The sequence below is a fragment of the Kribbella sp. NBC_01505 genome (assembly GCF_045040285.1).
In the GTDB taxonomy this organism is placed as follows: domain Bacteria; phylum Actinomycetota; class Actinomycetes; order Propionibacteriales; family Kribbellaceae; genus Kribbella.
This window is the reverse complement of sequence record NZ_CP109425.1, coordinates 3,402,895-3,853,825: the sequence shown is the minus strand read 5'-3', so window position 1 is coordinate 3,853,825 and position 450,931 is coordinate 3,402,895. Positions and strand designations below refer to the sequence as shown.

The window sequence follows — 450,931 nt, the reverse complement described above, 5'->3', positions numbered from 1 at the left end:
GCCGGGACACACTCTCCGACACTGAGCCGTGACCAGTACCCCGATCCTCAGCGACGGCCCCGACCTGCGGCTCCGCAGGCACGAACCGGCCGACATCGACGACTTCACGGCCATGTGCTCCGATCCCGGCTACCAGCAGTGGACCGACAAACCGGTCCCCTACCCGCGGATCCACGCCGAACACTTCGTCACCGAACTCATCCCGAACGGCTGGCGGACCGGCGAGATCCACGGCTGGGCGATCGAGTACGACGGCCGCTTCGCCGGCAACATCGACCTCGGCGGCATCCGGGCCGGCGGCGGCGATCTCGGCTTCGGCCTCGCTCCCTGGGCCCGCGGCCGCGGCCTGATGACCCGCGCCGCCCGCCTGGTCGTCGGCTACGCCTTCGACGAGCTCGGCTGGGAAGCCGTGATCTGGCGGGCGGTCGCCGGCAACGACGCCTCTCGCCGCGTCGCGGAGAAGACCGGGTTCCGCCGCTTCACCACGGTCCCCGACACGGCCTGCCTGCGCGGGCACCGCCGGGACGAATGGATCGCGTCGATCCGTCCGGGTGAGTTAGTGGTCTAGTGGACTTGCTTGCTGGATCGCGGGGGTGCGCCGGACGCTGAGCCCTACCACCTCCGGCCGCCCAGAGGACAGATGATGCGACTTTTCCGTTGTTTTGCAGCCCTGCTCGCCCTTCCCGCTCTCACTCCACTCGCGCCCGCGAACGCCGCCGCGGCGGTCCCCGCTTCCTGGGCCTGGACCGAATCGGCCTATACCAGTGTGTTCGAGGACTCGAGACCGTCCGCCGACGCGAGTCCGGCGCTGCGGCTCGACACCGCCCGCAACGAGTACGAGGGCGGGCAGATCGTCGTACGGCGACCGGACGCGTTCCGGATCAACCAGGTCGCGTTCACCGAGCTGGCCAGCGGCGCGAACCGGATCGCCGCCACGAATCTCGAGTACAAGTTCGTCGAATCGACGTACCTGAACCACAACTCGAACTCCGGCGGGGTCTACCCGGTCACCCGCCAAGGCGCCGGTGACTTCCCCGACGGCCTGTCGAACGACCCGACCCGCGACGTACCGGCCCGAACCACACAGCCGATCTGGATCCGGGTCTTCGTTCCCGCGAGCACTCCCGGCGGCCTCTACACCGGTACGGCGACCGTCCGGACGAGCGCCGGCGACCAGGCAGTGCCGGTGCAGGTCGACATCCGGGCCGTAACGTTGCCTGAGGCAAGTAATAGCGCCTTCACGAACACCCTGTGGTCGTTGATGTTCGGCACTCTGGACACCGATGATCCGGAGGTCGGCGTCGGCGTCGAGCCGGTCCAGCAGGTGTTCGGTCAGGTGAAGTACAGCGACGGCTGGTGGGCCCTGATGGGCAACCTGGCCAAGGAGTGGAAGGCGCACCGGACCAACAACCTGACCATCCCGATGATGCGGGTGCTCACCGACAGCCATAGCTACTTCGACGAGACGACCGGGAAGTACGTCTTCAACTGGGAGCGCTTCGACCAGATCGCCGAGTTCTTCCTGGCCCGCGGCGGAGTCAAGGCCATCGAGGGTTTCCTGATGACTTACGACCGGGAGAAGCCCACCTGGACGGTCGAGATGCTCGACCCGGCCACCGATCGACCGGTGAAGCGGCCGCGGACCGACGCCGCGGCGACCCGGTGGCTCGACCAGTACACGTCGGCCCTGCGGTCGCACATCGAGGCGAAGGGGTGGACGTCGAAGTTCTGGACCCATGTCGGCGACGAAACGACCGGTGACAGCGGCGTGCGGAACTGGAACGCGGTCGCGAGCCGGATGCGCGCCGTCTGGCCGGGGATCAAGCTCGTCGACACCATCTACGAGGAGCCCACCGGCAGCAACCTGGCCCCGCAGCTGGACGTCATGATCCCCAACCTCCTCAACTACACGTCCAACCCGGAGGAGTACGACCGGCTGCACCGGGAGGAGGGCAAAGAGTTGTGGTTCTACAACTGCACCATCCCGGTCGGCAACTTCCTCAACCGCTTCGTCGACCAGCCGGAATGGCACCAGCGGCAGACGATGTGGTTCACCTACGCCCGCGGTGGCACCGGCTACCTGCACTGGGCGATGGACAAGTGGTGGTTCACGATCGACAACCAGACCGAGAAGGGCGACGGCTACATCGTCCTGCCGGATCGCGAGCACCAGACGATCAAGTCGACGGTCCGGTACGAATCACTCCGCGACGGCATCGAGGACTGGGAGGTGCTGAACCTCCTCGGCAAGACTGATCCGGTCGCCGCTCACGACCTGGCCGCGGGTCTCGTCCCGGACGCGGAAACCTACACCCCGGACACGTCCTACATGATCCGTATCCGCCGGACCATGCTCGACCTCGCCGCGGGTCGCTCGGTGCCGACCCTGCCGGCCACCACGACGACGGGTGCCGGCTGGCGTCAGCTCGACTTCGGCAAGCAGGTGCAGCTCGACACCGTGCGGCTGCGCTGGACCGGCGCCGTACCGGCTTCGGTGAAGCTGAGCGTGTCGTACGACGGCAGTCGTTGGACGCCGATCGACGCGAGCACCGGTGTCAGCACCCCCAATGCGAAGGCGCGCTATCTCCGGATCGAGACGCCGGCGGCGCTTGCGGCGGTCGAGACGACCGGCGCCGCGCTCGAGACGCCGAATCTGGCGGGAGGGCGCGCCTACAGCTGGTCGGAGACGCCGCGGAGCGATCGCCCGGACAGCGGGCGGGAGGCGACGGACGGCGTGCCGGCCAACTCCCAGGACGACGATCGCTCGGTCGGCTTCACTTTTGCTCCGGGCACCAAGCGGACTGTCTCACTGACCCTGGACCTCGGCGCTGCGCAGCGGATCAACCGGGCCAAGACGCACGCATACGAGGAGTACCCGGACTATCGACCGGACGAGGTGCGGGTGCTGACCAGTGTCGACGGGCAGCGCTTCACGTCCCGCGCCGCTCAGCCGGCACCGCGGGGAACGGCGGGCATCTGGTACGACCTGAGCTTCGCGAGCACACCGGCGCGGTACGTGCGGTTCGAGTTCACCAAGACCGGGTCCGACACCGGCGACAAGATGTTCCTCGACGACGTCGAGCTGTACGGCGGCTCGGAGCCGGCCAACCTGGCGTGGGGGCGGCCGGTCTACCGGAACGCGGAGCCGGCCGGCGCCTACCCGGATTCCGACCAGGAGTCGACCGACGGCATCGGTGGTGGCGCGTACGGCGACGGCCTGAGTTACGGCTACCCGCTGGCCGAGGGCGAGACGAAGACGGTCGACGTCGAGGTGGACCTCGGCACGCCCAAGGTCGTGAATCACGTCCGGGTTCAGGCGTACGACGACGGTGTCCACGAGTACGCACCGGACAAGGTTCAGGTCGTGGTCGCCGGTGCTGTGGTCGCCGAAACCACCCTGCCGACGCGGGGCTGGTACGACCTGTCGTTCCCCGCCGTCACTCACGACGGGGTGATCGTTCGGATGACGAAGACCGAGGGGTACTTCGCCGACTACCTGTTCGTCGGCGAGATCTCCGTCCGCGGCAGCATCGGGCCTGATCTGGTCCGGTCGTACACCGCGCCACCTGCCCAGTACGCCGATAGTGGGTCGGAGTCGGCGGACGGCGTACTGGCTGGGGACTACCGTGACGGCCTGTCGTACGGCTACCCGGTCGGCGCTTCCCGCACAGTGGACGTCGTGCTGGACCTGGGCGCGGTCACGCCGGTCTCTCTGGTGAAGGTCCGCGAGTACGCCGATGACGAGCACGCGTACGCGCCGTCGGAGGTGATCGTCGCGACCAGCACGGACGGTACGACGTACTCCGAACGCGCTCGGACGTCGGCGGCGGCCGTGCGCTGGTTCGAACTGCCCTTCACCGCGGTGAATGCGCGCTACGTCCGGGTCACGCTGCGCAAGTCCGGCGCGGAGAACGCCGACTGGCTCTTCGTGGACGAGATCACCGCTCATCGTTGACCTCGTCCGATCGCGGGTCTACGGTGGCGAGAAATCGATTTCTCCCTCCTGTCAGATCCAGCCGCCTGAGGAGATTCGGATGCGGAACCGATGGTTGTTGATCCTTCCGGTGCTGATCGGAGCGGCCCTCGTGCCCGCCGCGCGCACCGGGCCCGCTGCTCAGGCGGCTCCGGTGCCGTCGCCGGCCGAGCGGGTCGCCAAGTTGACCGGTCCGCAGTCGATCAACGACACCGAGGCCCGGTTCGGATTGAAGGCGACGGACCTCGGAATCCTGTGGGACAACGGATCCGGCGAGATCCTGACCGCGTTCGGTGACAGTTACGGCAGTGGCTGGACCGGTCCCGGTGGTGGTGCGGGCGATCCGGCCACCATCGACTGGCGGTGCAACCTGTTGCTCCGCAGCAAGGACCGGAATCTGGCCGACGGGATGACGCTGGATTCGGCCGCCGAGGATCGGCCCGGGCACGCCAAGGAGTTCCTGGGCTGCAAGAAGATCGATCGCGACGAGCACACCGTGATCCCGACCGGCGGGATCTCGGTCGGGAAGCGCCAGTACGTGCAGTACATGTCGGTCAACTACTGGGGCCCGGCCGGATCGTGGTTCACGAACTACTCCGGTTTCGCCTACTCCGACGACAACGGCGCGAACTGGACGAAGTCGCCGACCGCGCGCTGGCAGAACACGTCCTCATGGGACAACAACTTCCAGATGGTCGCCCTGGTGCGGTCCGCTGGGTACGTGTACATGATCGGTACGCCGAACGGGCGGTTCGGGAACGCGTACCTGGCCCGGGTTCCCGAGAAGCAGGTACTGGACAAGCGGGCCTGGCGGTACTGGGACGGACGGACCTGGTCGGGGGCGGAGCGTTCCGCCGTACCGATCGCGGCCGGGCCGATCTCCGAGGTGTCGGTGCAATGGAACGCCCACCTGGGCAAGTGGTTGATGATGTACCTCGACGAGCAGCGGGCATCCGTCGTACTGCGGTCCGCCTCGTCGTTGACCGGACCTTGGAGCGGTGAGCAGGTAGTTGTCCGAGGCACCGACTTCCCTGGTCTCTACGGGACCTACATGCATCCTTGGTCGTCCGGGTCGGACTTGTATTTCACGATGTCGCAGTGGGATCCGTACAACGTGTTCCTGATGCACACCAAGCTCACCAATGACGGCCAGGTCACCAACCTGGTCACGGATCCCGGCTTCGAGGCGCAGACCAGCGGTACGCCGTCCGCGCCGTGGCAACTGAACGGTCGTGGAGGGATCGATCGCTCAGGGCTGGGCCACTCGGGGGCCAACAACGCCTACCTCCGGGACTCGATCGGAGCGCACGCCGTTCAGCAGAACGTTGCCGTGCGCCCCTATCACCGGTATCGCCTGACCGCGTGGATCCGGACCGCGGAGAACAACTCCGAGACGGTGCTCGGTGTGCGGAGCCTGCGGGGCCGGACCATCGCGCAACAGGTCGGCGGCGCGCATCCGGCGTACACGAAGGTCAGTGTCGACTTCGACTCCGGGCGCGAGTCGCTGATCCAGCTGTACGCCGGGTTCTTCGGGCACGGTCAGGATGTGTGGCTGCAGGTGGATGACGTCGTACTGGAGGAGCGTTAGGGCAGGCGCATACCGCGCATCTGCGGTGAGGCGTAGACGTTGGTGATGCGGACACCGTCGAGCCACTCGGTGAGCAGGTCCGCCTCGGCGTCGAGGGCTTGGCGTGCTGCCTTGCCAACGTCTTCGTGGATCACGAGGCGGACCGGCGCGGCCGGGTCTTTGTCATCCTGCAGCCAGCACCCGACGATCCGCCCGTCCCACCAGGCGGTGTTGCCGGCATTGCCGTTGGTGTCGAACAGGAACGGCTTGTCGGCCGGATCGAGGTAGAAGTCGCGCTCCTTCCAGCCCATCACGGTCGGATCGAGGGACGGGAGGAGCGCCGCCCAGGGCTCGACCTCTGCTGGAGAGTGGGTGTCGTCCGGCAGCACCCAGCCGGTGCCTTGGTCCAGCTTGACCTCAACCGCCTCGAGGTCCGCGAGCGCCCGGCGTACTGCGGACTTGGTCGCGCCCAGCCACCAGACGATGTCGGCCTCGGTCCCGGGGCCGAAGGTCCCGAGCCAGCGGCGGACGAGCTCGGCATACCCCTCGGCCTCCTCCAGCGGTTCTGGCGTGCTGCCGAGCCAGTGCTCGGCGGACGTCCAGGCGGGTTTGTTGAGTCGCCAGTGCCCGGCGTTGATGCCGCGCAGCACGCGTCCTTCGGCACTCAGCAGCGCCATCACGACCGGCCCGACCGGCAGCTCGCCGGGCCCGGACGGACGCATCCGGCCGAGCGCCGGGACGTGGTCGCGGATCTCGCTCGTGGTCCGCGACTTTCCGTCCGCGAGCAACTCCAGCACGTTGGCCGCGGTCTCGGCGATCCAGCCTTCGGGCTCGCTGAGCCCGCTGGCGATCAGGTCCTTGGTCAACGCCCCGCGCTGCTGTTTCGCGACCCGCTGCGACGCACTGCCCAGCGCGGCCGGCAGGAGGTCGCGCGGGAACACGAACAGCGTGCGCCGCATCGCCAACTGCTTCACCACGCTGCGCTCGTCGTACAGGAGCCGCTCGATGTCGCTGACGGTCACGCCCGCCACGCGCGCCCACAACGACAGGTGGACCGTCGCCGCCTCGGTCGCGTGCAGCACGGTCATCCCCCGCACCGCCTCCTCGATCGTCGCGAACCGCCGTACTAGCCCATGTCTCATCGCCAGCCGGCGGCGACGCTCAGCGTCGGTGATATGCAGCATGCTCGCCATCCTTTCAGGGGCTACCGACAGGACATATCCGTCTGCGTATACCCCTCCGCACGCGTGAGCCGAGCGGGCGCGGCACCCGATCCGGCGACACCACCTGTCTTTAGTGCACCTGGCGACGGCTGCGGCGGGAGGGGCGGTCGCGGCGGCGGACCGGGCGGCGGGGGCCGATCAGGCGCGGGCCGGCCAGGCGGTCCTCGAGTCGGCGGGCCTCGCGGCGGATCGGCTGGGCGACGTACTCACCGAGGATCACGCCGGACGCGATGGCGATCGAGATCGCGACCGCCGTGGCCAGGCTGACGATCCCGATCAGGTTGCCGAGCGCGGTCAGCTCGTACAGGCCCTTGTAGATGGTCAGTCCGGGCAGCAACGGAACCGTGCCGGACACCACCACGACCAGCGGCGGTACGCCGGATCTGCGGCCGAGCGAGTAGCTGCCGAGACCGACCGCGAACGCCGCGGTCGCCGTCGCCCACGCCGACCCGAACTCGGCCCGCGTCATCAACGTGAACACCAGCGACCCCGCGGCGCCGATCACCGCGACCGGTAGCAACGCCCGCAGCGGCGCGTACGACGCGTAGGCGAACGCGACCGCCATCAGCGCGCCGGCGCCGGTCATGATCGGCAGGTTGGAGAGCTGGATCGTCTGCGCCTCGATGCCGACATGGAAGCCCATCTTGATCCCGATCGCGAGCCCGAGACTCACGCCCGCGATGATGCCGCCGGTCAGCAGCATCGCCTCCAGACTGCGCGCGGCCGCGGTCACGTAGTACCCGGTGATCGCGTCCTGAACCGCACCGGTCAAGGCGATCCCGGCCAGCAACATGATGATGCCTGCGGCAACTACTAGCGACGGTTCCACCGGTGCGTGGACGGCGTACAACACCAGCGCGACCGCCATTGCCACGAACGCCCCAGCCACCTGCTGATAGAACGCGGGCAACCGCTGCCGGTTGAACCACCGGTTGCTCAGATCGATCACGATCGCCGTGACGACCGCCACCAGCGTGATCAGCCAGCCACCACCGAGCAGCAGCGTCGCGCCACCCGCCATCACGCCCCACGCAACAACCGCGGTCCACCGCGGGTACGGCGGCCCCGCGGACGTCAAGCGGGCCAGCTCGCGGCTCGCCTCATCACGGGTAACCTCGCCGCGCGAGTACCGGCGTACCAGGCGATCGACCTCGGTCAGCCGGGAGAAGTCCTGCGAGCGATACCGGACGACGCGCATATGCGTCTCGGGCGCGGTATCCGGCGACGCCTGGTACGAGATCGCGATCGACGTGAAGGTGATGTCGACCTCACACCCCCGCAAACTCCCGGCCGCCGTCACCCCCAGAATCGTCGCCGTCGCATCCGCCGTACCGGCCCCACTCGACAACAACACCTCACCAATCCGCAACGCCAGATCCAGCGTCCGGTAGACCTCCCGCTGCTCGTCCAAATCCGTCACCCCACCAGCACATCACACCCGCACCCCCAGCCGGCCGAGCGCATCCCGCAGAAACCCATCGCGCCGCTCCGTAGCCTCCGCCGCCCACAACACCGTCGGCGTGTTGAGCGCAGCCACCACATCCCAGTACGCACTCCCACCAGCCGGTTTCAGGCCATACGTGATCGCCATCTGTTTGCGCAGCTCGCCGAAGTCGACGCCGGGGTCGCCGACGCCGGCCGTCTTCCAGTCGATCAGCACACACTCGTTGCCGACCCACGCCACGTTGCCCGGCCAGACGTCGCCATGCAGAAACACGGTCGGTCCGGGCGGCGGCTCCATCCCTTGTACGACGTCATCCGCCAGCCGCAGGAGTGGCGTCGTACTCATCGTGCCTACTCGCCGATCCCGCGCGAAGTCGTCCACCGCGATGGGCCTGGTCCGCAGCGGCAACCCAGGCCGAGGCTCCAACGGCACGTGCACCCGCTCCAACGCTCGGTGGACCCTTTCAGGCTCAGGCGGTGCGGGCCACGTCGTACTCCCCACCACCGTCTCCACCGACGCCGGCAGGTCAAGGTCCACCCCCAGCAACCGCGGCGCGGCCACGCCGTACTCCTCAGCAACCTGCAACGCCGCAACCCCAGTCGCGATCATCGCGGCATCAACCCGCGGAGTCACCGCCCGCAAAACCACCTCAACCCGAGAGCCACGCACCGCGACCGTCACCCACCACGGCCCCTGCTCCCCATGCAACGGCCGCACCGCAACAACCGTCGCCCCGCCGCCAAAACACCCAGGAGCAAACTCCACCACCCGCTCGGTCAGCCCAAGGCCGCCTGCTCTACCCTTCCCGCACTCGCCGAGAGTGCCACACGCACGGGTAGCCGACAAGCCTTGTGGGTAAGCGATCTAGCGCGGCAGCACCAGGGGAGGAAGACCTGGTCGAGGATTTCTTCGGCACCGCGGTCCTGGCCACCCTCCTGCCCCCCCCCCGCCCGGTACGACGGCACGCGGCGACCCCATTTGATGGGCGGGCCAGGCAAATAGCGGGTCGGCCACAACCCGGGGGTGCGCACACCCGGCGGAGGCCGTAAACAGGTAACACCTTGTCCACGCCCACCAGTTCCTGTTCACACCCCCGGTATCCGCACCGCAACCAGAGCCCGGCAACCGTAGGCAACGGAAACGCGGGAACCTGCATCGCCATCCGGCTCAGCCACCGCGGCGCCCAGCCATGCTGTCTTTCAGATCGCCCGGTCGCGGCGAGCAACCGCAACGCACGTCCCCGGCCGAGCCCTTGTCGGCGGCCAGCCCACCTCGACCGCCGAAGGCGGCCGACAAGAAGCGCACGGCGAGCCAAGCGGATGGTTGGGGGGATGACGAGGTAGGTGGTTGCTGTTGAGAGTTGCCGGGTGTGTACCGGCGACTTGGGGATATCGCTTTCCGGTTTCGGGTTGACTCGTCGTTTCAGCTCTCCTATGGTTGCGGAACACGCCTTGGAAAGCCCTTTCCAAGGGTTGGTGAGGGAGGCACGGGGAACTGTGAGCGAGCGACGTATCGGGATCGTGATGAACGGCGTCACCGGCCGGATGGGGCTGCGGCAGCACCTGGAGCGCTCGATCGTGGCGATCCGGGAGCAGGGCGGGATTCCGGCCGCGGACGGGACGATGATCATTCCGGATCCGATCCTGGTCGGGCGGAACGAGTTGAAGCTGCGGCGGATCGCGGAGACCTACGGGCTGACCCGCTGGACGACCGATGTCGCCGAGGCGCTGGCGCAGCCGGATGTCGAGATCTACTTCGACTCCCAGCTCACGCAGTTGCGGGAGAAGGGCGTGCGCGCGGCGGTCGAGGCCGGGAAGGCGATCTACTGCGAGAAGCCGATCGCGGACAGCCTCGAGGCCGCGGTCGACCTGGCGAAGCTGATCCGGGACTCGGGGCTGAAGAACGGCGTCGTCCAGGACAAGCTGTCGCTGCCGGGGCTGCGGAAGCTGAAGCGGCTGGTGGACGGCGGGTTCTTCGGGAAGATCCTGTCGGTGCGCGGCGAGTTCGGCTACTGGGTGTTCGAGGGCGACTGGCAGGAAGCGCAGCGGCCCTCGTGGAACTACAAGTCCGAAGAGGGCGGCGGGATCATCGTCGACATGTTCTGCCACTGGCGGTATGTGCTCGACCAGATCTTCGGCGAGGTCAAGTCGGTCTACTGCCAGGGCGCGACGCACGTTCCGGCCCGCTGGGACGAGCAGGGCAACGAGTATGCCGCCACCGCGGATGATGCCGCGTACGGCGTCTTCGAGCTGGAAGGCGGCATCGTCGCGCAGCTGAACTCCTCGTGGACCACGCGTGTGTTCCGCGACGAGCTGGTCGAGTTCCAGGTCGACGGGACCGAGGGCTCCGCCGTGGCCGGACTGCGGAACTGCCGCGTCCAGCACCGGTCCGCGACCCCGAAGCCGGTCTGGAACCCGGACATCCCCGCCACCGAGAACTTCCGCGAGCAGTGGGCAACGGTCCCGGACAACGAGAACTTCGACAACGGCTTCAAGGTGCAGTGGGAGATGTTCCTGCGGCACGTCACCAGCACCGCCGACGACTCCGAATTCCCCTGGGGCTTCGTCGAGGGCGCGAAGGGCGTGCAGCTCGCCGAGCTCGGCCTGCAGTCGTGGCGCGAGGGCCGCAAGCTCGAGGTGCCGGCGCTCGACCTCGGGTCCAAGTGATGCAGCTCAACCTTCCGCTCGACGGCCGACTCGAGCCCTACACCTTGACCGGTACGCCGGTTGCCCAGGGCACCTATTCGCCCAGCAGCTCGCGGCTGGCGTTCGCGGCGGCGCATGTGGTCGCCGACCCGCTCGGTGACAACTCGCCGGGTGCGCCCGCGGTGATCGACTGGGAGCACACGCTGGGTTTCCGGCGGCACCTGTGGTCGTTGGGGTTGTCGGTCGCCGAGGCGATGGACACGGCCCAGCGCGGGATGGGGCTCGACTGGGCATCCACTCAGGAGCTCATCCGTCGGTCGGCTGCCGAAGCACCCGACGGCCGAATTGCGGTGGGAGTAGGCACAGACCAGCTACCCGCCGCAGGACAACCCGCCGCGCTCGACGACGTCATTGCGGCGTACGAGGAGCAGCTTGCGGTGGCCGAAGATGTGGGCGCTCAGCCGATTCTCATGGCTAGTCGGGCTCTGTGTGCGGCGGCGAGCGGGCCTGATGACTATCGGAAGGTCTATGACCGGCTGTTGGCGCAGTCTTCGCGGCCGGTGATTTTGCATTGGCTGGGGTCGATGTTCGATCCGGCGCTGGACGGTTACTGGGGTAGTGACTCGGTCGAGGTTGCCACTGATGTGGTGGTCGGGCTGATCGAGGACAACGTGTTGAAGGTGGACGGGATCAAGATCTCGTTGCTGGACGCCGACAAGGAAGTTGCCCTGCGCAAGCGTCTGCCGGAAGGCGTCCGGCTCTACACCGGCGACGACTTCAACTATCCCGAGCTGATCCAGGGTGACGGCGACCGCTACAGCGACGCGCTGCTCGGCATCTTCGCGGCGATCGCCCCCGCCGCCGCGGCCGCTCTGAAGGCGCTCGACGGCAACGACCTCGACACCTACAACCGGGTCTTCGCGCCGACGGTCCCGCTCGCGCGGCAGATCTTCTCGGCGCCGACCTACTACTACAAGACCGGAATCGCCTTCCTGGCTTGGCTGAACGGCTACCAGCCCGGCTTCACGATGGTCGGTGGACTGCAGACCGGCCGGTCGCTGCCGCATCTCGCGGACACCTTCCGCCTCGCCGACCAAGCCGGCGTACTGACGAATCCTGAGCTGGCCGTCGAGCGGTTCCGGCAGTTGCTGCGAGTGGGCGGGGTCGACGCGTGAACCGCTACAGCCTCAACCAGGCAACGACGAAGTACTGGCCGCTCGAGGATGTGGTGAAGGCCAGCGCCAACGCCGGCCTGGAGTGGATCGGCCTCTGGCGCGAACCCATCCAGGAGTACGGCGAGGAGCGGGCCGCCAAGCTGGTCGCGGATGCCGGGTTGAAGGTCTCGTCGCTGTGCCGTGGCGGCTTCTTCACCGCCACCGACCCCGCAGAACGCCAGGCGAAGATCGACGACAACCGCCGGGCGATCGACGAGGCGGCAACCCTCGGTACGTCGGTCCTCGTGCTGGTCAGCGGCGGCCTCCCACCGGGCTCCCGCGATCTCGACGGCGCCCGCGCGATGATCCGCGACGGCCTGGCCGAGCTGGCGCCGTACGCCGAAGAACGTGGAGTGAAGCTCGCCATCGAGGCCCTGCACCCGATGTTCGCCTCGGACCGCTGCGTGGTCTCCTCGCTCGGTGGTGCGCTCGACCTCGCCGAGCAGTTCCCCGCGACGCAGGTCGGCGTGATCGTGGACGCCTACCACCTGTGGTGGGACGCCGACATCTACCGGCAGATCGAGCGCGCCGGCGACCGGATCCTGTCGTACCAGGTCAGCGACTGGACTGTTCCGCTCCCCGTCGACAACCTGCTCGGCCGCGGCATGATGGGCGACGGCGTGATTGAACTCCGCCGGCTCCGGGAAGCCTGTGAGGCGGCCGGGTACGACGGTCCGATCGAGGTCGAGATCTTCAACCAGGAACTGTGGGACGCGCCGGGCCAGGAAGTCTTCGACCTGGCGTACGCCCGCTACCAGGAGCACGTCATCTAACGCTGAGGAGCTGAGTATGACCATTCCCGCCGACGGTATCGGGATGCACCTGTACACCATGCGGGATGTGCTGGCGGAGGACTATCCGGGGACGCTGAAGCGGCTGGCCGAGATCGGCTACCGCACGGTCGGCGTGAGTGGGCGGTTCGACCACAGTGCCGACGAGATCCGGGGCTTCGCGGACGACGCCGGGCTGCGGATCGTCCTCGAGCACGTCGGGTACGCGCGGATGGCGGACAACTGGTCCGGCGCGATCGCCGACGTACAGACGTTGGGCGGTCAGTGGATCGTCGTGCCGTCGATCCCGGTCGAGCAGCGCTCGATCGAAGGCTTCCGTACGGCGGCCGCCGCGTTCACCGAGGCTGGTAAGCAGGCTCGGGACGCGGGGCTGAAGTTGCTGTTCCACAACCACGGTCACGACTTCGACGAGGTCGACGGGACGGTCCTGTACGACATCCTGCTCGACGTCGATCCGGAGCTGCTCGGCTTCGAGCTCGACCTCTACTGGGCGGTCGACGGCGGTCACGACCCGGCGAAGCTCTTCCAGGAGCACCCGGGACGCTTCCCCGCGCTGCACGTGAAGGACATGGCCGCGGACGGGTCCTGGGAGGACGTCGGCGCCGGCAAGCTCGACTTCGGTGCGATGTTCGAGCACTCGGCCGCGGGCGGCGTCGAGCAGTACCTGGTCGAGCACGACAAGCCGACCGACGCGTGGGCCTCGGCGGAGCGCAGCTACCGCGGGCTGACCGAGATTTAGGGCGTGTCTCTTGAGTCCGCGCAGTAGGCGGGGGCTCATGAGGCACGCCCGAACGCTCCCCTCCGGATGCGGGTGCTCACTATCAGTGCTTTCCGCCTATTCTCGATCTTGTGCTTAACGACCCTTCGGTTCGACTGACCGCGGTCCGTCGGCTGTACGAGGTGAGTGCGCGGATGGGCGCCGGGCGCAGCCTGGCCGAGACCCTGCAGGCTGTGGTCGACGGCGTGGTGGACGGTCTGGGGTTCGGCATCGCCGTGCTCAACCTCCGCCAGCCGGACGGGAAGTTCGAGGTCATCGCGGTCTCCGGGTCCCCGGAGGCGCGCGAGGCCCTGCTCGGCACGATCAGTGCCGCCGACATCTTCGACGCGGAGTTCGCGATCGCCGACGTGTGGGGCGGGCTCCGCTTCGTGCCGCACGAGCGGCTGCCCGAGGGTGACGTGGTCGGGTGGGTTCCCGACGTACCGATCGCGGCCGGTCCGGACGCGTGGCACCCGCTCGATGCCCTGTTCGCCCCGCTGTACTCGTCCGAGAACGAGCTGGTCGGGATGCTGTCCGTGGATCTGCCGGAGGACCAGCGGCGGCCCGGGCCGATCCACCGCGAGCTGCTGGAGATCTTCGCCACCCAGGCCGGGCTGGCGATCGACAAGGCCCGGCTGACCGACCAACTGCTCGCCGAGAAGGCCCGCCTGGAGGCGAGCGAGGCGACGTTCCGGATGGTCTTCGAAGGCGCCGGGAACGGGATGGCCACGGTCGCGCTCGACGGCCCCGGCGGCGGGCGGATCCTGCGGGTGAACGACGCCTTCTGCCAGATCACCGGGTACGACGCCGAGCAGCTCGTCGGTGCGGCCGCGAGCGACTTCCTGCGCGACGAGGAGCCGGAGCAGACCCGTCGGGAGCTGGCTCGGCTCGCCCGCAGCAAAGCGCCGTACCGGTTCGAGCGGATCTTCACCCAACCGACCGGCAACGAGATCTGGCTCGGCGGTACGGCGGCGATCGTGGCCGAGAGCACCGGCCAGCCGCGCATCCTGCTCGTCCAGATCGACGACGTGACCGCCCGCAAGGACGCCGAACGCGAGCTCCGCCACCACGCCGCGCACGACCCGCTCACCGGCCTCCCGAACCGCCGCCTCCTGCAACGCCGGTTCGACCAGGTGCTCGGCCGCACCCGCTCCTCCGGCCGCCCCGGCGCGCTCCTCTTCTGCGACCTCAACCACTTCAAACTCGTCAACGACGGCTACGGCCACGAGGCCGGCGACCGAGCCCTGCGCGAGATCGCCGCGCGCCTCACCACCGCCGTCCGGCACGGTGACACCGTGGCCCGCCTGGGCGGCGACGAGTTCGCGATCCTCGCCGAAGACATCGAAGGTATCGCCCTCACCGCCCTGATCACCCGCCTGGAGGACGCCGTCAGTCGTCCCCTCGAAGGCATCACCACCAAGGTCACCACCGCCATCGGCACCACCCCCATCACCCCCACCTCCCCCGACCTCGACACCCTCCTGCACACCGCCGACAAGGCCATGTACGCCGCCAAACAGCACCGCAAGTAGTGGCCGGGAGCTGCCATCACCCGCCCGCCGCCACGACACCGCCCTAGCATCCGGAGATATGCCCAAGCCGCGGCGCAACAAGAAGAACCCGTCCCGGCCCACCAACGGCGGCCGTTGGCGCCTCGCCGCGCAGCGGGCTACCGAGGCCTACGAGGTGCTCCGGGACGAGATCGAGCAGCTGGGCCCCCGGTTGCATCGCTATCGGTCGGACGACGCCGACAGGTTGGCGGACCTACCAGGCGACCAGGCTGGTGACCACGGATGTCGGCGGCCCAACGACAAGGGTGACTCCCGGCTACCGCTGGTGGATCGAAAGGGCGGTCGCCGGCACCGGAGGTCGCGAACCCGTGGCGATCACCCTCACTGTCAACGGGGAAGGCGTCGCCCAGCTCCGCTGCGGCGAAGAGCTCACCCCGGCCACGCCCCAAGCGTGGACAGAGCTCACGGCAACTGCCCTCCTCAGACCTCCAACCCCGCAGCGGCCGGCCCTGAAGACCCCGGCCCCGAAGCCACAGGTAACCCCGGGCCGGGTACGACGTCCGTACCGGCTCCTGGGGCTGGCGCTGAAAATCCGCACAGTGTTCTCACTGAGCTTCTGGCTGGACATCCTCCTCTTCGCCCTCGCGGTGACTATCGCGGTAACCATCGTCGTCATCATCAGCACGGCCCTCGCCAAGTCGTAGACCGGTTGTGTGCTTGGATCCTTGGCACGACGGCGAGGGGTGGGGACCGTGCGGACGGTGATGAGTGAGCGGGCCTGGGTTGCCTATGCGCAGATCTACGTGGAAAGTACGTCGTCCCTTGGGGATATGAACGATTGCTTTCGGGGGCAGCGGAACGGCTTGTGCGGGGCGGCGAGTGCTGGGGTCCTGTTTCTGATCACGGGCCTGCACACCGGCGAGGTGGGGTTTGCGGTCGAGGTACACGACGAGGAACCACCGATCGACGACACCTGGGAGGAGATCGTCGAGGCGTCGTACCGGCCGGTGGGGGAAGCGTCTCTGATGACTTGGGCGGGGGACGGCGGGTGGTGGCCGTTGGGGCTCGCGGAGACCGACTATCGCGTGCGGTACTGCGGCTGGGGGATGGACGCCGGTCACCAGGCGAGTCCGCCCGAGGATGACGAACCGGTCGTCGATCGGTACCTGCTGCAGTTCTGGCCGGCACCGGCCGGGCCCGATCGGGTGGTCAAGGCGACGAGCGCCCAAGCGGCGTACTGGCACGACACGATGAGCACCTTGCCGCCACCTCCGACGGCCGAGCAACTCGCGGCGGCGCAAGCACAACAAGACGAGTGGGCGGCCGAGCAACAGCGAAAGCAGCAGTTGGCGGCTTGGGGTGGGAGTCTGCCGAGCGATCGGATCCGGGAGACCTACATCGCGTTCCACCTGGTGAAGTTCGATCGGCCGTTGCTGGACGATCTCGATCGGGCGGACGACGACACCCTCGTCGCAGTCGCCCGCTGGGCGGCTCGACAGACATGTGTCGCCGCCGGGCTGGATCGGCTGGAGTGGGTCGCCGCCGCCCTCGACCGAATGGACAGCGGCGTCGATCAGGACGAAGTCATCCAACCGCCTCCAGGCACATTCGGCACCGAGGGCAACATGGCGATCGTGTCCATCGGCGGCTGGGACACCAGCCACCCCGAGCCGATCCAGGCATTGCTCACCATCCACAAGGCCTACGACGAGCCACTACAAGCAGCGCTCTCCACCCTCTGGACAGCCATCGGCGCGTACGGCGAGGACCGCGGCAGCGAGCTGATCGCGCAGCTCCGGGCGGCGTTCCCGCGGCTTGGCGGTCAGAGCCTGGCGTGAGGGGTGGGTCAGGCTTGTTCGGTGGCTGTGAAGAGGCCGATGGTGCTGGCGAACTCGTGGGAGAAGACCGTCATCACGTCGTCGGTTCCCAGGAAGAAGCGCCCATCTGGGGGCCACTGGGCGGAGCGGCCGGCGATGAGCCAGGCGGTCGAATCGGGTGCACGGAGCTCGACGGCAGTCGGCACGCGGAGTCCTTGGCCGCTGTCGGACCAGAGGATCTCGGCGCCTACGAGGGGAACCCCGATGAACGCAGACCATGCGGGATGGTCTGTCACGGCAACCTCTGCTGGGCTTCCGGGCTCTCCGATCCTGAGCAGCTGGCTGGACATGGGCTCCCGGAGGAGCTCCAGACCGTAGTCGCCGAAACTCGAGTCCCACACTGCTGAGTAGCGGGTGCCGTCCTCGGTGCGGAGGCCGACACCCATCGTGGGTTCGTGCCACGCGCCGAAGTCCCAGTCGTCGATCTTGTTGCCGTCGTCACCGCCTGCAAACGGGTAGTAGGTCACCTCCATGAGACGCACACCGGAGAGACTCTCGACAGTCCTCCGGTACTCGTCTTCGGTGAGCTTAGGCGTCGGCATCTCCCCAGTGTCGTGCTCGTCCACCCACTCAGGCGACCGAGTTTCTAGGCAGCGCCCAGTTTTGCGAGGGGTTCGTCGGTGAGGCGGTAGACGGTCCATTCGTCTTGGGGGTTCGCGCCCAGGGCTTTGTAGAAGTCGATGGCGGGGGTGTTCCAGTTGAGGACCGACCATTCGAGGCGTTCGTAGTTGTTGCGGACGCACTCTTGGGCGAGGGCGGTGAGGAGGGCTTTGCCCAGGCCGGTGCCGCGGGCTTCGGGGCGGACGAAGAGGTCTTCCAGGTAGATGCCGTGGACGCCGCGCCAGGTGGAGTAGCTGAGGAACCAGATGGCGCAGCCGACGATCCGGTCGTCCAGCAGCGCCACATGGGCGAAGACGGCGGGGGTGTCGCCGAAGAGGGCGGTCTCCAGCTGGTCTGCGGTGAGGTGGCACTCGTCGGGGGCTCGTTCGTAGTCGGCCAGGGCGTAGACGAGCTCGACGATGGCTGGGACGTCTTCGAGAACGGCACGGCGTACGGTCATGCCGCCATCCTGCCAGCGCAGTGATTTCACCTCAGCGACAGACGTCCGACACCTGACGAGAGAACAGTGAAGGCGCCCCAGCAATGTAAATGGCTCACCCTGAACCCGCCTCGTCCAGGAGGTATTTTTCATGACCGTTTCACGCCGCCGCTTCCTCGCCGTGGGTGGCGCGGGCTCGGCCGCCGTACTGCTCGGCACCGGCGCCTGGGACGCCTCGACCACGTACGCCGCTCCGGCCGCCGCCGGTAATCCGTTCACGCTCGGCGTTGGTTCGGGCGATCCGCAGTACGACAGCGTCGTGCTCTGGACCCGCCTCGCCACCGACCCGTTCGCCATCGACGGCAAGGGCGGCGTGCCCGCCAAGCCCGTCCGCGTCGAGTACGAGGTCGCCCTCGACGAACACTTCCGGTACGTCGTTCGCCGGGCCAGCGTGGTCGCCACCCCCGAACTCGGCCACTCGGTGCACCCCGAGGTGCGCGGGCTACTGCCGGATCACGTCTACTACTACCGCTTCCGCACCGGCCACCAGGTCTCTCCGGTCGGCCGGACCCGGACGACGCCGCATCCGTTCACCACGCCGCGTCAGCTCAAGTTCGCGTTCGCCTCCTGCAACGCCTGGCAGGACGGGTACTTCACGGCGTACGACCACATGGCGAACGAAGACCTCGACCTGGTCGTCCACCTCGGCGACTACATGTACGAGTCCGGCGTGAAGACGAACAAGCGCGGCGTCACCACGGACCCGCGGTTTCACACCGAGACCTTCGACCTCGCGCGCTACCGCCTGCAGTACTCGCTCTACAAGTCCGAGGCGCCGTTGCAGGCCGCGCATGCAGCGCACCCGTGGATCCACACCTTCGACGACCACGAGGTCGAGAACAACTGGGCCGGCGACATCTCGCAGGTCGACACCGAACCCGACCAGGATCCGGCCGTCTTCCGGGCCCGGCGCGCACAGGCCTTCCAGGCCCTCTACGAGAACATGCCGCTGCGCCACGAGCAGATGCCGGCCGGTCCCGACATCCGCTACCACCGCCGCCTTCCGTACGGGCGACTCGCCGACTTCACCATCCTGGACACCCGCCAGTACCGCTCGGACCAGGTCTGCGGCGACACCGATTCCTCTACCTGCGGCGACCGCTACAACCCGGACAACACGATGCTCGGCGGCAAGCAGCGCGCCTGGCTCCTGGACGGCTTCCGCAGGTCGCACGCCCGCTGGCAGGTGATCGGCAACCAGACCCCGATGGGCCAGACCGACTGGACGCCCGGCCCGGAGACGCATGTCTGGACCGACCCCTGGGACGGTTATGTTGCCGAGCGCAACAAGGTGCTCGGCGCCGCCCAGGACAGCGGGGTACGCAACCTGGTCGTCATCACCGGCGACCGGCACCAGAACTACGCCCTCGAGCTCAAGCGCGACTACGACGCTCCGGAATCCGCCGCGGTCGGCACCGAGTTCGTCGGTACGTCGATCACCAGCGGCGGTGACGGCGCCGACATGACGGACCAGGGCAAGCAGTTCCTGGCGGCCAACCCGCACCTCAAGTTCTTCAACAACCAGCGCGGGTACGTCCGGGTCACCGTCGACCAGAAGCAGTGGCGTTCCGACTTCCGCGTCGTTCCCTTCGTGCAGACGCCGGGCGCGGCGATCAGCACGCGCGCGACGTACGTGGTGGAGGACCGCAACCCGCACGTCCACAGCGCTTAGGTCTTTAGTCTGCCGTCCACCCGCAGCACGGTCCCGGTCACGTACGACGACCGGTCGCTGAGCAGCCAGGCGGCAACCTGAGCGACCTCGATCGGTTCGGCCGCACGTCCCAGTGGCGTGCGGCCTTCGCGAGGCACACTGGTGGGGTGGACAAAGTGGAGCTCGGGTCCTTCCTGCGCAGCCGGCGAGAGCGGATCACCCCGGCCGAATCCGGCCTGCCCGCCGGCCGACGACGCCGTACGCCGGGGCTCCGTCGCGAAGAGGTCGCCCAGCTGGCCTACATCTCGACCGAGTACTACACGCGGTTGGAGCAGGCCCGCGCACCGCATCCATCGGGCGAGGTGCTGGCCGGGATCGCCCGGGCGCTGCGGCTGACCGATGCGGAACGCGACTACCTGTACCGGCTGGCCGACGTACAGGCCACTCCTCCCGGACCATCGAAGATCGTGCGCCAGAGCATCCTCGACCTGATCGATCGCCTGCCGAACACGGTCGCCTTTGTGGTGTCGGCGACGTACGAGGTGATCGCGTGGAACCACCTCGCGACCGCCCTGCTCGAGGACTTCTCGCAGCGCGCACCGCGCGACCGCAACCTGCTGCGCCGCGCCTTCCTCGGCCCACACGATGCCGACGGCCGCGTCTTCGGCGCATCCCGCCACGACGGTTTCCCCGAGCTCGCCACCAACTACTTCCGCCGTACGGCGGCCCGCTACCCGGATGATCCCGAGGTGCAGGACCTGATCGCGGAACTGCTGGCGGGCAGCCCTCGGTTCACCGAGCTCTGGGAGGCGCGCGACGTCGCCGTCGCACCGACCCTCCGCAAGAGCTTCGTCCACCCGGTCGTCGGCCCGCTCACCGTCAACTGCGATGCCCTGCTGATCGCCGAGCAGGACCAGCAACTCGTCCTCTACACAGCGACCCCCGGCACCCCCTCGGAGGAGGCGCTGCGCCTGCTGTCGGTGATCGGCACCCAAGAGCTCACCTCAGCGGCGGAGTGACCCCACCGAGCCAGTTGTCGCCCACGAGATGGTTCTCCCGCCCACCGATGACAGGGAGAGCGTCGAGGCGAGCAATGTCCTCCGCGCTGAGCGTGAGCGCGGCGGCTCCGGCGTTCTCTTCGAGACGTGAGACGTGCAGCGTGCCAGGAATCGGTACGACGTCGGGCGCCTTCGCGAGCAGCCAGGCCAGCGCGACCTGACCAGGCGCAGCCTCGTACGCCGTCGCGAGTTCGCGAACGGTCTTGACCGCGGCGAGGTTGGCGTCGAACGCGTCCCGGGCATACCGCGGCATCTGGCGGCGGTAGTCGTTCTCGGGGAGGTCGTCGAACGAGGTGAGGTTGCCTGCCAGCATCCCGCGACCGAGCGGGCTGTACGGCACGACACTGATCCCGAGCTCCTGGGTGAGCGGGAACAGCTCGTCCTCGATCTCGCGCGACCACAGCGACCACTCGGTCTGCAGGGCGGTGATCGGATGTACGGCGTGCGCCCGGCGGACCGTGTCCGGCGCGGCCTCGCTCAGTCCGAGGTACCGAACCTTGCCCTCAGCAACGAGCTCGGCCATCGCACCGACGGTCTCCTCGATCGGCACGGTCGCGTCGACGCGGTGCTGGTAGTAGAGGTCGACATGGTCGATGCCGAGCCGGGTCAGCGAGGCTTCGAGCGCCTGCCGGACGTACTCCGGGCGACCGCTGACGACCGGCTTCATGCCCGGCCCCCCGGAGCTGACGATGCCGAACTTGGTCGCAAGCACGACCTGGTCCCGGCGGCCGGCGATCGCCTTGCCGATCAGGTCCTCGCTGTCGCCGTAGATGTCGGAGGTGTCGATCAACGTGACACCGAGGTCGACGGCACGGGCGACGAGCGCGTCGGCCGAGTCGTCACTGGCCTGCGCCGCGGTCTGACCGTACGGCCGGGCGAATCCCATCGCGCCGTAGCCGATGGCGCCGACGGCGAGGCCGGACGGGCCCAAGGTGCGCTGCGGGAAAGTCATTGTCGGAGGTCCTTACGGGTCGGAGGGTTAAGTCCACAACTGTGGACAACAGTAAGTCCACAACTGCGGACTTGCAAGGTCCACGCCTGAGGACTTTCCGCGTAGGCTGTCGGCATGAGCGCCGATCAGCCGGCCCGCCGCCGGGATGCCACCGCCACCAGGGCCACGATCCTGCGCGCCGCCCAGGCAGCCTTCACCGAGCGTGGGTACGACGGCGCCGGGGTCCGCGAGATCGCCCGGGCCGCCGAGGTGGACCCGCGCCTGATCGGTAAGTACTTCGGCTCGAAGGAAGGCCTGTTCACCGAGGTCGTCGAGACCGCCTTCGAGAAGTCGATCATGATGACCTCGGACCTGAACGGCGAAGCCGCGCGGGCGCTGCTGTCCGGTGACGACCCGCACGCGACCGACGGCCTGCTGCTCACGCTGCGCTCGGTCGCCAACCCGCGCGCCGCGGAGATCATGCGGACCAGCGTCGAACGCAACTACCAGGCCCGGTTGGCCGCCGGCCTCCCCGGCCCGCACCGCACCGGACGCGCCGCACTTCTGATCGCGATCTGCGCCGGCATGCTGCTCAACCGCACCGTCCTCGGCACGGCCGCCCTGAACGATCCCGACGACGTCGAATGCCTGATTCCGTACCTGCATGCCGCCCTGGACGCGGTCGCCGCGGTTGATTCATGACCAGGACTGGTCAATCCCTTCGAACATTCCTGTTGGAGTTACAGGTTCAGGTGCGGGAACTTGGAAGGTATGACGAACCCCACCCGCACGATCGGTGATGTCCAGGTCAGCCCGATCGGGCTCGGCGGAATGCCGATGTCGATCGAGGGCCGCCCCGACGAGGCCCGGTCGATCGCGACCATCCACGCCGCCCTCGACGCCGGCATCACGCTGATCGACACCGCCGACGCGTACCACCTGACCGCGACCGACGTCGGTCACAACGAAACCCTGATCGCGAAGGCGCTCTCGTCGTACGGCGGCGACACCTCGGACGTCCTGGTCGCCACCAAGGGCGGTCACCTCCGCCCCGGCGACGGCAGCTGGACCCTGGACGGTTCCCCGGCGTACCTGAAGCAGGCGGTCGAAGGCTCGCTGAAGCGGCTCGGCGTCGAGGCGATCGGGCTCTACCAGTTCCACCGCCCCGACCCGAAGACGCCGTACGAGGACTCGGTCGGCGCCATCCGCGACCTGCTCGACGCCGGCAAGATCCGTCAGGCCGGCATCTCGAACGCCAACCCCGAGCAGATCCGCCTGTCCAACGACATCCTCGGCGGCCGCCTGGTCTCGGTGCAGAACCAGTTCTCGCCCAAGTTCCGCTCCAGCGAGCCCGAGCTGGAGCTCTGCGACGAGCTCGGCATCGCCTTCCTGCCGTGGTCACCGCTCGGCGGCATCTCGAACGCCGGCGACCTCGGTGACAACCACCCCGCCTTCCACACCCTGGCCGCCGACCTCGGAGTAAGCCCCCAGAAGCTGACCCTGGCCTGGATGCTCGCCAAGTCCCCGGTCGTCATCCCGATCCCCGGCTCCAGCCGCCCGGAGACCATCCGCGACTCCTACTCGGCCATCGAGCTCACCCTCACCCCCGACCAGATCGCGGCTCTGGACGCCGCCTGACGCACGGCTCGATTGCAACAAGATGCAATGTTGGCCGCAGAACCCCGCAAACCCTCCCGTCACCCATTGCAACCACTAGCCTCGGTGGGTCGACTCTCGGGAGGATCAAGTGGGGATCTGCGTCCGCTGCGGAAATCAGCGCGATCCGGCCAGCCAAAGTTGTCCACACTGCGGCGCTGGTTCCGCGCAGCAGGCGCCGCAAGTACCGCCTGCCTACCCACCGCCGACGACGGCGCCGTTCCTGGAGGCCCCAGGCCCGCCGACCAGCTCACCGGAGTCCTGGCCCGCGCCCGTCTCCAGCGCGCAGGTCCCCGGCCCGGCCCCGCGGCGGTCGATCGGCGCGAAGTTCCGGCAGCTCTTCACCCGGCCGCCCGGCTACCGCAGCGTCTTCGTCTGGCTGGTCACCGGCATGCTGCGCAATCCGCGCGGCCTGATCGGCGCTCTGCTCGCGAGCTGGTTCAACCTGCCGATCGCCGTGCTGCTCGGCGGCGTCGGGATGGTTGTCGGAGGCATCGGTGGGTACGTCGGCGGCGCGTTCACCGGGAGCGGCCAGGCCGACTCCTGGGCCCACGACATCCCGCTGCTCGACGGTCTGCTCAGCAGCGCGCTCCTGCAGGGCGGCGGAATCATCGGCATGCTGCTCGGCATCGCCGCCGGCGCGATCGGTGGTTTCGTGCTGGGCCTGGCGCTGCCCTGGTTCTTCCTCGCGGCCTCCAGCCCGATCGAAGGCATCGGCCGCTTCCTCGCCCAGCTCGTGGTCGCCGCGCTCTGCGGAGTCCTCTACACGTTCTACGCCATTGCCGTCGAGCGCTGGCGGATCAACATCTTCGAAGGTGGGCGCGAGCCCAGCCGGCGTGAGCGGGCCCTGCTCGAGCCGATCATCGAGGACTGCGCCCGCCGGATGGGACTGGCCTCGACACCGAAGCTGATGATCTCCGACGACCGCATGCCCAACGCGATGGCCTACAGCCGGCACATCGTCCTGTACCGCGGCTTCCTGGACGCCTTCGAGTACGAGACCGAGCCGATCGCCGCCGTCCTCTGCCACGAGCTGACCCACTGGCGGAACGCGGACTGCGTCTCGAACTACTTCATCCGCGGCGTCGCGCTCCCGCTCTACATCGCCTACACCGTCTGCTCCTTCCTGCTGCGGATCACTCGCGGGACCATCTTCTTCGTGCTCTGGATGGCGTTCTGGCCGATCATGGTCAGCATCCGGTACTTCGTGAATCCGCTGCGGGCCGCAGGTGGCCGCGACGCCGAGTACCGGGCCGACCAGGGCGCTGTGGTGGCCGGGCACCGGGACGGGATCCGCACGGTCCTGATGAGGTTCCGGGAGACCTTCGACGGCGCCCGTAACGGTTGGGACATGTCGATCCTGGCCACCCACCCGGCCCCGGAGAGCCGGCTGGAGCGCGTCGAGGAGCCGGGCGTGGAGTACCCGCTGCCGGATCCCGAGAACCCGGACATGCCGACCCCGGTGATCATCACCGGTTCGCTGGCGAGGGACTGATGAGCGACTCCTGGCCGCAGATCCCGCCCTTCAGTCTCGAGCCACGCCGTCAGGTGTTCCTCGGCTGGGACGCCCGGGGCGGCTACAAGCGGTGCTGGAGTGCCCCCGAGGACTCCGTCGGCATCGTCGGTCCGCCGCGCTACGGCAAGACCTCCGGCCTGATCATCCCGTCCGTGATGTGGTGGGAGGGTCCGGTCGTCTGTACGTCGACCCGCGGCGACATCCTCGGTTTCACCGGAAACCGCCGGCGGGCGCTGGCAGCGCCGTACGGGGGGACTGTGCGGGTGTACGACCCGTTCGGCAGCGAGTTCCCCGAGTTGTCGATGCGCTGGTCGCCGTTGGCCGACTGCGAGAACCCGTCGGTCTGTTACCGCCGCGTCGCCGCGATGACAGCCGTTGCGGGGCAAGGGGTTTCGGACGGCGACCACTGGCGAGGCGGTGCCGCGGCGATCCTGCGCGCGTACTTCCATGCGGCGGCGCTGGAGGGTTTGCCGATCTCCGTCGTACGGCGTTGGCTGACGGCACAGGAGACGCGGGACCCAACCGCGATCCTGCGCCTGTCGTCGAGCCCCGGCGCGATGTGGGCCGACGATCTGGACGCGGTCAAGCTCCTCGGCGACCGGGAACGCGGCAGCTTCTACTCGGTGGCCCGGAACACGTTGGAGGCAACGTCCGAACCGACCGTACTGGCGTCGTGTTCGGCGAACGACCTGGACATCGACGAGTTCCTGGAGAGCAGGTCGTCGCTGTTCATCATCGGCCCGTCGCACCAGCAGCAGGCGATCGCGCCGCTGATGGCGGGCCTGGTCGACAGCATTGCCCAACGAGCCTCCGAGCTCGCCGCGGCCCGCGGTGGCCGGCTGGATCCGCCGCTGCTGCTGGCCCTCGACGAGATCGCCAACATCGCACCGCTGCAGAGTCTCCCGTCGCTGGTCAGCGAGGGCGGCGGCCGCGGCATCATCACGCTCTGGGCCACGCAATCCCTTGCCCAGTTGAGGAATCGGTACGGTATCGAGCAGCAGGCCGCGATCCTTGCCGCCACTACTGCCAAGCTGATCTTCGGCGGGATGTCGAACGGCGAGGACCTGCACAACATCTCCTCGTGGGCCGGCGAAGAACGCCAGTCCAACACCAGCACCCAGCTCGGCCCGCAAGGCGTTCCGCAGATGCACGGCGGTGTCGGCGTCGGCGGTGCCATCACCAGCCAGAACACGACCATCGGCACCATCTACCGACCGGCCCTGCCGATCAACGCGATCCAGATGCTCCCGCCGTTCCATGCCTGGCTGTTCTGGCGCAGCGACCCGCCGTTCCAGGTGGAGTCCCGCCCCGCCGGCGCCATCCCCGAGTTCGCCCAGCTCAAAGGCTTCACCAATGACCGCGCCTGATCCCACAAGGAGCCCCCATGTCCGAACCGGAGACCCCCAAGCCGCGGGTAGCGACTCCCGAAGAGGCCGCGGAGTGGGCCCGCACGCACGACATCAGCGCGGAGGAGACGGCCGAGATCATCCGCAAGCAGCAGGAAGAGGAAGAGGAGAAGGGGCGGCGGCTGTTCGGCGACGGTCCGCGGTTCCCGGTCCCCGACTCCGACACCGACGCCTGATCCCGGTCGTCCGCGCGGCGGAAGAGGCCGGCGATGCCTGAGCCGCTCAACGGGTGGGGCATGCCTGCCTTCCCCAGAACGCTGCCGGACGACGACCCGCTGCTGACGCCCACCGACAGCAACCAGAGCCCCGAACGCGAGGAACTCCGGCAAGGGATCGTCGACAGCCACCTCGCCGGGACGAGCCCGGTCACCGACCGCAAGCCGGTCATGTACCTGATGGGCGGCGGCGGCGCGTCGGGCAAGGGCGGCGTCAAGAGCGCATTGATCGCGCGCGGGGAGATCGCCACCGACAACGTGGTGAACCTCGACCCGGACGAGATCAAGGAGAGCTTCCCCGAGTACGGGCAGATCATCAAGGCCGGCGACAGCCGCGCCGCGGCGACCGTGCACGAGGAGAGCAGCGCGGTCTCGAAGCGGGTGCTCGGTGCGGCGATGGACGGCCGCCGGAACATCGCGTACGACGTGACGATGGGCAACCCGGCCAAGGGTCGGGCGCTGATCGACCGGGCCAAGGACGCCGGCTACGAGGTGCGCCTGTACGGCGTCACCGTCGACCCCGCGGTCGCCGTACGGCGTAATGCGGATCGTGCCGGGCGGACGGGGCGGTATGTCCCGGTGAGCTCGCAACTTGAGGCACACAAGGGATTCAGCCAGGGATTCGAGAGCTATGCGGCGCGGGCGGATCGGGCCGAGCTGTTCGACACCAACAGTGGTGTGGAGCGCTCGATCGCGGCCAAGAGTGCGGGTGGAGAGCTCGTCGTCTACCGCCCGGAGGAGTACGCCGAGTTCCAGAAGAAGGCGGATCTGGATCCGGAGGCGTCGGGGCCGGACGAGTTGTATCCGCACGCGCATGATCACCAGTTGTTCTCGCGGTACGGCGACCGGACCAACCAGGACCTCGCGAACCGCGGGGACGGGCTGCCGCGGACGCAGGAGACCGTGGACGAGGCGGCGGCTGCGGGCGGCGTCGACCTGGAGGGTGTCGACGTACTGATCGTCGACCAGCCTGACGAGATCCGCTACCTGGATTATCAGCAGGCGTACGCGTACACGCCGGTTGAGCGGGGCGGCGACGAGATTCGGCTCGGACCGGCGAGCTTCGCGGACCGGGAGACGCTGGTGGCGACACTGGCCCACGAGAAGAAGCACGTCGAGCAGCTCCGCGCCGGAGAGGGCGCGGAGCTCGACACGGAGAAGGTCAAGGACCTCGAAACCGAGGCGTACGCGAGTGAAGCACCCGCACTGGAGAGGCTGAGGGAACATGACAGCGATCAGGTTCACGGTGGAGACCACGTTCGACCTGCCGAACAGGGACGGGATCCTGGTGCCGGGGATGCTGGAGACCGGGGTGATCCGGACCGGGATGACGCTGGTGACCGAGGAGACGAACCTGCCGGTGCGGATCCTGGGAGTGGAGTTCCAGACCCCGGCGACCGTGGGGACGAACAAGGTGACCCTCAGGATCCATCGCGAGGACGCGACAGCGATAACCCCGGGGACAACCCTGATCAACCAGACCTAACCAACCCCGAATCCGAGTCGGAATCCGAGCAGCAGCAGGAATCCGAGCAGGAGCGCGAGGACGAGGCCGACTCCGAGCAAGAACGCGACGAGCAGGCCGACTCCGAACAGGACCAGGAACGCGACGACCAAGCCGACACCCAGCAAGAGCAGGAGCGCGAGGGCGAGAATCGGCAGCAGGAGGAGCGGCAGGACGAGGTTGAGGCCGGGGGTGACTCGGAGCGCGACGAGGACGCCGGGCAGGAGCGGGATCGTGAGGATCAGACCGAGGCCGGGCAGGAGCCGGGACGCGAGGACGAGGCCGAGAGTGAGCAAGAGACCGCTCGCGAGGATGAGGCTGACGCTGGTGCCGACGCGGACGAGGCGTCCCGGGCGGATGCCGAGGCCGAGGCGCAGGCCGAGCCCGACGCGGAAGCAGACGCAGAACCCGAGCCGGAACCTGAGCCCGAACCTGAGCCCGAGCCCGAACCGGAACCTGAGCCCGAGCCCGAGCCCGAGCCCGAGCCCGAACCTGAGCCCGAGGCGGAGACCGAGAGCGAGTCCGAGGGTGGGTATGAGGAGCAGGCGGCTTCGGATGATGCTCGGGTGGCTGACTCGATGGAGAGTTCTGGTGGCGACGGGGAGTACGAGGGCGGGGGCGACTACTCGTATGAGGAGAGCTCGGCCGGTGACGACAGGGGTAGGGAGTGAGCATGCCTAAGCCACCGTGGGTTTGGGACGAGAAGGAGCCGGCGGACCGGGAGCGGTCCTGGGACGAGTTGGCCCGGTGGGTCGACTGGCTCGAGGAGGCTTACGCGCCGTGGGTGATGTTGCCGCCGTGCTGGCCGGCGCATGTCGGGCTCCGGACCGAGCTGACCATGTACTGGTACTGGCATCGCTGGGTGATGTCGGCCGCCGTGAATCCGATCGACGGAGTGCGCTGGCACAACGAGATCCGGCGATCCGCCACGGCCTGGCGCGAGCTGGCGACCTGCCGGCACGAGCCGCCGGTGGCACACCACGGGCAGATCATGGCCGCGCGAATGGCGAAGCGCGACGCGTTCCTCGCCGAAGCACGTCGTACTGAGGAGGCATGATGTCGCAGACCAAGCAGGTCAGTCCGTTCGTCGAGCCGTGGCAAGCGTCGCCGCGGGCCAAGGCGATCGTCGCGGTGGTGGTGGCGGTGGTCGTGGTGCTGTCCGCCGCGACCTACGTCGTCCAGCGGATCTGGCTGACCCCGGAGTCGACGGTCGAGGGATACTTCGCCGCGCTCGAAGACCGCGATGTCACGAAGGCGTCGTCGTACATCAAGGACAGCAGCACGTCGACCGCCGACATCGTGAAGTCGGACCAGTACGTGCCGCCGACCAAGCTCAAGATCGACAAGATCGAGGGCGACGACGCCAAGACCGCGAAGGTCAGCTTCTTCATCGGCGACAAGCAGGTGAGCGGCTCGATTCCCTTGCACCACAAGGACGAACTGACCCTCGGACTGTTCCGCGGCTGGGGCATCAACGGCGACACCCCGTCGATCCAGATCAGTACGGCGGCCCCGGTCGACGTACAGATCAATGGGAAACCGCTGCCGGACGATGCCAAGGAGTCGCGCCAGCTCAATGTCTTCCCAGGCCGGTATGTCGTGAGCGTCGTGGAGAACCAGCTGCTGGAGAGCGCTCCGCTCACGATCGACGCCGGGTTCGGTGCGAACGAGGCGCTCCTGGAGCCGAAGATCAAGGCCTCCGCCCAAGCCGCGGCGGAGACCCAGGTGAAGGACTACCTGAACGGGTGCGCCGCCAAGAACGTGGAGACCTGCCCGTTCAGGACCGAGATCACCAAGGCAGTCTGGAAGATCGACACCCTCCCGACGATCGAGCTGCGGATCGCCGACGACGGCGCGGTCGTCGTCGAGACCAAGAGCAGCGGCAAGGCGACCGTCACCGGCACCGGGTACGGCGGCTACCCCGTGAACGAGTCGCCGACGTTCACGGTGACGGGCCGGCTCACCGTCGACCAGGGCCAGGTCAAGTTCCAGCCGGAGTCATGATGAGCCAAGCGACCACCCGCAAGGTGGCGATCATCGCGTTCACCACGAATCTCGTGGTGTGCGCGCTGGTCGGCACCGGTCTGCTCCTGGTGCGGGCGCCGAGCGGTTCGGCGAACACCGCCGTACCGACGCCGTCGCCGACCACGCCGACCTCGTCGACCTCGTCCACCCCTGGCCCGAGCGAGACGCCGTCAACCACACCGTCGGCCACCCCGACGAGCTCTCCGACCCCGACTTCGCCGTACAAGGACGCGTTCGGCCCGGGCGGTATCGGCACCAAGATCCCGAGTGGCTGGACGGGGAAGGTGCGGTCCGGCAAGACCGACGCCCAGGCGACCGACCCGGCGCAGCCGACCAGCTTCCTGCGGTACGGCGGTTCGCCGTCACCGGCCCAGCCGCTCATCGACGTGATGCGGAACGCCGAGCGGAACTTCAGCACGCAGTACCCGGGCTACAAGCTGATCACCCTGCAGCCGAACACCTGGCGTGAACACGAAGCGGTCAACTGGACGTTCGAGTTCGACACCGCCGACGGCCGCAAGCACGTGGATTCGGTGTACTGGCGTGCCGGTCAGAACGACTACGTCATCTACGCCTCCGCGCTGGCCAAGAACTGGCCGACCATGCAAGAGATCTATCAGACCGCTCACGACGCGGCCGCGCCGTGATGCCGGCCGACCAGGCAGGACGTGACCAGTGACCTCGCACCCCGACGAACCCCCCGCCGCCGCGGTCGAGCGGCTGCATCAAGCGCTGCTCGCCCAGCCGGGCAACAACGACCTGCGGGTCGAGATGGCTTGGGCGATCCGCAGGATGACCGAGGCCTCGCTCGCGATCACCATCTATGACGTGCGGGTGATCGCCAGCGAGCAGCAGCGCGCGATGTGCCGGGAAGCAGCCACGCGGATCCTCGAGCTGGCGCCGTGGCACGACGAGCTGCCCACCTTCGCGAACGGTCTGCTGGCCGAGGTCGAGAGCGGCGGCCAGTGGGTCTGGCAGAGCAAGCCGATGGCGATCGCCCTGGCAGTCGGCGCGATCGTCGTCGGCCTCGGCTTGGTCGTGACCGGCGGACTCACCGGCGACGTCGTCATGGTCGTCGTCGCCGCCGTACTCAGCAGCGCAGCCCTCGCCGGCATCATCCTCGCCTTCCGCCGCCAGAACTGGCAGATCGCGGCCCGCGCTGCCGCCCCCGTCATCCAACACCCGGGAATCTAACTGCAGTTCCTTTGGGCGGCGTAGAGGTCCGGTACGGCGGCGGGCGCGCCTAGGAGGTAGGTCGCGTTCTCCAGGTCGCCCTGGAAGTCTCGGGGCAACCCGCTGCCGGCCGAGGTGAGGCCTTGGAGGGCGACGGTGACTGAGCGGGGAGCGACGTCGGCCAGGTGGATCGCGTAGGGGCTTCCCCCGGTGATGCGGACGTTCCAGTGCGCGATGCGGGCGCCGAAGAGTGGGCCGGAGGCTGCGGAGCCGCCGACTCGACCGTTGTTGACGAGGGTGATGTCGGTCCGAACATTCTCGAACGGCATCGCGCGGTGAGTGTCGAAGGTGCCTTCGGCCATCTGGCCGCGACGCCAGACGTTCCCCGCGGAGAGGCCTTCGAGGTTCAGCCCGTGATGCAGCGCACCGGACGGCAACGGGACGGTGAACTGCTCGATCTCGAAGCCGTCGACCAAGTTGTCGTGCGATTGCATCCGGCAGGCGAAGCTGTGGTGGGCCGAGCGCCCGCCGACGGCGACGTTCGTCAACGTCACCGCCTTCGTGGTGGTGAACCCGAAGCCGAGGTCGCAGTTCTCGACCCGGACATCGTCGGCCCAGCAGTCGTGAACCGCCTGGAAGCACAGGCCGTTCGAGCCTGGGTGCCGGTTGTGGATCGTCATCGGGCGCAGCTCGTTGCGAATCGTCAGAGCCTCGATGCCGACGTCGTGCACGGTCGGACCGATCTCGCGCAACCGCGACGGCCAGCTCGGCCGCAGGTCGTATCGCAGCGGCTGCGCCAACCGCACCAGCCGCTCACCAAGCACGGCCTCGATCCGGACCGGCCACTGCAGACTCGCGTACTGGATGTACTGACCGCCTGAGCCAGCAGTCAGTTGCGGAGCCTTCGTCGGCCAGTCGTAGTTCGAGGCGCCGGCCACATCGCCGGTCAGATGCTTGAGCACGCCCGCGTCTGGCGGGTTGTCTGTCTCCAGTACGACGAGGTCGCCGGCCGCGAGGTGTTCGGTCGAGTCAACGAGCAGCGTCCGCTGTCCACGCGAAGCAGCACCGACCGAGGCCAGGGTGTCGCCGAGCAGCCAGCCTTCGGAGGTGGCGTAGTCCTCGGCCTCGGACTTGGCCTTGCGTTCGGCCGGCATCACCCAGATCTGCCCGCCGGTCCAGGACCAGCGACTCTGCAGGCTGGGCTGGAGATTCGGCCGGTACGACTCCTCGAGCGGTTTGGTGAAGTGCAGGATGGTCCGGTTCTGCCCGGCACCTCGCAGTACGACGTTCGACCAGTGGATCCACAGTGGCGAGTCGAGGCGATAAGTCCCAGCCGGTACGACGACTGTCCCGCCACCCCGCTCACCGGCGTACCGGAGGGCGGCGGTGAAGGCGGCGGCCGCGTCGACGCCGGGGCGGGCGCCGAAGTCTTTGACGTTCGCGACCGTGCGTGGGCGGCGCGGGCGTTCGCCGCCGCGGTAGCCGGCGTGGGAGATATCGGGGATGAGCGGGTGCGCGCCGGGTGCGGTGCTCCACTCGTCGAGCAGCTCGCTGGAGAGGTCGCGTGGTGGGCGGCCGCGATCGGCCGCGGCGTTGGCCGGGGTGGAGGTGAGCAGCGCGGCGGCCGGGGTTGCGGCGGCGGAGCCGAGCAGGAGCCTACGAGTGAACTGAGCAGGGGAAGACATGGGGCGAACTCCTCGGGCGGTGAGGTTTCACGTGGCGGGACCTAGTTTCATCACGCGGACCCCTGCTGACAAGAGGCTGCCGGTTCCGGAATCGTGGGGGCCGGACTGGCGTTGTCAGCGAATGGGTAGTTCAATAGTGAACTACTCGAACCGAAGGAGGACCCGATGCAGTTCGGGGTGTTCAGCGTCAGTGACGTGACTGAGGATCCGACCACCGGCCGGACGGTCAGTGAGGGCGAGCGGATCAAGTCGATGGTGGCGATCGCACTGAAGGCCGAAGAGGTCGGGCTGGACGTGTTCGCGACCGGGGAGCACCACAACCCGCCGTTCGTGGCCTCGTCGCCGACGACCATGCTCGGGTTCATCGCCGCCCGGACGTCGAAGCTGATCCTGTCGACGTCGACCACGCTGATCACGACGAACGACCCGGTGAAGATCGCCGAGGACTACGCGATGCTGCAGCACCTCGCCGGCGGTCGCGTGGATCTGATGATGGGCCGCGGAAATACGGGTCCGGTGTACCCGTGGTTCGGTCAGGACATCCGCAACGGCATCGCGCTCGCGGTCGAGAACTACGCACTGCTCCGCCGCCTCTGGCGTGAGGACGTGGTCGACTGGGAGGGCAAGTTCCGTACGCCGTTGCAGGGGTTCACGTCGACCCCGCGGCCGCTCGACGACGTCCCGCCGTTCGTCTGGCACGGTTCGATCCGGTCACCGGAGATCGCGGAGCAGGCGGCGTACTACGGCGACGGGTTCTTCCACAACAACATCTTCTGGCCGGTCTCACACACCAAGCAGATGATCGACCTGTACCGGCGGCGCTTCGAGCACTACGGGCACGGCGCCGCGGACCAGGCGATCGTCGGGCTCGGCGGGCAGATCTTCATGCGGAAGAACTCGCAGGACGCGGTGCGCGAGTTCCGGCCGTACTTCGACAACGCGCCGGTGTACGGACATGGGCCTTCGCTGGAGGACTTCACCCGCGAGACGCCTTTGACGGTTGGGAGTCCGCAGGAGGTCATCGAGCGGACGCTGACGTTCCGGGAGCACTTCGGTGACTACCAGCGGCAGTTGTTCCTGATGGACCATGCCGGGTTGCCGTTGAAGACCGTGCTCGAGCAGCTGGACATCCTCGGCGAAGAGGTCGTTCCCGTGCTGCGTAAGGAGTTTGCGGCACTGAAGCCTGCGCATGTTCCGGACGCGCCGACGCACGATTCGTTGAAGACCGCGGCCGAGCGTGCCCGCGACCTGGAGACCATCGAGGAGCCGTCGGTATGACCGAGCGTGTGATCGCGGTGGTGACCGCCGGGCTCACCACCCCGTCGTCATCCCGGCTGCTCGCCGACCAACTGGCGGCCGCCGTACATGACGAGTTGGCAGCACGCGGAATCACGTCGCGGACCGAGGTGATCGAGGTCCGCGACCACGCGCACGACCTGACCAACAACCTGCTCACCGGCTTCCCCTCGGCCGAGCTCGAGAAGGTCCTCACCACCGTCACCACGGCCGACGCGCTGATCGTGGTCTCGCCCACCTTCTCCGCGTCGTACAGCGGCCTGTTCAAGATGTTCTTCGACGTCCTCGACGACCAGGCCCTGGCCGGCAAACCAGTCCTCCTGGGCGCCACCGGCGGCACCGAGCGCCACTCCCTGGTCCTCGACTACGCCCTCCGCCCCCTCTTCGCCTACCTCAAGGCTCTCCCCGTCCCCACCGGCGTCTACGCCGCCTCCACCGACTGGGGCCCCAACGCCGCCACCCTCCGCCCCCGAATCACCCAAGCCGCCACCGAACTGGTAGCCACCCTCCACCACGAGACCCCGGTGAAGCCCGACCCCTACGCCAACCCCACGCCGTTCGAAGATCTCTTGAACAGCTGATACTCGAGGGATGCACATCGTCGGGGGCTACGTGATCGCAACCCCGACGATGCTTGGGCCGGATGATCTTCCGCGGCCCCTGCGCACGATCAGCCACTGCCTGCTCCCAGACCTGCCACGAGCCCCGGACGCCGATTGGTTCGTCGACCGCACAACCGCCGAGGCAACGGTGAAAGCGACCAGCGTCGACGCCGACGTGCTCGCGGTAGGTATCGAGGAGTCGCTCGCCCAGACCCTCCGGACCGACCGGGCGGACTGGTGGGCAGCCAACCCCGCTCTCGCGAAGTCGCGCCGCGGCAAGTCCCCCGCGATCGACCCCGGAGCCGACGAGTTCTTCCACCTCCTCGACCAGAAGCGTCCACTCGACGCCACGGTCCTCGGCTTTGAGCTCGTCGGCCTCGAGTCCGACTTCACCTTCCACTCGTGGCACTGCTTTCCCTACGAGGCCGAACGCCATGCCCTCGACATCACGCTGGCGCCCGACGGCCTCCTCGCCGACCACGACGACGCGCTCCGCGCCCTCGACCACCTCCGCGCCAACCCGCCGCGCGAGATCCCCTGGACGATCGTGGCGGTGGGCCGATGAGGCGCTGGGCGGCGCTCTTCTTCGTGCTGAGCGGGCTTGCGTTCGGGGCGGCGTGGGTCATGCGCGACGACGATCACCGGCTGGACGGGGCACCGACGGCGATCGCGACGGTTGTGGATGTCACGCATCCGGTGAAAGGTGAGTCCTCGCTCGATCTCAACCTCACGTTGCCGGACGGGCAGGTCGTTCGCGCGACAACCACGGAGTTCGGCGACGTGCCCGCGAAGGGTGCGCAACTGCAGGTCCAGTACGCCGTGGACGGCAAGGACCTGCTCGTCCGTGAAGCCGGGGTCAGCGCGGCTGCGGACGCACGCGGTTATCTGATCGCGGGCGGTGCGTCAGCGCTGATCGGGCTTGTCCTGGTGGTCCTGCGGGCGCGAGGTGATCAGCAGGGCGATGCCGTCAAGGATGCGGCCCAGCCCGAACGATAGGACGTGGGTTGCGTCGAGGGTGGACTGGAAGTGTTCGCCTACTGAGGTGCCGACTCGGCCCGCGGTGGGAAAGGCGATGCTGGAGCCGGACATGACGTGGGTGAGGGTTGGGGCGATCTGCCGCCACCACTCCTCGTCCGACAGGCCGGAGTCGCGTTGGGTGCGGAGTTGCTCGGCCCCGGCGCGCGCCGTACCCGCGACATGGGTGAGCACGAGAGTCAGGGCCGAGTCCATCTCGACGTCGGTCAGGCCGAGACCGTCCAACGGACGTAGCTCGGCCTCGTATTTCAGCGTGATGTTCGGACCCAGCGCCGTCCGGATCGTCGCAACCTCGTGGATCCACGGATGCCGGACCAGTACGTCGAAGTTGCGGTGTGCGACGAATTCCAGCGCGGACCGCCAGTCGGGCTGACGCGCGGGTTCGTCCACGTCGGCGTACAGGTCGCCGTACACGTGGTCGAACATCAGGTCGGTGAGCTCGGCCTTGCCGGGCACATGCGTGTAGAGCGTCATCGTGCCGGCCTTGAGCCGCTCGGCGATCACGCGCATCGAGACGGCGTCGAGTCCGTCGGCGTCGGCGAGCTCGATCGCGGCATCGACGATCGCGCGCACGGTCAGGCCGGAGCGTCCGGGCTTGGTGTGACTGCCCCACAGCAGCGCCAGACTGCGCGCCGGATCGGCCGCCACCACTTTTTTTCCAGCCACCGGAACAAACTCCCACCGCTCGTCGTTGTCCCGATCGTACCTGAGTCGTACAGTGTACGGTACACTCTACGACTCAACCCAGGTGAAAGGCGGGAAATGACGTTGCCACAGGTGATCGAGGCTGCCGACGTACGGAAGCACTATCGCGGCGGCACCGAGGGGGCAGGCCTGAACGGCTTCGATCTCGAAGTCACCGCCGGAACCGTGACAGGCCTGCTCGGCCCGAACGGCGCCGGCAAGACCACAGCGGTGCGGATCCTGTCCACACTGCTCCAGCTCGACTCCGGTACGGCGTCGGTCGCCGGGTACGACGTTCGCCGCCAAGGGGCCGAGGTCCGGCGCCGGATCGGGCTCGTCGGGCAGTACGCGGCGATCGACGAGGTGCTGACCGGCCGGCAGAACCTGACCATGTTCGGCCGGCTCAACCATCTCGGCCACGCCAAGGCGGTCCGGCGTGCGGACGAACTGCTGGAGCAGTTCAGCCTGACCGCGGCGGCCAACCAGGCCGTCGGCAAGTACTCCGGCGGCATGCGGCGGCGGCTCGACCTGGCCGCCAGCCTGATCGTGGCGCCGAGCGTCCTGTTCGTGGACGAACCGACGACCGGGCTGGATCCGGCCGGCCGGCTCGAGGTCTGGACGGCCATCCGGCAACTCGTCGCCAACGGAACGACCGTGCTGCTCACCACGCAGTACCTGGAGGAGGCGGATCAGCTGGCGAACCGGATCTCGATGCTCAAGGACGGCAAGGTCGTGGCGGAGGGGACGCCCGATCAGTTGAAGGCTCAGCTCGGCTCGGACTGGCTCGACCTGGTGCTCACCGACCCGACCGACGTCGACCAGGTGCTGGGTCTGGCCGGGCCGCTCGCGGACGGCGAGATCCGGGTCGAGGGGAGCAGGATCAGCGTTCCGGTCAAGGACCGCACCCGCGCCCTCACCGTGATGGCGAACTCGTTGCATGACGCAAGAATCGAACCGGAGGACATCACGTTACGCAGACCCACGCTGGACGAAGTGTTCCTGCACCTGACCGGACCGGCCGCATGAGCGAGCGCAGCGAGCGACCAAAGGGCGGAGTCGCGCTCGGCTGGGCCATCGCCGACGGCTGGACGATCACCCGTCGTACTCTCACGCACTGGCGGATGCAACCCGGGCTGATGCTGTTCGCCTGGTTCTTCCCGGTGCTGATGCTGCTGATGTTCGGCGGCCTGCTGGGCGGGGCCATGGAGTTCCCCGAAGGCGAGTCGTACTACGAGCTCCTGGTCCCGGGGATCTTCGCGCTGACCATGCTGTTCGGGCTCGAAGGCACCATGACCGCGGTCACCCAGGACAAGGACAAGGGCGTGACGGATCGGTTCCGTTCGCTCCCGATGAGCTCCGCCGCGGTCGTCCTCGGCCGCTGCATGGCCGACATGCTCGACACGATCGTGGCCCTCGCCGTACTGGCCGGGGTCGGCTTCGCGCTCGGCTGGCGCTGGCATGACGGCCTGCTGTCCGCGCTCGCGGCGTTCGCCCTGCTGCTGTTGTTGCGATTCGCCTTGCTGTGGGTCGGAATCTACATCGGCCTGTCGGCGAAGAACGCCCAGAGCCTCACGATGGTGCAGGTCCTGGTCTGGCCGGTCGGATTCCTCTCCAGCGCCTTCGTCGCCACCTCCACGATGCCGGCCTGGCTGGGCACGATCGCCCAGTGGAGCCCGCTCTCCGCCACCGCCACCGCATCCCGAACCCTCTTCGGAAACCCGGACCCCTCGACCACCACCACCTGGATCGGCAGTCACTCGGTCCTGATGGCGATCATCGCGCCCCTGCTCCTGACCGCGATCTTCCTACCGCTCTCCGCCCACCGCTACCGCACCTTGTCTCGCTAAGCGCTAGGGGGCCTTCGGGCCCCCTAGCCCACGAGTTGGCCGCCGTTGATCTCGATGATCTGGCCGGTGACGTACGACGCCATCCGCTCCGAGGCGAGGTAGAGGACGGTGCCGACGCATTCGTGCGGGGTGCCGGTGCGGCCCATCGGGATGGTGCTGACCATGCCGGCCATCTGGTCGGACCCGGTGTGGCGGTCGTGGAACGGGGTGCTGATGACGCCGGGCGAGATGGCGTTGACGCGGATGTTGTCGGGCGCGAGCTCCTTGGCCAGGCCGCGGGTGAACGTGCTGACCGCGCCCTTGCTGGTCGCGTAGACGACCGAACCACCGGCGCCGCCGGTCCGCGCCGCGATCGACGTGACGTTGACGATCGCCCCACCGCCCTGCGACCGGAACACCGGGACGATCCGTCGGCTGAGCGCGAACACCGAGGTCAGGTTCACCTCGAGAATGCGCTGGAACTCCTCGTCCGGTACGTCGGCGATCGGCGACCGCTTGACCAGATCACCGGCGTTGTTCACCAGTACGTCGATCCGCCCGTGCTTGGCGATCACCGCGTCCACCAGGGCCCCCGCCGACCCCGGATCCGCGAGATCGGCCTGGTGCAGAGACGCCGTACCGCCTGCTGTCTGGACCGCGGCCACGGTGTGCGCGGCCCCCTCCGCATTGCGGTGGTAATGCACCGCCACCCGAGCCCCCGTCTCAGCGAACCCGACCGCCACCGCGGCCCCGATCCCGCTGCTAGCCCCCGTCACCAGCACCACCTGGTCCGTGAAATCCAGATATCCCATCCCCCCATCCTGCCAAACCCCCACCCCCGCCACCTCGCCCCCGAAGAGCAGCCCGCCGCTCTTTGTGCACCCCGCTCATCTTTGGGACCCCACCAACCACTTCGAGCTCACGAAAATGGCTGGGGGGGTCCCAAAGATGGACTTCGCGCACAAAGAGAAGCCGGCCCACCTTTGGGCGCGCGCCGGGGCACGGGGAGGCGGGAGGGCACGGGGAGGGCGCGGGGAGGGGGTGCGGCGCGCCGGGTGGGGTTTCGTGGACGTGACGCGGCGGTAGATTTCTTGGATGGGATACGCGCTGGGGCGGCTCGATCTTCGGCGATGGCGGACGGCGGACGCGTTGCGCCTGGCCCAGGCACATTCCGATCCCGACATGGTCTACCAGGGCGGCATCGTGGACCGGGCCACCGCGCTCGACTGGATCGGCCGGGTCGCCGACCTCGACAACGGTCACGTGTACGCCGTGGCCGACGCCGATGATCATCCGGTCGGCTGTGTCGGCGTGACCAACATCGACCGCCACCAGGTCGGCTGGACGTGGTACTGGACGCTCGCCGAGATCCGTGGCCAAGGCGTCGCCCGGGACGCTCTCCGAGCGCTCGCCAACTGGGCCCACCACGACGCGGGCCTGTACCGCCTCGAGCTCGGCCACCGCCTGCCGAACCCGGCCTCCTGCGGAGTCGCCGGCAGCGCCGGCTTCCTCGCCGAGGGCGTCGAGCGGCATCGCCTCGCGTACGACGGCGCCCGGTACGACGTCGAGCGGCATGCCCGACTGACCACCGATCCCCTGGCCGAGCCGAGCCGCCCGGTCACGATCAGCGTCTGACCGTTCAGAGCTGGTAGGACCGCCAGCGCTCGTCCACGACGTACCCGAGGGCTTGGTTCGCCCCGAGGCTGCCGTCGTTGATCACGGCGCCGCCGGTACTGAACCGGGTGATGCCGATGTCCAGGAAGGCGAGGATGGACGCGGCCTTCACGGCCTGCCCGACGCCACGCCGCCGGTACGCCGCGAGCACCGACGTGAACCGAGTGTCGCCAGTGCCCTTGTGCGACCGGATCACCGTCGCCCCGACCAGCCGGGACCGGTCGAACGCGCCGAACACCCGATGCTCGGGCCAGAGCGCCTGGGTCTTCTCGAGCTCACCGACGATGCGATGCGTGGCCGGCGTGACGGGATAGTCCGGCTCGTTGAGCTTCTCGAGCTTGTGCAGCGCCTCAGCGGCCTCCGCGCCAAGCTCACGCAGCGTCAACCCGGAGGCGGTCGCGCGGCTGACGGCGGTCTCCAGCAGATCCCGATCGGGCTTCGAGAGGTGCGCGGCCCAGGACTCGCCCACGACCCGGTACCCGGCCGCTTCGAGCTCGGCGCAGCGCGGGTCGGTGTCCTGGACTATCTGGGTGTCGGGCACATGTCGATTGTGTGGTGCCCGACCCCAGACCTCAACCCGCTTTAGCCTTCGAGTTTCCGCAACAGCGGCAGAACGTCCTCGGTGAACTGCGTCAGGAAGCGCTCCTGGTCATGCCCCGGACCGTGCACCACGAAGTGGTTGAACCCGGCCTCGAGGTAGGGCAGGAACTGCTTCACGACCTCTTCCGGGTCGGACGCCACGATCCAGCGCTTCGCGACCTGCTCGATCGGCAGCTCGTCGGCCAGCCGCTCCATCTCGGTCGCGCTGGTCACGCTGTGCTTCTGCTCCGGGGTGAGCGACAGCGGCGCCCAGAACCGGGTGTTCTCCAGCGCCTGCGCCGGGTCGCGGTCGTAGGAGACCTTGACCTCGAGCATCCTGTCGACGTCCTCGAACTTCTTCCCGGCCGCCTCGGCGCCTTCCTTGACCGCGGGGATCAGCTTCTCGGTGTACAGCTCCATGCCCTTGCCCGAGGTCGCGATGAACCCGTCGCCCACGCGACCGGCGTACTTGGCGACCAGCGGTCCGCCGGCGGCGACGTACACCTTCAACGGAACTTCCGGGCGGTCGTAGATGAACGCGTCGACGGTCTTGTAGTACGGGCCCTCCGAGCTGACGCCGTCCTTCGTCCACAGGTCGCGGATCAGATGCACTGCCTCGCGCAGCCGCGCGTACCGCTCCTTGAACTCGGGCCACTCGCGGCCGGAGACGGCGATCTCGTTCAGCGCCTCGCCGGTGCCGACGCCGAGCATCACGCGGCCCGGGTACAGCTCACCGAGGGTCGCGAAGGCCTGCGCGATCACGGCCGGGTTGTACCGGAAGGTCGGCGTCAGGACCGACGTCCCGATCAGCACCCGGTTCGTCCGCTCACCGACCGCTGCCATCCAGGCGAGCGCGAACGGCGCGTGCCCGCCCTCGTGCCGCCACGGCAGGAAGTGGTCCGACACCGTCACGCTGTCGAGCCCGAGCTCCTCGGCCCGGACGGCGTACTCCACCAGGTCCCGTGGCCCGAACTGCTCCGCCGACGCCTTGTACCCGACCCGAATGCTCACCCTTGGCTCCCAATCATCGTCAACCCGTACCCCAGCACCAACCACATCCACGCCCGACTTTATGCCGTCCGTCGGCGTGTGGATTGACGACGACCCCGAAGCCGGGCAAGGATTAGGGCCTGGCGCGGCCCGCGCCTCACCTCCGTTGACCGGCTCCGGCCCGGTCTCGTCGCAGGGGGCAAAGGGACTTCTCGTCTCGGGCCGCTCGTCCTGGTCAACTGCAGCGGACGGGATCGCCGGAGGATCGAGTTCGCGCATGCGGAAGGCCAGATGACAGCGCAACGGAATCTCAAACGGCGAGTGCGTGCACGCGCCGCCAAAACGGGTGAGTCCTACACGTCTGCCCTCCGGCACTTCCGCCCGACTCCATCAGGAGAAGACGTGCCCAAAGCTTTGAAAATCGCCGTCGCTCAATCGACGGTGCACCGAGACCCCTCCGACGCCTCGCTGCTGCGGTCCAGCGGCACCGAGGTCCGCGTCCTGATGCGGGAGGCGGCTGCGGCCGGCGCCCGCCTGGTCCACTTCACCGAAGGCGCGCTCTGCTTTCCGTGCAAGGAGATCATGTCCTCACTCGGCCCGGACGAGGTCGGTCCGAGCGACTGGACCAAGGCCGACTGGAAGGTCCTGCAGGAAGAGTTCGACAGCATCGTGAAGCTGTCCGGCGAGCTGGGCGTCTGGACGGTGCTCCCGAGCATCCACCAGGTCGCCGACGCCCGTCCGCACAACAGCATGTACGTCGTCTCCGACCAGGGAAAGGTGGTCGCCCGGTACGACGAACGCACGATGTCGACGACGAAGATCACCTGGATGTACACCCCGGGCAAGGACCCGGTGACCTTCGAGGTGGACGGCTTCCGGTTCGGGCTCGCGCTCGGACTGGACGTGCTGTTCCCCGAGCTGTTCACCGAGTACGACCGGCTCGGCGCAGACGGCGTACTGGTGTCGTACTCGACCGCAGGGGTGTCGCACCACGAGCACATCGCGGTCCAGGCACGCGGGATCGCGGTGAACAACACCTGCTGGATCAGCCTCGCGGTTCCGGCCAATCCAGACGGTGGGATCGAGTCCGGCGTGATCGATCCGCGCGGCGCCTGGGCGATCCACGCTCCGGCGGACGGCTCGCCGGCGGTGGTCACCACCGACGTACTGCACGAGGACGTCACGCAGATCGGGCGTGAGTTCCGGCAGCGGACTCGGGAGCGGGTCAACAGCTAGCCCCTCACACCTTCGGGTGCTGACGCGTTCCATGGGCATGAACAGGCACATGATTGTCAGCACCCGGCTGGGTGAGCTCACGCTGGTCGCCTCGGACAACGCGCTGGCCGGTGTCTACTTCCCCCATCACTGGGTGAAGCCGATGCCGCTCGGCGAGCGGGTCGAATCCGACCCCGTGCTGTCCGAGGCGGCTCGCCAGCTCGATGAGTACCTGGCCGGCGAGCGCAGCACCTTCGACCTCCCGACCACCCTGAGCGGCGACGACTTCCAGCTGAAGGTCTGGTTGCGGCTCCAGGAGATCCCGTTCGGCGCCACCACGACGTACGGCGAGATCGCGGCCGAGGTCGGCGGCCACGCGCAGCTCGTCGGCAAGGTGGTCGGCCAGAACCCGCTCTCGATCGTCATCCCCTGCCACCGCGTCGTCGGCAAGAACGGTTCGCTGACCGGCTACGCAGGCGGGCTGCAGCGCAAGCAACTCCTCCTCGACCTCGAAGAGCCGATCGGCGTTCGGCTCTTCTGAAAGCGGACCGCCCCCACTCACCAAACCTCGCCAACGGCCCGCCCCGGATTCCGGCTGAGCGTGAATCGGCTGCTGCGACGGCAATTGATCAGTGGTGGCGGTCCGCCTCACAGCTCAAGGCGGCGGCTCAGCGCCTCGGCGTCGAACGGGGAGCGGACCTTTGCGTCGTTGTCGAAGTAGACGTAGACATCGCGGCGCCGGCGCGGCGGGCGGTCGGGGGATGCCGTCTTGCCGCCGGTCGGCGTCCGGCCCTGGTGCCAGATCCGGGCGCGCTCGGCCCAGTGGTCGATGCCCTTGGCGTCGTACCCGCTGACGTAGAGCTCGTCGGCGCCGTGCAACCGGACGTAGACGAAGTCGGCGGTCACGTCGTCGAGCATCGGCCACTTGCCGGCGGTGTCGGCGCAGACCAGTGCCACGTTGTGTTCGCGGAGCAGGTCGATGAACTCGGCGTTCTCGAAGCTGTCATGCCGGACCTCCAGCGCATACCGGATCGGCTGCTCGGCGCGCGCCTCGAGGTACACGCGATCCTGCATCCGGTCCTCGTGCCGCTTGGCGAGCTCGACCGCCGCCGCAGTCGTCCGGGGCAACGAGGCGAAGAACGCGTCGAGCCGCGGGCCGTCGTACCGGAAGTTCCCCGGCAACTGCCACAGCACCGGTCCGAGTTTGTTGCCTAGCGCAAGCAGTCCGGAGGCGAAGAAGTTGGCCAGAGGCGCGTCGGCGTCCGCGAGCCGCTTCATGTGCGTGATGAACCGCGGCCCTTTGACCGCGAAGACGAAGTCGTCCGGCGTTTCGTCGTACCAGCGCTGGTACGACGAGGGCCGTTGCAACGAGTAGAACGAACCGTTGAGCTCGATCGAGTTGAGGCGGCGCGACACATACTCCAACTCGGACCGCTGCGGCAGGCCCTCGGGGTAGTACACCGAGCGCCACGGCGCGTATCGCCAGCCGGAAATCCCTACGCGATAGACCACGACTCTGATTATCTGTCCCGATGCAGGTCGATCGCGGGAGCTACCCCGACGCGCGCACGCCGTGGGACCACGCGGCCTGGCGCCGCGAGGCGACGGGCTGGCTGGTCGAGCAGCTCGACCAGCTCGGGATTCGGGAGACCGGGCCGATGCGGGTGCGGTTGCGCCCTTGGTCGGTGATCGTGCGGGTCGAGGCCGCGGAACCTCTGTGGTTCAAGGCGAATCCGGCCGGCAGCGCCTTCGAACCCGCGCTCACCAGACGCCTCGCGCAGCTCGTCCCCGACCATGTCCTCACCCCGTACGCCGTCGATGCCGAACGCGGCTGGTCTCTCCTCCCGGACGGTGGGCAGTTGCTGAGGGACGTCGAGCGGGAACCGCGGCACTGGGCTGAGGCGCTCGGCCAGTACGCCGAATTCCAGCGCGCGCTCGTCGACCACGTGCACGAGCTCGACCAACTCGGCGTACCGGACGGGCGACCCGCCGTACTGCCCGAGCTCTTCGATCAGCTGGCCGGAGCCGACCAGCGCCTCCGCAAGCTCCGCCCCGAGCTCGTCGAGTGGTGCACCGAGCTCGCGTCCTTCGGCATCCCCGACACGATCGACCACGCCGACCTGCACGAGAACCAGATCTTCACCGGCGACCGCTACACGTTCTTCGACTGGGGTGACGCCGTCGTCGCCCATCCCTTCTGCAGCCTGCTCGTCCCCATCGAGCGCGCCGCCCACGAGCTCGGCCCCGAGGTCATCCCGCGCCTGCGCGACGCCTACCTCGAACACTGGCCCGGCGACAGCCGCACTCTTCGCCGCGCCGCCGACCTCGCGTGGCAGCTCGGCAGCCTCACCCGAGCCACCTCCTGGCAACGCCTCTTCCCCGGCAACGGCGCTATCGGCGACGCAGGCATCGCTGAGGCCCTCGATCGCCTACGGTGATCACATGGCGTTGTTCTCGAAGGGTGGCAAGGTCGAGTCGTTCCTGACGATCGTGGTCGGTGGCGGGTCCGCGTTCGGCCTCGTAGTGCTGACCTCTCGGTCGTGGAAAGAGTGCAAGGTGGACGTGGCCGGGCCGATGCCCAACGGCCTGACCCTGCTCTTCCTGGGCCTGCCACTGGCCCTGATCGTCAACCTGCTGCTCTTCACCATCGCCTACCGCTACGCAGGCAAGACCCTGTTCATGGGACTGATCGCAGCCGCCATCGCGATCGCGATCGCCGACCTGGCGCTCTACTCCTGGCAGGGCACCCCAGCCGCGTCACCTGGCATCTGCCCGGGCAACGTCCCGCCGTGGTGGCCGGTCTGGATTCCGACCTGAGCCCCGCCAGTGGGCTCAGAGCTTGGCCCCGATGAGCTGGTAGATGTCGTCGTGCGCCCCGGGCAGATCGTCGTGACCGAGATCCGGGTAGGCCCGGAGTTCCTTGGTCGAGGTGATCCGGTTGTACGCCGCGAACTGCGTCGACGGCGGGCAGGTCTGGTCCTCGAGGCCGATGAACAGCGTGACCTCGGCGCGGATCCGCGGGGCGAGGTGCTGGACGTCGATGTACCCGAGGGTGTTGAACACCTCGTCCTGACGCAGGTGACGCGGGTCCCGCTTCTTGAACCAGGTGACGATCTCGTTGTACGGGCCCTTGTCCAGATTCAGGTCCCAGGTGCGCTGGTAGTCGCACAGGAACGGGAACACGCTGGCGACGTACTTGATGCTCGGTGTCAACGCGGCCGCCACCAGGCTGAGCCCGCCGCCCTGGCTCCAGCCGGTCGTCGCGATCCGGGTCTCGTCCACCTCGGGCAGCGCGCCGATCAGGTCCGCGAGCCGCCGGGTGTCCAGGAACACGTGCTTGTAGAGCAGACCGTCCGGACCGGCGTCGAGACCGTGCACGAGGTGGCTGTGCAGGTCGAAGTGGTTCGCCATCTGCGAGACGGTCCGGAAGCCGACCTGCTCCCGGACATCCAGTGCGGCCACGGTGTACCCGCGCGCGGCATACGCCAGCAGGTCGACCCAGTTCGGCTGCTCACCGCCGTACCCATGGAAGATCAGTACGGCGGGACCGGTCGGCTCGTTCGGGCGGATCACCTTCGCGTGCACGCGGTAGCCGCCGGTGCCGGTGAAGTACAGGTGCTGAGCGGTTGCCGTGGTCAACGGGAAGTCGACGGCGTCGGCGAACTCGGCCTCCGGATCCGTTCCGTCCAGCTCGAGCAGCGCCTTCTCCCAGAACTGGTCGAAGTCCGCCGGCCGCGGGTTCGTGCCCTGGTAGGTCAGCAGTTCGTCGTACGACAGATCGAAGGACAGCACCGACAGCTCCTCACTCTGATGGGTCTAGGTCATTCTGCGGGAGCGGCAGGGTCCGCGGCGGTACCGTCCCAGATGGTGTAGCCGTGCGCGGTATTCAACCTGTCGCGCAGCGTGGTCTCCAGCTTCGGCACCTGCTTCGGCGCCAGCCAGGACAGCGGCAGCAGCACGGTGTCGTCCGGCCGTTTGGTCCGCAGCGCGAGTGCGGCGCCATGCGTCGTCTCGACCCGTCCGACCTCGGTGATGTCGGTCCAGCCGGTCTTCACCCCGCGGACCTCGATCGAGTCGTCACGCAGCCGCAGTACGACGGGCGGCCGGGCCACGATCCACAGCCCGGCCAGCGCGACCAGACCGCCCAGCACCAGGAGCACCGTGACCACGACCCGCGGCGCTCCGAACGCCCACGCGATCGCGGTCACGCCGAGAATGATCAGCCCTGCGGCCAGGACCCCGAGAAATCGCCCTGACCGCATCCGGTACGTCGTCGTCCGCATCGGGCCATGATCCCATCGGCCCGGTCGGCGCTCAGAACGGGTCGACGTCCGAGGTGGACGCGTTGCCGCCGATCACCGGGGAGAGCGTGATCGTCCAGTCGAACTTGCCGTCGAAGCGGTCGTCGTACTTGGAGAACGAGCAGTCCTCGGTGAACTGCCGGCTGACGCCGTCCCACGCCGTACCGGACTTGAAGAACACCCAGTAGCTGCCGCGGATCCCGTGCACGTTCGCCTTGGAGTCGTGGCGGACGTAGATCGTCACCTGCGGCTGGCGCGGCACGCTGTTCGCGACCACGACCACGACGTCCGCGGAGCCGTTGTTGGTGATCTGCAGCGTCCCGGCCCCACGCGCACCGGACCGCTGGATGATCTGGCCGTTCGAACCCCGGCCGGTCATCTGCGGCGGCGGCTTGAGCGCCGGCGGTGTCATCCGGAGGCCGTAGTTGGTGCCCTTGCCAAGGCTCTTGTTGACCTCCGTCGACAGCGCGATGACCGACTCCCGGATGCCGGTCTTCGCCTGGTAGAGCCGGACGGCGGCCGCCTTGGGCAGCCCGCAGCCGGTCTTGGTCTCGCCGGACTTGGCCAGGTTCGTCGTCACGGTCCCCGGGTATTCGTCGAAGGCGGTGAGAGCCTGCGAGTGTCCGGTGCGGGCCGTCGACGGGGGCTCGATCTGACCGAGGTCGTGCCGCTGCCGGGCGATGGCGTCCGCGAGCTCGGCCCTGGCCTGGTCGAAGGCCGCCATCGTCGGAGCTTTCATCGCCCGCTGCACCCCGCGGATCAGGTTGGTCTCGGAGTTCGCGATTGCTTTTCGGTAGCCCACCGGACTCAGCGACGTCACCGTCGGAGTTGTGGACGTCTGCGGTGTCGGTGTCGGTGTCGGAGTGGTCGGCTCCGCCGTCGGGGCGGTGCTCGTCGCCGACGGCAGCGGCTTGCTGCTCTCCGGTTCCCCGCTGCACCCCGCCACGGCCAACGCCGTACCAACCGCTATCGCCATCATTCGGCGCATGTGTTGCCCCCCAGCCTCTTCGGTGGAGACCATTCTTCCCCGAAGAGGTGGGACCAGTCCCGAATTGACCAGTTCTTGTCAGTTCGTCCCGGTCTGGGTCGGGTCGTAGGCGCAGGCGTCGTTCAGGTCCTGGGCCGCGCCCGGGGTGGTGGTCGGCTTCACCGGCTTCTTCGTGCCGGTGGTCGCCTTCTTCGTCGGCGTCGTCGACGGGGTCGAGGCGATCGGCTTGGTCTTCGGGGCGATCGCCTTCTCGACGATCTCCTGCATGGCCGTGTAGTCCGGGTTCTTGCCGGTCGGGAAGTTCTTGCTCTTGTCCAGGTCCACGTTCGCGACCTTCGCCGACTTCACCTTCAGGCCGAGCTCGATGAACGCCGGCAGGATCTCCTGCGGGATGTCGGTACGCAGCAGGTCCTTGCTGGCCGAGGCGATCTGCTGGTACTTCGTCACCAGGGTGGCCGGGTTCACGCTGTTCACCAGCGCGTGGATCGTGCAGCGCTGGCGCTCCTGCCGCGACGGGTCGCTCAGGCCGTAGCGGCCGCGGGCGAACCAGAGGGCGTGGTAGCCGTCGAGCTTCTGGTTCGGGCCGGGCTGGATGTAGCCGGACGGCTTCTTCGCGCCCCGGGTGCCCGGTCCGGCGCCGTAGTCGCCGCCGATCGGCACCTTGTAGTTGACGTTCACGGTGATGCCACCGATCGCGTCGATGATCTTGCGGAAGCCGGCCAGGTTGATCTGCATGTAGTAGTCGATGTCGAGGCCGAGCGCCGATCCCGCGGCCAGCTTCACGACGTCCGCGCCCATGTTGTCGGTCGCGCCCAGTACGCCGGGGTGCTCCTTCGGGACGTTGTCGTACATCGAGTCCAGGTAGTACTCGGGCTGCTCGACGTTGCCGAGGCTCGGGTTCCAGAAGCCGTCGGGGTAGATCTTGTGCAGCGGCGAGCTCTCCGGGAACGGCATCCGCATCCAGTTCCGGCTGAGCGAGATCAGGGCCGTGTCACCGGTCTTGGTGTCGATGCTGGCCACCATCACCGTGTCGGTGCGGACACCGGTGCGGTCGGCGCCGTCGTCCGCGCCGAGGAGCAGCAGGTTGAGCCGCGGGGTCTTCGCCCACGGATCCGCCTTGTCCACCTTCGGGCGGGTCGCACTCTTCGAGTTGTCCTCGGACTGGAACACGCTGCCGACCAGGTCGCGCTGCGCCATCACCGTCTGCGCCGCCACCGTCGTCGGGACCGCGATCGAGAAACACAGCAGGCCGACGAACAATGAGCCCGCCAGCCGGCCGGTATACGTCATGGTGACCGGTCGCAGCAGCTTGTGCGAGGCGACGACGACCCAGATCCAGAGGACGCCGAGCACGACCACGGCCGCGGTCGCGATCAACAGCTGTCGCGGCGACACGAGCAGAGCGAGCACCGAGTCGCGCTGGGTGAGACCGACGTACGCGGCGACCAGCAGCAGCCCGCCGGTGATCGTCAGGACAAAAGCACCGAGCTTCGTCCGGCCGCCCATCACCAGCCCGGAGCCGGGGACCAGCGCGCTGAGCAGGGTGAGACCGATGGCCTTGGACGTCGTCCGGGCACGCGGCGTGCGGTGCTTGGACCGACTGGCCTTGGGCGCGGACCTCCGTCCGGCGGCGCGAGTACTCCGCGACATGGCTCCGTTTCCCTGATCGACGACGTGGTGGCACTCTGCGGGTCACCGAAGCGACCCACAGTACCTATGACGCCCACGCCCGCCGTTAGGTTGGCATGTGCTGGCGACCCCCGTCGGTGCACGCCAGGTTACACACGGGTCAGCCCACACTCCCAAACCGCCGCCCCGGACCCACTTTGCCGCCGAGCCCCGTCAACGGATAGTCTTGGTCGTCGTCGGCCCACCACCAGCTTTTCGGTGGGCACGTCGGAGGAGGCGTCGCCTAGTCCGGTCGATGGCGCCCGCCTGCTAAGCGGGTTGAGGGTAACCCCTCTCGCGAGTTCAAATCTCGCCGCCTCCGCGCCTGCAGCGCCCTTGTCCACGGAAAGCGTGGACGGGGGCGCTTCGGCCTTTTCTGGGGGCGAAGCCCCCAGGCCCCACCCGGCGGGCTTCGCCCCCGGACCCCCCGCCCAGTCGCGCCCCTCGCCCGCCGCAGCGCGACTGCGGGGCGCGGCTGCGGGGCGCGGGCGGGCGGGTGCCGCAGCCAGGCTCACCGCCGTCGCTCGGGTGCGGCCGGGGCCGCCCTCGCTCGCTAACGTCCGAAGAAACCGCAGGCGTGGTCTCCGGATCGTCGGACGTTAATTGCATGCACTGGCTAACGTCCGACGGAACCGCACACCCCGTCTCCGGATCGTCGGACGTTGCCTGCCTGCACTGGCTAACGTCCGACGGAACCGCACACGCTGTCTCCGGATCGTCGGACGTTAATTGCCTGCACTGGCTAACGTCCGACGGAACCGCACACCCCGTCTCCGGATCGTCGGACGTTGCCTGCCTGCACTGGCTAACGTCCGACGGAACCGCACACCCCGTCTCCGGATCGTCGGACGTTGCCCGCCTGCACTGGCTAACGTCCGACGGAACCGCACACGCTGTCTCCGGATTTTCGGACGTTCGCGCGGGGTCGGGACCTCGGGGGCGCTGGTACGGCGGTTGGGGCGCGGGTGGGGTTGGAGGTTTAGGGGGTTAGGAGGCGTTTGGCTTCGGCTAGGCGGTGGGTGGAGCGGGGGGTGGCTGGTTCGGTGGCGACTATTAGGTGGTCTACGCCTAGGTCGCGGTAGGCGGCGAGCATCTCGGTGAGGTCGGGGACGGTGCCTGTGAAGGCGTTGGGGTCGGCGTCGTCCACTGCGGGTTGGTCGGGGTCTCGGACGACTATGCCTACGGTGATGGCGACTGGCTTGCCTACCTCGGTGGTGGTGGCGCGGAACGTTGCGAGGCGCTCGTGGACCTTCTCGCCGGGAGCGCCGTACCAGGCGGTGTTCCAGGCGTCGGCCCACTCGGCGGTCAGGCGGAGCATCCGGGGGCGGCCGCCGGCGACCAGGATCGGGATCCGGCGCTCGGGGGCAGGGGTGAGGTTGGCGTCGACGGTCTTGTAGTAGGTCCCGTCGAAGGTGACCGTCTCGCCGCGCACCATCCGCGCCACGATCTCCAGCCACTCCGCGAACCGCGCGTACCGGTAGTTCGTCGGCAGCCCGAACGCCTCGTACTCCGGATCGTGCCAGCCCGCACCGACCCCGAGAATCAGCCGGCCCGCGGACACCTCGTCCAGCGTCGCCGCCATCTTCGCGGTCAGCCCCGGATCGCGGAACGACGAGCAGAGCACCATGTTCCCGAGCTCGACCCGCTCGGTCACCGCCGCGACCGCGCTCAGCAGCGTCCACGACTCGTGCATCCCGGCGACGGTCCCGTCCGGAGCCTTGTAGAAGAAGTGGTCCGCGAGCCACACCGAGTCCAGCCCGGACTCATCAGCGGCCTGCGCAACCGCCCGCACGTCACTCCAGCGCGGCATCTCCCCGGTCGGCCCGTCGGACCCACCCACTGGCAACATCACACCGATCTTCATGCCGCCAACCTACGCATCCGCGGCACCGCTGAGCGACTCATCTGCATAGGGAAGAACACGTAGAGGTCAGGTGCGAACAGCATCCGCACGCCGCTCCACGCCTGCGGCGACCCCTGGGCCTCCACCACTACGTGTCCGTCGCTACACACAGCGCGGCGCCCTGGTCATGGTGGGACCAGGGCGCCGCGTGCTTACCGCTGCCGGCTTCCGACTCGGCGGCGGAGACTGCTCAGCCCAGGCGGGCCTTCAGGTTGTCGAGCTCGACCTTCAGCTCAGCGGGGACGGTGTCGCCGAGCTTGGCGAACCACTCCTCGATCAGCGGGATCTCGGCCTTCCACTCCTCGGCGTTCACGTCCAGCGCGATCGCCAGCTCCTTCTCGCTGAGCTCCAGCCCGCTGACGTCCAGCCCATCGGCCGCCGGCACGTATCCGACCGGCGTCTCGACCGCGGCCGCCTGGCCCTCGATCCGCTCGATCATCCACTTGAGCACACGGCCGTTCTCACCGAATCCCGGCCAGACGAACTTGCCGTTCTCGTCCTTGCGGAACCAGTTCACGTAGAAGATCTTCGGCAGCTTGCTCGCGTCGTTCTCCTTGCCGACGGTCAGCCAGTGGTCGAAGTACTGGCCCGCGTCGTACCCGAGGAACGGCAGCATCGCCATCGGGTCCCGCCGTACGACACCGACCTGGCCGACGGCCGCGGCGGTGGTCTCCGAGGACAGCGTCGCCCCCATGAACACACCGTGCGCCCAGTCCCGCGACTCGGTCACGAGCGGCACCGTCGTGGCCCGGCGACCACCGAAGATGATGGCCGAGATCGGTACGCCGTTCGGGTCGTCGTACTCGTCCGCGAGGATCGGGCACTGCTCGATCGGGGTGCAGAACCGGCTGTTCGGGTGACTCGACAGCTCACTCGAGGCCGGCGTCCACTCGCGGCCCTTCCAGTCGGTCAGGTGGTCCGGCGGGGTCGGCGAGTAGCCCTCCCACCAGACGTCACCGTCGTCGGTCAGGGCGACGTTCGTGAAGACCGAGTTGCCCTTCTCGATCGTGCGCATCGCGTTCGGGTTCGTCTTCCAGCCGGTCCCCGGCGCCACCCCGAACAGACCGAACTCCGGGTTGACGGCGTACAGGCGGCCGTCCTTGCCGAACCGCATCCAGGCGATGTCGTCGCCGAGCGTCTCGACCTCCCAGCCCTCGAGCGTCGGGTCGAGCATCGCCAGGTTGGTCTTGCCGCACGCGCTCGGGAACGCGGCCGCGATGTAGTGGACCTTCTTCTCCGGCGAGATCAGCTTCAGGATCAGCATGTGCTCGGCCAGCCAGCCCTCGTCGCGCGCCATCGCGCTCGCGATCCGCAGCGAGTAGCACTTCTTGCCGAGCAGCGAGTTGCCGCCGTACCCGGAGCCGTAGGACCAGATCGTCCGCTCCTCGGGGAACTGCACGATGCACTTCTCGTCGTTGCACGGCCACGGCACGTCCTGCTGCCCCGGCGCGAGCGGTGCGCCGACCGAGTGCAGGCAGGGCACGTACTTCGCGTCGGTGCCCATCTTCGCCAGTACGTCGGAACCGGTGCGCGCCATGATCCGCATCGACCCGACCACGTAGGCCGAGTCGGTGATCTCGACACCGAACATCGGGGTCTCCGCGGTCAACGGGCCCATGCAGAACGGAACGACGTACATGGTCCGGCCGCGCATCGAACCGCGGTAGAGACCCGTCATCAGGGTCTTCATCTCGGCCGGGTCCATCCAGTTGTTGGTCGGACCGGCGTCCTTCTCGTCCACGGAGCAGATGAAGGTCCGCTGCTCGACGCGGGCGACGTCACTGGGGTCGGTGCGCACCCAGAACGAGTTCGGCTTCTTCGCCTCGTTGAGGCGGACCATGGTGCCGGCGTCGATGAGCCCCTGCGTCAGTACGCCGTACTCCTCGTCGGAGCCGGTCACCCAGTGGATGGCGTCCGGCTGCGTCAGCTCGGCGACCTCGGCCACCCATGCCAGCAGGCCCGCGTGCTGCGTCGGTGCGCCGGACAGGTCGTACGCCGCGGTGATCCTGGCGGCGGACACGGTCTCGGTCGGCGCAGTCTCAGACGGCGCAGTCTCGGTGAGGTCGGCGGTGTGGGTCGGGCTGGCGGTGGTCGTCATCGGCGGCTCATTCCCTCTCAGCTGTCGGCCCGGCGGCCGCTCCGGGTCCTCGACGCTGAGGCAACGGGTACGGCACCGGCCGCCGGGGTCTCCGGCGGTTCGATCCAGCGGACTGGCGGTGTGATGTGTCGCATACCAGTGATTGCAGTGGACGCATACCAGTGTGCAAGTGGTACTAACGGTACGCGACGACAATGCCCGCTGTGAACCCGTTGAACGTGAACCCGGTCACAAAGTTTTGCCGACAACCGCTTTCCGGTTGTGCTTGTGAAAAAGAGAACGGCCCGCGTCGGGACGCGGGCCGTTCGGTGAAGATCTTGCGGTGGATCAGCTGGTCTGCCGCCAGATGTCGTTCAGCACCCGCTGTACGTCGCCTTCCTCGCCCGGCCGACCAGTCACAGCCGCTCCGACCAGCCACCACTGTCCGCCACTCTGGAACGCCCGCGTCATCATCAGCGCGTACGGCTCGTCGTGGACGGTCAGCCAGGTCCGCTCGTCCTTGGCGACGGTCGGGGCCGGTGACTTGTAGACCTTCGTCCACTCCTGGTCGAACGCGGCCCGGTCCTTGAGGCAGTCCGCCAGGTCCGCGCAGGCGCTCAGCGCGATCCGCAGGTCCGGCGGAACCTTCCGGCCGGTCGACGACTCGTCGGTCTGGATCCGCCGGTAGGCAACCTTCGACGACTCCCCGAGGAGCGCCACCGCTGGGGGCCGCGGCCAGCCGAGCGCGAACGGCAGATCTGCATTCGTGATCACCTGCAGGTCAGCGCCTGCTTCGTACGTCGCTCCGAGCAGGCCTGGCTTGCCGTCCGGCCGCTTGTACGGCGCGGTCGTGATTTTCGGCAAGGCGGGCAGCAGGACTGTGGCGGGGAGCGGTGCCGGGCTGACCGCCGGGGGCGGTGGGGATGCGGCGGGCTCGTCTTTGACTGCGCTGCCTACTGCGGCACCGAGTGAATAGGTGATGGTGAAGGCTAAGAGGACTGCGAGCGCGGCGATGGCGTAGGCCCAGCCGCCTAGCTTCGTTTCTCTTTTGGGGCCGCCTCCTGTGCCTTGGGCGCTGGCAGGGCCCGCTTTGGGTTGCGTTGGATTATTTGGCTCGCCACTCGGTGTACTGCCGATGTAGGAGGGGAATTCGGGGGTGGTGGGTGGCACGACTGCGCCGTACTGGCTTAGTAGTGTGCGCACTGCCTGGAGGGACTCGTCGTCGTTCCCGATGACTCCGTCGAGCGGATCGATGACCCGCTCCGCACCGGACTGGCCCGGGACGAGCTGTGTGATCGCGTACGGGCGTGTGGCGTTGAAGTTCGCCGCCCACAGGGGCGTCTCTTGCTGGCCCGGCTCCAGCGCGGCGTCCCGGCCGGCCTGCACCAGGCGGTCTTGCACCACCTGCTCCCGCGCGCCTGCCTCGGTCAGCACGAGCGCGACCACCTCCATCCCGGTGGAGGACCGGCCGCGCCACACCTCCGCCAGCGGGTGCTCCAGCAGCAGCTGCTCGAACAGGTACCCGGCAATCTCCGGCGCGTTCACTTCGTCTCCCAGATCGCCCGGTCCGCCAAGACCGTCGCCGCCTGCTGCGCGGTCTCCTCCAGCACCGGGTTGGCCGTGTACTCCACCAGTACGACGACATCCGCGCGCTGCACGAGCACCCGGGTCGTGAACGACTCACCGGCCAGCCCGTTCGCCGTCCGATCGCCCTTGGTCGAATAAGGCCGCCCCGGAATCGCCTTCAACGGCGACCGCTCGAACGCCTTCCGCGCCATCGCCTCCGGCGTGTACGGCGCCTCACCGGCCGCCGCGAGTTTCCCGCCGTACGGGGTGATCGTCACCTTCACCGTCGCCGTCGAGAACGTCGAGGCCTGCCGCCGGCTCACCCCCGCCGAACACGTCACCGCATCCGTCCCCGCACGCACCAACCGCGCATTCGATGCCTTAGGCAACAGCGCCGACACGTCCCCGAGCCGCTCACAGACATCCGCGGCCAACCGCCTGGCCGGCACCACGTCCTCGTCCTGCACCGGCTTCCCCAGCGCAAACCCAACCCCGGCCCCGACCACCGCAGCCACCCCGGCCGCGATCGCCGTACCTCGAACCAACCGACTGCCCATACCCGCGACCCTAGCCAGCGCCGGGTCCTCCGAGCCGTAGCCAACGACACGTAGTACTCCCCGCGCCCCCACCCCCGCGAGCACACGCCGCGCCCAAACCACCCACGCGGCACCGACCTCTACGTGTCCTTACCGACCGCTCGATCAGTCGAGCAGCTTCTGCACCGACCCACCGGACTCGCTCAACTTCGTCCCGAGCCCCTTCAACGCATCCCCGACGGTCGCCAGGATCCCCGACAGATCCTGCAGGTTCCCGGCCAGGCTCTCGATCTCCGTCGCGACCCCGCCCACCTGCCCACTCCCGTCGTTCAGCTTCTTGGCCGCCGCATCCCCGATCCCCGGAATCTTGTCCAGCTCCCCAGCCAGCCCCGCCAACATCCCCGCCGCATCGTTCAACCGGTCCTTGGCCGCATGCATCGTCGTAGCACTCCCACTGAGCGCCTTCCGAGCCCCGCCCTCCCCGTCATCCCCCACCAAGGCCCCAGCAGCCTTCCCAGCCTGCTCCCCCGCCTCGGCCAACCCAGACCCGATGGTCTTCAGCAACTCAGGCAGCTTCCCGATGAAATCGAGAGCCCCATCAGGCAACCCCCGCACCAGATCCAGCACCTTCTGGAAGTCGTCCGAGTTCTCCATCACGAACCCGACCGCCTTCTTCACATCCCCCAGATCCCGCCCACCCAGCAAGTCCTCAATACCCATACAACGGACCCTAGAGCCCCCTCCCCACCCCCGATTAGCATCGACCCGCCACCTCCCTGTATCGTTACTCGACGTTGCCCGGCGCTCGTAGCTCAACGGATAGAGCATCTGACTACGGATCAGAAGGTTGGGGGTTCGAATCCCTCCGAGCGCGCAAACTTGAAGGCCCAGGATCAGTCCGCTGACCTGGGCTTTTGTGTTTCCCAGGAGCGTTCAGCCGATGTCCGGAGCGAGCCTTCCAGCCAGGTTGGCCACCTTTGGTCACAGCCCGCTGGGTGAACTTGATGGCGTGGAGCTTGGCGAGCGCGCCTTGGCTCCTTCTTCGAGGTCGTCGTCGCTCGCATGGACGTAGGTCTTCCTCGTCAAGGCGGCGGCGCAGTGACCAGCTCACTTGCCGCGAACAGATCGTCGGCCGACTCGGCGCTGACGTCGGTGATGCGGCACCGTTCGACCCCCTGCGTCCCCCGGAGGCGCTAGAGGTGACTCCGGGGGACGGGCTGGGTGGATGGTTCAGCGACAGGTTCCGTTGCACGGTTCGACCCAGACAGCGCCGCAGCCGCTCGGGCGGTAGTCACAGCCTTCGGGGTAACAGTGCAGGTTTCCGCACCATGCATCGTTGGTAGCGCAGGGGCAGGTGTCCGCGGTGCCGGTTGTCGCCTTCTGGGTCGGCCCGGCAGGGGCGGGGCCGAGCGTCGCGATCGCGGCGTACGCCTCCGGCTTGCCGAATGCTTCGATCGCCGCATCCTTCAGGGCGCGGAGTCTCGTCGTGTCGGCGGACCGCCCAGCCTGCTCCGGTTCCCAGATCTCGTGCCGGGCGACGAGGGCACGGGCTTCGTCGAGGACCTTGTGCTGCTCGGGAGTGAGGCTGGGCCGGGCGGCGCGGAACTGATCGAGATGGGCTGTCCACAGCCGGCTGCGCACCTCGGACGCGGAAGCGGTGAAGATCTCGCGACGGAAGGTCAGCGGATACTTCGCGAAGGTCTCGTAAGTATCGGGCAGGGCCGCCCGGTTTGCCGCGACCCAGTCCCGGGCCGATTGCTTCTCGATGTCGGCAAAGGCAGGCATCGTGCCGGTCAGGGCCATGCCTGCGATGACGCCGACCCCACCCGACAGCCGCAGGAAGTGCGCCCGGCTGAGCTGCGCCGTACCGGTCGGGGCGCCCGGTAGTTCATCGGCCCGGCCGTCAGCGCGGCGGCGAAGCCTCCCCAGTGCCTGGATGACCCGGGCGCTCGCGACCGGCCCGAGTCGACGGGCGAGTGGAACCGCGATCGCACGCCCGGTCCATGCCCGGACCCGATCGCCGTCCACCCGCAGCAGGGTCGGTGCCCACACCGGGTCAGGGCCCAACGCCCGAACCCGGAGGGTCTGTATGTCGGCGTCCCCCAGCGGTCTGATCTCCAGACCCGGCCCGCATGCTTCCGCAACCGCATCGGAGACGCTGGTGCACGTTCCGCACGATGCGTCGAACGCAAGAATCCACTGCTGAACCATGGACATCCTTTCGTATCAGCCAATCAAGCTGGAGAATCAGCGTGATCGATCACGCTACAAGGTCAGAAGGTCACACTTTGTGATCGAATGGCTGCTTCAGGTGCGGGGCATGAGGCGGGCACCATCCAGACCTGAGCCATGTCGGGCGGCGGGGCGAGCCGGACGTGCAGGGGTCAGACGGATCAGAAGGTTGAGGGGCGAATCGCTCCGAGCGCGCCACGTAGAGGCCCAGGATCAGCCCGCTGACCTGGGCTCTTGTGTGTCCGGAGCCAACAACGAAGAGGCTCGGTCAGTCAGCGGGACAAACGCTGGACTACGCGCACTTCGAAGAGCACGCGGCCGCCGACGCCTTCAATGCGCTCGAGTAGCAGGTCACGGCCTGAGCCATCACCGTCCGCCGCCGTGCTGATCCCTGAATCCGCACCAGTCCTGCCGACCTGTCAACACGAGCCCGGCACAACCTGCGGCGGAAATGGCGGGCTGGTTGATCTACTCGGCTTCGAGGCGTGCCTTCAGCCGAACCATGTTGAGCTGCATTTCCTGGCGTGACTGGGGTTTGACCAGGAGCGGCACGAGGATCTTGCCGATGCCAGGCCCCTCGAAGTCGAGGCTGATCGTGACGCGGCTACGACACCTGGGTTCACATCCCCGGAGCCCTCGACGACCGTGGCCGTCTAGTCCAGCGGCGTGGAGTGGTCGAAGCAGTCCCCGGTCTGTTCACCATCGGCCGTCCGTGGCAACACACCACAGGACAGCCCTCCTCGGCTTCGTCCAGTACGACGCCGCCTGGCCAGCCGCCCAGATCGCTGCCAACGCCTCATCCACCTAGCCGCAGATCGCCGTACCGCCCTCGACCCAGGATGATCGGTCTACCCACGCCCGTTCGCCGATCCAGCCCAGCTCGCCAGCCTGTCTGCCGGAATGAATTCTCTCCGCACTCCACAGGACCTCCAGCCCATACTCACCCTCAACACCATTCGTCTCGGCCAACAGCTCCCGCAGTTCATCAGGCAACGGCCGGCCGAGCGCCGCCGCGCAGGCCGAGATTGCCTCCTGCCCCGCAGGCGGTCGAAACGTCGCTTGACCCCACTGCGCAATGCGCTCCACAAACATGCAGACAATCATCGCGGAGAGACGCATCAAGAACGGAAACGCAGTCACCGAACCCGCGCACGACCCGTGCACAACCTGCGGTGGAACTGGGTGGGCCAACAGGTGCCCGGCAACGCCGCTGCGGCAGCCCGTCTTGGTGTAGAACCGTTGCATGACAAGGCGATCCGAGAACTATGGTGAGCCGCTTCAGTGGCCCGACCTCGTCGACATGGTGGAGCATCGGCTTGGGATGTTCGTGGGCCGAGCTACCTACGAGCGTGCCGTGTCGTTCGTGATCGGCTTCGATGCCGCGCAGGCTGTGCAGCTCGGCCCGCGCATCCAGGAGCGCGTAAGGGAGCGGCACAACTCAGGCTCACTTGCCTGGCCAGGCGTACTGCTCTCTGAGGCCATCGGTGATGAACGGTCGTCCGACCTGGGCCCGCTCTCCCAGGAGCAGGACGCACGCGCAATCGAGTTGCTCGCCAGCGAACTTCGCGCCGTGTTGATCGACCAGACCGCTGCCTGACTGCTATACGTCGCATGCCGGAATTGAGGGTGTGGCTTTGGAGGTCTCCACCAGCACCGTTTGTAGGTCAGTGCTGACACCACCCGGACCAGGAGGGCACCCTAGTGTTGGTGGGAGTTGACACCACCCTGGCGGGCATGCAAGCGGTGCTCGTAGAGCAGGCCAAGTGGCGGGAGCACCCCAACAGGGTCGCCCCCGAGCACGTCCGCGATCAGGCCGAACTGTGGGCGGGACAGGCACGCACCGAACTGGAGTGGGCGAAGAGCCTGAGCAAACGACTGTCTGAGGGCGCCTACACCATGGCCGATGATCCGGGCTCGTGGCGAACGGTCCCCGATCACCTCGAGAAGCGCTTCTAGACAAACTTGACTAGACGTTTCCTCCGTGTGTAATCTGGCCAAGTAGTCAAACTTGTCTAGCGCTCAACCAATCCGTTCGCAACACGGGAGAAGGAATCGAACCCATGGGAAAGCTCGCGATCGAGACGAGAGGGTTGAACGGAGGTGGGCGCACATCGGCGACGAAGCTCCTGGTGCTCGGTATCGTGCACCTCTCCGGCGGCGCGCATGGCTACCAGGTGCGGTCCGAACTGGAGAGCTGGGGTGCGGAGAGTTGGGCCAAGATCAAGCGCGGCTCGATTTATCACGCGCTGAAGAAGGCGGCGGCTGATGGCCTCCTCACCGAACACGCCGAGCCGGGCAACTCCGGGCCGGAGCGCGTTCTGTACCGCGCGACAGCTCGGGGCCGCGAGGAGATCGTCGAACTGGTCCGCGACGGTCTGCGGCGCACCCACGACCCGGACATGCTCAACGCGTCCATCGCCATGTTGCCCATGCTGACCAGGACAGATGCCATCGCGCAGGTCAACGAGCGGGTCGCGCGCCTGGAAGCGGAGCTCGTAGAGCAGGCCAAGTGGCGGGAGCACCCCAATCGGGACGCCCCCGAGCACGTCCGCGATCAGGCCGAACTATGGGCGGGACAGGCACGCACCGAACTGGAGTGGGCGAAGAGCCTGAGCGAGCGACTGTCTGAGGGCGCCTACGCCATGGCCGATGATCCGGGTTCGTGGCGAACGGTCCCCGATCCCCTCGAGATGCGCCTCTAATCAAACTTGACTAGACGTTTCTTTTTCCTCCTTTACTCTGGCCAGGTAGTCAAACTTGACTAGCTCAATCAATCCGTTCGCAACACCGAGAGAAGGAATCGAACCCATGGGAAAGTTCGCGATCGAGACGAGAGGGTTGAAGAAGAGCTTCGGCACGACCCACGCGGTCGCCGGTGTGGACCTGGCCGTGAGCGCCGGGGGCGTGTACGGCGTGCTCGGTCCGAACGGGGCGGGCAAGACCACCACAATCCGCATGCTGGCCACGCTCCTGCGCCCCGACGCCGGAGAGGCGCAAGTGCTCGGCTACGACGTCGTGCGTGACGCCCAGGCGGTGCGAAGCAGGGTGGGCCTCACCGGGCAGTTCGCGTCGGTCGACGAGGACCTCACCGGGGTGGAGAACCTGTTGCTGCTCGCCAGACTGCTCGGCTACTCACGCCGCCGAGGCAGGGAGCGGGCGGCCGACCTGCTCGACGCGTTCGGTCTTGCCGAGGCGGCCGACCGGCAGGTGAAGAAGTACTCCGGCGGGATGCGCCGGCGCATCGACATCGCGGCGAGCCTGGTCGTCACCCCCGAACTGATCTTCCTCGACGAGCCCACGACCGGGCTCGACCCGCGCAGCAGGAACCAGGTCTGGGAGATCGTCAGGGGCATGGTCGCCGAGGGCGCCACCGTGCTGCTGACCACGCAGTACCTCGACGAGGCCGACCAGTTGGCCGACCGGATAGCGGTGATCGACCACGGGAAGGTGATCGCCGAGGGCACGAGCGGCCAGCTCAAGGCATCGGTCGGTGCCGGCTCGCTGCACGTACGGCTACGTGCGCCCGAGCAGCGGGCCGAGGCAGAGCGGGTCCTCGCCGGCGTCCTCGAGGTGCCGGTTGAGCCGTCCGCTGACCCGGCCGCGCTGTCCGCGCGGATATCCGACCCCGAACGGGTCGCCCGTTCCCTGGCCGAGCTGTCCCGCAGCGGCATCGACGTCACCGAGTTCGCGCTCGGTCAGCCGAGCCTGGACGAGGTGTTCCTCACCCTGACCGGACACGCCGCCGAGGAGACACCCGAGGAGGATGCCGCATGACCGCCACGTCCGCGGAGCAGGGGTCGGCGCCGGTCACTGAGGACGCGCTGCGCAGCGTGCTGTTGGCCGGTGAGCGGCCGTCGCGCCCCGGCCCGGTGCGCACCTCGTTGACATTCGGCTGGCGCGCTCTGCTGAAGATCAAACACGTCCCGGAGCAGCTCGTCGACGTGACCATGTTCCCGATCATGTTCACACTGATGTTCACCTACCTGTTCGGTGGCGCGCTCGCCGGGTCGACTCAGGAGTACCTGCAGTTCCTGCTGCCCGGGATCCTGGTGCAGGCGAACGTCATGATCACCATGAACACCGGCATAACGCTGAACACCGACATCCAGAAGGGGGTGTTCGACAGGTTCAGGTCACTTCCGGTGTGGCGACCGTCGCCGCTGGTCGGCGCCCTGCTCGGCGATCTGGTGCGCTACTCGATCGGGTCGGCGGTCGTGATCACGCTCGGCCTGGTCCTAGGGTTCCGGCCGGAGGGTGGCGCCGTCGGGGTGGTGCTCTCGGTGGTGCTGCTGCTGGTGTTCTCGTTCTGCCTGTCGTGGCTGTGGACGATGCTCAGCCTGATCCTGCGCACGCCGAACTCGGTGGCGGGGGTCAGCATGATGGTGATGTTCCCGCTGACGTTCGTGAGCAACATCTTCGTGGACCCGAAGACGATGCCCGGGTGGATGCAGGCGGTCGTCGAGGTCAACCCGATCACCCACCTGGCGACCGTGGTACGCGGCCTGATGGACGGCTCGGTGCCCGCCGGGGAAATCGGCTGGGTGCTCGTCTCGTCCGTACTTCTCGTCGCCGTCTTCGGTCCCATCACCATGGTCCTCTACCGCAACAAGAAGTAGATCCCGCTACCGCGAGCACTTGGTCGGCATCAACTCCGACAACCCGGCCCACTCGGCCAACGCCATCACCGGTACCAGGCCCGGACACGACAAGGAGAGCCGCATGACCACCATCCCCAAGAACAACTCGGAAACCGTTGCGCACACGCCCGGGCGGGCGATCAGCATCGGGGTCTGGATTCTGCAAGTCGCGCTGGCGGCGATCATCGCCGGCGGCGGAATCTCGAAGCTCGCCGGCGACCCGGTCATGGTGGACATGTTCGCCGACATCGGGGCTGGCCAGTGGCTCCGGTACCTGGTCGGAGCGCTGGAGGTCGCGGGAGGGGTTGGACTTCTGATTCCGGCTCTGGCAGGCCTGGCCAGTCTGGGGTTGGCGGCATTGCTGACCGGTGCTGTCATCACCGATCAGTTCGTGCTCGAGCAGAGCCCTTGGCTGCCGCTCGCCCTTCTCGTCGTGGCGGCCGTGATCGCAAGGGCGCGGTGGGCGCGCACCGAGGCCGTCGTCGGCACGCTGCTCAGGCGCTGAGACAAACCTCTCGAACGGAGATGTGAGATGAACGAGATGGCCTTTCGCGTGACATCAAACGATGGCACCACCATCGCCTACGACCGGAAGGGAAGCGGTCCGGCCGTCATCCTGGTGGGCGGAGCACTCGACGAGGGGGTGGAGAACGCTCCCTTGGCGCCGGCTCTCGCCGAGCACTTCACGGTCTACAACTATGCCCGCCGGGGACGCGGCGCGAGCGGCTTCACCGAGCCGTATGCCGTGGAGAGGGAGATCGAGGACCTGGATGCGTTGATCGCGGAGGCGGGCGGCTCGGCACACCTGTTCGGGGCGTCCTCTGGTGGCGCGCTGGCGCTGGAAGCGGCCGCGGCCGGGTCAGCCATCGACACGATCGCCGTGTGGGAGGTGCCCTACGCGGTCGGGGACGACATCCGCCCGCGATTCGAGGAGTACGTCGCGGACACCCGACGCGCCTTCGACGCCGGGCGAGACGAGGAGGTTCTCGAACTGTTCATGCGCTTGAGCGGCGCCTCCGATGACAACATCGCGGCCAGGAAAGCGGCAGGCAAGCAGACGGCGCATTGGGCGCATTCGGTCGCCCTCGCGCCCACGCTGGTCCACGACAGCGTCTTCCTCAACCGCTACCAATTGCCGGCCGATCGACTGGCAACGGTCACCCAACCGGTCCTGGTCACCACCGGAGGACCGATCACGGTCCCCTATATGGCAGGCCTGCCCTCGGACTTCTTCGACCGCGCAGCCGACGAGCTTGCAGACCAATTACCCCACGCTCAACGGGAGACCCTCGAGGGGCAGGATCACGTCGTCGACCCACAGACCGTCGGCCCGCTGTTGCTACGGTTCTTCAGCAGCGAACACTGAGGGACCTGCGAGGTGTTGCGGGAAGACCGATTAGGCACCACGCAAGCAGATCTTCGTCGCGCCAGGGACACCGGGGCGGACAGATGGTGTCGAGGTTGCCAACGAGCTCGTCGAGGCCGCCGACGAGATGACGCTGGCGAAGACCATCGCCCGCTACGGCCGCGTCGACCTGCTGTGCATCGACGAACTCGGCTACATGCAACTCGATCGCCGCGGCGCGGAACTCCTCTTCCAGGTCCTCACCGAGCGTGAGAAGAAGGCCTCGGTCGCGATCGCGTCCAATGAGTCCTTCGGCGGCTGGACCAAGACCTTCACCGACCCCCGGCTATGCGCAGCCATCGTCGACCGACTCACCTTCGGCGGCACCATCCTCGAGACCGGCACCGACTCCTACCGTCTGGCCCAAGCCACAAGGCAGCGGACAACCTGACACCCGTCGGGCGCGGAAGCGGTGTCGACGCAAACCAACATCCGCGGCACCGACACGTGCCCGGCGGTGTCAGAACTCGCCAACAAGCGGTGTCGGACGAAACCCCCGCAGCCAAGGGTGGCGCAACCAGCTTCACGAAGGGGGTTCTGCGCATGTCTTCCGGACTCAGCAACGGCGCGTCAGGCGCGATCCGTCGTTTCGCCGGATGGGTCGCTCGCGGCTCGGTCGGTCACCCCCTGCTGGATGGGATCGACTACTGGAAAGAGCTGAAGGAATCGCCTTCCCAGATGGAAATCTGCTTCGCCATCTTCTCCAACGTCCTTGAACTGGACGACCAGGGAGAGCCCATCAACGAGAAGTACGCCGAGCGGCGCGCCGCCACATGGCTCTACAGCTACTGCACGGGAGAGCTCCCGCCCGGCGAAGAGGACCTCGAACCCTGGGAGTGCGAACTCCACTAGCCCAGCGGCCCAATACCTTCCCGACGACCCTCAGCCGGGGCACACCCTGGTAGGCAATCGACGATCGCATATGTCGCGGCGGACCTTGTGGACGAACATCGCATCATCCGCGAACTCGGCGACACGCAGGCACACCTCACTGTCACCCGTGCCAGCCCTGACCTCGCCGGCTGTGGAAAATGCATGGCGGAGGTCCGCCTGTTACCTCAGGATCTGATGGTGGACACACCATCGACGCATCGGCCGTCAGCGTCAGTCATCGACGCGTTCGCGGTCACTGACGAACCGGTCCTTCTCAGTGGCGGCCGAGGCGGCACTTGGCAAGCGGGCGACGTGATCCTCAAACCAGTCGACTATGCGCCGGAGACCATCTGGCGATCCGAGGTCCTCGAGACCCTGCCCGCTTCTGAGTACTTCCGTGTAGCCCGCCCGATTCGCGCCGCCGACGGTATGTGGATCGCCGAAGGGTGGGAAGCCAGTCAGGTCGTGGGCGGAGCCACAGACGTCAGCCGGCAAGACGAAGTACTCCGGGCAGGCACCGAATTCCACCGGGCCATCGCAGCCGTCGAACGCCCGGCCTTCCTGGACATTCGCCAGGACCCCTGGTCTACGGGGGACCGCGTCGCCTGGGAAGAGGCTCCGTTTTCGTTCGGCCCCGCCGCCGACCCGCTGATCCAGCCGCTCATCAACACCCGGCGCCCGGTCGACCTCGCCTCGCAGGCAGTCCACGGCGACCTTCCCGGAAATGTCCTCTTCGCCGATGGCCTGCCGCCGGCCATCATCGACTGGCCCGTTTACTGGCGTCCTCCGACCTGGGCCCTGGCGGTAGCTGTCGTCGATGCCCTTTGCTGGTACGACGCCACGCCCGACCTCGCAGACCGCTGGAGCCACCTACCAGCCTGGGGGCAGATGCTGGTCCGCGCTCTGGTGTACCGAATCGCTACTGATGAGGCGGTCGGTGGTCCAACATGCTGGACCACCGACCGCCTCAACGCTTATCAGCCGGCAGTCGACCTCGCGGTCAGGATTGCCGGGGGTGACGACCGATGACCTCCCTCCTGTCATCATCGGGCGTCACCCCCGGAGGTGCTCAGAGCTGGGCGCGAACGGTTTCGCGGTCCGGGCTGGTCGCCAGTACGGCGCGCGGCCAGGTCACGGCGTACCGCAGGATGACGGCGAGCAGGGCCAGCTCCAGTACGACGCCGAGGCCGTAGAAGAACAGCCAGGTCGCGCCCGCCAGGTTGAATACCGTGATGGGGACGTAGAGCGCGACCACGATGAAGTTCGCGATGCGGTTCGCCCGGGCGGGCAGCGTCATTGACAGCACGATCATGAAGATCGGAATGGCCATCATGGTCAGCGCCGAGGTCGAGAAGGTCTGGGAGAGGTCGAACTTGAAGACCTTGCCGTCGAGGATGTCTTGGATGGCGCCGGGCGTGAAGAAGTTGAGAATGTCCACGTAGGCGTAGAGGAACATGAAGCTTGTCCACGCCGCGGCGAGCTTGGCTCTCACCGAGATCGGCTGGTCTTGCAGTGTTGTGCTCATCCTGGGCTCCGGTGTGTGGTGAGGATCGGTAGGTCCACGATCGCTGGGCTCCTGCGGCCGGCACATCGGCCCGGAGGCCGGAGGTCGACTGGCCGATGGCACGGTCTGTCTCTAGTTCTTTCGGTTGGTACGCCGAGGGGCACCGACCCCTAGGCTGGAGGCGTGGACACTGTCCGGCGCTCCATCTGGCACGAGTCGCGGCCTGCTGACGCCGCACCCATTGGTCGTTTCGACTGGGTGCTGGCGGGCGTGTTCGCGGCCGCTGCCTTGGTCGAGGGCATCGTTCGGCCGGGCTTGGCCTGGCGACCGCTTGTGACGGTGCTCGCCCTGGCGCTGATCCCTGCCCTGCTCTGGCGCCGGGACCGCCCCCTGATCGCCGTACTGATCGGGTGGAGCGTCGCCGGGCTGCTCTCGATCTTCCAGCTGACCGTGCATGCCGGGGACCTCGGCCTCTACTCGATGATGGCCGACCTGATCCTGCTCTACTCCCTGGTGCGGTGGGGCTCGGGACGAGAGATGGTTCTGGGTACGGCGTTCGTGGCAGTCGTCGTCGCGCTGGGGATGATCGCCTCCTCCGCGGGTCGGGCCGACGTTTTTGGCGGGAGCGTCCTCTTACTGTTGTTCGTCGCCCTCGCCGCGGTGTTCCGGTACCGCGCGGACCTCTGGCATCGCCAACAGCGCGAGATCCGCAATCAGGAGCGGGTGTCGCTGGCTCGCGAACTGCACGACACCGTGGCCCACCACGTCTCGGCCATCGCGGTGCAGGCGCAGGCCGGTGGCGTGGTCGCGGGAATGCAGCCTGAGAAGGCTGCCGAGGTCCTGGCCGCGATCGAAACTGAAGCGTCCCGAACCCTGGCGGAGATGAGATCCATGGTTCGAGTACTGCGTGACGAGGAGGACGAGGAAGCCGTCGCCTACGCACCACAGCCGGGTGTCGCGGACCTGCCTGCGCTGGCGCGCGCCGACGCGGCCCCTACCGTCGAGGTCTCGCTGGACGGTTCGTTGACCCGGCTGGCACGACCCGTGGACGCCGCGCTCTACCGGCTCGCGCAGGAGTCGCTGACCAACGCCGTACGGCATGCCCGGAGCGCGACCCGCGTCAGGATCGTCGTACGACGGGAGGGCGACGCCGTCAGGCTGCGTGTCAGCGACGACGGGCAGTCCGAGCCGGGAGCAGCTCCGGAGCCTGGGTTCGGCCTGCGGGGTATGGCGGAACGCGCCCAGCTCCTCGGCGGATCGCTCTCCGCAGGGCCGGGGACTGAGGGTGGCTGGGTCGTCGAGGCCGTACTTCCGGTGGAGGCGCGGGCATGAGCATCCGTGTCGTCGTGGCCGACGACCAGGACCTGGTCCGGACCGGGCTCGTCATGATCCTCGGCGCGCAACCCGACATCGAGGTCGTGGGGGAGGCCGCAGACGGGCTCGACGCGCTCGAGCTGGCGACCCGGCTGCGTCCCGATGTCCTCCTCGTCGACATCCGGATGCCCGGGCTCGACGGCATCGAAGTGACCCGGCGCCTGGCCGGGGAGGGCGTTGCCGATCCGATGGCCGTCGTCGTGATCACCACCTTCGACCTCGATGAGTACGTCCTCGGCGCCCTCCGCGCCGGCGCCCGAGGCTTCCTGCTCAAAGATGCCGGGCCGGCACTACTCGTGCAGGCCATCCACGCGGCGGCCAACGGGGACGCGCTGATCGCCCCCAACGTCACCCGCCGGCTGCTGGCGACCTTCGCCGACCAGGCGCCCGTCGTACCGGTCCAGCCCATCTACCCGCTCACCGAACGCGAGGAAGAGGTGCTCGCGCTGGTGGCCCGCGGCCGCACCAACGCCGAGATCGCCACCGAGCTCTTCGTCGGCCTGAGCACGGCCAAGACCCACGTAGCCTCGCTGATGACCAAACTCGGCGCCCGCAACCGCGTCGAGATCGCGATGTGGGCCTACGACACCAAACGCGTCAGAGCCGATTAGCGGTTGGCTGAGGATTTGGCGCCGATGAGCGGGTCCGGGTGGCGGAGCGCCCGGGGCGGCCGTTCTTGAGCAAGGGGATGAGCGGTACGACGGTGGCCACGCTCGCGATCACGAGCGTCAGCCCGAGCGGGAGGCCCAAGGTGTAGTCGCAGATCATCGCGACGACGTACCCGATCGGCCAGCCCATTGTCGCGAGTAGCTTCTCGACACGAGTCCAGCGGTCAGAGGTCCACAGCAGCCAGACACCGGCCAGCCAGCCGATCACCAAGAAAAACGGCCCGACGAGCAGCAGCGCCACCGCAGCGAACTCCCGGAGCCGAAAGCGCGGCGGAACCTCGACCTGAACCAGGCCCTCGGTCGCTGCGGCGACGATGTCCTGAGGATCACCAAGTCGCTGCAACACTCCGCGCACGTCGTCCTCCGAGGTCGCCCCTTCGGCGCGCGCCTCTGCGATATGCGTCGTCATGTCGCCGATAAGCTCCGTACGACGCCCCGCAGGCAACACCGCCGCAGCCGTGGCTAGCTCCTTCAGGTACGCCTCGACCAGCCCGTCAGCGCTCATTTCGTCTCCCCGTGTCTCCGTCCCACATGAGGACCTGTTGACTACCTTGCAACACAAGGTATCTGTCAGTGCATAAGAGCGCAACCTGCCCGCACGACGCCAACGGGCGGCGATCGATCAGGTTCGCTGGATGTCGGGCTGCCAGCGGAGACGCCCGTTCTGGACCGTCGGGCTCCAGGTCGCCGTCACACGAACGCCCCGTTCCGCCTCCCGATTCGCGAAGTCCCTCAACGCGGGGCGGCCATCGGTCAACGCTTCAGCAACATCGGCCAGCATCGCGGCCACACTCGACCACCGCGGCGAGGCGCAGCCGTCCTCGGACTCGAACTGGCCGACACAACCGAAGAGTTCGCCTGGCCGCAGATCGACGAAGAGCCAGACGTCAGTACCGGAGTCGGCGATCGGCAGGAACTCGTCGAGCCATTCTCTGGACGACGACCCTGCCGGCAGGTCGCTCCCTGGCTTCGGCCAGTCGGCATAGCTCCGGCGAAGTTGATCTCGGCTGGAGAGCATCCCCTGAAAGGGGATCGGATTATGCAGTACCGGGATGAGGTTCCCGAACGTTCCCAGCTCCGCGAAGCCGTTGCTGATCTCCAGCCACGCAACCAAATCACCAGGCAGCAACCGCTCAGCCGCCTCCCGTACGGCGGACTCCGAGGCCGGCTCCAACTTCTCGAACGCACCGGGCAAGCAAGCCTCAAGCCAACCCAAAATCGCGGCCCACGATTCGGCTACTGGTCGATCCATAACCGCGAGCCTACGCAACCATGTGAGGCTCGCGTTCTGTAAATCGCTCGTGGTGTGGGCGCTTCCCTTGGGACCATGCGTCCATGGATGGAGGTGAGGCGTCGATGCATCTTGAGGCCACTACTGACAGCCGCTGGGCTGTGGCGTTGGAGTTGCTCGAATCCGGCCAGACGTGGATCGGCCTTGCCGACCTCGTCCTGTCCTGCGATCCGGCGACGGATCGAGTCCGCCGCAGGCTTCACGTCGAGTTCCCTTGCCCGGTCGATCCTGTCTATGCCGGTAGCCCGCCATCAGCCCGCCTCGGTGACCTCGCCAACGCAGCCTTGAACCGAGCGCGTGAACTCATCGGCACGACCTGCGACACCGACCCACGCTTTCGCACCCTCGTGGCCGAATCGGACGTTCTCTACGAGTTCGCCTACGGGCAGCGAGGCCTCCTGGTCGCGACAGGCAGGCCGTCAGGGGCTTTGACTTGGAGACAGTAAGGCCCCAGCCGGGCCGGCGTTGCCAGTAGCGTTCGGGGAACCCGGAGGAGGCGACGAACGATGGAGAGCTTCGACGATGAAGCGGTGCGGTTCCGCTGGAATGCGGTCTGCATCGACTGCGCACCCGAGCACTACGACGCTGAGGTGGCCTTCTACCGCGATTTGCTCGGGACTGAGGTGGCCGAGCGCGAGTCGCGTTGGGCTGCCCTGCGCGACCCCCAAAGTGGAATGTGGCTGAACATCCAGGCCAATGATTGGTATCTGCCACCTGTGTGGCCAGAGGACGTTCCCGCGCAGACGAAGATGATGCACTTCGAGATCCGAGTGAACGACGTCCAAGCCGCGGTCACGCGTGCAGTGTCGTTCGGTGCTCGTGAGGCTCCTCAGCAGCCAGCAGACCGAGACCTGCGCCGGCTAAGGGTAATGCTGGATCCTGCGGGACATCCCTTCTGCCTCTGGAGTTGACGCCGACGCAGCAATGGCGTCGAGTCGCCTCAGGGCTAGCCGCCCCACGCCTTGGCGCCTGAACCAGAGCGCGTCATGCACTGACGCAGACACCTGCGCCGGCTACGCGACTACTCTCCAAGCTGCGGCCATGAGGTGTGCCCGATCGGAAGACTAGCGGCGGTTGGCGACTAGAGCCTCAGCCTGCCCTTGGAGTTGTTGCTGAGGCGCCTAGAGCCATCCGTCTAGGGAGACTTCGACCGCGCCGGATAGGTAGCTGCGTAAGGCGGCGCCGGTGGTGTTGACGAATGCGTCGGGGATGGCGGCCGCGTCGATCCATTCGGCGGTGGCGTGCTTGTCGGGCTCGAGGTTTGTCAGCTCGCCGGTCCAACGGTGGGCTGCGAACACGATGGTGACGAATCCGGTGGGTGATTCCACACCGAAAGAGCTGTGGATCACGTGCGCGAGTTGCAGGTCGGCCGGGTCGACGACGAGACCGGTTTCCTCTGCCAGCTCGCGGACTGCTGTCACAGTGATCGGCTCGCCTGGCGTGGCTTTGCCTACTGGGAGGTCCCAGAGGCCTTGGGCGAACTTTGCCCGAGGTCCGCGTTGAAGCAACGCGACTCGGTCTGTGGTTCGGTCGTGCACGATCACGCCGGCGACCAGCAACGTCATCGACTCTGTTGCCGGCTGGAGGTTGGATCCATTGGCGGGCAAGGACTTACTTTCCTTTCGTCGTGTGGTTCAGCGGCTCATCGCAGCAGCCCGACGATCCAGGTCGGCGGCACCAGGCACTCCGCGTTTCCGATAGACAGCGAGTGTCGGGCGGATGGAGCTCATCGCCTTGCGGGTGCGATCAGACACCATCCCATCAGTCAGGTCGAGTGAGCTTGTCCAGGCACCGACCGCCTCGTCAGCGCGACCTTGGGTGGCCAGGCTATCGCCGAGATCCGCGAACGTGAGGACGTGGACTCGCTTGTACTTGACTGGATCCCAAGCTTTGAGAGCGGCACGATGCTGTCGCTCCGTACCACCGTGGTCCCCGAGATCCGTCAGGGCTCGCGCGGTGTGACTGGCGATCGTCCCTGCCGCAGGTCCGGCTGCAGCGGAGAATCCAGGCTGCGGGGCGTCGAGCCTGGTCAGGGCAGCCTCTGCGGCCAGAAGAGCCCGGGCAGCTGGAGCGCCGTCTCTGAGAAACGCCAACGCACGAGCCTGGGTGATGTGCAGCAACGCCATGGTCTGACCATCGAGGTGGCCTAGCCCTCTCTTGAGCGCCAGTCCAATGAGATCCGCGCAGTGCCGTGGCTGTTTCAAACTCAAGGCCTGATGTGCAAGCGCCCGCATCATCCAGGCGGCATGCCCGTGTGGGTCGGCCTCACACGCCAGCTGAAAGCCGACCAGGTAGTACCGCTGGGCAGCGCCTTCGTGCCCGAGGTCGTGGTGCTTCCATCCCGCCAGGTAGGCAAGTTCGGCAACGGCGCCGAAAGCTTGGCATCGGACATCATCCGACTGGAATCTTCCGCGCAGCATTGGTGCTGCGGTGTCGGCCAGATAGGCAGCTACGGTCGACAGGCCGTGGCCGCCGCCGAGCATCTCATCGGCGGCAGTGAACACGGCTGTCACGTTACGAACGACTTCGATTTCCGGCTCTCCCACAGCACCGAGAGACTTCCTTGCTCGCATCATCCGACCGACAGCATCCTGGTCGTAAGACAGTGGCATCGCGACGCCGGCCGCGGTGAATGCTGCGACTGCGAGCAATTGCCTCCGATCGAGGTCCGCACGTCCCAGTTCCGAAGCCGCGACGACAGGGTCTTCATCTGCCACCGAGATCTCCTCGCTGCCACGCAGGCCGATTTCGCTCGCCGTGACGGTACGACCAACCCTGCGGGAAAGAGCCTCAGCCAAGTACTGGCCGGTGCGGCCCGATGGCTGGGAACCCTCGACCCAGTGAGCGACGGCAGACTTGTTGGTCCGCAGGAGTTCACCGTTCTCCGCGGCTACTCGCCGGACCGCGCGCGCAACTGCGTCATAAGTCCAGCCGGTGGAAGCGATGGTGTCTCTGAGCTGGACGTTTGCTTGCCGGGTCGTCGCCACCGCCCACCTCCGCTAAACCGGCTAAACCACTCTCTGTCCCTCAAAGACTACCCCCTGTATTCGGGGACTGCTTGACTCACAACCAAGCGAATCATCGCTGCAGCAAGCGCCGATTCGCTTTGGTCAAATCCCTTCAGTAGAAGGCCTTTGCGCCTCGTCGCGCCTTCGCCGGAGGGGCCTCAGTTCAACAGCCAACACAGCAATGTCCGACCCCTTGGGAGTGACCCACCGTGATCCCTGAGATGTGGGCACTCATCTGTATCGCCATCGTTTTGGCCGTTTGCATGGTCCGCGACATCACCCGCAACGACCGGGACGACTGATGACTGACACCTTCCCCAAGCCACTCGCGGTCGGGTACATCAGCGCGCAGGCGCTCGCCGCGGCCTCCGAGCTGACAACGTTGAAGCGGGACATCACAGAGTTCGCCATCGCGTGCGGGTTCATCCTCCTCGCGACCTTCGTGGAGGACTCGGAGACAACGCCAGCCGCGTTCGACGACATGGTTCAGAACACGTGGAGGAACGGCGTGAGGACCATCATCATGCCCAGCGTCATTCACCTTGCCTGCCTCGGCAATCCGGTGGTGATGAAGGCCCACCTGGAGCACCACCTCGGCGGGAAGGTGCTCTTCACGAATTCCGCCGCCTGATCGGTGGAGCGGGCGTGCCGGCCCCTGCGCCCGCGCTCGCTCTGCCTTCCACCAGAACGGCTCACCATCACGGGCCCCGCGTGAGCCGTTCTCCGGTGGCGGCAGCTCCCACTCCTCAACAGCCCAACACCTCACGGGCTGGGGACCTGCCACCGCGAGCGGCCCTCGGTTGGTCTCCTCATCAGCCGGGGGCCGCTCATCTGCCGGTCAGCTGGTTACCGCGAGTGGGTCAGGTACGACGAGCTCACGCGCGCTACTGCGACGGACCGTTCTGCCCGGGCAGACTTGAGCCGAAGACGTTGCCACCTGGAGGAACGTGGATGACCGGGCTTGAACTGCATATTTTCATCGCGCTTGACGACGTACGAGGGGATCTTGTTGACGTCTATGCAGCCGTGCGGTCGGAGCTGCTGCATCTGCCGAACTACGCGGTGAAGGCTTTCGGTGAGAGGTTGGACAGGCATGGCGTGGAGCCGGGATTTGTTGCGGTGGTTGCCTACGTGGGCGGTGTTGCGGTCAGGTATGCCGACGCCAACACGATCGAGCGCGGCGGCCGGAGACGGAAAGGTCTACGCGCTCTACGAGTCATGGGGATACGGAGATCGGAGAGAGCCAGCAATCCACCTCTTCCCCTCTCCTAAAGGTGATGGTCCGACCCACGGTGTAATGATTGGCGGCCGGTAACTCTCGGCAGCAACCTGTACACGTGCGGCCTCGGTTGCCATCATCGGGTGATGGGGACCAGGCTGATGCTTCCGCTGCCGGTTCTGCCCGACACGTCTGATCCGCGTGCGTGCCAAGTGCTTCTGGATGCCGTCGCCGACGGTGTTCCTATCCGCATGTTGTTGGACACCGGGACATACCGCAGTTCGGTTCCGCACCGGGATGTGCCCACCGACGGCCTCCAGCAGAACGCCCGCTCAGGAAGTGGCGTATTTGGTAGTGCGAAGGTTGACGAGACGCTCATGCGATTGGGGGTGTTGGAGTGGGGGTCCCTGACGACGCGGGACCTGACGGTGACTATGGACTCGCCGGGCTGGCCGCACCCTCCGTTGCTGGGCATGGATGTCCTCGGCTCGCATGCATGTCATTTCCGCTTCGGTGAAGGCGTCCTCGAGCTCGACGGACCAGCACCCTGTGAGCCGCTTCTGCCATTGCCAACTCCGTCTGACAAGACGCCCGCGCTGCCTGTGCAGTGGGAGGGCATCACCATCAAGGCGGTATGGGACACCGGCGCCGGGATCACCCTCATCGACCATGCGTGGGCAGAAGCCCATCCGGAAATCGTCGCAATTGCCGATGAGTCCGGCACTGGCACAGATGTCCATGGCGCCAGCAATCAGCATCCCATGGGGCGGCTAGCGCCGTGCCGCATTGGCCAAGTGACCTTCCCCGAGCAGGATTGCGGCGTACTGGACCTGTCCGGCATCAACATCGACATGATCCTCGGCCTACCTCTCATTAGCCACGCCAACTGGTACATGGACTTCCCGCGGCAGCGGTGGAGCAACCGGAGCCCGAACGTAGAACGCGCAGGTTGATAAGCAGCAGCAGACCGAGCCGCCGTACAGACTGTTGGAAGGTCGCAAACGAGCGCAGCTTCGCAGCCGCCGCCCACCCGAAGACCGCGGTGAGCAGCGCCTGGCTCGCGACGGTCACATACTCCACATGCGCTCCTCGATCGACTGCCTCTCGGAGTGGACGCTAGGAGCGCCGCATACAGACACCTGCACAGCCGCTGTACAGAATCTGCTGAGTAGAGGAGGTGAGATGGAGATCCTGGACGAGTTCGGGCGGGTACGACGGACTCCGGAGGTTGCTGCCTACCTGGATGAGCTGGTGCAGGGCGAGAGTGCACTGGCGGGGCTGAAGCCGGAGGCGATTCCGTGGGGGATGTCGGGGATGTACTTCACCGGACGCTGGCCGGAGGGCGAGGTGCTGCTGAAGGTTGGGGTGTCGGAGACGCAGCGGTTCTGGAGCTCGGTTGTTGCGGAGCGGGATCCTGGGTTGGCTCCGCGGGTGCTGGCGGCTGGTGATCGGCTGGGTGGGGTCGAGCTTGGGTGGGTTGTCATGGAGCGGCTGCCGGGTGGGCTACATGACGGGTGGGGTGGTGCGGAGTTCGGCTTGCTGATGGACGCTGGCGTGCGGTTCCAAGCGCTGGCACGCACGATCGCGTCTCCTCCCTGCGCCGAGCTGACCGCGGATGCCGTGCACGGTTGGCTGGTGGCGGGGAAGGAACGCGACGCGCCCGGCCCGGTTGACGCCGTACTCGAGCGCTTCACGGACGACTGGCGATTCGTCAACGAGGTCTGCGAGCCGGAGATCTGCCACGGGGACCTGCACATGGGGAATGTGCTGATGCGGACTCCGGCGCCGGAGATCAGCCCGGCTCTGCTGATCGACTTCGAACCCTGCCGGATGCCGTGGGTATTCGACGCCGCCTACGCCCAGGTGCTGAACTCCGATCCCGCCCGAGCCGGCTGGCAAGGCCTGGTCGGGCAGATGGCGGACCACCGTCGTACGCGAGGCCTCCCGGTCTGCGCGGATCTGACGCGGGTGACCACCATCGCGCTTGCCTGGTACGCGTTGCGGATGTGGGGGATGCTCGGCCCGACCCCGGATCCCGCCTGGCGAGAGACCGCAGTGTGGCTGGAGCAGAACAGGGCCTACATCGCAGCGCTCTAGACCGTCACTCCTCGCCGGAGAAGCGTTCCCAGGCGGATTGGCGGCTCATGCCAAGGGCTTCGCCGATTCTTGCCCAGGTGACCGAGCGAGAGCGGAGGTGCAGGACGCGTTCCTGTACGGCGGCCTCCACCTGACCACGGGACACGTGGAGCCGCGCGATGTCGGCCAGCAGTTCCTCGACGGTCTTGTCGTCCAGCGGCGGGAACGAGCGCGTGGGGTCCTCGCTCAGTATCTGCTCGCACAGGCCGACGCAGTCGCTGCAGATGAAGACCGCAGGACCGGCGATGAGCCGATCGACGTCGGCCTTGTCCTTTCCACAGAACGAGCAACACACCGCGGTCTCCGCCATGACAGGCCTCCAGTTCCGTCAGGAATTCCCTGACACACTCGTCAGGCTAAGCCTGACAGACCCCAAGAGTCAATCGCCTCCCGCAACTGCTGAACGGATGGCGCCGGCACGAGTCGGCCGTCGTCGTCGCGATACAAGCGGCACGAAACTCCGCACTGCTCCCCAGCGGCGAACGGATCGGCCCCATTGATCAGCAAGGTCGGCGACCCCGCCATACCGAACCTCGCCGCATCCTCGTCAGACTCGATCACCCTGGTCGTCACAACCTGAGAGGTCACCTCGCCCAGCCGTTCCAGCAGCGGCGCAAGGTTCGGACAATCCGGCACATGCAGGACTGCGAGCTTCATTCTCTAAAGGTCTAGCAGGTAGAGGCTGAAGGTTGTTGGGGTTCCGTCGGGGTGGGTGTCTCGATTGGACGGGAAGTCGCGGATGTAGGTGAATCCGACCTTCTGTGCCACTCGGACGGAGGCCGTGTTCTCGGGCTCGACGCGGATGGCAGCCCGGGTCCCGATCTTCTCGGTTCGGAGGACGTCGCAGATGAGCCGGACGGCCTCGACGGCGATGCCTCGGCCGCGGGCCCAAGGGTGGATCGCGTAGGCCAAGGCGATGTCATCGGGGTCCAGGCCGTCATCGAGGTCGGGGGTGTAGTCGATGTACCCGCACAGCCGGCCGGAGCTCCAGATCCCGAGCCCGCGCTTACCGACTCCCGCGGCCGCGTTCCCGGCGAGCCACTCGAAGAACTCGGTCGTCCCTTCGACGTCGCCGTAACCGCCCGTCAGCCACCGGACGGTCAGATCGTCTTCCCCGGCGCAATGCGCCTCGGCGTCCGCCGCTGTGAGTGGCTTGAGCTCGACCGTCATGCGGAGACCGTACGTCGGGCAGCCCAGCACGTCGACCGGATTGCGAACCCGACGGCTGTCGGCGCACTGCGGCAGGATCGGGGTTATGACGGTTCTACTTCTGGGGGACAGCAACCTTGCTCGGCTCTATCACGAGCTGCCCGACCTGGTACCGGCCGCCTTCGGCGGATCCGTCGAGTGCCGGGCGGTCGGCGGCGCCTGGTCCTGGTCGCTGCGAGAGCAGGTCGGCGACCGGCCCCTGTCCGAGTACGACGCGATCGTCCTATCGATCGGCAGCAGCGACAACCATCCCGCCTTCGCCAGCTCACCGAAGCGCTTCCGCGAGAACGTGTCGCGGGAGCTGGAGCGCGGTGGTCGCTGGGTGGCGCTCGTACCACCAGGCCTTGCCCGTGCACCGCATCCCTTCGACACCGCCGAAGTCAACGCGTCGATCCGCCTGTACGCCGAGGTGCTGACCGAGCTCGTCGAGGCAGCCGGAGGTATCGCGGTGGACGTGCGCGCGGTGACCGACCGACTGGGTCCCGCCGGGTTCGATGCCGACGGCATGCACCTGACACGTACGGCGTACCAGGAGTTGGTGCCGAAGATCGCCGAAGCGCTGGCAGGGGTTCAGGCGCTGGGGTCCGGCTCGATGTAGTCGGGCTCGGGGTCGGTCGGGAATCGGACCGCATCGATGGTGGTCGCGCCACTGAGCCAGGCCTTGGCGATCCGGTGACCGCCGTCCATCAGGCGTCCGTCCGACGAGAGGATCACCGGGTACCTGAGCTCGGCCTTCTGGATGCGGCCCACGTGCTCGGCAACCATCCGGCAGGTGACCGCCCTGCCACCGAACCAGCAGTCCTCGTCGAACTCCCGAATGCTGTCGATCGGCACCGCCTCGGACGGCAGACCTTCCGCCAGCTTCCAGAGGCGTTCAGTCGTGTAGAAGGCTCGACCACCGGGCACAGGACGTGAGTGTTGTTGGGGCATCCCGCCATCATCACTCGATGCACCGATCCTCCGCGCGCCATTTACGCGGTGCTCATTCAGATCGGTGATTTGCCAACAGGCGTTCAGCCCTCACTGCGAGGAGCCGGATCTCGCGCCTCGTATCCTTGCCGTCGAGAATGAACTCGAGCGAATCCTCATCGGTGTAGTGACGGGCGATCACTTGCTCGAGATCGTCGGCCGAGGCACTCGCCATACCGAGGCGCCTGGTAAGGGTGACGATGTCGACGGCATCCTTGCGGCGCTGGGCAACCAACTTGGTGGCCAGCAAGAACTCGTCGGTCGCATACGTGATGTGCAGACCGGGCGCATCGCCATGGCGCAAAGCACCTTCGGGTAGCGGCGGCATCCACGCGCCGGCCCGGGTGTTCAGCCAATCTTCCGGGAGCTTACGTTGGCTCGCGATCGCAAGAGCCTCGTCGATCACCGCCTGGTCGCGCGTGATCGCATCGACGTCCTCGGTGCGGCGGGGGCTGTCGTCCGAGGAGACCGCGATCGCAGCGCCTCCGACAACGAAGACCGAGCCGCTACACCACGAGCCTTGAGCCGCTTGTCGAGCTCCGAGAGCAGGTCGATGATTTCGGCGGCCGAGAATTCGTGGCGGGCGGTGCTCATGCTGTCGCCAAGTCACGAGCAGGGATGTAGATGTTGGCCCGTGCCAGATAGTCGGGTGTTTCGTCGATGATCTCGGCGCGCTCGAGGAATGGGTGCTCCGGGATCCATGGATCCGGTAGAGCCTCGATGATGCTCCACTCGGGAGGGTCTTCGCCGGCAGCCTCGAACTCGTGTGCGGTCAGAACAGCCAGCAATGCATCGAAGCCGGCCTCGTTCGTCGGACCCGGCGCAGCCTCCCAGGCCGCCTCGGATCCGTCATGACGGTCCAGCAGCAAGCGCAGGTGATCGCGACCCTGGAGCAGCATCCGCCAGGCCCAGTCATCATCGCTCGCCTCGCGGATGGCCGTCGCCGTGACCGGCGCGGACATGATGCGGTACTCGCGCGCTTTGCAGAGGGCGTGAGCGAGCCGGGCAGCCCGCAGGACGAACTGCGCCGTCGGCTTGGTCTTTCCTGACCGGTACGTCGAGAAACGGGATGCGGAGGTTCCGAGGGCAGCAGCGAACGCGGCCTGCGACAACCCACTCTCGGCGAGTGCTTGATTGAGCAGATCAGCGACCGCCTGAGTGTCCTTGTCCATGCCACCACCCTTATCTAATCAGATAATACCCGGAGTGCTGAGGTAATCCAATAACTGGTTGCTTGGTTGCGGGTGGGGTGGGGAGAGTCGGGTGGGTGGATGATGCTGCGCTGGGGGATTTACTGAGGAACGAGCGGTATCCGCGGTCTGGTGGGTATTCGGCTCGGTGGATGGTTGACGGCGGGATGGGGCCGAATGCTGTCTGGCAGGCGGAGGCTTTGAGTGAGCGCATGGTGCTTGAGCCTGGGATGCGGGTGCTCGATATGGGGTGCGGGGCGGCGTTGAGCTCGATCTTCCTGGCCAAGGAGTTCGGGGTTGAGGTGTGGGCGACCGATCTGTGGGTCAAGCCGGACGAGAACCTGCGCCGCGTGGTCGAGGCGGGGGTGGAGGGCCGGGTGCATCCGATTCATGCGGAGGCCCACGCGTTGCCGTTTGCCGAAGGGTTTTTCGATGCGCTGGTCAGCATTGGCGCCTATCACTACTTCGGGACCGATGATCTCTACCTTGGCTACTACTCCCGGTTCGTGCAGGACGGCGGGCAGATCGGCATCGTGCAGCCGGGGCTTGCCGAGGAGTACGAGACACTGCCTCCGCCACACCTCACGCCGTACTGGAAGTGGGACTTCTGTGCGTGGCACAGCGCCGCTTGGTGGCGGCGGCATTGGGAGAAGACGGGGCTGGTCACCGTCGAGGTCGCTGAGCGGCTGCCCGACGGGTGGCGGGACTGGCTGCAGTGGAACGAGGCCTGCGACCATGACAACGGTACGCCGGGCCAGGAGGAAGCCCAGATGCTTCAAACCGACGCCGGCCGGGTGCTCGGTCTGTCCCGCGTCGTCGCCCGTCGGAACAGCTAGTGGCGGCAGGAGGGGCTGGGATGTCGTACCGTTCGTCGGGTGACCATTGACGCGTGGGCCTTCTATGAGGAATTTGCGGAATCGGACAGGTCCTCGCTGAGCGAGCGGGAACGGCAGGTGCTGGCCGTCTGCGATTTCCGCCAGGAGGTCAACTCCGGTGGGTTCGACTCGTACTTTCGGTACAACGGTGGTGACACCGCGTTGACCGCGATGACGGCCCTGCCGCGTCTGCTGGGTGCTCGGTGGGCTGATCTCTTCGGTGAGGCGGTGGCGTTGTTCGGCGCCCCGTATCCGCCGGATCCTGACGAGCGGGCCGAGAAGATCGACGACGACTCCCTCGACGCGACGCTCGATGAGCTCGACAAGCGCTTCTACCTGCTGGAGGCGTCCACCAACGCCGACGCCCGGCTCACCGAGGCTCTCAGCGCCTAACGGTTGTCGCCGCTCCCACCCAGCACCGCCCGCCGCTGCCGATCGGCCAGCTTCGCAATGTTGCGCTGAGCAACATCATCAAGCGGTACGCCGAAGTGGTCCGCTGCTCCAACTCTAGGTTGCGCGGACCGCCACCACTGATCAAGTGCCTTTGGCATTGGTTTTGGGATGGCGGCTGAGCGTGGCAGGGCGAGTGCTGCCGACGTTAGTCAGTGGTGGCGGTCCGCGAGTGCAGGCATCATCTTGGGATGTATGAAGAGGTTCTGACTGGTGGGAACGTCAGCGCGGAGGTTGTTCGGGTCGGGGCGACTGTGCGGAAGCCTGCGTTGGCTCAGACGGCCGGGGTCGAGGCGGTGCTGGAACACCTTGCTGGCAAGGGGCTTGCGGGTGCACCGCGGACGCTGGGGCGGGATGAGCGGGGCCGGCATGTGCTTGAGTACATTCCGGGAGATCTCGCCGACACGTTGATGCCGTTCTCGTTGGCCGAGTTGGAGCGGGTCGGGCGACTGGTGCGGGAGCTGCACGATGCGATGGAAGGGTTCGTGCCACCCGCGGACGCTGATTGGCAGTCGGTGATTGCCGATCCGGCCGGCGGGGACCTGATCTGTCACAACGATCTGGCCCCTTGGAACCTGGTTCGCAACGGCGATCGCTGGGTCTTCATCGACTGGGACAACGCCGGCCCGGCGACCCGCTTGTGGGACCTCGGGTACGCCGCCACTGGATTCGTACCGTTCGTGCCGGGCGGCGACGTACAGGTGGACGCACCTCGCCTGCGCGCGCTTGTGGACGGCTACGGCCTCGACGAGGAGCAGCGCCGCGCCCTGCCCGCCCAGATCGCGGCCCACACGCGCGGAATGTATGACCTGCTGATCGACGGCCACCGCACAGGCGAGCAGCCATGGGCACGCCTCTACGCCGAAGGTCACGGCGACTACTGGGGCCCGGCCGCCGCCTACATCGCCGAGAACCACGACGCGTGGGTCGAAGCGTTGCTCTGACAAACCGCCGTAAAGTTCGGGGATGGCGAGTGACGGGATTCGGCTGGGGCTGCTGGGTTTGCGGCAGGCGGTTCACGAACATGACCTTGGGCTGGAGGGGGTTCACGTCACCCGAGACGGCGAGGAGCCGGTCTCGTTCCGGTGGGTGAGCGACGATCGGCGCGACATCTACTCGGTGTCCAAGACATTCACGTCCGTTGCGGTCGGCATGGCCTGGGCGGAAGGTTTGCTCGAGCTGGACGATCCCGTCCTGGCTCATCTGCCGGAATTCACCCGTACGGCGGCCGATGGTGTCGACGAGCTGACCGTTCGGCACCTGCTGTCGATGACGGCCGGCATCGACTTCCGCTGGGACGATCCGGACCTCGACTTCGCAGGCGATCCAGCCCAGGCATTTCTCGCGACGCCACTCAACAGCCCGCCCGGCACCAAGTACGCCTACCGCGGCACGAACTCCTATCTCCTCGGCCGGATCATCGCCGCCGCCAGCGGATCCGACCTCCGAGAATTCCTGATGCCACGACTGTTCCGCCCGCTGGAGATCGGCAACCCGCAATGGTTCCGTTGCCCGCTCGGCTTCCCCCTAGGCGCGATAGGCCTACACCTGCGGACAGACGAGATCGCGCGCCTCGGCGAGACCCTCCTGTACGACGGCAACTTCCGCGGGGACCAACTGGTACCGGCCGACTACGTCGAACTGATGCGCACCGAGCTGACACCAACCGACCGCCCCGGCGACAACGCGTCGTACGGGCTGCACTGCTGGTCCTGCACGCGCGACGACGCCTGGCGGATGGACGGCATCTACGGCCAATTCAGCATCATGCTGCCGAACCACCACGCCTGCATCACAGTCACCGCCCACTACGAAAAGCCAACCACCGACATCCTCGACGCCATCTGGACCGAACTCGTCCCCTACCTCTGATCCATGGGCAGCACCCGACGCGTGAAAACCGGTGGCAGAGAGCAGTTCGGCGGGTCACTCTGGGGGCATGGAGCTGACCTTTGTTCATGATCCGCGCGGGGAGTGCTTCACCTTGATTCGCCGGGCGGATGGGGCTGAGTTCACGTTGTTCTCGTACTCGCGGAAGCATCGTGTGCCGCATGATCTCGCGCATGCTGTGACTGAGCGTGAGCTGGGAATGGCCGACGGGATCTTCGGTTGTATCGCGGCAGGTCTGGTTTTCGAGAGCATGGAGCAGACCGCGGGTAAGCGGCGTCACGATGCGAAGGTTCGGAGCGCGCGCATCCTGAAGGCGCGGAACAGCATCGGGATGAGCGAGGCGATCGCGGGCGTCATTCACGAGGCGGTCGAGCGGGACAGCGCGACGCCGTACGCGAGGGTGCGGGAGATGTGGGGCGTCACCCAGGCTGCGCCGTGCCCCTACACGGACGCCGATCTCGTCCGCACGACCGAGACGCTGCGTGAGCTCGGCAAACGGTGGCAGGCGAGTCCCGATCCCCTCGACTTCCCGTGGCCGAAGCAACTACAGGCCGCCGGATAGGCCCGATCTTGATCACCCGGAACCTTCAGATCGACGACTGGCCGGCGTTCTGGCCGTTGCTTCGGGCTATGGGAACCGATGACGACGAGGGCACGGCTGAGGCGCGGTACGGGAGGCTGCTCGGCGATCCGGCTTGGGGGATTCTGGGGGCTCTCGACGGTGGGCGGCTTGTGGGGTATGCCGCCGTGCAGGATTACGGGACGCATCTGAGGATCGGGGATCTGCATCGGATGGCTCGGTTGCATGATCTCTACGTCGATCCAGTGGCGCGTGGGCAGGGTGTTGGGCGGGCGTTGATGTCGGCTGTTGAGGGGTGGGCGAGCGGCCGAGTCAGGTATGTGGTGTGGCAAGCGCGGCGGGGGACTTCGGCCGGGTTTTACGAGCGGCTGGGGTACCGCGGGGAGGCGGTACCCCAGCCGGATTACTTGACGTTTACCTTAGAAGGAAGGCGTTGATGATGGTCTGGTCGACCTTGTTGCCTTGGGCATCGGTTGCGGTGGCTTTCAGGGAGACGGCCTTCGCGCCGGTCGGGTGCTTGATGAGGGCGAAGGTCTTGTTGCCGGCGGTGTAGAACTTGGCCGGCTGCCAGGTGGTACCGCCGTCGTGGGAGACGGACAGTGAGGTCAGGCGGGCGCGCTGGCCGGCGTTGTGGTCGATGGTGATCGGGACCAGGGTCGGGACCTTGGCCGAAGCGCCCGCGGGTGGGGCGAAGCGGACTGCCACGAACGGCAGCGCGGCCGGTTCCGGACCGGTGACGGTGTCGGAGTGGAAGGTCCAGTCGGCGACGATGCGCGAGGAGAGCGGGTTGTCCCGGGTTGCCTCGGTGTGGAGCTTGTAGGTCGCCGCGCCCGCCGGAACGCTGAAGTCGTCGATGTAGCCCGGGTAGGCGCTCGCCGCGACCTCCTTACCGTCCTTCGTGAGCACAGTGGTGCCTTCGGCCATCGAGTATCCGAAGTTGCCCGGGTTCTGGTCGGAGTTGAGCGGCAGGCTGATCCGCATCAGGTCGCCGATGCGACCGGCCGCGTCCGAACTGTCGTCGTACGACGGGAAGCCCGGACCGAACACCGGGAGCCCCCAACGCTCGGTCACTGTCCGCCCGCGCTCGTACGACTTCGGCGTACTGACGGCCTGGTTGGCGAAACCGCGCCAGTCCTCAGGATCCGTGGTCTCGACGAACGACGGGAACCACTTCGTGCCCGGCGAGTAGAACTCGTCCAGGGTGAACGGCAGCGGCCTGGTGAGGAACCCATCGCGGATCCCGTATGTACCGGGCTTGCTGCCGGTCTGCTCCGACCGCACGCGAGCCAGCGAACTGTCCCGCACCCGGTGCACCAGCTTGCTCGGCAGCTTGCCGAGATCGTTGCGCTGCAGCTTGTAGAGGTAGGTCGAGTCGGTCGGCGCCGACTTCACCTCCAGCGTCAGGAAGCGGGCCTCGTCCGGAGCCGCGGTGGTCCGGCTCGGCACCACGAACAGTCCGTCGAAGGTCGCCGAGCCGACGGTGGACCCGGTCGATTCGTCGCCGCCCCAGGCGGTGTCGCGACTGATCCCGAACGCCGCGAGGGAGGTGACCGCGTCGGGCTTGTCGACCTGGAAGCCGATCGGTACGCCGGACCGCGCATCGACGGTCATCTCCAGCGGCCCGGTGACCGTGAGCGTCGGCTCGGCGACGAGGGCAACCTTGTCCTCGGACGAGACGTCGGACTCGAAGTAGTGCCGTCCCTTCACCACCCGCACGGTCGTGGTGCTCCCGGCGCTCTCGTCCGGCAGGACGATGTTGGGGTGGTCGACATCGACGAACCGGAAGTTGTAGTTCGCCGTCGGCTTGCCGTCGAAGCCGATGTAGTTCAGCTTGACGTCGTAGCTCTCCACCTCGCGAGTGACCGCGATCGGCGTCCGGAGCGGACCGGCCGAAACCACGCCGCTGTAGATCCCGTCCACACCCGGTACGGCGGTGTTGGTGGTGACCGTGGCGGTCGCCTTGCCGCCGGCCGGGATGGTCAGCGAAGCCGGAGAGACCGTGAACATCCCAGCCGGAGCCGGCTTTCCGTCCGGCCCGTTGACCGAGGTGCTCAGGTCCAGCGTGACCGGAGCCGTGCCGGTGTTGGAGTACGTGACCTCGCGGTTGATCGGCTTGTCGTCGTTGTGCGGCCAACGGACAATCCCGTTGCTGATGCTCCCGACCGAAGCGTGCACAGTCGACTTCACCACCGCAGCGACGTCGACCCGGCCGGCCCCCTGCTCGAAGACAGTCAGCTTCGGATTCGCTTTCGCCGTACCCATCAGCGCGGCCTTGAGCTCAGCGGCCTTCCAGTCCGGGTGCTGCTGCGCCAGGATCGCGGCCGCGCCCGCGGTGTGCGGGGAAGCCATCGACGTACCGGACAGCTGCAGGTGATCCGGACCGATGTTCGGGTACTGACCGGCGAGGTAGCTGTCCTTGGCCTTCGCCGCGACAATGTCGACGCCGGGCGCAGTGATGTCCGGCTTGATCGCATTGTCCAGCCAGCGCGGACCGCGGCTGGAGAACTCAGCCAGCTTCTCGTCGTGGTCGACCGCACCGACCGTCAGCGCAGCATCGGCCGAAGCCGGGCTACCCAGTTTACCGCCGGAGTTTCCCGCGGAGAGCACGAAGAGCGTGCCGGTCTCGGCAGTCAGCCGGTTGACTGCCTGCGACAGTACGTCGGTGCCGTCACTCGGCCAGTCGGACCCGAGGCTCATGTTGATCACCTCGGCGCCGGAGTGCGCGGCCCACTCCATCCCGGCGATGATGCCCGAGTCGTAGCCGCTCCCTTCGTCGTCGAGGACCTTGCCGTTCAGCAGCTTGGCATCCGGCGCGACACCGCGGTAGATCTCGTCCTCGCCGGTCACGATCGACGCGACATGCGTGCCGTGGCCGAACTTGTCCGCTGTACCGCTCGCGCTCTCGGTGAAGTCCTTCGCCGCGACGACCGCGTCCTTCAGGTCGTCGTGCGTGGTGTCGATACCGGTGTCCAGTACGGCGACCTCGATGCCCTTGCCGGTCAGTCCGCTCTTCCACGCCTCCGGTGCGCCGATCTGCGGCACGCTCTTGTCCAGGAACGCCCGGACCGGCCCATCCAGCCGGATCCACTGCTTCCCCTTCGCGCTGAGCGCCGTCCGAGCACCAGTCCAGTACGGCGTCTCCTTGCCGACGCGAACCGCCGTACCGCCGATGCTCGGCAGGCTCCGGGCGTGGCTGGCACCGGACCGCAGTGCCACCGGACCACTGACGATCAACGGGATGTCGGAGCGCGACTTGTCGCCGTACCCGTTCTTGAGCAGCCGTGTGACGTTGAACAGCCGCGCGTCCAGCTCGCCGGACCGCACCGCGGCCTCAGCATCCAGCGGGAGCACGGTGAGGTCACCGTTGAGCTCCTTGCGCTGGATGAACTTGATGTTCTTCCGACCCTTGGCCGGCGCTATCTTGACCGGCTGGTCGCCGCGCAGGCTGACCAGATCACCGGTGATCAACGTGATGTCGCCGGTGGCCCCCAGGCCCTCCGGCTTCGCCGCCGACGGTTGGGGTCCGTCGGCCCGTAGCTCGCCCGCTGCCGCCGTACCGCCGAGCAGGCTGCTCGCAGCGACCAGCACCGCCAGCGCAGCCACGGCGGGACGAATGCGTCCCTTCCTCATAGCACCTCCACTGAGTCCTCACAGATGGGTGTTCATAGAGGTCTATGTCCGGAAGGTGCGAAAAGTTGACAGCGAGCGACAGGTTCGACGCTGCTCGAATCGAACTTAGGAAGGATTGACGTCCTTGACGAAGACGATCCCGTCGAGGCTGGGCAGGTGGTCCGGGTGGAGGGCGGCGTACCCGAACCAGGGCGAGACCCTGGGCTTCAGGGGGCCGGTGAGCGTGCGCGGATCGATCAGCTGCTGGTCCTGCGCGTAGAGGACGCCTTCGATCGTGTCTTCAGGCGGAGTGCCGACTTCGTGGTGGTGCATCGTGCCGATAGCTGTTGCTAGGAAGGCGTACTGCTCGCCCAGCTGCGCGTTGACCAGCGCACCGGCACTCCACCAGTGGTGCAGGGCGCCGGCCATGTTCATGGAGCTCTCCTCCCGCTGCAGGTGGGCGTTCTGGGCGAACACCAGCGTCGGACTGCGGTCAGTGAGGTCGAGAAGGTTGGCCGCCATCATCAAGTCCCGCTGGGCGAGCAGTCGCGCGATGCGGCTCGGCGAGGTGTCGGCCATCCAGTAGTGGTAGCGCAGCAGGCCGGTGGCGGTGCGCGCATACAGACGGGCGCGGTTCCACTCCTCGCGGGAGGATGCCTTCAGCAGGTACGGCGTTTGCGTGTCGACGAGGGCGGTGAGGTGTCCGGCGAGCAGTTGCAGGCGCTCGGCCTCAGGCGTCTGACCGATGGACTGGTCCGGCTCGTACATGACGGCCGGATTGGTCCAGCGCTCGTCCGAACCAAGCAGGTCGTCGAGAGCGTCCGACGTACCAGGAAGCAGGTCAGCGTCGAGCCAGGTCGCGAGGTAGTTGTGCAGAGTGGTGAGTACGTGGCGCGGACTCTCCGGACCGCTGATCTCCAGCGGCCCGTCGAACCCGGCGAACCGCACCTGGTCCGACCGCCCTTCGTTGAACGCCCGCATCCACTGCACCAGCTGGCGGTTCCCCTCCAGCCCACCCCACTCATGGCTGAACCCGCTCGCCATCACCTCATCAAGATCGCCCAGCCCCGACGTCACGTAGTCATCCACCACCAGCCCGCGCAAGCAGTCGGACTCCAAGGCGATGGTCCGGTACCCCTCCGCCACCAACTGCTGGAACAGTTCGTTGCGCAGGTAGAGCAGCTGGTTCTCGTTGTGGGTCGGCTCGCCCAGTGCGAGCAGTCGCGGCTTGTTCGACAACATCTCCAGGACGGCATTCATGACTTCAACTTTATCGTTGAAGTTCCTTTTTGAACCTTTGCGCTGGTTCCCCGCCTAAATCTCAAGAGGAAGCTTAAATACGTGATTGACGACTTTGCGAAGACCTATCTGCACGACGCACTCGGCTGGGCCCGGGCCGACCTGGTCCGGAAGCTCGAGGGCCTGTCCGAATACGACATCCGCCGCCCCCTCACGCGGACCGGAACCAACCTGCTCGGTCTGGTGAAGCACCTGACTCTCTCCGAGGCTCGCTACTTCGGCCAGATCTTCGACCGGCCCTACCCGGAACCCATCCCAAGCTTCTCCGACCCAGGCTTCGACAGCAGCGACTACCTGTGGGTCCGCCCGGACGAATCCCGCGCCGACATCCTCGACGGCTACGCCCGCGCCTGCGAGCACGCCGACGCCACCATCAACGCCCTGCCGATCGACGCCCCAGGCCAGGTCCCCTGGTGGCCCCGGCCCGACGTGAAGCTCTTCAACGTCCTGGTCCACCTCACCATCGAAACCAACCGCCACCTGGGCCACGCCGACATCCTCCGCGAAGAACTGGACGGCGCCCTCGGCTCCTCCCCCATCCCCACCACCACCGACTGGACCCCCCACCGAGCCAAAGTCGAACAAGCCGCCAAGGTCGCCAAGTAGTGCAGGGTGGCGGGCGGACACATCCCGGGGGTGAGCGCTACCTGCTGGGGCCCTGAACAAGTTATGCCTTGTCCAAGGCCCCCACTTCCTGTTCACACCCCCGGCAAATGCCCGCAGGTCGCTTGCTACGCACCGTTTAGCGGGGGTGGAGGGGGTTTATTGCGTTGCTGGGATTGAGGGTGGCGGCGAGGCTGGGGTGATGGGATCGGTGCTGGTGGTTGGGGGTCCGGGGTCTGGCAAGTCGTCGGTGGCTGAGGAGTTGCGGCGGCGGGGGATGCGATCGGTTGACGCGGACTTCGTCCTCGCCCGGTGGGAGGATCCTGACGGTTCGCAGGTGGCGTTCCCCGCGGAGGCGCCCTCGATGGAGTGGATCCAGCAACACCGCTGGCACTGGGTCCCCGAACGAGTCGACCAACTGCTGGCTGAGTCACGCGAGCACCCACTGGTCGTCTGCGGCACGGCCGCGAACATGGGCGACCACCTGGCCCGCTTCGACCTGCTGATCCTCCTCCAGGTCGACGCACCGACGATGATCCAGCGACTGACTGACCCCAGTCGCAACAACGACTTCGGCAAGTCCGAATCCACCCTGCAGTGGTCCCTCGACTGGCGTCCCCGCCTGGAAGCCGAGATGCTCGCCGCCGGCGCCCACCCCGTAAACGCCCTCCAACCCCTCGCCGCCGTCACCGACGAGATCCTCCACCTCACCACCACCGCCGGAATCCACCTCCCCGTCGCCAAGAACACGTAGTACTCCCCACCCCACCTATCTAGGCCCCAGTCCGACGCCTGGCACCCGGTCGCCGAGCCACCCACTACATGTCGTTACCGACAAATCCTCCGAAGCACAGGGGCAGGCGCCGCAGCTAACGTCCGACGATCCGGAGACCACGTGCGCGGTTCTTTCGGACGTTGCGGGGGTGGGCAGCTAACGTCCGACGATCCGGAGACCACGTGCGCGGTTCTTTCGGACGTTGCAGGGGTGGGCAGCTAACGTCCGATGATCCGGAGACCACGTGCGCGGTTCTTTCGGACGTTGCGGGAGTGGGCAGCTAACGTCCGACGATCCGGAGACCACGTGCGCGGTTCTTTCGGACGTTGCGGGAGTGGGCAGCTAACGTCCGACGATCCGGAGACCACGTGCGCGGTTCTTTCGGACGTTGCGGGAGTGGGCAGCTAACGTCCGACGATCCGGAGACCACGTGCGCGGTTCTTTCGGACGTTGCAGGGGTGGGCAGCTAACGTCCGATGATCCGGAGACCACGTGCGCGGTTCTTTCGGACGTTGCCGGGGTGGGCAGCTAACGTCCGACGATCCGGAGACCACGTGCGCGGTTCTTTCGGACGTTGCCGGGGTGGGCAGCTAACGTCCGACGATCCGGAGACCACGTGCGCGGTTCTTTCGGACGTTGCCGGGGTGGGCAGCTAACGTCCGACGATCCGGAGACCACGTGCGCGGTTCTTTCGGACGTTGCCGGGGTGGGCAGCTAACGTCCGACGATCCGGAGACCACGTGCGCGGTTCCTTCGGACGTTGCGGGGGTGCTGCCGGGGCTGGCGCTCGAGGGGTCGGAGGGCGCGATCCGCGTCGGAAACGGCGGTTTGGCGATCTGCCCCTGGAAACCCCTGGATGCCGCGGCCGGTGCCCGCGATGAGGTGACGTTGCAGGTCACCGCGGGCCTCGGCCACGAGATGGATGTCGAACTGCTCAAAGACTTTCTCAGTTGTTGAGGAGGGCTTCGAACATGCCGGGCTGGTAGGAACCGGCCGGGGTCTGGGCGATGACGTTCATCCGGTTGGCGGCGTTGATGAGCGCCACCAGGATGATCAGCGCCGAGATCTGCTCGTCGTCGAAGTGCTCACTGACCTCGGCCCATGTCGCGTCGGAGACGCCCTTGTGTAGGTCGGCGAGGCGGGTGCCTTCCTCCGTGAAGGCGAGGGCGGCGCGCTCGGCGGGGGTATAGATGGTGGCCTCGCGCCAGGCGGCGACCAGGTGCAGGCGCTGGATGTCCTCGCCGGCGGCGGTGGCGTCCTTGGTGTGCATGTCGAGGCAGAAGCCGCAGCCGTTGATCTGGCTGGCGCGGATGTTCACCAGCTCCTTGATCGTGCCGGGCAGGGTCGACTGCTCGATCACCATCGCGAGCCCGGCGAACCGCTTGCCGAACTTGCCGCCGAGCTGGGTCCCCATCAGGTTGATACGCATCGTCGTGCGTCCTCTCTCGTGGTCGGTTGTGCCCACAAGATGCGCGCCGGGCCGGATCCGTGACAGCCTTGCGCTGTGACGAGGCCCACTGTCACGAGATCGTGGTGACCGGTGTCTGTTGGGCGACCCGACCAGTGGAGGAGGCGGCCATGGACCCCGCGACCGAGGCGTTCGTTGCCCATCGCAACCTGTTGTTCACGATCGCGTACGAGCTGCTCGGTTCGGCAGCGGACGCCGAAGACGTGCTGCAGGAGACGTGGTTGCGCTGGGTCGGCGTCGATTTCGAGACCGTCCGCGAGCCGCGTGCGTACCTGATCCGCATCACCAGCCGGCAGGCGCTCAACCGACTGCGCACGGTCGGCCGGCAACGCGAGACGTACATCGGTCAGTGGCTGCCCGAACCGCTGTTGACCACACCGGACGTGGCGGAGGACGTTGAGCTGGCCGACAGCGTCTCGATGGCGATGCTGCTCGTGCTGGAGACGCTCAAACCGACGGAGCGCGCGGTCTTCGTGCTCCGCGATGTCTTCGCTCTCGAGTACGACGAGATCGCGCAAGCTGTCGACAAGTCGCCGGAGGCGGTTCGGCAGATCGCGCACCGGGCCCGGTCGCATGTTGCAGCCCGTCGGCCGCGCGGAGTGGTCTCGTCAACCGAGGCGAGAGGGGCGCTGGACGCGTTCCGCCGAGCTGTGGAGACGGGTGACATTCAGGGCTTCCTGGACATGCTCGCGCCGGACGTGGTGCTCATCGGCGACGGTGGTGGTGTGCGGCAGGCAGTCCTGAAGCCGATCGTCGGCGCCGACCGGGTCGGGCGCATTCTGAGCGCCGGCATTCCCCAGTACGTCGGCGTCCTCAGCACGGAGCTCATCCAGCTCAACGGCGCCCCCGGCCTGCTCCTGCGCCACAACGGCGAGATCGAGCAGGTCATGGCGTTCCACACCCACCAGGGCCTCATCACGGGTATGTATGTCGTCCGCAACCCACACAAGCTCGAACGCCTCGAGCAGGAGATCACTCTGCTTCGCTAGCCGCAATCGCCGCGTTGATGGCGGCGACCAGTTGCTGGTCGTCGCCGGTGCGCCATTCGTGCCCGGCCGGGCAGGCCCACTGGTCGTGGTCGGCCGTCATCACACACCCAGCCAGCCGCACCCGCCCCGCAGCCGCCGCACGCATCGCAGCCTGCGTCGGCAGCCCGTAGAGGATCGGCACCCCCGCCTCACCACACACAGGGCACGCCGGCCCCGCAGAAACTCCCATGCGCCCAGGGTACGACCCTCAGTAGTCTCACCGAATGGCGTCAAGGTTCGACCGAGCGATGCGGCTGATGCGCAAGCACGACCCGCAACTCCAGGAAGACGGGTACCACCTACTCCTTCCGCACGCTGCTGAACACCTGCAGGAGCTGATCGCCGCCTACGAGGCGGAGACCGAGGATCCAGGGCTCAGGGGCTGGCTACTGGAGCTGATCGAGATTGCCCGAGCGGAGTCAGAGTGAAGTTTCCCGAGACGTTGTCGGCGGGGCGTTGTGCGTTGATCGAGGATGCGGCCAAGACGCTCCAGCGGGAGTACGGCGTGGGGTTCCTTGGGATGGTTTTGTCGGGGTCGGCGGGGCGGGGAGTGGAGACTGAGCGGTCGGATCTTGATGTGATCGTGGTGGTGACGCCGGAGCTGGTTGAGCGGCCATTGCGGCGGGATACCGAGTTGGAGCTGTTGCCGGTGACGCTCAAGCACCTGGAGACGCTGGCGGTGTTCGGGGACGACCAGTGGGGGTATCGGTGGTCGTACGCGTGGGCGCCGACGCTGCTGGACCACACCGATGGGCGCATCGAGCGGGCGATCGAGCGGCAGACTCGGCTGAGTGCTGAGGAGGTGCAGGCGCTTCTGGAGCTTCGGCTGGATGCGTGGATCAACCTGACCTACCGCACACTCAAGTCAACGCGCGACGGGAACCTGCTCGCAGCACGCCTGGATGCTGCCGAGGCGATCTCGCCGTTCCTGGATGTGGTGTTCGCACTCGACGGACAGGTCCGGCCGTACAGCAAGTACCTGACCTGGACGCTGGAGCACCACCCGCTCCCGAGCTGGCCGACCGAAGACCTCCTGCAGACGATCGAGCAGTACCTCGCCGGCAACGCCGAGGCGATCAGGCAGAGCCTCCGGCAGGTGCAGGCGTACGGGCTCCCACTGGTACAGGAGACTTTCGACGACTGGGCTGCCGAGCAGTACGACGCGCTACGGCGTCCCTAGCAGCACCGGGGCCAACGCGTCGTACCAGATGTCGCCCATCTTCAAGAAGCCCGCGTCAGTGGGGTGCAGCTTGTCCGATGAGATGTCGGACAGCGCCATCCGCGCGTTCAGATCAACGAACCGAACATCCGCTCCAGTAGCGCGCACAGCACTCACCACACCGGGAATGGCCGCGTTGTAGGTGTCGATGCGCTCATTCAGCCCCTGGTCGGGCGACGGCACGATCGAGGCGACCAGAATCGTCACACCGGGAACCCGCCGGGTGATGTGCTCGACCAGCTCCTGCAACCGCGCAGGAGCCTCAGCAAGGTCCCGTGCCTGTACGACGTCGTTCGTGCCGATGTGGAGCAGCACGTACCGCGGCCGGTTCAGCGTGAGCCAGTAGTCGATCCAGGAACGCAGTTCGTCGATCCGCATCCCGGGATGGCCCTCGTTGTCCCGGTCCGGCAGATTCCCCCACCGCACCGAGCCCACAAGGTCCACCTGCGGTCCGCCCTGGAGGTGCTGCCACAGCGAGGTGCGGTAGCTGACACCAGTCTCGGGATTGCCATAGGTGATGGAGTCCCCCAGCGGCATCAGCCGCACTCCACCGCCGCCTGGAGTCGCCGGCCCCACCACCAGAACAGCCGCAACGATCAACGGCACAGCGAGCAGCAGACGAAGCTTCACACGGAGAACGTAGCGGTTGGACCAACGCAGGGAGGTGCACACTCAACAGTCATGCTGGAAAGTAGCTCCGCTGTACCCACCCAGAGGGGCGGGGCGAGTACAGCGCAGCCGCCTAGTTGGCTTCTTTCGTCGCCCAGTAGTGCCATTGTGGGGACGCGACTGGGGAACGGGTCAGGCCGTCCGGCCAGGTGGCCGGCAGGTCATGACTCCGTGCCGCGTAAAGGGTCACCTCCGATGCGCTGCGGTCCCCGCGGACTGCTACGCGTGCGGCGGTCTCGGCGCGCATGTCGGCCAGGTAGTGGACGGCAGGCAGGAACTCCGCACTCAGCCGTGGGCTGAGCCGTCCGACCGGTTCGTCGTCGAGACGGATCTCGACCACGTTCCGCGGCCGGTCCTGGATGCTGTCCTCCTCCTCGATCGCATGCATGGTGGCGTACGCCCAGCACTCGCCCTCCGCCCGGAAGAACGGTGCCAGGACCTCTGGATGCACCTCACTGCCCGGTACGACGATGCCGCTGCCGGGCGGTAACAGGTGGAAGCTCCCCGGCGGGGGCAGATTCACCGGGACGAGCATGTGCGGCTGGCCCAGGGCCACCGCGACGCTGGCGTGGAACTCGGTCCCGTCAGCATCTTTGCCGGCCCAGTCGGCCGGCTCCCATTCACTCACCCACAGGTGACACGGCACCTGCGGTTGCAGTCCTTGAGCCACCAGCTCCGAGAGCACCGGGTGGTAGCGATGTGCGTCGTCCCTCGGCAAGTAGCCGACAACCTTCCCCTGAACGCGGACTGCGATCGATCGGGGGTCGAATCTGTTGTGCGGTTCCGGGACCAGTTCCGCCTCGGTGTCCAGATCTGCGCCGCGTGCCGGGATGGGATCAGGGAACAGGCCTCGAATCGCCTGCTCGTGCGGAGCCTCCCGCACGACCTCCTGACCACACCACAGTGCATCGCCCCACAGACTGAACGGAATCAGTTCCATGTGCCCTCCAGTCCCCGCTGACCGGTTTACTCGGCTCATCCCGTCCAGAGCCCTGGCCGTTACACCGAGTGAGCGTATGAAAACTACACTGCCCCGTGAAGGGCCGTTTCACGCATGGAATCAGGCTCTGTTGCGCAACGGTAGCCGTCTGTCCGCAGAATGGACGCAGATCGTCTTGTGCAGCGAGCGAAACGGCGAAGATCGTGCAGATGCACGGGAAGGAACGTCATGCAGGGCAGAAGTTCAGTCGCTCGATCGACCAGCAGAACCGGTTCAGCGATCGTCTCAGAAACGGCCGGTGCGGCCGCCGTCGAGGCCGCCGTCTCGAGGCTCGACGGGATCGCGATCAGGACGCCGCTGGAGCGCAATCTGCGCCTGTCCGAGCGCACCGGGGCGCACATTCTGCTGAAGCGCGAGGACCTGCAGATCGGCCGTTCCTACAAGCTGCGTGGGGCCTTCAACCTGATCGCTCAGCTCGACGACGTGGCCAAGTCGGCGGGTGTCGTGTGTGCCAGTGCCGGCAACCACGGGCAGGGCTTGGCATATTCGTGCCACACGCTCGGCGTTCAAGGAAAAGTCTTCGTTCCGCGGACGACACCGCGCCAGAAGCGGGACCGGATCGCGGCGCTTGGTGGCAAGCAGATCCAGGTGATCGTGACCGGCGACACGTACGACGACGCGGCCGCCGCGGCGCTCGCTGATGCGGAAGCAACCGGCGCGACGATGGTCCCCGCCTTCAACGACCCGCGGACCGTGGCCGGCCAAGGCACGGTTGCCGTCGAGATCGTCCAGCAGCTGGGCCACGCCCCCGACGTACTGGTGGTTCCGGTCGGCGGTGGTGGGCTCATCGCCGGGGTCGCGAGTTGGCTGACGGCCCGGCATCCCGGCGTACGGATCGTTGGTGTGGAGCCGGCCGGTGCCGCGAGCATGGCGGCTGCCTTGGCCGCTGGTGAACCGGTTACGTTGCCGCAGCTGGACAGCTTCGTCGACGGCGCCGCAGTACGGCGGGTCGGCGACGTCACGCTGCCGTTGGTGGCGAGCGCCGGGGTCGAGATGTTGTCGGTCCCGGAAGGGCTGGTGTGCAGCGAGATGCTCGAGCTGTACCAGGTCGACGGGCTGATCGCCGAGCCCGCGGGCGCTTTGTCGACAAGTGCCCTGGGCAACGGTCTCACCGTCCGGCCGGGTGAGACGGTCGTTTGTCTGCTCTCCGGCGGGAACAACGATGTCAGCCGGTACAGCGAGATCCTCGAGCGATCGCTGGTCTACGAAGGCCTCAAGCACTACTTCCTGGTGACGTTCCCGCAGGAGCCGGGCGCGCTGCGCCAGTTCCTGGACGGCGTGCTCGGGCCGGACGACGACATCGCCCTGTTCGAGTACGTGAAGCGCAACAACCGGGAGACCGGTGTCGCGCTGGTCGGGATCGAGATCGGCCGGGCCAGTGACCTGGAAGGTCTACTGGCCCGGATGGATGCCGCCCCGCTCGACATCGAGCGGATCAACCCGAACTCCCCCGAATTCAGGTACTTGATCTGATCCCGCCGCAGACCTCACCCTGCGGCGGGACCAGACCGTCCTCACTGTTTCGTGTGGTTGGGACGCCGCGGGTCGTGCGGATGGTTCCCGTCCGCCCAGTGGCTCTCCGCAGCCGGCCGCGCATCCGTTTCCGTCGGCTGGGGACGGGCCGCGTTCGGTACGTCGCCCGCGTGCGGCATGTTGCCCTCTTCGGCCCCGTGGTCAGGCATCTTGGCCGCGGCCTCGCTGTGGTGCTTGTCGGCCTCACGATCGGCGGTCTTGGCGGCCTCGCGGCGCTCGGTGGCACCAGCGCTCAGCCGACGGGCCTCAGCGGCCTTCTCCTCGGACTCCGCCTGGGCGCGCTTGGCGCGGGCGTCGACCTCATCGGCCGCGGCATGCTGCCGCTCGGCGTGCGCCGCGGCGATCCGCGACTCCTGCTCCTTCTCGTACGCCTCCTGCCGCTGCGCCTCGGCCTGCTGCCGCTGATGTTCGGCACGACGCTTCGACGACGTCTTGGACGCGCCGGCGATCAGCGCGACCAGGATCACCAGGACTGCGAGGGCGACGACGATCCAGAGGACGGTCATTCCGTCCATGGGGTTCCTCCTCTATCGGGGTTCCCGCTCCGGTACCCGCCGCCCTCGCCTCCTAACCGGCGCGGACCACGAACCGATAGGTGCCTGAGGCAACATTCATGGCCACCGTCGCGCCCTCGTCGGTCGCGTTCGAGACCCGCCGTCCACTCTCTGTCACCAACGACGGATCACCAGCAGGCAAACGAACGATTGCTGTCGAGTTGGCCGGCACTGTCACGTCCAGCTGGAAGCCGCGCGAGGTGGACTTCCAGTTGCTGACCACTTCGCCGTACGGCGTCTCGAGCGCGAAGTCGGAGGTGGTGATCCCCGCACCCGGCGTCGGTGCGATCAGCACCTTGCGGTAGCCCGGCTCGGCCGCCGAGACACCGGCCAGCGTCCGGTACATCCACTCACCGACCGCGCCGTACGCATAGTGGTTGAAGGAGTTCATCCCGACGTCGTTGAAGGTGCCGTCCGGGTTGATCGAGTTCCAGCGCTCCCACACCGTCGTCGCGCCCTTGCCGATCTCATAACCCCATGACGGGTACGACGTGTTCTGCAGCAGCTTGTACGCCAGATCCGACCGCCCCACCTTGCTGAGCACCGGCAGCAGCCCGTCCACTCCCAGGAACCCGGTGGACAAGTGCGTGTCCCGCCGCAGGATCGTGTTCACGAAGTGCTCGCCGGACTTGGTGACGTCCGGGATCAGGTCGTTGGTGAAGCCGAGGATGTACCCGGTCTGGCTGTCCGCCCCGACCTTCCCGTCCGCCGCCACGAACCGTGCGATCCACGCGGCCCGTACGTCGTCGTACAGCTTCCGGTACTTCGTTTCGTCCGTGGTGTTGCCGATCGCCGCAGCCATCTGGCTGAGTTGCCGGGCACCCTTCGCCATGAACGCCGTACCGATCAAGTCACCGGGTGTCGGGTCGTCCAGGTTCAGCCAGTCACCGTAGTCGCCGCCACCACGGATCAGACCGGGTGAGTGCGAGGCCAGGTAGTCGACGTACCGAGTCATGGACGCGTAGTGGTCACGGATCACGTCGGTGTCGCCATAGGCCTGCCAGAGCGTCCAGGGCACGTTGACACCGGCATCTGCCCAGCCGGCGTTCCCGAGGCCACCATCGAACGCATTCGGCACAGTCGGCGCCACACTCGGGTAGGAGCCGTCAGTGGCCTGACTGTCGCGCAAGTCCCGTAGCCACTTGGCCAGGAAGGCCTGTGAGTCCAAGTTGTAGACCGCAGTCCGGGCGAACACGTTGATGTCGCCGGTCCAGCCCATCCGCTCGTCACGTGCCGGAGTGTCGGTCGGAATGGACAGGAAGTTGCCGCGCTGCCCCCAGACGATGTTGCTGTGCAGCTGATTCACCAGTGCGGAGTTGGTGTGGAAGCTGGTCGTCTGAGCACCATCGGTACCCATCACCACTCCAGTGATCGCACTGGCCGGCGGTGCGGTCGGCAGTCCGCTGACCTCGACGTACCGGAAGCCGTGGAACGTGAAGCGGGGCTGGTAGGTCTCGGACTGGTTGGTGGCGAAGGTGTAGTGGTCGGTCGCCCTCGCACCGCGCAGGTTGTCGGTGTAGAGCGTGCCGTCCGGGTTCAGTACCTCGCCGTACCGGATCGTCACGGTCTGGCCGGGCTGTCCGGTCAGCTTGAAGCGTCCGACGCCGACCATGTTCTGTCCGAGGTCGTAGAGGTACTTGCCCGGTGTCGGCGAGGCAATGGCCTTGGCTGCCAGGTGTTGCGTCACGCGGACCGGCTGATCGGTCTGCGGGACCAGCTGTGCGGTCGCACTCGGCCGCAGCAACGCCGGTGTCCACTCAGATGCCGTACGGCGTGCGTCGTAGCTCTCGCCGTTGAGCAGATCAGCAACCCGTACGGCGCCTGGGGCGGTCTGCCAGTTCTGGTCGGTACCGATCACGTCGGTGCTGCCGTCTGAGTACGTGACGCGCAGTTGAGCGGTCAGAGCCGTTTCACTGCCGTACTTCTGCGGACCGAACATCGCGAGGTTCCCGGCGTACCAGCCGCTGGAGAGCTCCGCACCCAGCACGTTCTGACCCGACCGCAGTTGCCGAGTGACGTCGTACGTCTGGGACTGGATCCGCTGGCGGTAGTCCGTCCAGCCGGGAGCCAGCTCCTGGTCGCCGACCTTGTGACCGTTCAGGCTCAGCTCGTAGACACCCTGCGCGGCCGCGTAAACGCGAGCCCGGACGACCTTCTTGCCCTTAGGGATTGTGACGGTGCGCTTGAACACTGGCAGCGGCGGACCTGGTAGCCAGAGGTCGGTGTTGCCCTTGACCTGCAGTCCACCAGTCGGCAGCACAGTCCCGTCCGGGAAGGTCTGATCGCCGGCCGCGAATGCAGTGTCGACCAGCTTCTTACCGGTGGCGTTGGTCACCACCAGGTTGTGCACAACGCCGCTCTCGACTCCGTTGGTGCGGAAGCCCACGATCCCGGCCGAGTTGTGGTCGGTGCGCTCGCGCTGGTCGACCTGTGTGCCGTCGATCCAGGTAGTGATCGTCTGACCGGCCACTGTGATCCGTAGGTGGTGCTGCTGGCTCAGATCGACGTTCAGTGGGATCTCACCGAGTACGACGTAGCCACCGCCCTGCTGGCGGACGTGCGGCCGCAGCTTGTTGCCACCGACGGTGTTGAGCTGCCACATGTAGCCGATGCCGGCCCGGCCCCGGAAGAAGACGCCGAGCGCCTCCTTGGTGACGGTGACGTCGGCATCGACCGTGTAGTCGGTCCACTCCGCACCTGGCTGGCTGTCAGCACCGATCCACTGACCACTCCAGTCCGACGGCTGCAGCTGCGCAGTCTCGAAGGTTGCGGGGTCCGACCAGCGCGTGGCGCGGCCGTTGTTGTCCCAGACCCGGACGGACCAGAAGTACTGCGAGTACGGCTTCAACGCGGCACCGGCGTACTCGACGTCGACTGAACGGTCGGAGCGGACCACACCGCTGTCCCACGCGTCCGGATGCGTCAACCGGGATGGAGTGGTCGCCACTCGGACCTGATAGCGCGTCTGCGCCGTACCGCGGCGGTCGCCGTCGAGCTGCCAGCTCAGCCGGGGCTTGCCGGCGGCGATGCCGAGTGGTTCGGCCAGAGCGTTGGTTTTGAGGTTGTGCACCTGAGGTGCTGGTGTGGCTGACGCCGTGGACACAGGCATCGCCAGGAGGGCTGCCAAGGCAAGGCAGACCCCTCGAAGGTATCGGGGCATTGCGAGACTCCTCAGTCAGTGGGGCGGAACTGAGCTCGGGGCGGTGGGGCGGGGAAGGAATCTGTTGAGGGTTAGACGAGGCCGCGGCGGGCGGCCCAGACGATGGCTTCGATCGCGGTACTGAAGCCGAGCCGGTCGCAGATCAAGCGCGTCCGGCGGCGGACAGTCCGTTCGGACAACTGCAACCTGCGCGCCACCGCGTCCATCGGCAAGCCGGTGGCGAGGAGGCGGAGCAACTGCAGATCGTCATGGCTGATCTCCCGCGGCGGTATCCGCTGCGGGCGCATTTCCTGGGGGAGGGCGGTCATGCTGATCACCTGGTTCCGAACACCCGGGACTCGGCGGCGTCCCAGTCGGCCGGTTTGCCCTGCGGGGTGTAGCTCCGCAGGCGATGGGTGGACCGGACCAGGGCGCGCATGGCGGCCAGGTCCGGGAGGGGCTCGCCCAGTGCGCGAGCTTGGACGAGGACATTGCCCAGGGCCGACGCTTCGACCGGTCCTGCCAGTACTGGCAGGCCGCAGGCGTCTGCGGTGAGCTGACACAGCAGTTCGTTCTGGGAGCCGCCTCCGATGACATGCAGTACGTCGACAGGCCGGTCCGCGAGCTCTTGCGCCGACCGCAGCGTCCGCCGGTAGGCGAGCGCCAGACTCTCCAGCACGCACCGCACGATCACACCCTTGGAGGCATCCCCGATCCGAGCAGGCATGTCACCTGGAGCTAGGAACTCTGGTGAATCCGGGTCGATGAGTAGAGCGAAGGGTGGCGCGGCGGCCGCTTCGGCGAGCAATCGGGGCAGGTCGTCGTCCTGCCAGACACGTTGGCACTCCTGGAGGATCCAGAGCCCCATGACATTGCGGAGGAAGCGGATCCGCCCATCCACTCCTCCTTCGTTGGTGAAGTTGGCGATCCGTGCTTCCTCCGTGAGCACGGGTTCGTTCAGCTCCAGTCCGACCAAGGACCAGGTCCCGGACGAGATGTAGGCGAAGCGCTCACCCTCCGCCGGCACACTCACCACAGCCGAAGCCGTGTCATGCGAACCAACCGCCAGCACCGGAGTCCCGCCGTACTCCCCAATCACCTCCCCCGGCTCCCACAGCCGAGGCAGGACCTTCGGGGGTACGCCGATCCGCTCCGCCAGCTCCGCACTCCAGTCGCGCGCGCGAACGTCGTACAACTGTGTGGTCGAGGCGTTCGTCCGCTCGACGCCGATCACTCCGGTGAGCCAGTACGCGAGGAGGTCGGGGATGAGCAGCAGTGTCTCGGCGGAAGCCAACCGCGACTCCGCACTCAGTTGATAGAGGGTGTTGATCGGGAGCTGCTGCAGTCCGGTGATGCCGTACAGCTCCTCGGCCGACACCGCCTGTAGTACGCGCTCCATCGCGCCATCTGTGCGCGAGTCGCGGTAGTGGACCGGGTTGCCGAGCAGGTGACCGTCAGCGTCCAGCAGGCCGTAGTCCACCGCCCAGGAGTCGATGCCGATCGAGTCCACCGGACCTGCGGTGTGGAGACCGTCGAGGAGAGAGCGGTAGAGGTGCAGGATGTCCCAGTGCAGGGTGCCGCGGAGGTCGACCGGGCCGTTCCAGAAGCGGTTGATCTCGGTCAGGTTCAGCAGGTCGGGTCCGACCTCGCCGAGCATGACGCGGCCGCTGGAGGCACCTAGGTCGACCGCCGCGACGCGCTTCATGGCGAGACGACAGTCAGGTCGAGTTGGAGCAGTCCGGCCACCGCTTCGAGGTCCTTGACCCGGTGTCCGGTACCGAGTGCCCAGTGGTGCGCCACTCCGGACGCGGACCACGCATCGGTCCACTCACCCGGGTCACAGCCGAAGTCCACCCGGGACGTCGTGTTGCCGATCTGCAGCAGCGGTCCCGGGACGACCCTGCCCTCGGAAGCGATCAGATGGAACGTACCGTCGCGCCGCTGGCCCAGTCCGCACAGCGTCACCGGCCCTGCCTTCACGTCGAACTCGACGGAGACACCCCAGCCGCGCTTGCCGTGGTAGACGCCCAGTCCACGCAGCAACGGCTTGGCCGCGCTGATCGCCAAGTGCGCCGGTCCGTCGTGCCCCATCTCCACCACGTGGTCGTGGAAGTTCAGCGCCTGCAGCTCGGTGAACGAACCGCCCGCACCGAGCTTGTCCATCACCAGCATCGCCAGTGAGGTGCGCAGCTCGTACTCACCGGCCGCAGGAACACCCCGCGCAGTCAGCAGCGACGCACCGAGGATCATCCCGGCCGCAACGCGCTCGTGCGTCTCCCCGTCCAGTCCGCGGTGGTAGTAGGCCAGCGTGGTCAGGTCGAAGTCCTCAACCAGCCGGTCCAGCGCGACCGACACCGTGGCGCCCCACCGGAAGTCGTCCTCGACCACGGAGTCGTCCAGCGTGAAGATCTCCCGCGCCAGCTCCATCCGTTCCAGGGTCTCCGCAGGAGTGACCTTCTCGACCCGCACGCGCAGGTCGTCGATCTCCAGGATCTCCACGTGCCCACCGAGCTGCGCGGACACCAGCGTCGGGTCGGTGACGACATCCATCATCCCCGGGTACAGATGCCCGAGCAGGCCGTGCCGCCCATGCCGGAACGCAGCCCGTACGCCGGCCGCCCGGATCCACCGGTCGATCCGGGCCCAGGCGCGCTCGTCCTCCAGGTAGCCGGAGACCGAGCGGAACGGCACTCCACACCGCTCGAACGCATTCGCCATCTCCGGCAGCGGACAGGCACCGCAGTACGCCAGCCACGCACCTGTGTCGAACGACGCGTGGTCCATCGACTCCGTCGGCTGCAGGTTCAGCAGCAGCACCGGGGAACCACTCCGCTGCGCCACTGGCACCAGCATCGACGCAGTCATGTAGGTCGTCAGAAAGCCGACGATCAGGTCGCAGTCCGCCAGCCGCAGCTTCTCCGCGGCCGCAGCACCCTCCTGCGCGTCAGAGATGAACCCGACGTCCACAACCTCGCAGTCCAACGCAGCGAAGCGCTCCGCCACCCGCCGAGCAGAGGCCTGCAACTGCGGCAGCAGCTCAGGGAACTGCGGCCAGTAGGCACCCAGCCCACCAGCCACCAGCCCGATCCGTGTCTTGCGGGGCTCCACCCAGGGCAGACCCCCACGCCCGTCGACCGACCGGCTCGGATCAGCGCTCCACATGTCAGCCCCCTAACGCAGGAACGCGGCAGCCACGCCGGCGTCGACGGGAACATGGAGACCGGTGGTGTGGCTGAGATCGCCGCCCACCAGCGCGAAGACCGCGGCCGCGACGTTCTCCGGCAGCACCTCCCGCTTCAGCAGCGTGCGCTGCGCGTAGAACGCACCCAACTCCGACTCCGGTACGCCGTACACGGCAGCCCGCTGCGCACCCCAGCCCTTCGCGAAGATCCCCGACCCCCGTACGACGCCGTCCGGGTTCACGCCGTTCACGCGGACGCCGTACTGGCCGAGCTCGGCCGCGAGCAACCGGACCTGGTGCGCCTGATCGGCCTTGGCCGCGCCGTACGCGACATTGTTCGGTCCGGCGAAGACGGCGTTCTTGCTGGAGATGTAGACGATGTCGCCGCCCATCTCCTGGTCGATCAGCACCTTCGCCGCCGCCTGCGAGACCAGGAAGGAACCCTTGGCCATCACGTCGTGCTGCAGGTCCCAGTCCCGTTCAGTTGTCTCTAGCAACGACTTCGAGATCGACAGGCCGGCGTTGTTCACGACCAAATCGACGCCACCAAAGGCGAGCAGGGCCACTCGCATCGCCTCGGCCACGGCCTCGCCGGACGAGACATCGGCGCCCACGGCAACAGCTACGTCGGCCGAGCCGATCTCCTTCGCCACCGCTTCTGCCGCAGCCAGATCGAGATCCGCGATCACCACGCACGCGCCCTCGGCAGCCAACCGCTGCGCGATCGCCTTGCCAATGCCCGAGCCGGCGCCAGTCACCAAGGCAACCCGGGACGCGAGCGGCTTCGGCTTGGGCATCCGCTGCAGCTTCGCCTCCTCCAGCGCCCAGTACTCGATCCGGAACTTCTCCCGCTCGTCGATCGGCGCGTACGTCGACACCGACTCGGCGCCGCGCATCACGTTGATCGCATTCACGTAGAACTCGCCGGCCACCCGAGCGGTCTGCTTGTCCTTGCCGAAGCTGAACATCCCGACGCCCGGCACCAGTACGATTGCCGGATCCGCACCGCGCATCGCGGGGCTGTCCGCATCCGCGTGCCGCTGGTAGTAGGCCGAATATTCGGAGCGATACTCCGCGTGCAGCTCCTTCAGCCGCGCGACCGCATCCTCGATCGAAGCGCTAGGCGGCAGGTCGAGCACCAGCGGCCGTACCTTGGTCCGCAAGAAGTGGTCGGGGCACGAGGTCCCGAGCGCCGACAATTCGCCGAGCTTGGAGCGCGCGGTGAACTCCAGCACGACATCCGCGTCACTGAAGTGGCCGACCTGTGGTTTGTCGGTGGACGCGAGCCCGCGGATCACCGGCGCCAGCGCGGCCGCGCGCGCCCGCCGCTCATCCACCGGCAGAGCCTCGAATCCGGGCACCACCGGGCCGAACGGTTCCGCGATACCGCGGTCAGCGAGGAAGCGTTCCGCCGTACGGATGATGTCCAGCGAGTTCGCCTCGCATTCGTCCGAGGTCGCGCCCCACGCCGTGATCCCATGCCCGCCGAGGATGCAGCCGATCGCCGCCGGGTTCTCCCGCTTCACCGCGGCGATGTCCAGGCCGAGCTGGAATCCGGGCCGCCGCCACGGCACCCAGACCACCCGATCCCCGAAGCACTCCGCGGTCAGCTTCTCGCCGTCAGCCGCCGTCGCCAACGCGATCCCGGAGTCCGGGTGCAGGTGGTCAACATGCGGCGCGTCCACCAGCCCGTGCATCGCGGTGTCGATCGACGGTGCCGCGCCACCCTTGCCGTGCAGGCAGTAGTCGAATGCCGCGACCATCTCGTCCTCGCGCTCCACACCCGGGTACGAATCGACGAGCGCGTTCAGCCGATCAAGCCGCAGTACGGCGAGACCTGCGGCGGTCAGGGTCCCGAGATCACCGCCGGAACCCTTCACCCACAGCAGCTCGACGGGCTCTTGGGTCACCGGGTCGACCGAGGTCCCCTTCGCCGACGTGTTCCCGCCGGCGTAGTTGGTGTTCCGCGGGTCCGCGCCCAACCGGTTGCTCCTGGCAACGAGCTCCATCACGCTCCCCACCCGGCCTGCTGGCCGTCAGCCCGCTCGGCCACGATCTGCTCGAAATACCCACTGCGCTTGTACGCCGCGATCGGGTCCGGATCGAGCCCCTGCGACTCCCGCAGCTCGGCCAGCAGCGGCCGCACATCGGTGTTGTAGGCATCCATCAGTACGGCGTTCGCCTCCAGCACGTCGCATTCCAGCTGTGCCGTCCTGAGCGCCGCGCGATCGACCAGCAACGCCTTCGCGGTGGCCTCCTGGACGTTCATCACCGAGCGGATGATGGCCGGGATCTTGACCTCGATGTTGTGGCACTGGTCGAGCATGAACGCGATCCCGGCGCCCGGGTCGAGCGCGTTCCCGCGGACGATCTCGGACATGATCCGGAACAGCTGGAACGGATCGGCCGACCCGACCATCAGGTCGTCGTCGGCGTAGAAGCGGCTGTTGAAGTCGAACGCGCCGAGCTTCTTCACCCGGAGCAGGAACGCCACGATGAACTCGATGTTCGTCCCCGGCGCGTGGTGCCCGGTGTCGATACACACGGTTGCCTTCGACCCCAGTTCGAGACAGTGCGCGTACGACGTTCCCCAGTCCGGGACGTCGGTCGTGTAGAAGGCCGGCTCGAACAGCTTGTACTCCAGCAGCATCCGCTGGTCGTCGCCGAGCCGGTCGTAGACCTCGCGCAGCGCAGTCGCGAGCCGGTCCTGCCGGTCCTGGATGTCGTCCTGCCCCGGATAGTTCGTACCATCGGAGAACCACAGCTTGAGATCGCGCGATCCGGTCGCGTCCATGATCTCCACGCATTCCAGCAGGTGATCCGTGGCCTTGCGCCGTACCCGGGGGTCAGGGTTGGTGACGCTGCCGAGCTTGTAGTCGTCGTCCTGGAACACGTTGCTGTTGATCGCGCCGAGCCGGACGCCCTGCTCCTTCGCATACGCCGCCAGGCCTGAATAGTCATCGACCTTGTCCCACGGGATGTGCATCGCCACGCTCGGCGCGACCCCGGTGAACCGGTGCACGACGGCCGCGTCGGCGATCTTCTCCTCCGGCGACCGCGGCACGCCCGGCTGCGTGAACACCTTGAACCGGGTGCCGGAGTTCCCGAACGCCCACGAGGGCAGCTCGATCTCCTGACGCTTGAGGGCATCCTGCACGCTGGTCATAGTCTTAGTCCTCCGTCAGGTGAAAGATTTCGGGCAGCAACACGAAGGACTCGTCCGGCTGACCCGCGGTGAAGAACGACGTCATCTCGGCCTGCCACCGGGCGTTCACCTCGGTGGCGGCCATCGCCCGCTGCGCCGCTTCCAGATCCGGCGACTCGACGTACCCGATGAGCAGTCCGTCGTCGCGCAGGAAGAGCGAGTAGTTGTGCCACCCGGCCTCGCGCAGCGCCGCCTGCATCTCCGGCCAGACGTCGCGGTGACGCTCGACGTACTCGTCCAGCCGGTCGGTGCGGACCTGGAGACAGAAGCAGTAGCGGTGCATCAGAAGTTGAACTTGTCGATGTTCAGGGGCGTGAACTCGGTCGGCGGGCCGAGCACGATCTCGCCGTCGGCGCCGACCGTGTACTCACCGAGCTTCCCGGCCTTGAACTTCTCGCCCTGTGCCCCGGTGATCTGCCCCGAGCTCATCGCGGCACCGGCGTACGCGGCCAGGTAGCCGATGTCGGACGGGTTCCAGAGCGCGAACTTCTTCACCGTGCCGTCCTTGACGTACTGGCGCATCTGGTTCGGCAGGCCGAGCCCGGTGATCGCGACCTTGCCCTTGTAGCTGGAGGCGCTCACGTACCGGGAGGCGGCCGCGATCCCGACCGTGGTCGGGGAGACGATCACCTTCAGGTTCGGGTAGGTCTGCAGGAGACCCTGGGCCTCGGTGAACGACTTCTGGTCATCGTCATTGCCATAGGCAACCTTGACCAGCTTGAGCTTGGCGTTCTCCGGCTTGGCCAGCTCGGTCTTCATCACCTCGATCCAGGAGTTCTGGTTGGTCGCGTTCGGGGTCGCGGACAGGACGGCGATCTCACCGGAACCGCCGGCCAGCTCGCTGGCCATCTTCACCAGGCTCTCGCCGATGCCCTGCGTGGTCGCCTGGTTGATGAAGGCGTCCCGGCAGGTCTTGGCTGCGTCGGAGTCGAAGGTGACGACCTTGATCCCGGCCTTGCGCGCCTGGTTCAGCGACGGGCAGACCGCGTTCGGGTCGTTGGCCGCGACCACGATCACGTTCTGCTGCTGCTGGATGAGCGTGTTGATGTAGCTGACCTGCGAGGACGCGCTGGCGTCGTTCGGGCCGACCAGCTTGTAGGTGCCCTTGATCTCCTCGACCGCGACCTTGCCGCCGCCCACCTCGACATCGGTGTACGGATTGTTCAGCTGCTTGGGGAGGTAGGCGATCTTCAGCCCCTCCTTGAGCGGAGCGTTCGGATCCGCCTTACCCGCCGTGCTCTCCGGCGCGGCCGTGTTCTGGCCCTCGGTGCTGGACTTCGTCGTACCGCCACACGCGGTCAACGCCAGGAGCGCAACCGCGACGGTGAGGGGCTTTCGCATGGTTCTACCTTTCAGGGCCGGCGTTAGTCAGGTTCGGCGGAGGCGGCTGGCGAGGTTGGGGCCGAGGACCGAGGCGATCAGCAGCACGCCGGTGACGACGTTCAGCGCCTCGTTGGACACATCGGACAGGCGGAGCGCGTTCTGCAACGAGCCGAGCAGGACAACACCGGCGATGACTCCGGGCAGTGCGCCCTTGCCACCGAAGATCGAGACACCACCGAGCAGTACGGCGGCGACCACCGCCAGCTCGAGTCCGGCGCCGTTGTCGGCGCGTGCGCTGGAGTAGCGCAGCGTCCACAGCACCCCGGCGAGACCCGAGATCACGCCACTGGCGACGTACAGCCAGAACTTCAGGCGCCCCGGACGGATGCCGGCGAAGCGGGCTGCCTGCTCGCCGGCGCCGACCGCGAAGACGGCCCGGCCGATCGGGGTGGCGTGCAGGATGACGCCGAAGACGGCGGCCAGTACGACGATGATGATCAGCACGTTGGGGATCGGCGTACCGGCAATGGTCCCGGTCACCCAGTCGGTGTAGACGGCCGGGAAGTCGGCGACCGCGCCGTCGCCGAGGACGACGAACGCGAGACCGCGGTAGAGGGCGAGGGTGCCGATCGTGACGGCGAGGGACGGGAGGCCGAGGACGGTGACGAAGAAGCCGTTGACCGCGCCCAGGACCGCGCCGAGCAGCAGGCAGAGCGGGATGATTGTTTCGATCGGCTGGTTCGCGTTCCACAGGTAGCCCATGAAGGCGCTGGACAGGCCGAGCGTGCTGGCGACGGACAGATCGATCTCGCCGGTGACGATGACCAGGGTCATCGGGAGGGCGACCAGGGCGATCGGCAGCAGGTCGAGGACCAGGAAGCCGAAGTTCTGGCCGGTGCCGAAGCTATCGACGCTCGCCGCGGCGATGATCAGGACCAGGACGGTGATCGCGATGATCGCGACGTTCCAGTTCGCCAACCTGCCGACGCGGGTTTCGGTGAGCTCAGCCGACATGAGAGCCTCGCTTCTTCAGACCGGCCGCGACCCGGACGGCGACCAGCCGGTCGGCGCCGATCGCGAGCAGGATCAGGCCGCCGACGATCGCCTGCTGCCAGAACTGGTTGATCTCGAGGACGGCGAGCGCGCTGCCGATCGTTGTCAGCAGCAACGCGCCGAGCGCGGCGCCCCAGACGGTCCCGCTGCCGCCGAAGACTGCCACTCCGCCGACCACCACGGCTGCGACCACGTTGAGCTCGAGACCGGTCCCGGCGGCGGCGTCGATCGTGCCGAACCGGGCGGCGAACAGCACGCCCGCTACTCCGGCCAACGCGCCGCTCACCAGGAAGGCGCCGACGGTACGGCGGCCGGTCGGGATGCCGGCGAGTCGCGCGGCATCGGGGCTGGAACCCATCGCGTACAGCTCGCGGCCGGTCCGATAGTTGCGCAGGACAACGGCCGTGACGACGAGGACCAGGAGCGCGATCAGGACGAGATACGGAATCCCGAGCAGAGTCGCGTTGCCGAAGTCGAGGAATCCCGCCGGCAACTCGTCCGCGTTGATCTGACTACCGCCGGCCCAGAAGTACGTGACCCCGCGTACGACGTACAGGGTGCCTAGCGTGACGACCAGCGCGGGGACTTTGCCGTAGCGGACGAGGACGCCGTTCAGTACGCCGCAGACCGCGCCGACTGCGGCGCCAATGAGGAGCGCGAGGACTACTGGGAGGCCGGGGTTGTTCTGGAGGAGCGTGCCCACGGTGAACGCGCTCAGGCCCAGGACCGAGCCGACCGAGAGATCGATGTTGCGGGTGATCACCACCACGGCCTGGCCGACCGCCAGAACGGCCAGGATCGCGGTGCTGAGCAGGATGTCGCGAATGCTTTGCCCGGACAGGAAGCGTGGGTTCGAGATTGCGGTCACTGCGACGAGTAAGGCGAGCGCGATGACGATGCCTAGCTCGCGGGCCCGCAGTACAAAATCTAGAGAGGAGCGCTTGGGTGCGGTCAGCTCGACGGCCGTCATACGGTCGCCTCCTGACCGGTCGCGGCGAACATGACCGACTCCTCGGTCGCCTCGGTGCGGCTGAGTTCGGCGACCAAACGGCCCTCGCGCATCACCAGCACGCGGTCGGCCATGCCGAGCACCTCGGGCAACTCCGACGACACCATCAGTACGGCGACTCCCTCCGCGGCCAGACTGGACATCAACCGGTGCACCTCGGCCTTCGTCCCGACGTCGATGCCGCGCGTGGGCTCGTCGACGATCAGCACCCGCGGACCGGTCGCTAGCCACTTGGCCAGCACGACCTTCTGCTGGTTGCCGCCGGACAGCGTGCCGACCTCGTCGGACAGTCGCCCGTACTTCGTCTTCAGCCGCTCGGTCCATTCCTTCGCGGAACGGCGTTCGCGGCTGCCGGTGAGGAAGCCGAGCTGGGACAGCGAGCGGGAGCGCGGGAGCGTCACGTTGCGCTCGATCGAGAGATCCATCACGAGGCCCTGCTGGCGGCGGTCCTCCGGAACCAGTGCGACTCCAGCAGCCATTGCCTGCTTGGGGTTTCCGGGCTTGAGCTGCTTGCCGACGACCTCCACCGTACCGGCGTCGCGGGGGTCGACGCCGAAGATCGACTGCACGACCTCGGAGCGGCCGGAACCGACCAGGCCGGCGAGCGCGACGATCTCGCCGGCGCGGACCTCGAAGGAGATGTCCTTGAAGACCGGGTCGCGGGTGAGGCCTTCGACTTTGAGGACCGTTGCGCCGGGGGTGACGTCTTGTTTGGGGAAGAGCGCGTCGAGATCGCGACCGACCATCCGGCGCACCATCTCGTCGACGCTGGTGTCTGCGAGGAGGTCGGTCGAGACGTGCTTGCCGTCGCGCATGATCGTGACGCGCTGGCAGAGGGCGGTGATCTCCTCGAAGCGGTGCGAGATGAAGAGGAGGGCGGCACCGTCGTCGCGCAGCGATCGGGCGACCGCGAACAGGCGCTCGACCTCGACGCCGGTCAGGGCCGCGGTCGGCTCGTCCATCACCACGACGCGGGCGTCGACGGACAAGGCCTTCGCGATCTCGACGAGCTGCTGGTCGGCGATCGACAGGCCGCGGGCCGGGCGGTTCGGGTCGATGGACACGCCCAGGCGGGTGAAGAGGCGCGCGGCCTGGGCAACCATGGCGGCCCGGTCGATCGTGTTGAAACGACCCAGTGGCTGGCGGCCCATCGCGATGTTCTCGGCCACCGAGAGGTCCGGGAAGAGCGTCGGTTCCTGGTAGATGACCGCGATCCCGGCGGCCTTCGCGTCGGCGGGTCCGGTCAGGGCGAGCGCCGTACCGTCGAGCTCGAGCGTGCCCGCGTCGGGGCGGTGGACGCCGGCCAGCATCTTCACGATCGTGGACTTCCCGGCCCCGTTCTCGCCGACCAGGGCGTGCGCCTCCCCGCCGTACAGGTCGAAGGAGACGTCCTGGACGGCGGCAACCGCGCCGAAGGATTTCGAGACGCCACGGACCCGGAGTACCGCTGCCATCAGTCACCTCACTTCGCGGCTGAAAGGTTTCAAAGTCTTGGGAAGGAAAGTACGGGCCGGTCATTGGAGGCGTCAAGAGGTGGACTGCGGATTGCTCTGATCTCGCGGTACGCTTCGGGCTCTAAGACGTTTCAACTGGGCCTTGACGCGGGGAGGTGGGCATGGCAGCGGACGACACCAAACGCCGGGGACACACCGCCGGGGTGAAGGCGGTCGCCGCCGCGGCCGGCGTCTCCCTCGGCACGGTCTCGAACGTGCTGAACCGGCCCGAGATGGTCAGCCCGCTGACCCGGGCCAAGGTCGAGGCCGCGATGGCCTCCCTCGGCTTCGTGCGCAACGAATCCGCCCGCCAGCTCCGGGCCGGCAGCAGCCGGATCCTCGCGTACCTGATGCTCGACGCGGGCAACCCGTTCTTCACCGACGTCGCCAAGGGCGTCGAGGAGGCGGCCCGCGCGGCCGGGTTGTCGGTCTTCCTCTGCAACAGCAACGAGGACGCCGAGCGCGAGGCGGACTACCTCGACCTACTCGAGCAGCAACGCGTCCAGGGCGTGCTGATCACTCCGATCGACCAGCATTCGTCGCGACTGCGCAAACTTCCCGCCCGCGGTACGCCGGTCGTCGTCGTCGACCGGGCGATCGACGACGGTGAGCACTGTTCGGTCGCGGTGAACGACGTTCTCGGTGGCGAGCTTGCCATCGCCCACCTGCTCGAGCTCGGCCACGAGCGGATCGCGTTCATCGGTGGGCCGTTGACGATCGGCCAGGTCGTCGACCGTCGAGACGGCGGGCGGAGTGCACTGCGGAAGGCCGGCAAGCCCGAGGACAACCTGATCGAGATCACCACCGGCGCATTGACCGTTGCCGAAGGCAAGGGTGCCGGGCAACGTCTTGCCGGGCTACCAGCCTCCCGCCGACCAACCGCCGCCTTCTGCGCGAACGACCTGCTGGCGTTGGGTTTACTCCAGCAATGCGTGAGCCTCGGCCTCCGCGTCCCCGAGGACCTGGCCATCGTCGGCTACGACGACATCGAGTTCGCCGAAGCAGCCGCCGTACCCCTCACGTCGGTCCGCCAACCCCGCCAACTCCTCGGCCGAACCGCCGCCGAGCTGCTCCTGGACGAGTCCTCAAACCCCAACCACGAACACCAACGAGTCATCTTCACCCCAGAACTAGTGGTCCGAACCTCAACCCGCGGCGCCACCTAACGTCCGAAAGAGTTGTACGCCCCGCCTCCGGTCAAGTCCGCGCGTTATCCGGTGGATTTTCGTCGCCGAGCACCCCAAATCCACCGGATAGCGCGAGGGGTCAGGCGCCGTACGAGGCTAGGAAGACGTCTACGGCTCGGGTGGCCAGGGTTTCCAGTTCGGTGGGTTTGGGGCGTTCGCGGGTGCCGGCGAACATGGCGCGGTTCATGGGTTTGTACATGACGAGGCCGGCGAACTGGTAGGCGACGAGGGTGGGGTCGTCGAGCTCGCGGAGTAGACCACGGTCGGTGAGGCCGGTGAGTGCTTTGCCGAGGGTCTCCAGGGACTTCTCGAATCCGCCGGTGAACCAGGCTCCGCAGACCTCGGGGAAGCGGTCGGCCTCGGCGATCACGAGGCGGCGCAACTGGAGGACGTGGTCGGCGGTCAGGCTCTCGAGGAGCCGGAAGGCCAGCGCACGCAGGGCTTCGCGGGCGTCGGTCGCGCCGTCGAGGGTTTCGGCGTACGCCGCGGCCAGGTTCACCGCGAGCTCGTCGTTGGTGGCGAGGACGATCTCGGCGAAGAGGCGTTCCTTGTTCTCGAACTGCTTGTAGACGGTCTGCTTGGAGACGCCGGCCTTGGCCGCGACCTCGTCCATGCTCGCGCCGAGATAGCCGTGCTGGAGGAACACCTCCGTGGCCGCCGCGTGGATCGCGCGGCGCTTGGTGGCGGTTCGGCCTTCCGGGTTCAGCTCCATGCCGGAAATCATACTGGACAGTCTAGTTTTCTGTCGGGTACTGTACGGTCTAGTTCCAATCGATCCCCTGAGGAGAAGCGATGAGCAGCGTGAAGTCCGCCGACGGCACCACCATCAGCTACGACGTGTACGGCGAGGGCCAGCCACTGATCCTGGTCGACGGCGCCACCGCCCACCGCGCGGTGAACCCCCTGAACGCCGAGACCGCCGAGCTGCTGAGCGACCAGTTCCGCACCTACGTCTACGACCGCCGCGGCCGTGGCGAGAGCACCGACACCGCGCCGTACGACGTCCAACGCGAGATCGAGGACATCGCCGCCCTGATCGAGGACGCCGGCCGCCCGGCCATCGTGCTCGGCGGCTCCTCCGGCTCCCTGCTCGCACTCGACGCGGCCGCCGCAGGCCTCCCGATCACCAAGGTCATCGCCTTCGAACCCCCGGTCATCGTCGACGACAGCCGCCCACCCCTACCCGCCGACTACGTCGAGCAGCTCGAAGCCCACATCGCCGCCGGCCACCCCGACCTGGCCGCCGAATTCTTCTTCACCGCCGCCATCGGCATGCCCCCCGAAGCAGTCGCCGGCATGCGCCAGTCCCCCTACTTCCAGCCCGTGGTCGACGTCGCCCACACCATCTCCTACGACGGCCGCATCATGGGCTCCACGATGTCCGGCCACCCCCTCACCACCGACCGCTGGTCCGCCATCGACGTACCCGTCCTGGTCCTCCAAGGCGACCAGACCTGGCCCGCCCTGGCCGCCGGAGCCCAAGCCATGGCCGCCCACCTCCCCACCGCCACCCTCAAGATCGTCCCCGGCGCCGATCACTCCGCCGACATGAAGGTCCTAGCCTCCGCCATCCGCGAATTCGCCGGCTGAGTTACGAATTCACCCCTCCCCAATGAGCTGGGCTTTTGAGACGCTTTGGGGGTGGACAGGGATGGGTTCTGGGAAGTTGTGGAGGGTGCGCGCGGCACGGTGGACGACACCGTCGCGGACCCGGACGGGGTTGCGGACGCGCTGACGCGGGAGCTGGGTGGGCTGGCGGCCGAGGAGATCGCGGGGTTCGGGGTCGAGCTCGCGCGGTTGCTGGTCGAGTCGTACCGGTGGGACCTGTGGGCGGCGGCGTACCTGATCAACTCGGGTGCCTCGGAGGACGGGTTCGACTCGTTCCGGGGGTGGCTGATCGCGCAGGGGCGGGAGATCTGGGAGGCCGCGCTGGTCGAGCCGGACTCGCTCGCCGATGTGGTCGACGAGGATCGGCCGGACGGGTTCGAGGGGTTCGATGGCGAAGGGATGCTGCATGTCGGGAGTCACGCGTACAAGAACGTGACCGGTGACGAGCCGGCGTACTGGAAGGCCGTCGAGGCGGAGGCGCCGGACACGCCGGATCTGCCGGTGGGCAAGGAGATCGACTTCGACGACGAAGACGATCTTCAGGACCACCTGCCGCGGTTGGCCGTGCTCTACCTGGAGTAGGCGGTCAGCCGGGTTCGCCGCCGAGGCGCTCGATCGCTGCGCGGAGGCGGCGGCGCCAGGCGGGTTGGCCGGCTTCGTCGTCCGCTGCGGCCAGGCTGACGAGGTGCTGCGCCATCTCGAACCCTTCCGCGTACGGCGACGCGTCCAGATCGGTCTGGGCGAGCTGCGGCTCGTACTCCGGTTCGTCGTGGTCGAAGCTGATCGGTCGACTCGACCAGCCGAAGCCATCCGGCACCAGCAGCTCGGGTGTGAGCACCTCATGGCTCAGTGACGTGAGCTCCTGGTCACCGTTGCCGATGCTGAAGATCGTCGTACCGCGACGTCGTACGTCGCTGATCCGTTCGAGCAGGGTGTCAGCGGGGTCCTCCTCAGCCACCACCAGGAGCGACTCACCACGACCTGCGTCGCGCAGCCGGTCCAGTCCGATCGCCAGATGCGGCGGAGCATCCGGAGGCGGGGCCCAGCGGACCAGCGACGGGCGGACGCTGTCTACACCCGCGCGGTGCAGCTCGTCGTCCAGATGCGCGGTCAGGTGCCACGGCTCTTCGTCGACCGGCCCGAACAACATCAGTCCGCCGGTACGAGTCGTGTAGCGCCGTAGTGAGTGGCCGAAATTCCGAGTCTGCGTGCCCAGCTCGGTCCCGGTCAGCATCTCCCGCAGGAGTGACGCCCTGGTGAGGTCCACACCTCAACTTGACCACATCTGCGGACCTATTGCGACCTCAGGTCAGGCGGTCCGCCTTCGACTGCAGGTAGTCCCGCTCCGGCACACTCGTCGTACGGCGGGCTGCCAGCAGGTAGCTCTCCCGCGCAGCCGCCGTGTCGCCGGCCATTTCGAGCAGGTGCGCGCGCACGGCCTCCAACCGGTGGTGCTCGGTCACCCGGCCGTCGGACTCCAGCGGCTCCAGTACGGCGAGCCCTTCCGTCGGACCGACGGCCATGCCGACTGCCACCGCGTGGTTGAGCTTCACCATCGGGTTGTCGACCAGCTGCTCCAGTACGTCGTACAACGCGACGATCTGCCGCCAGTCCGTGTCCTCGGCCCGTTCTGCGGTGTCATGGACCGCAGCGATCGCGGCCTGCACCTGATAGGGCCCGAGCCGCGTGTGAGAGAGCGCATCGGAGACCAGCGCCTCACCCTCGACGATCGCGTCCTGATTCCACTTCGAGCGGTCCTGCTCGCCCAGTGGAACCAGTCCGCCCTCCGCAGTCGTCCGCGCTGCCCGCCGAGCGTCGGTGAGCAGCATCAGGGCCAGCAGCCCAGCCACCTCACCGTCGTCCGGCACCAGCCTTCGCACGCCACGGACGAGCCGGATCGCCTCACTCGTGAGCTCCGCGCTGTGCAACGCCGTACCGGATGAGGCTGTGTAGCCCTCGTTGAAGATGAGGTAGAGGACATGCAGTACTGCGATCATCCGCTCGGACCGCTCGGCCTCCGGCGGCAGCTCGAACGTGCTGCCGGCCTGCTTGATGCCACGCTTCGCCCGACTGATGCGTTGCGCCATGGTCGTTTCCGGCACCAGAAACGCGGCTGCGATCTGTGCGGTGGTCAGACCGCCGACAGCGCGCAGTGTGAGCGCGATCTGCGAGGAGGGGGAGAGCGCGGGATGGCAGCACAGGAACAGCAAGGTCAGTGTGTCGTCCTGCCCACCCAGATCGTCGATCTCGGGGCCTGCGGCAACAAACTCCTCCGGTGTGGCGAGCTGAGCAGCGTTCTCCTCCCGGCGCCGTCGAGCCGTCTCACTGCGCAGCAGGTCCATCAGCCGACGGGAGCCGACCCGGATCAGCCAGCCACGCGGGTTGTCCGGCACGCCCTCAGCCGGCCACTGCTGTGCAGCGGCCAAGAGCGCCTCCTGCACAGCCTCCTCAGCCAGATCGAAGTGGCCGTAGTGCCGGACCAAAGCACTCAGCACCTGCGGCGCCTGCTCCCGCAACAGCAGGTCGAAGTCGTTCACATCTCCAGCCCGGACGGATCCATCACCGGTCGCACCTCCACCGCGACGTACTCCGCGTCCGGCATCCGCGCCGCGTAGCCGATCGCCTGGTCGAGGTCGCACTCGACCACGTAGTACCCGGCCAGATGCTCCTTGGCTTCAGCGTACGGTCCGTCGGTGGTCTGGGTGGCGCCATCGCGCACCGTCACCGTCGTACTGGTGATCGGGTCCGCCAGCCCACCCGCACTGACCAGAAGCCCCTGCTCAGTCAGCTCCTGCATCAGCCCGCTGTGCGCACGGGTGATTCCGTCGCGCTGCTCCGCGGACAGCCCGGCCCAGCTCTCCGGACTGCTGTAGATCATCAGCATGTACTTCACGGACACCATCCTCCAGGTCGTGAGGTTCTCTTCACCCGGTACGTCGGAACCGTGTCACCGGCTTCGACAAACGACCGTTGGAGATTGCCGGTCAGCGGAGTGGGCACTGGAGGTGCGGCCGCCGTTTACTCCGCCTGGCGGCTCTCGTAAGGAGGTTCAATGCTCATCCTCGGACTGATTCTGTTGCTGCTCGGGTTCTTACTGAAGATCTCGATCCTGTGGACGATCGGCATCGTGCTGCTCGTGGTCGGAGCAGTGTTGTTCCTGCTCGGGTCGACCGGTCGGGCGGTCGGGGGACGCCGACACTGGTTCTAAAGCCCAACAGAACAAGGCCCCGCGGACCCCTCTGAGGTCCGCGGGGTTTCTGTTCAGCGCCAGGGGAACTGCGGAGAGCGCTTCGCGCCGAAGGCCGCGATTCCCTCCGCGAGCTCACCACTGGCGATCGTCTCCTGGTAGCGCGCCAGTGCGGCAGCATCTGCGTCCGTCTCGGCCAGCAGCGCGTTCACTGTCTCTTTGGCCGACCGGATGGTCAGCTGCGACCGCGACACGAGCAGTGCGGCGAACTCGTCGACCTCCGACTCCAGATCACGCTCGCCGACGACCCGGTCGACCAGTCCCTTGAGCTCGGCCTGCTCCGCAGTCAGGAGCTCACCACTGAACAGCAGGTACTTCGTCGTCGCCGGACCGACCAGGTCGAGCAGCACCTTGATCGCGGCCGGCGGATACACGACCCCGATCCGCGCGGGAGTCACGCCGTACGTCGAACCGTGCGCGGCGAACCGGAAGTCGCAGTTCATCGCGATCTCGAGCCCACCGCCGATGCAGTGCCCGCGGACCATCGCGATGGTCGGTCTCGGGAACTCCCTCAGCGCGCTCTGGGCGCGCAGGTTGAAGGCGCGCAGCTCGGCCATCGGATCGGCTGGATCGGCACCGGAGATCAGCTCGCCGATGTCCGCACCGGCCGAGAAGCTCGAGCCGGCGCCGGTCACCACCAGCACCTTGACCTCGTCGTTCGCGGCCAACTCGGCCAGCAGACCGGGCAGGGCCTCCCACATCGCCCGCGTCAGCGCGTTGCGCTTCGGCTCCCGATCGATCACCAGCCGGGCGATCGCACCGGTCCGGACCTGAAACCCGAGGTCATCCATATCTGCAGTGAACCAGTCGGCAACCCCTCTGTGCTGCTCCGTGGATCACATCGTGCTGTTACCGGAGCCAAGCGTTTGATCTCGGATCGATTACATCCGAATAGCGGTCAGATCACGCTCAACATCCCTTCGACATGTTCGCAATGCGTTAAAAACGCCGGTCGATTGCGAACCTTTCGCGGATCTGTGCTTGACTCCTCCGGTCGATAACGTTTTGGTCTCGGCAGATTGGGTTCAACGTAATGACTGAAGGACGGCATAGACAGGCGCGGCACCGTCAACCGCGCCCGAAGCTGATCGGCCCCGGCCTCGTGAAGGTTGCGATCCCCGGAGCGGCCGTGGCCCTGGTGGCGACCGGCTCGGCGGCAGCGCTCCCGAGTCAGCACGACGTCAAGGTGGACACTCCGATCGCTAGCTCGTCCCTGCAGCTAGCGCGCGATGCGGCCACCAGCCGGGACGCCCTCCGTCCCCCGCTGAATCTGAACTCGGTGAAGCCGACCACGGCGGCACCGGCCCCGAAGCACCTGAAGAAGCAGGCTCCGATCCCGAAGCCGACCTCGACCAAGACGCGCGCGGCCGCCAGCCTCCCGCCGAAGATCACCGGGTCGAAGTTCACCACCACCGATGTGAACGTGTGGACGATCCCGCTCACCGGCGCCCTGCTCGATGTCCTGAAGCGCGGCTCCAAGGTCTCCGTCACCGGCAAGATCGACGGCCTCTGGGCCGAGATCGTCAGCGACGGCAAGTCCCGCTGGGTCAAGGCGCAGTACCTGTCGGCCACCAAGCCGGTCGAGGCCGTCGCCGGTGGCATCTCACAGGCCGCCTGCAAGTCCGGCTCGTCGGTCGAGTCCGGTGTCACCCAGGACGTCGTCCGTGTGCACCGCGCGATCTGCGCCCTCTTCCCGAACATCACGTCGTACGGCGGTCTCCGCTCGGGCGACAGCGGTTCGGAGCACTCGTCCGGCCGTGCGCTGGACATCATGGTCAGCGGGTCCGAGGGCCAAGAGGTCGCGGACTACCTACACGCGAACTACAAGAAGCTCGGCATCAGCCAGCTGATCTGGGAACAGCACATCTGGACGGTCCAGCGCGGCAGCGAAGGCTGGCGTGCGATGGAGGACCGTGGCGGCGCCACGGCCAACCACTACGACCACGTGCACGTGAGTGTCTACGGAAACTCCGGCACGGTCTGACGTTTCAGCATCACAGCAGCCCGGTCCTCCCCTCCTAAGGACCGGGCTGCTGTGCTGTCTGCTCAGGGCTTGATGTTGGCGTTCAGGTGGAAGAAGTTGGCCGGGTCGTAGGCCCGCTTCACCGCGCGCAGCCGGTCCAGATCGGCCGGGCTGTACGACGTCTCGGCGCGGCCGTGGTCGCCGAGGAAGTTCACGAACGTGCGACCGGAGTCCGGCAGCAGTCCGGCAGGCAGTTCGCGGTCGATGATCAGTGAGAACCGGGCTTCCCGGTGACCGACCGGACCGGCACCCGGACCGGGGTGCGCCATCGCGCCGCTCCAGTGCCGGAGCTCGACGGTCGGTTCCTCCTCGATGCCGGTCAGTACGTCGATCACGTCGTCGGTGAGTTCGTCCAGGAAGTCCAGGTGCCGGGCCGGCGTCCCGCCCATCGCGGCATCGGCGTACTCGATCGTGCTCAGTTCGCCGGCGAGCCGGGGTCCGGCCACCTCGAACAACGGCTTCAGCAGGTGGTCGGCCAGGTCGGAGGTACCGGCGTACAGGACCTTGATCGCGACGGCACGCTGTTCGGTGCCGGGGACGCGGGTGAGGACGACGGCGGTGCTGAGATCGTTCGGGATCGTCGCGGTCCAGTCGCGGTAGCGGCGCAGGATCTCGGCGGCGCGGTCGATGCCGTAGTAGACGATGCCGGCGTGCACCTGGCGGACCGGGTACAGGCGGAACTCGAGCGACGTGACGATGCCGAAGTTGCCGGTGCCGCCGCGGATCGCCCAGAACAGGTCCGGGTGCTGCTCGGCGGTTGCCGTCACGACCCGGCCGTCCGCGGTCACGACCTCGGCGCGGATCACGCTGTCGGCCGCGGAGCCGTACTTGCGCGCCAGCCAACCGACTCCGCCACCCAGCGTGTAGCCGGTGACACCGACGTCCCGCGACGATCCCGACAGCGGCGCCAGCCCGAACTGCCGCGCCGCATCCAGCACGGCTCCCCAGCGCGCGCCGGGTGCGACCTTGGCGATCCGTCGCTCCGGGTCCACGAACACCGCGGTCATCGGGGTGGTCTTCAGCAGGATGCCGCCGTCGGCCGGCAGCTTGGTGCCGTGCCCGGTCGCCTGCACAGCCACCGGTACGCCGTACTCGCGTGCGGTGCGCACGACCGCCTGCACGTCAGTCCGGCTGAATGCCTCCGCGACGACGGCCGGCCGCGAGTCCACCGAGGGGAGAACCGCCCGCCGCTGCTCGTCGTACTCGGCCTCGCCCGGCAGCCGGATCTCGCCGTTGAACCCCGACCCGAGCAGCCCGGCGACCAGGTCCCGCGCCGTCGCCACCACAACCTGTGCAGACATGTCCTGTTCCCCTTCGCCGTTGTGCTCTCACCAAGACGTCGAAGGAGAACCGCCGGGATTGACACCCCCGGCAAACTTTTCTTGATGACTCATTCGGTGGACGTCTCCGACGCGGTGCTGACCAAGCGCTACACGTCGTGGGATCGAGGTGAACCGGACCGGGAGTGGGCCGCGCTCGAGCTGCTGGCGGACGCCGTACCGGATCTGGTGCCGACTCCGTTGGCCCGCGGGCCGCTGTGGGTGACGATGTCGGTCATCCCGGGTGAGCCGCTCACCGATCCGGCGACGCCTGCGCAGGTCTCCGCACTTGGCGTCGCTTTAGACACGCTCTGGTCCGTTACGCCGACTCTTGTTCCGCTCGATCTGTCGGCGCTCGTCGAGCGGACTTATGCCGCGTTAGATCCTTTGCGTGCACGCGACGACGTGATCGGTAGGGCCGCTGCGGCCTGTGCCGAGCTCGACTGGTCCAGCCTGCTGACCGTCCACGACCCTGTCGTCGCGCACGGCGACCCGAACCTGGCGAACTATCTCTGGGATGGAACGACGTTACGTATCGTCGATTTCGAAGACGCCGGGCTGGGCGACCGGACCGTCGAGCTCGCGAATCTCCTCGAGCATCTGGCCGGCCGCCGTACCGATTGGACTCCGCTGCTCCATCGCTGGCCGGTGGACCCATCGCGTCTGCTGACCGCGCGCACGCTCTGGGCCGCCTTCTGGCTCGGGTTGATCGGGCCGGGCGGACCGAGTGCCTCGAGGAACCCACCCGGTACGGCGGAGGCTCAGGCTGAGCGTCTGCTGGGACTCATCGCTCAACAGTGAGAGCGGCCAGCCGGTCGGGGTCGGCGAGGATATTGAGTTCGGTGATCTTGCCTTCGGTGATCGTGAACGCCATCACCGACTGGACGCGGCCGTTGACGACCGTGACGCTGCCGGGGACGCCGTTGATCAGGGCGCGTTCGGTGTAGGGCGCCAGCCGGCTGAACATCAGGGCCTGTTCGACGACCGCCAGGGCACCGCGGACGAGCTTCGAGGCGGCCGGACCGCTGGACTCGCCGCCGCCCGCATCCGCCCGGAGTACGACGTCCGGGTCGAGCAGCACCAGGAGCCCCTCGAAGTCGCCGCCGCGGGATGCGGCCAGGAACGCGTCCACGATCGCGCGCTGGCGGCTCGGGTCGCCGTCATTGGCCGGTGCGCCCTGAACGCGCCGCCGAGCGCGGCTGGCCAGCTGCCGCGCGGCCGCAGGCGACTTGCCGACGACCTCCGCCACCTCGTCGAAGCTCAGCCCGAACATGTCGTGCAGCACGAACGCCAACCGCTCAGCCGGCGCCAGAGTCTCCAGTACGACGAGCAGCGCGAGCCCGACCGCATCGGCCTGAACGGCCTCGTCCTCTGGTGCCTTGGTGTCAGCGCGCAGCGAGACCGGGTCAGGCACGAAGCTGTCGAGTGAATCCTCCCGCCGCGACTTGCGGCTCCGCAGCAGGTCCAGACAGACCCGTGACACCACAGTGGTCAGCCAGCCGGCCAGATTGGCCACCTCACTGACATCAGACCGGCTGAGCCGCAGCCACGCCTCCTGTACGGCGTCCTCGGCCTCACTGCGCGAACCGAGCATCCGGTACGCCACTCCGCGCAGGTGGTCCCGCTGCTCCTCGAAACTCCGCGCCAACTCGTCCACTGCTCGTCGTCTCCTCTTGTTGCCCGACCGGTCATAGTCTCTGACGGATCCGCGCCCCATCATGTGACAGCCGCGATGATGTGAGTCATGAGGGACGACTTCGACGACACCAGACTCGACCTGTCCGTCTGGTCGCCGTACTACCTGCCGCAGTGGAGCTCCCGTGCGGCGACCAAAGCGAGCTATGCGCTGAGTGACTCCTGCCTAACGCTCAGCATCCCCATTGACCAGGGACTCTGGTGCGCCGACGACCACAAGCCCGATCTGCGCGTCTCAGGCCTCCAGTCCGGTAGCTACTCCGGGCCGGTGGGCAGCACGGCCGGCCAACAGCCGTACCGCGACGGTCTGGTCGTCCGCGAGGAACAGCCACCGTTCTGGGGCTGCACTCCGTCCGGTGGATACGTCGAGCTGCGCGCTCGGGCAGATCTAAGCCCTCGCTCGATGGCTGCGCTCTGGATGGTCGGACTGGAGGACCAGCCCGAGCGGTGTGCGGAGATCTGCGTCATGGAGGTCTTCGGTGACGCCGTGGTCCCCGGAGAGTCTGCTGCGGTTGGCATGGGGCTGCACAGCTTCCGCGATCCGTCGGTCACCGAGGACTTCGAGGCGGTCCGGCTGCCGATCGACATCAGTTCGTTCCACACGTACGCCGTGGAGTGGTCCGGCGGCGTCGCCACGTTCTCGGTGGACGGTACGCCGATCCGCAGCTGCACCGGCGCTCCGACGTACCCGATGCAGTTGATGCTGGCTGTGTTCGACTTCCCGGACCGGTCTACCGGTGACGACCACCACCTGGTGCCGACGTTTACCGTCGACCACGTCGTTGCGTAGGATCACAGACATGTTCCTGCGCGCGGGTATGTGGTGGGCCGTCGACTAGACGGCTGCTTCCGCGTGTAACCACTCCGGCCGTCTCTTACGAGGCGGCCGTTGTCATGTCTCCTCGTAGGAGCGGTCCTTGCTCCGAGGACTGCCCATGGCAACAGCACTCCGGACCTGGTCCGGTCTCATCACCGCCCTGCTCAACGGCTCCGACCTGACCATGGCCGACACCAGCTGGGCCATGGACCAGGTGGTACTGGGCGACGTCTCGCCGGCTCAGATCGCCGGGTTCCTGATCGCCTTGCGCGCCAAAGGCGAGACCGCCGACGAGCTGCTCGGACTGGCCTCAGTACTGCGCTCCCACGCGACGCCGGTGCGTATCGACGGTCCATTCGTCGACATCGTCGGTACCGGCGGTGATCGGACCGGGGCGATCAACCTCTCCACCATGGCTGCCGTAGTGGCCGCTTCGACCGGGGTCACTGTGGTCAAACACGGTGGGCGGGCCGCCTCCTCATCTGCAGGCGGCTCTGTCGATTTGGTCGAGCAGCTGGGTGTTCCACTCGACCTGTCGGCTGCAGAGGCTGCCCGGATGGCTGCTACGACTGGCCTCGCCTACCTGTTCGCACCGCGGTTCAACCCAGCGCTGCGACACGCAGCCGTCGTACGGCGGGAGCTCGCCGTACCGACTGCTTTCAACGTGCTAGCGCCGCTACTCAATCCAGCTGATCCGCAGCACCAGCTGGTCGGCGTGGCCAATCCCCGGATGGTGCCTGTGATCGCTCAGGCTCTATGCCAGCAAGGGAAATCGGCACTGGTTGCTCGTGGCGACGATGGCTTGGACAAGCTGACTACGACCACGTTCTCTCGACTATGGCTGATCAGGGACGGCACTGCCCGCGAGACAGTGTTCGACCCGCGTGGACTCGGTCTGCGGCCCACCACACTGCCTGCGCTGCGCGGTGGCGATGCAGCGTGCAATGCGCGCGCTCTGGAGGCACTGGTCAACGGCTCTGGGTCTAGCTCGATCCGGGACGTCGTCTTGCTGAACGCTGCGGCTGCTCTGACCACGCTGGACCTGCAGACCGACAACTTCCTCGACCAGCTGGCCGACTGCTTGGACCAGTGCCGCGCAGCGCTGGACAGCGGCCGCACTGCGGCAACACTCGCTAGTTGGATAGGAGCGAGCCACTAGGCTGGGTCTGTGGATTCCCCGGTGCACCTGCGTCCGCTGGAGCTTGCCGACATCGCGACGTACGCGGACTGGGGCAGTGACAGCCGCCTCTGCCTCCATGCCGGTTGGACCGTCGATCGGCCCCGACCCGCACGGGAAGCTCATTGGCGCCGAGTCATCGAGGAAGGCAGCGTCCTCCGGCTCGCAGCGGTGGGTGGAGACGAGGTGATCGGGTACGTCGACCTCAGCGGCAGCGATCTGGACCACCGCGAACTCGGCTACGTCGTCGGCCCCTCTGCCCGCTGGGGCTCGGGCCTCGGGACGACCATCGCCCAGCTGGGCTTGGCGCATGGCTTCACGGAGCTCAACCTCGAGTGGATCGATGCGGAAGCGGCAGAGCTCAACCACGCGTCGATCCGCATCCTCCAGCGGCTGGGCATGACCGAAACCGGCGAGAGCGGTACGGACACCTACCTGGGCGTCCCCACACCCACGCGCTGCTTCCGCATCACTCGCGAGTCATACCTGCGCGAGAACCCAGTCCCTGAAGGAAAGTAGCGCCGCTGCATCCCAGCCATGCCCGTCAGTGTCCCGCTCGGCGGCCGACACCGGCGTGGCATTGCGGTAGCAGCTCAGTGCCTGCTCCACGACCGCCTGGTGCTCAGCCGGCACGTGCAGCACCGCGCCCTCCTCTTTGCTGAGCACAGTCCCCGGTCCGAGTTCCAAGGTCGCCAGAACTCGGCAGGCGTTCAGCACTCCGTAGTACGGCGACTTGAGCAGCGCGTCCCCGTCCATGACGTCCTGCAGGTCTTCCATGACCGCAGACAGGTAGTCCTCGTACGGGACCGGCGCAAACACTTCATCCGCCGGTGCCCCACTGATTGCCACCCCGCGCTTCCTGACGACAGTGATGTGCGCGGCCAGATCCGGATCGGCGCCGGAACCCGTGTAGTCCAGGCGGCCCTCAAGGATGGCGTCGGTCCACATCGCCGAGTAGTGCACCTCGTACGGTCGCGGATGCTCATGCGTTGCGGCCTGGTCAGCCGTCAGCACCGACATCTCCAGGTCACCGAGCACCGGCCGCGCGGCCGCCGTACCGGCAAAGCCGCGCGCCACCCGCTCGCGCTCCACTGGTGTCAACGGCTCAGGCACAACCACCAGCAGGTCCACGTCGCTCTTGGCCCGGTAGAAACAGCCCATGGCCAACGACCCGTGGACGTAGACCGAGCTGCCCTCCAGACCAGCAGCGCGGACCGCGCCCAGCACGTACTCGCGGATGTCCGCATCGCAGTCCGCCCAGGACTGCGCCCGCCCACTCACATGCGCCACCATGCTCGCGACAGTAGCCCGGCGCGGTCACCAGCCGCACAGCATTTTCAGCGTCCGGTAGCGCCGTCGATCTGCTCGCGCAGGATATCCACGTGCCCCGCGTGCCGGCCGGTCTCCTCGATCATGTGCACCAACACCCAGCGCATACTCGCTTTCTGCGCCGGTGCAGGCTGCGTTAGGTCCGAGTAGCCCGCGATGACCTCGTTCGCCTGCCGCACAGCCTCCCGGTACGCCGCGACCATCGACTCGACCGTCTCCTCGGCCCCGGGCCGCATGGTGGCCGGCCAGCTCCGAATGTCCGCCTCGAGGAAGTAGTACCGCTCCACAGCCGTCAGATGCTTGACCAGCCCCAGCACACTCGTCCCGGACTCCACGCCAGCCGTCCGCACCGCCGGCTCCGGCGCATCCTCAGCCTTCCGGGCAACCGCCTCCCGCAGATAGTCCAGAAACCCCACCAGAGTCTCCTTCTCGCCACCACCACTACTTGGAGGCCCCACATCTCGTCGCGTCATCCCACCACCCTCCAAAACCCCGCGCCAAACCGCAAGAAAGCTTGCCCAAACAGAAAACCCGCCAGCCCCCGGGCAACGGGAAGGTGGTCACCGGGCCTCCCCGCCGGACCGCAACCAAAGCCCGTCAACCCCAAGCAACGGAGAGCCGATCACCGTCCTCTTCTCGGACCGCAGCCAAGGCCCGTCAGCCGAAAGCAGCGCTCACCTCTGACCGCCGACCTCGCCATCCGGCTCAGCCACCGCGGCGACCCGCCATGCTGTCTTTCAGATCGGCCGGACGCGGCGATCAACCACAAACCCACGTCCCCGGCCGAGTCCTTTTCGGTCTGCACCCCGCCCGACCACCAAGGCCAGCCAACTGACACGCACAGCGAGCAGAGCAGGCGCCCGAGCCAGATGGCGAGCCCAGCGACCGCGATCCCGTCGCCTGGAGCTGACGGGCTACGGCTTGGGCGCGTGGAATGGGGGCTGGCCGGAAACTTTTCGGCGCCAAGTGCCTGTTGCGATTTGGCGGCTGCTCTTGGCCAAGCCGGTTTGGGGAGCGAGATTGCGACAGGTGGTCGGTCGCGGTGGCTGAGGGCTTTGTCTGGCCAGGAACCCCGCCTTCCCGGATGTGCTCGTCCCGTCCGTCCACTCGGATTCGGCCGGTGGCGTGGGCGGTGGCTGGTCGCCGCTGCGGCCGGATTTCCTGAGACGGGTGGCTGGGCTGGTCTGTGGCTTGGCCGGATGGCGAGGCCGGTGACCGAGGTTCCCCGTCGCCTGTGGCTGACGGGCTGTGGTTGCTCCCGACGATCAGGAGGCCTGGTAGCTGACCCGTCGCGGTGGTTGCTCCCGACGACAAGGAGGCCTGTCAGCTGACCCGCCGCCGCGGTTGACCACTGCGGTTCGGGTCGCCTGCCTCGCCTGCCTAGCCTGCGGAAATTTGGCTGGATATCCGTTCAAGTTGACCCTTCTCTGCTCAAATATTGAGGGGAGAACCAGCAACTTGCGGGGAGATCGCCTCGTTTTCCGGGACCGCAACCGAAGCCCGGAAGCTCAGGCGACGGGCGCGCGGTCGCCGGCCTCGCCATCCCCCTCAGCCACAGACCACGCCCGCCTAGCGCTTCAGTAGATCGGCCGCCGCGGCGGCCAGCCACCGTGTACGTGTCCGGCCTGTCCGGTGCGGCGCGAATCGGGGACACACCAACCCCCTCTGTGGCGATCTACTGCCACCCAAGTGACGAAGAAGTTCGACCAACACCACCACCTGATTTAGCCGTGGTCAGGTGTGGGCAAGTTGAGCGGGCAATCAGCCCACACCAATAGCCCACACTTTCTTTGTATATAAGGGGTTCTGGGCTCGAAAACTGTCGGTGGGCATGGCTATGCTTATGGGTATGGAGATCTTGGCGATGCCACCGGTGTACACGCAGAGCGGCAGCGAACTGCTGTCGACTCTCGACACCCTGATGGCCACCGCCGCCCTGGTCGAAACCCTGAAACTGCAAACCATGGCCCGCCTCGACGAAATCGGCACCGCCCAAGAACTCGGCGCCCGCGACACCACCGAACTCCTCGCCCAGCGCTACCGGCTCGTCCCCGCCGACGTCCGCAAAGACCTCACCTTCGCCAAGAACCTCCCCAAATACTCAGCCGTAGCCGACGCACTGCCAGAACCTGCCGACCCATCGAAGTCGGGGTCGTCGGAGTCGGCGGTTCTGGCGCCGGACTCGGCCAAGGTCATCGTGTCGACTTTGGAGAAGGCGCCGGCGACGGTGCCGGTCGAGGTTCTGGACGTCGCCGAACGGGAAATGATCCGGGCCGCCGAGCACACCAACACCCGCGAGCTCGCCAAGTTCGGCCGCGACGTCCTCGCGCGCCTCGACACCGACGGCCCAGAACCCGCCGAAGACCAAGCCCAAACACAGAGGTCACTGCGGCTGCGTGATGTTGAGGGCGGGGTGAAGATCACCGGGTTCCTGCCCGGCGCCGCCGGGGAACAAGTCAAGACCCAGATCCACACCCTCGCCAAACCCCACAAAACCATCGACGGTGAACGCGACCCACGCACCCTGGAACAACGCCAAGCCGACGCGCTGATCGGGATCTCGGATGCTGCAGCAGGCAACCCCGACCACCCCGGCGTACCGCACCTCACCGTCACCATCGACTTCAACGACCTCAAAAACGCCCTCTCCAACATCCCCGACGCCTTCAACAGCGCGGCCAGTGCGAATGGCGGTTCGGGGGCCACGGACGGGATGGATGGATCGGGTGCGGTGGGTGGATCGGGTGGGATGGGTGAGTTGGTGTTCGGCGGCAACCTGTCCGCCGGCGCCGTCCGGCTCCTCGCCTGTGATGCGGCGATTTTGCCGATCGTGCTGGGTGGGGATTCGCAGCCGCTGGATGTCGGCACCGAGCAACGGTTCGTGAACCGCTACATCCGCCGCGCGTTGAACAAACGCGACAAGGGCTGCGTGGTGTGTAAGGCACCGCCGTGGATGTGTCATGCCCATCACGTCATCCATTGGGTCGATGGAGGACCGACCAGTCTGCAGAATCTTGCCTTGGTGTGTTCTGCCCATCACCGCGCGGTCCACAAGAACCAATGGACCATCACCATCACCGGCGGCGTCGTCCACGTCGGTCGCCCATCCTGGGCCGATCCACCACCGCCCGACCCTGTCGCGCTTGCTGCCATGGCCGCGTGGGTCACCCCTGCCCACAACACCGACACCGACACCGACGCTCACAGCACCGCGAACAGCGCCAACGCCGGTGGGTCCAGTAGCGGCAGGGCAGGTCCGGGCATCGGCGGTGACAGCGGGATTCATGCCGACGGGGCGAGTGCCGGTACGGGCGATGCCAGCCGTGCCGGCGAGTCCAGCACGCCTAGTGCCAGCAGGGCTCGTGTCGACGCGGGCGAGGACGGCGGGACCTGTTTCAGCTGGGGCGATGGCGGCAGCAATCCGACATACGAACGGCCGACCCGGCTCCCCGCCGCCAGCACCCAGCCCAACGCCGCACTCATCGCCCGCCGCGAAGCCTTCCGCGAACGGCTCCTCTCACTCACACCCGGCTACACAGACCCCTGGGGTACCGACGACAACCCAGCAGCAGGACCGTAGGCCGACCCACTGCTGGTGGCTCGAGGCCACGACCGCGCGCACGCCTCGACTCGAAACGGCAGCCGGCGCTCGTGGATCACCAACCACAGCGCCGGATCAGCTGTGCGCCCACACGATCCCAGGCCCGCGACCACCGCCCGGGGATGCCCGTCCGCCGCGGGATCCCCGGCCAGCAGCCGCTGCTCGCGATGGCCGTGCACCTCAGGATCTCCGGATCCCAGCTGCTGCTGGCGATGGCCGCGCGCCGCAGTATCCCGACTGGCAATCGCAGCACCCCAGTGAGCCGCGCACCGCATGACCGGGGGCCTCTGAACCCGGCGTCGGTTTGCCGGGTGCCACACGCGGAGCCGGTTTGCCGGGGTGCCACACGCGGAGCCGGTTTGCCGGGGTGCCACACGCGGAGTCGGTTTGCCGGGGTGCCACGCGATCCCGGTGCCGGGTCAGCGTGAGTCCTATGATCCCGGACTGGCACCACAGCGCTGAACAGACCGCAGCGCACGATGAAGGCCGGCAACCGCCAACCGGTCGGGCTCAGGCACGGACTGGCAGGCACGGCACTGTTCGGCCGCACCGCATGATCCCGGGCAGCGCCAGACCGTGTTGGCCGCACGGGATGACCTTGGGCGGCAGTGAGAGCGCGTTCGACCAGGTTGCGGAGAATTCGTTGCGTGCAGCAACCAATCGCCTCGGTGGCCGGATCGTTCGGCAACAGGGCTTGGCCGACCGGGCGGGCGACCAGCCACCTCGGGCGGCGTCGGCCGAGTTCATGTCTGGCCGTCAGATCGGGCTCCGGAGCTGCCGATGGGTTCCGGTCGTCTGACCCGTGCCGCTGGCGGCGACGGGCGGGCGGCGTACGCGGTGGTTGCTCGTCGCTGCGGGCGTTCCAACGGCAAGTGTGGTTGGCCGCAGCTACGGCTGAGGGGATGCGCCCGGAATCACAGTGGGCGAGGCAAGCGGCGCTCCCGAACCGGTTTGGGGAGGACGGGCTCGGTGAGGTGGAAGCCTGGGTGCGGCCGTGTAGTTGCTCCGCGAGGCTGGCGCGCATGAACCCTGACGATGTCGTGAACGAATGGCGGACGCGGGGCTCGTGATCCTGCCCGGCTTCTCGTCGGCCGAGGATCTGGTCGCAGCGCTTGGTGAGCTGCCGTCGATGTTCCCGACTGCCGAGGGATTCCACGACGGCACCGACGAGCGCCGTACGAGGTATCTCGAGGACGAGTTCGAGGGGATCGACGGGTTTCCGTTCGCCAGTACCGAGTTGAGCATGCTGGCCGTCCACCCGCGGATCGTGCAGCTCGCGGAGACACTGCTCGGCCAGACCGACCTGCGGCTGTCGTCGGCCGAGGCCTGGGCGAAGTACACCGGTGCCACGTCGTACGACCAGGAGCTCCACCGCGACTATCTGAACCAGACGATCCTCGTACCGTCGACCGACGACCGCTACCAGCACCTTGAGCTGTTCGTCTTCCTCACCGACGTGCCGGAGGAGCTCGGGGCGCCGCATCTGGTGCAGCTTCGTCGCGCGCGCCACGCCACGCCAGCTTGAGCTCTTCGGCTTCCCGGCACCCGGCCACCCGTACTGGACCGAGCAGACGCTCACCGCGATCAGCCAACGCTACCCCGGCCTCGACACCACGCCCTGGCGCGAGCTGTTGGTGCGCTGAGGTCAAGAGTCGAGCTGCGCCAGCTCCTCGCTGATCGCCGTACGCAGAGTGTCGTGCTGCGGTCCGAGTGCGTAGCGCGCCTCACCCCACCACTCCCGCGGGTACAGCCACACCGGCCTTGTCACCAGCTCCGCCGGCTCCCACTCGAACCGCGGCCACACATGCGCGTGCAGGAACGGATCAGCGTTCCCCAGGATCTCCAGGTTCACTCGCCGGAACCCGTCCTCCACCCGCCTGCAGGCGCGCTCAACGGCCTCACCCAGCAAGTCCATCCCCGTCAAGAACTGCACCCGCCGCTCCCGCGACAGGTCCGACAACCGCTGCACCGCAGGGTCGTCCACCAGCAGCACGCAGTACCCGGGCAGGAACTGCACATCCCCGATCACTGCGAACCCGGCCCTCACCCGCCGCAGCACCGTGGGGTTCTCTCCCCGCAAAGCACTCCCGATCCGATCCCGGCGCCACTCATCACCCATCCCCGCAGCGTATGCGACCGCAGCTCACTCGTCGGAGCAGCGGAGGCCTTGGGTTCTGAGGTAGGTGCGTAACTGGGCTGAGTGGAGTTGGAGGTGCATGACGCCTTGGACGAGTACGGCGGCGAGGGATGTGCCGCCGTTGCGGTGCTCGGCGGGGAGTGGGGCGGCGGCCTGGTCGTCGGTGAGGTTGGCGAAGAGGGTGTCTGCTTTGTGGCGGCAGTGGGCCAGGTAGGCGAACACCTGGTCGCGGGAGTAGGTGGGCGGTACGACGTACGCGTCCTCGTCGGCTGTTGAGAACGGGGCTGGCGGTGTCCACTCGGGGGCCAGTGGGGAGAGGTCGCGGTCGGTGAACCAGAGCGCATGCGACGCGACTCGCCAGAAAGCAGCCATAGCCTGGAACTTGCGCTCGCGGACCACCGGATCGTCGAACGGGCGGCCCTCGCGGTCGGTGGGCGGCCAGGCTCCGGCGTCGGTCCGCTTGACCTCGTAGAGGCTCGTCTCCCACAGGTCGTCCGGACAGCCGGTCAGCACGATGGCCAGGTCGTCGAGCGTCGCCTGGTACTGCGCCGCCACCACCGAGCACCAAACCGTCATCTGGACTCTCCCTTCATCGCGTGCACAACCTTTTGGTGGGGGTTGGTCGCCAAGCCCGTTCGTCATCATCGAGGCGCTCAAGCAGTAGCGCGCAGAGTCAGCGGCACAAACAGAACGGGTTGCCGTGCGGGTCAAGCATGACCCGCACATGCTCCTGCGGCTGATCCTCGGCCAGACTCGCGCCCGCCTGCAGCGCCCACTCCACCGCCGCGTCGAGATCATCCACACCGATGTCGAGGTGCATCGTCGCGTGCTGTCCACCGGGCTCGCTCGGCCAGACCGGCCGCTCGTGCTCCTCGTCGGACTCGATGTTGATGGCGATCAACGACTCGCCTTCCGGCGGGAGGAGCTGGGCCCAGCCGCCCCGCGGCCCTTCCTCGACGATCCGCCAGCCCAGGAGCCGCTCGTAGAACCTGGCCAGCTCCCCGGCGCGCGGGGTCGGCGCGGCCGTGATCGTTACTGCCCCGATCTGCATCCGCGGTCGTGTCATGCGGCGACCGTACTACCGCGACAGCCCCGCGTCAGGAGCGTGCGAGCGGAGGGCGTGGGATTCGAACCCACGATGACGGTCACCCGCCATACCGGTTTTCAAGACCAGCGCACTCGGCCACTATGCGAGCCCTCCAGGAGCGTGGATCTGAGCTCCGAGGGTCGAGGATAGCGGGTCCGTTGGCACGTATTTGGCACGGCAGCCCCCCAAACGGGGTCGGCCCCCGGTCCCGAGGTGGGGCTGAGGGCCTCGACGGGTCGTCGAGAGCCCGTCTTAAACCGCTCAGCCAAGTAGATTGCGCCCCACGGCCCGCTCCAAGCGGCGCCGGGAAGGGGGCCGCGATGGATTCCGAGGATCGGATCCGGCAAGCCGGAACGCTCTACGAACGGGCCGTATACAGCGGCGACGCCGATGCACTGAGCCATGCCGAGCGGATCCTGGACGCGGTGGAGGCCGATACCTCGCTGGCGCGGGGGCGGGTCCTGCATGCGCGCTTTCTTCTCGAGCGCGCCCGGCCCGGCTCGTCGCCCACCGAGGATCCCGCCGAACTGCCGCTGTTCCAGCGCGCGATCGAGTTGTACCGGGCGCTCGGCGACGCGCGCGGCGAGGCGGAGGCGTCGTTCTGGATCGGCTGCCTGCATCAAGTACTGCGACAAGACGACGAGACCGCTGTGCCGGAACTGGAGCGGTCCCGCGAACTGGCGGCGCGAGTCGGCGACAAACAGACCGAAGCCGAGGCGCTACGGCACCTGGGCATCTCGGCGCACCGGGCCGGCCGGCTGGACGAGGCCCACGAGCAATTGGCGGAGTCGTCGCGGTTGCGCCGGGAGATCGGGGCGATGCCGGGCGTCGCCGCGAACATGGTCGGCCTCGCCTACATCGCCGCCGCGCAGGAGCGCCGTACGGAGGCCCTCGCAACGCTCGACGAGGCGCACGCCATCGCCCAAGCGCATGGTGCGCAGGCCATCGTGTGGCAGATCGAGCACGCGAGAGACGAAATCAGCTGAAGCTCGGTCCGGGGCGGCGGTAGGGTGCTGGGAGATGGGCGGAGCAGCCGTCCGGAGTGGTGAACGGAGGTGCGCTGATGTCTCGGATGGTCGAGGTCATGGCAGTCACCGTCCGGTCGGCGGGCTGATTCGACGCTGATCGGGCCTTCGGCCGGCGGAGTGCCGGCTGGTCCGGTTGTTTCGTCATGCCCTCTGGAGTTTCTGTATGCCATCTCTTCGTGAATCCGTGCTGCCCGCTGCGCTCGGAGCCGACTTCCGGCGCATCTGGCCGGCGGCGATCATCTCCAACCTCGGCGACGGGGCGCTGATGGCGGCGGGTCCGCTGCTGGTTGCCTCGATCACTCGGGAGCCGGCCGCGGTCGGTGCTGCCGCGTTCGTGCAGCAGTTGCCGTGGTTGCTGTTCGCCCTGTTCAGCGGCGCGTTGGCCGACCGGCTCGACCGGCGGACGATGATCGTTGCCGCTGACCTCTTTCGTGCGGTGGTCCTTGCTGCGCTGGGAGTTGCGGTCCTGCTCGGCAGCTCCCCGCTGTGGGCGATCTACGCCGCACTGTTCCTCCTCGGTACGGCGGAGACGCTCGCCGACAGCGCATCCGGTGCACTACTCGTGAGCGCCGTACCGAAAGCCCAGCTGGGTAAGGCGAACGCCCGCCTGTACGCGACGGGGACCGTCCTCCAACAGCTCGGCGGTCCGCCGTTGGGAGCGCTGCTGTTCGCGGCAGGCGCCGGAATACCGCTCGTCTTCGACGCAGTCACGTTCCTGGCGGCCGCAGCGCTGATCGCACGCGTCAGTGTCCGACCTAGACCCGCCGAGTCCCCTGGTACGGCGCTCTGGGCCGAGGTGCGGGACGGAGTCCGCTGGCTGTGGGGGCATGTCGGTGTGCGGACCCTGGCCTGGTCGATCCTCGTCATGAACATCACGTTCTGTGCAGCCTTTGCGACCTGGGTGCTGTATGCGCGGGAGCGGCTCGGTCTGAGCGATACCCAGTTCGGATTGCTGATGGCGGTCGGCGCTATCGGCGGTGTGTTCGGGATGCCGGCGTACCACCTGCTTGAACCGCGAGTGGGCTCGCTCACGCTGCTGCGGGCCGGGCTGATCATCGAGACGGTGGTGCACCTGATCCTGGCGCTGACCCGGAGTCCGTGGGTCGTCGGCGCGACTATGGCCGTGTTCGGTGTCCATGCGGTGGTCTGGGGCGTTGTCTCGACCACAGCACGGCAGTTGGCGACACCCGATGCGCTGATGGGCCGCGTGAACAGCGTGTACATGCTGGCCTCGATTGGTGGCGCGGCGATCGGTTCCGCGCTGGGCGGCGTACTGGCGCAGCGGTTTGGCCTGACCGCTCCGTTCGCCGCAGCTTTCGCAGCCATGGTGCTGATGACTGCCGTTGCCTGGCGCCCCCTGCGCCATGTCTCGGTACGGCGAGCGCCCGCGCCGGACTGAATCTGGTTCGCATGTCAGCTGCGCACCGGTAAGGATGGAGCATGCCCTCAGCCACCGCCCTCGGCCTACCCAACGTCCGCGGACGGTTACCGCTTCTGGCCGGTCTGGCGATCGACTCGTTCGGAGGCGGCTGCGCAGGCCCGTTGATGCTGCTCTACTTCGTCCGCGTCGCACACATCCCACTCGGTACGGCGGGTGTGCTGCTGACCGTGGCCACGCTGTTCTCCATCGCGGCTCCGGCCGCGGTGGGGCTGGTGATCGACCGGGTCGGTCCGCGCAACCTGGTCGTCGGCGCGCAGGTCGCCCAGGGGCTGGCCTTCACCGGCTTCTTCTTCGGTCGCTCGATCTGGCTCCTGTTTCTCTGCGCACTCGTCTCCACAACCGGCCAGCGGGTGTTCTGGTCGTCGGTCTTCAGCCTGCTGGCAGATGTCGCGGACGAGGGCGAACGGGACCGGTGGTTCGGTCTCGGCGGGATGATGCAGGCCGGCGGCTTCGCGCTCGGCGGCCTGGTCGCAGGCACATTGCTCGCCGCTGGCGGAACCACACCGTTCCTCATCGCGATGGCTGCGAACGCCGTGAGCTTCTACCTGGCCGGAGTCCTGCTGCTTGGCCTGCACGCGTCCCACCACCAGCGGGCAGCGCACGACTCGGGCCCAGCGCCGCTCCTGCGCAAGGACAAGCCGTTCCTGGTACTGATCGCGGCGAACACCCTCTTCGCCCTCTGCATCATGATGCTGGGCGTCGGCCTCCCGGTGTACGTCGCCGAGGCGTTGCCGGTGCCCAAGTGGCTGGTCGGAGTCCTGCTGGCCGCCGCGTCCGTCGTACTGGCGGCCGGACAGACCCTGGTGGTGCGGCACACCGAGAAGCTTCGCCGTACGTCGGTGCTGGTTGTTGCCGGCGTGGGATGGGCAGTGTGGGCCGTGTTGATGGCGTCACTGACGCAGGTGCCGAGCGCGGTGGTTGCTGCGGTGCTGGTGCTCGCGACTGCCATCTACGCGTTTGCCGACCTACTGCACGCAGCGACGAACAACGCGCTCGCCGCATCCGTCGCGCCGCTGGTGGGCCGCGGGAAGTACCTGTCCTACTGGCAGTACAGCTTCGCGTTCGCGAGCGTGCTGGCACCGGGCTTCTTCGCCCAGCTCTTCGAGGTACGGCACGAGCTGCCCTGGCTAGTCACAGCAGTGCTCGCACTGGTCGCCGCGGGCACGCTCGCCGCGATCGGCCGAGTCCTGCCGACCCAAACCGAGAACCTGGACACCAAGGCAGATTGACCTGTCAGGAATCGTTGCGTTCGATCGAACATCTGTTCTAATGTTTTCCCAGTTCGAGGTTCTCCACCTGGACGTCCGGCCGGCCGACTCTCCCACCTTCGATGTGGACGGCCAGACGGACCCGCCGCCCGGGGTGTGAGGTCCCGGGCGACGGAGAACCGCCCAGACCATTCACGGACGACTTGACGGCTGGATAGCTTGAGAGAGGCAAGGTGACGCTCGACGGAGGGATGGCACTCGATGCTTCTCGAACACCGCGGCCGGCGACCGGTCGTGCCCGAATCCGCCTATGTCGCACCATCGGCCGTGCTCTGCGGTGCCGTCGTCCTGGGCGAAGGCAGCAGGGTCCTGCACGGTGCCGTGCTGACCGCGGAGGACGGTGAGGTCCGGCTCGGGACGAACAGTGTGGTGATGGAGAACGCGCTGGTGCGCGGCCGGGCGAGTCATCCCGCCCTGCTCGGCGACGCGGTCCTGGTAGGTCCCCACGCGCACGTGAACGGCGCCACGGTCGAGGACGAGGTCTTCATCGCCACGGGCGCCGCGTTGTTCCCCGGTTCTGTCGTCGGCGCGGGCGCGGAGCTACGGATCAACAGCGTGCTGCAGGTGAACTCGCGCCTGGAGCCCGGCGCGGTCCTCCCGATCGGCTGGATCGCCGTCGGAGACCCGGCTCAACTCTTCTCGCCCGACCGGCACGAAGAGCTCTGGGAGATCCAACGCGGCCTCGACTTCCCCGGCACTGTGTACGGCGTCCCGCGGGGCACCGGCATGCGCGACATGATGGCGCGCCAATCTGCCTTCTACGGCGCTCACCACGACGACCGCGAGCTACCCGCCCACTAGCTCGATCCCTTCCAGCGCGAACCGCCGGACCTGGACTGGAGCCTTCCCACTACACGTCAACCGAGCGTCCACCCGATCGAAATGCACCGAAACCTCGACCGCCACTTGCGAGGTTGCGGGGTCTGTGGTGGTGAGGGTGACTTTGTAGTGGTGGTTGGAGAGTTGGCGGATGTGCGTGGGGTGGAGGGCGTTGACGGACAGGGAGTGGCCGGCGGCTCGGGCGTAGTGCTGGGCTGCCTGGACCGGCGGAGAGAACGCGCCTGAGCCTCGGAGAAGGTCGGGGACCACGCGGTTCTCGGCGTGGTGTTTGGCTACCTCCACAGCTCGGGCTGGGGTGACTTGGCCGTAGAAGAGGGCGTGTGGGAGGACTACGACGTTCCCGGCGAAGCGGTCGCCGCCGATGTGGCTGCATTCCCAGGTGCGGTCGGGGTAGGCGCCGCTGAGCGCGGCCGCGACCGGACGGCCGCGGACTGCGCAGCAGGCGTCGTGGCGGCCGTGGGTGCAGACGAGGTAGACCGGTTCTGCGCTGGGGGCTTGCAGGTCGGGAAGGGCGTCGAGGGTGTTGGCCGCCAAGGCATCCAGGACCGTGAGCAGGTGGTCGTCAGACGGGAGCTCACCCCAGCGAGTCGACTCGCGGCCGGGACGACAGTCGGCGAGGGCATAGCGCCGTACGGCGGTGTGATCGGGGCGGCCGTGGCGTCTGATCAGGACCGGGCGGTAGCCGAGTTCGGCGCAGCGACGGGCTACTTCGGCACCGACCTCCGGGAGCGCCGCGACCGCCTGGCGGGGCCATGCCGTCCGGACCTCGATGAGCAGCCAACGCTCCGCGGGCGGAGCGGTGGCGACCAGGGAGTCACCGCGCTGGAGAGCCATCGCCGCGCAGCCCGTGTCAGGTCGGTAGCGGCGGTCAGCAGCAGGATCCAGGGGATTGGTCACTAGGGAGCAGTTTAGGACGTGGGGACCAGGACAGCCTCGGTGAGCAGGCGGCGGACCAGTACCAGTTGGTCCTCCACCGACAGCGACGGGAGCGTGCCGACCTTGTGCTCCTGGCCGTCAAGGACGCTCGTGAGCGCCTCCGCGAGTACCGCCGGGAAGGTGATGGTTCGGTCGGGGAGCTGCAGCGTGACCGGGTCGCCGGGGATCACGCGGTGCCGCAGGCCGCCTCGGAGTCGAACCGTCGTCCCAGGCGCGAGCGTCGTCAGCGCTGCCGCGTGAGCCAGCGGCGGGATGGGTTCGGGGCGATTGGCCGACCAGGTACGCCGACGCAGCCGCGGCGCCAGCTCGTCTGCCGACGTGGCGCGGAGCCGTGCGATCAGCAGGTCGGTCACCTGCGGAAGGACCTCGGCCAGCTGAGCCGGGTCGCCCGGGTCGAAGCCGAGCGGCAGGGCCGTCCGGAGCGCCGCCTCGTTCGCCGCTAGCGCCGCTAGTTCCTGGACGAGGAGATAGCGGGTCAAGGTGTGCATCCCAACGGTGAGGTGCGCACTGACACCACCCAATGCCTTGGCCGAATGCAGGAAGCCGCGCGGAACGTAGAGAGCGTCGCCGGGGCGCAGCACCTCGTCCACCACCGGCGTTTGGTCGCGAGCGGCCGCAGCTACCGCGGCGGAGTGGTCAGTCCAAGGCTGGTTGCGCAGTGGGTTCACGTGGACTGGCTCGTGGACAGTCCAGTGCTTCTCACCGGCCACCTGGAGAACGAAGACGTCATGTACGTCGTAGTGCGCCGAGAACCCCTGTGATTCGGGCGGAGTGATGTATGCGTTGATCTGCACCGGGTGACCCGCGTCAGTCGACAGCTGGGTAGCGAAGTCGACCAGTGCCGGCCAGGTGCGGTGCAGAGCCTGCAGTACGACGGTGTGCCCGCTGGCGAACAGCGCGGCGACCTTGTCATCGCGGACCTGGTCCGAGATGTCCGCCCCCACACCACCCGAACCGGTGAACTGGGAGTCGCCGACCACCGCACCGTTCTTGGCGATGCGCAGGAACGGCGTGCGGAGACCGCGGCGGGACAGGAGCTCGTCGGCGGCGGTCAGGGTGAAGAGATCGTCGTACGGCGTGGGGAGGTCGGGGGCGTGCGACAGCAGCGCCCGGGAACCCCAGTAGGTGCTGGCGAATTCGTCGAGGTTGCCCGCGACGCAGCGCCGAAGAGCCGGACGGTCAACCGTCTCGGCAGGATCTGGTTGCGGTCCGGCTCCCGGCACTGTGGTCACCAGCTCCCGGAGTTGCCGCTCGCGCCTCCGTCGGCGCCACCGTCGGTCGCGTTGGAGTCAGCGCCACCGTCAGCGGTCCCCTCGTCACCCGAGTCACCGCCGGCGCCGCCGTCCGCACCGCCGTCGGTACCGCCACCTACCGCGCCACCGTCAGCCGGACCCTCACTGGGCTCCCCGCCTCCGCCGTCGGCCCCACCATCGGCACCGCCGTCAGTGCCACCGCCCACCGCGCCACCGTCGGCCGGACCCTCGCCGGAGTCGTCACCTGAATCGCCGGAGCCGCCGCCCGAGCCGTAGTCACCGCCCGCACCGCCGTCGGCGCCACCGTCAGTACCGCCGCCTACAGCACCGCCGTCGGCCGGGCCTTCGGACTCGCTGCCGTACCCGGACGACGTGTTACCGCCGGCCTGGCTGTCGTTGCCGTCGGCTGAGCCTCCGTACTCGCCGTCGGACGAGGTGTTCATGTCGTCGTCGTTCAGACCCATGATGATGCTCCCTTCACTGAATGGCTTCAGAGCGCCGGACAGTGGAGCACGCGCTCTGCGACCATCCTGTGCGCAAAGCGGGCACGGCCTAAACGTCGAGACGGTTACAGGTCCACGGCGGTGTCCCGCCACACCTTCACGAAGCCGTCAACGACATCCTCCGGCCGGACGGCGATCCGCAGCCAATCCTGCCCCAGCCCAGGGAACGTGTCACCGCGCCGGACCGCATATCCCTTGGCACGCAAGGCTTCTCGCAGTACGGCGCCGCCCGCGACCTGCACGAGGACGAACGGGCCGCGCGGTACGCCGTATGTGCGGGCAGCAACCAGATTGTCGAGCAGATGGGAGCGCTGACGCTCGATATCGCAGGCGGCCGCCGCAGCTTCGGCGACTGCCTGCTCGTTGCTGCAAGCAATCGCAGCGGCCAGCGCAGGCGTGGACACCGGCCAGTGCGGCTGCACAGCGGCCAGCTGCTCGATCAGACCGGCAGCAGCCAGCACGTACCCGACCCGAAGCCCCGCCAGTCCCCACGTCTTCGTGAGACTGCGAATCACCACCAGCCCCGGAATCGACGCACCAGCTAGCGATTCAGGCTCCCCCGGAACGGCATCCATGAACGCCTCGTCCACCACCAGGATGCGGTCCGGCCGAGCTAGCTCCCGCAGGTCGTCCGCGCGGTGCAGGACCGAGGTCGGGTTGGTCGGGTTGCCGATCACCACGAGGTCCGCATCGGCCGGAATCGCCGACGGGTCCAGAACGAACCCGTCCTCCGGGCGCAGCACCACGCGGTCGACGATGTGCCCCGCGGAACGCAGCGCAGCCTCGGGTTCGGTGAATTGAGGATGAACAACAACCGCATGGCGTGGGCGGAAAGCACGAGCGATCAGCACAAACGCCTCAGCCGCGCCGGCCGTCAGCAGCACCCGCTCCGGAGTCACTCGGTGCCGCGCAGCCACCGCCAGCACCGCGGACTCCTGACGCGGGTACGCCGCCAGGTCCGTCAGGCTCGCGGTAATCGCGTCGACGAGCCACGGCGGCGGCGTACCGGTCCGCACGTTGACGGCGAGGTCTACGAGTCCGTCACCGACCTCGAGATCGCCGTGGTGCCACAAGTCAAAGCCATCCGCCACACGTGGAGGCTAACCCGAAACTACGAACGGGGAGTGACACTGAAGCGGCGATTGACGAGTGAAGGGTTCTGCCGACGTACGCCGGACAGCCGGTCACCGGACAGTTCGGCGACCGCATAGCCATCGGCCTCACCCACTGCGGCAATGGCGATGCCCTGCGGATCGATGACCTGGCTGAGGCCGGAGTACTTCTTCCCGTTCTGCGCCGCGGCCGCCACGTAGCAGGTGTTCTCGATCGCGCGTGCCGTGAGCAGAGTGGTCCAGTGGTGCTCCTTGAGCGGCCCCCTGACCCAAGCAGCCGGTACGACGAGGACGTCGGCACCCTTGTCGACCAGTGCCCGGGACAACTCGGGGAAGCGCAGGTCGTAGCAGGTCATCAGCCCGAGTGTCCGCCCAGCGACCTGCACCACGACCGGTGCGACGTCACCAGCGGTCAGCTGGTCGGACTCCTTGTAGCCGAACGCGTCGTACAGGTGGATCTTGCGGTACGCGCCGAGCAGCGAGCCATCGGCACCAACAGCCAGCAGCGTGTTGTACGGCCGGTCCTGATCGCAGCTGCGCTCGAACATGCCGGCCACGATCGCCACCCTGTGCTCCACCGCACTCTTGCGCAGCGTGGACACGAACTCACCATCTAACGACTCGGCCACGTCCGCGACGCCGTCAAGGTTGAAGTCGGCCATGATCGCCTCCGGCAGCACCACCAGGTCCGGCCGGTCCTGAGCGGCGTCCGCGACCGCTCTGGTCACCAGCTCCCGATTGGCAGCCTTGTCAGAGCTACTGGCGGTCTGCACCACAGCAATCCTCATACCCCCATGGTGCCGCACAGTGCAGACTGCTGGGGTGGAGTTTGATGCGGTAGTCGTGGCTGGTGGCGGGTCCACGAGGCTGGGCGGGGTGGACAAGGCGCTGGTGGTGCTCGAGGGCATGACGTTCCTCGATCGGGTGCTGCACGCGGTGGACCGCGCCGCGAGCACTGTGGTGGTCGGACCGGTCCGCGAGACGTACCGGGCTGTGGAGTGGACCCAGGAGGATCCGCCTGGGAGCGGACCGGTGGCGGGGCTGGCTGCTGGACTGGCAACAGGCAGCGCGCCAGTCGTAGTCGTACTGAGTTGCGACCTGCCATGGGTCACCGACCAGGACATCGCTCGGCTGGTCGACAGCATCGGCGAACACGACGGCAGCGGGCTGCGCGACAGTGACGGCCGTGACCAGTGGCTGGCCACGGCGTACCGGCGAAGCTCTCTCGAGCATGCGCTCGCGGAGCTCGGCGATCCACGGGACAAGTCGGTACGGCGCCTGACCGCCGGACTGGACCTGGTCTGGTCGGACCCGACCAAGAGTGGTGACGATGTAGACACCTGGGCCGATCTCGACGGCTGAGCCGTAGGCTGTGAGTCATGCGAGCTGTGGTGTGTGAGGGTGCAGGCGGACTCGAGGTTCTGACGGTCGGAGAGATCCCGGATCCGACCCCGGCCGTGGACGAGGTCGTGATCGACGTCGTCGCCGCGGGGGTCAACCGCGCAGACCTCCTGCAGCGGCAGGGCTTCTACCCGCCGCCCCCGGGTGCACCCGGCACGATCGGACTCGAGGTCTCCGGCCGGATCGCCGCGGTCGGCGCCGAGGTGACCGACTGGGCCGTCGGCGACGAGTGCTGCGCGCTGCTGGCCGGAGGCGGGTACGCCGCCAAGGTCGTCGTACCGGCGCCGCAGGTGATGCCCGTCCCGGACGGCATCGACCTGATCAGCGCGGCCGCGTTGCCCGAGGTGGTGGCGACCGTCTGGTCGAACATCTTCATGGGCGCGCACCTCAGGGAGGGCGAGACCTTCCTGGTGCACGGCGGCGCCTCCGGCATCGGAACGATGGCGATCCAGCTCGGCGTCGCGCACGGCGCGCGGGTTCTGACGACCGTCGGCAGCAAGGACAAGATGGAGTTCGCGAGCCGGCTCGGCGCCGACATCGCGATCAACTACAAGGAAGCCGAGTGGGCCTCGGTGGTCCAGGAGGCGACCGGCGGCGCCGGGGCCGACGTCATCCTCGACATCATCGGCGCGAAGTACCTGACCGACAACGTCAAGTCCCTCGCGTACGACGGCCGCCTGGTCGTGATCGGTATGCAGGGCGGAGCGAAGGGCGAGCTGGATCTCGGCCGCCTGCTCAGCCGCCGTGCCTCGGTCACCGCGGCCGGACTGCGGACCCGCTCGGTCGCGGACAAGGGACGGATCATCGCCGAGGTCGTCGGCCACGTCTGGCCGCTGGTCGCCGCGAAGAAGGTCCGCCCGATCGTCCACACCACCTTCCCGCTCGCCGAGGTCGCCGAGGCGCACCGCGCGCTCGAGGAGTCCACCCAGATCGGCAAGGTCCTCCTCACCCTCTAGGAGGCCGCTGAATAATCGGTGTGTCCCTGCCGGGTGTGTGGGTTGGTCGCGGGGACGATTGTGGGGTGCAGGGTGTTGAGCGGGTTGATCGGGAGTTGTTGGATGCGCGGGCGCTGGTCGGTCATCTGGTGCCTGAGGGGAGCATGTTCGCGTTCTTGGCTGAGCATCGGCGAGAGCTGTTCGCTGACAGTGATTTCGATGATCTGTTCGGGTCGGGTAAGGGACGGCCGTCGATCCCGGCGTCGGTGATGGCGTCGGTGATGGTGCTGCAGACGTTGCACGACTATTCGGATCGGGAGACCGCGGAGGCGGCGCGGTGTGATCTGCGGTGGAAGGTCGCGACCGGGATGGCGTTGGACGCGAAGGGTTTCGACGCTTCGACGTTGGTGTATTGGCGGCGGCGGTTGGCGAAGTCGGATCGGCCGTATCGGATCAATGACGCGGTCCGCAAGCTGGTTGCGGTGACCGGAGTGTTGCGGGGCCGGTCGAAGCGGGCGGTGGATTCCACGATCCTTGACGACGCGGTGGCCACTCAGGACACGATCACTCAGCTGGTCTCGGTGATTCGCCGGGTCGGTCGGCAGGTGCCTGGCGCTATGGAGCAGATCGCGGCGGTGTGCACCGGCCACGACTATTCCCAGCCGGGCAAGCCGGTGATCGACTGGGACGACCGTGACGCGCGGCAGGCGCTGGTATCGGCGCTGGTCAACGACGCGAACGCGCTGATCGATGCCCTGGCCGGCACGAAGCTGGACGACGACGCCGAGGACGTGGTGGCGTTGCTGGCATTGATCGCCGGCCAAGACGTGGAACCGGCCGACGGCAGCGACGGCACCGACGGGCGGTGGCGGATCGCGCGGCGGACCGCGCCCGAGCGGGTGATCTCCACGGTCGATCCCGAGGCCCGCCATACCCGCAAGTCGCCACGTAACACCCGCGATGGGTATCGCGCGCACGTGGCCGCCGAGCCGGAGACCGCGATCATCACCGACGAGGCCCTCACCCAGGCAGCCGGGCCCGACAACAGCGACGCTGCCGTGGCCGCCGACTTCCTGGCCGCCGAGACCGAACCCCGCCAGTGGTACGGCGATTCCGCTTATGGCGCAGGGGATCTGCGGGCCGCCATCGCCGAGTCCGGACATGGCGCGGTAATCAAACCCGGCCCGGTGAAGGCCCCGGTCGAAGGCGGTTTCACCATCGATGATTTCACCGTGGACGAAGCGGCCGGCCAGGCCCAGTGCCCGGCCGGGCACACCCGGACGATCACCAAGACACGCGCCGTGGTCTTCGGCGTGCTGTGTCGCGACTGCCCGCTGCGGACCCACTGCACCACGGCCAAGAACGGCCGTATCCTCCAACTCCACAACCACGACGCGCTGCTACGCCAAGCCCGCCGCGACTGGTCCAACGACCCGGACCTGCGCCAGAACTACCGCACCAACCGGCCCAACGTGGAACGAGCCATCTCCCAGATCGCCAGCCACGGCGGACGCCGCGTCAAACTCCGCTACCGCGGCACCACCAAGAACAACGCCTGGCTCAAACACCGCACCGCCGCCCTCAACCTACGCAACCTCATCGGCCGAGGACTCACCCGCACGACAGGACTCTGGGTCCTGACCGCCCAGACCACCTGACAAAGGCCACCAGCGAGGCTTCCGATCGGCGTCAGCGCCCACCACGAGCCACCCCACCGGCCCCAGACACCTTCTCACCGACCGGACCGCTCTGCCACGCCTCGCCCCAGACTTCGAACTGCGCCTGCCCACCAATCTCCGCGCTCAGACCCACACAGCAACCAATCCCAAAACCGCCCTAATTCAGCAGCCTCCTAGCTGGGGAAGTTGGCGGCGAGCCACTCAGCATCGGGCGCGACCAGCTGGATCACGTCGATCCAGCTGCCCTCCGGGTCACGGACGAAGAAGTGCCGCTGACCCCACACCTCGGTGACGACCTCACCCTCCAGCCGCACCCCGCCGTCGACGAGCGCGGCCGCGGTCTTGTCCGCGTCCTCGACGATGAAGCCGAACACGTTCGTGCTGTCCCGGAGCGCGTTCACCGGCGCCGGCACCGACTCGTGCCCGCGCTCGACGATCGCGAGCTCCCAATCGGCCTCCCCGTGCCGGACGCAGATGAACCAGCCGAGGTCGAGCGTGATCTGGAGATCGAAGTGCCGGACATAGAAGGCGGCGACCTCCGCCGGACGGTCGGTGACCACGGTGGCGCCGAAGGCTGCGGGTTGCATACGCGCTCCTGACTACTACAGCTGTTGTTGTTGACCACGACAGTTGTAGTTGACAGCTGCTACAGTTGTCAACGTGCCCCGGAACCCCGAACGCCGCATCCGCCTCGCCGACGCCGGCCTCGCCGTCCTCGCCGAGGCGGGCGCCCGCGGGCTCACCCATCGCGCCGTCGACGCCGCCGCCAACCTCCCCGCCGGTACGGCGTCCAACTACTTCCGCACGCGGGACGCGCTGCTCGGCGCCCTCGGTGAGCGAATCTTCGAGCGACTCGCCCCAGATCCAGCCGTCCTCGAACCACTAGCCGAACGCGAGCCCACGGTCGACCTGGTCGTCGACTACGTCCGCTACATCGTCGAGCGGCTCCTCGGCCGCCCCGAGCTCTCACTCGCCCTGATGGAGCTCCGCCTGGAGGCAGCCCGCCGCCCCGATCTGCACGAGATCCTGTCCCGCACCCTGCGCCAGGGCTTCGACGCCGACGTCTCCTTCCACGTGAACGCCGGCCTACCCGGCGGCGCCGAAGAGATCCGCCTGCTGCACTTCGCCCTCGACGGCCTCGTGCTCGACCAACTCACCCCCGGCACCGGCCATCCGTACGACGTCGACGCCACCACCGACCGCCTGGTACGGCGTCTACTGGGTTGACTAGTCGGACCGCCCGATTCGGCTGGGGTATCGCCGCGGGGTGGGGTTGCGCGCCGCTGGGATGCGGCCGATGGCACCTGCTTGTGGTTGCTCGCCATTGAGGCCGGCTGACAGAGGAGAGGTGGCGAGGTCGTCCTGGGTTGAGGGGGATGGTGCGGTCGGCGACCGAGGTCCGCGTTGCCTACGGCTGACGGGTTTGTTTGCGGCCAGTGATGAGGATGCCTGGTTGCTGACCGGTGTGGAAACGAAGTGGCCGTGGGTGGCAAGGAGTTTCCACGCAGCGAGTAGTTCCGGGCTCGGTCGGCGATTCGGGGCCGGTCGGTGGCCCGACTGCTGCGCGGATGCAGGTTTGCGGTGATCTATTGCCATCCAGCGGCAGTAGATCCACGCAAAGACGTCTGTGATCCGTCATTGTGGGTGATCGGCTGTGGCGACTCAGTAGCCCCGCCGTCCCGAAGGTGCTCGTCCCATCCGTCCGCTGGGATGCGGCCGGCGGCGTACGCGGTGGTTGCCCGCCGCTGCGGCCGGTTTCCTTGAAGCGGGTGCCTGGGGCGGTCTTCGGCTGGGGCGGATGGCGAGGCCAGTGACCGACGTTCCCCGGTCGCCTGTGGCCGACGGGTTGTGGCTGCTCTCGACGAACAGGAGGCCGGGTAAGTGATCCATCGCGTACATGTCCGGCCTGTCCGGTGCGGCGCGCATCGGGGGCACACCAACCACCTCTGCGGGGAGCTACTGTCACCCAGCGACAGCAGATTCGCGCAAACCTCTGAGCCACCTGACTGACCGGCTTTGGGGATGACTGCTGATGGGTTGACCGCTCTATACCGGGTATGCATACTCAGTATCTATGTCGATCAAGCACGGACTACTGGCGTTGCTTCGCGAGAAGCCGAAGTACGGGTACCAGCTGCGCGGTGAGTTCGAGGCAGCCACCGGTTCGACCTGGCAGCTGAACATCGGGCAGGTGTACACCACCCTGACCCGGCTGGAACGCGACGGCCTGGTCCGGGCCGCGTCCACCGAGTCGGACGGCCGATCGACGTACGAGATCACCGACGCCGGCCGCGCCGAGCTCGACAGCTGGTTCAAGACACCGGTGACGCGTGAGTCGCGTCCTCGCGACGAGCTCGCGATCAAACTCGCGCTGGCGCTGGCCGTTCCGGGTGTCAACGTCAGCGCGGTCGTGCAGAACCAGCGCTCCGCGACGATGCAGTCCCTGCAGGAGCTGACCCGGCTGAAGCGCGGCGACCGCGACGGCGAGATCTCCTGGCTGCTCGTGCTGGAGTCGATGATCTTCTCCGCCGAGGCCGAGATCCGCTGGCTCGACCACTGCGAGTCCATCCTGTTAAGGCATCGCGGCCGGCCGTCGAAGCCGCCCGAAGAGTACGCCGACGACCCGGCCGAGGACCCTAGCGAGGTACACCGATGAGCGCGATTCTCGACATCCGCCACCTGACCAGGACCCACGGCAAGGGCGAGCAGGCCGTACACGCCTTACGTGGCGTCGATCTGAGCGTCGCGCCCGGCGAGCTGGTCGCGGTGATGGGCCCGTCCGGTTCGGGCAAGTCGACACTGCTGACCTGCGCCGGCGGCCTCGACCGTCCGACCGGCGGCGAAGTACTTGTCGATGGCAACGACATCGTGACCCTGCCGCAGGCCGGGGTGGCCGCGCTGCGGCGCCGCCGGATCGGCTATGTCTTCCAGGACTTCAACCTGATCCCGGCGCTCACCGCGGCCGAGAACGTCTCGCTACCGCTCGAGCTCGACGGCACCCGGACCAGGACCGCCCGCAAGTACGCCGAAGCAGCCCTGCAGGAAGTAGGTATCGGTGACCTCGCCGACCGTTTCCCCGACGACATGTCCGGCGGCCAGCGCCAACGGGTCGCGATCGCCCGCGCGATCGTGGGCGAACGACGCCTCCTGCTCGCCGACGAACCCACCGGCGCCCTCGACTCCGAGACCGGTGAAGCCGTTCTCCAGCTCCTCCGTGACCGCTGCGACCAGCACGGCATCGCCGGTGTCCTCGTCACCCACGAAGCCCGGCACGCCGCCTGGGCCGACCGAGTGGTCTACCTGCGCGATGGTGTCCTGGTAGGCCAGGCCGGCCCGCTCCCAGAACCTGACGAACTGCTGCAGGGAAGCCACTGATGGGCAGCTGGGGTCCACCCCTCCGGATCGCTCGAAGAACCACCCGTAAGTCGTTCGGCCGCACGCTCCTGGTCGCGGCCCTGATCGGCCTGCCCGTGTTCGCCGCGACCTGGATCGGCGTGGCCGGCCGCTCCGGCGACCCGACCGGCGAGCTCCTGGCCCGGACCACCATCGGCCGGGCCGACGCGCGGCTCACGGTCACGCCGTACGACCGGATCGACCTCTCGTACGGCGAGCCGACACTCAACCTGATGCCGGGCTCAGTGGCGGACAGCAACGAGGTGCGGGACCCCGCGACCTTCGATCCGAAGCCCCTGCTGCCACCGGGCACCGTGGTGGCGCAGCCGTTCACCGAGGCCGGTTCGGCGGATGTGAAGGGACCGTCCACGACCAACAGCGCCGGCGTGGTCGTCGGGGACGGGCAGAGCCCGCTGCTGAAGGACACTGTCAAGCTCGACGAGGGGCGCTTCGCGACCGCACCGGACGAGGTCGCACTCTCGCCGGCCCTGGCCAAGCACCTCGGGATCACGACCCTCGGCGCCACCCTGACCACCACGAACGGCAAGGCCTACAAGGTCGTCGGGATCGCCCGGCAGCTCGTCCAGCCCAACCCCTGGCTGATCTTCGCGCCACCGGCCAGCACGGTCGGCCGCAACCCGGCGCCGGTCGAAATGCAGTACCTGCTCGATCTCCCCGACTCGGCCGACCCGCACGCACTCGTCACGCAGCTGGGCGGACACGGCCTGATCTTGTTGCTGAGAACAAATATTGTCGACCCGCCACCAAGCCCGTCCGACTATCCGTCCGACCCGGTCGGCCCGTACGCCGCGATGGCGCTGGCGACCGGCTTCGGTGTCCTCGAGATCGTCCTGCTCGCCGGTACGGCGTTCGCGGTCGGAGCGCGGCGGCAGACGCGCGAACTCGGCCTGATCCTGGCCGCCGGCGGGACAGCGCGAGACGTCCGGCGGATCGTCCTCCTGCAAGGGCTCTTCGCCGGAGTGGCCGGGGTCGGCAGCGGACTGCTGCTCGCCGCCGTGGCGCTGATCGCCGGCCGGTCGCAGTGGGAACGCATGACCTCGACCGTCATCCTGGAATGGCAGATCCCGTGGACGGCGATCATCACGATCAGCCTGATCGGCCTGTTCGCCGGGCTGGCGGCGGCCGTCGTACCGGCGATCAGTGCCGGGCGGCAGACGCCGCTGGCGGCCCTGGCCGGACGTTTCGCGGCGACGACGAAGCGGATGCCGATCCGTAAACCCGCGCTCCTGCTGGTGATCGCGGGCGTCGTAGTGGTCGTGGCCGGCTCCGGATTGCTGGCAGCTGACCTCGCTGCGGCGCAGCGGCAGTTCGACGCGGAAGAGCACTACCAGGCCACCGTGACGCCGACGGAACCGATCGCGTTGGTGCTGCTCGGCATCACCATGGCGATCGCAGGACTGATCTGGATGCTGCCGAGTCTGGTCAGCACGATCTCCGGCCTGGCCGGCCGGCTGCCGCTGAGCGGACGGCTCGCGATGCGCGACGCCGCCCGGCATCGGCACCGCACCGCACCGGCCGTGGCGGCGATCATGATGTCGGTGGCCGCGACCGCGGCGGCCGCCTTCGCGGGTGCCAACTCCATCGCTGCGGCCAGGGTGGAGTACATCCCGGAGGCCCAGATGGGGAACGCGAGCCTGCGCTTCGACAGCGGCCCCGGTGGCGTCCCCTACTCACCCCAGCTCGAACAGCGGGTAGGCACCCAGTTGTCCGCCGAACGGACCTACCGCTTCGGGATGATCAACGTGCCGCGTCAGAGCGGCGCCCCGACCTATCTGGGCGTGCAGCCGCCCGGAGTGAACCCGGAGGATTCGAGGGGCGCGTTCGTCGGTCTGATCGTGGTGGATCCGGCGTACTTCGAGAAGCTCGACGGCGTCGGCCGGGAGGTGGCGGCTCGCCTGCGCGCCGGCGACATCGTCGTACCGCGCGGTGACTTCACCACCACGAACACGGTCGAGATCGGTGGCACCGATCCGATCCGGCCGACGAAGCTCGTGCAGCACAAGGCGTCGTACGTCGGCGGGCTACCGTTCCTCCAGATGATGCAGGACCAGGCGCTGATCGGGTCGGACGCGGCCACGAAGCTCGGCAAGGTCGACATCTTCACGGTCGAGTACCAGCTGAAACGCCTTCCCAGCAAGGAAGAAATCGCCACCACGGACGTGACCCTCGGACACGACAAGTTGCTGTACGTCGAGCAGGGATACCAGAACCCGGGCGACAAGATCCTGATCGGCGTCCTCATCGCCGCCGCCGTGGTCACTCTGCTCGGAGTGGCGATCTCGGTCTCCTTGTCCGCGGCCGAAGGCCGGGCCGATCTCGCAACCCTGGCGGCGGTCGGCGCGTCACCACGCCGCCGGCGGAATCTCGCGGCGGCCCAGGCGTGGCTGCTCGGACAGCTCGGATGCGTGCTGGGTGTGGGGGTCGGCGCGCTCTACGGCTACACCGCGCACGCTGCCTTCGGCTCGCCGCACTTCGCGATTCCCTGGGCGGAGATCGGCGGCACGGTGATCGCCGTACCGCTCTTCGCCGCGGCTCTGGCCTGGCTGCTGACGCGCTCGAAGCTCCCGATGGTGGCCCGCATCGACTAGCGGTATCGACTAGCTGGCGATGTGGGCAACTTCGGGATAGGCGACCGGGTACGGCGGTGTGCTGGTGACGCGCCAGTCGCCACAGGCACACCGTTGGTAGACAACGAATCCTTCGCTGACCTGATGGGAGGACACCGCGCTCCAGCGATGCCGATGAGTCTCGGTGTGGGCTGTCATGCCTCCATCGTGCTGTAATGGCATTATGCATCTCAACCCTTACGGCGCGGACGCGGTGCTGCTGGCTGTCGACCTGATCAGCAGGCCGCCCGCGACCCCGGTCGAACTGGCCGAGATCTGCGAAGAGAACCGCGTCGACAGCTCGCTGATCCGCGACCGCAAGGCGACCGCGGCCGACCTGGCCGCGGTCCGGGTCGCGCTTGACGAGTGGATAGAGGTTGTCGACGCGGAGAGCGAGCAGCAGCGCGTCGATCTGATGAACGCGATGCTCGCCAAGTACACCGAGCATCCGCGGCTGACCAACCACGCCGGCGACGGCTGGCACATGCACTACCGCCCCGACAACGTCCCGGTCGGACGACTCGTCGCGACGCTGATCAGCACCGGTACGGCGTTGCACCTGGCCGGCCGTGGCATCTCCCGGCTCGGGCGCTGCGCCACCGAGGGCTGCGACAACGTGTACGCCGACCTGTCCCGGACCGGCCGCCAGCGCTACTGCAGCCCCGCGTGCGCGAACCGGGACGCCGTCCGAAGGCATCGGGCCCGTACCCCCTAGTGCTCAAGTCTCATAGACCTAGGATGGGCAGATGAGCGAGAGCAGCAGCGGCGGCGAGGGCCAGGAGATGCCGATGGCCGGGGCACGGACCGAGGACGGCAAGGTGCTGATCGTCGGGCCGGACGGCATGGCTGTCGAAGGACCGCCGCGCTCGGACAAGGACGAGGACCACGACGAGCCGCGGTCGGTGACCGAGCTGGTCGAGCAGCCGGCCAAGGTGATGCGGGTCGCGAACATGATTCGCCAGCTGCTCGACGAGGTGAAGTCGGCGCCGCTCGACGAGGCCTCCCGGCAGCGGCTCGCGACGATCCACGAAGCCTCGATCAAGGAACTCGAGAGCGGCCTCGCACCTGAGCTCGTCGAGGAGCTGGAGCGACTCAGCCTCGACTTCACCGAGGACAGCACGCCGACCGAGGCCGAGCTGCGGATCGCACAGGCCCAGCTGGTCGGTTGGCTGGAGGGCCTGTTCCACGGCATCCAGACCGCCCTGTTCGCCCAGCAGATGGCCGCACGCCAGCAGCTGGAGGGCATGCGCCGCGCCCTCCCCGGCGGCCAGCAGCCTCCCGGCGAGGAAGGCCCGGGCTTCCCCGGCGCCCCACAGGCCACTGACGGCCCTGGCAGCGGCGGGATGTATCTCTAAGCCCTAAAGGTCGAACAACTCCTCGAGGACGGCGGCAACGCCGTCCTCGTCGTTTGTGGGGCACACGCGGTCGGCAGCGGCCAGTACGTCGGCATGCGCGTTCGCCACCGCGTACGACGTACCGGCCCAGGCGAGCATGGGCAGATCGTTCAGCGAGTCGCCGAAGGCGATCGTGTCGGCCGCCGGGATGTCCAGCTCGGCGGCGAAGTCCGCGAGCATCGCCGCCTTGGAGACACCGGTCGCGCCGATCTCCACCAGGCTGGTGCCGCCACTGTGGCTGGCAGTCACCCGCTCGCCGACCAGAGCACTGACCTGCGCGAGCAGGTCGTCGGAATGCCGGCTCGGATGCCGGACCAGGAGTTTGGCGGCCGGCTCGGCCAGCAGCACCTCGAGCTCTGCGATCAATGTGTTCTCGGGTCGCGGCCAGCGATTCACATAGTGCGGTTCCTGTCCGTAACGGTCCGATCGCTCAATGGCGAACTCCGCTTCAGGAATCGCCTCCCGGATCGCGATTGCCACTTCGTGCAACACGGCCGGCTCGATCATTCGGGTCCGGATCGCCTGCTGCCGCCCGACGTCGTACAGAATGGCGCCGTTGGCAACTATTGCAATTCCGTGATCGCCCACCAGGTCTGCCAGCTCGTGCAACCAGCGAGGTGGCCGGGCGGTGACCATCACGAAAACACTTCCGGCGGCCTGGACGGCGGCCACCGCGGCGCGGGTCCGATCGGAGATCGATCGATCGCCGCGGGCCAGGGTCCCGTCCAGGTCGGAGGCGATCAAGCGGGGCGGGCGATGATGTTTCGGGGCCGTCACGGACCCACCGTATCGGCCACCGGAATGAGAGACTCGCACTACCGCTGGAACGCCCGTGGGCGCAAGTTCTCGGACACCGGTTTCAGATGATTCTGATCAATCTGATTGAGCTTTTGACAACGTCACCAGACCGTTACGGCAACATGCTGCAAAGGCAGCAAGTTCCGCTGCGCTGCAAGGAGGACGCGTGATTTCATGCGTTGGTCTGGCCGGGAACCCGGAACGATTCGACCGCGTCGTATGCCTGTTCTGGATCAGCACGACTGAGACAGCCCGCCAGCGAACCAGCAGAGTAACGTCCGCGAATTGATGCGGATTTGGCTGCAACCAAATCCTCAGCAGCGACGTCAACAGTTATGGATCAGTCTGTCCCGCGACAGGGACGACACGGTGGGTCGGCAACAGTTCGCCGTTCCATCAGTTAGTGGATCCGTGTGACCGAACGACGTTCACCGTTCGTTCATGTGAGTCCGGATACTTGGGGAGCCTTGATGACCGTCAGCAGCGCCACTCGCACGGGACAATTGCAAGCTGTCGACACATCTTCCAGCACAGTTGGGGTCATGACCGGATGTATCGCCCGGTCGGATATTTTCCAGCACCGCCTGATGGAAGAGCCACCGCCCGCTTCGGCAACCCGCCGGACCCGGGAGCGGTACGAACAGCTGGTGCGCGAGGCAAAAGCCTTGTGTGCTTCGTGTCCGCTGTTCACCGACTGCCTTTACAGCGCCGTCGCCGAGCACGATGTGAGCGGCTTCGTCGCCGGAACCACCGCGTCACAACGTCGTTCGATGCGCAACCTGCTCGACGTCGAGGTGCAGGCCGACGACTTCGACCAACTGGCCGGAGCCCGCGGCACGCGGCGCCCGGTGAGCCACGAAGAAGTACTGCGCCTGCGTGGCCAGTACCCCAACGACAGCCTGGAATCCCTTGCCATGCGGCTGGGATGCTCGTTGTCGACCGTCAAGCGGCACCTGCGCCGGGCCCGGCGCGGCCAGAGCCCGGCCACCAAGACGCCGCGTCCGCGGCCCGAGGTGAACGCGGTCCTGGACGCCTTCGAGACCGTCGTCGACAACCAGCCGTGCCAGCCCCGCCGGGGCGGTAGCCGCGTGGCCTGACCCGGCGACAGGCCCGCCAGCGGGTCGCCGGTCACTCAACGCACAGGCCCGGAATCCCTGCGTAGACAGGGGTTCCGGGCCTTTTCGTTGCCCGCAGCAATCTTCTCGGCCGTCAACCTATTTCGTTCTGGTCGAAAGGTTGGCATCGGCCGGTGGCCAGGGCCGACAATGGGCCGGTCTCAGAAGTAGCGATTCAGAACGGCGGCAACCCCGTCGTCGGTGACCGACTTGGTCACCTCGTCGGCTGCCGACTTCACCTCGTCGACGGCCGAGCCCATCGCGACCCCGTGGCCGGCGAACGTCAGCATCTCGATGTCGTTGCGTCCGTCCCCGATCGCGAGCAGACCCGAAGCATCCAGGTCGTACTGCGCCAGCGCGACCTTCAGCCCGGTCGACTTGTCCACGCCCTCCGGCGCGATGTCGAGCCAGGCGGTCCATCCGACGAAGTAACCGACACCGTGCAGACCGAGCCGCTCGGCCAGCCGGACGAAGTCCGCCTCGGACTGCTCCGGGTCGCGAATGATCAACCTGGTCACGGGTTCCGGCGCGAGCTCGTCGTCGGAGACCACCCGGATCTTGGCGTTCCTGCCGAGGTCGCCGTCCGGAAACGGCGCGGTCACCAGGTAGGTCCCGTCGTACTCCTCGACCGCCATCCGGGCGTTCGGCGCGTGCTTGCGGACCGAGGCGATCACCGTGCGCGGATCGAACGTGCGCTCGTCCAGCACTTCGCCGTCCGGGTAGCGCAGAGTGCGCGCACCGTTGCTCACGACAACCAATCCGCCGGGCAGGCCGAAGCGTTCGGCGACCGGCTTGGTCGTCGACCACGCCCGGCCGGTGGCGAGAAAGACCGGCACCTGCGCGGACGCCCGCCGGACGGCGTCGATGACCGCAGGCGACAGCCCTTCGTCGTGGTCGATCAGCGTGCCATCGATGTCCAGGGCAACAGCTGTCGGCCGAAAGGCGGCCGCCTGCGGTTCCGTCACTTGACCGGCTCGAGGACTTCGCGGCCACCGAGGAACGGGCGCAGTGCCGTCGGCACCCGGACCGATCCGTCGGCCAGCTGGTGCGTCTCCAGGATCGCCACGATCCAGCGAGTGGTGGCGAGCGTCCCGTTCAGCGTGGCGACCGGCTGCGTCTTGCCGTCGGCGTCCCGGTGCCGGATGTTCAGCCGGCGGGCCTGGAAGTCGGTGCAGTTGGACGTCGAGGTGAGCTCGCGGTACGCGCCCTGGGTCGGCACCCAGGCCTCGCAGTCGAACTTCCGGTACGCCGACTGGCCCAGATCGCCGGTGGCGGTGTCGATCACCCGGTAGCTCAGCTCCATCTTGTCGAGCATCTGCTTCTCCCAGTCCAGCAGCCGCAGGTGCTCCGCGGCGGCCTCCTCGAGGCTGCAGTAGGAGAACATCTCGACCTTGTCGAACTGGTGGACACGAATGATCCCGCGGGTGTCCTTGCCGTGCGAGCCGGCTTCCTTGCGGTAGCAGGACGACCAGCCGGCATACCGGACCGGTCCGTCGGACAGGTCCAGGATCTCGTCCATGTGGTAGCCGGCCAGCGCGACCTCCGACGTACCGGTCAGGTAGAGCTCCGGCTCGTCGAGGCGGTAGACGTCGTCGTGTGCCGACAGGTAGCCGGTGCCGCCCATCACCTCGGGCTTGACCAGGGTCGGCGTGATCATCGGGGTGAAGCCGTTCTCGACCGCCTGCTGGACGGCCAGCTGCAGCATGCCGAGCTGCAGCAGCATGCCGACGCCCTTGAGGAAGTAGAACCGGGCGCCCGAGACCTTGGCGCCACGCTCCATGTCGATCGCGCCGAGCAGCTCGCCCAGCTCGAGGTGGTCGCGCGGCGTGAAGCCCTCGGCCGCGAAGTCGCGCGGCTTGCCGATCTCCTCGACCACCCGGAAGTCGGCCTCGCCGCCGACCGGGGCCTCGTCCGAGACCAGGTTCGGCAGGTTGCCTGCCAGCTCGGTGAAGCGGCGCTCGGCCTCGTTCGCGGCCGCGTCGGTGGCCTTCACCTCGGCCGCGAGGGTCTTGGTCCGCTCCAGCAGCGCGGTGCGCTCGTCACCCTTTGCCTGGGCGACCTGCTTGCCGAGCGTCTTCTGCTCGGCCCGGAGCGCCTCGAAGGCGGAGATGGACGATCGACGCTCACTGTCGGCGACCAGGATCTGGTCGACCAGGTCAGTACTCTCGCCGCGCTTGGTCAGGGCGGCACGTACGACGTCAGGGTTCTCACGGAGCAGTTTCGCGTCAATCACACCCTGAGGGTATCGGGGCGTGTCAGAACGGGCGAAGTCAATTCGGGATGATGGGGTGGGCTCAGCCGACCACGGAGGGGATTTGAGCGGGCGATGAACCACCATCCACCCAGTACGGTCGGCCGGGCGCTGACCGTTGTCCTGGGTGCGGTGCCGTTCACGATCATCACCCTGCTCGTCTTCGGGCACTGGCCGCCGCTGGAGCAGTGGGACGCCTCGGTCGCCGCCCGGGCCGGCGCGTACGGCGGCACCCACCCGAACGTGATCGACGTTTGGCAGGTGATCGGGGCCGTCGTCCTGCCCTGGACGTCGCGAGCGGTCATCGTGGTCGTCGCCGCCTACCTGTGGCACCGCCGGGCGCGGCTCCTGACCGTCTGGCTGCTGGTCTCGGCCGGCGCGGAGCTCGGGCTCGTCCAGGCGGCCCAGTACATCTTCACCCGGTCGCACCCTGCCGAGGCGCTCGTCCAGAGCGGAGGCTGGTCGTACGTGTCCGGCCACGCGACTGCGGCGTTCGTGATGGCCGGAGCGCTGGGCGTCGTGCTGCCGTCGGTCCGCGGCTGGCGGCGGCGGTTCCGGCTGCTGGTGCTGCTTCCGGTGATCGCGGTGGTGTGGATCGCCTCGGTCGACCGGCTGGCGCTGAACGTGCACTACGTGTCCGACGTACTGGGCGGCTGGGCGCTCGGGCTGGCGATTCTGACCGCCACCTCGATCGGCTTCGGCCTGCGCCCCGGGTTGCGCCGGAGGCGTCGCCGTACGCCGGCTTCTGCTGCCGAGATCGCTCGACCGCCCCGGGCCGCGGTGATCGTGAACCCGATCAAGGTCGGGGACGGGGTGACGTTCCGGCGGAAGGTGACGCGGTCGCTGGAGCTGCGCGGGTTCGACGACCCGCTGTGGCTGGAGACGCGGGAGGACGACTCGGGAAACGCGATGGCCAAGCGGGCGATCGAGTACGAGTCGGACCTGGTGCTGGTCGCCGGTGGGGACGGAACTGTCCGGGTGGTTTGTGCGGCGCTGGCGCATTCCGGGATTCCGGTCGGGGTGATTCCGGCGGGAACGGGGAACCTGCTGGCCCGGAACCTGCACATCCCGCTGGATCTGGACGATGCGCTGGAGCGGATCCTGGAAGGCCGGGACCGGCGGATCGACCTGGTCTCGGTGTACGGCGACGGCCTCGACACGGACCGGTTCGCGGTGATGGCGGGGCTGGGCCTGGACGCGGCGATCATCTCGCAGGCGCCGCCGGCGCTGAAGGCGCAGATCGGGTGGCCGGCGTACCTGGTGTCGACTGCCCGGAACATCAACCACCCGTCGGTGCGGGTGCAGATCACGCTGGACGACGAGCTCACGATCGAGCGCCGGGTGCGGACAGTGGTGATCGGGAACGTCGGGATGCTGCAGGCGAACATCCCGCTGCTGCCTGATGCGCGGCCGGACGACGGTCTGCTGGATGTGGTGGTGCTCGCGCCGCGGCGGGTGACGCAGTGGCCGATCGTCGTGTGGCGGCTGATGACTCGGACCAACCGGGCCGACATGTACCTCGAGCGGTTCACCGGGCGGAAGGTGGAGATCCACGCGGCCGCCGACGTCGAGCGTCAACTGGACGGCGACCCGATCGGCCCCGGTCGCTCCCTCACCGCCGAGGTCGAGCCGGCGGCCCTGATCGCCCGGGTCCCCCGCGGCCGCTAGGCGACGGTGGGGCCGGCTTCTTTGCGGAGCGTCTCCAATGCCTCTTCCTCTTCCGGGGAGAGCTTGGACTCGCTGGCGAAGGAGCGGATCTCCTTGGCATAGGTGCGGGCGTCGGCGCGGCTGTTGATCGAGGTCAGGATCACGCCGTGGCCGTTGTCGTCCAGCAGGGCCAGCGACCAGGACAGCTTGCCGCCGGTGTCGCCGAACGCGTCGTACCGGACCATGGCCAGGTGCTGCAGGGTCTCGCGCACCTCGGCGCGGGTCACCTCGATGTCCTTGCCGAGTTTGCGCAGCTCGGACTTCACCGTACCCACCTTGGGCTCGGGCTGCGCTTCCGGCTCGGGCTGCGGAGCCACCGGCGGTACGGCGGCTTTCGGCGTACCGGTCTGGCCGCGGACCGCCTGGATGGCGAACACGAGGGCGAGGACCGCCACGAACAGGGCAGCGATCCCGAAGGCACCGGCTAACGTCGAAGACACGCACGAGAGCCTAAGGCATCAGGGTTTGCCTGAGTACTCAGGTGGTTGCGGAGCGTGCGGAACGACGGCCGGAAGAGGTGTCCGGGGCGGTGGGCACGTAGATTCACGACGTGACACATTTGCCTGACCAAGGACCACAGCCGGGGGTTCACGACCTCGGTTACGCCCGTCTCGACACCGACCGGCTGGAGCGCACCGGCGACGCCGAGGTGGTGTACGGCGCCGGCAAGACCCCTGAGCAGGTGGTCGAGCTGCTGCGCACGCTGCACGCCACGCACCCGGATACCGCCGTACTGGCGACTCGACTGACGCCTGAGGCCCAGTCTGCGGTTTCTGAGGCGCTACCGGAGGCTGTGGTCGATCCAGTCGGCCGTACGGCGGTTCTCGGGGACCTGCCGGTTCTGCGGGGGACTGTGGCCGTGGTGGCCGCCGGTACGTCGGATGCGTCCGTCGCACTGGAGGCTGCCACGACTGCTCAAGTCTTCGGCGCGAATGTCGAGATGATCACGGATGTGGGCGTGGCCGGGCTGCACCGGATCCTCGGGGTCCGTGAGCGGCTGGACGCGGCGGACTGCCTGATTGTGGTCGCCGGGATGGAGGGTGCGCTGCCGAGCGTGGTCGGCGGACTCGTCGGCGTACCGCTGGTGGCTGTGCCGACCTCCGTCGGGTACGGCGCCTCGTTCGGCGGAGTGGCCGCGCTGCTCGGCATGCTGAACTCCTGCGCGCCCGGTGTGACCGTGGTGAACATCGACAACGGCTTCGGCGCCGGAGTCTTCGCCGCCCGCGTAGCCCGCCGCGCAGCCCCCCGCGAAGCCAAGGACGAGTCATGAAGGTCGCCTGGATCGACTGCTCCGCCGGCGCCTCCGGCGACATGCTCCTAGGAGCCCTCCTGGACGTCGGCGCAGACCTCTCCTACGTCAACGCCGCAGTAGCCGCCGTAGACCCCTCCCTAGCAGTACAAGTAGCCCCCACCGCCCGCCACCAAATAGCCGCCCTCAAGGCATCAGTAGAGGTCGACGGCACACCCCACTCAGAAGGTCCTGCTGCAGTCATTAGTGAGCCCGAAGCTGGGCATGGGCACGGCCACGGGCATGACTCGCATGAGCACAGTCATGGGCCGACTCGGCCGTGGAGCGAGGTTCGGCGGATTCTGGAGGCGGCTGCGCTGAACGACGCCGTACGGGCGCGGGCGCTGGACACGTTCGGGCGGTTGGCTCGGGCTGAGGCGAATGCTCATGGGGTGGATGTGGAGACTGTCCACTTCCATGAGGTCGGCGCGCTCGACGCGATCGCGGACATCGTGGGAGTCTCGGCGGCTGCTGTTTCGCTAGGGCTTGAGCGGGTGGTGGTTTCGACGATCGCGCTCGGGGGTGGACGGCAGGTTCGGGGGCAGCATGGGGGGATTCCGATTCCGGGGCCCGCGGTGCTGCACCTGGTGGCCGAGGCTGAGGCGCCGGTGGTCGGCGGCACAGCGCCGTACGAGATGACTACGCCGACCGGGGCCGCGTTGCTCGCGATGCTGGCGGACGAGTTCGGGATGATGCCGCCGATGCGGGTCACCCAGACTGGTGTCGGGGCGGGCGGCCGGGACCCGGTCGAGGTGCCGAACATCCTGCGCGTGATCGTCGGCGAGACCGCCGAACGGCCCGCGACACAGCTCGTCTACGAGACCAACATCGACGATCTGGACCCGCGCCTCTGGCCGCCGGTCCTGGCTCGCCTGCTGGAGGCCGGGGCGTCCGATGCCTGGCTGACCCCGATCCTGATGAAGAAGGGCCGCCCGGCACACACCCTGTCGGTCCTGGTCAGCAGCACGAACGCGGACGCCGTACGCCGCGTAGTCCTCACCGAAACCACGGCGATCGGTCTCCGCGAATACGACATCCGCAAGCACGCGGCCGACCGCGAGTTCACCACGGTCGACGTCAGCGGCCAGCCGATCAGCATCAAGATCGCCCGGTACGACGGCCAGGTGGTCAACGTGCAACCGGAGTACGAGGACGTCGTCACGGCCGCCGCCGAGCTCAAGCAACCGGTGAAGGCAGTCATGGCTCAAGCTGTCGCAGCGGCCGCAGGCTTCTGGGGCTGACGCGATTGCGGCTACTGCGCGGAGACCTTCTCCGGAACGGCCTTCTGCTTGCGGCGCGGCCAGTCGTACGGCCACCACTGCGCCCCGCTCCGGCGCGCCCACACGATCAACCCGACCAGTACGGCGAGCTCGATCGCCGGGCAGATGGTGTCCCGCAGCCGCGCGCTGAAGAACTCCAGCGAATCGGACAGGCTCGCCGCGACCTGACGTGCGTTCGGATCGCGGCCAGGCACGTACGCGATCGCGAGCATCGTCGTCCGCACCACCATCAACCCATCGACCTTCGACGCCGCCACGGCTGCGAGTGGCATCCAGGCGATCACGTCGTACCAAGGCAGTGAGTACATCGCGGTGAGCACCCAAGCGATCGCATAGATCGCCGTGTACCGAACCGCGGCCGGCACCGGGTCATCCGGATGCGTCTGCGGGACGAGCGACTTCGGCATCACCTGCGAGAGCAGGATCGCGACCACGATCAGCCCGACCCACGCCAGGATCGCCAGGATGGTCCGGACGAGCGCTCCCGGCAGGAAGAGATCGAACAGACTCAGCAGCACCTTGTGCGGCGTACCGGTCGAGATGAACGACGTCTGCGAGCGCGCCTGCTGGAACGCCTGCAGCCCGAAGACGCCGTACAGACCGCCCATCGCGAGCGCACCACCGCCGCAGAGGTAGAGCATCTTGCGCCGGTCACCACGCAGTGACCACAGCATCGCGATCCCGACCAGACCGATCGACAGCTTGGTCGCACCGGCCATCCCGATCAGCAGCCCGGCCACGAAGATGTGTCGGCGCAGTGCCACCAAGGCGAGCACCGCGAACATCACCGCGATCGAGTCGTTGTGTCCACCGGCAAGAACCGCGAACAGCAGCAGCGGGTTCGCCATGCCGAGCATCACGACGCGACGGCGGGCCGGCAGGCTCGGACCGACGAGCTTGAACAGGAGCAGGCTGGTCAGGATCAGGCTGATCGCGACCGACAGCTGCAGCATCCACACCGTGAGCTGCATCGAGTCGCCACCGACCAACGACGACAGCCACTGGATCCAGGTCGCGATCGGGCCGTAGACACTGCGCGCGCCCTGCCACGGCCGCTCGGTCGCGGCGATCACCGGGTCGTACCCGAGGCGGATGGTGTCGGCCGGCGCCGTCGTGTACGGGTTGCCGCCGAGCGTCATGATCCGCCCGTACGCCGCGTAGATCAGCACGTCACCCGAAGCCATCGGCGGCACCAGCGTGATGGCCGCCGTCGTACCGATGCCCAGGGCAACCAATCGGTTGAGCCGCGGGGCCCAGCCGTGCTTGAGCGCCTTCAGGGCCAGCCAGACGCCGTACCCGCCGAGCAAGAGCGCGACGTAGATCAGCACCGAGACGAGCCAGTCGTTCGGCTTCGCGTCGAACCAGTACGACGGGAGCCAGGCGTGCCGGTTGGTCAGCGTCAGCACGACCACCGACGGGCCGAGCAGGCCGACCGCCACGATCAACGCCGTACAGGCAAGGTAGAGCGCGACGGCGCGTTTGCCGTACCGCTCCGCCAGGCGCGGGTCGGCTGCTACTTCGGTGCTCATGGCGTGGTCTTCCTGGGGAACAGGCTGCGCAGCGACGGTCCTCCGTCGGCCGGCATCGCACTGCGGGCCGCGAGGGCCCGACGCACATGGAGGTACTGACGGCCGCGGTGCAGCTGGCCGCGCAGATCGGTGCCGGTCGCCCGGTGCCGGACGTCGATCGGGACCTCGAGGATCCGGAAGCCCTTCCGGCCGAGGTCGATACTCAGCGCGGTCTCGACACCGAAGCCGGACGCGAGCGGTACGGCGGCGTCGAACGCGGCTCTGGTCAGGCAGCGCTGGCCGGAGAGCGGTTGGTCCGGAGCCCAGCCGGTTGCCTCCAGGATTCCGGCGCGCGCCAGCTTCACGACGAACCCGTGGCCGCCGGCCTTAGAACCGTCCGCCCGGATCTGAGCCGGCAGCGTGCCGATCGTCATGTCGACGCGGCCGGACTGGACGGGCTCGATCAGCGGGGCCGCAGCGGCGGCGGAGTCGGTCAGGTCGGCGTCCAGGAAGAGCAGGTGCCGCGGGCGGGCGCCGTCGCGCTCGGCGACCGCCGCCGCGCCGGTCTCCATCGCGGCCGCCTTGCCCCGGTTCCGGTCGTGGCGGACCACGACGGCACCGGCTCGCTCAGCCGCTTGGGCGGTCTCGTCGGACGAACCGTCGTCGACGACCACCACCAGATCGACCCCGATGATCTTGTGCACCGCGTCGACCGTCGCCGCGATCCGCGCCGCCTCGTCCTTCGCCGGGATCACACAGGCGACGGCACGCTCGAACGGCTCAGGGGATGAATCAGCACCGGACACAGCACCGCAGCCTAGTTCCTCCCCGGCCGATCCCCCGCCTCAGCTGCGACACCCGACCCACATTCGTCCTTTCGAAGGACCACCCCGGCGGTGACGACGCCCACACGTCCGCGGGCTCACCTCTCCGCCCTTCCTAGGATATTGTCGGACAATCAGACAGCAGATCCGCCGTCAGGGGACTGCCGTAGCGTGGTGGGCAGGACCGACGAAAGGGCGGGGCGGATGACCGGGATGTACGGCGTCGACAGCGAGGTCGGCACGCTGCGGACAGTGATGCTGCACCGGCCGGGGAACGAGCTCCGCCGGCTGACCCCACGCAACAACGACAAGCTGCTCTTCGACGGCATCCCGTGGGTCGGCCGGGCGCAGGACGAGCACGACGCGTTCGCCCAGGTGTTGCGGGACCGCGATGTCGAGGTGCTCTACCTGCACGAGCTGCTGATCGAGGCGCTCGCCGACCCGACCGCCCGCACTCAGGCGGTCGAGGGTGCGATCGCGGATCTGCGGCTCGGTGACACGCTGCGCTCGTACCTCGAGGGCTCGCTGACGGCACTGGACCCGGCGCAGCTGGCTGAGGCGTTGATGGCCGGTGTGCGGAACGACGAGGTGCGTGCAGGCGGGCTGGTCACGTCGCTGCTCGCGCACGAGGACTTCCTCATCGACCCGCTGCCGAACCTGCTCTTCACCCGGGACTCCAGCGTCTGGATCCGGGACTCGGTCGCTGTGACGTCGCTGGCGATGCCGGCGCGCGTTCGGGAGACGCAGCTGACCGAGTTGATCTACGGCTTCCACCCGCGGTTCGCCGGGGCGGACAAGGTCTACGACCACCAGCTCGAGCATGTCGAGGGCGGGGACGTGCTCGCGCTCGGTCCCGGCGTACTGGCTGTTGGAGTTGGCGAGCGGACCACTCCGGCCGGCGTGGAGCGGCTCGCTCGACGCGTGTTCGCGAAGGGCCTGGCGCACACGGTGCTCGCCGTACCGATCGCGCAGCAGCGCGCCACGATGCACCTCGACACGGTCTGCACCATGGTCGACGTCGACGCGGTGCTGATGTATCCGAACATGGCCGAGGAGATGCGGGCACTCGCAGTCACCACCGACGGCGACCAGCTGCACGTGGCCGAGTCCGAACCGTTCCTGGTCGCGGCCGCCAAAGCCCTCGGCATCGACACCCTGCGCCGCATCGACACCGGCCTGGACCCCGTCACCGCCGAACGCGAACAATGGGACGACGGCAACAACACCCTCGCCCTCGCACCCCGCGTCTGCATCGCCTACGAGCGCACGGTCGAGACCAACCAGCGCCTCGAGGAATCCGGCGTCGACGTCATCCGCATCTCCGGCTCCGAACTCGGCTCCGGCCGCGGCGGCCCCCGCTGCATGTCCTGCCCGATCCTCCGCGACCCGGCCTGACCCCGCTTACTTCACCACCGGACTTACTGCACCGCCTCACTTGACGGCGCAAGTAAGGCGGACGACACGCGGAGTGAAATCGGGGCTTGTGGAGACCCCCTCTTCTGAGTATCCTCCATGGAGGCCCAGGCCCTGTTGCTCCCCCGTCAGCAGGACTTGGGCCGTCCACGTTGCGAAAGCCCCGGCACCGCCGGGGCTTTCTCGCGTTCCGGAAGCCTGTTGCGAATTGGCAGGCGGCGTCCTCGCTAAACCGGTTCGGGGAGGACTTGAGACCGATTCGGGGGGTGAATGCTCCCCGGTTTGCCCTTCGGGAGGACGAGACGCTCCCCGAACCGGTTTCGGGGAGCGATGTCGCAACAGGTGTTCGGTCGCGGTGGCTGAGGGCTTTGGCTGGGCAGGAACCCCGCCGTCCCGAATGTGCTCGTCCCGTCCGGCCGCTCGCATTCGGCCGGCGGGGTGGGCGGTGGCTGGTCGCCGCTGCGGCCGGTATTACCTGAAGCGGTGTGGCTGGCCTGGTCTGGGGCTGAGGGGGATGGTGCAGTCGGCGATCGCGTGACCGTTGCCTTGGGCTGGCGGGCTTCGGTTGCCGCCAGTGATGAGGATGCCTGTCAGGTGGCCGGTCTGCGGTGGTTATTGGCGGTTTGCGGGGGTCTACTGCCTCTGAGCGGCAGCAGTTCCCCGCAAAGACGCGATCAACAGGGCCGTCCGCAGGTTCACGGAGTCTCGCAACCTGCACCTTTCAGACGACGCAACTCACCGACCGCAACCGAAGCCCGGAAGCTCAGGCAACGAACACGCGATCGCCGACCTCGCCATCCCCCTCAGCCACCGCCCCCGCCGCACCCGAAGGTCCAGTGGCCGCCGGAGGCGGGCGAATCGCGTCTTTGTGGAATCAAATGGGCGCCCAGCGGCCGTGAGGTTCCACAAAGACGAGCCGAACCGCGCTCAGCCGGCGATTCGGCGTCTGCGTGGTGGTCCGACCGCCGCCAGGCGGGCGAGTCGCCCCGTGGATGGCGGTTTGCGGAGTCCTACTGTCACCCAGGTACGGCTAAGGCCCCGGACGTGGAGGTCCGGGGCCTTTGGCGGGGTACTAGCGGATGGTCAGTTGGCGGCTGGCCAGGCCGGCTCGGGCGGCTCGCTCTTCGGTGGTGAGCGAGGTGCTGGTGGCGAGGGCCTTCTCGAGGGCGGTGGCGAAGTCGGCGGCGGGCTTCTCGACGTCGGCGGCTTCGGTGTCGGCGGGGAGCTCCCAGACCGGGGCCAGGACGCCGAGGGCGCGGAAGGAACCGATCAGGCGGCTGCCGTCGACCAGGGCCGACTGGCCGGCGGCGTGCAGGCGGGCGAGAGCGTCCAGGACGGTGTCCTCGCTGTGCGGGAGGACCCAGCGCAGGTAGCGGCGGTCGCCGATCTGCGTCCAGTACGCCGCGTCGACGGACTCGAGCCGGACAGTCGGGGCCGCGGCGGCGTTGGCGCGCTCGAGGCCGGCGGCGACCTCACCGGTCGGGTCTTCGACGTTCTCGCCGACCCAGAAGTCGAAGCCTTCGTGGACCTTGACCTCGATCGGCTTGGTGGTGTCGATCAGGTCCTGCAGGCGCGGGCCGTCCTTCATCAGGTCGCCGACCTGGATCGGGTTGCCGGGCTCGGTTTCCAGGGCGGCGGTGATCGCGTGCGCGACGTCGCGCGACGGGTCGCCGGAGGAGGCGTGCGTCTGCAGGCCGATCCAGATCGACTCGTCGTCGCGGACCAGTCCGGGCATCGCCATCGGCAGCAGCGTGACCAGGGTGACGGTCTTGCCGGAGTCCTTCAGAACGACCTGCGCCGTACCGGACGGGACGATCTCGCGGAACGCGATCAGGTCACACTCGGCGGGCAGCCCCTCGAACGGGCGCACCACCCAGGTGTCCGCGGCGGCCGCGATCTCCTTGCCGTGGCACTGCTTGAACCGCTTGCCCGACCCGCAGGGGCAGGGCTCCCGCAGACCGACGCCGACGAGATCGGCCGGGTCGAGCGTGACGGTCGTCGTCTTCTTCGCGTTCTGCCGCGACTTCTTTCCCATGGCCGCAGTCTTGCAGCCAACGCCGCCGTACGGCGAACCGGTCAGTCCGGGACGCTGCTCAGTTCGGGACGATGGCGTGCACGGTCCGGTGCGCCACCGCGGTCCGGACGTCCCAGTGCGAGGTCAGTACGTCGACGATCGCCAGCCCGCGGCCGCCGATCGACTCCGGGTGGGTGTCGTCGATCCGCTGCGGCTCGGTCTCGCCGCGACCGTCGGTGACCTCGACGTGGATGCCGGCCTTGTCGATCCACCAGGCCGCGCGCACCTCACCGGCCGGCAGCGCGGGCGCGTACCGGATGGCATTGGAGAGCAGCTCCGAGAGTACGAGTTGGGCGTCGTCACACGCCGCGTCGGAAACCCGGTATCGCTTCAGATATGCGGCCAGACGGCGGCGGGCATCCGCTACCGCGGACACTTCGTGCGGCAGTACGACGTCCACGACACTCACGTCGGCAGGCAGAGTCGCTGAGGACAAGCAGGGTCTCCTCGATGATCGGAACAGCCATCAGAACTTCTGCCCAAGAACCTGTCGAGGAAAACACCTGATGGGATTCCGTTACACAGCCCGGGCGGCAGATCACGGCCACTGTCGGGAAACTGTGATGAAAGCGACGGTATTTAACGTAACAATGACCGCGCGCATTCATCGAGCTACGTTTCCGGACGTCCTATCTCCCGCGCTTCGTCGGACAACACCCGGAGTACGGACTCCGGCCGGTCGCTGATGATCGCGTCCACCCCGATCTCCCGGCAGTGCCGGATGTCGGCGTCCGCGTTCACCGTCCACACATGCACCTGGTGACCGTGCTTGTGCGCGCGATCGACGTACTCGGGGTGAGCGGTGACGATCTCCAGACTCGGGCCGGCGTACGAGACGCCGGTCGGTAGTGATCCGTCGCGGAAGCGCAGCGGCACCCGGTCCATCAGCAGGACCGTCCGCAGCTTCGGCGCCAGCACCCGCATCCGCCGCAGCGACAGCCAGGAGAAGCTCATCACCCGGACCGGCGACTCCGTCCCGACCTTCGGATGCGACCAGCCGTAGCGCCCCAGTGCCTCGATCAGACGCCGTTCCACCAGTCCGGCGTAGCGAGTCGGGTGCTTGGTCTCGATCGCCAGCTCCAGCGGCCGTCCGGCGTCGCGGACGGTCGACAGCAGCCTGTCGAGCGTCAGCACCTTGGACAGGTCCGGATCCGGCAGCTCGGCCTCGTCGTCGAGGTCCGACCAGGGGTTCTTCCACGATCCCCAGTCGAAGCTCTCCAGCTCCTCCAGGCGCATCGTGGACAGCACGCCACGGCCGTTCGAGGTGCGTTCGATGCGGCGGTCGTGCACACAGACCAGGTGACCGTCAGCGGTCAGCCGGACATCACACTCCAGACCGTCGGCCCCGGCATCGATCGCTCGGCGGTACGCCGCCAGCGTGTGCTCGGGACTGGTCTCACTGGATCCACGGTGCGCCACGACGCTCGGGCCCTTCCCGAAATTGCCTAGCCCCATACAGGTAACTCTGACACGACAGGTGGCAAGGCAGGATGATCGCCATGGAGATGCGAGCAATCGTGCTGGACCACCCGGTCGAACCATCGGAATTACGAGTACGCCGGGTGCCGGTTCCCGAGCCGGATCCCGGCTGGGTCCGGATCAAGGTCGAGGCCTTCGGACTCAACCGCTCCGAGTACCACCTGCGGGAGGGTTTGGCCGCCGGTGCGACCTTCCCGATCATCCCCGGGATCGAGGCGGTCGGCACGATCGACGCCGCGCCGGGCGGCGAGTTCGCCGCAGGTCAGCAGGTCGCCGCGATGATGGGCGGGATGGGCCGCCAGTACGACGGTGGGTACGCCGAATACACCGTCGTACCCGCATCGTCGATCGTCCCGGTGAAGACCGACCTCGACTGGTCCACTCTGGGCGCGCTCCCCGAGATGCTGCAGACCGCGCACGGCTCGTTGTTCACCGGCCTGGCCATCCGGCCCGGCCAGAGCATCCTGATCCGCGGCGGTACGTCGTCGGTCGGGGTGGCCGCGGCCGCGATCGCCAAGGAGCACGGGTTGACCGTCTTCTCCACCACCCGCAATCCGGACCGGGTCGACGTCCTGAGAGAACACGGCGTCGACCATCCGATCGTTGACGACGGCAACATCGCGGCAAAGGTCCGGGAAATCCAGCCGGATGGTGTGCACGCGGCACTCGAACTCGTCGGCACAAATGTTCTGCCGGACACCCTGAAAGCTGTCGCGGTGCACGGTACGGCGTGTTTCACCGGAATGCTCAGCGACAACTGGACGATCCCGGACTTCTATCCGATGGACTATCTCCCGAACGGCGTCCGGCTGACCGCGTACAGCGGCGAGAGCAACGACCTCCCCGCCGAGGCCTTCCAGCGGTACGTCGACCTGGTGGCCGCCGGCGACCTGCCGATCCGCATCGACCGGGTCTTCACGATGGACGAGATCGGCGAGGCCCACCAGGTGATGGCCGACGGCAAGGCGGTCGGCAAGCTGGTGGTGACAACGAACTGATGCGAGGGGCGCCGCCCCCGACGCCCCCCGCATCAGGTCAGCCGGTTGCCTCCTGCAACAGGGAGGTCCGGCCGGCAGGACGCGCCAGACCGTAGTGGTCTCTCAGCGTCGTCCCGATGTATTCGGTGCGGAACAGCCCGCGGGCCTGCAGGATCGGGATCACCTCGTCCACGAAGACGGTCAGCCCGGACGGCAGCACCGGCGGCATGATGTTGAAGCCGTCGGCCGCACCCGCGGCGAACCACTGCTCGATGGCGTCGGCCACCTGGTCCGGCGTACCGGTGAAGGTGCGGTGACCGCGTCCGCCGCCGAGGCGGCCGATCAGCTCGCGGACCGTGAGCTTCTCGCGCCGGGCAAGGGTGACGATCAGGGTGTAGCGGCTCTTGGCGCCCTCGATCTCGTCCTCGTCCGGCAGGTCGGCCGGGAGCTGCTGGTCGAGCGGCAGCGCCTCGGGAGCGACCCGCAGGGTCTTGGCCAGCTGGAGTCGCGCGTACTCGGGCCGGATCAGCTCGTCGAGCTGCCGCTCCAGCCGCTGGGCCTCCTCGACCGTCGACCCGATCACCGGCACGATCCCGGGCAGGATCTTGATCGTCGACGGGTCGCGCCCGAGCGCCGCCGTACGGGCCTTCAGGTCGCGGTAGAAGTCCTGCGCGTCCGCCAGCGTCTGCTGGGCGGTGAACACGGCCTCGGCGTACCGCGCCGCCAGGCCCTTGCCGTCCTCCGACGAGCCGGCCTGCACGATCAGCGGGTGCCCTTGCGGTGAGCGCGGCAGGTTCAGCGGGCCGCGGACCTGGAAGTGCCGGCCGACGTGATCGATCGGTACGACGCGGTCGTTGACCGCCCAGACCCCGGCGTCCTTGTCGGCGATCGCGGCATCGTCCTGCCACGAGTCCCACAGCTTGTAGGCAACCTCGAGGAACTCGGCCGCCCGGTCGTACCGCTCCGCATGCGCCGGCTGGTCGGCCAGGTTGAAGTTCTTCGCCGCGTCCGGTCCCGCCGTGGTCACGACGTTCCAGCCGGCCCGCCCACCACTGACGTGATCGACGCTGGCGAACCGCCGCGCCAGATTGAAGGGATCGTTGTACGTCGTCGACGCGGTAGCGATCAGCCCGATCCGCGACGTGACCGCGGCGATCGCCGTCAGCAGCACCGTCGGCTCCAACGAACCCGCCGGACGCCGCCCGACCTCACCGAACAACGCCGGCGAATCCGCGAAGAAGACCGAGTCGAACAAGCCACGCTCGGCGATCCGCGCCAGCTCCTGATAGTGCGCGATCGACGTGTTCGCGAACGGATTGCTCTCCGGCAACCGTCACGACGCCTCGTGATGCCCGGTACTCATCAGGAACGCGTTCAGATGCAAATGCTTACTCACAACGAAACCCCCAACGCGTCAAGAAGCCGCGACCGCACCGCGGCGAACTCCGGATCCGCTGAGCTCCTGTTGGCCCCCAGCGAGATCACCTCTTCAGCAATCAACCGTCCCGCGTCGAGCACGATCACCCGATCCGCCAGCACGATCGCCTCGTCGACGTCATGTGTCACCAGCAGCACCGCCGGCTGATGCGCCGCGCAGAGCTTGCGCAGCAAGGCGTGCATCTTCAACCGGGTCAGCGCATCCAGCGCCCCGAACGGCTCGTCGGCCAGCAACAACTCCGGCTCCCGCACCAGCGACCGCGCCAAGGCGACCCGCTGCTGCTCACCACCGGACAGCTCGTTCGGCCAGGCGTCCTCCCGGCCGGCGAGCCCGACCTCGGCCAGACTCTGCCGGCCCCGCTCTTCGGCGCCCCGCAATCCGAGCACGACGTTGTCCAGCACTCTTGCCCACGGCAACAACCGTGAGTCCTGGAAGACAACCGAGACCTGACCCGGTACGGCGATCTCCCCGGAACCGTCCACCGACGGATCGAGACCGGCCAGAGCGCGAAGTAGCGTGCTCTTCCCGGAACCGCTCTTCCCCAGCAGGGCAACGAATTCCCCGGGCGCGATGTCCAGGTCGACCCCACCCAGTACGGCGCGATCGTCGTACCGGCGGACCAGGTCGCGGACCTGGACGGTTGTCGTTACGAGGCCAGCGTACGGCGCCATGTCAGGGCCCTCCTCTGAATCAAGCGGACAACGCCGTCGGAGAGCAGGCCGAGAATGCCGTACAGGACCAGGCCGACGATGATGATGTCGGTCTGCCCGTACGTCCGGGCCAGCTCCATCATGTAGCCGATGCCGCTGGTGGCGTTGATCTGCTCGACCACCACCAGCGACAGCCAGGCGCCGGTCACGGCGAACCGCAGTCCGAGCAGGAACCCGGGCAACGCCCCCGGCAGCACGACCCGGCGGATGAACTCGCGCTGCGACAAACCGACGGTCTGCGCGAGTTCGACGTACCGGCTGTCGATCGTGCGCAGGCCGTTGTGGGTGTGCAGGTAGATCGGTACGAAGACGCCGAGCAGGATCGTCACGACCTTCATCGACTCACCGATGCCCAGCCACAGAATCAGCAGCGGGAGCAGGGCGAGGGACGGGATCGCGCGCTTGATCTGGATCGGGCCGTCGAGAATCGCCTCGCCGAGGCGGGACAGGCCGGAGATCAGGGCGAGTACGACACCCAGCACGATCCCGAGGCCGAGTCCGAGCAGGGCGCGCTGCGACGAGGTCCACAGGTTCGACTGGAGCCGGCCGTCGGAGATCAGCTCACCGGCGGTCGTGACGACTGTCCACGGCGCCGACAGCACGCGCTGATCGATCCAGCCGGTGGCCGACCCAACGCTCCACACCACCAGGAGCAGGACCGGTCCGATCGCGGACCCGAACTTGATCGGCTTCCCCGGTCCGAGCCGGCGGCGCCGTACGACGGGAGCTGTCCGCGTGACGGTCCGCAGCCCCGGGAGACTGGTGACGGTCATTTCGCCACCCCCGCCTTGATCGCGTCAGCCGCGACGGCCTGGAACCGCAGGTCGTACAGATCCTTGGCCTGGAGCACCGGGTTCTTGGTCTCCTTGGCCAGCAGCTCGATCGTCTCCTGCTGCCGGTTGATCGCCTCACTCCAGTCGGCCGTGATCTCCGGGTGCCCGGCGTTGTCGACCAGCCACTGACCATCAGCCTCCGTGAGGCCCTGGTCCTTGACGTAGTAGCCCGCGATCCACTCCTTCGGGTGCTGGTCGATCCAGATCTGCGCGACGCCCCAGGCAGCAACGTACGCACGGATCGCGGCCGCCTTGGCGGGATCCTCGAGCGACTCGACCGGCCCGTAGAGGTGACCTGCGTCGTCCCGGATGCCGTGCTGCAGCGTCGTCGCGCCGTCCTTGCCGTACTTCGTTGTATAGCGCTTGATCTGTACGCCGCCGATCGGGGCGACGTCGACCTGCTTACCTGCAAGGGCGTTCGTGTACACGTCACCGGTGCTCGGGATCTCGACCAGCTTCACGTCGTCCTTCGTCAGGCCGGCCTTCTTCAGCACCTTGAGGATCAGCGCACCCTGCGCCTGGCCGGGGCTGTAGGCGATCGACTTGCCGCGCAGATCGGCAAGCGTCTTCACGTTCACGCCGGGCGCGATGCCCAGCTCGTAGATCGGGTGGTTGATCGCGTCCAGCCGGAACTTCGAGGCGACGATCTTCACCGGCAGCCCGGTCCAGGTGGCGTGGATCGACGGGATCTCCGCCACCGCGCCGAGGTCGAGAGCATGTGCCCGGAACGCCTCGGTGGTCTGCGGACCGCCGCTCAGGTTGGCGAACTTGACGTACTTCTCCACCTTGTCGAGCTGCCCCGACAGTTTGAACGCGACCTGGGTGGCCGGATCGCCGACGACGATCTTCGTGCCGTCGGGCACGGTCGTCGGCAGTGGCGCGTCCAGCGCGAGCTTCGCGCCGCCGCCGGCCTGGGCCGCGCCGCCGCAGCCACTCACCACCAGCAGAACGGCCAGAGCGAAGTACTTCAGGGATTTAGACATGGTGAACCTTCGGGGTGGCGGTGGCGTAGCGACCGTCGTGGTAGAGCAGTGGCTCGTGCTCACGGCGTTCGGTGTGGGTGATCAGGCGGGCGACGACCAGGTAGTGGTCGCCGACGGCGAAGCGGTGTTCGACGTGGGCGCGCAGGACGCTCGGCGCCTCGTCGAGCACGGGCTCCCCGGTGCGCAGGCGGGACCAGCGGGTCGGCGCCGCGAAGCGGTCGATGCCGCTGGTGGCGAAGCGGCCGGCGATGGCCTGCTGGTCGACGGACAGGAAGTTGATCGCGAGCGACTCGGTCAGGCTGACGGTCGGCCAGCTGGACGCCTTGGTGTCGATCGCGAACGAGACCAGCGGCGGCAGCAGGCTCACCGAGACCAGTGAGGTGGCGGTGAAACCGACCGGGCCGTGACCGGCGTCGGCCGTGATCACCACGACGCCGGCGGCGTGGCGCCGGAACACGTTCCGGTAGACGTCGGCGTCGACGACGCGCTCTTCCGAGCGCTCCGGGACCAGTGAGAGGGCAGGGCGATGCACAGCAGGGACGGACATGTCTCTCCCTCGGGAAAAGGGCATGCAAAAAGGAGGAAGCCTTAGGCCTCGTACGGCGGGCTACGCCGGAGCAACTGGGGACCGAGGGGTCACCGACAGGTGGCGCTCGCCGTCCGCAGCAGGTCGATGACGCGACGGCGGGTGAGCAGGGTCGTCGTCATGTCAGCAATCTTCGCATCAATGTCTATTGGGATACTCGACAATCCCACCATGCGGGACAACCGTCTCGGGACGGGGTGCCCTCACATCCTGGGCGGCCACTGCGTTTAATGGGCATGGTGACTGCCGGACTGCCGCCCTTCCAGGCGCTCGTCGACGCGCACTGGCGGGACGTGGCCCGCCTGGCCCGCGCGCTCGCCGGACCCGTGGACGGCGACGACGTGGCGCAACGCGCGTGGGAGAAGGCGTTCGCCGCCTACCCCGGGCTGACCTCGGCCAAGAACCTGCGCGGCTGGCTGCTCACCATCACGGCCCGCTGCGCGACCGACGTCCATCGGGCTCGTCGCCCGCAACGACCACTGGACGACGCGCCGCCGATCGCCGTCGACGGCCCGGACGCCGCCGAGTGGCCCGACCCCGATCTCTGGCAGGCGGTCAACGCACTACCTGAGCGGCAGCGGTACGCGATCACGCTCAAGTACGTCGGCGACCTGGACCACCACGGCGTGGCCGCTGCCCTGGACACCACCCCCGCAGCCTCGCGGCGCCTTGTCAGCGACGCCCTCGCGACCCTGCGCCGCAAACTCGGAGTTGACGCATGAACGCACTGGAGGACCGGCTGAGCCGGTTCAGCACCCCTGACCTCAAACCACCCGTCCTGCCGGACGCCGACGTCGCCTACACCCTGCACGACACCCCGATCGGCACGCTGCTGCTCGCGGTCGCGCACGGGCAGGTGGTGGCGAGCTCGTTCGGCGACGAGGAGACGATGACCGGGCGACTGGCCCGCGCCATCTCGCCCCGAGTACTACGCCAGCCGCGCGCGCTGGACGGCGTACGGCGGGAGCTGGACGAATACCTCGCCGGAGAGCGGCAGGAATTCACCGTGCGGGTCGATCTCGCGCTCGCGACGCCGTTCCAGCAATTGGTCCTGAGCGACCTGCGGACGCACACCAGTTATGGCGCGACCAAGACCTACGGACAGCTCGCCGGCGAGATCGAACGACCCAAGGCGGCCCGAGCCGTCGGTACGGCGCTGGGCGCGAACCCCGTATGTGTCCTGCTGCCCTGCCACCGGATCATCGGTTCCGGCGGCGCGCTGACCGGGTACGCGGGCGGCCTCGAGGCCAAGCGCTACTTGTTGAATCTCGAAAAGAAAAGGACCATTTCCCCGTAGCCACGGGAAAGTCCTTACAGTTAAGACAAACAGGAGCAGGTCCCCAATGTGGAGTGGGGATCTGCTCCTTTTCTTCGGGGTCGGTTCTTTCGGGGTCAGCCGCGGATCTCGAGGATCAGCCGGCGCTTGCCGCCCCACTCGCGCTTGTAGACCTTGTACTTGTCGATCCCGGCGGCGGCACACAGCCGGCCGTAGCTGATCTCGTCGTGGATGTACTGCACCCTGGTCACACCGTCGGCGTGCTCGGCCGTGACGATCCGGTGCTCAGGGCCTTGGCGCATGCCGAGCGCGATCTCGCTCGCGGTCGCCGGCCCCCAGATCGGGCCCTCGATGATCGCGAGCCCGCCCGGCTTCAGCACCCGGGAGATCTCGCAGATCGTGTTGATCTGCTCGTCCTCGGCGAAGAGTTCGTGGAACGCCGTCCACAGGCAGATCACCGCGTCGAAGGTGTCCCAGGCGTACGGCAGGTCGGTCATCGACCCGATCGCCCAGTCGATCGCCAGCTCGTCCTCGACGGCCTGGTCACGGCCGGCCTCGACCAGGTTCGGCGAGATGTCGAGCGCGCGCACGGACTTCCCGGCCCGGGCCAGCGGGAGCGCGATCCGGCCGTAACCACAGCACAGATCCAGGACGGTCTCGCGGCCCTCCAGGAGCTCTTCGACGATCTTGACGATGGCTGCGTCCCGCTCGGGCGAGGTCAGCGCGGCCAGACCGTCGGCGCCGAGTTCGGCGTACTCGGCCCGGCTGCGCAGTGCGGAGTTGAGCATGGGCTCCAGTATCCCGCGTGCCGCAGGTCAGTTGTCCACCGGTGTACGGGTCACGATCCGGCCGCGACCTACTTTGCCCAGCAGCACCGCGGCCACCATCGAGACCACGATGCTCGTGTACGTCGCTCCCAGCCAGCCCGGAACCGCGTGCCCGCCGAAGAGCTTGCCCTGGACATCGAGCCAGAACGGCGACCAGCCGGCGACCGTGCCCGGGTTGACGAGCTGGTAGGCCACGAACCCGATCAGCCATGCGACTGTCGGCTGCCAGCGGAACTTCGCCGTACCGGAGACGTCCCAGTTCATCTTGCTCACCAGGAAGAAGTCCGCGATCGCGACCGCGAAGAGCGGGATGAAGACCGAGCCGATGAGGTAGAGGAACTGCGTGTAGTTGCCCAGGTCAACCAAGAGCGCGAGGCCGGTGGCGAGGACGCCGATCGCGATCGAGATCCAGCGCCGGTCGACGTGCCCGATCAGGTTGTGCGCGGCCATCGTGGTCGAGTAGACGTTCGCGTAGGCCTCGTCGACCTCGTCCACGAGCAGCACGAACAAGGCGATCGCGCCGGCCGGCAAGGTGACGAGGGCGGTGATCACGTCCTCGCTGTTGGTCTGCAGAGTCGCGACGGCGAAGACACCCAAGGCGTAGTACAGGATCGCGGCCAGGCCGTAGCCGAGCGAGGAGCCGGCGAAGGCGGCCTTGTTGGTCTTCGAATGCCGCGTGTAGTCGGCGGCCAGCGGCGCGAACGAGACGACACCGGCGGCGGCGAGGTCGACGGCCGGCCAGAAGCCGAACACGCTGTCCTGCGGCAGGTCGTGCACCGGCTTGCTCAGCACCTGGACGAATAGGTAGACCGAGGCAATCAACACCAGCCAGACCATGAACTTGCGCAGCACCTTCACGCTGCCCAGCGGCCGGACCGCCATCGTGGTGGCGATGATGCCGGCCAGTACGACGAACAGCCAGCGCCAGCGCTCACTCGTCACCGCGACCGCGGCCTGCGAGATCACGATGATCTCCATCGTGGCCCAGCCGATGTTCTGCGCGATGTTCAGCACGGTCGGTGCCATCGAGCCGCGGCGACCGAAGAGGCCGCGCAGACTGGCCATCGCGGGCGCTCCGGTGTGCGAGCCGAAGACGGCCGCTCCGCCGAGCACCAGCGCGCCCATCCCGCACCCGACGACCACCGCCAGCAGGCCCTGCCACAGCGACCCCGTGTACGCCGCGACCAGGGCGCCGGTGACCGGGCCGAAGAGTGAGATGCCGAAGTTGCCCCAGAGGGTGAACTGGTCGAGGAACCCGAGCGTCCTCGGTGCGTCCGTGGTCAGGACGAGGGGAGCTTCTTCATTGTCAGCAGGACGAACCGCAGTGTCAGTCATCGCGTTCCCTACGCCGGCATTACCCGGTCAGGTTCAGGCGGTCGGCGACCCGGTCTCTAGTCGCCCTCTCAGCCCGCATTCGGTGCGAGCTCCCGCAGAGGTGTTTGCTACCGCGTCAACGATAACGCTTTACTCAGTTGACCGCGCAGCGGCTGCTCGGTGGATGAGCGCGGCCACCTCCGGACCGTTGGTCAGCACCGGCATGTGCGACCCGGTGGAGAGCGTCCGCGCCTCACCGTGCGTCAGCTTGGCCAGCTTGAGCGCCCAGTCGGCCGACGACAGGTGGTCGTGCTGTGAGCGCACGATCACCACCGGCGCCTTCACTCTGGTGATCACAGCAGCCAGGTCGTGCTTCCGGCAGGCAGCCGCGGCGCGGGCGATGGTCGGGAGTCCAGTGCGTGCGTACTGCGGTGCGAGGACCGGGACCAGCCGCGGTGACTCCGGTGCGGCGGACTCCAGCCACCGCATCCCCAGGTCCAGCCAGCTGGAGGCTTTCACGTCACCGCTCGGAGCGATCAGCACCAGTGCGTGGACCAGCTCGGGATGCGCGACGGCCAGCTCCACTGCGATCTGGGCGCCGGCGGAGTGCCCGACGAGCACGGAACGCTCGCGCACCTTCCGCTCCAGCAGTACGGCGAGGGCCGCGGGGTGCAGGTCCTCGCGGTCGCCGGCAGGTTCGCCGTACCCAGGCAGGGTGGCGACGAGGTAGGGCATCGACAGGTGCTCGACCGTCGGCGCGTAGGACTCCGGCCCGAGGCCGAGGCCCGGGACCAGGACTGCCGGAGTGCTCACTCCCAGGGCGCGCGGCCCGGTGCGGCCCGGACCACGGTGTCGGGGTCCGGCTTGAGCTCGCGGTAGCCGAGGAAGAGGCCGGCCGCGAGGATCAGCAGACCGAAGCCGCCCCAGGCGTAGGCCTTCGGCAGGCGATCCAGAGTGTCGTCGGCAGCACCCAGACCGGTCGTCAGCACCATCACCAGCCAGACGAGCAGCGGGATCAGCGAGGCCGCGACCAGCACGCCGCCCAGGATCTCGGACGTCTCCGGCTGGCGAGCGGCCTTGCGGCGAGCCAGCACGTCGCGCGCCCAGAGCGCCAGCGCGGCCACACCGACCAGGAGGATCAGCAGCTGGCCGAGTGCGTCGATCACGTCGGTGCGCAGCGGGTGGTTGAGCGTTGAGCCCGGTGCCTGGGTGATCTCCCGGATCGAGACCCGCTGGATCGAGATCACCATCAGCCCGTAGATCGCCGCGATCAGCGTCGCGAGCAGCACCACCTTCGCCGCGCGCGGGTCGCGACCGGCGAACGGCTCCTTGCGCCCGTACGTCGGGAAGTGGTCCGGATGCGGATCCACGGGCGCGCCGTACGGGTGTCCCGGCCGGTAGCTCGGCGGCTGTGCCGGATCGGTGGGCGGACCGCCGTACTGGCCCGGTTGGGAGCCGTAGTTCTGCGGGGGCGGCGCGTAGGGCGGGGGCACTGGCTGGCCGCCGTGACCGTACGTGCCACCGCCGTACGGCGTGGGTGGGGCGAGGTGCTGCTGTTCCTGCACCTCGTCCGGGCGCTCGGGCTCCGGTTCACGTCCGTACGTCGGGAAGTCCTGTGACGACATCGCTGCTCCCTCCCTGGGGGCTCAGCTTCTCACGGGACGTGGTCAGGTGGCCTTGATCGTCGGCCACGCGTTCGGCCGGCAGCCACCGAGTCCCTTGGTCTGCTGCATCATCACCGGCGCCGGCGTCTTCGCCTTCGCGCAGGTCGAGTGCCCGTGGCCGAGCGCGTGCCCGACCTCGTGGTTGACCAGATAGCTCCGGTACAGCGCGACATCCCCGCCGTACGCCGGGACTGCGTACATCCAGCGCTTCGCGTTCAGCACGACCCGGTCCTCGACCCGGCACGACACCTCACCACCGGTCTCGAGCGGCTTGCACAACTGGTCGGTCAGCGTCGGCGTCGCCACGATGATCCGCAGATCCACGTCGTCACCGTCGGACCGCTCGAAGCTCACCGGGTGCACCGCCTGCCACCCACGCGGATCCGTCAGCGTCTTGTGAATCGCCGCCGCCACCGCGGCCGGGTTCACCGAGACACCCTGCTCGATCTCCACCCGGTACGTCACCTTGTTCCGCCCACCGCCGGTGCTCGCGTTCGACCCCGGCACCACAGTCAGCTGCCCACTCGACACCGTCACATTCGGCTTCGCCCCCTTGGGCTGCCGCGTCAAGGTAGGTGCCGGACGCAACGGCGTCGTCAGATGCGTCGAAGGTGTAGGCACCACCACCGGCGTAACCGGCGCCTCCGGAACCCCATGAGCAACCGGAGTAGCTGCACCGGCAACAACCTCAGCAGCCAAACTCCGCCGCCCGGTCACATCCGGATGCACCACCATCACAGTCCCCAACACCGCCAACGCAGTCACCGAAAACCACTGCATCCGATGAGACCGTCGCCGGCTATGACGCCCACGCGCAGACACCCCAGCACGCTGGCCAGTCCGCCCGGTGGTCATGCCGATCCACCCTACAGACTCCCACCCCCTGCACAAAAGGGCAGCCGTGTCTCAGGCGGTTCGGGTGCGGAGGAACTTGCCGAAGTGGGGGACTGTGAAGGCTACGGTGCCTCGTTCGGCGGAGAAGACGAGGCCTTTTTTGATGAGGCCGTCTCGGGCTGGGGAGAGGGACTGGGGTTTGCGGTTGAGGGTGGTGGCTACTTCGGCGGTGGGGACGGAGCCGTCGTCGGCGGCTATGCCCAGCTCGGCCATGGCTCGCATGTACTCGCGTTCGGCGGGGGTGGCTCGTTCGTAGCGGGAGCCGAAGAAGCCGACGGTGAGTTCGGCGGAGGCTTCGGGGGCGGCTACGGCTACGTCCTTGATGGTGATGGGCGAGGTGGGGGCGTGGTCCCAGGTGACGTGGGCGAAGGCTTGGACGAAGTACGGGTAGCCGTCGGTCTGGGCGTAGAGCTCGTCCAGGGCTTCGGGGTCGTACTGCACGCCTTCGCTCTCGGCGGGGATCATCAGCGCGCGGTCGCAGGCTTCGCGGGCCAGGCGGTCGACGCGGACGTAGCGGAAGAGGCGTTCGGAGTAGGACTTGCTGGCGGACAGTACGGCGGGCAGGTGCGGAAGGCCGGCGCCGACGACCACCATGGGTGCGGACTGCTGGGAGATCTCGTGGCAGGCGGCACACAGCGCGGACAGGTCGTCGGCACTGATGTCCTGCATCTCGTCGATGAACAGTCCGACCCCGACCGACAGATCACCGGCCAGGTCAGCCGCATCGGTGAACAGCTCGATCAGATCCATCTCCAGATCACCGGAGTCGGCCCGGCCCTTCGCAGCGGCCACGTCGACCGGCGGATGCCACCGGATGCCCTTGCGGTCGCTCGCATCGGTCCGCAGCGCGAACGCCTTCAGTACGGCGCTGAACTGGTCGACCCGCTCGTCGTCGCGGTGCCGGTGCCCCAGCTCGCGCATGGCGGTGTGCAGCGCCTGGGCGATAGGGAGCCGGATGCTCTGGTCCGGCCGGGCCTCGATCTTCCCGGTGCCCCAGGCGCGTTTGATCGCCTGACTGCGCAGAGTGTTGAGCAGGACGGTCTTGCCGACCCCACGGAGTCCACTCAGCACCAGACTCCGCTCTGGCCTACCTGCGGCGACGCGTTCGAGCACCACCTCGAACTGCCGCACTTCGGTGTCGCGACCGGCCAGCTCAGGCGGGCGCTGACCGGCGCCGGGCGCATAGGGATTCCGGATCGGATCCATGCTGTCACTGTATGAGGCCGTCTAGCGTTTTCCGTAGATTGACCAATCAACAACCAGAGCGTGTCGCGAGCACTCTCTACAGCTTTCTAGCGTCAACACTAGATTTCCCTAGATGCGTCTAGCAACGATGTCGAACCGGTGCCAGTGCTTCGGCCCGCTCATCGCCCTCCCGTCGAGCTCCACCGACTTCAGTTCGAGCACGTCCCACTCGGCCAGCAGCTCCCGGACCTCGGCCTCGGTGTGCACGGTCAGCCCCGGCTCATCGGCCCAGGTGTCCCGCTCCCCCAGCAACTGCCCAGCGAAGATTCCACCCGGCCGCACCGCCCGAGTCACCACCGCCCACACCTCAGCGAATCGCTCCGGCGGCGCAAAGAACAGACTGAACCCAGCGTGCACGTAGTCGGCCGCCGGCGGTTGAGCCTCCCAGAGCTCGCTGCGCTCCAGCGTCAGCCCGGCCAGTCCGTCGGCACGGCGGGCCAGCTCCGCCAGGGCCGCCGTACTGGAGTCCACAGCGTGCACCTGCCACCCGCGCTGCAGCAGATCGAGCACCTCGTTCCCTGCCCCGAATCCGAGGTCCACAGCGGTCCCAACCTGGTCCACCAACTCGACTGTCCGCAGATAGAAAGGACGTGGCGCGTCCCCGGTGGTGAGCTCGACGTACGGCGTCCAGTCGCTGAAGTCCGGCATTCGTAGAGTTTCGCAGGTGTCGGTGACGCGTCAGGCGCACTATGGTGCGGGCATGGTTGGGCGGGTGGAGTGGGCTGAGCAGGCCGCAGCGTTGTACGAGCGGGTGCACCAGCAGTACGTCGGGGGCGCCCGCAAACTCGAGTCGCTAATCAATGAGCTGATCGGTGAGGAAGAGGGCATCAACTACCTCACCGCGACGGCCCGGGCCAAAGACCCCGAGTCTTTCCTGGCCAAGGCAGCCAAGCCGCATCCGGACGATCCGCACCGGCCCAAGTACGACGAGCCTCTCGACCAGATCACCGACCTGGTCGCGGCCCGGGTCATCACCTTCCTGGTCGAGGCAGTCGACCGCGTGTGCGAGGTGATCGAGGAAGAGTTCGAGATCGTCGAGCACACCGACATGGGCGCGCACACTCGCGCGCAGGGCGTGTTCGGCTATGCCAGCAAGCACTATCTGGTCCGGCTGAACGCGCATCGGCGCGAGCTGCCGGAGTACGCCGTACTGAAGAACCTGACGATGGAGATCCAGGTCCGGACCGCGGTTCAGCACGCATGGGCCGAGTTCGAGCACGACATCCGCTACAAGCTGGACATCCCGCCGGACCGCAAGCCGGAGTTCGACCGGCGGTTCCTGCTGGCCGCTGCGTTGATGGAGCTGGCCGACAACGAGTTCACCGAGATCGACCGGCTCTACCGTGAGCTGGCGGCCGCCGCTCCGGACAAGTCGCCACGGGACCTCAACACACCGACCCTGACGACGTACCTGACCCGTCGCTACCCGGACGCCCCGCACGCCAAGACGAATCACTACGCGTGGATCCTGGGCATCCTGGCCCGCCTCGGTGTCACCACCGAGGAAGAGCTGACCGACCTGCTCACCGGGATCGACAGCTTCGCCGTCCAGGCAGCCATGACGCATCGGTTCCCAGCCGGCACGGTACGGCGGTTGGACGACGACCTGCTCGCTGCGCGCGGGACGGCGTACATCGATCTGTTCCCGGACGAGGAGCGCCGGCAGAAGATCCTGCGCGGGCGACTGAAGGCACTCGGCCGCGCTGGGATCACCGAGGCTTGACGAGGTCCTCGGCGACTGCGGCGGCAGTACGTTGAGCCCAGGCACCTGTGGTGATCAGACCGAGTGCGAGCACCGCCAGCCCACATCCGGCGATCAGGTACCAGTACAGCCGCGCGGCCGACACGAACCCGCTCTCGAGCGGTCCGACGAGCCGTGCCGCCAGAACCGTGCCTGCGATCGCCACACCAAGCGACGCGCCCACCTGACGGCTGGTGGACGCCACGGCCGCCGCAACACCGCCCTGCTCGCGGGGCATCCCGGAGACAGCCGCATTGGTGATGGGCGGGTTCAGCATGCCGAATCCGATCCCGAACACCAGATAGCCGACCGCCAGCACCACAGCGGTGGTCGATGTGGTCAGCCGGGACAGGATCAGCCCAGAGGCGGCCAGCATCGTTCCGGCCACCACTAGCGGCAGTCGCGGCCCCCGGTGTCCAACCAGCCAGCCAGAGATCGGTGCGACCACCACCGTCACCGCCGCCATCGGCAACGTCAACAGTCCGGCGTGCAAGGCGGAGTACCCGCGCACTGACTGCAGATAGAGCGAGTTGAGGAACAGGAAACCAGACAGCGCCGAGAACCCGACCACTGCGATCAACGTGGCTCCCGAGAACGGCGCACTGCGGAAGAACCGTAGGTCCAGCAGCGGCTGGTCCCTGCGCTGCTCATAAAGCACCAGCGTCACCAGAGCGACCAGAGTCAGCCCGAAGCACCCAAGGATCAGCGGCGACGTCCATCCGGCCTCACGCCCCTCGATGATCCCGTAGACCAGCCCACCGAGCAGCAGGACAACCAGCACCTGCCCGACCGGATCGATGCGCCGCGGCACCAGCGACCGGGACTCCGGCACGAACAGCGCAGCCAGTACGACGGCCAGCACCGTCACCGGTACGTTGATCCAGAAGATGAACCGCCACCCGACGCTGTCGACCAGCGCACCGCCCACCACCGGGCCGATCGCCATGCTCAGGCCGACCACGCCACCCCAGACCCCGATCGCCTGCGCGCGCTCCCGGGGATCGGTGAAGGTGTTGGTGATGATCGACATCGCCACCGGGTTCAGCATCGAGCCACCGACCGCCTGCAGCATCCGGAACGCGATCAGCAGCTCCACCGTCGGCGCGAAGCCGCACAGCAGCGAGCCGATTCCGAACAGCACCAGACCGACCTGGAACGTCCGGCGCCGGCCCACCCGGTCAGCGGTCGACCCGGACACCATCAGCAACGAGGCCAGCACCAGCGTGTAGGCATCGACCGTCCACTGCAGCTCGGTCACCGAAGCGCCCAGCTCGGACCGGATCGCCGGCAGCGCCAGATTCACGATCGTGGAGTCGAGCCCCACGATGAACAGGCTGCAACAGCAGATCCCCAGCACCAGCAGCCGCCGCCTGCGACCCAACCCACCCTCGACCATCTGCGGAGTCATCGGTCCCGAATCTACTCCGGTCCCCCATCACGGCCGGATGTCCGCCGCCCCGCGGACACCCGGCCGCGTCCTCAGCGGACGCCGACGATGTCGTCGATCGTCTGCGAGATCGTGTTGCCCTTCCGGTCCTTCGCCTCGACCCGCAGCGACACAGTCTGCGACCCGCGCGGCGGAACGAACAGAGCCTGGTAGACGCTCCCCAGATTGACCCCAGCGACCACCTTCCACGTCTTGCCGGCGTCATAGCTCGCACTGACCCGGACCGACGCGAACTGCGCCGACTGTGGGTCGGCCGTGCGCTCGTAGTACGGCCTGATCTGAAGCGGGACCAGTCCGCGGACCTTGTTGCTCTGGTCGGTCGGCGCGGAGTACCGCAGGTACAACAGCTGTTGCGGCGCGCACGGCAGCGCGGGATTCGCCGGCCAGGCCTGGTAGCAGGTCGAGTTCCCCAGGTTCGACTTGTCGACGTGTTGCGAGCCGAAGGTCCATTCGGTGTGCTGTTTCGCGCCGTACCGGTAGAGGTCCGCCGCGTTGCTCGACAGATCCGAGTCGAGCACCAGCTTGTACCGTCCGGCGGCCGACGGCAGCGTGAACGTCGGGAAGGCGGAGTCCGCCCCCGGAATCTCCTGGCCGTCGCGGTAGAGCTTGGCCCGCGTGCCCTCCACCAGCAGGGACGGAATCACCAACGGGTCCGGGTTCGCGAACTGCGGAACCACGACGAGCCGGTCCCCGTCCCGGCACGCGAAGCAGAAGCCCATGTGGGTCAGGTTCGTCGCGGCCGGCGGTACGTCGGCCGGTCCGGTACCGCGAGGTGCGCCGAACCACCGTTCGTCCGGCATCGGGCCAGGCCGCAGGATCAACCGGCGTTCCTCCATCGAGGTCACCCGCATGTCAGTGGTGGCCGATCTGATCCATTGCTGGCCAGGTTTGATCGGTCCGAAGTATTCGTCACGGGTCTGCGGTTGTCCGGGCAGCATGGTGGGCCAGGTGAAGAGTGTCGGCTCCAGCGAACGGTCCAGGCGCTGGCCGACGTTCTCCCGGAAGCCGAACTGACCGAAGCTCCATTCCGGGGTGTAGCTGGTCCGGATCTTCGCCAGCTCGCTGTCCCGCACCCGGAAGTCCAGGGCTTCCGGAATGCGGCCTACGACACTTGTCGCCAGGTGGTAGACCACAGGTGAGTTCGGTACGCCCTTCAACGTCACCGTGACCGGTCCATGCTCCAGAAGCTCGCGGAGCCGGACCCCCTCCGGCTTGTCGATGTCAGCGATAGGCAGCTTCGTGGGCGGTGGGAAGCGTCCGTAGAGCCCGCACTCGCCCAACTCCTGGAGCACTCCGAGCGCACCGGCCTTCTCGAGCGCGATGACATCGTCCGGCAACAGCTCGCAGCTGTAGCCACCGTGTCCCCACGTGTACGACATCAGTACGAGCTTGCCGCGGACCTTCGCCAGCTCATCCGGATCGAGCGACGCCCCCACGTCGACGAGCGGCAGCTTGCGGTGCGTCCCGTCGAAGCGCGGGTCGTAGGTGCCGTAGTCGCGGTAGTTCGGCCGCATCGACGTACCGCGACCGTTGGCGGAGTCGACAGTCAGCTGGACCCGCGGTACGCCGCGAGTGGCGTCGAACTTGACGTGGAACGTGCCGGTCGTGACGGCCGGAGTCGGTGTCATCAGCTGCGTACCGCCGTCGTACTGGCTGAACGGCATCGTCTCGGTGAGCCAGTTCTTGCCGTCGGTGGTGGCCCGGCGGGCGATGTAGCCACCAGCCATCGGTTGGGTCGGGGTGTCGGTCGTCATCCGGAACGGCACCGCGTCCTTGTCGTCGAACGCGACCGTGGTCGGCCCACGGACGTCCAGCTCGGGCGCCGCGTAATAGACCTGTTGGAGTGCCCTGCCCTCCGGCAGCCGGTCATGGTCGGCCGTGACGGACCACCGCCCCGGCGGCAGCTCCAGGGTCAGCGACGCGCTCATCAGGTCCGGCGCCAGCCGGGCGTAGTTCAACGCGAGGATGGGTGCGTCCGAGTCGTCGAGGTTGAGCGCGCTGACCGTAGCGCTGAAATAGACCGGCGCGCTGAACTTCATCTCGACCTGCACCGGGAAGGTCTTCGCAGTCTTGCGCAGTGCGACCGGAGTGCGCAGCTGGACGCCAGGAGCGGTCGCTACGACGGCTCCGGACAGATAGCCCGCGCTCAGCTGACCGGCATGCATCGTCACGTCCGCAGTGGCCGTCGCGTGCGCCGGTACGACGACCTGCGGCGGAACGGAGACCGCCGTACTCGTCCCGGCCGTCGCGAGACCCAGAGTGACGTCAGCCGCGGAGTCGTTGCGATAGCTGATCTGCTTCACCAGGTCGCCGGTCTCGGTGTCGAGGATCCGGCCGTAGTCCACGCCTGACGTCGTGGCGACCACCTGCTGGCTGATGGCCCGCGCGATGTCGACGCGCCCGGCACCCTGCTGGAAGACGGTGTACTTGTCGTCCTTGCTCGTGCTCATCAGTACGGCCTTGAGCTGCGCCGCGCTCCAGTCCGGATGCTCCTGCGCCAGGATCGCCGCCGCACCGGCCACATGCGGCGTGGCCATCGACGTACCGGAGGCGCTGGTGTAGCTGCTGTCCACCGGACTGCCCATCGACGTCCCCGTGGCGCGAGCGGCCACGATGTCCGAGCCAGGACCAGCGATGTCCGGCTTGCTGATGTGATCGGGGTACAGCAGCGGACCAAGGCTCGAGTACGGCGCCAACTGATCGCTCTTGTCCACCGCCGCGACCGTCAGTGCCGACCCCGCGGCTCCAGGACTGCCGACCGTCGAGGCGCCGGCCTGGCCGCTGTTGCCGGCCGCGACGACGAACAGGGCGCCGGTCTCCGCGGTCAGCCGGTTCACTGCGATGATGGAGGGGTCCTGCGACTCATCTGCCCGGAGATCGCCGCCGAGGCTGAGGTTGATCACCCGGGCACCCTGGGCGGCGGCCCATTCCATGCCGGCGATGACATCGGACTCCGCGCCGGTACCGCTGTGGTCGAGCACCTTGCCGACCATGAGGTCCACCTTGGGCGCTACCCCCTGATACTTGCCTCCCGAGGCCGCACCGGAGCCGGTGATGATCGAGGCGACATGCGTGCCGTGGCCGTAGCCGTCGCTGAGGTCAGGGTCCGCGGAGAAGTTCCGCGACGCCGTCACCCGGCCCTTGAGGTCCGGATGGTTCGCGTCGATACCGGTGTCGAGGACGGCGACCTTCACACCCTTTCCGTCGTACCCCGCAGCCCAGGCCTGCGGCGCGCCGATCATCGGCACACTGCGGTCGAGCGTGGCGTGCACCTTGCGGTCGAGCCACACCTTGCTGACGCTGCTCCCGAAGGACCGTGCCGCCGCCTGCCCACGCTGCGGTGCCTTCGCACCGGCAACAGCCGTCCAGAAGGCCGACGCCTGGCTCTTCGGCACGTCTGCCGCGGTCGCATGCAGGCTGGCCAGCTCCCTCGTCGGTGCCACTCCCGGTACGGCGTCCGCCGTGCTGCGCACCTTCGCGGCGGGCACGGTCGAGCTGAGCTGGGTGATCAACGGCAGCTGTTGGGTCGAGTCGTCGGCGAACCCGTTGTCGACCAGGTATCCGATGTCGAACAGCGTCTCGTCGAGGACACCGGCAGCCACGAACGGTGCGGCGTCCTGCGGGAGCGCGAGCCGGCGGTTCTTCGACTCGACCAGCTTGATCGCCGCCTGGAACCCACCCGGCCGCGGCGTTGTCGTGATCTGGGTGGTCCCATCGGGTTCGGGAGTCAGCGTGACCTTGTCACCGGTGACGAGGGTGACCGTGGTCGGCCGCTGCACGCGCGGCAGACCATCGCTGGGCGCGGGTGGCGGCGGTGCGGCCTGAGCGGTCACCACGGACAACGCACCGGCTACCAGTGACAGACCGAGAAGGGCGGACAGAGCTGGGCGGGACATGGGCGGCTCCTGACGACCGGGGTACCAGGAGCGTCACCGAGAACACGGAACGCTGTAAAGACATTCACAACGACCGGTCTAGGCCAATGGCTGGTATCGGTCATAGCCTGTAGCAGTGCTGGAGAGCCTCGGGATCGACGCCGCCCAGGAGGAGCTGTACGAGCACGTCCTGACTCGTCCGGGCCGGAAAGCCGACGACCTGCCGGCGTCACCGGCGGCACTGGACGAGTTGGTCGCGATGCGGTTGCTGCGGTGCCTCGACGGCCGCTACTCCGCCGTACCGCCCGAACTCGCGCTGCAGCACTTCCTCGACGACCGGCGGCTCGAACTGGAGCGCGCGGCGGCCCGGGTGCACGAACTGGAGCGGTTGCACCGGGCAACGCCGGATCCGGCCGGGCAGGTGCCGATCCAGATCGTCCCCGGCGACGAGGCACCGATGTTCCAGGCAGCGATCTATGCGTCCCTTCGGCACCAGCTCCGCGCGTTCGAGACTCCGCCGTACGGCAAGCGGATCCTGCCGGCCGACGCCGAGCCGGCGGCGGACGCCATCCATCGCGGTGTCCGGCATCGGATCGTCTACAGCCGGCAGGCGATCGAGGAGCAGGGACTGGAGATTCTTCGGGTCACCCTGCCGATCGGGGAGGAGGCCCGCGTCGTCGGCGCGGTACCGATGCGGCTGGCCATTTTCGACGACACCGTCGCCACGATGCCGATCCGGACCGGGCGGCCGGTCACCGAGGGGATCCTGGTGGTCCGGCCGAGCGCGTTGCTGGACGCTCTGATCGCGCTGTTCGAGCAGGTGTGGTCAACGGCGTTACCGCTCAACCCCGATCTCCGCGACGAGTTGGACCCGGAGGACGACCGGACCCTGATCGCACTCCTCGCGGCCGGTATGGGCGACCAGGCGATCGCCCGCCAGCTCGGGATCAGCCTGCGGACCGTCGGCAGGCGAGTACAGCGGGTGCAGAACAGCCTGAACGCCGCCACCCGCTTCCAGGCCGGGGTCGCGGTCGGCTTGTCGCGCCAGGCCGGTGGCGAGTCGCCGGACCACCCCTCGAAAAGGGTTTGACGGACTGTCGGAGGGCACGTCTACGGTTGATGTATTCGCCTGGTCAGGTGCCCTTATTACCCCACTATGCCTTCGTCTGTGAGACGTCATGTCCCTGCGCCTCATTCCGTTCGCCGACCCAGGTGTGCCAGACACCCGGTCCGGTCTCCGACTCATTCTCTGGCTCGAGCACCAGCAGCTGCGCGGTCAAGCGTTCGCGATCCTCTGGGGCTTGATCTTCTTCGGCGGGATCGCCGCCGCTCCGATCGCGGTCGGCCTCGCCGTCCAGGCGGTGATCGACCGGTCCTGGCCGAAACTGATCCTCGCCGGTGCGCTGCTGCTCGTCTTCGGCGCGGCCAAAGCCGGTGCGGACTCGTTCTTCCACCGCGCCGTGGTCTCCAACTGGATCAGTACGGCGGCGCGCCTGCAGCAGCTGCTGATGCGCAAGGCGTCGGAGCTGGGCTCGCTGCTCACCCGGCGGATCGCGGCCGGCGAGGTGGTGGCGGTGAGCGCCGGCGATGTCGAGAAGATCGGCTGGTTCGTCGAGGTGCTCGGCCGCTTCACCGCTGCCCTGCTCACCTCGTTCGCGGTGGTCATCGGCCTGCTGTTCTACGAGCCGCAGCTCGGTCTCGTCGTAGCGATCGCCGTTCCGGTGCTGGCGTTCTCGGTCGTGCCGCTGATGGGCCCGGCGGAGCGGCGTGCGGACGAGCAGCGCGCCAAAGGCGGCCGTGCGACCGAGCTGGCGGCAGACACCGTGGCCGGTCTGCGCGTGCTGCGCGGCATCGGCGGTGAGCAGCTGTTCCTGGAGCGCTACCGCGCTGCCTCGCAGGAGTATCGCGCCAGTGCGGTTCGCAGCGCCCGGATGTGGTCGCTGATCGCCGCGCTGCAGGTTCTGTTGTTCGGCCTGTTCCTGGTGCTGATCGTGTGGCTGGGTGTGCGGATGGTGGCGGCCGGCCAGATCACAGTCGGCGAGCTCGTCACGACGTACGGGTTCATCACCTTCATGATGGTGCCGCTGCACACGTTCGAGGAGACCGCGAGCGCGTTCATCTTCTCGAAGGTGTCCGCCAAGCGGGCTGCACGGGTGCTGTCGCTGCAGCGCACCGACGACACCATGGGCACGGCTGCGGCCCAGCTGCCTGACGGCGACCTGTTCGACCCGGTCTCCGGCATGCACGTGCCGGCTGGCTCCTTCACCGCTGTGGTGTCCGGCGATCCGGACGCGGGCGGTCTGCTGGCCGACCGGCTGGGTGGCCACAGTCCGACGGCCGAGCCGGATGAGGCGTCGGTGCAGCTGGACGGTGTCGGATTGGACGACCTGCCGCTGGATTCGGCCCGCACTGTCGTGCTCGTGCAGGACAAGGACCCGGTGCTGCTGTCCGGCACGGTGCGCGACCTGTTCGACGTACCGTCCAGTGGTTCGGTCTCTCCGGAGACGGCGCTGGAGGCCGCGCAGTGTGCGGACATCCTCGACGTACTGCGTCAGACCTTGCCTGCTGGTGAGACCGACGCGATGCAGGCGGTGCTGACCGAGCGCGGTCGATCGCTGTCCGGTGGGCAGCGGCAGCGTGTGGCACTGGCCAGGTCGCTGTACGTCGATCCGCAGGTGCTGGTGCTCGACGAGCCGACCAGTGCGGTCGACGCGCACACCGAGGCCCGGATCGCTGACGGACTGCGCCTGCTGAGGGCCGGACGGACCACTGTGGTGTTCACGTCCAGCCCGCTGATGCTGGACCGCGCGGAGCGGGTGGTGTTCGTGCCGGATGGGCGCGTCGACGCTGTCGGCACGCACCACGAGCTGGTGCACACCAATCCGCGGTATCGCGCGGTCGTAACCCGTGAAGAAGAGCCAACTCTCGAGGAGTCGGTGTGAAGCCCCCTCTGTACGACCCGGCGGCGCCACAGGAAGTGGTCCGGCTGCCGGTGGCAGGTAGCGCGACTGTTCGCGCCTACCTGAAGACGCTGTTCCGCCGGCACCGCCGTGCGTTCGGCTGGTTGACCGCTGTGAACGCGGTCGCGGCGCTGAGCGGCATGGTCGGGCCCTGGCTGCTCGGCAACGTGGTGGAGAAGCTGTCCCAAGGTCAGAAGGACGTCGATCTGCCGTATGTCGTGCTGGGCTTCACCATCGCCCTGCTGGTGCAGACGGTGTTCGTCCGCCTGACCAGACTGCGTGGCGCGGTGCTCGGTGAGGAGATGCTCGCGGATCTGCGCGAGGACTTCCTGGTCCGGGCTGTCGGCCTGCCGCCGGGTGTGCTGGAGCGCGCCGGGACCGGTGACCTGCTGTCCCGGATCACCACGGACATCGATCGGCTCTCGCATGCCATGCGCGACGCCGTACCGCAGCTGACCATTGCTGTGCTCTGGGCCGGCCTGCTGATCGGCGCACTGATCGTCACCGCGCCGCCGCTGGCGGTGGCAGTGGTGATCGCAGCACCGATCCTGATCGTCGGCGGTCGCTGGTACTTCCGTCGGGCGCCGCAGGCGTACCGGTCGGAGGCCGCCGGGTACGCCGCGGTCGCGTCGGCGCTGGCCGAGACCGTGGACGCCGGCCGGACCATCGAGTCGCACCGGCTCGGTGCCCGCCGGATCGCGCTGGGCGACACCCGGATCGGGCAGTGGGTCGCCTGGGAGCGGTACACGCTCTACCTGCGGATGATCCTGTTCCCGGTGATCAACATGACCCACACGGTCGCGCTGGCGGCCGTGCTGGTCATCGGTGGCGGGTTCGCGCTGCAGGGCTGGATGACCGTCGGTGCGCTCACCACGAGCGCGCTGTACATCCAGATGCTGGTCGAGCCGGTCAACATGATGCTCCGCTGGTACGACGAGCTCCAGGTGGCGCAGGTATCCTTGGCCCGCCTGGTCGGTGTCCGCGAGATCGAGACCGAGCAGTCCGGTGCCGAGCGCGAGCCGGAGGGCCGGACTGTGCTGGCCGACGAGGTGCGCTTCGGCTATCTGGAGGGGCGCGACGTGCTGCACGGCGTCACGCTCACCGTCCAGCCCGGAGCGCGCGTGGCGCTGGTCGGCCCGTCCGGTGCGGGGAAATCGACCCTGGGCCGGCTGCTGGCCGGGATCTACTCACCGCGGGTCGGTGACATCACCCTGGGTGGTGCGGCCCTCGACAAGATGTCGGCCGAGCAGGTACGCAGTCACGTGGCCCTGGTCAACCAGGAGCACCACGTGTTCGTCGGCAGCGTCCGCGACAACCTGCGGCTGGCTCGGACCGAGGCGACCGATGCGGACCTGTGGGCGGCACTGCGCTCGGTGGACGCCGACGGCTGGGTCGCCGGGTTCGACGACGGCCTGGACACCGAGGTGGGTTCCGGTGGGGTCACCCTGACGCCGGCGCAGGCTCAGCAGGTCGCATTGGCCCGGCTGGTGCTGGCCGACCCGCACACGCTGGTCCTGGACGAGGCGACCTCGTTGATGGACCCGCGGGCCGCTCGGCACCTGGAGCGGTCACTGGCCGGTGTCCTCGAGGGCAGGACTGTCGTAGCCATCGCGCACCGCTTGCACACCGCGCACGACGCGGACGTGATCGCGGTGGTCGAGGACGGCAGGATTGTCGAGCTGGGCGGTCACGACGAACTGGTCGATGCCCAGGGCCCCTATGCCGCGCTCTGGCACTCCTGGCACGGCGACCGCTAACTGATTGCAGGCTGCACCGTTGATTGATTGCATCAAGTGGCAGGCCCAGCGTCTGCCACTTGCCCTGCATCACATGTGAGGATGAAGTGTGCTGACGACGTTGCTCTCGCTGCCCGCTGCCATGGCCCTCGATGTCGACAACGAGGGCAGGATGCTCGTCCTGTACGACGGGACCGGTGTCCGCCAGGTCAACGAGATCACGCCGGACGGTGACTGGCGCCCGCTCACCGACCTCGCTGACAGCTGCCGGGGCGCACGGTTCGTGCCGGACAGCCGGCTGGTGGTCGTCGAGCACGACACCGGCGGGAACGAGCGGGGTCAGCTCTCACTTCTCGACCTCGACGAGCCCGGGCTGCCCGCGATGACCCCGCTCGTGCACGACCTCGCCTACCTCCATCACCTGGTCGCCGCGAAGCCCGACCGGGTGCTCTACACGACCAACCGGCGCAACCGGGTCGACTTCGACCTGATCTCCCGCGACCTCGCCAGCAGCGTGGACACCGTGCTGTACGACGGCGGTGGCTGGGTCATGGGCGTCAGCCCGTCTCCGGACGACCAGTGGGTCGTGTTGGTGGTGGCCAGCGTCCCGGCGAACTCTTTCCAGCTTCTGCTGGTCGAGACTGCCACTCAGACGGTCACCGCGGTCACCGCGGCCGATGCGCAGAACGACCAGGGCCAGGTGTCCTGGTTGCCGGACTCGTCCGCCTTCGTGGTGTCGACCGACGCGGACCGGGACCGGAAGGCCTTACGCCGCTACGAGTTGAGCACGGCGACGTGGAGCGACGTACTGGTGGACGATGCGCGCGACCTGGCCGCATGGGTGTCGCCGGACGGTGAGCAGCTGCTGGTGGCCGTTGTCGATGACGGTGAGGTGTCGCTGGCGACGCACCGGCTGTCCGACGGCTCGGAGCTCAAGCGCCTGGACCTGCCGGCCGGAGGCTGCGCAGCGCTCACCATGGTGACCCCCGATCCGATCTGGTCCCCGGACGGATCGTTCGCCGCGCTCACGTACAGCTCCCCGTCCACACCGCCGACGGTTCACCGGTATGTCCCGGCCACCGGCGAAGTGGTGGCCGTGACGGCTCCTGGGATGCCTGAGGTGCCGAAGCTGACGCTGCCGGAGAGCCTGCGGGTGCCGTCGTTCGACGGTGAGCAGGTGCCGGTCTTCGTCTTCCGGCCGACCGGACCTGACCTGGGATCGACCGTGCTACACATCCACGGTGGGCCCGAGGCCGCGGCGATGCGCATCTGGCAGCCGGTGATCACGGCCCTGGCCGCCGAGGGCCACACGGTGATCGTGCCGAACGTGCGCGGCTCAGGGGCGTACGGCAAGCGCTGGTACTCGCTGGACGACCGCCAGCTGCGCCTGGACTCGGTGAAGGACCTGGCCGCGATCCACGCCTGGCTGCCGACGATCGGCGCCGACCAGAGCCGCGCCGTCCTGTGGGGCGGCTCGTACGGCGGCTACATGGTGCTGGCCGGTCTCGCGTTCCAGCCCGAGCTGTGGGCAGCCGGCGTGGACATCGTCGGGATCGCCTCGCTGGTGACCTTCCTCGAGAACACCTCCTCCTACCGCCGCGCGACGCGTGAGCGCGAGTACGGCTATCTGGCGACCGAGCGCGAGTTCCTGGAGTCCGCGAGCCCCCTCAGCCGGGTCGACGACATCCGGGCGCCGCTGTTCGTCATCCACGGCGCCAACGACCCGCGGGTGCCGCTGTCCGAGGCAGAGCAGATCAGTGCGGCCCTGGAGCAGCGCGGGGTGGCGTGTGAGCTGGCCGTGTACCCAGATGAGGGCCACGGGCTGGCCAAGCTGAAGAACAAGCTGGACGCCTACCCGCGGGCCTTCAGCTTCCTACGGCAGCACCTGGCCACAGCGGAGTGAGTGTCCCGGCTGCCGCGTCCAACCGGACCGGCAGCCCCAGCGGTACGGCGAGGTTCAGGTCCTCGTGGCCGACCGCGCCGCCTTCCACCATGGGAACGCCGAGTGGCTCAAGGCGCTCCCGTACGACGTCTGCCGCGAGCCCCTGGTCGTCGGACTCGCTGAAGTCGCCGACCACGATCCCGGTCACCTGATCGAACCAGCCGGACCTCAGTAGCTGGGTGAGCATCCGGTCGATGCGATAACCCTGCTCACTCACGTCCTCCAGTACGACGACGCCGGACGGTGCCGCGTACGTCGGCGTACCGATGCTGGTGGCGAGCAGTGCGAGGTTTCCACCGCGCAGTGCGCCTTCCGCGACCCCACCAACGACAGTGCGCGCACCACGCGGCGCCAGCAGGTCGGTCACGCTGGCCGGCTCAAACAGCAGGTCGTGAAGTCGCCGGCGTCCCTCCTCAACTCCCAACTGCTCAACAGCAGCAGCCATCGGCCCGTGGACAGTCACCAGGCCGCGGGCGTTCAGCGGCTCATGCAGTGCAGTGATGTCGCTGAACCCGACGAACCACTTAGGCACTGCGGCCAGCTCGTCGAAGTCGACCGCCTCCAGCATCCGCTGCACGCCGTACCCACCACGCCCGCAGAACACCGCAGCAAACCGTTCGTCCAGCCACGCGTCCCGCAAGTCAGCAGCCCGCGCCTTGTCCTCAGCAGCCAGGTAGGCGAACCGCTCATGCCCAGCCAGCACCGAAGGCATCACCTCAACCTCGAGCCCCCACTCCCTGAGGTACTCGAGCCCGATGTCGAGTCGCTCCGCCCGAATCCGCCCAGACGGCGCCACCACAGCAATCCGGTCCCCAGCTCGCAACGGACGCGGAACGATCGGTTCAGTCACTGTGCAGACGCTACTGGAAGCGGCTACCAAGTGACTTTCACCGTTGCTGAGGTGCTGACCCCGTTGACAGTGACTGCGAGCTCGGCGGTGCCGGGGCGGAGGGCGGTGAGGGTGCCGGTTGCTGGGTCGTACGACGCGACGGCCCAGAAGGGGGCGGTGGCCGCGGGGCCGACGTGGAGTTGGAGGGTGGCTTGCCAGTCGGCCGACACCGGGAAGCTGACTGGGACTCGGCGGCCGTCCTGTACGACGGTCGCGGAGGCGGGGGCGGTAGCGCCGCGGCGGAGGGTCGTCGGGGCGGTCAGCTCGAGGGTGTCCACGTGCGGGCGGAGTTCGAGCTTCAGCCAGTCACTCCCCTGGCCGACGCCCGCGAGGGCCCAGCCGGTGAAGCCGCCGGCATCCGGCGCCGCGGCCGGGCTCTTCCCGGAGTTGCCGGTGAGCGGGAGCAGGACGCCGTCGGTGCGAGTGGCGGCGAAGGTGCCGGCGTGGGCGGCCATGTACGCGGCGCCCTTGCCAGTGGCTGCGCGGAAGTCGGCCAGCCACTTCACGATCAGCGCGGCTTCCTTCCGGTCACCGAGCTGGGAGTTCTGCGTCGGTGAGGGGTCGTCGATCGGGTGATGCGCCATCACGACCACGTTCCGGATCGACTTGTTCCGGGCCGCGTCGTCCAGTTGCGCGCGCAGGTCGAGGATCTGCGCGAACCCACCGGCCCGCAGCGAACCGAGCGACGAGTCCCGCAGTACGAAGCGGGTGCCCTTGTGGTCGAAGGTGCTGGTCGGCGCCCCGAAGACCTTGGTCCACTCGGACAGGTCGCCCGGCCCGTAGCTCTCGTGGTTGCCCGGCACGTAGTGCACCGGCACCTTTCCCGCGACCTCCTCGTCGAGGATCCGCTTGGCCAGCGCGATGTCCGGACCGAACGCCCGGTCGACGAAGTCGCCGTTGATCACCAGGAAGTCCGGGTGCTGCGCGAGCGCCTCCCGGATCGTCCGCCGAGCCTGCTTCACGTAGTCGGAGTTCGGGTCGTCGGCGGTGAACTGCGCATCCGACATCACCGCGAACCGCCAGCGCCCGCCGCCCGTGGCGGTCCCATCGGTGACCACCATCGGGTCGACGACCTTGGCCGGCGGCGCCGGGTTGACCGGCGGCGCGCTGCGGACGGTCAAATCATCGATCACGATCCGCCCGGCGTACTGGCGCGTCGGCACCGTCTCGACGACGTAGATCCGCCAGAACCGCAGCGGCATCGTCAGCCCGGCCGGGATACTCGCCTCGACGTACTTCCAGCCGACCCAGTCGACCGCCGCCGCGAGATTCAGCGTCTGCGCCGATCCACCGGCACCGTCGTACGCGTTGGCTCGCAACCACGCGCCCTTGCCGTCGCCGTACACCCAGGCGCCGAGCTTCTGCGGCTGGCCGGGCAGCGTCTGCTGCGGGGTCTGCGCCAGGTACGCCGCGCGCGTCGCCGTACTGCCCGTGAGCGAGTAGTCGAGCGCGATCGCCTGCCCACCGTCGTGACCTTCCGCCGCGGACCGCGAGGCGGTCGCCGCCCCAGCCGGTACGGCGTTGGCCGCCCACTTGCTCACATCGTCCAGCTCGTCCACGACCGTACTGGCCAGCCCGGCCGTGACGCTCAGCTGCGTACTCAGCTTGCCGACCGTCGCGGTCACCACGGCCGATACGGCATCGTTGCTCAGGGCCTTCACTTCGAATCCATTGCCCTTAGCAACCACCTTCAGAACCGCCGGATCGTAGCTCAGCTTGACGTCCCGCGGCTCGATCCACGTCGAGAACCCGTCCGCGTCGTACCCGTCGATCTCGAAGAAGCCCTGCGCCGCGGAATCCGCCAGCGATACCTGCCTGCTCGAAGGGGCCAGCCGGACCGGCGCACCGAGCACCGTCATGGGAAACCTCCCGTTCGCCGTCCCCCGGGCCGCGCTGACCACCACATCCCCGGCCCGCCGCCCAGTCACCACGCCATGCTGATCCACGCGGACGTTGCTGCCCCCGAACCAGTACGGCGTACCGGCTGCCGGCGCGAAGGTCTCGTCGTGGCCGGTCGCCGTCAGCACGCGACTGAGCCCGCTGAGCACCCGGGAGCTGGGGGACAGATCGGCGTCCGCATCCTCGGCCGCCGTACCAACTGCCTCGATCCGGAAGCCCTTGAGCCGACCGGACCCCTTGACCGGCACCAGGCCGAGCCCGTTCGGCACCACCCTCTCGCCACCGTCGGACGGGTCGTTCACGACCGACGGCGCAGCGTCGCCAGGTGTGCGGGCAAGCATCGTCGACGATCCGCCGCCGTCGAGGTTCAGCGCGTCATCGGCTCCGAGGCCGATCATCAGCTGACCCATCTCCTTCAGCGACAGCCCGCGCGATCCGGTCGCGCGACCGTCCACGGTCAGCAGGATCATCCGCCGACCGCTCGCGTCGAACCCGATCGCGGTCCGTGGCGCCAGGTCGGCATCCGGTACGTCGGCCGGCACCGAACCGTCCTTGGCCAGCTGCACGTTCCCGCTGATCCCGACCGCGACCTTCGACGCGTCCGGTCGCAGGCCGTACTCGACATCGACCTGCTCGCCGACCTCGAACGCGGTCAGCGCCTCGGCCCCAGCCTCGCGACCGATCAGAGCCTGCTCGTTCGGCGCCAGCGCCGTCGTACCGGGTGCTGCCGCCGAGGAGACGACCACGCCGTCGCGGAGGATCACCTCGCGGACGGTCGGCAGGCCGTCGACGGTCCGGGCGCGCGCGACGTCGCCCCACTCGGGGGTGTAGAGACCGATACCGCCGGAGTCGACGGACGGTGAGTTCAGGTTGGTCAGCGCGAGCTTCACGGCGTCGTCGTCGGTCGCCGTGCCCTGCAGGAAGAGCTGGGCGATCCGGCCGAGGCCGTTCTTGCCGATGACGGCGGTGTCGTTGTGGCCGGCCGCCGGCGCGTTGATCAGCCGGCCGCCCTGCTCGACTCCGACGCCGAGCGGCGCGGTCGTGTCGTTGATGTCGAAGAAGTCGCCGTTGACGCCGGCGATCGCACCCTTCCGGGCCAGCTGCTGACTCAGCGGCGCACCGCCGGAGACCTTGCCGGTGCTGACGTAATCGACCGTCACCCCGTGCTTGTCGAGGTCGGTGGTCAGGAGGTCGCCGCGCAACCAGCCCTTGGGGTCGAGCCGCTCGAACGAGGTGTACGTGACACCGGGCGCGACCGGGGAGTCCGCGCGGCTGGTGACCACGCCGTCGCCGGCCAGCCCTGGATCAGCAGCGTGGGCCGGGGCGAGGGCGATACCGGCGAGCAGCGTGCCGACAGCGAGCGCCGTACAGGCAGGACGGACGAGCGGCACAGGAGCCTCCCCTGGGTAGATACCGGTGACAAAGTAACGTCACCGGCACCCAAGTGGAAGCTTTTCTTCCCGAACAGCAGGTGATCAGTCGGTGCTGACCGGCTTGCCCTGGGTCTGCCAGGCGTGCATCCCGCCGTCCAGGTTGATCGCCTCCCGGCCGACCGAGTTCAGGAACTGGGTCGCCATCCCGGAGCGGCCGCCGACCGCGCAGACGCAGAGGATCTTCTGGTCGTTCGGCACCTCGCCGACCCGCTCCTGCAGGTCACCGAGCGGAATATGAATGGCGCCCTCGATGTGTCCGCGGGCCCATTCGTCGGGCTCGCGCACGTCGAGAACGAAGGCCTCCGCGAGCAGCTCGTCGTCGAGCTCGGCCACCACGACCGAAGGGATCTGCTGATTCTGGGACATGCCCCTGATGATGTCAGATCTCACAATGGTTCACAGACGAGCCGTTGAATAATGAGAGCGCTTCCTTTGTACTGGGCGTGACCGGGCCTGCGAGAGCAGTGACCGGTCGGACTCTGTTTCCGCCCCGATAGAGGAGTCGTCCATGCGTAACCCCATGCCCAGATTCGCCCGGCTACTGGTCGCCGGCGTTCTGATCAGCGCCTGCGCGGTGGCCACCGCGGCCGCCGCGCCGCCCACCACTCCGGCTGCTGCCCCCGAGGCTGCGACCACCTCGATCCAGGCGCCGCTCAACAAGGCTGACTACTGGACCGCCGAGAAGATGGCCAACGCCATTCCGTACGACCTGGCACCCGATGCCAAGGGCACCCAGGGCAACGCTGTGAACAACACCAGCGGTGTCGCTTCGCACCCGGTCCTGCCGAAGGGCAACGTCACCAACGCCGACCCGGTCCCGAGCACCGCCGGCAAGCTGTTCTTCACCATCGGCAGCGCCAACTACGTCTGCTCGGCGGCGACGATCAACAACAACTACAAGAACCTGATCATCACCGCCGGCCACTGCGTACACAGCGGCCAAGGCGGCGCGTGGCACGCGAACTTCCGGTTCGCTCCCGCCTACTACAACGGCGAATCCGGCTACGGCTCCTACAACTGGAGCAACGTCCGGACCTTCAACTCGTGGATCAACAACAGCGACTTCAGCCACGACCAGGCGTTCATCACGCTGCAGAAACGCAACAACGTCAACGTCGTCGACGCCGTCGGCGGCAACGGCCTCGTCTGGGGCAACGGCCGCGCCCAGGCCAACACCCGCATCTGGGGCTGGCCGGCCGAGCCCCCGTACAACGGCCAGGTCCCCTACTACTGCGACGGCAACACCTACGCCTGGGGCTCGACCGACGCCGCCCTCACCTGCGGCATGAACGGCGGCGCCAGCGGCGGTCCCTGGATGAAGGACCGCATCAACGCCAACGTCGGCTACGTCTTCGCCGAAACCTCCCGCCGCACCACCAGCGGCACGCCGACGCTGCTCGCGACACCGAACTCCGGTGACGTGAAGACCATGTTCGACCTGATGACAACGTAGTACCTATCCGATCGGCTGGTCGCTCCGAAGCAGGTTCATCAGGAGCAGACCAGCCGACCTCGGGAGGTGCCGCGGATGACCGTCCTACGAAGTCGCTGGACGCGTCGCGCGGTAGTCCTGAGCGGCATGCTCGCTGGTAGCGCGGCTGCCCTGATCCTCTCGTCCTCCCACGCCGCCGCCGCACCGGACAACTCCGGTACGGCGGCGCACGTGCAGCAGGTGGATGTCGTCCGTGACGTGGTGCGCCCGATCGTGAAACCCGTGATGCACGACGTCGTCCGCCCCACCGTCAAACCAGTTGTGCGCGATGTAGTGCGGCCGCTGGTTCGTGACGTGGTCCGGCCTGTACTGCGGCCGATAGTGGACGACGTGGTGCGCCCGATCGTCAAACCGGTCGTGCACAAGGTGGTTCGTCCGCTGGTGAAGCCCGTCCCTCCCAAGCCGGTGCTCGAGCTGGCGACCCAGCAGGTCTCGAGATCTGCCACCACCACAACAGCACCGCCGGTCGCACGTAAATCGACGCAGGCCGTCGCTGTTCGACACAGCGCCCGACCCGTTGCTCCCAGCATCATTCGGCCGGCCGCGCAGCACGCCGTACCGGCTGCTGTGCACATCGCTCAACCGAGCCCAGCGCCCCAGGTTCTGGGCGTCCACTCCGGCTCGCTTCCCAAGCCGGCTCCGCAGCATCCCGGTGTGCCCGACGGGACGGCTCAGCTGACCTCGTCGAGCTCCGGCACGAACGGCTCCAAGAAGTACGCCGTACTTCCGCAGCCGATCGATCAGCGCTTCGGCCTGACCGGTGCCGTGGTCCGGACCTCGGCACCGCTCGGCCCGCGTCCCACCGACCGCCCGGGGACGACCCCCGACTGATCGCTTCCGTTTCAGCGCGTCACAGAAGGACCGGCCTGCCTCCGGGCATGCCGCCACCGAACGCAACGAACGGAAGGCAATTCCTCATGAACGTGTGGGTCAAGCGATCCCTCAGCACCGCCGCAGTGGCTGGTGGCCTCTTCTTCGCCGGCGCGGCAGTAGCGCACGCCGACACCGGTCACGCGCAGTCCGAGGACGTCACCACGGGCAAGGTAGCCGCTCCGATCGAGATCGGTTCGATCGATCTGGGCCTGGAGACCTCCTCCTCGTCCAGCCACAGCTCGACGGTGTCGCACACCGGCAAGAAGGGCACGACGACCAGCACCAAGCAGTCGTCGAAGACCACCAAGAACAAGGTCGGTCTGAGCACCGGCAAGATCACCGCCGACCCGGTCGGAACGCTGAGCAGTGTCACCCGCTCGACCGCGCGCCGCTCCTCGAACCACACCAGCGGTTCCGTGCAGTCGCCGGTCTCGATCGGTGGCGCCAAGCTCACCGCCGAGCACGAGGAGACCTCGGCGAACGCCCAGAAGACCGTTCGCACGGACAAGCACGGTACGTCGGTCTCGGAGCGCCGTACCGTCCGCGGCTCGAAGACCGGCGGATCGGTCGGCACCGGCGCGATCACGCTGGACCCGAACGCGGCCTTCGACAGTCACCAGAGCAGCGTGGGCAAGCACAACACCGTCGGCTCGCACTCCGCGACCGACGCGGCCGGCTCGCTGCCGATCTCGTTCGGTGGCCTGAAGGCGCAAGGCTGGTCGGACACCTACTCGCTCGACTACAGCAAGACCAAGGTGAGCGACCGGCATGGCAGCCGCACTGATGTGCGGTCCGACGAGCGTGCGACCCATACCGGAGCCGGTGTCGTCGTGGGCCGACTGGTGGCCGACCCGCAGGCTGCGGTCTCCGACCGGCGCTCGACGCTGTTGCACAACGACCGGGGCAGCCGCTACGCACTGGTCACCGACCAGGCGACCACCGGTTCGCTGTCGGCGCCGTTCAAGTTCGACGGTGTCAGCGGCTTCGTCACCTCGCAGCAGGCGAGCAAGAGCGTTCGCGGCACCGAGGTCGTCGACAAGCACCGCACGGTACGCAAGGTCGTCACCAACGAGTCCGCGTCGAGCCAGACGATCGCCGGCCACTCCGGCGCGATCACGGGCAACCCGTCGCTCGACTTCGCCGACCACCGCTCGAGCCTGATCGCGGGCGACCGCCACGACTCGATCATCCGGACGGACCGCGACGGCTACGCGACCTACGCGCTGCCGTACTCGTACGACGGCTTCGGTGTCGCCGGTGACTTCGCCAACGCCTCGCGGCGTTCGGTCGTCGAGCAGGTGGCCGACCGCAACGGCACGACCACCCGCACCGAGACCGACCAGCACGCGGAGCGCAAGCTCCCGGCGTACAACTTCGCGGGCTTCCGCGGCGCGCCGCAGGGCGACTTCGGCTTCTCCGAGCTGGCTGAGCTGATCAAGTAGTCCGAACCGACTGACCCCCGCCCGGATCGTCCCGGGCGGGGGCTTTTCGGTCAGTTGTTGTTGACGAAGGTGCGCGCGAGTTCTTGGCCTCGGGACGTGGCCAGGGACTGGTTCTCGATCGGGTTGATGGTGGAGTTCTTGAAGACGATGTAGGTGACGGGGCCGTCGGTGCCGCCGTTCTCGGGGTTCGGGTTGATGCCTAGGGCAACGGCTGAGGCGTACGACGCCTCGCCGATGATGTCGGTCGGGCCGGTGTCGCCGACGACGGCGTACTTGACCTGGTTGTTGTAGATGACCGCGACCACGCCGCCACCGGCGATCTGGAAGTTGCGGTAGTCCCAGGTGCTGCTGGGGCTCGGGACGACGACGTACGGGAGCTGGGCCGCGTTCAGCGGCTGGTTCGTCGAGGTGTGGAAGGCGGTGTCGGGCTGGAACCACGGGTCGGTGCTCTCGTTGCACTGGGTGGTGCGCAGGCCGTCGCAGTCGACGTCCATGTCGGCCTTCCAGAACACGGCGCCGTTCTTGCCGCAGACCGGGATGGTCCGGCCGAGCTCGGAGTCGGTCTTGTAGGTACCGTTGGAGATCTGGCTGCAGCTCGTCACCTTGGCGAGCAGCTCGGCCGCGGTCGGCGCGCCACCACCGCCGCCGGAGTCCGTGACGGCGAGCGAGTCGAGGTTCGGGCCGCCGTTCGCGGTGGTCGCGGTGGCCTTGATCGTGTGTGAACCCGCGGACAGGTTCGCGTTGACCGTGCTGGTGTTCCACGTCGTCCAGGCGCCGGTCCCGGCGAACTGCGGCGTGGAGACGACCGTGCCGTCGACCGCGATACTCATCGGCCGGTTCACCGTGGTGCCGTTGGCGAACCGGAACGCCAGCGAGGCGTTGCCACTGGCACCGACGTTCACGGTGAAGGTGACCGACGAGCCGGTCACGTTGTCGTAGTTGACGAACCCGGAGCCGGTGAAGCCGGCGTGATTGGACTCCACCACGCCTTGGGTCCGGCCCGCGTTCTCGGCCTCGTACGACGTGGTCGCCGCTGAAGCCGTGGTCGCGATCGTCGGGATCAGCAGCGCGCTGCTGACAATGGCGAGGGCAAATGCGATGGGGCGGAAACGCATCGTGCACACCTCCGATAGTTAAGAAACTTTCCTAACTGTCGGAAGGCGGTTTCCGCCTGTCAATACTTCATTGGTTCCGGAACTATTTGAGCAGCTTCGACAGGCGGCGGTCGGCCAGCGGCTTGCCGCCGGTCTGGCAGGTCGCGCAGTACTGCAGCGAGGAGTCGGCGAAGCTCACCTCGCGGACGATGTCCCCGCAGACCGGGCACTTCTGACCCGTCCGCCCGTGCACCCGCAGCCCGGACTTCTTCTCCGACTTCAGATCCTGTACGGCGAGGCCGGCGGACCGGTCGACCGCGTCCTGCAGGGTCGCCCGCATCGCGTCGTACAGGGTCTTCAGCTCGTCGTCGGTCAGATTCGACGCCGGTTTGAACGGGCTCATCTTCGCGACGTGCAGGATCTCGTCGGAGTAGGCGTTGCCGATCCCGGCGATCACCGACTGGTTGCGCAGCACGCCCTTCAGCTGCACCCGCCCGGCCTGCTTGAGGATCGCGCCGAACTCCTCGATGGACAACGAGAACGGCTCCGGCCCGAGCCGCGCGATCCCCGGCACCTCGGCCGGATCGCGCACGACGTACACCGCGAGCTTCTTCTGCGTCCCGGCCTCGGTCAGGTCGAACCCGGACCCGTCGTCGAACGCCGTCCGCAACGCGATCGGGCCCTTGCCGGGCCGGACCAGCGCGGTGGACTGCTCGTCGCGCCAGCGCAGCCAGCCCGCCCGGGCCAGGTGGATGATCAGATGCACGCCCTGCGCCGAGAAGTCGAGGAACTTCCCGTGCCGCTGGACGTCGTCGATCAGCAGGCCGACCAGCGCAGAGACCGGCGGGTCGTACGTCTTCAGGGCGCTGATCGCGGTGATGTCGGCGCGCACGAACGCCCGCCCGACGGCACGTTCCCGCAGGAAAACCGCCAGCGACTCGACCTCCGGCAACTCAGGCACGACTCCAGTGTGCCCGATACCAGGGACAGTTTCGGGTTATCACCCATAGGAGACAGGTTGTGCAGGCCGATAGTGTCAACGGTAAGTCGACAAAGGAGGCCCCCATGGGAGGCTTAGTGAAGAACTTGCTGAAAGGCGCCGTCGTCGCCAAGGTGGTTCAGGTGGCGCAGCGTGAGCTGAGCAAGCCGCAGAACCAGCAGAAGATCAAGCAGGCGTTCCAGAAGATCCAGCAGCGCCGTACGCACTAGACAGGCTTGTGCGCCTGCAACGTGTAGGTCGCTGCCAGACGCTCGGGGTTGTCGGTGAGTCGCCACTCACCGGCACCATCCACGGTCATCAGGCCGTCCAGCCCACACCACGGCGCGCTGTCGTGCTCGGCCAGTGAATCGAACACCAGTCCTGCCTTCTGTACGGCGGTGATGGTCTCGCCGAGCCCGTGGTTCCAGTCGTGCGTGGTGTTCGTGGTGAACTCGACGTCGGTCTCGACGTACGTGCCACCCTCGTTGAAGACCATCGGCTCGGCCATCTCGAAGTACGGGTACTTGAGCGCGACCTCGCGATTGACCGACTCCAGCGCCCACAGCATCGGGTGCCCTTCGCGAATGAAGAGCCGCCCACCCGGCTTCAACAGGCCGGCCACAACCTGTGCCCAGCGATCGATGTCCGGGATCCAGCACAGCGCGCCGATCCCCGTGTAGACGAGGTCGTACGTCGAGGCCCCGAGCACGTCGACGGCGTCGTACACGTCTGCCACATGGAAGTCGGCCTCGAGCCCCAGCTTGTCCGCGAGTGCCTGAGCTGCCTCAACAGCGGGCGGCGAGAAGTCCAGCCCGCTCATCCGCGCTCCGAGCCGCGCGAGCGACACCGTGTCCGTGCCGATGTGGCACTGCAGATGCACGCCGCGCAGCCCCGAGATGTCTCCCAGCAGCGGCACGTCGAAACGCACCACATCACTCAGGTACGACGGGTCGCTCTCGAACTCGGCCACGTGATAGCTCGGCGAAGCCACGTGCGCGGGGACGCGTTCGTCCCAGCTGGCCTGGTTGATCTCCCGATAGTCGCTCACGGGCCGACTGTCGCAGGTCGACCCGTGCAGCGACCACTGCTTTTGCCCGTTCAGGCAGCGTGCCGGCCGTGCGTCAGGCGGGCGACCTGGATCCGGTGCACGTTGGCCGGGGTAGTCGTGGGCTTGGAGGTGAAGGGCTTGGCCGACGCGCCGAGGGCGAGCAGGTCGAGCTTGGTCCGGGCCACGTCACGGTCGCCGGTCGAGCCTTCCAGGTCGGCGGAGTGCCGACGGTGGCTGACCTCGAGGGCCGCGATCAGGGCCAGTACGAGTACTGCGATCACCACGATTCCGTTCATGGCAGTAATCATGCTACCAATCAGATCCCGCCACAATTGGCACTATTGACAGTGTGCATCAAATTCCTGCCATACTGGCTGGATGCTGCGGAAGATCGCCGTCGTACTGATGGAAGACGTGGCCCTGTTCGAGTTCGGTGTGGTCTCCGAGGTGTTCGGGATCGACCGCACCGACGACGGGGTGCCGCCGTTCGATTTCAAGGTCTGCTCGGCCACGCCGGGCGTGCCGATGTCCACCAGCAGTCATTCGTCGGTCATCGCGCCGTACGGACTGGAGGAGACCGAGGACGCCGACCTGATCGCATTGCCGGCGACGACCTGGCGGCACGCGTACGACGAGCGCATCCTCGACGCACTGCGGAAGGCAGAGGCCCGCGGGGCGATCCTGCTGACGGTCTGCTCAGGCGCCTTCGTGCTCGGCGCGGCCGGACTGCTCGACGGCCGGCCTTGCACGACGCACTGGCGCTACGTGAAGAAGTTCGAGGAGCAGTTCCCGCTGGCCAAGCTGGACGCGGACGTGCTCTTCGTCGACGACGGCAACATCATCACCAGCGCCGGGACCGCGGCCGGGATCGACGCCTGCCTGCACCTGGTACGGCGTGAGCTCGGCAGCGCAGTGGCCACCCGGATCGCTCGGCGGATGGTCGTTCCGCCCCAGCGCGACGGCGGCCAGCGCCAGTACGTCGAGGTGCCCGTACCCGAGTCGTCCGGGGAGAGTCTGCAGCCGGTGCTCGACTGGATGGTCGACAACCTGACGGTCGATCACACCGTCCCGGCCTTGGCCCGCCAGGCTCAGATGTCCGAGCGGACCTTCGCCCGGCGCTTCGTCGCCGAGACCGGCACCACCCCGCTGAAGTGGGTCACCACTCAGCGCGTACTGCGCGCCCGGACACTGCTCGAGCAAACGCGAATGGGGATCGAGCAGATCGCCGCCGAGTCCGGCTTCGGGACCGCGGCACTGCTCCGGCATCACTTCCGCCGCGTGGTCGGCGTACCGCCGCAGGACTATCGGCGCACGTTCCGCACCACAGCGTGACCTGATACAGACGATTTGCTACCACCTGGGGTGACCCCACTAAGATCTCTGAAGTATCACGGGGGGATAACGGGTACTGGGGGGACACGGCCGATACTGATTCGGCGAGTCGAGCCAAGCTGGAGCTTCTGTGTCCACGCCTACCCCGCCCCGGGTTACCTCTGCGCGCCGGTTGAGCTGGGACGTTGTCCGCGTCCTCGCCGTGCTGGCCGTGATGTTCACCCACACGACCTACATGGGTCCGTATCTGCACCCCGAGCTGGGCGCACCACTGACTCCGCATCCCTTCCAGGTCGGCGCCAGCGTGCTGCTGGTGATCAGCGCTTACTTCGTCTGCGTGACCGTCCGGAAGGACGGCTCCACGCTCCGGTGGCTGTGGCGCCGCTACGCGCGGGTGATCCCGCCGTACTTGGCCGCTGTGGTCATCACCTACACCGCGCTGGTGCTGTTCGGCCCGAGCCAGTGGACGCTGCCCACCCCGCATGACCTGTGGGGCAACCTCACCCTGGCCAGCTCCTTCGACCCGTCGGTGCGGATGATCGACGGGTCCTACTGGACGCTGCCGCTACAGCTGATGGCGTTCACTATGGCCGCTCTGCTCTGGCCGCGCGGCGCCGCGACCGGTCAGCGGGTCACAGTGCTGCTCTGGGTGATGATCCTGGCGCCGGTGATCCTGCAGTGGAACGACCGGATCACCAACAGCCCGCAGTGGGTGATCCAGCTCTGGAACGGCTTCGGCATCCACCGACTGCAGCTGTTCGCCATCGGAATCGCTCTATGGCTGTGGACAAAGCACCGCATCGGTACGCCGCACCTGGGCGCGCTGCTGGTCGCCACCGTCTTCGCGCACCACGCGCAGACCCAGGACCTGCCGTCCTCGCTAGGGATGGGCGTCCTGCTGGTAGTCGTCGCTCTGGCGGCGCGCGGGCCGGACTGGACGGTGTTCGAACCAGTCCGGCGGCCGATCGAGTTTCTGGCGAAGATCTCGTTCGGGATCTACCTGCTCAACCAGGAGCTCGGCTACCTGGTCGCCTGGCACCTGATGACCCTCGGAGTCGGCCGGCTCGGTCAGATCGCCGGTGCGGTCGCTGCGGCGATCCTGCTCGCCTGGCTGCTCACCAAGTACGTCGAACAACCGGCGTACCGGCTATTGACCGCGCGCCGGCCGGTCCGGCGGCTCGGGTTCCGTGCGGTCGCCTGGCTCAATACTTGACATCGGATACCCGTGAACTAATACTCGATCTCAAGTAATCGAGATCGAGGAGTCTGTCGTGGCGAAACGCAAGGTGGCGAACCCGCTCGCGTTCGCCGTGCTCGGCACCTTGACCGAGCGCCCGATGCACCCGTACGAGATCTCCAACCTGCTCCGGACGCGCGGCAAGGACCAGAGCATCAAGCTCAACTACGGCTCGCTGTACTCCGTCGTCGGCGCCCTGGAGAAGCACGGCTTCATCGAGGCCCAGGAGACGATCCGGGAGGGCAACCGCCCGGAGCGGACGATCTACCGGATCACCGAGGCCGGTCAGCTCGAGTTCGCCGACTGGCTGACCGAGCTGCTCGGCTCGACGGCCCGTGAGTTCCACCCGCTGGAGGCCGGGCTGACCTATCTGCCCGGCCTGCCGCCCGACCGCGTCGTCGAGTTGCTCGAGCAGCGCCTGACCGCGGTCGACGCGGAGATCGAGCAGATCACCACAGCCCACGAGTACATGGCGTCGATGGACTTCCCGCGCCTCTTCGCGGTCGAGTCGGAGTTCCGGCTGGCCCTGCTGGAGGCCGAGTCGGCGTATGTCCGGCGACTCGCCGACGAGATCCGGACCGATGAGCTGGGCGGCTCGGCGTTCTGGCGCCAGGCCTGGAAGAACTCCGTCGAGCTGGGCATCACTCCGGCCGAGCAGCTCAAGGATCCGGTCAAGTACTTCGGCCAGGAGTTCACCTGGCTGAAGCACCAGTAAGAACGGCCCCGACCCGCGGCGCGGCAACGCCAAGGGTCAGGGCCGCAGTTTCCTCAGAGTCGGTCCGAAGACCTGGCATCCAAGGGCACAACCATCAGGATAGCCAGACCTGGACCGGCTCCCCATCACACCGAGGGAGTCACCCCACTATGGCTACGCATGCCATCCAAGCGACCGACCTGGTCAAGACCTATCCGAAGGGCCTCCGCGCGCTCGACGGACTGACGTTCAGCGTCGGTGAAGGCGTCGTACTCGGTCTGCTCGGCCCGAACGGCGCCGGCAAGTCCACCACCGTGAAGATCCTCACCACCCTCTCCCGGGCCGACTCCGGGACCGCGCGCGTCGCCGGGTACGACGTGATCCGCGAGCAGGACAAGGTCCGGCACGCGATCGGCTACGTGCCGCAGAAGTCCAGCTCGGACCCGATGGCCACCGGCGTCGAGAACCTCGTGCTCGGCGGCCGGATCTACGGCCTGTCCCGGACCGACGCCGTACGGCGGGCAACCGAACTGCTCGAGCGGTTCGGGCTGACCGAGTTCGGCGGCCGGCAGGTCAAGACGTACTCCGGCGGCATGCAGCGCAAACTGGATGTCGCGCTCGGGTTGGTGCACCGGCCGCGGGTGTTGTTCCTGGACGAGCCGACCACCGGTCTCGATCCGGAGGCGCGGGCGGACCTGTGGACCGAGGTCGGGCGGCTCGCCGGGGCCGAAGGCCTGACCGTGCTGCTGACCACGCACTACCTGGAAGAGGCCGACCGGCTGGCCGATCGGCTCGCCATCGTCGACCACGGCAAGATCGTTGCCGAAGGCACCCCCGACGGGCTGAAGTCCGAGCTGCGCGGCGACTCGGTCCACGTGGAACTCATCGACGCCGATACCGACGGTTCGGTGCGCATCCTGCTCGCCCAACTCCCCGGGGTTGGGAAGATCGTTGTCGAAGGCAAGGTTCTCCGGGCGCGGGTCGACCACGGCGCAACCGCGGTTCCCGCCGTACTGGGAGCCCTTGAGGACAAGGCGATTCCGGTCGCCGCGGTGACGGTCTCCCGACCATCCCTGGACGACGTGTACCTGAACTACACCGGTCGTTCGTTCCAGGCAGCGGAGGAGGCGGCGTGATGACGACTGCAGTCGCACACACCCGATTCGTCACCGGCCGCTGGCTGCGCGCGTCGTACCGGCAACCGGCGCTGATCATCTTCACCCTGGTCCAACCGGCCATCTGGCTGCTGCTGTTCGGGCAGTTGTTCAAGGGGGTCGTCAACCTCCCCGGGTTCAGTGACACGTCGTACATCGCGTTCCTGACACCCGGGATCGTGATGATGACGGCACTGATGTCGGCCGGCTGGAGCGGTACGACGTTCATCGCGGACATGGAACGCGGCGTGATGGACCGGATGCTCGCGTCACCGGTCAGCCGCGGCGGGCTGATGGCCGGGCAGCTGATCAGCAACGCGACCAACACGCTGATCCAGACGGTGCTGGTGTTCGCGATCGGGATCGCCGCGGGCGCCCGGTACGACGGCGGCGCGGCCGGCTACGCGGTCACGGCAGGCGCGTCGATGCTGATCGGGGTCGCGTTCGGTTCGCTGTCCAACGCGGTCGCGCTGCTGACCCGGCAGCAGGAGGCCCTGATCGGCATCTCGCAGTTCGTCTCGCTGCCGCTGACCTTCATGTCGTCGATCATGATCGACCCGTCGGTGGCACCGCACTGGGTCAACGTCGCCGCCCGGTTCAACCCGGTCGACTGGGCCACGATCGCCGCCCGGCAGGCGCTGGCCGCCGACCCGGACTGGTCGTCGGTGCTGCGCCACAGCGGCTATCTGGTCGCCTTCACGCTCATCGTCGCGTGGCTGTCGACCCGCGCCTTCCGCACGTACCAGCGGTCTGTGTAGTGCTTGATTCCTTTGGGGCCCTCGACCCAAGGGACTGCAATCCCTTGGGTCGAGAACCAGCTTCGGTGTGGGCGGCGACGATCGCGTCGGCCGTCTCCCAGGGCTCGGCCGCGGCGTCCGGGCGGACGATCGCGCCGGACCGCTGGGCGCTGAAGTGCGAGAGGACCGCATCCTCGATCGCCCGGTCGCTGGTGGTGTTCACCAGGACGTCGAGGCGGTGGTGGTAGCCGAGGATGCCGGCGACCGCGTCGTCGACCCGCTCCGGGGCGAGCCCGAGCGCCTCGACCTGCCGCGGGAAGGCGCCGACCAGGTCGTACACGGACTCGGGATGCCGGGCGGCGGCGACCACGACCGCGCCGGAAGCGGCTGCGGCGGCCACGATCGAGCGCCCCATCGCGCCGTCCGCACCGGTCACCAGCCAGACCTTCGCCATCCGTGCTCCCCATCGGTCGCCGTAGCCCACCCTAAGTCAGACTCTAGTCCAAGTTGATGTCATAGTCTTTAGATGGACTCTGACTCGGCAACAGTTGAGGTCACCCCGCTGGGCCGCCGGGAGCGGAGCAAGGCGGCGCTGCGGCAGCGACTGCTGGAGGCGGCACTGGCCGCGTTCACGGCCAAGGGCTACCGGGCCGCGACCATCGACGAGATCGCCGAGCGTGCCGACGTCGCCCGGGCCACGGCGTTCAACCACTTCCCGCGCAAGGAGGACTTCCTCCTCGAGCTCATCCTGAAGCGGCGGCAGGGCATCCGCGACGGGCTCGAGGCGCAGCTGGCGTCGCCTGACCAGACCGTGCTCGAGGGCATCCGCGAGGTGGTCCGGGGCGCCGCCCGCTCGTACGACGCGAACCAGGACACGAACCAGGCGATGATGCGGGCGATGCTGCAGTCCGGGGTGATGGCCACGGCCGGCTCGCACTCGACCGGCCTCGCCTTCGGCCGCGCGGTCGCCGTCGGGCAGGCGCGCGGCGAGATCCGGACCGACGTCGACGCCGACGCGATCGGCAACGTGCTCTTCGACGGCTGCGTCGGCATCCTCTACCGCTGGGGCCTCGGCGAGGTCGATCTGCCCCTCGAAGAGGCCTTCGACACCGTCTTCGAGGTCGTGGTCGGCGAAGTTTCAGCGCGCTAGACGGACGCGCCGCAGCGATTCTTCCGGCACGCTTGAAGCAACTGACTGTTGCCTTGAGGAGAATGCGCATGAGCAGAGCGAGTCGCCGGGCCGTCCTCGGCGGTGCCGTTGCCACCGCCGCCGGTATCGCCGCCAGTGGAACGTCCACCGCCGCCGGGCGTCCACCCGGGAGGTTCACCGGGAAGGTCGTGCTGATCACCGGCGGGACTTCGGGGATCGGTGCGGCCACCGCCCGGGCCTTCGCCGCGGCCGGAGCCCGGGTCGTCATCGGTGGCCGGCGTACGCAGCTGGGTCGCGAGGTCGAGCGGAGCATCCGAGCAGCGCGCGGCGAGGCGACGTACCTGGAGAGTGACGTCCGCGAGGCGGAGTCCGTGCAGAACTTCGTCGACACCGCCGTACGGCGCTATGGGCGGCTCGACATCGCGTTCAACAACGCCGGGGTGCACGTCGGCTCCGTGGCGGAGTGGAACGACGGACTGGCCACGAACGCGCGGGGGCAGTTCCTCGCGATGCAGTACGAGCTCCCGCACCTGATCGCTAGCGGCGGCGGGCACATCATCAGCAACTCGCCGGCCGCGCAGGACCTGGTCCGGACTGCTGCGGCGGAGTACGGCGCGCAGGGTGTCCGGGTGAACACGATCCTGGCGGGCACTGTGCCGGCAGCTGCGGTTGCGCAGGCCGTGCTCGGGTTGGCGGGGGATGAGTTCAGCTATCTGACCGGTGCGACGATTCCGGTCGGCGGTGGTTCGGTCTGATGCACGCTGTGGTCGTCCACGGCCCGGGGGATGTTCGCGTCGAGCAGCGGCCCGACCCTGCTCCCGGGCCGGGCGAAGTGCTCGTCGCGATGGAGTGGGGCGGCATCTGCGGGAGTGACATCTCCTATGCGCGCCATGGCGCCTCCGGTACGGCGGTGCTCCGGCACCCGCTGGTTCTCGGCCACGAGGTGGCGGGGCGGATCGCCGTACTGGGTCGTGGCGTTTCTGGGCATGCGGTGGACGATGCGGTGACTGTGCATCCGGCCTCGCCGTCTTCGGAGGCGCTGCCGTCGCTGATCGCAGGGCGGACCAATCTGCATCAGGAGGTCCGGTACTTCGGGTCGGCCGCGTTCGAACCGCATGAGGACGGCGGATTCTCGACGTACCGGGTGGTGCGGCTGGATCAGCTGCGGGCGTTGCCTGCTGGGCTGTCCACGCGGATTGCTGCGTTGGCCGAGCCGCTGGCGGTAGCGCTGCACGCGGTTGGCCGGCTCGGGGATGTGCGCGGTCGGCAGGTGTTCGTGAACGGCGCCGGGTCGATCGGGTCGCTGGTGGTCGCGGCGGCCAAGGCTCGTGGTGCTGCGAGCGTGCTGAGCGCGGACGTGTCCGCTGAGGCGTTGGCGATGGCCTCGGCATTGGGTGCGGACGAGCTGTTCGATGCGGCCGTCGAGTTGCCGAGCGATAGCGCGTTGGTGGTCGAGGCTTCTGGCGTTCCGGCGGCACTCGGTGCGGTTCTGCGAGCAACGGCGCGCGGCGGAACCGTCGTACAGGTGGGGAACCTGCCGATCACGCCAACGCCTGCTGTGCTTGGCGATCTGGTCAGTCGGGAGATCACCTGGACCGGTTCCTACCGGTTCGTCGACGAGATCACCGAGGCCGTCGCGTTGCTCGCCGGTGGGCTCGACGTGACCCCGCTGATCGCGGCCGAGTACGACCTCGCCGACGCCGTCGCGGCGATCGATGCCGCGGCGACGACGGCCGGGAAAGTCCTGCTACGCCTGAGCTGAGAGCCCTGATACCGACAACACCTCGGCGTACCAGGGCTTGATGATGGAGTCGATGATGGCGAGGCGTTCGTCGAACGGGATGAACGCCGACTTCATCGCGTTGATCGCGAACCAGCGGAAGTCCGCCAGCCCGTAGTCGAACGCCTCCGCGAGCAACGCCAGCTCACGACTCATCGACGTACCGCTCATCAGGCGGTTGTCGGTGTTCACCGTGACCCGGAACTTCAGCTTCGTGAGCAGCCCGATCGGGTGCTCGGCGATCGACGCGGCCGCGCCGGTCTGCAGGTTCGAACTCGGGCACATCTCCAGCGGAATCCGCCGATCCCGCACGTACGCCGCGAGCCGGCCCAGCTCGACCTTGTCGCCGGCCGGGTCATGGCTGATGTCGTCGATGATCCGCACGCCGTGCCCGAGCCGGTCCGCGCCACACCACTGGATCGCCTGCCAGATCGACGGCAGGCCGAACGCCTCGCCCGCGTGGATCGTGAAGTGCGCGTTCTCGCGCTGCAGATACTCGAACGCGTCCAGGTGCCGGGTGGGCGGATACCCCGCCTCGGCGCCGGCGATGTCGAACCCGACCACACCCGCGTCGCGGTACTGCACGGACAGCTCCGCGATCTCCATCGACCGCGCCTGATGCCGCATCGCCGTCAGCAACTGCCGCGCCACGATCGGCCGCTCCGCCACCGCCATCCCGTGCTCGAACCCCTCCCGCACGGCATCCACCACCTGCTCCAGCGACAGCCCCTTGGTCAGATGCTGCTCGGGCGCATACCGCACCTCCGCATACACCACCCCGTCCGCCGCCAGATCCTGCACACACTCACTGGCCACCCGCGAGATCGCCTCAGCCGTCTGCATCACCGCCACCGTGTGATCAAACGTCTCCAGATACCGCTCCAACGAGCCCGAGTCCGCCGACTCCACGAACCAGGCCCCGAGCTCCCCCGCATCCTCCCGAGGCACCTTGTGCCCCACTTCCTTCGCCAGCTCCACCACAGTCGCGGGCCGCAACCCACCATCCAAGTGGTCATGCAAAAGCACCTTCGGCGCCGCAACCAACTGCTCAGGCGTAATCATCCCGCCATCTTGCCACCGCCCCATCCCCCTTGGGCCATGCCCCAACCACCCCCCGATCTGCCCCGCAATGCCCCGGAATGCCCCTGGAATCCCTTCGTGTCACACACGCACCCCGCGAAACCGTTCTGCCATGAACGACAACCCACGCTTCGAAACCGCCCCCGCCCGATCGACCCGGAATGTCCGATACCTGCCTGGCCTTGCCACCTCCGACGAGACAGTCAGACATACCATCGGTATGACGTTCAGTATCCTCAGAGAGGAGTGCTGGTGGTATCCTGCTCACATGTCTGAGATGACAACGATCAAGGTGCCGAAGGACTTGCGGGAGGCCGTCATGCAGTCCGCTCGAGCCGAGGGACTGACCGCCGCGGAGTTTCTGCGGCGCCTGATCGAGGAGCACGCCCGGCGTCAGCGATTCGCGGCTGTGCGCCATGCCTACGCCGGCAGTGGTCGCGACCGCGACTACGACGAGATCACGGCGGCTTGGGACCAGGCGGGCGACGACGGCCTGGCCGATGCGTGAGCTGCGGCGCGGCGACGTGGTCTGGGTTGACTTCAGCCCGACCCGCGGCCGCGAACAGTTCGGTGCGCGGCCCGCGGTCATCGTCGCCTCGAACGACTACCTGGACGCGGTGCCAGACCTCGCGATCGCCCTTCCGGTCTCGACGACCGACCGTGGCTGGCCACATCATGTGCGGTTGACCGGCGCCAGACTCCAGCTACGCAAAGCCAGTTGGGCACTCACGGAACAACCGCGGGCCATCAGTCGGGATCGCGTCAGCCGGTCAGCCGGCCACATCGACGCCGACTGCCAGCACGAGATCGACGAGTGGCTCAAAGACTTCCTCGGGCTCCACTGATCGACTCGACTCAACTGCCGCCATTTCTGCAAGTGCTGCTTGCAGAAATGGCGGGTCGGTCAGGTGGGGTGGGGGGCTTGGTCGGGGTGTTGGGTGGGGTGGCGGGCGGTGGTGGTGCGGATGCCGGTGATGAAGGTGGTGATGAGGCCGGCGGACATGACGAGGTTGCCGGTGACGGTGCCGGGGTTGTTGGAGGTCAGGTTGGGGGTGAGTTCGCCGGCGAGGGTGCCGACGCCGACGATCCAGAAGGCGATCACCACGGCGAAGACGGGGTGCCACCACCAGCGGGAGGTGAGGAGCGTCAGTACGGCGGCCACGGCGATGAAGGCGATGCCGGGTGGGAAGGCGACGCCGAGCGGCGGTAGGGCCTCGGCGAACTTGGCGGGCTCGGCGATCCATTGGATGACCAGGCCGGCGGCGCCGACGAGCAGACCGGCCAGCGTGACGAGTGTGCCGCGACTCAGCCGGATCATGACTGGGCCCTGCGGGAGTTGAGCACCGCGAGCACGGCGAAGACGGCGGCGGCTACGAAGCTGAGCATCTGCAGCCAGCCGGAGGCGAACTCCAGGAAGCTGCCCGGGTCGAGCAGCCGCGGTGTGAACCCGGTTGTGGCGAGTCCGCCGACGACAAAGAAGGTGCTCCCGGCAACTACTAGCAACGGGGCGAACCGCCACCATGCCACGGCCACCAGGACGGCCAGGCCGAGATCGATGAACGGACCGGGCCCGTCGTAGCCGGTCGCCTGGTCACCGATGGCGGCCAGGACGAGCGCCGTACAAAGTGGCGATCAGGTACGTCCGGTGCCGGCTGTGAGCACGGCCGATCGCTGTCCAGGCAACGGGTTGATCGTTGACTCGGGTCTGCGCTGTCACAGGACAGCCCCCTCGCGGATGGTGTCGGCCGCCGCAGGCGACCTCGAATGGAATACCCACCATCGTCGTCAGTCGTCAGGCCCGCGTCGTCGTATCGCAGGCGGCTCCTCGGCTACCTCCCCGGGCGTAGACGAAGGTGCACTAGACGGGGGGCGGGCGTAGGTGACGCCGTGGTGGATGCCGTGGATGACGAAGGGGAGGGTGCCGTCGGCGTCCTCGGCGAACGCGGTGATGCGCCAGGTACCGCAGCCGGCGGCCGGTTGGGTGACGGTCAGTTGGCCGAGGATGCGGCGGTGGTGCACGCTGTGTGTGACTGCCGTGGTTGTGAACGGGCTTGCCTGGACTGTGCAGCCGGGGGCGGTGGAGCTGGGGGTGGCGACGGTGCGGAAGCGCACTCGGGCGGTACCGCTGGCGGGGTACGAGCCGGCGCCGCACGCATCGCCGCCGCCGCTGTAGCAGCTCGTCACGTAGACGTCGGTGATGGCGAGGAAGGACGTTGCGCCCGGCAACGGCTGGTAGTCCACCGGGTGCAGCTGCAGGCCGGGCACGTCGAGTGCGATGTGGGTGTTCGAACTCGGACCGAACGACTGCGCCACCGGGCCGGCCGGGCTGTCGATGACCGCGACGAAACCGCTGACCAGGCGCGCGGTCTCGCGGCCGGGAACCAGGCCGCTGTTGAGGTACGCACGCAGCAGGCACTCGTAGTTGCCCGTGGTGGCGGGCGTGAACAACATGCGCACCACGAGTTTTTGGTTCTGCTGGTTCGCCAGCAGGTTCTGGCCGCTCCAGATCTGGCCGTCGGCCAGCGTCGTGCCGCCGACTTCCTGGCAGGTGATCTTGTGCCCGACGGCGACGCGGGAGGGCGCGCCGTCAGCGCGGCCGTCGCCGACAACGAGCTCGCTGCTCAAGTTGAGCGAGGTGCCCGCGGCGACGGTGCCGAGGGCGAGGGTGGCGCGCACCGATCCCACGGGGTCGTCAGGCGACTCGACCATCGTCGTCGGCTTGGCGTAGGCGACGCGCTCGTAGGCGACGCTGTCGTCGGCCTGAGCAGTGCCGGGCACGAGCGGGATCATGACCAGGACGGCGGACAAGAGCGCGCAGAGTCGTCTCATGGAGCTCAGTCTGGGGACCGGGGTGTCCAGTGTCAGTACGGCTGCACTGCAGGTTCGTGCAAGCTGCAGTTCGAGTCAGGCGGGGTGGATAGCGAAGACGGGGACGCCGGGGGCGATGTGGTGGAGGACCTCGTCGGGGGAGTTCTTGGTTACGTCGCCGTCGAAGAAGGTCTTCAGCTCCATGGACCACAGCTTGATGTAGCGGCGGAGGACCAGGGTCTTCTCCGCGTCGGCAATCTCTTCGGCACGGAAGGTCTCGGTGGTGCGGCCCAACTGGAGGCGGGCTTCGGGGGTGGCGCGCAGGTTGCGGACCCATTGGGTGTGACCGCGCGGGGCGACCAGATAGCGCTGACCGTCCAGGACGATCAGGCTGACCGGCGTACTGCGCCATTCGCCGGACTTGCGGCCGCGGACGGAGAGGACGCGGCTGCCCAGCAGCCCGAGGCCGAGCTTGGTGAGCGGGACCACCAGCCGGTTGAGGAAGCGCATGCTGCCCGCGCCGGAGGTGATGACGCGCTTGCTGTCGTAGGTCTGCTTGTACTCCGGCGTTGCGTTGTCCGGCATTGGCGTGCCCTTCTCGAAGTCATTTGCGAGAGCAGTGCTCTCTGTTGTGATCAGTGAACACGTGAGCACTGATCCGTGTCAAGAGCACTGCTCTCGGTTTTGTGGCAGACTGGCCCCATGAGCGCTCCACGTACCGCCCGCGAGCGGGCCCGGGCCGAGCTGACCGACGAGATCAAGGCGGCGGCCCGACGGCAGTTGGAGACCAGTGGCGCCGAGAGCCTCTCGCTGCGGGCGATCTCCCGGGAGCTCGGAATGGTGTCGTCGGCCCTCTACCGCTACTTCCCGAGCCGCGACGACCTGCTGACCGCGCTCATCATCGACGCCTACAACTCCCTCGGCGAGGCCGCCGAGACCGCCGCCCGCAAGGAGTACCCACACCCCCGCGAAGCCTGGATCGCCGTGTACGCCGCCGTCCGCGCCTGGGCCCGCGCCAACCGGCACGAGTACGCGCTGATCTACGGCTCCCCGATCACCGGCTACCAAGCCCCGCAGGCGACCGTACAGCCCGCGGCCCGGGTTCCGCTGACCCTGATGCGCATCCTCACCCAGGCCCACGCAGAGGGTTGGCTGGCCGAACTGGACGCACCCGAACCCACCGGCCGACTGGCCGAGCAGGTCGACGTGCTCGCCGACCTGGCCCCCGGCGTACCGCGGCCGATGCTGCTCCGACTGGCGATCGCGTGGACCCAGCTGTTCGGGATGATCAGCTTCGAGCTGTTCGGTCAGCTGGTCGGATCGATGGACCCGGCCGACGACTTCTTCGCCGAGACCAGCCGTCAGATGGCGGCGTACGTCGGGATCAGCTGAAGGCCTTCGGCTTAATCAGTTGAAGGCCTTCGGCAGGGGCAGCTCGAGCGCCCGCCGGACCCGCCGGACATAGTCCGCACGCGAGATCGAGATCGCCCCCATCGTCGCCAGGTGATCGGTCACCCACTGGATGTCGAACACCCGCTCGGCCGCGTACTCGTCGTCGAGCAGCTCGATCAGCCCGGCCACCGCCGCCTTCGAGCCATCGGTCTTGTGATGGAACATCGACTCCCCGGCGAACAGTCCGCCGATCGCGACGCCGTACAGGCCGCCCGCGAGCTCGTCGCCGTCCCACGCCTCGACCGAGTGCACCCAGCCGAGCCGGTGCAGTTCGGTGTACGACGCGATGATGTCCTGATCGATCCACGCACCAGTCCGGCGCGGATCCGCGCACGCCCGGAGCACCTGGTCGAACGCCGTGTTCACCCGGATCTCGAACTTCCCCCGGGCCCGCCGTACCGTCCGCGTCGGCCGGTAGCCGGCCACCTCGATCACCCCGCGGTCCACCGGCGACCACCACAGCACCGACGCCCGGTGATCCGGCATCGGGAACAGACCCTGCCGGTACGCCGCCAACACCGTCCCCGGCGCCAGATCCGCCCCACCGGCCACCACGTCGCTGTCACCGGCGACGGATACCGGCGGGAACTCCCACACAGACGCAGCAGGTTCGACAGGCACCCCCACATCCTGGACCACGACGGATTCCAGGGGACACCGAGGGTTTCTCCCGAGTGGCGCGGTCACCGGGGCCACGTAGAGTTGCAAGTACGCCTGGGTCTCCGAAGCGTGGGGTTCGGCGGGAAGGAGCACCGTGGCCGGAGTAGCCAGGTTCGTTGCGAGCAGTCTCGCGCCCGCTGCCCAGCGGTTCGCGCCTCAGGCCGCCGCGGGCGTACTGCGCCAGATCCTTGAGTTCGCCATCGACGGGTACCAGCGCTTCCCCAGCGCCGAGCGCGTCGCGGAGAACAAACTCGCCAAGGTCGGCGGCGACCCACAGCTCGCCATCGACGCCGTGGTCGACCAGCACATCCGGCTGGCCGGTGTCCAAGGCTTCGTCACGAGCATCGGCGGTCTCATCACGCTCCCGGTCGCCCTCCCCGCCAACATGACCGGCCTGGCCATCGTCCAGGCCCGGATGGTCGCCGCGATCGCCCACATCCGCGGCTACGACCTCGACGACCCCCGGGTCCGGACGGCGGTCATCACCTGCCTGCTCGGCGAGGACGGCGTCACCGACCGGTTGAAGAAATCCAACCTGGTGACCTCACCCCTGGCCATCGCCACCGCGCCGGTCTTCGACCCCGAGCTCGACCGCCACGTCTCCACCGAGGTGGTCGCCGAGCTGATCGCGCGCGTCAGCGGCAAACGGATGGCCATCACTGTCACCCGTCGCGTCCCGCTCCTGGGCGGTGCCGTCGGCGCCACGGTCGACGGCTGGTCGACGTACCGAATCGGTCAGTACGCCGACAAGAGCCTCATCCGCCGAATCCGCCGCCCGATAGAGCCCTAGCCGCCATGGTCGCGCCGTTCTGGGGGCCGCACGCCGAGCGGCCCCCAGAGTCTCGCTGAATCAGCCGGCCAACGCCTGTACGACGCGGCTCGGGGAAGGCTTGCCGAGTTTTTCGGCCATCCAGGTGCTGGTTTCTACGAGCTTGGGGAGGTTTACGCCGGTTTTGATGCCGAGGCCGTCCAGTTGCCAGAGCAGGTCTTCGGTGGCGAGGTTGCCGGTGGCGGATTCGGCGTACGGGCAACCGCCGAGGCCGCCGGCTGAGCTGTCGACTGTGGTGACGCCTTCGCGGAAGGCGGTCAGGGTGTTGGCGAGGGCCTGGCCGTAGGTGTCGTGGAAGTGCACGGCGAGCTTGTCGGTGCTGACGCCGGCGGCGACGAAGGCGGTGATCAGGGCGGTGACGTGGCCCGGGGTCGCGACGCCGATCGTGTCGCCGAGGGAGAGCTCGTGGCAGCCGAGGTCGACCAAGCGGGCGCCGACCTTGACGACCTGGTCGATCGGTACGTCGCCCTCCCAGGGATCGCCGTAACACATCGACACGTAGCCGCGGACGGTCAAACCTTCGTCCAGCGCTCGCCGTACGGTCGGGGTGAACATCGCGAACTGTTCGTCGACCGTCGAGTTCAGGTTCTTCGCCGCGAACGTCTCGGTGGCGCTGGCGAAGATCGCGATCTCCCGCACTCCGGCCGCGAGGGCCCGGTCGAGGCCGCGCTCGTTCGGGACCAGGACGGGTGCCCGTACGTCGTCCGGAAGGTCGAGCCGGGCGAGCAGCTCGGTCGCGTCGGCGAGCTGCGGGACCCACTTCGGGTGCACGAAACTGGTGGTCTCGACGGTCCGCAGCCCGGCGTCGACCAGCCGGCGGATGAACTCCGCCTTGACCTCGACGTCGACGATCGCCGACTCGTTCTGCAGTCCGTCGCGCGGCCCGACCTCGTAGATCGTGACCTCGTCGGGCAGTCCGCCGGCCTGCACCAGCTGCGGTGTCCGCATATGTCGCCTCCGTGCGTTCGGTGGGTTCTCCACCACAATGGCTCGTGATGACAACTCTCGCCGACATTCTGCACAGCGTCGAAGGCGGAACGTTCCCAATCCCGGATCTGGGCGTGACGGTGGTCTCACCGCCGTCCGCCCGCGAGTCCTGCGTGATGGCGTTCACCGGGCACGTCGTGGTCGCCGCCGACGTCGACGCCGCCTGGGTCGCGGAGCGGCTACCGCCCGAAGACATGGTCGAACCGGTCGCACCGCCGTTCCTGACAGCACTCGCCGAAGCGACCGGCCGGCACGCCCATTGCCTCGACGCGATGCTCCTGGCGCCGGCCATCAGGGACCCCGCCGAGCGTGCTGCCGCTGTGGCCGGTCTTGAGGAGTTCACCGGCCACGACCACCCGCGGGTGGTCCGGGCGCTGGAGTTCCGCGACCACGTCCGCGTGTACGGCGATCCGTCCGGAAGCGTCATGACGATCGGGAACGGCGTCGCCGGCCGGACCGAGTGTTCGGTCGAGGTCCCCGAGTCCGCCCGGGGACAAGGGCACGGCCGCCGCCTCGCGCAGGCTGCCCGCGCCCTGATCCCTGCTGACGCGCACATCTGGGCGCAAGTCACACCCGGCAACGCCGCGTCCTTCCGTGCGTTCCTCGCCGCGGGCTACCGGATCGTCGGTTCGGAGATCCTGTTCCTCTAGGGGCAGTGCTCCACAGAGCGGCCGGCGGAGGCGACCGCTCTGAGGTTGGCCGGCGCTCCTGGTACGGCGACCTTCGGGGCCAGCGTGCCGTCGGCGTGCCGGCGTTTGGTGTAGGCCTGGCCGGCGGAGATGGCGGTGATCTGCAGCTCGCCACCGACCGAGGAGGCCGCGACCTGGTCAGCCGCGTCGCCGGTCTTCGTCGGCAGCTGCCAGCTGCCGTCGGTGTGCTGGATCGCGTAGTGCAGCTGGCCGCCTGCGGCGATCACGACCATCATCTCGTCGCCGACGACGGTGACGGCAACCGAGGTGATGCCGCTCAGGTTGACGAACAGGTTCCGCGAGCTCCAGTCGCCGTTGCCGTACCGGACCCGGTGATAGATCTGCCCGGAAGCCTCGACCTGGATCAGGTTGAAGGTGCCCTTGAACTCGGTGGCGGCCACCAGGTTCGCAGCATCGCCGAGCCGGTTCGGGCCGTCCCAGCGACCGTCCGGGAACTGCATCAGGTGGTAGACGGCGCCGCCCGCGGCGAAGGCCACCTGCAGGCAGCCGAGCACAACCGCGGCCGACATCGAGGAGACACCTTTGAGCTCACCGAAGATGTTCCGGGTGCTCCAGCTGCCGTCCACGGCCCGCACCCGGTGATAGACCACATCACCGGTCATCTCCATCACGTTCAGCGTGCCGTTGAACTCGGACGCCGCCACCAGGCGAGCCGGGCCGCTCAACGCGTCCGGACCGACCCAGGTGTCGTCAGCCTGCTGGATCCCGTGGTGTACCTCGGTGTCCGACGCCAGGACGAGCTGCACCCGCGGGTCGAGGAAGGTGCCAGGTGCATCAAGCCGGTAGAGCGCGGCCGCACCGGGGGCAAGTGAAACCGAGATCGACGCCGGGCTCGACTGAGCCTGGTAGGTCCTGGTCGCCGGGTCGAACCGCGAGACCGTGCTCACCGTCACGGTGTTCACGTTCAGGATGGCGCGCGCGGTCGCCGTGTAGGACCAGTTCGTCACCAGCACCCACCTGGTCCGCGACTTGCGGTCCTTACTGCGGAAGCTGCCGAGGACGACCGGACTGCCGGAAGTGCCGGTCAGGAACGAATCCGGGGTGAATGCCTGCACGCTGGGCGGGGCCGAACCGTTGGCGTGTACTACTCGCTCCGACACGAGCGGCTTCAGCTCGGCACCGGCTGGAGCGAGCCAGCTGCTGTGCAGCGTCTTGGCGGCGTCATAGAGCGGCGAACGGTTGCCGTCGATACCGATCAGCGCCGGGCCGTAAGGCCCATGTTCAGCTGTTGGCGACGAGTAGCAGTAGTACTGGATGCCCTTGCAGCCGTACGCCAGGCTGACGTTGACCTGCCACGCGAGATCCGCGGCCGACGGCGTCCGGTAGTGCGCATGCTGGACCGACAGGATGTAGATCCAGGTCGGTACGCCGGCGCCCAGGCCGGCCGCCCGGAACTCCTGCCACTCGGCGCAGTAGCCGGGGAAGTTGGAACCGTCGGCCAGCAACGGATAGCGGTCGTAGGACAGCATCTCCGGACGGACCTTGCTGGCGAACTCGTGGACATACGATCGCCATCCCCCGCCGTCGGGGAAGAGATTGATGTTCTGCAGCAGATTCGGAGCCGCCGCCCGCAGCGCGGCCGAACCGGCGGCGAGATCTGCGATCTCCGACATGTCCGGCTCATCATCCAGTCGGAATCCGACGAACGACGGGTGCCGGGTGTACTCGTTGCGCAGCTCCAGCGCCTTCTGGTGCCAGTTGACGACCAGCGCCTTCAACCCGACCTGGTCGGTGAGGTCCAGCGTGGAGTGGACGTACGGGATTTCCTTGTCGTCGTCGTCCTTGCCGACGAAGGTCCAGGTGAATCCGGCGTCCTTCATCTCCTGGAACTTCTCCAGGGTGTTGAACCGCGGCTGCATCGACGGCGGCCAGAACGCCCCGATCGGGAACTCCGGCCCGGAGATGATCGGCCGCGACGAGCACGGCGCAGCGGCCGCTTGCGTCGTCTGAGCGAGAGCTTTGGTGGCAGGCAGGAAAGGCAGGATGCCGGCCGCGGCAGCGAGCTGCAGTATTCCGCGGCGGGCGATCGTCGGCGTGGGCGTCGCGCTGGAATCGTCCGTCATGAAGCGCATTCGAGCACGGCTGCGCACCCTGAACCACCACTGAAACCCCACTCGAATACCGCAGACCGCACCCCGAAGATCAAGTCATAACGCCGGCCGACAACGGCCAGTGTCAGTTGGCCGGGTATGCGGGCCCCCGGAATGTGGCCAGTGCGACTTCGTCCACCGTGCGCCGAGCGCCGTACCGGCGGCGTTCCGGACAGGTGGGCGACGTTTGGTGGGCCAGCCCATGAGGTTGTGGGTTAGCTAGCCGCATGCAGTTGGCCAACCCACAACGCGGTGGGGTCAGCCCGTCGGGATTGGCTGGATCGCGCGGTTCTGCATGGTGACGTCGGTCAGGCCCGCCACAACCTGGGGGCCCGCATACCCGGTGGGGGCCGTGAACAAGTAATACCTTGTTCACGCCCACCGGTTCCTGTTCACGCCCCCGGCATCCGCCCCGAAAGCCGCGAACGGCAACCGGCGACCGGAGCCGGAACCGGGGGGCGAACAGTCCTTGCCAGGTGTCAGTCGCGGTGGTACGTCGAGGTCTTGCCGGCGTACAAGGTGCCTCGGTAGATGCCGTGGATGATCTCGGCCTCGTAGCCGTCGAGCTCGGGCGCGCCCAGTTCGCGGGCGTGGGCGAGTTCGGCGTGGGCATCGTACGGGACGCGGACGAACTGGATGCCGAAGGGTGCGGTGGCGTCGGCGCCGCCTTCGAGGACTGTGTAGACGGGGGTCGGGTCGTTGAGGCTGTTGCCGACGGAGCCGACGTTGATCAGCGTGCGGCCGAGGTCGCTCTCGTAGTAGGCGTCGTGGGTGTCGCCGTAGCCGACCACGGTGGGCAGCGGGCCGTCACCGGTGGCGGGCGTGTTCTCGAACATGCCCCGGTACGCCGTTGCGTCGTGGTCGAAGTAGACGCGGTGGTGCACGGTGGTCGCGGACGCGTGGAAGATGCGGATCTGCCGGCCGCTCAGCTGGAAGTCGTGGCAGAACGGGAGGCTGCGCAGCCAAGTGCGCTGGTCGGCGCGGAGCTCTTGCTGCCACCAGAGCATGCTGCCGCCGGCCGGCCATTCGCGGTCGGGGTCCGGGAGGAAGTCGTCCCAGTTGCCGAGGATGTTCACCTCGCAGACCTCGCGGCAGCGGTCGACCACCGCCTGGCCGCGCGGACCCTTGCCGACGTAGTCGCCGAGGTTGAAGATCCGGGTGATCCCGCGGGCCTCGATGTCCGCGAGGACCGCTTCGAGTGCGGTGAGGTTGCCGTGGACGTCCGAGATGAGGGCGATCCGCTCGAGCTGCATGACCGCCATAGTTCAAGCCCGCCCCGCCCACGGCAAATCGTTTCTCACCAACCCCCGCCCGGACCGTCGTACTCAGAGGGGTCAGAGCCGCTGCTCGGGTTGGGACGAGGGGCCGACGACCGACCGCCACCGGAAGACCTGCTGCGCCCACCACCGGACGCTCCGGACGGGCCGCCGCCCCCTCCTGAGCCGCTGGGACGGATGGAGGTGGGCGTGCTGCCGCCTCCGCCCTCTTCGCCGGCGGAGTGCGAAGCTGCGCCGCTCACCGCGCCCCCGGCCTTGCGCGCCGCCGTGAGCGCAGCACCAGCCGCACCGAGGCCCGCAGATCCGACCGTGCGAGCACCAGAAGCCCCACCGCCGCCAGCCCCTGCACCGCCGCCTCCCCCGCGACTCAACCGCGAGCGCCCCACGTTGATCGCTCCGCTGGCCAGTCCCCCTGGATCAGCGACCGAGCTACCCATCCCAGCGCTTCCACCAGCCACCGCAGCACTGAGCGGCACAGCGAACCGCAACAGCGCCGGCAGCGCGAACACCGCGAGCAGCAACATCATCAGCCCGGTCAACGCCGTCACAAGCTGATCGTCACTGGGCAGCATCGCGCTCTCGTTCAGCTTCATCGCCGCCGCATAGATGAGCGCCGCAGCCGGCTTGTAAGCGATAAAAGCCAAAGACCACCCGCAATACTTCCGGAACCACATCCGCCCGACCTCGGTGTTCGTCGCGGCGGCGGCCAGCGGAAAGGTCCCGGCCAGCAGCACCAGCATCGCGGACCGGATCAGCAAGAGCACGATCTGAATCACCGACGCGATGATCGCCGTCGTCATCAACCCCATCTGCAGAAGCAGTTGCCCGGTAGCGACCCCGGCCTCGCTCGCACCGACTCCGGAGACCATCGCGTTCAGCCCCGCCTCGACGTCACCGCCGGCGGCACCCGCGACGATCTCCAGGGCAAGGTCGTCGGACCAGTCCGTCAGCAACTGCAGCGTCGCCGACCCCGCACCACACACCAGAACGAAGATCAGCATTGCCTTGAGCAACTCCTGGAGCGGTTTGGCCCGCTGCTCCCACGCCGTTCGGATGCCCGCGGCAATGATCGCCAGCGTGAAGACCGACAAGACCACCGACAGCGAAGCGTTGTGCAGATAGGCGACCGGACCAGTCTCCTCCCACGTCTGCCCCGATCCGGTCGCGATGGTCGCCTCGGGCACCTCGATCCAGAACGTCGCCATCGAGTGCATGGCGTCGCTCGCCGCCTGGTTGAGCTGGAAGAGCAACTCCTCCAGGCCACTCTTGGCGATCGACTGAATCCCCTCTTTGACGTGACAGCCGAGATCGACCCGCCCGCACATCAGAGACCGCCCCACTTCACGAAGTCGCCGAGACTGCGCACCTGGACGAAGGGAGCGCCGACGGCCTCACCCGGCGGCGGCGGTTGGAGCCGCCAGTCGCCGTCGTACCAGACCATCGTCACGGTGAGACTCGTGTACTGCGTTTCAACCGGTACGGCGAGCATCACCGTCACCTGCTCGCGATTCGCGGCAAGGACGCGGTAGCCGGCCAGCTGAGTGGCCGCCGTACCGGTCGACGGCTTCTCCGTAGCGACCACGCTCAGCAAAGCGTCGGTATCGGGACCGGGCAGCATCAGCTTCCGGACGGTTGCGGACACCTTGGTCTGATCAGCCAGCGCAGCAAGCACGTTGTACGCCGCGAACACCGCACCCGTCGGGGATTGCGCGAAGCACCGCCGGAAGCCGTCGGAGTCGACTACCCCTGGACCGAAAACCGCCGACCGGGGAACGACGACCCGTCGGCTCACCTCCCATCCATCCACCGCAGGCGCCAAGGCTGGAGCCGCCTGATCGCCGGGAGGCAGCGAACAGGTGGAACGAGAAGAGCGAGTCGGAAGCGCCGTAGCTGGAACATTCTCGGTGGCAACTCGAGGAGAGTCCGATCCAGAAACCAGCAGCACGACACCACAGATGATCACGGCCACGATGACGATGCAGGCCGCGACGAAGCCCGCTCCGAACGGTGTACTGCCCTCGCTCTCGCTCATCGGAACAGGCTCGCAAAGATCGGCCGATCGCCGCGGAAGTTATCCACAGGCACCCGGGGAACCGGTCTGGACAGGTGCTCGGTTACGCTCAGGAAGTTTGCGACTCCCGGTCGATCTGTAGCCAAAAGGTCACCCCGTGTAGCGAAGTGAACTAGTCAGCTACTAGAGTCCGCGCATGACCATCGCGCCTTCGCTTTGCTCGCCCCTAGCGCTCGCCGATGCAGAACCCACCCGCGCCGCGGAACCCTGGGAAAGCGACGTCATCACGGCCTACGGTCTGCTGCGTGAAGCCGCAGCCGAGCTGGATCAGTTGATGCGGCACTCTCTCAAGCGCAGTGGTCTGCAAATGGCAATGTTCGAACTGTTGCTGCGGCTCGCCCGCAGCCACGGGGAGAAGCAGCGTTTGACCTCCCTGGCCAGGGAATTGACCGTCACCACCGGCGGCATCACCCGGCTCGTCGACCGCGCCGAGAACCTCGGCCTGGTTCGTCGCGAGCCATGTCCTGACGACGCCCGCGGTTCGTACGCGGTGCTCACCGAAGAGGGGAAGCGGCGGCTGCGCGAAGCACTGCCGGATCACCTCCTGGAGATCGACAGCCTGTGGATGTCGCAGCTGTCCGACGAGCGCGAAGTCGTGCTCGGCAAGCTGCGCCGGGTCCGGGACAACGCTCGACGCTGGCCGAACGGCCGGCCCGCGCTCTGATCAGCGCACCACAAGGCGAGCAGTAAACCAGCAAATACAACTTCAACGTATTACCCGGAACTAACGGATGGGGCGCTCGACTGGTGTCGGGCGCCCCTCCGCGTCAAGGTTGAGATGTGAATCAACAGCTGGCCGAGCGCGAGCACCAGATCGAACCCCCACCGGACGGCCGCCGCGCGACGCGCTGGCGTGGCGCGGTCGGCGGTGTCCTGGCCGCCCTCGCGGGCCTCGCGGCCGGCAGTGTGGCCGCCGGTCTCCTCGGCACCTCCCAGACGCCCGTGGTCGCGATCGGCTCGGCCTTCATCGACCGCGTGCCGCCGTGGCTCAAAGAGCTCGCGATCTCGTGGTTCGGCACGAACGACAAGACCGCGCTCCGCGCCGGCATCCTGATCGTCCTGCTGGCGCTGGCCGCAGTGGGCGGGATTCTCGCGGTACGCCGGTACTGGGCCGGCGCGCTGATCGTCGTCGTACTGGGCGGGGTGGCCGTGGCCGCTGCGATGACCCGAGCGGACTCCGGGCAGACCGGGTTCGTCCCGTCCGCCGTCGCCGGTCTGACAGCGCTCGGAGTCCTCAGGCTCTACAGCTCACGCCTCGAACCACTCTTCCGCTACCCCGATGACGGTGTCAGCCGCCGGGGCTTCCTCCAGTTGTCCGCCGGTGTCGCGATCGGTTCGGCCGCGATCGGTGCGCTCGGACGCGTGATCGGTGGCAACCGCGCCGCGGTCGCCGACGCCCGCAATGGGCTGTCCATTCCGATGCCGCCGTCGCTCGCCCCACCAGCCGGCGTCCAGGTCGAGGGCGGTGTTCCCTGGGCGACACCGAACGAGGACTTCTACCGGATCGACACCGCGCTCGCGGTCCCGCAGATCATGCCGTCGGACTGGAAGCTTCGCATCCACGGCATGGTCGCCAACGAGCTCAACCTGAGCTTCGACGACCTACTGAAGCGGAAGGTGCTGCACAAGTGGGTCACGCTGACCTGCGTCAGCAACGAGGTCGGCGGCGACCTGATCGGGAACGCGCTGTGGACGGGCGTACTGCTCAAGGACCTGCTCGAAGAGGCCGGCCCGTCGAAGGACGCGGACGCGATCCAGTCGACGTCGAAGGACGGTTTCACCGCTGGTACGCCGCTGAGCACGCTGCTCGACAATCGCCAAGCCATGCTGGCGTTCGCGATGAACGGTGAGCCGCTGCCGGTGGAACACGGCTTCCCGGTGCGGATCGTCGTACCGGGTCTGTACGGGTACGTGTCCGCGACGAAGTGGCTGGTCGATATCGAGGTGACGCGGTTCGATCAGTTCGAGGCGTACTGGACGCCGCGCGGCTGGTCCGAGCTCGGACCGATCAAGCTGTCGTCGCGGATCGACGTACCGCTGGGCAAGAAGGTGACCGTGGGACCGACGACCGTGGCCGGGGTGGCGTGGGACCAGCACGTCGGAGTGTCCAAGGTCGAGGTCCGTGTCGATGGTGGCCCTTGGCAACAAACGACACTGGCCGCGGACGCGTCGATCGACACCTGGCGGCAGTGGCACTGGACCTGGGACGCGCCGCGTGGCACGCACATCCTGCAGGTCCGCGCGCTGGACGCGCAGGGCACTCCGCAGGTCGAGGCCTCCGCGCCACCGGCACCGGATGGCTCGACCGGCCTGCACACGATCAGCGTGAAGGTCGACTGACCGCATCGAGGACGATCGGCAGGAAGGCGTGCTCGAGCGATCCGGCGGGCACGCTGGCAGGCTCGAGCAGGCTCTGCGAACGCGCACCTTCATGCAGCGCGATGATCAGCCGGACGAACTGCTCCGGCGGCACGCTGAAGGTCACACCGCTGGTCGTGGAGATCTTCTCGACCAGCTGGGTCAGGCTGGCACGGAACATCGCGCGCTGCTCGATCAACGCCCGCGCCGCATCCGGATTGCGCAACGCATGCAGCGTGAACTCGGTCGAGATCAGATGCCACTGCCGCTGATCCCCGATCGCGTCGTCCAACAGGCCCAGGACGGCGTCCAGCAGCGTGCCGGGCTGATTCGCCAGATCGGGCAGCAGTGCCTCGATCTGCTCGAGCAACCGGTCGGTCGTTGCCTGGAACAACGTCAGGACCAGCTCGTCCTTGGAACCGAAGTTCGAGTAGAAGGCACCCCGGGTGAACCCGGCCTGCTCGCAGATGTCCTCCACCGACGCTCCCGCGAAGCCGCGCTCGGCGAAGACTTCGAGCGCGCCTTCCAGTAAGCGGGCCCGAGTGGCGGTACGACTGCGCTTGGGTGTTTCCATAGGAGTAGGATACAGTTCTGTATTGAATACACAACCGTATCGAACTGGTCATTCTTTGAACTGGGGCGCGTCATGCAGCTGGAAGCCAACGGGGTCACCGTGCACGGTCCGCACGCGCCGATGCTGACCAACACATCGGTGAAGGTCGACGAGAAGCAGGTCGTCCTGCTCACCGGCTACCCCGGTGCCGGCCACATCGCCGCGGCACTGGCTCTCTCCGGGCGGCTCAAGCCGGACGCCGGCCAGGTGACCCTCCAGGGCGCCGCAGATCCCGCTGTGCTGCGTCGCAAGGTCGCTGTGGTGGACGCACCCGGGATCACCGAGCCGGACGACGCACTGCCCGTTCAGACGGTGGTCGGCGAGGAGCTGGCCATGGCTGGTCACAAAGCCGGCCGCAAGGCCGTGCTGGCGTGGCTGAACGAGCACGGCGCCGCTGAGCACGCCGACAAGCGCTTCGAGCATCTCCCGGTCGCCGCACGCACCAGACTGCTCGCCGAGCTGACCGTGGCCCGGCCGGAGGTCAAGGTCGTCATTCTGACCATGCCCGACCGCCATGGCGGCGATCCGCACGAGTGGTACGCCGTCGGCCGCGATCTGGCCGACCGGGGCTACGCAGTCCTGATCACGTGCGCGGATACCTCCGCCCGGCTGCTCGACGTACCCGCTGATCAAGTTGAGGAGATGAAGGCGTGACCGCGCTCCGCATGGCCTTGAGCGAGCTGCGGCGGCTGACCGCGGGCCGGCTGCCCAAGCTGGCAGTGATTGCCCTGCTGATGGTGCCTGTCCTGTACGGCGGCCTGTATCTCTACGCGAACCACGATCCGTACAGCCGGCTCGGCCAGATCCCCACCGCAGTCGTGGTGGAGGACGAGGGGACGACGCTGGCGACCGGCGAGAAGCTGAACGTCGGGCCGCAGGTGGCCGACGAGCTGGTCAAGTCGAAGAGCTTCGGCTGGCACCGGGTCGACCGGGCCGAGGCGACCAAGGGCGTGTCGGACGGCAAGTACGAGTTCGCTCTGGTGCTGCCCAAGTCCTTCTCCGGCGACCTGGCGTCCAGTGCGGAGTTCACGCCGCGCCAGGCGAACCTGGAGCTGCTCACCAACGACGCCAACAACTACATCGCCCACACCATCGCCAACCAGGTCGTTGCCCAGGTCACCAAGACTGTGGCGTCCCAGGTGAGCGAGACGGCGGCGAGCAAGTTGCTGGCCGGGTACAACACCATCCACGGTCAGATCAGCCAGGCGGCCACCGGCGCGGCTCAGTTGCAGGACGGTCTGACGAGTGCGTCGACCGGTGTCGGCAAGCTGCAGTCCGGTGCGGGTCAGCTCAACACTGCGCAGCAGCAGCTGTCCGCCGGTGCAACCAAGCTGGCCGGTGGTGCCGGGACGGCGCAGCAGGGCGCCGCGAAGCTGGCCACCGGTGCTGACCAGCTGAGCGACGGCCTGGGCACACTGAAGAGCAAGACAGCGAGTCTCCCGCAGCAGACCAAGGCTCTGGCGAACGGCGCCGACCAGGTGGCGGACGGCAACGAGAAGATCGCCGGTGTGGGCCGTCAGGTCGCCACTGCGTCGAGCACTCTGGTCAAGGACCTCAATACCTTCGACCAAACCCTTGCGGCCCGTCTGAAGGCTCAGGGCTTGAGCCCGCACCAGATCAAACTGGTCCTCACGGAGACCGCCAAGCTGCGCGGCCCCGTCGTCCGGGCGAACACCAAGATCCAGGCGACGTCCGGTCAGCTCAACCAGCTGGCCGGTGGCGCTCGGCAGGTGTCCAACGGCGCAGCCGCGCTGGCCAAGGCAACGCCGGCTCTGACGAACGGCATCAGTGCAGCGGCCAGCGGCGCCAAGCAGCTCGACACCGGAGCCGGCCAGCTCAGCTCCGGCCTGACCACCCTGCAGACCGGTGCGCAGCAACTAGCGGCCGGTGAGAAGCAGGCAGTGACCGGGCAGGGTCAGCTTCTGACCGGCGTGAACAGCCTGGCCACCGGAGTGATCAAGCTGAAGGACGGCGCCACCCAGCTGAACACCGGACTGGCCAAGGGCGTCAAGGAGATCCCGAACCCGACCGCAGCGCAGCGCAAGGCCGTTGCTGAGACCCTGGGTGCGCCGGTCGGCCTGGAGAACATCTCCCAGGCGAAGGCCGAGAGCTACGGCGCCGGTCTGGCCCCGTTCTTCCTCTGCCTGGCCTGCTGGATCGGTGCCTACGTGCTCTTCCTGCTGGTGCGTCCGCTCTCCCCGCGGGCCCTGGCCGGGCTGCAGTCGCCGTTCCGGGTGGCTCTTGGTGGCTGGTTGCCGCCGGCGCTGTTCGGCGCGATCCAGGCCGCGCTGGTCTTCACGGCGGTGACACTCGGCCTCGGCATCCATGCCGCACACCCGTGGCTGACCGTCGGCTTCCTGATCCTGACCTCGGTCACCTTCGTGGCGATCCTGCACGCGCTGGCCTCGTGGTTCGGTGCCATCGGCAAGTTCCTGGGTCTGGTCATGATGGTGATCCAGCTGGTCAGCGCGGGTGGCACGTTCCCGTGGCAGACCATCCCCGCACCGCTGTACTTCTTCCACCACGCACTGCCGATGAGCTACGCGATCGACGGCGTCCGCCACCTCATGTACGGCGGCTCCACCGCATCGCTCGGCAAGGACCTGCTCGCCCTGGCCGCCTGGTTCGCAGTGGCACTGGCCGCGTCTACCCTGGCAGCTCGTAAGCAGCGTGTGTGGCCGGCCAAGAAGCTCCAGCCGGAGCTGGCCCTGTAACTGGAGGCGATGCTCAGATGATGCCCACGCAGGACGAGGTGCTCGGCTACTTCGACACACTCTCGAACTGGGGACGCTGGGGCGACGACGACCAGCGCGGCACGCTGAACCACATCACCGACGAGGTCCGGCTGGCGGCCGCGCGCGCCGTGCGCCACGGCCGGAGCGTCTCGTGCGGCTGGGAGGTCGCCGTACCGGGTGAGATGGAGCGGTCGACGACGTCGTGCCCGTGCGCCGCCGAGATGCCGGGTGCCGAGCACATGCCGCAGCTGTTCCACAACGACCGGCACTGGGGCTTCTCGAACGAGCGGCTCGGCATCATGTTCCACGGCAACACGATCACCCACCTGGACTCGCCGTGCCACATCTTCTGGGACGGCAAGATGTACAACGGCCGGTCGCACGAGTTGGTCGACGCCGAGACCGGATCGGCCTGGGCCGCGGTCACCGCGGCGGCGGCCGGGATCGTCACGCGGGGCGTCCTGCTGGACGTTGCGGCTGTCCGCGACAAGCCGTGGTTGGAGCCCGGTGAGGGCGTGTTCCCCGCAGATCTCGAGGAGGCGGAGCGTCGCCAGGGCGTGCAGGTCCGCTCCGGCGACGCGGTGCTGCTGCGGACCGGCTACGGGCGCTCCCGGCACGAGTCTGGTGACGCTGGCGGGATAACCCAAGCCGGCTGGCACGCGGCCTGTCTGCCCTGGCTGCGGGAGCGGGAGGTCGCACTGATCGGTGCCGACACCCCTCAGGACGTGCAGCCATCGGGATACGACGGCGTGCTGATGCCGGTGCACGCCGTGAGCCTGGTCGCGATGGGCCTGTGGATGCTCGACAACTGCGACTTGGAAGAGTGCGCGACGACAGCTGCCGAGCTCGGCCAGTGGGACTTCCAGCTCGCCGTGGCGCCGGTCCGCTACGCCGGTACGTCGGGCAGCCCGGTCAACCCGATCGCCATCTTCTAACCGTTGACGAAGGCCGCGGTCTCGGTCAGCAGTTGACTGGTCGTCGGCTGGTCGAAGTAGGTGATGAGTGCCTCGTACGCACCTGCTTCGGCCGCGGCCGGGTCAACGACGTAGCCGAAGTAGCCGTCGGTGTAGCCGACCACCCGAGTGATCGGATAGCTGCTCTTCTGCTGCAGAGCGGCGCCGTGCAGGGCGAACAGCTCGACCGGCAGGTTCACCCAGCAGACGTCGCCCAAGGTCACCACGCTGACCGGTAGGTCGAGCTCGGTCGGCAGGTCGGCCGCAGCCATCAGCGCCTGGCCACGAGCGCCGTCCAGGCGGGTCTGGGCGATCCGGGCCGATGGGTCTTCCACTCCGGTGTGGATGGCCCGCTCCGCTGCGCTGACGATCGCTGCGGCTTCCTCGGCGGACGGTAGCGCCCGCACCGGCAGTCGGAGCGTCGTACGTCGGATGGACGGGGCGACCGCGGGCAGCTCAAGCCCTGGCTCGGCCAACGCGGAGCGGACCCGCGCTGCGAGCAATCCACCCAGCCGGGTGATCTCGGCAGCACCACGTCCTTGCCGAGTGAACCGCGGGCTGACATCACCGGCCGCACCCTGCAGATAGCCGACCACAGCCGGACCGAGCGCAGCTCTGGCCGCACCGGGCCAGTCAGCCGACCACAGCAGGTTCTCCGGCCCGTACGTCGTCGGATGGCACGCGAAGTCCAGCAGCACAGCCTGCAGCGACCCAGACAGCGAGTGCAAAGCCAGTACGCCGGCCGTGTTGTCGTGCGGACCGTCCTCTCGGTGCCGGTTGGTCCCGACCCCGGTCACCTCCACCGACCGCCACGACGCCACCACCGGCTGCCGATCCAGTACGGCGCTCGCGACCGCCGAGACGAGTGGTTCGTACAGCTCGGCCTCACGCTCGGCCGGAATCACCGGATGGATCTGGCCCGTCCAGCCGGTCGGACCGGAGTGAGTGTGCGAGGCCGACACCACCACGTGCTCTGCCGGGATACCGGCGGCCCGGGCAGCGGCGGCGGACAGTTCCGCGGTCAACTCCGCGCCGACCGCGATCGCGTCCAGGGTCAACCACAGCACGCCGGGGGCATCCGCCGTACTGAGCCAGATGATGGAGGCGCGGAGCGCATCCGCGGTACCGGTCGCCGGACCGGTCCGGGCGGCGTAGCCGTCCAGGCGGTGGCCGGGTGGTGGGGTGACGTCCAGGGACGTCGCGGCGAGGAACAGATCACTCACTTCAGGGCTCCTGCGGTCATACCGGCACTGATCTGCCGATGGAAAGCAAGGTAGACCGCGAGCACCGGAATGATCGAGATGGTGAGTCCGGCGAACAGTCCGGAGAAGTCGCTGTGGTAGCCCTGGGTGACGGCGATGTTCGCCAGCCCCTGGGTGACCAGGTAGCGGTCCTCGTCGGTGTTCAGCACGAGCGGCAACAGGTACTCGTTCCACATCCCGAGGAACTGGAAGATGCCGATGCTGACGAGGCCCGGTCGAGCCAGCGGGAGCATGATCCGGAACAGCACTCCCCAGTGTGAGCAACCGTCGACCAGTGCGGCCTCGGCCAGATCCTTGGACTGTGTCTTGAAGAACGCCGTCAGGAAGAACACCGAGAACGACATTCCGCCGGTCGCGTAGACGAGGATGAGCCCGAGGTAGGTGTTCATCAGGTGCAGGTTCTGGACGACGAAGAACAGCGGCACCAGCGCCATGAACCCGGGGAAGACCATGCCGCCGACGAAGATGTAGTACAGGACCTTGCTGCCCGGGAACTCGAACTGCGCCAGCACGTACGCGATCGCGGCCGACAGCAGCAGGCACAGCACCACACCGCCGGTCACGACGATGACGCTGTTGAGGAAGTACTTGCCGATGTGCGACTCGTTCCAGGCCCGGGAGAAGTTGTCCCAGTGCCAGACCGACGGCAGGCTCCACGGGCTCCTGAAGATGTCCGGGTCGGACTTGAACGCGCTCAGCACCGACCACAGCAGCGGGAAGAGCACCATCGCACCCCACACGAGCGCGAACCCCTGCGTCAGCCCGCCGAGCAGCCGGCCGCCGACCTTCTGCGGGACGGACGGCTCCTCGACCCCGGCGAGCGGGGTCAGGTCGACCCGCGGTGGATCCGTGACGGTGGCCATGAACGCACCCCTCTAGAAGACGACGCGCTCGCGGCGGGTGAGCCGGAACGTGAGGATGGTCAGGATCATGTTCAGGGCGAACAGCGTGACGCCGATCGCCGACGCGTAGCCGAACTTCCCGTAGGTGAACGCGTTCGTGTACATGTACAGCGAGATCACCTGGGTGGCGTCGTCCGGACCGCCCGCCCCGACCGACAGCACCTTGATCAGGGCGAACTGGTCCAGCGCGCCGATCACCAGGAACGCGATCGCGACCTGCACGGTGTTCCAGATCAGCGGCAGCGTCAGCCGGAAGAACGCCTGGAACGGGCCGGCGCCATCCAGCAACGCCGCCTCGTACAGCTCTTTGGGGATCGCTGCCATCGCGGCCGTGAACAGGACGACGTAGAACCCCACCCCACCCCACACCACGACGGCCATGATCGAGCCCAGCGCGGTGTCGCCGTCACCGAGCCACGCCTTGGCGAGACCGTCGAGCCCGATCGCCCGGAGCAGGCCGTTCAGCAGGCCGGTGCGCGGTTCGAAGACGAACTGCCACATCACGCCGACCACGGCGATCGACAGCACGCTCGGGAAGAAGTACACGACCTTGTAGAACTTCGCCCCAGGGACGCCGCCGCGGTAGTTCAGCACCGCCGAGAAGAACAGCGACAGCGTCACGATGACCGTGGGCAGAGTGACGAGCAGGAACAGGTTGTGCCGCAGCGCCACCCAGAACACCTCGTCGTGGAAGAGCGTGACGAAGTTGCCGAAGCCGATATAACTGTAGGCGGCCGACAGACCTTCCCAGTCGGTGAACGCGATCGGAAAAGCCTGCAGGTACGGCGAGATCACGAAGACGGCGTACAGGCCGAGCGGGATCAGCAGCAGGCCGATGACGAAGCGGTACTTACCGTGGTGCATGTCAGGCGTGAAACTTCTTGATCGACGGATCCTTCGCCGTCTCGTCGGCGTACTTCTGCATCTGCTTGCTCCACTCGTCCGGCGTCACCTCGCGGTTCATCAGCGCGGCCATCGCCTTGTCCGAATTGTCCAGCAGCTTCTTGTACCAGATCCGGAACTGCCAGTCGGTGAACATGTTCGTCCCGGCCGCGGCGATCGCCTTCTGCATCGAGGCGGCGGCCGAGGTGAGCTTGACGCCGTCGGTGCCACCCTTGACCACGACCGGCGAGTTCGTCAGCTGGGCGAAGTTCTGCATGCACTTCTTCGAGACCATGATCCGGAGCAGTTCGATCCCGCCCTGCGGGTTCTTGGCCTGGGCCGGCACGATCAGCGCGCCACCCGGACCGCCGGTCACCGTTTCGAACGGCGCCTTGTCGGCCGCGGACCAGCCGGGTACCGGAGCCATCGCCATGCCGAGGTCCTTCGGCGCGATGGCGCCGAGCTCGTTCTCCAGCCAGCCGCCACACGGGATGAACACAGCCTTGCGCTGCGCCCAGTAGGTCTGGGACTGGGTGTGCGACAACGCCTGCGAGCCCTCCAGCAGGTAGCCCTTACCGGCCAGCTCCTGGTAGCCCTCGGCCGCCTGGATCAGCGCGGGGTCACGCCACGCGTTCGGCTCGAGGTTGTCGATCTTCTGCTTGAGCTCCGGCCCGGCCGCCTTGAAGGCCGTCATCAGCATCGGGCTGGTCAGGTACCCGGGGAACTTACCCTGGTACGTCCACGGTGCGATGCCGGCCTTCTTGATCTCGGCACAGAGCGTCAGCATCTCGTCCCAGTGCTTCGGGTACGTCCAGCCGTGCTCGTCCAACAGCGGCTGGCTGTACCAGATCCCGCCGACGCCGACCACGTACGGCATCTCGTACTTCACACCGTCGTACCGGCCGGCCTCGGCGACGCCGGGGAGCAGGGTGTCCTTGACCTTGACACCGGGCTGGTCGTAGGCGTCCATCTCGAGCAGCGCGCCGATGTCGGTGAGCTGCTTCTTCCCGGCCAGCGCCGCGCCGTCCAGACCGACGTTCTCGATCAGGTCCGGCGGGTTGCCCTGGATGAAGCGGGGCTGCAGCTGCTGCTGGAGCTGCTGGCCGCTGGTCAGCTTCACGGCCGCCTGCGGAAACTCCTTGCGGTACAGGTCGAGCGGCATCTCCGTCCACTTCTTGCCGTACCCGCCGTCGAAGTTGAAGAACTCGAGCGGCTTGCTGCCGTCGACCTTCGCACCGAGGGACGAGGCGGGTGCGGACTTCTCCACCACGGGCTTCGCACAGGACGCCAGCGCGGCCACGGCGGGCGCCGCCAGCGCCACGCGGAGAAGGGTACGGCGGTCAACCTTGCCGTCTGTGGTCATGGGACGCGTCCTCTCCAGGGGATGGGTTGGGACATGGATACGCCCGCGCGGCCGGACTGCGGAAGGGGATTCGACCTGGATCGACAAGGTGGAGTAGACCACTCCGATGCGTTATGCGGTTACCGTTACGACGGGATCGCGCTGACCAGACGGGCGGTGATGTCCATCGGATTCGTGATCGCGTAGCCGACCACGACGGCGTACGCGCCCGCATCGCAGACAGCGCGGACGTCGTCCGGAGTGCGAACCCTGCCCTCGGCAACGACCGGGCAGTTCAGCTTGGCCACCAGCTGCCGGACCAGCTCGACGTCTGGTCCGCTCGGAGTGTGGCCATTGGTATAGCCGGACAGGGTCGACGCGACCAGGTCGGCACCGGCCTCACGAGCCGCGATTCCGGCTTCCAGGCTGTCCACATCGGCCAGAACCGGTACGCCGAGCTCCGCGTGGATCCGGGCGATCTGCTGATCCAATCGCTGTCCGTCCGGGCGCGGTCGCAGCGTGCCGTCGAGGGCGATCAGGTCGGCGCCGGCCCGGACGATGTCGATCGCGGACTCGAAGGTCGGGGTGATGAACACTCCGGCCGGGTCGCCGAGTTTGTTGATGCCGATGATCGGGAGGTCGGTGACAGCACGGATCGCGGCGACGTCGGCGGCGCCGTTCGCGCGGATCGCTCCCGCACCGCCGGCCTCGGCCGCGCGGGCCATCAGCGCCATCGTCTCCGGGGCGTGCAGGGGATTGCCGGGGCCGGACTGGCAGGACACCACCAAGGTGCCTGGGGCAAGGACTCTCATTCCATCTTTATTCAACGTGGCCTCTGGATGACTGTCAGGGCGGTGTACGGGCCGAGCTCGGCGGTTGCCAGACGTTCGGCGCCGTCCAGTGCTGAGCCGGCCGCTGGAGTCAGGTGTGCGCGTGCGGACAGCCTTGCGCGGACCGGGGCGAGCAGTTGCTCGCCGGCTCCCGCGAACAGGCCACCGACACACGCCACCGGGACGGGGCTGGTCCCTGCGAGTTTCGCCACGGCGGCATCGATCGTCTCGGCGATATCCGCGGCCGCACCGCTCAAGATGCCGTTGGCAACGACATCGCCTTCGGCCGCGCACCGCAGTACGTCGGGTGCGAACCGGGCCACGTCGTCGACCAGGGTCGGTGAGCGATAGAGCGTGACAGGGTCGAACGTGGTATCGGCCAACTTGGTCACCGGACCACGACCGTCCCGAGCACGCTGTACGGCGGCCAGTCCCGCCCGCCCGATCGCGAACGCACTCCCGGCGTCGCCGAACAGATACCCGTGCCCGTCGAGCTTGTGCCAACTCCCGTCCCGATCCACCGCCAGGCAGACCAACCCGGTGCCAGCAGCAACCACCACGCCGTACCCGTCCGCCAGAGCCCCCGCGTGAGCAGTCACCATGTCCTGCGTCAACCGAACCTCATCAGCCCCCAGCAGCTCACACACCCGCCGAGCAAACGCCTCAGCCGCCCCAGCCGCCGGCGGATACCCGGTCAACCCAAGCGCCACCACCCCCACGGGAGCCTTCAGGCCGGCTTCGGTGGCGGCTTGGTGGATGGCTTTGAGCATTTGGTCGGCGGCGTTGGGGCCGTGGGTGTAGCCGGGGGCGGTGGCGGTTCGGTTGGTGGGGAGGACGCGGAGGCGGAGGGCGGACTGACCGCCGTCGATGGCGACATCGACCTTCATGCGGTGATCCAGTGCGAGTAGTCCTGCCAGGGCAGGTGCCAGCGGTTGACCTTGCGGGTCCGCCGGTCCTGGCCGGCCGTGTCGTTGGCGACGAGGCGGACCGAGCCGATCTCTTCGTCGTACAGGACTGCGGGGGAGCCGGTGAAGTGCAGGGTGCCGACGGGTTCCCATGGAGTGTGGCCACCGCGGACGTCGATCATCGAGCAGTGGTGGATGTGCCGGTCCTCGCCCAGAACGTAGACCTCGATCGCGTTGGCGCCGGGGTTGAACGCGATGACAGGATCGTCCGCGAGGGTGAGCTCGCCGATCTGCTGCCAACTGCCCTGGCCGACGCGGTCGTCCAGGTAGGTGTGGTGCAGGTGCCCGTCGGCGCCACGGACGTAGATCTCGTAGCAACCAACCGGTTGGTTGCGGGTCCAGACCGGCTCGCCCGCCGCGACCAGCTCACCGAGCACCGCCTGTACGCCGTCCTGGGTCCGGATCACCCGGCCGTCATCGCGGCGGGCGAAGGTGACCGATGCCGGCTGCCCGGCCTGGATCGCGTCGAATTCCGCCCGAATCGACGCAGGCAGGCCGGACAGACCGGCATCGGCGTCAGCTGTACCGGTTTCAGGGGCAGGCGGAAAGAACCCGTCGCCGGTCAGGTAGAGCATGGCGCCGATGATCGTCGGTGCGACCGACCAGCCGGTCTCGACGCAGTACGGTCCCCAGCCGAGGTCCGCATTCGATCCGTAGTACTCCCAGGAGTCGAAGTCGAACGCCCGCTGCCAGGTCCCGTCGAGCTGTTCGTCGTCCGGGTCGTCGATCTGGATCCGGCTCAGGTAGTCGAGGACGCCGTGCGCCAGCTCCTGGAACACCGGCTCGCCGGTCACCTGGTAGGCCAGCGGAAGCGCCCAGGCCGCGAACGGCGTTCCGTACAACTGGTCGGTGACCGAGTCGCCGTTCGACTGGAAGATCGATGCCTCGTCGACGCCGTGTGCCTCGTTGCTCGGCGGGCACTTCCCGTCCCACTCGGCGAATCCGCCGTCCGGTCCCTGCCGGCTCGTCAGATACTCCGCCAGCGAGTGCAGCGTCTCGAGGTAGAGCGGCTTGCCCGTGTAGTGGTAGGCGCCGACGAGCGGCAGCAGAAACCGGCTCGCCTCGCAGGTCCGGCTGGTCTCCAGCCGCGCGCGTGGGTGGTGAGCGGCCATGTGGTCCAGTCCGCGGGTGGCGATGTCGAGGTACCGCTGATCGCCGGTCAGGCCGTACGCATAGAGATAGGCGCACTGCGCGGAGCTCTGCCAGTGCGAGGTGAGGTCGAGGCCGTCGACGATCGGCGACCGGGCGATCTCGTCCCAGCCTTTCACCAACAGGGTGGACGGTGTCCGCCACGGATCGACCTGGAGGCCGAGCTCGTCACTCGCCGTCCGGATCAGCGCCTCGACCCCGCGCAGACCCACCTCGACGTGGCCCGAGATCAGCGCGAACAGCGAGATCCAGCCGTTGTCGTCGGCGAACAGGTTGCTCGTGCCGGTCAGGTCCCGGCGCGCGCCGCGGGGCTCGAAGGATCCGAACAACTGGTTCCGGTCGGTGAGTTGTTCCTCTTCGGCGACCAGCCGCATCAGGTTGTCGGCGATCGTCCGGCCGCGCGGGAAGTCCGCGAGGTCGGCGTACATCCGGAACGCGTGTGCGGTCTGGGTGAAACAGTCACCGCGCGGCACCGGCCGGAACGGGAGCGTGCCATCGGTCTCGACCTCGTTGGAGAAACCTTCGGCGACGCCCTTCGAGCCGTCGGGCGCGTCGTAGAACATGCCGGCCTTGTCGTACCAGGCGATCGCCCGGTCGACCATCCGGCGGTACCGCTCCGCGCGCGGCCCAACCGCGACCGTCACCGTCTGATCGCCGACCGCGAAGGTGTGCTCGCCATCGGCAAGGTACTGCGGATCGGATTCGAACCGGCCAGGCTTCATCTCGACCAGCTCGAGGTCCGCCGCCGGCTTGGTGCTGGAACGAACCACGAGCTTCACCGGCTCACCGGTCGCGACCCAGACCCGGGGCTCGGTGAACACCTCGATGTCCTCGGCCAGCTGCACCCCGGTCAGTTGCCCGACAATCACCTGCAGCAGGCGGCGCCAGCGCCGTACCGGCTTGTAGCGGCCCTGGATGTGGTGGCTGAGCGCGGTCGTCGCGTAGAGCAGCCGGCCGTCGCCGACCGGGATGTCGAGCAGCGCCGGGAACGTGGTGTCCGACGGACCGAAGACCGCGACGTGGGTACCGGCCACGCAACCGTAGCTGCACAGCTCAACAGCGTTGCTGGGGGCAACTACTTGCTGGGCCCGCGAGGCGTGCTCGTCGAGGATGTGCAGCGGCTCCAGCCCTGGCAGCGCGGCGGTCGTGAAGATGCGCTCGATATGCGCGGTCCGGACGTCACCCGCCGGCAGGAAGCCGGTGTCGTCCAGCGCGAACTCGACGTACGCCGACCCGCCCGCACGCACGTAGTCCGTCAAACCGGTCACGTCGAGGTGCTCGGGCTCCGGGTAGCCACCGGCCACCACGATCACGGCGGCGTACGGCGAGAGGTCCAGCGGCAGGTCGTCGTACCGGACGGACACGAGGCCCGCTTGGTCTAGAGCGGCCGTGAACGCGGCGGCCGGTTCCGGCGGGCCGATCACGGCGACAGGCGCAGTTGCGGTCACCGGATCACTGTCCCCGACCGAGGGCAGCCGGTAAAGCACCTCGGGTAGACCACTAGGGCACGATTTCCGGCCGGCGGCCCGGGACGTGCCACGCTGGTGGGATGCGATTTGGGCTGAAGATCAATCCGGCCGGGTGGGACGACGCGTCGTACTGGGCGGGGGTCGCCGAGGACGCCGGGTTCGACGGACTGTGGACCGGCGACAACCTGCGGAATCCGCGTGACCCGGCAGTACCGGTGCATGATGGGCCGACGATTATCGCGGGCTGGGCGGCGACCACCACCCGGATCCGCGTCGGCATCCTGATCGCGAACCTGGTCTTCCGGCACCCGACCGTCCTGGCGAAGGCCGCGACCACGCTCGACCACGTCTCGGGCGGCCGGTTCGACCTCGGGATCGGCTCCGGTGTCTGGCCGACCGACCACGGCATGGCCGGCGAGCCGGTCTGGACGGCGAGCGAGCGGACCGAGCGGCTGGCCGAGTTCGTGGCGATCGTGGAGCGGCTGTTGTCGGGCGACGTGACTGACCACGACGGCTGGTACTACCCGTACTCGCTGGCGGCGATGACGCCGGGCACTGTGCAGGAGCGGCTGCCGCTGATCATCGCGGCGAACGCCCCGAAGGCCCTCGCCGTGGTTGCGGCGCACGGCGACGGGTGGGTCACGTTCCCGGGTGCGGCCTCCGAGGAGGAGTTCTACGCGAAGTCGGTCGAGCGGTCGAAGGCCCTGGATGCGGCGTTGGACGGGCGGAAGATCCGTCGGCTGCTGCTCGGGTACGGCGAACTCGATCCGTGGGGGTCCGAGGACGGCTTCGCGCGGCTGGTCGAGCGGTACGCCGGGATCGGCTTCGACGAGCTGGTGCTGTACGCACCGAAGGAACACGAGCGAGTGGTCTTCGAGAAGGTTGCGCAAAGGCTGGACAGCTACCGCTGAGCGCCGCCTAGGGTTTGGGCCCATGGGTGACTTCAACGGGCTCGACGTTCATCTCGGCAACGTGGCGCGGTTGTCGGCCGCGAAGACCTACTCGATCAGCGCCGAGAACCGGGACGGCGCCAAGGGCGGCGGGGCGCGGGCGACCGAGGGCACCATGACGCGGCAGGCCCGCGACCTGGGGGTCGGCTGGAAGATGTCGCCGTGCATCCCGCTGCCGGCCGGCTCGACCACGACGCTGGCCGAGATCGAGGGCTCCGGGGCGATCACGCACATCTGGATGACCGTTGACAAGAAGGTCTGGCGGTCGCTGGTGCTGCGGGCGTACTGGGACGGTGAGGAGACCCCGTCGATCGAGGTCCCGCTCGGCGACTTCTTCTGCAGCGGCTGGGGCGAGCACGCGCAGATCAGTTCGGTGCCGATCGCGGTCAACCCGTCGGGCGGCTTCAACAGCTACTGGCAGATGCCGTTCCGCACCGGCGCGCGAATCACCATCGAGAATCTGCAAGAGGTCGACGTACCGGAACTCTTCTACCAGGTCGACTTCGTTCGCACCGAGGTTCCGGATGACGCGGCGTACTTCCACGCGCAGTTCCGCCGGTCGAACCCGGTCCCGTACGGCGAGGTGCACACGCTGCTCGACGGCGTCCAGGGACAGGGCCAGTACGTCGGGACGTACCTCGCGTGGGGCTGCAACAACACCGGCTGGTGGGGTGAGGGCGAGGTCAAGTTCTACCTGGACGGCGACGACGAGTTCCCGACGATCTGTACGACGGGGACCGAGGACTACTTCGGCGGCGCGTGGGGGTTCATCCATCCGGAAGGCGTGTACGCGACGTTCACGACGCCGTACCTGGGGATGCCGCAGGCGATCCAGCCGGACGGCTTCATGCGGAACCAGCAGCGGTTCGGGTTGTACCGCTGGCATCTGACCGACACCATCCGCTTCACCGAGGACCTGCGGGTGACTGTGCAGGCCCTCGGGTGGCGGCGCGACGGCCGGTTCCTCCAGCTCCAGGACGACCTCGCCTCCACGTCGTTCTGGTACCAGACCGAGCCGCACGCACCGTTCCCGACGCTGCCTTCGCGCGACTATCTCGAGGTCATCTAGCCGAAGTTGGACATCACGTGCTTGATGCGGGTGTAGTCCTCGAGGCCGTACATCGACAGGTCCTTGCCGTGGCCGGAGTTCTTGAAGCCGCCGTGCGGCATCTCGGCGACGATCGGGATGTGGGTGTTGATCCACACACAGCCGAAGTCGAGCCTGCGCGACATCCGCATCGCCCGGCCGTGATCCTTCGTGAAAACGGACGACGCGAGGCCGTACTCGACGCCGTTCGCCCATCTGAGCGCTTCTTCCTCGTCGGAGAAGCGCTGCACGGTGATCACCGGTCCGAAGATCTCGTCCTGGATCGCCTCGTCGTCCTGCCGCAGCCCGGACACGACCGTGGGCTCGAAGAAATACCCACGGTCACCGATCGCGTGTCCACCAGTCTGTACGGCGGCATGGTCGGGAAGGCGGTCCACGAATCCGCGCACCCGTCCGAGCTGATCGGCGTTGTTCAACGCGCCGTACGCGACGTCGTCCTCGGGCTGACCGGTCTTGGTCTGCTTGGCCTGCTCGGTCAGCGCGGCGACGAAGTCGTCATGGATCCGCGGACCGGCGAGCACGCGGGTGGCCGCCGTACAGTCTTGTCCCGCGTTGAAGTAGCCGGCGCCAGCGATCGCTTCGGCGGCCGCTTCCAGGTCGGCGTCGTCGAACACGACAACCGGCGCCTTGCCGCCTAGCTCGAGGTGGGTGCGCTTGAGTTTGCGTGCGGCTGAGGAGGCGACCTCGCGACCGGCGCGGACCGAGCCGGTGATCGCGACGAGCTGCGGGATGTCGTGCTCGACCAGCGCGCGGCCGGTGCCGCGATCGCCGCACACCACGTTGAACACGCCCGGCGGGAGGAACTCGTTGCACACCTCGGCAAGCAGGGCCGTCGAGGCCGGGGTGGTGTCACTCGGCTTGAGGACGATGGTGTTGCCGGCGGCCAGGGCGGGCGCGATCTTCCAGATCGCCATCATCAGCGGGTAGTTCCAGGGGGTGACCTGGCCGACCACGCCGATCGGCTCGCGGCGGATCCAGGAGGTGTGGCCGGGCAGGTACTCCCCTGCGGACCGGCCTTCCAGGACGCGGGCGGCACCGGCGAAGAAGCGTAATTGGTCCACACAGGGCGGTACTTCTTCGCTCGCGGTGAGGGCCAGCGGCTTGCCCGTGTTGCGGCTCTCGACCGCGGTGAACTCGTCCGCCCGTTGCTCCATGGCGTCGGCGATCTTGAGCAGCGCGCGCTGCCGATCGGCCGGCGTACTGTCCCGCCAGCTCTCGAACGCGCGCGCCGCCGCGGTCATCGCCTGGTCGACGTCCTCCGGCCCGGACAACGGCGCTTGGGTGTACGACTCCCCGGTTGCGGGTGCGATCACGTCGTACGTCGCTCCACTCAGGGCGGCGACCGGTTTGCCGTCGATGAAGTTGTGCAGGGTCACGAGGCGTCCTCTCTCGTCGGGCCGAAGACGGGTACGCCTTCGACGTAGGTGGCCCGGACTCGGGCGGTGTTGATCTCGTCGGTCGGTGCGGTGAAGGGATCGCGGTCGAGGATCGCGAGGTCCGCGAGGGCGCCGACCGCGATCCGGCCGGTGGCGTCGGCGTGGTTCACCCAAGCGCTGCCCGACGTGTACGCCGCGAGCGCGGTCGTGAGGTCGATGGCCTGCTCGGGAAGGAAGGGGTCGTCGCCTTCATCGGTACGGCGGTTGACCGCCACGTGAATGGCTTCGAGTGGGTTCGGGCTGGAGACCGGCCAGTCGGAACCGGCCACGAGCCGGGCGCCGGTCGTTTGGAGCGACTTGAACGGGTACTGCCAGCCGGTGCGCTCGGGGCCGAGGAACGGGATGGTCAGGTCGTTCATCTGGGGCTCGTAGACGGCCCAGAGCGCCTGCATGTTCGCGGCGACGTTGAGCTGTGCGAACCGGGGGATGTCATCGGGGTGGATGACTTGCAGGTGAGCGATGTGGTGCCGGTTGTCGTTGGATCCGTTACTGGCTTGGGCTTTCTCGAACGCATCCAGCGCCTCGCGAGCTGCCCGGTCGCCGATCGTGTGGACGTGGACCTGGAAGCCCGCGGCGTCGAGGTCGGTCACGTACTGCTGGAGCTCGATCGGGTCCACGAACGAGATGCCGCTGTTGCCGGTGCGGCAGCCGCAGCCGTCGAAGTATGGGTCGAGCATGGCAGCGGTGTGGTTCTCGGCGACGCCGTCCTGCATGATCTTCACGGATCTGGCGCGGAATCGCGGGTAGTCGAGTTCCTTGCTGCGGGCAACGAGTTCGGGGATCTGTTCGGCGCCACGGTCGCGTTCCCACCACAATGCGCCGTTGACGCGGGCTGTCAGCCGGCCGGATTGCGCCAGCTCGACGTACGCGGCGGTGGCGTCGCCGAGGTTGGCGTAGGCGCCGAGGATCGCGTCCTGCCAGCCGGTGATGCCGAACGAGTGCAGGTAGGCCTGCGCGTCCAGGAGCGCGGCAACCGCTTCGGAGTGGTCGGCCGGTGGGAGCAGGCGGCTGACCAGGCGCATCGCGCCTTCATGCAGCGTGCCGGTGGGAATGCCGTCGTGGTCGCGCTCGATCCGGCCGTCCGCGGGATCGGGGGTGTCTTTGTCGATCCCCGCCAGCTCCAGGGCCTTCGAGTTCGCCCAGGCGCCGTGGTGGTCGGCGTTCACCAGGAAGGCGGGGCGGTCGCCGGTGACCGCGTCCAGATCGGCGGCGAACGGCGTACCGCCGGGGAAGTCGGGTTGCTGCCAGCCACCGCCTTCGATCCATTCTGCTCGCGGATTGGCGGCGGCGTACGCGGCGATCTTCTGCTGGTACTGCGGGAGTCCGGACAACGGCGAGAGGTCGCAGCGCGCGCGTTCGAAGCCGCCCTGGAGAGGATGGACATGCGCGTCGACGAAGCCGGGAAGCAGTAGACCGCCGTCCAGGTCGACGACCTCGGCGCCGTTGCGCCGGCCCAGGTCCGGGCCGATCGCGGCGATCCGGCCTTGGCGGACGGCGACCGCGAGACCAGGCCGGTACGCCGTCCCGTCGAAGACCGCGCCGTTCACGAACAGGGTGTCCACGCGTCGACCTCTCGTCGTACGGAATCCGAACCATTTGGGCTCGTCGAATGATGACATCGACACCCTATCGGCTTCCAGGGCACGAAATCACTTGCCAGCAGAGATTTTGCCAGGCAGGATGACAGGGCGCTTCTGGTGCTCCCGCGCCGTAGCGAGCATGTGCTCGGTGCGGTGGCTCGGTGTGCTGGAGGGGAGGCCTCGATGCTTTTCCATCGTGGCCTTGCCTCCAGTGCAGCGAGGTGCCGTGCCGAGTGCAGCGCAGTAGGCGGGGGAGCATCAGAAGCGCCCTGCAACCACCACGCGTTCTGAGACGAGGGATCCGACATGTCGTCCGACACGATCGGCGATGCCGAATTCGCCAAGCTGCAGCAGTCGGCGCGCGACCACCTGTGGATGCACTTCACCCGGATGTCGAGCTACGACAAGGCCGACGTACCGGTGATCGTCCGCGGGGACGGCGCCTACATCTACGACGCCAAGGGCAAGCGCTACCTGGACGCACTGGCCGGGCTCTTCGTAAACCAGCTGGGTCACGGGCGGACGGAGCTGGCCGAGGCGGCCGCGAAGCAGGCCTCGGAGCTGGCGTTCTTCCCGTTGTGGTCCTATGCGCACCCGAAGTCGATCGAGCTCGCCGAGCGGGTGGCGGGGTACGCGCCGGGCGATCTGAACCGGGTGTTCTTCACGAGCGGTGGCGGTGAGGCCGTCGAGACGGCGTGGAAGCTTGCGAAGCAGTACTTCAAGCTCACCGGTAAGCCCGGAAAGCACAAGGTGGTCAGCCGGGCGATCGCGTACCACGGCACCACGCACGGCGCGCTGTCGATCACCGGACTGCCCGACCTGAAGGCGCCGTTCGAGCCGCTGGTGCCGTCGACGTTCCGGGTGCCGAACACGAACTTCTACCGGGCGCCCATTCACGCCGACGACGAAGAGGCCTTCGGCCGCTGGGCCGCCGACCAGATCGCGGTCGCCATCGAGAACGAGGGCCCGTCGACGGTCGCCGCGGTCTTCCTCGAACCCGTCCAGAACGCCGGCGGCTGTTTCCCGCCGCCGCCCGGCTACTTCCAGCGGGTCCGCGAGATCTGCGACGAGTACGACGTACTGCTGGTCAGCGACGAGGTCATCTGCGCCTTCGGCCGCCTCGGCACCATGTTCGGCGCCGAACGCTACGACTACCAGCCCGACATCATCACCTGCGCCAAAGGCATCACCTCCGGCTACTCACCCCTGGGCGCGGCGATCGCCACCGACCGCCTCTTCGAGCCCTTCTCCAAGGGCGACACCACGTTCGCCCACGGCTACACCTTCGGTGGCCACCCAGTCTCCGCCGCGGTCGCGCTGGCCAATCTGGACATCTTCGAGCGCGAAGGCATCAACGAGCACGTCCGGGACCACGAGGGGGACTTCCGGGCCACACTCGACAAGCTGCTCGACCTGCCCTTGGTCGGCGACGTCCGCGGCGCGGGCTACTTCTACGGCATCGAACTCGTGAAGGACAAGTCCACCAAGGAAACCTTCAACGCCGACGAGTCCGAACGCCTCCTCCGCGGCTTCCTCTCCAAAGCCCTCTTCGACGCCGGCCTCTACTGCCGAGCCGACGACCGGGGCGACCCCGTCATCCAGCTCTCCCCACCCCTGATCTGCGACCAGTCCCACTTCGACGAAATCGAACAAACCCTCCGAGCAGTCCTCACCGAAGCCGAATCCAAGCTGTAGCACGACTTTCCGAAAAGGGTTCGCGTCTACGCCTTCCTGACCGCGATACTCCCTGCGGCGGGGAGGGCAGATGGACGAGTTCGTGTGTGCGCGATGTGGCGCCGTACTGACGGCTGCGGTGTCACGGGTCGCACTTCCGACCCACGCCAACCAGCAGGTCTGGCATATCTTGTTGCCCGCCTTGATGGCAGCCGGAACGTACGCCGTCGACCCCGAGCCCTCTGGGCCTCCATGGCGACTATGGGATGAAGTTGGGTCGGAGGAAGCCGAGGCTCGGGGCGTGTTCGCTCCCGTCTTCTCGCTGTCCTTCGGGCCGGCTGGAGCGATCGTGGTTGCTCCTGGCGACACCCGCGGCACCGTCCTGATCCCAGAGCGATGCGACGGCTACTGCATGGGGCTGGACGGCAGGGATGGCCCCAACCTGGCCTGTGCACAGTGCGGGCAAGCGGTAGCAACCCGAATCGACGACTGCTCGCTGTGGCAAGCCGTCTGGTTCGTCCCTGCCGCAGTACGCCGTGTTGCTTCCCTTGGACCTGTCAGCCCGCCACTCAGCTGGGACACGCTCGTCAAGCAACGCCAGGTCGTGTATCCGGTCGATGCACGGGGCATCTGGAGTGCGCGCTGGGAAGCCGCCATCGGAATGTCCTTGGCCCATCTGCTGGCGTCGTCAGCAGGAAGTCCCGTGACAGTGCCGCACGGTCTGCTTCAACCGACCTTCGGCCGCGCCCTCGACGTACTGATCCCAGCTGGGACGACGCCGAAGCGATTGGTCCTGGCCGGACCGGAGCTACCCGCGTCTCTGGAGGACGCTGACCTCCTCTTGGCCCCCGTCCATCCACAGACAGGCTTGGCCTGGCGGCCGCCCGGCAACGCGGTGACGGTTCCGCTGGACGCAGACATTTGGACCTATCTGGCCTTCGACGAAGGCCGTTCACCGATGCCCGCGACGGGCGGTATGCCTGACGGCGTGCTCCGCGACGACCCGTTGCCGATGCGGCCTCTCAGCATGTTCGACCCCGACGTACAGGTGTTCCTCCACACTCTGGCCCGGCTGCCCGCCGTCCGTCACCCCTGGCTCCGCGCCATCTTCGATCGGGCCACGGAACAGCAACGCTTCGCCCGCTGCTGGTAGGCGCAAACATCGCGCACTGACGCCAAGGACAGGTAGTAGTCCCGCTGGGACCGCGGATTGACTACATGCTGAGCGCGGCCAGCGGTGTACGTAGATACCTACTACCTGTCCTTGGCGACGCGGGGATCACCCGGAAGCCGGTGCACCGGATCGCCAACCCCGAAGACTCCGGAGCCCTTACCTACTGGAGGATCTGACCGTCTCCAAGGAGCTGATCAGGTGTTCAGTTGCAGTCCTGGACGGTGCGGTCCTGGTGGTAGACCTTCCGGGTGTCGGAGAGGCCGCGGGAGAGGAAGTTGCCGGCGGCACGGGCCGGCTGTCCGGCGGCGAGGAAGAGGGTTCCGCTGTCGCCGTCGGGCGGGGACACCCTGATGGTGATGTCGCCGCGGGCGTTCACGTCCAGTGCTCTCGAGTACTCGTAGGGGAGGACTGTCTTGCGGCCGGTGCGGAGGTCCCAGCGGACCGGCTGCGGCACGCCGTCGGCTCTGGTATCGGACCCGACTGCGACGCCATTGCGGATCGCGACGACCTCGCCGTCGGTGGCCGGCAACACCTTGTAGCCACCCGTGGCAGGCCACACGACCGTCGCGACGGCCACCGGATCGCCTTCCTCGTTGTACTTCTTGGCGCTGCCGACGATCGTGCCGTCGCCGTCGATATCCGTAGCGAAGGAGTTGATGAAGCCGGCCGGCTGCGGCAGCACCCGGACGGTGCCGTTCGCGGACCAGGCGATCGCCCGATCGCGGTGGCCTTCGCCGAAGACCGCGGCGAAGCCGACGACCTGGCCGGCGGTGTTGTTCGCGTTCGCGTAGCTCGCCTCGTAGCCGGCCGGGTTGGCCAAGGTCGTGAGCCTGCCGTCGCGGACCCGCCACGCACGCTCCTGGTGGTTTCCGACCACTTCGGCGCGCGCATTGACGTCGTGCGCGTAGTAGCCGGTCTCACTGGAGCTGTACTCGGTCAGCTTCAACGGAGCTCCATCGCGCCAGAGCACCACGGCGGAGCCACCGTCCTGACGGTTCGAATAGCCGACCTGGTAACGGCCGTACGGGTCGGCGGCCACGACGCCGGCCTCCTCGCCCGCGACCAGCGGAGGCAGCGGCGGCAACTCGGCACAGGCTGCGGCCGGCGCGGCGGTGGCCGGAAGTGCGGACACCAACACGGCCGGCACGAGCGTCAGCACTGCGAATCCCGCGGTGACTTTCCTCATGACCGAACATCCCATCCTTTGGCGGACATTCATCCAGCTTGGCCGCGGTCCAGGGTTCAGCCCAATCACTTTCGGGCAGCCTGAAGCCCCCGGAGCCAGAGTTCGTGGAGCCGCACCTAGCTTCAGGTTCGGGGGGCGAAGCCGGTTTTGTAGGCGACTACTACGGCTTGGACTCGGTCGCGGACGTTGAGTTTGGTGAGGACTCGGGCTACGTGGGTTTTGACGGTGGTTTCGGCGACTGTCAGCTCGGTTGCTATCTCGGCGTTCGAGAGGCCGCGGGCGATCAGGCGGAGGACTTCCAGTTCGCGGTCGGTGAGGGCGGTTAGTTCGGGGGGTAGGGCTTGGGGGGTGGCGGGGGCGACGAACTGTTCGACCAGGCGGCGGGTGATCGCGGGTTCGATGAGGGAGTCGCCGGTGGCGGCGGCGCGGACGGCGGCGATCAGGCGGGTGGCCGGGGAGTCTTTGAGGAGGAAGCCGGCGGCGCCTGCTTGCAGGGCTCGGTAGACGTACTCGTTCTGGTCGAAGGTCGTGAGCACGATGATCGTCGGCGGGTCGGGGTGCCGGCGGATCTCCTCGGTCGCGGAGAGGCCGTCGAGCTCGGGCATCCGGATGTCCATCAGGATCACGTCCGGTTTGACCAGTTGGGACTGCCGGATGGCCGCCGTACCGGTGTCGGCCTCGGCGACCACCTCGATGTCGCCCTCGGCCTCCAGGATCACCCGGAAGCCGGTGCGCACGAGGGTCTGGTCGTCGGCGACGAGGACACGGATCACACGGTGATTGTGCCCTCATCCGTACGGCGACCGCGTCATCCGCAGGGAGGACGGGCGAGCCGGACAATCGTCCTCGCGCCAGACGTGGACGACGGACGCCGAAATCTACCTTCGCCACATGGGTCAGAAAGGCCCGTGGCGAAAGGACAATCCGATGAACGAGACCTTCCAGGGAATCCGGCCCCTCGACTACGTCCTGGCCGGCGTGCTGAGCGTGGCGGGCGTCTTCCTCATGTACGAGAACACCGCCGCGTCGGGCGCGGACCTCGCGCACCCGCTCTCGACGACCACCTGGGCGATGATTCCGGCGTTCCTGCTGGTCACGCTGCCGATCCTGTGGCGCCGCCGCAGCATCCTCGGGGTCGTCGGCATCACCACCGTGACCACGCTGGCGCACGTGCTCGCGTTCGGCTGGGTGACTCGGTGCGGCGTGGCCCTCCCGTTGGCGTTCGCCCTCGCGTACGGCGTCGCCCGGTACGCCGGCGCTCGTCGGAACCACCTGATCGGGCTGGCCGGAATCGTCGTACAGCTGGTCGTGATGCTGGCCAGGGACGCCTCGATCGACACGATCGCGAACGGGCTGATCGTTGCCCTTCCGGGCACCGCGCTCTTCTACGGCGTCGGTCTGCTCGTGCAGAATCGAGTCACCAAGCAGTCCGCGAGCATGGCCTCGGCCGACCAGCGCCTGGCCGCCTGAGCGATTGCTGCGAGGAGGAGCCGGCGATGGACGCCACCCAGCAGCAAGGAAGCCGCGGGATCAAGCCCGTCGACTGGCTCCTCGCGGGCGGGCTCACCGCGATCGGGGTGCTCCTGATGCTGGAGAACATCCAGATGCCCGACACCGAGGTTCAGCAGGCCATCGCGGAGGGGTCGATGGTGCACGGGACGAGTTCGCACTCGTTCTGGATGATCCCGGTGTTCGTGCTGGCGACAGTGCCGGTGCTCTGGTGGCGGCGCAGCATTCTTGCCGTCACCGGCGTCTCGGTCGCGGTGCTGGCCTTGCACGATGTGCTTTTCGGGTGGGTGACCCGCTGCGGCGCGGGTCTCCCGCTCGCCTTCGTGCTGACGTTCCTCGGGGCGCTGACGGTCAAGCGAACGAAAGCCTGGATCGTCTGCGGCCTGAACGTCGTACTGACCGGACTCGTGCTCGTGGTCGACGCGACCACCGGGCCGAGCGTGATCCTGCTGGCCGTGCCGGTCGTGGTGATCGTCTTCGCCGTTGGTCTGGCGGCTCGGCATCGCAGTGTGCTGAATCAGGAACTGGCGAACCGCGAGGCGGAGCTCCGGCAGTTGCGTGACGAGCGGGCGGCGCTCGACGTCGCGGACGACCGGGCCCGGCTGTCCCAGCAGCTCGACGGACTGCTACAGGACCGGCTCGGGGAGTTGACGACGGCCGCCGAGTCGGCCGACGGGCTGCCACCGGCCGAGGCGAAGGCAGTGCTGGAGTCGATCGAGTCGGGGAGCCGGCAGACGCTGGACGACATGCGCGAGATCGTCGGGCTGTTGCGTGGTGACGATCTGGCGCTGGCACCGTCACCGACGGTCGCTCACCTCGACACCCTGCTCGCGCGGCTGCGGACCGCTCATTCGCGGTTGACTGTGACGGGTGATCCACGCGCGCTACCGGCGACGGTCGAGCTGTCGGCGTTCCGGATCGTGGAGCATCTGATCACCGCGCTCGCCGATCAGGCCGGTGCTCCGATCGAGGTCGCCGTACGGTTCGAGGCCGATGCGCTGGAGATCCGGGTGAACGGGCAAGTGGGGGAGAGCGCTGATCTGAAGGCGGCCGTTGCTCGAGCGAAGGAGCGTGCGCGGCTGCTCGGGGGTTCGCTCGAAGTCAAGGTGAGCAAGGGCCGCGCCGGTGCCGTTGCCTATCTGCCGGTCGTCGGCTGATCCGAGATGACGGCCGTGCGGAGGCTCGAGCAGCTGGCGATCGCGGCAGTGGTGGTCGCCGCGGTCGCGGTGCCGACGGCGTACCACGGCTGGCCGACGACGCTGATCGGCAACATCTTCACTGCCTCGCTGCTCGGCTGTGGACTGACGCTGATCTGGTGGCGGACTCAGCCGCGGCTCGTCGCATTGCTCGGCGCGGCCTTCCTGCTGGTGCCCGCGTTCCTGGGGGACTCCGGGTGGTTTCCGGATACCACGTTCGCGATCATCGGCCTGTTGACGCTGGTAGCCGCGCTCGGCTGGTCCGGGCGCTCGGCCTGGGTGGCGGCGATAGGGCTCGTCGTTTACCTGTCCACGCTGTGGTGGGTGCTCGGTGATACCAGCGAGGTCGCGCTGGTGATGTTCAGCGTGCCCAGCTTCCTCGCCGGAACTGTCCTGCGGCTTCGTCGCGAGACGGCCGACGAGCTCGCGCACCGGGGGCGCGAGCTCGAGGAGGAACGCGAGCTGTTCGCGGAGATCGCCGTCCGCCACGAGCGGGCCCGGATCGCCTCCGAGCTGCACGACATCGTCGCGCACGCGATCAGCGTGATGGTCATCCAGGCCGCCGCGGGGCAGCGGCTGATCGATCGCGACCCGGTCCAGGCCGAACAGGTCTTCGCGGACATCGCGGAGTCTGCCCGGCAGGGGCGCGACGACCTGCAACGGCTCGTCGAACTGCTCGGCGGAACCGAGGTCAGCGGACCGGAGCTGTCGCTGATCGGCGAGGTGGTGACGCGCGCCGCGCGTGGCGGGCTCGATGTTTCCTGCCGCTTCGAAGGTGAACGCGACGGCTTCGCCGCACCGACGACCCACGTCGCCTTCCGCGTGGTGCAGGAGAGCCTGACGAACGCCCTGCGCTACGCACCAGGCGCCGCCGTACGAGTCCTGGTCAACGGCTCCGGCCGAGCCCTGACCGTCACCGTCGAGAACGACCACGCGCTCCGCGACCACCCACGCCTGTCCGGCACCGGCCGCGGCCTGATCGGCCTCCGCGAACGCGTCCAAGAACTCGGCGGCCGTTTCGCCGCCGGCCCGGCCCCCGGCGGCGGCTGGCGCGTCGAAGCAACCCTCCCCGGCGGCCCGTAGGGCGGGTCCACAGGGTTTGGGTCGGGGGCGTTGACAGCGTTGTTTCGCGTGGGATGGTGAGTGGGCAGTCTTCCGCGTCCGCCCCGACTCTTTGCGGAGATGAAATGCGAAAACTTCTTGCTGTGTTGGTGCCGCTTGCGTTGTTGCTGGGCATTCCCGCGCCGGTCGTCGCGGCGGCCGGGCAGGTGCCGGCGACGATTCATACCGTCACGTTCGTGAACAACTCTGGGCAGACCCTGTGGATCGGGGCTGCTGTGAATGCCGACAGCTCGGTGAACATGAGTGGGTTGCCGACGTTGGCCAACGGACAGTCGGCGACTGTCACGATTCCCGAGGGAGCTTGGCCGTATCACTGGCGGGGGAAGTTCTTCGGCCGCCAGGGATGTAGTGGGCAGTCCGGGTCCACGTTCAAGTGTGCTGTGGGGGACTGCGGTCCGTATGCGGATCGGTGCAGTCTCGGTGAACAGCCGACGAGTTTGGCGGAGTTCAACTTCGACCAGAACGACGGGCTCGCGCCTTGGTACAACGTCAGCTATGTGAATGCGTTCGCGCTACCGATCACGATCAAGGCGAACAACGCGCAGGGCGGGCCGCCTGAATGCGAGACGATGGGCTGCCCGCAGAACCTGCTGCCCTATTGCCCGCAGGTCAACAAACGCGTTGGCACGAACGGCACCACGCCGTACTGCCTGAATCTAGACCGCGACCACAAGACGCCGTACAGCGATGCGCTGAGTTCGCGGTGTCCCAAGGCCTATGCCTGGTCCAAGCAGGACGCGGAAGGCGGCAACCAGACTGTGCGCCAATGCCGGAACTGCAGCGGCTTCACGGTCACCTTCCACGCGGTGTAGGTCACCCAGTCGGCTCGTCCTCCTGGTCCGCGCCCCCGGTCAGGAGGACGAGCTTCCCGTGCAGGCGGCCCTTCTCGCCGACGCGGTGCGCCTCGGCGACCTCGGCCAGCGGGAAGGTCTGCGCGACCGGGAGCGAGAAGCCCCCGGACTCGATCAGGTCGCCGATCGCCTGCAGCGAATCGCTCGCGCGCCCCTCGTCACCGCGGCTGAACCGTACGCCGTACTCCTGCGCACCGAAGAAGTCGGCGACCGTGATGACGTGGTCGGCGCCGCCGGCAAGCTCGATGAGCTCGGGCAGGATGCCGCTTCCGGCCACGTCGAGCGCCAGATCGACACCATCGGGAGCGATCGCGCGAACCCGGTCGGCCAGCCCCTCGCCGTACGCGACCGGCTCCGCTCCGAGGGAACGTAGGTAGTCGTGGTTCGCCGGGCCGGCGGTCCCGATCACGCGTGCACCACGCAGTACGGCGAGTTGGGTCGCGGCACCGCCGACGCTGCCGGACGCGCCGTTGATGAGGACCGTGTTGCCGCTCGCGACTCCGAGCGTAGTGAGCGCGCGTGTGGCGGTCTCGACCGCGGCCGGTAAGGCAGCGGCGCCCGCGAAGTTGAGGGATGGCGGGATCGGCGCGTAGAACGCCAGCACCACGAAGTCGGCCTGGGCTGCTTCGTCGGCGGACAGACCGAACACGCGATCGCCGATCGCGACGTCCGCCACGCCCTCGCCGAGCTCGTCGACGACACCCGCCGCCTCCCGGCCCATGGTCCGCGGGAGCGGCTCGTCCGCGTCCATCAGCCCTTCGCGCTTCTTCCAGTCGCTCGCGTTGAGGCCGACCGCACGCACCGCGATCCGAATCTGACCCGGTCCTGGATGCGGCTCGGGGAGGTCGACAAGCTCGAGGACCTCAGGTCCGCCGAACCGGGAGAAGCTGACTGCCTTCATGGTGCGCTCCGATCTGCTCGACCCCATTGTTGCTCAGGGCCCCCGGACCGCCAGCACTGATCAAGTAGGCGACACGCCGAGTGGAGCGGCCGATCTGTCGGCGTGTCGGGAGGTTGGACAGTGGTGGGGGTCCGCCCTGCCACAGTCAGAAGTCGAATCCCAGTCCCAATCGGTCCAACGCTCTTAGCCAGAGGTTGCGGTGGCCGGCGTGGGCGTCGGCATGGGACATCGACCAGCGGGTCAGGTGGATGCCGGCGGAGCGAATGGGTTCAGGTGGGAACGGGACCGGGCGGCTGCGGACCATGCTGAGTCCGGTGCGTTCGGTGGACTCGCGGTACAGGTGGTCGAGGATCACGTCGGCGCCGAAGCGGGTCGCGGCGACGCCGAGCCCGGTGTACCCGAGGGCGTAGGCGGTGCGCCCGGCGTGGGCAGTGCCGAAGAAGGCGCAGAAGCGAGTGCTGGTGTCGATAACGCCGCCCCAGCGGTGCGTGAAACGAAGCCCCTCCAGCTGAGGAAACGTGCTGAAGAAGTGCTCGGCCAGCATGTTGTGGATCGCGTCGCGCTGCTCGTACGCCGGATTGATCCGGCTACCGAAGTGGTAGAGCGGGGTGTACCCGCCCCAGATGATCCGGTTGTCGCGAGTGAGCCGGTAGTAGTGGAAGAGGTTCGACGCATCGCCCACCCCCTGCCGGTTCTTCCAGCCGATGCTGGCGAGCTGCGCCACGGAAAGCGGTTCACTAGCCAGAACCAGGTCATAAACCGGCACGGTGAACAAGCGCAGGCGACGCAACAGCGACGGGAAGGCATTCGTGGCGAGCGCGATCCGCGACGCCCGCACCGCGCCGGACACGGTGGTCAGTCGTCCCGAATGCAAAGCAGTCACGCGGCTGTATTCATGGATGCGAACGCCGAGATCCAGACAGGCCTGCCGCAGCCCCCACGCCAACCGGGCAGGCTCGACGAGGGCCGTGCCCCCAGGATCGGACAGCGCACCGAGATACGTGGGTGAGTCGAGCTCCGCCCGTACGGCGTCCTGATCCAGCAGCACGGCACCGGGCCGGCGGGACACCTCCTCGGCCAGCTCCGCCAGGTGATGCGGTGCGGTGGCGACTGTCAATTCCCCGGTACGACGCCAGTCGCAGTCGATGCCGAGTCGCTCGATCGTGGCGCCGATCGCGTCCAGGTTCTCCGTGCCGAGGCGTTCGATCGTGGCGAGCTCATCGGGCCAGCGGGCGAGCCCGTTGCCGTACCCATGAGTGAGGCTGGCATCGCAGAACCCGCCGTTACGACCGCTCGCAGCCGACCCGCAGGTGTTGGCCTCGAGCAGTACGACGTCCAGATTCGGGTACCGCTCCTTGGCCCGCAACGCCGTCCACAGACCGGTGTACCCACCGCCGACGATCGCCAGGTCCGCCGTGATCGGACCGGTCAGCGGTGGCGCCGGCTCGGGCGCGGTCGGATCGTCGAGCCAGAAGACCTCCGGTGCAGCATCCGCCAGGGCTGCGATCACCGGACGCTCCGGCGCCGGCGGGTGACTTCGCCGGCCAGGACGAAGAGCAGCGCGATCAGGAACATCGCCGTACCGACGACGTTGATCTGCGGCGGGATGTCGCGTTGCGCCGAACCCCAGACGTACATCGGGAACGTCACCGTGGTCCCGGCGTTCAGGTTGGTGATGATGAAGTCGTCGAAGGACAGCGAGAAGCTCAGCAGCGCGGCCGCCATGATGCCGGGGAAGACCAGCGGGAAGGTGACCCGCCAGAAGGTCTGCCACTCGTTCGCGTACAGGTCCATCGCCGCCTGTTCGAGCCGGCCGTCCATCCCGGCCAGCCGCGCCTTCACGGTCACCACCACGAACGACAGGCAGAACATCACGTGCGCGATCAGGATCGTCCAGAAGCCGAGCTTGCCGCCGAACCCGCTCGACACGAACAGCGCCAGCAGCGACGACCCGAGCACGATCTCCGGCGAGGCCATCGGCAGGAAGATGAACAGGTTCGTCGCCGACCGCCCGCGGAACCGGTGCCGCACCATCGCGAACGCCATCAAGGTTCCCAGCGCGGTGGCCACCACCGTGGCCAGCAAACCGATCCGCAACGAAGTGCTGACCGCGTCGCACAATCCGTAGGGCTGGCACGGATGCAGCCAGTTGTCCCAGGTGAAGCCGTCGAACGTGTACGACAACCGCCCCTTCGGCTGGTTGAACGACATCAGCATCACGACGACGATCGGCGCGAACAGGTACAGCAGCACGATGAGCCCGAGCACCATCACCAGGTGCCGGCCGATGAAGCGTCCGACCCGTGTCATACGAGCTCATCCGTTCCGGCGCGACGAACATAGATCAGGACCAGTACGACGATCGCCGCCATCAGCGTGACCGACAACGCGGCCGCGGTCGGGTAGGCGCCGGCGGCGAACAGTCGCTGGATGTCGTTGCCGATCATCCGCTGCTTCGGCGTACCGAGTAGTTGGGCGTTGATGTAGTCACCAGCCGCCGGAATGAACGTGAGCAGGGTGCCCGCGACCACCCCGGGCATCGACAGCGGCAACGTCACGACGCGGAACGTCGTCATCGGGCCGGCGAACAGATCGCCACCGGCCTCGATCAGGCGCCGGTCGATCTTCTCCAGGCTGGCGTACAACGGCAGCACCATGAACGGCAGGAAGTTGTAGGTCAGACCCGTCACGACCGCGGCCGTTGTCGCCAGCAACCGTCCGTCGGAGCCGAGGAGGTGCAGCCACTTCAAGGCGTCCACGACGAAACCGTTGTCGCTGAGCAGCAACTTCCAGGACAGGGTGCGGATCAGGAAGCTGGTGAAGAACGGCGCGATCACCAGCGCGAGCATCAGGTTCTTCCAGCGGCCGGCCTTCATCGCGATCGCGTAGGCGAGTGGATAGCCGAGCAGGAGGCAGAAAGCCGTGGTCAGCAAGGCATACCAGAGCGATCGCAGGAACGGCCGCGCGTAGTCGACCATCGTCGTGCCGAAGTTCTGCCAGTGCCAGGTCATCGAGAAACCGTTCTCGATCGACCCGTTCGGATCGTACAAACTTGCCGCTAGCAACGACACCAGCGGGACCACGAAGAACAGCAGCAGCCACAGACCGCCCGGGAGCAACAGCAGGTACGCCGTGAACCGCCGCCCGGACCGTGGTGGCGGCGGATCCGGGGCCTTGGTCGTGGCGCCGAGCTGGCCGACGGCGCTCATTCCACGTCCTCCACCCCAGCCAGCGCGTCCTGCGCGGCGTCGAGCACGAAGCTGTGCGCCGGTCGCCAATGGAGATCGACCGGGTCGCCAGGCACGAACGCGTCGCGGGCACCGGTGTTCTGCTCGAAGACCGTGAGCTCCTGTCCCCACGGCAACTTCGCCAGGTACTGCGTGCTGACGCCGACGTAGCTGACATCCGTGACGACTGCGCCGCGGAGCTGGTTGACGCCGTCTCCCTCCTCCGAGCCGGCCGCGGCGAGGAAGACCTTCTCCGGCCGGATCCCCAGCCAGACCTCGCCTTCGCTCACGCGGCAGCGCGCGGTCGGGACGATCACCTTGCGGCCCTGGACCTCGACGATCAGGTTCTGATCGGAGTGCCCGATGATCGCGCCGCGGATCAGGTTCGACTGGCCGAGGAAGTTCGCCACGAAGGTCGTGGCGGGGAGGTCGTAGAGCTCGGCGGGACTGCCGAGTTGCTCGATGCGGCCGCCGTTCATCACCGCGATCGTGTCGGCCATCGTCATGGCCTCTTCCTGATCGTGGGTGACGTGCACGAAGGTGATGCCGACCTCGGTCTGGATCCGCTTCAGCTCCAGCTGCATCTGGCGGCGGAGCTTCAGGTCGAGCGCGCCGAGCGGCTCGTCGAGGAGCAGGACCTGCGGGCGGTTGATCAGCGCGCGAGCCAGCGCGACCCGTTGCTGCTGGCCACCAGACAGTTGCCCTGGGCGCCGTTTGCCGTAGTCGTTCAACTCGACCAGGTCGAGCATCTCCTCGACCTTCGGCTTGAAGTCCTTGATCTTGCGGCGCTTCAGCCCGAACGCGACGTTCTCGAAGATGTCGAGATGCGGGAAGAGCGCGTAGTTCTGGAAGACGGTGTTCACCGGACGCTTGTACGGGCGCAGTCCGGTGATCTCGTCTTCGCCCAGGCGGATGGTTCCGGTGGTCGGCTCCTCCAGCCCGGCGATCATCCGCAGGGTCGTCGTCTTCCCGCAGCCGGAAGGGCCGAGGAGCGCGAAGAACGTGCCTGCGGGGACGGTCAGATCAAGGTTGTCGACGGCTCGATGACCCGCAAACTGCTTGCTGATTCCTGTTAGTACCAAATCACCCGACTGGGGTGGTGGGGTGGGGGAGGAAATCTGCTGAGTCATCTATCAGCCCCCGATCGCGAGGTTGAAGTCGGTTTCGTAGAGCTTCGCCTTGGCCGTGTCCAGCGGCATGAACGACGAGGTCTTCGAGAGCATGTCCTGGTCGGGGAAGACCAGCGGGTTGTCGACCAGGTCGGGGTCGATCTTCTCCATCGCCTGCCGGGCGCCTTCGACCGGACAGATGTAGTTCACCCAGGCGGCCAGCGTGGCCGCGACCTCCGGGTCGTAGTAGTAGTTCATCAAGGCTTCGGCGTTCGCCTTGTGGGTCGCCTTGTTCGGCACCAGCATGTTGTCCGACCAGAGGTTGAGGCCCTCTTCCGGTACGACGAACTTGATGTCGGGGTTGTCCGCCTGGAGCGCGAGCACGTCCCCCGACCACGCCATACAGGCCGAGATGTTGCCGTCGTTCAGGTCCTGGACGTAGTCGTTGCCGGTGAACTTCCGGATCTGGCCGGAGCCGACGCTGTCCTCCAGCATCTGCAACGCCTTGCTCCACTCGGCGTCGTTGAACTTACTGGGATCGGCGCCGACCAGGCGGAGCATGAACGCCATCGTGTCCGGCATCTCCGACAGCAGGGTGATCTTGCCCTTGAACTCCGGCTTGCTCAGCAGGTCCGCGTAGCTGCGGACCTCCTTGGTGACCTTCGCGTTGTAGGCGATCCCGGTCAGCCCGCTCTGCCACGGCACGCTGTAGTCGCGGTGGGGGTCCCAGGTCGGCGACTTGAGCTGCTTGAGCAGGTGCTGGTCGACGTTCGGTACGGCGGCGTGGTCGAGCTTCTGCAGCCAGCCGAGATTCACCATCCGGCCGGCCATCCAGTCCGTCAGCACGAAGATGTCCCGGCCGGTGGTCTGGCACGAGCCGAGCTGGTCACGAACCTTGGCGTAGAACTCGGAGTTGTCGTTGACGTCGGCGGTGTAGGTGACCTGGATCCCGCTCTGCTTCTGGAAGGCGTCCAGCGTCGGCAGCACGGTCTTGCCGTTGACCTTCTCGTCGGACTCGTCCATGTAGCTCGGCCAGTTCGAGAAGTTCAGCGCCTTCTGGCCCTGTGCATTCTGTACGGCGGACTGATCGGTGCTGATGCACTTGTCCGCACTCTGCCGGGCGGGCGGGATGCCACAGGCGGCCAGGGCGCCTGCCCCCAAGGCGCCCAGGCCCCCTCCTAGTACAAGGCCGCGCAACACCGCCCGGCGGCCGACGACCGGCGTACGACGAGGTCTCACGCGTACCTCCTTGCAGGGGCTGTCGCGGTGGATACTGTCAAACCATCGGGATTGAGACAAGCGATTCCGTAGCAAACTTCGATTTTCACAACGAATTCCGCTTCGGCGGCTTGCTTGTGGTCCGGTTTCGCTGACAGGATCACGGCGTGGCAGTACGAACGGGGCACCCCGAGAAGAACCAAGGTCTGCTCGACGAGACCTCCAAAGCGATCATCGAACAGCTCCAGGTCGACGGACGGCGCTCGTACGCCGCGATCGGGAAGGCTGTCGGGCTGTCCGAGGCCGCCGTCCGGCAGCGCGTCCAGCGGCTGACCGACGCCGGTGTGATGCAGGTGGTCGCGGTCACCGATCCGCTCGAGCTCGGCTTCGACCGGCAGGCGATGATCGGGATCAAGGCCGAGGGCGCCCTGGAGCCGATCGCCGACCAACTGGCCGCGATGGACGAGGTCGAGTACGTCGTGATCACCGCCGGCTCGTTCGATCTGCTGATCGAGGTGTTGTGCGAGAGCGATGAGCATCTGCTGCAGGTCCTGTCGGAGCGCGTCCGGCAGATCGAGGGCGTCAAGAGCACGGAATCGTTCGTGTATCTGAAACTCGTCAAGCAGACGTATTCGTGGGGTGTCCGCTGAATCTCTGGGGCACCACCGAGGTGACCCGGTCTCCGTTGCCTGGGGACCGGGATGCCGACGTGGTGATCGTCGGGGCCGGGTATACCGGTTTGTGGACGGCGTACTACCTGGCGAAGGCTGATCCGTCGCTGCGGATCGTCGTACTGGAGAAGGAGACGGTCGGGTTCGGCGCGTCGGGGCGCAACGGTGGCTGGTGCTCGGCGTTGTTCCCGGCGTCGGCGCAGAAGCTGGCCGGGTTGCCTGGGTCGAGCCGCGAGGCGGCGATCGAGATGCACCGGGCCATGCAGGCTTCGGTCAACGAGGTCGGTCTGGTGAGCGCGGCCGAGGGGATCGACTGCGATTACCACAAGGGCGGCACGATCGTGCTGGCTCGTTCCCAGGCTCAGCTCGCTCGAGCGCGGGCCGAGGTTGCCGAGGCGCACGAATGGGGACCGGGCGATCTGCGGTTCCTCGAAGCCGATGAGGTCGAGGCGCAGGTCCGCGCGACAAAGGTGCTGGGGGCAACGTTTACCCCGCACTGCGCGGTGATCCATCCGGGCAAGCTGGTTCGCGGACTGGCCGCGGTGGTCGAACGCCTGGGGGTGACGATCCACGAGCAGACGCCCGTCAGCGCGATCGAGCGTGGGCGAGCGGTGACCCCGTACGGCGTGGTGCGGGCGGATGTCGTCGTACGGGCGACCGAAGGGTTCACGCCGGCACTGCGGGGCGAGGGGCGGGCTGTCGCGCCGGTCTACTCACTGGTGGTCGCGACTGAACCGCTCGACGACGCGACCTGGGATCGGATCGGCCTGGCGGATCAACCGTCGTTCAGTGATCACCGGCATCTGATCATCTACGGGCAGCGGACTGCCGATGGCCGGCTGGTGTTCGGGGGCCGCGGTGCGCCGTACCACTTCCGGTCGCGGGTGCGGCCGGCGTACGACGAGGAGCCGCGGGTGTTCGCCAAGCTGCAGGCGACATTGCGGGACCTGTTCGGCCTGAAGGACGTGCAGTTCACGCACGCGTGGGGCGGTGCGTTGGGCGTGCCGCGCGACTGGTGTGCGTCGGTCGGGCTGGACGGCGGCCTCGGGTGGGCGGGCGGCTACGTCGGCGACGGCGTCAGTACGACGAACCTGGCCGGGCGCACCCTCACCGACCTGATCCTCCGCCGCGAGACCGCGCTGACCCGCCTACCGTGGGTCGGCCATCACTCCCGCAACTGGGAACCCGAACCCTTCCGCTGGCTAGGCATCAACGCCGGTCTGCGCGCCATGACGTTGGCCGACACCGAAGAACGCCTCACCGGCCGCAACAGCCAGATCGCCCGCCTGATGGCCCCCCTACTAGGCCACTAACTGATCCCCGCCTTGTCGTCGAGCCGCTGAAGCAGCTCATGCGCGGCCAGCTCGATCTTCTTGTGCCGCCATTCCGAGGCCCGGTAGACGCACGCGATCAAGCCAGAGCGATGGATGCGGCGGAGGTCGCCGTACACGAAGGCGTAGCGCGCCTTGGTCTCGTCGTTCGCGCCCTCGGTGAGGCCGAGGTGCCAGGCGGAGTAGTCCGCCCAGGAATGCTTCCCCAGGAAGGCGTTCTGCGCATCCGCATGCGGCTGCACCGCGCCCCAGTCGCTGTCGAGCACGTACTGCCGGGCGTCGATCAGCTTTCGAGCGTGCTCAACCGCAGCGTCGTTGACCTCGTACTTGGCCATACCTCTGCCTGTTCCCCGACCGGGTGAAGCGTATTCAGCGGGAGGCCGGCCAGGTGCAGGGTGGGATGTATCCAGTCGTTGAGGATGGGGTCCTCGGTGGCTAGGTGGTCGGCCAGCTCGGTGCGGCTCAGTTCGAAGACGTGGGCCGGGTTGCCGGTCAGGTCGACGACGGTTTGCATGAGGTTGGCGGCCTGCTCGTTCCAGAGCGGATCGTTGGCGTCGAGGTCGTCGGGGCGGATCAGCAGCAGCTCCACGTCGGACTCGAGGTCACCGTCGGCGCGGGCGAGAGCGCCGTACGCGGAGGCGTGCACCGCGGGGAGGCGCCAGGTGGTGAGTTCGTCGGCGAGGCGCTGGACGAGGGCGGTCCGAAGGTCGGCGAGGAACTCGACAACCGGCGCCACGAGGTGTTTGCGGTTCAGGCAGTAGAGCAGCGAGTTGCCGGCGTCATCGACGTGCACCAGCCCGGTCGCCGCCAGCCGCTGGAGGACCAGGCGAACGCCGGCAACACTCCCCTGACCTGCGAGTTTGTGGACCTCACGCCCCGACAACCCCTCGCCGGCCCGGGCCAGCACCTGGAGAACCGGGCCGTCCAGCGAGGGGATCACGGTGCTGATCGGCAGCTTCAGGTCCATGACGGGACCCTAGTAACCAATCAGCTCCGCAGAGTAATCAACCTGATGCATCAGCCTTTGACGGCGCCGGTGAGGCCGTTGACGATGTAGCGCTGGAAGAGCAGAGCAAGCAGGACAGGAGGCAGAGCAGCCAGTACGCCGCCCGCGGCCACCAGCCCGAAGTCCGAGGAGAACTTGCCGGTGAACTCGGCGATCGCGACCGGGATGGTCTTGGAGTTCGTGGTCGAGGTGAAGATCAGCGAGTACAGGAACTCGTCCCAGGCGAGCAGGAAGCCGAACATCGCGGTCGCGACGATGCCCGGCCGGGCCAGCGGAAGGACGATCCGGACCAGCGCACCCATCCGCGAGCAACCGTCGACGCGGGCGGCGTCCTCGAGTTCGGGCGGGAGGCTGAGGTAGAAGTTGCTCATCGTCCACAGGCAGAACGGCGTGACGATCGAGCAGTAGGTGATGATCAGGCCGAGCTGGGTGTCGAGCAGTTGCAGGTTCGCCAGGGCCAGGTAGAGCGGGATCACCAGGGCGATCGGCGGCAGCATGTAGATCGCCAGGAACGCGAACAACGTCGTACGGCGGAAGCGGAAACGCAACCGTGCAAACGCGTACCCACCCAGGCAGCCGACCACCAGCGAGATCACCGTGGTCGCGGAAGCGACCACCAGGCTGTTCAGCATCGAGACGCGGAACGTCCCGGCGATCCCGTCGGCCCCGGACGTGAAGATGTCCTGGTACCGCGCGAACGTCGGATGCGTCGGCCACAGCGAACCGTTGTTCAGTTCGTCGGCCGGGGACAGGCTCGAGATCAGCAGCCAGCTGAACGGCGCCAGTACGACGACCGCCAGCAGACCGCACATCGCGTATTGGAACTTGCGCATCAGACCCCCGCCAACTGGTTCTGCCGAAGGACACGGAGGTAGAACATGGCCAGCGCACCGACCGCGATCACGATCAGGTAGGCGAGCGCAGCGCCGTACCCGAAGAGCTGGTTCGAGAACGCTTGCAGATAGGTGTAGAAGGCAACGGTCTGCGTACCGGACGCGGGACCACCGCCGGTCATCACATAGACGATGTCGAACACCTTGAACGCCTCGATCGTGCGCAGCACCAGGACGATGGCGATACTCGGCTTCAGCAGCGGTACGACGATCTGCCAGAAGGTGCGCCAGGTCGAGGCACCGTCCACCACCGCGGCCTCGCGCAGCTCACCCGGAATCGTCTGCAGCCCGGCGAGCAGGAAGAACGCCACGATCGAGGTGTTCTTCCAGACGTCGGCGACGATCACCATGTTCAGGGCCAGGAACGGCGAGCCCAGCCACTGGATCTCGGTCCCGAGCAGCTGGTTGAGCACGCCGTACTGGCCGTTGTCGATCCAGCGCCACAAGGCGCCATTGACGATCGTCGGCAGCGCCCACGGCAGGACGACGAGACTCCGCCACAACCACTTGAACCGCAGCGGCGCGTTCAGCAGCAGTGCCACGCCCATCCCGAGCACGAGCTCCGCCGCGGTCGAGACGAGCGTGAAGTACGCCGTGTGGCCGAGCACCGGGTAGAACGACGGGTCGCTGAAGACCTTGGTGTAGTTGCTCAACCCGGCGAACGGATAGCTGCCGGGCATCGCGCTGTCGACCTTGTAGAACGACATCAGCAACGTCCGGAGCACCGGGTAGAGCACCACACCGAAGACGACTATTGCCGCAGGCAACAACAGGAACAGCGCGAACCGTCCCTCGCCGCGGACCCGCACCGGCTTCACGACTGCAGCAAGCTGTTCGCCTTGTCCGCCGCGTCGTCGAGCGCCTTCTGCGCGGGCTTGCGGCCGAGCAGAGCCTGCTGCAGCTCGGCCTGGACGGCCTGCGACATCGCGTTGTAGTTCTTCGCCTGCGGTCGCAGGATCAGGTCGTCCAGCTGCTTCTTGGCCTGCGGCACGACGGCCGGGTTCGTCTTGACCACCGCGGGATCGTCGTACGAGTCCTTCCACACCGGCAGCGAGTCGAGCGCGTACTTGTTCTGCTCGGGCTGGCTGGTCAGGTGCGAGATGTACTTGAACGCGGCCGCCTGGTTCTTGCTGCCCGCCGTCACGCACAACGCCATCCCGCCGTTGACGCCCGGCCGGCCCGCGCTGCCCTTCGGCGTCTGCACGACCTTGACCTTGCCCGCGATCTTGCTCTGCTTGGCGGCGTTGGCGGCGCCGTACATATAGGTCCAGTTGAGCACCATGCTCGCCTGGCCGGCCTGGAACACGCGCTGCACGTCGGCCTCCAGCGACTGCGTCGAGGCCGGGTTGCTCAGTCCGTCGACGATCGTCTTCCGCATGAACTCCAACGCCTGGACCCCTCCACCGGCGTTGAACGCGGCCTTGCCCGAGTCGTCGAGGAACTTGCCACCCATCGCGCCGAGCAGCTGCGCGTAGTCGCAGACCAGCGCTTCGGCCTGCTGCCAGGACCAGATGAACGGGTACTTCACGACCCCGGCCGCCTTCAGCTTCTGCGCACCCTGCAGGACGCCGTCCCAGGTGTCGAGGCCGTGCGGGTTCACCCCGGCCGCCGCTAGATGGGCGTCGTTGTAGAAGAAGTACTTGGTGTCCATGATCCACGGGACGCCGTACAGCTTCTGGTCGTACTCGGCGGTGGCGATCGCACCGGCGAGCATGTCGGTCTTCCAGGCCCCCGCCCACTGGCTGCTGACATCGGTGATCATCTTCTTGCTGCCGAACTCGGCCGGCCAGATCACGTCGATCAGCACCACGTCGTACGTCCCGGCCGGGCCGGCGGCGACGATCTTGTCGTGCAGCGCCTCGTAGGCGACGAACTCCGGGGTCACCTTGATGCCCGGGTTCGCGGTTGTGAACGCGGCCGTCATCTTGGTGACGTCGTCCTCGGTGTAGGCCGCCTGTTTCATGAACAGCGCGCGGATCTCGCCGCTGCTGCCGCTGCCCTGGTCCCCGCTGGTCGCGCCCTTGCCCCCGCTGCACGCGGCCAGCAAGGCCGCCAGTCCGGCCCCACCGGCCGTCTTCAACACGGTCCGCCTGTCGATCGCCACCATCGCCCCACTCCAGGTCTTCATTTGGCAGGTCTTCTATTTGTTAGGCAACTTTCCTAACATACGGGCAGTATTATCAGGGCCGACGAGGGAGTCAAGAAGTCCGGAGAAGGTGATCATGAACCGTGTTGTCAGCGGGACGCCGAGCGCGACCGTGGTTCTGGCGCGCCTGCTCCGGCAGGCGGGTCCGCAGACGCGCTCCGAGCTGGCCGCCGCCTGCGCGCTGTCGCGCCCTACGGTCTTCGCCGCGGTCGAGCGGCTGGAGGCGCTTGGGCTGGTCGAGTCGCTCGGTCAGCGCAGTGGGTTGCCCGGACGGACAGCCACTCTGTACGGCGTCCCGTCGAGCGCGGGGTGTGTCGCGGCGATCGATATCGGGGGAAACAATCTCCGGGTGGCGGTTTGCGATGTGAGCGGTACGCCGCTGGTCGAGGTGAAGCGGCCGACCCAGGCGCAGGGCGCGGAGAGCGTCGTACGGCAGGCGGTGAAGCTGCTCGCGGAAGCACGAGCTGAGGCTGGGCGGGCCGACGTACCGCTGCTGGCTGCTGGGGTGTCGACGCCGGGTGCGGTGAACCTGACCAACGATCCGATGGTCAGGTACGCGTGGAACCTTGGGCAGGAGACGCCGTACGACCTCTATTCGCAGCTGACCGCGGGGATCGACGGGCCGGTGCTGCTGGAGAACAATGTGAACCTGGCCGCGATCGGCGAGCACCGGCATGGCGCCGGGAGTTCCTTGTCGACCTTCGCCGTGATCGCGATCGGGGCCGGCGTCGGCGCGGGCATCATGCACAACGGCTCGCTGCTACGCGGTGCTCATGGCGCGGCCGGTGAGGTCGGCTTCCTCCCGACAACGCATGCACGACGCGGTACGCCGACCGAACCGGATGAGGCAGGTGGTCTCGCCCTGCTGCGCGAGGCCCGCGCGCTGGATCCGGCGCTCCGCGATGTCCAAGACCTCTTCGACCGAGCCCGCGCGGGCGACGACTACGCCCTGTCCCTGGTCGAGGACGAGTGCCGCCGCATCCACGAGATCGTCGCCGCCCTGAGCGCGATCGTCGACCCCGAAACCGTCATCCTCACCGGCGGCATCGGCGACAACGAACTCCTCGCCGCCCGAGTCGCCGAACTGGCCGCCACCCTCCCCCTCCCGGTCGCCGTCACCCGCTCCACCCTCGGCGACCGAGCCTCCCTCGTAGGCGCCATAGCCACCGCCACCGACCACGCCCAGTCCCACCTCCTCTCCCTCACCACCACCTGACAGGTAGACCGCCTCGCGGGCGCACCCACGAGGGCGGTTCAGTGAGCGCCGGAGGCGGGCGAAGCCCCCTTTGTGGAATCAAATAGGCGCCCAGCGACCACGAGGTTCCACAAAGGCGAGCGGACCCGAGCTGCGCTGGCGATTCCGGGGTCAGCGAGGTGGTCCGGCCGCCGCGAGGTGGGCGATTCGCTCTGCGGATGCCGGTTTGCGGGGGTCTACTGTCACCCAGTGCCTGTTGCGACTCGGCGGCCGCGTTTCCCCAACCGGTTCGGGGAGGATGCCGCTCGGCGTCGCGCCGATTTGGGGAGGATTTGGGACGGATTCGGGGGGTGAATCCTCCCCAGATCGCATTGCGGGAGGGTCAGAGGCTCCCCAAACCGGTTTGGGGAGCGAGATCGCGGCGGGTGATCGGCCGCGGTGGCTGAGGACTTCGGCTGGCCAGGAACCCCGCCTTCCCGAAGGTGCTCGTCCCGTCCGGCCGCTCGGATTCGGCCGGCTGGGTAGGCGGTGGCCGGTCGCCGCTGCGGCCGGTATTACCTGAAGCGGTGTGGCTGGGGCCGTCTGTGGTTGAGGGGGGATGGTGCGGTCGGTGACCGCGGTTCCCGTTGCTTGTGGCTGACGGGTTGTGGTTGCTCCCGACGGCGAGGAGGCCTGTCGGGTGACCCGCCGCCGCGGTTGACCACTGCGGTTCGGGGTGTCTGCCTGGCGTGGGGAATTTGGCTGGATATCCGTTCAAGTTGACCCTTCTCTGCTCAAAATTTGAGGGGAGAAGGGTCAACTTGCGGGGAGATCCCCTCGTTTTCCGGGACCGCAACCGAAGCCCGGAAGCTCAAACGACCGGGCACGCGGTCACCGGCCTCGCCATCCCCCTCAACCACCGGCAACGCCCGCCTAGCACTTCAGCAAATCGGCCGCCGCGGCGACCAGCCATCGCATACGTGCCCGGCCTGTCCGGTGCGGCGCGATTCGGGGGCACACCGACCACCTTTGCGGGGATCTACTGCCCAGCGGCAGCAGATCCCGTGAACCAGGCAAACCCACGGTCGCCGCGGATAACGTCCGAAGACACGCTGACGACGTACTGCGATCGTTCGGACGTTGGCCGGGCGAACTCGTAGTTGGCCCCAGCCGTGGTTGAGCGCGTGCCGGTTCTTGGGGGTGTGGACATCGCGGGGTGGGCTTGAACAAGTAATGACCTGTGGTGGCCCACCGTTTCCTGTCCAAGCCCCCGGTTGTCGGCTCGGGAGTTGGGCGCGCTGCGGCCGTCGTCAGCGGTGGGTGGTGAAGAAGGTGTGGAGGTCGCCTACGAGGAGGTGGGGGGCTTGGTGGGCGGCGTAGTGGCCGGCTTCGTTGTGGCTGGTCCAGGTGGTGATGTTGGCGTGGTCCCGGGTGGCGTAGGCGCGGATCGGGGGGAGGTCGTCGCGGAAGGCGGAGATGGCCAGGGGGATGGTGGTGGGGCCGGGCGGTGGGGGCTGGCGGGCGTACTCGGCGTAGAGCTGCATCGCCGAGGTTGCGGTGCGGGTCAGCCAGTACGCCGTGACGTGGGTCAGCAGGGTGTCCGGGTCGAGGTCGTTCATGGCTTGGCGGTTCCAGGTGAGCAGGCCGACCGGGGAGTCGTTCAGCGCGGCGCCGAGGATCTCGGGGCGCTGGGCGTGCACGTGGGCGTAGGAACCGAAGGAGCGTTGGAGGTTGCGCAGACTGTCCAGGGCGGCTTGGTCGTCGGGGGACAGCGCGCTGCGGTCGGGTTCGACGGATGGAGGGTAGGAGAGCCACTCGCCTTCTGGGAAGCAGAAGAGCTGGGTGACGTGTACGCCGGTGACCGCGTCCGGGGCGACTCGGCCTAGCTCCGGGGAGATGTGCGAACCCCAGTCGTTGCCGGCGGCGCCGTACCGGTCGTAGCCCAACCGCTCCATCAGCAGAGCCCAGGCTCGGGCGATCCGGCGTGGGCCCCAGCCGTCATCGGGTGTCGGCCCGGACCACGTGTAGCCGGGGAGGGACGGGATGACGAGGTCGTAGCCGAGCTCGGTCAGTGGCCCGATCAGGTCGAGGTATTCGACGACCGAACCCGGCCAGCCGTGCGTGAGGACCAGCGGAAAGGCGTTCGGCTTCGGTGAGCGCACGTGCAGGAAGTGCACCCGCGTCCCGTCGATCGTGGTCGTGTACTGCGGATAGTGGTTCAGCCGTCGTTCCCAGGCGCGCCAGTCATACGAGTCCCGCCAGTACGTGACGAGCTCGTCGCCATCGACCAGCCGGCGCCGGAGGTCAGCGAGCTCGGCTTCCGGCACATCGATCACGTACGGCGTCAGCTCTGCGCCGCCAACCATGTCAGCCCCTCCTCCGCGTGCTCGACGATCGTGAAGTGGCTCGCGCCTTCCTGGATCTGCAGGGTCGCGGTGGGGCAGTTCGCCGCGAGCCAGCGGCCGTGTGACGGCGGGATGATGTGGTCCTCGGTGCCGTGCAGGAGCAGGATCGGCGCGGTGATCGTCCGCGGGTCGCAACCCCAGGAGTGCGTGTACGACGCGTCGTCGTCGATCTGCCCGTACGGTCCGGCATCGAGCCCCGGGCCGGCGACCTTGCCCAGCCAGCCCCATGGTCCACCGAACATCTGCTCATCCGTTGCCGTGAAGCCCGCGTCGTACTCGAACCCCGACGCCTCCAGCGCGGCCCGCACCTCGGCACCCGCGACGGCACTGGCGAGCGCCGCGATGCTGGACGGAACCATCCCGGTGAACCAGTCCAGCCCTTCGACCCCGTACGGCGCGATCGCGGCCAGCGTCACGACCGCGCGCACCCGGTCGCCCAGTACGGCGGCGGTCCCGAGCGCGAAGGTCCCTCCGCCGGAGTACCCGACCACGGCGAACCGGTCGAGTCCGAGCGCGTCCGCGACGGCTTCGGTGTCACGGGCGACCGAGGCGACGGTCCGGCCCCGGTCCACCGTGGAACCGCCGTACCCGGGGCGATCGAAGGAGATCCACCGCAGGCCGAGGCGTTCGGCGGCGGCGAACAGGGGTTCGGGCGGGGCGCCGATGTTCGGGGTGCCGTGGTTCCAGATGATCGGCAGGCCGGTCGATCCGGTGTCGTAGACGTGGAGGGTCCGGCCGTCGGGGAGTTGTACCTGCTGTTCAGTCATCACGCCAAGGATGTCGGAACCGACCGAACCACCTCGACATTTAGAAGCTGGTCGCGCGCGCCCGAGGTGTTTGGGTCATCCGGAGCTCGGTCGTGAAGGCGTAGCGGTCGCCTCGATAGAGGGCCGAGGTGTACTCGAAGACGCGATCGCGACTGTCGAAGCTGATGCCGTGCGTGGCCAGGCACGGCTGCGTGACCGGAATGTCCAACCAGGCGGCAGTCTTGGCGTCGGGCATGACCGGCTCGAGCCGCGACGTACCGCTGACGACGTCGATGCCGTACCGATTGGTCAGCAGGTCGTAGAGCGACCCGTTGAGGTCTTCCGCTTCAAGACCCGGGACGTACGCCGCCGGCAAAGTGGTCCGCTCGACCACCATCGGGAAGTCGTCGGCAAGCCGGAGCCGGGTGAACGCGATGATCGGGTCACCGACCGGAATCCGCAGCCGCCGCGCCGCGGCCCGCTCAGCCTTCTGATGCCGGAACTCCAGCATCGTGGTCCCCGGCCGCATCCCACGCCGGCGGATGTCCTCCGAGAACCCGATCATCCCCAGCCACCGCGCCACCTTCGGCCGCGTCGTATACGTGCCGCTGCCATGCCGGCGTACCAGGAGCTCCTCGATCACCAGCTCGTCCACAGCCCGGCGCAAAGTCATCCGTGCCACGTTCCACCGCACAGCCAGCTCCCGCTCAGGCGGCAGCGCGGCGCCCTCCGGCAGCGTGTCGATCAAACTCAGCAACAACGCCCGGATCTCGGCGGCCTTTCCCGGCAACGAACCATGCATGCATCCTGGGTAACACCCCAGCATGCCCCACCGAAACCTTTTCCACCGCCGTCGAAGACATCCTCAATAGACCACCGAAGTCGTCGGACCCTCCGGCCGGGCCAGCAACTGGAGGTGCCTGACGATCTCCGAGGTGTGGTGATGCAACTCCTCGTCCGGGTTGTCCCAGGTGATGTAGATCAACTGAGGTCCGGCACCCTCAACCGTTCCGGTGCCGTAGTCGAAGTGCGCGATCCGGTCGCCCCTCCGCAGCTCCCACCAGCGCAGTACGGCGGGTGTCATGGCGGGCCTGCCTTTCGTGGTGGACGGAGCCGACGCCGGTCTCAGGGGAACTCACAGCGTCGGCCCCGTCGATCGGGGGATGACCTCATCTCAGCCGGTGCAGCCGCCGCCGGGCAGATGCACAGCCCGTGCACTCCGCAGCGACCTGTGCACAAGGTGTGCACTTGGCGATGACCCGCCACCGCGAGTGGCTGTCCGGTCTGAAATCCACCGATTACTGTGGGTAGACCGGTTCGAGGCGTTCTGAAGAGGCTGGATGAATTCGCCCAACGAGTTGTTCGCCGAGTTGCTGGCGGAGGCGCAATGCTCACGCAGCGCTTTGGCGCGCGAAATTCGGGAGCTTGCGGCGGCTCGGGGGCTTGAAGAGGTCCGGTGTGACCATGTCGACGTCGGCCGCTGGTTGCGTGGAATGGTCCCCCGCGGCGCCAAGCCGGTGCTCATCGCCGAGGCGCTCGGTCGGCGCCTCGGGCGCGCTTTGTCGTTGGCTGATCTGGGATTCACGGCTGGGCAGCCGTTGACACTGGGCCTGACATTCGCGGAGTCCCGCGACGCTACGATCCGCACCGCTCGCACGCTTTGGACCGAGGACCTGCGGCGCGCGGACTTCCTTCGCATGGCAGTCACAGCGGGTGCCCTGACCACACCGATGGCCCGGTGGCTGGTTTCTCCACCAACTGATCCGCCATTTCGCAAGCAGGGGACCCGTCGGGTCGGGTCGGACGACGTTGCGGCCGTGCGTGCGACCGTGCGGATGTTCGAGCAGCTCGATCATCAGTTCGGCGGCGGGCATGCCCGAACCGCCGCGGTTCAGTACCTCACTGACGCGGTGACACCATTGCTGCATGGGACCTACAGCGACGTGATCGGCCGCGATCTGTTCGCTGTGGCGGCGCAGTTCACCTACAAAACAGGCGCGATGGCGTACGACGTCGGCCTGCACGGCCTGGCTCGTCGCTACTTCGTCCAGGCCTTGAACCTTGCACACACCGCCGGCGACCGACCTCTTGGCGGGAAAGTCCTCGCGTTGATGAGCCACCAGGCCAACTACCTCGGTGAGTATCGGGAGGCTGTCGATCTGGCACGGGCGGCGACTCTGGGAGCAGGAACGGCGGCGACGCCGAAGACTCGTTCGATGTACGCCGCCATGGAGGCACGCGGCCTGGCCAGCATGGGGGACAAGCGAGCCTGCCTACGGATGATGCGCGAGGCCGAGGTCGACTTCGCGAAGAGTGCCGATGACGAGCCGGACTGGATCGCCTACTTCGATCAGGCTGAGCTCCACGACGAGCTGGCGCATTGCTTCACGGCCCTTCGTTCACCTCGCGAGGCCGAACGCCACGCGCACGCGGCACTCTGGCAAGTCAGCGATCCCCACCTGCGCAGTCGTACGTTCTGCCGGATCACTCTGGCCACCGCCTACCTCGATGCGGGCGACGTACCCCAGGCTTGCGCGGCAGCCGGAGAAGCGCTGGCGGCTGCGGGCCGGATCAAATCCGCTCGGGTGCGGCGGTATGTGCGAACGTTCGACCGTGGGCTGGAAGGCGTCGGACAGCATCGGTCGATCGTGGAGTTCCGTGAGCGCGCACGGAACATCTTGGGCGCCGCATCCTGAGCTCTCAGACGCCCGGGGTCCATGCTCTTGGGGCGTCGGGGTTCCGGAGGGAGGCGATGCGCCGACCGGCTTCAGCAGCGAGTCTCGGCTCGCGGGCCAGTCGGCTGACGAGCCACGCGGTCATCCGGAACTCGCGGACGGTGGCGAAGACGGCGAACCCTTCCCAGCTCCGCACGTCCCATCCGTACGCTTCGACGAAAGCGTCGTACTCGGGGTCGGAGTACCAGCCGAGTCGCTGGTAGACGGCCGGTACGACGAGGTCCCATTCGCGGGGTCCCAGGCTGAATCGCTCGAGATCCAGCAGTACGGTGATGCCGTCTCGGCCGCGGATCGCGTTCTTCCGGTTGGCGTCGCCATGGATGACGCGGTCGGGAAGTCTTGCCGCCGCAGCCGCATATGCCGGCCGCAGCTCGTCCAACTGGTCTACCAGGAACTGCCGGTCGACCATCTCGAGAGCCCCGGCCGCCGCCGCCAGATGTTCGTCCACTCTGACGAACGGATCGAGGGCCGGGATCGCGAAGTCCGACGGCACCGGCACCGCGTGAAGACCTCGGAGCAGGCCGCCGAGCTCCGCCGTACTCGCCATCTCGGCCTCGGGCACCTCGTGCCACAGCGTGACTACGAGTCCGTCCACCGACCACGGCAGGTCGGCTACCTCAAGCGGCCGTACCGCCGATACTCCCTGGGTCGCCAGCCAGTTACCCGTGCGGACCTCTCGCGCGGCACGCTCGTACGACGGTGCACCCGAGATCCGGGCCACCACTCCGGCCGGCAGTCGGAAGACTGCGTTGTCCACGATCGGCCCGAGCAGCTCAAGGTCCGCGTCCCCGCCGCCGAGCCGCCCCAGGACGGCCTTCACTGCTGCGAGGGCGGCCTCGCGGCTCAGCGTGGTCATCCCTGAAGTCTCTCATTTCTGAAAACAAGCACGCTTGATTCTTTTTGGGGATCGTGTCAGTGTCGGTGGCACGATCTCCATCCCTTGGGAGTGCGGCGTGCAAGTAGACGAGGTTCTGGCGGATCTGTGGGCCGAGAGTGCGGAGCTGGATCGGCTGGTTGGTGGGTTGGCGGCTGACGAGTGGTCTCGGGCAACGCCGGCGGACGGGTGGACGATCGCTCATCAGATCGGGCATCTGGCCTGGACGGATGAGGCGGCTCGGTTGGCGGCGGTGGACCCGGCGGGGTTTCAGGAGCTGGTGCAGCGGGGCGTGAAGAATCCGACTGGGTACGTCGATGAAGCGGCTGCTGAGGGGGCTGCGTTGCCGGCGGATCAGCTAGTGGTCTATTGGCGGGAGACGCGGGAGGAGCTGGCCGCGGCACTGAAGGCGGTGCCGGCTGGGGAGAAGATTCCGTGGTTCGGGCCGCCGATGAGTGCGACCTCGATGGCGACCGCGCGGTTGATGGAGACGTGGGCGCACGGGCAGGACGTTGCGGATGCGCTGGGGGTACGGCGGCCGCCCAGCAACCGGCTGCGGCACGTGGCGCATCTGGCGGTGCGGACGCGCGGGTTCGCGTACCTGCTGCATGGGCGGACGGCTCCGGAGGTTGAGATTCGGGTCGAGCTGACTGGTCCGGATGGGGATGTTTGGGCCTGGGGGCCGGAGGACGCGGCGCAGCGGGTGAGTGGACCGGCGCTGGACTTCTGCCTGCTGGCGACGCAGCGGCGGCATCGGGACGATCTGGCCGTGGTCGCGGAAGGTGCGGACGCGGATGAGTGGTTGGGGATCGCGCAGGCGTTCGCGGGGATGCCGGGCAAGGGTCGGCAGCCGGGGCAGTTCGCATGACCGCGCCGATTCGGATCGGGAACTCGTCGGGGTTCTACGGCGACCGGTTCAGCGCGGTGCAGGAGATGCTGACCGGTGGGCCGCTGGATGTGCTGACCGGTGACTACCTGGCCGAGTTGACGATGCTGATCCTCGGGCGGGACCGGCTGAAGGATCCGTCGCTCGGGTACGCGCGAACCTTCCTGAAGCAGCTCGAAGGCAGTCTCGGCGAGGCGCTCGATCGCGGCGTGAAGATCGTCAGCAACGCCGGTGGATTGAACCCGGCCGGCCTCGCGCAGGCGATCCAAGAGCTCGCGGACCGACTCGGCCTGCATCCGAAGATCGCGTACGTCGAGGGCGACGACCTGCTCGCTCGGGCCGACGAGCTCGAGCTGGGCACACCGTTGACCGCGAACGCTTACCTTGGCGCCTGGGGAATCGCCGAGGCCCTGCAGGCCGGAGCCGATGTAGTGGTGACCGGTCGCGTCACCGATGCGTCGGTGATCGTCGGACCAGCCGCGGCGCATCACGGATGGAAGCGGACCCAGTACGACGAACTCGCGGGCGCGGTCGCGGCCGGGCATGTGATCGAGTGCGGTTGCCAGGCGACCGGCGGCAACTACGCGTTCTTCAGCGAGATCCACGATCTGGGCCGACCAGGCTTCCCGATCGCGGAGATCCACGCGGACGGCAGCAGCGTGATCACCAAGCACGACAAGACCGGTGGCGCGGTCACCATCGACACGATCAAGGCCCAGCTGCTCTACGAGATCACCGGCGCCCGGTACGCCGGTCCGGACGTGACCACGCGTCTCGACACGGTTGAGCTGTCGGAGGACAGGCCGGACCGGATCCGGATCAGCGGAGTACGTGGGGAAGCGCCGCCGCCGACGTACAAGGTGTCTTTGAACAGCGTGGGCGGGTTCCGCAACGAGGTGACCTTCGTGCTCACCGGGTTGCAGCTCGAGGAGAAGGCCGAGCTGGTCAAGGCTCAGCTGGAGCGTGGATTCGCGAAGCGGCCGACCGAGGTGCAGTGGACGCTGGCCTGGACCGAGAAGCCGAACGCGGATTCCGAGGAGGAGGCGAGCGTCTTCCTGCGGTGCGCGGTGAAGGATCCGGATCCGAAGGTGGTCGGCCGCGGGTTCTCCAGTGCGGCGGTCGAGCTGGCGTTGTCGAGCTACCCCGGATTCCACGCGGTCGCGCCGCCGGGCGACGGTTCGCCGTACGGCGTCTTCCGGGCCGGGTACGTCGACATCCACGAGGTCGAGCACGTCGTCGTACTGCCGGATGGGACGCGGTCGATCATCGAGCCCGCGGCGGACACGCAGCCGCTGACCCCGGCTGAGGATGCTGGGCTGCCGATCCCATTGCCGTCGCTGGCGTCAACCGGTCGGCCGCGGACGCGTGAGGTTCCGCTGGGACGAATCGCGGGTGCGCGGTCCGGCGACAAGGGCGGCGACGCGAACGTCGGGGTCTGGGTGCGCGACGAGAAGGCCTGGCGCTGGTTGGCGCACACGCTGACCGTCGACCTGTTCCAGGAATTGTTGCCGGAGACAAAGGAATTGAAGGTCACCCGGTATCTGCTGCCGAATCTGTGGGCGCTGAACTTCGTCGTCGAGGGGCTGCTCGGGGAGGGCGTCGCCGCGCAGGCGCGGTTCGATCCGCAGGCCAAGGCGGTCGGCGAATGGCTGCGTTCTCGATATGTCGACATTCCGGAGATGCTGCTGTGAATGCCGAACGGTTGGCACTGAGACAGAGTGTTCGCAGGTTCATGGCGGCTGAGGTTCTGCCGCACCTGGATCAGTGGGAGCGGGACGGCGAGCTGCCGCGCGAGCTGCACAAGAAGGCCGGGGCGCTCGGCCTGCTCGGGGTGGCGTTTCCGGAGTCGGCCGGTGGTGGTGGCGGATCGCTGAGCGACATGCTCGCGGTGGTCGAGGAGATGCATTACGCGGGTGGTTCGGGCGGGCTGATCGCCTCGCTGCTGACCTGCGGGATCGCCGTACCGCATATCGTTGCTGCAGGCAATCAAGAGCAGATCGTCCGCTGGGCGCGACCGACTCTGGAAGGTGAGCTGATCGGTGCGCTGGCGATCACCGAGCCCGATGGTGGTTCGGATGTCGCCTCACTGCGGACGACGGCTCGGCGCGACGGTGATCACTTCGTCGTCAACGGCGCGAAGACCTACATCACCTCGGGCGTCCGCGCGGACTTCGTCACGACTGCCGTGCGTACCGATGGACCTGGCGCGCACGGGATCAGCCTGCTGGTGATCGAGAAGGGTACGCCGGGGTTCGAGGTGTCGCGGAAGCTGGAGAAGCTCGGCTGGCTGGCTTCGGACACGGCCGAGCTCTCGTTCACCGATGTCCGCGTCCCGGTCGAGAACCTGGTCGGGGCGCCGGGCTCGGGATTTGTGCAGCTCGCGACCAACTTCGTCGCGGAGCGGCTGATTCTTGCGGTGCAGGCGTACGCCGGGGCCCAGCGGGCGCTCGATCTCACGGTCGAGTGGTGCCGCAACCGGGAGACGTTCGGCAAACCGTTGATCTCGCGGCAGGTCGTGCAGCACACGCTGACCGAGATGGCGCGACGGATCGATGTCGCCCGGGTGTACGTGCATTCGGTCACCGAACGGGCCGAGCGTGGTGAGGACGTGTTCACCACGGTGTGTTTCGCGAAGAACACCGCGGTCGAGGCCGGGCAGTGGGTGTGCGACCAGGCGGTGCAGTTGCACGGCGGCTTCGGCTTCATGCGCGAGGCCGAGGTGGAACGCCAGTACCGCGACCAGAAGGTGCTCGCCATCGGCGGCGGCACCAACGAGATCATGACCACGCTCGCCGCCAAACGACTGGGGTACACAGCATGAGCACCACAACGTCCGAACATCCGGAGACCACGCCCTCCGATCCTTCGGACGTTAATCGTCAGACGATGCTGGAGAAGCTCAGGGCGCTGGAGGGTGAGCATGCGAAGGCGTTGGCGGGGGGTGGGGAGAAGTACGTCGAGCGCCACCACAAGCGCGGGAAGTTACTGGCGCGGGAGCGGATCGAGCTGCTGATCGACCCCGACTCCGCGTTTCTGGAGTTGTCGCCGTTGGCGGGGTGGGGGTCGGACTTCACGGTCGGCGCGAGCCTGGTGACTGGGATCGGGGTGGTCTGCGGGGTCGAGTGCTTGATCACCGCGAACGATCCGACCGTGAAAGGCGGCGCCAGCAACCCGTGGACGTTGCGGAAGGCGCTCCGGTCGGACGAGATCGCCCGGGCCAACCGGCTGCCGGTGATCAGCCTCGTCGAGTCCGGCGGTGCGGATCTGCCGACCCAGAAGGAGATCTTCATCCCGGGCGGCGCCATGTTCCGGAACCTGACCCGCCTGTCGGCCGAAGGGATTCCGACCATCGCGCTGGTCTTCGGCAACTCGACCGCGGGCGGCGCGTACATCCCCGGCATGAGCGACTACGTGGTGATGGTCGACGGCGGGGCGAAGGTGTTCCTGGCCGGGCCGCCGCTGGTGAAGATGGCCACCGGCGAGGACGCCGACGACGAATCACTCGGTGGTGCGTCGATGCACGCCCGGAAGTCCGGTCTGGCGGACTACTTCGCGGTCGACGAGCAGGACGCGATCCGGCTCGGGCGGCAGATCGTGTCCCGGTTGAACTGGCGCAAACAGGGTCCCGCGGCCGCGCCGTCGTACCAGGAGCCCTTGTACGACGCGGATGAGCTGCTCGACATCGTGCCGGGTGACCTGAAGATCCCGTTCGATCCGCGAGACGTGATTGCTCGCGTCGTGGACGGGTCGGTGTTCGACGAGTTCAAGCCGCTGTACGGATCGTCGCTGGCGACCGGATGGGCGACACTGCACGGGTATCCGGTGGGCGTGCTGGCGAACGCACGGGGGGTGCTGTTCAGCGAGGAGGCGCAGAAGGCGGCGCAGTTCATCCAGCTGGCGAACCGTTCCGATACGCCACTGATCTTCCTGCACAACACGACCGGTTACATGGTCGGCCGCGAATACGAGCAGGGCGGGATCATCAAGCACGGCGCGCAGATGATCAACGCCGTCGCGAACTCCAAGGTGCCGCACGTGTCGATCCTGATGGGCGCGTCGTACGGCGCCGGCCACTACGGGATGTGTGGTCGCGCGTTCGATCCCCGGTTCCTGTTCGCGTGGCCGTCCGCGAAGTCGGCGGTGATGGGCCCACAGCAGCTGGCCGGCGTGCTGTCGATCGTCGCCCGCGCCGCCACGGAGGCGAAGGGGATGCCGTACGACGAGGACGGTGACGCGAAGATGCGCGCGTACGTCGAGGGGCAGATCGAGGCGGAGTCCCTGCCGATGTTCCTCTCCGGCCGCCTGTACGACGACGGCGTGATCGACCCGCGCGACACGCGAACCGTGCTCGGCATCTGTCTGTCCGCGATCCACTCCGCACCGGTGGAGGGAACCTCCTCCTTCGGCGTCTTCAGGCTTTGACGTCCGCTCCGCCAAGGTCGGCGGAGTTTCGACTACACAGCAAGGGAGGTTGCGTGTCGAGGTTCACGGTTCGATGGCGCGCCTGTTGGCATGCCTCCCCGCGCAGGCACGACCCGTCCGGCCGCGATGTTGATTGCCGCATTGGTATCGGCGTGCATGGTCCGTCCGCAACGGTCGCATTCGAAAATCGCTTGGCTCTTGCGATTCTCGGGCGCGCAGTACCCGCACTCGGAGCAGGTTTGGGACGTGAATGCAGCAGAAACTCGTTCGACCCGACCGCCCGATTTTTCCTCCAGCCGGCGGACAAGAGCTCCCCAGCCACTAGTCAGGATTCCTCGATTGAGCTTCGCCTTTCGACTCGTCTGACGCGAAGGGTTCCCAAGCGTGCCGCGTCCAGAGCGAGTCAGGTTCTTGATGCGCAGATCCTCGACCCTGATGATGTCGAATCTGCGGCTGAGATCCGTAGTCAGTTTCTCGATCCAGTCCTTTCGCCGGTTGACCTCTTTGGCCTTGATCCGAGCGAGCGCGTACCGCGTGCGTTGTCGCCGGTTCGACCCGCGGACGGATCTGGCCAGCCGTCTCTGCAGCCTCCGGAATCTACGCAACTCGTCCTGCGTCATGCGCGGGCAGAACAGGTGTTCCCCCGTAGAGAGGGACGCCGAATTCACCACTCCACGGTCGATACCGACCACTTCGCCAGTCCCCGGCCCATCCATCGGCGCCGGGATCACGGCAAAGGCGACGAACCACCGGCCTGCTGCATCTCTCTTGATCCTGTAAGACTTCGCGGCCTTGCATTCACGACTCCACCGGAAGCGGATCCGCCCGGCCTTCGGCACCAGCACCTCGCCGTACCTCTTTGTCAGCCGACGGACATGGCCAGGCCGGAGTGCGACTATGCGGAAGCTCTCATGCCGGTCGCGTTTACGCCAACCTGGACGGCCCGCCCGGCCTGCCCGCCACGCACTGACGCAAACTGCGAAGTCTTTGAGCGCCTGCTGCTGAACCGTGCACGACCCGCGAGCGAGCCACTCGAATTCCTGCCTTGCCTCGGTCAGCTGACGGCAGTGCTCCGCGAAGCCTGGACGGCGTCGGCGACCTCCGGTCATCGTGGCCTGTTCGACGGCAAGGTTCCACACGAAGCGTGCGTGAGCACAATGCTCCAGCAGAACCACTTCCTGCTCGGGCGACGGATACAGACGGAACCTCGACATACCTCTGATCCTGAACGACGCCACCGACAATTTGTGACAGAAGGTGACTGGTCATGAGCCTGCCATCGATCGACTTACTCAATGTGCGGCGGGTCAGCTCAGTGCTGGTGGCCAATCGCGGTGAGATCGCTCGCCGGGTGTTCCGGACGGCTCGGTCCATGGGGCTGTCCACGGTTGCCGTCTACTCGACGGCTGACGCGGAGGCGCCGTACGTCGGGGAGGCGGATGCTGCCGTGCATCTGCCGGGGAACGCGCCCGGAGAGACGTATCTGCGCGGGGAGCTGGTGATCGAGGCGGCGCTGCGGGCGGGAGCGGATGCGGTGCATCCGGGATACGGGTTCCTGTCGGAGAACGCCGGGTTCGCGGCGGCGGTGATCGAGGCCGGACTGACGTGGATCGGGCCGCCGGTGGATGCGATCTCGTCGATGGGGTCGAAGATCGAGTCCAAGAAGCTGATGGCGGCGGCCGGGGTGCCGGTGCTGGCTGAGCTGACTCCTGCTGAGGTCTCCGAGGCTGATCTGCCGGTGCTGGTGAAGGCTTCGGCCGGCGGTGGTGGGCGCGGGATGCGAGTGGTTTCGCGGCTGGCGGATCTGGCGGCGGAGATCGACGCGGCGTCGGCGGAGGCCCTGTCGGCGTTCGGGGACGGGACCGTGTTCTGCGAGCGGTACCTGCCGAGCGGGCGGCATATCGAGGTGCAGATCCTGGCCGATCAGCACGGGACGATCTGGGCGGTCGGCGAGCGGGAGTGCTCGATCCAGCGCCGGCATCAGAAGGTGGTTGAAGAGGCGCCGTCGCCGTTGGTGGAGCGGATTCCGTCGATGCGACCGCTGTTGTTCGACGCCGCGCGGAAGGCTGCGGCGGCGATCAGCTACGTGGGTGCAGGGACGGTTGAGTTCCTCGCCGATGAGGACGGGAACTTCTACTTCCTGGAGATGAACACGCGGCTTCAGGTGGAGCACCCGGTCACCGAGGAGACCACGGGACTGGATCTGGTGGAGCTGCAGCTCGCCATCGCTGACGGCTTGCACCTGCCGGCCGAGCCCCCGCCGACGGTCGGCCACGCGATCGAGGTGCGCCTGTACGCCGAGGATCCGCAGCAGGACTGGCAACCCCAGACCGGTGTGCTGCACAAGTTCCAGCTGGATTCGAGCGTGCGCGTGGATTCGGGGGTCGAGGACGGCTCGGTCGTGTCGCCGTACTACGACGCGATGCTCGCCAAAGTGATTGCCTACGGCCCCGATCGGACCGCTGTCGCCCGAAGGCTGGCGGGAGCGCTGGAGCGGGCGGCGATTCATGGCGTGGGAACCAACCGGGAGTTGCTGACCTGGATTCTTCGGCATCCCGCGTTCCTGGCGGGAGAGACTGACACCGCCTTCTTCGCGACGCATGGGATCGGTGGGTCGACCGGCTCGCCGGAGGTGGCCGCGTTGGCTGCGGCGTTGGCGGATGCGGCGGGCCGCGTGCAGCCGGTGCGGGTGCCGAGCGGCTGGCGGAACCTCGCTTCCCAGCCACAGCGGAAGAGCTACCGGGTCGGCGAGACGGTCTACGACGTCGAGTATCGGCGGACCCGGGACGGGCTGGTTGTCGACGGCAACATTCGGTTGATCGAGAGTACGCCGGACCGCGTGGTGCTCGAGATCGACGGAGTACGCCGGGCGTTCGACGTCGCGACGTACGACGGGCTCGTTTGTGTGGGGCCGGTGTCGTTGATACCGGTGCCGCGGTTCGTGGATCCGTCGCAGCAAGTGGCCGCCGGGTCGTTGGTGGCGCCGATGCCGGGGACGGTGATCCGGGTCGGGGTGCAGGTCGGTGAGGTGGTGAAGCAGGGGCAGCCGCTGCTGTGGCTGGAGGCGATGAAGATGGAGCACACCATCGCCGCGCCGGCTGACGGTGTGGTCGGTGAGCTCAATGTCGAGGCAGGTCAACAGGTCGAGGTCGGCGCCGTACTGGCTGTCGTTGGGGAGAACGCATGAGCATTGTCCGGGGTGGTGGGGTGGGGAAGGACTTCTACTCAGAGTCCGAAGAGCGCCAGGCGCTGCGCAAGGCGGTTGGTGAGCTGGGGAAGAAGTACGGCTACGCCTGGTTCGACAAGCAGGCGCGGAGCGGCGGCGACACCAGCGAGCTCTGGCACGAGGCCGGCAAGCTCGGCTACCTCGGCGTGAACCTGCCTGAGCAGTACGGCGGCGGTGGCGGCGGCATGGGCGACCTGTCGATCGTGCTGGAGGAGCTCGGTGCGGCCGGTTGCCCGTTGCTGATGATGGTCGTGTCGTCGTCGATCGTCGGCACGGTGATCACGCGGTTCGGCACCGAGGAGCAGAAGCAGACCTGGCTGCCCGGGCTGGCCGACGGCTCGACCACGATGGCGTTCGCGATCACCGAACCCGACGCCGGGTCGAACTCGCACAACATCACCACGACTGCCCGCCGTACCGAGGACGGCTGGTCACTGTCCGGGCGGAAGGTCTTCATCTCCGGCCTGGACGTCGCGCAGGCGGTCCTGATCGTCGGCCGGACCGAGGACGCCCGCACGGGCAAGCTGAAGCCGGCGTTGTTCGTCGTACCGATCGATACGCCCGGGATCGAGTTCCAGCAGATCGAGATGGACCTGATCAGCCCGGACAAGCAGTTCACGCTGTTCCTGGACGATGTCCGGCTGCCGCGTGAGGCGCTGGTCGGGTCCGAGGACGCCGCGCTGATGCAGCTGTTCGCGGGGTTGAACCCGGAGCGCATCATGGCGTCGGCGTTCGCGGTCGGGATCGCGCGGCACGCGCTCGGCAAGGCGATCGCATACGTCAAGGAGCGCCAGGTCTGGAAGACGCCGATCGGCGCGCACCAGGCGATCGCGCACCCGCTGGCACAGATCAAGATCGAGCTCGAACTCGCCCGCCTGATGATGCAGAAGGCGGCCGCGTTGTACGACGCCGGCGACGACCTCGGCGCCGGTGAGGCCGCGAACATGGCGAAGTACGCCGCGGGCGAGGTCGCGGTCCGGTCGACGGACCAGGCGGTCCAGTCGCTCGGCGGCAACGGCATGACCAAGGAGTACGGCGTCGCCGCGCTCTCGACGGCGGCCCGGGCGGCCCGGATCGCGCCGGTGAGCCGGGAGATGATCCTGAACTTCGTCGCCCAGCACAGCCTCGGACTGCCACGGTCGTATTGATGTCTGGCTTATTGAGGTCTGGCGCGAATACTCGGTAGTAGGTCAAGGTTCGTGCACTGACTCCGCCGCTCAGAGAGGTCCGGCTTGATGATCATCACCAGCCAGTTCCCGCCCGTCGAGATCCTCGACGTACCGCTGCACGAGGCCGTGCTCGGGCGCGCCCAGGAGTACGGCGACCGCCCGGCGCTCGTGGACGCGGTCAGCGGGCGCGAGATCAGCTACGCCCAGCTCGACGCGATGACGCGGCGGGTCGCGGCCGGGCTGGCCGAGCTCGGGATCCGGCACGGTGACGTGGTCGCGCTCTACAGCCCGAACACGATCCTCTACCCGGTCGTCTTCTACGGTGCGATCCGGGCGGGCGCGACTGTCACGACGGTCAACGCGCTCTACACCGCCGACGAGCTGCACAAGCAACTGATGGACTCGAAGGCGAAGTTGCTGGTGACGATTTCGCTGTTCCTGCCGGTCGCGACGGCCGCGATCGAGGGCACCGACGTCACGGAGATCTTCGTCTGCGACCAGGCCGAGGGATACCGGTCGGTGATGGAGCTGGTGGCGTCGACCGCGCCCGAGCCGGTGGTGACGTTCGATCCTGCTGAAGATGTCGCGGTGTTGCCGTACTCAAGCGGTACGACGGGGGCGGCCAAGGGTGTGATGCTGACGCACCGGAACATCGCGACCAACCTCGTGCAGGCCGAGGCGACGTTCAACATGGGTGAGGGCGAGCGGATCATCGCGATCCTGCCGTTCTTCCACATCTACGGACAGTCCGTACTGATGAATCTGCCGTTCCGCTTCGGCGCGACTGTCGTCGTCCTGCCGAAGTTCGACCTGCAGCAGTTCCTGACCACGCTCGACGAGCAGAAGATCACGCGCGCGTTCGTCGCGCCGCCGATCGTGCTGGCATTGGCGAAACATCCCGCCGTCGATGGCGTTGACCTGTCGGCGTTGAAGTACCTGACGTCGGCCGCGGCTCCGCTGGATGCCGAGTTGGCCGAGTCCTGCGCGAAGCGGCTCGGGCTGCACGGGGTGCTGCAGTGCTACGGGATGACCGAGCTGTCGCCGGGGACGCACGCCGTACCGCAGGACGACCCGGAGCCGCCACCTGGTGCCGTCGGCAAGCTGTTCCCGTCGACCGAGCAGCGGCTGGTCGGTGCTGATGGCAACGATGTTGGCGACGGTGAGGTCGGGGAGATCTGGATCCGCGGACCGCAGGTGATGAAGGGATATCTGGGCCGGGTGGCGGAGACCGACGCGACCATCGACCGCGAGGGCTGGCTGCACACCGGCGACCTCGGACGCGTCGACGAGCGCGGTTACCTGTACGTCGTCGATCGGGTCAAGGAGCTGATCAAGTACCACGGGTACCAGGTGCCGCCGGCCGAGTTGGAGGCCGTGCTGCTGACCGACGAGCGGATCGCGGACGCGGCGGTGATCGGGGTGCAGGTCGACGGCAACGAGGTGCCGAAGGCGTTCGTCGTACCGATGCCTGGTTCCGGTCTGACGGAGGACGAGGTGCTCGAGTACGTCGCCGCGCGGGTGGCGCCGTACAAGAAGGTGCGGCTGGTGGAGTTCATCGAGGCGGTGCCGAAGGCTGCGTCCGGGAAGATCCTGCGGCGTGAGCTCCGAGCGCGCGAGGCCGCCCGTGAGTGAGGTTCTTCGCGAACCACAACAGGACCGCAGCCGGGCGACCCGGCAGCGGTTGCTGGAGGCTGCGGTCGAATCACTGGCCGAAGTCGGGTACGCCGCGACCACGGTGGCTGTGGTCGCGGCCCGGGCCGGGGTGTCGCGGGGCGCGGCGCAGCACCACTTCCCGACCCGGGCGGATCTGTTCGCGGCGGCCGTCGAGTACATGACCGAGGTGCGGCTCGCGGAGATCCGGGCCGCCACCTTGCCGGCTGGACCGGGGCGGACCGAGGCGATCGTGAGTCTGCTCGTCGACGTCTACACCGGTCCGCTGTTCCGGGCTGCCTTGCACCTGTGGGTGGCCGCGTCGACCGAGGAGGCGCTGCGCGCTCAGATCGTCCGGCTGGAGGAGCGGGTTGGACGGCGTGCGCACCGGGCGCTGCTCGACGTACTGGACGTTTCGGAGCGGACTCCCGGCGTACGGGAGACGGTGCAGGGTGTGCTGGACATGGCACGTGGTCTGGGGCTGGCTGACCTACTGTCGGATGACAGTGCGCGCCGACGCGGGATTGTCCGGCAGTGGAGCCGCATCCTCGATCAGGCCCTGCTTGCGCCTGGAGTGTGACCGAAGGACCGTCGGAAGGTGTCGATGAACGCACTGGTCGACGCCCAGCCGCACTGGTGAGCTACTCGGGTGACTGACTCACCATCTGCGAGCAGTCTGAGTGCTGTGTGCAGTCTGAGCTGAGTGCGCCACTGGGGGAACGTCATGCCGAGGTCTGCGCGGCAGAGGCGGCTCAGCGTGCGTTCACTCGCGCCGACGTGGGTTCCTAGCTCGGTGAGGGTGCGGTTGTCGGCAGGGTCGGCGTACAGGACTTCGCAGAGCGCAGTGAGCCGTGGGTCGCGCGGAGTGGGCAGGTAGGTCGGCAGCTGCGGCGAGCGCTTGAGCTGGTCGAGCAGTACGGCGTACAGGCGGTTGCGCTCGGCTGACTCGTCCATTGGGGCCGTGTAGGTGAGGATCAGCTCGCGCAGGAGCGGGCTGACGACCAGGGCGGATGGCGCTGTGAGCGCGAGCGGGTTCGCGGTCAGGCCGATGGTGTGGAGGGCGGTGTAGCCGTAGGCGCGGTGTTCGTGGACGGTGCCGGCCGGGATCCAGATGGCGCGGTTGGCCGGGGCGATCCAGCTGCCGGCGTCGGTGGCGACGGACAGCACGCCCTGACCGGCGTACACGATCTGGTGCTCGTCGTGCCAGTGCGCGTCGATCGCCCCACCGGCGGGGATCGGCAGGATCCCGGTGGTCGCGATCGAGTGGCGGTTTTCCGGCATAGGTTGGCATTTTATCGGAAGCCGGACAGGGGGTCTGTCGGCAACGATCGGTGTGTGAGGAAAATCCGACCGATCGGGCTGATGGCGATCGGGCATGCGTGTGTCGATGTGTACCAGGGCTGCGTCCCGGCGTTGGTCCCGTTTCTGGTGGCCGAGCGCGGCCTCGGGTACGTCGCGGTCTCCGGGATCACGTTGGCCGCGACCCTGCTGTCGTCCGTGGTGCAGCCGGTCTTCGGCGTACTGACCGATCGGCGGCCGCTCACCTGGCTGATCCCGGTCGCCATGACGACGGCCGGGCTCGGGATCGCGCTGCTCGGGGTCGGGGACTCCTACTGGCTGATGTGGCTCGCGGCCGCGCTGTCCGGGCTCGGCGTCGCGGCGTACCACCCGGAGGCAGCCCGGATGGCGCGCGCGGTCAGCGGGGGCAGTCATGTCGGGATGAGCTGGTTCTCGGTCGGGGGGAACGTCGGGTTCGCGCTGGCGCCGGCCATGGTCACCCCGATCATCGCTTCCGGCGGGTTGGGCTGGACGCCGGTGCTGATCGTGCCCGCGCTGTTCGGTGCGGTCGTCACCCGGCTCGCGATCCGATCCGCCGGATTCGTTGCTGCTGGCAACGGTCAGCCGGTGGTCGGTTCCGACGACTGGCCGTCGTTCCTGCGGTTGTCGGCGATCATGGTCTGCCGATCGATCGTGTTCGTCGGGCTGGGCACGTTCATCGCCCTGTACGCCGGTCAGCGGGTCGGCGGCGGTACGACCACCGGCGGGATCGCGCTGTTCGTGCTGTTCGCCTCGAGCGCGTTCGGAACGCTCCTCGGCGGCCGGTTCGCCACCCGGTTCGGGCGGATCCGGACGTTGCGCGCGTCGTACGGCATCGCCGTACCGGCCCTTGCAGGGCTCGTGTTCGTGCCCGGGCCGGCGTTCTTCGGCTTCCTCTTGCTGACCGCGATCGCGATGGCGATCCCGTTCTCGCTGCACGTCACCCTCGGCCAGGACTTCCTACCCACCCGCGTCGGCACCGCCGGCGGAATGACCCTAGGACTCGCCGTCAGCATCGGCGGCATCGGCACCCCGATCCTCGGCACCCTCGCCGAACACACCTCCCTCCACACCGCCCTCTCCACGCTGATAGCCCTCCCCCTGGCCTGCGCCCTAATCGCCTACGCCCTGAAGGAACCCGTCATCGAGTGATGCGCGCTAGTAGCGAGCGGCGGTACGGCGGTCCACCTTCGCCGCTAGTTCGTCCGGGTCGCACTCGGCCAGGTGGTCGCGGACGAGCAGGTGGATGAACGAGTACTCGCCGGGTGCGGTTTGGGCGAGCACGTAGCGGTCGGCGGCGTACCGGAGAAATGCTCGGCGCCGCCAGGGGACGTTGCCGCTCCAGGGCACCAGGAAGTCGTAGATGCGACCCTCCAGGAGCACACCCGCGTACCGAGTCTTGAGCATTCCCAGGTTTGCTCTGGCGAACAAGAAGCCGACCGCGAGACCTGCAGTAGCTTCTACGTTTCCCGAGAACAGGTCGGTCCCCAGCACGACGGCGAGCGCGATCCCCGACGCAGCGCCACCGATCACCCACCAGGCCGGCCGCCACCACGGTCCCACGCTGCCGTGGTCGCGCGGAGCCGAGGCGAAGCGGCCCTTCAACAGCCTGGTGCAGCGAGCAATCACCAGCCCGACCACTACCCCCGTGACGAACTCACGGATGTCCAGCCCGAAGCCGGTCCACCGCGGCAGCCCCGCTATGAGGCCCATCATCGCAACGGTCACCAGGACTCCAGTCGCCGCACCTGCAGCGATCGCCAGCCCCAGAAGTGCCACGCGTCGCGACACCGGGGTACTGACGGAGTCGGGAGACCACCACGTACGGCGCCGCCAGAGCGCAGCCAGCAACGTCGCTCCGGCAACACCCAGGCCAGGCAGCACGCCGTACTGCGCAGCCGTGGCGGCCGTCGACCCAGCTGTGAATCCTAGGAAGAGCGCGGGCAAGCAGACCATGTTGGCCAGGTAGTCCGCCTCAGGGCGGCTTGGGGAGAAGTCCCGCGGAACAAGCCGCCGCGGTACCACAGTTTGGTCCCCGGCCTCGTCACGGGTGAACCACGCGAGGCACCAGAGAGAGCGCACCGCCGTGCGCGCGTCGTACTGGCGGCTTGCCGACCGGCGTCTGGAGAGGACCTCGGCGATGAAGGTGTCGAAGAGGTCGCGGCGGACATCCGCTGCGCCGCTCGCGGCGATGGCCTCGGGGCCGCGGTCCTGGTAGGCCAGGAGCAGTACGGCGAGCATCAGGGGTGTGGTGACGAGATCCCAGAGCTCGTCGTCCTGCTCGATCGCCGCGCGGGCTCCGTCCAGTGCGGGTCCGACTGCTTCGAAGTACTCGAGGACCTGTTGCCTGGTGAGCGGTCTGATGTCCACTGCACCGTTCAGGACGAGCTTGTTGGTCAGCAGGCCGTAGTCGTGACTGCGGCAGGTTACGGCGAGTTTGGGGATTGTGTAGTGCTTCTGGAGATCTGAGAGGACGCCTGCCAGTTTGTCGCGATGTGGGCGGTCGATCTCGTCCAGGCCGTCGAACAGCAGCGCGAGATGCCCGTGCAGCAGCCAGCTTCGGCCTACCGCCGATGGGATGCCGTAGCGGAGTTTGAGTTCGTCGAGCAGCCAGCGGACGAAGCCGGCCAGCGCCGGAGTGTCTCGCGGGTGGTCGTCCTTCTTGGAGGACGGGGTGGCTGACCAGGTGGCCAGGTCGACCACGACTGGGATCGGGGTGCGTTCGTCGGCGGTTGCCTGGTTGGCGAGGGTTCGGGCGAGGGTTAGGAGGAGGGTGGTTTTGCCGGCGCCGGGGGCGCCGAGGATCAGCATGGAGTCTTGGAGTTCGTCGAAGACGGCGGCGATGTCTGCGTTCTCCGGGAGTTGCCGGGGTGCGCTGTTGGGTGGCTGGACGAAGAGGTCGTACGGGCGGACTACCGCCTGCGGGCGCTCGTCCAGGGCGAGGGCGACGCGGGTGCGGGTGGCCAGGGAGCCGGCGACGCGCTGGTTCAGGTAGTCGTCGACTGCTTTGAGCAGGAGCTGGCGATTGCGGGGTACGTCGGCTGAGCGGCTCGAGATGGTGGGGCGTTGGCGGCTGCGGACCTCCAGCAGGGCGGTCACGACGAGGATCGCCCAGAGGACGCCGATCGCGGGCCACGTCCAGCCGACGTACGGGCTGAGGAAGGCGGGCGCCGTACCGCCGGTGCCGACGTTGATGGCGATCGGGAGCAGGACCAGGCTGAGCGAGGCGGTCAGCACGATGACGACGGCGCGCACGACAGAGTCCCGGATCCTCACGCACCGGAGCGTATCGGTCCGGGCCGTATCGACCTGTGGATCGGGCCTGCTGGCGGTGATGCTGAGTACCGGGCTGGTGGCGCTGGACGCGACCATCCTGGCGACCGCGGTGCCCTCGGTGGTCGAGGCTGTCACCCGCCCCGACCCGAGGCACCGGCGAGCGTAGCCGTCGCCCGCATAGCGTCGAGGCGTGAGTCCCCGTACTCGTATGAATCACAAGACGAAGTGGCAGGACAACCGGTACGACGTAGCCTGCGTCGTCAGCTGGACGGCACCTGAGGTCAAGGTGAAGTCTGTGGAGACGACCGCCCGGTAGGCGCTAGCCGCGCAGCATGATGTCAGCCACCGTCGTCCGGGGCGGGCAGTTCCGCCAACGCGCTTGTGATCAGCCGGCGCGCAGCTGCGCCGTACGCGGCCAAGCTCGACAGCGCGGTGAAGGTTTCCGCGTACATCGCGAGTTCGCGTGGGTGTGTGATCGTGAGGAACCCGGAGACCAGCTCGACGTTTGCCTGGCTGTTGTCGAACATGTAGAAGTTTTCCACTGGCCAGCGCGACGATCGGTCCACGGTTGTCGGGATGACTCCCAGAGTGACTGAGGGAAGCGTCGACACCTCGAGCAGGTGGCGGAGCTGGTCAGCGAGTACGGCGTGGCCGCCCACCTGGTAGCGCAGAGCCCCTTCCTCGAGTACGAAGGCGAACGTGTGATCGCCTTCGCGAAGAATGTGCTGCCGCTCGATGCGTTCGGCGACTGCAGCGGCTACGTCGTCGATTGCGACTTGGCGACGGTCCCGCACCGATCTCAGGACGGCAGTGGTGTACTGCGGGGTCTGAAGCAGACCGGGGATCATGGTCTGGCAGTACGACCGAAACTTGCGTGTGCGCTCGTAGATATCACGGACGGCGACGTTCAGTTGTTTCAGCCCGGTCTGCTCAGCCCGTCGCCAGTCCAGCCACATTAAGTTGACGGCTCTGACCTCGGCGATCAGTTCAGGTATCAGCTTCGGGGCAGAGCAGACGTAGCACCACGCTCGTAGATCGTTTTCGCTGGGCCGCTGCTTGGCGTGCTCGATTCGCGATGTCTTCGCCTCATGCCAACCAGCGGCAGCAGATAGTGCCCGCGCTGTCAGACCAGCGTCGAGCCTGATCTCCTGCAGCCGGTTGGCGAGAGCGTGATGCGCGCTCTGAGCGCTTGAAAACGGTGACTCAGACATCGCAAATCTACGAACGGAACGCTAGGCGGCCGTCACTCCGGATGCGACGTAGTCGCTGTGGTCGATCCCGAGTTCCCAGGATGCCTCAAACGCTGCCTCACATAGCTTGACGGCTTCTGAATTGGTCGTGACCTCTTCGCCGACGTATCGCCCGTCTCCGGCGAAGAAGTAGAACTGGAGGGTACTGCCGTCGAGGATCCAGACATCGTTGCCTGGCAGCGCGAGCGCTGACACTCGCTGCCTGGGTACCCACCGGATCTGTTCGCCGGCGTCGATGTTGACTCGCTGGGTTACCGCGTGCTCGAACTGTATGTAGTCCGACAGCGGTTCGCTGACGACTCGTACACGCTTCACCTCTACCCCTCGGGCGGTCGCCTGGCGGGCGATCTCGGTCCACCCGGCGTACGCGCGGACGGCTTCATCGAGGTTGCCGGCCTTCCACGCAAGATGGCCTGGGTCCTCGGTCATGTACTGGTCGCGGAACTCCAGTTTGAGAGCGGTCCTTGTGGTCTCGGCGAGCAACTCAGTGGTCGACTTTGGCACTACACGCCTCCAAGATGATGTCGATCATGCTCGGCGGTAGCTTCACGACGGACTCCGTATCCAGGAGCCGGCTGTCCGTCGAGATCCGCGCGAGCAGTTCGGGATCGATGACCGTCTCACCTTGGAAGTAGAAGTCGCCCGTCTGCTCGTCCCGGAAGACGGCCGGACAGGTATCCCCGGGGTTGTTCGGGTCCTTCCCATGGAACTTCAAAGCCATGATGACCTCCCGTATCGAATGACTTGCGTTGGCATGCGCCGGTGGGGACCAATTCTTAGTCGGGTTACGGATCCCAGGGAACCCTTCAGCGGGTCTCGCCGCAAGTTTCCGCAAGTTCGTTGCCCGGCGGATGCCCGTGTGGAGGGCTCCGCAAGCCGGCCGAGGCTCTCGATAGCGGGTTCCGGCGGTAGATGTATTGAATCTTGCCAATTCACCGCGCAAGTTGCTGCAAGTCAATGGATGGCGGGAGTTCGTGAGCTCTACGTTCGCTGGACGGTCAGGGCGGCGGGTGAGCCCAGAGCATGCGCGCAGGGCGGTGCGACATTTCTCCCCCGCCCCGTCTCCCTGGCCGGTCCACGTAGCAAGGGGTGACGAGTGAGTCGAGGTAGAGGGTGTCCGACGACCTAGATCTGAATGCGGTGATCGATGCCTGGGCTGTGCTCTCGCCTGAGGCCCGGCGGACCCTCGCGCAGCTGGCGCACGACTTTTGTCCTCCCGAGAATGCCATCGCGGCTGGGCCCTGGCCAACACTGATGACCGAGCCGGAGTGCGAGACGCCCGCGGAGGCGGAGCTGCTCCACGGGGCGTGGCCGACATTCGTACCCAGTTCGGAATGGGAGCGCCACGACGATCCCGAGGTTCGCCGGTGACAGCGGTGGACCACACCGAGGAGCAGTCAGTCGAACCGGCGGAAGAATCGCCGGTCGTCCATGGATACTTCCGCGAACACATGTTCATGGGCCATCGAGAGAAGGCCGATCTCCGGGCGCGGCTGGATCAAGCCGCGCGGCAGCACGGGTACCGACTGGGCAAGGTCTTCGAGGAGAGAGTCGAGACAACGCCTGCGGCGTTCGGGGCCCTAGTCGATGCTGCGGTCGAAGACAGCGCCGCCGTGATCGTGCCGGGCATCGAACACCTTGCCATCCACGGTCACGCCACGATGATCCGAGACAGCCTTGCCGCCGCAATCGGCGCGCCCGTACTCGTCGCGACGAGGTAGCAAGGATCCACATCCTCACGCACCGGAGCGTATCGGTCCGTGGATCGCCCCTGCAGGAATTGTTCAACGATCACGTAAGTTGGCCTTTGTCATGACTACTCAGCGGATCGATCGAGGCAGCATCGGACTGCGGTCGGAGCGAGGGCCGATCCTGCTGGCGGTGATGCTGAGTACCGGGCTGGTGGCGCTGGACGCGACCATCCTGGCGACCGCGGTGCCGTCGGTGGTCGAGGATCTGGGCGGGTTCACGCAGTTCCCGTGGCTGTTCAGCATCTATCTGCTGGCCCAGGCGGTCTCGGTGCCGATCTACGGCAAGCTCGCCGACTTGCGCGGGCGGAAGCCGATGATTTTGTTCGGGGTCACGCTGTTCGTCATCGGGTCGGTGCTCTGCGGGTTCGCCTGGAGCATGCCGGCGCTGATCGCGTTCCGGCTGATCCAAGGGCTGGGCGCGGGCGCGATCCAGCCGATCGGGATGACGATCATCGGCGACATCTACACGGTGGCCGAGCGGGCCAAGGTGCAGGGATATCTCGCCAGCGTGTGGGGGATCTCGTCGTTCGTCGGGCCGACGCTCGGTGGGGTCTTCTCCGACTACATCTCGTGGCGCTGGATCTTCTTCGTGAACGTGCCGCTCGGGGTCGCGGCGGCGATCGTGCTGCGCAAGCGGTTCCAGGAGAAGGTCGCCGAGAAGACCAAGCACCAGATCGACTACGCCGGCGCCGTACTGCTGGCGGTCGGCGGCTCGTTGCTGCTGCTCGGCTTGCTCGAAGGTGGCGTGATGTGGGCCTGGGACGCGCCGATCAGTATCGCGATCCTGGCGGTGGCGGTGATCCTGATCGTCGCGTTCGCGCTGGTCGAGCGGCGCGCGGCCGAGCCGATCCTGCCGCCGTGGGTGCTCAGTCGCCGGGTGCTGAACTCGGCCAACGCGACCGCGTTCCTGATCGGGCTGCTGATGATGGGACTGTCGACGTACGTGCCGGTCTTCGCGCAGGGCGTGCTCGGGACGTCCGCGCTGATCGCCGGGTTCGCGCTGGCCGCGATGACGATCGGCTGGCCGATCTCGGCGTCGCTGTCCGGGCGGATCTATCTGCGGCTCGGGTTCCGCTGGACGATGCTGCTCGGCTCGGCCTTCGTCGTACTCGGGTCCGGGATCCTGCTGACGGTCAGTGCGACGAGTGGCGTGTGGCAGCTCGCGGCGGCGTGCTTCGTGATCGGTGTCGGGCTCGGGTTCTCGTCGGCGCCGGCCGTGGTCGCGGCTCAGTCGTCGGTCAACTGGCAGCACCGAGGCGTGGTCACCGGCGCGAACATGTTCTCCCGCTCGGTCGGTAGCGCTGTCGGGGTCGCCGCCTTCGGTGCGGTTGCGAACGGCGAGATCGCCGCGCGGCTCGGCGCTGCCCACAAGGACATTCAGAAGGTCCCGGCCAACGTGCTCGCCCCGGCCATCCACGACGTCTTCTACCTGGCCGCCGGCGCCGCCGTACTGCTCATCGTCGCGGTCGCCTTCATCCCCAACCGCATCCCCGAACGGCCGCTCGCCTCGGCTAGTTAGGCAGCGGCCCGGTCAAGCCGAACCACAGGCTGACGCCGAGCAACACGATCCACAGCCCGCCGAGTCCCCACCCGAGCCGGACCTGACCATCCTTGGACAGCGGCCGACCAGCCACCTTCCCGACGATCGCCAGCGTCACCAATCCGAGCAGGAACGTCAGGATCAGCGCCCCGACAGCGCTGGCCCAGCCGAAGCTGACCGGCCGCGCAACCAGGTAGGCCTCGCCGAATCGGCGCTCAGGCCCGCCGTCCCCACGATGCCCGAGCAGCATCGCCGAGCTGGCCGCGACGGTCGACATCACATACGTCAGCACGGCTTTGACGACCGGACCCAGCCGGCGTCGTACGGCAAACAGAGCCGTCATCACCACGAGCGGGCCGCCCATCCACGCCCACCCGACCGCCCGCAGTACAAGCTCGTCCGTCCCAGCCACGTCACCGACAGACCGCACCACGTCCCGAACGACCAGATCGCCGAAGACCCCCGACAGGATCAGTACGGCGAACGCCGTCAGCGGCGCGTACTTGGCCCACCGCCCAAGAACCGTGAGCAACAGGATCACCGGTGAATTCCGCACCGGCGAACTCTGTCAGACCGACGGTCTAGGTTTTCGGCATGCGGGTTGTGGATTGTGTGGGGGCTTTGATTCGGGATCGGCGTGGGCGCGTTTATGTGCATCGGCGGTCGGTGGATCGGCGGTTGTTGCCGGGGATCTGGGATGTGGTCGGCGGACACGTCGAGGCGGGGGAGACGCCGGAGGAGGCGTTGCGGCGGGAGGTGGAGGAGGAGACGGGGTGGACGGTTCGCGAGGTGGTGGGGACGGTCGCGGACTGGGAGTGGGAGTGGGAGGGGCGGGTACGGCGTGAGCTCGACTATCTGGTCGTGGTCGACGGGGAACTGGAGCGGCCGCGGTTGGAGGAGGGGAAGCACGATGCGTCGGCTTGGGTCGGCGTGGACGATCTCGAGTTGCTGATGGTCGGGCGGACCGACGGGGACCGGCGGCTGCGGGACATCGTGGCGCACGTGGTGCGGATGCGGTTGACCGAGCGGTTGCGGCTCGAGCCGATCAGTGGACCGGGTGCGGTCCTCGGCGGACATGTGCCGGACCTGGTGCGGTTGTTCGCGGATCCGTGGGTGTCGCGCTGGTACGGCGGCTCGTGGTCGCCGGAGGTGGCTGCGGAGCGGGCGGCCGAGATGGGCGCGGCCTGGGAACGCGATTCGGTGAGCAAGTGGGTCGCGTATGAGCAGTCGAGCGGGGAGCTGGCTGGGCGAGGTGGGTTGTCGCGGATGACCGCGGGATCCCCGGTGGCGGTGGCGGTCGAGGGGTTGGTCGGGGCGGAGTGGGCGGTCGATCGGCTGGAGTTGGGATGGGCGCTGGTGGAGTCGGCGCGGGGGCGCGGGTTGGCGACCGAGATCGGGCGGGCCGGATTGGAGTTCGCGTTCGAGACGCTGGGAGCACAGGCAGTGATCGCTTTTACCGAGCGTCACAATCGAGCCTCCCGGGCGGTGATGGACCGGCTCGGGATGACCTACGCGGGTGAGATCACCGCCGAGGGCTGGGTGGACGGCGTACCGGAGGTGCAGGCGGAGGCTCCTTTCGCCGTTCATGTCCGTCGGACCTGAAGCGGACCTCCGGCCGGACCTTCACGGACCCGTTGTGTACGACCGGACATGTACATCTTGACACAAACGCTCACGGCTTGCGACTCTGGCAGGCATGAGCACACTGCGACGGATGACCCCACTGCTCCTCGATGTCGGCGTACCGCTCGCCGTCTACTACCTGCTGCGCCAGACCGCTCTGGATCAGAGCTGGTGTTATGCGGCCGGAGCGGTCACCGGTGGAGTGATCGTCGGTCGTACGGCGATCAAGCAGCGGAAGCTTGATTGGCTGGCCGGCTTCGTGCTGCTCGGGTTCGTGATGACATTCCTGGTTTCGCTCGCGACCGGCAACGTGAAGCTCGCGACCCTGACCGACTCGCTGATCTCCGGGGCGATCGGGATCGCACTGGTCGTGAGCGCCTTGGCCGGGCGGCCGGCGTTCCGCGCGGTCGCGCTACGGGTCGCCGGGACGACCCCGGACGTACGGCGGATGCTCGACGAGCGCTGGGAGACGCAACCCGCCTGGCGCGAGGTGATCGGCCGGATGACCTGGATCTGTGGCGCCGTCCTGATCGTGGAGGCGCTGGTCCGGGTCGGACTCGTGGTCGCGCTCGGACCCGACGCGGTGGTTGTCGTGTCCCGCATGCTGCAGGTGATGACCGGGGTCGGACTGACCTTCTGGGCAATCAGCTACGCCAAGCGGTCCGCGCATCGGTGGAGTGCACCGGTTCCGGCCGCGGCGTGAGCACGCGGGACACGACAGAGACTCCGTTGTGTGACCGCCCAGGCGCGGCGGTCACACAACGGAGCCGGCCACCTCGGGGGGGTGGTTCCTGGTGAGGTGTCAGGAACCACCGGTGGTGTCCTACCGCCCAGGACACCCAGCCCCGGCCTGGCCCGAGGTGTCGGCCAGGTGGTGGTGGTTGGAACGGCTGGGCGGCGGCGATACAGGGAACTCAGCCGCCAGCCCAGCCGGGCTTTGGGCGGTGCGGTCCGGGGCTGAGGAGTGCCCCGGACCGCACCTGGGTTTCGTTCGGGACCTGAGGAGGGTCCCGAACCTTCCAGAAAGCCGAACCCTGAACGTGAGGAGACTCCAGGGTGCGGCTGACCGAGCCTGAGGAGGGCCCGGAAGCTTGTCGATCAGATGTTTGATTCAGTCCGTGCTGTCGAGCGGGCCGAGCATGTCGTTGGTGACCTTCAGGCCGGCGAAACGGCGCCGCATCGCCTGCTCGTAGCGGGCCGCCAGCGGTGCTTCCGCGACGTACTGGGCGATCACATGCTCGCCGAACCAGACCCGAACCCGGCGACGATGCTGTCGCGCCGTCATTTCCGCGATGCTCACTGCCTCTCACCCCGTAACTCTCAGCCCTTGCAACCAGTTGGACTTACTGGTTGTCATGGCAGTAATGGTGCACGAGCCCAACGTGACCGCTCTAGGACCTGAAGAGGACCTTTGCCGGACCTCTTCCGGACCTCTGGCGGACATCTGGAGGACAGCACCTTGTCGTGGGGCATTAGTCGAGACAACGTCTGTTCTGACGGTGAACGGGAGGAACGATGGCGGCGAGGTTGGCGCCTAAGACGGTCCTGGCGCACTTGATCCAGCGCCGGAACCAGACCTACTCCGAGATCGTCGCCGAGTTCGTCGAGCTGGGTGGAACCATCACCGAGCGGCACCTGCGGCGTCTCGCATCGGGCGAGCGGGCAGGAACCACTCCACAGACCCGGCGCACCCTGCAACGCATGTTCGGAAAGCCGGTCGAGGAACTTCTCGCGCCGTACGTCCCCGAACAGACGGTCCCGCAGCACGTGGGGCAGCAGATGGTGCCGGCTGCCACGGGTGGGCGGATCACGACAGGTAACGAGATGGAGGTTCTCGACATGGCTGCCAGCCGAGCGAGGGCATTTGCCCTTGCGGCCCAGTCCGGTCTCGGAAGCGAGGCCATGGAACAGGTGTACGACGACGTGCGCCACGTCGCGAAGGCCTACCCGCAGCGCCCACTGCCGGAGATCCTCGGTCAGCTGGTCGAGACGCAGGACCTGGTCTTCGCACTGCTGGAGAGCCGGCAGCGGCCGGAGCACCTGCGGCAGCTCTACTTCCTCGGCGGGGTGACCGGTGGCCTGCTCGCCAAGGCCTCGCACGACCTCGGGAACCCGCATGCGGCGCTGACGCAGGCGCGGACCGCGTTCCTGTGCGCCGACAACGCCGACCACCACGGCCTGCGCGCCTGGGTGCGTGGCCTGCAGTCCCTCGTCTCGTACTGGGCCGGCAACCCGCACGACTCCGTCCGCTACGCCCAGCTCGGCGCCGGCTACGCCGAGCAGGCCAACAGCACCACCAGCGTCTGGCTCCCGGTCAGCGAGGCCCGCGCCTGGGCCGCACTGGGCAACCCGGAGGCCACCCGGGCCGCGCTCGAGCGGGCCGAGAACGCCTGGACCACGGTGCAGAACGACGAGCTCGACGACATGGGCGGTCTGTGCACCTTCGGACGGCACCGCCAGCTGTACTACGCGGCCGACGCGCTGGCGTGGCTGCCGGGCGAGGGCGAGCAGGCCGAGCGGTACTCGCGGCAGGCCGTCGACGCCTACGCCGACCAGAACCACCCGGAGTGGGCCTTCGGCGACGCCGCCGGCAGCCACGCCGCGATGGCGATCAGCCGGATCGCGACCGGTGAGCTGGACGGCGCCGCGGACGCGATCGCCCCGGTGCTGGACCTGCCGACCGAGCGCCGGATCAACGGAGTCGTGCACTCGGCCCGCCGGGTTCACCAGGCCTTGCGGCAGTCCGGTCGCGCGGACGACGCCCGCGAGTTGCAAGAGGAGATTGAAACGTTCACGCGGACACCAGTGCAGACCCTCAACCGGTGACCCCGGGTTCCTTCCACAATCGCCCCATGGAGCCTCTCAACGGTGATCTGACGGTTCTGCGCGAGTTCCGCGAGAACGATCTCGACGACTACCTGTCCGTGTTCGGTGACGACCGCGTCACCGACTGGATGGCGTTCGACAGTTACGACCGGGCCAAGGGGACCGAGGTGCTGGCCGGCATCCTCGAGCGCTCGGCCCGGGACAAGCGCCCCGACTACATGCTCGCCGTCACCCGCCGGGACGACGACCGCATGATCGGCTTCGCCCGGATCGCGCCCGGGATCCCGGCGAGCGGTCCCTGGTCGGCCAAGCTCGGGTACGGCGTGCACGCGGACCACTGGGGTCACGGGTATGCGACGGACGCCGCCAAGGTGATGCTGGCCTTCGCGTTCGGCACCCTCCACGTGCACCGGGTGACGGCGGCGATCGGCCCGGAGAACGCGGCCTCGATCGCCGTGGTGAAGCGGATCGGTTTCAGCTACGAAGGTCACTTGCGTGACCATGTGTTCACCAACGGTGCCTGGCGGGATTCCTTGCTCTACTCGATTCTCGAGGACGAGTACGCGGATCGTTCATCTCCGCGTCATCTGGAGCCTTGACGGGATTTTGTCCGGACCTGCAGGGTGGCGCTCATGCAGCAGCTACCCCCGTGGGCGGACCCCGACGTACCTGAAGCGACCCTGGATCCGCAGGGGGTGTCGCGGCGGAACCTGATCCGCGGCGCCGGGCTGCTCGGCGCCGCCTTCACCGTGAGCACAGTTGCGGTGACCGCGGCCGGCGCGACGGAAGCGGCCGCCACCACGTCGTCGTACCAGGGTGGTAGTGACCCGGAGCTGGTCTACCTGGTCGGGGACCACCATGTGCACAGCCGGTACAGCCATGACGCGAAGTACGACTTCACGCAGCTGGCTCAGCGCGGCGCGCAGTTCGGGCTGGACTGGATGGCGTTCACCGAGCACAGCAACTTCGGGCACGCCGACAAGGGCGCCGCGGCCGAGAACGCGGAGGTTCTGAAGGCGCGGGCCGAGAATCCGCGGATGCTGATCTTCCAGGGCCTGGAGTGGTACATCCCGGCCGCTGAGCACGGCACGCTCCTGGTCGCGCCGGGCGCGAACAACGTCGCGCTGCTGCAGCAGTTCGAGCGTGAGTACGACGGGAAGCTGACGAACCGCTCGGGCGACACACCGGAGAACGAGCAGCACGCGATCAAGGGTCTGCAGTGGCTGGCCGCCCAGAAGCGCAGTGGGTTCGTCGACGACGTCCTGGTGCTGGCGAACCACCCGCTGCGGCTGGGCATCGACTCCCCGCACGAGCTCCGCGCCTGGCGCGACACCGGCGTCTGCATCGGCATGGAGGGTGCTCCGGGCTCGCAGGGCGACGCTGAGCCGGCCTGGGTGAAGTTCCGCGGTGCCACCAATGCGCAGCGCGGCGAGTACGTGAACAACCCTGGCACTGGGAGCTGGCCGGGCTTTCCTGGCGACGCTTATCGCACGTACGGCGGCTTCGACTGGGCGACCGCGACCGTCGGCGGGCTGTGGGACAGCATGCTGGCCGAGGGCCGACTGTTCTCGGTCACCTCGAACAGCGACAACCACCGGACCATCTGGGACACCTGGACCGACGGCGTGTTCCCGCCTGGGCAGAACTTCGACAGCCTCGGCTGGAAGCCCTCACCGACCAACACGGACACCCCGCAGGCCGGCAGCGACTTCTGGCCGGGGCAGTTCAGCCGGACGCACGTCGGGGTCGCGAAGTACGGCTACCTCGAGGTGATGGCCGCACTGCGCGCGGGCCGGGTGTGGGTGGACCACGGTCAGCTGGTCGACGGCATCGACGTACGGGTCGCTCCGGTCGGTTCTCGGCAGCGTGGTGTGACGCTGGGTGGACGGCTGCGGGTACGGCGTCATGAGCGGCTCGAGCTGCGGATCACCGTGACCAGCGCGTCCCGGCCGAACTTCCACGGCGTACTGCCGCGGCTGGCGCATGTGGACGTGATCCGCGGTGCGGTGACCGGTCCGGCCGCCACGCGGGACAGTTGGAAGGCACCCGACACCAGAGTGGTCGAGCAGGTCGATGTGCACCGCCGTACTGGGACTTATGACCTGTGCATCCCGCTGGGGCGGGCGGAGCACTCGCACTACGTCCGGGTGCGCGGCAGCGACGGCAACCGGCACGGCGTCGGGTATCTGGGCCGCAGCATCGACCCGGCCGGCCCGATCCAGCACCCGACGAACGACGGCGACCCGTGGCTGGACACCTGGCTCTACACGAACCCGATCTTCGTTGATGTCGTTTAGCTTGGAGTGGTGGGCAGACTGGTCGTATGAGAGACCAGCTGGCCCGGATGATCCTGACGAAGGTTGCGGGGCCGGACCCACAGGCTGAGCGCGACCGGGTGCACAAGACGCCCGGTCCGCGCTGGTTCGCGCCGGGCAGCCCGATCCAGCGGGTCCACGGGGATGCGTCGATGTTCGCGGGCGGTCTGCGCGCGCTGCTGCTGCAGTCGCTGCATCCGCTCGCGATGGCGGCGGTCTCGGCGCACTCCGGGTACCGCGGCGACCCGTGGGGGCGGCTGCAGCGGACCAGCTACTTCCTCGCTGTCACAACGTACGGCGCGGTGGCGGACGCGGAGGAGGCGATCGCCCGCGTCCAGTCCGTGCATGAGCGGGTCCGCGGGGCGAACTACCGAGCATCCGATCCACACCTGCTGAAGTGGGTGCACGTCGCTGAGGTGGACAGCTTCCTCACCGCGCATCAGGTGTACGGCGCGAACCCGCTCAGCGCCGCAGACCAGGACCAGTACGTCGCAGAGACCGCACTGGTGGCTGGGAAGCTCGGTGTGATCGACCCGCCGACCACTGTGGCCGAGCTGCGCCAGACACTCACCGACTACCAGCCCGAACTGCGCGGAACGACCGAAGCGCGGCAGGCGGCCCGCTTCATCCTCGTGCACCCACCAGTCCCGTGGGCCGCGCGCCCGGCGTACGGAATCCTCACCGCGGCCGCGGTCGGCCTGCTCCCGTGGTGGGCGCGCTGGCCACTCCGCCTGCCCTACTTCCCTTTGACAGAACAAACTCTGGTCCGAGCCGCCGGCGATGGCCTGACCCGGACAATCCGCTGGGCACTGACGTCACCGACGTTGGGAGAAACCGACAGATCGGCTTAACCGCCGGTAGGTTGTTCTCGTGCCGCTGCGTCCTCATCGTCCACTCCCCTTGGCTACGCCGGCGGGAGTCGAGGTGCTGACCCGGATCCTGACCCAGGGGCCGATCCCGCGGGTGGAGATCGCGCGGCGGACGGGACTGTCGCAGGCCGCGGTGACCAAGGCGGTCGCACCGCTGATCGAGGCGGGATTCGTCACCGACCAGGCGGCCGCGCCGATCGAGAGCGAGAACCACCTCGGGATGGTCGGCATCGGGCGGCCGGTCAGCCCGCTGACCGTCGTACCGCACAGCGTGTCCGTGATCGGCCTGAAGGTGACGCCGACCGATCTGATCGGCGTGACGACCGGCTTCACCGCCGGGATCCGGAAGGTCTGCCACCGGCCGCTGCAGAGCACCGACCCGAAGACCGTGATCGAGCAGCTGACCGAGCTGACCAAGGAGCTGATCGGCACCCTGAAGTCGGGGACCGAGGTGGTCGGTTCGGTGATCGGCGTCGGCGTGTCCGTCTCCGGCGATGTCGACGGGCTGCACGGCGTGGTCCGCGATTCGCCGTTCATGGGCTGGCGGGACGTGCCGCTGGCCGACCTGCTCGGCCGCCGGCTCAAACTTCCGGTGGTCGTGACGAACGACGTCCGCGCGCTGACCGTGGCCGAGCACTGGTTCGGGGTCGGGGTGGACGCCGACTCGTTCGCGGTGGTGACGATCGGCTCCGGGATCGGCTGTGGGCTCTACATCAACGGCGAGGTCGTCTCCGGCGCGTACGGCGTCTCCGGCGAGCTCGGTCATCTGCCGCTCGCGCCCGGCGACCTGGTCTGCACCTGCGGCCGGCGGGGTTGCGTCGAGACCGTGGCGTCGTCGGACGCGATCCTGAACCGGATCCGCGCGACGACCAAGCAGCCGAAGCTGGACCTGGCCGGCGCGATCAAGCTTGCGCACGAGGGGAACGAGCACGCCCGGGCCGCCTTCGACCGGGCCGGTGAAGTCATCGGCTCGGCGCTGGCCGCGATGGTGAACCTGGTCGGCCCCGAGCTGGTGGTGATCGCGGGTGAGGGCGTGGCGGAGTACGACCTGTACGAGGAGCGGATGCGGCAGGCCTTCGGTGAGCACGCCTTCGGCGCCGCCGGCGACTGCCGCCTGATGCTCCGGTCGCACACCTTCGACAACTGGGCCCGCGGCGCGGCAGCCACCGTCATCCGCACCTACGTCCGCGGCGAGCCACCACTGCAACGCTGACCCCGCCCGGCGAACCGGGCGGGTCCAGCAGGTCAGGTGCGGGCGGCGGCGAGGATCTTGCGCCAGACCTTTTTGTAGGCTTCGAGGCCGTCGGGTGCCAACGGGCCGTCCGGGCCGGCGGTGATGGAGACGCGCTCCGGGATGGACCCCCAGACCGGGATGCCCTCCTTGGCGTACTGCTCCATCAGGTCCTGGTAGGCGCGGGTGTACGTCCGGGCCGAGCAGATCACGACGCCGGCCGGGACATCGTCCGGAACCAGCTCGAGGACCGCCTTCACCCGGGGTGTCTCGACGCCGCCGACGCGGGTCGGGATGACGACGATCCGGGCCCGCTCGAGGGCCTTGTTCAGCAGCCGCTCGTGGGACGGCGGCATGTCGACGATGCCGATCCCCTCCGGTGGCACCTTGTCCAGCGCCTTGGTCAGCAGCCGCTCTGTCGGCGCCTCGGCAATCTCGATCCGGTTCAGGTTCGCGTCGTCCGAGGCATCGATCCAGTCGGCAGCGCTGCCTTGTGGATCCGCGTCGACCAGAGTGGCTGTGCGACGGTTGGAAGATGCCAGCGCGGCCAAGTACACCGACGTGGTTGTCTTCCCGACCCCGCCCTTCAGTGCAGCTGTCACGATGATCATGGAACCGACGCTACCGTGTTTCGCCGAAAATCCGGCGTGTCGTCGGCGTTGCTCCGCAAGCCCGTGATAATTGCCCACGGCCCCCTTGAACAAGCTCAACCCAACTTCAACCTGTCGGCGGAGAGTGATTGGTCGTGAACGAGCGGTACGACGGACGCCCCTTCCTCAAACTCGTGGACAGCTACGTGCTGTCCCTGATCGGCGAGCTGGACCCCGACACCGCCCTGTCGCTGGAGCAGCTCACGCCCAAACTCAACGAGACCTACGGCCTGTCCGGGGCGACCTGGCAAGAGGTGGTTCGCAGCCAACTGCAACTGCCGCCGGAGGTCGCCGGACAGGTGGTGGCGGGGTGGGCCGCTGAGCCTGGAGCGCCGGATCCGGTGGCGTGGAGCCAGTTCGTCGCCGACCAGATGATCGGGTAACCGAGCGTGCTGAGCCCGTCACCGGTTAGCGTGGTGGGGTGGATCGGCAGGAGGCATGGATGGGGACTCGGCGTGCGGTGCTCGGAGCGATCGGGCTCGGGATTGTGGTGACCGGGTTCGATCCGGTACGACGTTCCTGGGCGACCGACGGCGGCAACGTGGACCCGCTGCCCCCGCTGGACGGTCAGGTGCTCCTGGACGCGAGCAGCCGCGAGGGCGTGTCGCAGGACGCCGGGCGGTACGTGCAGAAGGTGCCGCAGGCGGTGCTCGTGCCTGGGTCGGTTCGGGACATCCAGGCGATGATCCGCTACTGCGTTCGCAATCGGGTGCGGGTGGCTCCGCGGGGGCTGGCCAACACCACGGACGGGCAGGGACTCGTTGGCGGTCTGCTGATCGATATGCGGGCGCTCAAGACGATTCACCGGATCGACGCGGACCGCGCGGTCGTGGACGCCGGGGCCGACTGGCTGGCGCTGACGAACGCCGCCCACGCCAAGGGCCTCACCCCGCCCGCACTGACCGGCTTCCTCGGGCTGACCTTCGGCGGGACGCTGTCGCTCGGCGGGATCCCGCCCGCGATCCAGTCCGGCGGGCAGGTCGACAGCGTGCTCGAGCTCGAGGTGGTCACCGGGACGGGTGAGCTCAAGCGCTGCTCCAAGACCCAGGACCGGGAGCTGTTCGAGGCGGTCCTGGCCGGCCTCGGTCAGTACGCCGTCATCACCAAGGCGACCGTGAAGCTCGGTCCGGCCCCGGCCAAGGTCCGCGGTCACGAGCTCGCGTACACCAGCTCGAAGGACTTCTTCAAGGACTTCAAGACGCTGATCAAGCGCGGTGAGATCAGCGAGATCTACGGCGACTGGTGGCGTCCCGGCGAGCACGGCGAGGTCAGCCACCTGAACGCCTTCACCTTCCACTCGACCGCGAAACCCCCGGTCGACGCCCAGATCCTCCGCGGCCTGACCAAGCCGCCGGCCGACGCCGTGGTCAGCCAGAACGACTTCCTCCCGCACGTCACCCGGATCGACGCCGCCGTCGAACAGCTCCGCGAGGCCCTCGACTGGGACCACCTCGCGAAGCCCTGGATGACCCTCTGGCTGCCGGAACGTTCCGTCGAGCAGTACGTGACCGAGGTCGTCAGCAAACTGACCCCGCGCGACATCGGCGCCGGCGGATTCGTGCTGCTCTACGCACACCGCCGTACCAAACTGACCCGCCCCTCACTCAGCCTCCCAGCCCCCGACGGCAGCGACTGGGTCTACCTCTTCACCCTCATGACCGCAGGCCCAGCCGGCGCCGGCCCCGACTTCGCCGCCGACATGCTGAAGCGCAACCGCCGCCTCTTCGACCAAGCCCGCGCCCTAGGCGCCACCCGCTACCCCATCGAGTCGACCCCCTTCACCAACCCCGACTGGCAACACCACTACGGCGACCGCTGGCCCCTCCTCCGCACCCTCAAACACAAACACGACCCAGCCGGCATCCTCACCCCAGGCCCCGGAATGTTCTGACCGTCTGGGTGCAGCCGCGAGTCCTGCTGCCGGTCATCTGCGGGGGGTCGTTGGAGACATTGCGTGGGGGGACGCCGGTGGGGTGGCTTGGGTCTGCGGATCAGGCCAGCGGGCGACGCGAAGGACATGAGGTAGTCGAAGGTTCCGTCGCAGTGCACGCTCAGCCGGTGGGACGGCCGGGCTGCACAACCGACCATTACGTGTCGTTCGCGGCACGCCGCCCGCACGCAACGGAGGACCAGGCGTGTCCCGAGCCGAATGTGCACGCTTTGCGTGGAGCTGCTGCCACATACCGGCAGCAATCGTCCGTGAACCTGTGCCGAGAGGTCCAAGCGACCGGAACCTGGTCGCTGACCTCGCCATCCCCTGAGTTACTGCGGTTGTGCGGTGATCTGCTGTCTCTGGGTGACAGCAGATCACCGCAACCACGCGCCAACTTGAACGGATACCCAGCCAAAGTGCCCGGCCACCGCTACCGACCCCACCCACTCGACCACCGGACCGCTAGCCGCGTGCACGCGACGAAGGAGCGGGCGTGCCCCGGAGCGAGGGGGTGCGAGCCTCGCTCCGGGTTGCGAGCTACTTGCCGAGCCAGGCGTCGACCTTGGGGCGGTTGGCGTTGACCCATTTCTCGGCGGCTGCGTCGGGGGTCATCTTGTCGACGGCGATCATCCGGGCGACGGTGTTCTGGTCTTCGTTGGTCCACTTGAAGTTCTTGACCAGGTCGTAGGCCGGGCTGTGCGAGTTGGAGAACTTCATCGAGACGATCTTGTCCAGGGTGTACGGCGGGTAGTCGCAGGCGATCTTCGCCGGGTCCGCGTCACAGCCGGGCTTGTACGGCGGGAGGTCGATCTTGACGAGTTTGACCTCGTTGAAGAACCACTGCGGCTCGTAGAAGTAGGCGAGCAGCGGCTTCTTGTCCTTCTCGGCGTCGCGGAAGGCCTGGATCAGGGCGGTCTCGCTGCCGCTCTGGACCACCTTGTAGTTCAGGTTCAGGTTCTTCACGAGCGCCTCGTCGTACGTCACGTACGACGGGTCGCCGTCGAGCAGCTGGCCCTTGCCGCCGGACTCCGAGGTCTTGAACAGGTCGGCGTACTTGTTCAGGTTCTTCGAGTCGGTGATGTCCGGGTACTTGGCCGCCATCCACGGCGGCACGTACCAGCCGATCAGGCCCAGGACGCCGGTCGGTCCGGCCTCGACCGCGACCTTGTCGGTCTGGATGTACTTCTTCTTCAGGTCCTCGTGGCCCCAGTTCTCCAGGTTCACGTCGACCTCACCGGTGGCGAAGCCCTGCCAGGCGATCTCTTCCTTGAGGTTCTTCTTCACCACCTTGCAGCCGAGGTCCTTGGTGGCGACGTACGCGACGACGGCCGCGTTCGCCTCGTACCCGACCCACGGGCTGACGGTCAGGTTGAAGCTGCCGCACTCCTTGCCGCCGGCGGCCGGCTTCTGCTCGTCACCGACCTTCGCTCCGCCGCAGCCGGCCAGGGCCAGGGCTGCGGCGGTCAGGACACCGGCGTACCGGAGTTTCTTCACTGCATGTCTCCTCTTGTGTGCTGTTTCGGTGCTGCCGCTTGGGTGATCCGGTCGAGCAGGACGCCGAGCAGGACGATCGCCAGACCGGCGGCCAGGCCCTTGCCGTACAGCTCGTTCTGCGCGAAGCCCGCCGCGACGTCGTACCCGAGGGCGCCGGCGCCGACCAGGCCGCCGACGACGACCATCGCGAGCACGTAGATCAGGCCCTGGTTGACCGCCAGGGTGATCGCCCGCCGGGCCACCGGCAGCTGCACCTTGCTGATCACCTGCCAGTTGCTGGAGCCTACCGAGTTCGCCGCCTCGACCGTCGCAACCGGGACCGCTTTGATGCCATCAGCAACGATCTTGGTCGTCACCGGTACGGCGTACACGACGGCGGCCGCGATCGCGGTGAACCGGCTGGTGCCGAACAGCGCCAGGAACGGGACCAGGTACACGAACGGCGGCATCGTCTGACCGGCGTCGAGGATCGGCCGGATGACCAGGTCGACCCGGCGGTTGCGGCCGGCCCAGACGCCGAGCGTGAGCCCGACGGCGACCACGACGACGGTGGCGAGCAGGGTCGAGGCCAGCGTGATCATGCTGTCCTGCCAGACCCCGGTCGCGACCAGCAGCCCGATGCAGACGATCGCCGGTACGGCGGCCTTCCAGCGACCGAGAATCGCGGCCACCGTGACCACGACCGCTCCGACCAACCACCACGGCGATCCGGTGAGCAGCGCCTCGAGCGGATTCAGCACGCCCTTGGTGACCGCGTCGCGAACGCCGTACGTGAAACCACCGAAGACGTCCTGGACCCACGTCGTGACATCGGCAGTGATCACGGCGATCCGCGAACCGATCCCGACCTCGGACGGGAACTCGGCCGCCCACACATAGGTCCGCGAGAACCAGATCGCGACCAGTACGCCGACCCCGCCCGCACCGAGCAGGACCTTCCGCCGCACACTCGCGGTCCGCCACGGCCGGTCACCGGCGGCGGTCGTCACGCGGTCGAGGACGATCGCGATCACCACGATCGCGAGCCCGGCGTTGAACGCGACACCGACATCCAGCGTCTGCAGCGCCTTGAGCACGGTCTGCCCGAGCCCAGGCGCGTCGATCAGCGCGGCGACGGTGACCATCGACAGCGCGGCCATGATCGTCTGGTTGATGCCGACGACGACCGTGCTGCGGGACATCGGCAGCAGCACCTTGGTCAGCGTCTGACCGCGGGTGGAGCCGAGTGAGCGGGAGGCCTCGACGCTCTCCGGCGGGACCGAGCGGATCGCGTGCGCGGTCAGCCGGACGGCCGGCGGCGCGGCGTAGATCAGGGTCGCGATCGTCGCCGCGGCCGGGCCGATCGCGAAGAACAGCGTCAGCGGCGCGAGATAGACGAACGTCGGCAGCGTCTGCATCAGGTCGAGAATCAGGGTCGCGACCTTGAACGCACGGTTGGACAGCCCGGCCCAGATGCCGAGCGGGATCGCGACGAGCAACGACAGCAGCACGGCCGCGATGGTCAGGGCGAGCGTGTCCATGCTCTCCTGCCACAGCCCCTGCAGCCCGACGAACGCGAGCCCGGCCGCGGTCAGCAGCGCGACCTTCCAGTTCCCGAAGGCCCAGGCCACGTACGCCGAGATCGCGACGACCCCGAGCCACCCGACGACCGGAACCGGGCGACCGAACGAAGGTTGCGACACCAGGTCCTGCAGCAGGACGACGAGGTTGCCGACCGCGGTCCGGATCGCGTCGAAGAAGACGTTCCCCTGGCCGACGAAGTCGCGGTTCTCGGTCAGCCAGCGGTGGAACCCGGTCGTCTCCTGACCGCCGAGCGGCAGGGTGTCGATCCCGCTGAGCAGGAAGTACGCGGCCACCCAGACAACGAGCAGCACGCCGATGACCACGCTGCGGCGAGGTCGACGTACCTCCACGTGCGTGTCGCTGGTTATCGCGGCCATCAGTCGGCCGGGCGGACGGACGGCTGTGAGTCGGCCGGACGGGCGGACCAGTGCGAGTCGGCCGGGTCCGCGACCACCGCGAGGATCTCCTCGTCTCCGATCACGCCGAGCAGCTGCCCGCCGTCGATCACCTTCACCGGGCGGTCCGACTCCAGGACCAGGCGGGTCGCCTCGCGGACCAGGACGTCCGGGCCGAGCTCGGGGCCGTCCAGCGCCTCGCCGTCGCGCGGCGGGCGGGCGATCCAGCGCAGGGTCAGTACGTCGGCGCGCGGTACGTCGCGGACGAAGTCCCGCACGTAGTCGTCGGCCGGTGCACCGACCAGCTCGTCGCCGGTGCCGAGCTGGATCGCGGCGCCGTCCCGCATCAGCAGGATCCGGTCGCCGAGCTTGAGCGCCTCGGACAGGTCGTGGGTGACGAAGACCATCGTCTTGCCGACCTCGCGGTGCAGGCGGACGACCTCGTTCTGCATCTCGCGGCGGATCAGCGGGTCGAGCGCGGAGAACGGCTCGTCGAAGAGCAGCACGTCGGGGTCGTTGGCGAGCGCGCGGGCCAGGCCGACGCGTTGCTGCATACCGCCGGAAAGCTGCTCGGGATACTTGTGCTCGTTGCCGGCCAGGCCGACCAGGTCGATGACCTCCTGGGCCCGGCGACGGCGGTCCGGCTTGCTCTCGCCGCGAACCTCGAGGCCGTACGACACGTTCTCCATCACCTTGCGGTGCGGGAGCAGCCCGAAGTGCTGGAACACCATCGAGAACTTGCTCCGCCGCAACTCACGCAACCGCTTCTCGTCGGCCGCGCGCAGATCCTCACCCTCGAAGATCAGACTGCCCGCGGTCGGCTCGATCAACCGGGTCAGGCAGCGGACCAGCGTGGACTTGCCCGAACCGGACAAGCCCATCACCACGAACACCTCGCCCGGTGCCACGTTGAAGCTCAGGTCGCGGACAGCCGCCGTACAGCCGGTCTTCGCGGCCAGGGCGGCGCGGTCGAGCGACGCCAGCTCCGGCCGGCGGGGGACGCGCTGCGCCTTCGGGCCGAACACCTTCCACAGGCCTTGGATCGACAACAGCGCGTTGTCGTCGTCGATCTCGGGATACTCGAGCTGAGCGGTCACGGGTCCCTCCCGAGATTTGTCGTGAACCGCGACTGTATCCAACGAGCAGTCCCCGGGTGTCTTCCTGGGGTGTTTGTCTCGTCAGCTAGCAGGTCATCTACGGCTGGTACGGCGGCGCTTCGCCCCAGCCCCAGTGTGGAACCGGCGCCTTCGGCGGGGGCGTGGCACCGGGTTGCGAATTGGCCAGTGCGATCCGGGTGCCCCACTCGACGTACGCGACGAACGCACTCCGGAACTCCGGGTCGTCGGGCAGCCCGGCCGGATCCGCACTCGCCGCGATCAGCGCGGCCCACCGCGACCGCTGCTCTTCGGTCAACTGCAGCCCGATGTGGTGCGACAACATCGCGGGATAACCACCGAGCTCCTCGGTGTATCGCTCAGGCCCGCGAAACACCTCCCCGAGCCACAGCGCCACGTGCTCCCGATGCTGATCACTCATATGCGCGAACACCGGCGCAAGGATCGGGTCCTCGAGCACCCGGTCGTAGAACACCTCGGTCAGCCGCCGCAGCGCCACATGCCCGCCGGCCCACTCGTACAGCGTCGGAGTAGTCACGTAATCATGTAATCACAACTGGAGTGCACTGGCGATGACGAGCTGCTCGGGGGCGAACTCTTCTTCCCAGATGACGTTCTGGAGGACGCGGCCGGCGGTCCAGGCGAGGGCTCGGGGGCGGTCGATGCCGGTGATGTCGAGCATGAGGTCGAAGCGGTCGCGGATCGCCTGGTGGAGGTCGCCGGTTGCAACGAGGTCGTCCCAGCGGTTGTGCAGGACCTGGAAGAGTTCGAACGCGGGGTCGCCGGCCAGTGGCTTCGGGTCGATCACCAGCCAGGGCTGGCGGTCTGCGGCGAGGACGTTGCCGTAGTGCAGGTCCCAGTGGAGGAGGCGGTCGCCGGATTCGGGGATCAGTTCGCGGACCTGCGCGGCGTACCGGTTGACGAGCTGCTGCTCGGCCGGGTCGTCGAGCTTGAGGTCGGCGGCGTCCTCGACCATCTCGGCGGCGATGTCGGCGAGGGTGCGGACCTCCGGTGGGGCGGGGACCACGATCAAGCGGGCCATCAGCTCGGCGAGGATCCGGGTGGCCTCGACGTGATCGGGTACGGCGTTCAGCGTCCGGTCCTGCAGGCGTTCCAGCAGCAGGGTCGCAGTCGCCGGATCGTCTTCGAGCACCTCGACCACGTCGTCGGGGGACCAGGTGCGGAGGGCGAGCGCCTCGGCCTCGCTCTCGTCGTTGCGCGGCTGCAGCTTCAGCATCGCCTCGGTGCCGTCCCGACGGACCACGGGGACGATCAGTGAGGCGGCGCCGTTGAGGAAGCCGCCGGTCTGGGTGAGCTCCCAGCGGGCCACGTACTCGTCGAGCTGCGCCGGCAACGCGGCCAGCCACTCCGGCGACTCGTCCTGGTGCGACTCGATCAGCTGCGGCGGAATCACGATCACCCTCGGCACAGTAGGTGCTCAGGCGTTCAAGGCGGACCGCCCCCACTGATCAAAAGCCCTCGGCGCCGGTATTCGGCCGCGGGTTGAGCGTGAACGAGCGGGCGCCACCGCCATTGGTAAGTGCTGGCGGTCCGCGTCCGCCCGGCGCACATGTGGTTGGCTCTTCCCGTGACTGAGGTGGAGCGTCGGCACAGGCGCGTGCAGCGGATCGTTGCGGTTGTGTACGTCGGGATTCCGGTGGTGCTGCTGGCGATCGTGGCGTGGGTGAGTTCGCGCGGTCCGGCGGCGGCGTGGATCGGGTTGGTGCTGCCGGTCGCGATGCTGGTGATCGGGTTGGTGCTGTTGCCGCGGCATCGGTACCAGCCGCGGTGGTGGGCCGGGGTCGGCGGGTTGCTCGGTGCGCTGACCGGGCTGATCGCGACGCTCTACCCGCTGGTGATCGGGGTGTGGTGGCCGGCGATTCTGGCCATCCCGGCCGTGATCCTCGGGCTGCTGGTCGGGCTGCTGCTCGCTCGCCGCGCAAACCTGGCCCTGCTGGTCCCGGTCGTGCCCGAGCTGGCGGAGTCGCCGTACGAGCTGGTGTTCCAGGTGCGCGGAGCGCCGCTCGCGACGGTCCTGCTCGGCGCGGACACGATCCAGATCCGCAGCTCGCCGACCGCGCGGAACGAGGACCAGACGCGCAGCTATCCGCTGAGCGCGATCACCGGGACGTTCGAGGCGTCGCTGAGTGGTGCGGAGCGGCTCAAGTTCCCGATCGCGCTGACCGCCGTCGGAACGCCCGGGCCGGCGGTGATCCTGCAGGCGTCGGGCGAGGACTGGGTGCTGCCGACGAACGAGGCGGCGATCCTCATCGAGCTCTTGGATCGCCGCCGAAACAAGCCTTAGTTACCGGCGGCCGCGCGCTCCTTGGCGGCGGTCTCGGCCTTCTCGGCCTGCCAGCCGTCCTCGTTCTTGCCGACGCGCCAGTAGCCGGAGACCGAGACGCGGTCGCGGGACAGCCCGCGGTCGGTGAACAGGTGCTTGCGGATCCGGAAGACGAACCCGGCCTCGCCGTGCACGAACGCCTGCACGACACCCTCGGGGAACGTGAGCGCCTCGACCGCGGCGACCAGGCCGTCGCCCCGGCCTCCAGCGGCGGTGGCCCGATGGAACCAGGTCAGCTCCACCTCGCCGGCGCCGCTGAACTTCTGCTCCTCGGTCTCGTCCTCGACCTCGACCAACACGGTCGCCTTCGCGCCCGGCGGCAGCTGCTCGATCGCGGCGCCGATCGCCGGCAGCGCGCTCTCGTCACCGACCAGCAGGTGCCAGTCGGCCGACTCCTCCGGCGCGTAGCCGCCGCCGGGGCCGGTGTACCAAGCGACGTCACCCGGCTGGGCCGCCGCGGCCCACGGGCCGGCGATGCCTTCGTCACCGTGGTAGACGAAGTCGATGGTCAGCTCTCTGGCGGCCTCGTCGAAGTTGCGCACTGTGTAGGTCCGCATCGTCGGCCACTGCTCGGACGGGAACGTCTCCCGGATCACGCCCATGTCGAGCGGCTCCGGATACTCGACGCCGTCCTTGCCGAAGAGCAGCTTCACGTAATGGTCGCTCGTTCCGTTGTCGACGAAGTCGTCGGCGGTGAGCACCACTCTGATCATGTGGGGCGTGATCCGCTCGGTACGACGGACCACGGCCCGCTTACACGTGCGGTTACGGCGGGGTGCGGGGCTGGCCACTGGACCACGGTCCTCTCAAGCGGAAGTTAGGTCTACCTAACTCAGGCTAACCCACGCACCCCAACCGAAGACAAACTCAGAGGCCCTTGATGAAGAAGGTCGGCGTGACGCCGGCGATCTTGTTGTAGCAGGCGGGCAGATCAACCCGGTAGGGAATGTCACCCTTGTACGCCGGTTGCGCGTTGAGGGTGAAGCGGCTGCTGGAGCGAACGGTGGCCGTGCCGACGGTCCGCCACGCGGTCTTGCCGTACAGGCGCTGGAGGTTGACCTTGCAGCCGGCGCCGTTGGTGACGCGGCCGTCGACGGGGACGATGGTGCCTACGGGTGCGCTGGTCCTCGACGGGGTGGCCGAGACGCCGGCCGGGCGCTTGACCAGGGCGGCGATCCCGCCGACCGGTGCCGGGTTGCCCGGGAGCATCATGCAGTGGACCCAGTCGGCGTTCGGCGAGGCGGCGTACTTGAGGGTGATGTTGCCGTTGACGTCGCTCAGGGTCGTCGCGGTGCTGGGGCTCTCGGTGCAGGCGTTGTCCTCGCGGACCCACAGCTTCAGCTTGGTGCCGTAGGGCTTGCCGGTCTGCGAGTCGGTGACGGTGTACCGGATCGTCCACGGCTTGTCGTACGGCACGACCTTCGGCGTGATCAGCGCGGTGAGCTTCGGGACGTGGACGCCGGTGACGACCAGCTTTGGCGGGTCGACGACCGGGTCGGCCTCGCCGTCATCCACGCCGAAGATGTACTGACCGTCGTACACACCGGCCGGCTCGATGGTGCCGTTGGCCGTGGACGGCACGTTCAGGGTGCCGCGCCAGAGACCGGGCGAGCCGGCGACCAGCTTCAGCGGCGTTGTGTAGAACTCGCCTTCGGGACCGCTACCGCTGACCCGCTTGAACTTCACATAGACGGATTCGCCGTGGCCGGAACCCGCGACGGTGACGGTGACCGGCACGGTGTTGAGCGACGAGACCGCGAGGCTCCCGCGGCTCAACGTCACCTTCGCCGGGTTCGCCTTGACCGGTGCAGCGGGTGCGTTGGGTGCGGCCTGTGCGGCCTGCGCAGCACCGAACACCAGCCCCGCGGCCAGAACAGCTGTCAGAACTCGCATCAGATCCCCTTGATCGTGAAGGTCTTGCTGACGCCTGCGATCATGTTGCGGCAGGCCGGAAGTTGAGCGCGGTAAGGGATGTTGCCCTGGTACGCCGGTTGCGCGGTCAGCGTGAATCGCGAGCTGGAGCGGACCTTCGCCGTACTGACGGTGCGCCAGGCGGTGGCGCCGTACAGACGCTGCAGGTTGACCGTGCAGCCGCTCGCGGTGGCGGCCTTGCCCTCGACCGGCACGACCGCACCGACCGGAGCGCTCGTCCGCGACGGAACGGCCGAGATGACCGGCACGCTCGGGACGGAGGTGGCCAGCCGGGCGATCGACGCCGGGTTGCCGGGGAGCTGCAGGCAGTACAGGGCCGCGGTGTCGCTCGCCTTGACGGTGACCGCGCCGTTCAGATCGGAGAGCACCGTCCGACCGGTCTGGCCCTCACTGCCGCAGGCACCCTTGGCCGGTGTCATCCGGATCCGGGGGCCGTACGGCTTGCCCGTCTGGGAGTCGGTGACCGTCCACTTCAGCGTGAACGGCTTGCCCGCGGGCACCCTCTTCGGCGTGAAGGTCGCGCTGATCTTGGGGATGTGCGTTCCCAGCACCTTGAGCGTCGGCGCGGCGACCCCGTTGACCTCGTGCGGATTGTCGACCGGGCACAGCAGGCAGTGGAAGCGGCCGGCGACCACCTGGGTGGCCTTGATCGTGCCGTTGACCGTCGACGGCACGTTCACCACGCCCTGCCACTTGTCGCGCATCAACTCTCCCTCGAGCAGCTTCAGCGGCTCCGAGTAGAGCAGGGGCGCCGCTCCATCCTCCCGCGCGAATCCGACATAGAACGTGTCGAATCCAGTCGGCTCGGCCGCGGCCCAGACTGTGACCGTGACCGGGACAGTGTTGAGCGACGAGACCGCGATCTTGCCGCGGTTCAGCGTCAGTGACTTGAGCTCGAATTCCGGCGGGGTCGCGTGCGCGACCGGCGCCGTACCGAGCGTCATGAACGTCAACGCGGCTGCGAGGAGCGCCGCGGGCAAGCGTCGGTTCTTCATGGCTCAAGAATGAGGCCGCCCGCGAACTCCACTAGACCAGAATTCAGAGGCCTTTGATCGTGAACATCTTGCTGAGACCGGCCAGGTAGTTGTAGCAAGCCGGGAACGACACCCGGTAGTAGAGGTCGCCCCTGTACGCCGGTTGCGCGGTCACCGTGAAGCGGCCGCTCTGCCGGACGGTGGCGCTGCTGACCGTGCGCCAGGCCGTCTTGCCGTACAGGCGTTGGAGGTTGACCGCGCAGCCCTGCGGAGCGCCACCGACCTTGCCCTCCACCGGAACGATCGAACCGACCGGAGCGCTCGCCCGGGACGGAGTCGCCGAGACGATGCCCGGACGGTTGATCGCTGCCGCCAGACCGTCCGACGGCGCCGGATAGTTGGGGATCTGCAGACACTTGGCCCAGTCGCCGGTGTCCGCGGCGTACGTCTTGGTCACGTATCCCTGGGTGTCGGTGTAGGCGACCGGGCCACCGAACTGCTCCACACACCCGTTGTCGACCGGCAGCCAGACCTTCAGCTTGGTGCCGTACGCCTTCCCGGTCTGCTTGTTGATCACCGACCAGCGGATCGAGTACGGCTGACCGAACGGCACCGGGTTCGGAATCACCCGGTAGCTGATCCGCGGCTGGTTGGTACCGATCACCGTCAGCACCGGCCCGTCCGAGACCGGGGTCGGATCGATCATGTCACCGGTCCCGGACCGGTACGCCCCCTCCTGGACATGGGTGAGCCGGAACTTCCCGTTCCCGGTGGACGGCACGTTCACGACCCCCCGCCAACTGCCGTTCGCCGTCGTACCGGCGTACCGCTTGAGCGGCATCGAGATCAGGTCCTGCGTACCGCTGCCACTGAACAGCTTCAGGAACACGAACAACGTGGTGTCCGGACCCGCGTCAGGATAGGTGTACTTGGCATCGACCTCGACGGTCACCGGGACCGTGTTGAGCCCGGTGACCGCAACCGGCGTCGTCCGAGGGATCCGGGTCGCCAGCACGATCAGGAAGTCATCCGGGTCCGCTTGCGCGGTCGGCGCACTGAGCGCCATACCCACGAGCGGCAGTGCGAGAAGCGCTGCAAGTACTCTTTTCATCGAGATCACTCGTCTCATCCGCATGCTCAGGTTCCGCTGATGACGAACATCTTGCTGAGACCGGCCAGGTAGCCGTAGCAAGCCGGGAACGACACCCGGTAATAGATGTTGCCCTTGTACGCCGGTTGCGCGCTCAGCGTGAACCGGCCGCTCTGCCGGACCTTCGCCGTACTGACCGTGCGCCAGGCGGTCTTGCCGTACAGGCGTTGAAGGTTCACCGCGCAGCCCTGCGGAGCGCCACCGACCTTGCCCTCCACCGGAACGATCGAGCCGACGGGGGCGCTGGTCTTCGACGGCGTGGCCGAGACGATGCCAGGGCGTCTGACGAACAGCGACAGGAACGCGGACGGGGACGGCTGGGCGGGGATCTGCAGGCAGTTGAGGGCGTCGGCGGCAGCCGCGGGATACGCCTTGGTCACGGAGCCTTTGGTGTCGGTCAGGTAGGTCGGTCCGCCGAACTGCTCGACGCAGCCGTTGTCGATGGGCAACCAGACCTTCAGCTTGGTGCCGTACGGCTTACCGGTCGATCCGTTGATCACCGTCCAGCGAATCGAGTAGCCCTTGCCGAACGGGACCGGGTCCGGGAGCACCTGAGCGGTGAGCTTCGGGAGGTTGGTGCCGTTGACGGTCAGGACCGGGCCGTTCGGGACCGGGGTCGGGTCGGTCATGTCACCGCTGCCGGGCCAGAAGCTCCCGACCATCACATCGGTCAGCTGGAACTTGCCGTTCGCCGTCGAGGGCACGTTCACGACACCACGCCACTTGCCGTTCTGCGTCGTTCCCTCGTACCGGGTGAGCGGCATCGTGTACAGGTCCTGCAGCTGCCCAGTGCCTGCGGTGCGGTGCAGGATCGCCCAGAGCGTCATACCGGGGTTCGCATCGGCCCAGGCGTACTTCGCGTCGACCTCGACGGTCACCGGAACCGTGTTGAGCCCGGTGACCGCGACTGGTGTCGTCCTGATGATCCGGGCCGCCGTCACCGTCAGGTCCGGGTCCGGAGCTGCCTGCGCGGCGGGGACGCCCAGCGCCACACCCACCAGCGACGCTGTGAGAAGCGCCGCAACCACTCGTCTCATCCGCATACCGCTCAGCGTGCTGCCGGGTCACCCCCTCCGCCTACCCGCAGGCCGAAGTCCTGCGCGATGAGGCGAAGAGGGTGTACCGGAATCAGACGCCGGTGATGGTGAAGTTCTTGCTCACGCCGGCCAGGACCTGGTGGCAGGCGGGGAACTGCACGCGGAAGGTACCCGCGCCCTTGGCGGTGATCGGCGCGGCGAGCGTGTAGCGGCCGTTCACGCGCACCTTCGCACTGCTCTGGGTGCGCCACTGGGTCTTCCCCGACAGCCGCTGCAGGTTGACCGTGCACTCGTAGGTGAACCCGTACACCTTGCCGTTGACGGCGACCGTCGTACCGACCTTGGCGCTGGTCTTCTCCGGCGTCGCAGCCACGACACCCGGGCGGTTCGGGGCCAGCGCGTAGATCTCGCTCGGCGCCTGGGTGGTCGGAATCAGCAGGCAGTTCAGCTGGTCGGCGTCGGCCGCGGCGTAGTTGACGACGAGCGCGCCGGCGGCATTGGTCCGCGCCGCGCCCGGCGAACCCTTGACCTCGAGACAGCTCGGCCCCTTGGTCGCGAGCACCGTCAGACGCGTCCCGTACGGCTTTCCGGTCGAGGTGTCGATGATTTTCCAGGTGATCGAGTACGGCTTACCGAACGGCACCGGGTTCGCACTGACCGTGCGCGTGATCCGCGGGACGTGCAGCCCCTGCACCGCGAACTTCGGGCCCCAGATCGGCGCGGAGTCGTACTTCCCGTCGCTGTACGTCCCGGTGTAAACACCCGCGACCGCACCGGTCGCGCGCAGGTTGCCGTCCGCGGTGGACGGCACGTTCACGATGCCCTGCCAGGTCCCGTCCGTGCCGGTGCCGTCGATCAGCTTGAGCGGCTCGGAGACCACCCACGTCGAGGCGAACTGCGAGTCGTAGCTTTCGAACTCCGCGTACATCGGCTGGTTCGGCTTGCCGAGCTTGTAGGTCGCCTTCAGGGTCACGGTGACCGGCGCCGTCTTCAGGCCGGAGACGGAGACACTCGTCTTGTCGAAGGTCACGGACTGGACCTGCAGGTCCAGCGGCTCTGCGGTGGCCGGGACGGCGCTGAGCGCCGTACCCATCAGGGTGACGACGCCCAGAGCGGTCAGGATGGTGCGAGTCTTCATACCGCCATGGTCCAGAAAACGGGGCTCACGGCAATCACCTCAGCCGGAGGATGTGGGCAACCGCACACAGCTCAGAGTCCGGTGATCGTGAAGGGTTTGCTGGTCGACGTGACGAACTGATTACAGGCAGGCAATTCGACGCGGTAGGGAATCTTGCCTCGGTAGGCAGGAGTAGCGGTCAGGGTGTAGCGGCCGCTCACCCGCACTCCGGCCGAATTCACCGTCCGCCACGCGGTCTTGCCGTACAGACGCTGCAGGTTGATCGGGCAGAATCTCGGCGGGCCGGCGGCCGAGCCGTTGACGGCGACGTTCGTACCGACCTTCGCGGAGGTCTTGGCCGGGACCCCCGACACCCCACCGAGGCGCCCGAAATCGGCTCCCGCGCCCAAGCTCGGGTACGGGTCGGTGTACCTGACGAAACAGTTCAGCGCCTCCGCGTCCGAGGCCAGGTAGGACTTGATGTAGTTGCCAGCAGCATCGGTCTTGATCAACGGCCCGGGGGGCCATTCGGCACAGCGCGAATCGACGCCGGCATGACCGGTGATCGGCAAGCCGTACGGCTTGCCTCTCGGCTCAGGGCCAGATGGAGGGGATCCATTCGGGGTGGTCGATGAAGGGGTTTCGGTTGTGTTGGTAGGTGGTGTAGATGACTTCGTTGCGGCGCTTTTCGAAGGCGTCGGGTGGGTCGGCGGCGGCCCAGGCCTTGAGGACGGTGAGTTTGCCGATGGCGGGGGCGCTGCCGTTGTTGACGGAGTTGTTGGGTTCCAGGTTGGCGAAGCCGTCGCCGCCGTCGTAGCGGACGGCCATGTAGAGGATCATCCGGGCGACGTCGCCGCGGACGGCGGCGCGGGGGGCGAAGGAGTCGGTGTCGGCGGTGCAGCCGGGGCATTCGGCGACGGCGGTGCCGCCGTTGTCGAAGTCGAGGTTGCCGCGGGCGGAGTTGACCGAGACGTCCTCGGGGCGCAGGTGGTGGATGTCGGTGCCGGGACCGGTCGCCGTACCGAAGTCGCCGTGGGACTTGGCCCAGACGTGTTCACGGTTCCAGTCATTGGCGCCGCCGCCGTTGGTGGTCTTGCTCTGCGAGCGGCCGGAGTAGATCAGGATGACGTTGTTGCTGTTCGCCGGGTCCTGGTCGGTGTCCTTCAGGGCGTTCCAGGCCTGGTCGTAGGTGAGCTTGGTCTGGCTCGAGATGATCGTGTGCAGCGCCGACTTCAGCGCCGCGCCGCTCTTGCCGGCGGCGGCCGCGTAGTAGTCACCGGGGTCCGGCGGATCACCCGGATCCGAGCTGCCGCCACCGGTGAACGCGGTCGCGTCCTTCAGCCCGGGATGCGTGAAGTACGCCGCCAGCGTGCCGGTGACCGTGATCTGCTTCCCCAGCAGGCTCGGGTTGCTCTGCAGCCCGTACGACGCGCGGAACGCGGCCGGGATCTGCACATACAGCATCGACCCCGTACTCGTCTGGCTCGCGGAGTCCGCGAGAGCGAGTGCGTAGTCGCTCGGATAGTTGCTGCGGACCACCGTGTTGGTAGCGGTCGGCTGCCCGACCACATACCCGGTGACTGAAGCGGTAGAGCTGTCCTGCCGGCCGATCGCCGTCGCAACGGTGATCGGGGTCGCGGCGGTCGACGGCGTGATGCCGAAGCCGAACAGCGCGAGGACAGCGGTGAGGATCAGGACCGGGCGGAGCGAGCGGGCCACAGCGACTCCCAGGGCGGTTGGGTCGGTCGCAGGTCAGTTTGCCCGCACGCCCGGTCCGGCGAAACGTCTCAGCCCCTGAAGATTGCCGGACGATCCGGCAAACCAACGGGGTCAGCGCAACTGCACGATTGCCCCGACCGACCCGAACCCGGCCGTCGCCGGGAAGACCGAGTACACACCGGCCGGCAGAGCCTTCGGGCCACAGCCCTGCACCGTCATCGTCGCGGTGAAGTGGACCTTTTCACCCCGCGTGCGCGAGGTACTGCCCGCGAGAGGTTTGATCTCGCCCCGGCCGACCACTGCCTGGCCGCCCTTCTCCATCAGTACGTACCGCTGCGGCGCTTTGTCCTTGTACAGCTTGATCTGGTACGCGCTCGTGCTCGTCACTTGGACATCCCCGGACCATACGTTCTGACCGGTCTTCGGGAGGATCGCCCGCAGGTCCATCGGGAGATCACGGTCGCCGGCTGTCGGCGGAGTCCGCGGACCGCAATCCACTCCTGCCACGGATCCGCCACCACTGACCGGAGCGTCGGCCGGCGAACCGGCACCTGGCAGTACGGCGTACGCGCCGACTGCGAGTGTGGTGACCGCGGCAACCCCGCCGGCACCGACGACCGCCGTACGGACGCGTCGGCGGCGGCGGATGGTCGGGATGAGCGCACTGCCGTCGACACTCACGTTCTCGGCCTCGGCGGCGGCACTGCGGAGCAGTTCTTTCAGGTCGTTCATTTCATCGTCTCCTCGGGTACGGCGAGCTGGGTGGCGAGCTTCACGTGGGCATCGGACAGGTGGCGTTTGACCGTGCCTTGCGCGCAGCCGAGCTGTTCCGCGATGTCGGGGACGGTGAGGTCCTCGTAGTACCGGAGCACCACGCAGGCCCGCTGCTTGGGTGACAGCGTCGCCAGGGCCTGCCGTACGACGTCCGTCAGCAGGCGGTCCTCGTCGTGGTGTTCGGCCGGGTGCACCAGCAGGTGCCGTTTGGCTCGCCACAGTCCGGCCCGCCGACGTCCGTCGACGAACTGGTTGAGCATGGCGCGCCGTACATAACCCTCGAGGGCGGTGACGTCGTTCCCGACCCGCATCCGGCTGAAGACCCGCAGCAGCGCGTCCTGGACCAGATCGGCGGCAGCGGCCGACTCACCGGTCAACAGATAGGCGTACGCCCGCAGAGCGCCGCCGCGAGCAGCCAGCAACTCTTCGAAGGCCCGTTCCCAGTCCGCCATCCCGCACCCGTTCTCTCGGTTCAGCTTGCGAAGACCAAGACGATCCAGGGTGCCCGAGCGTTGGGGGCAAGAGTGTTTGAGTCGGTGGGGCGGTGAACGAGTGAGTGTCGTTCGCCGCCCCACCTAGGTGGGTGGGCCCCCATCAGGCCGTGGCTCTCACCGCGGGCTGCTTGCCCATCCACCAGTGAGGTGCCACTGGCGGGCGGTACCTCACCGTCGAAAGTACGGAGGCGTCCTCCGTCATGGCGTGGTGCGGACGCCGTTTACGGACCGTACTCAGTCCGACACAGGTTGTCCATGGGCAAAACAGCCATCTCACGTGCTGACCGGGTCGCTGTCTCAGCAGTTGATCGTGTCCTGGTGGGTCGTACTGGCGGACCGGAAGTTGTTGACGCGAGTGGTGATCTGGGCAGGCGTCAAAGTTTCGTTCTTCGCGTAGTAGACCCAGTCGGCCGACTGGACGTACGTGCTGGTGCCACCGGTATGTCCGTCGAGATCGATGAACCACTGGTTGTAGTTCAGCGTCATCGGCCGCCGCGGGTAGACGTTGTGGCCGGCGTCGTCGGTGGTGTGGTCGGCGGCCAGCGAGCCGTCGATGTAGTACTTCACATGCCCGCCCGCGACCACGGTCACCAGCGTGTGCCAGCCGGCGTGGCTGAAGTTCCGCGCGGTGCTCTTGCGCCAGCCGTCGAACGGGTCCACCTGGTAGGTGTTCCAGCTGGTGATGAAGTTGACCGGACCGGTCTCACCCCAGCCGCCGTTCGGCAGGTACTCCGAGATGTCGAGCTCCGAGTACGTCGGCTCCCAGTCGTAGTCGAGCGGGGAGATCGTGTAGAAGGTCTGGTTGACGTGGTCGCCGTCGTTGCCGCTGGTCGGGGTGTCGCTGAACTTGAACCGGGTCGCGTAGGTGCCCTCGAAGAAGCGCAGGGCGTTCTGCTGCACCTGCGCCTGCGTCGTACCGCCGGTCGTGCCGTTCGTGGCGGCTTTGAGCTGCAGCGACTTCTGGCCGTCGACGGTCGGGAACGTGACGTTCGCGGCGGTCCACGTGTTCGGGATCCCGGGGCCGCCGGAGCCGGTGCGGACGCTCCAGTCGTGACCGGTGAAGTTCGGGTCGGTCCGCGACGAGTAGTTGAAGTCGTCGAAGAACGCGCCACAAGCCGTCGCCTTGCCGGCCGACTCGGGGCGGGCACTCGCGGTGGTCGCCGTACCGGCGGCGAGGGCGGCCAGTACGACGGCCGCGGCGGTGATGCGGGTCTTGCGCGATCGAGTCATCGGGTTCACACCTTCGGTTCTCGGGGCGGGCAATCTCCAACCGAGGGTGGTCTATCCAATTGGTAAAGTCAATGCGTAATCCAGGCTCAGAATTCCGCCGGGAGTGGTTCGGAAATGCGGGATGACGTTTACCACTGGTAAGATTTCGGGATGCGAAGGACGGAAGCGCGCGACCAGCTGCTGCGCCTGATCGAGGAGCGGAACCCGGGTGAACCGCTTCCTTCGGAGCGGATGCTGAGCGAGACCCTGGGCGTCTCCAGGCCGACGTTGCGCGCCGCCCTGGACGACCTGGCCCGCGACGGCCTGGTCACCCGCGAGCACGGCCGCGGCACGTTCACCAACGCGCGCCGGATCCAGCAGGAGCTTGAGCCGACTCCTAGCGGCGACTTCCAAGCTCCACTGGCGGAGGGGTCGCCCTGGCCAAGTCAGCTGCTGAGTTTCGAGGTCGGCCCGGCCGGCGCGCGGCTCGGTCAGCGGATGGAGATGTCACCCGGCGACGAGCTGGTCACGGCGGTCCGGTTGCGGCTCGTGGACGGCGCCCCGATGTGCATCGAGAAGATCCGCATCCCCTGGGCCTACGTCACCGGAATCACCGGGCGGGACTTCGAGATGGGTTCGCTCTACGGCCTGCTGCGGACGCGGTACGCCGTTGCCCCGAAGGACGCCGTACAGACGGCTGAGCCGACTGTGACGGATGCACAGGAGGCCGAGATCCTCGGCGTACCGCTGCATTCACCGGCGCTGCTCTTCGAGCGCACCACGCGGAACGCCGACCACGCGGTGATCGAGTACACGCGCTCCATCTATCGCGGAGACCGGTACCGGATCACGACGCGGCTGACGTTCGACTAGCTGGTTAGCCCTTCACTGCTCCGGCGGCGACACCCGAGGTGACGCGGCCCTGGAGGACCAGGAAGATCAGCAGGACCGGGAGCATGAACAGCGTGGCCGCGGCCATCGTCGCGCCCCAGTCGGTGCCGAAGGTGTTGCTGAACGACGAGAGCCAGACCGGCAGCGTGCGCTGGTTCTGCTCCTTGATGATCAACAGGTTCGCGAACGCGAACTCGTTCCACGCGGTGATGAAACCGAACAAGGACGTGGACAGCAGCCCGGGCGCGAGCAGCGGGAACACGATCCGCCGGAACGCCTGGAACTGGTTGCACCCGTCGACCTGCGCCGCCTCCTCGAGGTCGGGCGGAATCGCGTTCAGGAATCCGCGCAGTGTCACGATCGTGAACGGCAGCGTCATCATGAAGTAGATCAGCGTCAGCATCGGCAGCTTGTCCAGCATGTCGGTGTCCCGCGCGATCACGTACATCGGGATCAGCAACGCCTCCCACGGCGTCATCTGCGCGACGAACACCATCACGATGAACGCCTGCCGGCCCTTCCACTTCAGCCGGGCGACCGAGTACGCCGCCAGACACGCGACGATCAGGGCGAGCAGTACGCCGGAGACCGCGACGAACGCCGAGTTCCGCCAGAACAGCCAGAAGCCGTCGGCGTGGACCGCCGTACTGAAGTGGCTCAAGGTGACGTTCGTCGGGAAGAACGACGGCGTCTCGGCCTGGATGTCCTTGGTCGGCTTGAAGGCCGTCAGGATCATCCAGTAGACCGGGAAGACCGCGAACGCGAAGACTCCCAGCGCGACGACGTTGAGGACTATCCGCTTCGGCTTCACAGTTCGCCCTCTTCCTTGAACAGCTGCCGGAAGTAGGCGAGCAGTACGACGGTCAGCAGCAGCACGGTCACCATCGAGATCGCGGCACCGAGGTCGTACCGGTTCAGCGACTGTGCGATCTGGTAGGCGTAGACCGGCAGCGTCAGCGTGGCGTCACCCGGTCCGCCCTGGCTGATCACCCAGATCTGCACGAAGCTCTTGAAGACCCAGATCACCTCCAGGCACAGGATCAGCCCGAACATCGGCCGCAGGATCGGGAACGTGATCAGGCCGAACATCCGGATCGGACCGGCGCCGTCCATCGACGCCGACTCGTAGATCTCCTTCGGCACCGTGGTGATCGCCGCGTACAGGGTGAGCGCCGCGAACGGCACCGACTGCCAGACGATCATGATCACGATGATCGCGAACGTCGACGTACCGTCCGCGAACCACGCGTAGCCGTCGTACTGGGTGAAGCCGAGCTGGACCAGCACCCAGTTCACGACCCCGAGCTGGGACTGGAACAACCACTGGAACACGGTCGTTGCCGCCAGCACCGGAATCGCCCAGGCCAGCACCAGGCCGCCCATCACGAGGAAGCGCATCCACTTGCCCAGGGCATCGATCAGCAGCGCGACCAGGGTGGCCAGCACCATGATCAGGACGACGTTGATCGCGGTGAACGCGAAGGTCCGGGCGACCACGGACCAGAACTTCTGGTCGGTGAAGATCGCCTGGTAGTTGTCGAGGCCGACGAAGTCGGCGCCGCCGCGGATCAGCTGGGCGATCCCGAACTTCTGGAACGAGATGATCAGGTTCCGGATCAGCGGGTAGACCAGCAGGTACGCCATCCCGACGACGGTCGGCGCGATGAGCAGGTAGGGGAGCACACGCGGGCGCCCCCGCCGGGGCCCGGCCGAGGGTTTCTCGGCCGGGGCGGCGGGGGCGGTGCGCTCGGCTTGAGCGAGAGCCACGAGGTTACTTTCCGCTGTTGAGTGCCTCGGTGATGATCGCGTCGGCCGCTGCGGCCGCCGCGGCCGGGTCACCACCGGTGAGCACCTTGGTCTGGTACTCCTTGATCGGGTTCTTGGCCTCGACCGCTGCCCAGTTCGGCGAGTTCGGGGTCGCCTTGCCGTTGGCCGCGCCGGCCGCCATCGCGCTGGTGCCCTCGTCGCCGGTGACCTGGCCGGCCAGGCCCTTGCGGTTCGGGACGTACTTCATCGACTTGGCCAGATCGACCTGCCACTTCTCGCCGGCCAGCTCCTTGATGAAGGTGTAGGCCGCGTCCGGGGCGTCCGACGCCTCCGGCACGATCAGGTCGGAGCCACCGGTGAAGACCGCACCCGGCTTGTCGGCGGCCTTGCCCGGGATCGGGAAGAAGCCCAGCTTGTCCTTGAGCTCCGGGTTCGCCTGGACGATCAGCTCGGCAGCACCCGGTACGGCGATCATCTGCGCGACCTTGCCCTGCGCGAACACGTCGGTCTGGGTCGGCTTCGCCTCGTCGGAGTCCTTCGGACCCTTGCCGAGCGCCTGGATCTGCTTGTAGAACTCCATGCCCTTGAGCGCCTCGGGCGAGCTCAGCGCGCCCTTCCACTTCTCGCCGTCCTTGACCGCGAGGTCGCCGCCCTCGTCCCAGATGAAACCGGAGAGCACGTAGAAGTTCTGGCCGGGCAGGTAGATGCCCTGGTTACCGCCGGTGTTCAGCTTGGCCGTCGCGGCCAGCCACTCCTCGCGGGTCTTCGGCGGCGTGGTGATCCCGGCCGCGGCGAACAGGTCCTTGCGGTAGACCACGACCCGGTTCGCGGCGTAGTACGGGACGCCGTACTGCTTGCCCTCGTAGTTGCCGGGGCCGGCCAGACCTTCGATCCAGTCGTCGCCCTGCAGGTCGGTCTTCTTGTCGCTCAGGTCCCGGACGCCGCCGGAGGCGGAGTACTGCGCGACCTGGGTGTTGCCGACCTCGATCACGTCCGGCGCGTCCTTGCTGGCCAGCGCGCCGATGATCTTCGGGCCGATCCCGTTCCATTCCTGGATCTGGACGTTGAGCTTGACGTCGGTGTGCTTCGCGGCGAAGTCATCGGTGAACCGCTTCAGGAAGTCGTCCGAGACGCTCCCCTTCATCAGCCACACGTCGATGGTCTTCGGACCGGAACTTGCTTCGTTCTTGTCGCCGGACCCACACGCCGCGAGGGCGGTGAGGGACAGGGCCGCGACAGCAGCCACGGCAAGCGAACGGAACTTCATGGATCACCCCTGGTATGAACCTGTTCCTGCAGAGGCCCTGAGAATTGCGCAGGCGTCACTGACTGGTCAATAGTTCAGAAGTGTCCGTTACTATTCCGTGAGAGCGCGTTCGCGCTGGATCTGGCATGCCCAGGCGGCTAAACCGCTCAAGTAGCGCACTGTCGGTTGCGTCCCGTGCAACGCAGACCACTTACGCACCTGGTGATGCCAATTAACGAACCAGTTGGGCGAGGATCGCCCCCGCGACGGCCGCGTCGACCGCTCCGACACCGGTCAGATCGGCGATCGAGCGGCCTGTGCTTGGTGGCCGGTCCCGCAGTACGCCGCCGACCGGCACGTCCGCGTCACCCTTCAGCACACCGGCGCGGACGGCGTTGCCGAAGTCGCCGTGATGGAGGCACTGCGCGTGGTCGTCCGTGGCGACGAACGCACCGGCGAACATCTCGGGCGGGAGCTCGCCCTTGCCCGGCATGTCGGTCCCAACCGCGGTGATGTGCACAGCTCGTTGGAACGCCTCCAGCGGCAGAGGTTCGCGCGCAGCTGTCGTGGTGATCACGCACGGCGCTCCGGTGAGCCCGTCCGGTGTGGCCTGGAGTCCCACGGCTCGGAGTTGCTCGCACAGTCGCTCTACAGCCTCGGGTCGACGGCCCCAGACCTTCACCCGCCGCAGCGGTCGTAGTTCGCGCAACCACAGCACCTGCAGGAGCGCCTGCTCGCCAGTGCCCAGTACGGCGACCTCGTCGACCCCGACCGGCGTCATGGCGTCGGTGATCAGCGCCCCGGCCGCCGCCGTACGCCATGCCGTCAGCTTTCCCTCATCTGCAAGCACTGCGGCCGGCTGTCCGTTGGTCGCATCCACGACGAGCATCAGTCCGTTGTTGACCGAGCCGAAGGTGCTCGCCACCTTCACCACGAAGTACGGCGTACCGGCCACGTGACCGGCCTTCACATGCGTGTCCCCGGCGTACTGCGGAAACTCCAGCACCATCGGCGCCGGAACCGACGTACGGCCTTCTGCATGCGCGATCAACGCCGACCGGACCGCCTCGAATACGACTGCGGGTTTGGCCGCCTGGGTGATGTGGTCGAGTGCGAAGACCGGCAGCGTCACCGCGCGTCCAGCCAGTCCGCCCAGGCAGCCAGCGCCGGACCGGGGTTCTGCCGGCCGAGACCGACCCGGAAGCGGTCAGTGGGTGTTTCGGTCAGCGTGGAGCTGTAGATGCTCGCGGGCAGCAGCAGAACACCGGCCTGTTGCACCAGCGCCTCACACATCGCCTCGACACCATCCGCGCCGAGATAGCGCGGATAGCTCACGCAGCCGCCATCCGGTGCGGTGAACTCGAACAGGTCGGGGTAGCGGTCGAAGAACTCGGTGAAGAGCGGCAAGTTCGTCGCGATGATCCCGCGGTTCCGCGCGAGCACCTGGTCGCGGGCGCGGAGTGCGATCAGCGCTAGCACCTCACTCGGTGCGGAGTTGCAGATCGTCGTGTAGTGCTTGGCGCGTTCGAGCCGATCCAGGACAGTGCGATCCCGGCAAGCGATCCAGCCGATCCGCAGGCCGGGCAGCCCGTACGCCTTGGACATGACGTTGAGCGACAGCGCCGTACCGGACAGATCTGTTGCCTGAGGCAATGGATTGCTCTCGAGACCGCGGTAGACCTCGTCGGAGAACAACGTGATGCCGCGCGCCGCGCACAGGTCCACGAGTCGTTGCCAGGCTTCGGGGGTGGGGACCGCGCCGGTGGGGTTGTTCGGGAAGTTGACCGAGACCATCCGGGTGTTCGGTCGCAGTGCGCGCTCGATCGCGTCCACGTCGAGCGCCCAGCCGTCCTCGGGCCGCAGCGCGACTCCGGTCACCTCCGCGACCGACGACGGCACAGTCTCCGCGGCTTGGTAGTTCGGCGTCAGCACGACCAGGTGGTCGGTCGGCTCGAGCAGGGTGTGCATCGCGAGGTAGATGCCCTCCTCCGCCCCGGCGAAGCACAGTACGTCGTCGGGCTGCACCTGCTCGTACGTCGCCGCGATGGCTTCCCGCAGCGCAGGCAGTCCGCGCGTCTCGGTGTAGCCGAGGGCCAGCGACTCCCAGCGCTCGCGACCGTCTTCGTCGGCCAGCGCGAGCAGCTCGGACATCGTGAGCGTCTGCGCGTCGGAGGCGGTCAGGTGGTAGCGCGCGGTGAACTCCCAGCGCGCGAAGTGGGTCTCCAGCCGGAAATCAGGCAGGGTCGGCATGCGGCTCCTTCCGGGCCTCGGAAAGCAGTTGGTAGAGCGCCGACCGCGACACCTGCAGCGCACGGGCCACCGCCGGCACCGACCTGCGCTGGCTGAGCACTCCGGCTTTGTCGAGTCGACTCAGCAGCTCCAGGCGGTCTTCTCGCCTCAGCCGCTCAACCGGTACGCCGCGCTCCCGCACGTAGTCGGCCACGTGCTCGTTGAGCTTCTCGGTCCAGTCGTGCTCGAAGAACACCCGCGGCTGGCCGGACACCGGCGCGGCAAAAGCAGCCAGCAGCCGGCTAGCGGTCTCGAACGCAGTCCGATCGACGTTCACGCACAGCACGTACTTCGCCGTACCAGCCTCATCCCGCAGTACGGCGCTCACACTCGACAGGCGACGCCCATCCGGCAGCACCTTCGGATACGGCCCGTACGCGTCACGACCGCTCTCACTCAGCTCATCGAGCTCACCCAGCAGCGACGGATCCCCAGGCTCCCGCCCCGACAACGGATTCCAGATCGCCACGACCCTGTCGGCCACCCAGTCATGCAGCACCACCTCCGCATGCGGCGACAACAACCGCGCCAACACCTCGCCCACCGGCGCAACCTGCTCAGGAGTCACCCCCGGACACTACGTCCACCCTGGACACAAAGTCCACCCCTCACCTCTCGCCCCCAAAGAGCAGCCCACCCACCCTTGTGCACACGCCGCATCTTTGTGCACCCACCAACCACGCAGCGCCCCTCGAAATGGTTGGTGGGTTCCCAAAGTTGGCCTCCGCGCCCAAAGCGCAGCCGCCGCACCTTTGGGCGTCCGGAGGGGTGGGTCAGGGGGTGGCGTCGGCTTTTTGGGCTTGGCGGAGGCCGTAGAGGAGGAGGCCGATGGAGATGGCGCCTACTACGGCGTAGGTGATTACTCCGCCGATTCCGTCCCAGGCGGTGTGGAGGGCTACGGCCAGGGCGTACATGCCGACGAAGCCGGCCAGGTGGCGGCCGGTGGGGGCGCTGACGAAGCGCCAGAGGCCCCAGCAGCTCAGGCCGGTCCAGGCGGCGTGGCCGGCCGGGGCGAGGAGGCCGCGGACGAACAGGGTCTGCTCGGCGGCGCCTACGTTGCCGCCCGACTGCAGCAGCGCGACGAAGGCGTAGCCCATCGTCTCCAGTACGGCGAAGCCGGTGCCGACTGCGACTCCGATGACGATCCCGCGTCCGATCGAACTGCGGTAGCGGTGGCCGAAGAACACCACCAGTACCGCCGGGACGACCAGCTTGGCCGCCTCCTCGATCAGCCCGACTCCGAGCATCGGCAGCGTGCCCAGCCGGCGCATGGCGTCGTACTCGAGGAGTCCGGCGACCACCACGCCCACCACCCCGCCGAACAGAAGGCAGCCGCCCAGTGTCGGCCCGTCGATCAGCCAGCGCCCGGACCGGCCCGCTGCGAACGTGACGAAGGTCAGCGGGACCACCAGCGCCCCGAGCAGGATCATCGTCGGGAACAGGTTCGGATTGTTGGTGTCGGCAAGCACCGCCAGGACGGCGAAGTACAGCGCCGCACCGACCAGCAGCGTCCCCAGCCATGCCCATTTCCGGACCGCAATCGCACTCATGTCCGAATGGTGCCGTTGCTGGCGTGGTTGCGCCATGTCGCAGGGACGGCAGTGATGGACAGGGCGCAGCACCGTGACGAGATTGCAAACTCAATCCGAAGGGGTTGCCCCCAATCCTTGAACTTCACCCTCCGAACGAGGAGACCTGCCCATGCGCTCCCCACGGATCACCGCGGTCGCAGTCGCCGCGGTTCTGACCCTCGGCGTGGTTCCGGTGACCCCGGCCATCGCCGCTGCACCGCCTCCGCGTACAAACAGCACGCAGCCGGCCACCACCTCCGTCACGCTCATCACCGGTGACGTCGTCTCGGTCTCCGACGCCGGCAACGGCAAGAAGGCCGCCAGCGTCCAGCCCGCACCGGGCCGCGAAGGCGTGTCCTTCCACACCGTCGAGGCTGACGGCGGTCTGCGCGTCCTGCCGAGCGACGCCGTCCCGTACGTCTCCACCGGCGTCCTCGACGTCGACCTGTTCGACGTGGACGAGCTGATCCGGGACGGGTACGGCGACTCTGCCGCCCAGCAGCTCCCCCTGATCGTCAAGTACGCCGGGGGCGCCCGCAGCTCCTCCGCGCTCGCCGGTACGACGACCACCCGGCCACTGGACTCGATCGGCGGGGCTGCGGTGTCAGCGGCCAAGAACGAGCTGCCGTCCCTGTGGAAGTCACTCTCCGGTGCACACGCGCTGAGCGGTGGCATCAGCAAGGTCTGGCTGGACGGCAAGGTCCGTCCGGTCCTGGACAAGAGCGTGCCGCAGATCGGTGCGCCGGACGCGTGGAAGGCCGGGTACCAGGGCGCCGGCGTACAGGTCGCCGTACTGGACACCGGTGTGGACGCGCAGCACCCGGACCTGGCCGGCAAGGTCAAGGAGGCGCAGGACTTCTCCGGTAGCGAGACCGGACCGGTCGACCACTTCGGTCACGGCACACACGTCGCAGCGACGATCGCAGGCACCGGTGCGGGCGCAGGCGGTACCCGCAAGGGCGTCGCACCGCAGGCGGACCTGCTGATCGGCAAGGTGCTCAACGACGACGGCATCGGCTACGACTCGTGGATCATCGCCGGAATGGAGTGGGCGGCCGCGAAGGGCGCCAAGGTGGTCAACATGAGCCTCGGCGGTGACGCCACCGACGGCACCGATCCAATGAGCGAGGCCGTCAACGACATCACCGCCCGCACCGGCACGCTGTTCGTCGTTGCTGCTGGCAACGAAGGTCCGAGTGAGGAGACCGTCGGTACGCCGGGCGCAGCCGCCTCCGCACTCACCGTCGGAGCCGTCGACCGCGCTGACAAGCTGGCCGACTTCTCCAGCCGCGGACCGCGGCTCGGAGACGGCGGACTGAAGCCGGAGATCACCGCACCGGGTGTGGAGATCGTCGCGGCACGCGCAGCCGGAACCACCATGGGCAACCCGGTGGACAACCTCTACACCGCAGCATCCGGTACGTCGATGGCCACGCCGCATGTGGCCGGAGCCGCCGCACTGCTTGCCCAGCAGCACCCGGACTGGAAGGCCGACCAGCTCAAGAACGCGCTGGTCAGTACTGCGAAGACGCAGTCGAACCAGACCGTCTACCAGCAGGGCGCCGGTCGGGTCGATCTGACACGTGCGACTGCCCAGCAGGTGTTCGCGAGCGGTGTGGCCGACTTCGGTCTGCAGAGCACGACGGGTTCGAGCAACCGCGTCATCACCTACCGGAACGACGGCTCTGCACCGATCACTCTGAACCTGTCCGTCGGAGTCACCAACACGGACAACGGCAAGGCCGAGACCGACGCGTTCGGCGCACCGGCCACTGTGACTGTTCCTGCCCACGGCACGGTCGACGTACCGCTGGCACTGAACGCAGCGAAGCTGGAGCGCGGTCTGCACAGTGGCTGGATCGTCGCGACCGGCCCTGGTGGCGTGGTCACGCACACCGCCATCGGAGCGTTCCGGCAAGGCGCGAAGCACAAGGTGACGTTGCGAGCGGTCGGACCGGACGGAAAGCCGGCCGGAGCGCCAGTCATCTCGCTGTACGGCAGCAACTCCCGCTCCGACGTACTCACCTGGCTCGACAACGGCCAGAGCCGCGTGGCCGAGGTGGAGGAGGGGACGTACCTGCTGCACTCGCTGGTGGAGGACTACAACCCGGAGCACGAGCAGGTCAACCTCTTCACCGACCCGAACATCGAGGTCACCAAGGACACCGAGATCGTGGTCGACGCCCGGAAGGCGGTGCCGATCACCATCCAGACACCGAAGCCGTCCGAGCAGCAGTCGATCCTCAGCTACTACGTGCACCGCGAGTACCCGAACGGCCGCTCGATCAGCCACGGAGTGATGCACTTCAGCACGGTGCAGCAGGTGAACGTGACCCCGACCAAGCCGGTCAAGGACGGCAAGTTCGAGTTCTCGTCGCGCTGGCAGCTCGTCGCACCGATGGTCCAGACCTCGATGCCCGACCTCGACATCAACCTGCTGCATCAGTCGCCGTCGTACGAAGGCAAGCGGCACTTCCCGCTGACGCTCAAGGCCACCAAGGGCGCACTGCTCGTCGAGCGCACCCGGGACGACATCAGCGAGAAGGAGCAGATCGCAGCAGCGGCTGCTGCCGGCGTCGCCGCGATCGTCCTGGTCCGTCCGCCAGGAGAAGGCGCCTGGACAGTGTGGCGGCCGGCAGGAGACCGTGAGCCCATCCCCGCGATGGTGACCACCGATGGAAACGGGCAGAAGCTCCTCGATCGCGCCAAGCGCGCCCGCGCGTCCATCGACGTCACGCTGACCACGTCGAGTCCCTATCTGTACGACGTGCAGCAGGTGTCGACCGGATCGATCCCCAGCAAGATCACCTACCGGGTGACCGCGCAGAACTCCGCACGCGTCACCACGCGCTACAACGACAACGGTGGATTCGGTTGGGTCAAGGAGCAGCGGTTCGGCTGGCGGCCGTGGCAGGACTACTCCTGGAACGACTCCCAGCGGTTCGTGCAGACACCGAAGGTCCGTGAGGAGTGGGTGACGTCGGGCGACTCGCTCTGGCAGCACCGGGTGAGCCACGGCTACGGCTGGGACACCATGAACCCCCTCCGGAGCGGCATGACCGAGAAGCCCAAGAGCTACCGCAGCGTCGCGTCGAACGAGACGTGGTTCGGTCCGGTCGTCCGGCCGGCCGCTGCGCCGGGTGTGGTCTCCACGAGGACCGGTGACCGGCTCTCACTCCGCATCCCGACGTTCGTCGACGCGGACGGGCACTACACGATCGGTGAGACCACTGCAGCCTCTGCGGTGCTGTCCCGCAACGGCACGACGGTCGCCGAGCTGCCCGACGCCTGGCAGGACGTGATCACCAGCAGCGGCGACGCGTCGTACCGGCTGGATCTCAGCACCGAACGGAACGACCCGGACGGTGAATGGCTCTGGGGGACGCGGACGCAGACCAGCTGGGAGTTCCGCTCGGCCAAGACTGCGGAAGACAAGGCGACACCGCTGTCCTTGCAGCAGGTCAACTACAAGGCGCCGACCGACCTGACCGGCCGCGCACCGCGCACGCACGTGCTGGGCTTCGACGCACCGAAGGCCACCGGCCTGCAGGCGTGGGCGTCGTACGACGAAGGCAAGTCCTGGCAGCGGCTCCCCGTGGTGGGCGTCTTCGGCCAGTACGTCGCAGTCGTCGCCAACGCCCACAACACCGTCTCGCTCAAGGTCCAAGCGACTGGCGCGAACGGAACCAAGGTCACCCAGACCGTGATCCGGGCGTACGGCATCAAGTAGTCACCAGCACGGCGGATGGAGGTCGTCCCAGCATCGGGCGGCCTCCATCTGTGCGGCCAGCGCCAGCAGTTCGGCGTCGTGCTGTCGGTGCCCCACCAGTTGCACACCGGACGGCAGTGCGACCGCGGGCGAGCCAGTCAGGTTCGCCCAAGGTGTGTAGCAGGACCAGGTCAGCATCAGCTCGGCCACTGATTCGACGCCTTGCGACAGATAGTGGCCGAGCTTTACAGCCGGACCGTTCGTGGCGGGCGTCAGCGCCACATCGAAGTCGGCCATCGCCTCCAGAAACCGGCCGGCGAAGCGCGCGAGCACGGTCTGCACTGTCATCGCTTCGACCCCGGACAACGCTTGGCCGACAGCGATCAGATGCCGCGTGTACGGCGTGAGCAGGTCCCGCCGATCAGCTGGAACCAGAGCCGGAACGCCTGTCGCCACAGCGATTCCGAACCAGCGCTCAACGGCTTGGCGCACCGCATCGTCGTACGGTGCGGGCAGGTCGATCTCTTGCACGTCATGTCCGAGGCGAGTCAGAGCATCCGCGGTACGCCGGACCTCCCGCGCTGACTCCGGATGCGGCTCCACACCGTCGAGCCCGGTGGCCGTCCACACGGCGACCCGCAACCGCTGCGGCTGCTGTTCGATCGCACTGACGAAGCTCTGGCCGGGAGACCAGCCATACAGGTCGCCCGGAGCTGGATGAGCCATCACATCGAGCAGTACGGCGGCATCCTGCACGGTGCGCGCGATCGGCCCCTCGATGCCTGTGCTGAAGAACCCTGTCGCCGGAGCCGGACTCACCAAGCCACGGCTCGGTTTCACACCGACGAGGTGGCAGGTGGCGGCCGGAGTCCGCGTCGAGCCGGCTCCGTCGCTGCCATGCGCCACAGGCAGCAGCCCGGCGGCCACCGCGGTGGCCGCACCGCCACTGGAACCACTGGAGTAGCGGTCCAGCGCGTACGGCGTCACTGCGGGCCGCGGGGTCACGTCATTCTCGGTGAAGCAGGTCGCGCCGAACTCCGGCGCGTTGGTCTTACCGAGCACCACCGCACCGGCCTGCCGAATCAGCCCGACAGTCCAGGCATCGTCCGCCGGCACCAGATCGGCGAGAGCCGCAGACCCGAAGGTGGTCCGCAGACCGGCGGTGGGGTGCAGGTCCTTCAACCCGATCGGCAGTCCGGTCAGCGGTGCCCACTCACCTCGGGCCAGCTGTTCGTCAGCCCGGGCAGCCTCCTCGAGCGCACACTCCGGCACCACGGTGACGAACGCTCCGAGCTCGGCGTCGAGTCGATCGATCCGATCCAGGTAGTGCTGGGTCAGGTCGCGAGACGAGATCTCGCGGGCACGCAACGCGTTCAACTGCTGTGCAGCGGACAGATCGTGCAGTTCAGGCATCGGCGGCCGCCTTCTCGGTGAGGAATCGATGGGTCCAGGAGGCGATCGCGTCGAGTTCGTCGGGCGTGATCGGTTGCCGCGCAATCAGCCGCCGGTGCATCAGCGGCCCCTCCAACAGGTCGCCGGCCAGAACCCGGTTCGCGCCCGTCGCGACCTCCCCGCGCTCGACGGCCCGGCCGATCGCTGCCCGTACCGGTTCGCCCCGGCGCTCGGCCATCGCGCGGAAGGCCGTCTCGGCGGCGGGATCGCGGTGCAGGTCGGCCAGCAGACCCGTCAAGCCGTCCATCCACGGCGCGGACCACGCGGTCGCCAGAGCGTCGAGTCCGGCGCGCAGGTCGCCGTACAAGGTGCCGGTGTCGATCTGCGGGACCGGCGGCAGGTGTTCGGCCAGCGCGGCCGTCACGAGCTGTGCCTTGCTCGGCCAGCGCCGCCGCAGGTCTGTCCGCTGGGCCCGCGCATCAGCCGCGACGCGCGACAGCGTGAGCGGCTCGTAGCCCTCCTGGGTCAGCAGTGCCCAGGCGGCCGCCAGCAACCGCAGCTCGAGACCGGCATCGCGTGGACGTCCAGCCATGGCGTTCTTCCTCCGACCGTTCTAGAGTATCGCTCCAAGTTGGAGCTTAATTCGGAAGGGACCGCATGGCTACCTCGGCGCACACCTACACCGTCCTGCCGCCGCGCACAGTGCGGAGCCCCGCCTTCGACTGGTCGCACGAGGTGCAGATCGCCCTACCGCCGTCGTACGACGGATCCGGCCGCAGCTACCCGGTCCTGTGGGCCACGGACGCGTCACTGACCTTCTCACTCACTGTCGGCACGCTGGCGCTACTCACCGCGAGCGGACAGACGGCCGAGGCGATCGTCGTGGGTATCGGCGCTCCGGCGAGCACTGACGCGATGGAGTTCAGTCGGCGGCGCGCGTACGAGTTCTACTCGCGTGAGAGGTGGCTCAATGCCGGCGTCGGCGCACAGTACGCGCAGGTGCCGGCAGAGTTTCTGAACGCCGGAGGCGGTGCGGAACGGTTTCTCGCCTTCCTGGCCGACGAGCTCCGCCCACAGCTGGCGAACGAGTTCCGCTTCGACGAAACCGACCATGGTCTGCTCGGCGACTCGGCTGGTGGCTACTTCGCCATCTATGCCCTGCTGACCAGGAACACTGCGTTCGCCAAGTACCTGATCGGCAGTCCGGCGGCCAGCGGCTGCGCGGACCATCTGTTCGAGCTCGAGCAAGAGGGCTCGGCACTGGCCGGCGACGTGTTCCTCGGCGCGGGCGAGGCGGAGATGACCGATCCGTTCACAGCGTCGGGCGACATCCTCGGCTCGATGACGCGGTTGACCCAGACGCTCCGGCTACGCGATCACCCGGACCTCCGACTCACCAGCCGCATCTTCCCGGGTGAGAACCACTACTCCGCCGTACCCGCAGTGATCACCGCGGGGCTGCGGCACCTGTACTAGATCCAGTCCCGCTTCGCGGCTTGGTAAGCCAGACCGGTGCGAGTGTCCACACCGGCGAGGACCATCAGGCGGTCCAGACGCCGCTGGACCGTACGGCGGCTGATGCCGAGCTGGGAGGCGATCGACTTGTCGGGGACGCCGGCCACCAGTAGCGAGAGCAGGAAGCGTTCGTGGTCGTCGAGGACCTCAGTGGCCGGCTGCTGGGTGGAGTGCATGGTCACTGGGGTTGCCATCTCCCAGTGGCTCTCGAAGAGCGCCAGTACGGCGTCGAGCAGCTGACCGCGGTTGATGATCGCTGCGGTGGGTTCGCCGATGCCTAGCTCGTCGTCACGGACCAGCGGGCAGACTGCGGTCGCCCGGTCCACGATGGCGAGCCGGACCGGCAGTGTGGGGAGTGTCCTGGCCTCCTCACCCCAGCTGATGCCTTCGGCGATGGTGTCGAGCTCACCGGGGGTCTCAAGCAGCGCGCGTTCGTAGATGGCGCGATACCGGACGCCTCTGGACAGAGCGCCGTACTCCTCGGTGTTCTCGGCGCCCGGCATGGCCAGTGGGTTCGCTCGGCAGAACCAGAGGATCTCTTCGCGGGCAGATTCCTGCAGATCGCGGAGACGTTCGCGCAGTGCCGCTGCCCCAACGACCACCTCGACCAGGTGATGTGCGTCGCGACGACTCGCACTGGCGCGGAACTCCTCGCTCAACAGCGCCACCGTCTTGCGGGCCGCTTCGAGTGACTCCTGACGCCGCAGGAGCGTCGTACCGAGTGCCACGTCCGGAGGTAGTGCCCGGAACACCGGCTCGTCGGCGGACTGGCTGACCGCGACCAGACCCTTCGCCTGCAACCGCTGCAGCAACTCGTCGGCCTCATGGGCCGGCAGCTCGGCCACCTCCGCCAGCTCGGCGGAGCGCGCGGCCGACAAGCCGACCAGCAGCCGATAGGCGCGTTCTTCCCGCGCGTCGAGCAACAAGCCGTCCTGCATCGATTCACCTCCCGGCCCCAGCTAACCAGTCCGGCCGCGCTCACGGCGACCGTTTTCCGCACGCCTTTGATCAAATCCTTACTGGCACCGATCAGACACGGCACTCCTATGCCATCACAGCGGAGGTGAGTGCACGTCACTTCCGGTCAGTTGTTCGCGGACCTCGCCGCCGCCCGAGTCGTCCCGCCGTTGGAAAGAGAAACTCATGAGTCTGACCGATCTCGCCGGCATCGCCGGTCTCATCAGCGCGGCCCTGCTAGCCCTGTGGATGCTCCTCGGCGCCCCCAACCTCCGCCCGGCCCCGCACTCCGCCCGCCACCGCAGGCCCCGCGGCTAGCCGTCGAGGGCGCTCAACTTCGCCCGCACCCTGTCGGCCTGCCTCTCACGTCCCTGGTCCGCGAAGCCCGTCAACGCCTGCTCCCAAGCGTTGCGGGCCGCTGCCACATCGCCCAGCGTGCGGTAGGCGTCGCCGATGTGGTCTTGCGTCTCAGCCATCTGGCGCACGTTCCCGATCCGCCGGTACGACGTCAGCGCGTCCTCGAAGGCGGACAGCGCCTCGTCGAAGCTCTCGGTTGCGAGGGCGATGAACGCCAGTGAGTCGAGGACGTCACCCCGGCTGTCGTGGTCCCCGGTCTGCTCGATGATCTCGAGTGACGCCAGGCAGGCCGCGCGCCCTTCGTCGTACCGACCGAGCTTCGCCTGGATCCAGCCGACGAGGTTGTAGGAGTCGGCGAGCCAGCTCTGCTTGCCCAGCGTCTTGTACAGCTCGAGCTGTGCCAAGCCGTAGGGCAATGCGGCCTCGAAGTCCTCCATGAAGCAATGTGCCTCGGCCAGCGTCTGCAGACAGGCCGCTCGCACAGTGACCTGGCCGCTGCGGACGGCGTAGGTCAGCGCCTGCTCCAGATGCGCCACGGTCTCGTCCCGTTGACCTAGCATCCCTCGACTCCGGCCGTAGTAGCGGTGAACCATCGCCTGGTCGGCAGGCTCCTCAAGGGCCGGCACGACGGTCAGCGCGATTGTCCAGAGCTCCGCATTGAGGGAGTCCTGTCCTTGCCAGGTATGGAACGGTGCGAGTCCGTAGGGAATGTGCCAGACGATGTCGGACCAGCCACGCGCCACGGCCAGCCGCTGTGTCGCCATCAGGTTGTCGGACTCGGCATCAATCCATGCACTCGCTTCAGCACGATCCTTCAGACCCAGCGAAGCCATCTGGTCGCCGTTCACCGGTGGGCGGTCCGGGGAGGCCACCCGGGCTGCCTCGAGAACGCCGCGGCGGTAGTGGTCGGCCAGCCGCCACAGCGCCTGGTCTGCATCGACCTTCTGCTCCCGGGCGTAGAGGCGGATCAGGTCGTGCAGGGCGTAGCGTCCAGGTGCGTGCTGGCGGATCAGATGCACGCTCTCCAGCACGCGCAGGCTGCGGCGCGGATTCCCGTCGACCAGTGCGGCCACTGACGCCGTACTGATGTCTTGTCCGGGTGTCCGGGCCAGCAAGGCGAGCAGGGTGGCCGCATCTGGGTCGAGCGCTCGGTACGAACAGTCGAAGACGCTCCGCAGTCCCGCGTCGAGCTCACCGCCCTCGAATGCATCCAGCCGTGCCGCCGTGTCGCGCAGTTCTTCCGCGAAGGCTGACAGCGGGAAGTCCGGCCGGCTGACGACCCGGGCCGCCACGATCGCCAGTGCGAGCGGCAGACCGGCGCAGTGCGTCAGCACCTCGTCGAACGCGGCCGACTCCGCACTCGCCCGGGCAGCACCGACCTGTCGCAGCAGGAGTTCTCGTGCGTCGGCTGGATCGAGTACGTCGAGATCCACCGGTACGGCGCCGTGCCGGGTGAGCAATCCGCCGAGTCGATTCCGACTGGTCACGATCACCGTGCACCCCGCCGCCCCTGGCAACAGTGCTGGCACCTGGGCGCTCTCTTTGGCGTTGTCCAGCACCAGCAACATCCGCTTGCCCGCCAGCATGGTCCGGTACAGACCTGCCCGCGCCTGTGGGTCAGCTGGGATCCGGTCCGCACCCAGTGCCTGCAGTAGTCCGCTCATGGCCGCGTCTACCGACAGCGGCGGCTCGACCGGGTCGAAACCTCGCAGGTCGATGAAGAGCTGGCCGTCCGGGAAGCGCGCCAGATTGCGATGCGCCCAGTGCAGAACGAGTGAGGTCTTGCCGATGCCACCCGCGCCCCCAACCGCCGACACCGCGATCGTCGCCTGCTGATGGTCACCGGCCAGTGCGGTGGTCAGTTGCTTGAGGGCCGGATCGCGCCCCACGAAAGCAGCCGGTGCAGCAGGAAGCTGTTGCGGGACCGCGCGGTCGGCGTGGGTCGTGCCGAGGATCTCCTGCTGCAACTGCTGGAGCCGGGCGGACGGTTCGATCGCCAGCTCGTCCACGAGTGCACGGCGAAGCCGGTCGTACTCCTGCAGTGCTTCCGTCCCCCGGTCAGACCGGTGCAAGGCCAGCATCAGGTGCCCGGCTACGCGTTCGTCGAGCGGACCCGCCTGGCTACGACTCCGCAGTACCGGCAGCAGGTCGCCGTACTCGCCTTGCTGTAGTTGGAGCTCGGTCAGATCGAGCTCGGCAGCGAACCGCTCGGCCTGCAAGCGTTCCCGCTGCTCGACGAACCAGGGGGTGTCGAGGCCCGTCAGAGCTTCACCACGCCACAGCTGAAGCGCCTCCTCGAACAGAGCTGCCGACTGCTCCGCACGCGCCGCCACGACAAGGCGCCGGAAGCGATGTGCGTCCACCCGCTCGGGCTCTACCTGCAGGACATAGCCACCGGACTGCCTGACCAGCTGTGCATCGAGTACGGCGCGCAGCCGGGACAGGTAGGCGTACAAGGTCTCGCGTGCGCGCTGCGGTGCGCTGTCGCCCCAGACCCACTCGACCAGCTGGTCAGCGGTCACCGGACGACCGGTCTCCAACAGCAGCACAGCAAGCACCGAGCGCTGCCGCAGATGCCCCAGCCCGGTCGGCACCACCTCGCCCAGAACGCCGTACTGGATACCTTCCCCGCCCCACCGCCCCGAGCTCTCCATCACAGCCTCCCAGCGCGCTGACCTGCGGATTCAAGGCTGGCCCAAGGTTGGGGTCAAACCTCCTGCGCGATGGTACGGAAACAACGAAGGAGAGCACATGTCCCGTAGAGATTCCGCCTACCAAGGTTCCTGACTAGTTGTTGTAGACAACGGTTTTCCCGCGCCGGTCCCCACTTCTGTCGGCGCGGGCTGAGACGGTAGGGCGATGACGGGGATTCGCATGGCCATCGCACAGCCGACCATCACCGCGGACGCGGCGGTGAACGGGAAGAAGGTCCGTTCACTGATGCGGAAGGCAGCTGAGGGACGGGCCCGGCTGGTGCAGTTTCCCGAAGGCCTGCTGACCGGTTACGCCAAGGAGCAGATCGGCGACTGGTCCCAGGTCGACTGGGACCTCGTCCGCTCCGAGCTCGAGCAGATCATGGCGCTGGCCGCCGAGCTGGAGATCTGGGTCGTGCTCGGCTCGGCCCATCCGCTGACGCCGCCGCACCGCCCGCACAACAGCCTGTACGTGATCTCCGACACCGGCGCCCTGGTCGACCGCTACGACAAGCGGATCTGCTCGCACACCGAGCTCACCCACTTCTACACACCGGGTTTCGAGCCGGTCGTCTTCGACGTCGACGGCTACCGCTTCGGCGCGCTGATCTGCGTCGAGATCAACTTCCCGCAACTCTTCAGCCAGTACGAGCGACTCGGCGTCGAGTGCCTGCTGCTCTCGGCCTACCCGGTCGACGTCGTCTTCGAGCTCAAGGCCCGCGCGCACGCCGCCATCAACTGCTACTGGATCGCGATGTCGCTCCCCGGCCAGACCGTCGACCTGATGCCGTCGGGCCTGATCAACCCGGCCGGCCACTACACGACCCAGGTCGTCGGCACCTCCGAGCTCGCCTTCGCCACCGTCGACCGCGACGACCCCACCGTCGCCGGCCCCCTCAAACACGCCCGCCCCTGGCGCGCCACCGCCACCAAAGGCGACATCTACCGCAGCCGAGCCGTCACCGACCCCCGCTCCACCAACCGCACAGCGCTCTGAGAGCGCCCCGGCTTGTGAGGCAGGACACTCCCGGAGAAACAAAAAATCCCGGTCTCTCGACCGGGACTCCTGCTGTCTTTCCCACTGGCATTCGCTGTGCGCGAGGGGGGAGTTGAACCCCCACGCCCTTTCGGGCACACGGACCTGAACCGTGCGCGTCTGCCATTCCGCCACTCGCGCGCTGCCGCTCGGACGATGTCCCGGCGACGAAAAGGAACATTAGCACGGGTATGTCGAGTGCTTCACATTGCGGGTTCCGTCGAACCTCCCGTTACGATCGATCGTCGTACCCGGTGTGTCCGCCACGACCGGTGGATACGGACCGTGGACCGACCGTGGAGGAGGAGGCGTGCGACCGCTGCAGCGCTTCGAGCGTCGTCTGGAGGGCATCGTGAGCGGTGTCTTCGCGCGCGCATTCAAGGGCGACGTCGAGCCGATCGAGCTGGCGGCGGCGCTCAAGCGTGAGATCGACAACACCGCCCGGATCCTGTCCCGGGACCGGCGGCTGGTGCCGAATCACTTCACCATCGAACTGGGCCCGGGCGATTTCGAGCGCCTGAACGCGTACGGCCGGACCCTCAACCACGAGCTGTCCAACGAGCTGCGGGACCATGCCGACATCCAGCGGTACACGTTCTCCGGGCCGATCGAGATCGAGCTGACCCAGCAGGACGACCTCCCTACCGGTAAGTTCCGGGTGGTCAGTGCGACCGTCGGGACGCCGCAACGGCGGAGCCCGTCCCACGAGCAGCCCTACCAGCAGGAGCCCTACGTGCCGCCGAACGACGGCCAGACGGTGCTGCACAGCGCCCCGGTCACCCCACCCCCCGCACCGCAGCAGTCGCGGAGCGGCCACCCGCAGGTGATGCTCGAGGTCAACGGGCGTCGCCGCCCGGTCAACCCACCGGGCGTCGTGCTCGGCCGGGGGACCGACGCCGACATCCAGATCAACGACCCCGGGGTGTCCCGGCGGCACGCGGAGATCCGGTTGATGCCCGAGGGCAACGGCGGGATCCGGGTGGTGCTGGTCGACCTGGGGTCGACCAACGGCACGCTGGTCAACGGCCGGCGCGCCACCGAGCAGGAGCTGGTCGACGGCTCGACGGTGCGGATCGGCAACACCACGATGACGCTGCGGCTGGCGGACGAGCCGATGCCTCAGCAGCCGAGCAGCGGGTGGTGACCGCACCACCATGTCGGAACTGACGCTGACCCTGATCAAACTGGGGTTCCTGGCCCTGCTGTGGATGTTCGTCCTGGCCGTGCTGTCCGTGATCCGCTCCGACCTGTTCGGGGCGAAGATCGACAGCAAGGCCGCGGCGGCCGCCGTACCGTCGGCAACGGCCCGGACCCCGAAGCCGGCCAAGCCGGTGAAGAAGCGCAAGGGTCTGCCCGGCTCGGTGACGATCGCTGACGGTCCGCAGGCCGGGGTCGGCGCGACCCTGGTCGAGGAGCCCGTCGTGATCGGCCGTGGCTCGGACTGCCAGATCCGGCTCGACGACGACTACTCCTCCACCCGGCACTCGCGACTGTTCCTGTCCGAGGGTCAGTGGTGGGTCGAGGACCTCGGCTCGACCAACGGGACGTACCTGGACGGCCAGCGGGTGACCCGCCCGGTGCCGGCCGAGATCGGTGGCTCGATCCGGATCGGCCGGACGACGCTGAACATCGCGAAGTAGGCCTGCCTCGATGACCCTGTCGCTCGATTACGCCGCACTGTCCGATGTCGGACGGGTGCGCCGCAACAACGAGGACTCGGCGTACGCCGGTCCGCACCTGCTGCTGCTCGCCGACGGAATGGGTGGCGCGGCGGCCGGTGAGGTGGCCAGCGCGGCGGCGGTCCAGGTGATCCGGCGGCTCGACACCGCCACCATCGGCGGCGAGGACATGATCGAGGCGCTGGCCGGCGCCGTGCACCGGGCCAACGAGCGGCTGTCCGAGCTTGTCGAGGAGGACCCCGAGCGCGAGGGCATGGGCTCGACCGTGACCGCGCTGATGTTCGACGGTCAGCAACTCGGCCTGGCCCACCTCGGTGACTCCCGTGCGTACCGGATGCGGGACGGCCTGCTCTACCAGCTGAGCCACGACCACACCTTCGTGCAGTCGCTGGTCGACGAGGGCCGGATCTCCCAGGAGGAGGCCTTCACGCACCCGCACCGCAACCTGATCCTGCGCGTGCTGGACGGCCGCCCGGACTCCGATCCGGACCTGCAGATCCTCGACGTCCAGGCGGGCGACCGCCTGATGCTGTGCAGCGACGGCCTGCCGGACTACGTGGCGGCCGAGGTGATCGCCGCCTCGATGGCCGACGGTACGCCGGACTCCGTCGTGGTCGAGCTGATCACGCACGCTCTCGAGGCCGGTTCGAACGACAACATCACCTGCGTCGTGGCCGACGTGGTCGAGACCGCACCGGCCAGTGGGAGCACCCCACAGCTGGTCGGCGCCGCGGCCGAGCTCGCCCAGGGCGGCACGGGCCGTGGCGAGGCGACCACGCTGGTCCCCGGTGGCAGCAACAGTGGTGGCAGCGGCGGTCGCGGCGGCTCGCTCGACCCCGAGGAGCTGCGCTACGCACCCCGGCCGCCGAAGCGCTTCCCGTGGGCCCGCCGGATCGCGGCCGTGGTGATCGTCCTCGCCCTGATCGGCGGCGCCGGCTGGCTCGGCTACCGCTGGACCCAGGACCAGTACTACGTCGGCACCGACGGTGACTACGTGGCCATCTACCAAGGCGTGGACGCGGCCATCCCCGGCATCAGCCTGACGAAGGTGTACGAGAAGCAGGCGCAGTTGCAGGTCGACAAACTTCCGACGTACAACCGCCAGCAAGTGGAGAACAACATCGAGGCCGACGACCTGGCCGGCGCCCGCACGATCGTCAGCGAGCTGCAGCGGACCGCCGACGAGTGCGCCAAGAAGGTGAAGCCGACGACGAAGCCGAGCACCACGCCGTCCAAGCCGGCGACCAGCGCCCCGACCAGTGCCCCGACGCTGTCCCCGTCCGGTACGCCGAGCTCCCCGGGCGGCGAAGCCAACCCGGACGACTGTGACGGCGTCAAATGAGCATCGCTTCCACGTCAGTCATCCAGATGATCCCGCGCACCCGGCGTGGGGTGGAGCTGTTCCTGCTCGTGATCGCGGTCGGCATCTCCGTCGGCGCCTACGTGAACATCGGCATCACCGCGCAGGACGGCGTCCCGGCCAGCACCGGCCTGTACGCCGCCGGCATCGGCCTGCTCGCGCTGATCGCCCATCTCGCGCTGCGCTTCCGGGCGCCGTACGCGGATCCGGTCATCCTCCCGTGCGCCGTGCTGCTGAACGGTCTCGGCGTCGCGATGATCCACCGCATCGACCTCGGACTGACCTCGATCAACCGGACCAAGGGCGTCCCGTTCGCACCGCAGCAGATCACCTGGACCGCGGTCGGCGTGGTGCTGTTCCTCGCCGTCATCATCGTCATCCGCGACCACCGGCGGCTGCAGGCGTTCACCTACACGCTCGGCCTGGTCGGCCTCGTGCTGCTGATCCTGCCGCTCGTCCCGGGCCTCGGCGTGAACATCAACGGCGCCTCGATCTGGGTGCGGGTGGCCGGGATGTCGTTCCAGCCCGGTGAGTTCGCCAAGGTCTGCCTGGTCATCTTCTTCGCCGGTTACCTGGTCGTGAAGCGCGACGTACTGACCCTGGCCGGCCGCCGGTTCCTCGGTCTGGACCTGCCGCGGGCCCGCGACCTCGGCCCGATCCTGGTCGCCTGGCTGGTCAGCTTGGGCGTCCTGGTCTTCGAGAGCGACCTCGGCTCCTCGCTGCTGTTCTTCGGCCTGTTCCTGTTCCTGCTGTACGTCGCGACCGAGCGGGCCGGCTGGCTGATCATCGGTGGCCTGATGTTCGTCGCCGGCGCGTTCTTCGCGTACCAGACCTTCGGACACGTCCACAAGCGGATCGTCGACTGGCTGGACCCGTTCTCGATCGACGGCGGCCAGATCGCCGGCGGCCTGATGGGCCAGGCCTGGGGCGGCATCCTCGGGCGCGGCCTCGGCCAGGGCCAGCCGCACCTGACCCTGTACGCGAACAGCGACATGATCATCTCCTCGTTCGCCGAGGAGCTCGGGCTGACCGGCCTGATCGCGATCCTGCTGGTCTACACGCTCATCATCGAGCGCGGTCTGCGGACGGCGCTCGCCTGCCGGGACATCTTCGGCAAGCTGATCGCGACCGGTCTGGCGATGTCGTTCTCGCTGCAGGTCTTCGTGATCGTCGGCGGTGTCACCGGCCTGATCCCGCTGACCGGACTGGCCACCCCGTTCATGGCCCTCGGCGGTACGTCGCTGGTCGCGAACTGGGCGATCATCGCGCTCCTGCTGCGGATCAGTGACCAGGCCCGCCGCCCCCAGACCCCAGCCGCCCCAGTGTCCGACGAAACGATCGCGATGGCGGTGCAGAAGCAGTGAACTCGGCAATCCGACGACTGGCAGTGGCGGCGATGGTGCTGATGCTCGCCCTGATGGCGAACTCGACGTACCTGCAGGCCTTCCGCTCCAACGAACTCAACGGCCGCAACGACAACCGGCGGGTCCGGGACTCGCAGTTCTCGGTCGACCGCGGCGCGATCCTGATCGGCAACAACGCGCCGATCGCGGAGAGCAAGCCGTCCGACGACCGGTTCAAGTACCAGCGAAGCTATGCCAACGGGCCGGTCTACGCGCCGATCACCGGCTACTACTCCTATGTGTTCGGCCGGGCCGGGATCGAGCTGAACCAGAACTCCGAACTGAACGGTTCCGATCCGTCGCTGGCGTTCCGCCGGATCATCGACGTGATCAGCAACCGTCCGCAGCAGGGCGCGAGTGTCACCCTGACGCTGAACGCGGCCGCTCAGCTGGCGGCGTACAAGGGACTGGCGGGCAAGACCGGTGCGGTGGTCGCGATCGAGCCGAAGACCGGCAAGATCCTGGCCCTGGCGACCAACCCGTCGTACGACCCGAACAAGCTCGCCGGGCACGACCTGGGCAAGGTCTCGGACACCTGGAACGCGCTGCAGAAGGATCCGGCCAAGCCGATGACGAACCGGGCCGTCCGCGAGACCTACCCGCCCGGTTCGACGTTCAAGCTCGTCACCGCCGCGGCCGCGCTCTCCAGCGGGAAGTACACGCCGGAGACCAAGGTGCAGTCGCCCGCCGAGCTGTCCCTGCCGTTGACCACCACCCCGCTGGTCAACGAGGACCGGAAGAACTGCGGTGGCAGCGACAACGCGACGCTGACGATCGCGCTGCGCTACTCCTGCAACACCGCGTTCGGCAGTGTCGGCATGGAGCTCGGCGCGGACGCGCTGCGCGAGCAGGCGAACAAGTTCGGCTTCGGTGAGCGCCAGCTGCCGGAGCTGTCCGGCGTGGCCAGCGCGTTCCCCGGCGACCCGAACCAGCCGCAGACCGCGCAGTCCGCGATCGGCCAGTTCGACGTCCGGGCGACCCCGCTGCAGATGGCGATGGTGGCCGCCGGGATCGCGAACAAGGGCGAGGTGATGAAGCCCTACCTGGTCCAGAACGTGAAGACCGCGAACCTGAAGACGGTCTCCGAGACCAAGCCGGAGTCGCTGCACCAGGCGATCACCCCCGAGGTGGCCGCGCAGCTGACCGGCATGATGGTCGACGTCGTGAAGAACGGCACCGGCAAGAAGGGCCAGATCGACGGCATCGAGGTGGCCGGCAAGACCGGTACGGCGCAGACCTCGCCCGAGCGTCCGCCGTTCGCATGGTTCACGGCGTTCGCGCCGGCCAACGACCCGCAGATCGCGGTCGCGGTGATGATCGAGTCGGCCGACGTCGCGCGGAACGACATCGCCGGTGGCGCGCTGGCCGCGCCGATCTCCAAAGCCGTGATGGAGGCGGTGCTCGGCCGATGAGCACCATACGGAATGATGCGCTCACAGAGCGTCTTTCCAACGGGGATCCACTGGTGGCGGCCGCTACCGTGGGCAAATTGAGTATGTTTCCGGACAGGTTGGAAGGCTGAGGTCATGACATCGCAGGCACGTCTCGTCGGCGGCCGGTACGAAGAAGGCGAACCGCTCGGCCGCGGCGGCATGGCCGAAGTTCGCCGAGGGATCGACAACCGGCTCGGCCGGGCGGTCGCGATCAAGCGACTGCGCGTCGACCTGGCCAGTGACTCGACCTTCCAGGCGCGATTCCGGCGGGAGGCCCAGTCGGCCGCCTCGCTGAACCACCCGACCATCGTCTCGGTCTACGACACCGGCGAGGAGCCGGACCCGAACGGCTCCGGCATCACCATCCCGTACATCGTGATGGAACTCGTCACCGGCAAGACGCTGCGGGACCTGATCCGCGAGGGCCGCAAGATCATGCCCGAGCGCGCCCTGGAGATCACCTCCGGTGTGCTCGAGGCGCTGGACTACAGCCACCGGGCCGGCATCGTGCACCGCGACATCAAGCCCGGCAACGTGATGCTGACCCCGCAGGGCCAGGTCAAGGTGATGGACTTCGGTATCGCTCGCGCGGTCGCCGACACCACCTCGGACATGACCCAGACCGCGGCCGTGATCGGTACGGCGCAGTACCTGTCGCCCGAGCAGGCCCGCGGCGAGACCGTGGACGCCCGCTCCGACCTGTACTCGACCGGCTGCCTGCTGTACGAACTGCTCGTCGGCCGGCCGCCGTTCGTCGGTGAGTCGCCGGTGTCGGTCGCCTACCAGCACGTCCGGGAGCAGCCGCTGCCGCCGTCGTCGTTCGACCCGGACATCCCGCCGGAGGTCGACGCCGTCGTCCTCAAGGCGCTGGTGAAGAACCGCGACGAGCGCTACCAGAGCGCGAACGAGATGCGTCAGGACCTGCACCGGGTGCTCGCCGGTCAGCAGGTGACCGCGCCGATGGCAGCGGTCGCCGAGACCCGTTCGATGGCCCCGACCGCGGTCGCACCGGCCGCGACGCAGGCGTTCCGGCAGACCGGCGACGACCTGCTCCCGCCTGGTGGCGGGCGCGACGACGAGGTCGAGGACGCCCGGGCCCGCCGCAACCGCGGGCTGGCCTACTTCCTGCTCGGTCTGGCGATCGTCGCGATCGCCATCGGCGGCTACGCGCTGATCAACAGCCAGGGCAAGAAGAACGACAACCCCGGCGGCGGTAGCTCGTCCACCCCGGTGGCGAGCAAGGTCGCCGTACCGGATGTCAGCGGGATGACCACCTCGCAGGCGACCGCGGAGCTGCTGAAGGTCAAGCTGGTGTTCGCCCAGGGCGACTCGGTGCCGAGCCAGACCGTCGACAAGGGCAAGGCCATCTCTTCCACGCCGACAGCCGGCACGGAGGCCGAGGAGGGCTCGACCGTCACGGTGGTCTTCTCTACCGGCCAGCAGGCCTTCGCGGTGCCGAAGGTGACCGGTCTGCCCGAGGACCAGGCCCGGTCCAAGATCGAGAGCGCGCCGGGTGATTTCAAGGTCGCGAGCAAGAACGTCGAGAAGGACTCCGACAAGGAGGCCGGCACTGTGCTGTCGGTCAGCCCGGACCCGGATCAGAAGCACGCCTCCGGGACGACCTTCACGCTGACCGTGTCGAGCGGCAAGGTCAACGTCGAGGTGCCGAACCTGCTCACGGTCCCGGCCGATGACGCCATCGCCCAGCTGAAGGCCCGCGGTTTCGTCGTCGGCCAGAAGTACGGCGAGGACCCGAACGCGGTGGACGGCACCGTGCTCGCGCAGAGCGTGGAAGGCGGCAAGACCGCGCCGAAGGGCAGCACGATCACGATCACCATCAACCGGCTGCCGGAAGGCGACCCGAGCGGCGACCCTTCAGGTGACCCGTCCGGCGACCCCTCCAACCCGACGAACACCCCGATCATCGGCGGCTGATCCGCCAGATCACATGACGAAGCCCCCGCCACGGCGGGGGCTTCGGTCTGTTCGGGGCTAGCTGACGAGCGGGGCCATGCCGGCGGAGCGTTCGACGGCTTCGGGGTCGCCGCACATCTCGAGCCAGTTGGCGAGCATGCGGTGGCCGCCCTCGGTCAGGACCGATTCGGGGTGGAACTGGACGCCCTCGACCGGCAGGTCGCGGTGCCGGACGGCCATGATGACCCCGGCGGCGGTGCGGGCGGTCACCTGCAGCTCGTCGGGGACGGTGCCCTCCTCGATGGCCAGCGAGTGATAGCGGGTCGCGGTGAACGGCGACGGCAGGCCGCTGAGGACACCGGCGCCCTCGTGGAACACCTGGCTGGTCTTGCCGTGCAGCAGCTCGTCCGCACGGCCGACGACCCCGCCGTACGCGACGCCGATCGCCTGCAGGCCGAGGCAGACGCCGAAGATCGGCACCTCGCCACCCGCCTCCCGGACGATGTCCACGCAGGCACCGGCCTCTTCCGGGGTCCCGGGGCCGGGGGAGAGCAGGACTCCGTCGTACGCCGTGACCTGGTCCGGAGTGACCTCGTCGTTGCGCAGGACGGTGGTCTCGGCCTGCAACTGCTGCAGGTACTGCACCAGGTTGTAGACGAACGAGTCGTAGTTGTCGACGACGAGGATGCGGGGCATGGGAGCCATTCTGACAGGCGGAACTGCTCAGCGCCCGCCGGTGGCCGTCGGGCTGACCGTCGGCGTCTGCTCGAAGCCCGGCACGGCCGCGCTCTGCAGGTCCAGCGTGCCCTCGTAGGCCGGCATCGCGATCGACGACTCGGTCTTCACGTCGTACCCGAGCTGGAACTTCACCACGTAGTCCTGCAGGTTCTCGATGTACTTCGAGTCGTCCAGCGCCTTCTGCAGCTTCCGCCGATCCCCGATCGCGGTGATCTTGTACGGCGGCAGGTACGGAACGCCGTGCAGGACGACCGAGTTGCCGACGCACTTGATCCCGGTGGTCGAGATGACCCGGTGGTCCTGGATCGAGAGCGCCTCCGCGCCACCGGCCCAGAGCGCGTTCACGACGGCCTGGATGTCCTGCTGGTGGATGACGAGCCAGTCGGCGTCCACATCCGGGTTGTCCCGGACCACTTCCTTCGGCGCGTCCTTGAGCGTCACGGTCAGCCCCGGACCGGTCACCGGCGTGATGCCGACGGCCTCGGACAGGTTCTTCAGCCGCTGGGCGACCTTCGGATCGATCGACCCCTGCTGTGTCTGGAGCCGCTCGATGTCCTGGGTGAGCGTCGCGTGCTGGCGGACCAGGGCGGCGCTACGGCGGCTCTGCTCCTCCACCAGCCCGGCCAGCGTCGTGTTCCGGCTGGGGCGCAGATCGGTGCCGCGGGCGCTGGTAGCGCTCGTCGCGAACAGCAGACCGGCGCACAACAGCGCCAACGGCACCCCTGCCCGCCACAGTGAAATCCGCTTCAACCTACGCACCAGTCACCTCCAGATCGCTCTCTGCACTACGCTAACCCGGGACCGGACCCGACAGGTCCTGCCTCCTGGCCCTCAAGAGGTGCCTCGGGGCGGCGTAGCTTGAACGATAGCGGTGTCCAGGTGCGTGCATCGGGGTGCTTGGTCAGTGGCCTCGATGCGGAGCATCATGGGCGCTGGGCAAGTGCCGCGAGGTGCGTGCCTGGGCGCCGGTAGCGTCAAGATACGCCGCTCCGAGGCACCTAAGTCAGCTTATGCGTCCTTACAAGGAGTTCAGCCGTGCCCGAGTCGAGCAGTCGTAACAAGAAGAAGACCGAGAAGGTCAAGACCGAGAAGACGCCGAAGGCGCCGCGTACGCAGAGCCGCGTCTGGGTGGCTCCGCTGATGCTGGCCTCCTGGCTGCTCGGGCTCGCCTGGCTGGTCGTCTTCTACGTGGCCGGCCAGGACATCCCGGTGATGAAGGACCTCGGCAACTGGAACCTGCTGGTCGGCATGGGCCTGATCGCCCTGGGCTTCGTCGTCTCCACGCAGTGGGTCTGACCAGCACCTCCTGACCTGCTTCTGACCTGCGGACCTCAGCCGGCGATCGGGCGCGCCGAGCCGAGGTTCGCGCTCTCGGGCACTTCGCCCGCTCCGTCGTGACCGCGGCCGCGGCGCGCGCGTCGTACCGGACCACGTCCGGACACGTCCAGGACTTGAGCCTCTTCTGCCGGGCCGCCTGGTCGCTCCTGGTGCTGCCATTGGCCGCCAGCTGAAGTTATCCACACCACTTTCCCCAGCTGTGCACACCGTTTCGGGCGACTTATCCCCAGGTGAGGGTTGGGTTATCCACTGTTTCCACCGAAAAGTGGTCGAAATCTGTGGATAACTCTGGTTTCAACAAGCTGGTTTCCACATCGTTCACCTGCTGATCATGCACAGCTCCATATGTACGTAGAGATATAAGTAGACGCGTACCCGGCTTGTACGTATAGTTCTACGTAGGAGGAGAGAGGACGCTATGCCCAACAAGACGATCTACGTGTCGGACAACGACCTGCCGCTGTACCAGCGGGCCCAGGAGCTGGCCGGCAACCTGTCCTCGGCGATCTCGGTCGCCTTACGCAAGTACGTCGAGCTGGAGGAAGGCCGGCTCGCGGGGTACGACGAGATCACCGTCCGGGTCGGGCGCGGATCCGGACGCAAACAACGGTTCTCCGGGGTGCTGCTCGCCGAGGGCGGGCGGTCCAGCAACTCCGGCTACGAGGCCTTCAAGGTCTACCGCAGCCGGTCCGGCAAGTTCGTGCTCCACGCCGACCGCAGCGGGCTGTACACCCAGGGCGCCGACGACGAGAAGTACCTGACCGGCTGGCGGTCCTGGGTCGGCAACTGGAGCGCCGACCAGTCCTGGAGCATGGCGCAGGGCGAAGCCACCCTCGATGTCGTCGACACCGTCGAGGAGCTGCGGGCGCTGGTCCCCGAAGACCTCTACGAGCTGATCGAGATGGCCGCCGAGCAGCCCGCGGTGGAGGACCTCGACATCTAGTCCCACCCTCCGACTGAAACACCCGGCGCCGATCAGGCTGTGTCTGTCAGGTAGGCCGGTCGGTCCCGCACACCCTCTTTCCCCTCCATTTCACCCACACCACACCCCAGGGCGGCGGCAGCCTGCCCGGAAACAGGAACCCGTCATGTCAGCAGCGATCGAAGCCCTCGGGCTGCACAAGTCGTACGGCGACAAACTCGTCCTCGACGGTATCGACCTAACCGTTGCCCAAGGCACCATTTTCGCCCTGCTCGGGCCGAACGGGGCCGGTAAGACCACCGCCGTACAGATCCTGTCCACGCTGATCACCGCGGACGCCGGACAGATCCGGGTCGCCGGGCACGACCTGGCCGCCGATCCGGACGCCGTCCGCGCCGCGATCGGGGTCACCGGGCAGTTCTCCGCGGTCGACGGTCTGCTCACCGGCCGGGAGAACCTGATCATGATGGCCGACCTGTACCACCTCGGACGCCGCGCCGGCCGCGAGCGGGCCGACCAGCTGCTGGAGCAGTTCGACCTCGTCGAGGCGGGCGCGAAGCTGGCCATGACCTACTCAGGCGGCATGAAGCGCCGGCTCGACCTCGCGATGACGCTGGTCGGCAGCCCGCGGATCATCTTCCTCGACGAGCCGACGACGGGTCTCGACCCGCGCAGCCGGCACAGCATGTGGACGATGATCCGGGATCTCGTCGCCGGTGGCGTCACGGTCCTCCTCACCACCCAGTACCTCGAAGAGGCCGATCAACTGGCCGATCGGATCGCCGTACTGGATCACGGCCGACTGGTCGCGCAGGGGACGCCGGAGGAGCTGAAGCGGCTCGTGCCCGGCGGGCATGTCCAGCTCCGGTTCAACTCACCGGACGAGTTCACGCTCGCCGGCCAGGCACTCCCGACCGCGCTGCCTGACCTCGAGGCGTTGACGCTGCAGGTTCCGAACGACGGCAGTGTGCACGCCCTGCGCGACCTGCTGGCCCAGATCGAGAACGCCTCGCTCGAGGTCAGCGAACTCACCGTCCACACCCCCGACCTCGACGATGTCTTCTTCGCCGTCACCGGCCACACCGACCAGAAAGTTGCGAGCTGATGAGCACCACGTCATACGCCGTGGCCGACACCGCCACCATGTTGCGCCGCAACCTGCGGCACTCGATGCGCTATCCGTCCCTCGCCGCCGGCGCGATCGGAATGCCGATCATCATGCTGCTGCTGTTCGGTCTCGTCTTCGGCGACACCTTCTCGGCCGGCATCAACGGAGGCGGCTTCGACTACCTGGACTTCCTGACGCCGGGTCTGCTGCTGATGTCGATCGCCTCCGGAACGATGTCGCCCGCGATCGGTGCGGCCGTGGACATGACCGACGGGATCGTGGCCCGCTTCCGGACGATGGCGATCTACCGGCCGTCCGTCCTGACCGGGCACGTGCTCGGCAACGTGATCCTGACCGTCGTGAGTCTGACCCTCGTGGTCGGTTTCGCGGTCCTGATCGGCTTCCGGCCGAACGCCTCGATCGTGGACTGGCTGCTCGCGGCCGGGCTGCTGATCATCGTGACCATCGCGCTCACCTGGTTCGCGATCGCGCTCGGCCTGATCAGCAAGACCGCGGAGGGTGCGAGCAACATCGTGCTGCCGATCAGCTTCGTGCTGCCGTTCCTCAGCAACACCTTCCTGCCGCTGGACGCGATGCCGAGCGGCATCCGCTGGTTCGCCGAGTACCAGCCGTTCACCCCGATCATCGACACGCTCCGGCACCTGCTCCTCGGTACGCCGGCCTCCGACGGCTCGGGCTGGCTGGCGATCGCCTGGTGTGTCGCGATCACCGTCGTCGGCTACTTCTGGGCGCAGAAGAGCTACAACAAGGGCACTGCGGCTTAGGACGGTGCGCCGAGCTGGTTGGCCCGGGTACGAACGTGCGCGGGCACCAGCAGGTCGCAGTCCGAGTTCGTGATCGGCTCGTCGGCGACTACCCGCAGCGGGACCACGCCGGTCCAGTGCGGCAGGTCCACGTCGTCTGGTTCATCGTTCGCCTCGCCGGAGCGGGTCTTCACGGACGCTTCGGTGAGGGAGAGTGCCAGGACCGAGGTCTTGGCCAGCTCCTTGCGGTTCGGGGCGCGGGTGCCGGACGAGCGGCCGGGGACGAGGTGGTCGACGATCCGGTTCAGGGCGTGCAGCTTCTCGTCCGGGTCCGTGATGAGGCGCGGTACGCCGAAGATGACGGCCGAGCGGTAGTTGACCGAGTGATGGAAGGCCGAGCGCGCGAGGACGAGACCGTCCGCGTGCGTGACGGTGACACAGACCGTCTGGACCGGTGCGGCAACCACACTGCGCGCAGCGACCGAGCCATGCAGGTACAGCGTCCCGTCCGGTCCACGGTCGAGGTCCACGCCGTACGCGGTCGGCAGGACGAGCGGTGCGCCGTCGACCACCACTCCGAGGTGACAGAACATGCCGTCGATCAGTACGTCGTACAGGGCGGCCCGCTCAGTGGCGGCCCGGTGCTTCTCCCGGCGCAGTGCGGTCCGGGCGGTCGGCTGCAGCGGAGTAGTGGCCATGTGTCCAGCGTCAGGCCGGGAGTGGCATGCTGACACGGTCCATTCCCGTACGAATCAGGTAGTCCATTCGTGGAGAGTTCGCTCCCGCTCGTCATCGACCGCACTGCTGGACCAGCGTTGCATCTGCAGCTGGCTGAGCAGTTCCGGGCGGCGGTACTGGACGGCCGGCTCCAGGCCGGGCACCGGTTGCCGTCGACCCGTGCGCTGGCCAAGCAGCTCGGAGTGTCCAGAGCGGTGGCGCAGTCGGCCTACGACCAATTGCATGCCGAAGGCTGGCTCGAGGGTCGCACCGGCGCCGGCACGTTCGTCACCGATGTCACGCCACTACGCCCGGCCCAACCTCGCCGTACGACGTCCCGCCCGGAGCCTGCTCGTGAACTGCTGACGCTGCGCCCCGGCATCCCGTACATCGACCCGACACCCGACCCCGGCTGGCGCCGCGCGTGGCGTGAGGTGTCCGCCCAGTCACCACCTGGCGGGTACGACGATGCCGCCGGCCTGCCCGCACTTCGCGTCGCCCTGGCTGAGCATGTCGGCCGGGTTCGCGGGATCGCCTGCGGGCCGGAGAACATCCTGGTCACCAACGGCACCGTGCATGGGTTGCGGCTGCTGCTCGGGGTGACCCGGCAGCTGGGGGACCGGATCGCGATCGAGGACCCCGGGTACCCGAACGCGGTCGTCGCCGCGCAGGACCACCGGCTCGAGATCCTCGACGTCCCGGTCGACCGGGACGGTCTCCAGGTGTCCGCGCTGACCGAGGACCTGCACGCCGTCTACGTGACGCCGTCGCATCAGTACCCGCTCGGCGGCCGGCTACCAGTTGCCCGACGCAACGAGCTGATCCGGTGGGCCCGCCGTACCGGCGCGATGCTGATCGAGGACGACTACGACAGCGAGTTCCGCTTCGACGTCGCACCGCTGCCGGCTCTCGCGCAACTGGATCTGGACCGTGTCGTTCACCTCGGCACGCTGTCCAAGACGCTCAGCCCGGCACTCCGCCTCGGCTGGCTGGTCGCATCCGAGGGCACCGTCGACCAGCTAGCGACCTTCCGCGCCAACTCCGGTGACTGGCCCGGCTGGCCGATGCAGGCCGCTCTGCTCGCGATGCTCCGCGACGGATACCTCGACCACGCCGTCCGCAAACACCGCCGCCGGTACGCCGATCGCCGTATCCACGCCTGCGCAGCCCTAGCGCCCTACGGCCGAGTGATTGGCCAGGACGCCGGCCTGCACATCACCCTGCTCCTCCCCGACCACGTCGACGACCGCCGCATCTCCGCCCTGGCCCACGAGGCCGGCGTAGCCGTCGCGCCGCTCACCGACTTCCGCCGATCCGTCCCCGGACCGCCCGGCCTCGTCATCGGCTACGCCACTCCGACTGCCGAGGACCTCCATCGAGCCCTAGCAGTCCTCACCAAAGTCCTCGACACTTCCATCTGACTCGAAGGACCTGCGGCCTGATCCGGACGGCTGACACCCTCAGGCTACCTACGCAGAGCGGGCTCGCCGGAACTGGTCGAGGTCGAGCTCAACCTGCATCCCGTTGAGGAGAACCACGATCCGGGGCTGCTCGGCCCCGGTCGCGTGTAGATAGTCCGCCAAGGTCGACAGCAGCATGTCGTGGTGACGTTCAAGCCGCGAGACCACCGCCTGGCCCACCCCGAGCTTCTGCGCGATCTGAACCTGCGTAAGGTCGCCGGCCCGCCGGATCATCGCCAGATTCTCCGCATACACCCGATCCATCTCACGCGCCTCGACCTCGAGCTCGGCGACGCTTGCCGCGATCTCCGGATCGGCGAGCAGCCTGTTCAGGCGCTCATTGCCACGCACAAAGCCAGCTGGGGCAGTCTCATTGTCGGTCATCCCTGTCCCCTCATCTTCTCTCGTTTCCACTGGTCAATGAGCCCATCAGCCCGTGAGCCGACCGAGTTGTAGAACACATCGCCGATCCGGGCCTTGTCACCTGCGAACAACGCAACCACCACGGTGTCCGAACCCGGGGGAAACCAGCAGATAAGCCGAATGGCGATGCTCGCACGATACGGATGGGAGACTCGCCAGAGCGGATAGCGCCTGGATTGCCGAACCCAGCGAAGTATCGCTGTCTCAGTATCAGGAGTGGGTACTTCTTTGAGGCTCTCGAGGTACTTGAGTTCCAGGGAGACCAGGTGGAGCGTCTGTTTCGCACGTTCCTCCCCCTTCTCCGCCCGAGCTTCGAGGTCATCGAGCCACATGTCAAAGGCGGCTGGCCAATCGATCTGCACCGGCGCACTATGACAGAGATACCATATGCCTCTCAAATCATATCTGAACCGCCTGTGGACAACCAGGGATTCCCCGAATTGTTACTCGCGCACTGTGGGCCGGTCCCCCGACCAGGTGAGTTCGGCGAGATGCATGGTGCGGCCGCGGGGATCGGTGCCGACCTGATTCGGATCCCAGGCGTGGTAGAAGAACCAGTCGCGGCCGCCGGTGGACAGCACCATGTTGTGGCCGGGGCCGCCTGGGCCGGAGACGATCGGGTCGCCGGATTTGGTGAACGGGCCGGTGGGGGAAGGGCCGACGGCGTGGCCTACTGCGTAGTCGGCTCGGTCGAAGGCGTTGGCTGAGTAGAAGAGGTGGAAGCGGCCGTTGCGTTCGACGACGTACGGCGCCTCGACCAACGCGCCTTCCCACTCCAGGTCCTGCTTGATGAGGCGGTGGGACGGGCCGACGAGGGTGCGGCCGTCGGCGGACAGTTGCCGGGCGTAGATCCAGGTGTCCACGCCGATCGCGTTGCCGTCATTCTTCCAGTAGAGCCAATTGCGGAAGGGCGAGGCGTCGATCGAGCCACCTTCGTCCGCCTGGCTGATCAGGGGATTTAGGGATTTGTCGACATAGGGACCTTTGGGCTCCGTGGCGACGGCGACGCCGACCGCTTGGTGGCCGGTCGCCGGGTCGGCCGACGTGTAGTACATGAGGTAGCGATCGGGGCCGTGGGCAACTACCTCCGGGGCCCAGACGCGGCCGGGGACGGTCCACGCCGGCAACGTGGGGAGCGCATCGCCGACGGGCTCCCAGGTCCGCAGGTCGGTGGACCTGAGGGTTTGCACGTTGCCGAGCGGCCCGTTCGTCGCGAAGGCGTAGAACAGTTCGCCGACGGCCAGCACGAACGGGTCGGCGAAGTTTTCGCCGTAGACCTCCATGTCACTTGCTCTCGTAGAACCGCAGGTAGTCGAACGTCGCGACCGGAGCTGGGTTCGCACCGGTGAACTCACCGTGCGCGAAGAGTCCGAGCTTCGCCGGAGCGGACAGCACCCACGACGCACCCCAGGTCCAGTTCTTCCCGTCCACACTCGTCGCCGCCTGGTAGACATGCTCGCCGGCCGCGTTCTTGTGGTACGCCAGCCGCATCCACTGCGTCGGCGCCGACCGCCCAACCGCGGCCGCACCATAACTCGTCGCCCCGTCCGACGCCCGCGCCACCAACTCACGCCCGTACTCGATCTGTCGCGTCTTCCAGATCGACACGTTCCCGAGCCGCGCGAAGTCGCTGTCGTTCAGGTACGCGATCATTCCGGCCTGCTGGTAGTTGCGGATGTCACCCGACCCCGTGTCGAGGTGCAGCTTCGTCTCGGCGATCCAACTGTCGCCGGCCGGCGTCGGGTGGAACAACAGCCCGGCATTGTTGCTGGAGCCGGTCAGGTCCGCGTTCTCCAGCGGCCACGACAACTTGCCCTCAGCAACTACTGCCTTGTCGTCCTTCCGCACCCAGGACCAGTCCGCACCCAGCTCACCCGAGAAGTCGTCGCCGGCGAGCAGCTTCCCAATCTTCGGTACGGCGGCCATCCGTCGTACCGGCGGCGCCACCGGCCGAACCGTCAGGTTGTCGACCTCCGCAGACCCGAGCCACCGCACCGGCGCCGCAGCCAGCTTCAACCCCGGTACGTCGACCTGGGCCTCGGCGTACACGTCACCCAGCCCGGCGTCGTTGACTCGCGCGCTCACCGTGGAACCCGACACCTGGACGATCAGCTTGTTCCACTGCGACCGGTCGAAGTCGGCCGGCAACACAGCAGACGCCGTACGACGCCCTGCCACGACCGTCACCTTGCCGTTCCCAACGGATGCCACGACCTGGTGGCCACCGAGCACCGTGGTGAACGACGACCCCAACCGAACATCAGCCTCGACCCGGAGCGAACCAGCCGGCGCGGGCTTGCGGGTCTGCGCCACCCCGGCGATCGCCGCAGTCGGACCGCCCAGAGCGTCACCAGGACGCCTGGAAGCTCCGACCAGACCACCAACCGGGTCAGTCGCGTTGATACCAAGGGCAGAACCAGTCACCGGCGCGGGAACCGGACCCTCGGACGGACCAGCTCCGGCACGAGTCCGCGGCCAGCCGTCGATCCAGTCGATGCGGTCGATCAGCATCGGCCGCCGGTTGATGCCGAACGGGTCGGTCAGCCAGGCCGCGTTGCGGTCGATCGCGTGGTAGACGATGTGGTCCTGACCGGCCGCGTCCGTGATGAACGCGTGGTGGCCGGGCCCGATCCACTTGTTGCCGTTCTGCGTGATGACCGTCGTACCGCCCACGCGCGACTCCGTCATCGCGACACCGTCAGCATCCACGAACGGGCCCTTTGGAGAGCGAGAGCGGCCGGCGAAGACCGAGTAGCCGGTGGTCGGGCCGGCGCAGCAGTTCATCGACGACGCCATCAGGTAGTAGTAGCCGTCGCGGTAGACGACGTACGAGCCTTCGTAGCGGTCGCCGATCGTCACCTGGGTCGGTTCGCCGACCGCGTGCAGGCCGTCCGCGCTCAGCTCGGTGACCGAGATGCCGCCGTAGAAACCGCCGTAGTACATGTACCGCTTGCCGTCGGCCGCGGTGAGCAGCGCCGGGTCGATGGTGTTGTACCAGCCGCCGTTCCCGTCGGTCTTCGGTGTCACGACCGGTCCGTCGCTGACGGTCCACGGCCCGGTCGGCGTCGGTGCGGTCGCGGCTCCGATCGCGAAGTCGCTGCCCGGGTTGGCCAGAGTGTCGGTCACGGTGAAGTACATGACGTACTGACCGTCGAAGTACCGGATGTCCGGCGCCCAGAAGAACGAACCCGGCGCGGCCCACTTCGGCTTGGTCTGCTCGTTGAAGACCGTGCCCAGGTACTCCCAGGAGCTGAAGTCCTTGGTCCGGGCCATGTGCATCAGCCCGAACGGGCCTCCTCCGACCAGCGGGTCCGAGGTGGCGTAGGCGTACCAGTAGCCGTCACGGCCCTGGATGATCGACGGGTCGGCGAAGGTGTCGGCGAAGCTCGACGAGATCGCGTTGGTGGTGGTGGGCGCCGGAGCTGCGCCAAAGGTAGTTGTGTCAGCGGCCGTCGTACCGACAGCGACAGCGGCGACGGCAAGTGCTGCCGCCAGGAAGCGTTTGGGAGGCACGGGCAGGGGTCCCCTCTCGGATCACACGGTGAGCTGGATCAGATGCCACGAAGCCGGTGGCAGCGTGGCGGTGCAGACGCCGTCGACGATCTCGGTCCCCTCGATCACCCGGGGTACCACCCGGTCCGGATCGTCGGCCGTGTTCACGGCGGTACGGTCGTCGTCGTACAGGGCCAGGTGCTGAGCGACGCGCAGGCCGCTACCGACCGGGACCTCCAGGTCGAGCTTGTCGGTCTCACTCCGGTTCACCACGAAGATCGCGATCTCACCGGTCTTCTCGTCGTACGTCGCCGTGCTCCACAGCGCGGGAACCCGGCCGAACTTCTTCGTGTCGATCTCCGGGCCGTCGCTGATCGCGGTCCGCAGTACGGTAGGTCCGGCGTACTTCGCGGTCAGCGCGAACGGGTGGAAGATCGACTGCCGCCAGGCCCGCCCGCCCGGCTCGGTCCGGATCGGCGCGATCACGTTGACCAGTTGCGCGAGGCAAGCGATCTTCACCCGGTCCGCGTGCCGCAGCAGCGTGATCAGCAGGCTGCCGACCACGACCGCGTCGTCGACGGTGTAGGTGTCCTCGATCAGCGGGCCGACCTCGCGGATGCCCAGACCGAGCTCACCGGGGAAGTCCTGCTGGCGCCAGACGTTCCACTCGTCGAAGGAGAGCGTGATCTCCTTGTCGCTGCGCTTGAGCGCCTTGACGTGGTCGGCGGTCGCGATCACCGACGTGATCATCCGGTCCATCTCCTCGGCCGCGGCCAGGAAGCTCGTCTGGTCACCGTCGCGAGGTTCGTAGTACGCGTGCAGGCTGACGTGGTCGACCAGCTCGTAGGTGCGCTCGAGGACGACCCGCTCCCACTCGCCGAACGTCGGCATCCCGGAGTTGCTCGATCCGCAGGCGACCAGCTCGAGATCGGGGTCCACCCGGCGCATCGCGTTCGCGGTCTCCTCGGCCAGCCGCGCGTACTCCTCGGCGGTCTTGTGCCCGATCTGCCAAGGCCCGTCCATCTCGTTGCCCAGGCACCAGACCTTGATCCCGTACGGCGCTTCGTGGCCGTTCGTGACGCGGCGATCGGAGAGCTCGGTCCCGGCCGGCAGGTTCGTGTAGGTGAGCAGGTCGACGGCTTCCTTGATCCCGCGGGTGCCGAGGTTGACCGCCCAGACAGGTTCGACCTCGGCCTTGCCTGCCCACGCGACGAACTCGTCGGTGCCGAACTGGTTCGGCTCGATCGCCCGCCAGGCCAGGTCGAGGCGGCGCGGCCGCTGATCCTTCGGACCGACGCCGTCCTCCCAGTCGTAGTTGGAGACGAAATTGCCACCGGGATAGCGGACCGCGGTCACCCCGAGCTCGCGGACCAGCTCGAGGACGTCGGCGCGGAACCCGTCCGGATCCGCTGTCGGGTGCCCGGGCTCGTAGATCCCGGTGTACACGCAGCGGCCCATGTGCTCGACGAACGATCCGAACAACCGCCGGTCCACCGCGCCGACGACGAACGCCGGATCCACCACCAGCCGGGGCATGAAACCTCCAGTAAAGAGACCATTACAACGTTTACCGTGGATTCTTACAACGATTGACATCGCAGGTAAAGGGTTCGCTCTCCGCGAGCGTGGCACACTCGGGCGACAGGTCGGTGACAGGAGGTTCGGATGGCGACCAGGTTGAGCGATGTGGCGGCGCGGGCCGGGGTGTCGGTGAAGACGGTGTCGAACGTGATCAACGACTACCCGCACATCACCGCGCACACCCGGGCCAAGGTCGAGGCCGCGATCGCCGCCCTGGACTACCGGCCGAACGTGAGCGCGCGGTCCCTGCGCAAGGGCCGCTCCGACTTCATCGCGCTGGCGATCCCGGAGATGGCCTCGCCGTACTTCGCCGAGCTCGGCGCGGCGTTCTCCCGGGCCGCCAAGAAGCGCGGGATCACCGTGCTGATCGAGCAGACCGAGGGTGAGCCGGCCGCCGAGCAGATGGTCCTGGACGGGATGCGCGGTCAGCTGATCGACGGCATCGTCTTCTCGCCGATCACCAGCTCCCCGGCCAGGATCAGTACGGCGGTCGGCAGCGGCAAGCCGCTCATCCTGCTGGGCGAGCGGACGACCGGCGGGACCTTCGACCATGTCGCAGTCGACTCGGTCCAAGCGGCGTACGACGCGACCACGCACCTGATCTCGCTCGGCCGACGGCGGATCGCGGCGATCGGTGTCGGCGGCGGCGGTGCGTCCGGGACCGGTGCGGTCCGGCGGCGCGGCTATCGGAAGGCACTGAAGGCGGCCGGGCTGGAGCACGACCCGGCGCTGGAGCTGGCCGGGACTGGCTATCACCGGCTGGACGGCGCAGCCTCGATGCGCGCGCTGCTGGAGCTGCCCGAGCCTCCGGACGCGGTGTTCTGCTTCAACGACCTGCTGGCGCTCGGCGCGCTGCGCACGCTGAGCAAGGCGGGTCTGTCGGTGCCGGACGATGTGGCCGTCGTGGGCTTCGACGACATCGAGGACGGTCGCTACCACTCGCCGTCGCTGACCACGATCTCCCCGGACAAGGAGTGGCTGGCCGACCAGACGGTCGCGCTGCTGCTCGAGCGGATCGGCGGGAGCGGTGAGGCTGCGCGACGCAACCTCACCGTCCCTTACACGTTGGAGATCCGCGAATCGACCGCCGGCTAGAAGGCTGACCTAGAAGGCTGCACTGCAGGTCGTCAGGTTCGCCGTCACGCTCGCACCGCGGGCGACGGTGACCTGACGGGTCTCCAGCACCTGGCCGGTCGGGCGTTCACAGGTCAGCGTCCACGACTCGGTGCCGCCACCGTTCTGGATGGTGATCGGCCGCGTGGACGGGTTGGTGTGCCACGTGTACGACCCACCAGTGGGCACCGTCATCGTGGTCTCGAGGACGTCGGGCAGCAAGGTGCCGTTCCACGTCTTGGTGGTGAAGGACTTCTTCAGTCGCAGTACGGCGCCCGCCGGGCCGGTGCCGGTGACCACCGAGTGCCGCGCCGGGTTGATGGTGGACTCGGCCGCGAGCAGGTACGCCTCACGGTTCCCCTTGCCCGCCGTACTGCCGGAGCCGAAGTACATGTTCACGACGTTCGAGAACGCCGGGTGGAAACTGCTCGCACCGTGCTCGAAGGTGAACCCGAGCCCACCGGTCGCGTAGTACGACCAGTCCTCGGTAGTGCCGGTGGTGTCGTACAGCTGGTACGCCTTCTGGCTGGTGTAGCCGTTCTGCGCGGCCATCTGGTCACCCAGCGCCTTGTAGATCGCCTCGTCCGGAGTGTTCGCGGCGCTGGCGTAGCCCGGCTCACGCAGCACGAGGTTGGAGTAGGTGTGGTTGGTGATCAACGTGGTCACCTGGTGCGCGGAGACCAGCGACTGGACGTTGCGGGACTCCGGCTCGCTGAACGCGCCCGCACCCCGGTACGTCTCGGAGGTCAGGCTGGTCGACGCACCCGGACCTCCCCAGAAGCCGGAGTAGTTGCGGTTCAGGTCGGTACCGCGGGACTGGTTCGACGACTGTGCGCACTGGCCGGCGGTCGGGATCTGGCCGTTGACGATCCGGCAGTTCTTCCGCTTCATCTCGTACCCGAGGGTCCGGCTCAGGTTGAAGCCGTCCGGGTTCACCACCGGCACGATGATCACCTTGGACTTCTCCAGGATGTTCGTGATCCGTGCGTCGGTGCCGTCCTTCTGCAGGAGCTCGTAGGCGAACTCCATGGTCAGCTCACCCGACGGCCATTCGCGCGCGTGGTGCAGCCCCATCATCAGGAAGACCGGCTTGCCGCTGCTGGTGCCGACGTCGTGGGAGATCTCCAGACCTTGGACGGTCCGGCCCTCGAGCGACTTCTCCTTGAGGTTGAACAGCTTCGCCTTGGTCGGGTACTGCTGCGCCAGGCTGGCCAGGTTGCCGGTGAAGTCGGCGAGCTGCCGGTACGCCGTCCTGCCACTGGGCAAGGTGGCCAGGACCGCCTTGTTCTTCACAGCCTTGGCGTACTCGGCGTCGGCCTTCTCGCGCTCCCGGTCGGCGCCTTCGAGGTCGTCCTCCAGGACCGACCAGGTGAACCCGGCCAGGGTCAGCAGCCGGAGATCACTCTTGCCGTAGGCAACGATGTCGGTGTAGGTCGGTCCGGACGACTCGGCCAGGTCCAGGTCGAGACTGGTGAGTCGCTTACGGTCGGACTGCGTCGGGGTGTTCACCCGGAGCAGCTGGATCAGCTCGTCGTTCTGCTCTGCCACGGCCTTGCGGTCCGGTGGCGCCGAGGCCTGCACGGCGGCAGGCAGTTGGCTCCCGGCACCGACGGCGAGGACGGCCGCCAGTGCGAGGGGAACGAGTCGAGTCCATCGGGCGGGACGGAACACGATGACCTCCAGTAGTTGAGGCATTGCATGCGGTAACTGGAGGGTAGAGGTCACACCGTGCCAGCGGAAGCGATTCCCCGCGCCACGAGGGCTAACCTTCGGCGAGTCCGGCCAACTGCCTACCGAATCCGTCGGTGACCGACTCGGAGCCACCGACCAGCCTCAGTACGACGTTGCGCAGCGGCCGGACGAATTGCGGGGCGCTGGCCATCGTGGTGAGTCGGTGCGACAACGCGATCACGCGAACCGCCTCGGCGCGCGCGGTCGCGCCGTACTGGTCGAGCTCGGTCTCGTCGCTGGTGGTGAGTGCGGTGTGCAGCGCGTTGGCCACGGCGACCGCGTCGCGCAGTCCGAGGTTCATGCCTTGGCCGCCGGCCGGGCTGTGCGTGTGGGCGGCGTCGCCGGCCAGCAACACCCGGCCGGCCTGGTAGCTGTCGGCGACCCGCTCGTGGATCCGGAAGCGCGATCCCCAGATCACCTCGGTGACCGTCGGTGGGTTGGACTCCGGTCCGCGCTCGGTCAGCATGCGCTGCGCAGCTGCCAGATCAGGGTGCTCCGGTGCGTCCGGCACCTCGGCCACCAGGCGGAAGATCCCGTCCGGGAGTGGCGCCACCAGGAGCAGGCCGGCCTTGGCGAGATACAGCCCGACCTCGTCGGTGGGCAGACCACCGTCGACGCGGACATCGACCAGACTCGCGGAGAGCGGCAGGACGTTGCCCGGCATCGTCAGCCCGGACAGCTCGCGGATCGTGCTGCGCATCCCGTCGGCGGCCACGACGTACCGGGCGGTGATGACCTCGCCGGTGTCGAGGGTGACCGCTGCGCTCTCGCCGGTCTGCGTCAGCCCCATGGCCGCGCACGGCCGCCGCACCTCGCCACCCAGCTCGACGAGGCGCTCGAGCAGGATCCGCTCGGTCGTCGACTGCGGAATCATCAGGGCGAAGGTGTAGGCGGTCAGCAACCGCCGCAGGCTCACCGGGACGAGCACCCGGTCACCCTCGCGGACAGCGAAGTCCTGCACCGAGTGACCGGCCGCCACCAGCCGCTCGGTGACGCCGAGCTGCTCCAGCACCTCCAGGGTCCGGGCATGGACGACCGCCGCGCGCGAGGTGTTCGCGCCCTCGGCCAGCTTGTCGACGACCAGCACGGTGTGCCCGTGCTGCCGGAGAGCGGCCCCCGCCGCGAGCCCGACCGGTCCGGCGCCCACCACCACGACATCGACGTTCATCGTCGCCTTCTCTTTGTCAACGCTTGTTGATTTCCACGGTAACACGGAAGTCAACGGCTGTTGGCATATGCTGCGACCATGACTGAGCGGAAGTCCGAGCGGACCCGGGCGGCGATCCTGACCGCGGCGCGGGAGCGGTTCGGGGCGGACGGGTACGAGCGCGCCACGGTCCGGGCGATCGCGGCGGACGCGGCGATCGACCCGGCGATGGTGATCCGGTACTTCGGCAGCAAGGAGAAGCTGTTCGCGGAGGCGGCCGAGTTCGACATCCGGCTCCCCGACCTGAGCGACGTACCGGCTGCGGAGGTGGGTGCGCGGCTGGTTCGGCACCTGTTCGCGCGCTGGGAGGAGGAAGACACCTTTCGGGTGCTTCTGCGGACCGCGGCGACCAACGAGAGCGCGGCCGAGCGGATGCGGCTGGTGTTCGCCAGCCAGCTCGCTCCGACCCTGCAGAGGCTGGCTGTCGATCAGCCCGTGCTGCGGGCCGGTCTGGTCGCGACGCAGGCGCTCGGGTTCGCGCTATGCCGCTACATCCTGCAGTTGCCGCCGGTCACCGCACTGTCGGCAGACCAGGCGGTCGCCTTCCTGGCGCCGACGATCACGCACTACCTGATGGAACCGCTCACTGCGGAGTGAGCCAGCGGGCGACCGCCGGCAGCGTCTCCTCGAGCGAGGGCAGGTGCGGGTGCCACTTGGTCTCCCACTCGAGCGAGAGCGGGTAGTCGGTGCCCTCGAGCGCCTTGAGCAGGTCCTGGATCGGGAAGTCGCCATCCTCGATCGCCACCGGCCGGTACTTCTGGGCCGAGTCGCTCTGCTTGATCTGGACGAACTCGAGCCACGGCCGCAGCAGCGCGAACGCCTCGGCCGGAGTCTCGCCGTGCGACCAGGTGTGCGCGCTGTCCCAGATCACCCGCACGTTGTGCCCGGCGACGTTCGCGTCGACCAGGGTCAGCAAGGCGGCCATTTTCCGGCCGGCGGAGTGCGAGTCGTGGGTCTCCAGCAGGATGCGCGCATCCTTGGGCGCCGTCGCGATGCGATCGAGGGCGCGGAATTCGCCCGGGCTCGGGGCATCCGTCGTACCGGCGTCGTCTCCGGGGAAGACGCGGACGCCACGGGCGCCAAGGTCCGCGGCGAGCTCGAGGTGCGCCTCGAGCGGCTGCTCCTCGACGGCGCAGAGCCTCACGTAGCTACTCAGGGCGAGGATCTCCAGCCCGGCGTCCTCGATCCGGGTGCGCAGCTCACGACGCTCGGCCGCGGACAGTCCGACGTGGGTGAACTCGTCCGGCGCGGTGCGCAGTTCGAGCCCGCTCACATCGTTGCCCTTGGCAAGCTTCAGGACCTCGTCCAGGGGTGCGCCGTGGCACCCGAGGGTGGCGAAGGCGATCGGCACGATCAGGTCCAGCGACGGCGCGGGTGGGTCCGCGGTCCGGGCTGCTCCGGCTCGGGCTCCTCCGGCGTGTACGACGGGTACTCCTCAGCGGGCTGCTGTCCGTAGGAGGGCTCGGTGCCGTAGTTGTAGCTGCTGTCGTACGACGGCGCCGGCTCGGTGCTGCTCGGGTACTCCGTGCCGCTGTACGAGCTCGAGGTGTACTCCTCGTACGCGGACGGAGCGGGAGTAGACGGGGCCGACGGCTCGTAGGCGCTGCTCGTGTAGTCCGAGTTGTACCCGTACTGCGCGGTGCCGTAGTTCGGGTCGCTGCCGTACTCCGAGGTGTACGACGATGTGTAGTCCGTCGACGGCGTCTCGTAGGACTGGTAGCTGGTCGGCTCGTACGACGGGGTGGTGTAGTCCGCACCGTACGACGGCTCCGGTCCGTACTCGGGGACCGAGGGGAGCGGCTTCGACGGGGTCAGGTAGTCGTCCTGCGACGCGAGCACCGGCGCCGGCTCGTAGTAGCCGGAGGAGGCGGGCTCGTGCGCCGGCGGGTAGACGCTGTGCTGCTCCTGGATCACCGACGGGCTGTCCACCGCGACCCGAGCGGCCCTGCGACCAGCGCGCGCAACGGGCGCGGGCTCAGGCTCGGGTGCGGGCTCGACCGACGGCAGCGCCGCTGAAGACGGGGCCGTCGAAGTCAGGTAGTCCGAAGTGCTCTCGTACGACGTGTAGGGCTCGGAGTAGCTGCTCGCCCACGACGGCTCCGGGTCGGCCTGCTGCTCGGGCTGGTAGGCGAACGGATCCGGCTGGACGCTGGTCCGCGCCGGCTCGTCGCTCATCCAACGGCTCTTGGCCGCGGCCAGCGGGTCCTCCTCGGCCGTGGAGCCGAGGAACTCGCTCCAGGACGGCTTCAGCGGCTGGTACGCCGTCTGCTCGGCCGTGTGGTTGTCGTCCTGCCAGGTCGACACCGCGTCGAACTGCTCGGTGGAGGGACCGGCCTCGGCCTGCTGCTCGCCGCCCTGCCAGGTCTCGGCGACCGGGGCGAACGGGCTCCACTTGGGCGCCTCCTCGGCCGGCTCGTCCGCACCGAACGGGCTGCCAGCGGGGAAGGACCCCGCGGTCGCACCGTCACCCGGGAACGCGCTGGCGGCCGCAGCGAACGGACTGCCCGCAACCGGGCCGGCCTCGGCTGCCGCAGCGAACGGGCTGCCCGCTACTGGACCGGCAGCAGCGGCACCGCCGCCGGCCAGCTGCAGCTCCGGCTGACGCTCGAGCCGCCGGGTCGGCGACGACGCCAGACCGGCCTGGGCCGAGGCGGCGATCGGCTCGACGATCGCGGGCTGCTCGTCGGTGTCGTCGTTCGCGTAGGTCGGGACCGCGGTCAGCTTCGGCTCGCGCTGGTCCCACCACGGGCTCCACTCGCGCTCGGTCTGCATCGCGGTGATCTTGCGGATGATCAGCGTCGCGGCGACCGCGGACACTCCGGTCAGGATCAGCGACCCGGTCCCGGCCAGCGCGATACCGCGCAGCGAGTTGACCGTCGCCTCCATCCACATCAGGAAGCGCCGGACCACCACGTCGAACGCGAGAGCGCCGATCCAGGCGACCCACCACACGGAGGTGAGGGACGGCGTCCTGAACCGGCGCAGGTCATCGGCGTACACAGGGGTCTTCGGATCGCTGGCCAGCCAGACGTCGTCGACGATCTGTTTCGGGTACCAGAGGTTGGGGCCGGGGACGAACCAGCTCGCCAGCACCCAGCCGTGGCTGCGGCGGTGGTCGGCCTGGCAGAACACCTCGGAGTTGACCCGCGCGCGCCACAACCAGATGACGAAGAAGACGGCCGCGGCGACGGAGATGACGACGTTCGGGATCGCGGTGAACTTCGCGATCGCGTCGGCACGGTTGAGATCCGCGTCGTCGACACCCGGCAGCCCACCGAGGTAGCGGTGGACCACGGAATACGTGTTCCAGTCCGACCAGGTGGAGAGCAGGTGGGTGACAGTCGACGCTCCCAGCAGCCCGATCGCGATCTTGCCGACCGTGCCTACCTGCTGGAACTCCTCAGTTGCGTGCGACTGCCACTCTTCTTCGTGGTTCTGTTCTACAGCTGACAGAACTGTGGGTTGCGGGTGGCTCACGTCGTGCGTCCCTCGCGTTGCCGGAACTCCGTCTGTTAGTCGGTTCGGCCAGAACCTGCCCCCGCATGACCGAGCCACATTGATACCACGAAGTAGGTACGCCAAGGGAGCCGGTCCCAGCACGGAGGGTATCGACTTAACGTGTTCTTTTCGTACGGCCATCACCACTTGTAACGAGGGATCCGACAGTGTGTAACGGTTTCGTTTACCGCGCAGGAGGTTGGAAGCGTCTCTCGACCTGATCGACCCTCCACCAAGGCACCCAGGGCCGGTTCGTCTGCAGGTCGTCGATGTGGGCGATCAGTTGAATGGCGAGCACCGCCGCACCCGACGTGGAGACGGCCGAGATCGTGGAAAGGATCACGTTGGTCCGCAGGTCGCCGACGGTGTTCGCGCCACCGAGGACTCCGCGCTGGACGATGTTGCCGGACACCAGTCCGACCACCCAGGTGATCCACCAGGCCCAGACCAGCCGCGTGCCGGGCAGGTCGCGCAGCGACTCGGTCTGCGGCGGAGTGCGCGGGTCGCTGGCCGCGACGATGTCGTCCACCACCTGCTTGGGGTACCAGAGGTTGACCACCGGGCAGATCCAGCTGCCGAGCACCCAGCCTCGCGTGAACCGGTGCTCGCCGCGACAGAACATCTCCGCGTTCCACCGGACCCGCCAGAGCCAGACGATGAACACCCCGGCGGCCGCGAACAGCACCAGCCCCGAGACGATGCCCAGCGACCCGGAGAACAGGTCCGCCTCGGCCAGCCGGTCCGGATCGTCGCCGTACCGCTCGACTGTCCGGTAGGAGTACCAGTCCGACCAGGTGGTGGCCCAGGTGGTGACCGTCACCACGCAGATCAGCACCGAAGAGGCCAGGCCCATCGTCCGCTCGGAACTGAACCATCGGTCCAGCGGCGGTTGCGGCGGCCGGCTCGGCATGGATCAGATGTAGCACAACACCGCGTGACCGAGCGAGGACATCAAGTCGTCGCCGCCCTGGTGTCTCGTGACAGATGTCCGAGGTACTGACCTTCATCCGAGCCTAGATTCAGCAGTGTGAGCCCCGAACGCACAGCCAATCCGTACGCCGACTTCCTCGGCCGGATCTCGTCACCCACGAAGCCATGGCTGACGGGAGCGGTGTTCGTCGTGACCCTGGCCTGCGGTGTCGCGCAGCTGCTGCACCGCCCGCTGTACGACGCGGTGGTGCGCGACGCCGCCCGGATCGACGACGGCCAGTGGTACCGACTGCTGACCGCGATGTTCTTCCAGGACGGCTGGGCAGTCGGGCTGCTGTCCAACCTGATCGGCCTCGCGGTCCTGGGCATAGTCGCCGAGCGAGTGTTCGGGCGTGGGCGCTGGCTGATCCTGTACTTCGTCTGCGGCTGGTTCGGCCAGCTCATGAGCTATCTGTGGCTGAGCCCGATCGGTGCCGGGAACTCGATGTGTATCGCCGGACTGCTCGGAGGGCTGGCCGCGGTCGCGCTGCGCCCGCCATCGGGAGTCACGGTCGCGCCGCGGGTGCGGATGGTGGCAATCGCCATCCCGGTGCTCGCTGTGATCGACACCGTCGTCCACGACAACCACGGTCTGCCCGCACTCCTCGGCTTCGCCCTGGGCTTCCTGCTGCGGCCGAAAGTGTCGGTGCAGCAGTAGAAGATAGATGTCATGCGCTGGTGTGTGGTCGATTCGCCGATCGGGGAGCTGTCGCTCGCCGTGGACGAGACCGGGCTGTGCCGGGTCGCTTTTCAGATACCTTCCCCGCCCCACCGCCCCGAACGCCAGCGGCTCGACCGACCTGCGGAGAGCGATCCGCTGCTGAGCAGGACCGCTGAACAACTGGCGGCGTACTTCGCTGGTGAGCTGCAGGAGTTCGACCTGCCGCTGTCGGTGCGGAGCGGGACCGAGTTCGAGCGAGCGGTGTGGACGCAGCTGACCCGGATCCCGTACGGCGAGATGCAGACCTACGGCGATGTCGCGAAGATCGTGTCGGCCGATGTCGGCGCCTCTCGAGCTGTCGGGACGGCCTGCAACCGGAACCCGCTGCCGATCGTGGTGCCTTGTCACCGGGTCGTCGGGGCCGGCGGGAAGATGGTCGGCTTCGGCGGTGGGATCCCGACCAAACGGCACCTGCTGGAGCTCGAGGCACGGGTCAGCTTCGAGACCCTGTGGTCCTGACCGAGCACGCAGCGAAACCTGACGAAGATCTGACACCGACATAGCCCCGTACGGCGCGCCTCGTTGGACTTGGCAGGACTACCGTTGCTATCAGCGATCAGTTGATCACCCACGAATCAAACGATTCAGCAAAATGATCGATTGGCGCTCCCTCCTGCCTCGGAAGACGCCCATATGACGAAGACCCGGTCCACCGCCCACCCCCACCCAGATCTCAGCGCCCTGATGAACAAGAGCGCCGAAGAGTGGTCCGCTCCCGAAATCCAGGACGCCGCGCGTACTGCCCTGCAGACGCACGCGCCGGACCGCGAGCCACTCACCCGCACCAAACGCTTCGGCATCGTCCCCTGGATGCACCGCAACCACGCGCTCTGCACCCACTGCGGCGGCACCTACCCCTGCATCACCCACCGCTACGCCACCCAGCTCCTCTCCGCCGGCCGCTACACGATCGCCGCGAGCCACGGAGAGCCTGAGGCGGAGCCCCAGCCGATCTAGTGGCAACGCGAAGGGCCGCTACCCCAGCTGGGGTAGCGGCCCTTCGTGATTGCGGTGGTACGACAGCTCAGGAGTCGCTGGGCTTGGTGTCCGTCGACTTCCTGGGAGTGCTGGTCTTCTTGGCCGTACCGTTCGACGAGGCCTTGACCTCGTCGGCAGGCTTGGCTTCCTCAGCCTTAGCGGTCTCTGCCTTGGCCGTCTCCGCCTTCGGAGCCTCCGGCTTCGGGGTCTCCGCCTTGGGAGCGGTGTGCCCGTTGGAGCTCTCCGGACGCGGTGCCGCGGCGGAGCTGTAGTCGCGGCCGCTAGTCGGCGTGGACTGCCAGGCCGGCTCCGGCGGCGTCAGCAGCTTCTTGACCGCGGCGGCAGCGAGCGCCCCGAGGCCGAGCAGCAGCACCGCCGTACGGAGCTTGTGGCTCTTCTTCGGCACGTCGATCTCACCGCGGAGCGCGGCCTTGGTGGCCTTGCCGCGACGGGAGGTCTCCTCGACCACCGGCTCGGCGGCGGCCGCCAGCGACGCCAGCGCGGCCGACACCTTCGGCAGCACGTCGTCGTTGAACCGCTCCCGGGCCTTCTCGGCCGCGTGCTCGGTGGCCGGTCCGACCTTGGACAAGGCGTCGTCGATACGTGGTCCGGCCTTCTCGACCGCGACGTGGGCCAGGTGCGCGCCCCGCTCGACGGCCTTCTCGGCGTACGGCGACACCTTCTCCCGTGCGGTGCCCACGGCCGGTCCGAACTTCTCCGACGCCGATTCTGCGAACGGCCGGACGCGGTCCTTCGCGATGTCGATCCGGCCCTTGGACTTCCTCAAACCCACAGTTCCCTCCATGGACGCAACTGATACCGCTCTGGACAAACCCGGTCTCATCTGCATCGTAGCCGTACCCACCTGTCAAACCCCCGGTTCCACGGATTCTTGCCCGGACGTGACAGGATCGATGGCGTCAGATGTAACTACCGAGGAGCGACTCCCGTGGCCGAAGAGCTGTACGCAACCCTGCAGACGACGATGGGTGACGTCGTCATCCGGTTGTTCCCGAACCAGGCACCCAAGACCGTGGAGAACTTCGTCGGCCTGGCCGAGGGCACCAAGGAGTGGACCGACGCCCAGACCGGGGAGCCGAGCCACGAGAAGTTCTACGACGGCCTGGGCTTCCACCGCGTCATCAAGGGCTTCATGATCCAGGGCGGCTGCCCGCTCGGCACCGGCACCGGTACGCCGGGCTACTCGTTCGACGACGAGATCCACCCCGAGCTGCAGTTCGACCGTCCCTACCTGCTGGCGATGGCGAACGCCGGGATCCAGTTCGGCAAGGGCACCAACGGCTCGCAGTTCTTCGTGACGGTCACGCCGACCCCGCACCTGAACCGCAAGCACACGATCTTCGGCGAGGTCGCCGACGACGCGTCGCGCAAGATCATCGACGAGATCGCGGTCGTGCCGACCGCCCCCGGCGACCGCCCGATCGAGCCGGTTGTCATCAACCACGTGGTCATCGAGCGCAAGAACGCCTGAGATCCACCCCGCGGGACCGGTCGTCGGACCGGTCCCGTCGCCCTTCCCCGGAGGACCGCCGCGTGACCGAACCGTATGCCGGCCCTGTCTGTTATCGGCACCCGAACCGGCCCGCCGGCGTCCGGTGCCAGCGCTGTGACCGCCCGATCTGCCCGGACTGCATGAACTCCGCGGCGGTCGGCTTCCAGTGCCCGAGCTGCTTCAACGAGGGCGTCAAGTCGATCCCCCGGACCCGTACGTCGCTGGGCGGCATCCAGCGCGGTAACCCGCAGGTCGTCACGATGACCGTGCTCGCACTGAACGTGCTGGTGTTCATCGGGGTCCGCGTCGGCAGCCCGCAGCTGCTGAACGACCTGGTCCTCTTCCCGGCGCTGGTCGAGTCCGAGCCGTGGCGGCTGCTCACGTCGGCGTTCACCCACGTGCAGATCTTCCACATCTTCTCGAACCTGTTCATGCTCTGGCAGATCGGGCCGCCGCTGGAGCAGATGCTCGGCCGGCTGCGCTTCGCGATCCTGTACTTCCTGTCCGCCCTCGGCGGCGGCGTCGCGGTCTGGCTGCTGAGCACCCCCACCTCGGCGACACTCGGTGCGTCCGGAGCCGTCCTCGGCCTGGTCGGCGCCCTGCTGGTCGTCAGCCGGGCCCGCAACCTCGACGTCACCTGGATCCTCGGCTACGTCGCCATCACCGCGGTGCTCTCGTTCCTGATCCCGAACATCTCCTGGGAAGGCCACCTCGGCGGTTTCGTCACCGGCGCCGCAGTCGCCTGGCTCTTCCTCCAAGACACCAAACGCCGCCAGCAACGAGCCCGCCGCTAGCCGTAACGGGCTAGGCCACAATTGGCGCTCGGTTGGATGAAGGACCGTGACACCTTCGGGTCGGGGCGTGTCCTATAGAGGCATGTCCCGACGGGGGACCCAGGTGGTTAGGACAGTTCGATGAGCCCACGAGCGGTGGACAAACGAGCCCGGCCCGGTAATGAGCCGGGCCCGTCGTCAGCGGAGACAGCGTCACTTGAGAACGAGGCAGCTGTCCCCGAATTCGTGCCAGAGGTAGCGCTCATGCAGAGCCGCGTCGTAGGCCTGCTGCACGGTGCCACCTCCCGCCACGGACTCCAGGAGGAGCAGGTGCGACGCCTCGGGAGCGTGCATGCCGGTGATGAGTCCGTCGACGACGACAGCCGGGTGGTCGGGGCCGAGGACGAGGTCGGTCCAGCCGCGCGCGGCGACGACTGACCCGTCGGCGCCGACCGCGGACTCGATCGCCCGGACCGCAGTGGTTCCCACTGCCACGATGCGACCGCCGTTGCCCTTTACCCAGTTCACCAGACGTGCGGTGTGCTCGGGTACGTCGTACCGCTCGGGCAACGGCGGTTCGTGGCTCTCCAGCGAGGAGACGCCGCAGTGCAACGTGATCGGAGCGATCAGCACCCCCTGAGCGGCCAGACTGCTCACCAGCTCGAAGCTGAACGGCCGTGCCGCGCTAGGCATCTCCGCGCTGCCCGGGTCCCGAGCGAAGACAGTCTGGTACGACGCCAGCGGCCACCGCTTGCTCACATAGCTATAGGTGATCGGCCGCCCATGCCGTTGCAGGTAGCCGATCATGTCGGTCACCGGCGGCTTAGCCCGCCACAGGCGGTTCGACTCCGACTGGTACGGAGCGAGCAGCGTGAGGAGACCCCGTGGCAGTTCCACCTGGTCACCCGACGTACCGCCGAGCATCGGTGCGCCGCCGTTGCGCAGTTCCACTACCCAGTTGCCGTCGTCAAGCGCAGTAGAGAAGTGCACGACCACCGACGCCACACCGGCGCCCGTGATCCAGGTGCCGTCCACTGCGGCCGCGAGAGTGCCGGATGTGTTCACCAGCAGGAGATCGCCGGGCCGGAGGTGGTCACCGATCCGATCGAAGCGGGTGTGCGTGACGGTCGACCCCTCCGCGACCAGCAGCTTCACCTGATCCCGCGAGAGCCCTCTGGCCTCGGGCGGCTCACTGGCGTTCAGCGAGTCGGGCAACACGAATCTCGTGTGTGGATGGATTGTCACGAGGTCACCGCCGGTGCGAACTCGGCAGCGCGGTAGCGACCACTCGTCGGCCGCTGGTCCAGCAGCGCCAGAAACGCCGGTACGACGGTCGCCGGCTCCGGGCGGTCCGAGATGTCCTCGCCGGGGAACGCCGCCTGGTGCATCGCCGTCCGGAGGTCACCCGGGTCAACGGCGTACACCGCGAGCGACGGGTGCTCCTGACCGAGAACTCGGGATGCGTGGTCGAGCGCGGCCTTGGCCGAGCCATAGCCGCCCCAGGTCTCGTAGGCCTCAACGGCAGCATCAGAACTGATGTTGACCACCACTCCCGTCGCTGCAGTGAGCTGCGGGAGCAGGGTCTGCGTCAGAGCGAGTGGCGCGACCACGTTGACCTCGTAGACGCGACGCAGTTCGTCGAGGTCCGCAGAGCCCAGTGCCTGCAGGGGACTGGGCCCGAGGTAGCTCGCGTTGTTGATCAGCAGGTCGAGGCGACCGAGCTCGGTGATGACCTCGGCGAGGTCGGCACGGTGCTGCGGATCGGTCACGTCACCGGCGAGCGGTACGACGTCGGTGCGATCGGCCAGCGCATCGGCGGCGTCCTTGAGCGCGTCGGCGCCGCGGGCGTCGATCACCAGCGCCCAGCCCCGATCGGCCAGACCGTGCGCCAGCGCGAGACCGAGACCGGCCGAGGCGCCGGTGATGAGAGCAACAGGACGGTTGGCAGGTTCAGGAGTCATGCCCGCAACTGTCATACTTCAAGCGAACTTGAGGTCAAGGGCCGATCAGAATGCCGGGGTTCAGCACGCCCTTCGGGTCGAGCACTCCTTTGACCGCCTGCAATGCCTCGACCGCCAGTGGGCCGATCTCCTCGGCGTACGCCGAGCGGTGATCGGTGCCGACACCGTGGTGATGGCTGATCGTCCCACCGGCCGCCGCGATCGCAGCGTTCGCTGCGAGTTTCGCCTTGCCCCATTGGTCGATGGGCTCGTCGGTCTGCGCGCAGATGATGGTGAAGTAGAGCGAAGCGCCGGTCTCGTACACATGCGACACGTGACAGAGCACCAGCGGCGGAGTGCCCTGATCACTGAGCGACTTCACCAGAGCCTCGGTCACCTCACCCTTCAGCGCCGGAATGCGCGACCAGAACGCAGCAGTCTCGAGTGTTTCGACCAGTGCGCCTTCGTCAAGCAACGGATCCCGCAGGTACGGCGCTTTGTACCGCCCGACTCGCCACGCCTCACCCGGCTCCGCGCCAAGGTTCTGACCACCGGCTGCACTGAGCACTTCACCAGTCCCGGGCTTGTACGGACCGTCGAAGCCGACAATCGCCAATGCGCCACCAGGACCGTCCGGATTGTTCACCGCGGTCTCGGCCTCGTCCGACAGCCGGAGCACGGTCGGCAACGGCCCGTCCTGCGCCAATCGCCGTACGGCGTCCAGTCCGGCCTCGAAGGTGTCGAAACGCCAGCCCTCGAAGTGCCGCTCGGTCGGGCGCGGCCGGACCCGCACTACGACCGAGGTGATGATGCCGAAGGCACCCTCGGATCCGAGCACGAGCTGGCGGAGGTCCGGCCCGGCGGCGGACATCGGCGCGCGGCCGAGCTCGACCGTCCCGCGCGGAGTCGCCAGTGTCACGCCGACCACCATCTGGTCGAACCGGCCGTAGCCCGCGGACGACTGCCCGCTGGACCGGGCCGCGGCGTACCCGCCGATGCTCGCGCCTTCGTAGGACTGGGGGAAGTGCCCGAGCGTGTAGCCGTGCTTGGCCAACAGCGCCTCGGCCGCGGGACCACGCACCCCGGCCTGCAGAGTCGCCGTCCGCGAGATGTCATCGACCTCGAGCAGCTGATCCAGTCGACCCAGGTCGATCGTGACGAACCGCCGGGATGCCGCGAGCCCGCCGACCACCGACGTACCGCCCGAGTAGGGCACCACGGCCAGGTCGTGCTCGGCACAGGCGGCCAATAGCGCGAGGACCTCGTCGTGATCGGCCGGGAAGACGACCGCGTCCGGCATGTCGGTGGTGTCGCCGGCCCGATGCCGCAGCAGGTCCGGCGTGGAGTAGCCGCGCGTGTGCGCCCACCGCTGATCCAGATCGGTCGCGACATGCTCGGCCCCGACAACCCCGGTCAGAACGCTCACCTGATCAGCAGTCAGCCCCGAACGGTCCGCCGGAGAGACCGGCCCCGACTCAGGACGCCGTACGCCGAGGTGGTGCAGCGCGGCGAGCGCCGGAGCCGGAACCTCGACCGAGACCGCCGGATCGCCCCACCGCCCGGGCGTGAGTTGCACCACCGGCAAGTCTGACTCGGTCATGGCACTCTCCCCATCACTCGTCTGTCGGGGTAGCGTCCTGGGCAGATGAAACCCCTGATTCCACCTGCCCAGGACTGTCCCCGGGCGTCGAGTCGCTGATACACTCTGACGTGTGATGTCTCAGCGTAGCAGCGAATCAGGGTCCGAGACCAGTAGCCGTCCCACTCCCGCGAACGCGATCGGCGAGGAGCGGATCCTGGACGCGGCCTACGAGCTGCTGCTCGCGATCGGGATGCGCCGGATGACGATGGCCGACATCGCCCGGCACGCGGAGGTCTCCCGCGCCACCCTCTACCGCCGCTGGCCGAACGTGCAGGCCGTCGTCGCCGCCCTGATGACCCGCGAGTGGACGACCGCGCTGATGTCGGCCTTCTCACCGGATGCCGCCGACGGCCGCACCCGCTTGGTCGAGGGCGTGGTCGAGGTGGTCGCGCACACCCGGACGCACCCGTTGATGCGCAAGATCGTCGAGCTCGACCCCGAATTCCTCACGCCGTATCTGCTCGAGCGGCGCGGCAGCAGCACAGTCGCGCACCTGGCGCTGGTGGAGGCGGGGATCAGGGCCGGTCAGGAGGACGGCTCGATCCAGGACGGCGACGCGGTCTGGCTGGCCCGGCAGATCATCCTGGTCTCGCTCGCCTCGGCGGTCTCCGGTCCGGTGATGGCCACCAAGGAGGAGTATCCGAAGCTCGACGAGCAGCTCCGCGACATGCTGAACAAGTACCTGCTACCGCAATCTCCCCGGGCATGATCTCCCTGGGCAACGCCAGCCTGAACGCGGCCCGCCGCGCCCGCGAACTCGACTGGCTGGAGACGACCGGCAAGGTCGACGTCCTGGTCATCGGCGGCGGTGTGACCGGTGCCGGCGTCGCGCTGGACGCGGCCGCGCGCGGTCTGACCGTTGCCCTGGTGGAGAAGCACGACCTGGCCTTCGGGACCAGCCGCTGGAGCTCGAAGCTCGTGCACGGCGGCCTGCGCTACCTCGCCTCCGGCCACGTGGGCATCGCCTACGAGAGCGCCGTCGAGCGCGGGATCCTGATGAAGACGACCGCCCCGCACCTCGTGCACCCGGTCCCGCAGCTCGCACCTTGGTTGCCGCAGGCAAAGGCTTCGCAGGCGGCGCTCGTGCGCGGCGCGTTCCTCGGCGGCGACCTGCTGCGCACGTTCGCGCGGACCAGCGACGACTACCTGCCGCACTCGCGCCGGGTCGGTTCGGCCGAGGTTCTGCGCTACGCGCCGACGCTCCGGCCGGAGGGACTGCGCGGCGGCTTCCTGACCTGGGACGGCCAGCTGTACGACGACGCCCGGCTGGTGATCGCGATCGCCCGCACAGCCGCGCAGTACGGCGCTCGCGTGCTCACCCGGGTGGCTGCCACCGAGGTGACGGGCCAAGGCGCCGTGCTGGTCGACCAACTGACCGGGCGGCGGACGAGTGTCGACGCCAAGGTGGTGATCAACGCGGCCGGGATCTGGGCAGGCCAGATCACCGATGGCATCAAGCTCCGGCCGAGCCGCGGCACCCATCTGGTCTTTCCACAGGCTGCCTTCGGTGGTCTGTCCGCAGTGCTGACCGTGCCGGTTCCGGGGCATCTGCGCCGGGTGGTGATGGCGATTCCCGCGCCGGACGACCGCGTGTACGTCGGTCTGACCGACGAGGACGCGCCTGGTCCGGTGAGCGACGTGCCGCGGGCGACAGACGGTGAGATCGACTTCCTGCTCGACACCATCAACCGTGCGGTGCAGACACCGCTCACTCGGGCCGATCTGCTCGGCACGTACGCCGGACTGCGCCCGCTGCTCGACACTGGCCACGGCAACAAGACGGCGGACATCTCCCGGCGGCATGCGGTGATCACTGGGCCGGACGGCCTGGTCACGATCGTTGGCGGCAAGCTGACCACCTACCGCCGGATGGCGCAGGACGCGCTGGACACTGCGCTCGCCCAGTCCACTCTGGACGCGCAGCGCCCCTGTCTGACGCACCGGATCCCACTGGTCGGTGCGGCCGACCGGGTCCGGCTGGCGGCAGTGGCCGCGCCCCCGCGGTTCATCCAGCGGTACGGCGTCGAGGCGCCGCAGGTGATCGCGGCGGCCGGGGCATCACTCGCCCCCATCGCGCCCGGGCTCAGGACGACGTACGCGGAGTTGCTGTTCGCGGTTCAGCACGAGGGCGCGCTCGACGCGGACGATGTCCTCGACCGCCGGACCCGGCTCGGGCTGTCGGCCGCGGACCGGGAGCTGGCGCTGCCGGCCGTCCGGGAGGCGTTCGCGGCGGTCTGAGCGCTCCCGTCCCGAGATACGGTTGTCGCGGGGAGGGATGACGATGGCACAGCCGTACTATCCGGGGCCGCCGCGGCACGGGCCGTATCAGGTCCTGCCGCCGCGCTACCGGCAGCTGCGCAAGACCGCGCTGGTCAGCATTGTGCTGATGGGGCTGACCGCCCTCGTCACGGCACTCCAGTCGGCCCTGATGTGGCGCTCGTACGACGAGGTCAAGAACTTCATCTTCCTGAACCTCACCGAGGACGAGTTCGACGGCGGCCTCCGTGCGCTCGTCGGTGGCAGCTGGGTGCTCAATCTGGTCGGCTATCTGATGTTCGGGACCTGCGTCGCGTATCTGCTCTGGCTCTGGAACACCCGCGAGAACAGCGACTTCCTGAACTCGGCCCTCGCGCCCCGGCCGCCTGCCAACCCACTGCCGCCCGGTCAAGGAATGCACCGGCGGAGTGCGGGCTGGGTGATCGGCTCGTGGTTCTGCCCGGTCGTCCAGTTCTGGTATCCGCTGCAGGTCATGCAGGACATCGTCACCGCCAGCGCACCGCTCGAGGATCCGGGTGCCGCCCGGAGTCAGCGGATTCGCACGCTGCTCTACAGCTGGTGGGCGGCCTGGACCGGGTACTGGGTGATCGTGCTGGCCGGCCTGCTGACCGGAGTCATCGGCTTCTTCGTCTTCGTCGTTCAGGTCGTCGATGCCTCCGAGGACCCGGAGGGATCGGTCCAGTTCTACGGACTGCAGGACGTGATGGTCCAGATCGCGCTCTGGGTCGACATCGGCTTCACCGTCGCCGCCCTGCTGCTGATCGTCGCCACGGTGACCTCGGCACTGCTCATGCTGCAGATCGGGCAGTGGCAGCAGCAGCGGGTCACACCGCCGGCAGTGGCGCCCGTTCAGTACTACCAGCCGCCGCCGAGCTTCCCGTCCTACCGTCCGATGTCGTAGAGCACGACCGCGGTCGCGTCGTCGTACCGTTTCCAGCGGAGCGTGGTCGCAGCCTCGTCGTACCGACGGACTCGACGGATGAGCGCCGCCGGGCCTTCGGTGGTGAGCACAGTCATCAGGTCGGCCCAGCTCTGTCCGTAGTGCTCGGTGTATCGGGACGCGCCATCACTCAGTACGCCGATCGTCGCGATCTCGGCGCGGTCCGTCGTACCGGTGTCTGCTTGGTACGCCGCCTGCGGATCGGTACTCGCTACCCAGAAGCCGCCGGGTGTGTTCCGGTGTCGGCGGACGGCTCCGACTGTTCGCTCGCGCAACTGCTCGAGCCGCTCATCGCTGTGCACAGTCACCACGTCGTCGGGGGAGCAGTAGACGACAGGTGAGTCGGCCAGCACCAAGTGCTCGACGCTGTCCGGGCCGACGCGCACCATGGCGACTGTGGACGACGGACTGTCCCGATTAGTCAGGTCGCAGGTCTCCGTGTGCTCCGCACAGACCGCAGCGATCGCCTCAGCCAGTACGTCGGCCAGTGGCGCGGTCGACGCGGTCAGGAGCGGCGGAGCGACGTACCGGGCGAGTCGACCGACCAGCCAGGCCACTGTGTGCTGACAGCCCGAGTCGACACCGGGGAAAGGTGTGGCGCCGTCGAACACCACGGCGAAGTCCGGCCCGGTCAGAACCAGGTCCTCGTTGACGGCGGGCGGTTGGCGATCCGGTGCAGGCTGGCAGCTCGATCGAATCTCCACGCACTCAGTCTGCCCGGGGTGCAGCCCAACTGTCGGCGAGCGATTGCTCCAGGGCGATCTTCGGCGACCATCCGAGCCGCTCACCGATCAGTCCGATGTCGGCCTGCTGCCATGGGTCGCCCAGTGCGCCGTCCTGGTCGCGGTCGTCGACGATCCGGGCCGGCTGGCCGCTCAGCTCGAACAGCTGACCGGCCACGTCGCGCGCCAGCGTCGCCCGGCCGGTCCCGACGTTCAGCACCGCCGGCAGCTTGGTGTCCGTGAGCGCGACCGCGATCACCGCCTCCGCGACGTCCCGGACATCCACGAAGTCGCGCCAGACATCGAGCGACCCGACCTCGATCTGCTGCCGGTCGCGGAGGTCCTCGATCACCTTGCCGGTTACCGTCGTCGGCGGCGCACCAGGGCCGAGTACGTCGAAGATGCGGAGCACGACCGCGTCGGCGCCGTTGCGCTGCGCCCGGACGGCGAGCTCGGAGCCGGCCAGCTTGGTCAGCCCGTACGGACCGGTCGGCCGGGCCGCGGACCCCTCGGACTGACTCGCGCCGTGCGGACCACCGCCGTACTCGGCGGCCGACCCCAGCTGAACGAACCGCGCATGACCCGCGTTGTCCCGGGTCGCCGCCAGCAGGGCCTCGACCGCAGTCACGTTCGCCGCGACCAGATCGGCCGGGTCGCCGGTGGCCGCCCCGACAGCGTTGATGACCACGGTCGGTTTGTAGAGGCCGATCTGGGTCTCCAGCGCGTACGAGTGCATCGTGGCCAGGTCGCAGCGCAGATGTGGTTCACCCCGGTTCCGGCTCAGTCCGCGGTACTCGACGCCCCGATCGGCGAGCAGCGCACAGATCCGGGCACCGAGGAATCCACTCGCGCCGAACACCATTACCCGCTCTGATCCGCTCACCCCTCCATCGTGCGGCCCGTACTTGTCGGTCCGCTGAACGTTCTCCGGCGGCACCATCACAACCTGACTCGTAAGCATCACAACTTTGGGTGTCGGCCGCGCGTGACAGGGTGCGGGGATGGCGAGACGCGCGATACCGACCGAGTCGACGATCCGTGAGTGGGACGATCCGGAGCTGTCCGGGGTGACTCATCGGCGGGTGCTGTTCATCGACACCGACCTGACCGAGGTGGACAACCGCGGTGGGGTGTTCGAGGAGTGCACGTTCCGCGGGGTCCGGTTCAACGCCTCGACGCACACCGACGCCGCGTTCGTGAACTGCACGTTCGTCCGGTGCTCGCTGTTCGACACCACGTTCACCGGGTGCAAGTTCGTCGGCAGCTTCTTCGACGACTGCACCTACAACCTGCTGAAGGTCTCCGGCGGCGACTGGTCGTTCACCGGGCTGCCGGGCGCGGATCTGCGCGGCGCCGAGCTCCACGGAGTGAAGCTGCGCGAGGCGGATCTGACCGGTCTGCGGGCGGCGAAGGCGGTCCTGCGGGACGTCGATCTGTCCGGAGCCTCGCTCCAGCGGGCCGATTTCACCGGCGCCGATCTGCGCGGATCGGACCTCTCGACCCTCGATCCGCTGACCGTCGGACTGCGCGACGCGCGGATCGATTTGACCCAGGCGATGGTCGTGGCGACCGCTCTGGGGCTCGACGTCCGGCCCTAGCCTGTGGATAACTTTAGGTAGCTGAGCCGTCATCCCCCGGATTACCCACAACCTGTGGATAACCTTCCGGATAACTTTCTTGCCGGGAGAAACTCAGCGCGTCCGCACCATCGGCCGGAGCCCGTTCGACGGTTTCGCGACCACCGGGACCGGACGGAGGTGCCGTGCGGGCGTCCGGGGCCGGACGACGACCATGGCCGCGTGCTCGACGACGTACGGGCCGGTGACCAGGTGGCGACGCCGTGCGATGGACTGTACTCCCGCCACCAGCCCGACCCCGCAGAAGGCCCCCGCCGTGTTCGCGATCAGGTCGTGCAGCTGGCAGGAGCGCCCGAGCTGGGGGATCAGCGCCTGGACCGCCTCGACCGAGGCCGAGAGCCCGATCCCGGCGGCGATGCCGTCACCCGGCCGGCCGCTCGCCAGCGCCAGCATTCCGGCGGCCGGGACGAACAGCAGTACGTTGAGCAGACCCTGGACCGAGGTGAGTCCGCCGGTCGTGGCCAGGTGGGTGCCGCACTGGCCCACCACCGAGCTGAGCCGGTGCGGCGTCGGGCTGAGCGTCGCCGCCAGGACCAGCGCGAACGCCGCCGGCATCCCGAACGCCGCGAGGCGAGGGGGCAGGGCCCCCGGCCGCCGCAGCGACGAGAGTGCCACCGGCAGTGCCATGCCGGTCAGCACGAGCCAGGTGTCGAGCAGATGTGGGATGCCGCGATAAGTCTCGAGCACTCGTCGGACCCTCCCGTGGTCGACCGCCTGACTCGCTCTCTTCCTCCTCTCGACGATCTGTCGTCGCGTGCACACCCCGCCAGGCTTATCCGGACATCTGCACGCAGCCGCAAACAACCCGTGACAAACCGAGCACAAACTGTCACGCCATGTAGGTGCTCAGGGCAACGATCTTTTGCGATGGAGTCAGCGGTCCACCAACACACACGGACCGAAGCTTCCGGTCTGCGCGCGTCGCGGCGAGGCGGGACCACTGGACTTGCCGTCGTCGATCAGCTCGAGCAGCAGCGTGTGACCACGGAACTTCGTCGGATCGAGTTCCAGGCCCAGGCGGGGGCTGTCGGGCTTGGACGTCATCAGCTCTGCCGTATTCAGCACCGCACCCCGCACCTCGTGGATGACGGGAGCCGGAGTCCTGCGACAGATCTTGCCCGGTGGCACGACCGTGACCTCCGCCGGGACACCAGCGGCCCGGATCCGCTTCGCGAGCCCATCGGCATCGGTGAAGTTGTAGATCCGTACCCGCACCTTGCCGTCCGCCTGGGTCGTCACCGCGTAGGCCGACGACGTTGCCTGCTCACCGCCGAGGATCGGTACGGCGACCGCCGTACCGGCAGCCAGTGTCAGGCAGGCGGCGATTCCGACCAGGACCCGCTTCGGCCGTTTGCGCCGGATGTCGACCGGTCGCTCAGCGACCACTGTGCGGAGCTCGGTCAGCAGCTTGTCTTCGAAGGTGTTCATGAGGTCATCTCCGTGGGAGTCGGTGCCAGGTGGAGTGACTGCGACCTGAGCCGTCCGCGCGCCCGGTGCAACCGCACCCGGAACGCCGTGAACCGGATGCCGAGCACCTGCGCGGCGTCCTGCGGCGAGAGCCCGTCGAGTACGACGAGCTCCAGCGCGGCGCGTTCGCCGGCCGGCAGTTCGTCCATCGCCCGCAACAACGCCCGCGCCGAGGCCTCGGCGTCGATCCGCTCCTCGAGCCGGGTGACGTCGTCCGGCGTGAGCAGCCGCCGCCCCGAGATCCGCTGGTTCGCCCGCAACTCGCGGGCATGCCGGCGCTTCTCCGCCGACACCACGTTCCGCGCGATCCCGTAGAGCCAGCCGACCGGCGTACCGAGGTTCGCCCGGTAGCCGGCCGCCGCGTCGATCGCGGCCAGGAACACGTCCGCCGTCAGGTCCGCGGCCAGGTACGGATCGTCCACCCGCCGCGCCACGAACCGTTGAATCCGTTCGATGTGCTCGGTGTAGAACGCCTCGAACACGTCGGGGTCCCGCCCGATCTCGGCAATCTCGGTCACGTCCGTCCTTCCGTCGCAGTCGGAAGTACTTGGCCCGAGCAGTACCTGACGTTACGTCCCGATCAGGTCGGCCGGTGCTCCTCGACCGCCGCGGCCGCCGTCTCGTCCCCGTCGGCGCGCAGGCCGGCGATCACGCCGTCGACGTCCGCGGCCGACCGGTTCTGCGACAACTTCACCTTCGCCTCGACCCGCGTGATCGCGAGCTCGATCCCGACGATCGCCCGCAGTTGCCCGGTCACGAACTTCTCCGGGGCATCCGCCACCGACCACGGCTCGGCCCGCGTGCCCTCGTGCAGATCGGACAACCGCCGTACCAGCTCGCCCACCCAGACCGGATCGTCGTGCACCGTCAGCTCGCCGTACACGTGGGCCGTCACGTAGTTCCACGTCGGTACGACGCGGCCGTGCTCGCGCTTGGCGGCGTACCAGCTCGGTGACACGTACGAGTCGACGCCGTGCATGATCACCAACGCCTCGCCCCGCACGGGGAGCTGCCACTGCTCGTTGTTCCGCGCCAGATGCCCCTGCAGCACCTTCCGCTCCGCGTCGTACACGAACGGCAGCATCGTCGCCAGCAGACCCGCATCCGTCATCGTCACCAGATCCGCCGCCCCATGACCGGCCAACAGCTCCTCGACAACATCGTCTCCAGCAGCAAAATGCGCAGGAACATACATCCGAACTCCAACCCTCGACCAGCAAACACCTCCAGCCTGCCGCCTCGGGCCGAACCCTGCACAGGTCCAATTCACCCCACCTCTCACCCCCAACCGGCCTACGCCGCCGCCGGCGGAAGCCACATCAGGGTGGTGGGCTCCGTCGGGTCGGGGGCGTGCGGCACGACGACGACCTGGTGGGTGTCTTCGTAGAGGACGCGGCCGGGGTCGGGGGACTCGTAGCGCTCGCACGGGAGGTTGTGGGCGGCGAGGACCGCCAGGTACTGGGGGATCGGCTCGAAGAGGTGCGTGGCGGTGGTCCGGAACCAGGACGCGGCCAACAGGTTGTCCTCGTAGACGGTCGGGTCGACCGTGGACGGGTTCGTGTACGTGGCGTCGTACCAGGCATTCGTCGTACGGCGGAAGTTCTCCTCCTCGGCTGTGAGCAGTCCGCGGTGGCCGAGCATGTTCACCAGACCGAAGATGCCGATCCGGCGGCCGCGGCGGTCGGGGACTGGACTCTGGTAGCGCACGAAAGTCATGCACCATTCTGCGTGAGAGGGTGGGGCAGTGGAGACGCGCTTGGACACGGCCCGGGTCCGGGCGGCCCGCGAGGTGATCGACCCGGTGTTCCTCGACACGCCGTTCTACGAGTGCGAAGCGTTGGAGCCGGAGCTCGGTTGTCACGTGAGCATCAAGCTCGAGACGGCGAACCCGGTGCGCAGCTTCAAGGGTCGCGGTACGGAGCTGGTCGCCAGTCAACTCGCCGGGACCGCCGCGGTCTGTGCCAGTGCGGGCAACCTCGGGCAGGCGCTCGCTTGGTCGGGCCGCAAGCGCGGACTGGACATCACGGTCGTCGCATCTCGGTTCGCCACCCCGGCCAAGCTCGACCGCATCCGCGCGTTGGGCGCCACTCTCGAACTGGTCGACGGCGACCACGAACTCGCCCGGGACAGGGCCGCGGAGATCGCGCGGTCCACCGGGATCCGGCTCGTGGAGGACAGCCTCGACCTCGAAACTTGCGAGGGCGCGGCCACCATCGGCCTGGAGCTGGTCGAGTCGGCCGGGTCCTTCGACACCGTCCTGATCGCGCTGGGCGGCGGTGCGATGGCGACCGGCATCGGTCACGTCCTGAAGGAGCTCGCGCCCGACGTCGAGATCATCTGCGTGCAGCCGGTCGGCGCACCCGCGATGACACTGTCCTGGCGCGAACGCCGCGTCATCACCACCTCGGCGACCAACACGATCGCCGACGGCGTGGCCGGCCGCCGCCCGATTCCCGAGGTGCTGGCCGACCTCCTGCAGGTCGCCGACGACGCCGTACTGGTCGAGGAGTCCTCGATCATCGCCGGCGTGCGCCTCCTCCACACCCACGCCGGCCTGGTCGCCGAACCCTCCGGCGCCCTAGGCCTGGCCGCGCTCCTCGAAAACCCGACCCGCTTCGCCGACCGCCGCGTCGTCACCATCATCTGCGGCAGCAACGTGAACCCACCCGACCACCACCGCTGGATCCAGGCCCCGTCGGAAATTCAGTCGCTCCGCTGAGCGGCGTACCCGTAACGTGCTTTTCACCCACCGGGAGGTGAAGCGCATGCACGAAGTCGTGATCCCGCTGACGATCCGCGACCTGACCGTCGACGACCTGCCGATGCTGAACGAGCCGCCGGCGCACCTCACCGCCATTGCCAAGGAACTGAATCGCGCACGGCAAGGCGAGGTCGACTATCTGGCGGTCTGCGGTCCGAACAACCAACCGCTCGCCTCCGGCGCAGTCGACTTCACCAAACCGGCCAACGGCGCGACGCTCTACCAACTGGCGGTCCTGGAACCATTCCGCTCCTGCGGAATCGGCACCGTCCTCGTCGAGGCCCTCGAGCAACGCATTATTGCCCGCGGCATCTATCTCGCCGAACTAGGCATCGACGTCGCAAGCCCGCGCCCCAAGGCCCTCTACGAACGCCTCGGCTACACAGTCAGCGGCACCAAACTCGGCTCCTGGGACGTCGACGCCCCCGACGGCACCACCACCCGCTACGAAACCACCATCACCCTCCTCCGCAAGCAACTGCTCCCAGCCCCGGCGGATTCTTAGGCATGGGCGCACTCGTCTATCTGATCGTCGGTCTTCCCGGCGCGGGTAAAACGACGCGCGCCAAACAGCTGGAGATCGACGCGCCTGCCCTTCGGCTGACGCCGGATGAGTGGCAGACGGCGCTGTTCGACGGCGCGAACCCATCGGACAAGCGCGACCTCGTCGAGGGCAAGCTCATCCAGGTCGGCATGCGTGCCGCGCAGCTCGGGACGAACGTCGTCTTCGACTTCGGCTTCTGGGGCAAGGACGAGCGCTCAGCCCTGCGGTGGATCGCCTCGATCGTGGGCGCCCGAAGTCAGGTCATCTACCTACCGATCGAGCCCGAAGAGCAACTGAGGCGAGTCACCCACCGCTTCGCCACCACTCCCGACCAGACCTTCCACATCAGCAACGCCGAACTCGACGAGTGGCGAACCCTGTTCGAAACCCCGGATCAGGAGGAGCTGGAAGGAACGCACCTTCCCCTGCCCCCGCCGACCCATCCCACCTGGTCGGCCTGGGCCTCCGAGCGCTGGCCGTCGCTACCCGATCTCGCCGAGAATCCAGTCGTATAGGTAGAGCGCCACCTCGACCCGCCGCTCGGCGTCGGCCAGAAACAACTCCCGGTACAGGCGTTCCACGTCGGGAGGTCCGGCCAGATCGCCGAGGTGTGGTCGTACCGAGCTGTTGGGTGGCAGCGGCCGATTGTTCGCCGCCCACAGCCCCTCCATCAGGAACCACGTGGTGGTCCCGGTGACGAAAGCAGCCTTCAGCAGGTCACCACCCGCCATGGCGACCCGGATCTTCTCCGCGGGATAGCGCAGGTTCTTGGCCAGCTCGGCCCGCTCCGCCTCGGTCGCCCGATACCCGTCGTACCGGTCCTGAGCGAAGTCCTTCAACCGGACCAACGCACCCTGCGGGTCATAGAGAATCTTCCCGTCCAGGTAGGCATAGACATGCATCGGCGCGGTCTCCAGCTTCGCGCGCGCAGCCGCCTCATCGGCATAGCTCCGCTCGACCGGTACGCCCTCGCGCATCTCATCCAGCGCAGGCCGGCTCAGTCCGTCAGCGAGCAGAATCCGCAGGTCGAGATCCGTGCCCGGCAGGGCGTCTCCCCGAGCCAGCGATCCGGTCAGCAGTACGCCGACGACTTCCTCATCCGCCGTCGCCTCGACGACCAGTCCCCGCAGCAAAGCGTCGTACATCGCTGACCCCTCATCGATGGCGAACCCCAGAACGCCCGACGATAGCTCTGCCGCCCGCATCCCGACCAAGGACTTTCTGTCGGACCTGCCTGGCACGCTGCAGCACATGCCGATCCCCAGAGCCGCCGCCGTCGTCACCAAAGGCCATCAAGCCCTCGTGATCAAGCGCTACCTACGCCAGCAGACAGCCAGCGCCTGCGTCATGTGCGAAGCCAGCAACCAGAACACTCCGGACTGCCCCGGCCACCACTACGCAGTCCTCCCCGGCGGCCACGTCGAAGAAGGCGAAACCCCCGAAACAACCGCCCTCCGCGAGCTCGCCGAGGAAACCACCCTCACCGCCCAGATCGACCGCCTGCTCTGGACCGGCAAACACAACGGCCGACCAGCCTCCTACTACCTGACAACCAACGTCACCGGCACCCCCACGCTCGCCGGCGACGAGCTAGAAGCCCAGACCCCCAACAACATCTCCGAACTCCTCTGGGCAGCCCCCACCGAGTTCGATGCCCTAGGCCTCTACCCCGCCGACATCAGGTCCCCTCTAACCGAACTGCTCACCAACCACGCCTAGCCACGTGATCGGCGAGTGCGGGGGATACGCGTTGGGTGCCGAGGCGAACCGCCAGCACCCACCAACTCTGCAAGACCCGCCTAATTCACGCTCAGCATGCCCCGCCCGGGCAGCTCAGCAGCGAGTTGGACGGTGATGCAGATCCGCAACCACCCGCGACTAGGTTTCTGTTGAATCCGGTGTGGAGCGTTCGTAGTAGGGGTGACGGGCGGTCGGGGAGCGACCGCTGGACTGACAGGAAGGCGTGGCGCCATGCGGAAGCTGATCTACGGCATGAACCTGAGTCTGGACGGCTACATCGCCGCGCCTGGCGACGACATCGGCTGGGGTGTGCCGAGCGATGAGCTGTTTCAGTGGTGGCTCGAGCAGGAGTTGGCGATCGGGCTGTTGATGTACGGGCGCAAGCTGTGGGAGGCGATGAGTTCCCACTGGCCGACCGGCGACCAGCAGCCCGACGCAGCCCCGGCGCAGATCGAGTTCGCGCGCAACTGGCGGGACACGCCGAAGGTGGTGTTCTCGTCCACCCTCGACAAGGTCGACTGGAACACCCGCCTGGTCACGGGCGACGCCGTACCGGAGATCACCCGCCTGAAGGCCGAAGACGGCGAGCCGATGCGAGTCGGCGGCGCCACACTCGCCGGCGCGGCCATCCGAGCCGGGCTGGTCGACGAGTACGAGATCGTCACCCATCCAGTCCTGGTAGGCGCCGGCACCCCCTTCTTCACCACCCTCGACAACTGGGTAAACCTGAACCTCGTAGAATCGCGGACCTTCCCCGGCGGCGTCATCCTCACCAGGTACAAGACAAGGCGCTGACCGCAATTCCTTGGTTAGCTGGCTCCATGGGTCGACACTTCGTGCTGTTCGGAACGGGTGACTGGTCTCCCTGGTGTGATCAGCTTTTCGTGGACCTTGCCGTTCCTGGGCGGCACGCAGCAGTCGTTGCCGCAGGGCAGGCAGAACACGGCCCGGCAGTTGTTGATGAGTACCGCCGGGGAGCCGCCGAGCGACTGGCACGTGTGGGTGTGCCCAGCCTGGATGTCCCACTCCTGAGCAGATCCGACGCCGACGACCCGGCCGCTACTGCTTGCCTGGACAACGCCGCATTCCTCTACATGCTCGGCGGCGGACCGAGGGGACAGGTCGCCGCGCTTCGTGGCTCAACGTTCTGGCGGCGTTTCCTCGACACCTCACTGCCTTACGTCGGAAGTAGCGGTGGCGCCATGCTCCTTGGCGCGCGCTACCCCACATCTCCTGCAGGTGAGGTTGATACGGGTTTGAGCGTGTTCCCGAACACCGTCATTGCCGCCCATTGGAACGAGCTGGATGACGCTTGGCGCGCGATCTTCCTCGACCTGGCCGGAGAGGGTCTGCTCATCGGGATCGATGTCGACGCCGCACTCGTCGGCGATGGAGCGAACTGGCTCGTGCACGGTCCGGGAGACGTCCACATCCGTGGACGCGCCGGCTGGCGACGCCACTCAGCCGGCACCCACCTGCAACTGCAACTAACTTCCCCGGCCGGGCGGTAAACCCCAGCGGCGGGAGAGCGCTGTTCAGGTTGTTGGTTTGTCGAGGACTAGGCGCTGGCTGCCGTCTACCAGTTCGCGGCAGATGTCGAGGTGTCCGGCGTGAGTGGCTGTCTCGATGATGACGTGCAGCAAGATCTCTTGCAGGGTGGAGTACGGCGGGTTGCCGCTGTCCTCGAACCACCAGAGGGGCTCGGCGTGCAGCGGCAGGTCGGCGACGGCTGCGTTGGCGAGCCTGCACTCGGTGGCGTACTGCTCGAGGAGATCCTCATCGCTTTGGTGATCGGGGGCGATCCAGCCGTCGTACCCCGGGGGGAGATCCACGTGCTCGCCGGCCATGACGGCTCGAAACCATACCCGCTCGACGTCCAGGGTCAGGTGCCTGATGACACCTCGGGGTGTCCAGCCTGAGGGGACCTGGGAACGGCGGCGAGCCTCGGCCGGCATCGCCGTGACCTGTTCCATGACATGCGTCCGCCGCGCGTCGAGCCACTCAAGCAGCTGGCGCTTCGTGGTCTGCTCTGCATTCATGTCCATGCCTACGGCCGACCTGCGCTGACCCAGTTGTGGATGTCGATCAAGGTCGCGCTGGTGGGAAGGTGACCACCCTCGTACTGGAAGCCTTGAGCGGTGGGGATGTTTTCAAGCAGCCACCGCGCGTCGCTCTCGGGGACGTGCTCGTCGGCTGTGCCGTACCAGATTCCGACCGGGACGCTAATGCTCTCGGGGGAGAAGCCCCACGGCTGGGCAAACGCGACCTTGTCGTCGTACCAGCCGTCAAGGCTGTCAGCGAATGTAGCGACCAGCCGAGCCTGAGTGGCTGGGTCCTCCCAACCAGGGGTACCGACTGGCGCTCCGGGATATGCGGGACCGCCTGCCTCGACCTGGCCAAGGATGTCGGCACCGAGCTGTGCCAGCTGTCCTCGAAGAACCTCTTCGGAGGGCAGTGTCTCGGCCTGCGGGCGAATACCCGAGAGCACCGCGCACCTGGTGACACGTTGCGGCAGAAGCGCCGCGCACGCCAGCGCATGCGGACCCCCACCCGATCCACCCGTCACCGCGAACGTCTCCCAGCCCTGGCTGTCCGCGAGCACCTCGACATCCCGCACAACATCGGCCACCGTACGTCCCGGCAGCCGGGTCGAACCGCCGTACCCAGGACGGTCAGGCATCAACACGCGCACACCGCTGTGTTCGATCGCCGCGATCTGATCAGGCCGCCGCATCCGGCTACTCGGAGTTCCATACAGCTCGATCACCGGCACCCCGTCGACGGGCCCGTACAAGCAGAACCGGAGCGTGCGCCCCGCCACGCTGATCTGGTCATCCACCCACCCATCCAACCCCAAAACCAGGGCCAAATAGCCGTCCTGTGACCCGCCTTGGGGCCCAATATCCAGCCTCCCCAGCGCCACCCGTTCGAGTCCGGATCGGCTGGTGCGCGACACTCGACTGCCAGGTGATGTGCGACGTGCGATCATCGCCCATGCTGCATGTGTCTGAGGACGGCGCCGTCGTTGCCCTTCGGTGGGATAGCGGGCACCGTGTTGCGGAGATCGAGTTCGCATCCCCGCGCTTTCGCTACCGCGATGCCTCGGATCCGAACCTGGCATCCGACGACATGGTCGAGTACACAGTTCGCCTTGCGGGGAACGGGCTGGTAGCAGAAGTGGCGGTGCTGAGTCACGACACCGCCGGCACCGGATTGCCCGCGTTCCTCGAGCAGCTGGGCGAGGACTTTCGCGGCTGGGACGGCACACGTACGTGGGTGAACCTGGACCGCGAGCTCGGGGTTGAAGCCACATGGTCGTCGCGAGGGCACGTCGCCCTCCGCTGGTGGATCACGCCCAGCCTGTACGACAAATGGAACGCCTCGGTTGTCGTGCAAGTCGAGGCCGGTGCTGAGATGTCAGCCCTCGCCCGCGAACTCTCGTCGTTCTTCGCCCTCTGACCGCCTTGGGTCACGCACACGGACCAGATCTATACCCAGGCCGCCAGGGACCGGGTACTCGACAAGGCCGAGCAGAAGAGCCTCGGAGCCCGACCTCGTCCGGTCGCGGGGGAAGAAATCCCAACCGCGGCGCTCAACCCCGGCTATAGGCCGATGCGAAGCGAGGCCGAAGGGGGTGCGGGTGGCGAAGCCCCCGCCTGCGGCAAGCGAAGCGCAGCCGCACAACACGACGAAGGCGAGGCGTTCGCGCTTTCCGCGAACACACCTCGCCTATCGCCTTCGTGGAGACGAGGGGACTTGAACCCCTAACCCCTGCCTTGCAAAGGCAGTGCTCTGCCAATTGAGCTACGCCCCCGTGGTGGGGTGGTCAGTGACCCGGGGTGACCGGGTCGACGGCCTCGGCCCAGAGGTCCTTTTCGGCGCGGGACTGCTGGGTCTTCTTGTAAGCGAAGTATCCACCGATGCCGGCCAGCAGCACCAGGAGAATCTTTCTCAGCACCGCGGGACTCCTCGGATCGGGGGTTTCACGATCTGGTGGGCCTAACTGGATTTGAACCAGTGACCTCTGCCTTATCAGGGCAGCGCTCTAACCAACTGAGCTATAGGCCCGTATCTACGGGGTCGAACTCGGGAGAGATTACCGCACCGAGCGGCCGTCCTCCAAAACGGTTTCGGCCGGACCCGGTCGGGTCCGGCCGACAATCGTCAGTCCTCCGACGCGAGCGTGACTTCGAGGCCGCCGAGGAGCGTGGCGGCGATGTTGTAGAGGAAGGATCCGAGGGTGGCCAGGGCCGTGATGATCAGCACATCGGCGCAGGCGAGCAGGGTGGTGAAACCCATCACCTTGCCGGTGTTGATGTAGTTCTCGATCCGGAACGGCTCGGTGTTCGGGTTGCCGAGGACCTCGGTGACCGTGTTGTTGATGTTGTCGAAGACACCGGCGGCACCGATCGCGGACCAGACGATGAAGACGGCGACCCAGGTGACGATGCCGAAGGCGATCGCCAGCAGGAAGGCCGTCTTCATGACCGACCACGGGTCGATCCGCGACATCCGCAGGCGGGCCTTGCGGGTCTGCGAGCGACCGGAGAGCTTGGAGTCCCCGACGTCGACGCTCTCACTGTCGTCGGACCTGCTGGTGACGGCGGAGGCCTTGTCGAGCACGGCCTGACGCGCCGCACTGACCTTGTCACCGAACGTCTCGGTCTTGTCCGTGCTGCGACCGGTCAGCCCGTACGACGATCCGCCGGCGGCCGGTGTGGTCGTGGCGGGAGCCGGAGTACCCGACCAGGGCTCCGGGCGGCCCGGCGTACTGGGTGCTGGGGCCGGTCGGCCGGTGCTCGGCTGACCCGGACGGACCGGCTGCTGGGCAGGGCGGACCGGCGCACCAGTGGTGCCACCGGGACGCTGCTGCTGCGGCCGAAGCTCGGCACCAGGACGCTGGCCGTTCCCGCCAGGGGTACGACCGTTAGAAGCCGGGGTGGCCGGCGTGGACTGCTTCCCGCCCGGCGCAGGGCGCTGGGGTTTGGAGCTGTCCGCACCTTCGGGCCAGGTCGGCCTCGCGCGGTTGGTCATCAGTTACCCTCCTGGCCGGCTTCGTCGTCTTCGACGGTAGCCGCGCCGTCCACATCCGTCGAACGCTCGTCGGTAGTACTGACGCTCGCAGAGGGCGTTTCGGTTGTCGAAGCGTCCACATCCTGGGCATCCGTGGACACAACCTCGCCCTCCGCGCCTTCCGACGTGGTTTCCGAGCCGTCCTCGAGGCCTTCGACGGTCAGATCGGTGTTCCGGGCGATCGCGACCACGGCGTCGGACTCGCCGACCCCGGCGAACCGGACGCCCATCGTGTCGCGACCCTTGACCGGCACGCTGTCGACCCGGCTGCGGACGACCTGGCCGCTGGCCTTGATCGCCAGCACCTGGTCCTCGTCGACCACGACGATCGCGCCGACCAGCGAGCCGCGCTCGTCGTTCAGCTTGACCGCCTTGATGCCGAGCCCGCCGCGACCCTGCTGCCGGTACTCCGAGACCTTCGACCGCTTGGCGTACCCGGCGTCGGTGACGGTGAAGACGTACTGCGCGTCCTCCTCCGAGCCGGCCCGGATGACGGCCATCGACAGCAGTTCGTCACCGTCGCGGAACTTCATCCCGGTGACACCGGACGTGGCCCGGCCCATCGGGCGGAGCTGCTCGTCGTTCGCCGTGAAGCGGATCGACTGGCCCTTCCGGGAGACCAGCATCAGGTCGTCCTCGGCCGAGGCCATCTCGGCGCCGATCAGCTCGTCGTCCTCGTCGCGGAAGTTGACCGCGATGATGCCGCTCTGCCGGGCCGAGTCGTAGTCGGTCAGCGCCGTCTTCTTCACCAGTCCGCGCTTGGTGGCCAGCAACAGGTACGGCTCCTGCTCGTAGTCGCGCAGCGTCAGGACCTGCGCGATCTCCTCGTCCGGCTGGAACGAGAGCAGGCCGGCGACGTGCGAACCCTTGGCGTCGCGCGCCGACTCGGGCAGCTGCCACACCTTGGCCCGGTAGACCCGGCCCTTGGTGGTGAAGAACAACATCCAGTGGTGGTTCGTGGTGGTGAAGAAGTGGCCGATCTCGTCCTCGGCCCGCATCGTCGCGCCGCGAACGCCCTTGCCGCCCCGGTTCTGGGTCCGGTACAGGTCGGTCTTGGTGCGCTTGGCGTAGCCGCCGCGGCTGATCGTGACGACCACGTCCTCGTCCGGGACCAGGTCCTGGACGGACAGGTCGCCGTCGGCCGCGATGATCTCGGTACGACGCTCGTCGCCGTACCGCTCGGTGATCTCGGCCAGCTCTTCGCGGACGATGCTCCGCTGCCGGACCGGGTCGGCCAGGATGTCCTCGAGGTCGGCGATGACGGCTTCGAGCTCGTTCAGCCGGTCGATGATCTTCTGGCGCTCCAGGGCGGCCAGCCGGCGCAGCTGCATGTCGAGGATCGCCTGCGCCTGGATCTCGTCGATGTCGAGCAGGCTGATCAGGCCTTGGCGCGCCTCTTCGACGTCGGGGCTGCGGCGGATGAGGGCGATGACCTCGTCCAGCGCGTCCAGCGCCTTCACATAACCGCGGAAGATGTGCGCGTTCTTCTGCGCCTCGCGCAAGCGGTACCGGGTGCGCCGCTGGATGACCTCGATCTGGTGGCTGATCCAGTGCGTGATGAACAGGTCGACGCTGAGCGTGCGCGGCACGCCGTCGACCAGGGCCAGCATGTTGCAGCCGAAGGTGTCCTGCAGCTGCGTGTGCTTGTAGAGATTGTTCAGCACGACGCGCGGCTGGGCGTCCCGCTTGAGCACGATCACCAGGCGCTGGCCGGTCCGGGACGAGGTGTCGTCGCGGATGTCGGCGATCCCGGTCATCTTGCCGGTGTTCACCAGCTCGGCGATCTTCTGCGCGAGGTTGTCCGGGTTGACCATGTAGGGCAGCTGGCTGACGACCAGGCTGGTCCGGCCCTTGGCGTCTTCCTCGATGTCGACGACCGCGCGCATCGTGACCGAGCCACGACCGGTGCGGTAGGCGTCGTCGATGCCCTTGTAGCCGACGATCAGGGCGCCGTTCGGGAAGTCCGGGCCCTTGATGTGCTCCATGCACGCCGCCAGGACTTCTTCCTGGGTGGCGTCCGGATTCTCCAGGCACCAGTTCGCGGCGGCCGCGACCTCGCGCAGGTTGTGCGGCGGGATGTTCGTCGCCATGCCGACCGCGATGCCGGCCGAGCCGTTGACCAGCAGGTTCGGGAAGCGGGCCGGCAGGATCACCGGCTCCTGCGAGCGGCCGTCGTAGTTGGGGCGGAAGTCGACCGTCTCCTGGTCGATGTCGCGCACCATCTCCATCGCCAGCGGGGCCAGCCGGCACTCCGTGTACCGCATCGCGGCCGCGGGGTCGTTACCCGGCGAGCCGAAGTTTCCCTGGCCCTGGATCATCGGCGCGCGCATCACCCACGGCTGTGCCAGCCGGACCAAGGTGTCGTAGATCGCCGAGTCGCCGTGCGGGTGGTACTGACCCATCACGTCACCGACGATGCGCGAGCACTTGGAGAAACCACGGTCCGGCCGGTAGCCGCCGTCGTACATCGCGTAGAGGATGCGCCGGTGCACCGGCTTCAGGCCGTCGCGCACCTCGGGCAGCGCGCGGCCGACGATGACGGCCATCGCGTAGTCGAGGTACGACTGCTGCATCTCCGTCTGCAGATCGAGGGGCTCGATCCGGTCGTGTCCAGGGGAAATGGGGGTCTCGGTCATCTGATGCTCGTCCCGTTCGTGTCAGACGTCGTACGTCGGTGAAGTCGGCGCGGAAGTGGTAGCGGCCCCGCACAGGCAGGGCCGCGGCACTCAGATGTCAAGGAAGCGGACGTCCTTGGCGTTGCGCTGGATGAAGTTCCGACGAGCCTCGATGTCGTCACCCATCAGGGTCGCGAAGGTCTCGTCCGCCCGGGCGGCGTCGTCCAGGGTGATCTGCAGCAGCACCCGGTTGGCCGGGTCCATCGTGGTCTCCCACAGCTCCTGCGCGTTCATCTCGCCCAGACCCTTGTAGCGCTGGATCGCGTTGTCCTTCGGCAGCTTCTTGCCCGCCTCGATGCCGGCCTCGAGCAGACCGTCCTTCTCGCGCTCGGTGTAGGCGAGCTCAGGCGTCTGGTTGCTCCAGCGGATCTTGTACAGCGGCGGCTGCGCGGCGTAGACGTGACCGCGCTCGATCAGCGGCCGCATGAAGCGGAACAGCAGCGTGAGCAGCAGCGTCCGGATGTGCTGACCGTCGACGTCCGCGTCGGCCATCAGCACGATCTTGTGGTACCGCAGCTTCTCCTCGTCGAAGTCCTCGTGGATGCCGGTCCCGAGGGCGGAGATGATCGCCAGTACTTCGTTGTTCTGCAGGACGCGGTCGATCCGGGCCTTCTCGACGTTCAGGATCTTGCCCCGGATCGGCAGGATCGCCTGGTACTTCGGATCGCGGCCACCCTTGGCGGAGCCACCGGCCGAGTCACCCTCGACGATGTAGACCTCGCACTCCTCCGGGTTGGTCGACTGGCAGTCGGACAGCTTGCCCGGCAGCCCGCCGCCACCCAGCAGCCCCTTGCGGTTGCGGGCCAGCTCGCGCGCCTTGCGGGCGGCGATCCGGGCACTCGCGGCCGCGGTGGCCTTGCGGATGATGTCACGGCCCTCGGCCGGGTTCTGCTCGAACCAGGCGCCGAGCCGGTCGTTCACGACCCGCTGGGTGAAGCCCTTCACCTCGGTGTTGCCGAGCTTGGTCTTGGTCTGGCCCTCGAACTGCGGGTTGCCGAGCTTGACCGAGATGATCGCGGTCAGGCCTTCCCGGATGTCGTCACCGGTGAGCCTGTCCTCCTTCTTCTTGATCATGCCCTGGTCCTCGGCGAACGAGTTGACCAGCGAGGTGAGCGCGGCCCGGAAGCCCTCTTCGTGCGTGCCGCCCTCGTGGGTGTTGATCGTGTTCGCGAAGGTGTGCACGGACTCCTGGTAGGAACCGCTCCACTGCATCGCGACCTCGAGGCTCAGCGAGCCGTCGGCCTGCGCGGCCTCGAACGCGATCACGTCGCGGTGCACGGTCTCGCGGATGCCGGTCAGGTACTTCACGTAGTCGACCAGGCCGTCCTCGTACTTGAAGGACTGCTCGACCGGCTGACCGTCCTCGGTGTGGTCCGGCCGCTCGTCGCGGATGACCAGCTCGAGGCCCTTGTTCAGGAACGCGTACTCGCGGAAGCGGGTGGTCAGCGTCTCGAACGAGTAGACCGTCGTCTCGAAGACGTCCGGGCTCGGCCAGAAGGTGATCGTGGTGCCGTTGGAGTCCGACGTCCCGACCTCGGCCAGGTCCGCGTCCGGGACACCGATCGTGAAGGACTGCGTGTAGATCTTGTCGTTCTTGCGCACGTCCACCTGGAGCCGGCTGGACAGCGCGTTCACGACCGAGACACCGACGCCGTGCAGACCACCGGAGACCTTGTACCCGCCGCCGCCGAACTTGCCGCCGGCGTGCAGCACGGTCAGCACGACCGTGACGGCCGGCTTGCCCTCGGACTCGACGATGTCGACCGGGATACCGCGGCCGTTGTCGACGACCTGGACGCCGCCGTCGGGCAGCAGGGTGACGATGATCTTGTCGCAGAATCCGGCGAGCGCCTCGTCCACCGCGTTGTCGACCACCTCGTAGACCAGGTGGTGCAGACCCCGCTCACCGGTGGAACCGATGTACATACCCGGCCGCTTGCGGACCGCGTCGAGCCCTTCGAGGACCTGGATCGCGCTCGCGTCGTACTCCTTCTCGACGACGCTGGACTGGATCTCGGTCAGTAGTGCTTCTTCTTCGATGCCTTGCGCTTGGCTGCCGGTGTCCTCTGCGGACGTTGTTTCGTCGATCTCGGTCGGCTCGTCGGTCACCGGCTGTTGTCCTCCTCGGACCCCACGTCAGCGGGGCATCGCGGCACAGTGGGAGCGGCCACTACAGTGTTGTCAGGGGCGCAGCTCGTCGTACAGGGTCTATCTTACCCGTCGACCGAAGCAGAACCTGCCACCAGCCGCCCGAAACTCACCTCAGGGCGTCTTTTCGCCCTCCTCGCCATGTCCCCTCTCGCGGGTGGGGGGCCGGAAAGCGCTCACGGGCGCTCAGTGGCCTCCGGCGGTTTCACCACTGACCCGGTACGGCGCCGCCCGCACGGCACCGGTCCAGACCGCCCCGCGCGCACCCGCCGCCCCTTAGGATCGCTGCCGTGGAGAGTCTCGACGACGTCATCGACGACCTGATCGCCGACCGGGTGATCCGCCGGCACCGGCGGACCTGGCTGATCGTCATCGCCGCCGTCGTCGTACTGGCGCTGCTGGTGCTGGCCACGGGCGGCTGGAAGGAGAAGGTGGGGCGTGCCGTCCCGACCTTCGACGCGCCGGCGACGGTGAGCGCGGGCCGTTGGGAGTTCAGTTTCACCAAGGCCGAGATCGTCCGCGAGCCGAAGACCGAGTACTCCGCGGCCAAGGCCGAGCTGCGGGTCTACCTCGACGTCCGGAACGTCGACACCGAGGAACACATCAGCACGGCCCCGCGGGGCGAGGTGCTGCGGCTGGTCCCGGGCGGCGGCAAGGACCTGGTGAACTCCAGCTACGTCAGTTGCCGCGGCGAGCTGGGCTGGGTGATCGTGTACGGCCTGCCGCCGGAGAGCTGCTTCACCAAGTTCGAGATCGAGCCCGACTTCGACGCCGACCAGATCGAGATCGGCATCCTCGGTGAGCAGTACGTCTCGGACAACGGGCTGCTCGGCGCGAGCGAGGACCCGTACTGGCACCTGCCGAAGGCGGCGGCCGTGGTCCGCCTGAAGCCGACCGTCGTCGTCAAGGACGAGGAGAAGTAGGAGTGAAGATCTACCGCCCCGCCACGATCCTCGTCGGTGTCCTGTTCGTCCTGATCGGCGGACTGACCCGGCTGGCGACACCTGAGCAGGTGTTCGACCAGCAGAACATGATGGTCAGCAGTGGCACGATCGGCCAGCCGTTGAAGTTCGGCAAGGAGGCATCGCTCACCGTGGTCCGGATGCAGCTGGCCAAGTCGGTGCTGGACGCGAACTCGACCGACGAGAAGCCGATCGAGACCAACGGGGTCTACGTCGCGCTGGAGTGGGAGAGCACCCCGGGCGTCGAGAAGCCGGACGGGGTGCGGCCGACGCTGGTCTCGGGCAGCGGTGTGGTGTTCAGTCCGGTGCCGTTCACCTACTCCGGAATCGAGTTCGGCGCCCCCGGCTTCACCACCTCCGGCGCGATCGTGTTCGAGGTGGACCCGGCACAGCTGGAGGGTCTGACCCTGCAGGTGCAGCCGATCCAGTTCTGGAACGTGCTGAACCGGATGGTGTCGGTCGACCTCGGGATCCCCGGCGCGGACACGGCGCAGCGACTCGTCGACGGCGCCGCGGATCAGTACATCCTGCCGAAGCGCGACACCCGGGTCGCCTCGTGACGGGCGCGAACCGCGCCGCCCGGCTGGCGGCCCAGATCTCGCTGCTGCTGGTTCTACTGGCCACCAGTTGCTTCCTGATGCTGAAGACCTACCTCGGTGACCCGGAGCAGAACTTCAACGACGGTGCGATCAACCACGTCGCGTCCAAGGGCCCGGTCACCGTCGGCAAGGTCGGGTGGCAGCTCGACTCGTTGACCGTCTACACGCGGCTCGTCGACACCAAGGGCAAAGAGATCTCGATCGAGCGGCCGGCCGGATCCGTCATCGTCGTCGCCGAGTTGCAGGTCACTCCGCTCGACGGGCTCCGGCTCGACGACGGTGGTTTCCTCTGCGCCGCCAGCCTGCGGGACGACCGTGGGAACAGCTGGCAGACCACCAATGCCTTCCGGTTCACGCTGCCGACCGGCTGCTCGGACGACGATCACCCGTTCGCCCGGAACAAGGCGAACAAGCTCGCACAGGTGTACGTCGTACCGCAGGAGGCTGTGTCGCACCTGCAGGGTGTGGTGCTGACCGACCGCGACGAGTACGAGCGGTTCCTGATCACGCTCTGACCGCGGTGGATCAGGCGGTCGCCGGCACCTTGGGTGCAGCGGCCGCCGCCTCGGCGCGACGCTCGCTACCGACCGAGATGCACAGGTCGAAGGCCGCCGCCAGCAACGCGATCCGGATCGGCTCGAAGATCAGGCTGCGGATCAGGTCGGCGATCTCGTGGTTCATCAGGCCCCAGCGCTGACCGTGGATGCCGATCGCGCGCTGGATCGCGACGAACAGCCAGTCGTCGCCGAGCAGCCAGACCGTGTAGAGCATGCAGACCACACCGAGGAAGACCGGACCGACCCGGACGAGCAGCCGGAACGCGTTCAGCGTCGGGTAGAACTTCTCGCGGAAGCCACCGAGCAGCAGATCGGGTGCTTTGTTGGTCAGGGCAACGAAACGGTTGGGCTGCGGCGCCTCCGGGCTGACCCGCCGGCCGAACCGTCGCTCCACCCCGGTGCCCGTGAAGACGCCGCGGCTGGACAGCACCCGGTGACCGAACACGACCGTGGTGATCGCCAGCCAGGTCAGCGGTTCCGCGACGCCCAGCTTGAACAACGGCCAGAGCGTGTCCCAGGCAAAGCCCCAGAGGAACTCGATCCCGGCCGGCAGTGGGATATGGATGCCGGCCCAGAAATCCTTCCAGCCGTCCCACCAGTCCACGGACCAGTACCAGAAGCTGCGGTCCTTGAACCAGTCCTTGGCGTCGCCGATCGCGTACGACGAGACGACCACGGTCAGCAGCAGGAAGAACGACTCGGCCCACACCTGCGCGAACTTCACCGGCCGGCTCGGCCACTTGTCGTCGACCGCCTGCAGGACCCGTCGCAGTACCAGCAGGATGAAGATGGCCGGCAAGTACTTGTGCCAGGCGCCACCGACCAGCTCGAAGAACCCCGACCCGGCCTGCAGACCGCGCTCGACATTGTTGCTGGTCGACAGTTCGGTGACCTGGTCCTCGAGGAAGCCCCAGGCGGACCAGACCGCGACCAGCGGCAGCAGCGTGACCGCGACCAGCTCCATGAAGCCTTGCTGCGTCGGGTCCGAGGTCTCTTCTGACTTGTTCTGCGCGGCGTCGCGCCAGCGATAGAGCGAGGCCGCGCAAGTCCGGATCATGCCGATCGACGCGGTGATCTGGATCAGCACGCCAACCGCGAAGACGCCGACGCCCAAGCTTCCGTGCGCGTGCTCGTCCAGCCAGATGGCTGCCCGCGTACAGGCCTTGAAGCCCGCATAGCCCACCAGCCACCAGGTGGTCAGGGGCAGCAGGTTCCGCCACCAGAGCCGGAAGGTGTCTCCGATCAGCTGGACCATCTCGCGGAAACCGTCGCCGAGGGTGCGCATCGCGCCCGATCCTAAAGCATTCGAGGGTGACCGCGGCCAGGCCCGGAGACCGGTCAGCCGTAGGTGTCGCGGGGGCCGCGGCCGCCGCGGACCGTGCGCGGGCCACGGCGCCAACTCGGAGCGTGCGGGCCCTGGACGTTGACCTGAACGACAGTGCCGTCGCCGAGCTCGGCGTTGAGCCGACGGACCAGGTCGGGCGCCAGGAGTTTGAGCTGGGTGGCCCAGGCCGTGGACGAGGTCCGGACGGTCAGGATGTTGTTCTCGTAGGACTCAGGGGTGCAGTGCTGCGCGGTCTCGGGCCCGACGATGGTCGGCCAGCGGGCCATCACGCCATGTACGGCGACGTCGACCTCCCAGCCTTGGTCGCGCATCAACCGGCCGAGGGTGTTGGTCAGCTTCTGCGGGTCGCGGTCGTCGGGGCGGGCGCTGCTGATCTGCGCGCCCTCGATCCGCGGCCGGCGGCGACGCTTGACGGGCTTGAAGCCACCGTTCGCTGCCTGCTGCTTGAGCCGGCCGGCCAGCGACTTCGCCAGATCCAGCCCTTGCTTGTCGTGCTCGTCTTCCTCCGGCAGCTCCGGAGAGACCTCGCTCTCGGGGTCGCTCTCAGAGGAATTCCGGGGTTCAGGCACGACGTACGGTCCCGTCGCCGACCTCGAAACGCACTCCGCTGAGCTCAGCGGGCACGTCCGCACCGACGGCGGCGGTCACCAGCACCTGCTCGGCCGGGGCGACCAGCTCGGCCAGGCGGTCCCGGCGACTGGTGTCGAGCTCGGCGAACACGTCGTCCAGGATCAGCACCGGTTCACCCCCGTCCGCCTTCAGCAGCTCGTACGACGCCAGTCGCAGCGCGAGTGCGTACGACCAGGACTCACCGTGACTCGCATACCCCTTCGCAGGCAAGTCCCCAAGCCCCAGTACGACGTCGTCGCGGTGCGGGCCGACCAGCGACACCCCACGGTCCAGCTCGTCCTGACGCTTCTCGTGCACGGTGGCGAGGATGACCTCGGCCAGCTGCTCGCGCGACGTGACACCGGGTTCGAGCGGCACCGACGACTTGTACTCGAGCCGCGCATCACCCTTGCCTCGGGCAACCGCGTCGTACGCGTCGGCGATCAACGGGCGCAGGGACTCCAGGAGCTCGAGCCGGGTCGCCAGCAATTCGGCGCCGGTCCGGGCCAGGTTCGAATCCCAGACCTCGAGGGTGCGCAACTGCCCCTCGGCGGAACTTGTCCGGTTCTGCCGACGGGCCTGCGAAGCGCTGCGTAGCAACGAGTTCCGCTGCTTCAGGACCCGGTCATAGTCCGCCCGTACGCCGGCCATCCGCGGTGCGCGCAGAGTCAGCAGCTCGTCGAGGAAGCGCCGCCGTTCGGAAGGGTCGCCCTTCACCAGGGCGAGATCCTCCGGGGCGAACAGCACCGTCCGGAGCAGTCCGAGCACTTCCCGTGGCCGCGGAACCGGCGAGCGGTTGATCCGGGCCCGGTTTGCCCTCCCAGGATTGATTTCCAGCTCGACCACGACATCGCGGTCGTACTGGCTGCGGATCTCGGTCCGCACGATCGCGCGGGGAGCACCGGCCCGGACCAACGGAGCGTCGGTCGCGACCCGGTGCGAACCGAGCGTCGCGGTGTAGTGGATCGCCTCGACCAGGTTGGTCTTGCCGTGCCCGTTCGGCCCGACGAAGGCCGTCACGCCCGGGGCGAGCTCGACCTCCGCCTGCTGGTAGGACCGAAAGTCGATCAGACCCAGGGCGGTGACATACACCTCAGTGCTGGACCGGCGGCGTCGCGTACGACGGGTCGGCGCCCTCGGCACCCTTCACGGCGTGCCCACCGAACTGGTTGCGCATCGCGGCGATCGCCTTCATCGCCGGCGAGTCCTCCTGCCGGGACGCGAACCGCGCGAACAGCGCCGCCGCGATGGCCGGCACCGGTACGGCGTGGTCGATCGCGGCCTCGACCGTCCAGCGGCCTTCGCCCGAGTCGTCGGCGTACCCGCGGATCTTCTCCAGGTGGGTGTCGTCCTCGAGCGCGTTCACGAGCAGGTCGAGCAGCCAGGACCGGATCACGGTGCCCTCGCGCCAGGAGCGGAACGCCTCCGGCACGTTGTCGACGATGTCCGCGGCCTCGAGCAGCTCGTAGCCCTCGGCGTACGCCTGCATGATGCCGTACTCGATGCCGTTGTGGACCATCTTCGAGAAGTGGCCCGCGCCGACCTTGCCGGCGTGCACGAAGCCGAACTCGCCCTCGGGCTTGAGCGCCTCGAAGACCGGCATCACGGTGGCGATCGTGTCCTTGTCGCCGCCGCACATCAGCGCGTAGCCGTTCTCCAGGCCCCAGACGCCGCCGGAGACACCGCAGTCGGCGAACTTGATGCCCTTTTCGGCCAGCTGCGCGGCCCGGCGGGTGTCATCGGTCCAGCGGCTGTTACCGCCGTCGATCACGATGTCGCCGGGGGAGAGCAGCTCGGCCAGCTCGGTGACGACCGGGTCGATGGCCTGGACCGGCACCATCACCCAGACGACCTTCGGCTGGTCGGTCGCCGTGAGCTTGCCGACCATGTCGGCGAGGTCCGTGGCGTCGGAGATGTCCTGGTTGTGATCGAAGCCGACCACGGTGTGACCGGCGTTGCGGATGCGCTGGCGCATGTTGCCGCCCATCTTGCCGAGACCGACAAGGCCGAGCTCCATCGTGAATCCCCTTGTTCTGTTGGCGTTCAGCTGTTCAGGCGGACCGGCATCAGCACATACCTGAATTCGCTGATCGGGTCACCCTCGAAGTCTCGCACGCCGGTCAGCTCGGCGGGCTTGGTGGCCTGGGTGAACGCCAGGTGCGCGACCGGCGTACCGATCGCGCCGAGGCCGTCCAGCAGGTACGTCGGGTTGAAGCCGACCGTCACCGGGTCACCGACGACACGGGCCTCGATCGACTCCGAGGCCTGCGCCTCGTCACCGCTACCGGCGTCGAGCGTCACGGTGTCCTCGGCGAAGGTCAGCCGGACCGGAGCGTTCCGCTCGGCGACCAGGGCGACGCGCTTGACGGCCTCGACCAGCACGGCGGTCTCGATCCGGACCCGGGTCTGGATCGCGGCGTCGGTCGGGATGATGCCGCGGACCTTCGGGAACTCGCCGTCGAGCAACCGGGTGGTGGCCCGGCGGTTGCCACCGGACACCTGGCCCTCGAAGCCGACGATGCCGTCGCCGGTGCCAGGAGCAGCCAGCGAGACCGTGACGTCCGAACCGGTCATCGCCTTCGCGGTCTCCGACAGCACGCGGGCCGGAACGAGCGCGGCCGCGGAGGCGTCGGGGGACTCGGGGTTCCACTCGAGCTCGCGGATGGCCAGCCGGTAGCGGTCGGTCGCGAGCAACGAGATCGTGGATCCCTCGATCTCGACCCGCACACCGGTCAGCACCGGGAGGGTGTCCTCACGGCCGGCCGCGGTGACCACCTGCGAGACCGCCTGGGCGAAGACGTCGGCCTTGATCGTGCCGCTGGCCGCCGGAAGGTCCGGCAAGGCCGGATATTCCTCGGTGGGAAGCGTCTGGAGCGTGAACCGCGAACTGCCACAGGTGACCTGGGCCTTCGCGCCGTCGACAGCGAAGTCCACGGGCTGGTTCGGAAGACTCTTGGAGATGTCGGCGACCAGCCGGCCGGAGATCAGGCACTTGCCGGTGTCGGCCACCTGTGCGGGCACGGTGACGCGGACCGAGGTCTCGTAGTCGAAGCCGGACAGGGTGATCTGTCCGTCCCCGGCTTCGACCAGCAGGCCGGCAAGGATCGGAACGCTCGGGCGACTGGGCAAGCTACGCGCGGCCCAGGCCACCGACTCGGCCAGTACGTCGCGCTCGACGCGAAACTTCACCGCGGGTGCCTCCTGATTCGGCTGGGTGCCAGGCAGATCCTGCCACGTGCACGGGTGGTGTTTGCCCATCGGGGATGACGTGGCGCTTCTCGGGCGGGTCGCGTCTGCATCTGCTGAGGGGCCAAATCGATGATGCCGTCGGTGGTGCAGGGGACCCAGCCTGACAGGTCTCGGCAATCGACGCGAGACGAGGTTTTCCCCAGGTTGGCCCGTTCGTTCAATTTGTGGACTCAGATTCCTCTACAGGTTCCATAAGGTTCTTAGCACCTGTGGATTCTGTGGGAAACCGGAGACTTCGCAGGTCAGAGTGCGAATTGGCCTGTGTACGCCGTGTGGACGACCACCGCTTCGTCTGTTGACGGCCGTGGATGAACTTTTCTGTCCCCACAGGGCGTCCACAACACACACCGAGGTTTCCCACAGTTGTCCACAGTTGTGTCCCCAACCTGTGTGCCAACTTCGGGTGCTTCCTACTGCTGTTTTGCCTGGTGCTTGATCCGGTTCGTCAGCTCGGTCACCTGGTTGAAGACCGACCGCCGTTCCGACATCAACTGCCGGATCTTTCGTTCGGCGTGCATGACGGTGGTGTGGTCGCGGCCGCCGAACTGCTGCCCGATCTTCGGCAGCGAGAGATCCGTCAGCTCACGGCACAGGTACATCGCGATCTGCCGAGCGGTCACCAGCACCCGGCTCCGGCTCGATCCGCACAGGTCGTCGATCGACAGCCCGAAGTACGACGCGGTCTGGCCCATGATCATGCTGGCCGTCACCTCGGGCTTGCTGCCTTCGGGGATCAGGTCCTTCAGCACGATCTCGGCCAGGCTCAGGTCGACCGGCTGCCGGTTCAGGCTGGCGAACGCGGTGACGCGGATCAGCGCGCCTTCGAGCTCACGGATGTTGGTCTGCACCTTCGACGCGATGAACTCGAGCACCTCGGGCGGCGCGGTCAGTCGCTCGGTGGCGGCCTTCTTCCGGAGGATCGCGATCCGGGTCTCGAGGTCGGGCGGCTGGATATCGGTGATCAGCCCCCACTCGAACCGGTTCCGCAGCCGATCCTCCAGCGCCTCCAGGCGTTTCGGCGCCCGGTCGGAGCTGATCACGATCTGCTTGTTCGCGTTGTGCAGTGTGTTGAACGTGTGGAAGAACTCTTCCTGCGTCTGGATCTTGCCCTCGAGGAACTGGATGTCGTCGATGAGCAGTACGTCGACATCGCGGTACCGGCGCTGGAACTGGGACGCCTTGTCGTCGCGGATCGCGTTGATGAAGTCGTTGGTGAACTCTTCGCTCGACACGTACCGGACGCGGGCTCCGGTGTAGAGACTGCGGACGTAGTGCCCGATCGCGTGCAGCAGGTGGGTCTTGCCCAGACCGGAGTCGCCGTAGATCAGCTGCGGGTTGTACGCCTTGCCCGGTGCCTCGGCGACCGCGACGGCGGCCGCGTGCGCGAAGCGGTTCGAGCTACCGATGACGAAGGTCTCGAACGTGTACTTCGGGTTGAGCCGCGCCTCGCCCTGTGCCTCAGTGGCCGGTTGCGCGGGAGCAGGTGCACCCGGCGGCCGGCTGTCCGGACCGGACTGGTGACCGAACGGCTGCTGAGTCGGCTGACCGAACGGCTGGTTCGGCTGCGGGGCGTATTGCTGAGCGGCGGGCTGCTCGTACGTCGGTGCCTGCTCCTGCCGCGGCTGCGCCATCGGCTGGGAGGTCGGCTGTGCGTAGTGCTGCTGGTCGGCCGGATCGGTCAACGCGGACTGGATGGTGGGCTGGTACGAACCCTCCGTGCGCAGCGGCTCCCGGACGACGGGTGCGGGCGGGGCCTGCGGCTGCAGCTCGGGATCGAGCGAGGGGTCAACGGTGACAGCGATGCGGATGTCCCGGCCGAAGCTCTCGGACAGGATGCGCTCGAGGTCGGGCCGCAGACGGGTCTCGAGCTGACCGCGGGTGAAGTCGTCCGGTACGGCGACGATGGCGGTGCTCTCGTGCAGCGTGACCGGACGCGAGTTGGTCAGCCAGGCCCGCTGGTTCGGTGGGAGGCCGGCCAGCACACGGGTCCAGGCGTCGCCGAGGTCCATCACGGGTGCAGCCGCCTCGGCGCGAACCGGTGCCTCGACCCGCGGAGCTGCATATTCGGTCTCTGCACGTTCAGGCTCTGCACGTCCATCACCCTCGTTCCGCCTCGGCCCGGAGGCCGGTCCACCGCTGACACCCCAGTCGGGTGCCGTGTTCGGTGTCGCGCCAGGTGTTGCACTCGCTGTCTGCTGGGGCGCCGGCTCGGGTGCCCTTTCGATCGGACGCTCAGGCGCTCGCTCCACCGGACGCTCCACAGCGGCCGCTACGGGGGTCGGCGCCACCTGCTGCTCGACGTGCTGCTCGACGTGCTGCTCGACCGGGCGCTCGACCCGCTGCTCAACCGGTGCTGAGAACGGGGGCTCGATCGGACGCTCAGGTGCGGGCTCAGGCGTGTGTACGACGGGCGGTTCGGCCTCATAGGCGGGCGGGTTGTTGCTGTACGTCGGCTCCTCGGCCTGCGGGCTCTCGGGCTCCGGGTGCTCAGGGTGCTCCTGACCACTGCTCCAGCTCGCGGTCTGATCGGTGCGCCAGCGTGAACTCGAGACGATCGGCGCCGGGGCGAAGTACGACGTACTGGCCGGCGGCTCGGGGGTGCTGTCGGCGCGGAAGGCCGCCGGGATCTCCGCGGCGGCGGTCTCGAACGGGGTGCGGTAACCGTCCGCGGGCCGGTCGCGCGGAGCCAGCGGCTCGGGCATCGGGATCGGCAGCGACGGACTCAAGTGGTTCTCGGGCCGGGCCGCAGGCTGGGGCCGGCGCGGTGCGGGGGGCGGAACCAGGAAGTCGAGCTGGTCGGGAGTCGGGGCCGGGGGGAGCTCGGAGCGGAAGTCGGTGCCGGGCTCGGGGCGCAGGTCTGCGCTCGCCGGATCCGGCCGCTCGCCGAGGGTGTACCGGTTCAGCGGTGGTTCGCCGTCGCCGCGGTACTTGTCCTCAGGTCGGTCCACTCCTGTGTACTCCTCCGCCGTGTACTCCGTACCGGCGGAATGGTCCTCGACCACGCGTTGCTCCCCGAATTCCATCGCTGCGGTGGCCGGTGCCCTCCGGAGAGCTCCTCCGGTGACGCGACCTTGGACCCGAACACCGCACTGTCCACACGGTTGTCCACAGTTGTGAACGACGGCTGGATCGGGTTGGTTACCGATGGCGTGCTGCGGGACCTCTGGTGTGAGGGGCTGACGCTAACAAGTCTGCCCACGCTGCTTCAAGCCGTCATCCACAGGCTATGAACCCCAAATTGGGGGCAACCTGCGGCGTGTCGGGTAGACGCCGGAGCGTAGTCGTGGTGCGTGGTTGCAGTTGGTGATCAGTCTGATCACTGTGTGACAAGGCGGTGTTCGGGCGTTCATCCACTATTCTGTCCACAGGGCCTGTGGACAACTCTGGGGATACCTGGTTTGACCTGTCCACAGGCGTCCACGTACCGTGGATCGGTCGGTGTTGAACCGGCCCTTTCGTGCTGCGCTCCCGGCGGGACCACCTCAGGATTCCGATGGCGTGCAGGACCGCATCAGCGGTAGCTCCGATCCCTGGAGCTGCCGACCATCGAGTTCTCGAGTAACCGGAGTCATTCCAGTGAGCAAGCGGACGTTCCAGCCGAACAACCGTCGCCGGCACAAGAAGCACGGCTTCCGTCTTCGGATGCGCACCCGTGCGGGCCGCGCCATCATCGCCGCCCGTCGTAACAAGGGCCGTCAGCGCCTCGCGGCCTGAGCGACCCTTCGACGGTGACCACCCCGTGTTGCCTGCGTCGAACCGGTTACGCCGGTCCGACGATTTCCGTCGCGCTGTCCGTTCCGGTCGGCGGGCGGGTCGGCGCGCGGTGGTGGTCCATCTGTTGCCCTGGGGCGGACCGGACGGCGTCCGGCCCGAACCCGCCCGTGTCGGATTCGTGGTGAACAAGGCGGTGGGCAACGCGGTTCTCCGGAACCGGGTCCACCGCCGTCTGCGCGCCGTACTGGCGCAGCGTCTTCCCGAACTCCCGGACGGCAGCCTGATCGTCGTCCGTGCCCTTCCGTCGTCCGCCTCGGCGTCGTACGACGAACTGGTCGCGGACGTCGACGGCGCGCTGAAGCGGTTGTCGTGAAGGCGACGGCGGTACTACGCAATCCGGCCAAGGCCGGGATCATCGGTTTTCTGAAGCTGTACCGTCTGCTCATCAGCCCGTTGTACGGGCAGGTGTGCAGGTTCTACCCGAGTTGTTCGGCGTACGCCCTCCAGGCGGTCGAGCGCCACGGTGCGGTGCGCGGTAGCTGGCTGGCGGCGAGGAGACTCGTCCGCTGCCACCCGTGGAACCCCGGCGGCTACGACCCCGTTCCACCCACAGATGTCGACCACCGCGGAGAGTCCGTCTCCGCCAACCAGCCCGGACCGTCGGCGGACGCCGGGCCTGTGCAGCGAGGTGCTTGAGTGACGCTTCTGGCCATCCCCGGACTCATCCCCGGACTCGCCCTGTGGGACGGGTTGGTAAACCTGTTCAACACGGTGATGACGCCGTTGTACTGGGCCGTCTCGGCGCTGCTCGTCGGCTGGCACTGGCTGCTCGGCCAGGTCTTCGACCCGAACGGCGGCTGGGCGTGGGCACTGTCCATCGCGGGCCTGACCATCGTCATCCGGACGCTGCTGATCCCGCTGTTCGTGCGGCAGATCCGCTCCAGCCGGAACATGCAGCTGCTGCAGCCCAAGATGAAGGAGCTGCAGAAGAAGTACGGCCATGACCGGGAGAAGCTCGGTCAGGAAATGATGAAGCTGTACAAGGACACGGGCACCAACCCGTTCTCCTCGTGCCTGCCGCTGCTGCTGCAGTCGCCGATCTTCCTGGCGCTGTTCCGGGTGCTCGACTACGCGGCCAAGGGCCAGTGGCACAGCGAGATCATGAAGGACCACGTCAACTCGCTGCAGCACGCCAAGATCTTCGGCGCGGAGATCTCGCAGACCTTCCTGAAGGCGAACGGCGACGGCGCCGGCAACGTCAAGATCGTCGCGATCGTGCTGATCATCCTGATGACGGCGACGATGTTCACCACCCAGCTGCAGCTGATGCGCAAGAACATGCCGAAGGAGGCCCTCGAGGGCCAGGCGGCGCAGATGCAGAAGATCATGCTCTACGTCTTCCCGGTGTTCTTCCTGATCGGTGGCTTCAACTTCCCGATCGGTGTGCTGATCTACTGGTTCGTCTCGAACCTGTGGACGATGGGCCAGCAGTTCTACGTGATCCGCCGCAACCCGGCCCCCGGCACTCCGGCGTACGACGCCATGGAGGCCCGCAAGCGTGAGCACAACAAGCGCGCCGGCCGTCCGACCGACGAGGGCCTGGCCGGTGCCGGTGACGAGTCCGGTGACACCCTGACCGACCGTCGTCCGGGGCAGCGTCAGCAGCCGAAGCGGCAGTCCCGCAGCGACCGCAAGACTGTCGCCGGTGCACCGGCCGATGAGCCGACGGCGTCGTCCAACGGCCAGACGTCGAGCACCCCGCAGCCGAACGCGGCGAAGAAGCCTCAGGCCGGTGCTGCCAAGAAGCAGCCGACCGGCAAGAAGGGATCGGGCGCCAAGCGCCAGCCCGCGGCGAAGACCGCCGCGCAGCGCCGGGCCGCCCAGAAGAAGCCGGGCGGTTCGCGCTGACCGCGCCTGCCGCTGACCTTCTTGCTGTGCCCTTGTTGCGATTGACCCTGGGTCCCCGTGGGGCGGGCCTCGACATGATGAAGGAGTTGCCGTGAGCGACGGCCTGGAGAACACCGAGTCGGCGAAGCCGACCGCTGCGGATCGACTGAAGGCCCTGGAGGCGGAGAGCGACATCGCCGCCGACTACCTCGAGGAACTGCTCGACATCGCCGACCTGGACGGCGACATCGATATGGACATCGACGGCGATCGGGCCGCGGTGTCGATCGTCGGCGCCGACCTGAAGAACCTGGTCGGTGAGAACGGCAAGGTCCTGGAGGCGCTCCAGGAGCTGACCCGGCTGGCCGTCTACCGGGAGACCGGTGAGCGGTCGCGGCTGATGTTGGATGTCTCGAACTTCCGGGCGAACCGGAAGGCCGAGCTCGAAGAGGTCGGTCGCAAGGCGGTCGACGAGGTCAAGTCCTCGGGCGCCTCGGTCAAGCTCGACCCGATGACGCCGTTCGAGCGCAAGGTCGTCCACGACGTCGTCGCCGCTGCGGGACTGACCAGCGAGTCCGAGGGCGAGGAGCCCCGGCGCCGCGTCGTCGTGCAGCCCGCGTGATCGTGCGCGCATGACAGATTCCGTTTCACGTGAAACGCCGCCGCTCGTGGAGAAGCTTTATCCACGGGCGGCGGCGCCGCTTACGGCCTATGCCGAACTGCTGGCCACCGAAGGCACCCTGCGCGGTCTGATCGGACCGCGTGAGGTTCCGCGACTGTGGGACCGGCACCTACTGAACTGTGCGGTGGTCGAGCGCCTGATCCCGGAGAATGCCTCGGTCGCCGATGTTGGCACCGGAGCCGGCCTGCCGGGCATTGTGCTCGCCATCGTCCGTCCCGATCTGGAGATCGCGCTGGTCGAGCCGCTGCTGCGCCGGACGACCTTCCTGGACGAGGCAGTCGAAGCTCTAGGGCTCGACAACGCCACAGTCGTCCGTGCCAGGGCCGAGGATCTGCCACGAGCGTCGTACGACGTAGTGACTTCGCGGGCGGTTGCGCCGTTGGGCAAACTGGCGGGATGGTGCCTGCCGTTGTGTGCCGAGGGGGGTCTGATGCTGGCGATGAAGGGATCGTCCGCTGAGGAGGAGCTGGAGGCCTCCGAGCGCGAGCTTTCGGCGCTGGGTGCCGAGCTCTGGCACATTCATCAACTCGGCACGGATGAACTGGCCCAGCCGACGACTGTCGTGAGTATTGTGGCCGGACGTGCTGCAGGGGGATCCCGCCGCGGCCAATCTCCATCAGGTAAACGGTCTGGGAGGTGAGTGGGTTGGTGAGTCGTGCCCTCGGGTGGCCCGAGAAGAGCACCGGAGAGCCGAGCAAGTCACAGGGCATCGGTTGGCCGACGGAGTCCTCGTCGGGTGACGCAACTGTGGCTGTCGCTGAGGTCGAACCGGGAAGCGACTCACCAACGACGGTCGTCGAGGCCGAGCCCGCTCAAGCCCCCGAGTTTCACCCGCCTGCTGATGGAGCGGCCCTCCGCGCCGCCGCGGCCAGTGGTCTTGATCTCACTCCGCCGTCGACACCCGACGCCGTTTCACGTGAAACGGAGGGTTCGGGAGATGATGGTGTTTCACGTGAAACGGCGTCCCTGGTCGACGCCGACGCGGACCTTTCCGAGTCTCCACCGCCTGTGGATGACGACCGTACGAAACTGCCCTCTCACGCGGGGATTCATCCACAGAGGCCTGTGGACGGAGCTGTGGGCAGACCTGCACCAACCCCCACTGACATCCTCTTCGGGCCGAGTCCCGCACCAATTGGAATGGGCGCTATGACTGCCGCACAGATCGCCGCGCGGGCCACGTCGGACGAGCTTCAGCGACGACTTCTCGAGACTCCGATCGCCGCCGCCACCGAACGGACCCTGCTGGTGAATGAAGGACGCACAATGGGCCGCGAGTTCCCGCTGCCCGCCGAGACCCGGGTCTTCGTCGTCGCCAACCAGAAGGGCGGCGTCGGCAAGACCACCACGACGGTGAACGTCGCCGCCGGCCTGGCGCTGTACGGCGCCCGGATCCTGGTGATCGACCTGGACCCGCAGGGCAACGCCTCGACGGCCCTCGGGATCGACCACTCCGAGGGCACCCCCGGGGTCTACGAGGCGATCATCGAGAACGAGCCGCTGAGCAAGCTGCTCCAGCCGTGTGCCAAGCACCCGGGGATCCAGGTGATCCCCGCGACCATCGACCTGGCCGGCGCCGAGATCGAGCTCGTCAGCATCGTCGCGCGTGAGAGCCGGCTGAAGCGCGTCCTGGACGCGCACCTCGCAGAGACCGAGGAGGCCGGCGAGAAGTACGACTACGTCTTCATCGACTGCCCGCCCTCACTGGGTCTGCTGACGGTGAACGCGCTGACCGCAGCCCGCGAGGTGCTGGTTCCGATCCAGAGCGAGTACTACGCGCTGGAGGGCCTCTCGCAGCTCCTGCGCCACATCGACATGGTGAAGTCGCACCTGAACCCTGGGCTCGACGTCTCCACCATCCTGCTCACCATGTACGACGCCCGCACCAAGCTGGCCGGCGAGGTCGCAGCCGAGGTTCGCGGTCACTTCCGCGACGCGGTGCTGCGGACCGCCGTCCCGCGCTCGGTCCGGATCTCTGAGGCCCCGAGCCACGGTCAGACCGTGCTGGCCTACGACCCGGCCTCCGCCGGCGCCCTGTCGTACCTCGAGGCTTCGCGTGAGATCGCCATGCGGAACAACCTGGAGGAAGCCCGATGAACACCCGCCTCGGCCGTGGCCTGGGAGCGCTGATCCCGAGCAATCCCACCCCCGGTACGCCGCAGATGCTCGGCAGCAAGTCCCACTCGATCCCCGGTGCACCGCCGATGGCGAAGCCCGGGCCCGAGCTGGCCGCCGTACCGGGCGCCGAGTTCGCGGAGATCGAGGTCGGGAAGATCACCCCGAACCCGAAGCAGCCGCGCTCCGTCTTCGATGAGGACGCGATGGAGGAGCTCGTCCATTCGGTCAAGGAGATCGGGCTCCTGCAGCCCATCGTGGTGCGCCGGCTCGAGGACGACAAGTTCGAGCTGGTGATGGGAGAGCGCCGCTGGCGCGCCACCCAGGCCGCCGGGCTGGCCACGATCCCGGCCATCATCCGGGACACGTCGGACGACGTGATGCTCCGCGACGCACTCCTGGAGAACCTGCACCGCAGCCAGCTGAACCCGCTGGAAGAGGCGGCGGCGTACCAGCAGATGCTCGACGACTTCGGCTGCACCCAAGAGGTCCTCGCCAATCGCATCGGGCGGTCGCGCCCGCAGATCTCCAACACGCTGCGGCTGCTGAAGCTGCCGGCCGGAGTTCAGCGCCGAGTCGCCGCGGGCGTACTGTCCGCCGGTCACGCGCGGGCGCTGCTCGGACTGCCGAGCGGCGACGCCATCGAGCGCCTCGCCCAGCGGATCGTGGCCGAGGGACTCTCGGTGCGCACGGTCGAGGAGATCGTTGCCCTCGGCGACATGGACGCTGACGACCCGACCCCGGCCCGCCGCCGGAACAAGCCGGTCGCGCCGCGGCTCGTGGATCTGGCCGACCGGCTGTCGGATCGCTTCGAGACTCGGGTCAAGGTCGACCTCGGCAAGACCAAGGGCAAGATCACCGTCGAGTTCGCGTCGATCGATGACCTCGAGCGGATCGTCGGGCTGATGGACCCGAACAAGCAGACCGACTAGCTCCACGCCGGTCAGCCGGCAAGTCATCCAGTACGTCGTCCCCGCACCTTGGAATTCCTCTGAGAGCCGGATTCTCCGGTGCGGCCGGGCGGCGTACTTTTCTTTCTGCTCTCCCGGACGGCTCTCAGAATCACGCTCCCAGAGGAATATCGGCCTCACCAACAGCAGTAGATATGTCGACAAAACTACTTGATGACACGCGGCGCCGTTCCACGTGAAACATCGCGGGTCGCGCGGACGAGATAGATGGCCGGAAGACGGTCGGCGGCCGCACCCAGACCGTCGTACATGTCGGTGATCGGTGCCTCGGAGAAATGGGTGAGCCGAAGGCCAGCCGCCAGGAGTGCGGTGATGATGTCCGACGGCGGCCAGATGAAGGCAGTGAAGGTCGGCGGCGCCGCGGTGTCGCGGGCTCCGACCGGAAGCTTGGCGTTGTCGATGCCGGCGCGCGGTGTCGTCCGGCCGAAGTAGTCGGCGGTGACCGTCAGGGCGTTGGACCCGGTCACGGCAAGAACTTCCCAGATTGGATGATGATCGGCCAGCAGGACCGAGCCACCGGGGCGAAGCCGTTCGGCAACCATCGTGGCCCAGGCAGTGAGGTCGGGAACCCAGCAGATCGCACCCCAGCTGAGGTAGATCAGATCAAGGTCCGTGAGGTCGGCCGGCAGGTCGAACATGTCGGCCCGACGGAAGTCGACCTCGATACCGGCCTCGGCCGACTTCGCGCGAGCCAGGTCGATCGCGACCTCAGAGATGTCGACGCCGGTGACCGAGGCGCCGAGGTTCGCCCACGACAATGCCTCGTCACCACAGGAGCAGGCGAGCTGGAGAATCCGGCGACCGGCGACCTCGCCCACGGCCGCCACTTCTGAGGCGCTGAGTGCAGAGCCTCCGCCCGCGAAGAATTCAGCAGGCTGGCCGGGGCGGTCGGCGTGAATGGAGTTCCAGCTGACGCGGTTGGCCGCTGTGATGTCGTGCAGTTCGGCGGGAGTGTTCACGCCACCGACCGTAGAGGCGGAGGCTCGCCCCGCCCAACGGTTTTAGCGGCCGAGGAGCTCGTGCGTGGTCTTGCGCTCGGCGTAGAACGACAGGAACGGAATGGTGCCGGCGACGGCCATCAGGACCAGCCGGGGGAGTGACCAGCGGACCCGACGAAACAGGTCGAAGGTCGCGAGCAGGTAGACCACGAACAGGAAGCCGTGCAGGGGACCGATGACATTCATCGCGCCCGGGGTGTCGCCCAGGTACTTGAGGGGCATCGCGACGAAGAGCAGCAGGAGCAGCATCACGCCGACGATGTAGGCGATCACCCGGTAGCGGGTCAGTGCGCCGCGGACGGCGGGGGTGAGCTGCGAGCTGGCGGTGGCGTCTGCTGGTGAAGTCACGCTGAAACGGTACCGCTCGCCCCAACCGGCTCAACCGCCTGGTCCCGCTCGGAATCATCGTCGTCGTCCTCGTCCGCACCGCGGTGGGCGTCGAGCACCATCCGGGCCCACATCCACAACGTGAAAGCGGCGAAGATCCACCACTGGAAGGCATACGCCACGTTGCGCAGACCGGCGTGATCCGTCGGTGGCGCAGGCGGTGTGACCGCAGTCGGCGCCGGCTGGGGAACAGTCCCCGACTCCAACGCGGTCTGTACGACGAAGGCGTCGTACAGGCGGTAGTCGACCATGTGGACGAGGGTCGGGATCCGAAGCGAGGAGAGCACCCGTCCCTTGGCAGCATCGCCCGATGCGTCAGCTGCCTCGGACGACACGACGGACCCGGCCAACTGCACCGGCCCACTCGGAGCGACCGCGGCGGGGTCGGTCACCGAAGCGACCCAACCGCGCACGACCATCACCGCACCGGTGTCGAGCTTCACCGGACTGACCACCCAGAAGCCGGCCTGCGAGCCGTTCAGCCGGTCGGCGATGAAGACCTGGTCGGCTGCCGGACCCCAGGTCCCGGCGACCGTGACGCGCCGCCCGACGGCCTTCGCGGGCAGACCCTCGTCGACGGAGAACAGCTCCTGCAGAACGACCGGGGCGGCCAGCGCCTGCTTGGCCGTGGCCTCGGCGGTCTTCGACCGATACACGTCGAGCTGCCACACACCGAGCACGGACATCACCGCCGCGATCGCCAGCGCGAGCAGCAGCAAAGCAGACCAACGCGGCGAAAGCGCCGTCCGCCAGAGCGGTCGTTCCGGAGTCATCTCAACGAGCCGCGGCCGCAGCCAGCAGGTCGCGGCACAGCACGCCGAGCTCGATCCCAGCAGCCTCGGCGGCGAGCGGGACCAGCGACGTCTCCGTCATGCCCGGCGCTACGTTGACCTCCAGGAACCACGGCACCCCGTCCGCGTCGACCACGAGGTCGGACCGCGACAGGTCCCGCAGTCCCAACACGACATGGGCTGTGACCGCCGCCGCAGCACAAGCTCCCGCGACCTCAGCAGGAAGCCGAGCCGGTACGACGAACTCCGTGGCGCCCGCGGTGTACCGCGCCTCGTAGTCGTAGAAGCCCGAGTCCGGCACGATCTCGACCGCAGGCAGAGCCCGCGGACCATCACCGATGTCGACCACCGTGACGGCGACCTCGATGCCGTCGATGTACCGCTCGATCAGCGCGACCGGCCCGTAGGCGTAGCAGTTCACCATCGCGGACGGCAGCTCGTCGGCCGAGCGCACGATCGACGCACCGAGCGCCGAACCACCGCGGGCCGGCTTCACCACGAGCGGCAGACCGATCTGGTGGACGACCGCCTCCATCAACGCGGCAGCGCCTAGCTCCCGGAAGGTGTCGTGGCCAAGCACAACCGACTCCGGCGTGTGCAGTCCGGCCTTGCCGACCATCGTCGCCGCGACCGGCTTGTCGAAGGCAGTCCGACAGGCGGCCGCATCAGCGCCGACGTAGGGAACGCCGTACAGGTCGAGGACCTGACGCAACGCGCCGTCCTCACCGGTCACGCCGTGCAGGACCGGGAAGATCGCGTCGGGAGTGTCTTCGCGAAGGCGGTCGACCAGGCTCGCGTCGACATCCCGCTGCTCCACCTCGACCCCTACGCTGCGCAGGGCTTCGGCGACGCGGCGGCCAGATCGCAGCGAGACGTCCCGCTCATGCGACAGTCCGCCGGCCAGTACCAGCACTCGACCCAGATCACTCATCACACATTTCCCGATCACTCGAAGGCGACTCCGGCGGGCGCCGGTCCCGAGGCCCACTGAGACGGTACCGCTAGCGAATCAACGATCTCCCGCCGCCTGGAGATCCATAGCGCAACCTTTGCCCAGAAGGGCCACCAGAGAGGGACTAGCTGAGCTCAGGCCCCGGCGCCTCGTAGCCGTGGCTCGCTCCCGGCTGCAACGGCCCGAAGGTCTGCCGCAGCTCCAGCTCTTCGTTGATCACCGCGGCCAGCCGCGACACGCCCTCGGTGATCCGCTCCGGCGTCGGGTGACAGTAGGACAGGCGCATGCACTGCGAACCGAAGCCGTCCGAGAAGAACGCCGTACCGGGCACGTAGGCGACCCGTGCCGTGACCGCGCGCGGCAGCATCGCCTTCGCGTCCAGACCCTCCGGCAGCGTCAGCCACACGTAGAAGCCACCACCCGGCTTCGTCCAAGTCGTTGCCGCAGGCATCTTCTCGGTCAGTGCCGCCAACATTGCGTCCCGGCGTTCGCGATACATCTCGCGGAACTGCTTCACCTGGCCGAGCCAGTCGTGCCTGGTCAAGTACGACGAGATGGCCAGCTGACTGAACACGGGCGGACACAGGGTGGCCGATTCCTGAGCCAGCACGAGCTTCTCCCGCACCGCATGCGGTGCGACCACCCACCCGACCCGGAAGCCCGGAGCGAAGGTCTTCGAGAACGAGCCGAGGTAGATGACACCCTCGCGGTCCTCGGCGCGCAGCGCGCGCTGCGGCTCACCGTCGAAGCCGAGCAGGCCGTACGGGTTGTCCTCGAGGATCAGCAGGTTGGCCCGCTGGCAGATCTCCAGCACCCGGGCCCGCCGCTCGTTGGACAGCGAGACTCCGGCCGGGTTGTGGAAGTTCGGGATCGTGTAGAAGAACTTGATCTTCTTCCCGGCCGCGCGGACCGTCGCGATCGCCTGCTCCAGCGCCTCCGGCACCACGCCGTTGTCGTCCATCGCCACGTGCACGACCTCGCACTGGTACGCGCGGAAGACACCGAGGGCACCGACGTACGACGGCGCTTCGCAGATCACCACGTCACCCGGATCGCAGAACACCCGCGTCACCAGGTCGACCGCCTGCTGGCTGCCGACCGTCACGCAGACGTCGTCCGGGTGCGCCTCGATCCCTTCGAGCCGCATCACGTCGCAGATCTGGTCCCGCAGGCCGGGATCACCCTGGCCGGAGCCGTACTGCATCGCTACCGCGCCGTTGTCGATCACCAGATCGCGGACCGCGCTGCCGACCACGTCGAGCGGCAGGCCGGCGATGTTCGGCATCCCACCGGCCAGTGAGACCACCTCGGGCCGGCTGGCGACCGAGAACAGTGCGCGGATCTCCGATGCGGTCATGCCCTTGGTCCGTGCTGCGTACCGGTCGACGTAGCTGTCGAGACGGGTCTGCCGGACATCGGGCACGTCAGCGCTCACGGAGCCACTCCACAAAGGTCTACGAGGGGAAGGTCACCAGGCTAACCCCGATAGCCCGAACGCGCCTGGGCTGTGGAACGGCGCGACCTCTCACTACCATGCCTTATAGGGGCAGTACGGCGGAAGGCGGACGGGTATGAGCGTGGGCAAGACGGTCGGCGTCGCAGCCGGCGGACTGTTGCTGGGGGTGCTGGCCGGATTCGCGGGTGAGCTCTTCCGGCGGCAACCAGCCGCGAAGGTGCAGCAACGGTACGTCGCACCCCGGGCGGCCGAGACCCCGGACGTGCGGCCACCGGCCCCAGCTCCGGCTCCGGCGACTCGATAAGTCGACAGGTACGTCAAGTGACCGAGCTAACAGTCCGTTATCCGGAGTCCTAGTGACCCGCCGGGTGGAACCGCTGACACTCGCCACGCTCGGCGAGATACCAGCTCCATGCCGTGACTGCGTGTTCTGGGAGCTCGACCCGGTGGCTGCCCGGCAGGCCGGCCGCAACGGTGACACCGCGCTGGAGAAGGAAGCGTGGCTGTCTCAGCTCCTGCTCGACTGGGGCCCGGCCGGAGTGGTGCTGTTCGTCGACGACGAGCTGGCCGGGTACGCGGTCTACGCCCCGGCGGTCTACCTGCCGCGGATCCAGGCGTTCCCGACCGCGCCGGTCAGCCCGGACGCCGTCGTACTGGCGACCGGTCGCATCCTGCCGCGATATCTCGGGATGGGCCTCGGCAAGGTGCTCGTCCAGGCGGTCGCGAAGGACGTGCTCAAACGCGGCTTCCGGGCGCTCGAAGCGTTCGGCGACTCCCGGTGGGACGGTCCGGGGTGCGTCTGGCCGACGGACTTCCTGCGCGCGGTCGGGTTCGGCGTCGTCCGCGAGCACCCGCGGCACCCGCGACTCCGGCTCGATCTCCGCTCGGCGATCACCTGGCGCAGCGAGATGGAGGCAGCGGTCGAGCGGCTGATGGGCGCGATCCGGCCGGAGCAGACGCCGCCTGTGACGGTCCGGGAATCCACCCCACCGGCCCGGACGCACTGAGATGGCGTGGCGCCTCCTGGCGGACGTCATGCTGATCCTGCACGCCGCCTTCCTGCTGTTCTTCGTCCTCGGCGGCTTCCTGGCCTGGCGCTGGCCGAAGGTGGTCTGGGCGCATCTGGCCGTCGCGGTCTGGAGCCTGGCGATCGTCGTGATCGACTACGACTGCCCGCTGACCGGCGCCGAGAAGTACTTCCTGCGCCGCGGTGGAGAGGACGTCTACGCCGGCGGCTACATCAACCACTACCTCGACGGCACGATCTGGCCCGAGGGCGCGACACCGGTCGCCGAGAAGGTCGGTTTCGCGCTCATCGTCATCTCGTACGTCGGCTTCTTCGTCCTCCGAAGCCGAAGCCGCAGACGATCGAGGGTCGCCTCAGTGAAATCCCCGACGTGAACAACCCTCTGCTGAGGGACAATGATGAGCGTGTCCACGTCTGTCGATGACTACCTGGTGGGTCTGACCAAGGCTCTGCCCGGTCCGCGCCGGAAGAAGGCGGATCTGCTGGCCGAGGCCCGCGATCACCTGACCGATGCCACCGAGGCTTTAGAGGCGGACGGACTCGACCGTACGGCGGCCGAGCGGGCGGCGGTGGCCGACTTCGGTGACCTGTCCGACGTGGTCCCGGCGTACCGGGAGGAGCTCGCGGTCGCGCAGAGCCGGATCACGGCGGCGCTGCTCTTCGGCGTGCTGATCCTGCAGCCTTTGATCTGGCAGCCCGGTGTCTGGAGCTGGAACCAGGACCTCGGGGGGCCGAGCGCGCTGAGCGTCATCCTCGAGCACCTGATCCGATGGGTCGGCGCCTTCACGATCGCCGGCGCTGTGATCGCCCTACTGGCCACGAGTCTCGGGCAGCGCTTCGCGTTGGTGCGGCAGCACGGTGCGCGGATGATCGCGGTGTTCGCAATCGTCAGCGCGGTGGTGGTGAGCCTCGGGGGTATGTCCATGACGCTGGAATGGAGCCTCGCGTCCGGGCGCCTCGACGTCATCCCGGTCAGCGCCTTCGTCGTCGTACCGCTGTTCCTGGTCGGTCTGCAGGCGCGCCGCGGGCTACGCCTCGTTCGGGCGTAGGACGCCTTCCACCACGGTCCGGAAGCTCAGCCACTCTTCCTTGCCTGAGGCAAGCATCTTCTGGCCGGCCGAGGTCAGCTGGTACGTCCGCCGCTTCCGGCCGCCGACCGTCTGCCACTCGCTGGCCAGGTAGCCGGCCCGCTCCAGCCGGCGCAGCGCCGGATACAGCGTGCCGGTCGGCAGGTCGAGCGCGCCGCCGCTCCGCTCGAGCAACGCCTCCATGATCGCGTACCCGTGCAGCGGGTCGTGCTCGACGACCGCCAGGATCATCGGGTCCAGGTGCCCACGCAGAACATCCGCCTTCATGCTGTGCCTATCATGTAGGCAGTCTACTCATACCTGGAACTCCACACCCGCGCTTTGTAGATCTCGGCGCCGGTGATCTTCCGGGTCGCCGTCCCCGGTACGGCGAAGTTGACCGTGTCGGTGCACCAGTCGGTCCGGCAGCCGCTCTTCGGGGTGGTGCGAACCTCCTGGGCGTTCGGCATGCTGCTGATGCTCTTGATCCCGGCCTCGTTCAGCGTCGTCACGATCGTCGCGGTGGACTTCCGGACCTGGTAGACCTTCGAGCCCGTCGACACCCAGAGCAGGTCGTGGTCCTCCAGGACCGGCGTGAGGTCGTGACCGCCGCCGGTCAGCCCGGGGACCGAGGCGACCTCTGTCAGTTTCGGTGCGGCCGCCGTACCGGTGATCTTCAGCGCCGCCAGCTTGGACCCGCCGAGCACCCACAGCACCTGCCGCGTCGGGTCCCACTGGACGCCGTGCGCGTCAGGCAGTGGGTAGGTGACATAGGCCCCGGAGGAGGAACCCTGGGATGCCGTGTAGACGCGGACGAAGCCACCGGTGCTGGCGGCAACGGCCACATTGCCGTCCGGCAGTAGCTCGATGCTGTGCGGGTTGTTGGCCGAACCGACGTTGACCGCCCACAACCGCTGGCCGCTCGGGTAACCGATCAGCGCGGCCAGGCCACGCGAATCCGTCACCACGGCCACATAGGCGTCGGCCTTCATCCGCAGCTTCACGTCGGACGGGAGGCCCCAGGCACCGGTCAGCCCGGAGAAGCCGTTGGCGCTGGTCGGCGACCACGTCCATTTCTGCGCGGCCGCCGTGTCCCAGACCGCCACGGCGGGATCCATGAGCCGGATCCGGGCCGCGGACGGAGAGTCGTAGGCCTGGTCGGTGACCGCGACCAAGCGGCCGGCCTCAGCGGCCTGAGCAGGTGGCGCCGAGGTGAGGAACGCGGCGAGGACACAGATACTGCCGAGCAGGCGGAGCATGGCAACCCCCAGGTCAGAATGTCACCGCTCACAGTAGTTGTGTCGTGACTGGCTCACCATGTCAGACCGACGACAGGTGTGTCGGCGTTCAATCGAGGCATGAAGAGCGTCCTGATCGTCGGTGCGAGCATCGCCGGGCCGGCGCTGGCCTGGTGGCTGCATCGGTACGGTTTCGAAGTGACCGTCGTCGAGCGCGCCCCCGCGCTCCTGCCAGGCGGCTACAAGGTCGACATCCGCGGCGCTGCCCTGGACGTCGTCGCGCAGATGGGCCTCAAGGACCGCCTGGAGGGCCTCGGCACCGACATGCGCTTCATGTCCTTCGTCAACAGCACCGGCCGCCGCCTGGTCGACGTACGCGCCGATCTCTTCATGGGCCGCGGCGAAGCCGACCTCGAGGTGATGCGCGGCGACCTCAGCCAGATCCTGTACGACGAAACCCGCGCGAACGTGGACTACCGCTTCGGCGACACGGTCACCGGGCTGAATGCGGTCACCGGCGAGGTCACCTTCGAGCATGCCGACGCGCAGTCGTACGACGTCGTGATCGGAGCCGACGGGCTGCACTCGACCGTACGGCGCCTCGCGGTCGCCGGTGATGGCGTCCACGACCTCGGCCACCTGGTGTCGATCGCGACCGTGCCCAACCACCTCGAGCTCGACCGCTGGGAGCTGATCTACTCCGTGCCTGGCCGCACGGTGAACCTCTACAGCACCGCCCGCGACACCGACGCCAAGGTGCTCTTCCTCTTCAGCGCAGACCAGCCCTACGAGCGCCAGGACACCGAGCAGCAACTGAGGATCCTCAACACGACCTTCCGCGGCGCCGGCTGGGAAACCGACCGACTCCTCGAGGCGGCCGCCACCTCCGACGACTTCTACTTCGACACGGTCAGCCAGGTCCAGCTCGACCGCTACTCCGTCGACCGCGTCAGCCTCGTCGGCGACGCCGCCTACTGCCCGTCCTTCGCCTCCGGCCAAGGCACCAGCCTCGCCCTGGTAGGCGCCTACGTCCTCGCCGGCGAGCTCTCCCGCTCCACACCGGCAACAGCCTTCCCGGCGTACGAGCAACTGATGCGCCCCTACGTAGCCCGCAACCTCAAACTAGGCCGCGACAACCTCGGCCGAATGATCTCCAAGAGCCCCCTCCAAAGCTGGATGGGCGCCATGATGCTCCGCGTCCTCCCCAAACTCCCCCTGAAAGACACCCTCGTAGCCAAGGTCACCCAACCCATCCACGACGCATCCCGAGCAATCGAGCTACCGAGCTATCAGACGGTGAGTTGACCGAAGCGGAGCATGCCGGTGGCGGCGTCTTGCTCCGGGGGGAGGTAGACGCGCTGGATGGCTACGACGATGGCTTCGGCGATGACGTCGCGGAAGGCTGCGTCGGCGAGGCGGGCTGAGTCGTGGGGGTTGGTGACGTAGCCGATCTCCAGGCGGACCGCGGGCATCTTGGTGCGGCGCAGCAGGTCCCAGGTCTTGGCGTGGGTGCGGCAGTTCAGGAGGTCGGTGCGGGCGACGATCTCGCGCTGGACCAGGCCGGCGAACTGCTCGCCGACGCTGGACGAAGCGCCGTGCAGGTCGTTGCCGTAGAAGTAGGTGGCGACGCCTTGGGCGTCGGGGTTCGCGGAGCCGTCGGTGTGGAGGGAGACGCAGAGGTTCGCGTCGGTCTCGTTCGCGAAGGCGGCGCGGGCCAGCTCGTCGGGGCCCTGGTCGCGGCCGCGGGACAGATACGCCCGTACGCCGGTTGCGCCGAGGCGACCCTCGATCCGGGAGGCGAGGTCGTAGGCGATGTCGGACTCGCGCAGTCCGAAGCCTTCCCAGCCGTAGTCGAAGCCGCCGTGGCCCGCGTCGATCACCACGGTCTTGCCGGACAGCCGCGGGCCGGCGGCGCGGACGGCCTCCGAGGCGCGCAGGGCGTCCGGACGGCCGCCGGTGGCCATCGGCTTGATCCGCTGGAGTGCCTTGAACGTGGACGGGCCACAGGTCCCGTCGCCGGGCAGGCCCATGTTGCGCTGGAACTCGGTCACCGCGCGCTGGGTGTCCGGTCCGAAGATGCCGTCGATCCGGGCAACGGCGAACCCGAGCTCCTGCAGTTTGGCCTGCAGGGCCTGGACGTCGTCCCCGGTCAGCGGGTGCGAGACGACGTACGTCAGCAGCCGGTCACCCAGCCGCCAACGGGCGTCGTCGATCGCACGGTAGGTCTGCGGGCCGACGATCCCGTCGATCATCAGCCCGCGTTGCTGCTGGAAGCCTCGGACAGCGTGAGCGGTCGCTTCGTCGTAGACGTCATGACCGCCGGTCAGCAGCCCCAGTCGCTGAAGCTTGCCGATGATCTCGGCCACTGCCTCACCGCTGTCGCCGATCCGGAACACGCCGTGCGGTGCCGACGAAAACGACTCAGCCATATGCAACTTCTCCTCGCCGTGGCGGACGGTGTCCTACCTAGTGGATCACGCCGTGAAGTCGGCGAGCTCCTTCAGCAGCGCGGCCTTCGGCTTGGCGCCGACGATCGACTTCGCGAGCTCGCCGTTCACGTAGACGTTGATCGTAGGGATACCGGTGACGCGGTAGTTGCTCGGGGTGACCGGGTTCTCGTCGACGTTCATCTTGAGGAAGGTCAGCTTGTCGCCGTGGTCGGCGTTCAGCTCCTCCAGGATCGGCGAGACCTGGCGGCACGGGCCGCACCACTCGGCCCAGAAGTCGACCAGGACCGGCTTGTCGCTCTTCAGAACCGTCGCGTCGAACTCGGCGTCGGTGACGGCGTTCATCTTCTCGCCCACGGGCGTATCTCCTTCAGGTGATGGTGAGGTCGGAGGAAAGTTCAGACAGGGACGGACTCGGTGGCCGCGGCAGCCGCCACCGTGTGCTCGAATTCGAGGCTGGCCAGGAAGCGCTCGGCGTCCAGGGCCGCGGCACAGCCGCTGCCGGCCGCGGTGATCGCCTGCCGGTAGGTGTGGTCGACCAGGTCACCGGCCGCGAACACACCCGGCTGGTTGGTCTCCGTGCTGCCCTCACGCGTCAGCACGTACCCCTCCTCGTCCAGCCGAATCTGGCCGTGGATCAGCTCCGAGCGCGGGTCGTGACCGATCGCGATGAACAGACCCGTGACCGGCAGCTCGCGCGTCTCACCGGTCCCGGTGTCACGCAGTACGACGCCGCTCAGCTTCTCGTCGCCCTGGATCTCGGCGACCTCGGAGTTCCACGCGAAGTCGATCTTGTCGTTCGCGAACGCGCGCTCGGCCATGATCTTCGAGGCGCGCAGCTCACCACGACGGTGCACCAGCGTCACCTTCGACGCGAACCGGGTCAGGAACGTCGCCTCCTCGATCGCGGAGTCACCGCCACCGACGACCGCGATCTCCTGCTGACGGAAGAAGAACCCGTCACAGGTCGCACACCACGACACACCATGGCCCGACATCCGGTCCTCGTGCTCGACGCCGAGCTTGCGGTAGCCCGAACCCATCGCCAGGATGACCGACCGCGCCTGGTGCACGGTGCCGGCCGAGTCGGTGACCGACTTGATCTCACCGGTCAGGTCCATCGCCACGATGTCGTCGGCGACCAGCTCCGCGCCGAAGCGCTCCGCCTGGGTGCGCATCTCGTCCATCAGGGCCGGGCCCATGATCCCCTGCGCGAAACCGGGAAAGTTCTCCACCTCGGTGGTGTTCATCAGCGCACCGCCGGCGGTCACCGAGCCCTCGAAGACCAGCGGCTCCAGCTGCGCACGCGCGGCGTACACGGCAGCCGTGTAACCGGCCGGGCCGGAGCCGACGATGATGACGTTACGAACCACGGACTCGCTCATGCAGGCGTTCCTCGAATCGTTGAGACGGGTACGTCGTACTCAACGGATCCTTGAGGCCGACCATTCCCACGGTACCGATTACGGGACGCCCACGCCCCCTTGGCCCACCGGAAGCGATCAGCGGTTGCGGAGTGTCACCGTCGTGTCGTAGATCGACGTACCGGTGCTGCCGCCACTGTCACAGCCGGTCAGCACGTAGACCTCGATGTCACGCGGCGAACCACTCTGCAGGCCGATCACGGTCGCGCGGGTGCCGTCGACCTTGGCCGGCTGCACGAGCCGAAGCTGCGGATTCGGCCGGGTGGCCGCGAAGGTCTTGGCGCAGCTGAGCTCGGCATCGCTCCCGTTCAGCAGCGGTGCAGTGCTGTGCTCGAGCCAGGTCTGCACCCGTGAGGCGAGCTGCGCCGTACTCAGCGACTCCACGCCGGTCGGCACGATCGCAGTCGGGTTCGTGTTCGCGGCGCTCTCGCCGACGCTGTCCTTCGTCGCCAGTACGACGCCGGCTCCGGCGGCTGCGATCAGGACGACCGCCGCGGCCGCGCCCAGCAGCTTGGGGATGTGCCGCCGCGGCTCCTCGCGGATCTGTACGAGCGAGTGCACGCCGACCGTGGAGGCACGCATCACCGCCTCCGCACTGATCACGGCGTCGAGGTGCTCGGCGACGTCGGCCGGCATCGGGATGTCCGTCCGGCCCTCCTCGGCGAGATCCTCGGAGAGCTGGAGCAAGGCGTCATAGGTGAGCTGACAGTCCGGGCACGCTTTCACATGCTCACGAGCGCTGTGCGCCTCGGGCGCGGGCAGCAGGTTCTCGAGGAGGTCGGCGATGGTGTCGGTCTCGAGGTGGTCGAGGTGTTCGCTGGTCGGCAGACCGGAATCGGTCATCGTGAACTCGCCCCCAGACGGGACGTGCCCCGAGAGGCGCGCGTGGTGGTCATCGGTGGAGTACTCCGGTCGAAGACGTCGGCAATCGGGCCGCCAGAGTCGGGGCGTACCCCAGGCGACTCCGCTACGACGGGCCGGCGGCTCATTCGGTTCCCACCACTTCGGAAGCGGCTTTCTCCGGTAGGTCGGAGTCGCCGCCGCGGGTGGTCTGCCACTGCCGGAGCAAGGGCAGCAGCCGGGCCCGGCCGCGGGCACACCGCGACTTCACCGTCCCCGGCGCGCAGCCGAGGATCGCGGCCGCCTCCTCGATCGAGTAGCCCTCCATGTCGACCAGGACGAGCGCGCTGCGCTGATCGGGGTTGATCTGCTTGAGCGCGTTCAGGACGTCGAGCCGACGCTCGCGCACCTCGGCCGCGTCCTCCTCGATCGGCCCGGCCAGCTCGGCCGCACGGTCCTCGTCCTCCGGCAGCGGGTCGGCCTGGCGGACCTGCCGACGGCGGATCCGGTCCAGGCAGGCGTTCACTACGATCCGGTGCAACCAGGTGGTCACCTTGGCGTCGCCGCGGAAGGAATCGGCCCGGCGGAACGCCGAGATGAACGCCTCCTGCAGCGCGTCGGCCGCCTCCTCGGGCTCGCCGAGGGTGCGGATCGCGACCGCCCACATCCGGTCCCGGTGCCGCTTGACCAGGAATCCGAACGTGTCCGGGTTCCCGGCCACGTGCAGCCGGAGCAGCTCGTGGTCGTCCAGCTGGTCGTACCCACCGGCGTGGCCGAGCTGCGTAACCGGCTGTGACACGGGTTGGGTGGCGCCGATCCGGGGGAGCTGAGCCGGTGGATTGGTCCCCGAATCCAGATGAGCCGTCATTTCTGGATCGAGACCTCCGCGATCGTGCCGCGGTACTTGCTACCGCTTTCCTTCGGGATCTTGGTCAGCCAGACCATCACGTACCGCGTCTCGGTCGGCTCCGACGGGGTCAGCGTCACCGCGCCCTCGGGCTGGTCCGCCTCGGTGGCGATCGGCTCCCAGCCGTTCACCGCCGCCGGTGACGTCGTCTTGTCGTCACCCTTCGGGACCCGCAGCTCCAGGCTGGTGCCGTCACCCACGAGCGTGACGACGACCTTCGAGACCGGGGTCGGCACACCGAGGTCGTAGATGATGCCGACACCGGGCTTCTGACCACCGAAGTTCGGCTTGCTGTTGTACGACTGGGTCTCCCAGACCGTGCTCGTCTTGCCGTCGTAGGTCTTCGGCACGTCCTCCGGGTGCTCCTCGCCGTTACCGGCGGGCTCCGGGTCGAAGTCGTTGGCCTTGACGATCTTGGCGACCGCGCCGGTGCCCGAGGGCTTCGGTGTGGTCGACGCGGAGGGCTTGTTGGTGGCCCCCGGGTCGTCGGTCTGGTCGTTGTTCATCGCGCCCTTGAGCAGGAACTGCGCCATCGCGACGACCGACAGCAGCGCCAGGACCGCGAGCAGGATCAGGATCCGGCCGCCCCACGAGCCCTTCGCCTTCGGCTCGTCGGTGCGGCGGCGGCTGCCGTTCCCGTTCGACGGCGGCGGGGTCTGGCGACGGCTCGGGCGCGGCTCGGCGGGCGCGTACGCCGCGGTCTCCGCGTGACCGTTGGAGGTCTGGTACGCCGGTGGGGTCGGATCGAGAGCGGGCGGCGGAGCCTGCGGAACGACCTGGGTGGCGTCGTCGATGCTGCCGTTCGCCCGGGCGACCTGGACGGTCTCGTCCATCTGGCTCGGCGGCTCGTGCGAGCTGCCGACCACTCCGGACAGCGCCGCGGACAGGCCGGCCGCGCTGGTGATCGGCGGCGTGTGGTGCCGCGGCGGGTCGGCGAGTAGCCGGTCGCAGATGTCGTCCAACGAGCGCGGTACGCCGGCTCGCACCTGGCGCGGGCTCATCAGCCGACCGTGTTCCAGCGGGGCCGGCTGCAGACCCCAGGCCGGAGCCGCGCCGGGCCAGCGGCCGGTCAGCGAGGCATAGAGCAGCTCACCGAGCGCATAAACGTCTTGTTCGGCCGTGCCCGGACCGGTCGACCGCAGCGCGGCCTCGGTCGCCAGGCCGACGACCTTGATCGCACCGGCGTCGGTGACGACGACCGTGGTCGGGCTGATCGAGCCGTGCGCGTGACCGGTGCGGTGCAGATTCTCCAGGGCCTCGGAGACCTCGCGGGCCAGCCAGCCGGCCTGCTGACCGGTCAACGGCCCGGTGGCGAGCATCCGCTCCAGCGGACGGCCGCCTGCCCACTCACGCACGCAGTACGTGACGCCTTCGAACATGTCGCAGTCGAGAACCCGCAGGAAGCGCGGGTCGGCCGCGGCGGCAGCGCGCCGCGCGGCGTCGAAGAGCAGGTTCGTCCGTGGGTCGCCGACGGGCAGGACATCCACGACGACCGCTCGGCTGAGCACCTCGTCCACTGCCCGCCACACCCGGGCACCGTCGATCTCCGCGAGTAGCTCGGCGATCCGGTACCGTCCGGCGAGCAGTGCACCCGGACTGACGGTCTGGTTCGACACGGTGTCTCTCGCCCTCCTGATGCGGTCGTCGGCAGCCACCATCGTAGTGGCATCGTGATCGAACGCCGGTGCACGAGTGCACAAGCGTTCCGATCAGCGGCGGCCAGGCAGCTTCGATGTGACCATCGACACCACGTCGTTGACCTCGTGAATCCTTAGTACCCGGGCTACCCCCGCGTACACCGGCAGCATCACGATGCCGGCGATCGCGAGCTGAAGGATCGCACCGAGCGGGCCGGAGAACTCCACAGCCAGGTCGACCGCCCAGAGCGCGAGCCGCCCAGCGCCCGCTCCGACCACGGCGGCGATGACCATCGCCAGCAACGGGAGACCGATCCCCGCTCCGGGTACGCGTGGCACCCGGCGCCGCAGTACCGGCCTGGAGATCAGCACGGCGACCAGGAACGCGAGCGCGTAGGCGCCGCCGAGCATCACGCCGCTGAAGCGCAGGTGCTCCTCATCCAGCAGCACCCGGACCCCGACCACGGCCGCGGTGATGTTGACCGCCGCGATGACGCACTGCAGGAAGAACGGCGTCCGCGTGTCCTCGAAGGCGTAGAACGTGCGCAGCTGGAAGTACTGCACCGTGTACGGCACGAGTCCGAGCGCGAGCGCCATCAAGGTGTAGGACATCAGCGTCAGGTTGTTCTTACCTGACCCGTAGCCCGCGATCACCGTCACGATCGGATAGGCGAACGCCACCATCGCGGCCGCGGCCGGTACGACGATCGCCAGCGTCTGCCGGATCGATCGGGCCGACAGCTGGGCCACCTCGGCCATGTCACCGTCGGCCGCCAACGCGGACATCTGCGGTAGCGCAGCGGTCGCCAGCGAGACCGTGATGATGCCGTGCGGAACGAGGATGATCAGCATCGCGGTCTGGTAGGCGAACAGGCCTGCCTTCGCGCCTGGGTCCTCCGCCGCACTACCGGCGAGGGCGAGCTGGGTGACGACGACCAGGGTCACCTGGTTCACCGCGACGAACAGCACGGTCCAGATGCCCAGCTTGGCGGTCTTGCTCAGCCCGGTCCCGCGCAGCCCGAACTTCGGCCGGTAGGTGTGGCCGCTCGCCTTCAGATAAGGCAGCAGCACCAGCAGCTGAACCGCGATACCGATCGTGTGCCCGAGACCGAGGAGGAGCTCCTCGCCGTGGCTGTAGGTCGGCGGAGTGTCGCCGGCGCGGTAGACGAACAGGAAGATCACGATCGACGTACAGGCGACGATGTTGTTCGCGATCGGCGCCCACATCATCGGGCCGAAGCGGCGCCGGGCGTTCAGCACCTGGCCGACCAGGACGAACGCGCCGTAGAAGAAGATCTGCGGCAGGCAGAGCCGGACGAACATGATCAGCGCGGCCTTCTCGGCCGTCCGGGACGGGTTGTGCAGCTCCTTCGGCATGTACAGCTCGGCGATCGCCGGTGCCAGCACCACGCAGGCCGTGGTGACCACGGCCAGCACGACGAAGCCGAAGGTCAGGATCCGGTTGGTGAAGTCCTGACCGCCGTCGTCGTGGTTCTTGATCGCCCGGACCAGCTGCGGCACCAGCACGGTGTTGAACACCCCACCGGCCAGCAGGATGTACAGACTGTTCGGGATCGTGTTGGCAGCGGTGAAGATGTCGCCGCGGAGCGCGGTGCCGATGGCGGCCGCGAGCAGGGCGATCCGGACGAATCCGAGCAGGCGGGACAGCACGGTCCCAGCTGCCATCACCGCCGCGGAGCGCAGGGTGCGGTCAGCCATCCTTCGAGCCGACTCCTTCTTTCAACGAAGTGGAAGTACCGGGGGCGGCCGGCAGGGGAGCCGGGTGCAGCGGGTCTGGTTCTGGAGCCGTTTCGACGTCGGCGGTGGCCTCGGCGGCCGCGTCGTCGGTCGGCGGGTTGCGTCGCTCACGGCGGATCCGCCGGTAGATCCGGACGAACGACGTACCGAAGAGCAAGGCACAGGCGGCGCCGACCAGGATCCAGCCGACGCTGCCGTACTGACTGGCCTGGATCACCATCGGCTGCGCCTTGCCGACCGGCTCGCCGTTCACGGTGACCACCTGCGCCGTGGCCTGGATGACACCGTTCTGCTCGGCGCTGGCGTTGATCCGGGGAGTCCACTTCTGGCCGGCTCGCACGACGACGGTGTCGACCGTTCCCACCCGCAGGTCGGTCCGGTTCACCGACCGCACGACGACACCGACCCGGATCGAATGGTCCAGGTCGTTGGCCACCGTCAAGGGGAAGGTGCCTTTGCTGCCGGCAAGGTTGACCTTGATCCCCTTGCCCTGGTCAAGACTTGAGTTGACCAGGTGTACCTCGCCGAGCTGCGTGGAGACCGAAGCCTGCTCGACGGCGAGATACCGCCCGGCCTCGCTCGGGAACCCAACCCAGCCGAGCGAGGTCGACTGCAGCAACCCCTGCCGCATGTCCGGCGTGACGTCGCCGGGGTCGGCCAGTAGCGCCTGGTAGGTCCTGATCGACCTCTCGAGCTGCTTGACCGCGGTGACCTGGGCGGCGCCGAGCGAACCCTCCGCCTTCGGAGGGTTCGGCGCGCTGATCGCCCGCGGCTTCGGCGTCGCCTTCACGACCTGGTCGACGGTCACCTGCTCGAGCCACGGCTGGGTCAGCGCGTCGGCCAGCACAGCAGTCGAGCGACCGTCGGCGTCCCACCCTCGCGGCGGTAAGGCGACCACCGTGGCCGCCGGGCCCTTCCCCGACGCGGCCAGTAGTGCGGTCTCGGCGATGAACCGCTGCCGGACCTGGACGGGATCGTCGTTCGAGCCCAGGTCGGGCCCACCGGCCGTCAGAGCGGAGTTCGCGACGACTGTCCGGGCCTGCTTGTTCGGGCCTTCCGGAGTGAGTACTTGGTAGAAGGCGGTCCCCGGAGTGAGCGCCTTCGCAGCTGCGTCGGCGGACCAGGCCCCGCTGTTCACCAGGGTCAGGTCGTCGGATTCCCGGGCGCCGGCGAAACCGCTCGACGCGAAGGCGAGGTAGCGGCTGGCCGCGGCGCTGTTCTCCAGCCAGAGGCCGTTGGTCCGGATCGGTCCGAGCGGGAACTGCTCGCTGGTCATCCGCGCCTGCCGGACGAGTTCCTTGAGCGAGCCGCCGGCGTCGACCAGGGAGGCCACGTCCGGGTCGCCGAACGGCAGGGCGATGACCTGATTGCCTGCCGTCTGGCTGGCCGCGAAGTCGTCGAGCCAGGCCCGCGCGACCTTGCCGTTGGTACCGGCCACGGCGTTCTTGCCGCTGCCGATGCGGTAGCCCGCGGCCGCGGTCATCGTGCGTGCCGCTTCGACCACGGCCGGGTCGATCAGCCAGGTCACCCGGCGCTGCTTGCCGAGATCGAGCAAGCGGCGCAGCGATCCGCCCTTGCCCATGGCCAGCGCCAGCGAGTCGTCCGCGAACAGGTTCCCGCCGAGGAACGTCGGGCGGTGCCGCAGCGGGATCACCAGTGCGGTGTTCACCTTGCTCGGCAGCGGTTGGGTGCCGATCACCGGCATCAAGGTGCGGGCGCGACCGGCGGTGACCCGGGAACTCTCCTGCGGGTCGCCGCGGAAGGTGACGCCGACGGTGTAGACGCCGGTGTCACGGCTGATCCGCCATTCCTCCCACGGCACCGTCAGCGTGAACGCGACCTTGGCGTTCGGGGCGAGCTTCTCACCGAGCACCTGGAACGTCGGCGTATCCGGAGTGTCGATTCCGGAGCAGCTGTTCCGGTCGTTCATCGGGATGTTCTGCTCGTTCGGGACCGCGGCGACCTGGGCGGCGGTGGTCAGCCGGTCCCGGTCGATACAGGTGATCGCCTGCGGGTTCCCGAAGGTCGTCGTACTGGTGTTCTTGACGGTGCCCTTGATGGTCACCGTCTGACCGGGCCTGGGCGCGACCGGACCGAACGAGTCGATCGTGACCTCGACGGTCGGATCGTCGTCCACGGCTGCCGCCGGAGTCGCCGAAATCGCTGCCGGGGCAACGATCAGCAGGCTCGCGGACACTGCCGCGGAGAGCCTCAGTCGCCGTCTGAACACGCCGTCACCGTAACCTAGTTCCCCGTGTCACCATTTGCCGACCAGTCAGGCCCTGCCGGATCCCTGTCCGCCGTACAGCGGCAAGGCGTCCAGTCACTGCTGGCGATCGCCCCTGTCGTGGACGAACTGGGTGCCCGCTTCGCGTCCGCGGGCCACGAGATCGCGCTGGTCGGCGGGCCCGTCCGGGACATTCTCCTCGGTCGCGGGAGCAAGGATCTGGACTTCGCCACCTCGGCCCATCCGGACGAGGTGGAGCGCCGGCTGGCCGGCTGGGCGGACCATGTCTGGGATATCGGCAAGGCGTTCGGCACCATCGGTTGTCGCAAGGGTGAGTGGGTCCTGGAGATCACCACTTACCGGTCGGAGTCCTACGATCCCACCTCGCGCAAACCGGAGGTTGCCTACGGCGACAGCCTCGAGGGCGACCTGGCCCGGCGCGACTTCGCGATGAACTCGATGGCCGTCCTGCTCCCGTCGCACGAGTTCGTCGACCCGTACGGCGGTATCGCCGACGTCGCGAACAAGGTGATCCGGACCCCGGGCAGCCCGGAGGACTCGTTCTCCGACGACCCGCTGCGGATGATGCGGGCGGCCCGGTTCGCCGCCCAGCTCGGCTTCACGCCGGATCCGGCGGTGGTGACGGCGATGACGGACATGGCCGACCGGATCACGATCGTGTCGGCCGAGCGGGTCCGCGACGAGCTGATCAAGCTGATCTGCGCCGACCACCCGCGGATCGGCCTCGATCTGCTCGTGACGACCGGGCTGGCCGAGCACATCCTCCCCGAGTTGCCCGCGCTGCGGCTGGAGAAGGACGAGCACCACCGGCACAAGGACGTCTACGAGCACTCGCTGACCGTGCTCGACCAGGCGATCGACCTGGAGCCCCGGCTCCCGTATCCGGCGCCCGACTTCGTCAGCCGGTTCGCCGCGCTGATCCACGACATCGGCAAGCCGAAGACGCGTCGCTTCGAGGACGGCGGCAAGGTGACCTTCCATCACCACGACGTCGTCGGCGCGAAGCTGGCCCGGAAGCGGATGAAGGCGCTGCGGTTCAGCAACGAGCAGATCGACCAGGTCAGCAAGCTGATCGAACTCCACCTGCGCTTCCACGGGTACGGCGACGGCGAGTGGACCGACTCCGCCGTACGGCGTTATGTCCGCGACGCAGGTGATCAGCTGGCGCGACTGCACGTGCTGACCCGCGCGGACTGCACCACGCGGAACCGTCGACGGGCAGAGTCGTTGCGCTCGGCGTACAGCAATCTCGAGGAGCGCATCGAGCGCCTGCAGGAGCAGGAGGAGCTCGACTCCCTGCGCCCGGACCTGGACGGCAACCAGATCATGCAGATCCTCGATCTGGCTCCCGGGCGCGACGTCGGCGAGGCCTACAAGTTCCTGATGGAGCTCCGCCTGGACCAGGGCCCCCTCGGCGAGGACCGGGCCCGCGAAGAACTCCTCCGCTGGTGGTCCGACCGCAATGCGTAACTACAAAGAGATGACGGTGGTGCAGTTCCGGACCGACGGGTGGCGAGCAGTTGCCGCCATCGACGGCCGTGACTACCCCGACGACGAGGCCTACGAGCGAGCCGTCCAAGAGGCCTTCGAGCGCGTCAACATCATGGAAGTGCCGGCCCAGTTCGTCAGGCGCGAGGTCACCGCCGACGAACGACGCTCACCGCTCCCGACCTGGGCCGAGTACTTCGGCACGCGCACCGAAGCTCGGGCCCGCGAGCTCCTGGCGGAGTATCACAACGCCGGCCTGCCCGCGGAGTTCCCGCGCTACACCGCGGATGCCTTCACGGCCTACCAGGTCACGCCGTACGAGGACTGGCTGATCTTCACCGTCGAGAGCGGATTCACCAACCAGACCTTCCTGGTCAGCGACCCGATGGTCTACGAGTCGCCCGGCTGGCAGTCCTAGGAGGACGCCCTCGCCGAGGCCCGCACCCTGAAAGCAGCAGGCGCCACCCGCCGCCCAGCGGACTGATCAGATCGGCTGGGCCGCCTGAGACGCGTAGGCGGCGGCGATCGTCCGCACCGACTCCGGATGCGGCGCATAGGTGACCTCACCGATCGCCGCGACCGGCAGGGCAGGGTCGATCGAGTTGGTCAGGTAGGCAGCGTCGAAGCTCGCGAGTTCGCTCACCAGCACCGGCGAGGTCTCGTAGGCCGCCAGCCCACGCTGCAGAACCTGTTGCCGAATCCCGTTGAGGATCGGCGCGGCCGGGAACACGATCTCGGGACCACGGGCGAAACAGATGTTCCAGATCGACGCCTCCGAGATCTCGCCGGCGGCCGTGTGGAAGACGGCGTCGTCGTACCCGGCCTCCTGCGCTCGCCGACCGAAGTAGATGAGGTCGAAGGTGCCCGTGTGTTTGAGGTGTGGGAGCGCACGCTGGTGCTGGATCGGCTGCAGTCGCACCGGAGTTGTGCTGGGAGCGATCGGTGGCTCGATGCGCAGCAGCAGATCGGTGTCGAGCACGGTCAGCCGGAAGCTCGCGTTGCCGTCGGTGTGCGCGAGCCCGGCCTGGAGCACGGCGCGGATCTGGGCGGCCTCCAAGGATCGGCCGAAGAGTTCACGCGTACTGCGGTCGAGGCGCTCGAAGTGCAGGTCGAGTCCGTCGACCTTGCCGTCGCGGACCTGCAGTGAGGAGAAGTGTGCGTAGCTGGTTGCCCGGAGCAACTGTGGGGTCACGGTGTGCAGTGGTTCGCCGTTGAGCAGCAGGATCTCGGTCACCGGGTCAGTCTGGTCTACGCTCGCGCTGTGGACGTCTGGAGCATCATCGGTTGGGGCGGATCCGCGTTGGTGGTGGTTTCGCTGCTGCAGACGCGAATTCTGCGGTTGCGGCTATTGAACCTGATCGGCTGCGTGATCCTGGTCGGCTTCAACCTCGTCATCGGGGTCTGGCCGATGGTCGGGATGAACGCGGTGCTGGCCGTCATCAACGTCGTGCATCTATGGGGGCTGCTGCGGCACCGGCACGACGACGCCGAGTACGCCGTCCTCCGCGTCAACGCCGGCGACGCGTATCTCGGTCACGTGCTGGACACCCACGCCCGCGACATCAGCCGGTTCAACCCCGGCTTCGCCCCGGCCGCGAGCCCGTACGCCTTCCTCGTCCAACGCGGCGAACGAACGATCGGCGTGGTCCTTGCCCACGACGCCGGCGAAGGCCGCGCCCAGATCGACCTGGACTACGTCCTCCCGAAGTACCGCGACTTTACCCCCGGCGAGTTCGTCTACCGCCGCAGCGACGTCTTCACCGACCAGGGCTTCCGCCAGGTCCTCGCCTCACCCCGGATGCGCGACTCCTCGCCGTACCTCAACCGCCTCGGCTTCCACCCCGAAGGCGACGCCCTGGTCCTCGACCTGGCCTAGCTCCTTGGCGAAGCACAGGGAGGCCGGTTCGTTCTCGAAGGGTGGGTACGGCGGGGTCCGCGTGTAGCCGTGATTCGTGTAGAGGGCGATTGCCTCGCGCTGCTGGGTGCCCGTCTCCAGGCGGAGTTGAGTGATGCTCCTGCGCTGAGCTTCCGCCTCGACAGCATCGAGGAGGATCCGGGACAGGCCCCAACCGCGGGACGACGGTTCGACGTACATGCGCTTGATCTCGCCCAGGCCGGCTTCGACCGGCTGCAGGCCGACGCATCCGACGGGGCTGCCTTCGAGGAGCAGCAGGGTGAAGGTGATGTCGGGGTGCAGGTCAACCAACGGCTGGTCGTCGCCGTAGACCGCCGCGAGCTCGGCCTGCTGGGCGGTGGCGAGCGTCCGGACGGCGGGGTCGGTGCTCGGTGCGGCGCGCAGTTCGAGGTCCTCGATCATGCGTCCGGACGGTAGCAAGGAGGCGTGACGCGGCTGTTTCCATCTTCTCTCCGGTGGTCTGGCTCACCGTGAGGACCCGCGTCGAGGTGAGCACCCCGACGCGGGCGTCAGCACCAGCTGCGAACCGGACGGGGCAGCGCCCGGCTCGATGCTGTCTAGCGATAGATCCGGAGATCCGCCAGACTCCACACGTGGTCGCTGGTGCCGTTCGAGGTGATCCGGACATAGCGCGCGTACGACGGCTTCACGGTCACCGTGGTCAGCTGTCCGGTCGAGGTTCCGCTGACCGGCTTCGACCAGTGCGTGCCATCGTTGCTGGTGGCAACGTTCCAGGTGCCGGCGAATTCGCCGAGCTGGCCGCCGCTGTCGAGCGCGATCTGACGGAACAGCTGCCGCGAGCCCAGGTCGACCTGGATCGACTGACCCGGAGCCTGCGCGGTCTTGCTCGACCACACGCTCGATCCGTCCGCGTCGATCGCCAACCCAGCCTCGGTGCCGTTCACCGATGCGGTCGCGGTCGCGCCGGCCAGTGACACCGGCGTCGGCGTACTGGCCCAGCTGGCCGGCCAGGTGAACGTCCCGATCGAACCGCCGGGCAGCTCGTACTCGAGCGTCTGGTCCCCGACAGCGACCGCGAACTTCCGCGGCTCGTCGTTCTCGTTGTGCACCACCAACGCCGTCGAACCATCGGGGTTCCGGAAGGCGGCGGTCATCAGCTGACCGTTCCAGCCGGTCGTCCCGTACGACGTACTCCCGATCCGCACCGCACCCGGCTTCACGAACTTCGACAGGTGGCCGATCGTGTAGTACTCGGCATCGGTCGTGACCGTGCCGTCGGCCTGCAACGTGACCAGCCCGGTACACGTCCCGCAGCCGCCCAGGTGCGGACCGCCGGTGGAGTCGAGCGCGATGTTCCAGTTGACGACCGACTTCGCCCAGTTGCGGGTGGTGCCGAGCATCAGGTTGCGCGCGTGCCAGGTGAGCGTGCCGCGGAAGATCTGCGGCGGGGTGTCGTTCGCCCCGTGCGAACCGGAGCACTCGGTGAACCAGATGCCCTTGTCCGGGAAGGCGTTGTGCAACGCGGTCTGAGCCGCCGCATTGCCCGAGTAGCAGTGGTACGCCGTACCGGCGATCCACTTGGACGCCTTGGTCTGCAGCAACTTGTACGGGTAGTCGGTCTCCGGGTCCTCACCGGGCGGCGTCGTACCGACGTCTCCGGGGTGCGTGGTCCAGTTGTGGTCGTAGCCGAGGATCTTGGTCCGCGGGCTGACCTTGTGCAGCAGCGGGCCGAGCCGCGAGATGACCTCGGCCTCCTGCCGGACCGGTACGTCGGTGCCGGGGTAGCCGCCGGGCTTGCGGTTCTGCGGCTCGTTCTGGATCGACAGGAAGTCGACCGGTACGCCGGCCCGCGTGTACGCCTCGACGAACTTCACCAGGTAGCGCGCGTAGGCGTCGTACACGGCGGGGTCGTCCTTGAGCCGACCGCCGACGAGTGAGTCGCCGGTCTTCATCCACGCCGGCGGACTCCACGGGGAAGCCATCACCTTGAGCGCCGGGTTGAGCTGCTTGGCGCGGCGGAGCAACGGCAGCACCTGCTGCTCGTCGTGCTTGATGCTGAACTGCTTCAGCTTGAAGTCGGTCTGGCCGGGCGCGACATCGTCGAACGTGTAGTGCTCGGCCGCGGCGGTGAAGTCCGACGACCCGACCGGCTGCCGCAGGAAGCTGACGCCGATGCCCTGCTTCGGGTCGAACAGCTTGCGCAGCGTCTCCTCCCGAAGGGCCGGGCTCAGCCGGGACAGCACGGCCGCCGACGAGTCGGTGATCGAGGCGCCGAAGCCGTCCATGGTCTGGTACGTCGTCCGCGGGTCGACCGTGATCGTCGTCAGGTCGCTGTTGCCGCGTTGGCTGTGCTTGTTCGGCTGAAAGGCAACCGGGGCGCGCTCGTGCAAGAGCTCGGCTCGGTCGGGAGTGGTCACCCAGACGCGGGCCTGGGTGGTCGGGTGGTGGGCCTCGGCGGTCGGCACGGTCAACAGACCGGTGGTGAGCGCCAAGGCGGTGGCGATCATCGGTGTTCGCATCGCACTCCTCAGGGTATGAAACACAAGTGCAACAAACGACCTCAGGAAACGATCTGGCGCGAAGTCTGTCAATGCTCCGAGGCTTGCCAGTAGGGTGCTGAGCGTGCAACAAAGCGATGTAACAAATGCCTAGACAACGCGCGACGGTCCGCGATGTCGCGGCGGCGACCGGAGTGTCGACCGCGACGGTGTCCCGAGTGCTGAACCAGAGCGGCAGTGTGGCTCCGGAGACACGGCAGCTGGTCGAGCAGGCGGTAGAGGAGCTCGGCCTGCGCGCGCCCAGCCCACGCGGCGGTACGCCGAAGCCCGTCGCCGGAGCGGTCTACGTGCGCTGCCCGTACCTGCTGACCGACTACTTCGGCCTGATCGTCTCGTCCATCGCCGAGACCCTGGACCGCCACGGTCGCCAGGTCGTCCTGAACGCCGGCGAAGCCACCGCCCACGACCCGGTGCTGTCCCGCCTGCCGTCCCAACGCGGTCTGGGCGGCGCGATCCTGATCCTCCCGCCCGAGTCGAGCGATGACCTGGTCCGCCTCAGCTCCCGCCGCTTCCCCTTCGTCGTCGTCGACCCTCGCACCACCCTCCCGCGCGACATCCCCTCGGTCTCCGCCGCCCACCACTCCGGCGCCCGCCAGCTGACCGCGCACCTCACCGCACTGGGCCACACCCGCATCGGCGTCATCGCCGGTCCCCGCGAATGGCTGGCCGCCGACGCCCGCCTCTCCGGCCACCACGCCGCCCTCGCCGACGCCGGCATCCTCCCCAACGAAACCCTCATCCGCCACGACCACCCCACCACCGCCCACGGCTACCGAGCCGCCCTGGACCTCCTCTCCCAAAACCCCCGCCCCACGGCCCTGATCGCCTTCAACGACAAAGCCGCCGTAGGAGCCCTCCAAGCCGCGATCTCCCTTGGCCTCTCAGTCCCACGCGACCTGTCCATCGCCGGCTTCGACGACCTGGACCTAAGCCAAGCCACCACCCCACCCCTCACCACAGTCCGCCAACCGTTAGAGGAGATGGGTCGGATGGCAGTAAGCCTCCTGCTCCGCCTCCTCGACCGTCACCCGGTGGAAGCCCTCCACGTAGAACTAGCCACCGAACTAGTCGTCCGATCCTCAACCGCCCAAGCCCTTTGATCCTGTCGCGGCCTCGGTTGCGTCAGCGGGTGGATTTTCGTCACCGGGTCCGCAAAATCCACCTCTTGGCGTGGGCGGGTCGAGTGGCGGGCCGCCGAAAGGACTCGGCCGGGGGCGTGCGTTGTGGTTGCTCGCCGCGACCGGCCGATTCGAAGGACAGCATGGTTGGGCGCCGCGGTGGTTGAGGTGGATGGCGAGGTCGGTCACCGAGGTACAGGTTGCTTGGGGTTGCCGGGCTTTGGTCGCGGTCCGAGAAGAGGGGGCCTCGAAGCGGACCTCGTCGTTTGTCGCAGCGCCACGCGGTCCGGACCGACCAGCGTCATCACGTGCACATTGCTGGGGGTTTGTCCGGTTTGCGGGGATCTGCTGCCGCTCCGTGGCAGTACTGCCCCGCAAAGGGTGCAACGGCGAGCGACTCGGGTACCGAGACGGCCGGGGCGGGGGACAGCGGGTAGTGGGGAGTTCTGGCTGTCGAATCCGGCCGGTTGGTTTCCCCAGTACCGTCGGCCCGCTGAGTGGCCGGCCTGCTGGGTACCTGACCGGCCTTGGGGTTCACCCAGTAGATGGGGGCGGCTTTTCGTCTAGGAAGGTGGTGATGGTGGCGGCTGCTCGGGGGTTGTTGTTGTCGAGGCCGTTCCAGAGGTGGTGGCCTACGCCGGGGAGGTATTGGGTGCGCTGGATGGCGGGGTCGGCGGCGAGGACGGCGGTGGCCCATTCGCGGAGTTGGCTGGAGCATTCGGCGATCATCAGCATGGTCGGCACGGTCGATCGGCTGAGTTGCTGGGCGATCGAGGGGGAGTCTTTGATCGTCTGCTGAATGCGCAGGCTGGCTGCAGCGTTGAAGGAGAAGTTTGCCTCGGTGTCCTCGATCGGGATGCGATGTGCGTCGCGTGCGCAGTACGCCGAGGCGGTGTCGCTGCCGAGGTCGGCGGCGGTGAACGCGTTCACGCCCTCGGCTTGTCCGAGCAGGCCGGTGCCGGGACTGAGTAGACCGAGGCGCATCAGGCCGAAGGCCACGGCGTACCGGGGGAGGTGGGTCGATCGCGATCCGGTCGGCGCCGGGACGAGGCCGCGGGCGGACGGGCTGCCGGGGTGTCCGGCGAGGTGCGCGGTGGGGCCGTCCATTGGGCCGGGCTCGGCGATGATCGCTCGGCGGAAGTGTGCGGCGGCTTGTGGATCGGCAAGGGCTTGGGTGAGTACGACGGCACCCGCGGAGAACCCGAGTACGTCGACCTTCCCGCGACTGACCCGACCGGCGACGGCGGCGAGGTCGCGCACCGACCTGGAGATCGAGTACCGGTCCATCGGCAGCAGCTCGCTACGCCCGCCACCCGCCTGCTCATAGGCATAGACGTCATACCCCTGCCCGGCCAGCAGTTGCAGGAACCGATGGTCGAGAACGGCCATGGACCGAACCGGCCCGCCATTGAGATACACGAGCGGAACAGGGCGCCGTACGCCGCTGGCGGGGTAGTGGTAGACGGCGACTCTGCTCCCAGTCGGCAGGTCCCAGTGCTGAGTGGCGACGAACGACAGCTCCGCCGGGTACCGCCGTTCCGTGGGCGCAGTCGGGATGAGAACTGTCGCGGTCAAAGCCGCCGCAATGACCACCGGCAGGAGACGCCGCCGCCACAGCAAAATGCCGAGCCCGAGCGTCACCAACCACGCGGGGAGTCCCCGGCCCGCCCCGTCCGTGACGACGAGAAGCGCCAGGAAGACGGCAGTCAGCCCGAGGACCGCGGCCAGGCCGAGCAGGATGCGAAGAGCCATGAGTGAACCCGTCAAAGAGCGACTGGTGGCAGCCGCGACCGAGCTGCTGGCCACCGGGCCGCGGGAGTCGGTCACCGTGCGCGCGGTGGCAACCGCCGCCGGGACCTCGACGACCGCGGTCTACTCGCTGTTCGGCGGAAAGGACGAGGTCATCGGCGAGGTCCGGGATCGAGCGGTCGCCGGCCTGTTCCAGGACCTGTCAGCCGTGCCGACATCCGACAATCCCCTCGACGACCTCTACGCGTTGGCCGCCGCCTACCGCCGATGGGGCCGCGAGAACAGCCACCTCTACACCGTGCTGTTCGGTGGCGTCCGCCCCTTCGATCCGTCCGGCGCGGTGGGCACCGCCGATCCCGTCCGGCCCCTACTCGCCGCGATCGATCACGCGCTGGCGAAGTCCGTGCTGACCGGCGACGCGACCGCTATCGCGCTTTCGGTCTGGGTGACTCTGCACGGCGTGGTGACGCTCGAGCTCGCCGGTGCTCTCGACACCGCGATGGCCGAGGCGACCTTCCGGTCGGCGATCCCAGGCCACGCTGCGGGGCTGGACGATTCCCAGTGATGTGAAAGGTTGGGATTCATGAGGATCGGGATCGCCGGGATGGCCATCGAGTCCAGCACGTTCTCGCCGCATCGCGCCGGCGCGGACGACTTCGACGTACGGCGGGGTGAGGCCCTGCTGCAGCGGTATGACTTCCTCGCCAATGAATGGGCCGAGGGTGTCGAGTGGGTGCCGTTGGTTCATGCGCGGTCGTTGCCAGGTGGCGCTGTGGTGGCCGAGTTCTACGACGAGCTGTCCGCGGAGATCATCGAGCGGATCGGTACGGCGGGTCACCTGGACGGACTGTTCTTCGACATCCACGGCGCGATGAGTGTGGTGGGGCGCGAGGACGCCGAGGCGGATCTGGCCACCCGGGTCCGGGCCGCGCTCGGCCCTGACGTGATGGTCTCCACCTCGATGGACCTGCACGGCAATGTCTCGCGCGAGTTGGGTGCGGCGGTGGATCTGATCACCTGCTACCGGATGGCTCCGCACGAGGATGCGATGGAGAGCCGGGAGCGTACGGCGCGCAACCTCGTCGAGCGACTGCAGTCCGGGCTGGGGAAGCCGAAGAAGGCTTGGATCCAGGTGCCGGTCCTCCTGCCAGGGGAGAAGACGTCGACCCGGATCGAGCCGGCGGCCTCCATCTACAAGCGAGTGGGCGAGATCGCGGACGAGCCCGGCGTACTGGATGCGGCCGTCTGGGTCGGATACGCGTGGGCCGACGAGCCGCGGTGCCAGGCGGCCGTGGTCGTGATGGGTGATGACGAGGCGCTGATCACCGAGCGGGCGACCGAGTTGGCCAAGGCCTACTGGGATGCGCGGGCCGACTTCGAGTTCGTCGCGCCGACCGGGACGCTGCACGAGTGTGTCGATGCCGCCCTGCAGAGTACGGCGCGGCCCTTCCTGATCAGCGATTCCGGGGACAACCCGACCGCCGGCGGCGCGGGTGACGTGTCCTGGACGCTGCGCGAGCTGCTCATGATCGAGGACCTGATCAGCGGCAAGGCGACTGCGATCCACG

General features: G+C 67.9%; 446 protein-coding genes, 6 tRNA genes, 2 pseudogenes and 1 riboswitch (1 of these 455 cut by a window edge). Of the genes and pseudogenes, 216 read left to right on the top strand and 238 right to left on the bottom strand.

Annotation, left to right across the window (positions count from 1 at the left end; genetic code table 11):
• Positions 1-28 precede the first annotated feature (28 nt).
• From OG474_RS18295 to OG474_RS18285, 3 genes are all read left to right on the top strand, one after another.
• Positions 29-568, top strand: coding sequence for a GNAT family N-acetyltransferase (locus OG474_RS18295; RefSeq protein WP_405063528.1), 540 nt, complete (start codon positions 29-31; stop codon positions 566-568).
• 75 nt (positions 569-643) lie between these two features.
• Entirely contained in the window at positions 644-3,955 is a 3,312-nt protein-coding gene (locus OG474_RS18290) for a glycoside hydrolase domain-containing protein (RefSeq protein ID WP_405063527.1), read from the top strand.
• Positions 3,956-4,034: 79 nt separating this feature from the next.
• Complete coding sequence (locus OG474_RS18285; protein ID WP_405063526.1) at positions 4,035-5,561, top strand: DUF4185 domain-containing protein; 1,527 nt, start codon at positions 4,035-4,037, stop codon at positions 5,559-5,561.
• On the opposite strand, the gene OG474_RS18280 is transcribed toward OG474_RS18285, so the two are convergent.
• The 3 genes from OG474_RS18280 to OG474_RS18270 all read right to left on the bottom strand — a co-directional run bounded on the left by OG474_RS18280 (position 5,558) and on the right by OG474_RS18270 (position 8,924).
• The gene (locus OG474_RS18280; protein WP_405063525.1) at positions 5,558-6,724 is read right to left on the bottom strand and encodes a winged helix DNA-binding domain-containing protein; all 1,167 of its coding nucleotides are present in this window, start codon (positions 6,722-6,724) and stop codon (positions 5,558-5,560) included. The two genes, OG474_RS18285 and OG474_RS18280, sit on opposite strands and share 4 nt — an antisense overlap.
• Positions 6,725-6,833: 109 nt before the next feature.
• Entirely contained in the window at positions 6,834-8,183 is a 1,350-nt protein-coding gene (locus OG474_RS18275) for a threonine/serine exporter ThrE family protein (protein ID WP_405063524.1), read from the bottom strand.
• A 12-nt stretch (positions 8,184-8,195) separates the two neighbouring features.
• On the bottom strand, positions 8,196-8,924 hold the full coding sequence (locus tag OG474_RS18270; protein ID WP_405063523.1) for a phosphotransferase: 729 nt from the start codon (positions 8,922-8,924) through the stop codon (positions 8,196-8,198).
• Between the two features lie 779 nt (positions 8,925-9,703).
• Here OG474_RS18270 and OG474_RS18265 point away from each other — a divergent pair.
• The 7 genes from OG474_RS18265 (at position 9,704) to OG474_RS18235 (ending at position 16,963) form a co-directional block, all read left to right on the top strand.
• On the top strand, positions 9,704-10,873 hold the full coding sequence (locus OG474_RS18265) for a Gfo/Idh/MocA family protein (RefSeq protein ID WP_405063522.1): 1,170 nt from the start codon (positions 9,704-9,706) through the stop codon (positions 10,871-10,873).
• On the top strand, positions 10,873-12,027 hold the full coding sequence (locus OG474_RS18260; RefSeq protein ID WP_405063521.1) for a dihydrodipicolinate synthase family protein: 1,155 nt from the start codon (positions 10,873-10,875) through the stop codon (positions 12,025-12,027). The genes OG474_RS18265 and OG474_RS18260 overlap by 1 nt, the downstream gene beginning before the upstream one ends.
• Positions 12,024-12,839, top strand: coding sequence for a sugar phosphate isomerase/epimerase family protein (locus OG474_RS18255; RefSeq protein ID WP_405063520.1), 816 nt, complete (start codon positions 12,024-12,026; stop codon positions 12,837-12,839). Before OG474_RS18260 ends, OG474_RS18255 begins: the two co-directional genes overlap by 4 nt.
• A gap of 16 nt (positions 12,840-12,855) precedes the next feature.
• The gene (locus tag OG474_RS18250; protein ID WP_405063519.1) at positions 12,856-13,596 is read left to right on the top strand and encodes a sugar phosphate isomerase/epimerase family protein; all 741 of its coding nucleotides are present in this window, start codon (positions 12,856-12,858) and stop codon (positions 13,594-13,596) included.
• Between the two features lie 110 nt (positions 13,597-13,706).
• Complete coding sequence (locus OG474_RS18245) at positions 13,707-15,146, top strand: diguanylate cyclase domain-containing protein (RefSeq protein WP_405063518.1); 1,440 nt, start codon at positions 13,707-13,709, stop codon at positions 15,144-15,146.
• A gap of 347 nt (positions 15,147-15,493) precedes the next feature.
• Positions 15,494-15,829 (top strand): hypothetical protein, encoded by a 336-nt coding sequence (locus OG474_RS18240; protein WP_405063517.1) that lies wholly within the window; start codon positions 15,494-15,496, stop codon positions 15,827-15,829.
• Between the two features lie 48 nt (positions 15,830-15,877).
• A complete protein-coding gene (locus OG474_RS18235) occupies positions 15,878-16,963 on the top strand; it encodes a hypothetical protein (protein ID WP_405063516.1) in 1,086 nt (361 codons plus the stop codon).
• An 8-nt stretch (positions 16,964-16,971) separates the two neighbouring features.
• Here OG474_RS18235 and OG474_RS18230 read toward each other — a convergent pair whose 3' ends face one another.
• Together OG474_RS18230 and OG474_RS18225 are read right to left on the bottom strand one after the other, a co-directional pair.
• Entirely contained in the window at positions 16,972-17,568 is a 597-nt protein-coding gene (locus OG474_RS18230; protein ID WP_405063515.1) for a hypothetical protein, read from the bottom strand.
• Between the two features lie 20 nt (positions 17,569-17,588).
• Positions 17,589-18,062 carry a GNAT family N-acetyltransferase gene (locus OG474_RS18225; protein WP_405063514.1) on the bottom strand — a complete coding sequence of 158 codons (474 nt, stop codon included), beginning with the start codon at positions 18,060-18,062 and terminating at the stop codon, positions 17,589-17,591.
• Positions 18,063-18,192: 130 nt separating this feature from the next.
• Between OG474_RS18225 and OG474_RS18220 the strand changes: the two genes are divergently transcribed.
• Positions 18,193-19,773: an alkaline phosphatase D family protein gene (locus tag OG474_RS18220; RefSeq protein WP_405063513.1), complete on the top strand. Its 1,581-nt coding sequence runs from the start codon at positions 18,193-18,195 to the stop codon at positions 19,771-19,773.
• Here OG474_RS18220 and OG474_RS18215 read toward each other — a convergent pair.
• Positions 19,770-19,910, bottom strand: a complete 141-nt coding sequence (locus OG474_RS18215; protein WP_405063512.1) for an SDR family oxidoreductase — start codon at positions 19,908-19,910, stop codon at positions 19,770-19,772. The two genes, OG474_RS18220 and OG474_RS18215, sit on opposite strands and share 4 nt — an antisense overlap.
• Before the next feature lie 9 nt (positions 19,911-19,919).
• On the opposite strand from OG474_RS18215, the gene OG474_RS18210 reads away from it, so the two are divergent.
• The gene (locus tag OG474_RS18210) at positions 19,920-20,771 is read left to right on the top strand and encodes a helix-turn-helix transcriptional regulator (protein ID WP_405063511.1); all 852 of its coding nucleotides are present in this window, start codon (positions 19,920-19,922) and stop codon (positions 20,769-20,771) included.
• Here the strand turns inward: OG474_RS18210 and OG474_RS18205 are convergent.
• The gene (locus tag OG474_RS18205) at positions 20,752-21,762 is read right to left on the bottom strand and encodes an aldo/keto reductase (RefSeq protein ID WP_405063510.1); all 1,011 of its coding nucleotides are present in this window, start codon (positions 21,760-21,762) and stop codon (positions 20,752-20,754) included. The two genes, OG474_RS18210 and OG474_RS18205, sit on opposite strands and share 20 nt — an antisense overlap.
• A 114-nt stretch (positions 21,763-21,876) precedes the next feature.
• On the opposite strand from OG474_RS18205, the gene OG474_RS18200 reads away from it, so the two are divergent.
• The 10 genes from OG474_RS18200 (at position 21,877) to OG474_RS18155 (ending at position 31,257) form a co-directional block, all read left to right on the top strand.
• A complete protein-coding gene (locus tag OG474_RS18200; protein WP_405063509.1) occupies positions 21,877-22,443 on the top strand; it encodes a TetR/AcrR family transcriptional regulator in 567 nt (188 codons plus the stop codon).
• A gap of 69 nt (positions 22,444-22,512) precedes the next feature.
• Entirely contained in the window at positions 22,513-23,379 is an 867-nt protein-coding gene (locus OG474_RS18195) for an aldo/keto reductase (protein ID WP_405063508.1), read from the top strand.
• A gap of 109 nt (positions 23,380-23,488) precedes the next feature.
• The gene (locus OG474_RS18190) at positions 23,489-24,892 is read left to right on the top strand and encodes a M48 family metalloprotease (protein ID WP_405063507.1); all 1,404 of its coding nucleotides are present in this window, start codon (positions 23,489-23,491) and stop codon (positions 24,890-24,892) included.
• A complete protein-coding gene (locus OG474_RS18185) occupies positions 24,892-26,280 on the top strand; it encodes a type IV secretory system conjugative DNA transfer family protein (protein ID WP_405063506.1) in 1,389 nt (462 codons plus the stop codon). The genes OG474_RS18190 and OG474_RS18185 overlap by 1 nt, the downstream gene beginning before the upstream one ends.
• Before the next feature lie 17 nt (positions 26,281-26,297).
• Positions 26,298-26,495 (top strand): hypothetical protein, encoded by a 198-nt coding sequence (locus OG474_RS18180; RefSeq protein WP_405063505.1) that lies wholly within the window; start codon positions 26,298-26,300, stop codon positions 26,493-26,495.
• Positions 26,496-26,528: 33 nt separating this feature from the next.
• Positions 26,529-28,709, top strand: a complete 2,181-nt coding sequence (locus OG474_RS18175; RefSeq protein ID WP_405063504.1) for a zeta toxin family protein — start codon at positions 26,529-26,531, stop codon at positions 28,707-28,709.
• A 2-nt stretch (positions 28,710-28,711) separates the two neighbouring features.
• Positions 28,712-29,095, top strand: a complete 384-nt coding sequence (locus OG474_RS18170) for a hypothetical protein (RefSeq protein WP_405063503.1) — start codon at positions 28,712-28,714, stop codon at positions 29,093-29,095.
• Positions 29,095-30,042, top strand: coding sequence for a hypothetical protein (locus tag OG474_RS18165; protein ID WP_405063502.1), 948 nt, complete (start codon positions 29,095-29,097; stop codon positions 30,040-30,042). Before OG474_RS18170 ends, OG474_RS18165 begins: the two co-directional genes overlap by 1 nt.
• A complete protein-coding gene (locus OG474_RS18160; protein WP_405063501.1) occupies positions 30,042-30,710 on the top strand; it encodes a hypothetical protein in 669 nt (222 codons plus the stop codon). Before OG474_RS18165 ends, OG474_RS18160 begins: the two co-directional genes overlap by 1 nt.
• A gap of 28 nt (positions 30,711-30,738) precedes the next feature.
• Entirely contained in the window at positions 30,739-31,257 is a 519-nt protein-coding gene (locus tag OG474_RS18155) for a hypothetical protein (protein WP_405063500.1), read from the top strand.
• Here the strand turns inward: OG474_RS18155 and OG474_RS18150 are convergent.
• Positions 31,254-32,921: a glycosyl hydrolase family 28-related protein gene (locus OG474_RS18150; RefSeq protein ID WP_405063499.1), complete on the bottom strand. Its 1,668-nt coding sequence runs from the start codon at positions 32,919-32,921 to the stop codon at positions 31,254-31,256. The two genes, OG474_RS18155 and OG474_RS18150, sit on opposite strands and share 4 nt — an antisense overlap.
• 165 nt (positions 32,922-33,086) lie before the next feature.
• Here OG474_RS18150 and OG474_RS18145 point away from each other — a divergent pair, with 165 nt between their 5' ends.
• From OG474_RS18145 to OG474_RS18130, 4 genes are read left to right on the top strand one after another with little or no spacing between them, the layout of a single operon-like run.
• Entirely contained in the window at positions 33,087-34,199 is a 1,113-nt protein-coding gene (locus OG474_RS18145) for an LLM class flavin-dependent oxidoreductase (RefSeq protein ID WP_405063498.1), read from the top strand.
• A complete protein-coding gene (locus OG474_RS18140; RefSeq protein ID WP_405063497.1) occupies positions 34,196-34,798 on the top strand; it encodes an FMN reductase in 603 nt (200 codons plus the stop codon). The genes OG474_RS18145 and OG474_RS18140 overlap by 4 nt, the downstream gene beginning before the upstream one ends.
• Positions 34,799-34,808: 10 nt before the next feature.
• Complete coding sequence (locus OG474_RS18135; protein WP_405063496.1) at positions 34,809-35,384, top strand: hypothetical protein; 576 nt, start codon at positions 34,809-34,811, stop codon at positions 35,382-35,384.
• The gene (locus tag OG474_RS18130; RefSeq protein ID WP_405063495.1) at positions 35,381-35,815 is read left to right on the top strand and encodes a hypothetical protein; all 435 of its coding nucleotides are present in this window, start codon (positions 35,381-35,383) and stop codon (positions 35,813-35,815) included. The genes OG474_RS18135 and OG474_RS18130 overlap by 4 nt, the downstream gene beginning before the upstream one ends.
• On the opposite strand, the gene OG474_RS18125 is transcribed toward OG474_RS18130, so the two are convergent.
• Positions 35,723-36,520 (bottom strand): TetR/AcrR family transcriptional regulator, encoded by a 798-nt coding sequence (locus OG474_RS18125; RefSeq protein ID WP_405063494.1) that lies wholly within the window; start codon positions 36,518-36,520, stop codon positions 35,723-35,725. The genes OG474_RS18130 and OG474_RS18125 overlap by 93 nt on opposite strands.
• A 96-nt stretch (positions 36,521-36,616) precedes the next feature.
• On the opposite strand from OG474_RS18125, the gene OG474_RS18120 reads away from it, so the two are divergent.
• On the top strand, positions 36,617-37,564 hold the full coding sequence (locus OG474_RS18120; RefSeq protein ID WP_405063493.1) for an ATP-binding cassette domain-containing protein: 948 nt from the start codon (positions 36,617-36,619) through the stop codon (positions 37,562-37,564).
• Entirely contained in the window at positions 37,561-38,385 is an 825-nt protein-coding gene (locus OG474_RS18115; protein ID WP_405063492.1) for an ABC transporter permease, read from the top strand. Before OG474_RS18120 ends, OG474_RS18115 begins: the two co-directional genes overlap by 4 nt.
• 23 nt (positions 38,386-38,408) lie before the next feature.
• On the opposite strand, the gene OG474_RS18110 is transcribed toward OG474_RS18115, so the two are convergent.
• Positions 38,409-39,176, bottom strand: a complete 768-nt coding sequence (locus tag OG474_RS18110; RefSeq protein ID WP_405063491.1) for an SDR family NAD(P)-dependent oxidoreductase — start codon at positions 39,174-39,176, stop codon at positions 38,409-38,411.
• 283 nt (positions 39,177-39,459) lie between these two features.
• Between OG474_RS18110 and OG474_RS18105 the strand changes: the two genes are divergently transcribed.
• Positions 39,460-39,999 (top strand): GNAT family N-acetyltransferase, encoded by a 540-nt coding sequence (locus tag OG474_RS18105; RefSeq protein ID WP_405063490.1) that lies wholly within the window; start codon positions 39,460-39,462, stop codon positions 39,997-39,999.
• 4 nt (positions 40,000-40,003) lie between these two features.
• On the opposite strand, the gene OG474_RS18100 is transcribed toward OG474_RS18105, so the two are convergent.
• A complete protein-coding gene (locus tag OG474_RS18100) occupies positions 40,004-40,579 on the bottom strand; it encodes a hypothetical protein (protein ID WP_405063488.1) in 576 nt (191 codons plus the stop codon).
• Between the two features lie 41 nt (positions 40,580-40,620).
• Positions 40,621-41,628, bottom strand: coding sequence for a glucose-6-phosphate dehydrogenase (coenzyme-F420) (gene fgd / locus OG474_RS18095; protein ID WP_405063486.1), 1,008 nt, complete (start codon positions 41,626-41,628; stop codon positions 40,621-40,623).
• A 381-nt stretch (positions 41,629-42,009) separates the two neighbouring features.
• On the opposite strand from fgd, the gene OG474_RS18090 reads away from it, so the two are divergent.
• Positions 42,010-42,843: a carbon-nitrogen hydrolase family protein gene (locus OG474_RS18090; RefSeq protein ID WP_405063485.1), complete on the top strand. Its 834-nt coding sequence runs from the start codon at positions 42,010-42,012 to the stop codon at positions 42,841-42,843.
• A 49-nt stretch (positions 42,844-42,892) separates the two neighbouring features.
• Positions 42,893-43,363: a methylated-DNA--[protein]-cysteine S-methyltransferase gene (locus OG474_RS18085; RefSeq protein ID WP_405063484.1), complete on the top strand. Its 471-nt coding sequence runs from the start codon at positions 42,893-42,895 to the stop codon at positions 43,361-43,363.
• Between the two features lie 107 nt (positions 43,364-43,470).
• Here OG474_RS18085 and OG474_RS18080 read toward each other — a convergent pair whose 3' ends face one another.
• On the bottom strand, positions 43,471-44,334 hold the full coding sequence (locus OG474_RS18080) for a DUF72 domain-containing protein (protein WP_405063483.1): 864 nt from the start codon (positions 44,332-44,334) through the stop codon (positions 43,471-43,473).
• Between the two features lie 20 nt (positions 44,335-44,354).
• Between OG474_RS18080 and OG474_RS18075 the strand changes: the two genes are divergently transcribed.
• Positions 44,355-45,260, top strand: coding sequence for a phosphotransferase (locus tag OG474_RS18075; protein WP_405063482.1), 906 nt, complete (start codon positions 44,355-44,357; stop codon positions 45,258-45,260).
• Positions 45,261-45,264: 4 nt separating this feature from the next.
• Positions 45,265-45,639, top strand: coding sequence for a hypothetical protein (locus OG474_RS18070; RefSeq protein WP_405063481.1), 375 nt, complete (start codon positions 45,265-45,267; stop codon positions 45,637-45,639).
• Positions 45,640-45,654: 15 nt separating this feature from the next.
• Here OG474_RS18070 and OG474_RS18065 read toward each other — a convergent pair whose 3' ends face one another.
• The 4 genes from OG474_RS18065 to OG474_RS18050 form a co-directional block, all read right to left on the bottom strand.
• Entirely contained in the window at positions 45,655-46,614 is a 960-nt protein-coding gene (locus tag OG474_RS18065) for an acetylxylan esterase (RefSeq protein ID WP_405063480.1), read from the bottom strand.
• A 29-nt stretch (positions 46,615-46,643) separates the two neighbouring features.
• A complete protein-coding gene (locus tag OG474_RS18060; protein ID WP_405063479.1) occupies positions 46,644-47,105 on the bottom strand; it encodes a hypothetical protein in 462 nt (153 codons plus the stop codon).
• A 31-nt stretch (positions 47,106-47,136) separates the two neighbouring features.
• On the bottom strand, positions 47,137-48,111 hold the full coding sequence (locus OG474_RS18055) for a hypothetical protein (protein ID WP_405063478.1): 975 nt from the start codon (positions 48,109-48,111) through the stop codon (positions 47,137-47,139).
• 78 nt (positions 48,112-48,189) lie between these two features.
• The gene (locus OG474_RS18050) at positions 48,190-49,761 is read right to left on the bottom strand and encodes an LCP family protein (protein WP_405063477.1); all 1,572 of its coding nucleotides are present in this window, start codon (positions 49,759-49,761) and stop codon (positions 48,190-48,192) included.
• Between the two features lie 251 nt (positions 49,762-50,012).
• Here OG474_RS18050 and OG474_RS18045 point away from each other — a divergent pair.
• Positions 50,013-50,101, top strand: a tRNA-Ser gene (locus tag OG474_RS18045).
• A gap of 657 nt (positions 50,102-50,758) precedes the next feature.
• Here OG474_RS18045 and OG474_RS18040 read toward each other — a convergent pair.
• The 5 genes from OG474_RS18040 to OG474_RS18020 form a co-directional block, all read right to left on the bottom strand.
• Positions 50,759-51,643, bottom strand: coding sequence for an LLM class flavin-dependent oxidoreductase (locus OG474_RS18040; RefSeq protein ID WP_405063476.1), 885 nt, complete (start codon positions 51,641-51,643; stop codon positions 50,759-50,761).
• A 229-nt stretch (positions 51,644-51,872) separates the two neighbouring features.
• A complete protein-coding gene (locus OG474_RS18035; RefSeq protein WP_405063475.1) occupies positions 51,873-53,780 on the bottom strand; it encodes a phosphoenolpyruvate carboxykinase (GTP) in 1,908 nt (635 codons plus the stop codon).
• 327 nt (positions 53,781-54,107) lie between these two features.
• Positions 54,108-55,304, bottom strand: a complete 1,197-nt coding sequence (locus OG474_RS18030; RefSeq protein ID WP_405063474.1) for a hypothetical protein — start codon at positions 55,302-55,304, stop codon at positions 54,108-54,110.
• A complete protein-coding gene (locus tag OG474_RS18025; protein ID WP_405063473.1) occupies positions 55,301-55,882 on the bottom strand; it encodes a hypothetical protein in 582 nt (193 codons plus the stop codon). The genes OG474_RS18030 and OG474_RS18025 overlap by 4 nt, the downstream gene beginning before the upstream one ends.
• 144 nt (positions 55,883-56,026) lie before the next feature.
• Complete coding sequence (locus OG474_RS18020; protein ID WP_405063472.1) at positions 56,027-56,581, bottom strand: hypothetical protein; 555 nt, start codon at positions 56,579-56,581, stop codon at positions 56,027-56,029.
• Positions 56,582-56,662: 81 nt separating this feature from the next.
• Here OG474_RS18020 and OG474_RS18015 point away from each other — a divergent pair.
• Positions 56,663-56,735: transfer RNA gene (locus OG474_RS18015), tRNA-Arg, on the top strand.
• Between the two features lie 356 nt (positions 56,736-57,091).
• Here the strand turns inward: OG474_RS18015 and OG474_RS18010 are convergent.
• Entirely contained in the window at positions 57,092-57,889 is a 798-nt protein-coding gene (locus OG474_RS18010) for a bacteriocin fulvocin C-related protein (RefSeq protein ID WP_405063471.1), read from the bottom strand.
• 1,008 nt (positions 57,890-58,897) lie between these two features.
• The gene (locus OG474_RS18005; RefSeq protein ID WP_405063470.1) at positions 58,898-59,338 is read right to left on the bottom strand and encodes an SMI1/KNR4 family protein; all 441 of its coding nucleotides are present in this window, start codon (positions 59,336-59,338) and stop codon (positions 58,898-58,900) included.
• Here OG474_RS18005 and OG474_RS18000 point away from each other — a divergent pair.
• The 10 genes and pseudogenes from OG474_RS18000 to OG474_RS17955 all read left to right on the top strand — a co-directional run bounded on the left by OG474_RS18000 (position 59,337) and on the right by OG474_RS17955 (position 66,037).
• On the top strand, positions 59,337-59,690 hold the full coding sequence (locus tag OG474_RS18000; RefSeq protein ID WP_405063469.1) for a hypothetical protein: 354 nt from the start codon (positions 59,337-59,339) through the stop codon (positions 59,688-59,690). The genes OG474_RS18005 and OG474_RS18000 overlap by 2 nt on opposite strands.
• Before the next feature lie 137 nt (positions 59,691-59,827).
• Positions 59,828-60,049, top strand: coding sequence for a hypothetical protein (locus tag OG474_RS17995; RefSeq protein ID WP_405063468.1), 222 nt, complete (start codon positions 59,828-59,830; stop codon positions 60,047-60,049).
• 104 nt (positions 60,050-60,153) lie between these two features.
• Positions 60,154-60,795, top strand: a complete 642-nt coding sequence (locus tag OG474_RS17990; protein ID WP_405063467.1) for a PadR family transcriptional regulator — start codon at positions 60,154-60,156, stop codon at positions 60,793-60,795.
• Between the two features lie 106 nt (positions 60,796-60,901).
• Positions 60,902-61,867: an ATP-binding cassette domain-containing protein gene (locus OG474_RS17985; RefSeq protein WP_405063466.1), complete on the top strand. Its 966-nt coding sequence runs from the start codon at positions 60,902-60,904 to the stop codon at positions 61,865-61,867.
• Positions 61,864-62,709 (top strand): ABC transporter permease, encoded by an 846-nt coding sequence (locus tag OG474_RS17980; protein WP_405063465.1) that lies wholly within the window; start codon positions 61,864-61,866, stop codon positions 62,707-62,709. Before OG474_RS17985 ends, OG474_RS17980 begins: the two co-directional genes overlap by 4 nt.
• Before the next feature lie 19 nt (positions 62,710-62,728).
• On the top strand, positions 62,729-63,235 hold the full coding sequence (locus OG474_RS17975; RefSeq protein ID WP_405063464.1) for a DoxX family protein: 507 nt from the start codon (positions 62,729-62,731) through the stop codon (positions 63,233-63,235).
• Positions 63,236-63,262: 27 nt separating this feature from the next.
• Complete coding sequence (locus OG474_RS17970; RefSeq protein ID WP_405063463.1) at positions 63,263-64,096, top strand: alpha/beta fold hydrolase; 834 nt, start codon at positions 63,263-63,265, stop codon at positions 64,094-64,096.
• A 97-nt stretch (positions 64,097-64,193) separates the two neighbouring features.
• A pseudogene (locus OG474_RS17965) lies at positions 64,194-64,526 on the top strand (ATP-binding protein); the annotation flags it as partial.
• 152 nt (positions 64,527-64,678) lie between these two features.
• A complete protein-coding gene (locus tag OG474_RS17960) occupies positions 64,679-64,987 on the top strand; it encodes a hypothetical protein (RefSeq protein WP_405063462.1) in 309 nt (102 codons plus the stop codon).
• An 87-nt stretch (positions 64,988-65,074) separates the two neighbouring features.
• A complete protein-coding gene (locus tag OG474_RS17955; RefSeq protein ID WP_405063461.1) occupies positions 65,075-66,037 on the top strand; it encodes a TIGR02569 family protein in 963 nt (320 codons plus the stop codon).
• Between the two features lie 40 nt (positions 66,038-66,077).
• Here OG474_RS17955 and OG474_RS17950 read toward each other — a convergent pair whose 3' ends face one another.
• Positions 66,078-66,533, bottom strand: a complete 456-nt coding sequence (locus OG474_RS17950; RefSeq protein WP_405063460.1) for a DUF6326 family protein — start codon at positions 66,531-66,533, stop codon at positions 66,078-66,080.
• Between the two features lie 162 nt (positions 66,534-66,695).
• Between OG474_RS17950 and OG474_RS17945 the strand changes: the two genes are divergently transcribed.
• Positions 66,696-67,844 (top strand): sensor histidine kinase, encoded by a 1,149-nt coding sequence (locus OG474_RS17945; RefSeq protein WP_405063459.1) that lies wholly within the window; start codon positions 66,696-66,698, stop codon positions 67,842-67,844.
• Complete coding sequence (locus OG474_RS17940) at positions 67,841-68,497, top strand: response regulator (RefSeq protein ID WP_405063458.1); 657 nt, start codon at positions 67,841-67,843, stop codon at positions 68,495-68,497. The genes OG474_RS17945 and OG474_RS17940 overlap by 4 nt, the downstream gene beginning before the upstream one ends.
• On the opposite strand, the gene OG474_RS17935 is transcribed toward OG474_RS17940, so the two are convergent.
• Complete coding sequence (locus OG474_RS17935) at positions 68,484-69,059, bottom strand: HAAS signaling domain-containing protein (protein WP_405063457.1); 576 nt, start codon at positions 69,057-69,059, stop codon at positions 68,484-68,486. The genes OG474_RS17940 and OG474_RS17935 overlap by 14 nt on opposite strands.
• 117 nt (positions 69,060-69,176) lie before the next feature.
• Positions 69,177-69,806 carry an SMI1/KNR4 family protein gene (locus tag OG474_RS17930; protein ID WP_405063456.1) on the bottom strand — a complete coding sequence of 210 codons (630 nt, stop codon included), beginning with the start codon at positions 69,804-69,806 and terminating at the stop codon, positions 69,177-69,179.
• A gap of 83 nt (positions 69,807-69,889) precedes the next feature.
• Here OG474_RS17930 and OG474_RS17925 point away from each other — a divergent pair, with 83 nt between their 5' ends.
• Both OG474_RS17925 and OG474_RS17920 read left to right on the top strand, forming a co-directional pair.
• The gene (locus tag OG474_RS17925; RefSeq protein ID WP_405063455.1) at positions 69,890-70,291 is read left to right on the top strand and encodes a hypothetical protein; all 402 of its coding nucleotides are present in this window, start codon (positions 69,890-69,892) and stop codon (positions 70,289-70,291) included.
• A 60-nt stretch (positions 70,292-70,351) separates the two neighbouring features.
• Positions 70,352-70,756 carry a VOC family protein gene (locus OG474_RS17920; protein WP_405063454.1) on the top strand — a complete coding sequence of 135 codons (405 nt, stop codon included), beginning with the start codon at positions 70,352-70,354 and terminating at the stop codon, positions 70,754-70,756.
• Between the two features lie 210 nt (positions 70,757-70,966).
• On the opposite strand, the gene OG474_RS17915 is transcribed toward OG474_RS17920, so the two are convergent.
• Positions 70,967-71,410 (bottom strand): NUDIX domain-containing protein, encoded by a 444-nt coding sequence (locus OG474_RS17915; RefSeq protein ID WP_405063453.1) that lies wholly within the window; start codon positions 71,408-71,410, stop codon positions 70,967-70,969.
• Between the two features lie 69 nt (positions 71,411-71,479).
• Entirely contained in the window at positions 71,480-72,832 is a 1,353-nt protein-coding gene (locus OG474_RS17910) for a hypothetical protein (RefSeq protein WP_405063452.1), read from the bottom strand.
• A 322-nt stretch (positions 72,833-73,154) separates the two neighbouring features.
• On the opposite strand from OG474_RS17910, the gene OG474_RS17905 reads away from it, so the two are divergent.
• The 4 genes from OG474_RS17905 (at position 73,155) to OG474_RS17890 (ending at position 76,169) form a co-directional block, all read left to right on the top strand.
• The gene (locus OG474_RS17905; protein WP_405063451.1) at positions 73,155-73,484 is read left to right on the top strand and encodes a hypothetical protein; all 330 of its coding nucleotides are present in this window, start codon (positions 73,155-73,157) and stop codon (positions 73,482-73,484) included.
• A gap of 320 nt (positions 73,485-73,804) precedes the next feature.
• Positions 73,805-74,125 (top strand): hypothetical protein, encoded by a 321-nt coding sequence (locus OG474_RS17900; protein ID WP_405063449.1) that lies wholly within the window; start codon positions 73,805-73,807, stop codon positions 74,123-74,125.
• Positions 74,126-74,218: 93 nt separating this feature from the next.
• Positions 74,219-75,025 (top strand): retroviral-like aspartic protease family protein, encoded by an 807-nt coding sequence (locus OG474_RS17895; RefSeq protein WP_405063448.1) that lies wholly within the window; start codon positions 74,219-74,221, stop codon positions 75,023-75,025.
• A gap of 229 nt (positions 75,026-75,254) precedes the next feature.
• Positions 75,255-76,169 carry an aminoglycoside phosphotransferase family protein gene (locus OG474_RS17890; RefSeq protein ID WP_405063447.1) on the top strand — a complete coding sequence of 305 codons (915 nt, stop codon included), beginning with the start codon at positions 75,255-75,257 and terminating at the stop codon, positions 76,167-76,169.
• Between the two features lie 4 nt (positions 76,170-76,173).
• Here OG474_RS17890 and OG474_RS17885 read toward each other — a convergent pair whose 3' ends face one another.
• Genes OG474_RS17885 through OG474_RS17875 form a run of 3 tightly spaced genes read right to left on the bottom strand, consistent with a single transcriptional unit; the run spans position 76,174 to position 77,378 of the window.
• Positions 76,174-76,518, bottom strand: a complete 345-nt coding sequence (locus OG474_RS17885; RefSeq protein ID WP_405063446.1) for a ClpX C4-type zinc finger protein — start codon at positions 76,516-76,518, stop codon at positions 76,174-76,176.
• Positions 76,519-76,559: 41 nt separating this feature from the next.
• Positions 76,560-76,865, bottom strand: coding sequence for a hypothetical protein (locus OG474_RS17880; RefSeq protein ID WP_405063445.1), 306 nt, complete (start codon positions 76,863-76,865; stop codon positions 76,560-76,562).
• 3 nt (positions 76,866-76,868) lie between these two features.
• Entirely contained in the window at positions 76,869-77,378 is a 510-nt protein-coding gene (locus tag OG474_RS17875) for a GNAT family N-acetyltransferase (RefSeq protein WP_405063443.1), read from the bottom strand.
• A gap of 85 nt (positions 77,379-77,463) precedes the next feature.
• Here OG474_RS17875 and OG474_RS17870 point away from each other — a divergent pair, with 85 nt between their 5' ends.
• Positions 77,464-78,015 carry an SGNH/GDSL hydrolase family protein gene (locus OG474_RS17870; protein WP_405063442.1) on the top strand — a complete coding sequence of 184 codons (552 nt, stop codon included), beginning with the start codon at positions 77,464-77,466 and terminating at the stop codon, positions 78,013-78,015.
• On the opposite strand, the gene OG474_RS17865 is transcribed toward OG474_RS17870, so the two are convergent.
• The 3 genes from OG474_RS17865 to OG474_RS17855 form a co-directional block, all read right to left on the bottom strand.
• Entirely contained in the window at positions 77,988-78,323 is a 336-nt protein-coding gene (locus tag OG474_RS17865; protein ID WP_405063441.1) for a hypothetical protein, read from the bottom strand. The two genes, OG474_RS17870 and OG474_RS17865, sit on opposite strands and share 28 nt — an antisense overlap.
• A gap of 76 nt (positions 78,324-78,399) precedes the next feature.
• A complete protein-coding gene (locus OG474_RS17860; RefSeq protein ID WP_405063440.1) occupies positions 78,400-78,996 on the bottom strand; it encodes a hypothetical protein in 597 nt (198 codons plus the stop codon).
• Entirely contained in the window at positions 78,977-79,558 is a 582-nt protein-coding gene (locus OG474_RS17855; protein ID WP_405063439.1) for a helix-turn-helix domain-containing protein, read from the bottom strand. Before OG474_RS17855 ends, OG474_RS17860 begins: the two co-directional genes overlap by 20 nt.
• 230 nt (positions 79,559-79,788) lie before the next feature.
• On the opposite strand from OG474_RS17855, the gene OG474_RS17850 reads away from it, so the two are divergent.
• The 6 genes from OG474_RS17850 (at position 79,789) to OG474_RS17825 (ending at position 83,808) form a co-directional block, all read left to right on the top strand.
• Positions 79,789-80,412, top strand: coding sequence for an SAM-dependent methyltransferase (locus OG474_RS17850; protein ID WP_405063438.1), 624 nt, complete (start codon positions 79,789-79,791; stop codon positions 80,410-80,412).
• A gap of 39 nt (positions 80,413-80,451) precedes the next feature.
• Complete coding sequence (locus tag OG474_RS17845) at positions 80,452-80,844, top strand: DUF4375 domain-containing protein (protein ID WP_405063437.1); 393 nt, start codon at positions 80,452-80,454, stop codon at positions 80,842-80,844.
• A gap of 248 nt (positions 80,845-81,092) precedes the next feature.
• Positions 81,093-81,845 carry a phosphotransferase enzyme family protein gene (locus OG474_RS17840; RefSeq protein WP_405063436.1) on the top strand — a complete coding sequence of 251 codons (753 nt, stop codon included), beginning with the start codon at positions 81,093-81,095 and terminating at the stop codon, positions 81,843-81,845.
• Between the two features lie 22 nt (positions 81,846-81,867).
• On the top strand, positions 81,868-82,773 hold the full coding sequence (locus tag OG474_RS17835) for a serine hydrolase domain-containing protein (RefSeq protein ID WP_405063435.1): 906 nt from the start codon (positions 81,868-81,870) through the stop codon (positions 82,771-82,773).
• Between the two features lie 67 nt (positions 82,774-82,840).
• Complete coding sequence (locus OG474_RS17830) at positions 82,841-83,353, top strand: hypothetical protein (protein WP_405063434.1); 513 nt, start codon at positions 82,841-82,843, stop codon at positions 83,351-83,353.
• Positions 83,290-83,808, top strand: a complete 519-nt coding sequence (locus OG474_RS17825; protein WP_405063433.1) for a GNAT family N-acetyltransferase — start codon at positions 83,290-83,292, stop codon at positions 83,806-83,808. The genes OG474_RS17830 and OG474_RS17825 overlap by 64 nt, the downstream gene beginning before the upstream one ends.
• On the opposite strand, the gene OG474_RS17820 is transcribed toward OG474_RS17825, so the two are convergent.
• Both OG474_RS17820 and OG474_RS17815 read right to left on the bottom strand, forming a co-directional pair.
• Positions 83,786-87,001, bottom strand: a complete 3,216-nt coding sequence (locus tag OG474_RS17820; protein ID WP_405063432.1) for a S8 family peptidase — start codon at positions 86,999-87,001, stop codon at positions 83,786-83,788. The genes OG474_RS17825 and OG474_RS17820 overlap by 23 nt on opposite strands.
• A 105-nt stretch (positions 87,002-87,106) precedes the next feature.
• A complete protein-coding gene (locus tag OG474_RS17815; protein WP_405063431.1) occupies positions 87,107-88,240 on the bottom strand; it encodes an erythromycin esterase family protein in 1,134 nt (377 codons plus the stop codon).
• Positions 88,241-88,321: 81 nt separating this feature from the next.
• Between OG474_RS17815 and OG474_RS17810 the strand changes: the two genes are divergently transcribed.
• From OG474_RS17810 to OG474_RS17800, 3 genes are all read left to right on the top strand, one after another.
• Positions 88,322-88,885, top strand: a complete 564-nt coding sequence (locus OG474_RS17810) for a DinB family protein (RefSeq protein ID WP_405063430.1) — start codon at positions 88,322-88,324, stop codon at positions 88,883-88,885.
• A 199-nt stretch (positions 88,886-89,084) separates the two neighbouring features.
• The gene (locus tag OG474_RS17805; RefSeq protein ID WP_405063429.1) at positions 89,085-89,636 is read left to right on the top strand and encodes an AAA family ATPase; all 552 of its coding nucleotides are present in this window, start codon (positions 89,085-89,087) and stop codon (positions 89,634-89,636) included.
• Between the two features lie 789 nt (positions 89,637-90,425).
• The gene (locus tag OG474_RS17800) at positions 90,426-90,614 is read left to right on the top strand and encodes a hypothetical protein (RefSeq protein ID WP_405063428.1); all 189 of its coding nucleotides are present in this window, start codon (positions 90,426-90,428) and stop codon (positions 90,612-90,614) included.
• On the opposite strand, the gene OG474_RS17795 is transcribed toward OG474_RS17800, so the two are convergent.
• The gene (locus OG474_RS17795) at positions 90,604-91,086 is read right to left on the bottom strand and encodes a carboxymuconolactone decarboxylase family protein (RefSeq protein WP_405063427.1); all 483 of its coding nucleotides are present in this window, start codon (positions 91,084-91,086) and stop codon (positions 90,604-90,606) included. The genes OG474_RS17800 and OG474_RS17795 overlap by 11 nt on opposite strands.
• A gap of 149 nt (positions 91,087-91,235) precedes the next feature.
• Here OG474_RS17795 and OG474_RS17790 point away from each other — a divergent pair, with 149 nt between their 5' ends.
• Positions 91,236-92,114 carry an RNA polymerase sigma-70 factor gene (locus OG474_RS17790; protein ID WP_405063426.1) on the top strand — a complete coding sequence of 293 codons (879 nt, stop codon included), beginning with the start codon at positions 91,236-91,238 and terminating at the stop codon, positions 92,112-92,114.
• Here the strand turns inward: OG474_RS17790 and OG474_RS17785 are convergent.
• Positions 92,098-92,343 carry a hypothetical protein gene (locus tag OG474_RS17785; RefSeq protein ID WP_405063425.1) on the bottom strand — a complete coding sequence of 82 codons (246 nt, stop codon included), beginning with the start codon at positions 92,341-92,343 and terminating at the stop codon, positions 92,098-92,100. The two genes, OG474_RS17790 and OG474_RS17785, sit on opposite strands and share 17 nt — an antisense overlap.
• Positions 92,344-92,377: 34 nt before the next feature.
• On the opposite strand from OG474_RS17785, the gene OG474_RS17780 reads away from it, so the two are divergent.
• Positions 92,378-92,581: a hypothetical protein gene (locus OG474_RS17780; RefSeq protein WP_405063424.1), complete on the top strand. Its 204-nt coding sequence runs from the start codon at positions 92,378-92,380 to the stop codon at positions 92,579-92,581.
• On the top strand, positions 92,578-93,333 hold the full coding sequence (locus tag OG474_RS17775; protein WP_405063423.1) for a nucleotidyltransferase domain-containing protein: 756 nt from the start codon (positions 92,578-92,580) through the stop codon (positions 93,331-93,333). The genes OG474_RS17780 and OG474_RS17775 overlap by 4 nt, the downstream gene beginning before the upstream one ends.
• Here OG474_RS17775 and OG474_RS17770 read toward each other — a convergent pair.
• Positions 93,319-94,002: an SGNH/GDSL hydrolase family protein gene (locus OG474_RS17770; protein ID WP_405063422.1), complete on the bottom strand. Its 684-nt coding sequence runs from the start codon at positions 94,000-94,002 to the stop codon at positions 93,319-93,321. The two genes, OG474_RS17775 and OG474_RS17770, sit on opposite strands and share 15 nt — an antisense overlap.
• A gap of 112 nt (positions 94,003-94,114) precedes the next feature.
• Positions 94,115-94,981 (bottom strand): HIRAN domain-containing protein, encoded by an 867-nt coding sequence (locus OG474_RS17765; protein WP_405063421.1) that lies wholly within the window; start codon positions 94,979-94,981, stop codon positions 94,115-94,117.
• Positions 94,982-95,209: 228 nt separating this feature from the next.
• Here OG474_RS17765 and ilvA point away from each other — a divergent pair, with 228 nt between their 5' ends.
• Complete coding sequence (gene ilvA / locus OG474_RS17760) at positions 95,210-96,514, top strand: threonine ammonia-lyase IlvA (protein WP_405063420.1); 1,305 nt, start codon at positions 95,210-95,212, stop codon at positions 96,512-96,514.
• Between the two features lie 41 nt (positions 96,515-96,555).
• On the opposite strand, the gene OG474_RS17755 is transcribed toward ilvA, so the two are convergent.
• From OG474_RS17755 to OG474_RS17700, 12 genes are all read right to left on the bottom strand, one after another.
• Entirely contained in the window at positions 96,556-97,089 is a 534-nt protein-coding gene (locus OG474_RS17755) for a hypothetical protein (RefSeq protein WP_405063419.1), read from the bottom strand.
• A gap of 52 nt (positions 97,090-97,141) precedes the next feature.
• Positions 97,142-100,198, bottom strand: coding sequence for a family 78 glycoside hydrolase catalytic domain (locus tag OG474_RS17750; protein ID WP_405063418.1), 3,057 nt, complete (start codon positions 100,196-100,198; stop codon positions 97,142-97,144).
• Positions 100,199-100,359: 161 nt separating this feature from the next.
• Positions 100,360-100,596 carry a helix-turn-helix domain-containing protein gene (locus OG474_RS17745; RefSeq protein ID WP_405063417.1) on the bottom strand — a complete coding sequence of 79 codons (237 nt, stop codon included), beginning with the start codon at positions 100,594-100,596 and terminating at the stop codon, positions 100,360-100,362.
• Between the two features lie 5 nt (positions 100,597-100,601).
• Positions 100,602-101,972, bottom strand: coding sequence for a rhamnulokinase family protein (locus tag OG474_RS17740; protein ID WP_405063416.1), 1,371 nt, complete (start codon positions 101,970-101,972; stop codon positions 100,602-100,604).
• Positions 101,969-103,429 carry an arabinose isomerase gene (locus OG474_RS17735; RefSeq protein WP_405063415.1) on the bottom strand — a complete coding sequence of 487 codons (1,461 nt, stop codon included), beginning with the start codon at positions 103,427-103,429 and terminating at the stop codon, positions 101,969-101,971. The genes OG474_RS17740 and OG474_RS17735 overlap by 4 nt, the downstream gene beginning before the upstream one ends.
• Positions 103,430-103,438: 9 nt before the next feature.
• Positions 103,439-105,457 (bottom strand): bifunctional aldolase/short-chain dehydrogenase, encoded by a 2,019-nt coding sequence (locus OG474_RS17730; protein ID WP_405064589.1) that lies wholly within the window; start codon positions 105,455-105,457, stop codon positions 103,439-103,441.
• Positions 105,457-106,614, bottom strand: coding sequence for an L-rhamnose isomerase (gene rhaI, locus OG474_RS17725; RefSeq protein WP_405063414.1), 1,158 nt, complete (start codon positions 106,612-106,614; stop codon positions 105,457-105,459). The genes OG474_RS17730 and rhaI overlap by 1 nt, the downstream gene beginning before the upstream one ends.
• 4 nt (positions 106,615-106,618) lie before the next feature.
• On the bottom strand, positions 106,619-106,936 hold the full coding sequence (locus tag OG474_RS17720; RefSeq protein WP_405063413.1) for an L-rhamnose mutarotase: 318 nt from the start codon (positions 106,934-106,936) through the stop codon (positions 106,619-106,621).
• Positions 106,936-107,994: a rhamnose ABC transporter substrate-binding protein gene (rhaS, locus tag OG474_RS17715; protein ID WP_405063412.1), complete on the bottom strand. Its 1,059-nt coding sequence runs from the start codon at positions 107,992-107,994 to the stop codon at positions 106,936-106,938. The genes OG474_RS17720 and rhaS overlap by 1 nt, the downstream gene beginning before the upstream one ends.
• Before the next feature lie 27 nt (positions 107,995-108,021).
• Positions 108,022-108,990, bottom strand: a complete 969-nt coding sequence (locus OG474_RS17710; protein ID WP_405063411.1) for an ABC transporter permease — start codon at positions 108,988-108,990, stop codon at positions 108,022-108,024.
• The gene (locus OG474_RS17705) at positions 108,980-109,999 is read right to left on the bottom strand and encodes an ABC transporter permease (protein WP_405063410.1); all 1,020 of its coding nucleotides are present in this window, start codon (positions 109,997-109,999) and stop codon (positions 108,980-108,982) included. The genes OG474_RS17710 and OG474_RS17705 overlap by 11 nt, the downstream gene beginning before the upstream one ends.
• The gene (locus tag OG474_RS17700; protein WP_405063409.1) at positions 109,996-111,492 is read right to left on the bottom strand and encodes a sugar ABC transporter ATP-binding protein; all 1,497 of its coding nucleotides are present in this window, start codon (positions 111,490-111,492) and stop codon (positions 109,996-109,998) included. Before OG474_RS17700 ends, OG474_RS17705 begins: the two co-directional genes overlap by 4 nt.
• A 161-nt stretch (positions 111,493-111,653) precedes the next feature.
• On the opposite strand from OG474_RS17700, the gene OG474_RS17695 reads away from it, so the two are divergent.
• Positions 111,654-112,697 (top strand): LacI family DNA-binding transcriptional regulator, encoded by a 1,044-nt coding sequence (locus OG474_RS17695; protein WP_405063408.1) that lies wholly within the window; start codon positions 111,654-111,656, stop codon positions 112,695-112,697.
• A gap of 100 nt (positions 112,698-112,797) precedes the next feature.
• Here the strand turns inward: OG474_RS17695 and OG474_RS17690 are convergent, their stop codons facing one another.
• Positions 112,798-113,442: a TetR/AcrR family transcriptional regulator gene (locus tag OG474_RS17690; protein WP_405063407.1), complete on the bottom strand. Its 645-nt coding sequence runs from the start codon at positions 113,440-113,442 to the stop codon at positions 112,798-112,800.
• Positions 113,443-113,510: 68 nt separating this feature from the next.
• On the opposite strand from OG474_RS17690, the gene OG474_RS17685 reads away from it, so the two are divergent.
• Both OG474_RS17685 and OG474_RS17680 read left to right on the top strand, forming a co-directional pair.
• Positions 113,511-114,308, top strand: coding sequence for an alpha/beta fold hydrolase (locus OG474_RS17685; RefSeq protein WP_405063406.1), 798 nt, complete (start codon positions 113,511-113,513; stop codon positions 114,306-114,308).
• A gap of 51 nt (positions 114,309-114,359) precedes the next feature.
• Positions 114,360-114,908 carry a DUF4240 domain-containing protein gene (locus tag OG474_RS17680; protein ID WP_405063405.1) on the top strand — a complete coding sequence of 183 codons (549 nt, stop codon included), beginning with the start codon at positions 114,360-114,362 and terminating at the stop codon, positions 114,906-114,908.
• Positions 114,909-114,912: 4 nt separating this feature from the next.
• Here OG474_RS17680 and OG474_RS17675 read toward each other — a convergent pair whose 3' ends face one another.
• Genes OG474_RS17675 through OG474_RS17665 form a run of 3 tightly spaced genes read right to left on the bottom strand, consistent with a single transcriptional unit; the run spans position 114,913 to position 117,210 of the window.
• On the bottom strand, positions 114,913-115,593 hold the full coding sequence (locus OG474_RS17675; protein WP_405063404.1) for a hypothetical protein: 681 nt from the start codon (positions 115,591-115,593) through the stop codon (positions 114,913-114,915).
• 37 nt (positions 115,594-115,630) lie between these two features.
• A complete protein-coding gene (locus tag OG474_RS17670) occupies positions 115,631-116,863 on the bottom strand; it encodes an RNA polymerase sigma factor (RefSeq protein WP_405063403.1) in 1,233 nt (410 codons plus the stop codon).
• The gene (locus OG474_RS17665; RefSeq protein ID WP_405064588.1) at positions 116,860-117,210 is read right to left on the bottom strand and encodes a YciI family protein; all 351 of its coding nucleotides are present in this window, start codon (positions 117,208-117,210) and stop codon (positions 116,860-116,862) included. Before OG474_RS17665 ends, OG474_RS17670 begins: the two co-directional genes overlap by 4 nt.
• Before the next feature lie 168 nt (positions 117,211-117,378).
• On the opposite strand from OG474_RS17665, the gene OG474_RS17660 reads away from it, so the two are divergent.
• On the top strand, positions 117,379-117,534 hold the full coding sequence (locus tag OG474_RS17660; RefSeq protein WP_165956732.1) for a DUF6131 family protein: 156 nt from the start codon (positions 117,379-117,381) through the stop codon (positions 117,532-117,534).
• 53 nt (positions 117,535-117,587) lie between these two features.
• On the opposite strand, the gene OG474_RS17655 is transcribed toward OG474_RS17660, so the two are convergent.
• On the bottom strand, positions 117,588-118,364 hold the full coding sequence (locus tag OG474_RS17655) for an enoyl-CoA hydratase/isomerase family protein (protein ID WP_405063402.1): 777 nt from the start codon (positions 118,362-118,364) through the stop codon (positions 117,588-117,590).
• A 242-nt stretch (positions 118,365-118,606) separates the two neighbouring features.
• Between OG474_RS17655 and OG474_RS17650 the strand changes: the two genes are divergently transcribed.
• The gene (locus tag OG474_RS17650; protein ID WP_405063401.1) at positions 118,607-119,557 is read left to right on the top strand and encodes an SH3 domain-containing protein; all 951 of its coding nucleotides are present in this window, start codon (positions 118,607-118,609) and stop codon (positions 119,555-119,557) included.
• Positions 119,558-119,619: 62 nt separating this feature from the next.
• Here OG474_RS17650 and OG474_RS17645 read toward each other — a convergent pair whose 3' ends face one another.
• The gene (locus OG474_RS17645; RefSeq protein WP_405063400.1) at positions 119,620-120,897 is read right to left on the bottom strand and encodes an FAD-binding oxidoreductase; all 1,278 of its coding nucleotides are present in this window, start codon (positions 120,895-120,897) and stop codon (positions 119,620-119,622) included.
• 84 nt (positions 120,898-120,981) lie between these two features.
• On the opposite strand from OG474_RS17645, the gene OG474_RS17640 reads away from it, so the two are divergent.
• Positions 120,982-121,716: a phosphotransferase family protein gene (locus OG474_RS17640; protein ID WP_405063398.1), complete on the top strand. Its 735-nt coding sequence runs from the start codon at positions 120,982-120,984 to the stop codon at positions 121,714-121,716.
• Here the strand turns inward: OG474_RS17640 and sigJ are convergent.
• On the bottom strand, positions 121,700-122,572 hold the full coding sequence (gene sigJ, locus OG474_RS17635) for an RNA polymerase sigma factor SigJ (protein WP_405063397.1): 873 nt from the start codon (positions 122,570-122,572) through the stop codon (positions 121,700-121,702). The genes OG474_RS17640 and sigJ overlap by 17 nt on opposite strands.
• Before the next feature lie 87 nt (positions 122,573-122,659).
• Here sigJ and OG474_RS17630 point away from each other — a divergent pair, with 87 nt between their 5' ends.
• The 3 genes from OG474_RS17630 to OG474_RS17620 all read left to right on the top strand — a co-directional run bounded on the left by OG474_RS17630 (position 122,660) and on the right by OG474_RS17620 (position 125,123).
• Positions 122,660-123,400, top strand: a complete 741-nt coding sequence (locus OG474_RS17630) for a glycoside hydrolase family 16 protein (RefSeq protein WP_405063396.1) — start codon at positions 122,660-122,662, stop codon at positions 123,398-123,400.
• Positions 123,401-123,545: 145 nt separating this feature from the next.
• Positions 123,546-124,586 carry an anthranilate phosphoribosyltransferase gene (trpD, locus tag OG474_RS17625; RefSeq protein WP_405063395.1) on the top strand — a complete coding sequence of 347 codons (1,041 nt, stop codon included), beginning with the start codon at positions 123,546-123,548 and terminating at the stop codon, positions 124,584-124,586.
• A gap of 9 nt (positions 124,587-124,595) precedes the next feature.
• A complete protein-coding gene (locus OG474_RS17620) occupies positions 124,596-125,123 on the top strand; it encodes a GNAT family N-acetyltransferase (RefSeq protein WP_405063394.1) in 528 nt (175 codons plus the stop codon).
• Here OG474_RS17620 and OG474_RS17615 read toward each other — a convergent pair.
• Positions 125,085-125,897: an aminoglycoside adenylyltransferase domain-containing protein gene (locus OG474_RS17615; RefSeq protein WP_405063393.1), complete on the bottom strand. Its 813-nt coding sequence runs from the start codon at positions 125,895-125,897 to the stop codon at positions 125,085-125,087. The genes OG474_RS17620 and OG474_RS17615 overlap by 39 nt on opposite strands.
• A 44-nt stretch (positions 125,898-125,941) precedes the next feature.
• Positions 125,942-126,349: a DinB family protein gene (locus tag OG474_RS17610; protein WP_405063392.1), complete on the bottom strand. Its 408-nt coding sequence runs from the start codon at positions 126,347-126,349 to the stop codon at positions 125,942-125,944.
• A 1,433-nt stretch (positions 126,350-127,782) separates the two neighbouring features.
• Here OG474_RS17610 and OG474_RS17605 point away from each other — a divergent pair.
• Both OG474_RS17605 and OG474_RS17600 read left to right on the top strand, forming a co-directional pair.
• Positions 127,783-129,513: a DUF222 domain-containing protein gene (locus tag OG474_RS17605; protein ID WP_405063391.1), complete on the top strand. Its 1,731-nt coding sequence runs from the start codon at positions 127,783-127,785 to the stop codon at positions 129,511-129,513.
• A 1,069-nt stretch (positions 129,514-130,582) separates the two neighbouring features.
• Positions 130,583-131,059 (top strand): phytanoyl-CoA dioxygenase family protein, encoded by a 477-nt coding sequence (locus OG474_RS17600; protein ID WP_405063390.1) that lies wholly within the window; start codon positions 130,583-130,585, stop codon positions 131,057-131,059.
• A 120-nt stretch (positions 131,060-131,179) separates the two neighbouring features.
• Here the strand turns inward: OG474_RS17600 and OG474_RS17595 are convergent, their stop codons facing one another.
• The 4 genes from OG474_RS17595 to OG474_RS17580 form a co-directional block, all read right to left on the bottom strand.
• Positions 131,180-131,653 carry a diadenosine tetraphosphate hydrolase gene (locus OG474_RS17595; protein WP_405063389.1) on the bottom strand — a complete coding sequence of 158 codons (474 nt, stop codon included), beginning with the start codon at positions 131,651-131,653 and terminating at the stop codon, positions 131,180-131,182.
• Positions 131,654-131,677: 24 nt separating this feature from the next.
• Positions 131,678-132,247 (bottom strand): hypothetical protein, encoded by a 570-nt coding sequence (locus OG474_RS17590; protein WP_405063388.1) that lies wholly within the window; start codon positions 132,245-132,247, stop codon positions 131,678-131,680.
• Between the two features lie 97 nt (positions 132,248-132,344).
• On the bottom strand, positions 132,345-132,737 hold the full coding sequence (locus OG474_RS17585) for a VOC family protein (protein ID WP_405063387.1): 393 nt from the start codon (positions 132,735-132,737) through the stop codon (positions 132,345-132,347).
• 46 nt (positions 132,738-132,783) lie between these two features.
• Positions 132,784-132,872 (bottom strand) — tRNA-Ser (locus tag OG474_RS17580).
• 206 nt (positions 132,873-133,078) lie between these two features.
• On the opposite strand from OG474_RS17580, the gene OG474_RS17575 reads away from it, so the two are divergent.
• The 4 genes from OG474_RS17575 (at position 133,079) to OG474_RS17560 (ending at position 137,296) form a co-directional block, all read left to right on the top strand.
• Complete coding sequence (locus tag OG474_RS17575; RefSeq protein ID WP_405063386.1) at positions 133,079-133,744, top strand: tetratricopeptide repeat protein; 666 nt, start codon at positions 133,079-133,081, stop codon at positions 133,742-133,744.
• A gap of 205 nt (positions 133,745-133,949) precedes the next feature.
• Positions 133,950-135,185: an MFS transporter gene (locus OG474_RS17570; RefSeq protein WP_405063385.1), complete on the top strand. Its 1,236-nt coding sequence runs from the start codon at positions 133,950-133,952 to the stop codon at positions 135,183-135,185.
• A gap of 41 nt (positions 135,186-135,226) precedes the next feature.
• Complete coding sequence (locus OG474_RS17565) at positions 135,227-136,456, top strand: MFS transporter (RefSeq protein WP_405063384.1); 1,230 nt, start codon at positions 135,227-135,229, stop codon at positions 136,454-136,456.
• 240 nt (positions 136,457-136,696) lie between these two features.
• Complete coding sequence (locus OG474_RS17560; protein WP_405063383.1) at positions 136,697-137,296, top strand: gamma carbonic anhydrase family protein; 600 nt, start codon at positions 136,697-136,699, stop codon at positions 137,294-137,296.
• Here OG474_RS17560 and OG474_RS17555 read toward each other — a convergent pair.
• From OG474_RS17555 to OG474_RS17535, 5 genes are all read right to left on the bottom strand, one after another.
• Positions 137,282-138,232 carry a sucrase ferredoxin gene (locus OG474_RS17555; RefSeq protein ID WP_405063382.1) on the bottom strand — a complete coding sequence of 317 codons (951 nt, stop codon included), beginning with the start codon at positions 138,230-138,232 and terminating at the stop codon, positions 137,282-137,284. The genes OG474_RS17560 and OG474_RS17555 overlap by 15 nt on opposite strands.
• 11 nt (positions 138,233-138,243) lie before the next feature.
• A complete protein-coding gene (locus OG474_RS17550) occupies positions 138,244-139,503 on the bottom strand; it encodes a cupin domain-containing protein (RefSeq protein WP_405063381.1) in 1,260 nt (419 codons plus the stop codon).
• On the bottom strand, positions 139,500-139,988 hold the full coding sequence (locus tag OG474_RS17545; RefSeq protein WP_405063380.1) for a hypothetical protein: 489 nt from the start codon (positions 139,986-139,988) through the stop codon (positions 139,500-139,502). Before OG474_RS17545 ends, OG474_RS17550 begins: the two co-directional genes overlap by 4 nt.
• Positions 139,989-140,092: 104 nt before the next feature.
• On the bottom strand, positions 140,093-141,118 hold the full coding sequence (gene cobC / locus OG474_RS17540; RefSeq protein WP_405063379.1) for an Rv2231c family pyridoxal phosphate-dependent protein CobC: 1,026 nt from the start codon (positions 141,116-141,118) through the stop codon (positions 140,093-140,095).
• 20 nt (positions 141,119-141,138) lie between these two features.
• Positions 141,139-141,927 carry a carbon-nitrogen hydrolase family protein gene (locus OG474_RS17535; protein ID WP_405063378.1) on the bottom strand — a complete coding sequence of 263 codons (789 nt, stop codon included), beginning with the start codon at positions 141,925-141,927 and terminating at the stop codon, positions 141,139-141,141.
• A gap of 34 nt (positions 141,928-141,961) precedes the next feature.
• Between OG474_RS17535 and OG474_RS17530 the strand changes: the two genes are divergently transcribed.
• The 3 genes from OG474_RS17530 (at position 141,962) to OG474_RS17520 (ending at position 145,133) form a co-directional block, all read left to right on the top strand.
• Entirely contained in the window at positions 141,962-142,501 is a 540-nt protein-coding gene (locus OG474_RS17530) for a molybdenum cofactor guanylyltransferase (RefSeq protein WP_405063377.1), read from the top strand.
• 17 nt (positions 142,502-142,518) lie between these two features.
• On the top strand, positions 142,519-143,496 hold the full coding sequence (locus OG474_RS17525; RefSeq protein ID WP_405063376.1) for an NAD(P)H-quinone oxidoreductase: 978 nt from the start codon (positions 142,519-142,521) through the stop codon (positions 143,494-143,496).
• Positions 143,497-143,561: 65 nt separating this feature from the next.
• Positions 143,562-145,133, top strand: a complete 1,572-nt coding sequence (locus OG474_RS17520; protein WP_405060078.1) for an IS1182 family transposase — start codon at positions 143,562-143,564, stop codon at positions 145,131-145,133.
• 194 nt (positions 145,134-145,327) lie between these two features.
• Here OG474_RS17520 and OG474_RS17515 read toward each other — a convergent pair whose 3' ends face one another.
• A complete protein-coding gene (locus OG474_RS17515; RefSeq protein ID WP_405063375.1) occupies positions 145,328-145,741 on the bottom strand; it encodes a VOC family protein in 414 nt (137 codons plus the stop codon).
• A gap of 73 nt (positions 145,742-145,814) precedes the next feature.
• Here OG474_RS17515 and OG474_RS17510 point away from each other — a divergent pair, with 73 nt between their 5' ends.
• The 4 genes from OG474_RS17510 (at position 145,815) to OG474_RS17495 (ending at position 151,156) form a co-directional block, all read left to right on the top strand.
• Positions 145,815-146,381: a TetR/AcrR family transcriptional regulator gene (locus tag OG474_RS17510; RefSeq protein WP_405063374.1), complete on the top strand. Its 567-nt coding sequence runs from the start codon at positions 145,815-145,817 to the stop codon at positions 146,379-146,381.
• Positions 146,382-147,228: 847 nt separating this feature from the next.
• Positions 147,229-147,810, top strand: a complete 582-nt coding sequence (locus OG474_RS17505) for a PadR family transcriptional regulator (RefSeq protein ID WP_405063373.1) — start codon at positions 147,229-147,231, stop codon at positions 147,808-147,810.
• Positions 147,807-148,529: an ABC transporter ATP-binding protein gene (locus OG474_RS17500; RefSeq protein WP_405063372.1), complete on the top strand. Its 723-nt coding sequence runs from the start codon at positions 147,807-147,809 to the stop codon at positions 148,527-148,529. The genes OG474_RS17505 and OG474_RS17500 overlap by 4 nt, the downstream gene beginning before the upstream one ends.
• Positions 148,529-151,156 (top strand): FtsX-like permease family protein, encoded by a 2,628-nt coding sequence (locus OG474_RS17495; RefSeq protein ID WP_405063371.1) that lies wholly within the window; start codon positions 148,529-148,531, stop codon positions 151,154-151,156. The genes OG474_RS17500 and OG474_RS17495 overlap by 1 nt, the downstream gene beginning before the upstream one ends.
• A 9-nt stretch (positions 151,157-151,165) precedes the next feature.
• Here the strand turns inward: OG474_RS17495 and OG474_RS17490 are convergent, their stop codons facing one another.
• On the bottom strand, positions 151,166-151,333 hold the full coding sequence (locus OG474_RS17490) for a hypothetical protein (protein WP_405063370.1): 168 nt from the start codon (positions 151,331-151,333) through the stop codon (positions 151,166-151,168).
• 25 nt (positions 151,334-151,358) lie between these two features.
• Here OG474_RS17490 and OG474_RS17485 point away from each other — a divergent pair, with 25 nt between their 5' ends.
• Positions 151,359-151,889 (top strand): CGNR zinc finger domain-containing protein, encoded by a 531-nt coding sequence (locus OG474_RS17485; protein WP_405063369.1) that lies wholly within the window; start codon positions 151,359-151,361, stop codon positions 151,887-151,889.
• 31 nt (positions 151,890-151,920) lie between these two features.
• Positions 151,921-152,529 carry a bacterial proteasome activator family protein gene (locus OG474_RS17480; protein ID WP_405063368.1) on the top strand — a complete coding sequence of 203 codons (609 nt, stop codon included), beginning with the start codon at positions 151,921-151,923 and terminating at the stop codon, positions 152,527-152,529.
• A 3-nt stretch (positions 152,530-152,532) separates the two neighbouring features.
• Here the strand turns inward: OG474_RS17480 and OG474_RS17475 are convergent, their stop codons facing one another.
• Positions 152,533-153,345 (bottom strand): HAD family hydrolase, encoded by an 813-nt coding sequence (locus OG474_RS17475; RefSeq protein ID WP_405063367.1) that lies wholly within the window; start codon positions 153,343-153,345, stop codon positions 152,533-152,535.
• A 563-nt stretch (positions 153,346-153,908) separates the two neighbouring features.
• Here OG474_RS17475 and OG474_RS17470 point away from each other — a divergent pair.
• Positions 153,909-154,463: a WhiB family transcriptional regulator gene (locus OG474_RS17470; protein ID WP_405063366.1), complete on the top strand. Its 555-nt coding sequence runs from the start codon at positions 153,909-153,911 to the stop codon at positions 154,461-154,463.
• Positions 154,464-154,642: 179 nt separating this feature from the next.
• On the opposite strand, the gene OG474_RS17465 is transcribed toward OG474_RS17470, so the two are convergent.
• Both OG474_RS17465 and serS read right to left on the bottom strand, forming a co-directional pair.
• The gene (locus OG474_RS17465) at positions 154,643-155,446 is read right to left on the bottom strand and encodes an HAD family hydrolase (RefSeq protein ID WP_405063364.1); all 804 of its coding nucleotides are present in this window, start codon (positions 155,444-155,446) and stop codon (positions 154,643-154,645) included.
• Entirely contained in the window at positions 155,443-156,714 is a 1,272-nt protein-coding gene (gene serS, locus OG474_RS17460) for a serine--tRNA ligase (protein ID WP_405063363.1), read from the bottom strand. Before serS ends, OG474_RS17465 begins: the two co-directional genes overlap by 4 nt.
• 93 nt (positions 156,715-156,807) lie before the next feature.
• Between serS and OG474_RS17455 the strand changes: the two genes are divergently transcribed.
• Entirely contained in the window at positions 156,808-158,400 is a 1,593-nt protein-coding gene (locus tag OG474_RS17455; protein WP_405063362.1) for a diacylglycerol kinase family protein, read from the top strand.
• Here the strand turns inward: OG474_RS17455 and OG474_RS17450 are convergent.
• The gene (locus OG474_RS17450; protein ID WP_405063361.1) at positions 158,397-158,879 is read right to left on the bottom strand and encodes a DUF4446 family protein; all 483 of its coding nucleotides are present in this window, start codon (positions 158,877-158,879) and stop codon (positions 158,397-158,399) included. The genes OG474_RS17455 and OG474_RS17450 overlap by 4 nt on opposite strands.
• Positions 158,880-158,989: 110 nt before the next feature.
• On the opposite strand from OG474_RS17450, the gene larB reads away from it, so the two are divergent.
• Together larB and larC are read left to right on the top strand one after the other, a co-directional pair.
• Positions 158,990-159,709 (top strand): nickel pincer cofactor biosynthesis protein LarB, encoded by a 720-nt coding sequence (larB, locus tag OG474_RS17445; protein ID WP_405063360.1) that lies wholly within the window; start codon positions 158,990-158,992, stop codon positions 159,707-159,709.
• Entirely contained in the window at positions 159,706-160,968 is a 1,263-nt protein-coding gene (larC, locus tag OG474_RS17440) for a nickel pincer cofactor biosynthesis protein LarC (RefSeq protein ID WP_405063359.1), read from the top strand. Before larB ends, larC begins: the two co-directional genes overlap by 4 nt.
• 11 nt (positions 160,969-160,979) lie before the next feature.
• On the opposite strand, the gene OG474_RS17435 is transcribed toward larC, so the two are convergent.
• Positions 160,980-162,536: a DUF2029 domain-containing protein gene (locus OG474_RS17435; RefSeq protein ID WP_405063358.1), complete on the bottom strand. Its 1,557-nt coding sequence runs from the start codon at positions 162,534-162,536 to the stop codon at positions 160,980-160,982.
• Positions 162,533-163,321 (bottom strand): glycosyltransferase family 2 protein, encoded by a 789-nt coding sequence (locus OG474_RS17430; protein ID WP_405063357.1) that lies wholly within the window; start codon positions 163,319-163,321, stop codon positions 162,533-162,535. The genes OG474_RS17435 and OG474_RS17430 overlap by 4 nt, the downstream gene beginning before the upstream one ends.
• A gap of 222 nt (positions 163,322-163,543) precedes the next feature.
• Here OG474_RS17430 and OG474_RS17425 point away from each other — a divergent pair, with 222 nt between their 5' ends.
• Positions 163,544-164,734, top strand: a complete 1,191-nt coding sequence (locus tag OG474_RS17425; protein WP_405063356.1) for an arginine deiminase — start codon at positions 163,544-163,546, stop codon at positions 164,732-164,734.
• A gap of 1,090 nt (positions 164,735-165,824) precedes the next feature.
• On the opposite strand, the gene OG474_RS17420 is transcribed toward OG474_RS17425, so the two are convergent.
• The 3 genes from OG474_RS17420 to OG474_RS17410 form a co-directional block, all read right to left on the bottom strand.
• Complete coding sequence (locus tag OG474_RS17420; RefSeq protein WP_405063355.1) at positions 165,825-166,787, bottom strand: DUF5926 family protein; 963 nt, start codon at positions 166,785-166,787, stop codon at positions 165,825-165,827.
• Between the two features lie 58 nt (positions 166,788-166,845).
• Entirely contained in the window at positions 166,846-167,262 is a 417-nt protein-coding gene (locus OG474_RS17415; RefSeq protein ID WP_405063354.1) for an ATP-binding protein, read from the bottom strand.
• Between the two features lie 176 nt (positions 167,263-167,438).
• Positions 167,439-168,281, bottom strand: coding sequence for a glycerophosphodiester phosphodiesterase (locus OG474_RS17410; RefSeq protein ID WP_405063353.1), 843 nt, complete (start codon positions 168,279-168,281; stop codon positions 167,439-167,441).
• Positions 168,282-168,325: 44 nt separating this feature from the next.
• Between OG474_RS17410 and OG474_RS17405 the strand changes: the two genes are divergently transcribed.
• Complete coding sequence (locus OG474_RS17405; RefSeq protein ID WP_405063352.1) at positions 168,326-169,303, top strand: zinc-binding alcohol dehydrogenase family protein; 978 nt, start codon at positions 168,326-168,328, stop codon at positions 169,301-169,303.
• A 37-nt stretch (positions 169,304-169,340) separates the two neighbouring features.
• Here the strand turns inward: OG474_RS17405 and OG474_RS17400 are convergent, their stop codons facing one another.
• The 5 genes from OG474_RS17400 to OG474_RS17380 all read right to left on the bottom strand — a co-directional run bounded on the left by OG474_RS17400 (position 169,341) and on the right by OG474_RS17380 (position 173,793).
• Positions 169,341-170,612 (bottom strand): LLM class flavin-dependent oxidoreductase, encoded by a 1,272-nt coding sequence (locus OG474_RS17400; RefSeq protein ID WP_405063351.1) that lies wholly within the window; start codon positions 170,610-170,612, stop codon positions 169,341-169,343.
• Positions 170,613-170,674: 62 nt separating this feature from the next.
• Positions 170,675-171,391, bottom strand: a complete 717-nt coding sequence (locus OG474_RS17395; RefSeq protein WP_405063350.1) for an ABC transporter ATP-binding protein — start codon at positions 171,389-171,391, stop codon at positions 170,675-170,677.
• Entirely contained in the window at positions 171,367-172,203 is an 837-nt protein-coding gene (locus OG474_RS17390; RefSeq protein ID WP_405063349.1) for an ABC transporter permease, read from the bottom strand. Before OG474_RS17390 ends, OG474_RS17395 begins: the two co-directional genes overlap by 25 nt.
• Complete coding sequence (locus OG474_RS17385) at positions 172,200-173,246, bottom strand: ABC transporter substrate-binding protein (protein ID WP_405063348.1); 1,047 nt, start codon at positions 173,244-173,246, stop codon at positions 172,200-172,202. The genes OG474_RS17390 and OG474_RS17385 overlap by 4 nt, the downstream gene beginning before the upstream one ends.
• On the bottom strand, positions 173,239-173,793 hold the full coding sequence (locus OG474_RS17380; RefSeq protein WP_405063347.1) for a flavin reductase family protein: 555 nt from the start codon (positions 173,791-173,793) through the stop codon (positions 173,239-173,241). Before OG474_RS17380 ends, OG474_RS17385 begins: the two co-directional genes overlap by 8 nt.
• Positions 173,794-174,071: 278 nt before the next feature.
• Between OG474_RS17380 and OG474_RS17375 the strand changes: the two genes are divergently transcribed.
• Positions 174,072-174,554: an RNA polymerase sigma factor gene (locus OG474_RS17375; RefSeq protein ID WP_405063346.1), complete on the top strand. Its 483-nt coding sequence runs from the start codon at positions 174,072-174,074 to the stop codon at positions 174,552-174,554.
• Positions 174,551-175,129 (top strand): methylated-DNA--[protein]-cysteine S-methyltransferase, encoded by a 579-nt coding sequence (locus tag OG474_RS17370; protein WP_405063345.1) that lies wholly within the window; start codon positions 174,551-174,553, stop codon positions 175,127-175,129. Before OG474_RS17375 ends, OG474_RS17370 begins: the two co-directional genes overlap by 4 nt.
• Positions 175,130-175,224: 95 nt before the next feature.
• On the opposite strand, the gene OG474_RS17365 is transcribed toward OG474_RS17370, so the two are convergent.
• The 7 genes from OG474_RS17365 to OG474_RS17335 all read right to left on the bottom strand — a co-directional run bounded on the left by OG474_RS17365 (position 175,225) and on the right by OG474_RS17335 (position 181,700).
• Positions 175,225-175,896 (bottom strand): class I SAM-dependent methyltransferase, encoded by a 672-nt coding sequence (locus OG474_RS17365; protein ID WP_405063344.1) that lies wholly within the window; start codon positions 175,894-175,896, stop codon positions 175,225-175,227.
• Between the two features lie 27 nt (positions 175,897-175,923).
• Positions 175,924-177,270, bottom strand: coding sequence for a purine-cytosine permease family protein (locus OG474_RS17360; RefSeq protein WP_405063343.1), 1,347 nt, complete (start codon positions 177,268-177,270; stop codon positions 175,924-175,926).
• A riboswitch (TPP riboswitch) is annotated at positions 177,258-177,376 on the bottom strand. Its footprint overlaps the gene before it by 13 nt.
• Positions 177,377-177,399: 23 nt before the next feature.
• On the bottom strand, positions 177,400-178,062 hold the full coding sequence (locus tag OG474_RS17355; RefSeq protein WP_405063342.1) for an alpha/beta fold hydrolase: 663 nt from the start codon (positions 178,060-178,062) through the stop codon (positions 177,400-177,402).
• Positions 178,059-178,874: a hypothetical protein gene (locus tag OG474_RS17350; RefSeq protein ID WP_405063341.1), complete on the bottom strand. Its 816-nt coding sequence runs from the start codon at positions 178,872-178,874 to the stop codon at positions 178,059-178,061. Before OG474_RS17350 ends, OG474_RS17355 begins: the two co-directional genes overlap by 4 nt.
• 42 nt (positions 178,875-178,916) lie before the next feature.
• A complete protein-coding gene (locus tag OG474_RS17345; protein ID WP_405063340.1) occupies positions 178,917-179,693 on the bottom strand; it encodes a DUF3152 domain-containing protein in 777 nt (258 codons plus the stop codon).
• A gap of 126 nt (positions 179,694-179,819) precedes the next feature.
• Positions 179,820-181,013, bottom strand: coding sequence for an ATP-binding protein (locus OG474_RS17340; RefSeq protein WP_405063339.1), 1,194 nt, complete (start codon positions 181,011-181,013; stop codon positions 179,820-179,822).
• Between the two features lie 108 nt (positions 181,014-181,121).
• Positions 181,122-181,700 (bottom strand): class I SAM-dependent methyltransferase, encoded by a 579-nt coding sequence (locus OG474_RS17335; RefSeq protein ID WP_405063338.1) that lies wholly within the window; start codon positions 181,698-181,700, stop codon positions 181,122-181,124.
• A gap of 16 nt (positions 181,701-181,716) precedes the next feature.
• Here OG474_RS17335 and OG474_RS17330 point away from each other — a divergent pair, with 16 nt between their 5' ends.
• Complete coding sequence (locus tag OG474_RS17330) at positions 181,717-182,775, top strand: GTP pyrophosphokinase family protein (RefSeq protein ID WP_405063337.1); 1,059 nt, start codon at positions 181,717-181,719, stop codon at positions 182,773-182,775.
• On the opposite strand, the gene OG474_RS17325 is transcribed toward OG474_RS17330, so the two are convergent.
• Both OG474_RS17325 and OG474_RS17320 read right to left on the bottom strand, forming a co-directional pair.
• Positions 182,762-184,201 carry an MFS transporter gene (locus tag OG474_RS17325; protein ID WP_405063336.1) on the bottom strand — a complete coding sequence of 480 codons (1,440 nt, stop codon included), beginning with the start codon at positions 184,199-184,201 and terminating at the stop codon, positions 182,762-182,764. The genes OG474_RS17330 and OG474_RS17325 overlap by 14 nt on opposite strands.
• 71 nt (positions 184,202-184,272) lie before the next feature.
• Positions 184,273-188,136: a S8 family peptidase gene (locus OG474_RS17320; RefSeq protein WP_405063335.1), complete on the bottom strand. Its 3,864-nt coding sequence runs from the start codon at positions 188,134-188,136 to the stop codon at positions 184,273-184,275.
• Between the two features lie 115 nt (positions 188,137-188,251).
• Here OG474_RS17320 and OG474_RS17315 point away from each other — a divergent pair, with 115 nt between their 5' ends.
• The 4 genes from OG474_RS17315 to OG474_RS17300 all read left to right on the top strand — a co-directional run bounded on the left by OG474_RS17315 (position 188,252) and on the right by OG474_RS17300 (position 194,714).
• On the top strand, positions 188,252-189,205 hold the full coding sequence (locus OG474_RS17315; protein WP_405063334.1) for a helix-turn-helix domain-containing protein: 954 nt from the start codon (positions 188,252-188,254) through the stop codon (positions 189,203-189,205).
• An 88-nt stretch (positions 189,206-189,293) separates the two neighbouring features.
• Positions 189,294-191,057, top strand: coding sequence for an ABC transporter ATP-binding protein (locus OG474_RS17310; RefSeq protein WP_405063333.1), 1,764 nt, complete (start codon positions 189,294-189,296; stop codon positions 191,055-191,057).
• Positions 191,054-192,832 carry an ABC transporter ATP-binding protein gene (locus OG474_RS17305; RefSeq protein ID WP_405063332.1) on the top strand — a complete coding sequence of 593 codons (1,779 nt, stop codon included), beginning with the start codon at positions 191,054-191,056 and terminating at the stop codon, positions 192,830-192,832. The genes OG474_RS17310 and OG474_RS17305 overlap by 4 nt, the downstream gene beginning before the upstream one ends.
• Positions 192,833-192,920: 88 nt before the next feature.
• Positions 192,921-194,714: an alpha/beta fold hydrolase gene (locus OG474_RS17300; protein WP_405063331.1), complete on the top strand. Its 1,794-nt coding sequence runs from the start codon at positions 192,921-192,923 to the stop codon at positions 194,712-194,714.
• On the opposite strand, the gene OG474_RS17295 is transcribed toward OG474_RS17300, so the two are convergent.
• The 3 genes from OG474_RS17295 to OG474_RS17285 all read right to left on the bottom strand — a co-directional run bounded on the left by OG474_RS17295 (position 194,677) and on the right by OG474_RS17285 (position 199,340).
• Positions 194,677-195,603, bottom strand: a complete 927-nt coding sequence (locus OG474_RS17295) for an LD-carboxypeptidase (RefSeq protein ID WP_405063330.1) — start codon at positions 195,601-195,603, stop codon at positions 194,677-194,679. The two genes, OG474_RS17300 and OG474_RS17295, sit on opposite strands and share 38 nt — an antisense overlap.
• Before the next feature lie 23 nt (positions 195,604-195,626).
• Positions 195,627-198,932: a phosphodiester glycosidase family protein gene (locus OG474_RS17290; RefSeq protein WP_405063329.1), complete on the bottom strand. Its 3,306-nt coding sequence runs from the start codon at positions 198,930-198,932 to the stop codon at positions 195,627-195,629.
• Between the two features lie 84 nt (positions 198,933-199,016).
• Entirely contained in the window at positions 199,017-199,340 is a 324-nt protein-coding gene (locus tag OG474_RS17285; RefSeq protein WP_405063328.1) for a rhodanese-like domain-containing protein, read from the bottom strand.
• A 142-nt stretch (positions 199,341-199,482) separates the two neighbouring features.
• Between OG474_RS17285 and OG474_RS17280 the strand changes: the two genes are divergently transcribed.
• From OG474_RS17280 to OG474_RS17270, 3 genes are all read left to right on the top strand, one after another.
• The gene (locus OG474_RS17280) at positions 199,483-200,427 is read left to right on the top strand and encodes a trypsin-like serine peptidase (RefSeq protein WP_405063327.1); all 945 of its coding nucleotides are present in this window, start codon (positions 199,483-199,485) and stop codon (positions 200,425-200,427) included.
• A 75-nt stretch (positions 200,428-200,502) separates the two neighbouring features.
• Positions 200,503-201,297 (top strand): hypothetical protein, encoded by a 795-nt coding sequence (locus tag OG474_RS17275; RefSeq protein WP_405063326.1) that lies wholly within the window; start codon positions 200,503-200,505, stop codon positions 201,295-201,297.
• Positions 201,298-201,383: 86 nt separating this feature from the next.
• Positions 201,384-202,781, top strand: a complete 1,398-nt coding sequence (locus OG474_RS17270) for a hypothetical protein (protein WP_405063325.1) — start codon at positions 201,384-201,386, stop codon at positions 202,779-202,781.
• Positions 202,782-202,831: 50 nt separating this feature from the next.
• Here OG474_RS17270 and OG474_RS17265 read toward each other — a convergent pair whose 3' ends face one another.
• Together OG474_RS17265 and OG474_RS17260 are read right to left on the bottom strand one after the other, a co-directional pair.
• On the bottom strand, positions 202,832-203,896 hold the full coding sequence (locus OG474_RS17265) for a glycoside hydrolase family 75 protein (protein WP_405063324.1): 1,065 nt from the start codon (positions 203,894-203,896) through the stop codon (positions 202,832-202,834).
• Positions 203,897-203,978: 82 nt separating this feature from the next.
• Positions 203,979-204,836: an Fpg/Nei family DNA glycosylase gene (locus OG474_RS17260; protein WP_405063323.1), complete on the bottom strand. Its 858-nt coding sequence runs from the start codon at positions 204,834-204,836 to the stop codon at positions 203,979-203,981.
• A gap of 104 nt (positions 204,837-204,940) precedes the next feature.
• Between OG474_RS17260 and OG474_RS17255 the strand changes: the two genes are divergently transcribed.
• Positions 204,941-205,084 (top strand): hypothetical protein, encoded by a 144-nt coding sequence (locus tag OG474_RS17255; protein ID WP_405063322.1) that lies wholly within the window; start codon positions 204,941-204,943, stop codon positions 205,082-205,084.
• Here OG474_RS17255 and OG474_RS17250 read toward each other — a convergent pair.
• Positions 205,081-205,902 (bottom strand): class I SAM-dependent methyltransferase, encoded by an 822-nt coding sequence (locus tag OG474_RS17250; protein WP_405063321.1) that lies wholly within the window; start codon positions 205,900-205,902, stop codon positions 205,081-205,083. The genes OG474_RS17255 and OG474_RS17250 overlap by 4 nt on opposite strands.
• Positions 205,903-205,952: 50 nt before the next feature.
• On the bottom strand, positions 205,953-206,198 hold the full coding sequence (locus OG474_RS17245; RefSeq protein WP_405063320.1) for a hypothetical protein: 246 nt from the start codon (positions 206,196-206,198) through the stop codon (positions 205,953-205,955).
• Positions 206,199-206,280: 82 nt separating this feature from the next.
• Here OG474_RS17245 and OG474_RS17240 point away from each other — a divergent pair, with 82 nt between their 5' ends.
• The 5 genes from OG474_RS17240 to OG474_RS17220 all read left to right on the top strand — a co-directional run bounded on the left by OG474_RS17240 (position 206,281) and on the right by OG474_RS17220 (position 211,077).
• A complete protein-coding gene (locus OG474_RS17240; protein WP_405063319.1) occupies positions 206,281-207,234 on the top strand; it encodes a GlxA family transcriptional regulator in 954 nt (317 codons plus the stop codon).
• 172 nt (positions 207,235-207,406) lie between these two features.
• Positions 207,407-208,447, top strand: coding sequence for an acyltransferase family protein (locus OG474_RS17235; protein ID WP_405063318.1), 1,041 nt, complete (start codon positions 207,407-207,409; stop codon positions 208,445-208,447).
• 58 nt (positions 208,448-208,505) lie between these two features.
• Positions 208,506-209,186, top strand: a complete 681-nt coding sequence (locus OG474_RS17230) for a PadR family transcriptional regulator (RefSeq protein WP_405063317.1) — start codon at positions 208,506-208,508, stop codon at positions 209,184-209,186.
• Between the two features lie 149 nt (positions 209,187-209,335).
• On the top strand, positions 209,336-210,301 hold the full coding sequence (locus OG474_RS17225; protein WP_405063316.1) for an ATP-binding cassette domain-containing protein: 966 nt from the start codon (positions 209,336-209,338) through the stop codon (positions 210,299-210,301).
• Positions 210,301-211,077: an ABC transporter permease gene (locus OG474_RS17220; RefSeq protein WP_405063315.1), complete on the top strand. Its 777-nt coding sequence runs from the start codon at positions 210,301-210,303 to the stop codon at positions 211,075-211,077. The genes OG474_RS17225 and OG474_RS17220 overlap by 1 nt, the downstream gene beginning before the upstream one ends.
• Here OG474_RS17220 and OG474_RS17215 read toward each other — a convergent pair.
• Positions 211,022-211,510 carry an SDR family NAD(P)-dependent oxidoreductase gene (locus OG474_RS17215; protein ID WP_405063314.1) on the bottom strand — a complete coding sequence of 163 codons (489 nt, stop codon included), beginning with the start codon at positions 211,508-211,510 and terminating at the stop codon, positions 211,022-211,024. The genes OG474_RS17220 and OG474_RS17215 overlap by 56 nt on opposite strands.
• 72 nt (positions 211,511-211,582) lie before the next feature.
• Here OG474_RS17215 and OG474_RS17210 point away from each other — a divergent pair, with 72 nt between their 5' ends.
• The 3 genes from OG474_RS17210 to OG474_RS17200 all read left to right on the top strand — a co-directional run bounded on the left by OG474_RS17210 (position 211,583) and on the right by OG474_RS17200 (position 213,968).
• Positions 211,583-212,206: a TetR/AcrR family transcriptional regulator gene (locus tag OG474_RS17210; RefSeq protein WP_405063313.1), complete on the top strand. Its 624-nt coding sequence runs from the start codon at positions 211,583-211,585 to the stop codon at positions 212,204-212,206.
• Between the two features lie 68 nt (positions 212,207-212,274).
• Positions 212,275-212,961, top strand: coding sequence for an SDR family NAD(P)-dependent oxidoreductase (locus OG474_RS17205; protein ID WP_405063312.1), 687 nt, complete (start codon positions 212,275-212,277; stop codon positions 212,959-212,961).
• Positions 212,961-213,968: an alcohol dehydrogenase catalytic domain-containing protein gene (locus OG474_RS17200; protein ID WP_405063311.1), complete on the top strand. Its 1,008-nt coding sequence runs from the start codon at positions 212,961-212,963 to the stop codon at positions 213,966-213,968. The genes OG474_RS17205 and OG474_RS17200 overlap by 1 nt, the downstream gene beginning before the upstream one ends.
• Here the strand turns inward: OG474_RS17200 and OG474_RS17195 are convergent.
• Positions 213,954-215,048, bottom strand: coding sequence for an adenosine deaminase (locus OG474_RS17195; protein ID WP_405063310.1), 1,095 nt, complete (start codon positions 215,046-215,048; stop codon positions 213,954-213,956). The genes OG474_RS17200 and OG474_RS17195 overlap by 15 nt on opposite strands.
• A 286-nt stretch (positions 215,049-215,334) precedes the next feature.
• On the opposite strand from OG474_RS17195, the gene OG474_RS17190 reads away from it, so the two are divergent.
• Both OG474_RS17190 and OG474_RS17185 read left to right on the top strand, forming a co-directional pair.
• The gene (locus OG474_RS17190) at positions 215,335-215,574 is read left to right on the top strand and encodes a ribbon-helix-helix protein, CopG family (RefSeq protein WP_405063309.1); all 240 of its coding nucleotides are present in this window, start codon (positions 215,335-215,337) and stop codon (positions 215,572-215,574) included.
• On the top strand, positions 215,567-215,911 hold the full coding sequence (locus OG474_RS17185; RefSeq protein ID WP_405063308.1) for a type II toxin-antitoxin system PemK/MazF family toxin: 345 nt from the start codon (positions 215,567-215,569) through the stop codon (positions 215,909-215,911). The genes OG474_RS17190 and OG474_RS17185 overlap by 8 nt, the downstream gene beginning before the upstream one ends.
• A 59-nt stretch (positions 215,912-215,970) precedes the next feature.
• On the opposite strand, the gene OG474_RS17180 is transcribed toward OG474_RS17185, so the two are convergent.
• The 4 genes from OG474_RS17180 to OG474_RS17165 all read right to left on the bottom strand — a co-directional run bounded on the left by OG474_RS17180 (position 215,971) and on the right by OG474_RS17165 (position 218,459).
• The gene (locus OG474_RS17180) at positions 215,971-216,384 is read right to left on the bottom strand and encodes a hypothetical protein (RefSeq protein WP_405063307.1); all 414 of its coding nucleotides are present in this window, start codon (positions 216,382-216,384) and stop codon (positions 215,971-215,973) included.
• The gene (locus tag OG474_RS17175) at positions 216,381-216,593 is read right to left on the bottom strand and encodes a hypothetical protein (protein WP_405063306.1); all 213 of its coding nucleotides are present in this window, start codon (positions 216,591-216,593) and stop codon (positions 216,381-216,383) included. The genes OG474_RS17180 and OG474_RS17175 overlap by 4 nt, the downstream gene beginning before the upstream one ends.
• A gap of 258 nt (positions 216,594-216,851) precedes the next feature.
• Entirely contained in the window at positions 216,852-217,895 is a 1,044-nt protein-coding gene (locus OG474_RS17170; RefSeq protein WP_405063305.1) for a hypothetical protein, read from the bottom strand.
• Between the two features lie 75 nt (positions 217,896-217,970).
• Complete coding sequence (locus OG474_RS17165) at positions 217,971-218,459, bottom strand: nitroreductase family deazaflavin-dependent oxidoreductase (RefSeq protein WP_405063304.1); 489 nt, start codon at positions 218,457-218,459, stop codon at positions 217,971-217,973.
• A gap of 117 nt (positions 218,460-218,576) precedes the next feature.
• Here OG474_RS17165 and OG474_RS17160 point away from each other — a divergent pair, with 117 nt between their 5' ends.
• Positions 218,577-219,266 carry a TetR/AcrR family transcriptional regulator gene (locus OG474_RS17160; protein ID WP_405063303.1) on the top strand — a complete coding sequence of 230 codons (690 nt, stop codon included), beginning with the start codon at positions 218,577-218,579 and terminating at the stop codon, positions 219,264-219,266.
• A gap of 15 nt (positions 219,267-219,281) precedes the next feature.
• Here the strand turns inward: OG474_RS17160 and aat are convergent, their stop codons facing one another.
• Positions 219,282-219,947 carry a leucyl/phenylalanyl-tRNA--protein transferase gene (gene aat, locus OG474_RS17155; protein ID WP_405063302.1) on the bottom strand — a complete coding sequence of 222 codons (666 nt, stop codon included), beginning with the start codon at positions 219,945-219,947 and terminating at the stop codon, positions 219,282-219,284.
• Positions 219,948-220,080: 133 nt separating this feature from the next.
• On the opposite strand from aat, the gene OG474_RS17150 reads away from it, so the two are divergent.
• A complete protein-coding gene (locus OG474_RS17150; protein WP_405063301.1) occupies positions 220,081-220,776 on the top strand; it encodes an EcsC family protein in 696 nt (231 codons plus the stop codon).
• 60 nt (positions 220,777-220,836) lie between these two features.
• Here the strand turns inward: OG474_RS17150 and OG474_RS17145 are convergent, their stop codons facing one another.
• Positions 220,837-221,763, bottom strand: coding sequence for a hydroxymethylglutaryl-CoA lyase (locus OG474_RS17145; protein ID WP_405063300.1), 927 nt, complete (start codon positions 221,761-221,763; stop codon positions 220,837-220,839).
• A 47-nt stretch (positions 221,764-221,810) separates the two neighbouring features.
• Between OG474_RS17145 and OG474_RS17140 the strand changes: the two genes are divergently transcribed.
• Entirely contained in the window at positions 221,811-222,452 is a 642-nt protein-coding gene (locus OG474_RS17140; protein WP_405063299.1) for a GNAT family N-acetyltransferase, read from the top strand.
• On the opposite strand, the gene OG474_RS17135 is transcribed toward OG474_RS17140, so the two are convergent.
• From OG474_RS17135 to OG474_RS17120, 4 genes are all read right to left on the bottom strand, one after another.
• Positions 222,449-224,575 (bottom strand): hypothetical protein, encoded by a 2,127-nt coding sequence (locus tag OG474_RS17135; RefSeq protein ID WP_405063298.1) that lies wholly within the window; start codon positions 224,573-224,575, stop codon positions 222,449-222,451. The genes OG474_RS17140 and OG474_RS17135 overlap by 4 nt on opposite strands.
• A gap of 506 nt (positions 224,576-225,081) precedes the next feature.
• Positions 225,082-225,855, bottom strand: coding sequence for a metallophosphoesterase family protein (locus OG474_RS17130; protein WP_405063297.1), 774 nt, complete (start codon positions 225,853-225,855; stop codon positions 225,082-225,084).
• A gap of 44 nt (positions 225,856-225,899) precedes the next feature.
• Positions 225,900-227,219, bottom strand: coding sequence for a hypothetical protein (locus OG474_RS17125; RefSeq protein WP_405063296.1), 1,320 nt, complete (start codon positions 227,217-227,219; stop codon positions 225,900-225,902).
• The gene (locus tag OG474_RS17120) at positions 227,204-227,671 is read right to left on the bottom strand and encodes a hypothetical protein (protein WP_405063295.1); all 468 of its coding nucleotides are present in this window, start codon (positions 227,669-227,671) and stop codon (positions 227,204-227,206) included. The genes OG474_RS17125 and OG474_RS17120 overlap by 16 nt, the downstream gene beginning before the upstream one ends.
• Before the next feature lie 415 nt (positions 227,672-228,086).
• Here OG474_RS17120 and OG474_RS17115 point away from each other — a divergent pair, with 415 nt between their 5' ends.
• Together OG474_RS17115 and OG474_RS17110 are read left to right on the top strand one after the other, a co-directional pair.
• A complete protein-coding gene (locus OG474_RS17115; protein ID WP_405063294.1) occupies positions 228,087-228,614 on the top strand; it encodes a MarR family winged helix-turn-helix transcriptional regulator in 528 nt (175 codons plus the stop codon).
• A gap of 116 nt (positions 228,615-228,730) precedes the next feature.
• Entirely contained in the window at positions 228,731-230,290 is a 1,560-nt protein-coding gene (locus OG474_RS17110; RefSeq protein ID WP_405063293.1) for a molybdopterin-dependent oxidoreductase, read from the top strand.
• Here the strand turns inward: OG474_RS17110 and OG474_RS17105 are convergent.
• The gene (locus OG474_RS17105) at positions 230,271-230,882 is read right to left on the bottom strand and encodes a TetR/AcrR family transcriptional regulator (RefSeq protein WP_405063292.1); all 612 of its coding nucleotides are present in this window, start codon (positions 230,880-230,882) and stop codon (positions 230,271-230,273) included. The genes OG474_RS17110 and OG474_RS17105 overlap by 20 nt on opposite strands.
• 72 nt (positions 230,883-230,954) lie before the next feature.
• On the opposite strand from OG474_RS17105, the gene OG474_RS17100 reads away from it, so the two are divergent.
• Genes OG474_RS17100 through OG474_RS17090 form a run of 3 tightly spaced genes read left to right on the top strand, consistent with a single transcriptional unit; the run spans position 230,955 to position 234,591 of the window.
• Positions 230,955-231,575 (top strand): hypothetical protein, encoded by a 621-nt coding sequence (locus OG474_RS17100; protein ID WP_405063291.1) that lies wholly within the window; start codon positions 230,955-230,957, stop codon positions 231,573-231,575.
• On the top strand, positions 231,572-233,635 hold the full coding sequence (locus tag OG474_RS17095) for a YhgE/Pip family protein (protein ID WP_405063290.1): 2,064 nt from the start codon (positions 231,572-231,574) through the stop codon (positions 233,633-233,635). Before OG474_RS17100 ends, OG474_RS17095 begins: the two co-directional genes overlap by 4 nt.
• Before the next feature lie 20 nt (positions 233,636-233,655).
• On the top strand, positions 233,656-234,591 hold the full coding sequence (locus OG474_RS17090; RefSeq protein ID WP_405063289.1) for a cyclase family protein: 936 nt from the start codon (positions 233,656-233,658) through the stop codon (positions 234,589-234,591).
• Here OG474_RS17090 and OG474_RS17085 read toward each other — a convergent pair.
• The 7 genes from OG474_RS17085 to OG474_RS17055 all read right to left on the bottom strand — a co-directional run bounded on the left by OG474_RS17085 (position 234,588) and on the right by OG474_RS17055 (position 243,389).
• On the bottom strand, positions 234,588-235,832 hold the full coding sequence (locus tag OG474_RS17085) for a hypothetical protein (RefSeq protein WP_405063288.1): 1,245 nt from the start codon (positions 235,830-235,832) through the stop codon (positions 234,588-234,590). The genes OG474_RS17090 and OG474_RS17085 overlap by 4 nt on opposite strands.
• Entirely contained in the window at positions 235,829-236,734 is a 906-nt protein-coding gene (locus OG474_RS17080; RefSeq protein WP_405063287.1) for a carbohydrate ABC transporter permease, read from the bottom strand. Before OG474_RS17080 ends, OG474_RS17085 begins: the two co-directional genes overlap by 4 nt.
• Before the next feature lie 12 nt (positions 236,735-236,746).
• Positions 236,747-237,637, bottom strand: coding sequence for a carbohydrate ABC transporter permease (locus OG474_RS17075; RefSeq protein WP_405063286.1), 891 nt, complete (start codon positions 237,635-237,637; stop codon positions 236,747-236,749).
• Between the two features lies 1 nt (position 237,638).
• On the bottom strand, positions 237,639-239,018 hold the full coding sequence (gene ngcE, locus OG474_RS17070; RefSeq protein WP_405063285.1) for an N-acetylglucosamine/diacetylchitobiose ABC transporter substrate-binding protein: 1,380 nt from the start codon (positions 239,016-239,018) through the stop codon (positions 237,639-237,641).
• Positions 239,019-239,143: 125 nt separating this feature from the next.
• Positions 239,144-239,809 (bottom strand): N-acetylmannosamine-6-phosphate 2-epimerase, encoded by a 666-nt coding sequence (locus tag OG474_RS17065; protein WP_405063284.1) that lies wholly within the window; start codon positions 239,807-239,809, stop codon positions 239,144-239,146.
• 11 nt (positions 239,810-239,820) lie between these two features.
• Positions 239,821-240,714, bottom strand: a complete 894-nt coding sequence (locus OG474_RS17060; protein ID WP_405063282.1) for an N-acetylglucosamine kinase — start codon at positions 240,712-240,714, stop codon at positions 239,821-239,823.
• Positions 240,711-243,389 carry a hypothetical protein gene (locus tag OG474_RS17055; protein WP_405063281.1) on the bottom strand — a complete coding sequence of 893 codons (2,679 nt, stop codon included), beginning with the start codon at positions 243,387-243,389 and terminating at the stop codon, positions 240,711-240,713. The genes OG474_RS17060 and OG474_RS17055 overlap by 4 nt, the downstream gene beginning before the upstream one ends.
• Before the next feature lie 101 nt (positions 243,390-243,490).
• Between OG474_RS17055 and OG474_RS17050 the strand changes: the two genes are divergently transcribed.
• On the top strand, positions 243,491-244,321 hold the full coding sequence (locus OG474_RS17050; protein ID WP_405063280.1) for an LLM class flavin-dependent oxidoreductase: 831 nt from the start codon (positions 243,491-243,493) through the stop codon (positions 244,319-244,321).
• Positions 244,322-244,343: 22 nt separating this feature from the next.
• A complete protein-coding gene (locus tag OG474_RS17045; protein ID WP_405063279.1) occupies positions 244,344-245,429 on the top strand; it encodes a glycoside hydrolase family 172 protein in 1,086 nt (361 codons plus the stop codon).
• Here OG474_RS17045 and OG474_RS17040 read toward each other — a convergent pair.
• Entirely contained in the window at positions 245,426-246,844 is a 1,419-nt protein-coding gene (locus OG474_RS17040; protein WP_405063278.1) for a gamma-aminobutyraldehyde dehydrogenase, read from the bottom strand. The genes OG474_RS17045 and OG474_RS17040 overlap by 4 nt on opposite strands.
• Positions 246,841-248,466 (bottom strand): amidohydrolase, encoded by a 1,626-nt coding sequence (locus OG474_RS17035; RefSeq protein WP_405063277.1) that lies wholly within the window; start codon positions 248,464-248,466, stop codon positions 246,841-246,843. Before OG474_RS17035 ends, OG474_RS17040 begins: the two co-directional genes overlap by 4 nt.
• Before the next feature lie 324 nt (positions 248,467-248,790).
• Here OG474_RS17035 and OG474_RS17030 point away from each other — a divergent pair, with 324 nt between their 5' ends.
• Entirely contained in the window at positions 248,791-250,179 is a 1,389-nt protein-coding gene (locus OG474_RS17030) for an aspartate aminotransferase family protein (RefSeq protein ID WP_405063276.1), read from the top strand.
• 70 nt (positions 250,180-250,249) lie between these two features.
• Positions 250,250-251,311, top strand: coding sequence for a hypothetical protein (locus OG474_RS17025; RefSeq protein ID WP_405063275.1), 1,062 nt, complete (start codon positions 250,250-250,252; stop codon positions 251,309-251,311).
• A gap of 223 nt (positions 251,312-251,534) precedes the next feature.
• Here the strand turns inward: OG474_RS17025 and OG474_RS17020 are convergent, their stop codons facing one another.
• Together OG474_RS17020 and OG474_RS17015 are read right to left on the bottom strand one after the other, a co-directional pair.
• Positions 251,535-252,518, bottom strand: coding sequence for a hypothetical protein (locus OG474_RS17020; RefSeq protein WP_405063274.1), 984 nt, complete (start codon positions 252,516-252,518; stop codon positions 251,535-251,537).
• A 122-nt stretch (positions 252,519-252,640) separates the two neighbouring features.
• Positions 252,641-253,291 carry a response regulator gene (locus OG474_RS17015; RefSeq protein ID WP_405063273.1) on the bottom strand — a complete coding sequence of 217 codons (651 nt, stop codon included), beginning with the start codon at positions 253,289-253,291 and terminating at the stop codon, positions 252,641-252,643.
• Between the two features lie 154 nt (positions 253,292-253,445).
• Here OG474_RS17015 and OG474_RS17010 point away from each other — a divergent pair, with 154 nt between their 5' ends.
• The 4 genes from OG474_RS17010 (at position 253,446) to OG474_RS16995 (ending at position 257,157) form a co-directional block, all read left to right on the top strand.
• Complete coding sequence (locus OG474_RS17010; protein ID WP_405063272.1) at positions 253,446-253,988, top strand: hypothetical protein; 543 nt, start codon at positions 253,446-253,448, stop codon at positions 253,986-253,988.
• A 26-nt stretch (positions 253,989-254,014) separates the two neighbouring features.
• A complete protein-coding gene (locus OG474_RS17005) occupies positions 254,015-255,184 on the top strand; it encodes a sensor histidine kinase (protein WP_405063271.1) in 1,170 nt (389 codons plus the stop codon).
• A 15-nt stretch (positions 255,185-255,199) separates the two neighbouring features.
• The gene (locus tag OG474_RS17000) at positions 255,200-256,306 is read left to right on the top strand and encodes a sensor histidine kinase (RefSeq protein WP_405063270.1); all 1,107 of its coding nucleotides are present in this window, start codon (positions 255,200-255,202) and stop codon (positions 256,304-256,306) included.
• A 104-nt stretch (positions 256,307-256,410) separates the two neighbouring features.
• Positions 256,411-257,157, top strand: a complete 747-nt coding sequence (locus OG474_RS16995) for a thaumatin family protein (protein WP_405063269.1) — start codon at positions 256,411-256,413, stop codon at positions 257,155-257,157.
• A gap of 1 nt (position 257,158) precedes the next feature.
• On the opposite strand, the gene OG474_RS16990 is transcribed toward OG474_RS16995, so the two are convergent.
• From OG474_RS16990 to OG474_RS16965, 6 genes are all read right to left on the bottom strand, one after another.
• Positions 257,159-258,097 (bottom strand): NADP-dependent oxidoreductase, encoded by a 939-nt coding sequence (locus tag OG474_RS16990; protein ID WP_405063268.1) that lies wholly within the window; start codon positions 258,095-258,097, stop codon positions 257,159-257,161.
• A 145-nt stretch (positions 258,098-258,242) separates the two neighbouring features.
• A complete protein-coding gene (locus OG474_RS16985) occupies positions 258,243-259,607 on the bottom strand; it encodes an NAD(P)/FAD-dependent oxidoreductase (protein ID WP_405063267.1) in 1,365 nt (454 codons plus the stop codon).
• Complete coding sequence (locus OG474_RS16980; RefSeq protein WP_405063266.1) at positions 259,604-260,407, bottom strand: ABC transporter permease; 804 nt, start codon at positions 260,405-260,407, stop codon at positions 259,604-259,606. Before OG474_RS16980 ends, OG474_RS16985 begins: the two co-directional genes overlap by 4 nt.
• On the bottom strand, positions 260,404-261,306 hold the full coding sequence (locus OG474_RS16975) for an ABC transporter permease (RefSeq protein WP_405063265.1): 903 nt from the start codon (positions 261,304-261,306) through the stop codon (positions 260,404-260,406). The genes OG474_RS16980 and OG474_RS16975 overlap by 4 nt, the downstream gene beginning before the upstream one ends.
• Positions 261,303-262,454, bottom strand: a complete 1,152-nt coding sequence (locus tag OG474_RS16970) for an ABC transporter ATP-binding protein (protein WP_405063264.1) — start codon at positions 262,452-262,454, stop codon at positions 261,303-261,305. Before OG474_RS16970 ends, OG474_RS16975 begins: the two co-directional genes overlap by 4 nt.
• Before the next feature lie 3 nt (positions 262,455-262,457).
• Positions 262,458-263,672 carry a spermidine/putrescine ABC transporter substrate-binding protein gene (locus OG474_RS16965; protein WP_405063263.1) on the bottom strand — a complete coding sequence of 405 codons (1,215 nt, stop codon included), beginning with the start codon at positions 263,670-263,672 and terminating at the stop codon, positions 262,458-262,460.
• A 146-nt stretch (positions 263,673-263,818) separates the two neighbouring features.
• Here OG474_RS16965 and OG474_RS16960 point away from each other — a divergent pair, with 146 nt between their 5' ends.
• Together OG474_RS16960 and OG474_RS16955 are read left to right on the top strand one after the other, a co-directional pair.
• A complete protein-coding gene (locus OG474_RS16960; protein WP_238161510.1) occupies positions 263,819-264,301 on the top strand; it encodes an Lrp/AsnC family transcriptional regulator in 483 nt (160 codons plus the stop codon).
• Positions 264,286-265,635 (top strand): NAD(P)/FAD-dependent oxidoreductase, encoded by a 1,350-nt coding sequence (locus OG474_RS16955; protein ID WP_405063262.1) that lies wholly within the window; start codon positions 264,286-264,288, stop codon positions 265,633-265,635. Before OG474_RS16960 ends, OG474_RS16955 begins: the two co-directional genes overlap by 16 nt.
• Here OG474_RS16955 and OG474_RS16950 read toward each other — a convergent pair.
• From OG474_RS16950 to OG474_RS16930, 5 genes are read right to left on the bottom strand one after another with little or no spacing between them, the layout of a single operon-like run.
• Positions 265,632-265,988 (bottom strand): hypothetical protein, encoded by a 357-nt coding sequence (locus OG474_RS16950; RefSeq protein ID WP_405063261.1) that lies wholly within the window; start codon positions 265,986-265,988, stop codon positions 265,632-265,634. The genes OG474_RS16955 and OG474_RS16950 overlap by 4 nt on opposite strands.
• The gene (locus OG474_RS16945; RefSeq protein ID WP_405063260.1) at positions 265,937-266,620 is read right to left on the bottom strand and encodes a hypothetical protein; all 684 of its coding nucleotides are present in this window, start codon (positions 266,618-266,620) and stop codon (positions 265,937-265,939) included. The genes OG474_RS16950 and OG474_RS16945 overlap by 52 nt, the downstream gene beginning before the upstream one ends.
• A gap of 50 nt (positions 266,621-266,670) precedes the next feature.
• A complete protein-coding gene (locus OG474_RS16940; protein ID WP_405063259.1) occupies positions 266,671-267,492 on the bottom strand; it encodes a carbohydrate ABC transporter permease in 822 nt (273 codons plus the stop codon).
• Positions 267,492-268,370 (bottom strand): carbohydrate ABC transporter permease, encoded by an 879-nt coding sequence (locus OG474_RS16935; RefSeq protein WP_405063258.1) that lies wholly within the window; start codon positions 268,368-268,370, stop codon positions 267,492-267,494. Before OG474_RS16935 ends, OG474_RS16940 begins: the two co-directional genes overlap by 1 nt.
• Positions 268,367-269,680, bottom strand: coding sequence for an extracellular solute-binding protein (locus tag OG474_RS16930; RefSeq protein ID WP_405063257.1), 1,314 nt, complete (start codon positions 269,678-269,680; stop codon positions 268,367-268,369). The genes OG474_RS16935 and OG474_RS16930 overlap by 4 nt, the downstream gene beginning before the upstream one ends.
• Before the next feature lie 94 nt (positions 269,681-269,774).
• On the opposite strand from OG474_RS16930, the gene OG474_RS16925 reads away from it, so the two are divergent.
• Entirely contained in the window at positions 269,775-270,914 is a 1,140-nt protein-coding gene (locus tag OG474_RS16925) for an ROK family protein (protein ID WP_405063256.1), read from the top strand.
• Between the two features lie 1,268 nt (positions 270,915-272,182).
• Here the strand turns inward: OG474_RS16925 and OG474_RS16920 are convergent.
• The 4 genes from OG474_RS16920 to OG474_RS16905 form a co-directional block, all read right to left on the bottom strand.
• Complete coding sequence (locus OG474_RS16920) at positions 272,183-273,238, bottom strand: epoxide hydrolase family protein (protein WP_405063255.1); 1,056 nt, start codon at positions 273,236-273,238, stop codon at positions 272,183-272,185.
• Positions 273,217-274,044 (bottom strand): alpha/beta fold hydrolase, encoded by an 828-nt coding sequence (locus OG474_RS16915; RefSeq protein ID WP_405063254.1) that lies wholly within the window; start codon positions 274,042-274,044, stop codon positions 273,217-273,219. The genes OG474_RS16920 and OG474_RS16915 overlap by 22 nt, the downstream gene beginning before the upstream one ends.
• Before the next feature lie 40 nt (positions 274,045-274,084).
• On the bottom strand, positions 274,085-274,825 hold the full coding sequence (locus OG474_RS16910; protein WP_405063253.1) for a GntR family transcriptional regulator: 741 nt from the start codon (positions 274,823-274,825) through the stop codon (positions 274,085-274,087).
• Positions 274,826-274,888: 63 nt separating this feature from the next.
• On the bottom strand, positions 274,889-275,107 hold the full coding sequence (locus tag OG474_RS16905; protein WP_405063252.1) for a hypothetical protein: 219 nt from the start codon (positions 275,105-275,107) through the stop codon (positions 274,889-274,891).
• A gap of 256 nt (positions 275,108-275,363) precedes the next feature.
• Between OG474_RS16905 and OG474_RS16900 the strand changes: the two genes are divergently transcribed.
• A complete protein-coding gene (locus OG474_RS16900; protein ID WP_405063251.1) occupies positions 275,364-276,719 on the top strand; it encodes a hypothetical protein in 1,356 nt (451 codons plus the stop codon).
• 4 nt (positions 276,720-276,723) lie between these two features.
• On the opposite strand, the gene OG474_RS16895 is transcribed toward OG474_RS16900, so the two are convergent.
• The gene (locus OG474_RS16895) at positions 276,724-277,614 is read right to left on the bottom strand and encodes a phosphotransferase family protein (protein WP_405063250.1); all 891 of its coding nucleotides are present in this window, start codon (positions 277,612-277,614) and stop codon (positions 276,724-276,726) included.
• A gap of 97 nt (positions 277,615-277,711) precedes the next feature.
• On the opposite strand from OG474_RS16895, the gene OG474_RS16890 reads away from it, so the two are divergent.
• Genes OG474_RS16890 through OG474_RS16875 form a run of 4 tightly spaced genes read left to right on the top strand, consistent with a single transcriptional unit; the run spans position 277,712 to position 282,940 of the window.
• A complete protein-coding gene (locus OG474_RS16890) occupies positions 277,712-278,500 on the top strand; it encodes a TIGR03084 family metal-binding protein (protein ID WP_405063249.1) in 789 nt (262 codons plus the stop codon).
• Entirely contained in the window at positions 278,497-280,209 is a 1,713-nt protein-coding gene (locus OG474_RS16885; RefSeq protein WP_405063248.1) for an acyclic terpene utilization AtuA family protein, read from the top strand. The genes OG474_RS16890 and OG474_RS16885 overlap by 4 nt, the downstream gene beginning before the upstream one ends.
• Positions 280,164-281,339 (top strand): acyl-CoA dehydrogenase family protein, encoded by a 1,176-nt coding sequence (locus OG474_RS16880; protein ID WP_405063247.1) that lies wholly within the window; start codon positions 280,164-280,166, stop codon positions 281,337-281,339. The genes OG474_RS16885 and OG474_RS16880 overlap by 46 nt, the downstream gene beginning before the upstream one ends.
• The gene (locus tag OG474_RS16875) at positions 281,336-282,940 is read left to right on the top strand and encodes an acyl-CoA carboxylase subunit beta (RefSeq protein ID WP_405063246.1); all 1,605 of its coding nucleotides are present in this window, start codon (positions 281,336-281,338) and stop codon (positions 282,938-282,940) included. The genes OG474_RS16880 and OG474_RS16875 overlap by 4 nt, the downstream gene beginning before the upstream one ends.
• A 32-nt stretch (positions 282,941-282,972) precedes the next feature.
• Here the strand turns inward: OG474_RS16875 and OG474_RS16870 are convergent, their stop codons facing one another.
• Positions 282,973-284,154 carry an RNA-guided endonuclease InsQ/TnpB family protein gene (locus OG474_RS16870; RefSeq protein ID WP_405063245.1) on the bottom strand — a complete coding sequence of 394 codons (1,182 nt, stop codon included), beginning with the start codon at positions 284,152-284,154 and terminating at the stop codon, positions 282,973-282,975.
• Between the two features lie 53 nt (positions 284,155-284,207).
• Here OG474_RS16870 and OG474_RS16865 point away from each other — a divergent pair, with 53 nt between their 5' ends.
• The 4 genes from OG474_RS16865 to OG474_RS16850 all read left to right on the top strand — a co-directional run bounded on the left by OG474_RS16865 (position 284,208) and on the right by OG474_RS16850 (position 289,565).
• On the top strand, positions 284,208-286,127 hold the full coding sequence (locus tag OG474_RS16865) for an acetyl/propionyl/methylcrotonyl-CoA carboxylase subunit alpha (RefSeq protein ID WP_405063244.1): 1,920 nt from the start codon (positions 284,208-284,210) through the stop codon (positions 286,125-286,127).
• Entirely contained in the window at positions 286,124-287,314 is a 1,191-nt protein-coding gene (locus OG474_RS16860) for an acyl-CoA dehydrogenase family protein (RefSeq protein WP_405063243.1), read from the top strand. Before OG474_RS16865 ends, OG474_RS16860 begins: the two co-directional genes overlap by 4 nt.
• Before the next feature lie 87 nt (positions 287,315-287,401).
• Positions 287,402-288,967, top strand: a complete 1,566-nt coding sequence (locus tag OG474_RS16855; RefSeq protein ID WP_405063242.1) for an AMP-binding protein — start codon at positions 287,402-287,404, stop codon at positions 288,965-288,967.
• Positions 288,960-289,565 carry a TetR family transcriptional regulator gene (locus OG474_RS16850; RefSeq protein WP_405063241.1) on the top strand — a complete coding sequence of 202 codons (606 nt, stop codon included), beginning with the start codon at positions 288,960-288,962 and terminating at the stop codon, positions 289,563-289,565. The genes OG474_RS16855 and OG474_RS16850 overlap by 8 nt, the downstream gene beginning before the upstream one ends.
• On the opposite strand, the gene OG474_RS16845 is transcribed toward OG474_RS16850, so the two are convergent.
• The gene (locus tag OG474_RS16845; RefSeq protein ID WP_405063240.1) at positions 289,538-290,266 is read right to left on the bottom strand and encodes an AraC family transcriptional regulator; all 729 of its coding nucleotides are present in this window, start codon (positions 290,264-290,266) and stop codon (positions 289,538-289,540) included. The two genes, OG474_RS16850 and OG474_RS16845, sit on opposite strands and share 28 nt — an antisense overlap.
• 54 nt (positions 290,267-290,320) lie before the next feature.
• On the opposite strand from OG474_RS16845, the gene OG474_RS16840 reads away from it, so the two are divergent.
• Positions 290,321-291,454: an MFS transporter gene (locus OG474_RS16840; protein WP_405063239.1), complete on the top strand. Its 1,134-nt coding sequence runs from the start codon at positions 290,321-290,323 to the stop codon at positions 291,452-291,454.
• Between the two features lie 6 nt (positions 291,455-291,460).
• Here OG474_RS16840 and OG474_RS16835 read toward each other — a convergent pair whose 3' ends face one another.
• Positions 291,461-293,578 (bottom strand): NACHT domain-containing protein, encoded by a 2,118-nt coding sequence (locus OG474_RS16835; RefSeq protein ID WP_405063238.1) that lies wholly within the window; start codon positions 293,576-293,578, stop codon positions 291,461-291,463.
• Between the two features lie 190 nt (positions 293,579-293,768).
• Between OG474_RS16835 and OG474_RS16830 the strand changes: the two genes are divergently transcribed.
• Positions 293,769-293,894 (top strand): hypothetical protein, encoded by a 126-nt coding sequence (locus OG474_RS16830; RefSeq protein ID WP_405063237.1) that lies wholly within the window; start codon positions 293,769-293,771, stop codon positions 293,892-293,894.
• A gap of 22 nt (positions 293,895-293,916) precedes the next feature.
• Here OG474_RS16830 and OG474_RS16825 read toward each other — a convergent pair whose 3' ends face one another.
• From OG474_RS16825 to OG474_RS16815, 3 genes are read right to left on the bottom strand one after another with little or no spacing between them, the layout of a single operon-like run.
• Complete coding sequence (locus tag OG474_RS16825) at positions 293,917-294,789, bottom strand: helix-turn-helix domain-containing protein (protein WP_405063236.1); 873 nt, start codon at positions 294,787-294,789, stop codon at positions 293,917-293,919.
• Between the two features lie 21 nt (positions 294,790-294,810).
• Positions 294,811-295,332 carry a DUF6879 family protein gene (locus OG474_RS16820; RefSeq protein WP_405063235.1) on the bottom strand — a complete coding sequence of 174 codons (522 nt, stop codon included), beginning with the start codon at positions 295,330-295,332 and terminating at the stop codon, positions 294,811-294,813.
• On the bottom strand, positions 295,313-295,549 hold the full coding sequence (locus tag OG474_RS16815) for a hypothetical protein (protein ID WP_405063234.1): 237 nt from the start codon (positions 295,547-295,549) through the stop codon (positions 295,313-295,315). The genes OG474_RS16820 and OG474_RS16815 overlap by 20 nt, the downstream gene beginning before the upstream one ends.
• Positions 295,550-296,195: 646 nt before the next feature.
• Between OG474_RS16815 and OG474_RS16810 the strand changes: the two genes are divergently transcribed.
• On the top strand, positions 296,196-296,549 hold the full coding sequence (locus OG474_RS16810) for a hypothetical protein (RefSeq protein ID WP_405063233.1): 354 nt from the start codon (positions 296,196-296,198) through the stop codon (positions 296,547-296,549).
• A 91-nt stretch (positions 296,550-296,640) separates the two neighbouring features.
• Positions 296,641-298,098 (top strand): MDR family MFS transporter, encoded by a 1,458-nt coding sequence (locus OG474_RS16805; protein WP_405063232.1) that lies wholly within the window; start codon positions 296,641-296,643, stop codon positions 298,096-298,098.
• Here the strand turns inward: OG474_RS16805 and OG474_RS16800 are convergent.
• Positions 298,091-298,675: a hypothetical protein gene (locus OG474_RS16800; protein WP_405063231.1), complete on the bottom strand. Its 585-nt coding sequence runs from the start codon at positions 298,673-298,675 to the stop codon at positions 298,091-298,093. The two genes, OG474_RS16805 and OG474_RS16800, sit on opposite strands and share 8 nt — an antisense overlap.
• Before the next feature lie 38 nt (positions 298,676-298,713).
• On the opposite strand from OG474_RS16800, the gene OG474_RS16795 reads away from it, so the two are divergent.
• Entirely contained in the window at positions 298,714-299,721 is a 1,008-nt protein-coding gene (locus OG474_RS16795; RefSeq protein WP_405063230.1) for a GNAT family N-acetyltransferase, read from the top strand.
• A gap of 94 nt (positions 299,722-299,815) precedes the next feature.
• Positions 299,816-300,445, top strand: coding sequence for a VC0807 family protein (locus OG474_RS16790; RefSeq protein ID WP_405063229.1), 630 nt, complete (start codon positions 299,816-299,818; stop codon positions 300,443-300,445).
• 408 nt (positions 300,446-300,853) lie between these two features.
• Here OG474_RS16790 and OG474_RS16785 read toward each other — a convergent pair whose 3' ends face one another.
• Positions 300,854-301,042, bottom strand: coding sequence for a hypothetical protein (locus OG474_RS16785; protein WP_405064695.1), 189 nt, complete (start codon positions 301,040-301,042; stop codon positions 300,854-300,856).
• 215 nt (positions 301,043-301,257) lie between these two features.
• On the opposite strand from OG474_RS16785, the gene OG474_RS16780 reads away from it, so the two are divergent.
• The 5 genes from OG474_RS16780 to OG474_RS16760 are packed head-to-tail and all read left to right on the top strand — an operon-like array spanning position 301,258 to position 306,965.
• A complete protein-coding gene (locus tag OG474_RS16780) occupies positions 301,258-302,568 on the top strand; it encodes an XRE family transcriptional regulator (RefSeq protein ID WP_405063228.1) in 1,311 nt (436 codons plus the stop codon).
• A 26-nt stretch (positions 302,569-302,594) separates the two neighbouring features.
• Complete coding sequence (locus tag OG474_RS16775; protein WP_405063227.1) at positions 302,595-303,167, top strand: GNAT family N-acetyltransferase; 573 nt, start codon at positions 302,595-302,597, stop codon at positions 303,165-303,167.
• A 33-nt stretch (positions 303,168-303,200) separates the two neighbouring features.
• The gene (locus OG474_RS16770) at positions 303,201-304,865 is read left to right on the top strand and encodes a PHP domain-containing protein (protein WP_405063226.1); all 1,665 of its coding nucleotides are present in this window, start codon (positions 303,201-303,203) and stop codon (positions 304,863-304,865) included.
• Positions 304,866-304,891: 26 nt separating this feature from the next.
• The gene (locus tag OG474_RS16765; protein WP_405063225.1) at positions 304,892-305,734 is read left to right on the top strand and encodes an oxygenase MpaB family protein; all 843 of its coding nucleotides are present in this window, start codon (positions 304,892-304,894) and stop codon (positions 305,732-305,734) included.
• A 19-nt stretch (positions 305,735-305,753) separates the two neighbouring features.
• Positions 305,754-306,965: an ROK family protein gene (locus OG474_RS16760; RefSeq protein ID WP_405063224.1), complete on the top strand. Its 1,212-nt coding sequence runs from the start codon at positions 305,754-305,756 to the stop codon at positions 306,963-306,965.
• Positions 306,966-306,997: 32 nt separating this feature from the next.
• Here OG474_RS16760 and OG474_RS16755 read toward each other — a convergent pair whose 3' ends face one another.
• Complete coding sequence (locus tag OG474_RS16755) at positions 306,998-307,594, bottom strand: ParA family protein (RefSeq protein WP_405063223.1); 597 nt, start codon at positions 307,592-307,594, stop codon at positions 306,998-307,000.
• A 134-nt stretch (positions 307,595-307,728) separates the two neighbouring features.
• On the opposite strand from OG474_RS16755, the gene OG474_RS16750 reads away from it, so the two are divergent.
• Both OG474_RS16750 and OG474_RS16745 read left to right on the top strand, forming a co-directional pair.
• A complete protein-coding gene (locus OG474_RS16750) occupies positions 307,729-308,016 on the top strand; it encodes a hypothetical protein (RefSeq protein WP_405063222.1) in 288 nt (95 codons plus the stop codon).
• 59 nt (positions 308,017-308,075) lie between these two features.
• Positions 308,076-309,524, top strand: coding sequence for an FAD-binding protein (locus tag OG474_RS16745; protein WP_405063221.1), 1,449 nt, complete (start codon positions 308,076-308,078; stop codon positions 309,522-309,524).
• A gap of 579 nt (positions 309,525-310,103) precedes the next feature.
• Here OG474_RS16745 and OG474_RS16740 read toward each other — a convergent pair.
• The 5 genes from OG474_RS16740 to OG474_RS16720 form a co-directional block, all read right to left on the bottom strand.
• Positions 310,104-311,060: an ABC transporter substrate-binding protein gene (locus OG474_RS16740; protein WP_405063220.1), complete on the bottom strand. Its 957-nt coding sequence runs from the start codon at positions 311,058-311,060 to the stop codon at positions 310,104-310,106.
• Complete coding sequence (locus OG474_RS16735) at positions 311,057-312,973, bottom strand: ABC transporter permease subunit (protein ID WP_405063219.1); 1,917 nt, start codon at positions 312,971-312,973, stop codon at positions 311,057-311,059. Before OG474_RS16735 ends, OG474_RS16740 begins: the two co-directional genes overlap by 4 nt.
• A gap of 26 nt (positions 312,974-312,999) precedes the next feature.
• Complete coding sequence (locus OG474_RS16730) at positions 313,000-314,115, bottom strand: glycine betaine/L-proline ABC transporter ATP-binding protein (protein ID WP_405063218.1); 1,116 nt, start codon at positions 314,113-314,115, stop codon at positions 313,000-313,002.
• Positions 314,116-314,212: 97 nt separating this feature from the next.
• Complete coding sequence (locus tag OG474_RS16725; RefSeq protein WP_405063217.1) at positions 314,213-314,671, bottom strand: group II truncated hemoglobin; 459 nt, start codon at positions 314,669-314,671, stop codon at positions 314,213-314,215.
• 12 nt (positions 314,672-314,683) lie between these two features.
• Positions 314,684-315,562, bottom strand: a complete 879-nt coding sequence (locus OG474_RS16720) for an aminoglycoside phosphotransferase family protein (protein WP_405063216.1) — start codon at positions 315,560-315,562, stop codon at positions 314,684-314,686.
• 159 nt (positions 315,563-315,721) lie between these two features.
• On the opposite strand from OG474_RS16720, the gene OG474_RS16715 reads away from it, so the two are divergent.
• Positions 315,722-316,438 (top strand): hypothetical protein, encoded by a 717-nt coding sequence (locus OG474_RS16715; RefSeq protein ID WP_405063215.1) that lies wholly within the window; start codon positions 315,722-315,724, stop codon positions 316,436-316,438.
• Here the strand turns inward: OG474_RS16715 and OG474_RS16710 are convergent.
• The 11 genes from OG474_RS16710 to OG474_RS16660 all read right to left on the bottom strand — a co-directional run bounded on the left by OG474_RS16710 (position 316,435) and on the right by OG474_RS16660 (position 326,904).
• Entirely contained in the window at positions 316,435-317,223 is a 789-nt protein-coding gene (locus tag OG474_RS16710; RefSeq protein WP_405064587.1) for a siderophore-interacting protein, read from the bottom strand. The genes OG474_RS16715 and OG474_RS16710 overlap by 4 nt on opposite strands.
• Positions 317,224-317,344: 121 nt before the next feature.
• Positions 317,345-318,370, bottom strand: a complete 1,026-nt coding sequence (locus tag OG474_RS16705) for a hypothetical protein (RefSeq protein WP_405063214.1) — start codon at positions 318,368-318,370, stop codon at positions 317,345-317,347.
• Positions 318,370-319,404: a hypothetical protein gene (locus OG474_RS16700; RefSeq protein WP_405063213.1), complete on the bottom strand. Its 1,035-nt coding sequence runs from the start codon at positions 319,402-319,404 to the stop codon at positions 318,370-318,372. Before OG474_RS16700 ends, OG474_RS16705 begins: the two co-directional genes overlap by 1 nt.
• 43 nt (positions 319,405-319,447) lie before the next feature.
• The gene (locus OG474_RS16695; RefSeq protein ID WP_405063212.1) at positions 319,448-320,494 is read right to left on the bottom strand and encodes a hypothetical protein; all 1,047 of its coding nucleotides are present in this window, start codon (positions 320,492-320,494) and stop codon (positions 319,448-319,450) included.
• 26 nt (positions 320,495-320,520) lie between these two features.
• Positions 320,521-321,576 carry a hypothetical protein gene (locus OG474_RS16690; RefSeq protein ID WP_405063211.1) on the bottom strand — a complete coding sequence of 352 codons (1,056 nt, stop codon included), beginning with the start codon at positions 321,574-321,576 and terminating at the stop codon, positions 320,521-320,523.
• A gap of 85 nt (positions 321,577-321,661) precedes the next feature.
• The gene (locus OG474_RS16685; RefSeq protein WP_405063210.1) at positions 321,662-322,708 is read right to left on the bottom strand and encodes a hypothetical protein; all 1,047 of its coding nucleotides are present in this window, start codon (positions 322,706-322,708) and stop codon (positions 321,662-321,664) included.
• Between the two features lie 71 nt (positions 322,709-322,779).
• Entirely contained in the window at positions 322,780-323,259 is a 480-nt protein-coding gene (locus tag OG474_RS16680; RefSeq protein WP_405063209.1) for a hypothetical protein, read from the bottom strand.
• A gap of 22 nt (positions 323,260-323,281) precedes the next feature.
• Entirely contained in the window at positions 323,282-324,406 is a 1,125-nt protein-coding gene (locus OG474_RS16675) for an endonuclease (protein ID WP_405063208.1), read from the bottom strand.
• Positions 324,407-324,517: 111 nt separating this feature from the next.
• A complete protein-coding gene (locus tag OG474_RS16670; protein ID WP_405063207.1) occupies positions 324,518-325,138 on the bottom strand; it encodes a hypothetical protein in 621 nt (206 codons plus the stop codon).
• Entirely contained in the window at positions 325,135-325,632 is a 498-nt protein-coding gene (locus OG474_RS16665; protein WP_405063206.1) for a SigE family RNA polymerase sigma factor, read from the bottom strand. Before OG474_RS16665 ends, OG474_RS16670 begins: the two co-directional genes overlap by 4 nt.
• 339 nt (positions 325,633-325,971) lie before the next feature.
• On the bottom strand, positions 325,972-326,904 hold the full coding sequence (locus tag OG474_RS16660; RefSeq protein WP_405063205.1) for a glycoside hydrolase family 16 protein: 933 nt from the start codon (positions 326,902-326,904) through the stop codon (positions 325,972-325,974).
• Positions 326,905-327,054: 150 nt separating this feature from the next.
• Between OG474_RS16660 and OG474_RS16655 the strand changes: the two genes are divergently transcribed.
• Positions 327,055-327,756, top strand: a complete 702-nt coding sequence (locus tag OG474_RS16655; RefSeq protein ID WP_405063204.1) for a GntR family transcriptional regulator — start codon at positions 327,055-327,057, stop codon at positions 327,754-327,756.
• 4 nt (positions 327,757-327,760) lie between these two features.
• Here OG474_RS16655 and OG474_RS16650 read toward each other — a convergent pair whose 3' ends face one another.
• The 7 genes from OG474_RS16650 to OG474_RS16620 form a co-directional block, all read right to left on the bottom strand.
• A complete protein-coding gene (locus OG474_RS16650) occupies positions 327,761-328,585 on the bottom strand; it encodes a carbohydrate ABC transporter permease (RefSeq protein WP_405063203.1) in 825 nt (274 codons plus the stop codon).
• Entirely contained in the window at positions 328,582-329,541 is a 960-nt protein-coding gene (locus tag OG474_RS16645; RefSeq protein ID WP_405063202.1) for a carbohydrate ABC transporter permease, read from the bottom strand. The genes OG474_RS16650 and OG474_RS16645 overlap by 4 nt, the downstream gene beginning before the upstream one ends.
• Positions 329,542-329,545: 4 nt before the next feature.
• Entirely contained in the window at positions 329,546-330,808 is a 1,263-nt protein-coding gene (locus OG474_RS16640; RefSeq protein ID WP_405063201.1) for an extracellular solute-binding protein, read from the bottom strand.
• A 211-nt stretch (positions 330,809-331,019) separates the two neighbouring features.
• Positions 331,020-331,919, bottom strand: a complete 900-nt coding sequence (locus tag OG474_RS16635; protein ID WP_405063200.1) for an ornithine cyclodeaminase family protein — start codon at positions 331,917-331,919, stop codon at positions 331,020-331,022.
• Positions 331,916-333,037: an aminotransferase class I/II-fold pyridoxal phosphate-dependent enzyme gene (locus tag OG474_RS16630; protein WP_405063199.1), complete on the bottom strand. Its 1,122-nt coding sequence runs from the start codon at positions 333,035-333,037 to the stop codon at positions 331,916-331,918. Before OG474_RS16630 ends, OG474_RS16635 begins: the two co-directional genes overlap by 4 nt.
• On the bottom strand, positions 333,021-333,644 hold the full coding sequence (locus tag OG474_RS16625) for a transcriptional regulator (RefSeq protein ID WP_405063198.1): 624 nt from the start codon (positions 333,642-333,644) through the stop codon (positions 333,021-333,023). Before OG474_RS16625 ends, OG474_RS16630 begins: the two co-directional genes overlap by 17 nt.
• A gap of 205 nt (positions 333,645-333,849) precedes the next feature.
• Positions 333,850-334,626 (bottom strand): PrsW family intramembrane metalloprotease, encoded by a 777-nt coding sequence (locus OG474_RS16620; protein ID WP_405063197.1) that lies wholly within the window; start codon positions 334,624-334,626, stop codon positions 333,850-333,852.
• Positions 334,627-334,777: 151 nt separating this feature from the next.
• Between OG474_RS16620 and OG474_RS16615 the strand changes: the two genes are divergently transcribed.
• Positions 334,778-338,377 (top strand): S8 family serine peptidase, encoded by a 3,600-nt coding sequence (locus tag OG474_RS16615; protein WP_405063196.1) that lies wholly within the window; start codon positions 334,778-334,780, stop codon positions 338,375-338,377.
• On the opposite strand, the gene OG474_RS16610 is transcribed toward OG474_RS16615, so the two are convergent.
• Positions 338,378-339,769 carry an amidase gene (locus tag OG474_RS16610; RefSeq protein WP_405063195.1) on the bottom strand — a complete coding sequence of 464 codons (1,392 nt, stop codon included), beginning with the start codon at positions 339,767-339,769 and terminating at the stop codon, positions 338,378-338,380.
• On the bottom strand, positions 339,762-340,340 hold the full coding sequence (locus OG474_RS16605; RefSeq protein WP_405063194.1) for a TetR-like C-terminal domain-containing protein: 579 nt from the start codon (positions 340,338-340,340) through the stop codon (positions 339,762-339,764). The genes OG474_RS16610 and OG474_RS16605 overlap by 8 nt, the downstream gene beginning before the upstream one ends.
• A 65-nt stretch (positions 340,341-340,405) precedes the next feature.
• On the opposite strand from OG474_RS16605, the gene OG474_RS16600 reads away from it, so the two are divergent.
• A complete protein-coding gene (locus OG474_RS16600) occupies positions 340,406-341,224 on the top strand; it encodes an alpha/beta hydrolase (RefSeq protein WP_405063193.1) in 819 nt (272 codons plus the stop codon).
• Here OG474_RS16600 and OG474_RS16595 read toward each other — a convergent pair.
• Positions 341,221-342,201, bottom strand: coding sequence for a helix-turn-helix domain-containing protein (locus OG474_RS16595; RefSeq protein WP_405063192.1), 981 nt, complete (start codon positions 342,199-342,201; stop codon positions 341,221-341,223). The genes OG474_RS16600 and OG474_RS16595 overlap by 4 nt on opposite strands.
• Positions 342,202-342,406: 205 nt before the next feature.
• Here OG474_RS16595 and OG474_RS16590 point away from each other — a divergent pair, with 205 nt between their 5' ends.
• Positions 342,407-342,538, top strand: coding sequence for a hypothetical protein (locus tag OG474_RS16590; protein WP_405063191.1), 132 nt, complete (start codon positions 342,407-342,409; stop codon positions 342,536-342,538).
• Here the strand turns inward: OG474_RS16590 and OG474_RS16585 are convergent.
• Positions 342,535-345,231: a BTAD domain-containing putative transcriptional regulator gene (locus tag OG474_RS16585; RefSeq protein WP_405063190.1), complete on the bottom strand. Its 2,697-nt coding sequence runs from the start codon at positions 345,229-345,231 to the stop codon at positions 342,535-342,537. The two genes, OG474_RS16590 and OG474_RS16585, sit on opposite strands and share 4 nt — an antisense overlap.
• Positions 345,232-345,436: 205 nt before the next feature.
• Between OG474_RS16585 and OG474_RS16580 the strand changes: the two genes are divergently transcribed.
• Positions 345,437-346,267, top strand: coding sequence for a carbon-nitrogen hydrolase family protein (locus tag OG474_RS16580; RefSeq protein WP_405063189.1), 831 nt, complete (start codon positions 345,437-345,439; stop codon positions 346,265-346,267).
• 97 nt (positions 346,268-346,364) lie between these two features.
• Here OG474_RS16580 and OG474_RS16575 read toward each other — a convergent pair.
• Positions 346,365-346,447 (bottom strand) — tRNA-Leu (locus OG474_RS16575).
• Between the two features lie 169 nt (positions 346,448-346,616).
• On the opposite strand from OG474_RS16575, the gene OG474_RS16570 reads away from it, so the two are divergent.
• The 6 genes from OG474_RS16570 to pknB all read left to right on the top strand — a co-directional run bounded on the left by OG474_RS16570 (position 346,617) and on the right by pknB (position 354,116).
• On the top strand, positions 346,617-347,450 hold the full coding sequence (locus tag OG474_RS16570; RefSeq protein WP_405063188.1) for an FhaA domain-containing protein: 834 nt from the start codon (positions 346,617-346,619) through the stop codon (positions 347,448-347,450).
• Between the two features lie 10 nt (positions 347,451-347,460).
• Positions 347,461-347,946 (top strand): FHA domain-containing protein, encoded by a 486-nt coding sequence (locus OG474_RS16565; protein WP_405063187.1) that lies wholly within the window; start codon positions 347,461-347,463, stop codon positions 347,944-347,946.
• 10 nt (positions 347,947-347,956) lie between these two features.
• Positions 347,957-349,327: a protein phosphatase 2C domain-containing protein gene (locus tag OG474_RS16560; protein WP_405063186.1), complete on the top strand. Its 1,371-nt coding sequence runs from the start codon at positions 347,957-347,959 to the stop codon at positions 349,325-349,327.
• Positions 349,324-350,709 carry an FtsW/RodA/SpoVE family cell cycle protein gene (locus tag OG474_RS16555; protein ID WP_405063185.1) on the top strand — a complete coding sequence of 462 codons (1,386 nt, stop codon included), beginning with the start codon at positions 349,324-349,326 and terminating at the stop codon, positions 350,707-350,709. The genes OG474_RS16560 and OG474_RS16555 overlap by 4 nt, the downstream gene beginning before the upstream one ends.
• Positions 350,706-352,160 carry a peptidoglycan D,D-transpeptidase FtsI family protein gene (locus OG474_RS16550; protein WP_405063184.1) on the top strand — a complete coding sequence of 485 codons (1,455 nt, stop codon included), beginning with the start codon at positions 350,706-350,708 and terminating at the stop codon, positions 352,158-352,160. Before OG474_RS16555 ends, OG474_RS16550 begins: the two co-directional genes overlap by 4 nt.
• Before the next feature lie 114 nt (positions 352,161-352,274).
• Positions 352,275-354,116 carry a Stk1 family PASTA domain-containing Ser/Thr kinase gene (gene pknB / locus OG474_RS16545; protein ID WP_405063183.1) on the top strand — a complete coding sequence of 614 codons (1,842 nt, stop codon included), beginning with the start codon at positions 352,275-352,277 and terminating at the stop codon, positions 354,114-354,116.
• 57 nt (positions 354,117-354,173) lie between these two features.
• Here the strand turns inward: pknB and OG474_RS16540 are convergent, their stop codons facing one another.
• Positions 354,174-354,791, bottom strand: a complete 618-nt coding sequence (locus tag OG474_RS16540; RefSeq protein WP_405063182.1) for an aminodeoxychorismate/anthranilate synthase component II — start codon at positions 354,789-354,791, stop codon at positions 354,174-354,176.
• A 27-nt stretch (positions 354,792-354,818) separates the two neighbouring features.
• On the bottom strand, positions 354,819-355,592 hold the full coding sequence (locus OG474_RS16535) for a DUF881 domain-containing protein (RefSeq protein ID WP_405063181.1): 774 nt from the start codon (positions 355,590-355,592) through the stop codon (positions 354,819-354,821).
• 276 nt (positions 355,593-355,868) lie between these two features.
• On the opposite strand from OG474_RS16535, the gene OG474_RS16530 reads away from it, so the two are divergent.
• The 4 genes from OG474_RS16530 to OG474_RS16515 all read left to right on the top strand — a co-directional run bounded on the left by OG474_RS16530 (position 355,869) and on the right by OG474_RS16515 (position 358,986).
• Positions 355,869-356,129 carry a cell division protein CrgA gene (locus OG474_RS16530; RefSeq protein WP_405063180.1) on the top strand — a complete coding sequence of 87 codons (261 nt, stop codon included), beginning with the start codon at positions 355,869-355,871 and terminating at the stop codon, positions 356,127-356,129.
• A gap of 460 nt (positions 356,130-356,589) precedes the next feature.
• Positions 356,590-357,114: an EXLDI protein gene (locus OG474_RS16525; protein ID WP_405063179.1), complete on the top strand. Its 525-nt coding sequence runs from the start codon at positions 356,590-356,592 to the stop codon at positions 357,112-357,114.
• A gap of 145 nt (positions 357,115-357,259) precedes the next feature.
• Entirely contained in the window at positions 357,260-358,198 is a 939-nt protein-coding gene (locus OG474_RS16520) for an ATP-binding cassette domain-containing protein (RefSeq protein ID WP_405063178.1), read from the top strand.
• Positions 358,198-358,986 carry an ABC transporter permease gene (locus tag OG474_RS16515; protein ID WP_405063177.1) on the top strand — a complete coding sequence of 263 codons (789 nt, stop codon included), beginning with the start codon at positions 358,198-358,200 and terminating at the stop codon, positions 358,984-358,986. Before OG474_RS16520 ends, OG474_RS16515 begins: the two co-directional genes overlap by 1 nt.
• Here the strand turns inward: OG474_RS16515 and OG474_RS16510 are convergent.
• Positions 358,983-359,663 (bottom strand): pyridoxamine 5'-phosphate oxidase family protein, encoded by a 681-nt coding sequence (locus tag OG474_RS16510; protein ID WP_405063176.1) that lies wholly within the window; start codon positions 359,661-359,663, stop codon positions 358,983-358,985. The genes OG474_RS16515 and OG474_RS16510 overlap by 4 nt on opposite strands.
• Before the next feature lie 69 nt (positions 359,664-359,732).
• Here OG474_RS16510 and OG474_RS16505 point away from each other — a divergent pair, with 69 nt between their 5' ends.
• The gene (locus OG474_RS16505) at positions 359,733-361,103 is read left to right on the top strand and encodes a PLP-dependent aminotransferase family protein (RefSeq protein WP_405063175.1); all 1,371 of its coding nucleotides are present in this window, start codon (positions 359,733-359,735) and stop codon (positions 361,101-361,103) included.
• A 48-nt stretch (positions 361,104-361,151) separates the two neighbouring features.
• Here the strand turns inward: OG474_RS16505 and OG474_RS16500 are convergent, their stop codons facing one another.
• The 5 genes from OG474_RS16500 to OG474_RS16480 form a co-directional block, all read right to left on the bottom strand.
• Positions 361,152-361,526, bottom strand: coding sequence for a helix-turn-helix domain-containing protein (locus OG474_RS16500; RefSeq protein ID WP_405063174.1), 375 nt, complete (start codon positions 361,524-361,526; stop codon positions 361,152-361,154).
• A complete protein-coding gene (locus tag OG474_RS16495) occupies positions 361,523-361,927 on the bottom strand; it encodes a hypothetical protein (RefSeq protein ID WP_405063173.1) in 405 nt (134 codons plus the stop codon). Before OG474_RS16495 ends, OG474_RS16500 begins: the two co-directional genes overlap by 4 nt.
• A gap of 81 nt (positions 361,928-362,008) precedes the next feature.
• Positions 362,009-362,848, bottom strand: coding sequence for a glycoside hydrolase family 43 protein (locus OG474_RS16490; protein ID WP_405063172.1), 840 nt, complete (start codon positions 362,846-362,848; stop codon positions 362,009-362,011).
• 1 nt (position 362,849) lies between these two features.
• The gene (locus tag OG474_RS16485) at positions 362,850-365,078 is read right to left on the bottom strand and encodes a family 43 glycosylhydrolase (protein ID WP_405063171.1); all 2,229 of its coding nucleotides are present in this window, start codon (positions 365,076-365,078) and stop codon (positions 362,850-362,852) included.
• Between the two features lie 21 nt (positions 365,079-365,099).
• Positions 365,100-366,593, bottom strand: coding sequence for an alpha-N-arabinofuranosidase (locus OG474_RS16480; protein ID WP_405063170.1), 1,494 nt, complete (start codon positions 366,591-366,593; stop codon positions 365,100-365,102).
• Between the two features lie 129 nt (positions 366,594-366,722).
• Between OG474_RS16480 and OG474_RS16475 the strand changes: the two genes are divergently transcribed.
• Positions 366,723-367,733: a LacI family DNA-binding transcriptional regulator gene (locus OG474_RS16475; RefSeq protein WP_405063169.1), complete on the top strand. Its 1,011-nt coding sequence runs from the start codon at positions 366,723-366,725 to the stop codon at positions 367,731-367,733.
• A 9-nt stretch (positions 367,734-367,742) separates the two neighbouring features.
• Here OG474_RS16475 and OG474_RS16470 read toward each other — a convergent pair whose 3' ends face one another.
• Positions 367,743-369,446, bottom strand: coding sequence for a M14 family metallopeptidase (locus OG474_RS16470; protein WP_405063168.1), 1,704 nt, complete (start codon positions 369,444-369,446; stop codon positions 367,743-367,745).
• Positions 369,447-369,513: 67 nt separating this feature from the next.
• Positions 369,514-370,650, bottom strand: a complete 1,137-nt coding sequence (locus tag OG474_RS16465; protein WP_405063167.1) for an FAD-dependent oxidoreductase — start codon at positions 370,648-370,650, stop codon at positions 369,514-369,516.
• Positions 370,651-370,728: 78 nt separating this feature from the next.
• On the opposite strand from OG474_RS16465, the gene OG474_RS16460 reads away from it, so the two are divergent.
• Entirely contained in the window at positions 370,729-371,286 is a 558-nt protein-coding gene (locus tag OG474_RS16460; RefSeq protein WP_405063166.1) for a TetR family transcriptional regulator, read from the top strand.
• Here the strand turns inward: OG474_RS16460 and OG474_RS16455 are convergent.
• From OG474_RS16455 to OG474_RS16445, 3 genes are all read right to left on the bottom strand, one after another.
• Positions 371,273-372,040 (bottom strand): sugar phosphate isomerase/epimerase family protein, encoded by a 768-nt coding sequence (locus tag OG474_RS16455; RefSeq protein ID WP_405063165.1) that lies wholly within the window; start codon positions 372,038-372,040, stop codon positions 371,273-371,275. The two genes, OG474_RS16460 and OG474_RS16455, sit on opposite strands and share 14 nt — an antisense overlap.
• Positions 372,041-372,042: 2 nt before the next feature.
• Positions 372,043-374,166, bottom strand: coding sequence for a DUF4328 domain-containing protein (locus OG474_RS16450; RefSeq protein ID WP_405063164.1), 2,124 nt, complete (start codon positions 374,164-374,166; stop codon positions 372,043-372,045).
• A gap of 205 nt (positions 374,167-374,371) precedes the next feature.
• Positions 374,372-375,097 (bottom strand): DUF4328 domain-containing protein, encoded by a 726-nt coding sequence (locus tag OG474_RS16445; protein ID WP_405063163.1) that lies wholly within the window; start codon positions 375,095-375,097, stop codon positions 374,372-374,374.
• A 117-nt stretch (positions 375,098-375,214) separates the two neighbouring features.
• Here OG474_RS16445 and OG474_RS16440 point away from each other — a divergent pair, with 117 nt between their 5' ends.
• The 3 genes from OG474_RS16440 (at position 375,215) to OG474_RS16430 (ending at position 376,834) form a co-directional block, all read left to right on the top strand.
• Positions 375,215-375,814 (top strand): rhomboid family intramembrane serine protease, encoded by a 600-nt coding sequence (locus OG474_RS16440; protein WP_405063162.1) that lies wholly within the window; start codon positions 375,215-375,217, stop codon positions 375,812-375,814.
• Between the two features lie 12 nt (positions 375,815-375,826).
• Positions 375,827-376,336, top strand: a complete 510-nt coding sequence (locus OG474_RS16435; protein WP_405063161.1) for a methylated-DNA--[protein]-cysteine S-methyltransferase — start codon at positions 375,827-375,829, stop codon at positions 376,334-376,336.
• A gap of 174 nt (positions 376,337-376,510) precedes the next feature.
• Positions 376,511-376,834, top strand: coding sequence for a hypothetical protein (locus tag OG474_RS16430; protein WP_405063160.1), 324 nt, complete (start codon positions 376,511-376,513; stop codon positions 376,832-376,834).
• 67 nt (positions 376,835-376,901) lie between these two features.
• On the opposite strand, the gene OG474_RS16425 is transcribed toward OG474_RS16430, so the two are convergent.
• Positions 376,902-377,648, bottom strand: a complete 747-nt coding sequence (locus tag OG474_RS16425; RefSeq protein WP_405063159.1) for a DUF5324 family protein — start codon at positions 377,646-377,648, stop codon at positions 376,902-376,904.
• A 156-nt stretch (positions 377,649-377,804) separates the two neighbouring features.
• Here OG474_RS16425 and OG474_RS16420 point away from each other — a divergent pair, with 156 nt between their 5' ends.
• Together OG474_RS16420 and OG474_RS16415 are read left to right on the top strand one after the other, a co-directional pair.
• A complete protein-coding gene (locus OG474_RS16420) occupies positions 377,805-378,347 on the top strand; it encodes a peptidylprolyl isomerase (RefSeq protein WP_405063158.1) in 543 nt (180 codons plus the stop codon).
• A gap of 62 nt (positions 378,348-378,409) precedes the next feature.
• Positions 378,410-379,162: a rhomboid family intramembrane serine protease gene (locus tag OG474_RS16415; protein ID WP_405063157.1), complete on the top strand. Its 753-nt coding sequence runs from the start codon at positions 378,410-378,412 to the stop codon at positions 379,160-379,162.
• 192 nt (positions 379,163-379,354) lie between these two features.
• Here OG474_RS16415 and OG474_RS16410 read toward each other — a convergent pair whose 3' ends face one another.
• From OG474_RS16410 to OG474_RS16400, 3 genes are read right to left on the bottom strand one after another with little or no spacing between them, the layout of a single operon-like run.
• Positions 379,355-380,386: an S-adenosylmethionine:tRNA ribosyltransferase-isomerase gene (locus OG474_RS16410; protein ID WP_405063156.1), complete on the bottom strand. Its 1,032-nt coding sequence runs from the start codon at positions 380,384-380,386 to the stop codon at positions 379,355-379,357.
• A complete protein-coding gene (locus OG474_RS16405) occupies positions 380,383-381,102 on the bottom strand; it encodes an SDR family NAD(P)-dependent oxidoreductase (protein WP_405063155.1) in 720 nt (239 codons plus the stop codon). Before OG474_RS16405 ends, OG474_RS16410 begins: the two co-directional genes overlap by 4 nt.
• A 34-nt stretch (positions 381,103-381,136) precedes the next feature.
• On the bottom strand, positions 381,137-382,681 hold the full coding sequence (locus OG474_RS16400; RefSeq protein WP_405063154.1) for an FAD-binding oxidoreductase: 1,545 nt from the start codon (positions 382,679-382,681) through the stop codon (positions 381,137-381,139).
• Positions 382,682-382,796: 115 nt separating this feature from the next.
• Here OG474_RS16400 and OG474_RS16395 point away from each other — a divergent pair, with 115 nt between their 5' ends.
• The 3 genes from OG474_RS16395 to OG474_RS16385 are packed head-to-tail and all read left to right on the top strand — an operon-like array spanning position 382,797 to position 385,901.
• On the top strand, positions 382,797-383,432 hold the full coding sequence (locus OG474_RS16395; RefSeq protein ID WP_405063153.1) for a TetR/AcrR family transcriptional regulator: 636 nt from the start codon (positions 382,797-382,799) through the stop codon (positions 383,430-383,432).
• Positions 383,429-384,961, top strand: a complete 1,533-nt coding sequence (locus OG474_RS16390; RefSeq protein WP_405063152.1) for a glycerol-3-phosphate dehydrogenase/oxidase — start codon at positions 383,429-383,431, stop codon at positions 384,959-384,961. The genes OG474_RS16395 and OG474_RS16390 overlap by 4 nt, the downstream gene beginning before the upstream one ends.
• A gap of 43 nt (positions 384,962-385,004) precedes the next feature.
• Positions 385,005-385,901 (top strand): DUF4328 domain-containing protein, encoded by an 897-nt coding sequence (locus OG474_RS16385; RefSeq protein WP_405063151.1) that lies wholly within the window; start codon positions 385,005-385,007, stop codon positions 385,899-385,901.
• Here the strand turns inward: OG474_RS16385 and OG474_RS16380 are convergent.
• Both OG474_RS16380 and OG474_RS16375 read right to left on the bottom strand, forming a co-directional pair.
• A complete protein-coding gene (locus OG474_RS16380; RefSeq protein WP_405063150.1) occupies positions 385,883-386,644 on the bottom strand; it encodes a protein phosphatase 2C domain-containing protein in 762 nt (253 codons plus the stop codon). The genes OG474_RS16385 and OG474_RS16380 overlap by 19 nt on opposite strands.
• A 4-nt stretch (positions 386,645-386,648) precedes the next feature.
• Positions 386,649-387,545 carry an NAD-dependent epimerase/dehydratase family protein gene (locus OG474_RS16375; protein WP_405063149.1) on the bottom strand — a complete coding sequence of 299 codons (897 nt, stop codon included), beginning with the start codon at positions 387,543-387,545 and terminating at the stop codon, positions 386,649-386,651.
• 118 nt (positions 387,546-387,663) lie between these two features.
• Here OG474_RS16375 and OG474_RS16370 point away from each other — a divergent pair, with 118 nt between their 5' ends.
• Positions 387,664-388,260, top strand: a complete 597-nt coding sequence (locus tag OG474_RS16370) for a pentapeptide repeat-containing protein (RefSeq protein WP_405063148.1) — start codon at positions 387,664-387,666, stop codon at positions 388,258-388,260.
• 93 nt (positions 388,261-388,353) lie between these two features.
• Here the strand turns inward: OG474_RS16370 and OG474_RS16365 are convergent, their stop codons facing one another.
• From OG474_RS16365 to OG474_RS16345, 5 genes are all read right to left on the bottom strand, one after another.
• Positions 388,354-388,986, bottom strand: a complete 633-nt coding sequence (locus tag OG474_RS16365; RefSeq protein WP_405063147.1) for a VanZ family protein — start codon at positions 388,984-388,986, stop codon at positions 388,354-388,356.
• Between the two features lie 186 nt (positions 388,987-389,172).
• Entirely contained in the window at positions 389,173-389,727 is a 555-nt protein-coding gene (locus OG474_RS16360) for a hypothetical protein (RefSeq protein ID WP_405063146.1), read from the bottom strand.
• The gene (locus OG474_RS16355; protein ID WP_405063145.1) at positions 389,724-390,284 is read right to left on the bottom strand and encodes an RNA polymerase sigma factor; all 561 of its coding nucleotides are present in this window, start codon (positions 390,282-390,284) and stop codon (positions 389,724-389,726) included. The genes OG474_RS16360 and OG474_RS16355 overlap by 4 nt, the downstream gene beginning before the upstream one ends.
• A gap of 62 nt (positions 390,285-390,346) precedes the next feature.
• Positions 390,347-390,961 (bottom strand): FMN-binding negative transcriptional regulator, encoded by a 615-nt coding sequence (locus OG474_RS16350; RefSeq protein WP_405063144.1) that lies wholly within the window; start codon positions 390,959-390,961, stop codon positions 390,347-390,349.
• A 98-nt stretch (positions 390,962-391,059) separates the two neighbouring features.
• Positions 391,060-391,482: a hypothetical protein gene (locus OG474_RS16345; protein ID WP_405063143.1), complete on the bottom strand. Its 423-nt coding sequence runs from the start codon at positions 391,480-391,482 to the stop codon at positions 391,060-391,062.
• Positions 391,483-391,510: 28 nt separating this feature from the next.
• Between OG474_RS16345 and OG474_RS16340 the strand changes: the two genes are divergently transcribed.
• From OG474_RS16340 to OG474_RS16330, 3 genes are read left to right on the top strand one after another with little or no spacing between them, the layout of a single operon-like run.
• A complete protein-coding gene (locus OG474_RS16340) occupies positions 391,511-392,485 on the top strand; it encodes a threonine/serine dehydratase (RefSeq protein WP_405063142.1) in 975 nt (324 codons plus the stop codon).
• A 46-nt stretch (positions 392,486-392,531) separates the two neighbouring features.
• A complete protein-coding gene (locus OG474_RS16335) occupies positions 392,532-393,032 on the top strand; it encodes a GNAT family N-acetyltransferase (RefSeq protein ID WP_405063141.1) in 501 nt (166 codons plus the stop codon).
• Positions 393,033-393,034: 2 nt separating this feature from the next.
• Positions 393,035-393,586: an AAA family ATPase gene (locus tag OG474_RS16330; protein ID WP_405063140.1), complete on the top strand. Its 552-nt coding sequence runs from the start codon at positions 393,035-393,037 to the stop codon at positions 393,584-393,586.
• Here the strand turns inward: OG474_RS16330 and OG474_RS16325 are convergent.
• On the bottom strand, positions 393,554-394,216 hold the full coding sequence (locus OG474_RS16325) for a nucleotidyltransferase domain-containing protein (RefSeq protein ID WP_405063139.1): 663 nt from the start codon (positions 394,214-394,216) through the stop codon (positions 393,554-393,556). The genes OG474_RS16330 and OG474_RS16325 overlap by 33 nt on opposite strands.
• Before the next feature lie 106 nt (positions 394,217-394,322).
• On the opposite strand from OG474_RS16325, the gene OG474_RS16320 reads away from it, so the two are divergent.
• From OG474_RS16320 to OG474_RS16310, 3 genes are all read left to right on the top strand, one after another.
• Complete coding sequence (locus tag OG474_RS16320) at positions 394,323-394,790, top strand: NUDIX domain-containing protein (protein ID WP_405063138.1); 468 nt, start codon at positions 394,323-394,325, stop codon at positions 394,788-394,790.
• A gap of 252 nt (positions 394,791-395,042) precedes the next feature.
• Entirely contained in the window at positions 395,043-395,606 is a 564-nt protein-coding gene (locus OG474_RS16315) for a dihydrofolate reductase family protein (protein WP_405063137.1), read from the top strand.
• Between the two features lie 209 nt (positions 395,607-395,815).
• Positions 395,816-396,322 carry a hypothetical protein gene (locus OG474_RS16310; protein ID WP_405063136.1) on the top strand — a complete coding sequence of 169 codons (507 nt, stop codon included), beginning with the start codon at positions 395,816-395,818 and terminating at the stop codon, positions 396,320-396,322.
• A gap of 24 nt (positions 396,323-396,346) precedes the next feature.
• On the opposite strand, the gene OG474_RS16305 is transcribed toward OG474_RS16310, so the two are convergent.
• Both OG474_RS16305 and OG474_RS16300 read right to left on the bottom strand, forming a co-directional pair.
• Complete coding sequence (locus OG474_RS16305) at positions 396,347-396,850, bottom strand: DinB family protein (RefSeq protein WP_405063135.1); 504 nt, start codon at positions 396,848-396,850, stop codon at positions 396,347-396,349.
• A gap of 8 nt (positions 396,851-396,858) precedes the next feature.
• Complete coding sequence (locus tag OG474_RS16300; RefSeq protein WP_405063134.1) at positions 396,859-397,650, bottom strand: alpha/beta fold hydrolase; 792 nt, start codon at positions 397,648-397,650, stop codon at positions 396,859-396,861.
• Between the two features lie 155 nt (positions 397,651-397,805).
• Between OG474_RS16300 and OG474_RS16295 the strand changes: the two genes are divergently transcribed.
• Positions 397,806-398,270, top strand: coding sequence for a DUF6228 family protein (locus OG474_RS16295; RefSeq protein ID WP_405063133.1), 465 nt, complete (start codon positions 397,806-397,808; stop codon positions 398,268-398,270).
• A gap of 282 nt (positions 398,271-398,552) precedes the next feature.
• Here OG474_RS16295 and OG474_RS16290 read toward each other — a convergent pair.
• The 6 genes from OG474_RS16290 to gyrB form a co-directional block, all read right to left on the bottom strand.
• Positions 398,553-398,625 (bottom strand) — tRNA-Ala (locus OG474_RS16290).
• Between the two features lie 12 nt (positions 398,626-398,637).
• Positions 398,638-398,769 (bottom strand): DLW-39 family protein, encoded by a 132-nt coding sequence (locus tag OG474_RS16285; protein ID WP_405063132.1) that lies wholly within the window; start codon positions 398,767-398,769, stop codon positions 398,638-398,640.
• Positions 398,770-398,802: 33 nt separating this feature from the next.
• Positions 398,803-398,879: transfer RNA gene (locus OG474_RS16280), tRNA-Ile, on the bottom strand.
• Positions 398,880-398,975: 96 nt separating this feature from the next.
• Positions 398,976-399,845 (bottom strand): DUF3566 domain-containing protein, encoded by an 870-nt coding sequence (locus OG474_RS16275; RefSeq protein WP_405063131.1) that lies wholly within the window; start codon positions 399,843-399,845, stop codon positions 398,976-398,978.
• Positions 399,845-402,457, bottom strand: a complete 2,613-nt coding sequence (gyrA, locus tag OG474_RS16270; RefSeq protein WP_405064586.1) for a DNA gyrase subunit A — start codon at positions 402,455-402,457, stop codon at positions 399,845-399,847. Before gyrA ends, OG474_RS16275 begins: the two co-directional genes overlap by 1 nt.
• Positions 402,458-402,610: 153 nt before the next feature.
• Positions 402,611-404,668, bottom strand: coding sequence for a DNA topoisomerase (ATP-hydrolyzing) subunit B (gyrB, locus tag OG474_RS16265; protein ID WP_405063130.1), 2,058 nt, complete (start codon positions 404,666-404,668; stop codon positions 402,611-402,613).
• Between the two features lie 329 nt (positions 404,669-404,997).
• Between gyrB and OG474_RS16260 the strand changes: the two genes are divergently transcribed.
• The 3 genes from OG474_RS16260 to OG474_RS16250 are packed head-to-tail and all read left to right on the top strand — an operon-like array spanning position 404,998 to position 406,783.
• A complete protein-coding gene (locus OG474_RS16260) occupies positions 404,998-405,630 on the top strand; it encodes a hypothetical protein (RefSeq protein WP_405063129.1) in 633 nt (210 codons plus the stop codon).
• 2 nt (positions 405,631-405,632) lie between these two features.
• Positions 405,633-406,229, top strand: coding sequence for a hypothetical protein (locus tag OG474_RS16255; RefSeq protein WP_405063128.1), 597 nt, complete (start codon positions 405,633-405,635; stop codon positions 406,227-406,229).
• On the top strand, positions 406,226-406,783 hold the full coding sequence (locus tag OG474_RS16250) for a hypothetical protein (RefSeq protein ID WP_405063127.1): 558 nt from the start codon (positions 406,226-406,228) through the stop codon (positions 406,781-406,783). The genes OG474_RS16255 and OG474_RS16250 overlap by 4 nt, the downstream gene beginning before the upstream one ends.
• 10 nt (positions 406,784-406,793) lie before the next feature.
• Here the strand turns inward: OG474_RS16250 and OG474_RS16245 are convergent, their stop codons facing one another.
• The 6 genes from OG474_RS16245 to dnaA all read right to left on the bottom strand — a co-directional run bounded on the left by OG474_RS16245 (position 406,794) and on the right by dnaA (position 414,037).
• Complete coding sequence (locus tag OG474_RS16245) at positions 406,794-408,110, bottom strand: hypothetical protein (protein ID WP_405063126.1); 1,317 nt, start codon at positions 408,108-408,110, stop codon at positions 406,794-406,796.
• A 53-nt stretch (positions 408,111-408,163) separates the two neighbouring features.
• Complete coding sequence (locus OG474_RS16240; protein ID WP_405063125.1) at positions 408,164-408,739, bottom strand: DUF721 domain-containing protein; 576 nt, start codon at positions 408,737-408,739, stop codon at positions 408,164-408,166.
• On the bottom strand, positions 408,732-409,871 hold the full coding sequence (gene recF, locus OG474_RS16235) for a DNA replication/repair protein RecF (protein WP_405063124.1): 1,140 nt from the start codon (positions 409,869-409,871) through the stop codon (positions 408,732-408,734). The genes OG474_RS16240 and recF overlap by 8 nt, the downstream gene beginning before the upstream one ends.
• A gap of 1 nt (position 409,872) precedes the next feature.
• The gene (gene gnd, locus OG474_RS16230; protein ID WP_405063123.1) at positions 409,873-410,796 is read right to left on the bottom strand and encodes a phosphogluconate dehydrogenase (NAD(+)-dependent, decarboxylating); all 924 of its coding nucleotides are present in this window, start codon (positions 410,794-410,796) and stop codon (positions 409,873-409,875) included.
• A gap of 26 nt (positions 410,797-410,822) precedes the next feature.
• Positions 410,823-411,968, bottom strand: coding sequence for a DNA polymerase III subunit beta (gene dnaN, locus OG474_RS16225; protein ID WP_405063122.1), 1,146 nt, complete (start codon positions 411,966-411,968; stop codon positions 410,823-410,825).
• 470 nt (positions 411,969-412,438) lie between these two features.
• The gene (gene dnaA, locus OG474_RS16220) at positions 412,439-414,037 is read right to left on the bottom strand and encodes a chromosomal replication initiator protein DnaA (protein WP_405064585.1); all 1,599 of its coding nucleotides are present in this window, start codon (positions 414,035-414,037) and stop codon (positions 412,439-412,441) included.
• 1,567 nt (positions 414,038-415,604) lie between these two features.
• Here dnaA and rpmH point away from each other — a divergent pair.
• From rpmH to OG474_RS16180, 8 genes and pseudogenes are all read left to right on the top strand, one after another.
• Positions 415,605-415,742 carry a 50S ribosomal protein L34 gene (gene rpmH / locus OG474_RS16215; RefSeq protein WP_132165595.1) on the top strand — a complete coding sequence of 46 codons (138 nt, stop codon included), beginning with the start codon at positions 415,605-415,607 and terminating at the stop codon, positions 415,740-415,742.
• A 25-nt stretch (positions 415,743-415,767) separates the two neighbouring features.
• Positions 415,768-416,115, top strand: coding sequence for a ribonuclease P protein component (gene rnpA / locus OG474_RS16210; protein ID WP_405063121.1), 348 nt, complete (start codon positions 415,768-415,770; stop codon positions 416,113-416,115).
• A gap of 38 nt (positions 416,116-416,153) precedes the next feature.
• A complete protein-coding gene (gene yidD, locus OG474_RS16205; protein ID WP_405064584.1) occupies positions 416,154-416,438 on the top strand; it encodes a membrane protein insertion efficiency factor YidD in 285 nt (94 codons plus the stop codon).
• Positions 416,439-416,453: 15 nt separating this feature from the next.
• A pseudogene (gene yidC / locus OG474_RS16200) lies at positions 416,454-417,437 on the top strand (membrane protein insertase YidC); the annotation flags it as partial.
• A gap of 304 nt (positions 417,438-417,741) precedes the next feature.
• A complete protein-coding gene (locus tag OG474_RS16195) occupies positions 417,742-418,251 on the top strand; it encodes a protein jag (RefSeq protein ID WP_405063120.1) in 510 nt (169 codons plus the stop codon).
• A 10-nt stretch (positions 418,252-418,261) separates the two neighbouring features.
• The gene (rsmG, locus tag OG474_RS16190) at positions 418,262-418,951 is read left to right on the top strand and encodes a 16S rRNA (guanine(527)-N(7))-methyltransferase RsmG (RefSeq protein WP_405063119.1); all 690 of its coding nucleotides are present in this window, start codon (positions 418,262-418,264) and stop codon (positions 418,949-418,951) included.
• 509 nt (positions 418,952-419,460) lie between these two features.
• Entirely contained in the window at positions 419,461-420,408 is a 948-nt protein-coding gene (locus OG474_RS16185; protein ID WP_405063118.1) for an AAA family ATPase, read from the top strand.
• The gene (locus tag OG474_RS16180; protein WP_405063117.1) at positions 420,405-421,358 is read left to right on the top strand and encodes a ParB/RepB/Spo0J family partition protein; all 954 of its coding nucleotides are present in this window, start codon (positions 420,405-420,407) and stop codon (positions 421,356-421,358) included. Before OG474_RS16185 ends, OG474_RS16180 begins: the two co-directional genes overlap by 4 nt.
• Positions 421,359-421,543: 185 nt before the next feature.
• On the opposite strand, the gene OG474_RS16175 is transcribed toward OG474_RS16180, so the two are convergent.
• The 5 genes from OG474_RS16175 to OG474_RS16155 all read right to left on the bottom strand — a co-directional run bounded on the left by OG474_RS16175 (position 421,544) and on the right by OG474_RS16155 (position 425,960).
• Positions 421,544-422,356, bottom strand: coding sequence for a class I SAM-dependent methyltransferase (locus OG474_RS16175; protein ID WP_405063116.1), 813 nt, complete (start codon positions 422,354-422,356; stop codon positions 421,544-421,546).
• Between the two features lie 42 nt (positions 422,357-422,398).
• Entirely contained in the window at positions 422,399-422,743 is a 345-nt protein-coding gene (locus OG474_RS16170) for a DUF3817 domain-containing protein (RefSeq protein ID WP_405063115.1), read from the bottom strand.
• Positions 422,740-423,555 carry an SURF1 family protein gene (locus OG474_RS16165; protein WP_405063114.1) on the bottom strand — a complete coding sequence of 272 codons (816 nt, stop codon included), beginning with the start codon at positions 423,553-423,555 and terminating at the stop codon, positions 422,740-422,742. The genes OG474_RS16170 and OG474_RS16165 overlap by 4 nt, the downstream gene beginning before the upstream one ends.
• Position 423,556: 1 nt before the next feature.
• Entirely contained in the window at positions 423,557-424,504 is a 948-nt protein-coding gene (locus OG474_RS16160; protein WP_405063113.1) for a D-alanine--D-alanine ligase, read from the bottom strand.
• A gap of 145 nt (positions 424,505-424,649) precedes the next feature.
• The gene (locus tag OG474_RS16155) at positions 424,650-425,960 is read right to left on the bottom strand and encodes a PLP-dependent aminotransferase family protein (RefSeq protein WP_405063112.1); all 1,311 of its coding nucleotides are present in this window, start codon (positions 425,958-425,960) and stop codon (positions 424,650-424,652) included.
• A gap of 136 nt (positions 425,961-426,096) precedes the next feature.
• Here OG474_RS16155 and OG474_RS16150 point away from each other — a divergent pair, with 136 nt between their 5' ends.
• The 4 genes from OG474_RS16150 (at position 426,097) to OG474_RS16135 (ending at position 428,057) form a co-directional block, all read left to right on the top strand.
• Positions 426,097-426,285, top strand: coding sequence for a hypothetical protein (locus OG474_RS16150; RefSeq protein WP_132165573.1), 189 nt, complete (start codon positions 426,097-426,099; stop codon positions 426,283-426,285).
• 121 nt (positions 426,286-426,406) lie between these two features.
• Positions 426,407-426,988 (top strand): GNAT family N-acetyltransferase, encoded by a 582-nt coding sequence (locus OG474_RS16145; protein WP_405063111.1) that lies wholly within the window; start codon positions 426,407-426,409, stop codon positions 426,986-426,988.
• A 1-nt stretch (position 426,989) separates the two neighbouring features.
• Entirely contained in the window at positions 426,990-427,382 is a 393-nt protein-coding gene (locus tag OG474_RS16140) for a DUF2784 domain-containing protein (protein ID WP_405063110.1), read from the top strand.
• 30 nt (positions 427,383-427,412) lie between these two features.
• On the top strand, positions 427,413-428,057 hold the full coding sequence (locus OG474_RS16135) for a permease prefix domain 1-containing protein (protein ID WP_405063109.1): 645 nt from the start codon (positions 427,413-427,415) through the stop codon (positions 428,055-428,057).
• Here the strand turns inward: OG474_RS16135 and OG474_RS16130 are convergent.
• Together OG474_RS16130 and OG474_RS16125 are read right to left on the bottom strand one after the other, a co-directional pair.
• Positions 428,037-428,363: a PadR family transcriptional regulator gene (locus tag OG474_RS16130; protein ID WP_405063108.1), complete on the bottom strand. Its 327-nt coding sequence runs from the start codon at positions 428,361-428,363 to the stop codon at positions 428,037-428,039. The two genes, OG474_RS16135 and OG474_RS16130, sit on opposite strands and share 21 nt — an antisense overlap.
• A 23-nt stretch (positions 428,364-428,386) precedes the next feature.
• Positions 428,387-429,334: a DUF6528 family protein gene (locus OG474_RS16125; protein ID WP_405063107.1), complete on the bottom strand. Its 948-nt coding sequence runs from the start codon at positions 429,332-429,334 to the stop codon at positions 428,387-428,389.
• A 48-nt stretch (positions 429,335-429,382) separates the two neighbouring features.
• On the opposite strand from OG474_RS16125, the gene OG474_RS16120 reads away from it, so the two are divergent.
• Entirely contained in the window at positions 429,383-430,618 is a 1,236-nt protein-coding gene (locus tag OG474_RS16120) for an FAD-dependent monooxygenase (RefSeq protein ID WP_405064583.1), read from the top strand.
• Here the strand turns inward: OG474_RS16120 and OG474_RS16115 are convergent.
• From OG474_RS16115 to OG474_RS16080, 8 genes are all read right to left on the bottom strand, one after another.
• Positions 430,603-431,742, bottom strand: a complete 1,140-nt coding sequence (locus OG474_RS16115) for an N-acetylmuramoyl-L-alanine amidase (protein WP_405063106.1) — start codon at positions 431,740-431,742, stop codon at positions 430,603-430,605. The genes OG474_RS16120 and OG474_RS16115 overlap by 16 nt on opposite strands.
• Positions 431,743-431,787: 45 nt before the next feature.
• On the bottom strand, positions 431,788-432,117 hold the full coding sequence (trxA, locus tag OG474_RS16110; RefSeq protein ID WP_132165553.1) for a thioredoxin: 330 nt from the start codon (positions 432,115-432,117) through the stop codon (positions 431,788-431,790).
• Between the two features lie 41 nt (positions 432,118-432,158).
• Entirely contained in the window at positions 432,159-433,145 is a 987-nt protein-coding gene (gene trxB, locus OG474_RS16105) for a thioredoxin-disulfide reductase (RefSeq protein ID WP_405063105.1), read from the bottom strand.
• A gap of 117 nt (positions 433,146-433,262) precedes the next feature.
• Entirely contained in the window at positions 433,263-434,027 is a 765-nt protein-coding gene (locus OG474_RS16100) for an anti-sigma factor family protein (protein ID WP_405063104.1), read from the bottom strand.
• A 142-nt stretch (positions 434,028-434,169) separates the two neighbouring features.
• Positions 434,170-434,892 (bottom strand): RNA polymerase sigma factor SigM, encoded by a 723-nt coding sequence (sigM, locus tag OG474_RS16095; protein WP_405063103.1) that lies wholly within the window; start codon positions 434,890-434,892, stop codon positions 434,170-434,172.
• Positions 434,889-436,547 carry a protein kinase family protein gene (locus tag OG474_RS16090; RefSeq protein WP_405063102.1) on the bottom strand — a complete coding sequence of 553 codons (1,659 nt, stop codon included), beginning with the start codon at positions 436,545-436,547 and terminating at the stop codon, positions 434,889-434,891. Before OG474_RS16090 ends, sigM begins: the two co-directional genes overlap by 4 nt.
• 93 nt (positions 436,548-436,640) lie before the next feature.
• The gene (murJ, locus tag OG474_RS16085; protein WP_405063101.1) at positions 436,641-438,287 is read right to left on the bottom strand and encodes a murein biosynthesis integral membrane protein MurJ; all 1,647 of its coding nucleotides are present in this window, start codon (positions 438,285-438,287) and stop codon (positions 436,641-436,643) included.
• Positions 438,280-440,556 carry a hypothetical protein gene (locus OG474_RS16080; RefSeq protein ID WP_405063100.1) on the bottom strand — a complete coding sequence of 759 codons (2,277 nt, stop codon included), beginning with the start codon at positions 440,554-440,556 and terminating at the stop codon, positions 438,280-438,282. The genes murJ and OG474_RS16080 overlap by 8 nt, the downstream gene beginning before the upstream one ends.
• A 63-nt stretch (positions 440,557-440,619) precedes the next feature.
• Between OG474_RS16080 and OG474_RS16075 the strand changes: the two genes are divergently transcribed.
• Positions 440,620-442,044, top strand: coding sequence for a CCA tRNA nucleotidyltransferase (locus OG474_RS16075; protein WP_405064582.1), 1,425 nt, complete (start codon positions 440,620-440,622; stop codon positions 442,042-442,044).
• On the top strand, positions 442,037-442,480 hold the full coding sequence (locus OG474_RS16070) for a hypothetical protein (protein WP_405063099.1): 444 nt from the start codon (positions 442,037-442,039) through the stop codon (positions 442,478-442,480). Before OG474_RS16075 ends, OG474_RS16070 begins: the two co-directional genes overlap by 8 nt.
• Positions 442,481-442,546: 66 nt before the next feature.
• Here OG474_RS16070 and OG474_RS16065 read toward each other — a convergent pair whose 3' ends face one another.
• Positions 442,547-443,296 (bottom strand): aminotransferase class IV, encoded by a 750-nt coding sequence (locus OG474_RS16065; protein WP_405063098.1) that lies wholly within the window; start codon positions 443,294-443,296, stop codon positions 442,547-442,549.
• 27 nt (positions 443,297-443,323) lie between these two features.
• On the opposite strand from OG474_RS16065, the gene OG474_RS16060 reads away from it, so the two are divergent.
• Positions 443,324-443,938 (top strand): hypothetical protein, encoded by a 615-nt coding sequence (locus OG474_RS16060; RefSeq protein WP_405063097.1) that lies wholly within the window; start codon positions 443,324-443,326, stop codon positions 443,936-443,938.
• Here OG474_RS16060 and OG474_RS16055 read toward each other — a convergent pair.
• Positions 443,852-444,379, bottom strand: a complete 528-nt coding sequence (locus OG474_RS16055; protein ID WP_405063096.1) for a GNAT family N-acetyltransferase — start codon at positions 444,377-444,379, stop codon at positions 443,852-443,854. The two genes, OG474_RS16060 and OG474_RS16055, sit on opposite strands and share 87 nt — an antisense overlap.
• Positions 444,380-444,534: 155 nt before the next feature.
• On the bottom strand, positions 444,535-446,457 hold the full coding sequence (locus OG474_RS16050) for a glycoside hydrolase family 30 beta sandwich domain-containing protein (protein WP_405063095.1): 1,923 nt from the start codon (positions 446,455-446,457) through the stop codon (positions 444,535-444,537).
• Positions 446,458-446,582: 125 nt separating this feature from the next.
• Between OG474_RS16050 and OG474_RS16045 the strand changes: the two genes are divergently transcribed.
• Positions 446,583-447,596 (top strand): LacI family DNA-binding transcriptional regulator, encoded by a 1,014-nt coding sequence (locus tag OG474_RS16045; RefSeq protein ID WP_405063094.1) that lies wholly within the window; start codon positions 446,583-446,585, stop codon positions 447,594-447,596.
• 552 nt (positions 447,597-448,148) lie between these two features.
• Here OG474_RS16045 and OG474_RS16040 read toward each other — a convergent pair.
• Positions 448,149-449,366, bottom strand: coding sequence for an alpha/beta hydrolase (locus OG474_RS16040; protein WP_405063093.1), 1,218 nt, complete (start codon positions 449,364-449,366; stop codon positions 448,149-448,151).
• On the opposite strand from OG474_RS16040, the gene OG474_RS16035 reads away from it, so the two are divergent.
• Together OG474_RS16035 and OG474_RS16030 are read left to right on the top strand one after the other, a co-directional pair.
• Positions 449,365-449,928: a TetR/AcrR family transcriptional regulator gene (locus tag OG474_RS16035; RefSeq protein WP_405063092.1), complete on the top strand. Its 564-nt coding sequence runs from the start codon at positions 449,365-449,367 to the stop codon at positions 449,926-449,928. The two genes, OG474_RS16040 and OG474_RS16035, sit on opposite strands and share 2 nt — an antisense overlap.
• A gap of 18 nt (positions 449,929-449,946) precedes the next feature.
• Positions 449,947-450,931 carry the 5' portion of a M81 family metallopeptidase gene (locus tag OG474_RS16030; RefSeq protein ID WP_405063091.1) on the top strand. The gene runs 461 nt beyond the window's last position, so 985 of the gene's 1,446 nt are visible here — the first part of the coding sequence; the start codon lies at positions 449,947-449,949; the stop codon falls past the right edge of the window.

What these genes read in the sequence shown, in the direction of transcription:
- OG474_RS18290 (WP_405063527.1), top strand. Translation starts at nt 644, where the DNA reads ATGCGACTTTTCCGTTGTTTTGCAGCCCTGCTCGCCCTTCCCGCTCTC.
- OG474_RS18285 (WP_405063526.1), top strand. Translation starts at nt 4,035, where the DNA reads ATGCGGAACCGATGGTTGTTGATCCTTCCGGTGCTGATCGGAGCGGCC.
- OG474_RS18280 (WP_405063525.1), bottom strand. Translation starts at nt 6,724, where the DNA reads ATGCTGCATATCACCGACGCTGAGCGTCGCCGCCGGCTGGCGATGAGA.
- OG474_RS18260 (WP_405063521.1), top strand. Translation starts at nt 10,873, where the DNA reads ATGCAGCTCAACCTTCCGCTCGACGGCCGACTCGAGCCCTACACCTTG.
- OG474_RS18250 (WP_405063519.1), top strand. Translation starts at nt 12,856, where the DNA reads ATGACCATTCCCGCCGACGGTATCGGGATGCACCTGTACACCATGCGG.
- OG474_RS18225 (WP_405063514.1), bottom strand. Translation starts at nt 18,062, where the DNA reads ATGACCGTACGCCGTGCCGTTCTCGAAGACGTCCCAGCCATCGTCGAG.
- OG474_RS18220 (WP_405063513.1), top strand. Translation starts at nt 18,193, where the DNA reads ATGACCGTTTCACGCCGCCGCTTCCTCGCCGTGGGTGGCGCGGGCTCG.
- OG474_RS18205 (WP_405063510.1), bottom strand. Translation starts at nt 21,762, where the DNA reads ATGACTTTCCCGCAGCGCACCTTGGGCCCGTCCGGCCTCGCCGTCGGC.
- OG474_RS18200 (WP_405063509.1), top strand. Translation starts at nt 21,877, where the DNA reads ATGAGCGCCGATCAGCCGGCCCGCCGCCGGGATGCCACCGCCACCAGG.
- OG474_RS18195 (WP_405063508.1), top strand. Translation starts at nt 22,513, where the DNA reads ATGACGAACCCCACCCGCACGATCGGTGATGTCCAGGTCAGCCCGATC.
- OG474_RS18185 (WP_405063506.1), top strand. Translation starts at nt 24,892, where the DNA reads ATGAGCGACTCCTGGCCGCAGATCCCGCCCTTCAGTCTCGAGCCACGC.
- OG474_RS18180 (WP_405063505.1), top strand. Translation starts at nt 26,298, where the DNA reads ATGTCCGAACCGGAGACCCCCAAGCCGCGGGTAGCGACTCCCGAAGAG.
- OG474_RS18175 (WP_405063504.1), top strand. Translation starts at nt 26,529, where the DNA reads ATGCCTGAGCCGCTCAACGGGTGGGGCATGCCTGCCTTCCCCAGAACG.
- OG474_RS18170 (WP_405063503.1), top strand. Translation starts at nt 28,712, where the DNA reads ATGCCTAAGCCACCGTGGGTTTGGGACGAGAAGGAGCCGGCGGACCGG.
- OG474_RS18165 (WP_405063502.1), top strand. Translation starts at nt 29,095, where the DNA reads ATGTCGCAGACCAAGCAGGTCAGTCCGTTCGTCGAGCCGTGGCAAGCG.
- OG474_RS18160 (WP_405063501.1), top strand. Translation starts at nt 30,042, where the DNA reads ATGAGCCAAGCGACCACCCGCAAGGTGGCGATCATCGCGTTCACCACG.
- OG474_RS18150 (WP_405063499.1), bottom strand. Translation starts at nt 32,921, where the DNA reads ATGTCTTCCCCTGCTCAGTTCACTCGTAGGCTCCTGCTCGGCTCCGCC.
- OG474_RS18145 (WP_405063498.1), top strand. Translation starts at nt 33,087, where the DNA reads ATGCAGTTCGGGGTGTTCAGCGTCAGTGACGTGACTGAGGATCCGACC.
- OG474_RS18140 (WP_405063497.1), top strand. Translation starts at nt 34,196, where the DNA reads ATGACCGAGCGTGTGATCGCGGTGGTGACCGCCGGGCTCACCACCCCG.
- OG474_RS18135 (WP_405063496.1), top strand. Translation starts at nt 34,809, where the DNA reads ATGCACATCGTCGGGGGCTACGTGATCGCAACCCCGACGATGCTTGGG.
- OG474_RS18130 (WP_405063495.1), top strand. Translation starts at nt 35,381, where the DNA reads ATGAGGCGCTGGGCGGCGCTCTTCTTCGTGCTGAGCGGGCTTGCGTTC.
- OG474_RS18120 (WP_405063493.1), top strand. Translation starts at nt 36,617, where the DNA reads ATGACGTTGCCACAGGTGATCGAGGCTGCCGACGTACGGAAGCACTAT.
- OG474_RS18115 (WP_405063492.1), top strand. Translation starts at nt 37,561, where the DNA reads ATGAGCGAGCGCAGCGAGCGACCAAAGGGCGGAGTCGCGCTCGGCTGG.
- OG474_RS18110 (WP_405063491.1), bottom strand. Translation starts at nt 39,176, where the DNA reads ATGGGATATCTGGATTTCACGGACCAGGTGGTGCTGGTGACGGGGGCT.
- OG474_RS18105 (WP_405063490.1), top strand. Translation starts at nt 39,460, where the DNA reads ATGGGATACGCGCTGGGGCGGCTCGATCTTCGGCGATGGCGGACGGCG.
- OG474_RS18085 (WP_405063484.1), top strand. Translation starts at nt 42,893, where the DNA reads ATGATTGTCAGCACCCGGCTGGGTGAGCTCACGCTGGTCGCCTCGGAC.
- OG474_RS18075 (WP_405063482.1), top strand. Translation starts at nt 44,355, where the DNA reads ATGCAGGTCGATCGCGGGAGCTACCCCGACGCGCGCACGCCGTGGGAC.
- OG474_RS18070 (WP_405063481.1), top strand. Translation starts at nt 45,265, where the DNA reads ATGGCGTTGTTCTCGAAGGGTGGCAAGGTCGAGTCGTTCCTGACGATC.
- OG474_RS18060 (WP_405063479.1), bottom strand. Translation starts at nt 47,105, where the DNA reads ATGCGGACGACGACGTACCGGATGCGGTCAGGGCGATTTCTCGGGGTC.
- OG474_RS18055 (WP_405063478.1), bottom strand. Translation starts at nt 48,111, where the DNA reads ATGCGCCGAATGATGGCGATAGCGGTTGGTACGGCGTTGGCCGTGGCG.
- OG474_RS18050 (WP_405063477.1), bottom strand. Translation starts at nt 49,761, where the DNA reads ATGTCGCGGAGTACTCGCGCCGCCGGACGGAGGTCCGCGCCCAAGGCC.
- OG474_RS18040 (WP_405063476.1), bottom strand. Translation starts at nt 51,643, where the DNA reads ATGAAGATCGGTGTGATGTTGCCAGTGGGTGGGTCCGACGGGCCGACC.
- OG474_RS18035 (WP_405063475.1), bottom strand. Translation starts at nt 53,780, where the DNA reads ATGACGACCACCGCCAGCCCGACCCACACCGCCGACCTCACCGAGACT.
- OG474_RS18025 (WP_405063473.1), bottom strand. Translation starts at nt 55,882, where the DNA reads ATGGGCAGTCGGTTGGTTCGAGGTACGGCGATCGCGGCCGGGGTGGCT.
- OG474_RS18020 (WP_405063472.1), bottom strand. Translation starts at nt 56,581, where the DNA reads ATGGGTATTGAGGACTTGCTGGGTGGGCGGGATCTGGGGGATGTGAAG.
- OG474_RS18000 (WP_405063469.1), top strand. Translation starts at nt 59,337, where the DNA reads ATGACAAGGCGATCCGAGAACTATGGTGAGCCGCTTCAGTGGCCCGAC.
- OG474_RS18005 (WP_405063470.1), bottom strand. Translation starts at nt 59,338, where the DNA reads ATGCAACGGTTCTACACCAAGACGGGCTGCCGCAGCGGCGTTGCCGGG.
- OG474_RS17995 (WP_405063468.1), top strand. Translation starts at nt 59,828, where the DNA reads ATGCAAGCGGTGCTCGTAGAGCAGGCCAAGTGGCGGGAGCACCCCAAC.
- OG474_RS17990 (WP_405063467.1), top strand. Translation starts at nt 60,154, where the DNA reads ATGGGAAAGCTCGCGATCGAGACGAGAGGGTTGAACGGAGGTGGGCGC.
- OG474_RS17985 (WP_405063466.1), top strand. Translation starts at nt 60,902, where the DNA reads ATGGGAAAGTTCGCGATCGAGACGAGAGGGTTGAAGAAGAGCTTCGGC.
- OG474_RS17980 (WP_405063465.1), top strand. Translation starts at nt 61,864, where the DNA reads ATGACCGCCACGTCCGCGGAGCAGGGGTCGGCGCCGGTCACTGAGGAC.
- OG474_RS17970 (WP_405063463.1), top strand. Translation starts at nt 63,263, where the DNA reads ATGAACGAGATGGCCTTTCGCGTGACATCAAACGATGGCACCACCATC.
- OG474_RS17960 (WP_405063462.1), top strand. Translation starts at nt 64,679, where the DNA reads ATGTCTTCCGGACTCAGCAACGGCGCGTCAGGCGCGATCCGTCGTTTC.
- OG474_RS17950 (WP_405063460.1), bottom strand. Translation starts at nt 66,533, where the DNA reads ATGAGCACAACACTGCAAGACCAGCCGATCTCGGTGAGAGCCAAGCTC.
- OG474_RS17940 (WP_405063458.1), top strand. Translation starts at nt 67,841, where the DNA reads ATGAGCATCCGTGTCGTCGTGGCCGACGACCAGGACCTGGTCCGGACC.
- OG474_RS17935 (WP_405063457.1), bottom strand. Translation starts at nt 69,059, where the DNA reads ATGAGCGCTGACGGGCTGGTCGAGGCGTACCTGAAGGAGCTAGCCACG.
- OG474_RS17930 (WP_405063456.1), bottom strand. Translation starts at nt 69,806, where the DNA reads ATGGATCGACCAGTAGCCGAATCGTGGGCCGCGATTTTGGGTTGGCTT.
- OG474_RS17925 (WP_405063455.1), top strand. Translation starts at nt 69,890, where the DNA reads ATGGATGGAGGTGAGGCGTCGATGCATCTTGAGGCCACTACTGACAGC.
- OG474_RS17920 (WP_405063454.1), top strand. Translation starts at nt 70,352, where the DNA reads ATGGAGAGCTTCGACGATGAAGCGGTGCGGTTCCGCTGGAATGCGGTC.
- OG474_RS17915 (WP_405063453.1), bottom strand. Translation starts at nt 71,410, where the DNA reads ATGACGTTGCTGGTCGCCGGCGTGATCGTGCACGACCGAACCACAGAC.
- OG474_RS17905 (WP_405063451.1), top strand. Translation starts at nt 73,155, where the DNA reads ATGACTGACACCTTCCCCAAGCCACTCGCGGTCGGGTACATCAGCGCG.
- OG474_RS17900 (WP_405063449.1), top strand. Translation starts at nt 73,805, where the DNA reads ATGACCGGGCTTGAACTGCATATTTTCATCGCGCTTGACGACGTACGA.
- OG474_RS17895 (WP_405063448.1), top strand. Translation starts at nt 74,219, where the DNA reads ATGGGGACCAGGCTGATGCTTCCGCTGCCGGTTCTGCCCGACACGTCT.
- OG474_RS17890 (WP_405063447.1), top strand. Translation starts at nt 75,255, where the DNA reads ATGGAGATCCTGGACGAGTTCGGGCGGGTACGACGGACTCCGGAGGTT.
- OG474_RS17885 (WP_405063446.1), bottom strand. Translation starts at nt 76,518, where the DNA reads ATGGCGGAGACCGCGGTGTGTTGCTCGTTCTGTGGAAAGGACAAGGCC.
- OG474_RS17880 (WP_405063445.1), bottom strand. Translation starts at nt 76,865, where the DNA reads ATGAAGCTCGCAGTCCTGCATGTGCCGGATTGTCCGAACCTTGCGCCG.
- OG474_RS17875 (WP_405063443.1), bottom strand. Translation starts at nt 77,378, where the DNA reads ATGACGGTCGAGCTCAAGCCACTCACAGCGGCGGACGCCGAGGCGCAT.
- OG474_RS17870 (WP_405063442.1), top strand. Translation starts at nt 77,464, where the DNA reads ATGACGGTTCTACTTCTGGGGGACAGCAACCTTGCTCGGCTCTATCAC.
- OG474_RS17855 (WP_405063439.1), bottom strand. Translation starts at nt 79,558, where the DNA reads ATGGACAAGGACACTCAGGCGGTCGCTGATCTGCTCAATCAAGCACTC.
- OG474_RS17850 (WP_405063438.1), top strand. Translation starts at nt 79,789, where the DNA reads ATGGTGCTTGAGCCTGGGATGCGGGTGCTCGATATGGGGTGCGGGGCG.
- OG474_RS17840 (WP_405063436.1), top strand. Translation starts at nt 81,093, where the DNA reads ATGTATGAAGAGGTTCTGACTGGTGGGAACGTCAGCGCGGAGGTTGTT.
- OG474_RS17835 (WP_405063435.1), top strand. Translation starts at nt 81,868, where the DNA reads ATGGCGAGTGACGGGATTCGGCTGGGGCTGCTGGGTTTGCGGCAGGCG.
- OG474_RS17830 (WP_405063434.1), top strand. Translation starts at nt 82,841, where the DNA reads ATGGAGCTGACCTTTGTTCATGATCCGCGCGGGGAGTGCTTCACCTTG.
- OG474_RS17820 (WP_405063432.1), bottom strand. Translation starts at nt 87,001, where the DNA reads ATGAGGAAGGGACGCATTCGTCCCGCCGTGGCTGCGCTGGCGGTGCTG.
- OG474_RS17815 (WP_405063431.1), bottom strand. Translation starts at nt 88,240, where the DNA reads ATGAATGCCGTCCTGGAGATGTTGTCGAACAAGCCGCGACTGCTCGCA.
- OG474_RS17805 (WP_405063429.1), top strand. Translation starts at nt 89,085, where the DNA reads ATGGGATCGGTGCTGGTGGTTGGGGGTCCGGGGTCTGGCAAGTCGTCG.
- OG474_RS17795 (WP_405063427.1), bottom strand. Translation starts at nt 91,086, where the DNA reads ATGCGTATCAACCTGATGGGGACCCAGCTCGGCGGCAAGTTCGGCAAG.
- OG474_RS17790 (WP_405063426.1), top strand. Translation starts at nt 91,236, where the DNA reads ATGGACCCCGCGACCGAGGCGTTCGTTGCCCATCGCAACCTGTTGTTC.
- OG474_RS17785 (WP_405063425.1), bottom strand. Translation starts at nt 92,343, where the DNA reads ATGGGAGTTTCTGCGGGGCCGGCGTGCCCTGTGTGTGGTGAGGCGGGG.
- OG474_RS17780 (WP_405063424.1), top strand. Translation starts at nt 92,378, where the DNA reads ATGGCGTCAAGGTTCGACCGAGCGATGCGGCTGATGCGCAAGCACGAC.
- OG474_RS17765 (WP_405063421.1), bottom strand. Translation starts at nt 94,981, where the DNA reads ATGGAACTGATTCCGTTCAGTCTGTGGGGCGATGCACTGTGGTGTGGT.
- ilvA (WP_405063420.1), top strand. Translation starts at nt 95,210, where the DNA reads ATGCAGGGCAGAAGTTCAGTCGCTCGATCGACCAGCAGAACCGGTTCA.
- OG474_RS17755 (WP_405063419.1), bottom strand. Translation starts at nt 97,089, where the DNA reads ATGGACGGAATGACCGTCCTCTGGATCGTCGTCGCCCTCGCAGTCCTG.
- OG474_RS17745 (WP_405063417.1), bottom strand. Translation starts at nt 100,596, where the DNA reads ATGACCGCCCTCCCCCAGGAAATGCGCCCGCAGCGGATACCGCCGCGG.
- OG474_RS17740 (WP_405063416.1), bottom strand. Translation starts at nt 101,972, where the DNA reads ATGAAGCGCGTCGCGGCGGTCGACCTAGGTGCCTCCAGCGGCCGCGTC.
- OG474_RS17735 (WP_405063415.1), bottom strand. Translation starts at nt 103,429, where the DNA reads ATGTGGAGCGCTGATCCGAGCCGGTCGGTCGACGGGCGTGGGGGTCTG.
- OG474_RS17730 (WP_405064589.1), bottom strand. Translation starts at nt 105,457, where the DNA reads ATGGAGCTCGTTGCCAGGAGCAACCGGTTGGGCGCGGACCCGCGGAAC.
- rhaI (WP_405063414.1), bottom strand. Translation starts at nt 106,614, where the DNA reads ATGACCAGCGTGCAGGATGCCCTCAAGCGTCAGGAGATCGAGCTGCCC.
- OG474_RS17720 (WP_405063413.1), bottom strand. Translation starts at nt 106,936, where the DNA reads ATGCACCGCTACTGCTTCTGTCTCCAGGTCCGCACCGACCGGCTGGAC.
- rhaS (WP_405063412.1), bottom strand. Translation starts at nt 107,994, where the DNA reads ATGCGAAAGCCCCTCACCGTCGCGGTTGCGCTCCTGGCGTTGACCGCG.
- OG474_RS17710 (WP_405063411.1), bottom strand. Translation starts at nt 108,990, where the DNA reads ATGTCGGCTGAGCTCACCGAAACCCGCGTCGGCAGGTTGGCGAACTGG.
- OG474_RS17705 (WP_405063410.1), bottom strand. Translation starts at nt 109,999, where the DNA reads ATGACGGCCGTCGAGCTGACCGCACCCAAGCGCTCCTCTCTAGATTTT.
- OG474_RS17700 (WP_405063409.1), bottom strand. Translation starts at nt 111,492, where the DNA reads ATGGCAGCGGTACTCCGGGTCCGTGGCGTCTCGAAATCCTTCGGCGCG.
- OG474_RS17695 (WP_405063408.1), top strand. Translation starts at nt 111,654, where the DNA reads ATGGCAGCGGACGACACCAAACGCCGGGGACACACCGCCGGGGTGAAG.
- OG474_RS17690 (WP_405063407.1), bottom strand. Translation starts at nt 113,442, where the DNA reads ATGATTTCCGGCATGGAGCTGAACCCGGAAGGCCGAACCGCCACCAAG.
- OG474_RS17685 (WP_405063406.1), top strand. Translation starts at nt 113,511, where the DNA reads ATGAGCAGCGTGAAGTCCGCCGACGGCACCACCATCAGCTACGACGTG.
- OG474_RS17665 (WP_405064588.1), bottom strand. Translation starts at nt 117,210, where the DNA reads ATGCTGATGATCTACAGCAGTCCGGAGAGCTGGGCCGGGCTGTCCGCG.
- OG474_RS17660 (WP_165956732.1), top strand. Translation starts at nt 117,379, where the DNA reads ATGCTCATCCTCGGACTGATTCTGTTGCTGCTCGGGTTCTTACTGAAG.
- OG474_RS17655 (WP_405063402.1), bottom strand. Translation starts at nt 118,364, where the DNA reads ATGGATGACCTCGGGTTTCAGGTCCGGACCGGTGCGATCGCCCGGCTG.
- OG474_RS17650 (WP_405063401.1), top strand. Translation starts at nt 118,607, where the DNA reads ATGACTGAAGGACGGCATAGACAGGCGCGGCACCGTCAACCGCGCCCG.
- OG474_RS17645 (WP_405063400.1), bottom strand. Translation starts at nt 120,897, where the DNA reads ATGTCTGCACAGGTTGTGGTGGCGACGGCGCGGGACCTGGTCGCCGGG.
- OG474_RS17640 (WP_405063398.1), top strand. Translation starts at nt 120,982, where the DNA reads ATGACTCATTCGGTGGACGTCTCCGACGCGGTGCTGACCAAGCGCTAC.
- OG474_RS17630 (WP_405063396.1), top strand. Translation starts at nt 122,660, where the DNA reads ATGAGGGACGACTTCGACGACACCAGACTCGACCTGTCCGTCTGGTCG.
- trpD (WP_405063395.1), top strand. Translation starts at nt 123,546, where the DNA reads ATGGCAACAGCACTCCGGACCTGGTCCGGTCTCATCACCGCCCTGCTC.
- OG474_RS17615 (WP_405063393.1), bottom strand. Translation starts at nt 125,897, where the DNA reads ATGGTGGCGCATGTGAGTGGGCGGGCGCAGTCCTGGGCGGACTGCGAT.
- OG474_RS17605 (WP_405063391.1), top strand. Translation starts at nt 127,783, where the DNA reads ATGGAGATCTTGGCGATGCCACCGGTGTACACGCAGAGCGGCAGCGAA.
- OG474_RS17600 (WP_405063390.1), top strand. Translation starts at nt 130,583, where the DNA reads ATGGCGGACGCGGGGCTCGTGATCCTGCCCGGCTTCTCGTCGGCCGAG.
- OG474_RS17595 (WP_405063389.1), bottom strand. Translation starts at nt 131,653, where the DNA reads ATGGGTGATGAGTGGCGCCGGGATCGGATCGGGAGTGCTTTGCGGGGA.
- OG474_RS17590 (WP_405063388.1), bottom strand. Translation starts at nt 132,247, where the DNA reads ATGACGGTTTGGTGCTCGGTGGTGGCGGCGCAGTACCAGGCGACGCTC.
- OG474_RS17585 (WP_405063387.1), bottom strand. Translation starts at nt 132,737, where the DNA reads ATGACACGACCGCGGATGCAGATCGGGGCAGTAACGATCACGGCCGCG.
- OG474_RS17575 (WP_405063386.1), top strand. Translation starts at nt 133,079, where the DNA reads ATGGATTCCGAGGATCGGATCCGGCAAGCCGGAACGCTCTACGAACGG.
- OG474_RS17570 (WP_405063385.1), top strand. Translation starts at nt 133,950, where the DNA reads ATGCCATCTCTTCGTGAATCCGTGCTGCCCGCTGCGCTCGGAGCCGAC.
- OG474_RS17565 (WP_405063384.1), top strand. Translation starts at nt 135,227, where the DNA reads ATGCCCTCAGCCACCGCCCTCGGCCTACCCAACGTCCGCGGACGGTTA.
- OG474_RS17560 (WP_405063383.1), top strand. Translation starts at nt 136,697, where the DNA reads ATGCTTCTCGAACACCGCGGCCGGCGACCGGTCGTGCCCGAATCCGCC.
- OG474_RS17545 (WP_405063380.1), bottom strand. Translation starts at nt 139,988, where the DNA reads ATGGGTCTGAACGACGACGACATGAACACCTCGTCCGACGGCGAGTAC.
- OG474_RS17535 (WP_405063378.1), bottom strand. Translation starts at nt 141,927, where the DNA reads ATGAGGATTGCTGTGGTGCAGACCGCCAGTAGCTCTGACAAGGCTGCC.
- OG474_RS17525 (WP_405063376.1), top strand. Translation starts at nt 142,519, where the DNA reads ATGCGAGCTGTGGTGTGTGAGGGTGCAGGCGGACTCGAGGTTCTGACG.
- OG474_RS17515 (WP_405063375.1), bottom strand. Translation starts at nt 145,741, where the DNA reads ATGCAACCCGCAGCCTTCGGCGCCACCGTGGTCACCGACCGTCCGGCG.
- OG474_RS17505 (WP_405063373.1), top strand. Translation starts at nt 147,229, where the DNA reads ATGTCGATCAAGCACGGACTACTGGCGTTGCTTCGCGAGAAGCCGAAG.
- OG474_RS17500 (WP_405063372.1), top strand. Translation starts at nt 147,807, where the DNA reads ATGAGCGCGATTCTCGACATCCGCCACCTGACCAGGACCCACGGCAAG.
- OG474_RS17495 (WP_405063371.1), top strand. Translation starts at nt 148,529, where the DNA reads ATGGGCAGCTGGGGTCCACCCCTCCGGATCGCTCGAAGAACCACCCGT.
- OG474_RS17490 (WP_405063370.1), bottom strand. Translation starts at nt 151,333, where the DNA reads ATGACAGCCCACACCGAGACTCATCGGCATCGCTGGAGCGCGGTGTCC.
- OG474_RS17485 (WP_405063369.1), top strand. Translation starts at nt 151,359, where the DNA reads ATGCATCTCAACCCTTACGGCGCGGACGCGGTGCTGCTGGCTGTCGAC.
- OG474_RS17480 (WP_405063368.1), top strand. Translation starts at nt 151,921, where the DNA reads ATGAGCGAGAGCAGCAGCGGCGGCGAGGGCCAGGAGATGCCGATGGCC.
- OG474_RS17470 (WP_405063366.1), top strand. Translation starts at nt 153,909, where the DNA reads ATGACCGGATGTATCGCCCGGTCGGATATTTTCCAGCACCGCCTGATG.
- OG474_RS17455 (WP_405063362.1), top strand. Translation starts at nt 156,808, where the DNA reads ATGAACCACCATCCACCCAGTACGGTCGGCCGGGCGCTGACCGTTGTC.
- larC (WP_405063359.1), top strand. Translation starts at nt 159,706, where the DNA reads ATGAAGGTCGCCTGGATCGACTGCTCCGCCGGCGCCTCCGGCGACATG.
- OG474_RS17435 (WP_405063358.1), bottom strand. Translation starts at nt 162,536, where the DNA reads ATGAGCACCGAAGTAGCAGCCGACCCGCGCCTGGCGGAGCGGTACGGC.
- OG474_RS17425 (WP_405063356.1), top strand. Translation starts at nt 163,544, where the DNA reads ATGACCGGGATGTACGGCGTCGACAGCGAGGTCGGCACGCTGCGGACA.
- OG474_RS17420 (WP_405063355.1), bottom strand. Translation starts at nt 166,787, where the DNA reads ATGGGAAAGAAGTCGCGGCAGAACGCGAAGAAGACGACGACCGTCACG.
- OG474_RS17410 (WP_405063353.1), bottom strand. Translation starts at nt 168,281, where the DNA reads ATGGGGCTAGGCAATTTCGGGAAGGGCCCGAGCGTCGTGGCGCACCGT.
- OG474_RS17405 (WP_405063352.1), top strand. Translation starts at nt 168,326, where the DNA reads ATGGAGATGCGAGCAATCGTGCTGGACCACCCGGTCGAACCATCGGAA.
- OG474_RS17395 (WP_405063350.1), bottom strand. Translation starts at nt 171,391, where the DNA reads ATGGCGCCGTACGCTGGCCTCGTAACGACAACCGTCCAGGTCCGCGAC.
- OG474_RS17390 (WP_405063349.1), bottom strand. Translation starts at nt 172,203, where the DNA reads ATGACCGTCACCAGTCTCCCGGGGCTGCGGACCGTCACGCGGACAGCT.
- OG474_RS17385 (WP_405063348.1), bottom strand. Translation starts at nt 173,246, where the DNA reads ATGTCTAAATCCCTGAAGTACTTCGCTCTGGCCGTTCTGCTGGTGGTG.
- OG474_RS17380 (WP_405063347.1), bottom strand. Translation starts at nt 173,793, where the DNA reads ATGTCCGTCCCTGCTGTGCATCGCCCTGCCCTCTCACTGGTCCCGGAG.
- OG474_RS17370 (WP_405063345.1), top strand. Translation starts at nt 174,551, where the DNA reads ATGAACGCACTGGAGGACCGGCTGAGCCGGTTCAGCACCCCTGACCTC.
- OG474_RS17365 (WP_405063344.1), bottom strand. Translation starts at nt 175,896, where the DNA reads ATGCTCAACTCCGCACTGCGCAGCCGGGCCGAGTACGCCGAACTCGGC.
- OG474_RS17360 (WP_405063343.1), bottom strand. Translation starts at nt 177,270, where the DNA reads ATGACTGACACTGCGGTTCGTCCTGCTGACAATGAAGAAGCTCCCCTC.
- OG474_RS17350 (WP_405063341.1), bottom strand. Translation starts at nt 178,874, where the DNA reads ATGTCGTCACAGGACTTCCCGACGTACGGACGTGAACCGGAGCCCGAG.
- OG474_RS17345 (WP_405063340.1), bottom strand. Translation starts at nt 179,693, where the DNA reads ATGCAGTGGTTTTCGGTGACTGCGTTGGCGGTGTTGGGGACTGTGATG.
- OG474_RS17340 (WP_405063339.1), bottom strand. Translation starts at nt 181,013, where the DNA reads ATGGATCCGATCCGGAATCCCTATGCGCCCGGCGCCGGTCAGCGCCCG.
- OG474_RS17335 (WP_405063338.1), bottom strand. Translation starts at nt 181,700, where the DNA reads ATGCCGGACTTCAGCGACTGGACGCCGTACGTCGAGCTCACCACCGGG.
- OG474_RS17325 (WP_405063336.1), bottom strand. Translation starts at nt 184,201, where the DNA reads ATGACTCCGCAGATGGTCGAGGGTGGGTTGGGTCGCAGGCGGCGGCTG.
- OG474_RS17320 (WP_405063335.1), bottom strand. Translation starts at nt 188,136, where the DNA reads ATGTCCCGCCCAGCTCTGTCCGCCCTTCTCGGTCTGTCACTGGTAGCC.
- OG474_RS17310 (WP_405063333.1), top strand. Translation starts at nt 189,294, where the DNA reads ATGTCCCTGCGCCTCATTCCGTTCGCCGACCCAGGTGTGCCAGACACC.
- OG474_RS17285 (WP_405063328.1), bottom strand. Translation starts at nt 199,340, where the DNA reads ATGTCCCAGAATCAGCAGATCCCTTCGGTCGTGGTGGCCGAGCTCGAC.
- OG474_RS17280 (WP_405063327.1), top strand. Translation starts at nt 199,483, where the DNA reads ATGCGTAACCCCATGCCCAGATTCGCCCGGCTACTGGTCGCCGGCGTT.
- OG474_RS17275 (WP_405063326.1), top strand. Translation starts at nt 200,503, where the DNA reads ATGACCGTCCTACGAAGTCGCTGGACGCGTCGCGCGGTAGTCCTGAGC.
- OG474_RS17270 (WP_405063325.1), top strand. Translation starts at nt 201,384, where the DNA reads ATGAACGTGTGGGTCAAGCGATCCCTCAGCACCGCCGCAGTGGCTGGT.
- OG474_RS17265 (WP_405063324.1), bottom strand. Translation starts at nt 203,896, where the DNA reads ATGCGTTTCCGCCCCATCGCATTTGCCCTCGCCATTGTCAGCAGCGCG.
- OG474_RS17255 (WP_405063322.1), top strand. Translation starts at nt 204,941, where the DNA reads ATGGGAGGCTTAGTGAAGAACTTGCTGAAAGGCGCCGTCGTCGCCAAG.
- OG474_RS17245 (WP_405063320.1), bottom strand. Translation starts at nt 206,198, where the DNA reads ATGAACGGAATCGTGGTGATCGCAGTACTCGTACTGGCCCTGATCGCG.
- OG474_RS17240 (WP_405063319.1), top strand. Translation starts at nt 206,281, where the DNA reads ATGCTGCGGAAGATCGCCGTCGTACTGATGGAAGACGTGGCCCTGTTC.
- OG474_RS17225 (WP_405063316.1), top strand. Translation starts at nt 209,336, where the DNA reads ATGGCTACGCATGCCATCCAAGCGACCGACCTGGTCAAGACCTATCCG.
- OG474_RS17220 (WP_405063315.1), top strand. Translation starts at nt 210,301, where the DNA reads ATGACGACTGCAGTCGCACACACCCGATTCGTCACCGGCCGCTGGCTG.
- OG474_RS17215 (WP_405063314.1), bottom strand. Translation starts at nt 211,510, where the DNA reads ATGGCGAAGGTCTGGCTGGTGACCGGTGCGGACGGCGCGATGGGGCGC.
- OG474_RS17210 (WP_405063313.1), top strand. Translation starts at nt 211,583, where the DNA reads ATGGACTCTGACTCGGCAACAGTTGAGGTCACCCCGCTGGGCCGCCGG.
- OG474_RS17205 (WP_405063312.1), top strand. Translation starts at nt 212,275, where the DNA reads ATGAGCAGAGCGAGTCGCCGGGCCGTCCTCGGCGGTGCCGTTGCCACC.
- OG474_RS17200 (WP_405063311.1), top strand. Translation starts at nt 212,961, where the DNA reads ATGCACGCTGTGGTCGTCCACGGCCCGGGGGATGTTCGCGTCGAGCAG.
- OG474_RS17195 (WP_405063310.1), bottom strand. Translation starts at nt 215,048, where the DNA reads ATGATTACGCCTGAGCAGTTGGTTGCGGCGCCGAAGGTGCTTTTGCAT.
- OG474_RS17190 (WP_405063309.1), top strand. Translation starts at nt 215,335, where the DNA reads ATGTCTGAGATGACAACGATCAAGGTGCCGAAGGACTTGCGGGAGGCC.
- OG474_RS17185 (WP_405063308.1), top strand. Translation starts at nt 215,567, where the DNA reads ATGCGTGAGCTGCGGCGCGGCGACGTGGTCTGGGTTGACTTCAGCCCG.
- OG474_RS17180 (WP_405063307.1), bottom strand. Translation starts at nt 216,384, where the DNA reads ATGATCCGGCTGAGTCGCGGCACACTCGTCACGCTGGCCGGTCTGCTC.
- OG474_RS17170 (WP_405063305.1), bottom strand. Translation starts at nt 217,895, where the DNA reads ATGAGACGACTCTGCGCGCTCTTGTCCGCCGTCCTGGTCATGATCCCG.
- OG474_RS17165 (WP_405063304.1), bottom strand. Translation starts at nt 218,459, where the DNA reads ATGCCGGACAACGCAACGCCGGAGTACAAGCAGACCTACGACAGCAAG.
- OG474_RS17160 (WP_405063303.1), top strand. Translation starts at nt 218,577, where the DNA reads ATGAGCGCTCCACGTACCGCCCGCGAGCGGGCCCGGGCCGAGCTGACC.
- OG474_RS17145 (WP_405063300.1), bottom strand. Translation starts at nt 221,763, where the DNA reads ATGCGGACACCGCAGCTGGTGCAGGCCGGCGGACTGCCCGACGAGGTC.
- OG474_RS17140 (WP_405063299.1), top strand. Translation starts at nt 221,811, where the DNA reads ATGACAACTCTCGCCGACATTCTGCACAGCGTCGAAGGCGGAACGTTC.
- OG474_RS17135 (WP_405063298.1), bottom strand. Translation starts at nt 224,575, where the DNA reads ATGACGGACGATTCCAGCGCGACGCCCACGCCGACGATCGCCCGCCGC.
- OG474_RS17130 (WP_405063297.1), bottom strand. Translation starts at nt 225,855, where the DNA reads ATGCAGCTCGAGCGGATCGCCCTCATCTCGGACGTCCACGGCAACCTC.
- OG474_RS17115 (WP_405063294.1), top strand. Translation starts at nt 228,087, where the DNA reads ATGACCATCGCGCCTTCGCTTTGCTCGCCCCTAGCGCTCGCCGATGCA.
- OG474_RS17105 (WP_405063292.1), bottom strand. Translation starts at nt 230,882, where the DNA reads ATGGAAACACCCAAGCGCAGTCGTACCGCCACTCGGGCCCGCTTACTG.
- OG474_RS17100 (WP_405063291.1), top strand. Translation starts at nt 230,955, where the DNA reads ATGCAGCTGGAAGCCAACGGGGTCACCGTGCACGGTCCGCACGCGCCG.
- OG474_RS17090 (WP_405063289.1), top strand. Translation starts at nt 233,656, where the DNA reads ATGCCCACGCAGGACGAGGTGCTCGGCTACTTCGACACACTCTCGAAC.
- OG474_RS17080 (WP_405063287.1), bottom strand. Translation starts at nt 236,734, where the DNA reads ATGGCCACCGTCACGGATCCACCGCGGGTCGACCTGACCCCGCTCGCC.
- OG474_RS17075 (WP_405063286.1), bottom strand. Translation starts at nt 237,637, where the DNA reads ATGCACCACGGTAAGTACCGCTTCGTCATCGGCCTGCTGCTGATCCCG.
- ngcE (WP_405063285.1), bottom strand. Translation starts at nt 239,018, where the DNA reads ATGACCACAGACGGCAAGGTTGACCGCCGTACCCTTCTCCGCGTGGCG.
- OG474_RS17065 (WP_405063284.1), bottom strand. Translation starts at nt 239,809, where the DNA reads ATGAGAGTCCTTGCCCCAGGCACCTTGGTGGTGTCCTGCCAGTCCGGC.
- OG474_RS17060 (WP_405063282.1), bottom strand. Translation starts at nt 240,714, where the DNA reads ATGAAGGTCGATGTCGCCATCGACGGCGGTCAGTCCGCCCTCCGCCTC.
- OG474_RS17050 (WP_405063280.1), top strand. Translation starts at nt 243,491, where the DNA reads ATGCGATTTGGGCTGAAGATCAATCCGGCCGGGTGGGACGACGCGTCG.
- OG474_RS17045 (WP_405063279.1), top strand. Translation starts at nt 244,344, where the DNA reads ATGGGTGACTTCAACGGGCTCGACGTTCATCTCGGCAACGTGGCGCGG.
- OG474_RS17030 (WP_405063276.1), top strand. Translation starts at nt 248,791, where the DNA reads ATGTCGTCCGACACGATCGGCGATGCCGAATTCGCCAAGCTGCAGCAG.
- OG474_RS17025 (WP_405063275.1), top strand. Translation starts at nt 250,250, where the DNA reads ATGGACGAGTTCGTGTGTGCGCGATGTGGCGCCGTACTGACGGCTGCG.
- OG474_RS17020 (WP_405063274.1), bottom strand. Translation starts at nt 252,518, where the DNA reads ATGAGGAAAGTCACCGCGGGATTCGCAGTGCTGACGCTCGTGCCGGCC.
- OG474_RS17010 (WP_405063272.1), top strand. Translation starts at nt 253,446, where the DNA reads ATGAACGAGACCTTCCAGGGAATCCGGCCCCTCGACTACGTCCTGGCC.
- OG474_RS17005 (WP_405063271.1), top strand. Translation starts at nt 254,015, where the DNA reads ATGGACGCCACCCAGCAGCAAGGAAGCCGCGGGATCAAGCCCGTCGAC.
- OG474_RS16995 (WP_405063269.1), top strand. Translation starts at nt 256,411, where the DNA reads ATGCGAAAACTTCTTGCTGTGTTGGTGCCGCTTGCGTTGTTGCTGGGC.
- OG474_RS16990 (WP_405063268.1), bottom strand. Translation starts at nt 258,097, where the DNA reads ATGAAGGCAGTCAGCTTCTCCCGGTTCGGCGGACCTGAGGTCCTCGAG.
- OG474_RS16980 (WP_405063266.1), bottom strand. Translation starts at nt 260,407, where the DNA reads ATGACACGGGTCGGACGCTTCATCGGCCGGCACCTGGTGATGGTGCTC.
- OG474_RS16975 (WP_405063265.1), bottom strand. Translation starts at nt 261,306, where the DNA reads ATGAGCGCCGTCGGCCAGCTCGGCGCCACGACCAAGGCCCCGGATCCG.
- OG474_RS16970 (WP_405063264.1), bottom strand. Translation starts at nt 262,454, where the DNA reads ATGACTCAGCAGATTTCCTCCCCCACCCCACCACCCCAGTCGGGTGAT.
- OG474_RS16950 (WP_405063261.1), bottom strand. Translation starts at nt 265,988, where the DNA reads ATGGCCAAGTACGAGGTCAACGACGCTGCGGTTGAGCACGCTCGAAAG.
- OG474_RS16945 (WP_405063260.1), bottom strand. Translation starts at nt 266,620, where the DNA reads ATGGACCTGAAGCTGCCGATCAGCACCGTGATCCCCTCGCTGGACGGC.
- OG474_RS16940 (WP_405063259.1), bottom strand. Translation starts at nt 267,492, where the DNA reads ATGCGCAAGTTCCAATACGCGATGTGCGGTCTGCTGGCGGTCGTCGTA.
- OG474_RS16930 (WP_405063257.1), bottom strand. Translation starts at nt 269,680, where the DNA reads ATGAAGACCTGGAGTGGGGCGATGGTGGCGATCGACAGGCGGACCGTG.
- OG474_RS16925 (WP_405063256.1), top strand. Translation starts at nt 269,775, where the DNA reads ATGAACCGTGTTGTCAGCGGGACGCCGAGCGCGACCGTGGTTCTGGCG.
- OG474_RS16920 (WP_405063255.1), bottom strand. Translation starts at nt 273,238, where the DNA reads ATGGTTGGCGGCGCAGAGCTGACGCCGTACGTGATCGATGTGCCGGAA.
- OG474_RS16915 (WP_405063254.1), bottom strand. Translation starts at nt 274,044, where the DNA reads ATGACTGAACAGCAGGTACAACTCCCCGACGGCCGGACCCTCCACGTC.
- OG474_RS16910 (WP_405063253.1), bottom strand. Translation starts at nt 274,825, where the DNA reads ATGCATGGTTCGTTGCCGGGAAAGGCCGCCGAGATCCGGGCGTTGTTG.
- OG474_RS16905 (WP_405063252.1), bottom strand. Translation starts at nt 275,107, where the DNA reads ATGACACCCGCCGTACTGCGCTGGTGGGAGCTGCGGAGGGGCGACCGG.
- OG474_RS16900 (WP_405063251.1), top strand. Translation starts at nt 275,364, where the DNA reads ATGAATTCGCCCAACGAGTTGTTCGCCGAGTTGCTGGCGGAGGCGCAA.
- OG474_RS16895 (WP_405063250.1), bottom strand. Translation starts at nt 277,614, where the DNA reads ATGACCACGCTGAGCCGCGAGGCCGCCCTCGCAGCAGTGAAGGCCGTC.
- OG474_RS16885 (WP_405063248.1), top strand. Translation starts at nt 278,497, where the DNA reads ATGACCGCGCCGATTCGGATCGGGAACTCGTCGGGGTTCTACGGCGAC.
- OG474_RS16880 (WP_405063247.1), top strand. Translation starts at nt 280,164, where the DNA reads ATGGCTGCGTTCTCGATATGTCGACATTCCGGAGATGCTGCTGTGAAT.
- OG474_RS16875 (WP_405063246.1), top strand. Translation starts at nt 281,336, where the DNA reads ATGAGCACCACAACGTCCGAACATCCGGAGACCACGCCCTCCGATCCT.
- OG474_RS16870 (WP_405063245.1), bottom strand. Translation starts at nt 284,154, where the DNA reads ATGTCGAGGTTCCGTCTGTATCCGTCGCCCGAGCAGGAAGTGGTTCTG.
- OG474_RS16865 (WP_405063244.1), top strand. Translation starts at nt 284,208, where the DNA reads ATGAGCCTGCCATCGATCGACTTACTCAATGTGCGGCGGGTCAGCTCA.
- OG474_RS16860 (WP_405063243.1), top strand. Translation starts at nt 286,124, where the DNA reads ATGAGCATTGTCCGGGGTGGTGGGGTGGGGAAGGACTTCTACTCAGAG.
- OG474_RS16855 (WP_405063242.1), top strand. Translation starts at nt 287,402, where the DNA reads ATGATCATCACCAGCCAGTTCCCGCCCGTCGAGATCCTCGACGTACCG.
- OG474_RS16845 (WP_405063240.1), bottom strand. Translation starts at nt 290,266, where the DNA reads ATGCCGGAAAACCGCCACTCGATCGCGACCACCGGGATCCTGCCGATC.
- OG474_RS16825 (WP_405063236.1), bottom strand. Translation starts at nt 294,789, where the DNA reads ATGTCTGAGTCACCGTTTTCAAGCGCTCAGAGCGCGCATCACGCTCTC.
- OG474_RS16815 (WP_405063234.1), bottom strand. Translation starts at nt 295,549, where the DNA reads ATGGCTTTGAAGTTCCATGGGAAGGACCCGAACAACCCCGGGGATACC.
- OG474_RS16805 (WP_405063232.1), top strand. Translation starts at nt 296,641, where the DNA reads ATGACTACTCAGCGGATCGATCGAGGCAGCATCGGACTGCGGTCGGAG.
- OG474_RS16795 (WP_405063230.1), top strand. Translation starts at nt 298,714, where the DNA reads ATGCGGGTTGTGGATTGTGTGGGGGCTTTGATTCGGGATCGGCGTGGG.
- OG474_RS16790 (WP_405063229.1), top strand. Translation starts at nt 299,816, where the DNA reads ATGAGCACACTGCGACGGATGACCCCACTGCTCCTCGATGTCGGCGTA.
- OG474_RS16780 (WP_405063228.1), top strand. Translation starts at nt 301,258, where the DNA reads ATGGCGGCGAGGTTGGCGCCTAAGACGGTCCTGGCGCACTTGATCCAG.
- OG474_RS16775 (WP_405063227.1), top strand. Translation starts at nt 302,595, where the DNA reads ATGGAGCCTCTCAACGGTGATCTGACGGTTCTGCGCGAGTTCCGCGAG.
- OG474_RS16770 (WP_405063226.1), top strand. Translation starts at nt 303,201, where the DNA reads ATGCAGCAGCTACCCCCGTGGGCGGACCCCGACGTACCTGAAGCGACC.
- OG474_RS16765 (WP_405063225.1), top strand. Translation starts at nt 304,892, where the DNA reads ATGAGAGACCAGCTGGCCCGGATGATCCTGACGAAGGTTGCGGGGCCG.
- OG474_RS16755 (WP_405063223.1), bottom strand. Translation starts at nt 307,594, where the DNA reads ATGATCATCGTGACAGCTGCACTGAAGGGCGGGGTCGGGAAGACAACC.
- OG474_RS16745 (WP_405063221.1), top strand. Translation starts at nt 308,076, where the DNA reads ATGGGGACTCGGCGTGCGGTGCTCGGAGCGATCGGGCTCGGGATTGTG.
- OG474_RS16705 (WP_405063214.1), bottom strand. Translation starts at nt 318,370, where the DNA reads ATGCGAGTTCTGACAGCTGTTCTGGCCGCGGGGCTGGTGTTCGGTGCT.
- OG474_RS16700 (WP_405063213.1), bottom strand. Translation starts at nt 319,404, where the DNA reads ATGAAGAACCGACGCTTGCCCGCGGCGCTCCTCGCAGCCGCGTTGACG.
- OG474_RS16695 (WP_405063212.1), bottom strand. Translation starts at nt 320,494, where the DNA reads ATGAAAAGAGTACTTGCAGCGCTTCTCGCACTGCCGCTCGTGGGTATG.
- OG474_RS16690 (WP_405063211.1), bottom strand. Translation starts at nt 321,576, where the DNA reads ATGCGGATGAGACGAGTGGTTGCGGCGCTTCTCACAGCGTCGCTGGTG.
- OG474_RS16685 (WP_405063210.1), bottom strand. Translation starts at nt 322,708, where the DNA reads ATGAAGACTCGCACCATCCTGACCGCTCTGGGCGTCGTCACCCTGATG.
- OG474_RS16670 (WP_405063207.1), bottom strand. Translation starts at nt 325,138, where the DNA reads ATGAACGACCTGAAAGAACTGCTCCGCAGTGCCGCCGCCGAGGCCGAG.
- OG474_RS16665 (WP_405063206.1), bottom strand. Translation starts at nt 325,632, where the DNA reads ATGGCGGACTGGGAACGGGCCTTCGAAGAGTTGCTGGCTGCTCGCGGC.
- OG474_RS16660 (WP_405063205.1), bottom strand. Translation starts at nt 326,904, where the DNA reads ATGACTCGATCGCGCAAGACCCGCATCACCGCCGCGGCCGTCGTACTG.
- OG474_RS16655 (WP_405063204.1), top strand. Translation starts at nt 327,055, where the DNA reads ATGCGAAGGACGGAAGCGCGCGACCAGCTGCTGCGCCTGATCGAGGAG.
- OG474_RS16640 (WP_405063201.1), bottom strand. Translation starts at nt 330,808, where the DNA reads ATGAAGTTCCGTTCGCTTGCCGTGGCTGCTGTCGCGGCCCTGTCCCTC.
- OG474_RS16630 (WP_405063199.1), bottom strand. Translation starts at nt 333,037, where the DNA reads ATGCCGACCCTGCCTGATTTCCGGCTGGAGACCCACTTCGCGCGCTGG.
- OG474_RS16620 (WP_405063197.1), bottom strand. Translation starts at nt 334,626, where the DNA reads ATGAGTGCGATTGCGGTCCGGAAATGGGCATGGCTGGGGACGCTGCTG.
- OG474_RS16615 (WP_405063196.1), top strand. Translation starts at nt 334,778, where the DNA reads ATGCGCTCCCCACGGATCACCGCGGTCGCAGTCGCCGCGGTTCTGACC.
- OG474_RS16610 (WP_405063195.1), bottom strand. Translation starts at nt 339,769, where the DNA reads ATGCCTGAACTGCACGATCTGTCCGCTGCACAGCAGTTGAACGCGTTG.
- OG474_RS16605 (WP_405063194.1), bottom strand. Translation starts at nt 340,340, where the DNA reads ATGGCTGGACGTCCACGCGATGCCGGTCTCGAGCTGCGGTTGCTGGCG.
- OG474_RS16600 (WP_405063193.1), top strand. Translation starts at nt 340,406, where the DNA reads ATGGCTACCTCGGCGCACACCTACACCGTCCTGCCGCCGCGCACAGTG.
- OG474_RS16595 (WP_405063192.1), bottom strand. Translation starts at nt 342,201, where the DNA reads ATGCAGGACGGCTTGTTGCTCGACGCGCGGGAAGAACGCGCCTATCGG.
- OG474_RS16590 (WP_405063191.1), top strand. Translation starts at nt 342,407, where the DNA reads ATGAGTCTGACCGATCTCGCCGGCATCGCCGGTCTCATCAGCGCGGCC.
- OG474_RS16585 (WP_405063190.1), bottom strand. Translation starts at nt 345,231, where the DNA reads ATGGAGAGCTCGGGGCGGTGGGGCGGGGAAGGTATCCAGTACGGCGTT.
- OG474_RS16580 (WP_405063189.1), top strand. Translation starts at nt 345,437, where the DNA reads ATGACGGGGATTCGCATGGCCATCGCACAGCCGACCATCACCGCGGAC.
- OG474_RS16565 (WP_405063187.1), top strand. Translation starts at nt 347,461, where the DNA reads ATGTCGGAACTGACGCTGACCCTGATCAAACTGGGGTTCCTGGCCCTG.
- OG474_RS16560 (WP_405063186.1), top strand. Translation starts at nt 347,957, where the DNA reads ATGACCCTGTCGCTCGATTACGCCGCACTGTCCGATGTCGGACGGGTG.
- OG474_RS16555 (WP_405063185.1), top strand. Translation starts at nt 349,324, where the DNA reads ATGAGCATCGCTTCCACGTCAGTCATCCAGATGATCCCGCGCACCCGG.
- pknB (WP_405063183.1), top strand. Translation starts at nt 352,275, where the DNA reads ATGACATCGCAGGCACGTCTCGTCGGCGGCCGGTACGAAGAAGGCGAA.
- OG474_RS16540 (WP_405063182.1), bottom strand. Translation starts at nt 354,791, where the DNA reads ATGCCCCGCATCCTCGTCGTCGACAACTACGACTCGTTCGTCTACAAC.
- OG474_RS16525 (WP_405063179.1), top strand. Translation starts at nt 356,590, where the DNA reads ATGCCCAACAAGACGATCTACGTGTCGGACAACGACCTGCCGCTGTAC.
- OG474_RS16520 (WP_405063178.1), top strand. Translation starts at nt 357,260, where the DNA reads ATGTCAGCAGCGATCGAAGCCCTCGGGCTGCACAAGTCGTACGGCGAC.
- OG474_RS16515 (WP_405063177.1), top strand. Translation starts at nt 358,198, where the DNA reads ATGAGCACCACGTCATACGCCGTGGCCGACACCGCCACCATGTTGCGC.
- OG474_RS16510 (WP_405063176.1), bottom strand. Translation starts at nt 359,663, where the DNA reads ATGGCCACTACTCCGCTGCAGCCGACCGCCCGGACCGCACTGCGCCGG.
- OG474_RS16500 (WP_405063174.1), bottom strand. Translation starts at nt 361,526, where the DNA reads ATGACCGACAATGAGACTGCCCCAGCTGGCTTTGTGCGTGGCAATGAG.
- OG474_RS16490 (WP_405063172.1), bottom strand. Translation starts at nt 362,848, where the DNA reads ATGGAGGTCTACGGCGAAAACTTCGCCGACCCGTTCGTGCTGGCCGTC.
- OG474_RS16480 (WP_405063170.1), bottom strand. Translation starts at nt 366,593, where the DNA reads ATGCCCCGGCTGGTGGTGGATCCGGCGTTCGTCGTCGGCGCGGTGGAC.
- OG474_RS16475 (WP_405063169.1), top strand. Translation starts at nt 366,723, where the DNA reads ATGGCGACCAGGTTGAGCGATGTGGCGGCGCGGGCCGGGGTGTCGGTG.
- OG474_RS16470 (WP_405063168.1), bottom strand. Translation starts at nt 369,446, where the DNA reads ATGCCTCAACTACTGGAGGTCATCGTGTTCCGTCCCGCCCGATGGACT.
- OG474_RS16465 (WP_405063167.1), bottom strand. Translation starts at nt 370,650, where the DNA reads ATGAACGTCGATGTCGTGGTGGTGGGCGCCGGACCGGTCGGGCTCGCG.
- OG474_RS16460 (WP_405063166.1), top strand. Translation starts at nt 370,729, where the DNA reads ATGACTGAGCGGAAGTCCGAGCGGACCCGGGCGGCGATCCTGACCGCG.
- OG474_RS16445 (WP_405063163.1), bottom strand. Translation starts at nt 375,097, where the DNA reads ATGCCGAGCCGGCCGCCGCAACCGCCGCTGGACCGATGGTTCAGTTCC.
- OG474_RS16435 (WP_405063161.1), top strand. Translation starts at nt 375,827, where the DNA reads ATGCGCTGGTGTGTGGTCGATTCGCCGATCGGGGAGCTGTCGCTCGCC.
- OG474_RS16430 (WP_405063160.1), top strand. Translation starts at nt 376,511, where the DNA reads ATGACGAAGACCCGGTCCACCGCCCACCCCCACCCAGATCTCAGCGCC.
- OG474_RS16405 (WP_405063155.1), bottom strand. Translation starts at nt 381,102, where the DNA reads ATGACTCCTGAACCTGCCAACCGTCCTGTTGCTCTCATCACCGGCGCC.
- OG474_RS16400 (WP_405063154.1), bottom strand. Translation starts at nt 382,681, where the DNA reads ATGACCGAGTCAGACTTGCCGGTGGTGCAACTCACGCCCGGGCGGTGG.
- OG474_RS16395 (WP_405063153.1), top strand. Translation starts at nt 382,797, where the DNA reads ATGTCTCAGCGTAGCAGCGAATCAGGGTCCGAGACCAGTAGCCGTCCC.
- OG474_RS16390 (WP_405063152.1), top strand. Translation starts at nt 383,429, where the DNA reads ATGATCTCCCTGGGCAACGCCAGCCTGAACGCGGCCCGCCGCGCCCGC.
- OG474_RS16385 (WP_405063151.1), top strand. Translation starts at nt 385,005, where the DNA reads ATGGCACAGCCGTACTATCCGGGGCCGCCGCGGCACGGGCCGTATCAG.
- OG474_RS16370 (WP_405063148.1), top strand. Translation starts at nt 387,664, where the DNA reads ATGGCGAGACGCGCGATACCGACCGAGTCGACGATCCGTGAGTGGGAC.
- OG474_RS16360 (WP_405063146.1), bottom strand. Translation starts at nt 389,727, where the DNA reads ATGAACACCTTCGAAGACAAGCTGCTGACCGAGCTCCGCACAGTGGTC.
- OG474_RS16350 (WP_405063144.1), bottom strand. Translation starts at nt 390,961, where the DNA reads ATGTATGTTCCTGCGCATTTTGCTGCTGGAGACGATGTTGTCGAGGAG.
- OG474_RS16345 (WP_405063143.1), bottom strand. Translation starts at nt 391,482, where the DNA reads ATGACTTTCGTGCGCTACCAGAGTCCAGTCCCCGACCGCCGCGGCCGC.
- OG474_RS16335 (WP_405063141.1), top strand. Translation starts at nt 392,532, where the DNA reads ATGCACGAAGTCGTGATCCCGCTGACGATCCGCGACCTGACCGTCGAC.
- OG474_RS16330 (WP_405063140.1), top strand. Translation starts at nt 393,035, where the DNA reads ATGGGCGCACTCGTCTATCTGATCGTCGGTCTTCCCGGCGCGGGTAAA.
- OG474_RS16325 (WP_405063139.1), bottom strand. Translation starts at nt 394,216, where the DNA reads ATGTACGACGCTTTGCTGCGGGGACTGGTCGTCGAGGCGACGGCGGAT.
- OG474_RS16320 (WP_405063138.1), top strand. Translation starts at nt 394,323, where the DNA reads ATGCCGATCCCCAGAGCCGCCGCCGTCGTCACCAAAGGCCATCAAGCC.
- OG474_RS16315 (WP_405063137.1), top strand. Translation starts at nt 395,043, where the DNA reads ATGCGGAAGCTGATCTACGGCATGAACCTGAGTCTGGACGGCTACATC.
- OG474_RS16305 (WP_405063135.1), bottom strand. Translation starts at nt 396,850, where the DNA reads ATGAATGCAGAGCAGACCACGAAGCGCCAGCTGCTTGAGTGGCTCGAC.
- OG474_RS16295 (WP_405063133.1), top strand. Translation starts at nt 397,806, where the DNA reads ATGCTGCATGTGTCTGAGGACGGCGCCGTCGTTGCCCTTCGGTGGGAT.
- OG474_RS16275 (WP_405063131.1), bottom strand. Translation starts at nt 399,845, where the DNA reads ATGACCAACCGCGCGAGGCCGACCTGGCCCGAAGGTGCGGACAGCTCC.
- gyrA (WP_405064586.1), bottom strand. Translation starts at nt 402,457, where the DNA reads ATGCAGCAGTCGTACCTCGACTACGCGATGGCCGTCATCGTCGGCCGC.
- OG474_RS16245 (WP_405063126.1), bottom strand. Translation starts at nt 408,110, where the DNA reads ATGCGCACCCTCGGCGACGGTTTCCGCGAGATGGTCCAGCTGATCGGA.
- gnd (WP_405063123.1), bottom strand. Translation starts at nt 410,796, where the DNA reads ATGGAGCTCGGCCTTGTCGGTCTCGGCAAGATGGGCGGCAACATGCGC.
- dnaA (WP_405064585.1), bottom strand. Translation starts at nt 414,037, where the DNA reads ATGGACCTCGGCGACGCCTGGACCCGTGTGCTGGCCGGCCTCCCACCG.
- rsmG (WP_405063119.1), top strand. Translation starts at nt 418,262, where the DNA reads ATGACAGATTCCGTTTCACGTGAAACGCCGCCGCTCGTGGAGAAGCTT.
- OG474_RS16185 (WP_405063118.1), top strand. Translation starts at nt 419,461, where the DNA reads ATGACTGCCGCACAGATCGCCGCGCGGGCCACGTCGGACGAGCTTCAG.
- OG474_RS16180 (WP_405063117.1), top strand. Translation starts at nt 420,405, where the DNA reads ATGAACACCCGCCTCGGCCGTGGCCTGGGAGCGCTGATCCCGAGCAAT.
- OG474_RS16165 (WP_405063114.1), bottom strand. Translation starts at nt 423,555, where the DNA reads ATGACTCCGGAACGACCGCTCTGGCGGACGGCGCTTTCGCCGCGTTGG.
- OG474_RS16160 (WP_405063113.1), bottom strand. Translation starts at nt 424,504, where the DNA reads ATGAGTGATCTGGGTCGAGTGCTGGTACTGGCCGGCGGACTGTCGCAT.
- OG474_RS16150 (WP_132165573.1), top strand. Translation starts at nt 426,097, where the DNA reads ATGAGCGTGGGCAAGACGGTCGGCGTCGCAGCCGGCGGACTGTTGCTG.
- OG474_RS16140 (WP_405063110.1), top strand. Translation starts at nt 426,990, where the DNA reads ATGGCGTGGCGCCTCCTGGCGGACGTCATGCTGATCCTGCACGCCGCC.
- OG474_RS16130 (WP_405063108.1), bottom strand. Translation starts at nt 428,363, where the DNA reads ATGAAGGCGGATGTTCTGCGTGGGCACCTGGACCCGATGATCCTGGCG.
- OG474_RS16125 (WP_405063107.1), bottom strand. Translation starts at nt 429,334, where the DNA reads ATGCTCCGCCTGCTCGGCAGTATCTGTGTCCTCGCCGCGTTCCTCACC.
- OG474_RS16115 (WP_405063106.1), bottom strand. Translation starts at nt 431,742, where the DNA reads ATGGCTGAGTCGTTTTCGTCGGCACCGCACGGCGTGTTCCGGATCGGC.
- trxB (WP_405063105.1), bottom strand. Translation starts at nt 433,145, where the DNA reads ATGAGCGAGTCCGTGGTTCGTAACGTCATCATCGTCGGCTCCGGCCCG.
- OG474_RS16100 (WP_405063104.1), bottom strand. Translation starts at nt 434,027, where the DNA reads ATGACCGATTCCGGTCTGCCGACCAGCGAACACCTCGACCACCTCGAG.
- sigM (WP_405063103.1), bottom strand. Translation starts at nt 434,892, where the DNA reads ATGACGGCTCATCTGGATTCGGGGACCAATCCACCGGCTCAGCTCCCC.
- murJ (WP_405063101.1), bottom strand. Translation starts at nt 438,287, where the DNA reads ATGGCTGACCGCACCCTGCGCTCCGCGGCGGTGATGGCAGCTGGGACC.
- OG474_RS16070 (WP_405063099.1), top strand. Translation starts at nt 442,037, where the DNA reads ATGCGTAACTACAAAGAGATGACGGTGGTGCAGTTCCGGACCGACGGG.
- OG474_RS16055 (WP_405063096.1), bottom strand. Translation starts at nt 444,379, where the DNA reads ATGATCGAGGACCTCGAACTGCGCGCCGCACCGAGCACCGACCCCGCC.
- OG474_RS16050 (WP_405063095.1), bottom strand. Translation starts at nt 446,457, where the DNA reads ATGCGAACACCGATGATCGCCACCGCCTTGGCGCTCACCACCGGTCTG.
- OG474_RS16045 (WP_405063094.1), top strand. Translation starts at nt 446,583, where the DNA reads ATGCCTAGACAACGCGCGACGGTCCGCGATGTCGCGGCGGCGACCGGA.
- OG474_RS16035 (WP_405063092.1), top strand. Translation starts at nt 449,365, where the DNA reads ATGAGTGAACCCGTCAAAGAGCGACTGGTGGCAGCCGCGACCGAGCTG.
- OG474_RS16040 (WP_405063093.1), bottom strand. Translation starts at nt 449,366, where the DNA reads ATGGCTCTTCGCATCCTGCTCGGCCTGGCCGCGGTCCTCGGGCTGACT.